This window comes from Vibrio sp. 1402 (genome assembly GCF_033340275.1).
The window spans coordinates 115,343-576,715 of sequence record NZ_JAWOWE010000001.1 but is presented as its reverse complement, the minus strand read 5'-3'; the positions used below and the strand labels follow the sequence as shown (position 1 = coordinate 576,715).

Sequence of the window (461,373 nt, the reverse complement as noted above, 5' to 3'; positions counted from 1 at the left end):
AGCCATTCCGCTAAGTCGTCGTGGTCTGATGGGCCTTGACCACAAATACCAACGTATTTGCCTGCTTTTGTTGCCGCATCAATCGCCATTTGAAGCATCACCTTAACCGCTGGGTTGCGCTCATCAAATAGATGTGCGACATCGCCAGAGTCACGGTCAAGACCAAGCGTTAGCTGAGTCATGTCGTTTGAGCCAATCGAGAAGCCATCAAAGTACTTCAAGAACTCATCGGCAAGGACCGCGTTGGATGGCAGTTCGCACATCATGATGACTTTAAGACCCTGATCGCCACGGCGCAGATCAAACTTCGCTAGCAAATCAATCACTGATGCTGCTTCGCTTGGTGTACGAACAAATGGGATCATGATTTCAACGTTTTTCAGACCCATTTCGTTACGAACGCGTTTGATTGCTTGAGTTTCTAGCTCGAAGCAGTCTTCAAACACTGGAGAAATGTAACGAGACGCGCCACGGAAGCCAAGCATTGGGTTTTCTTCATGCGGTTCGTATGCTTTACCGCCAACCAAGTTGCTGTATTCGTTAGACTTAAAGTCAGACATACGAACAATAACGCGTTTCGGCCAAAATGCCGCAGCAATGGTTGCGATACCTTCTGTCAGCTTGCTTACGTAGAAATCGATAGGATCTTTGTAACCACGAATACGCTGAGTGATTTCTGCTTTTAGCTCATCGCTTTGTGCATCAAAGTTAAGTAATGCTTTCGGGTGGATACCAATCATCTTATTGATGATGAATTCAAGACGAGCAAGACCAACACCTTCATTTGGAATTTGTGCGAAGTCAAACGCGCGATCAGGGTTACCCACGTTCATCATCACTTTTGTTGGTAGCAGTGGCAGTTCATCAACAGAAGAGCGTTTTACGTCAAACTCAAGTTCACCTTGGTAAACGTAGCCCGTTTCACCTTCTGAACAAGATACGGTCACGGTTGCGCCATCGGTTAACTTGCTTGTCGCATCGCCACAGCCAACGATTGCAGGAATACCAAGCTCACGAGCGATGATGGCAGCGTGGCAAGTACGGCCACCACGGTTGGTTACGATTGCAGATGCTTTTTTCATCACTGGTTCCCAATCTGGGTCAGTCATGTCTGTAACTAGCACGTCACCTTCTTGGACTAAAGACATTTGGTCCAGAGAGTCAACCAAGCGAACCACGCCTTTACCGATGCGCTGACCGATTGCACGACCTTCAACCAAAACATCCGCTTTGTTTTGTAGCTCGTAGCGCTCAATCACGTTTTGTTCCGTTTGTGAACATACGGTTTCAGGACGCGCTTGAACAATGTACAGCTTGCCATCAATGCCATCTTTTGCCCATTCAATGTCCATTGGACGCTGATAGTGCTTTTCGATGATCATTGCTTGTTTTGCGAGCTCTTTGATCTCGTCGTCGTTCAATGAGAACGTGTTGCGCTCTTCATCAGAAGTATCAACGATATCAACTTGTTTGCCGATTTCTTGGTTATCTGAGTAGATCATTTTGATCAACTTAGAACCAAATGTTTTCTTAACGATTGGGTGTTCGCCTGCTTCAAGCATTGGCTTGTGAACGTAGAACTCGTCAGGGTTTACTGCACCTTGAACGACCATCTCGCCTAGACCCCATGAAGAGGTGATGAAGACAACTTGGTCGAAACCCGATTCAGTGTCTAGTGTAAACATAACACCCGACGAGGCTTTATCTGAACGCACCATACGTTGGATACCCGCAGATAGCGAGATGCCACGGTGGTCGAACCCTTGGTGAACGCGGTAAGAAATCGCACGGTCGTTAAATAGAGAAGCGTAAACGTGCTTAGTTGCTTCTAGTACTGCGTCGATGCCTTTCACGTTCAAAAACGTTTCTTGCTGACCAGCAAAAGAAGCATCAGGTAGGTCTTCTGCCGTAGCAGATGAACGAACTGCGACTGAAAGCTCAGGATTGCCTTCGATCAGTTCTTGGTAATTTTCACGAATTTCTTGTTCAAGGTCCGCAGGGAAAGGGGCCTCTAATACCCATTGACGAATGTTTGCACCTGTCTTACGCAGAGCTTCTACATCTTCAACGTCTAGTTCATCGAGTAATTGGTGAATACGCTCATCCAAACCTTCGTGGTCAAGGAATTGGTTAAACGCGTATGAGGTTGTCGCAAAACCATTTGGTACAGAAACGCCTGCGTTTGCTAGGTTAGAAACCATTTCGCCAAGTGAAGCATTCTTACCGCCGACTTTGTCGACATCATCCATGGATAGGCCATTGAACCAGAGGGTGTTCTTTTGCATGTCTTTCTCCAGAAACATTGCAGCTTAGTAGGGGGACTTAAATCGATCTAAACAATCGCATGTTGGCTGTTATTACACGTTGACCATACATTGCTTCATTTAGATTGATATCAAAGGCAAACGATTACGTTCTGGCTGAAAAAAATTCAAAAGAATTTTTAAAGCTGTGGTGAACCTAACTGAAAGCCAAACTGATTTATTAATATTATGTGTACCATCCTACTCAAAAGATTTTGAAAAATTAAACAGAAATGCAAATAAATAACCAAAGTCGTGATGTGTTCTATGTTTCTGACGGTACGGCGATAACATGTGAGACATTAGGGCATGTTGTTCTCGGTCAATTTCCGTTCATTCCTAACGAAAAAACCTTTCCGTTTGTAGAAAGCCAGGACAAAGCTACTGACGTAGTCAAAGAAATTGAAACTTCCTACCAGCGCAATGGCGTCAAACCTCTGGTCTTTTTCTCAATTGTCGTTCCAGAAGTACGTGAAATGCTGCTTGAAGCGCCAGCATACAGTTACGATGTGTTGGAGAGTATTGTGCAGAAAGTGCAAGACGACATTCAGATGGCACCAAAGCCTAAGTTGCAGCGTTCTCGCAGCGTGGGGAAAGATTCCGACACCTATTTTGACCGTATTGCGGCTATTGAATACACATTGGCGCATGATGATGGCATTACGCTAAAAGGGTTGGAGCAAGCTGATATTATCTTACTTGGCGTGTCGCGCAGTGGAAAAACGCCGACTAGCTTGTACATGGCGATGCAATTTGGTTTACGTGTTGTGAACTATCCGTTCATTGCGGAAGATGTGAAGATGATGCGTTTGTTGCCTGAATTTGAGATCCATCGTCATAAGTTGTTTGGGCTGACGATCGATCCCGAGCGCTTGACTGAAATCCGTGAGAATCGTTTGTCTGGAAGTGATTACGCTAGCACAGAGCAGTGCAAGCTGGAGCTAGACACTGTTGAGGCGTTGTTTAGAAGAGAGGCGATCCCATATATCAATACGTCCTCTCTGTCTGTTGAGGAAATTACTACGCGTATTCTGGAAAAAGCAGGAATGAAGCGTCGCTTGTTTGGCTAACAAGAGACGCTCATGTCGCTATGTGTAAGAGGAGGTAAGGTGTGTACCTCCTCTATCGAATGAACCTTAGACAGAATTAATAGTATTGGAACATCTTTTGGATGTCTTGATAGTTTTTGGTCTGAGTCAGTGACAGCATCAGTAAGATACGTGCTTTTTGTGGGTTCAATGTACCAGCGGCAACAAAGCCGTATTTTTCGTCATCAATTTCAGCATCCAAAGTGGTTGAGCCGCTAGGCGTTCGGGAGCTTCTTACAACAACAACGCCATCTTTACTCGCTTTCTCTAGCTCATCAAACACAGTGTGGTACAAGTTACCATTACCGACACCAGCACTTACGATGCCGTCAAACTTCGCATCCACAAAGGCTTTCACTGGCAAATTGGAGGCATTTGCATAGTTATAAACAATACCGACCTTAGGCAACTTAGTAAGCTTTGATACATCGAATGGGGTTTCTGTCGTATGTTTACGCTCTGGGCTTCGTTGATATTTGGCATCGCTATTATGAATGTAGCCGATAGCACCAAAGTTGGGTGACTGGAAAGTGCTGACGGAGGTTGTATTGGTTTTTGTCACATCTCGCGCATCGAAAATCGTGTCATTCATTGCGACTAGCACGCCACGTCCTTCTGAATCTTCATCGGTGGCTGTTACGACTGCATTGTATAAGTTGACTGGTCCATCAGCACTCATTGCGGTGGAAGGACGCATTGCACCAACGATCACGACAGGCTTTTTGCTCTTGACGGTCAGATCAAGGAAGTAAGCGGTTTCCTCTAACGTATCCGTACCATGAGTAATGACGATGCCGTCAACATCATCTTGAGCGAGTAGCTCATTAACTCTTTTCGATAATTTTAGCCACACTTCATCATTCATATCTTGTGAACCGATACTGACCACTTGCTCTCCAGAAATATCGGCAATCTTGGTCATACTCGGCACCGCAGAAATCAATGATTCAACGCCGACTTTACCTGCTGTGTAGTTTGACTCGGTTGCAGATTGACCTGCGCCTGCTATGGTGCCGCCAGTGGCAAGAATTTTAATGTTCGGAAGATCGGATTGCGCGAAAGACAAAGAACTAAGGCACAAACCAAGGGTTATCGTACTGAGGCGGAAAAGATTTTTCGTCATGGGAATCACCTGCTGTTAGGTTGGATGTTGGGGAACTCATCTATCCTAAAAACAGCGGGTTAGATTTTTTGAGTACTAGTTCAACAAATTGCAGATGAAGATCGTGATCAACTAATCACTTAAAGAATATCAAATCAACCAGTTAACCTAATTGACGTGCTTCTTTAACAAGTGAGATGTGCTAGTAACGTGCACAACGTGTTAAGTCCTATAATTTATTGATTTGTAAATAAAGGAGGTAGGGGGCTCGTGATGAGGTTATTAAACATGAATTTAGCCGTGCAATTTTCCAAAGTTTACAGTGTAAAAAAAAGCGGCTTTACCCCGGAACAGATAAAAGCCGCTTGCCAATGATGTGTTAATTCACATCTTATCGCATAATCATTTGTTCACGACCAGGACCCACAGACACCATTTTTACTGGTACGCCCATGAGTTCCTCAATGCGTAGAACGTATTTCTGTGCTGCTACTGGAAGCTCTTCAAACTTACGACAACCTGTGATGTCCTCGCTCCAGCTTTCCATCTTCTCGTAGATTGGCGCAAGAGAGGCAGTTTGAGGCCAGATTGGGTTTTCGCTGTGGTCGCCTTCGTAGCCAACACAGATTTTCAGATCGTTAAGGCCAGTCAAACAGTCTACTTTCGTTAGTGCAATTTCAGTTGCGGCTTGCAGTTCAACGCCATTCTTCGTAGCGACTGCGTCGAAGTAGCCCATGTCGCGTGGACGACCCGTAGTTGCACCGAACTCGCCAGCAAGTTCGCGGAAAGCGTCTTGCTCTTCCATTGCAGTGATCAACGTACCAGTACCCACTGATGAGCTGAAGGCTTTTGCAACCGCAATAACGCGTTCAGGACGAAGTGCCGGAAGGCCACTACCGATACCCGCGTACATTGATACAACGTTAGAAGATGTTGTCCAAGGGTACTCACCGTAAACAAGGTCACGACCCGCACCAAGCTGTGCTTCGAACAATAGAGTTTTGTCTTTCGCTTGTAGTTCTTTTAGAGGAAGCGTTACGTTGCAAATTGAATCGCGCCAAGGTGCAGACACTTCTAGCAACCAGTTCGCCATTTCTTCAGCGGTTTGTTCGAACTCGAACGTCGGGTAAAGCGCACGCAGTTGCGGCAGTTTCCAATCCATCATGAATTGAAGGCGTTCAACCAATACTTCTGGTTGCTTCAACCAACCAACTAGGATGCCTTTCTTCATTACGCGGTCACCGTACGCAGGTGCAATACCTTGACGAGTTGAACCGTATGCTTTGTCGCCTAAACGTTGTTCTTCTAGCGTATCTTCTAGTGCGTGTAGAGGTAGACACAGTGTTGCGCGATCAGAGATGCACATATTCACTTTTACGCCCGCTTCTTCAACTTCCGCAATCTCCTGAGACAGCAACGCAGGGCTGATAACCATACCCGGACCTAACACTGCCAAACAATCTGGGTTGAATACGCCACTTGGTAGCTGGTGCAGCTTAAACGTACCTAGATCGTTAACCACGGTGTGACCCGCGTTGTTACCACCTTGGAAACGAATGCTCGCAGAAGCTTGCTCTGCCAAAAAGTCAACGATGCGGCCTTTGCCTTCATCACCCCAGTTTGCACCCACAACAACGATAGACGACATAATTTAATCTCCAAAAACAGATGCAAAAATCTTAAGACGTTCGCCATAATAAGAGAAATTAATTATACTCATTAACTTGATAAGAATTTCATATCGGAATTGGCAATGTTAGATTTGAACTGGCTGCGAACCTTCGTAACTCTTGCTGAGGTAAAACATTTCGGCAAAACAGCGACGGAACTGCACATGACGCAGCCGAACGTAAGTTTGCATATCAAGCAGTTGGAGCAAGCCACGCGCACGAAATTGATTGAGCGAAATCCCGTGCAGTTGACGCAAGCGGGGAAGCGTTTGTTAGCTACGGCGCAGCGGATGCTCAATGAGCTGCAAATTTGTCAGTCAGATCTCAATGCCATCAACGATCTTACGCAGGGGACGCTTTCTATTGCGGCGAGCGATATTGTTTCACGTTTACTGCTTATCAAACCATTTCAGCAATTCAAAAGTGAATATCCGGGGATCGACTTGGCATTGTTCAACACCACATCTTCTCAAGCGGTGGATTTGGTGAAAAGTGCGCGTGCCGATATCGGCTTTGTTATCGCACAAAAAGAGAGTCAACCGCTGCATTTTACGCCTCTCACGCAGATTCACTGGTGTGCGTTTGGCGATAACATTTTTGAGTGGCAAGACAATCGAAAAGAGAGCCAGACGCTGATTCTACTAGGGCACGATACTCGAACCCGAGAGCTGATTGATGCGTCTTTACCTGAGCTAAATCTGCCTAAGCATCGCGTGATGGAAGTGGGCAGTGTGGAAGCACAAATCGACTGGGCGGAAGCGGGGTTTGGGACTGCTATTGTGCCGGATTTTTCGCTCGATCCGAGATTAAAACTTTCTCGAGAAGTTACGCCTTTGCCAAGTTTTCCAAACACTGATTTTGGCTACATCGTGCGTCAAAATCAGGTGTTATCCAAAGCGGCAAAACAGTTGCTGGCTTGGGTTGGCGAGAATGTGTCGGTGGTTGAGGGCTAAGACGATGAAAGAAAAGGCCATGAAAGAGACGAAGATTACGATTTCGCTCCCATCCTTGATTCACCGTATTGGGGGCGACCATGCCAAGCGAGCGAAAACACTCGCAGCAGAAAAACAGTGCGATCTTAAGCGAATTAGACGATCTCGTCACTGGCAAATCTCGGGCGAGGCTTTGGATGTAAAAGCGTTTTTAGAGCATCTCAAAAACGAAGAAGCAGAGACGATGCGATTTGCGATCAACAAAATCGAACAAGCTCTACTTGCTCACCAAGACAAATTGGAACCTTTGGACGTGAAGTTGATACGTTTGGTGAGACAAAACCCAAACATCACCTTAGCGGAGCTGATGGCTGAAACGAACTGCACGTTAGTTCAAGCTCGCACGGCACGATTTGATGCTGAGTTGCTTTAAGATCGGTTTGTGGTTTACTCACTTTATTAACCGATGTTAGGGTACCGATCAAAATCACTCACTAAGACCATTTTATTATGGATATTTGGCAGCTTCTCCTTTTTATTCCAGCTTGCTTCGCTCTAAATATGGCTCCAGGCCCAAACAATTTATTGGCAATGAATAATGCGCGTTGTTACGGCTTTAGGGCCGCGTTTACGGCCAGTTTAGGCAGAATTGCTGCTTTTTCAGCGATGATTGCGTTGTCTGCATCAGGTCTGGCTGTGATTTTGTATACGTCAGAAATGCTATTTTTGGCAATAAAGTTGGTAGGGGCGCTGTATCTACTATGGATTGCGTTCAACCTTTGGCGCTCAGAGTCCAGCCCGATCTCTGACTTGGACAATTCGCGCAACTACGCAGGACTGGCGAAACAAGAATTTACGCTCGCTGCTGGCAACCCGAAAGCGATTCTTATTTTTACTGCATTCTTGCCGCAATTTGTTGATGCCAATGCCAACGTTCAAGAGCAGTTTTTTGCCCTTGGCTCCACGTTTTTGATATTAGAAATGGTCGCCATTTCAATCTATGCCATCTTTGGTTTGTACTTGAGACACTGGTTTTCAAACCCCAAAATGGCGAAACGTTTCAATCGCGGATGTTCGTTGTTTTTAGCCGCATCAGGTGCGAATTTGCTACTAAGTAAGCAATAACAACACATCATCTCTGTAGATTATTTTTCTATAAAAAAAGCCGCTGATGTAACATCAGCGGCTTTTTTCGTTGATGCATCGATTAATTTATTGTTACCACATCAAATCGTCAGGCACGACGAAATCTGCGTATGGATCGTCTTCTGCTGGAATGTCCGATTCAGGTTCTTTTTGTTCGATGATGACGGACTCATCACGTTGAGCAATTTTATTCGCTACTCCACGTGGAATGACAACATAGCTTTCACCAACAATTGCGATTGCCAAAATACCTTTGATCAACTGCTCGCGGATAAGTGAATCTACATAAAGTGATTTCACTAGCGTACCGTGAGTGAAGTTGTATTTGATGTCGCCATCTTTTAAGTCGATCTTGTTCATCTCAATCAATTGATTGATCTGCGCTTTGATCTCTTTATTTAATCGCTCAGCATTTTGTTGCTCGCTCAATTGTTTATCACGCTCTAACTGTTGGCGTTTATTCTCTTCAACCGCCGCTTTTACTTCGCGTGCTTGAACGCGTGATTTTTTAGAGCCTTTCTTCGCTTTCTTTAGTTTCTTTTCATTAACTAAGCCAGCTTTCAGCATTTGTTCTTGAAGGGTAAGTTTTGCCATGTTTTATCCAGTTAGTGCGCAATTTTGGGCATTTTACCCACTATTGCCACTTGTAGTAAATAATAGTGCTTCCTATGGGGCTAAAATGTTTGGTTGGCTTGCTATCTCTTTAAGGAAAGTGCAAAGCGGGCCTTCTCCAAAGCCCGCGAGCGTTACTGAAATCTAGGTGGGTTATGGCTGCCACTGTTTAGATGTGACTAGGTTATCCATCACTTTGTTTACCGCTTGATGCGCTTTGTCGACAATGGTGTCTATATCGTTACGATTCGCGATAAGCGGTGGAGCAAAACCGAGGATGTCACCATGTGGCATGGCGCGAGCGATTAAGCCTTGCTCTAAACAGGCCGCCGCGATTTGCGGGCCTACTTTTAAGTTTGGATCAAAGTGTGCTCGGCGAAGCTTGTCTGAAGAAAACTCCAACGCATGCAACAAGCCAACGCCACGAGTATCACCGACTAATGGATGATCGTTAAACGTCTCTGCCATACGTTGCTGCAAGTAAGCGCCGACTTCGGCTGCGTTTTGCACCAGGCCTTCACGTTCAATGATATCGAGGTTGCAGTTCGCGGCTGCCGCTCCCATTGGGTGACCAGAGTAGGTATAACCGTGTCCGATAGCGCCCCATTGGTCGGTGCCGTTTTCTAGCACACTCCAAACTCGTTCACCGACGATCACGCCAGACAGCGGTTGATACGCTGAGGTTAACCCTTTCGCTACCGTGATGAGATCTGGTTTCATGTCGTAGTGCAGTGAGCCAAAATCGGAGCCGAGGCGACCAAAGCCACACACCACTTCATCCGCAATCAAGAGTACATCGTATTTGTCGAGTACTTTGCGAATCGCCTGCCAGTACCCTGCTGGTGGTGGCACAATACCGCCAGTACCGAGCACTGGTTCCGCAATCATTGCTGCTACCGTTTCTGGGCCTTCTTCCAAGATCATCGCTTCGAGTTGATCTGCGCAATATTGAGAGAATTCAAGCTCAGACATACTCTCGTCTTCACGGCGATAATAATATGGCGCGATGGTGTGTTTGATGCGCTCAAGTGGTAAATCAAAATGGGCGTGGAACAGCGGCAAACCTGTCATTGAACCGGACGCGATACTTGAACCATGGTAGCCGCGGTTACGCGAAATGATTTTTTTCTTCTCTGGTAGACCACGAGCATTGTTGTAATACCACACCAACTTAAGTTGAGTTTCGTTCGCGTCGCTGCCTGACATGCCGTAGTAAACTTTGCTCATGCCTTCAGGCGCCATTTTGATGATGCGATCTGACAGTGTCACGAGCGCTTCGTTCGTATGACCGACGTAAGTGTGGTAGTACGCCAGTTCTTTGGCTTGCTCATAAATCGCATCGGCCATTTCGGTCCTGCCATAGCCAATGTTTACACAATACAACCCGGCAAAGCCGTCTATCAGCTCGATGCCTTCTGAATCGGTGATGCGTATTCCGCTTCCGCTCGAGATAATTCTTCCCGAAAGCTCCCCGGCCGCATACTGCTTCAGGTGGGTTGAGGCATGAAATACTCTCTGACGATCGATCTCTAAAAGTTGTTGGGTTTTGTTACTCATGATCCTTCTCCTCGAATAATTGGATATCCATATTTCGTGCCTCAACTGCCACTGACGGTTGGTATAGCGCCTAAGCAGCAGTATTTGATTTCGCTGTATTCTTCAAATCCGTGACGGCTTCCTTCTCGTCCAAGACCAGACTGTTTCACGCCGCCGAATGGGATAGGGTGCCCTGTCATTTTGACGGAGTTCACGCTCACCATGCCAAACTCCAAACCGCGCATGCAGTGCCAAATTTGGTGAATATCGTGACCATAAACATAGGCAGCTAAGCCGTACTCAGTGTCGTTGCTCATTTCAATCACGGTATCTAAGTCTTGGTAAGGCAATACGCCTGCCACAGGACAAAAATTCTCTTCGCGATACACCGCCATTTCAGGGGTTACATCGGCTAGCAATGTCGGCGCGAAGAAGTTTTCGCCTGGTACGGGCTGGTGGTATCCCGCTACCAATCGCGCGCCTTTGTCGAGCGCGTCACGCACCAAATCATGCGCTTTATCCACCGCAGTGCGATTAATAAGCGGTCCCATGGTGGTTTTTTCGTCTAAGCCATTGCCCAAAACGATGTGGCTCATTTCTTTGGCAAACGCTTCCAAAAACGCTTCGTACTTATCGTCAGGGACGAAAATACGGTTTGCGGCCAAGCAGTCTTGTCCTGCGGTTTGAAACTTCGCATCCACGGCGGCTTTGGCTGCTTGCTCGACATCCATATCTGGCAGCACGATGAAAGGGGCGTTACCACCGAGCTCCATACTGCACTTCTTCACGGTTTGTGCCGCGTCGCGTAGCAATAGTTTGCCTACTCGAGTTGAGCCTGTGAACGAGAGCGCTTTGACTTTATCGGAGTGGCACAAGGTTTGTGACACCATCATCGCATCGCCAGTGATAACGTTAAATACACCAGGTGGAAAGCCAGCTCGGTCTGCTAACTCTGCCAACGCTAACGCAGAAAAAGGCGTTTCACTGGCGGGCTTAATGAGCACCGGACAGCCTATTGCTAGTGCGGCTGCGGCTTTGCGTGTGATCATGGCATTAGGAAAATTCCATGGTGTAATCAGAGCTGCGACACCAATCGGCTCGCGTACCGTCGATAGTTGCGCATTCGGGATATGACTTGGGATGGTTTCGCCATAACAGCGGCGTGCTTCTTCGGCAAACCAACGAACAAAGGATGCGCCGTAGTCAATCTCACCTACAGCATCACCTAGTGTTTTTCCTTGCTCCATCACCATCAAATGAGCAAGATCTTGCTTTGATTCTAGAATCAGGTCGTGCCAACGCATGAGAATTTCAGCGCGCTCTTCTGCTTGCATTTTTCGCCATTGACGAAAGGCTTGGTCGGCTTCATCAATCGCTTGATAGAGTTGTTGCTGAGATAGCTTAGTGATGTAACCGATGACCGTGCCATCTGCTGGATTATCCACCGGATGAAATTGATCACCACTTACCCATTTGCCATTCACGTACGCTAAACCTCTCACCAAACGTACGTCTTTCATTATCGCCATCATGTCGTGCGAGGCTTTTAATTCTTCAGCGTGTAAGCTGTGCAGTGCTGCCATGAGTCCTTCTCCCAGCATCGTTGTCCATAATGAAACTGTAATGGAGAAGTGACCGAAATAATTTCTGATACCGAGGTTTAAAACGTCAGAAATTTCTTTTTAGTGCCGTTAAATATGGTGTTTTTTCTGTTCACGCCTGATGCGCATTTTCCCTTTTATAACAAAGCGTTTTGGTTTACTTCGAATGTGCCCGCATCACGTTTGATTGTTTTTGTCACAATGTAAGTAAAGTAGCGCTCAATGCCCACATCTGAGTCTAACCAGTTGTCGATAAGCCGCTGATATTGGTCGATATCTTCTGACTGAATTTTAAGGATGTAATCGACACCACCGCCCGTGGCATAGCAATCAGTGACTTCTGGTGAATGTTGAACCAGTTGCTCGAAGCGTTTGAACGCTTGGGCGTTGTGTTCTTTGAGTGTAACTTCAACCATAACCGACGTTCGTTTGAACAAAATATCGGTATTTACTTTTGCTCCGTAACCTTCAATGATGCCTGCTTCTTCCAGTTTTTTGACGCGCTCCCAGCAAGGGCTCACGGATAGGTTGATGGCCTCGGCAAGGTGAGATTTGGTGATACGACCATTATCATGAAGTATTTGTAGAATTTTTACGTCGTAGCGATCGAGGCGCATTATGAGTCTCCCTGTTGAATACTAATCATTTCATGAAAGGCTGATGACTGGTCGCTGTTATAAGGTGCTTTCCAGTTTGCTTCTGGTATGCCATTTGTTTTGATTTCTTTAGTTGGCTTTTCAATCAGCCTATCTCGCCGCAGTCTTCGGCTATAACTGCGATAGTGTCACCGATATTCACCATAGCAGGAAAACGACGTGCCGCGAAAATACCATTGCGCTGTGACTTGTACTCAACGGGGGCGGTACCTGTGCGCTCGGTCGAGAAGATTCTCACTAATACATCTCCCTTTTTGACGGTATCGCCAAGATCAAATAAGTATTCTGTGATGCCCTGGTGCTGGCTTTGCACATAACAACTTGCATCAGGCATATCTAATAACTTAGTTGGTTGGGTTGGTTGTTCGTAGTCACCGGGCAAGTTGCCTGAGAAGCGCAAGAAGTTGCGAATGCCACGGTCGGAATAAGCGATGGTTTCTGGAGTGCTGGTTCCGCCTCCTCTGAGTTCGGTGGTAACAAAGATTTTTCCCTGAGACTCCACGGCAGTGTCATACAGGCTGGTGGCGTCCATTTCGAGCAAGATCATGGTGTAAGGTGCGCCAAACAGTTTTGCACCTAATATGCAGGCTTCTTCTTGATCGAGATTGTCGAGACGATGGGCAGCGGCGAATGGCACGATATCTAACGTTTTGCCACCTGAGTGAATGTCTAACGCAAAATCGCACTTAGGAACTAGGTAACGAGTAAAATAATCCGCAATTTTCTCGGTCACTGTGCCTATGGGATTGCCGGGAAAGCTTCGATTTAAATTCCCTTTATCGATAAACGACGTACGTGAGGCATTTTGTACCGCAGGTAAGTTCATCATGGGTACAATAATGACACGACCTTGGATTTGATCTGCCTGAAGCGAGTTCGTCAATTTTAGCAGGCTGGTGATGCCTTCGTATTCGTCTCCGTGATTACCGCCAGTAAGCAGTGCGGTTGGTCCGTGACCATTTTTGATCACGGTAATAGGTATCATAATACTTCCCCAAGCGGAGTCGTCATGTGAATAGGGCAGCGTTAAAAAGCCGTGCTGTACACCTTCTCGGTCAAAGTCTATGGTGGCTGTGATCGAGCTTTTTTGCATATCAAGTCCTTTTAGTTCTCAGACCTGGCTCAACAGAGCTTAAGGTTTGAAAAATTAGTGTTTAACAAATAAGTGGCGTGGAAAATCACACAATGTTTTTGCTCCATCATGGGTAATGACGATACTTTCCGTTGTTTCTAACCCCCAATCTTTGAACCACAGCCCCGGCATAAAATGGAATGTCATACCTTCTCTCAAGATGGTTTTATCGGTGTCTCGCAAACTCATGGTTCGTTCCCCCCAATCTGGCGGGTAGCTCAAACCTATTGGATAGCCACAACGGGCGCCTTCGCGTGAGAATCCCGCTTTATCGAGAACCTGGTTTAGTGCATTGGCGATGTCGGCGCAGGTATTTCCGGGCTTTGCCACTTTCAAGCCCGCTTCAAGTCCTAGAGTTAGGGCTTCGTCGGCTCGTTTGAACTTGTCGTCAGGCTCGCCAAGAAAAATAGTGCGTGAGAGTGGGCAATGGTAACGGCGGTGCGCCCCTGCGATTTCAAAAAACGTCCCTTCGCCTTTCTTGAAGGGTCTGTCATCCCAAGTCAGGTGAGGTGCGGAAGCATCAGAACCTGATGGCAAAAGCGGCACAATCGCGGTGTAATCGCCAAAGTGGTCTTCATGCCCGAGCACGGCTTGACGGTTAATCTCGGCAACAAGGTGGTGTTTCGGTAATCCTGGTTCAATCATGTCGAACGCGACACGGTGCATGTTTTCAACAATGCGAGCGGCACGGTACATGTATGCCAGTTCTTGATCGGATTTAACGGCGCGGCACCAGTTGACTAGTCCGGTTGCATCGAGAAGTTGAGCATTCGGTAGGTGCGTAGTGAGTGATTCGTAAGCGGTGGCGCTAAAGTAATAGTTATCTTTTTCTACACCGATACGACCACGATCCCAAAGGCGCGGAGCCAGTACGGCTTCGACCAGGAAATCCATCGGGTGTAGCGGCGGATTCATTACATAATGGTCTGGATAGTAGGTAATGTTTTCTGCCGACATATACGCAGTCCTGTATGCTCCGTTGGCATCTTGGCAGCGTCCAAACCAAACAGGTTCATCAGATGGACCAACAACGACACATTGTGGCACGTAAAAAGACCACCCATCATAGCCTGTCAGCCACGCCATGTTAGAAGGGTCATGAATGATAAGGACATCCAATTCTCTTTCTTCCATCGATTGCCGAACTTTCGTTAACCGATCCTGGAACTCATCCAGTGTAAAATGCAAAGCAACGCCTCTCATATTTTCTCCTTGTTAGAAATCCGACGCCTTATGGGCCTTCGGAGACGCTGAGGTATTTCTACCTTCTACCAGCTAGCCAGATCTGCGTTAAAAATGATTGCAATTTACCTCTGGGGTTGTATTTGGATTGAACGATGCTGTTTAACATGTTTGTTTAACCCATACATTTCATGTCAATCATTACAATTGTGGTTTATTTTTGTGCATTTCACCTCGTTTTGTGAGTTAAAGTTCGCCATTTGTTAAACGGAAGTTACAATGAGCGTTAAAAATGAATCAATTAAAATATTGTGTCATGACAATTTCTTTGAACCCGATCATTCGGCCAGGCACCGCTAAATACATCTCCATTGGTAACTATCTTGTCGAATGTGTCCGCAGTGGTTATCTAAAACCGGGGACTCGATTACCCACACATCGTGAGTTTGCAGAGCAAATTGGCGTCAGCGTACAAACGGTGAGCCATGCATATGGTTATGCAGAGAAAAAAGGGGCGATCGAGTCTTGGGTTGGGAATGGTACTTTTGTCAAATCAGGTTTTGTGGATGAAAGTACGGACACGGAGTTCATGCTGACACAAGAGATGAAAGAAACGCCGGATGAAATTGATATGTCGATTGCACATCCAGTGGTGACCGATCGCCACATTACGCTTTTTAATCAGGCGTTAATGGAGATTGCTGGGCAAACAAACAATCGTGGTTTGATCAGTAAAGCAAAGCCGGTAACAGGTCAGCCTCATCATATTGAGTCAGGAGCACGATTTCTAAGTAGCCAAGGGTTGGATGTGGGTGCCGATCAAATATTACTCACAAATGGCGCATGCCATGGTTTAACGTTGGCTTTAAGCACAGTTGTTGAACACGGCGATTTAGTTGCTTGTGGTCACTTGGTTGATCATGGCTTGATCTCTCGCTCGAGAATGCTTGGATTTAAGTTGCAACCACTTGAAATGGATGAGTTTGGTATAACGCCGGATGCATTTGAATGGGCATGTAAACACAAACCAATCAAGGTATTGTGTTGCACACCGAGCATGGCTAACCCGACTAGTGCGCATATGGATGTTGAACGCCGAGAGGCGATAGCGAATATTGCGCAGCAATACGACATCTATGTAATTGAAGATGACGTGTATGGAGCACTAGAACCTAACCGTGTCCCACCCCTTGCCACATTGTTACCCGAACAAGCTTTCTATGTCACCAGTTTAACCAAAGTTGTAGCGCCAGGCATGCGCACTGGCTATCTGACGGTCCCACGTCATTTTTTGCAGCACGCGATTGGTCGTTTAGCGGCAACGAGTTGGTCTGCGACTCCATTACCATTTGAAGTTGCTCATTTGTGGATCGAAAACGGTACGTTAAATCGACTTATTCGCTTTCAAGTCAATGAGTTTGCCAAGCGACAGCGAATAGCAAAAGCCGCTTTAGAAGGGCATGTTTATAGCTCGCACCCGAATGGACAGCACATTTGGTTGAGACTACCCGAGCAGTGGAATAGCGATGATCTGGTTGCTTCGGCTAAGCGTTCAGGGGTGCAGATCACTGGATATAAACCGTTTGTTCTCGATACTAATCAGCCAATGCCTTACGTGCGAATCAGCTTGGGAGCAGAAACAAACCGAGGCTACATCAAACACGGGTTATCTGTGATTGCTGAAATTCTCGATACCAACCCTCCCACCTCACACTTTTTGGTTTGAACGATAGGTTATTTATGCTTTTAACTGATGGGCTTAAACGTTTGTAACTGAGTTTTTTCTTGTCGCCATTGCCTTGGCGATTTTCCCGTCCAGCGACGAAAGTGGCGGCTGAAGACCGCAGTTTCTGCATAGCCCAGTTGCAACGCGATATCGGTAATACTCTGAATATTCTCATGCAATCGCTGTTCGGCGAAATCCTGACGCACTTGTTGTAAAAGCTGCCGATAATTTGTGCCCTGTTGTTTCAGCTTGTTTTGCAGCATTCTCGGATGCAGGTCCAATGCTCTTGCAACGCGCTCAACGCTGCATTCTCCGGTTGAGAGCAGACGGCCAATCATGTTTGCTGCTTGGTCACTGAGATTGTTGGGGTAACGGGTTTGCAGCTCTTTGAGGTGCTGTTGAAAATGGCGCTCTAGTGCGTCTTCATCTTGGTGGTTCCTAGCGTTAAGCAGAGTCGCTTTAAGTAGGATACCGTCAAACTTATCGCCGAAACGCAGTTTGTTCTGCTGGGCAAATTCGCTCTGTTCTGCCTCGAAGCTTGCGTGTTGGGTGAGGTGTAAAGAGAAGTGGCTCGCTTCAATATCAAGCAGACTGGCAATAAACATCGCCAGATGCGATACACTCAACTGCATCAACTGTGCGATACCGCGTTCGCTGTGCACATCAATACTGAGCGACAACCGTACCCAATCATCTTGTGGCGTCATGTTGAGAGTGACCCCTGACGAATGCAGATAGAGAAAATCATTCACCCGCGCCAAGGCATCACCGACCGTTTCTGCGCGAGAAACCAACATCGGCAAATCGCCCAAACTTTGCAGGTTTTGGCGCTCGGCGAGTAACGCACCAAACAGCGGTTGTTGACAACGAGCAGCCGCTTCCTCCAGCAATTCAGCCAACCTTGGATAAGCGAGATAGGTATCGGGGTCGCGAAACTGCGCCGCAGACAGGCCAACAGCGGCCATTATCTCTTGCGGATTCTGACCTAATTCTGAAACCAAGCTATCAAATTTATCAGCAGCGCCACTTCGTACGATATACATGTCTCGATTTTAAAATGTTAACAGGTTGTAAATCGCAATATATCAAATTTACTTCGTAAAAGGTCAAGTGAGTGCCAGTGAGTTGAGCTAAGTTACATTTCGATAACAACAACGTATGGATGAGAAGCTGTATGGAACTTATCAATAAAACTGCCATCGTGACTGGGGCGGCTGGTGGAATTGGCCAAGCCATCATTGCAAAGCTGAGAGAGCAAGGAGCCAAAGTGCTTGCTGTCGATATTTCAGAACAATCACTGCAAATGTACGCAAGTTTTGACTCAAAGCAGTTGGGAACCTTTGTCGCGGACGTCACCGATTACCAACAAGTTGAAGCTATGGTGAAGTGCGCGGTCGAACAGTTTGGCTCGCTTGACATCATGGTCAACAACGCGGGCATCGGTGCACCGAAACCTCTGCTTGACCACGACCCAATTGCCGATTTTGAGCCGATCTCTAAGGTCAACCAAAATGGCGTTTACTACGGCATTCTTGCCTCTGGAAGACAATTCCAAGCTCAAGGCACGCCGGGCGTAATTCTTAATACATCGTCGGTTTACGCGCAAATGGCGTCTGAAATGACCTTTACCTACAACGTCAGTAAAGCCGCAGTCGATATGATGACCAAATGCGCCGCATTAGAACTCGCACCATTGGGTATTCGTGTTTGCGCTGTCGCTCCGGGACGCGTTGATACTCCGATGTTAAGGCAATACGAAGAGATTGGCCTGTGGGACCACATCCGCAAAGAACAGATGCGTCAAAACTTCACACAACCAGAAGAGATTGCTGATGTGGTGGCGTTTCTGGTCAGCGAGAAAGCCAACTGTATCAACGGTTGTACCATCTGCGCATCTGACGGTTTCGAGAATTTTAAGTACCCACTTATGGGATAGGCGAGTACGCCACATTACAGCAATAGCGAGGATGTAAGTTATGTCATTACCAGAAGTTATTCAGCACCAAGATTTCTTATTAACTCTTAATACCAATGAGGAGTCGCTCATCAAAGACGCGTTACCGGGTGTGGATGTTTACCCGTTGTTTCTTGACCCAGAAAACGGTACTTGGGTGATTCGTGCCAAATTCAAACCGGGTATCACTCTGCCTAAGCACTTCCACACTGGCGTGGTGCATTTCTATACGCTGAGTGGCGCTTGGCACTACATTGAGTACCCAGATCAAGTCCAAACTTCTGGCAGCTACTTATATGAGCCAGGCGGTTCGATTCATACCTTCCACTGCCCTGAAAGCTCAGGCGGTGCCGATGGATTTATGGTGATCCAAGGTGCAAACATTAACTTTGACGAAGAAGGTAACTTCATCAACATCATGGATGCAGGTTGGATTGAGCAAGTTGTTATTGCAACAGCGAAAGCACAAGGCTTTACCGCGCGCTACATCAAACCGGGTGCGATTGCTGGCCTCAGCGATGAGCTAGCGGAGTAACCCCATGCAACAGATGAACAGTATCGTAATGCAGAATGGTAGTGTCCGCCTGAAGCAAGTCGAAATCCCTAAACCCGCAGCGGGACAAGTGTTGGTTCGTAGTCTCGCCTGTGGCATTTGTGGCTCCGACCTTCACATGACTCGACACGCGGATGAGGTATTTGATGTATTCCACCAGCTCGGGTTGATGCCTGATGAAGCCGGTGAGCACGCTCAAGTGATGTTGGGGCATGAGTTCTGCGCGGAAATTGTCGAATACGGATCTGACACTCAACAGACGTTGGCTGTTGGTAGCCGAGTCACCTCAGTACCGATGTTACTCAGTCAAAATGGCGCGGGCGTTGGTGTTACTCCGGGTACTTATGGCGCTTACTCTGAGTACTTCCTGCTTGATGAAGCGTTATTGCTACCTGTCCCAGACGGAATGCCGTCTGAGGCGGCGGCATTGACCGAACCACTGGCAGTCGGTTTGCACGCGGTCAATCGCAGTGAAATCGAAACGGAAGAAACCGCGCTGGTTGTCGGTTGCGGCCCTATAGGGCTGGCGGTGATTGCAGCGCTCAAACAACGCGGCGTGAGTAACATTCTTGCGGTCGATCTTCAGGAAGAGAAGTTGCAACTTGCTAGCGAGTTTGGCGCAAATCGATTGATCAACCCGACCAAGGAAGACGAGATCGCCGTTGGTGAGCAGTACGCGATGAACTCACGCCTGGTCATTTATGAGTGTGTTGGCAAGCATACATTGATTGACGATTTTCTGCGCCGCGCTCCTGCCCGAGCGCGAATCGTTGTATCAGGCATTCATACGACTCCAGCAACCATTAACTATGCGTACGCGACGGTAAAAGAGCTCGATTTGAGATTCTCTTACTACTACCAACCGCACGAGTTTGAGCAATGCCTACAAGCGATTGCCGAACATAAGTTGCCTTGGCAGAAAATGCTCACCGCCAAAGTGGGAATCGATGGTGTGGAAGATGCGTTTAGACAGTTAATGACGCCAAATGACCACATCAAAGTCGTTATCGAACCTTGGCGCTGCGGCGCGTTAGAAGTGATTTAATTCTTAGCCAGATTAAGCTAGCTAAAACCAATTTTAGTTTGGTGACAGCCCCAACCGTAGCAGCTAGGTTGGGGCTTTTTTTGTTAGGCCTGTTCTGCGCATTCCTGTTGCAGAGCAGGGTAATCGGTGTAGCCTCGTTCGTTTCCGCCAAACAACGTTGAGCCATCGAGTTCTGCCAACGGATGGTGATGTTGCAAGCGAGAGACTAAGTCTGGGTTTGCTACGAATGGTCGTCCGAATGCGACAAGATCCGCGTAGCCTTTCTCTAACACTTCGTTTGCTCGTTGAGGATTGTAGCGACCTGCGACAATGATAGCGTTGCGAAAGCGCTTTCTAAGTTCGATTCGAAACGTCTCGGGAATCGTTGGTGCATCGGCCCAATCGGCCTCGGACAAGTGCAAGTAGGCAATGTCGCGCTCCTGTAGCTGTTTTGATGCCTCTAAGATTGTTGGCACGATATCTGGGCAGTCCATATCTTTAAACGTAATGAATGGTGCCAATCTCACTCCAACTCGATGCGCACCAACAGCGGCGATAACTGCATCCACTACTTCGATAAGAAAACGGATACGATTTTCTCGTGAACCGCCGTAGTTGTCTGTTCGATGATTTGAGTTGGTTCTTAAGAACTGATCGATCAGATACCCATTCCCGCCGTGGATTTCTACACCATCAAAACCCGATTCAATGGCGCGTTTGGCTGCGTTCGCGAAATCACCGACAACTCGGTTGATATCCGCTTGTGTCATTGCGCGTGGCTCAACACAATCGACCATATTGCCGTTGCCTTGTTCGTCCGCAATCCAAACTTGCGTCTCTACCGGAGCGAGCGCAGATGGCGCGATAGGCTGTTCACCATTTTGGAATGTTGGGTGAGACACTCTGCCTACATGCCATAGCTGACAAAACATCGCTGCTCCTTGTAATTTGACCGCTTGGGTCACACCTTGCCAGCCCGCCACTTGCGCATCGGTGTAAACGCCAGGGGTGAACGAATAGCCTTGAGAATCGTCCGAAATTTGTGTGGCTTCGGAAATGATCAGCCCGGCAGAAGCGCGTTGTTGATAATACGTTGCCATCATCTCATTCGGGATGTTGCCCGGCTGAGTGGTGCGTGCGCGAGTCATTGGTGCCATGACAATACGGTTTTGTAGTGACAACGCTTTCAGTTGAGCTGGTTCAAACAGCTTATTTGTTCTTTGTTTCATGATGCGCTCCTTAGATAAGTACTGGCACGTTGGTCGCTTTACGAGCGGTTGCCATCCAGTGAAGTACGGCTGGATCCCATTGCACTTCGGGCGCACTGAAAAAGCCGCGTAGAATGGAAAACATAATGGCTTGATCAACCAGTGACGTTTGCTTTTCTGAACTTAGGTTGAGCAAGGGTTTAGTTTGTTCTATCAAAGCGGCGACTTCTTTCGCAATCGCAGGTGTATCGTTAATCAAGGCTTCAAAATTTAACGCTTCGGTTTCTTTTTTTGCACGCCATGCTTGTTTAGCGGTTTCTGTTGCAAATTCCGGTAACGTCATGTTTGACCAACGCGGATACCCGACTTTTTGTAGCGGTAAAAACGCTTGTTTTTGCCAGTCTAAAACCGGTGCTGAGGGTTGGCTGCTTTCATTGGAAGATGCCAATTCAAGGAAGTAGTTGATGATGTCTAAGCTTTCCGCCATGGCTTCACCATCGTCTTTGATCAAAAGAGGAACTTGTTTTGCGCCGATGAGGTTTGTGGTGGTGCTCTCGTCGTCATAAGCAATGTTGATGACATCGAGCTGAATATTCAGCATGCCTGCAACAAAACGGACGCGGGCGCTAAAGGGGCAATGTTCATAAATGTACAGTTTCATTTTTGTTTCCTATCTCTTGGCTGGGCAGGGCGTGTTGTTGTGCGTTGAACAGCGTTACGGCGTTTAACTTTGCCCTGTCACATAACGTTCTGGGTCTAAACAATGTCGATAGGGTCAGTATATGGATTCGACTTAATTTGATAATTGGGTTATATCTGAATTGATTATTCAGTTTTTCCAAATAATAAGGGCGCGAAGGTGGATAAGTTTTCGGATATGACGTTGTTTGTCGCCATCGTTAAACATCAAGGTCTGGCAGCGGCGGGAAGGGAGTTAGGTTTGTCTCCGGCGACGGTAACGGCAAGGCTGCAAGCGATAGAAGAACGCTATGGCGTAAAGCTGCTCAACCGAAGCACACGCCACGTATCACTCACGGACGCAGGGGCAATGTACCATCAAGCTTGTCTGAACATCATTGATAGCGTGAAAGAGACGGAAAACTTACTGCAAACGGGTATTTCGGAAGTGCGCGGAACGTTGAAAATTTCAGCTCCACGAGATATTGGCAAACAAATTATTTCGCCGATGGTGTCGGCTTTTTCTGAGCAATATCCGGATGTGACGCCTTATCTTTATCTTAATGACAATTTATCGAACTTGGCTGAATCGGGGCTCGATTTAGTGATTCGTTACGGTGAGTTAGCGGACAGTAATCTCATCTCGCGCAAGCTGGCATCGAGTCAACGTGTGCTGTGTGCGTCACCTGATTATTTGTCGAAGCAAGGTGTCCCAAACTGCCCACAAGATCTCGCGAATCATCGCTGCTTAGCCATGGTGCGCAGCAATGAAGAATTAAAAACGTGGCACTTTAAAGATGAAGAGTCTCACCAAACGATTACGGTCACGCCAAAGCGCTTTTCTGATGATGGTGAAGTGATTCGACAATGGGCGTTGGACGGTGCGGGGATTGCGTTGAAATCGATTTTAGATATTCAGCAAGACCTCAAAAAACAACGTTTAGTAACGGTTTTGGATGGGTATATGAAAAACTTCAGCGCCTTTTCGCAAGGCGCTGAAGCGGATCTACATGTCATTTATCAAAGCCGCCAATATCAACCGAAAAGAGTTCGCCTGTTTTTGGACTTTCTAGTTGAGCAATTTAGCGCGCTGAGTGATGCCAGCAATCAGATCTAGATGCGATTCAGAGGTTTCTCGGCGGTGGCGATAAATCCCGACGGTGCCAGGGTTTGGTTCGTTTTCCATGGTTAAGCATCGTAAGCCAAAGGATTCCAAATACGGTTTCAGGTGGCCGGTATAAGACATCACCGCGACGCTTTCTTTCAGTACATCAATACTGGCGAGCAGAGAATCCACTTCGTAAGTCGGTCTGTCATCCAGTTGCTGCCTTTCGCGTTCATTTTGTTTCGGGATTGGGTTATCGATGACGTGAGCGAATTTCTTAGCGTCATAAGTGACTGAAAGAGCGGGGTATTCGTGCAGCATCTCTTCGGTGACGGTTTTCCCTAGCAGTGGATGGTTTGGGGAAACAAAATAGGCATCAACCGTTTGAAATAGCGGAATAAACGTAACATCGCATTTAGACGACAAGCCGACAATCTCGTGGCCGATGAAGAATTCAATCTGTTCGTTGATTAATGAATCCATCAAGCCTAAGTGGTTGCCAAATTCGACGTGCGTAGATGCCGAAGGCTGCTTGGTCAGATGGTCATTGAGTGCTTGTTTGACGAACAGCGGCCACCACGCATCGCCAGTACCCATTTTAATTTTTCCGACTTGATACTGTTTTCGTTCATCAATGCTTTGCATCATTTGGTTGTATTCATGCTGCATCGCGTTGCTATGGCGATAGAGGATGCGTCCGTATTCGGTCAACACCATGCCATTAGGATGACGTTCAAACAGCGTCACGCCGAGATTCTCTTCCAGCTTCTTTAAATTGCTTGTTACCGTTGGCTGGCTTAACCCTGCCATTCTTGCCGCAGCACTGATGCTTTGGCAGCGTGCAACCAGTAAAAATTGCTGCAGAGATTTGTCCATTTTCTTTCCCCTCTAAGAACGAGGGGTATTTTGCACAATTTCATTTATAAATCACAAATCTGTAATCTCATTTGATTGAAATTATGCGCATTTCATAGATCTACATCACTGTTGGGGTTTGACGTATAGATGTTATCTATAGCTCGCTCCTGACTTCCTATTTTCCCATCAAAAGGGTGTTCTTTAGACTGTCGCCAAAACAACAATCTAAGGGATGAACATGAAACCGAGTTTTATTGCGCTTGCTGTCGCGTCTTGTATTGGTCTTGCTGGATGTGGGTCAGATTCCTCTGATGCGCCTGTGCCGGTCGACAAACCAATTATTTCAGCCGACTTATATTTACGTGGTTTAAATGGGGATTGGGGCACGGCAGAGCATGCCAAGCTAAACTATTTGGGTAATAACGAGTACGAAACCGTACTGCGCGTCGCCCGAGGTAGCAATCAGTTCAAGATTGCTGATCCGGGTTGGCAGATCCAATACACCTATTTTGAGGAGCCCGCGGCGTTCGATAAAGCTCAAGAGTACCTGCCAAAACCAGACACGAATGAAGCGTGTATGAACGATGATTGCAACTCTGAGATCACGTTTGAAGACAAAGGGTATTACAAGTTTTCTGTGAGCTTTGCCGATGAAAGTCGCGCGACAATGACTGTGACGAAAGCAACGCAAGAAGAAGCGGAAAAATACTACTCTGATGCGATTCTCGACCCTGCAATGGTGCATGAAGGGCATCAGAATAAAGAAGTGAAACTGTTCGCCAATTACGATGACTCGAGTGATACCGTGATTTTCTCGGTGAAAGATCCTAAAACTGAGCTGCGTGAATTTGGTATTTCAACGACGACAGAATTGCGTGATGCGCTCGACCAAGGCTTAGTGATTAATGAACAAACAGGACCGCGAGTGGTGTCGGGTGATGTCGCGTTTGACGCGTTGTTTGCATTGACGATGAAAGAGCTAGACCAGCTTGCCGTTTCTGAAATCAAAGACGGCAATTACAACTACAACAACCCAATCAAAGCGGAAGTTTTTGAGACGGGCGCGAAGTGGCATTACGTATGGACGCGTGATTTGGCGTACGCAGCAGACCTTTCGCTTGCATTGATGAATCCAACTCGGGTGCAAAATGGTTTGAATTTCAAATTGTCCGCTTTCCGCGATACGACCGATCAGCAATACGATGGCGAGCAGATTGTGCAAGACACGGGCACTGGCGGTAGCTGGCCAATCAGTACCGACCGTACGACTTGGGCGCTTGGTGCAGAACGCTTACTTTCGGCATTGGATGGAGAAGAGTACAACCAGTTTGCTGAGCGCGCATATAACGCTATCAGTAATACACTTGAAGCCGATCGCCTGGCGGCTTTTGATGCGAAATCCGGTTTATACACTGGTGAGCAATCATTCCTCGATTGGCGTGAGCAAACTTACTCAACGTGGACGCCAAACGATGTCAATGCGATTGGTAGCAGCAAAGCGTTATCGACAAACGTGGTTCACTACCGCGCGATTCAGCTCGCGGCTAAGTTGGCAGAGAAGTACGACTCAACCAACGCGGTCAAATACACCGAGTGGGCTGAGCAGTTAAAAACCGCTATCAACGATCAGTTTTGGAATGCCGAACGCGGTATGTACGTAAGCTATTTGTTTGACAATGGCAAAGACATCGCGGTCGACAAATACGATATGTTGGGCGAAGCGTTGGCGATCATCAGTGGCGTGGCAAGTGATGCGCAGGCGAAACAAATCATGGCCAATTACCCACACAGTGAGTTTGGCGTGCCGGTTTACTTCCCTCAACAACCGGACGTGCCTGTGTACCATAATCGCGCAATTTGGCCATTTGTTACCGCGTACAGCTTGCGCGCCGCGCATCAAACACAAAACGTGGCTGCGGCGAACAATGCGATTCAATCGTTGGTTCGTGGCACGGCAACTAATTTATCCAACATGGAAAACTTAGAGTGGCTTTCTGGTAAGTCATTCATCATCCATAGTGATCATGGTGAAGATCCAAGCATGGATGGCCCAGTTATTAACTCTCAGCGTCAGCTTTGGTCTGTGGGTGGCTACTTGAACATGGTGATAGAGACCCTATTCGGCATCCATACCGAAACGGGCAAGTTGGAAGTGAAGCCGTTTATCACAAGTTGGGTGCGCAATAACTTGTTGGCTCAGTCTGAACAAATCACGTTGGAAAACTTTGCCTTCAAAGGAAAGAACTACTCGGTAACGATTGACTTGCCTGAAGTAAGCAAAGATGAAACAGGTTACTACCCAGTTGAAAATGTCACGATGGACGATGAGGGGCATTTCCACGTGACATTGGGCGCGCTTGTGAATGTAGATAGCAGCATTACTTTAGTTTCTGGTGTGAAACCGTATGCAAGTGAAGACAGTCGCGTTTATTCTCCGCAAGAGCCAACGTTGGTGGTAAAAAGCGTTGATAATTCGGTTTCGATTGACGTGACGAGTAAGTACAACGTGAACTTGTATCGCAATGGCGAGCTGATTCAAAAGAACGTGATTGCTCAATCTTATTCCGATACGCCAACAGGTTTTGCTTGTTATTTGGCTGAAAGCATTAACGATAAAGGCTTCCGTTCTAACCCAAGCCAACCTGTTTGTGTCGGTGAAGAGATCCGCATCAAACTTGATGGTGAATATCAGCCACTCAAAGACAATGTATCGGTAGTTACGGTGAGCAAAGACAGCGGCATCGTAAAAGGTGCAGAGTCGTTTACAGTTCCTGTAACGGGCACTTACCAGTTCGATGCTTGGTACAACAATAACCTAGGGCAACTTAATACTGGCATCACGAACACCGTGAAATTGTTAGAGGTATTGGATGATGAAGGTAAGGTGGTTGGCCAAGGTTACTTGCAGATGGGCCATATTGGTGAAAACCAAGGTATGCGTTACTCAACGCCAATTGAAGTAGCGTTGGAGCAGGGGAAAACCTATCAGATCGCGTTGAAGGACCACTTCAATATGAGTTACCTCACATCGAATGAAACCTACATCTACGCTGGTGGTATTGAGGGTGAAAAGAACGAAGCGCAAATCGCAGATATTCGAATCACACCTTTAATGTAGGCTGTTTTAACAAAGCTGTGTTCTAAGAAAAACAAAGCCGCTGAGATTATCAGCGGCTTTGTTGTATTTGCTATCGGAGGCCGTTTACAGATTAGTTTGCCGCCTGCGGACGAGGCTTACCTGATGGTTTGTTTCCTGCAGGCTTAGCATTGTTTGGCTTGCGGTTACCAGACGGTTTACCAGCGTTGCCACTCTTATTACCGTTTGGTTTATTTCCATTCGGTTTATTACCATTTGGCTTGTTGCCGTTAGGTTTGCGGTCATCTGGTTTACTGTTTGCACGACTTTGGCCTTCACGGTTGCCTTTAGGCTTGCCTGCACCGCCTTGGTTGGTGCTGTTTTTGTTGCCGTTGCTACCACCGTTGAAGCGACGTTTAGGTTTGTTTGCACCATTGCCTGCTTTCTTTTCGGCTGCTGGGGCATTTTCACTTGCAGCATTTGGCGCTTTTGGTTTTTTCGGCTTCTTAGGTTTTTTCGGTTTGATTGGGCGCGTATCCAGTTTAGATTCTGGCACCACATTGGTTGGCGCAAAACCTTCCAACTCTTTACGTGGTAGTACTTCTTGAATCAAACGTTCAATCGCAAACAACTCAGATGCTTCTAGCGCACACACCAGTGAAATCGCTTTACCTACTTCGCCCGCGCGGCCAGTACGACCAATACGGTGAACGTAGTCTTCTGCCACTTTCGGTAGCTCAAAGTTCACCACTTGCGGTAATTGCGGAATATCGATACCGCGCGCAGCAATGTCCGTCGCGACCAACACACGAATTTCACCCGATTTAAAATCCGCCAGTGCTTTGGTACGCGCGCCTTGGCTCTTGTTGCCGTGGATGGCAGCAGCCGGTAGATTTTGTTCGATCAGGAACTTCGCCAGACGGTTTGCGCCGTGTTTCGTTTTCGTAAACACCAGCACTTGCTTCCAATCGCCGTCTTTGATCAATTTAACCAACATCGGTGCTTTCTTCTTCACGTCTGCTGGGTAGATGCTTTGCTCAACCGTTCTCGCCGTCGAGTTTGCCGGGTTAACGGAAATCTCAACCGGGTTGTTCACCAAGCCTTTCGCAAGGTCGCGGATTTCATCCGAGAAAGTTGCAGAGAAAAGTAGGTTCTGACGTTGTTTTGGTAGCAGAGCTAGGATCTTACGAATGTCACGGATAAAGCCCATATCCAACATGCGGTCTGCTTCATCCAGTACCAGAACTTTTAGTTGGTCAAACTTCACCGCATTTTGGTTGTACAAATCCATCAGGCGGCCTGGTGTTGCTACCAACACATCCACACCTTTGCGAAGACGCAGCATTTGCGGGTTGATCTTCACACCACCAAAAACAACCGCACTGCTTAGTGGAAGATGACGGCCGTACATAAACACGTTTTCTTGCACCTGAGCCGCAAGTTCACGCGTTGGCGTCAGGATAAGTGCACGCACTTGGTTAGCACGAACGCGAGGGCCGTTCGATAAACGCTCAAGAATCGGTAGCGTAAAGCCTGCAGTTTTACCTGTACCAGTCTGCGCTGCTGCCATTACGTCTTTCCCTTCCAAAATAGCAGGAATTGCTTTTGCCTGAATTGGCGAAGGGGTGTCGTAGCCTTTCTCTTGAATAGCTTTAAGGATTGGAGCAGATAGACCTAACGAGGTAAAACCCATATGTATGATTCTCAATTGTAGAGTTAGATAACAACGCGCCGAAAACAAATCGGTACGAAAAGTGCGACATTCTGAGGCTTTTACGCGCAGGCTTCAACTAATTCCGTCATGGATAAATATTTGAACTGGATCTCATTTCTTTTTGGCAGGCAAAACTGATAACTGGTTTGATCGATCGATTGAATGGTTTTACGTTGGCGATGCCCATTCTTACATCGCTATCACGGCATGCAGTTTGAGTTTATCGAATGCTTTTCGGAGTGTGGGGGAGGCTTGCTCCTTTCATTACTCCGCTTTTGCATGCGTTAAAAACGCACTCGTCAATTGTTGAAAGAGCGAATCTACCGATGGGCGGTCGGATACATGATGGAAGAGCGGTGTGTGGACATCACCACGAATATCATCGCTGTGACCGCAAAGCTGATTACACATTCGTACTGGTTCGACAATCTTCTCGACGTCGGCATCAATCAGAATGCATGCTTGTGACAATACCACTTGTCCGCCGCCTTTTTTAAGTAAAACACGCTGCGCGGTTCCCACGACTTTTTGCCCGCCAATGTTGAGGTTGTACTCGCCATCGCAGTAGGAATAAGGCGTAGCATGAACATCCACTTTCACGCCGAGCTGTTTAAAGAAAACCGTTAATATCGCACATAAATCGAGATACGCTTTTTTGATGTTGTAAGGCTCGCCTTCTGGCCAGTGGTAAATGTGGGATAGATTGATAATACCTGGCACCTGAGGGACTGGGGCACCACCGGTTTTACGAGAAAAGAGCTTCCAGCCAGACGTATTTAACGCATGTTCTAACTCATTAGACACTGGCCATTTCTTACCCGCGGGAAGCACGAGCGTTGGACTTTTTACTTGCCAAAGCAATAGCACTTGCGAGAGTTGGTTGGACTGAACTTGTTTAATGAGCTCATCTTCTTTGTCAAATGCATCAGCGACTTCCGTAGCTGTGTAGCGAATTAGCTTATTTTTAGCAACCAAACTCTATCCCTCGCGGCTATTTAATCGTTACTGTTGTATCTCAGATACAGCTTTATTGCTAGGTCTGAGTGATTAGGCTTTTGCTCGCTAGTTGCATGATCACCTTTTGGATCTTTTCCGTTGTCCATTAATTCTGCTTGAACACGCGATAAAAAGTTTTTGCTAGTCATCACATCAGCCATTCATAAAATCTGCCATCTATGAAAAATTTTGGCGATATAAGTATGAAAAAGCGAGTGATGACTCTCGCGTTAGCGGCATCATTAACGGGATGTGTGACGTTCCCAACTCAAGAATCTGAGCAAGTACAGGTGCTTTGGGACAATGTGAATGCGATTGAAAACTGTGAACTAATGGGTACCGTGATCGGCTCAGAAGGACACTTTTACGATTACTGGTTTCACGCAGATAAAGACATGGTTTGGGGGACGCTAAACCAAATGCGCATCAAGGCGGTGGATTTAGGCGCAGATACCTTGTACTTGTATCAACCGTTGAGCTTTTCTACGTCAGTGACGATGTTTGCAAATGCTTACAAGTGCAAACAGTAGCGATTTTCTTGCTCATAATTGAAAGACAGGCGCTGCTCGCCTGTCTTTGATGCGTTCTACAAATACTGGAGACTTTGCGTTAATTAACGTTTGCTGTCGCCACCGCTGATGTATCAGAAAACGACAATGTAAAGTCTCGCTCGGTATTAAGCACTTTGGCTGGAAACTCTAAGCTCAACTGCGTATGTGGCGCGACTTCTGAAGCAATGCTAGTAACGAATTTTCGGGTTTCTCCAGGAGAGATCGATATGTCACTTCCACCTTGTGATGAGAGCTCAGCGATACCCATTGTTTCAAGTGTGTTACCTGCAGTATCCGCCAGGTGTAATAAAGATTCTGACTTGTAGATTAATTCTCCACTTTCTGTGCGATATGCATTAAACGTGTTGAAATTTGGTTGTAATGATCCTTGTGATCCAATGTTAGTAACGGAAAATGTCACATTAGCGCCATCAAAGTTCTCGACTCTTACGAGTACGTTACCGTCTTGGTAACGAGCGGCTGCTGCCGCAGTTGCTTGTTGTTTCTGCCGCTGTTTCTCTTTTTCAATGTCGCTTAACTGTTTCTGCTCATTAGCGATTCGATTCTTTGCCATGTAGTACGACTGATCGACCATTGCTATTAAAGCGGGGATTGAATACAAAGTGAGGCCTTCCAAATGGTCAAAGTCGATTTTGGCATGTTGAGTACGTTTATGATTAGAAAATTGGCAGTAACCATCAATCAAACTGATGAAAGCCACTTCAAAAGTGCCCTGTAATCGGCTTACTTCCTGTGCTGCTTTCTCTAGATTTGAGCGGACTTTCCGAATCTCGTCCAAACTCTTTTGTGAAAGACGACCGTTTGGCGATACGTCGTTAGAAACCGAAACCAGTTCTTCGGTCACAAATGGATTGTTTTCGGCTGGAATCACCGTAGTTATACGGTTAGATTTGGTGATGTCTTCGCCCAATAAAACCATCATTTTTTGCGATGCGGCGGTTGTGTTGCCCGCTAATACGTCACTACAGTTTGGCGACGTATTGGCATACACGGCGAATGCGGTAAAAAGTGAAAGTGTAACGGACCAGCCGATGGTGACGAGTCCTGTCGTGGTTCGAGTATTCATCCTGATAACCCCTCTGTCATTTGGTGCGATTCACTGACGTAATTGCCAATCAAAAGATTGGCTCGCGACATTCAGAATGGTTCTGGTCAACCCTTCGTAGTGGGTCTGCCCACAGATGCTTTTTTAGTCGTTTATCAACCGCTAAGCCACGATTGATAAAGTGTCTGAAATTGAGAGCATTAACGCTGCGAAGTTGATGTCTTTGACTGAAAGATAGACGTAACTTTTCTAACCATCAAATACGTGATTGAGTTCTCATTTTTATATGAGTGAGAGGTTCAAGAGAAAACAGGCACTTACTGTAGAGAGTTGATTTGAAGGAAAAATATAAATTTTTTTGGGGAACTTTTTTGATGCTGCCTTTGAGACTTTTTTGAATCTCAAAGGCAGGTTCTTACACTCGCGTTCAATTACAACGTGTTGAGGACATCCGCGAGTCGAGAGACAGCTGTCGTCAGTTCTTCTGGTGTGGCATTGGTAAAGTTAAGACGCAGAGCGGCTTTTACCTTTGAACCTTCTGGATAAAAGACCGGGCTCGGCACTACAGCAACCCAGTTTGCGAGAAGGTTTTTCGCCAGTTCGAAGGTGTCGCATTCTGGAATTTCGACCCAAACGAACATACCACCATCGACGGGTTTGAGTACGCAACTTTCTGGCAGCTGTTTTTGCAGTTCAGCAAACATGACATCGTAACGTGATTTGTAAAGCGCACAGATGGTTGAAATGTGCGTTTCGAAGTTGTCATGTTGCAGTAGACCATGCAGCAAAGCTTGCATAGGAATACTAGAGTGCAGATCGGCACCTTGTTTAATTTTGATGAGTGGCTCAAGGTAGCTACTCTTGCCCGTAACTACACCAATACGCAAGCCTGGTGAAGCTATTTTGGAGAAAGAGCGCAATACGATGGAGTGCTGCGGGCAGAAATCCGAAACTAGCGGCAGTGCTTCACCAGAAAAACGCAGCTCGCGGTATGGTGCGTCTTCAATGAATGCAACGTCGTATTGGATACAAAGCTCGGCAACTTTTTGGCGAGTCTCTAGCGCCCAGCATACGCCCGTTGGGTTGTGAAAATCGGGTACGGCGTAGAACATTTTTGGTTGCTGCGTGGCAAAGCATTGTTCGAGTTCTTCAAGGTTTGGACCACACTCGGTTTGTGAAACGGTCACGATGTTGGCTTGCACTAGACCGAATACTTGCATAGCACCAAGGTAGCTCGGTGCTTCCATCACCACTTTATCGCCCGGGTTCACGTACGCACGCGCAATCAAATCTAGCCCTTGCTGAGAGCCCGTTGTGATCATCGCCAAATGAGATTCTGGCAGCTGGTAATAATCGGTCAAAAAGTTAAGTAGCGGGGCGTAGCCTGCTGTTGCGCCATATTGAAACACCTCTGGCATATTAGCGAGGTTTTCGAGAGTCGGTTTCATTAAGTCGATCGGGAAGGTTTTTTCGTCCGGCAAGCCACCTGCAAGAGAAATAACGTTCTTATCGCTCGCTGCTGCGAGGATCTCTCGGATGTAGGATGACTTAGTTTGTTGTAATGACTGTGCGATTTCCATGTGCTGTGCTTCTCGTAATTGTCTTTTTTTATGTCAGAAATAGTATAGGTAAATTGCCAAGCTTGGTGTGTCCATTTATGCTGTTAAATATGTCTGTTTATGCTATTTAAGCGAAAGTTTACTCCGTGAGCCATCAACAAGTTTCCAGAATCAATGACGTGCTGTTTTACATTCACCAGGACATTAGCAGAGATTTATCGGCTAAAGAGCTAGCAGATGTAGCAGCCTATTCTGAACAGCACTTCCATCGTATTTTTAAAGATGTGGTAGGGGAGTCTGTCCATCAATATATCCGTCGCACAAGAATGGAATACGCCGCCAATCAACTGATGTTTGATACCAGCTCGTCGGTGTTAGACATTGCTAACAAGTGCGGCTTTAGCTCGGTATCTTCTTTTAGCCGAGCATTTAAAGCAACGTTCGCTATGTCTCCTGGCGCGTGGCGAAAGCATGATTTACAAGTCGCAGAAAAGCCGTATCTAAAAGATCCGGAAGTGGCTGCGGGTTATCATCGGGTTGCTAAACGCGAGTTGCCAGAACCTAAAATTATGGAGGTTCCACAACGCTTTGCGGCTTATGTGCGGCATGAGGGTTATAGCCGTTCCATTCGTAATGCGTGGCTGATTTTGAAGGCGTGGGCAAGCTCTGAGAATCGGGACTTTTCGGTTCAATACGGTTTGCATCACTCCAACCCCGCTTGGGTTGAGCTCGATAAGTGTCGCTATGTGGCTTGTATGGCGATTGATAAGCCGCTTAAAGTACGCGGTGTCGTGAATCAAATGACGATTCCGGGTGGTTTGCATGCTGTTTTTCGCTTAACAGGGGTATATGGAGAGCTTCTTCCTCAATTGAGTATGGTGTTAGAAAAGTGGTTGCCGAATTCAGGCTTTAAGCAGCGTTCTACTCCCGCTTATGTTCACTATCATAAAAACCATTTCCTTAGCCATGATGAGGCGTTTGAGCTGGACTTCTATCTGCCCATCAGTTTTTTCTAACTGGAGTATTTATTTACTATCCGTAAGGAAGAAAATGCTAAGCTCTATATGGTGATTTTTTACAAATAATTGAAAATTAAATGAACATCGATCATGTAAAGCTATTTGTCCGTTTGGCTTCGACACACAACATCAGCATGGCTGGTCAGGAGCTTGGACTTTCTCCTGCTGTCGCTAGTGCGCACATCAACAAACTTGAGGACAGCTTAGGAGTTCGTTTAGTTCATCGCACCACACGCAAAGTTTCCTTAACTGAAGAAGGGCAGGCTTTTTTACCTCACGCGGAGGAGGTCCTTGCAACAGTGGAGGCAGCAAGGGGAGCTGTTGGCTCAGGGCAGAGTGCGCCAACGGGAGTATTACGTATAACCGCCTCTGCAACTTTTGGTCGCTTGCATATTGTGCCCGCATTAAAAGGTTTTATGGCGCGTTACCTAGGGTTAACCGTGGACTGCCGATTTTCTGATTCCATTATTGATCTGGTTGAGGGAGGTTTCGATGTCGCCATTCGTGTCGCTGAGTTGAAAGATTCTTCATTGGTCGCAAGAAAGCTTGCGCCAGATCGTCGTATTATCGTTGCATCACCAGATTATATTGAACAATTTGGGAGACCTAACAAGCCCCAAGACTTGACGAATCATGAATGTATTAACTTAGTTGGAATGAATAATTGGTCATTCAATACAAAAGATGGAATGTTCAATGTAAGAACTTCTGGTCGTTTTAAAACCGATAATGGTGATGCGATGAGAGACGCGACGGTAAACGGGTTAGGTATTTCTATCAACTCGGTTTGGAGTGTTTATCAAGAATTACAAAGTGGTCAGCTAGTGGAAGTACTCGAAGATCACCCTTTAGCGATGGATGCTGGGATTTGGGCTGTGTACCCAAGCTCTCGTTTAATTGCGCCTAAGGTGCGTGCCTTTATTGATTACTTTGCTGAATACTATGGCACGCCACCTTATTGGGAGTTTGCGGAAAAGTGATAACAAGTTTCACTTATCGAATACATTGTTTTTAAGGTCCGAATAAAAACGAACCTCAAGATAATTCTTAATTGTTATTAATAGAGTTTGCTTAAGATTAATTCAATAGTATCAATTATCTGCTGTGTTTTGCTTTGATCTAATGCATCAGGGTGTGGGGGCGCGAATGCTTCAATGTCATTATCGAAGTACATACCATGCGCTTGAGCAAACTCTTCTGATAGCGCAGCGCGAGTTAGAATATCTGCTCCTAAGCGGATATCACCACCAGCAACCCCATAAGCATCTTTAACCATCTTACTACCTAGGAATGATTTTGGGTTTACTGATACCAACATAGGGCCAGTGTTCTTAAGCTTTAGTCCGATTGCTCGTGACCACATCGTTAATGCCAATTTGCTTTGGGCATATGCTTCGCCATCTGACAATGGTTTGTTACCGAGTAAAGCGCTAGTGTTTACTGTTGTTTGTGCAGCTGAAGACAAATTAACCACACGACCCGTATCTCCGAGCAACGGCAATAGCTCTCTAGTGAGTAAGTAGGGAGCAATGGTGTTGACTGCGAAGCGTACATCAAGACCCTCTTTAGTTCTTGGATTTGGTGTTGCGTACACACCAGCATTGTTAATGATGACGTCTAAATGATTGAACCGTTCTGTTATCTCCATCACTATCTGTTTTACCGCATTGGGAGAGGATAAATCAGCAACAAGGCTTTCAACTTTACCACTTTTCATCTCCCTCAAACTTTGCTCAACTTGTTGAACTTTCTCTATATTCCGGCCATGAATTATTACGTGTTGTTCACGGTTAATTAACATTTTCGCGGTTTCTAAACCAATACCGTCAGTAGATCCAGTAACTAGAATTGTCTTTCGCATGATCGCTCTCATTGTTGAGGGTTAATATAGAACGATCATAGTGGCATCTTTTGCATTCGACTATTGAGACTAAAAAGAAAACACTTTCTAGGAAAAATTGAAAATAACTTTGTTGTTCTTTTTGTGGACGGTGCGACGAATTAACGTCTCATTAGATGCTACGGTTATACATGTGGTGCTCAAAAATTAGGCACTATTTTGTACTCAAATAATAGCCAAGAGGTCTCTATGTTAGGTGAAAATCACTCATTAACTCATGAATTCCCAGAACATTTGGATACCATTACTCAGCTTACCGAAAACGATGCATCATTTGCTGAAACCGTTAAAAACTACAATGCTTTAGATAAGGAAATCCGCGTACTAGAACTTCAAGGAAGCCCGATTGATGATCACGAAATGAACGTGTTAAAACATAACCGGGCTGAGCTCAAAGACTGGCTCCACTCGCGAATAATGGGTTCTTAGTGACGAAATGATCATCGGCTCGTAAATTGCGGGCCGATTTTAGTTCCAATGGACGATGCCAAGTGTGCAAACACTAGGATTGCTGAGCAGGAGCTTGGAGTGGCAGGTGGCCTGTTTTTACCCAAATGACCGTTTCTTGCTCTACAAAAGGAAAGTGCTCACTCATATGTGGACTGCGTATCCAAGAGTAGGGAGGATAGGTTCCTAGCTCGTCTTTAAATTCCCCCGATAACACAAAAATTTCTTCACCACCAAAGTGACGGTGTGGTTGAAACTTCTCACCTTTTGGCCATTTAACCAACGCGACATGTTCGTGCTCAAAATGATGCAGAGGCATGACTTGCAACCCACCGACACCACTCTGCCAGCTCGCTTGGTTTGTATTAATGCGAACTGTTTCAAGATCCTCAGATTCGAACTGATTTAGTTTAACTAAAATCACACAGCCTTCTTTGCTAAATGGTGCGTGTTGACTTCCTGGAGGGTTACGAAGGTAAGTGCCAGCAGGGTAGTCACCGTATTCGTCAGAGAATACTCCCTCGAGCACCAATATTTCTTCTCCTCGAGGGTGAGGATGAGTCGAAAACTGCGAATTTGGCTTGTACTTAACGACGCTGGTGGTATGCCCTGATTCTTTGGCTTCTCGTTCCAAAGGTTTGCGCCACACACCTTTGGAAGGGCTGGCGATCCACTCCTGTTGAGCAGTATCTATCACGATTCTTTTTGAAAAATCCATATTCAACATATTGAAATTCCGTTACTTATTTAATTACTAATTCTCATTAGTATACGTATAAAAAACATCAATTGATTCATTTGTTGATAGCCCAATTCATGGATTGAGTACGAACATGAAATCGGAGCCTAATTTAAATTTCTGCTTGTGTAATGAGAATTGTTATATTATAACATCGAAAAATTAAATGTTATAACATAACAAAAAGGAAAAAGTAGTGAATAAGAAATTGGTGTCTCTCGTGATCGGTAGCATTTTTGCATCCCCTGTTTTTGCCGACACACTATCGAACCCACAGATTGGTGTTGTTGTTGATGGCTACTACCAAGATGGCCAACGTCATAATTCTGAGCGCGAAGAAGGCTTTGGTCTAGGCCATACGGAATTAAACTTCTCATCAAATATCGACGACAAGTTTTACGGCGCATTGACCGCGGTTCTTGAAAGTCATGGTGATGAGACAGAATTAGAGCTTGAAGAGGCATTCATCGAAACTTTGGCATTGCCATATGGTGTAAACGTGCGCGCTGGCCGATTCCTATCTGACTTTGGTTACCTGAACAACCAACACATGCACACCGATAGCTTTGTTGAGCGTCCAATTGCTTATCGTACTTTCCTTGGCTCGCACTACTACGATGATGGTGTACGTGCAAACATCGTGTTGCCAACCGACCTTTATGTAAAACTTGGTGTAGAAGCGCTCAGTGGTAGCAAAATGTCTTCTGTCGAAGAAGGTTCTGAAGTTGGCGTGTACACCACGACGCTGAAGCTTGGTAGTGACTTCTCCGAATCTTCAAGTTGGCAGTTTGGTTTAAGTTACCTGCGTAACGAAAACGGCAAGGTTAAAGAATTCGAAGATCACGACCACGGTCATGAAGAAGAGCATGAGCACGATCACCATCATGGCGCAGCAGTGACAGGTGCGAACCTTTACGGTGCTGATTTTGTTTGGAAATGGGCACCAGACGGTAATTACAAATACAGCAACTTCACGCTATCGGCTGAATACATGCTGTTAGACGGTGTGGTAGATAGCAAATATAAAAACGATGCAGAGTCACCAGACAACTTAAGCGCTTACTATGTTTCGGGTGTTTATCGCTTCAACCCAAGCTGGTCAGCAGGTCTACGTTACGGCGAAGCAGAAAGCTACGATGGTCATGCACATGGCGACCACATGCATTTTACTGAGCTGAATGATAAAGAAATGGATGCGATGATCGCATGGGATTCTTCTCACTTCGGTACTATCCGCGCGCAATACACTCGCATTGATAACCAAGACAGTGAGACAGACAACGTGTTCACTCTGCAATACGTGATGACATTTGGAGCGCACGGTGCTCATGCGTTCTAAGCTGACATTAAATAAATGCAGTTTGGTGATGATGGCGGCAGGAGCTGCCATCATTGCTTCGCCTGCTTCGGCTCTAAACATTTTCGTTTGTGAGCCAGAATGGAAAGCCTTTCTTGAAAGCCACGCGCCAGATGCCAGTATTTATTCAGCGACAACGGCTAAGCAAGACCCACATTACGTACAAGCTCGTCCTTCTTTGATTGCAAAGATGCGCCAAGCGGACATGGCAATGTGTTCGGGCGCAGAGCTAGAGGTGGGGTGGTTACCTATGCTGCAAGTTCGTAGCAGCAATGCGGCGGTGCAAAATGGTGCGCCGAGCATGATCTACGCGACGGACTTCGTGCGCATGTTAGATACTCATGCTCACGTTGACCGTAGCATGGGAGATATACACGCTCACGGTAACCCACATGTTCAATTTGCGGCAAATGACATGATTCCATTATCTCGTAAAGTCACGGAGCGCCTAAAAGCGATTGATCCCGACAACGCACAAAGTTACCAAGTGAATGGTATGAAGTTTCGTGCTCATTGGCGTAAAAAGCTTAAAGAATGGAATGAGAAAGGGGCTGCTTTAAAGGGTAAGCAAGTTGTCGGTTATCACGCGACGTATCGTTATTTGTACGATTGGCTCGGAATGAAGCAGATTGCCGATCTCGAACCTAAACCGGGCATTTCACCGACCACATCTCACCTGCAATCACTCACCAAGTTAAATGCCGACAGTTTTGATGCGATTGTTTACTCCTCTCATCAGGATCAGCGTCCAGCGAACTGGTTGCAAGATCATACTGACAAACCTGTGATTCAACTGCCATTGACCGTTTCTGAGGGTGAAAGCTTGGATGAGATGTACGATCAGGTCATTGATGATTTACTGGATGTGTTAGTGCCGCCCGTTCCTGAGAAGATCTAAGTCATGGCGGATTATACATGGCTTTTACCTGCGGTTTTGTGTGGTTTAATTGCGTTGGTTGGCAACATCGTTCTGGGGCAACAAGTTCTTAATCGTCAGATCATCTTTATAGATTTGGCGGTGGCGCAAGTCGCGGCATTGGGGGCAGCACTAAGCCACTACTGGTTGAGCCAATACGCGCTGTTCTCAGGCTCATTCTTTGGCGAAATGATTGGCCCTTGGGTGATGTCTTTGATGCTTTGCGGTTTGATTGCCTTAATGGAGAAACGATACCAGCAACATTTAGAGCCCATGATTGGCAGCTTGTTTGTCGTGTCTGCATCGCTGGCGATCCTGCTGGTGAGTAAAGACCCACACGGCGGAGACTTTATTCAAGGCATTCTTAATGGGCAATTGTTATGGGCGACTTGGGCAGACGTTTGGCCTTTGGCACTCATTACCGCTGCGATGTTGCTATTGGTTTGGTTAAAACCTGCGTTTATGCGCGGTAGTGGTTTTTATCTGATCTTTGCAATCCTGATGCCCATTACGGTCAAGTTAACCGGCATTTATTTAGAATTTGCTTTGTTGGTTATTCCAGCTTTATGTGCGGCAGCATTGAAGGGAACTCGATTCTTTGTCGCTAGTATCAGCATTGGTATTGTTGGGATCTTATCGGGTATTGCCGCATCGGCTCGCTATGACTTACCGAGTGGTGCGAGTATTGTGATCACCCTGTTTATTGCTGGCATGTTGTTTAATCTCTTGCTTCAGCCTTTTCTGGTGAAAATAACAAAACCAGCTTTTGTAAGAGATTAAGAGACAAGTAATATTGGTCTGATGAAGTAGTATTTGATTAATCAGACCAATACTTTTCTATCCAAGTCCTCCAATCGTGTAACTTTGCGCCTTCCAACACACTTTCTTACGTTGATCTTGCCATAGTCATCAAGTTGCCTTGATTAGTTCACATTCGACTCCCAGACTGTTTCTATAGTTTTTATAAGATATAAAAGACCCTGCGTATGAGAAGCGCAGCTGTAACGCGACTAGGCATAAAAACAAAAAACGCTAGGGATACAAGCGAATTTGTAATCTCAACATTTAAGGAAGACCAAGATGAAACCGGAAAAAGTAGCAGTAGTCACTGGTGCGGCTCGTGGTATTGGCCAAGCGATTTGTGAGCAATTACTGGAGGATGGATTCCACGTAATCGGGCTAGACATATCGCCCGTGGAATGGAGCCAGTCGGCGCAGCTAAGCAGTTATCAAGTCAACTTGTGTGATGCCGAAGCTGTCAGTGAAGTGGTAGAAAGTGTTGTAGAGCAGCACGGAAGAATCGATGCTCTGGTTAACAACGCGGGCATCACTCGAGATGCACTGTTGCCAGACATGTTAGAGCAAGACTGGGACAGCGTGATCGACGTGAACCTAAAAGCGGTGTTCTTACTCACCCAACGTGTTGCTCCTGTCATGCTAGAGCAGGGCACAGGCAGTATTGTTAGCATTTCTTCTATAGTGGGAACGGATGGTAATATCGGCCAGAGCAACTACGGCGCAAGTAAAGGCGGCGTCATCTCAATGAGCAAAGGCTGGGCGAAAGAACTTTCAAGAAAGGGTGCACAGATACGCGTTAATTGTGTCGCGCCAGGCTTTATCGCCACCGACATGACCAAGAACCTGCCAGAGAAAGTCATTCAAATGATGGAAGGCAAAACCCCATTAGGGCGCATGGGCTCAGTGCAAGATATTGCCAATGGCGTCTCTTTCCTAACCTCAGACAAGAGCGCCTACATCACAGGCCAAGTGCTCAAGATTGACGGTGGGTTGGTATTATAGCTCGTTAATCAAAACGTCAAATAACAAACGCCCTTTATTTATGTGAAGGGCGTTTTTGTTTGAGGAACATTAATTGACCTGCTGGTATTTTTTTGCTCCTAAATGATTCAGTGGAATCAGTCAATAGTACGTGATGGAAGGTATAATTGCTTACTTTTATTAGCGAAGAAACTGATTGTATTGAGTGTTTTGTAGCCACTTGTTTTCTGGTAGCTTACAGCTCTTATTAAAGCTGTTGTGCCAGTCACATCTAATTGACCAAACATACAAGGAAGGAATTGTGAAGTATACGCCAAAGCCTATTCGACCTAGCAACCCATCTGCATTAGAGTTGGTTATTTATTACTACGAATGTCAAGCGGCCTGAATATCACGACAAAAAGAATAGTGTTGCGCTTAACAATGAATCTAAAGAAGCTTGCAAGCAGCGTACTGATGCTTTGGAAAAGGATTGGGCACACCTTCAGCATGAGCGAAAAAAGATCACTTCTCAGGTGATGCTACAGCAGGATCTTGAAACATGCCGTGCTGAAAACAAGTTGAAAGATGAAGATGAGTTGTTCGAGGAGGCTCATCATCCGACTTGTGTGCTGGCTCGTAATCTCACTGCAGTTGGTGAACCTAAGCCGAGTAGCATCCATGACCCACATCATATCATTCCGGGTAAAGGGCGGTTTCAGCAGGTTAGACTTGTTGTGACACGATTAGCTCTTCATGCTCACGGTATTGGAATCAATGACCCGTTGAATGGCGCTTGGCTACCTCGCTATAAAAATGACAAAGGTCACTGGGCAGGCAGTGAAGCACCAGCTCATCGAGAGATACATCGGTATAACTATGAATCATGGATTGTGAATACGTTTAGTTCTCCAATGCTGCCTGAGCAGGCAATGATTAGTCGCTTACAAAGAGTAAAGCACAAACTTCTGCATGGTGGATATCCGCAGAAAATTATTGAAAAGAAAGACACTAGCTGGAGCGGTCAATCATGAAAATCTACCAGTTAAAGCAACGCCCTGAGGAGTTTAAAACTCTAACTCTGGATATTATGAATCTTGCTAATCAGCTTGGTAATAAAAAGCTAGTAAGGCAACTCCGACTGCAGCCTTCTACTAATGAGCCTTTACTACCAATTTGGAAAGATGGTGTGGTTGGCGATTTTGAGGATGTTTTAGGAAAAAACTCTACGATGCCGGACATATCAACATGGTATAGCACATATCTAGCGCTAACTGCAGGTGCATGCGATAAGCTAGAATCGGTACTAGCGTCTGAGGGGGAGTTCTTGCCTATAAACGTTGGTGACGAAACCATATATGCTTTTAATTGCCTTAGTTTTGGCGCTGAAGATGAGTCTATGTGCCTTAAGAAACATACCGATGGTTTTGAAGATGGTCTGGAAACCATTGAATTTGATGAAGAGGATATCGAACCACGCTATGTATTCAAATCTCGCTTACAAGGCTGTACAGTGCTCTATGCTACAGAATCTTTCAAGCTTTTGTGCGAAGAGCATGGACTAGAAGGACTTAAGTTTGATGAAGATTTGCTGGATCCGTTTTAGTAGTTGACCAATGGGGTTAATGAATCCAACCACTACACTAGAAATTTGCAATACCTAAGCTAATGTTAGTGGGTTAATCGGGTCGTGGTTTTTCACAGTAGAGCCAAATTAGAAGTTGCATTTATTGCTAGTTCTGTCTTTTCTTTAGTAACAGTAGAATATGAAATCATGCAGTCGAGGCGTCAGGTGGCGGGATTGCAAAGCAGTCTTTATCTCTAGTATCAAAGAGGACGGGGAGCCGCTTTTTACAGGCGACTATATCGAATACACTAATTAGCGCAGTTTTAATAAGCGTAATGAAAATGAGAAGCTGAGAAAGCCCGAGAAGAACTATTAAGTCGAGATTCCTTTCTAATATGTAGTGAGTGGGTTGATTTGGCCAACCGACAAAAGGATTTGTAACATCTATAATTGTCCATTAAATGCTAATTTAGCAAAACCTACAACTCAATTTTCCAAAAATGAGTTTCGTTAGCTTGAATTAGAATAGCAAAGCGCTCTTCACGAAAGTTAAGGGCGTTAACAGCCTTTCATGTTGTTTGAACCAAGGTATCGAGATCCGCTTCGCTCTTAGTTACGTTCAACCTTAGCTGCTACTTTTCATCAACAAATAGAGATGAGTTACCATCAAGTAGCATAGGGAAGCGCGTGAGCACTATTCTCTCAAATGAACACTAAACCCCTTCTTTGTAGCCTGTCACCTTCAAACTACTTCCTCTAGCGCTAACAATTAATTCAAATGTGCGCTGGTTAATGATTTTTCTGTAAGTAACACAATTGAACGTGATAGAAGTAACAAAATCACCTCTTTGCGGTAACGTTCCCGAAAAGTTTATATATTATCGCCCTCATTGATATAAGTAGTAGAGACGCTCTGAGTACGAGCGCTCTGAAATTCAGGCTTTAGATGGACATTTAAAGTCACCATAAGTTTGCGATTTTTCTTGGGAACGTTTGCAATATGCCTAAGTATAAATTTACGTGAGACTATGGAAATGAAACTACACACTTTGACGATGGCAGTAGCGCTTGGACTGGTTACTGCACCTGCATTCGCAGCAACAGATGTTGACGCTCTTGAAAAGCGAATTAATGAATTAGAACAGAGACTTGAGCAGACAGAAAAAGCATCCACAGAAGCAAATGAGAAAGCCTCAAGCTTTGAGTTTCATGGCTACGCTCGTTCCGGGCTACTGATTAATGACGATCTGAATGGTGCAGTGGGTACTGGTCCTTACATGACGGCAGCTGGTGCTATTGGCGCTCCAGTTGGGCGATTAGGGGTAGAGGATGATCATTATGTGGAAGCAAACCTTATTCACAAACGTTTTGCAGATGATGGTTCCAGCGCATTGTTCCGAATCATGTTGGCAGATAGTACGGAAACCAATAACGAATGGACGGCGAGCGAGAGTCAATTAAACGTTCGTCAGGTATATGCTGAGCTAAACAAGTTGAGTATGTTCTCTGAATCAAGAGCTTTTGCTGACGCGACGTTTTGGGCTGGTAAACGATTTGACCGTGATAACTTTGACATTCACTTCTTTGACTCGGATATTGTTTTCTTATCTGGTACTGGTGCTGGTGTGTATGACGTCCAAATGAGCGATTCGTGGAAAGCAAACTTCTCGATCTATGGTCGTGATTTTGGTGAGATTGATAGCTCGTCAACAGATGTTGAAAACTATATCGCGACAATGAACAACCGCTTCGGTAATTGGCAATTGATGCTGAGCGGCATGACGTCTGCTGATAACAATGATCGCGTAGAAGGCGCAGCGGACAAAGGTTTACATGCGATGTTTGCTTACCATGGCGATAACTTCTTTGGCATGAGTGAAGGCTTCTCTAAAACCGGTATTTTGATGGGTGATGGACTGGGTGCGGAACTTAAAGGCATCGGTTCAAACGGAGATTTGTTAGAAGACGCAAAAGCCGTACGCTTGTTCAGCTATGGTGTAACACGCATCGGCGACAACTGGCGTGTAGCACCTGCGTTGCTAGCAGAACACAGCCAAGATCGCTTTGCTGAAAATGATGAATTTACGTGGGCATCGTTCAACATCCGCTTAGCGCAAGAGTTTACGCAGAACTTTGAGATGGTTTATGAAGGCTCATACCAATACATGGACCTAGACAATGCGATTGATAAAGCAAGTGGCAGTTTTTACAAAGCGACAATTGCACCAACGCTTAAGATGTCTACCGCTGCAGGTTTCTTTGACCGTCCGGAGCTACGTTTTGCAGTTAGCTACGTTGATTGGAGCGAAGACTTGAATGGCTACTCGATTAGCCAGGATGCGGGTGCTGCAACGATGGGTGATGGTGGTGAAGTTCTGTTTGCACTGCAAATGGAAACTTGGTTCTAAAGGGATCTAACCGACAAAGAGTAATAAGAAAAGCGCCAACTGATTTCAGTTGGCGCTTTTTCATTAACAGGACTGACGCTCAATTGTTTTGAAGGTTAGTACCATCTTACTCATTTCAAAACTTCTGTTGGCAATTCTATCTAGTAGCAGTTTCGCACCATTTTCACCCGCTTTATCAAATGCATAGTTAAATGTTGATAAGGTTGGGGTGCACACTGATGCGAGCTCATCATCACCAACTCCTAGCACTAAAACGTCTTTACCCGGTGTTAACCCGAGCTCTTGAATCGCTCTCATCGCACCGATAGCAATACGGTCTGTCGCACAGAACAAGCCATCTAGCTTAGGGTTCTTTGTTAAGTGTTGTTTTGCCAATGAATAGCCAGAATCGATGGTAAAGTCACCACGAGCATGGAAGGCGATCTCAAAACCATGATGCTGTAGCGCTTGAACAAATCCTTCAGAGCGTTGCTTATCTACCGCGATATCGTCACCTTGCACACCAATAAAACCCATGGTTTGGCAACCTTTTGCAACCAGTCTATTTCCCGCTTCAAACCCTACTCGTGCGTCATCATGAATGATGCTTGGAATATTAAACATGGAACCATCTTGACCGACGAGCACAACTGGAACGGCTGAGTTTTGAATTGCTTTTACCAGTTTGGAATCGAGGTGGGTGGCGTAAAGAATGATCCCTTCAACCCGTTTTTGGTTAAAGATCTGAATGTATTCCAGTTCTTTTTCGTGGGCTTGGTGAGTGCTAGCAAGTAAGACATGTTTCCCGGCTTTTTCAAGGACATCGGTTAATCCATCGACACCTTGGGATGTGGCATGAGAGGAAACCCGAGGAACAATGACACCAACCAGATTGGTCTTTTGAGATTTTAGATCTTTAGCGACTTGGTTCGGCACATAGCCACACTCCGCTACTGCTTGGCGGACCTTCAGTTTTGTCGCTTCTTTTACGCCATATTCATCGTTTATAACCCGTGACACTGTTGATTTTGATACGCCAGCCAGACGGGCGACATCATGCAGACTCGCCATTGTTCCTATCCATTCTGTTTTTCGTTTTTGGGATTGTTTGCAAAGAGAAGATGAAAAGCTCTTTGATAAGTAGCGATTCTAACCTCCTATACTGCTCTTAGGGAGAGAATTTGACGATCATTCTCACATTCTCTCTGCTTTATCTTTGATCATTTGGTTTTATTGAGCAAAAATCTGTTTTGCAAACGTTCCCGAAAATTTCGCAAGCTCAGATAATAATCCAATGGGGTATGAAATGAATTATCCGGCAGTAGCAAAAGAGTTGTTAACTCTATTAGGTGGTAAAAGCAACATCACCGCACTTGCGCATTGTGCGACACGCTTACGCCTTGCCGTTGCAGATGAGCAAAAAATAGATGAACAAGCGATTGATAGCCTTGAAGGAGTAAAAGGGCAGTTCAAAGTTGCGGGTCAGTACCAAATCATTTTTGGATCAGGCATCGTAAACCAAGTTTATGCAGAAATGGCGAAGTTGACGGGGATGAGTGAAATGTCCACCAACGACGTTGCGTCTGCTGGCGCAGAGAAACAAAACATCGTTCAGCGCGCGGTGAAAGGGCTGTCTGATATTTTCGTTCCAATCATTCCAGCAATCGTCGCTGGTGGTTTGTTGATGGGTATCTATAACCTATTGACTGCTCAAGGCTTGTTCATTGATGGCAAATCTTTGATTGATGCCAACCCAGGACTGACAGACTTGGCGAACATGATCAACACGTTTGCGAACGCGCCGTTTGTTTACCTGCCTATTCTGCTGGCATTTTCAGCCAGTAAGAAGTTTGGCGGTAACCCATATTTAGGGGCGGCGCTAGGTATGTTGATGGTTCACCCTGACTTGCTGAATGGTTGGGGATTCGGCGGCGCATCTGTGTCTGGCAACATTCCGGTTTGGAATATTCTTGGCTTTGAAATCCAAAAAGTGGGTTATCAAGGTTCGGTGTTACCGGTTTTGGTATCGGCATTCATTCTTGCGAAGGTTGAGCTAGGCTTACGTAAAGTCATACCTTCTGTTTTAGACAACCTTTTAACGCCATTACTGGCGATTTTCATAGCGGGTTTGCTGACGTTTACTGTCGTCGGTCCGTTCACGCGTGATATCGGTTTCCTATTGGGTGATGGTCTGAACTGGCTATACAACACTGCTGGCTTTGTTGGTGGTGCGGTATTTGGTCTTATTTATGCTCCGTTTGTTATTACTGGTATGCATCACAGCTTCATTGCTATTGAAACTCAACTTCTTGCGGATATTGCGACGACGGGCGGCACCTTTATCTTTCCTATTGCGGCGATGTCTAACGTTTCTCAAGGAGCGGCTGCGTTGGCGGTGGGCGTGATGAGCAAAGATAAGAAGATGAAAGGTATTGCGATTCCATCTGGTGTTACGGGTTTGCTGGGTATTACAGAACCGGCTATGTTTGGTGTTAACTTAAAACTACGTTACCCATTTATTGCGGCAGTTTGCGCTGCGGCGTTATCAAGTGCGTTCATCACAATGTTTAATGTGAAAGCTCAGGCATTGGGCGCAGCTGGTCTTCCAGGCATCATTTCCATTACGCCAGAGAAGATTGGGTACTACATCGCGGGTATGGTGATCGCGTTCTTGACCGCATTTGTTCTCACCATTGTTCTTGGTATGCGTGACCGCGCTAAAGTCGGTAGAAAAGCAGCGGCTTAATCTGAACTCCTTAGGGGTGGAGTCCCCCAAAATCCACTTCTTTTCCTAAATGTTTGGGATGCTAGCCAAGCACTAATGGCTTGGCTAGCCTTTTTCAATTTTTACTTGGTAGTGAAGGTGTTCAACACGTTGGACTATCAGGGCTTTAATTTCAAGGTAAGCAAGATGAATCAAGTGTGGGTAACTGGTGATGCTGTTGTCGATCTAATACCGGAATCTGAGACTTCTTTACTCAAATGTCCCGGTGGTGCACCAGCGAATGTCGCCGTAGCTATTGCTCGTCTATCTGGTAAGAGTGCGTTTTTTGGACGTGTAGGTGATGACCCATTTGGTCGCTTCATGCAATCAACGCTCGATCAAGAGGGCGTGAGCACGGAGTTTCTCGTTAAAGATCCTGAGCAAAGAACATCAACAGTGGTGGTGGATTTAGACGAGCAAGGTGAGCGCAGCTTTACGTTTATGGTAAAACCGAGCGCTGATCAGTTTATGTCTGTTGAAGACATCCCAAACTTTAAGCAAGGTGACTGGCTACACGTTTGCTCAATTTCACTGGCAAATGAGCCAAGTAGAAGCAGCACGTTTGAGGCGATCAAAAGAGCAAAAGCCGCTGGTGGTTTCATTAGCTTTGACCCTAACTTGCGCGATGAAGTGTGGCAAGATCAATCAGAGATCCAAGCTGTAGTGATGAAGGCTGTAGCGATGGCTGATGTGGTTAAGTTCTCTGAAGAGGAGCTTTTGTTCTTAACTGACTCAACATCGATGGCGCAAGGTTTACAACAAATAGCCGCTTTGAATATTGCTTTGGTCTTGGTGACACAAGGTGCTAAAGGCGTTTGGCGCGTCTTTGAAAATCAGAGTGAGCTGATCACTGGTCAAGTCGTTAGTCCGATTGATACCACAGGTGCGGGTGATGCTTTTGTCGGAGGGCTACTGGCATGCCTGTCTCGGTATGACGATTGGAAAAATCATCCTGTTGTTAGCTCTGCGATTCAATGGGCAAATGGCTGTGGTGCGTTAGCGACGACGCAAAAAGGCGCAATGACCGCGCTTCCGACCCAGACAGAATTGCTGCAATTTATTGGGCAATGATCTCCAGATCCAATTTCAGTTGAGAAAAATTATGAGCTTAAACAACCGTTGGACTGTGGAGCAAAGATATCGTCGACTTGAGCAAATCCCTCAGTGTGATATCGAAGAAATGACACTTTCACGTCAGCAAGATAAAGGCTTTCCTAGTTTTCATATCGCCCCTAGATTTGGGCTGTTAAATGACCCAAATGGGTTGTGCTATTTCAATGGTGAGCACCACATCTTTTACCAGTGGACGCCTGTGGGACCAGTCCATGGAATGAAGTATTGGTACCACCTTTCTACTAAAGACTTCATCCATTTTAAAGATCATGGCGTGGGTCTTCATCCTGACCAAGACTACGATTCACATGGTGTCTATTCGGGCGGTGCTTTGGTGGAAAACAACAAGGCTTTGCTGTTTTTTACTGGTAATAAGCGTGACCAAAACTGGAATCGAATTCCAACACAGTGCTTTGCCACCATGGATTCAGATGGCAACATTGAAAAGCATGGTGTGGTCATTGAGAACGAACATTACACGGAGCACTTTCGTGATCCAAAAGTTTGGAAGAAAGGCGACGACTATTTGATGGTGGTGGGTGCTCAAACCAAAACCGAGCATGGTTCAATGGCGCTCTATCAAAGCAAAGATTTGAAAACGTGGCAGCATAAAGGTCCTATCAAGACCAAGTTTTCTGACCTTGGGTACATGTGGGAGTGTCCTGATTTCTTTGAGATTAATGGTCAATCGGTGATGCTGTTTTCTCCACAGGGCGTGAGCAGTAATAATCCTTATGATTTCAAAAACATCTATTCTGTTGCGTATATCGTGGGTGATCAGTTGAACCTAGAGTCGATGATTTTAGAAAACCACCAAGATATTTTGCAGCCAGATTATGGGTTTGATTTCTACGCCCCACAAACCTATTTAGATGAGAATGGGCGTCGCATTCTTATTGCATGGATAGGGTTGCCAGAAATCGACACACCATCGGTCACACACCAGTGGGCAGGAATGTTGTCTCTTCCTAGAGAACTAACGTTGAAAGATGGTTTTCTTGTTCAAGCTCCGCTCCCTGAGCTGAAGAGTTTAAGAAAAGAAGAGGTGGTCTTTGCACAATCCCATACACTGGAAAGCACAAGTTGTTTGATCCAATTAGACCTTGAGGGCGATGGCTTTGAACTTGAGCTGAGTAACCTCAAAGGTGACAACATCGTCTTTAGTGCGACAGAGCACGAGTTTATGCTGGACCGTCGTCACATGTCTCATTTGTACGCAGAAGAATTTGGTGGTATTCGAAAAGCACCAAGATTGGACGCTAAGCAGACGATTGAGATGTATATCGACAATTCTGTCATCGAGATTTTCATTAATGGCGGCAAACACACGATGACCAGTCGTTTCTTTATTGATGACCTCAATACGGTAACGTTGAGAGGGTTGGAGCAAGCAAGGCTTTTCCCTTTGAAAGGTATTTCTGGTTTGTTTGAATCAGCTAAGTAACGGTTTCGAATACATTAAAACGCCCTTCATTGATTTAGTGAAGGGCGTTTTTCTTTCTAACTATCTAACTTAACTGCCTATCACGCACGTAAGTTGTTTGAACTAAGGTATCCAGAACAACTTCATTCTTGGTGACTTTGAAGTTTAGCGGTTGTTCTAAATCCCCAAATAGTGGCGCGCCGCCGAGTGTAGCTTACTCATCGTTGGCATCTCGAACCTAGTTCACATTATCGCGACGTTTTTACTTATAGCGTGAAAGAAAATCCCATAACCAAAGGTTCTAACTAAAAGAGATTGCAGGACTTTTATTTAGCGAATTCGACCTAATATCTTGAGTATGCCTAATCGCAGTTGGCGAAGAGGTGATGTTAATAATGCTTGCTGGCGCGTAAGACCCGTCAGTTTGAAGATGCATTCAAACACAATAAGGGAAAACAATGGCTAACGAATACATTCCACCAAAAGTTTGGACAAACGATAATGAAAACGGCGGTCAGTGGGCGAGCATCAACCGTCCGGATTCTGGCGCACGTCATGAGCAAGAGCTTCCAGTTGGTGAGCACCCATTCCAACTTTACTCAATGGGTACCCCAAATGGTCAGAAAGTGACGATCATGTTTGAAGAGCTTTTGGCTGCTGGCGTAACGGCAGCAGAATACGATGCATACCTGATTAAGATTGGCGATGGCGACCAGTTTGGCTCTGGCTTTGTGGCTGTTAACCCAAACTCTAAAATTCCGGCATTGGTTGACCGTTCGGGTTCTGAGCCAGTGAACGTGTTTGAATCTGGCAACATCTTGTTTTATCTAGCAGAGAAGTTTGATCATTTCTTACCAAAAGAAGGCGCTAAGCGTGCTGAGGTAATGAACTGGTTATTCTGGCTGCAAGGTTCTGCGCCATATCTAGGCGGTGGTTTTGGTCACTTCTACGCGTACGCACCAGAGAAGTTCGAGTACCCAATCAACCGCTTTACAATGGAAGCAAAACGTCAGTTAGATGTATTAGACAAGCGTCTTGCGAACAATGAATTCCTAGGTGGCGATGAGTACAGCATCGCTGATATCGCAACATGGCCATGGTACGGCAACCTTGTGTTGGGTCGTGCTTACGATGCGGCTGAATTCTTAGACGTAGAAAGCTACAAAAACGTTGTGCGTTGGGCAAAAGTAATTGATGAGCGTGAAGCGGTAAAACGTGGTCGAATTGTGAACCGTTCATGGGGTGAAGAATGGGAGCAGTTACCTGAGCGCCACAGCGCAGAAGATATTGATAAAGTATTGAAACTTAAACCATAAGCAATCTTGGCCTAGCTACGTCAAATGAGTTTAGTTTTATCTATGCTTATACAGTGACCTTAATCAAATCTATAGCGCACCATATACGGTGCGCTATTTTTATTCTCATTTAGTCTCGAAATGCTAATTTATATCACCTCTTGAAGAGCATTTAGTTCGTAGATGAATCTTTAATGTATTTATATATTATGATGCAAAACAAAGCTCATATTTCCATGTTAAATATGGACTGGTCATACTGCTTTCTAATAATTAAATTATTTAAAAATTATAAACTGATTTTATATCCATTATAAATAAAATTAATGATAATTAATATTTGACATAACCACTAAATTTATGTGGAATATGCGGGTTGATTTGTTTTGAAGAAATAAAATCAATTTCTAGTACTTTTATTTAAGACAAGCTTAGCTTTTAGCGATGTTTAATTATTAATGCTTATATCATGAAAGAGGATATGTATGATGTCGTCGTTTGAGTCGTACTGGGTTGGGATACGTCAAAGAATAGCCGCACAAACCGAAGGTAACCGCAGTTTAAAGTCTCTAGTCATTAAAAAGCAGCGTGTGAACTTAAATAACAGTGGGTTATCCTTTCGCGCTAAGTCCGGATGCCTTATTCCTCACTGTTATACCAAGTTCTCTGATGAGATAAACCTAAAAACATCGAAAAAATCGTCTCTTAGTTTTAAAAAAGGAAAGCTGTATTTTTCTCCAGTTTAATAATAAATGAAATTTGCATAAATTATAATATTAGGTTTTTAAATTTATCGATAATTAATTACGATTTTATGATGCGTTTTCAATATGTTTTCTTGGTAAATAATTAGCTGGGCTTATTGTTGATTGTTTTTGTTGTTTCCTATTTAGATATGGATAAAAGCTCAACTACTTTTCCTATACCAACTTACTCCCTGAATTGGCTTGCGCGCTTTTTCTCCCCTCTAAAAAAACATAGCGTTACGGAATTATTTTCGCTCCTGTTTCATTCTTCAAGACGAAAGCTCTACCTACCTCTCATTATTTTCGACAAACATTGAGTAAAAGTAACCAATCGTAACAAGGTGGCTGTAACTGAGCGCCGTTTCAATATACTCGTTTTTTAACTAGGTAATCCCGCGCTTTGAATTCATTCGGGTACCGTTTGTAAGCCTTAAATGCTACTAAGATAAGATGTCATGATGAGAAAAAGTACTATATTACACACAGTGTTAATTACAGGGTTCGCTGCTGTATCCTCGTTGGCTTATGCTGCGCCTTCAGTTGTGCCAAATGCGCCGGAACTCAGTTCTCGTGGTTATGTTTTGATGGACTTCCATACGGGGAAAGTACTGGTTGAACGTGATGCCCACAAACGTTTAAACCCCGCGAGTTTAACGAAGTTGATGACTGCTTATGTAGCTGGTCAAGAAATTAATACAGGCAATATTACGTTGAATGATGAGGTTGTCATCAGCCGAAATGCTTGGGCAAAAAATTTCCCAGATTCTTCAAAAATGTTTATTGAAGTCAATACTTCCGTTTCTTTGTCTGACTTATACCGTGGTCTGATTGTTCAATCTGGTAACGATGCCAGTGTCGCTATTGCTGAGCATGTTGCGGGAAGTGAATCAGGGTTTGTGAGTTTGATGAATAGTTGGGCCGCCAAGCTTGAATTGTCTAACACGGCATTCACCAACCCTCACGGCCTAGACAGTGACGGTTTATATTCGACACCTTATGATATTGCCAAGTTGGGCCAAGCGATTATTCGTGACTTACCTGATATCTATCCGCTGTATAGCGAAACCTCGTTTACTTACAATGGCATCACTCAATACAACCGTAATGGCTTGCTTCGTGATCGTAGTATGAATGTCGATGGCATGAAAACTGGTTATACAAGCGGCGCGGGTTATAGTCTAGCGACTTCTGCAACACAAGGTGGTATGCGTTTGATTGCAGTAGTGATGGGAGCGAAGAGTGAGAATGTTCGTGAATCAGAAAGCAAGCAGCTGTTAAGTTATGGCTTCCGCTTTTACGATACGGTAATGCCGACTGAGGCGGGTGCGGAACTTGCGAAAGCTCGAGTTTGGATGGGCGAAAAAGACGAGCTTACTGTCGGCGTAGCTAACGATGTTTATCTCACTTTGCCAAAAGGAGATGTAAAAAAGCTGCAAGCGGAAGTTGAATACAACGGTGATTTAGTTGCGCCAATTTCTGAGCAACAAGTGGTTGGTAAAGTGCTTTACAAAGTCGACGGTAAGGTCGTAAATGAAGCCGAGCTCGTTGCATTGGAGTCCGTGGAGGAAGGCAGTTTATTCAAGCGAATTTTGGACTGGTTTAAGCAATTGGTCGCTAGCTGGTTCTAAACAGTAGCGAACTTCTGTCTTTATCACTCTATCTTGTTAATGTTCTATTAAATCAATTTACTAAGGCGACCAACGTGGTCGCCTTACGTTTTTGGAATACTCGTTGCGTTAAAACGCAGGCCTTCTTGTAAGGGTGTGTTTTTACCTGACCAAGAGCGTTTTGTGTTTTTGGGTGCGAGAGAAAAGAAACTAGAACAAGAATGGAGTGACACGTGCACAAGATTTTATCTTTGACATTGGTTTTATCGCTCATGGGCTGCGCTATGCCTTACCAGCAGGAGGTCGATAGCGGCCAATGTGTTGGAGTCATGACCTCTCAGGATGCATATGGTTATTTAAACCCAAACCATTACACAATGCAGGTACTCGCGCTAAAGCAAGAAAAAGATGTGAAAGATTATATTCGCTATATCGATCCTAAGCATCCGGTTTGGGTTAACTGGAAAAACAGCCGAGGCACGCGTTGGTATACGGTAACTGTTGGTGATTTTAAAACGAAGCAGGATGCCTACAATGCGCTTTCTTCATTACCAAGCCGTGTAAAGCAGTCATCCCCGTTTGTGCTGACTTTTGCGGAAATGCAGCGTAAGCAACAAACGAGTGTTGTCAGAATGCGTTAGCCAACAAAAAACGGAAGCGATGGCTTCCGTTTTTGTATTTAGGAGTAAGCTTAAAGCGCCGCTAAAATCGTTTCTGCTTTGCTTGCTTCAAACTCTTTTGGCTCTTCAACGTTAAGCTTAGTCACTGTGCCGTTTTCAATGATCATCGCGTAACGTTGTGAGCGAATACCACCAAAGCCGCCTGTATCCATTTCAAGACCTAATGCTTTAGTAAAGCTAGCGTCGCCATCACCCAACATCAGAATCTCAGAAGCGTTTTGAGCTTCGCCCCACGCTTGCATCACAAATGCATCGTTTACAGAAACGCAAGCAATTAAATCAACACCTTTTGCCTTTAGCTCATCAGCTAATACCACATAGCCTGGTAGATGAGCTTCTGAACAGGTAGGGGTGAATGCGCCAGGTACAGCAAAGAGTACGACTTTCTTGTTCGCAAACAGTTCTGTAACGTCGTGGTTAACCATACCATCGGCAGTCAACTCACTAAGAGTTGCAACTGGTAGAGCTTGGCCTTGTTGAATCATGATTCTATTCCTTTTTGTGTGCTAGTTTAGCTTTCTCAGTCTAGCGTTTATAAATGCGGTTAACCACAGAGTCTTTGTAGGGTTTTAATACCTACGCGTTTGACCTAAGGCGTGGCACTATGTCTTTATTGCAACGCTTCGTGCTGGTTTACGTATTGGCTAACAAGGTGACGATATTTCGCCTTTAACTCGTTATCGATAAAGCTGGCATCAATCGCGTTCATTGTAAATTGGGCAAGTTCACTCTTACTCATTGGATGTGCGTTGTTGACGGCCAGAAAGTTATCCGTCATGTAGCCACCAAAGTACACAGGATCGTCTGAGTTAATCGTTACGGCGACACCTTTTCGTAGCAAATCCACAATATTGTGATCTTTCATATCGTCGAATACACATAGCTTAAGATTCGATAACGGACACACTGTCAGTGGCATTTGGCTTTCGATTAAGGATTCAACTAATGCTTCATCATCAACACAGCGAACACCGTGATCCACGCGGCTCACGTAAAGCATTTCAATGGCATCGCTAATATTTTGTGTGGGGCCTTCTTCTCCTGCGTGAGCAACGGTAAGTAAGCCTTCTTCTACTGCTTGTTTAAATACGCGCTTGAATTTAGCTGGCGGATGACCTTGTTCTGAAGAGTCTAGTCCAACACCAATGATCTTATCACGGTGTTTCAGAATAGCCTGTAGGGTCTCTATGGCGCTCTCTTCTGAAAGGTGACGGAGAAAACACGCAATAATTTGCGAGGTAATGCCAAGTTTTTCGTGACCATCTTTTAGCGCACGAGCGATTCCATTGATAACAGTGTCAAAGTCTATGCCGCGTTCTGTGTGTGTTTGAGGGTCAAAAAAGATTTCGGTATGAATAACGTTGTCTTCTTTACAGTGCAGTAAGTATTCCCAAGTGAGATCGTAAAAATCTTGCTCAGTACGCAGAACTCCCGCTCCTTGGTAATAGAGGTCGAGAAATGATTGTAAGTCTGTGAACTGATATGCGCTGCGTAGTTCACTCGGAGAAGAGTAAGGGATCTCGATGCCGTTTCGTTTTGCTAATTTGAATAAGAGTTCCGGCTCAAGTGAACCTTCGATATGTAAGTGCAGCTCTACTTTTGGAAGACCTTGAATAAATGCGTTCATATTCCACCTTATGTGTATTGTGGATGCAGTTACTCTAAGAATAGGTATAGATAGAAATAAATCGAACGCTATCACAAAGAGTAAGACCCACGATGATCTCAACTCTTCGTAATCAGCACTTTGCGGGAACTGGTAGAGACCCCCAAACCATATCATTGGGGTTATACGAAGCAAACGAGAGGGATTATACGCAAAAATATCGCTTTGGCTATACGCAAATAACCTAGCTGTCATTAGTCACGGGGTTTCCTGTGAGCGAAACGACTATTTGCAAGTCACTTGAGTATAGAGGAGCCAGTTGTTTTTGCGTGTGTGAGAGGCACGTGTAATTAGAAGAGTAGTCTAAAAGAGTGGAGGTTCGTTTGAGCAAAGGTAGGTGGCGGTACCTTGCACAACGATAAAAGCAGAGAAAGCACTAGAGAGCATTTATAGATCGAATAACTTATCAAATTCTCTTTGTTCCATAATGTCTTCTATGCGGCGTCGAGTTTTCTGCTTTACCGCCGCCGCGTTTTGTTCAGACTCTTTTTTGTCTTTTTCTGACTGCTTCTTACTTTTTCTAGCCATTGGATACCTTCCAAATTAGTTGCATTATCCATTAATGCATGAAAACTGAATCAGTTAACAATAAAACTTCCTAACTTTGAACCTGAATCACAGAGAATAGTTCCAGATTGCGTTTTCTCACAATATTCAAAATCGATCATGAAGCTATGAGAAAGAAGTTTCGGTAATACGTGCCTTCGTAAAATATCACCATTTAATTGATGTATTTTAGCGTTCCAAGAGGTTTGAGGTTGTTCTAAATTAAATTCAATTTCTAACATTTATTCTCCTGTTTTTTAGTGATTTTATCTTTGTTAAGTAATTGATACCAATGCCTTTGACGGCCAGTTCTTTTTGAGGACATGATTTTTCCTATAAATAATAAATTAAGCAGTACTATTCAGTTTATTTTAGATAGCACAAAGCAATGCCTAAAATTAGGCTGAGTGATTGATGAAAGAATATTTTTGAAGGAGAGAGGTTTGGTGCAGCATGGGCATGCTACACCAAGAAAAGCAGTCTTATAGAGGAGTTACTTCAGTCGCTTGAGGACCTTTTTTACCTTGCTCTACATTGAAGCTTACTTTCTGACCTTCAGTCAGTGTTTTGAAACCGTCAGAAACGATAGCGTTAAAGTGTACGAATACATCTTGGCCGCCGTTGTCTTGAGATAGAAAACCGAAGCCTTTAGTTTCGTTAAACCATTTTACTGAACCAGTTACTTTAGACATAAAAATACCTTTGAATTAAACATTAAAATTATGATTTGTTTTGTGGATCTTTTCTAAGCTATTGAATGTTCAATCAAGAGGAAGTTGTACGCAGGTGTCTGAATTGGGGATTCAAGATTTTACTGAGAGGAAACTTAAACTAAATGTTGCATTAACAGCTCTCTTCTAAGAGCCAAGGCACACTATACACCTTGTTTAGAAAATAGCTACATTTATTTTAGATAAATTAAATGTGCTCATTATTAACTCGATAAATTGTATTGCTCGAAAAAGTTGAATAAGTAGAACGAATAGTATGGCTCATAATTTTAGCTCATCAACCTAAAATAGAACCTTATCGATAGCCATAGATTGAACATGCGATTTGCAAGCGGTCACATAGATAAACTAGGAGAACTAGTATGAGTACATTCAGAGACATTCGTCAGCTTATTCCTGCGCAAGCTACTGCTGATGGTGATGGAGTGAAAATTCGCCGAGTAGCGGGTTTCAATCATGCTAGCTTTTCTCCATTTTTGATGATGGATGAACTCAAATCAGAAGACCGTGCTGACTATATCGGCGGTTTCCCTCCGCATCCGCACCGCGGTATCGAGACGCTTACTTATATGTTGAAAGGTCATTTCCAGCATCGTGATCATATGGATAATGTTGGCGAGCTTCGTTCCGGTGGTGCACAGTGGATGGCAGCAGGAAGAGGCGTCATCCATAGCGAAATGCCTATTATGAAGGAAGGCGAACTGCATGGTTTCCAAATTTGGATTAACCAGCCTGCGAAAAATAAGATGCAGCCAGCTCAATATCATGACTTTCAACCTGAAACGATCACTGAGTTTGATACTCCGAATACGGGGGTTGTACGTTTGATTGCGGGTCATATGACTATAAACAACGAACGAATTCAGGGGCCGCTAACAGAGACAGGTGTTGCTGCCACGGTAGCCGATTGGAGAGCGATGGGTGGTCAAGCTTTGAATTTGAACACGGAGCAAGATAACAACATGATGCTCTATGTCTATAAAGGTCGTATTCAATTAAGAGGTCGTGAGATCAATCAAGGCGAAATGGCCATTTTATCGAAAGGTGAATGGGTTGAATTGCAGGCCGAAAAAGAGAGTGGTGCACTGATCTTTATTGGTGAGCCAATTAATGAACCTGTGGTGCATTATGGCCCTTTTGTCATGAATAGCATGGGAGAGATAGAACAAGCCATCCAAGACTACAACTCTGGGTTGTTTGAAACTTACTAGTTTTGACAGCCTACTCGCTTTTTCAGTTAGCGAGCAAATTAAAACAGTTTTGAGCCTGAATATTGGGCTCGACCAGAAGCAAATACGATAATCCACTGCCATCGAATTTGCGTTAGCCACGTTTAATCCACGTGGCTTTTTTCTACTTCTGACTCCAGCGTATGATGGCTTCCTTTCCTGCTTCAATTCCTAACTCATAAGCATGACGCAGTGGTGCTGGCGATCGACTCAGCCGTTTCAACTTGAATGTTTCAGGAGGACACACTTGAATGATTTCGATACCAGGTGGAGGGTTGTTGATCAGCGCTAAGGTCTGATTGTAGCGAACTTCACGTGTCAACATCGGTTCAATTAATCCGGGCGTTTCTTTCAACATCCTCTTAGTTAGGGCGCTGAATCTTCCTCTTGGCTTTTGATAGCTTGCGGGCTGACTGCGTAAAACCATAATCTTTTTGGCTCCTCGCTTTATTGCTTCTGCAACAGGAAGTGCGTCTGAGACGCCACCATCAACGTATTGAATTCCGTTCAGTGATACGCCATTTCGGTAAAGTACAGGCAGTGCGCTGCTGGCTTTCATTGTTTCTGCCAAGTCGTCGACATCAGGAAGGTGGTACTCCGCTTGCCCATTGTCTTGACGCGTCACGCCTAAAAAGAAAGGTCGTGAATCAGCTTTGAGCGCAGATTTATCGATGCCAAGTTCTTCGAGGGTGACATTCCACATCCAGTCTAAGTTCATCATATCACCACCACGTAGAAGTTGAGATGGAGAGATAAATTCTTTTCTTAAGCTGTAATCGAGGTAGATTTTTAAGTTACGTCCGGGCATTTTAGCTAAGTAGGCAGCCAAGTTGCTAGCACCCGCAGACACTCCCCAAAAGCTATCAAATGGAGAGAACTCGCTAGCAAGAAAATGATCGAGTATGCCGCATGAAAATACGCCTCGCATGGCTCCACCTTCGACAATCAATGCTCGAGAGCCTACTTTTTCCATCACTTCGCTCCACTCTTTATCAATCGGATAATAGCGTGCAGCTTAACGCATAATGGTTTTATACCCAAGTGGGCCAAAGGTCTAGGTTGCGTTCCTTTGAATAAAAAGGGCATCAACGGATGCCCTTGTCACTTTTAGCCTATGGAATTGCGGGTAATTGAGTCGCTAATTTAGTGAAGGAGACCGAGCGAATTAGCCCCCTTACATAGAGCCATACCTGTAGTCCCATACTGATCGTTGTTGGAATAGTTTGATGATCACTTGTTAAATAGGCATACAAACACTATCCAGAGCGTTGTAAGCAAAAGTAATGGGGTGAATACTTTCTGGATAGAAGCGCCATCAGTTAAATTGTAAATTTTGATGGATTCATTATAGAACGCTCGTTTGAATTCTTTGAAGCTAATGTCGCTCTTCGCATGCGACTGTTCATAGTGCTGGTGCGCAGCGTCCGATAGCTGGTATTCCAAGTCTTGGAGCTCGTACTCCTTGTTAAAAAACGCATCCCAAGCCGAAAGGCGGGCTATCGTTTTAGGAGATGGATCCCCATTTAGTTTCTCTAGACGCTTAGCATAAGCTGCTTGATATTTATCCACGGTATATTCCTGTCTGAATAGACGTTGAGTTAGAACATATGTAAAAAGAAAAATAAGTAATAAAAGGTTTTTTACGTTCTATACCTGTGATAAATGCTAAAAAGTTCAATGCTCTAGCACTCCGATGTCGCAAATGATATTGATGGAATTGCTCTGCGACAAATAAAATAATTACTCTAGATAACAACGAATTTTTGTTGTTTTTTAAAAAAACTGATCATGAGATTGAGTGGGGAGTTTTACCGAGAAGAATTTCGCTACTGTAACTCTCTATATTTACTCAAAAAGAGAAAATCTTAGAAGCTTTCTTTGATTGATGTGAGATATTTTAGGTCGAAAAGCATTAATTTTGGCTATGATTATAGTTCGTCTTTTTGTTGTTGAACTCTACTTCGAGGGGGAAAAAATCCATATTTCGAGCATAGGATAGCTCGCTTTTTCGTTACGTCGTTCTTGGAGTTTGAGTCAGTGACGACGCTATGAGTCTAGCATCTTGAACTCGATTGGGCGTATTAATTAATTATAAAAGTAAAGCAGTGCTGAGCTAGGATAAACTTCAACGTAAAGGTGACGGTATGAATATACAATCAGCCATTATTGAATATGCGATAGCGATTATAGGCTTACTTTTGACGGGCGTTACCCTCTGAGCATGACTGCCCAGAGGATAGAAAGCGCATTAGCTTTTTGCTAACGATTGATGTTGTATCGAGCCATTGCAGCTTCTTCTGACGATACAACCGTTTTACCAATTGGTGCGAGTGAAATAACCGCTAGCTTGAGGTGTTGGAGCGCAAACGGAATGCCGATTATGGTGACAAAGCATGCTGCGGCAGAAAGTACGTGACCGATAGCTAACCAAAGGCCTGCAAATACAAACCAAAGGACGTTACCAATAACGCCGAGCGGACTCGTGCCAATGTCCATTTCATTGGTCAATTCATCGCGTGAGATGGCCTCTTTACCGAATGGGAAAAAGGAAAAATTACCCATAACGATACACGCACGCCCCCAAGGTATTCCGATGATGCTAATAAAGGCCAAAATACCAAAAAACCACCATAGCAACCCCATAAATACGCCACCAAATACAAACCAAATGATGTTACCAAGTGTTCTCATTCTATTTCCTTTATTCTTGAATGTGATGATACAGATACCTGAGAGCACCGTAAAACAAATCTAAACCGTCTGTTTTGTCGATGTGTGCTTTTGTGCCCTCATTCACCTGATTGATAGAATAATCGCCGTAGTCTTAACAGAGAATGAATGCCTTCCTTAAGGCAAGTCTTTTTAGTATAGAGCGTAATACTCAATCAAGCATATAGCCAAGAATCGCATTATCTAGAGACAACTTTCTCGAGATATTGACAAATTTGCTCTGCCAATCGATGGCTGGCAATGTTGCGTGTTACTACTTCATCAGCAATATTTCCAGACTCAACGACGCCAAACCAATCGAGCAACATCGAATGGAAACCTTTACTCGTCAGCATTGGCGTCCAGTCTTTCAAATTGATTTTTTGCTCTTGGTTAGCTTGCCATAGTTTGCCTTCAACGAAGGAGTCGAACTCAACTGCCTTGTTTGCATAACAAGCTTGAACGCGCTCTGTAGTGATACCGAAGTGGCGATTCATCGAGGCGTGGAGCAAAGTATCTCCATGTTGCCACTGAATATCTAAACGCGCCAACTGACCACCTTCAAGTTGATGAGTTACATAAGCATCTTTTAGATCGGCTTTGGCTGTGACGTTAACGCTGTCTAATGGGTGAATAAAATCATCAAATATAAAGGTACGAACATCCCCCGGTAGTTGGTGACGGTTCTTTTCCCAGCGTAGCGACTTTAAGTCATATATGTTGCCTTGCTGCACTTGTGGCATATGTTGGTTGTAAAGTGGAATGTGACGACGGTTAAAGCCCACATAGAGTGGCTGTCTCTCTTTTTCGGCAATGTCGTACAGCTTTTCCACGTCATCAGCACTGTTCGCTAATGGTTTGTCGACAAAGGTTGGAATTCCATGCTGCAGAAAAAATGCCGCTATTTGAGGGTGTACGCTTGTTGCCGCATGAATCATGACGGCATCGACGCCAAAGTGTAGAAGTTGCTGGTAGTCTTGGCAGATCTCTGAGATTCGATACTGCTTAGCCAGGCTCTCAAGTGTGTTTGGGTTGCGGGTACAAAATACAAGTTCGATATTTGGAAGCTGAGTGATAACAGGAAGGTATGCTTTCTGAGCGATATCCCCTAGACCAATAATACCAATTTTCATCCTAGTCCTTATCTCGATGTATGGGTCGCGGACTGTCAGTATAACGCTTGGCGCGGCGATGAGTTTAAATACCTTGTTAGAAAAAGCCTGATTCACACTTTGAGCCAGGCTTTATTGAATGATTTAGGAAACGGCTCGGCAGGCTTTGAATATATCTAACTTGCTATCGTAGGCTTGAGTTTGTACATCCATAATGCCTAATAAAGAGTGGAACACGTTATCATGTGAGTATTGGCCTGCATTCTGTGCTTGTTTATACAAACAGTCGGTATTGATCTGCTTCGCTTGTTTAAAGCCCGAAGACAGCCACATAATCAAAGGAACGCGTTTTTGGAAATCTGGTGCAAGGCCATAAGGCATACCATGTAAGAACAATCCGTTTTCGCCTAGTGACTCACCGTGATCCGATATATAAATTAGCGCGGTATTATACTCAGACTCTAACGCTTTAAGTTTTTTGATGGTTTCTGCCAATACATGATCGGTGTAGCGTATTGTATTGTCATATGTGTTCACTATTTGTTCGATGCTACAGTTTTCGATATCTGCACGTGGACAGTCTGGTTTAAAGAAGGCGTTGTCTCTTGGGTAACGCTGAAAGTAGGTCGGACCGTGGCTTCCTATAAGGTGCATGGCGACCACTCGGTTACCGTGCATATCCGCGACTTCCTGATCAAAATGATCTAATAGCGCCATGTCGTAACAAGTTTGGCCATTACACATAGGGCTTACTTGCTTTCGATCCACTTCGATTTTCTTGATCTTGTGGGCTACTTCTTTATCCCCACCGTCATTTTCTTTCCAAATGAGGTCAACCCCGGCGCGCTGCATTATATCGAGAGCATTGTCCTGGTTATCCGCTTTGGTGCGTTCAAACTCGTTTCGCGTGAGCTGTGAAAACATACAAGGCACAGATACAGCAGTCGCGGTGCCACAAGATGCGACGTCTTGAAATGAGATAACATCCAATTTACTAGTATAAGGGTTTGTCTCTCGTGTATAGCCATTGAGTTGGTAGTTCTGCGTTCGAGCGGTTTCTCCTACGACAAAAACCAGTAGTGTTGGTTTGTGCTGTGCTTGCTGTACGGCGCTATCTGACTGCTTTGCATCTGTGCCGATTTCTCGATATGGCTGTGGCGTGGTGAAATATTTCTCCTTCACATACCCGGTCGCGCTGTAAACGAACTGGGTGGGTATGATGATTTTTTTTAGGTGGCTATTGTTGCGCCCTACAGATGCGTAGTCTTGATAGTACACGCTGGCAATGACGGCGATGACAGCTAGCGACGACAGCATCGATACTAATTTGGTAACAGAGAAGTACAGTAATTGGTGACGTTGAGATTGCAGCTTGACCTTAAAGACAATTATCGCTGGGATAACTCCCATAATCAGCGTCCAAATTACAGAGTGAGCACTCAGGTAAGAACTCGCCTCGCTCGAATCGGTTTCAACAATATTGGCAATCATTCCAGAATCGAAAAGTGTGCCATAGTTATAGCTTGCGTAGCTCACCATACTTGAAACAATGATTAAAATTATAAAGAACGGCTTGCCGATCCAAGGCCAACTAAATAAATTAAAAAGGAAATTGAGCGCGGCAAGAAAGAAAATTGGTATTGTGATAATAAATCCAATCTTGACATTATCTAAGTGTGTAAAGATGCCGATCAGTTCTTTATAAATAGGGATATTTACGACGAGAGCGAAATACAGCGCCAACAGGAAAGTAAAGGTAACGTAAGAGATACCTCTCTGTTGTAAATCATGTGTCTTCATAATGAGTGTCTTGAATAAAAATTAGAGCAAGAACGAAGCCCAAATAAAAAGGGCAAGAGTTAACGCAACAAATACTGCTGCTGAACCAATATCTTTGGCTCTACCACTGAGCTCGTGCCAGTCATCGCTAACACGGTCGACAACCGCTTCTACGGCGGAATTAATGAGTTCGACGATCAATACCAAGAACAGGCTACTGATCATCAGCACTCTTTCGTATGTGGTGACAGGAAGGAAAAAAGCACAGACGGAAAGCACCAAGGCGAGAATCAATTCTTGTCTAAAAGCGGCTTCGTGTGTCCATGCGGCTTTCAATCCTTGAAATGAATAGCCGGTCGCATCCATGACACGGCGTATACCTGTTTTACCTGGCTTCAAAATATGACCTTACTATTTAAGCATTGGGATGGAACACATATCCCAGAGAGGTAACGAGATTAATCGTTACAGCGTGAAACATTTGTGAATAGAATCCATCGCGCGATAATTTAAGAAAAGTGCTTATTTAATCAAGATCGTAGACGGTATAGCCTTTGTTCTGGAGACATTTACGCAATACGAGAGATTGGGTTTTGGTTGAATCATTTGTTCCACTCAAAGCACCAGCTCCAGCTCCTACAGCACCGCCGGCAGCAGCACCGACAGCCGCTCCACCTAATCCGTCTTCTAGCGCACCAGCAGCTGCGCCGATCAATGCGCCTGTAACTGCCCCATTAGTGGCTTCAGATTTCGCTGCCTCTGATTTGTCGACATTTTCTGCATAGCCTTGGCAGTAAAGAAAGTCTTGTTCATATGTACTAGGGTCAACATTGGTCATGTCGACGACAGGTTTTTGGTTGTAGGCGCAAGCTGTAAGCGTAGAAGTAAGCGCCATAATCAGGATAAAAGATTTATACATGAGTACTATCCATTTAGTGTGTGAATCTTATGGATTAAATGTACACTGTTTTATTGTTGGGCTCTGTCGCTTGAGTGTATTGAAGTGTCGTCTTCTGTAAACGGGGTAGGAAGGTTAAGTTAACTGTCTGATTTTTTGAGGCTAAGTGTGAAGCAAGCTCCTCCAAGTGGGCTATGGCAAATCGAAACTTCTCCACGTTGAAGCTCCATTATCTGTCTGACAATCGCCAAACCGAGCCCAAACCCGCTCGTCTTTTTGTTGCGAGATTCATCCGCGCTGTAAAATGGTTCGAATAGATGAGGCCAATGCTTTTCTTCAATACCTATGCCATCATCATGAACATTGATGAAGCAGCGGTGCTGATCGTGTTTTATCTCCACTAAAATCTGCTTATCTGCGTACCGCATTGCATTGCGCAGCAAGTTATCTAAGGCTCGCTTTAACAATTTTGGGTCAGCAAACGCGAGAACGTTTTCTGAGTTTACTTCTTGAAGCGAGATAGCGAGCGTAGTCTCTTTTTGCCATCTCTGTCGTAATTCTTTGACTAAGTTGAATAGGACGACTTCTTCTTGAGTTTGTAATGCTGTGTCAGGACGCTCCATCTTTGCGTAGTAAAGCAATTCTTCAACCATTTCTTCCATCTCGTCAATGTCTTCGACGATACTGTAAACATACTTTTTCTGTTGTTCAGTTAAGGTTGAATCCGATAACAAATCTGCTTGCCATTGTAAGCGGAAGATTGGGGTACGCAATTCATGTGCAACGGCGTTAGTTAGCATTTTATTGCTAGTGATCAAGCGAGATACTTTATCGGCCATCGTGTTAAAGCTTTTGTTTAACGTCCCAACAGACTTAGCGCTTGAGGTACTAGCTCGAGCCTTGAAGTTACCTGAGGCAAACTCAACGGTCACTCTCTCTAGCTCTCGAATCCGACGGCTTAAGAACCAGATCAACAATATGCAATACAGAGCAAATCCAGCTAAAAAGAACAACCAAACGATATTGTCATCAAAGTTGGCAGCTTTAACCACAGGGCTATTCGGATTATCGCTCATTTTAAAGATAGGCGTGCTCGCATCTAGGCGGAACCAGATATCCCTTTCTTCATCGTAAGCGACGTTAACGGAGGTATCATTTTCAAACGCCTTTTTGATGTCTGTTGGAAGCTCTTCAAGCGTATGAGGCACCAACAAACGATGGCTTGATGTGGCAAATTGTTCCAACTGTTGTTGAGTATATTCTAATCCGTGTTCTTTATAGATAGGGTAGATCAGATCGTGAAAAGCTTGACCCTCATGCTCTTGTAACAGGTAGTCATAATCTGTGTTGATCTCATAAACTAAGAACTCGTATCCCCACAAGCTAGCCATAAACAGAATGATAAGGCCAACAAAGCTTTCCAGATAAATCCGTCTCATTATTCATTCCATGCATCAGGCATAAATAGGTAGCCTTTGCCGCGAACGGTAATGATTTTTTGTGGTGAGCAAGAAGCATCGCCTAGCTTCTTTCTCAGTGTCACTATGCGATTATCAATGGTGCGGTCTGTTCCATCGTATTCAATACCACGCAGTGTTTTGGTCAGCCACTCGCGTGATAGTGTTTTTTCAGCATGCGTTGCAAGAACCCACAACAAATCGAACTCGCCGTCTGTCAGCGCAATTTCTTCTTGGTTCATTACGCACGATTTACGCAATCGGTTTAAACACAGAACACCAATTTGTAGGCCGTTTTCGGACTCGGTAGGCGCCGCCTCTTTTCTTCTTAATAGCATGCGAATACGAGCCAGCAATACGCGAGGTTTGATGGGTTTAGTAACAAAGTCATCTGCGCCTATTTCTAATGCGGCGACATGATCGAAGTCATCATCACTTGCTGTCAGCATCAACACTTTGCCTTTGTAGCATTCTCGGATTTGACGACATACACTCAGACCATCTTGCCCGGGTAGCATCAAATCTAACAGCACCACGTCTGGTTGTGTGTCAATAATCGCATTGGGTGCGTCCGTCCCATTGTCGATACATTTGACCTGAAAACCTTGTTCAACAAAATACTCTCCCAACATAGTTTGTAATTTGGGATCGTCTTCCACAATGATTAGAGATGGTTTGATTTGTTGTGCGTTCATTTAAGTGATGTATACAATATTTAATATCAATGGAACTTAAACAAATTTACGAATTATTTCAAATAAAGCTTTCTCAGAATAAGGTTATCGGATGAGTTAACTGGATAAAATTGCCAATTAATGATTTAAATCTAATCACCAATCACATTTCGAGAGATGTAAAAAGGCGCAACGTTTGCGCCTAGGTATGGAATCTTAAAGCGAAATTACCGCTTATTCGGTGGTACATACGACGCTGTTGTCGCTGCCAAATGCATTTGGAACGTAAGCATCAGCTTGTGGGTCATTTTCCCACTTCGCGTCATCGAGCAAGTAACGGAACTGAACATTCTGCGCTTTAGGTAAGCGGGTTTTAAATTTAAACTGACGACTTTTCTTCACTAATTTCATCGGTTCTGGTTGCCAGTTGTTGAAGTCTCCAGCAATTTGGACCGAGTCCCACTGATCTTTATCTAGCTCGAACGTGACTTCGACTTCATCTTTTGTCTTAAAGAATCTCTTTTTAAGCATTGATCTTTCCTTGTTCGTACAAAAACTGTTCTAACTATTACTCGTGTTTCATAATGATTTCAAGTTTTATCGAATTGTTGCTGGTATCTGATGAGGGGAGTATCCGAACGGTGAATAGTTCGTTGTGCTGGTTTCGTGTACTGAGGGATCGTTAGAGAGAAAATTCACTAGCCTAAAATGGTCAAAGAACAGAGTTTGTTAGCGAGCCGAGAGTCCGTATCTTGAAGTCAAACCGTTATCATGTATTATCTTAAATCACCATTTTCCTTGATGTAGCTATGTTGAAGTTTAACCGTACATTGTTGACTGCGATAGTTTGCTTAGTTGCTATGCTTTTGAGTAGTGTCGCTCCTGTGGCGCAGGCTTCCGCTCCGATGAAAACAATTGAAGTACGCGATCTTATTGTTCAACAGGCTGCTCTGCACAAACAACTTGGCGTCAATGACGACTGCGTAGAATCACATCACGATGAGTCAGCCATCAATAAGGCACAACAATCTCACACGAGTTGTAGCTCTTCCTGCATGGTCAAAATTCCCGCCAACTTATCTCAAAACGACTTACTGCTTCTTCCTTATAGCCTTGCCTTGATTGGTAGGCCTCTAGTCGAAAAAGTAGTGACTGTGATCACCAAGCTTTATCGTCCTCCGATTGTTTAATTCCTCATCTCAAATTACTTGGGGTTTACCCCTTTTTACCAAATGAAATGATTTGGCATTTGAATGCCACAAGGAAATAAACAATGAAAAAACTACTTGCCTTATGTAGTGCACTTTTACTGACTTTTACCGCTCATGCAGCGCAATTTGAAGAAGGGAAGCACTACAAAGTTCTGGATGTTAAGAAAGCATCGAAACCTGTTGTGACGGAATTCTTTTCTTTTTATTGCCCACATTGCTACAAGTTTGAGTCGCTTATTGAGCGTTTAAAACCTGCTCTGCCAAAAGAGGCAAAGTTTGAAAAGGTACATGTGGGGTTCATGGGCGGAGATATGGCGATTCCGATGGCCAAGTCCTACGCGACGATGGTGTCGCTCGGGGTTGAAGATACAATGATTCCTGCCATGTTTGCCCAAATTCATCAAAAGCGACAAGCGCCAAAAGACGAAGCTGAGCTGAAACAACTCTTCGTTGATAATGGCGTAGAAGGTAAGAAGTTTGATGCGGCTTACAACAGTTTCGCCGTAAACTCAATGCAGAAAGGTTTTGATAAGCAATTCTCTGCCAGCACGTTAAGAGGGGTTCCGGGTGTGGTTGTGAACAATAAATACATTGTTTTGGCCAACGAAATTCGTACTTACGACGAGTACAATCAATTAGTTAATTACTTATTGACGCTGTAACTGTAAATAGCATTGAAGCTTAAAAATGGCGACGGTAGAGTCGCCATTTTTATGCTTATCACTTTCGTATTATCTAAGAACGCTTGTACATGCTTGAGTCGGAACACTAGTCATAAATATGGCATGCGGATAAAACAAGCTAGCAGCAGTGATTGCAACATTACATGGCTGAGCAATCGTGGTTTTAATCACATTGGTAAGCACAGCGCCTGTATTATTTACTGTTTGAGCGGCGGCTTGTTGTGCCTGGTAAGACACGCAACCTGTCGTTGCATTGATCATCGCAGTGCTAAACAAAAGTTTGCGAAAAAACATATTCATATCCTTTGTGAATGCTTTGAATTACTTATATGTGGATTGATTCATAAATGAAACAAAACAGTGTTCAAAATATGTGTGCATTCACGAAATGAACATTGTTTTATAAAAAGACGTTTTTTTGTGATCTTAGTACTGGACAGACCAGGTTATGAAACTAAAGCCAATCCGTGCATTACGATTACGCCGAAGGTCAGTTTGCTCCTCATTCCTTGATATCCCTTGGGCTCGGCGTCTTGTTCGACTTTCCTCACGAGCTTTTCTGCATACCAAACAGCAAGGTACCCAATTGCTAAGAGTAGGGTTGCGACTGCGTAATGTTTGTGGCCCTGCAGTAATGCGCCCCAAGCCAGTAAGACAAAAAGGTTGCTGAGAATTAATATATTTCGGCTAAGGCGATGGTAGTAATGCTCAATGCCATTACCCCAAAGGATGCCGGATAAAAAACTTAATATAACGGCGCTATATGCGATGAAAAATTGCTGACCACTTAAATTGAAGAGTGAGATGTCAGTGAAAATCAGCCCTAAACTAAACACAAATGGAACCAGGCCTAAGTAACCGAGTTGTAGCATGGTTGAGCGTGTTGTCATGGTCGTCACCTTATAATTGTTGCTCTATCATATTGGTAAGCGTAGTACTTGTCGGTGATGTGGAGCTTGGAAAAGTAGCAATAACTTTACCTTCAGAGCTAATTAGAAACTTGTAGAAGTTCCATTTTGGTTTTATGCCTGCTTGGTTAGTAATCTGGTTGAAGACTGGGTTCGCATCTACACCTAATACTGAAGAGCGAGCCATCATTGGAAAGGTTACCCCGTAATCGAGATAACAGACTTTCGCTGTGTTTGTTTCGCTTCCTCTATCTTGTCGAAAGTCATTGCTCGGGAAACCGATAACGGTGAAGTTTTGGTCTTTGTAAGTTTGATAGAGGGTTTCTAACTGTTCGAACTGAGGAGTGAAGCCGCACTGGCTTGCTGTATTGACGATTAGTAGTGTCTTTCCCTTAAAGCTTTCGCATAGATCGACTTCTTCCGTTGAGTTTAACAACCTTTGCTTACCTTGAAGAATATCAGGGCACTCAGATGCAAGAGCAAGCGAATTCATGGAGAGAAAGCTAACGAGAGCGGCGAAGTTCAGTAATCCTTTCATGGTGTTGTTCCCCTTGTTTTCAATAAGTATAACTACTTAAGTGCAAAGAGGATCGATCAAAAAAGCCGCACAAATGCGCGGCTTTTTCAAGAGCTGAGATCTGACTATGCCAGTTTCAACTCGAACTGGTTCAGGTACATTACCATATCTTCAATCGTCAGTACCGGCATGTTGTGCAGGCGACCGAATGCTACGATCTCCGGTGCCTTTGCCATCGTGCCATCTGGATTGGTCACTTCACACAGTACGCCTGCGGGTTGAAGCCCTGCCATTTGCATCAGATCAATCGTACCTTCTGTGTGACCACGGCGAGTCATTACACCACCTGGACGTGCGCGCAGAGGGAATACGTGACCCGGGCGAGCAAGATCTTCCGGTTTTGCGTGCGGGTTTGCCGCCGTTTTAATGGTCGTTACGCGGTCTGCTGCTGAAACACCCGTTGTTACACCAACTTTCGCTTCAATAGAAACCGTAAATGCGGTTTGGTTTGCGCTGTTGTTGTTTACCACCATTGGAGGCAGTTCCAGTTTGTCTGCTTGAGCATCTGTTAAGCACAAACAAACGATGCCGCTACATTCGCGGATCATCAATGCCATTTGCTCGTTAGTGAGGTGCTCGACTGAATAAATGATATCGCCTTCGTTTTCGCGATCTTCATCATCAAGAAGCAGTACGCCACGGCCTTCTTTTAAAGCGATAAGTGCGTTTTCAACGCGAGTAATTGGGTCGCCGAATTCGGCAAGTAGTGATGACTGATTCATGGTTAACTCCTAAATTTCACCAGAATCAGGGCGGTATGAGAGATCGCCGTAAAATACGATCAAAAAGAAGTGCACCAGCATTCTTAGCGATCTGACTCGCTATGCTGGTGTATTCTTATTCTCTTTCATCCGGACTATAACCGTCGGCTCTGGCATCTCACCAGATCTGCTGACCTCGACGAATCGAGCGCTCGCGGGCTCACTTGAAAAAGTATACCGCCGGTGGGGAATTTCGCCCCGCCCTGAGAACAATTAAAAATGTACCACTTCATCCAAGTTGTGAAGAAGTGGAGCTAGGATAGTACTGCGAACTGAATAGCTTGGAAAGTCGATTCCATCTGTATGATGGAAAAGTGTGCTATCGACGGAAATAATCTGTGCGAATAAAGTGATCAATCTGCTGCGGCACGAAGGTGTTGTAAATCAGGCTCGTATGCGTTTGCTTCACTTCGATATGATCTTGCATACCGTCCAGTCTTGTCTCTTCTACGGTAACGGTACCGTCCGACATGGTGTTGTCATTACGGATCAACAATGGGCGAGCGCCAATCGGCATCGTTCCTGCGATACTGCCGAGTTTTTGAGGGAAATCCCAAGCGTCATCATGTTTGTTTAATCCGTGGTATGGCGAATTGCCTAAAATTGCACCCAATCCGAGATCTTGAATTCGATCTACAATGGACGCGCCTTTAAGAGGCGAACCGATAGCGACAACATGAGAGATTAAGTTAGTGCTCGGTTTTCTGTTGGCGAGATAGCGCTTAATCATCAAGCCTCCCAAGCTGTGTCCCACGAGCACGTTTGTGGTCAGTGGATTAAGCGAATGATCAATAGAATCAAACAGTGAAGACTCATCGATAGCAACAGTGTTATAGCTGAGTACTTGCGTTTCGTATCCGAGTTTTCTCAGCTTTTGGCTAAGAGGCTGCATGACCAGCCCATGCATATAAAGACCATGTAAGATGATGATTTTCATAATACCTCCTAGATTTATGACGTCGTAGATATCCTACTCTAATTGACAAGAAACTACTTGTGCTTTGTGGTGCATATTTACGTTTTGCTGCAAAGTTTGACTGCTGTAGCAAGCGACTCAGCCCAGTAAATCCTGTACTTGTTGTTGCAATTGATGACGATTTAAAGACGCAGGACTTAACACTTCACCGATAACAACATCCACTTTTGACCAAAAACGAGTCGGTCGTTTTGTGAGAGCATGTCCGCCTTTGTGGCTGAAAAAAGAACCCCAAAGCCCTTTTAACGCCATAGGGATGACAGGAACAGGGTTACGTTCAAGGATTTTTTCTACACCAGGGCGAAACTCACCCAATTGACCGTTAGACGTTAAACGACCCTCAGGGAAGATACAGACAACCTCACCGTCGTTAAGTGCTTGTTCAATCTGTTCAAATGCTCGTCGGTAAGTGTCGGCACACTTACGTGGAGAACAGATCGGGATAACACCGGCATGACGGAATACATATTTAAGAACAGGTAGCTCGCTGATGGACTTGTCCATCACAAAACGAACCGGGCGAGTAGAGGTTCCCATCAAAATCAATGCATCGACATAGCTAACATGGTTAGCCACGATTAACGCAGCACCTTGTTCAGGAATATGTTGGCGCCCCTTTACGGACACACGATACATACAATGGCTGAGTAAATAACTGATAAAGCGTTGTGTAAATTCCGGTACTTGGCGATATACATAGATCGCCACGAAAAAGTTACCTATTGCCATCATGGCAAACAGTTCCACAATAGAAAGCTCTAGTACGCTGAGTACAACGATCGAAACCAAAGCAGACACCACCATAAACAACGCATTCATGATGTTGTTAGCAGCAATGGCACGTGCACACTCCCCTTTGTTTGAACGCGATTGGATGAACGCATAAAGAGGAACAATAAAGACACCGCCGCTTACACCAACAAGGAACAGGTCAATCATGACGCGTAGATGTTTTGATTCAGCAACGAAGTTTTGCACATCATAAAAGTGCACCGGAAGTGATAGATAACTTGGGACTGCCCATAGCAAGTCGACGCCAAAGACTGTCAGACCAAGGATACCGAATGGCAAAATACCAAGCTCAACGTGGTTGAAAGAAAGTTTTTCACACAACCAAGAGCCTGTAGCGATACCAATGGAAAACAATGCCAACAGTAAAGAAACGACAGTGCTATCTGCGAACAAATGTTCGCGTGCGAAGTTAGGGAATTGAGTTAGGTAAGTCGCACCCATGAACCAAAACCAACTGATGGCAAGAATAGACATCCAGATGCCTCTCTGTTTTTTTGCCACTTTTAACGTGTTCTTTAAACCAGAAATCGGTTCAAATTTCGCTTTGTCATTCGATTGGCTAGGCATCGCTGGAATATTCACGCTGCTCATGAACCCAAGCAAAGACAAGGCAATCACGGTACAAGAAGCAATCAAGGTACCATTAGGAACGGATAGCAGCAGGCCTGCACAAAGCGTACCTATAAGAATCGAAAGGAACGTGCCCATTTCAACCCAAGCATTTCCTTTAACAAGCTCATTTGGTTTGAGCGCTTGTGGTAGCAAGGCGTATTTCACGGGACCAAAATAGGCCGATTGAGTGCCTGTCATAAACAGCAGAACCAGCATCAGCATGGCACTTTGGGTGGCAATAGCGGTTGCTGCGCAAGACATGATAGCTAGTTCGATGAGCTTTAGACGTCGGATTAACTTGGCTTTGTCCATGCAGTCAGCGACGGCACCAGCATGCGCTGAGAATAGAAAGAAAGGTAGGATGAATAAGCCTGCCGCCAAATTAACGAATAGATTGACGGATATTGGTAGGTTATCAATTTGGCTGTATGTCACCATCAATAACAGAACGTTTTTGTAGATGTTGTCATTGAGTGCGCCAAGGCATTGCGTCACAAAGTAAGGAAAAAAGCGTTTTGAGAAAAACATACGGGCCCCGATTAAACAAAGTCGAATGAGATGGGAGCACTTTATGCTCAATGAACGATTAAACCAGCTTTCTCTTTCAAGTGACGTTGTATGCCACCAAAAGTAACGAAATTCGTTACTTTCATTTCCATTCGTTTATTGAGTTACTAATTCCGAGACTTCTGAGTAGGTTTTCTTTCCCATGGTTCAAACAGAGGGAACGTCCAACGACGCATCGCAATAATCAGAGAGGTGCCGTGTTTTTCGTCCATATCGAGAGAGCTATCATTTTGGCAAGCCTGATAAAACTCATCGATGACCTTTTGCAGTTTCTGTTGTAGCTTCTTGTTGGTTGGTACACTCATCAATCCTGTTGCCATGGAGAACTTTTCATCTTCACCAGAAAAGTAGCTTTGGAAAAAGGCGTCTTGAACTTGCTGTTGGAAGAACCGTTGAATAGGGCCGCCCATCTGCCACTTAAATGTCGGAGATATACGCAAACGAATTTTGTTATTTGGCTGCAAGTCGATGATGTTCAGCCGATCCAAATGAGCAAGCTTTTGCACCAGTTCCAACTCATTGAAGGTATATTGCTGAACGATTTGTTCAAACTGATAGCCATTTACAACACAGATCGCCACGAGCAGCAGGGCTTTATCGTCAACCAGCTGCTTTTCTTGCTCTAACGTTAGCGACTCCAGACCTTTATTGTGCGCAGCCGCGAGCTTAAATAGTTCCGCCATTTCTAAACCAATCAATTGGCAAATTCGTTCTAAGCGCTCAAGGCTAATGTGCTGACCTTCAGCGAGTAAACGTTTGACGCTTCCTTCACTTAAATCAAGGTGTTGTGCAACATCGGCATAATGCAGCCCAGCTAACTTTAGTTGGCGTTTAAGCTCTTTAATTAACGTATAGCTTTCTGACATTTACGCTGTTACCTCGTCGTGTAACTGCTCTAGGTACGTATGCATAAAGGTTTTGCGTTTTTGCGCTTCGCGTCTTGCTGACTCTGTGTTCATAGTTTCGGCGATTTTGAATAACTTGGTCTGAAAGTGATCCAGAGTGAATTGTTTATCGTTAAGTTCACGTTCTTCGGCAAATATATCGCTGTCGTTGTAAAGTTGCGCGTTAAATTGAGTGCTGACTTGAATGCATCGCGTCACGCCAATTGCGCCTAAAGCGTCCAGACGGTCGGCATCTTGGACGATTTTGGCTTCTAACGTATTTGGCCTGATGTTTGCGCTAAAGCTGTGTGCCTCTATCGCATGAGCAATGGCATCATGATATTGCTGCGGATAATCGATACTCTCTAAAAATGCGACCGCTTTTTTGGCTGCGATGATTGAGCTCTCTTTGCGATTTGGGTGATCTTTCGGGTAAGTAAAGCAATCATGCAAATAGGCAGCCGGTAATACAATCGCGATGTCTGCATTTTCTTCTTTGCAGAGCTGTTTCGCTGTTTTGACCACGCGTTTTACGTGTTTAAGATCATGAGCTGCATCTACTTGCATCTCTTGCTGCATAAATTCCAAAAATTGCGGTTCTATCTGGTTTAATGACGTCATGGTTCATATCTACAACTAAAATGAAGTCAGAAGTATGCCCAACGCTTAGAATAATTTCCAAGTGCGATGGTGTAATTGAGATTCAGCCACCAGAACCTTGTGCAACGTTTGGTACTGAGCCGTTTTATATGGCCTTTCAATGTGTTCAGTGGTTTATGAGACAAGAATAGACAGAGCGAGCAGTGATGTTTACCAGTAGAAAAAAGGCCTGACGATGTCGTCAGGCCTTTTTAGTTTCGCCGATCTTTTTAGCGTTTGAACGTTACTTGCTCTGCTTGTTCAAGATGAATATGAGTTGTCGCAGGCTGTGTTTCTGCGATCACTTTACCGTGACGAACAGAGTAGCGAACCGGCACTTGGCGACGTACTGCGTCAAAACCATTTTCTGCGGGAAGAATCAGTAAACTACCTGGTTTGCCTTCTTCAATGCCGTGCTTGTCTTGAATGTTCAGTGTACGTGCTGAATTGTTGCTGATCAGATCCAGTGAGTTGTTGATTTGGTCGTAACCCATCACCTGACACACGTGCAGACCCATATGCAGCACTTGCAGCATGTTTGCAGTGCCTAGTGGGTACCAAGGGTCAAATACATCATCGTGTCCAAAGCAGACGTTGATGTTGGCATTCAGCATCTCTTTCACTCGTGTTACGCCGCGACGTTTTGGATAATCATCAAAACGGCCTTGTAAGTGAATGTTCACCAATGGATTTGCCACGAAGTTGATACCGGACATGCGTAATAAACGGAACAGGCGAGATGCGTATGCACCGTTGTAGGAACCCATCGCTGTGGTGTGACTGGCCGTGACTTTATTCCCCATATCAAACTTGTGCGCTAATGCTGCCAGTGTTTCAACGAAGCGAGATTGTTCGTCATCGATTTCATCACAATGCACGTCGATCAGACGGTCGTATTTTTGCGCTAATTCGAACACGTAGTGCAGCGATTCAATGCCATATTCGCGTGTGAATTCAAAGTGTGGAATCGCGCCAATCACGTCCGCACCTAATTTGACGGCTTCTTCTAGCAGCTCTTTGCCATTTGGGTAAGAGAGAATTCCTTCCTGCGGGAAGGCGACGATTTGGATATCTACCCACTCTTTCATCTCTTCACGCACTTCTACCATCGCTTTTAGGGCAATTAGGGTAGGGTCTGAAACATCGACGTGGGTACGAACGTGTTGTACGCCGTTTGCTATCTGCCATTTTAAGGTTTGTTTTGCGCGCGCTTTCACGTCTTCAATCGACAGCATTTCTTTGCGCTCAGCCCAACGTTCAATACCCTCAAACAATGTGCCAGAGATGTTCCAGCTAGGCTCGCCTGCGGTTTGAGTTGTATCTAAGTGAATGTGTGGCTCGCAGAAAGGCGCAACCGCCATACCGCCTTCAGCATCGATGATGTCACCGTTATGACTAAGCTCCACATCGTTGCTTTCAATGCGCTTGAATTGACCATCTTCAATCAAAATTTGCTGCAGACCTTCTTGTCCTTTTAGCGTTACGTTTTTGATCAGTAGTGTTGTCATGATGGTTCCTTACGCTGGCTGTGTAGCCAGTGCTTTTTTGTTAAGAATAGGATTAAGAATCAGGAAGCTAATTGCGCCGCCAAGTACAGCGTTAATCGGCACTACGCCAGGCAGGAAGTGTCCCGCACCAACGCCAATCACGACAGCGATAATGCCAGCCCAGTTAACGTTTTGGAATTGGGCGGCTTCAAAGTTTGCGTAGCGTTTACGGTTCGTGAAGAAGTCAGCGATGATCACGCCGCCAATCGGTGGAATTGCCAACGATAAGAAGGTCAGCCAGCCAACAAAGTTATTGTAGAGCCAGATAGCGCAAAGTGTGCCAACAAGACCGTTCGCCATTGAGATGTATTTACTTGGTAAGCCTGTGATGTTGGAAAATCCAAGCCCCGATGCGTAGAGCGCGTTGTCGTTGGTCGTCCAGATGTTCAAGCCAAGAACGATGATAGCTGGAATAAGAAGACCTTGCGCGATCATCACTTCAGAGATGTCTGATTGACCCGTCACCGACGCACCTGCCGCGCCAAAGATAAACATTAACGAGTTACCGATGAAAAATGCCACCATGGTGATCATCACGGCGCTGCGCGGTTTTTTGCCAAAGCGTACGAAATCCGCCGTTAATGTACCAGCACTGACAAAAGAGCCGACAACCATCGCGAGAGCTATTGAAAAATCGAGTGACTCGGTTGGTTGGACCTGTTGTAGTTCGCTTATACCGCCAACACTATTTACTGCCTCGATGACAGAGTAGCCGCCAAGTAGTGCAATGGCAGGAACGGCGATTGCTGACAGCACCATCAGTGCTGAGATTCCAAAGTAAACGGTCGCGGTCATGAGCAAACCGGAGACGAGGATCAAAGTATTGGTATCGATGCCCGTTGCTTTATGCACCGGAATCGCAAACATCGCGACACCAACTCCAAACCACCCAACTTGAGTACCGCCAAGAAGAGCGGAAGGAAGCCAAGAGCCTTTAGAACCAAAAGAGAAACGAGCAAGAAGGTGAGTAGAGAGACCAGTAGAAGCGCCGATGTAACCGAGGAAAGAAGTGTAAATACCGAGGATTAGGTTACCGATGAGAACAGCGAGGAAAAAATCATTAAAGGAGAGCCCAGTACCGAGAGAACCCCCAGTCCACATACTTGCGGAGAAAAAAGTGAGTCCTAACATCACCATTGTAAGTGATGCCACGCCTTTTCTGGCCGTGTTGGGAACTGGTCCAAGACTGTAGTTATTGTCTCCAGCCATTATTACCTCCGCACATTGAAGTATTAAATTATAGCACCTGATTTTCAGGCAAACGGCGCGTATTATCGTGATGTAAATTTAATAGTCAATGATAAAATTGAAATTTAAACGTTTGCTTGGTTTTTGGTGTATATTTTTTTATTTAATAACAATGGTTTGATTTTTAAATTCTAAAAGTGAAAAGTTTATTTTTACGTATTTTCTATGATTTATAGACAGGTTTTCTATGTGAAATTAGTGTTTTGAATTGCCATTTGTTTTTATGGATTAAATTTATCTATAACTCTGGATTGTTCAGTCGATTTCTATGAAAAGAAAACGATTTCATGATGAGATTTTTGGTTTGGACGTTATTTGTTCTTTTCTTGGGTGTGTTTTCTTGGTTTTATTTTATGTAGGTGATTTATTTTTGTTGAAGCTGGCATTTCTAATGGTTTAGTGGGCGAATATTTGAATTTTATAAACAGTAAACAATCTGTTGTGGGTAAGAAAAGTACAACCGAGCTCGGTCAGAGGATAAGAGGGCAATAGCCACATAAAAAAATAGCCAACCGCAAAGAGTGCGATTGGCTTATATACATGTGAACAAAATCAAGTTCACTAACAACGTCAGTTGGCTAGGTGACCCTCGGCTTAAGAAGGGTCGATTTATATAATGCAGTTACTGTGCCAACTTTAATATGCCCTAAAATACGTAGTTTCTGTGACATGCGTTGCTTAAAGTTTGAGTATGTTTGCAATTTGCAACTGCGTTATGCAATTTGACTCTATTATGCTAATGATTGATTAGTAAACAATGAACCTTTTAAAGTATGACTAAACTCGCCGTTCCTAAAAAGGCGAAAAAACCAACTACATCTGTCACTGTTGTTAGAATCACCGAGCCAGCCAAAGCGGGGTCCAATTTAAACTTATCCAGAATAATGGGAATCAGCACACCAAATAAAGCTGCGGTAATAATATTGACGATAATGGCCAGCGCGATGGTTCCCCCAAGAACCGGAGATTGAAACCACAATCCGGCGAGCCCGCCGATGATTAACGCCCAAGCAATGCCGTTCAGAGAGCCAATACCCAACTCATTTTTCAATAGCTTGAAACGGTTACCTGGGGTGATCTGATTAAGCGCCATCGCACGAATCATTAGAGTGAGCGTTTGGCTGCCAGCAATGCCCCCCATGGATGCAACAATTGGCATGAGCACCGCCAAAGCCACCACCTGCGCAATTACATCTTCAAATAGTCCGATAGTGACAGACGCCAAAATCGCAGTAAGCAAATTGATGCCTAACCAAACACCGCGCTTTTGCGAGCTTTTTAATACTGGCGCAAACAAGTCATCGCCTTCATCCATACCTGTACCGGCCATCAAACGTGCTTCGTAGATTTCACGCTGTGTACTCAATGCAAACTGCCAATCGACTTCACCGATCAGTGTTTGGTCTGCATCAGTTACAGGGAGAGCGGGCAGTGTGCTGTGTTCTAATGCCTCTACCGCTTCAGGAAGCATCATTTTACTGTCTAGCACCGTCACAGCCTCAATAACGAGTGTTTTTAAGCGAGTATCGGGGTCACCACGCAAGATATCGAAGTAGTTGACCGTTCCACGATACTGTTTATTACGATTAATCAGATACACCTGTTGAGGCGTGTCGTAGCTATAGCGCTCCATTAACTGCTTAGCTGTCCCAATCGTAATGTTGAAGGGCAGGGTGATGATCTTACGTTCAGCCCAGTGGCCGAGTTCTTCATCAGCATACTCGTTTGCTTGATCGTAAAGTTCCAACTCATCTTTTTCTATCAACGAGAGCGCTTCGTTGATGATCGACTCTGGCAACGAATCGGCCCATTCGATGAGCGACAAGTTGTCGAGTTTAGCGAGAGTGAGCTTTAGCTCGACTTCAGATAACGCATTGATGATAGAGAAACGTACGTCCGCACGCATTTCCGTTAACACGTCGATATGTAGCTCTAGTGGTAAAGCTCGCCATAAGCGAACACGGTCGTCGATTGGAAAGGCTTCTAGAATCAGGGCAACCGCGCCGGGCTCGAGGCCCGCTTCAATAGATTCATTGAGCGTTGCGACTTGATCCGCTTCTTCGGCTTGGCCAATTTGCTGGATTAGAGTGGAGAGATCTTGAAACTTGCTCACCGAGTACCCCGATAGTTAATTCGTTTTATGGAAGTATGGCATGTTATTGAGATGCACAACTATGCATCTTAACCTTGCTCAAGGTACTTGAAAGTAACAGAAAAACAATAGGCTATTCGCTGTTGATGGTGAGATATGGCTGTACCAATTGGCGAATGTTCACTTTTGCGCCGATACGGGCTGCCAGCAAGTACATTCCGCCGATTTTTCTGTGTAAAAATAGGGCATCTGCTGGTGGAGTATGCCAGTATTCTTGTTCCATGCTCAAAATAGTGCCAGCTTCGCGAAGCTTTTGTGCTAAGCCGCTGGCTTTAAAGTCATAAGGCTCATCAACTAACATCGGTTCACATGCCATTTTCACTAAATCGAGAATCGCTTGGCGTTGGTCTGGAAGGATGGTTTGGCTGAAGAAGCCTATTTGTTCAAGCGCATCATTCAAGCCTTGTTCGTCATTATTCACGACAGATGCAAAAGCTTGGCGATAACCAGTGCTGAACCGCTCGCTGTACTCGCGAGTCGCCCCGAAATCTAGCAAGCCGATTTGACGAGTGTTTTCGATATATAAGTAGTTGGCGAAGTTTGGGTCGGTTTGTACCATCTTAAATTCGAACAGCTCTCGAAACAGTAACTCGAGTAGGCTGTGCATAACAAAATCCCGTGTACTCTGATCATAATGTTCGATTTGCTCAATCGGGCTACCATCAATGAATTCCATCGCGAGAACGGAGTCTGAGCAACTTTCAGTATGAATCTTCGGTACGACAAAATGAGGGTGCTCCTTCAAAGCGTCATGATAACGAATGGCAAATTGTGCCTCTCGTGCGTAATCGGCCTCGTCATGTAGCTGCTTTTTCGCTTCTTCGAGCAATCCTTTGTAGTCGACAGACTCGGGAATCAACCCAACGACCTTGAGCAGTGTACCGACATTATCGACGTCGCTATCGATACTTTTCCGTATGCCCGGATATTGCACTTTGACGGCTAGGTTATCGCCCGCATCGCTGTAAGCTTGGTGCACTTGTCCTATTGATGCACTGGCGATTGGTTTGAAGTTAAATGACAGAAACTCAGCTTTCCAATTCGTTCCTAGCGAACTTTCCATTACTGCGTTGAGTTGTTTTGCAGGCATTGGGTCTGCGTTGGAACGAAGACGGGAAAGAATATCGGCAAGTTCAGGTTCTAAAACATCACCAGCATCCATTGACAGCATTTGACCAAGCTTCATTGCAGCGCCACGTAGGTGAGCAAGTTGGTCAGTTAAACGCGCGATGTTCTGTGGCGTCAGCAAGAGGTCTTTCGCTTTTGGTTTGTTGCCTTTGGCTATCTGCTTCGTGCCTTCTGTAATCACATTGCCTGCGACACGGGTAGCAAGTGAAGCGAACTTGCTGAATCTTGAGATGCGATGGGTAGGTAGGCTTCTTTCCTTTGCCGACATGAATCTTCTCCGCTATTTACTAACTAATTGTTATACGGGAAAAGGATATGTTTGGATACAAATGAAAAGAAAACCGCCAGCGTAACTGGCGGTTTGCGAGTTTAGATAGAGTAGAAGAAGTACAGTTGAGACTTCATTCGGATGATGATCCCGCGAATCACATCTAAGAAGGCCATGAAGCCTATCGGTTTTTCACCGCTGACCCATGCCAGGCCAACAGAGCCAACTGGGATATCGTAGCCTTCTGGCTCATCAATCTTAAGACGAACAAAGTGGTGTTTGTTCTGTAAGTTCTTTCCAGTGGTGACACGTACGGAATCATCGAAACCCAGTAGATTACCTTGTGACTCACCTGTTGCTTCAACAATGCCTTCGACGGTCGCTGAGAAGATCTTACCTGGGTAAACGGACGAAGAGAATTCCGCTGGCTGACCCGGTTTGATGTTACGAATCGCCTGGTGGTTGACTCGCATCAGCACGTACTTCTCGTTAGTGTACATGTTGATACGCGGCATCATCGATACACGCTGACCTTCACGCAGGATAAAGTTGGTGACAAAGCCATCTGTTGGGGCATGAACTTTTGTGCTATTCAAATCCCATTGCGCTTTTGCAATTTGCTCTTCAGCTTGGCGCAGTTCGGCTTGTTTAGTTTCAACTGCAAGTTCCGCTTTATGAATCGCCAGTTTTGCACGGGAAATATCGACTTGTTTCTTCTTGATTTGAGACTCAAGAGTTAACACGTTGTGACGTGCCATATCAACCGCACTCGATTGTTTGTCGATATCGCTTTCCGTGATGGTGTTGTGCACCACTCGGTTTTGCTCAACATAACGATCTAGCATTTTTTTCTGCAATTTGTAGTCAACTTTCGCCGCTTCCAACTGGCTCTTGGATGTTTCTAGATCTTGCACTAGCGCCTCGTGGTTAGCTTCTTCAATCTCGATGTCGCCTTTTGCCGTAGCTAATGCAACGCGAGCAGAATCAGCGGATACGTTCGCTTGATTTAATGCGATTTTGTATTGCGTTGGGTCAAGTTCATAAATGAGCTGACCTTCTTTAACTTTCTGATTCGGCTCAATGTAAATGTGGTCAACTTTACCTTTTACATTGGTTGAATCTGGACGCAATTGGATGTGTGGTGACTGCACGACAGAACCGCCGGATAAATCCATCGGGGTGAAGTTAATCAAACCTACCCAGACGAACATTAGCCAACCCAAGCCGCCAAGATAAGCGAACGATTTGGTTGCTTTGTTCCAAGGCATGCCAACCAAACGCAGCAGATAGATGAAGAGTGCCCATACCGCTAAACCTTCTAACATTATGCTTCCTCTTTTGGCTGTGTTTCTGTTTGCGGTTTACTTTTCCATGTATCACGCAGATTGATGATGGCTTTTTCCATATCAACAAATGCAAAGATCACGGCTAGCACCCAAACCCAGTGCCAGACAAACCCTATCCAGGTCAGCGCAGTGATGAGCCCTATCTGATGATGGTCTTTGCTGTGTGCTTTATTGATAGGTAATTCATGGATTTTCCAAAAGCCGTAACACGCGCCCGCGACACTCGCGATTAAAACGACAGCAGCGACAACATGTAACGCCGTATCTGCGCCTGTACCGACAAATGGGACACTCAGTAAACTCATTAAACACTCCTCTATCAAACTGTTGGCGTATTGTGATCTGAATTTGATTTGCGGCTTTCTTTGTGACAGATTCAATCACTATAGGATTAAATTTGATGTAATTAGTTATGAAAACGGTTCGGTTTATTCGCGCGATGGGCATTCTAAACATGCATAACCTCGCGTTATCTAAATACAATTTGGACTCGGATGAGTTAGGGATCCCAGCATCGGTGTTTCGTAACCCAATGACACTGATCCCGCTAAAAGCCGTTGCGGAATGGTATCGTTGTGTTGAACAAGCTAGTGGTGACCCGGATGTGGTGTTGAGTCTCAGCCGAGGTATTGAACTGCAAAAGCTAGGGCCAGTGGGACGCTGGTTATTCTCCGGCAATGATTTAGCCAGTACCATTCGGCGAGTGAATTATGGTGTGAGCAACCTACAATCAGGGGCGTTTTTTGCTGGCGAACAGTCGGGTAAAATCATCAAATGGACTTACCACAACCCGTTTATAGAAACGTCAGTAAAGGTGCACGATAGTATCCGCTGTGCGGTATTTATGATTAAGGTGTTACGCGAATTTCTTGGCAAAGATTATCAGCCTTTACGTGTCAAGGTTTCAGGCTCGAGAAAAAATACTGAGCGATACCGGGAATATTTCGGCTGCGAGGTGGAATGGAGTCAGCCAAAAACAGAGATATGGATCCCAGGAGATGACCGACTAGCCTCCCGCCAAGTGAGCCATCGAGAAGACAGCCGTCTAGCGATGAGTTTTTCCGACTTGGATGATTTGCTTAATATGCCCGATCCAGAAGACGAGTTGAAAGTGATTTATGAAGTGGTGAACTACAGCAGCCATTATGGATTGCCAACGTTAGAGCGCGTGTCTTCTCTGCTTGATTTATCTGAACAGCAGTTTCAACGTCGTTTGCATAAATTAGGGCTCAATTTTTCGACGGTTTCTGGCTATGTATTGAGTAATATTGCAGCTGGTTTGTTGAGTAAGCGCGTGAGTATTGATGACATTGCCACGCGCCTTGGTTACACCAATGTGGCGAGCTTCAATCGTATGTTTAAGAAACATCGTGGATTAACGCCCAAGCAGTATACGGGAAGATTAGAGAAGTAGTGCTCCACTTATCTCTATGAGTACAAGCAATAAAAGCCCTCAAAGTTGAGGGCTTTGTTATTTTTTTGTGTCGTTTTATGTGGTGGCTATTTCTTAGGACGCCAACTTAGTGCACTTGCAACAGCGCCGATGGCAATTACATCCTTTTTTTGTTCGCTAAGTTCAGGGAGCATCTGTACCGCAATGGTACCGTTCGTCTGCACTGCGGCAATTTCTTGTGTGCCCTCCTTAAAGCTATAACCCAATGGAATGTCTACCGCCATCATGGCGTCAGGACTAGTATGTACAGTTTCTACATTAAAGTGGGTGCTACCAATACGCACTACGCCCGTCTCTTTTTTTTCAAAGCTGATGTCGATGAGAGCCGATTTTGGCTCCATCGCAAACTCACCGACTTTTTTACCATCTTGAGTAATGTCACAGGTGTAAGGATCATTCCCACCAAAATCGACGCCCATGTAGTTAACCGACATACCGCCTCCGGTGCAGTTCAAAAGCCAAGTTTCTCCGCTGTCGATACGAGTCACTTCTGCGCCCATTGAACCTTCTTTGAAAGAGATACGGTTAAACCAACTTGAGTTAGAAGCACTGCGTGAATACTTGCCTTTGTACTTACCAGCAAAATCAAAATGGCCATCTGCACCGAATCCCCAAAAATCACCGTCGGTTTTGATCAGCATTTCTGGTTGTGCTTTTACGGCATCAGTACGATCCATGACGGCTAGGCCACCACAACCAGCAAGGAGCAAGGGAGCGAATAGAATAAGTTTCTTCATGTTTTTCATTGTTTATAGCTTGGTTACATCTAGGGTTTGGTCGGTGAATTGGATGTTCTGAATGTCGTACAACTCGTCAGTGCCTGTATTTGGGCACTCAACAGAAACGCTCTTTGCTTTGATAACAGTACATTCCGCCAGTTTGTGTGGCACGATATAGGTGTTGATACCGCCTTCACCATAAATGCTGTTGTCTTTGCTGTTGCCTTCAAAAGTATTGTTTTGATCATTACCGATCACATTCATCGCGTCGTCGCCAATGATCTTCACTTTTGTTAACCACTGAGATTTGTAGGTGTACGCTTCTATCAAACCGTCTTTGTTGGGAGCCATACGGAAGGTAGGTACTGTGCCTGGATTTGTCTTTTCTGTGTAGAGCTTGACGCCCGCAGAGTCGATATTCGCGGTATATTGCAAGTATCCGTGGAATAAGCCACTGATCCAATCAACGGCTTGTGGATCTTGGGTTTGCATTTCTTCACGCGTTAACGCTTGGTAGCCATCTAAACCATGTCCGTTTGCTTTTGCTACACCCATGTAAGCTTCAAAAGCGGCAGCAAAATATTCGTGAGAATATGAAGGGCCCGTTTTTTTAACACTTTCAGGATCGAAGTCGTCCGATTTCCAATCGTCCCAGTCATACTGAGTAGGGCGCCACACCGTCGGTTTGCCCGATTGAATATCGTTATAGATGCTTAACGCATGAGCTTGAATGTCATTTTGCAGTGCCGCAGTCGCCGTGTTAGGTGCAATACCTTGCGCTTGGACCAAGTGTAAAATTTCTTCAAAAGCGGCGTCTCGTTCGGCTTTTTTACCAAGATTGGCGCAGTAATCGGCAAAATTACTCATGTAATGGCAATCGCCTTCAACTGTCAGTTCTCGATACATTAAAGATTGGCTATTCCTTAGCCAGTTTGGTGTTTCTTTACTAGTTACTAATGTTGACGCGATAGATGTGACAAGTGTATCCATATCATCTTCGTTAAGTACCATCATGCTTACAACAAACTTTTCTAGAGAACTCGTATCAAAAGAGTGTGCTAAGCCCGAGCTTGTAACTGCATCGTTCAATTTGCCTTGGCGAATCAGTTCGTTGATAAAGATTTTGGTTAGCATCTCATCATTCTGTTCGTCGTTTTCGGTCAGCATTAGTGTGGCATCACGCTCGGCTAATGTCTTAGCGATACGAGACTTGTCAGCGCCGTACTTAGAGTCTGGTTGGTTTGTGAGAAGGTGTTGGATGATTTTGGCTGCACGAAAGATTTTTTCATTATTCGCACCGTCATCAACAGCCACAATGTGAAATGTATCGTTGTTGTTTGCTTCGGAAAGGGAGATTTTCACATAGTGGGTGAAGCCAGCATCAGCAGCCACTTTTAACTTGGCTGGAAACTCTGTAGAAACGACAGTTGGGATTGTGACAGTGCTCAATGTTGGCACTGGTGGTGTTGGAGGTGTCGTTGTCGATGGTTTCGAATTAGATTCACTGCCGCCACAAGCAGTTAGACTTATCGCGCAAAATATGGCTAAAGGTGTTAATTTGGAATATCTCATTTCATGTTACTCGTAGACTTTATTAGAGCAGGAAACTTAGAAGCAACATAAAGTCCTGTCTATATAAGCAAACTAAGTCATATATGTTGATATTGTTTTTTGGTAAGACCTATTATTCGATATATTTAAAAATATAGTGGATTTTTATTCCGAATTTATTTTCTATGTGAAGCTATATTCTGATAATGAATAAAACCTCAGGTTATTGCATGGTTTTAGGGGTATAGAATGATTAGGATTATCGTATATGTATGGTTTGTAAGCGTATGTAAGCCTGCGTTTTATTAAAATTATCATTTAAGTAGGTTGCGCAGTATAGGACGAGCGATATACTCCCTCCATCATATTGGTGGAGTAAATGATTCATGGTGGGTAATACAATCTTACTGGTAGAAGACGACTCAGAGATTGCTCGATTAACCAAAATGTACCTCGAAGCCGAAGGATATACGGTAACTGTCATCGATAACGGTCAAAATGCATTAGAAACGATTAAGGGGCTCAAGCCGGACCTAGTGCTGTTAGATTTGATGTTACCAGGAAAAAATGGCGCAGAAATATGCCAAGAGGCGCGTAAGTTTTATCATGGTATTATCATTGTTTTGACTGCGACCGATGATGAAATGAGCGAGGTGAGCTTATTTAAGTTCGGTGCTGATGATTACCTTACCAAACCGATAAAAGGCAATATCCTTCTCGCCCGTATTGAAGCAGCGTTGCGTCGCTATTGTCGTCAAGTTGATATCGTTGAAGAAGAAAAGCTGAGCCGATATGGCATTAGTCTTTGTCTTCGTCGCTCCCAAGCATTTTATTTGCAAAAAGATATTGGTTTAACGAGCTCTGAGTTTGAAATTCTAGAGCTCCTGATGCTGAATGTCGATAAGCCAGTATCTCGTGAATCATGTTGCCGTCTTGCCCGAGGCATTGAATACTGTATTACTGATCGTTCGATTGATATGCGTATATCCTCACTGAGGAAGAAATTCTCTAAGGCTCATATCCATACGGCTACCATTAAAACCATACGTCACCACGGCTACATGCTGACAGGTAAATGACGCATGTTTTCCCTGTTTACTCGTCTATATGTGGGGTTAGTAACTGGCCTTGCGCTGACTGTTGCTTTGTTTCTCTTTATGGGGGAAGAGTACATGCGCAAAACAGAAGTCGGTGTTTTTTTGAACGATGGTGCTTATTTTGTCGATCAATACATTGAGCAACGAGGCACTCCGGATTCTCTCTACAAGAAGTTAACCGAAAACGGCAAGCAAGATTTCTTTATCTTTGATTTAACATTGGTTGAAAACTGGGACGGATCACCACCTTGTCGAGATTGTAATCTGCTGTACCGTATGCAAGGGATACCTGTTTATCTTATTGACGGCAGTACCTATGCTGCGGTATTCCCTTTGCCTAACACTTCGAAGAGTTTAGTTTTCAAAGAAAAAACGGATTTCTTTAGCCCACACGTTGATTGGAATGAAGATTCTGAGATTGTATTTATACTTACTCTACTTTTGGTTGTTGTATGCAGTTTAGGCATTATGGTTTACATACCTGTACGACGTCTTGACCGCCAAATTCGGCAACTAACGGCTGCGCAACAACAATTTGGTTCTGGTGAGTTGAATACGCGAGTCGAGCTAAAGCAATTTTCGCAACCCGTGAAAGAGCTCGCCCAAGGCTTCAACTGCATGTCTGAAGAGATTGAGAGACGAGTGCGCCAAACACACATCTTTACTCAAGCTATTCCTCATGAAGTGCGCACTCCGCTGAGTCGTATTCAGCTAGCGACGGATTTAGCTCGACGCACGAGTGGTGAAATGCAGGCAGAGTTACATGACGATATTGAACGATACGTTGATGTCGTGACGGATTTAACGTCCGACATTGTCATGCTGTCTCGCTTGAGTGTGAAAAACCACTCATGGATCGATTCTGTTGAAACCATGGAACTGCCACTTTGGTGTAAAAGCCGCATGAATTACCTAGGCTTAGAGTCCGCCATGTTGAGAGCAGAAAATAAACTCGCGAACCAATTGATTCACTTTCAGCCTACTTTGGGTAACCTTGTCCTCGATAATTTACTGCAAAACGCCAAGCGTTATGGTGAGTCCTGCGTTGAGGTGACGATTCGAACGGTAGCGGATTGCTGGAGCATCGATATTGAGGACGATGGTCCGGGCATCCCTGAGGCAATGCGAGAAGAAGTATTTATGCCATTTTCGCGCTTAGACAAAAGCCGCAACGCCGACATGAAAGGCTTTGGTTTAGGGCTTGCCATCGCTACCAGTGCAGCGCGGCAACTGGGGTGAGAGCTTTCTGTCGGCGAGAGTCACTTAGGCGGCGCACGTTTTACGGTGCTTATTCCTGCCAACGGTTAGAGTAGGCACTGCGGTAGTCTGGCTCTGCGATACCTTCATACAAATCGTCACAAGCTTGCAGTGGACCTACGACGGTTCGGTAGGGTAGGACACCTGCCCAAACAGGGATGTCCATGTCTTCCGCATCGTCGTTGACGCCAAAATTGCTGATTTTCACTGATGCCTCCGTGAGCGGGATACGCAGTAGCATGGTGGCTTTGAGTTCTTTTTCATTACTCAAACGGACTTGTTCTGTTCTCCCCGGAGCGATCTGTTCAATAAAGTGATTCAGCAACCTGTCTTTCTCTTGGTTATCTTCCACCACCTCAAACTGGCCAAAGGCCACAGCACTGCGATAATGCGCACTGTGGTGAAACGCACTTCGAGCCAATACCCAACCATCAAACAAAGTAAAGGTTAAGCACGTTTGCACTCCTTGTTTGAGTGAGCGTAACAGTCGACTGTTGTTGGCACCATGGATATACACGTAATCATCGACACGCCATGCCAGCATAGGGATGACCACAGGGCCTGACTCGTTGGTTATCGCAATATGAGCGATTAGGCTTTCATCTATGATGGCGTGCAGTTTGCTAACATCAGAGACGGCTTTATGTGCGCCTTTCTTAATTTCCGTTCTATTGGTGTTGGATAGCATTTTCTCTCCTTGTTTGCTCACGATTACGAGCGATTGATCCTCATTCTTTGATTGCAATGTAGCGTTTAACTGGTAGCTTAAAGAGAGCCACTTTTAACTAATGGATGGATCCAGTTTGTCTTTGATTGATATCGGTGACCTGCATTTAAAAGACAGTGATGGAACGCGTCAGCAAGCGTTGTTTTTTGCTATTCGCAAGAAAATTGTTCAAGGACTGTGGATGAAGAATGGGAAGCTGCCTTCTACGCGGAAGCTTTCACAAGAGCTTAATCTAAGTAGGAATACCGTGATTTCTGCCTACGAACAGTTAGTGGCGGAAGGGTACTTGAACAGCCAAAAAGGTTCTGGTTTTTATGTTGCCGTAGAACTGCCAGAGCAGTACTTGCCTGAACCTAGTTCAGTTCAGAGAGACTCATCACCGAAAGCTCACTTTGATATCAACCGCGCATTTGCACCGGGTGTACCGGATTTGGACGCATTTCCGATGGCGCAATGGCAAAAGTTACTCACTCGCCATATGTCTCGTACTTGCTTGCTGGGTAATCAAGATATTCAGGGTAGTTGGGCATTGCGCTGTGCTTTAGCTGACTACCTCGCATCAAGCCGTTCAGTGAATTGTTCTCCAGAGCGCATTATTATTACCTCCGGGGCGCAGCAAGCGTTGTCAATTGCGACGATGGTAGTGCTCAAACAAGGTGATAAGGTTCTGATGGAGCAACCAGGTTACGCGCAAATGCGGAAGTTGATTCAGTTCCAAAACTATCAATTTGAGCCTTTGTTCGTAAGAGAGAAATTAGGTTTTGATGTGGAAGCGGTGACCTCAAGCGATGCCGATGCGCTGTATATTACACCAAGTAATCAATATCCGATGGGCACCACACTCAATACCGAGCAAAGAGGAAAGATCATCAACTGGGCGGTCGAACAATCAAGTTGGATCATCGAGGACGATTATGACAGCGAATTTCAGTTTGCTCATCGTCCCTATACCAGTTTACAGGGGCTAGCAGCTCAAATGGGTCGAGATGATCGCGTGTTGTATGTGGGTTCCTTCAGTAAAGTGATGTTTAACGGATTGCGGCTTGGCTACCTTGTAGTTCCTGAACGTTTAGTAGAGCAATGCTTAGTGGTTAAGGACGCGTTAACTGGTGATTCGCCGACGCATACACAAGAAGCATTGGCAGATTTTATTACTGAAGGTGGGTTATTACGTCATATTCGAAAAATGCGTCGACTGTACAAAACTAAGCATGAACAGATGCATGTATCCATTCAACAGTATTTTGGCGACCGTGTTTGCGTCGTTAGCCAAGCGGCGGGGCTTCATATTACGTTGAAATGGCAAGACGGTATGGATGAGCAGCGTTTTACAAAACTGGCAGAGCATGAAGGGATCATCTTGCGACCTTTGAGCTATTATGAACACCCAGATTTTCAAGCACGTCACTGGCATGGTGCCGTGCTTGGTTACGGCAATATCGCGTTAGAGAACATAGACGCTGGTATCCAACGTTTAGCTCACATATTTCGAAATGGGAAGCGATGACTATTCAGCTACACGTGTTTGTCGCTTATGTCGCCACTGTTTCCAAGGCAGTAAAAGTAGAGTAAAAATGCCAAGTGCATAAAACATTGACCAGCCTAAACATATAAAAACACCGGTACAAAGCAGTAGGGACAGTCCCGCAAGTGTTTTACCAAATCCTCGAAGCAATTTAAAAGCGGCTAACATCGCCAACATGTAAACCAGAACGAATACACTGTTTGCGAGTTTTAGGAAAAACTCCAGATCGAGCTGTGATAGGGTTCCTATCACACAAGATATCAATAATATGCCGCCAACTAATATGGTGGCTGAGAAAGGGACACCGCGACGTGAAATCTTGGCTAGTGGACTAGAAGGACGATGTTCACGAGCTTGAGCCCAGACCATTCGCGCTAGGCTCTGTGTGTATAAGTTAACGCTCGCGAAACAAGCGGAGAAACCTATCAAGCTGATTATCCATTTGGCTCCATCGCCTAGTAGTTGGGCACTAAGCCAGGGGATGGATGCGTTATCAAATTGAGCGTTACCATACGCGCCAAATTTTAAAATAACGACAGAGCATGCCCAATAGGTAGCCCCTGCTACAAAACAACCGACCACAATGGCAATAGGGAAATCTCTTTGAGGGTTTTTGAACTCTTCCCCCATATGGGCAAAAGCCTCTATGCCAACAAAACACCAGAACATCACGCCTAACGCTGCGGTAATAGGCCAAATTGACTCTTGTGTGATGGCGGGCATCACAAGATCGGCGCTGTTAACGTCGCCTTTCCATAAAAATGCGCCAACAAGTGCGAAGACACTCAAAGCAATAAGAGTTTGTAAATGACCTGATGATTTTGTGCCCATCAAGTTGACGAACACAAGAAGTACTACCGTGAGAACTTGTGCAAACAGATTGTTGCTAATAGGCTCTGGCAATATTTGTTGTAGAAAGCCTGCGGCGAGTGCAATCGCGGCCGGAACCCCTACCGGAATGACACTAACAAATAGCCAAGCGACACTACTTTCCAGCTTGGCGTTAAAGGCTTTGCGTACAAAAAAGGCTGTTCCGCCCGCGTTGGGGTATCGTTTACCCAGTTGAGCAAAAGTCAGCGCAATAGGACAAATCGCGATGAACAATAAAATCCAAGCCCATAGTGAAAAATGGCCAGCTATACCTGCTGCGATAGCCGGGATCATAAACAGCCCCGTTCCCATTAATGTGGTGGATAACTGTGCGATACCTGATGTGAGTGAAATGTCTTTTTTGAGCTCTTCCATGCGAATTGATTCATCCAATGTTATGAGGCTTATTACGAAAAAGCTTGTGGCTTCTGGTTATTTCGTTTTATGTGTTTAAGCGATGCTATTTATGTGCTGAGTACTTAAGTTGGGAATTTGATTTCAATGTGTTATCTATTTTCTGTTGAAATGGATAACAGCACTCATCTCATGCCCGCCAAATAGCATATCCAAAATGTTAATAACAAAATGATTTACTAAACCGTCAATATGACGGTTGTTTTAAATAATTCCAACAAAATGTTGGTTTCTTATGCAGTTAGAATCGGTATAGAATGAGAAAAATAAGGAAAGCTTGGTAACGGTATGGACAAGTTTGATCATAAGATTGTGGATCTGCTCAGGCACAACGCTCGGCTGTCGGTGACTGAAATTGCGGATAAAGTAAACCTTTCTCGTTCTGCGGTAACGGCCCGTATTCGCAAGCTAGAGCATGACAAAGTGATTCTAGGGTATCACGCTGAAATTGCGCCTTCGGGTGGGGATTCGATTTGCGCCTATTTTGCCTTAAAGTTCGATAAATCAACCTCTACGTATTATTGCGAATCATACGCGGACGAGTTATACAAAATTGATGGCGTAAAATGGTGTCATGCGATCAGCGGTGAGACGGACATGATGGTTTTTGTCGAAGTGCCTACTATGGCTCGCTTGAATGAAATCAGAGATCAAATTCAACGATATCCAGAGCTTCGAAACCTGATGACTCATACCGTCTTAGCTGAATTCTTTAACACGACTGGGAACCTGTTTGTGAAGTGACCATGAATGGATGCCATGTTGAAAACCCTTCTGAGCGAATATGTTAAACAACATTAATTTGAATCTACTTAGATCCTTGCATGTACTTTTAGAGGAGTGTCATGTCAGCCGGACCGCAGACCGTTTGCACATTACGCAGTCTGCCGTCAGTCGACAGCTTGCACAATTGCGCGATCTGTGTGGTGACCCACTGCTTATTCGTCAAGGTAATCAACTGATACCAACGCCACGAGCAATAGCGTTAAAATCAAAGCTTGATGCATTACTGGCTGAGTTTGACCATTTACTCGATGACCAACCTTTTGAGCCGCGGCAGTGGCAAGGTGAGCTTGTTATTGCTTCTAGTGACTACGTGGCGCAATACGTATTGCCCGATATTGCCTCTCACTTGGGGGAACAAGCGCCACAGTTAGATATGGCGTACCGACTGTGGCAACCCAACTTTCTTGATAAACTTCATGAGACGGGCATCCATATCGCGTCTTCTATGTATCCAGAAAAACCACAGAGTGTGTCGAGCGTTAAAATTGGTGAGGATTCATCAGTTTGTTTGATGAAATCTTCTCATCCGTTAGCAAAGCAGGACCAGATCAGTATTGAAGACTTGATTTCATATTCACACATCAAAGTGACTGGCGGCGGAGACAAAGATTCCTACACTGATTTAGCATTGAAAGAGCTAGGGCACACCCGCCACGTTACCTTTAAGGTTCCATTCTTCTCTGCTGCGATCAATCGCTTAGTTGCAAGTGAGCACCTGATGGTGGCTCCTGAACATATTGCCGTTAACCTCGCTAAGCATTGGGACTTAACCCATAAAGCATTACCACTCGAAACACCTATTCATCAATATTGGTTAATGTGGCACCCCAAATACGACACGGATCCTGCGCATAAATGGGTGCGAGAAGAGATTCGCTCAGTAATGCAAATCTCTGAATATTCCATTCGCTAATACGTACACCGTTTAGCTATGACTTGAAGTCATGATTAGTATGAATAACTTTGATTTCTAATTATACCTCTTCCGTTGATAGAGTGAGCTTCAAAGAGGGGAGATTCTTATGACACTAACAGTTTGGTTATCACTTTTTACCGTGTGTTTATTAGGGGCTATGTCACCAGGTCCCAGCTTAGCTATTGTCGCTAAGCACTCGTTGGCTGGTGGACGTATCAATGGATTAGCTACGGCTTGGGCTCATGCGTTTGGCATTGGTATATATGCGTTTATTACCTTGATTGGGCTCGCTGTTGTTTTGCAGCAAAGCCCGATGCTGTTCAAGACGATTAGCCTTGTGGGTGCGGCATATCTTGCGTATTTAGGGTTTAATGCTTTGCGTTCAAAAGGTGGTGTGGCTGCGAAGTTGGAGTCAGGTGAGGAGACAACGGTAATCCAGTCTGCGCGAGAAGGCTTTTTTATCTCGATTTTAAGTCCCAAAATTGCTTTGTTTTTTATCGCATTATTCAGTCAGTTTGTCGCGCTCGGTAATGATTTGAGTAATCAGATGATCATTGTTGCCACGCCGTTTGTTGTGGATGGGCTTTGGTACACCTTTATTACCCTAGTGCTATCGAGCTCTAAAGTCGTTGACAGAATTCGCTCTAAGGCAGTGTTGATTGATCGTTTGTCAGGGGTAGTACTCATGCTGCTGGCTCTTAGAGTGGTCGTAACGGTATAGACAAGCTCGCAAGACAGAAATACTAAAAGCAGCCCGTGTGGCTGCTTTTTTGTCTACTCTCAGTAACCCTTACACAATTTACGTAATTCTGACGCTAAACGTTGCTAAAATTAATATTATCAATAGTGTTACTTTGGTTCATATTCTCATTTGCTGTGAAAGCTACTTTCCAACGCATTGTTATAATGAGAACGATAGCCACTTAACGTTAATACTAACAGTGTCGCATATTAAGTCGAGAGTGCTTTATTGGATAAAAACGGACTTTCCTCTTACTTACCCTATGAAAGGGGTAGAGACTTCATGACCGTTTAGAAGGTGAGAGCAATATGCAAAGAATAGTAGATTTAGCTCCAGTAGTAATTTTGACCAGTGTTTGCAGCGTTGCTTGGATATTCTTTTCAACAAAGAGCATTTGGGTGTTTTTTGAACTGTTTGTATTTACGATGCTTGGCTTTGGCCTTTTGTACGGGTTACTACAAAAGGCTGATCCTAAACACTTTAACTTTGTTTTAAATCACATCGATGAAATTAAGAAGGAAGGCAAAGATGCTTGCCTAAGCGGCGCTCCGAAAGAATCCAACCCATACTCTGGTGTCGATGGTGATTTATGGGAGGCTGGTTACACAGCCTCCTACAACAAAAAGATAAAGCAATAAACCGCTAGGTGTTTATTCAATATTGTGCTTTTCAAAAAAGCACCCTGCCATTTTAAGGACAGGGTGAAAGCAAGAAGTGTCTCAGGAGCTGTCGGGGGAGAGAAACTCATCTAAATCTTATTTACTTACCGGCGAACCTCTTCAAATTCACCTTCAATCGCATCTGCTTTACCCGTATTAAACTCATACTCTTCGTGTATTTCTCTCTGCATTTTCTTGACGCGCTTTTCAATACGTTTACCGGTAATTAATGCTGCGATGGTCAACGGAATCGCAATGATCAAGCTAAATACTAACGTAAAAAAGCCGGTAATCAGTGCTAGTGCAGTTACAATAATCCGATTCATAATCATGACCTCTCTGTAATTTATGTGCTCAGATTAATGCTGTGAACATGAACAAAACATGAATGCTGACGTTCACTTTGTCCGGAGAGTGTCAAATGAATGAAACGAAAAAACGCCTGAGGGTGATCAGGCGTATAAACGGGGAAAAATATTAGTAATGCGCATGGCGCTTATTATTTAGAACAAATATGAGATATTGTCCGCTACGCTATGTGGTTAACGTTGTGGAGCAAAGTTCACCTATCGAGGGAATGTTTGGTAACGAACACCCATCATTTGTTCCATACAGTGCACAACTTGGCAGCTGTAACCGAATTCGTTGTCGTACCAGATGTAAAGTACACAACGCTTGTCTTGTGCGATAGTCGCTTGACCATCTACGACGCCTGCATGACGAGAACCAACTAAGTCAGTTGATACAATTTCTGTTGAATCGGTGTAGTCAATCTGTGCCGAAAGCTCAGAGTTCAACGCCATTTCACGCAAGTAATCGTTCAGTGAATCACGGTCTACGTCTTCACCTAAGTTTAGATTAGCGACTGCCATAGATACGTTTGGTGTCGGTACGCGAATCGCGTTGCCTGTTAGCTTGCCTGCAAGCTCTGGCAATGCTTTAGCAACTGCTTTTGCCGCACCTGTTGAAGTCAGAACCATGTTTAGTGAAGCACTACGTCCGCGACGGTCACCAGAGTGGAAGTTGTCGATCAAATTTTGGTCGTTTGTGTATGAGTGCACGGTTTCAATATGGCCAGAAAGAACACCATATTTATCGTTCAGAGCCTTAAGGACTGGCGTGATTGCATTTGTTGTACAGCTTGCCGCAGAGATGATGGTGTCATCTTCTTTAATTACCGACTCATTTACACCGAATACAACGTTTTTGATGTCACCTTTACCTGGTGCTGTTAGCAGTACTTTCTCTGCGCCTTTACACGCTAAGTGTTGGCTCAGGCCTTCAGAATCACGCCAAACACCTGTGTTATCAACAACTAGCGCGTTATTGATACCGAAAGCTGAGTAATCCACTTCGCTTGGGTTATTTGCGTAGATGATTTGGATGTAGTTGCCGTTAACGATCAGTGCTTTACGCTCTTCATCGATAACAATGCTACCGTTGAACTGACCGTGAACTGAGTCACGACGCAGCAAGCTAGCACGCTTCTCCAAATCGCCTTTTTTACCGCCACGAACCACAATCGCACGTAGTCTTAGTGGGTAACCTGGACCACTTTTCTCAATGAGAAGGCGAGTAAGTAGTCGACCAATGCGACCGAACCCGTAAAGAACCACATCACGCGCTTTCAATGAAGAATCTGCGTCGCGAGCGCCATCAAGTGCAGTGATAAGGAAATCGTTTAGAGAGCTTGTATTGTCATGTTCATTCCAGTACATAGTTGCCAATTGGCCAACATCGACACGGCATGAAGAAATGCTCATTTCACAAAGCGCTTGAATAATAGGCATCGTGTGCTCAAGCGAAAGTGGGTTACCGGTATAACGTCTTGCAACGCGATGAGTTTTGAGAATGTCTATAGTAGTAGCATTAATAAGCGTTTTACCAAACAGAACCACTTCGATTCCTTTTTGACGATATAGCTTACCAATTAGAGGGGAAATAGATTCAGCAATCGTTTGGCTAGTTTGCCAGTCTTGGAGATATTTCTCTGGACTCATTGTTGTATTAGACCTTTCACGTTTTGGGGGCTAACCATACTCTCTGCTGTTGCCTCTTCGGCAGCGTGCAAGAGTGTGGTGGGTTATGTAATCGGGTTGTAATAGTTATGTGTGCGGATTCTAAGGTCGGAGTCCTTATTCTGCTAGGAAAATTAAATCCAGTGTAAAACACTACTTAAGGGGACGTTAGTGGTGGATTAATGTGACTAAAGCAGTGGTTTTCACGTATTGACATTTAGAAAGTAACTTACTTTTTTTGCGATGATAACGTTTGCTTTCAAATTAGTTTTGTTGACAAAAATGGATATTTTGCATTTTTGTGTGATTTTCCTCGATAAGGCAACTCAATAGGTAAACATACAATAGATGATTTCCTGAAAAGTGAGGCGACTCTTAGTTGTGAGTGAAACTTTATTGTTTGCATCCAACTTTAAGATCAAAAAATATGACTTGAATCACAATTGCCACTTCATTAGCCGATGATAAAACACTCACAATAACCATAGTCTAGGTAGGTGAATGTTGTTTGAAAGTAACAATGTCGTATATGCCTTTCAATGAGGGAAACTAGTCTAATATTAAATAAACGGATGAAATCAACCATTAGGCTGATGGATGTTGAGATTATCAATAAAAACACGCTTAGCACTCCTCGCACTATTACCCGCTGTGGTAATAGTGGTATTTGCAGTTCAGCAGTTTTCTGATAATGCGTTGCGCGTGAGCCGTCTCAATCAAACGGTTAGCAATATTCAAGGTTTCCAATTGATATCCAAGGCCTCCCACTTTATTTACTCCATAGAGAAAGTACGCCGACAGCCTGATCTTCAAGTCTCTGCAGCCATTAATATTGAAGAACAAGGTGAAGTTATTTCTTCTTTGCATCAAAAGTTTGTGAGTAACCCTAATACTGCTGAGTATGCTGATGAGCTGAAAGAAGCCATGCTGGGGGTATTGTCAGGTAGATTGAGTGAGATGGACGACCTGGGTGATTGGGCATTTCAACAGCTCCAAAATATGTCGCGCTCTTTGTTGCAAAATCATCAATGGTATGGCAGTGACGATGGCATTCGCATGCAAAATTTTATTGCCTACCTTGCTCAGCTCTCTTTTTGGACACAGAAAGAAGCTTGGCTGACGAACCGTTTAGTCCAAGACCCTAAGAGTCGGCTAAGTCAAAGTATGTTTTATCAGGCGATTGACCGACAGCAGCAAAATTTGGATGCGTTTTTAAACTTAGGTGGGTCATACGAGCAAGTGGATAAATTGCTTGGCTTGTTTACTTCGCCGAGATATCAGAGAAACTTGGCGTCTCGCGGACAATTAATGTCAGGAGACATGTCACAAAGTGACTACGCCGCGTATTTAAAAGAACTCGATTTTCGTGTGCAGCGCTTACAAGTGCTCATTGATGGGTTCACCAAACAAACTGAGCAGTCGCTTCTCACGCAGGTTCATGAACAAAAGGCCAATATAGCGATGATCAGTTTTGGCGTTGCCTTAGTGGTTATCCTGCTTTGTTGGCTCGGATTTAGTACTTGGTTCCGAGTTAACAGCAAACTCGATGCGATCATTCACACTTTAAACGCGTTGATCAACTCCGAAGAGAAGCAAACAAAAGTCAAAGTTGATGGAAGTGATGAACTGACCATTTTTGCTCAGCAAGTGAATCGAGTGGTTGAAGAAATGCAGAGACAAACTGAAGAAATACTGCATGCAAAAGAGTCAGCAGTATCGGCTAATCGTGCAAAATCTGTGTTTCTTGCCAACATGTCACATGAAATACGCACGCCCCTTAACGGGATCATGGGCATGACAGAAATACTCTCTCAAAGTGAGTTGTCTTCGCATCAACAAGAAGTTGTTGATGACATTGACTCCTCATCTCAAACACTGCTCACTTTACTTAACGATATATTGGATCTCTCTAAAATCGAGTCTGGACGATTGGAGCTGTCACTAGTAGAAGCGGATATCCGAGAAGTCGTGTATCAGTCGATGATTTTATTCCAATCCAAAGCAACATCTAAACAGCTAAAGTTAGGTATTAATTTAGCTGAAAATATCCCCATTCGCGTGATGGTCGATGATCATCGTGTCAAACAGGTAGTTACGAATCTGGTATCGAATGCGGTTAAGTTTACCGAAAGTGGGCATGTATGCGTTGATGTTAGTTATGAGGAGTTACTTGAGAAAGAACGTGGAGTGCTGACGTTTAAAGTAGAAGATACCGGAATAGGCATTGATCAAGATAAGTTAACCACGATTTTTGAACCCTTTACTCAGGAAGATGAAGGAGTGTCGAGGCAATTTGGCGGCACAGGGTTGGGTTTGGCAATTTGTTGTCAGCTTGTGTCGATGATGGGGGGCAAGCTCGTAGCAACATCTACAAAAGGAGTGGGCACATGCTTTGAATTCTCGATTGAGGTTGAAGCAATTCCGGTGTTTGGCTGGCGTTCGGAGGTGATTAATAAAGGGCTTTTGATCTGCTCAAATTACGACTACGCCGACCAAGTATTAAAAGAGTGTCGCTTAGCGAAAATCAATCTCTTTGGTGTTAATAATGTGAATGAAGTGCAAGCGATAAATGATGACTTTGATGTCATATTTCTGTGCCACAGTAACGACGCTAATACCGATGAAATCTTGGATAATCTATCATTTAATTACGATCTTCGCCGTGTGATTATTTGCCAGCATCATTTATCCACTCCCTACGAAAATGCAGAAAAAGTACATGCCGTACTCACATTACCTTTCCTTGGCAATCGATTTAAGCATGTCATTGATGATTTAGCTAAGGTTGAAAAGACTATATCAAGTGACAATGTCACCAATAATGTTGTCAGCTCTGAATATCGAGCGTCGCGCTCTCATCGGAGGATCTTAATTGCGGAGGATAATTTGATGAACCAGAAAATAGCGAGTTTTTTTCTGGATAAAGCAGGTTATGACTATTTGATAACAAGCAACGGTCAAGAAGCGTTAGAAGCCATCACAAAGGGAGAAGAATTCGATGCAATTTTAATGGACTGCATGATGCCCGTGATGGATGGACTGACCGCGACGAAAGAAATTCGTCGTTGGGAAAAGAAAGCAGGACGTGAAAAAACGATGATTATCGCACTCACTGCGAGTGTTTTGGAAGAAGACATCCACAACTGTTTTGCGGCAGGCATGGATGCTTATTTACCTAAGCCGTATAAATCGAACCAGTTATTTGAGCTCTTTAGTGAATTAAAACTCGCCTAGCTAACATTTCAACTTAGACAAGGCGTCAAAACGATAAAGCCCCACTTCAGGGGCTTAGTTCTGATTATTCATTGTTGTGCGTTGGCTTGCGCGCCTGCGAGTTTGCGTATGGTTTGGCGATAGGTTAGGTATGCGGAAACACCAGCTAACAGGTTGCCGATACAAGCGCCTAAGAGTAAACCTCGGATTCCATCCATTTGAGCGCCAACCCACAAGCACGGTAGGAAAAAGACAAACAAGCGCAGCGCTGAAATGGTGAGCGCGGTGTAAGATTTGCCTAATGCATTACAAAGAGAAACCATTAGCATACAAACCCCTAATGAACCCAAACTGATCGGCACTATCAGTAAATGCATTTCCAAGACTTGCTCCACTTGCACATCACTTGTCATCAATAATGCGAGTGGGTTTGCGACGGCAAATGTAATGGCAGCAATCAAAAGTTGGAAACCTAGAATGAATTTTACGGCAATACTGACGAGCCTTTGGATATCTTCATAGTTCTTTGCTCCAAGTAAGCGTCCAACCATTGGAGGCATAGACATTGTCAGCGCCAAGACCGAAACGATAGCAAAGAACTCATAGCGTGAACCAAGCGCCCAAGCGGCGACTGCTGCGGTTCCAAAGCTTGCCAATAATTTTGTTGCTAGCATGGAAGACAACGGTGGCAGCAGTTGGCTAATCATCGCGGGGCCCATAATGTTACCGATAGATGCAACACTTTTGGCTACGTTAAGATCTTGCCATTGTGTCGTTGCCCAGTGATTCTTCTTCACGCGAGGAGCGACGACTAAAATACCAAACCCAAAAGCGACGATGGTTGCTATTGCCGCTCCGTTAATACCCAAGTCAAACGTGAAAATAAATAGCGGATCGAGTACAAGGTTCACGCCGCTGGTTATCATCATCATTGTGCCAGGTAACATTGTATTGCCATTAGCTCGGCAGATACTGTAATAAAAATACAAAACCGCACCAGTCCATGAGCTTAATAACCACCAAGGCCAGTAACTGTCGATTATCGGCATAACAGATTCTGGAGCGCTTAATAGAGCTAAAATGGGGTAGCGCAAAAGCCAAATTAGCCCGCCAAAAATAGCGACACCAATTGAGCCGATCATCAATACTAATCCGCCAAGTTGTTTGGCATACCGACTTTCATTCGCTCCAAGAGCTTTAGAAATGACCGCTGTCGTTGCGATTCCTAGACCGACTTGAATGCCGATAATGACCATTTGCAAAGGCAGAGTGAAACCTTGAGCGGCTAACGGTAAAACGCCGAGCTGACCGATAAACGCGCTATCCACAAGCTGAAAGCTCATTAAAGACAGAACGCCAAAAAGCATTGGCCAGGTCATCGTAAATAATTGTTTTGCAAGCGTTGGTTGTGTACTTGTCGTAGTTGAAGACATAGAAAGCTGAATGCGTTAGGAATAAGAGTTAGATTGATTGTACACGGCGGTTAGTTTAGAGACAAAAATAAACCCCGAGGAAGATATTCTTGCTCGGGGTTCGAAAATCTAGCTTACGCGTTTATTTTTTGCCGCTAGTTTGCTTGTCTTCTTCAGTCAGCTCACGAATGCGACGGCTGATGTCACGACGTGCTTTAGAGATCTCAGCGCTTTTAATGATGTGGTCATCTACACGATCTTCATAGTCTGCTTTCATATTTTTGATGATTGCGACGATTTCATCGTGAGTCATTTCTGGTTTGATGTAGTCTAGAAGGTTTTCTAGAAGATCAACACGTTTGCGGTTATCACGAACTTTCTTCTCGTTATCAAGAAGCTCACGTTTTAGTTTGTTTTTACGACGAGCTTGGTTAACGATTTCAAATACGCTACTCATAGTTCTCTTTCCTAATTTTATGAATATCTTCCTCGATTAAAGCACAACATCCAGTGGCATAACAGTCTTTAGATCAATAGCAATGCAGAGTTGAACATTTCTCAACCAATTGCGCTGTGTACATATAATCGTGCTGCTTTCTTCGAGTTTTGGCCAACATCGTAGAATCCATCGATTCATTGTCATAACGTGGCCTTCACTATATTATCAACACCATTGAATGCAAAATGATGAACTTGATATGGACTCTGGTAACACTGCGGAGCAAGTAAATAGTCAAGATAATGAGCAAGTCACTCGCTCTGTGGCTGAAAAGTTAAAAACGGCGTATATCAACGCCCGTGAGCAACTCGAAATCATCGAAGTTGAGCTTAATCGTTCAAAAATAATGATGGTCGACCAAGATGGCAATTTGACGAGAGTGCCGATTCTCTCGGAGCATTGATACCTGACCCTATTCGTAAGGGGTGTCAGGTCTTACGCTATGCTTTAGCCTGACACCAACACCTGAACCGCTAACGCTTCTTGCACTGCTGTGTGAATTTATGGCGTATGATTTCGAAGCGATTTAGGTACAAAGTCAAATGCAAAAATAATAAGGAAATGCATTATGAAAGTTGAGCTAACGGCAATTGAAGCACGAGTTATTGGTTGCTTGATCGAAAAAGAAGTCACTACCCCAGATCTTTACCCCCTCAGCCTGAACGCATTAACCAACGCGTGTAATCAAAAAAGCAACCGTGATCCCGTGATGTCACTCTCTGAGTCAGACGTACTCGATGCCGTTGATGCTCTTATTGAGCGCAGGCTCGTCAGTGACGAAAGTGCGTTCAACAGCCGCGTCAGCAAGTATCAACACCGTTTCTGTAATACGGAATTTGGTGATTTAAAGCTGACAGAGCAGGAGAAGGGCATTGTATGCTGTATGCTTTTGCGCGGTGCTCAAACACCTGGGGAAATTCGTACTCGTACTAATCGTCTCGCGACATTTCATGATGTAAAAGAAGTGGAAACGGTCCTTGAGCATTTAGCAAGTGAAGAGAAAGGACCATTAGTGGTCAAATTACCACGTGAGGCTGGTAAGCGGGAGTCGCGTTATATGCATTTGTTCTGTGGTGATGTTGATGCGTCCGAACTTGCAGCGCCTGTGTCTGCTGCAAGCTCGAGCTCCGATCGAGTAAGTCAGCTAGAGCTCGAAGTCGCTCAGCTGAAAGAAGAGCTGGATGAATTAAAAGCTAAGGTTGAGTCACTGCTTTCATGATGGAAAATACAACGCAGCGTTGGAGTGTCTACCTGATACGAAATAACCGCAACGCGTTGTATTGTGGTGTTACCAATGATGTTGAACGAAGATTCAATCAGCACCAAACCGGAAAAGGAGCGAAAGCTTTGAAGGGAAAAGGCCCTTTGGTATTGGAATGGTCATCGGATTTTGAGTCAAAGACGCTTGCGATGCGAGCAGAGTACTATATTAAGCAACTAACTAAAGCGAAAAAAGAGCTGCTCGTTATGTCAAAAGCAAATATTGTCGTCGACGAACATCAACAAATGATGTTAGAGATAGTGGCACTCTGATAAGCCCTTGCTACGCAAAGATACACGGAAACCGCCTATGTCACATTGGCGGTTTCTTTTTGTTTTTGGAGTACCATGTAGGAATAAACTGACGCATAATGGGCTGGTGTTCTGTTTAAAGGTCCTGAGTATGAAAAGCGCGAAATGTCTCTACGTCATCGAGACAAAGGAAGCGACTCAATGTACTTTATTTGCATCCACTCAGACCAAGAACCAATTTACTATTGAAACAGGCACTAAGAGGAAGGTAGATTACAAGAGTATAGGATGACTCGGCTAGGTAATGAATAGAGCTGAATTAGGCTCATAAAAAAGCTAAAAGAGCAGTAGATGAAAAAAGCGTTAGTATTCTCCCTGATTTCAATGGCCGCTTTTGCGCCGAATGTGCAGGCCACCCAAGTTCTTAATGGGTATTGGGCATATCAAGAGTTTTTAGACCAGTTTCCACAACAGAAGCAGCTAACTAGTGCGTTGGCTGAAGTGGTAAGAGAAACCCCTATACCCGTAGCAAAAGACAAAAAGCGTCCACTGAAAATTTCTGTTGTTTATCCAGGGCAGCAGATCTCTGATTATTGGATTCGAAACATCGATGCGTTTGAAAAACGCCTAGATAAGCTTGATATCGACTATCAACTAAATCAAGTGTTTACTCGTCCTAATGCAGATATAAAGCAGCAAAGTTTGTCTTTAATGGAGGCGCTGAAAAGCAACTCCGATTACTTGATCTTTACTCTAGATACCACAAGACATCGTAAGTTTGTTGAGCATGTCTTAGATTCAAAGAAAACCAAGTTAATTTTACAAAATATCACCACACCTGTTAGGGATTGGGAACATCATCAGCCGTTTCTTTATGTTGGTTTCGACCACGCAGAAGGAAGTCGTGAATTGGCCGTTGAGTTTGGCAAGCGTTTCCCTAAACATAGCCACTATAGTGTTCTCTACTTCTCAGAGGGCTACATTAGTGACATCAGAGGCAACACTTTTATCAACCAAGTGAACCGCGATAATCAATTTGAACTACAATCTGCTTACTACACCAAAGCAACAAAGCAATCTGGGTATGAAGCTGCAAAAGCCAGTTTGGAGAAGTATCCGGACGTTGACTTCATTTACGCGTGTTCTACCGATGTAGCATTAGGTGCTGTTGACGCTCTTAAAGAGTTAGGTCGTGATGATGTCATGATCAATGGTTGGGGCGGCGGTTCAGCAGAGTTAGAGGCGCTTTCTAAAGGGGAGTTAGACGTTACCGTTATGCGTATGAACGATGATACAGGTATTGCAATGGCTGAGGCCATTAAGTGGGATTTAGAAGGAAAGCCAGTTCCCACCGTTTACTCTGGTGATTTTGAAGTCGTTACCAAATCGGACTCTCCAGAAAGAATTGAAGCATTAAGAAAACGTGCATTTAGATACTCAGATAATTGATGACAACTACATCAAAAACAAGAAAGCGTCGCTCACTGTCGACGCTTATTACCAAAATAATTATTCTCGTACTTGCTCCGATCATTCTAGGCATCTTTGTTCAGAGTTATTACTTCTCGAAGCAGATTATTTGGCAGGAAGTCGACCGAACCAAGCAGCAGACCTCTGCCCTGATCCTGAACATTTTTGATAGCCATTTTGCAGCGATTCAGATTCATCACAACAGCAATTCGAAAAGTGATGTTGTATTGGATTTTTATACAGAACGTGATGAAGAGGCACTCAATTACTTTTTCATGAGTATTGACCAGAGTGATCCTTCCCATACACCGGAGTTTCGTTTCCTAACCGATCATCAAGGTATTATTTGGGACGATGGCAACGCGCATTTCTATGGCATCAACAACCTGATACTTAGCCGACTTGCCAGTCAAGTGACCTTTAGCAACAACTGGTATTATCTACCCTCACAGACCCCGATGGGAACTCGTCATCTGTTACTTCGTCGTGTACCTGTTTTACAACCTAAAACCGGTGAAGTGATGGGGTACTCTTACAATGTTGTTGTTTTAGATAATAACTTTGGGTTGATGGAAAGGTTAAAAAATGAAGGCAACGTCGACAATGTTGTGTTGGTCGCTAACAACACACCATTGGCAAGCTCATTAGTAGGAGATGAGGCTTATCAAATATTTGACGTACTCAAACGACGAGAGTCCCAGCACAAGCTTGACCAATTATTGATCATCAAAACCCCTATTGAGGTAAATGCCGCCGAGACTGACTTGTGCTTGCTTACTGTGCAAGACAATCAGAGCGTGGTGACATTGCAAATCCAACACCTGTTAGCAATGCTAGCCTCAGTTATCGGTATGGTCATGATTGCGCTAATGACTAAAGAATGGATCGAGAATCGAGTAGTTGAAGAGTTAGGATCCCTGATGGCATATACCCGCTCGGCTCGTGAAGAAAAAGGATTTGAGCGTTTTGAGGGGTCAGATATTGAGGAATTCGATCATATTGGTTCGACACTAGAAAACACTTTTGAAGAGCTTGAAGCACAAAAGCGGTCTTTCCGCGACCTGTTTAACTTTGCGTTATCACCTATTATGGTGTGGTCTGAATCGGGTGTACTTGTCCAAATCAATCCGGCAGCACGCAAAGAGTTAGTCATGGAAAACGATGTTGAAACCATGCACCCAGTGTTCAAAGGTTTCAAAGAAAAGTTGATGCCACACCTTCGCATGGCGGCTCAGGGAGCTACGTTGACAGGCGTTAATGTGCCAATTGGAGACAAAGTATATCGCTGGAACTTATCGCCGATTCGAGTTGATGGAGATATTAGCGGTATTATTGTTCAAGGTCAGGATATAACCACGCTTATTGAGGCGGAAAAACAGAGTAACTTGGCGCGCAAAGAAGCAGAAAAATCTGCTCAAGCCCGTGCCGACTTTCTGGCTAAAATGAGCCATGAGATCCGAACGCCAATCAATGGAATTTTAGGGGTTGCTCAATTGCTAAAAGACTCTGTGGAAACAGAAGAGCAGAATAACCAAATTGACGTACTTCGACATAGTGGTGAGCACTTACTTGCTGTTTTGAATGATATTTTGGACTTTTCGAAGATTGAGCAGGGTAAGTTTAATATCCAAAAGCACCCGTTTTCTTTCACTGATACAATTCGAACGTTAGAAAACATTTATCGTCCTATTTGTGAAAGTAAAGGTGTCAACCTTGTCATTGAAAACAAAATAGATCCCAATGTTGAAATCTTTACTGACCAAGTTCGTCTGAACCAAATTTTATTCAACCTAGTCAGTAACTCAGTAAAGTTTACGCCCTCGGGTAGCGTGCGCTTGCATGCTGAACTTGAGCAGTTCTATGGCGCTGACAATAGTGTGCTGGTCGTGGAAATTACGGATACAGGTATCGGCATCGAGTCTGACAAACTCGACCAAATGTTCGAACCTTTTGTTCAAGAAGAAGCAACAACGACTCGAGAATACGGCGGCAGTGGCTTAGGGCTGACCATTGTGAAGAGCCTTGTCGACATGCTGGAAGGTGATGTTCAAGTCCGCAGTCAGAAAGGCTTAGGAACGACTTTTGTCATTACAATGCCAGTGAAAGATCGTGAGCGAGTACTCACCCCTCTTGATTCGAGTTTGCGAGTTAAGCCAGGTGAACTATTTGCAGAGAGTCTCAAAGTGTTGTTGGTAGAGGATAACCATACTAACGCATTCATTCTAAAAGCGTTTTGTAACAAGTACAAAATGCAGGTTGATTGGGCGAAAGATGGGTTAGAAGCAATGGAATTCTTAAAAGATCATACTTACGATTTGATACTGATGGACAACCAACTTCCGCATCTTGGTGGAATTGAAACGACCAAAGAGATCCGACAAAAGCTAAAACTAGGCACGCCAATTTATGCGTGTACTGCTGACACCGCGAAAGAAACCAGTGACGCCTTTATGGAATCGGGTGCGAATTACGTGCTTCTCAAGCCGATTAAAGAAAATGCGCTCCATGAAGCATTTGTGGATTTTAAGCAGCGGTTCTTAGTCGAGCGAACATGAATAATTGGCTCACTACGAGATAACCCAATTATTCATTATCTGAAAAGCACAACACCATGACTGTGGGTTGTGCTTTTTTGTATCTGACCCTTTTACTCTTATACAAATCAGACTTTATTGGTCTCGACGTTTGTTGTGTACATCGCTGCATTTCAAATTCAAACATAGTGTTGTGTTACTTAGATTTCTGCCCCTTCACTGACACACCCAATGTGATTTCAATCACAAAAAGATATTTACTTAGCGTGCTAACTATTTTATATTGCTTAGCACGCTAAGTAATTGAGTAGATCTTATGATTCAAGACATCAACAGTTTGCGAGACCTTTCTCTGGCTGAAAAATTATCTCGTGTTGCTCGTTTGTGGAAAATGGTTGCAGATCGCGAGTTAGAGCCTTTAAACCTAACGTATCCGCGTTGGACTGCGTTATGGAAGCTTTATCGAATGGGTGACAACATCAGTCAGAAGCATTTGGCTGAAGCGCTTGAGATCGAGTTAGCGTCGTTGATGCGAACATTAAAATTATTAGAAGAGCAATCTCTGATCGTTCGCTATTGCTGTGAACACGATAAGCGAGCACGTATTGTTAGCCTCACAGAAGAGGGGAAAACCCTACTAAAGCAAATGGAGGCTCGAATTCTTCAAGTTCGAAGCAAGCTCCTAACGGACATCAACGACCAGGAACTTCAGCAGCTTTCATTGATTCTTGATCAGATTGCTCACAATGCGCTTGATTCACTTAGCGAATAAGTCAGAAAACCGAATTAAAAGAGAAGTAAACGCCTATGACTCCAGATCAAAAATTCGCACGTTGGATCAAATATTCTTGCGTCGCGTTTGTCCTTGTCTTTGCCTATTTTCTAGTTGCAGATCTCGCCATGCCGTTGACGCCTCAGGCAATGGCAACGCGTGTGGTAACTAAAGTGGCCCCCCGTGTGAGTGGGCAGATTACACATCTTTATGTTGCCAACAACCAAGAAATAAGCCAAGGCGATCTACTATTTCAGATTGATCCCCAGCCTTATCAGCTTGCCGTAGAAAAGGCTCAACTTAACCTTGAGCGTGTGATTCAAAACAACGAACAACTTGATGCTTCTATTGCTGCGGCAAAAGCAGACGTTGAAGCGAGTAAAATCGTGGCGGAACAAAAAGTTCGCGAAGCAAAACGTCTTAATACCCTGTTTCACCGTAATGGTACTTCGCAACAGCAGCGCGATGACGCACAGAGCAGTGCAACGGCAGCTAAAGCGAACTTACTGGCCGCACGTGCTCGTTTAAAAGAGTTGGAAGTAAACCGCGGTGATTTAGGCGCAACGAATGTGAATATCCGCGTGGCGCAAAACCAGCTAAAACAAGCGGAACTTAATCTGTCTTACACTCAAGTCTCGGCGGAACATGATGGCGTTGTCGCTAACTTGCAGCTGGAGACGGGGGCCTATGCGGCAGCTGGTACACCTCTTGTCGCTTTAGTCTCCGATGACGTGGATATCATTGCCGACTTTCGTGAAAAGAGTTTACGACACTTTAATCAGAACAGCCGTGCGTTAGTGGCTTTTGATAGCTTACCTGGTGATGTATTTGAAGCTCGTATTACGAGTGTGGATGCCGGGGTCAGCTCGGGTCAATTCGATGCGGACGGTCGCTTAGCAACACCAACTGACTCAAACCGTTGGGTGAGAGACGCGCAGCGCTTACGTTTACATTTAGCTATCGATGAACCTCAGCAGCGCGCATTTCCAGCAGGGGCACGAGCAACCGTGCAGTTGTTGCCAGAAAACTCATTATCTGGTTGGTTAGCGAGGTGCCAGATCCAATTCTTGAGTCTTCTTCATTATATTTATTAACGAGGAGGCGATATGAAGTTATGGGACCACCCCATGTCGGAAAACGACTTCCGTCAGTGTTTGCGCATTGCAACTGGTGCGACCATTGGTTTCACTTTATGTAAAGTATTTGGTTGGAACTATGGCGTATTCTTTACTGTAACCCCGATGCTGTTACTTGGAATGGTGCCAGTCATGAGTCTACATGCCGCACGACAACTGATTTTTTCAGCGGTTGTGTGTGGATTAGAAGTTGGTGTGCTTGGTGGGTTATTTGGTGGGCACCCAGGCATGATGACAATCATTGCATTCGGGTTGTTCCTGTATAAATTCGCCTGTATGTCAAAAGGGAGCTTATTCTTATTTGGAGCGAACAGCGTACTGAGCTTAAGCATCATGCTGCACTTTGCGAGTTATCCAACCACTGACTTAAATGACCTAATCTTTAGCAATCTGCAAGCGAATGTTATTTCAGTGATCGTTGCTTATGTGGTGACATTTTTGATTCCCGATGCGGAACCTCGTCAGCCACCAGCGAAACCGTCGCAGCCTAAACAGAGTCATCGCATGCGTCATGAAGCCCTTATGGGGGCGAGTATCGCTACAATGTCTTTCCTTGTATTCCAGCTATTTGACCTCAGTGACTCTATGTCTGCTCAGGCGACAACCTTACTTTTATTGTTTCCTATGCATTGGAACGGTGCTTTAGGGTATGCGCGAAAAAGAGCAATGGGGACCTTGATGGGGGTGACCTTTGGTATTGTCGGACAACTTGTATTATACGATTGGTCGGATACCTTATTGTTTATCGTCCCATTGCTTTGGATTGGGGCTATGATGTTCAGTTATATGCACGTGAAAGAGTCTAGCGGTTCGGGAGCCGGATTTGGCGGTTTAACCACATTAGGCATTTTGTTCGGCCAATATCTTACTCCGGATGGTGACTTAATGTTCAGTGCGCTGTATCGCGTGAGCAGTATTTTGTTTGCTATTGTTGCGACGCTGCTTGTGACCTATACGGTTCACAGAATACTCAACAGCTTTGAGGCGACGCGCTTTAGCGAGCAGTAAGTTCAGACGTTACTGGTTAGAAAGGATTGCTCCAGTAACTCTGTTTTTAGTTCGTGAGTCATCTCAATGGGACTGGCAAACTTAATTCCAACTACCCATCCCTTCACCAATTTCTTAATGTTGGCAATGACACATCGATTTTCTTCTCCGATATAGTGGCTTAACGGGCATTCGATGGTAACACTCTCACCCACGTTGAATTCGGGCTCAATCAAGGTTGATATACCAACACCTGCTAGAGAGAAATCGATAAGGCTACCGTCGTAGACATTCCCTGCATGAATAACGTTACAGTCCATTTGCAACTTGTAACGCTCATGTTCCCGAACTGGTTTGGTTGCAAATGTTCCTGGAATGCGGATAAACAAAAGGGGGGATGGTCGAACGGTCGTAGTCAGCACGCTGGACTTAAACGCAATGACATGGCCTAACTCCGTATCTGATACACCACGCACGATGACATCGGCGTTGGGGAGTTTTCTCATCACTTGCTCTTCAAGCAAACGCATTGGTATATCAAGAATCAAATAAGCATTTTCTTTCATCCCCAGATAGGTGGTGGAATACGTATATTGATCCTTAGGCCCAAATTCGAAATTAGTAGAAAGCTTCATTCCCGGTTTGAGAAACCTATGCAGTTCATCTTTAGTATGAGTGGCTGGCATCACATTGGCGTTTTAATTTTTTAGTTAAGCTGAGGCTATCAAAACGCCATTTTGTTATTCAAGATAGTAAGGCATAAGTTTTTGTAAAATCATCGCTATCTGTGAAGTGGTGGGCGATAAGTTTGGTTCATTCCATCTTTCATAAAGATTTGGCTTGCCACAATACTGCCGCATGTGACCAACATCAGCGCTAACCAAGTGAGAGAATCTGGTTGTTCACCAAAAATTGGAACGGCAAGAAGTGTCGCGACGACTGGAGTTAATGAACCAAAAGCAGCGCTGGCTTCGGCACCGATGATCCTAATTGCATAAATGAAAGTGAAAGAAGCGATTAAACCTGCGCCAACACCTTGTAGCATCGCGTGGCCAAATAACTCCTCCCATGGCCACTGGCTGAAAGGTGTTACCACCAAATAACTGTCTACCCACCCGAAACCAACAGCGATGATGAGCAGAGCCAAAGACGCGATTGCAACGAATCCTGCACAGACGTGTGCATTAAGATTGGCGACACGAGCGCTGATGGTGAAAGCAGCCCACATGATGCTGCCAGTTAGAAACAGGATATGCCCTTGTAATTGAGACCAGTTGTACTCTGCGCCGCTATTAGAAAGAAGGAATACGAAAATCCCTAACAGCACCGTAGAAAGCCCGATTAAGCGGTGAGCACTCAGCGACTGTTGATAACAAAGTACCGCGATAGCAGAAACAAACAATGGCAAAGTGCCAGGTACTAATGCACTGCCGTGCGCCACGGGAGCGAAATGCATAGCCGTTCCGACGACCAGAAGATAGGGAAGGCCGCTTCCAACCACAACACCAACCAGGTAGCGTTTAGGCACTACGCGCAGCGACTGTTTATGCTTAATCACAAATGGTAATAAAATTATACTTGGGATTAGAAAGCGAACTAACGCGATATCGGCTGGCTGCAAGGCAGAAATTGCGCCCCCTTTTAAAGAAATAAAGAAACCAGACCAAAGCAGTAAGGTCGTTAATATAGCTGCGTATCCCAAGATCATTATCGACATGTCCATTTGTAAATGATGTGTTAATTGTTGAATAAAACTCTTGCCAAAGGGAGGCAAAGTTTGACGTAATTAGGCTTGATGTTGGTGATAAATTGCGTATAAGTGTTAATTGTTGGTGATTAAAGGCACGGAAGAATAAATGGATAAAATTGACAGGCAACTTATCAACCTAATGCAGAAGGATGCCACTCTGACAACGGCAGAACTTGCTGACCAAGTAGGGCTATCGGCATCACCTTGTGCAAGACGCATTAAGCGTTTGGAGCAGGAAGGTGTAATAAGTGGTTATCGAGCTATTGTGTCCAGAGACACTGTAGGCATCGCGATGACTGTATTTGTTGAAGTGAGTTTAAATAACCACCAAGCTTCTTCGATTGATGAGTTTGAACATGCCGTTGTTGAGATGGATGAAGTGATCTCATGCCATGTCGTATCAGGGGCCTATGATTACCTGTTAGAGGTGGTCAGTAAAGATCTCGCTGGTTATGAAACATTTACTAGAAAGTTACAGCGATTAGAAAATGTGAAAGATATTCATACCCACCTGGCGATTAGACAAGTGAAAGGAAATGGCAGTTTGCCGATTTATGCATAAGAAAGATGAAATTTTTCGATAGACTTAAGATTGCCCACTATCATCGAAAGCGATATAGACAGTTTGGTAAAGACAGAGCCCGAACTCTGGGATGGGCAGATAAGTATAGTCAGATCAGCCGTTTTGAGGCGTTGTGCCGAGGGTTAACGTTAGACGGTTCAAGTATTTTAGATATTGGGTGCGGCTACGGAGACTTGTTAGCGTTTATCGAACTTACGGGGGGGCTTCCTCAAAGCTATATTGGCATTGATCAGCAAAAACAGTTTATCTCTGAAGCCAGAAAACGAGATTTTCGTACGCAAAGTAAGTTTATATGTGGCGACTTTTCAACGTTGGTATTGCCTCGTTGCGACTTTGTTTTTGCTTCCGGATCATTGAACTATCAATCCACCAACCCAAATCATACCATTGAAATGATTGATAAAATGTACCGAGCGACAGAGAAAGGTTGTGTGTTTAACTTGTTGGATGAATCCAAACTACCCAGCATGAAAATGTTAGCGTCGCACAATAAAGAAGGTGTCTTTCGCTATTGTCGGTTGCTGTGTCCGAATACACGATTGATTGAGGGGTACTCCGAGCACGACTTTACGATTGCCATGATCAAAAAAGCGGAGTCCGTTTCCTGACTTCGCCTTATAAATTCTTAAGCCTTATTGGTTTTTGTATTGTGAGATTTCACAGTTACCTGTGTATCTATCAACCTTGAATGAGAACGCGGCTGAATGGTATTCCCTCCCATCACTCCATATTGTTTCTCCGAAGATTTTACACAGATCCAAATCACTGATTGAACCGAACTCTTTTACGTGCCTAACTACTGACAAAAACTTGGCTTTGGTAGCATTAGGACATTCCCTGTTACTTAATCGATTGATAACCATGTTTGTAGCATCATCTCCAGCCAAATGTGACTTTTTATTAAATTTTATTAATGGCTAAACTAACCAAAAAATGTCCATAAGTAAAGCATTAATGTGACGTATGTCTCTATAAATTGATTGTCTTGGTCATGGTTTAGTCAAGTTTGTCAAAGGGAGCAATCCCATTATTTACATTTGATATCATTCACGACTAAGGAAAGATAAAAAGCACGAATAACGTCCAATATTGGAGTGAAAAACCAACATCGTCTATTCAAAACTGGCTCTGTTTTTACTTCGAAACATCTTGAGCGTATTGAAGCGCTCGGGCTTCTTTATCATAGACTTGTGACAGAGTTTGATATTGTGAAGAGAGGCGCTTGTAATCTTCAGCAAGTTCCAAAGCGTTGGTGTTATACCATTCCGCAGTTATTTGATTGGCTGTTTTGTTTGACTCGCGGCACTTCTGGGCCAGTATCTCCCACCCATTTGCTGACCATTGGGATTGTGTGCTCAATTTAAGCAGCTGATTCGCTTTAGTTGTGAGCTCTTCTTTGTATTGAATCGATGCTTTTAATTGCGCTTTGAACACATTTTGGTTCGACTTGGCACGCCAAAGTAGCACGAGCTCATGCAGTGAAAAGGTTTCGGACAATAACTGACGCTGTTTATGTTCGGTCAAAAGTGTATTGAATACCTCAACATGCTGATTGTAATTGGACTCTAAACGATTGAATTGGGTAAGATTGTCATTCCACGACGATGGGTTACATTGAATATTGGCGTGCCCCGTTATCGGGAACAGAAGAAATAGTAGTATCCAATTGAGTCTGTTGATCATTATTGCTCGCGTTAGTTGACCTGCTCTTTTGAGTATATACCCAAATTTCTACGACATGCGTGCTGCTGGTGGGATAAGAATAAAGAATGAAAAGGAAAAGGGCATGAAGAAAATTCTCGTCGCATTGATTGTCATGCTGTTGCTCGGCGGAGCGGGGGCTGGATACTATTTCTTCTTTATGCAGAAAGATGAACCTGAAGCACCAAAGGCTACACAAGTCGAGCAATCGTCACTGCAAAAAGAAACATCTAAACCGATTCTGGATTTAGAAGCCGTTCCCCCGGAAGTTACCGAGTACTACGTTATTGAGCGTCGTGTCAATGTTTACAACAAGCCTAACCCTAATGCTTTAGTTGTCGATACGCTCTATAAGGGAGAAAAAGTATCGGTGTTAGAAAAAGTAGATGGGTGGTACCGAATCTCCGGCTATCTTGTCTATGAAGAGGGTGGAGAAGAAAAAGCCGAATGGTTGAATGCTGAAGGGTTATCGGATGCAGAGCCAGTTATTAAAGAGCAAGAGCGCTTAGAGATATTGGATGAATACCTACAGAAGTCGGATGATTTAAAAGTTCACTTGGATATTTTCCGTAAGAAAACACAGCAATTGTTAGACGATGAAACCTGTGATCCGAGTGATTTTGAGGAGCTCGGAGGCTGGGTTCGTTCTGTGACGTTCAAAAAGCGCAACGTTTACTTCATCTATTGTGGCGGTTTGGAGCAAGAGAACAAGATCTACTTAGATGTTGATAAGGGCGATATTTTTTATCGATAACTCACGACCAATTACACTAGTTCTCTAAAGACGTTTTGATAAATGCAATAACGATGCAAACCTGAAATCAGAGATTTATAACTTTTTAGTTGTGAACCATAATCAATAGGAATACTATCAACGAGTCAAGTGACCTAACTTGGCTCTTTGTGTTTTTAGTGAGTTCCTATGTCTTGGATTTACCTTAGAAAGTTGATTTTGCTGCTATTTGCAATGGTATTGCTACCAGTGCATGTATCTGCTGCGCAAATCGACCACAAGGCTCACGTACCGCACTTTTCTAAGCTACAACCTTTTGTAGCCGCAAGTGTATCGCCAAACTCTTCCGTCGATTTTTCTGAAGTCTCAGAAGAAAGCTCTCAATCTCCAGTATCTGAAGGCCATGCAAGTCTCGATTCCGTTGCTTTGTTTAACTCTCAGCGCTGGACGTCTTACTTACGGGAAGGGCTTGATGACGAGCACGTAGATTTTGTCGGCGATCTCACTACTCCGTTTTACGCTGATGCGGGTTACGCATACAGCTTGATGGACATTAACTGGCGTCACAACCAGTCCACATTTTATCATTTCACAAGCGATCATCGCATTTCTGGTTGGAAAGAGACCAATGCCATGTACGTCGCACTCAATAGTCAGTTTTCTGCCTAAACACCATTTATTTGCACCATTGTGCACTCTTAACACGACGATTGTATTCGACAGGACGTGAGCGTTCTGAGCATTTCATACCCTGAATTTATTCTGGGAGCATCTGTCGTGTGTTAAGCCTTGTTATTAAAAGCTTCACTTCATCGTGAAGGGATGATGTTTACATGAAAAAAACACCAAAGCAGCAAAAGAACAGAAAGCTGATGAATCACTACTCAGCTTGGAAATATGTAGTATTAATCACGACGGTCATTATTTTAACCCTAAGTGCTATACCAACTTGGTTTGGCGAACAGCCTTCTATCCAGTTGACGTTTTCGGAGCAAAACAACAGTGAAATGTCGGTTGTTCATCTGAATCAACTGCTAAAAACCAACCATATTTCAGCCGACAAAATCATCGAAAAAGACGGCAAAACAACCATTGTATTCGATGGTGAAGATGCGCAAAGTAAAGCTCGTGTGTTGTTAAACAAAGAGCTAAATAAAGACGACAGCATCACTTTCTCATACGTATCGGTTGCGCCAGAATGGTTGAATGAGATGGGCTTTAGCCCAATTAAGCTCGGTCTTGACCTTCGTGGTGGCGTTCAGTTCTTGTTGAATGTTGATGTGAATAAAGCGTTTGAAGAACAACGTGATGCATTGATTGATGAAATCAAAGCGAACCTACGTGATCAACGTGTTCGTGGTGTGCAAGTTCGAGCAGAAAGCGGCAACCGAATTACGGTAAACAGTGACAGCGAGCAAGCATTGTCGGAAGTGAACAAGTTCTTGCGTCAAAATTACCCGGGCTGGATTTCAAAAAGTTCATCTCGTGGCTTTGTGCTTGAACCAAGTGAACAAAATATCCAAGAATTTCAATCGTCGACTCTTCAACAAAACCTGAAGATCATGCGTGGTCGTATTGAAGAACTTGGTATCACAGAAGCACTAGTGCAACGCCAAGGTAAAGAGAGCATTCGAATTGAGCTCCCTGGTGTACAAGATCCTGCTCAAGCGAAAAACGTTATTGGTGCAACAGCAAGCTTGGCGTTTTATGAAGTGAAAGATGCGAGCCAAGCACACAGCAGCCAAGATCTTGTTCTTCAAGATAATGACGGTCGTACTGTGATTTTGGCAAAACGACCAGTTCTAACGGGCGAGCACATCGTGAACGCTCGTGCTGGTGTCGACAAAATGGGCATGTCAGAGGTAAATATTTCTCTTGACCACGCTGGTGGTAAGAAAATGAGTGACTTCTCAGCAACTCACATCGGCAAGCCAATGGCGACCGTTTACCGAGAGTACAAAACAAACGATCGCGGTGTAACTGAGCGTAGTGAGCGCGTTATCAGCGTCGCAACTATTCAATCTCAACTTGGTAGCCAGTTCCGTATTACTGGGGCAGGTAGCATGGACGATGCACAGCAGTTAGCGCTATTACTTCGTGCGGGTTCACTAACTGCGCCGGTTACTATTGTGGAAGAGCGAACAATCGGTGCTTCTCTGGGGGCAGAAAACATTGAAAACGGTTTTGCAGCACTGGCTTTAGGTATGGGACTAACACTGACCTTTATGGCACTTTGGTACCGCCGCTTAGGTTGGGTAGCAAACGTGGCGCTTTGTGCCAACATGCTTTGTTTGCTTGGCTTAATCGCCTTGTTACCAGGAGCGGTTCTAACGCTTCCGGGTATTGCCGGTTTAGTGTTAACCGTCGGTATGGCAGTAGACACCAACGTTATTATCTTTGAACGTATTAAGGACAAAATGCGTGAAGGTCGCAGCTTCGCTCAAGCGATTGATCTTGGCTTTGACAGCGCATTCTCGACCATCCTTGATGCCAACATTACTACCATGATCACCGCCGTGATTTTGTACGCCATCGGTAATGGCCCAATCCAAGGCTTTGCCTTAACACTCGGATTAGGTTTGTTAACCAGTATGTTTACAGGCGTATTTGCCTCTCGAGCAATGATCAATTTAATTTGGGGCCGCGATGCCCGTCGTGATGTGAGGGTTTAATCATGGTCGAAATGCTAAAACAAAATATTCGTAAAATTCGCTACTTTACTACGCTAGTTTCCATCATTTTAACGGTGATCGCGATCGTCGCTCTAGGCTTTAAAGGGTTGAACCTAGGTTTGGACTTCACTGGTGGTATGGTGACAGAAGTAAAGGTAGATAAGCAGCTAACTAACCATGATCTGCTTGACGTTCTGCAACCAAAGCTTGGTGAATCTGCGTCAGTGACACGCTCTGGTGAAGATGGCCGTTGGGTGATTCGTTACTCTGCGCCGGAAGATGGACAAACGTTGCCAAGTGTAGAAGAGGTGTTGAAGCCAATCTCTCACCAAGTTGATGTTGTCAGCAACAGTATAGTTGGCGCTCAAGTTGGCCAAGACTTGTTTGAACAAGGTGGCTTAGCATTGTTGATTTGTGTGTTGAGTATTCTCGGTTACTTGTGTTTCCGTTTTGAGTGGCGTTTGGCCAGTGGTTCACTGTTTGCTTTGGCCCATGATGTGATCTTAGTGCTTGGTTTCTTTGCAATTACTCAAATGGAGTTCAACTTAACCGTTTTTGCTGCTGTGCTGGCGATTTTAGGTTACTCATTGAATGACTCGATCATCATTGCAGACCGAATCCGTGAGCTGTTGATTGCGAAACAGAGTTGGAAAACAGAAGACATCAATGACCAAGCTGTTATCGCGACGTTTTCACGCACTATGGTGACATCTGGTACGACATTGATCACTGTTGGTGCATTATGGATTATGGGAGGAGCGCCTTTGGCTGGTTTCTCAACCGCCATGTTTATTGGCGTTCTGTCGGGGACATGGTCTTCGATTTCGATTGGTACTGTGCTGCCTGAGTGGTTGAAACTGGAGCCGAAACATTATCTTCCAGTTGAGATCGACGCTGCGCCGTAGCATTATTTTTAAGGTAAAAGTGCTTGCGCCACTCATCTTGAGTGGCGCTTTTTTGTGCTTATTTCACGCGCATCAAGCGATGTTTCACAAGTCCCAAGTCGAACTCTAAGACTTGTGAGCGCTTCATTGCTTCGACTTTATTCAACATTGGCTCTTGGTAGCCTTTCTTCTTCATCCACTGAAGAGGTACAGAGAAAGCATCTTCATTAACGACATAAGACTCGCCTTTATGCTCACCGCTATAGACGTTCACAACCCAAACTCGGGCTTGAAAGTCCAATACTTCACCCATGACTTTAGCTATTTTATTCAGAATATTTTTCATTGTTTCCAGTTTGCCTTAGCTTAGTAGCAACCAGACACCAACTCCCATCATTAAAGTGCCTGCGATACGGTTCATTAGACGTACATTCTTAGACTGACCTAATACGTGTTTCAACCCTTTACCACCAGTAGCGTACAGAGACATGCAAATGAACTCAAACAGTAAAATAATGGAGACAAGTATGATCAGTTGCGGTGCAAGCGCTGCGTTTTGGTCTATAAAAGGCGGTAAAAGAGAAATCATAAATGCCCAGCCTTTTGGGTTTGCGATTGCGGTAACGAAGCCTTGCATGATCAGTGCGATATTGTCACTCTTTGGTGTTTCTAAGTTGTCGACATTAATCGCAAGTTTCCCTCGCGATCGCCACATTTCAACTCCAAGATAGAGTAAATAACCGCCACCAATGAACTTTAACGCGATAAACATCCAAGGATAATTGAGCATAATCGCAGCGATACCTAACACCGCAGAGACTGACACCAGCGCAACACCGAGAAGCTCTCCTATCATCATCCATAACGTGCGACGATAACCGATACTCATACCTAACGTTAGGGCGAGAGTCATGCACATACCAGGCGTGATTGAGACAAAAAAGAAAGTAGGGATGAACATACTGAGCAATGCAAGATTCATATCTGTTGATGATTTAGTGATTAAAGAGAAGCCACAAAGATAGTGCAAAGTGGAAAAGGATGCTACTACAAAGCGAGCGATTACTTTCACTAGTAGCTAGTTGATGTTCTTCGAATATATAAATTTAAAATGAAATTATATTTTAATCTATGCGTCATAATAGTGCGTATTGCACCAGTATGAGACAAGCTCTTATATCATTTTTAGATTAAATATATTCAATTTATTATATTTTATCGGTATTAATCATCATTGTATTAAAATAATCGAATTGATAACTAAATTATCATTAAATGCAGTAATTAAATGATATGTTTGATAATTATTTTTACCGATAATTGAATTATTATTCTAATCTCAAGTTTGTTGTAATCATATAGGCTTAAAATTCAGATCTTAAATCATGACATAATGTAACTTCTACCATTCTGTATGTAAGTTCATGATATTTAATAATTATGTTTCTATTTCTGTTGGTGTGGCTTTTGTGGAAGTGTGATTTAAAACAATGACTTATGTAAAATTAACCATTTTATAACATTTCACGGGTAATGAGATCTAAATCAATCTTATGCAATTGGGTGAGTTTTTTATTTGAAATGTAATATTTCTAGGTTAACTTAAAATAAAGGCAGCACGGGATTGGTTGTCAAAAGAATAAATAAACACGTCAGTTGGTGAACTATTTCATCAGTGTATTAAGTTTGCTTTTTAAATGCCGTTAAGAATGGAGTCTTCAATGAAGAAAGTCGCTTTGATCACTGGATCAAAAGGCGGAATTGGTTCTGCTATTTCCTCTCAATTAGTCAATGACGGTTACCGTGTAATCGCTACTTATTTCACAGGTAACTACGAATGTGCGCTGGAGTGGTTCAACAGCAAAGGGTTTACCAAAGATCAGGTTCGCCTTTTTGAGTTGGATGTAACAAACACGACAGAGTGTGCAGAGAAATTGGCGCAATTGCTTGGGGAGGAGGGAACCATTGATGTTGTTGTCAACAACGCAGGAATCACACGTGATGGCGTGTTTAAAAAGATGACTGCGCAAGCTTGGAATGATGTCATCAATACCAACCTCAATAGTTTATTCAACGTTACGCAACCCCTCTTCGCTGCAATGTGCGAAAAAGGCGGTGGTCGTGTCATCAATATCTCTTCAGTCAATGGTCTTAAAGGGCAGTTTGGTCAAGCAAACTACTCGGCGGCGAAAGCTGGGATGATCGGTTTCTCTAAAGCCTTAGCATACGAAGGTGCTCGCTCGGGTGTGACAGTTAATGTTATCGCTCCGGGTTACACGGGTACGCCAATGGTTGAGCAAATGAAGCCAGAAGTGCTGGAATCCATTACGAACCAAATTCCAATGAAACGTCTTGCGACACCAGAGGAAATTGCAGCATCAGTGAGCTTCTTGGTCAGCGATGCGGGCGCCTACATCACCGGAGAGACTTTGTCGGTGAACGGCGGCTTATACATGCACTAAGGAGAGAAGATGATGGAAAAAGTATTTATCGTAGCGGCGAAGCGTACTCCAATTGGTGCTTTTGGTGGTAGCCTGAAAAATACTTCTGCTGGCGATCTGGCAGCAGTAGCGATTAAGGGCGCGTTGGAAGCGGCAAAGTTGCCTGGCGACAAGGTTGACGAAGTGATTGTTGGCAACGTTGTTGGTGCAGGTCAAGGAATGGGTGTTGGCCGCCAAGCGGCACTGTTTGCGGGGATTCCTGAATCTGTTCCTGCATATGGCGTAAACATGGTTTGCGGTAGTGGCATGAAAACGGTCATGGATGCCGTGTCCCATATCCGTAGTGGCGATGCTGAGATCGTTGTTGCAGCGGGTGTTGAAGTCATGTCTCAGATTCCGTTTGCTGCACCAAGCAGCATTCGTGATGGCAACAAAATGGGCAATCTGGAGCTAAAAGATCTGCTCATAGCGGACGGTTTAACCGATGTTTACAACCAATATCACATGGGTGTGACGGCAGAAAACGTAGCAAAACAAATCGGCTTAACTCGCCAGCAGCAAGACGAATACGCGCTGTCTAGCCAACAGAAAGCGGTAGCCGCTATCGAAGCTGGCAAATTTCAAGACGAAATTGTGCCAGTGGAAGTAAAGCAACGCCGTGAAACCGTGATGTTTGATACGGATGAATACCCAAAAGCGAACGCGACAATGGAAGCCTTAAGCAAGCTACGTCCTGCTTTTGACCGCGAAGGCACTGTGACTGCGGGTAATGCATCAGGCATTAACGATGGAGCGAGTGCGATTATCGTGGCGTCTGAAAGCGCAGTTAAAGCGCATGGATTAACGCCGCTTGCTGAAATCGTAAGCTATGCGCAATCGGGTCTTGATCCGAAGATCATGGGCCTAGGTCCTGTTGAGTCGGTCAATAAAGCACTCGAAAACGCAGAACTCACAGTAAATGATATCGACGTTTACGAGTTAAACGAAGCATTTGCAGCGCAAGCACTTGGCGTGATTCATCAGTTGGCGGAAACAAACCAAGTTCCAGTTAACGCGATTCAAGATAAAGCGAACTTTAACGGTGGTGCTATCGCGCTAGGACACCCGCTTGGTGCATCTGGAAACCGAATCTTAGTCACGCTGGTTCACGAGCTTCATAAGCAAAATGGTCAATATGGCGTTGCTTCACTTTGTGTGGGCGGCGGCATGGGCACGGCTGTGGTTGTAAAGACAGTTAAGTAATTATTTAAACGGACATTTTTAATTCTTTCTCTAGGAGACAAACCATGTACACAGATTTCTTCAAAACATTTAGCGATCAAACTGAAAAAAATCTAGAACCTTACTTGAAGTTCAACAAGCTAGTGACAAAAAACGTAGAAGTGTTGACCGAGCTTCAATTGAACGCCATTCGCACATACAGTGAAGTGGGTCTAAACCAGATGAAAGCAGCGACAGAAATCAAAGACGTAACGTCATTGACTGCTTTCAACAGTCAGCAACTAAGCGTACTTACTAAACTTTCTCAACAAATGATGGATGACAGCAACAAGCTTCAAGCGATTGCAAAAGAGTTCAAAGAAGACGTTGAGAAAATGACTTCGGAAAATCTAAAGACTGTTACTCCAGCGTAATTTGTCCGATTCTCGCCGCCCCTAGATTTGGGCGGCGTTGTTTTTTCCGAATATAGGAGTAAGACTATGTTTCAACACTTCTTTTCGGACTATCTTGTGAAGCTTCAGGAAACCAATCATCAGTGGTGGCATGATTTCGAAGTGAACAAGGCAGTCGTGAACTCTCCTTTAAACAAGGCCATGCAAGAAGTGAACTTTGAGGATACTGCCAAACTGTTCGAACAAGCTGCGAATCAGCCTGCTGCGATTTTAAAGCTGCAAGCACAGTGGTGGGAACAGCAGCTGCAAATTTGGCAGAATGTTGCATTGGCAGGGAACCAAGCACAAATCGTCGAAGCTGAAAAAGGGGATAAGCGTTTCTCAAACGAAGCGTGGCAAAATGAAGCCATGTATAGCTTCATCAAACAATCCTACCTTTTATTTAGTAAGACCTATCTGGACACCATCGAGTCTTTGGAAGGCTTAGATGAAAAGACGAAAGAACGTATTATTTTTTTCTCTCGCCAAGCCATTAACGCCCTTTCTCCTTCCAACTTCATCGCCACTAACCCAGAGCTTTTGAAGCTGACACTTGAGCAAAACGGTCAAAACTTACTGGCAGGCTTAGAGCAGTTGAAAGAAGACGTTGAGTCGAGCGCAGACATTTTAAAAATTCGTATGACGAATAACAATGCATTCCGCGTGGGAGATGACGTTGCGACGACACAGGGCAATGTGGTTTTTCAAAACGAATTGTTTGAGTTGATTCAATATCGACCTCTAACAGAGAAAGTGAATGCGACGCCGCTGCTCATCGTCCCACCTTTCATCAATAAATACTACATCCTTGATTTAACAGCAAAGAACTCAATGGTTCGATGGTTGTTAGAGCAGGGGCATAGTGTATTTATGATGTCTTGGCGCAATCCAGGCAAGGCACAAGCGCACATAGAGTTTGGTGACTACGTGACAGAAGGCGTAGTGAAAGCCGTCGCTGCAATTGAAGATATAACAGGACAAGAGCAAATCAATGCTGCTGGTTATTGTATCGGTGGTACTGTTTTAGCAAGCACGGTTGCCTACTACGCTGCAAAACGTATGAAGAAGCGCATTAAGTCTGCCACTTTCTTCACCACGTTGCTCGACTTCTCTCAACCAGGTGAAGTCGGCGCGTATATCAATGACACCATTGTTAGTGCAATTGAAGCGCAAAATAACACAAAAGGGTATATGGACGGCCGTTCCTTAAGCGTGACGTTTAGTTTACTGCGTGAAAACAGCTTGTACTGGAACTACTACGTCGACAATTACTTGAAGGGTAACAGTCCGGTTGATTTCGACTTGTTGTACTGGAATAGCGATAGCACCAACGTCAGCGCTGCATCTCACAATTTCTTGCTTCGCGAGCTCTATTTAGAGAACAAGCTGGTGCAAGATAAAGGCGTCAAAATTGGTGGAGTATGGATTGATCTAAATAAGATCAAAATTCCTAGCTATTTTGTGTCAACGAAAGAAGACCACATTGCGTTATGGCAGGGAACTTACCGTGGTGCGCTGAACACGGGTGGTAACAAAACGTTTGTCCTCGGTGAATCTGGTCATATTGCGGGCATCGTGAACCCTCCAGCTAAAAATAAGTATGGTTATTGGTTGAACGATAATTTGGATGACTCTGCTGATGAGTGGTTGAATAACGCGGAACACAAAGAGGGATCGTGGTGGACACACTGGAACGAGTGGTTACTCCAATTCAACCCTAAAGAGCAAGTTGAGCCTTTCCCTATTGGCTCAGAAAACCATCCGGTTATTGATGAGGCGCCAGGACAATACGTCAAACAGGTTCTGCCAGTAAAAGAATCTTAAACGACTCCCTATAGCAGTAAATCTTAGCGGCCTTTATGGTCGCTTTTTTTATGTATGATTGCTTGTTTGTTGTTGGCAAGTACCATTGATTAATAAATAAAAAGCGCCGAGCATTTGCTCGGCGCTCAGTGTCAACAAATAGGCTAGTTGACGAGTAGAGATGCGTTACGTTACACCTCTTTATCCTTACCAAATGACAGCAGCCAGAGAGAGATTGCTGCTACCGCCACAAAGCCGGAAAGAATAATCACTGGCATAGCACTGTAGCCAAGGATATGCCAAATTACAGATTCTAATGTACTCATGGTAAGTCTCCTTAGTGCCAGCCTTCAACGCCGCTCATGTCTGGTAGTTTGTGCGCAATACCTTTGTGACAGTCTACACATGTTTTCTCGCCTGAAGCGAGAGCGGTGGAGTGTTGTTCTGCCGCACGTGATCCTTGCTGAGAGTAATCCATGAAATCAAACTCATGACAGTTACGACATTCAAGAGAGTCATTCTTTTTCATACGTGCCCACTCTCGCTCTGCGAGGTGTCCACGACGCTCTTGGAACTTCTCTGGCGTATCGATCGTCTTCGTTACGAAGTGTGCAAATAGCTCTTTAGATGCCTGTACTTTACGAACGATCTTATCCGTCCATTCATGAGGAACGTGACAGTCTGAACAAATCGCACGAACACCAGAACGGTTGGAGTAGTGAATTGTTTCTTGAATTTCAGCAACGATCGGCGCGTGACAGCCAGAACAGAATTCTTCTGTGTTGGTTGCTTCCATACCTGTGTTGAATGCGCCCCAAAATAGAAGGCCACCAGCGAAGCCTAGAAATAAAACCACACCAGCGGCAGCTTTACTCGGGCTCGACAGTCTCTTCCAAAACGCTTTAAGTATTTTCATAAGTAACCTCTTAGTACTCGCGTTTCAATTACTGAAGCGAATCGACTGCCTTAAACTCGTTTTCCACTAGTGGTTTTGCATCCGTTTGTGGAACGTGACATTGCAAACAGAAGTAACGACGAGGAGACATATCTGCCAGTACCGCATCTTCTCTGTTTACATAGTGCGTTACGCTAATTTTAGTCGCACCTGACTCTTTTGCATTTTTCCAGCTATGGCATGCAAGACACTTGTTAGCATTTAACGAAATTTCGTAGTGACGAATGCTGTGTGGGATCAACGGTGGTTGATAAACATAGCTGTCTTCAACAATTTGATCTTTAGGGAAGTCTTTGAACTCGTCTGCTGGACGCGTATCTTCCAATTGAGACATTCCACGTAAAGATTCTAGACCTCCAATACCACCTGGATTATCCAACTCAGCTTGCGCAATGCCTGTCACTAACGCACCTACAGATAAAACTGCGACAAGTAATTTTTTCATCATTTCATCTCCGCCTTTATGGCTTAAATTCTTTATTAGGCCGCCATAATGACGGCCGTAGCATTCAGTATCTGAAGGTTAAGCAATCTTAGTGATTTTGACTGGGCACTTCTTAAAGTCTGTCTGTTTAGACAGTGGATCAGTCGCATCTAGGATAAGCTTGTTAATCAAAATACGTGCATCAAAGAACGGTACGAATACCAAGCCTTTTGGCGGACGGTTACGACCGCGAGTTTCAACACGAACGCGTACTTCACCGCGTTTGTTTGCCATGAGTACTTCTTCACCACGACGAACATTGCGTGCTTTTGCGTCTTCTGGGTGCATGTAACACACTGCGTCTGGTACTGCTTTGTATAATTCAGGTACACGACGAGTCATGGTGCCTGTGTGCCAATGTTCAAGAACACGACCAGTACATAACCACATATCAAATTCATCGTTCGGTACTTCTGGTGGCGCTTCGTATGGCGCGGAAATGATCTTCGCTTTGCCGTCAGCATTGCCGTAGAAGTCCCAACCAGAACCTTCTTTCGCGTATGGGTCTGAACCTTCTTTAAAGCGCCACTGTGTTTCCTTACCATCAACAACAGGCCAACGTAGACCACGTACTTGGTGGTAGCGGTCGTATGGAGCCAAATCATGCCCGTGACCACGGCCAAATGTTGCGTATTCCTCAAACAGACCTTTTTGAACATAGAAACCGAAGTGGTGAGCATCGTCATTCAGTTCACGAGCTTCTTCGATAGGGAATTTGTCGACGTTACCATTGCGGTAAAGTACGTCGTACATTGTTTTACCACGGTATTGAGGCGCTTTCGCTAGAAGCTCTTCAGGCCACACTTCTTCCATTTTGAAGCGTTTCGAGAACTCCATTAGTTGCCAAAGGTCCGATTTTGCTTGACCGACTGTGCCCACTTGTTGGTACCAAGCTTGGGTACGACGCTCTGCGTTACCGTAAGCACCTTCTTTTTCAATCCACATTGCGGTAGGAAGAATAAGGTCTGCTGCTTGTGCTGTTGCTGTCGGGTATGGGTCAGACACAACGATGAAGTTTTCTGGGTTGCGGTAACCTGGAAGACGTTCTGTGTTGATGTTTGGACCGGCTTGCATGTTGTTGTTACATTGAACCCAGTAACAGTTCAGAACGCCGTCATTCAGCATACGGTCTTGCAATACGGCGTGGAAGCCAGGTTTTGGTGGAATCGTACCTTCTGGCAGTTTCCAGATGTCTTCTGCAATCTTACGGTGTTTAGGGTTAGCAACCACCATATCCGCTGGTAGGCGGTGAGCAAACGTACCAACCTCACGAGCGGTACCACATGCTGATGGTTGGCCCGTTAGTGAGAATGGGCTGTTCCCCGGAGTCGAGATCTTACCGGTTAGTAGGTGGATGTTGTAAACCAAGTTATTCATCCATACACCACGAGTATGCTGGTTCATACCCATCGTCCATAGAGACATCACTTTCGTGTTTGGATCCGCGTATTGCTTCGCAAGCTCGATAAGCTTCTCTTTCTCAACACCAGAGATTTCAGATGCTTTCTCTACTGTGTATGGCGCTACTGATTTCTTGTACTCTTCGAATGAGATAGAAGTGAGTTTGCCAGAGTTCGGGTTCTTCGCTGCTTTTTGTAGCGGATCGTCGTCACGTAGACCGTAGCCGATGTCAGTGTCTGCTTGAGTGAAGTTCGTGTGTTTGTTCACGAAGTCCCAGTTTACTGCATCGTTTTCGATGATGTAGTTTGCGATGAAGTTAGCAATTGCAAGGTCAGACTGAGGATTGAAAATGTAGCCGTGGTCAGCCAACTCAAATGAACGATGGTAGTAAGTAGAAAGCACGTTCACTTTAACGTGAGGGTGGCTTAGGCGGCGGTCAGTAATGCGAGTCCATAGAACCGGGTGCATCTCTGCCATGTTTGAGCCCCAAAGAACGAAAGCGTCTGCGTTCTCGAAGTCATCGTAACAACCCATTGGCTCATCGATACCGAATGCGCGCATGAAACCTACAACGGCAGAAGCCATACAGTGACGAGCGTTTGGATCAATGTTGTTTGATCGGAAGCCTGCTTTCATTAACTTTGACGCAGCGTAGCCTTCCATTACTGTCCATTGGCCTGAGCCAAACATACCTACGCTTGTTGGGCCTTTTTTCTCGAGGGAAGCTTTCCATTTCTCAGCCATGATGTCGAAAGCGTCATCCCAAGAGATAGGTGTAAATTCACCATCTTTGTGGAATTTGCCATCTTTCATTCGTAGCATCGGTTGAGTTAGACGGTCTTGACCGTACATGATCTTAGAAAGGAAGTAACCTTTGATACAGTTCAGACCTTTGTTTACTGGTGCTTCTGGGTCACCCTGTGTTGCTACCACTTTGCCGTTTTGAGTGCCAACAAGAACAGAACAGCCTGTACCACAGAAACGACAAGGTGCTTTGTCCCATGTGATTTTGGTTTGATCAGAGCTTGCAATCAGGTTGGCTGCAGATGCTGGTAGTGTCACACCTGCGACAGCAGCAGCTGATGCAGCCGCGTTTGCTTTCACAAACGCACGTCTTGTCATTTTCATACTTCACCCTCGATTTGGGAATGTTGTGTTCCAGTGTCTTCTTCATCCGTTTCTTCAAGCCCAGTTTCGATTTGGTGATAAACCAATACCGTGCTTAAGACGTTCGGTAAATTGTTAATGGCATCGATAGTGTCTGTGATGAAACCTTGGTTCTCAGTTTCAAGTACGACGATAATCTTGCCTTCAGGACTGTCACCATAGATTTCCGCATTTTCGTGTGCTTCTATCTTTTGTTTGATTTCGTCCAAATGTTCCGGCAGCACATGTACTACCAAACTTGAAATATGCACTTCATTTAGTGACATATAGCTCTCTCATTTATTTTTATTGCCTTTGGCCGACGACATTCGGCTTAGGCTGTTGTATTGCTCACATTGATGGATGAAGTCGGGCACACTGAAACACAGGCGCCGCAGCCGTTACACTCATCAAGGTCTAAATTGGGTTGTGCTACTTTCCCCAGTTCTAATTTGAACTGAATCGCCATCGGGTCGCACATATCCCCACAGCTTCGGCATTCGACATTTTGTTTTGCTAAGCAGTTATCGTTGATACTTGCTTTTGCTTGCCAAGGTTGTTCTGTTTCTGGCAAGAAAAGGGGCTCAGGACAGGCGTTTGCACATTGATAGCAAAATGTGCATTCATCGATGGAAAAATCGACCGAGGGGAATCCGCCATCACTTTTGGTTATAATCTTTGTTTCACAGGCCTCAATGCATTTACCGCAGCGAGTGCAATCGTCCGTAAACTGTTGCGGTTTAGTTAACCAAGGCAAACGTACGACGTTGTCGGGGTGCGCTTTTCTTGCAAAGAGTCTTCTTCTGGAAAGGTCTACCACTTAGTCACCTCGAAACTTGGAACCCAAACTAAGCATAGTCCACAATTTTCATTAATAAACTGTCATTTAAACTAACGAAATTGTAGTTTTTGACATATTTGTATAAATACCTCTTAGGGGGTAAATGGTATGCAATATTGTTTTGGATCAATAAATTCCGTCGCAGGTGATCACATATTGATAAAGTTGAAAGGTAATGGGTTCATTGCACGTACAAATAGGATTGTTAATGGGCGAGGAACTCAGATTGTTTAAAAATGTGAAAAAGTCGGTGACGCGCACGATTGCGTCCGCAATGCTTCTTATTTTGCTGCTCTCAGTTGCTACGACTGGTTTTGCAATTTTTACGTTAGCGTCCAGTTTGAACGATGCTGAAGCCGTCAATGTTGCTGGCTCGATGCGAATGCAAAGCTACCGTCTGGCGAATGATATTCAGGTTAAATCTGTTGACTATTCTTCACATATTGACGCATTTGAACATTCGATATATTCACCTTCAATGAAAGCGCTTCAGCATTGGTCTGTGCCAGAAGACATCACTCACGATTACTACCGTCTTATTATCAGATGGCATGAACTCAAGGCGGTGCTTAGAGGAGACAACCCGGCAGAATATCAACTCCTAGTGGCCGGTTTTGTTGAACAAATCGATGAGTTTGTATTTAAGCTGCAAAGCTTTTCGGAGCAAAAACTGATTAACTTAGCCTGGATCGGCGGGTTAGGGTTGGGTGGCATCCTTTGTGTCAGTATGTTTGTCGTTCATTTTGTGCGCCTCGAAGTTGTTCGACCTCTGCGTGCCTTAGTTTTTGCTAGCGAGCAAATTAAAAATCGCTCATTCAATATATCGCTCAATGTATCTAGCGATAATGAAATGGGAATACTGACTCGAACCTTTAACCGGATGGCGACAGACCTTGGTAAGTTGTACCGAGGATTAGAGCAAGCGGTTGATGAGAAAACACGTAAATTGCAGCATGCCAACCAGTCTTTAGAAGTGCTGTATGACTCGTCAAAAGAACTCACGGCGTCGCGTATTAATCAAGACAATTTCCAGGCGATTTTGCAGCATATCGTCAGTCTTGAGGGCATTAAAGCGGTCAAACTTGAAATCGAGCAGTTGGGAGAACCGAGCTGGATATTGATGGAAGGAGAAGAATGCTGCCAAGATTGTGATGAAGATTGCCACGGTAAAGCCCTGATGCTAGATGGTGAGCACTTGGGCTATTTATATTGGAAAGCAGGGTTACCTTGTCCGAACGAGGCTCTTATTGACAACTTCGTGCAGATTTTATCACGCGCTGTGTATTACAATCGGGCGCAGCGCCAAGCAGAACAAATTCTGCTGATGGAAGAGCGAGCCACTATTGCTCGGGAGTTGCATGATTCATTGGCTCAAGCACTCTCTTACTTAAAAATTCAGGTCGCTTTGTTGAAGAGAAGCGTAAAGAACTTGCCTGACGAAAAGGCGATCGCGCAGGCTAATCAAGTTATTGCCGAGCTAGATACGGGCTTATCTGCGGCTTATACGCAGTTACGCGAATTACTGACGACGTTTCGTCTTACGATTAAAGAGGGTAGTTTTGGCCAAGCATTGCAAGACATGGTTGAAACGCTCAGTGAACAAACTGCTGCGGACATTACGCTAAAAAATAGACTTTCATCAACTGAACTGGACGCACATCAGCAGGTTCATTTACTACAGTTGATAAGAGAAGCGGCAATTAATGCTATCAAACATGCGCAAGCAGATAATATTCACATTCAATGTCTCGATAATGATGGAAAAGTCACAGTAACCGTTAGCGACGATGGAATAGGCTTTGAACATCAAGACGAAAAATTAAATCATTACGGTATGAGTATCATGCAAGAGCGGGCCGCTAGACTGCATGCCGATCTGCACATCGAAGCATCGATAAACAAAGGTTGTACCGTAAAATTAGAATTCCAACATAGTAAGGAAGTAAACAGTGACAGTGTGTAAAGTAATGCTGGTGGATGATCATCCACTCATGCGAAGAGGTATCCACCAGCTTTTAAGCTTTGAGCCTGAGTTTGAGGTCATTGCAGAAGCAAGTAATGGCGCGGATGCAGTAGCGAAAGCGCATGAGCTAGAACTGGATCTTGTACTTCTTGATCTTAATATGAAAGGCATGTCTGGCCTTGATACTTTGCAAGCACTGCGTGCAGATGGCTGTGAAGCCAGAATTGTCATTCTAACCGTTTCAGATAGTCCAGCAGATATAGAAGCAATAGTTCGAAGTGGTGCCGATGGCTATTTATTGAAAGACACTGAGCCTGATGAGTTGGTTGAGTTGCTAAAACAAGCGCACCAAGGGGACAAGGCATACAGCCAAGAAGTTTCTAAGTATTTGAGTGAACGTTCAGAGCAAGAGGACGTGTTTGATACACTGACCGATCGTGAATCTCAGATCTTAAGAGAGGTGGCAAGAGGTTTCCGCAACAAGCAAATTGCCGATCGTCTTTTTATCTCTGAGTCTACGGTTAAAGTACATATGAAGAGTTTACTTAAAAAGCTTCAAGTTCCTTCTCGTACTGCAGCAACCGTCCTTTATCTTGAGCGCTTTGGCGACATCAAATAACATTGTTGGATTTGAATCTGTAATAATAAATAAAATCAAATGCTTATATTGATTCTGACGAATAAAAAAACCGCCTAACAGGCGGTTTTTTTACTTGTCTGGGCGAATAGAGTACAAGTCACTGTTGTGCTTACCACACTCCAAATAGTACTGATAAGCCACTTTTTTGCTTTCAGCAATGACTCTCATGCAGTGCATTTTCCCCTGTTCAAAATATCGAATCTCATATTCTACACTGGTATCAAGTTGCTCAGCGGCTGCCATACTTCGCCTCCATAAACCATCCCAAAAACATCCATGCAAATTATATGCCGTTATAGGGAGCGTCGTTCGGTACGTTTTTTAGCCGATAATTGCGCTCTAACTCACTTTTTTGCGGATAGCTGTGATCAAAAAGTTAATTTCAAACTCTATATATTATTAAGGTGGCAATCAATATTTGTCACACTGGTGTAAGTTTGCCGCAATACTAAGTGATACAGGTTGAGTATAGAACTTAATCAACAGAAAAGGGAATACGAATAAGTGACTAAATTAAAGGATGTATCTAATAAGGCGCTTCGTTATGGCCTTCTATTTTGCTTCGTATTTCTGCTTGCCGGTTGTGCGAAAAAGTTTTTATACAGCAATATCGATTGGTTCGTGCTCGATTACTTAGAGGACTATGTCTCGTTGCAAGGGGAACAAGAAGTCCTAGTGGAAGAGCGCTTATTATTGTTGGCAGACTGGCACAAGAAAGAGGAGTTACCATTATATATCGAACATTTAAAAGACCTTGAGAGATTAAAAGCGAGCGATATCACCTTAAATTACTTACAAAAAAATCGAGATAGAATGCGAGCGCATTACGATAGAGTGGTCAGCAAAGCAGCACCAGATCTTTTTGCGTTAAGTTTGCAATTAACGAAAGAGCAAGAACGCGAGTTTTTGAGTAATGTACAAGAACATTATCAAGAGCGAAACGCAAAATATGCCGATAAGACAGAAGACGAAGTGCGTGAAATTATTCTGGATAACACTGAAGAGTGGATGGAAGAATGGCTGGGGAATCTATCAGGAAATCAGCGTCAATTAGCTCAAACATTTTCTCAGCAAGTTATTTTAAACAGCCCTTTATGGAGAGATTATCGAGCCACGGTATATCAAGAGCTCGAATACTTGTTCGACAACAAATCTAATGTTGTGACTTATCAAGATATATTTATGCGACTCTTGTTCGAGCCAGAGAGTTATTATAGTGAGCAGCTTTCTCTGAATATTGACTCTAACTTTGCATTGGTTGATCAACTGACATTAGATGTTTCTCGTTCGATGACCGATAAGCAATGGCGTCATTTTCGTGAAAAGGTTAAAGAGTGGCGAGTACTGGCTGAGGAACTTTTAGATTAAATTCATACTTCAATGAGCGAAAGCAAAGCGCAAAAGCCTTTCTTATCAAAAAATGATTCAAAGCAAATTCTTATTGAGCTAAGAGCGTAACATAGCGTGAGGTTTGATGAGGCAACGTCAGCTTATCAATGCGTGATAAGGCCTCATCGTACAAAACAATGAGAATAAATATGAAACATTTAGTTGAAAGATTTCTTCGATACGTCACGTTTGATACCCAATCCAATCCACATGTGACGCTTTGCCCAAGTTCACCTGGTCAGCTTGTGTTTGCTGAGTTACTTAAAAATGAGATGATCGAGCTTGGTTTAAGTGACGTGACTTTGGATAAAAATGGCTACTTGATGGCTAAACTGCCAGCCAATGTTGATTATGAGGTTCCTCCTATCGGCTTCATTGCCCATATGGATACCGCGCCGGATGCATCTGGCAAAAACGTAAAGCCGCAATTCATCGAAGATTACCAGGGTGGCGATATTGCATTAGGGTTGGGGGATGAAGTGTTATCTCCCGTGCAATACCCAGATTTACATCACCTACATGGCCACAATCTTATTACTACCGATGGCACTACATTACTTGGCGCGGATAACAAAGCTGGTATCGCAGAGATTCTTTCCGCGGTAGCTCTGCTACTGGAAAACCCAGACATTCCACACGGCGACATTTGTATCGGCTTTACTCCGGATGAAGAAATCGGTCGTGGTGCAGATTTGTTTGATGTTAAGAAATTTGGCGCGAAATGGGCATACACTATAGATGGTGGCCCGCAAGGTGAATTGGAATACGAAAACTTTAATGCAGCAAACGCTGATGTAATTTTTCATGGTGTTAGCGTTCATCCAGGTACTGCAAAAGGCAAAATGGTCAATGCGATGAACTTGGCTGCGAAATTTCAAGTTCAAATGCCCCAAGATCAAACTCCGGAAACAACCGAAGGTTACGAAGGGTTCTTCCATCTAAAATCGGCAGAAATGGGCGTTGCACGAAGCGAGCTCGGTTACATTATTAGAGACTTTGACCGTCAAAGGCTTGAGGAGCGAAAAGCCTTTATGCAGAAACTCGTCGATGAAATGAACACGGGTTTACGCCATGGTTCTGTAGAGCTAAAAATAAAAGACAGCTATTACAATATGAGAGAAATGGTTGAGCCTTACCCTCATATCATTGAGTTGGCGAAGCAAGCGATGGAAGCGTGTGATGTGGAACCGATTATAAAACCTATTCGTGGTGGTACAGATGGCGCTCGTTTATCTTTTATGGGTTTGCCGTGCCCGAATATCTTCACCGGTGGTTTTAACTTCCACGGAATTCATGAGTTTATTTCTGTTGAAATGATGGAAAAATCAGTACTCGTTATTGTCAAAATTGCTGAGCTCACAGCGAAAAAACACAGTTAAAAGACTACGTCGAGACCTCTTGCAGATTTAATAACAAAATAGCCCAGATCTCTCTGGGCTATTTAAATATTAAGATGGAATACTAGCGCACGTCTTTGTCTTCAATTTCAATGTCTTCTAGCGGTAACCAGTCGACTTTCACACCCGCTTGGTCGAACATATCTTGACTGACTTGGATTTTATCTCCCCAGCGAGATAAAAAGTCTTCAGACTGCTCAGGGCAGTGTACGTGTGAGATCCCTGTTTGAATGATCTTTGCCGCGCAGTTAGGGCAAGGAAAATGCGTTACCCAAATATCACATCCGTCTAAGTCACGTTTTGAGAACAAAATTGCGTTCTCTTCCGCGTGCAGTGTTTTAAGGTATTTCAACTCGCGCTCATCGGTGTCGACACTGTCAGAAACACCATGCGGATAGCCATTAAATCCAACAGATACAATGCGATTCTGTTTAGTAATAACGGCACCGACTTGTGTTGATGGGTCCTTACTCCAAGACGCCACTAGTTCTGCCATCTGGTAAAAGCGTTTCGCCCATTTAGAAATCATAGTCATCCTCTCTGTCGAAGGCGTTGAATTAATTGAATGATAACCCATTTATATTAAAAAAATAGTCAAAATCGGGGTCTTGAGTATGAAGGCGTCACTTTTTACCTTTTTAGCCACAAAACGTTCTTATCTTGAGCACTGAATCTCACTTTACGCCCGAATACAATACTCCCGTTAGTGTTTCCAAGCACACGCTAAAATTCGCGATCTCCTAAGGCGTATATTAAATAGTTATGATTGAGTTGTATGTATATTGCTCATTGAATACCACTGTTAACTAAATTACTTTATTTTCCTTTTGTTTCTCATGTTTACATTTAGAAACACCTTGGGCGCTTTTCAGTGAAGTTTTCAGTGGCAGCAAGGAGTAAGGTTGATAGGAATTCAACAATATCCTGTTCTATAAAGACGGTAAATACATGCAAAAGAAACCACTTGTCGCACTAATGGCGGCTACAGCAATCCTCGCTGGATGCGGGGAAGCTAATAATGCCCAAACGAAAGGTCAAGCGCCTCTCGTAGTGACTCAGGATGTCACGGTTATCGACTACCAACCGAGCAAGTCTTATATCGGTCGCATTGAAGCAGTAGAAGATACCAATATTACCGCGCAGATTTCTGGCTACTTAAAAGCTCGTCACTTTGAAGAGGGGCAAATGGTAGAAAAAGGGCAGCTCCTTTACTCTATCGAGCCATCTTCTTTTGAAGCCCAAGTCGCGAGTGCTAAAGCCGCACTTGCACAAGCTAAAGCGGCGCTAAAAAAAGCCGAATTAGATCATACTCGAGGTAAAAACTTGTTGCCTCGCGGTAGTATCTCTCAATCTGAGTTTGATGCTTTAACAGCGGCACTTCTTGGTGCGAGAGCAGAGCTAGAAGCGGCAAATGCTCAACTTAAACTTGCTGAAGTTAACCTTTCCTATACTCAAATCCGAGCACCTTTTAGCGGACGTATTAGTGATACCAAAGTGAGTACGGGTGATCTGGTTTCTCCATCATCTGGCGTGCTGACGACATTGGTGAGCTTAGACCCAGTGCATACCTCATTTAGTGTGAGTGAGCGCGAGCGTTTAGCCATGGGTATGGATCAAGTCAAAGGCGACGGCTCAGCAGAATCAAACCGCGTTGAAGTTCAGCTTGAGCTTGAAAATGGTCAGTTTTTTGAGCATCTGGGTAAGCTCGATTTCTTAGGTAATCGTATTGACACCAAAACGGGTACGATTGCAATGCGTGCGCTAGTGCCAAACCCAGAGCAGAAGTTACTTCCGGGTCAGCACATCAAAGTGAACTTAAGAGATAAGAATACGAAGGACGTTATTGTTATTCCACGACGTGCCGTTCAGACTGACTTAGAAGGTGACTTTGTGATGGTGATGGCTGAGGGAAATGTCGCAGAGCGTCGTAACGTAGAGCTTGGCCCTCAGGTTGAACAAGGTATTATCATTCGAGAAGGGCTCGATCAGGAAGATACAGTTATTACACAAGGCCTACAACGTGTGCGTAATGGTGTAGAAGTGCGCCTTCAAGCACCTGCTGAAGATAAGCAGTAGGGGGCACTATGTTAAGTCGTTTCTTTATTCAGAGACCTAAATTCGCGCTGGTTATTTCGATCATATTAACGCTAGCCGGCGCGATCTCACTGGCGATTTTGCCAGTGGCGGAGTACCCACAGATAAGTCCGCCATCAGTCAGCGTTTCGGCATACTACACCGGTGCGAGTGCGGAAGTTGTCGAGCAGGCCATTGCTGACCCCATAGAGACCTCAGTCAACGGCGTTGAGGATATGATATACATGTCTTCAAAGAGCGCGAACGATGGCTCTTACAGCCTAAACGTCACGTTTGATGTCGGCACCGATCCCGATATGGCGCAAGTTAACGTGCAAAACCGCGTGTCACAGATTGAGTCAAAACTGCCTCAAGAAGTTCGCATGGTTGGTGTGACGGTGAAAAAGCGTTCACCTGACTTGCTGATGGTACTTAACTTCTATTCACCTGATGGCAAATACGATGATCAGTTCTTGATTAACTACATTAACTTGAATGTAAAAGATCAGTTGGCTCGTGCGAAAGGTATCAGTGAAGTTAACGTGATTGGTGGTGGCGAATACGCAATGCGTGTTTGGTTAGATCCTGAAAAAATGGCCAACCTTAAGCTAACCACGTCAGACGTATACGCCGCTTTGGCTGAACAGAACGTTCAAGTTGCGGCAGGGCGTGTAGGTGCAGCACCATACAACAATCCGCAAGAAGTTCAGTTTAACCTTGTGACCAAAGGTCGCTTGGAAAGCGTGAATGAGTTTGAGAACGTAGTCCTTCGAGCTAATCCCAATGGCTCTACGGTTTATCTGAAAGATGTTGCTCGCGTTGAACTAGGCAAAAAGTTCTACGATGGTAACGGTAAGTTCCGTGGCCAGGACGCGTCAATCGTTGCGTTGTCTCTTCAATCGGATGCGAATGCGTTAGAAAGTGGTCAGGCCGTCATGGAGCTCCTTGAAGGCTTGAGCAAAAACTTCCCAGAGGGAATGGAATACGAGACCAGCTACGATACAACCGTGTTCGTATCTGAATCGATCAAAGGGGTAGTAAAAACACTGATTGAAGCGATTCTATTGGTGATTGCTGTAACTTACTTGTTCTTGGGTAGTGCGCGTGCAACGTTGATTCCTGTTGTCGCGATCCCCGTTTCTCTGATTGGTACGTTTGCCATCATGCAGGCAACGGGCTTCACCATTAATACGGTTACTTTGTTTGGCTTGATCCTTGCGATTGGTATCGTGGTGGACGATGCGATTCTGGTTATCGAAAACGTCGATACTACCATGGCGAAAGACCCAACCATTTCACCGCGTAAAGCGACGTTGCTAGCGATGAAAGAAGTAACGGGACCAATCATCACGTCGACCTTGGTTCTACTTGCGGTATTCATACCCGTCGCCATGCTGCCAGGTATCACCGGTATCATGTATCGCCAGTTCGCTTTGACCATCTGTATTTCGGTTGTGATTTCATCCATCAATGCATTGACGCTGTCTCCAGCACTTTGTTCTCTGGTATTGAAGCAGGGTGGGGGCAATACCGCTAACTGGTTCCAGGCTTTCAACCGAGGCTTAGAGCGCATCACTACGCGTTATGGCCAGATCGCTGGTTTCTTGGTGAAGAAGTCTTTACTGCTCGTGACGTTCTTTATAGTTGCTATCGCAGCGGTCACTTTCTTTGCGAAAACCACCTCTACAGCGTTTGTTCCTCAAGAAGATAAAGGCATTTTGCTGGTTAACGTACAGCTACCAGATTCAGCCTCTTTATCACGCACTGAAGAAGTCACCAATGATTTAATGAAAATGATCGGTGAAGAACCTGGTGTGGATGGTGTGACGGTTGCGAACGGTTACTCGTTTATGACAGGCGCAGCAGCATCAAACGGTGCTTCTGTATTTATCAAATTGCATGACTGGGATACTCGTAACTCGCTGCAAGGAGAGCACTCTGCTAATGCTATCGCGGCACGTATTAACGGTCGAGCGGCGACAGAGCTACCTCAAGCGGTTGTTTTTGCGATGGGACCACCGGCGGTTCCTGGTATGGGCGCTGCGTCTGGTTTTGAGTTTGTGCTTGAAGACACGCTAGGGCGAAGTCGTACCGATTTGTCGATGGTCATGGGAGAAATGATCCAAGCGGCTAACCAAGCGCCTGAAATTGCCTACACGTTTAGCACGTTCCGCGCGAATGTTCCGCACTACTACGTTGATATCGATCGTGAGAAAGCGCAGCAATTAGGTATTTCGCTGTCGTCTATTTTCCAAACCTTGCAAGGCAACTTAGGTTCGCTTTATGTGAATGACTTCACCATGTTTGGTAAGAACTTCCGCGTAACCATGCAAGCTGATAGCCAGCACCGTAGCAGCATGGAAGATCTAGAGCGTTTCCATGTTCGTTCTTCGAACGGTGATATGGTCCCGTTAAGTACGCTAGTGAGCTACGAGCAAGTGTTTGAGCCTGATGTGGCGTGGCGTTACAACATGTACCGCAGTGCTATCATTCAAGGCCAACCAGCTCCGGGTTACTCTAGTGGTGATGCGATTGCAGCAATGGAACGCGTTGCTGCTGAAGTTCTTCCGCAAGGGTACACGTATGAATGGACAGGTATGGCTTATCAGGAAGTGCTCGCGGGTAACCAAGCCATTTATGCGTTTGCGCTGGCTTTGATCTTCATTTACTTGTTTATGGTGGCTCAGTATGAAAGTTGGAGTATTCCACTGGCTATTATTTTGGTGGTCCCAGTAGCAACGTTAGGTTCCTTCCTTGCGTTGAATCTAACTGGCACGCCGCTTAACTTGTATGCCCAAATTGGTCTTGTCTTGCTCATAGCCTTGGCGGCGAAAAACGCAATTTTGATTGTGGAGTTCGCCAAGCAAGAGCGAGAAGAAAAAGATGCTGATATCGATAGTGCAGCGGTTAAAGGAGGCACTTTACGTTTCCGCGCTGTGAATATGACATCTTGGTCATTTATTCTGGGTATCTTCCCGCTTATCTTTGCCGCTGGCGCGGGGCACGTGAGTCAAAACTCACTCGGCGTGTCGCTGATTGGTGGTCTATTGTGTGTGCTTCTAGCAGGTACATTCTTGATCCCAGGCTTCTACGCTCTGGTGCAAAGACAGCGTGAGAAAGTTCATGGCGGCAACACCAAGCTGGTTCCTCTTGATGATGAATAATCACATCCGAAGTGCGCAGTAAGCACGAAGTGACAATTGAAAAAAAGCCCGAAGCAATGATTGCCTCGGGCTTTCTATTTTGAAAAAGGGTTATTTTAGCGCAGTTTTGAATTGTGCAACGGCTTCATCCATATCATGAGCTTGAGCAGAGACAGAGTTCACTTCATGCAAGCATTCCTGAGCGGATTGCATGTTATTCTCAGATATTGCGTTTAGCTCGGTGATTGAACCGCTAACTTGGTTCATAACGATACCTTGTTCTTCAATTGCTGAAGCTATGCGCTCCGAATTACCTTGAATTGAATGCATGTCAGTGATGATCTGCTGTAGGCTAGAATCCAGTTTTTCAGAAGCATTAAGTGTTTGTTGCCCTTGATCGTTACATTGATCAATATCAGCAACAACTGTAGACATTTGAGTTTGAATGTCTGCAACGACCCGCGTGATTTCCTCTGTGGATTGATGAGTTCGGCTAGCTAGGGCGCGTACTTCATCGGCGACAACTGCAAACCCGCGGCCTTGTTCGCCTGCTCGCGCGGCTTCAATTGCTGCGTTGAGAGCTAGTAGGTTGGTTTGCTCTGCAATTTCTTGGATGATGTTCACGGCACCACCAATTTTATCTACATGCTGATTCAGCGAGCCAATCGACTGCTGGCTGTTTGATAAAATCGTGGTTAGTTGACCGATGTTGGTTACCGTCGCCTCAACAACTCCTCGACCTTGTTCGGCATTATTCGCTGCCTGATGTACGCCTTCTACCGCAACTGATGTGCTTTCAGAGATTTCACCTATTGTGGCAACCATTTGCTGAACTGCCGTCGCCATTGATGCTGTGTGGTCAGTTTGCGTGTGGAATTGCTCCATAACGCCTTCTAACTCACGATGCATATTATCGGTACTTGCAGTGAGTTGCGCCGATTTTTCTTGGGTACTACTAATTAGATGCTCAAGCTTATCCAATAGGTCATTGAGGTGATGACTGATATCAAATAGCTCGTCTTGACCTTTCAAATCAGATCGAAGTCCCATGTTGTTCGTTTCGCTGATACTTCGAATGGTGCCAAGTAAGCTATTCACTCGCGTATTGATTGAACGTGAAATTTGCCAAATCAATGCGAAAATAACGACTAAGATCAGAGCTGTAATGACCTGCTTGATGGTCGACATTTGTTCATCACGTTGTGCGGCAGCAGAGCTAAGGGCTGTGGAAAAGGTTTCAAATTGCTCTTCTACGGCATGGGATAATGCGCGAGTTTCACCGAGTAGGCCTTTGTCATAAGCAACCCCAACAACTTGCTTTTGGGCCGCCAATTGCTTACCTGTTTTGATAAGCTCCGGAGCATATTGCCCCTCAAGCAAGTCACTATTGAATAGTCCTGCTTTTACCGCAGAGTCAAAACGGACTAATGCCAATAACTGCTGGTGGTCTGAACGTTGTTTAGCTTCTAATAGTGCTTGTTCGTAACCGGCGAGAAGCCCACTCTTTGAATCAAGCCCGTATCGTTGGTAAGCGCTGACCAGATTCTGAAAGCCCCTTTGGTATGCGAGCAAGTCTTGCTTAAATTGTTGACTGGAAGGTAATTCATTACTCTTGAGTATGTTCGCAAGCTCTTTTTCTGTGTCTATAAACTTGTCAACATTGGCGTCAAACTTATTTAGATATTTGTCATTACTACGCAGTAGGAAATCTTTTTCATTTCTGCGTAAGTTGAGTAAGCGTATTTCTAGATCACCAACGAGTTTGATGGCGTGATTAAGATCATTGCTCTTATTTTCAAAATGGGATGACGTACCCAAAAGGGCCACGATGCCTAAAATGGCGATAACTCCGAGGAAGTAGAGTTTTTGCCTAATAGTCATATTGTTGTTTCCTGAATAAGTAACTAAAAAGAGAAATCCAATGAGATTTCCAAGGGCTAGCAAACGTTGTTCAACTAACATGTCGAGAAAACGACATGCACTAATACAGCACTTTTTTACGTTGCTGTTTTTTCGCTCCGTGCTTGTTTTTTGTATCAAGTCGTCGGCGTTGAGAAGCGCGGGTTGGTTTCGTTTTAATACGCTTCTTCTCCTGTAAAGCGGCAGCTTTTATCAATGCTTGAAGCCGATTTAGGGCGTCTTCCTTATTTTGTTCTTGTGTCCGAAATTGTTGCGCTTTGATGATGATCACGCCATCTTTACTTATACGACTATCAGAAAGTGCAAGTAATCGCTCTTTGTAAAAGTCAGGTAAGCTTGAATGCCGGATATCAAAGCGCAGGTGTATAGCGGACGCTACCTTGTTAACGTTCTGGCCACCATTTCCTTGAGCTCTAATTGGGGATAATTGAATTTCCCACTCTTGAATTGTGACGGAGTTCGAAATTTTGAGCATGATAAGTAAATGCCGGTAAGGACGATTGAAAGAGCTGATAAATTAACATTACAGATGCACAAATAGAAGAAAAGACATGAGCACGATTGATTTTAGACCCTATGAGGGATTCATATTTGATATGGATGGTACTCTAATCGATACCATGCCAGCCCACTTGGCAGCTTGGCAAGCAACTGCTGAGCGTTTTGATTTTCCGTTTTGTCAGGAGTGGTTTCACAGTTTAGGAGGGATGCCGAGCTTTAAAATTGTTGAGGAACTAAATCGTGTGCATGAGCTTTCATTAGATCCTAAAACTGTCGCGACATTTAAAATGGAAACATTCGCTGCTATGGAGCTTCATGGTGACGTTATTCCTTGCACGAACATCGTGTTAGAGGAATATTTAGGCCATAAGAAAATTGCAGTCGGGACTGGCAGCCAACGAGAAAGTGCCATGCGCTTATTAAGCCATGCAGGTTTATTAGACAAGTTGGATGTTGTAGTAACCGCGAGTGATGTAGAGAACCATAAACCCTTTCCAGATACTTTTTTGGTGGCCGCGGAACAACTCGACTTGGAGGCGTCACAGTGTCTTGTGTTTGAGGATACTGAGCTGGGGAAGCGAGCGGCGCATGCAGCTGGTATGGATTGTGTTATGGTGCAAGATAATGAGTTGATCTTTTTCCCCAAACCATAGTGGCAATATCCCTTAATATGAGATCAAAATGGGGTGCAAATGCACCCCATTAATTTTTACCACATCATCGATCATGAATCATAGATGCTTATTCTGGTTGAACTAGCTCTTGGTATTCAAATGAAGGTACCACAACTTCTACGCGACGGTTTTTCTCACGACCTTCGCGAGTGCTGTTGTCAGCAACTGGGTTTTCTTCACCCATACCTTTAACTGTCAAACGATCTGAACCAATGCCAGCTGCGGTTAGGTAATCAGCAACAGATTGAGCACGACGCTCAGACAGTTTTTGGTTGTATGCCGCAGGGCCTGAGCTATCCGTGTAACCAGTAATCTCTACTTGAGCTTGAGGATATTCGTTCAAGAATGAAACAAAGTTGTCCAGACGTTCAGAAACGAACTCTGTTAACTTAGCACTATCGAATTCAAACGTACCTGTACCGTACTCTTCTTTGTGCACCTTGCTCATCATCACTGGTTCTGGATCTGGCTCGATCACTTCTTCCGTTACAACTGCTGCAACAACTGGAGCTGCTGCGAATTTGTAGTTAACACCGATACCAAAGAAGTTAGCATCCATGTCGTCCCACACGTCGTCAGACATATCTTGGTAACGTTGGTATTCAGCGCGAACACTCCAGTTTCTATCGATCGAGTATTCAGCACCCAAAGAACCTGTTGGGACAAAGTCTGTTTCGTCATCAGACATCATGTAAGCACCACCGATCTTAGCAAACAGATTCCAAGAGTCGTTTAAGTGCCAGTTGAATTTAGGTGCAAGTGTTAAAGCCGTTAGATTGCCGTCAATCGTATTAATCGTATTAGCCCCTGACCTAGAGTTTCCTTCATAGTCGCCTAAGAAGTCTACGCCGTACTCTAGCCCGATGATATCGGTAAAGTCATAACCGATATGTAGTCCTGCACCGAACGCTTCATCATCACAAGGGCTATTTAGATAGCAAGCGTCGTCAAGTGTAGTCATGCCCACTTTGCCCCCGATGTACATTTCAGCTTGAGCAGAGTTTAAAAGCGCGCTACTACCAGCTACCACTGCTGCTACTGCAATTGCTACTTTGTTCATAATGTTTCCTTGTATTGATTGCATATTAACTTCTACTTCGTTTTATCAAAAAATTAGAAAAAACCAGCGTTTATAAGAAATTAGTTTAATATTCTAATCATTTCATATCAAGCAACAATATATTTGAACTTGATCAACATTTACTACCCAAAAATACCTCACAAACTTCTGATATTTCTTACATTGTAGTAAAGATTTTTTGGTGCATAAGAAAATTGATGATTATTTTGAACTTTTTTCGTAAACTTTACTTTACATTGTGCGCGGTGGTTAACAGGTGGTTTTTATTTGCATTTATTTGCAAAAACTGATTGCAAGTCTACGCCTAAGCCGATAAGTTACTTAAACGCTAGACAGAAAATGACCACAGCCCTTGATGCTGCTCGCTTTGTGAACAATGTTGCAATGAGTTCAGTTGGTAAAAATGGGGTCGGAAATAAAACCAGGAAGTAGAAGTAATGTTTCAAACTGATGATGTAAGAATAAATAGAGTAAAAGAGTTATTGCCACCTGTTGCAGTATTAGAGAAGTTCCCAGCGACTGAAACCGCTTCTTCGACCACTTTTGATTGCCGTAACGCCATTCACAATATTCTTGAAGGAAAAGACGATCGATTACTCGTGATCGTTGGCCCGTGTTCTATTCACGATCCGGCTGCCGCGGTTGAGTACGGTAAAAAGCTAAAAGTACTACGTGATGAACTGGGCGAGCAGCTTGAGGTTGTTATGCGAGTTTATTTTGAAAAGCCGCGTACGACCGTTGGTTGGAAAGGCCTTATCAATGACCCTTACTTAAATGACACCTATAAGCTAAATGATGGTCTACGTATCGGACGTAAACTTCTTCTTGATCTAACCGATATGGGCTTGCCAACGGCAAGTGAATTCTTAGATATGATCACACCTCAGTACGTGGCGGATTTGATCAGTTGGGGCGCTATCGGTGCTCGTACGACAGAATCTCAGGTTCACCGCGAGCTAGCTTCTGGTCTTTCTTGTCCTGTAGGTTTCAAAAACGGTACAGACGGGAATATTAAAATAGCGAGCGACGCGATTCGTTCTGCAAGCGCTTCCCATCACTTCCTTTCAGTAACAAAATACGGTCATTCCGCGATCGTAGAAACCGCTGGTAATCCAGACTGCCATATTATTCTACGTGGCGGTAAAGAACCAAACTACAGTGCAGCACATGTAGCTCAAATTAAAGATGAGCTGGACACCGCAGGTCTGCCGAAAAAAGTGATGATTGATTTTAGCCATGCTAACAGCTCGAAGCAGTTCAAGCGTCAAATGCTGGTGTCTGATGATGTATCCGAGCAAATCTCTGCTGGCGAAGAAGCCATTTTTGGTGTGATGATCGAGTCTCATTTAGTTGAAGGTCGCCAAGACTTAGTGGATGGCAAAGCAGCCACTTATGGTCAGTCGATCACTGATGCATGTATTGGTTGGGAAGACACGGAAACGGTACTTCGTCAGCTTTCTGATGCAGTAAAAGCGCGCCGCAACAAGTAAGCTCAACAGAAAAACTTTTTTAAAAGCGAATAGTGAAGAGCCAGAGGTACTATGCCTCTGGCTCTTTTTGTTGAGAATTACTCTCATATCTTTCTATTGTTTCTGCTTTCCTATATGTTATCTGTATACGTCGTAACCAAAAGGAATTTGGAATTGAATCGTAATGTATGGCTTCTATCCCTCTGCCAAGCCTTATTAATGACAGGGAATATTTTACTCATATCTGTTATTGCCCTTATTGGCAAAACACTTGCGCCGTCATCAAGTTTTATCACATTACCAGTTGCACTGCAGTTTTTGGGACTGATGGCCGCGACAATTCCTGCGTCGCTAATTATGGGCAAGTTAGGGCGTCGCCTTGGTTTTAGCCTTGGTAATGTCATTGGCATTTTGGGTGCTAGTCTAGCGACGTATGCATTAAGTCAACAAAACTTCTATCTGTTCTGCATGTCTACGTTTTTGCTTGGTGTTGGTATAGGTTTCGGTACTCTATACAGGTTTGCTGCCATTGAAGTGTGTGAAGAGTCGGCAAGGCATAGGGCGATTTCGATATCTATGGCGGGTGGGGTGTTAGCGGCGATCCTTGGACCTAATTTGGCGGTGTACTCACAGCAGTGGTCAGGTGATGGCTTATACATTAGTGCATTTGCTGTGCTTGTCGTGCTTTATATAACCGCGTTGGTTGTGCTACAAACCATTCGTTTTCCACCTGCACACACGCAGGCGCTACACGCTAAGGCGGATAAGCTGAGACTGATTATTCGTCGACCTAATTTCATGCTGGCCGTTATCGCGGCAATGGTTGCGTACGCGGTGATGAACATTTTAATGACAGCAACTCCTTTAGCGATGATTGGTTGTGGCTTTGATTTTGATAAAGCGGCGGGAGTGATCGAATGGCACGTGTTGGGTATGTTTGCACCTGCGTTTGTCACGGGCCGTCTGATAGAGCGGTTTGGCGCTAAGAATATGATTTTAGCGGGTGGATTGCTATTTGTTGCTTGTATTGGAATTAATATACATGGAGTGTCTATCTGGCATTTTAGTCTTGCTTTAATCCTGTTAGGAATAGGGTGGAACTTTATGTTTATCGCAGCAACTGGGCTGTTTAGTCAAAGCTATGAAGCGAAAAACAGAAGCAAGGCTCAAGCGTTTAATGAATTCTTCGTGTTCAGTTGTGTCACCATCACCGCATTACTATCTGGTTGGCTTGAGTCTACCGTAGGTTGGCAGAATCTTAATTTGTATGTTCTTCCATTTGTGTTACTCGTTATCGCGATGTTTGCGTTAAAAACGAATAAAAAGCCAGAATCACAAACCGCTTAATTAAGTCTTAATATATAACCCGGCCTATCGTGTCGGGTTTGTTTATTAGCTCAAATCAACAATCTCCTCTTTATGTTTTTATCGATAATGTGAATTCCCACAATAAAAATGTAGATTTGATAAGACTTTTTATCTAACTTTTTGTAATAAAAATAAAAATCCTGTATATATCTTGCCGAAAATCAATAAAAACTAAAGAAGTTTCGTCTATGTCAGCCAATATTTCTCATAAAGCTCAAGAAACTCTCGTGAGGGAGTCTGAGGAACTCGTCTCAACAACGAACTTACAAGGTGTTATTACATATTGTAATGAAGCCTTTTGCCGCGTTGCTGAATACACTCACGAAGAACTTGTCGGTCAGAACCATAATATAGTTCGTCATAAAGATATGCCTAAAGCCGCTTTCGGTGATATGTGGGCACGCCTTAAACAAGGTAAAGCCTGGCGTGGAATGGTTAAGAATGCCACTAAGTCTGGCGGTTACTATTGGGTTGATGCTTATGTCACCCCTATCTACGAAGACAACCATGTTGTTGGGTATCAATCAGTGCGCGTGAAACCAAAGCGAGAGTGGGTTGATATTGCGACAAAAGCCTACAAAAGCATGCGTGCTGCAGAGAAGTCTGGCAGAACTTGGTCGTTGAAAATCAATGAAACCATTCGCTATGCGATTCTACTTGGTGCACTAACCGCACCTGCAACCGCATATGCGTTGTCTGTTGAAGGGCCGTTGGCTTGGCTTGCAAGTGCGTTACCTGCAAGTGTTCTAGCTCTGTTATTCCGCCAAGAGTTAATTGATACACCTCAGCAACTTAAAAAGTTACAAAAGCAATATGACAGCGTAAGTCGCTTGATCTATTCTGGTAACACGGCATTTTCGATTGCCGATTTCCATATCAAAATGCTATCCGCAAGAATTCGAACCGTGTTAGGAAGGATGACTGACTCCGCATTGCCTTTGCAGCATTGCGCCGAAGAGCTTAGTCAAACAACGGCAGATGTCTCGGCTGCATTAAATCAGCAAAATACCGATATTCATCGTGTGCGAGATGCTACCCAAGAGGTGGAGTCGTCGGCAAATTCGGTTTCTTCGAGTACCAATGATGCCCATATGTTGATTGATGATACATTGAAGTCATGCTTGATGGCGAAGGAGACCATCGATCAAACGCACACCAATCTAGCGAAGTTAAGCCTTCAAGCTGAAAAAGCGACGGAAACGACGCATCAACTGAGTGATCAGGCGCAGAAGGTGAACCATTTGATGGAAGAGATTGGTGGGATCGCAGAGCAAACCAATTTACTGGCACTCAACGCGGCGATTGAAGCGGCAAGAGCAGGGGAGCAAGGTCGTGGTTTTGCTGTTGTAGCTGATGAGGTCCGCGCGCTTTCTGGGCGAACATCCAATGCAACTGAACAAATCCAAGCCTCTATCTCCACTATGTTGGCAACGATTCAAAGTTGGCAGAAAGATATTCTGGCAAACAAAGAGCAAACCGATGCCTGTTCTCAAGTAGCAGAACAAAGCGCGTTGCGTTTGTCTGAAGTTGAACAGATGATGCAAACCATGAGTGGGCTGATGGTTGATGTAGCAGAAGCGGCGAATAACCAGTTAAAGCTATCTAGTGATGTAAACCAGCACATTCATTCTATTGCTTCGACCGCAGAACAAAACTTGGCAGCAACACATTCAGTTGAGCAAAATAGCCGACAGTTGAAAGACCAAGTACAAGATTTCTATCAGCTCGCACTTCGATTTGAAGACAAATAGTCGTGACGAAAGTTGTGATGTTTATGTCCTGGCTGCGTTTATGCGAATAGGAGCCAGATAAAAGAAAGCCCCGCCATTGCTGGTGGGGCTTTTCAGTTTTCACATTCGCAATAGAGAAAACTGACTATCTTTTTACTGCAATTACGCGAGTAGCTCTTTTGCTGTGTTCACTACGTTTTCAGTTGTGAAACCAAACATTTTGAATAGTTCGCCAGCTGGTGCAGATTCACCGAATGAAGTCATACCGATGATGCGACCGTCGAAGCCTACGTACTTGTACCAGAAGTCAGCAATACCTGCTTCAATTGCGATACGTGCTGTTACGTCTGATGGCAGTACAGCTTCACGGTAAGCGGCGTCTTGTTTGTCGAATGCGTCTGTTGATGGCATTGAAACAACGCGTACTTTCTTACCTTCAGCAGTTAGCTGTGCTGCTGCTTCTACTGCTAGTTCAACTTCAGAACCTGTTGCGATAAGGATTAGCTCTGGCTTGCCTTCGCAATCTTTCAGAATGTAAGCACCTTTCGCGATGTCTGCTACTTGTTCTACTGTGCGCTCTTGTTGAGCAAGGTTTTGACGAGAGAAGATAAGTGCTGTCGGTGCATCTTTACGTTCAATCGCTAGTTTCCAAGCTACAGCGGACTCAACTTGGTCACATGGACGCCATGTGCTCATGTTTGGTGTTAGGCGTAGCGATGCCATTTGCTCAACTGGTTGGTGAGTTGGACCATCTTCGCCAAGACCGATAGAGTCATGCGTGTACACTTGGATGTTCTGAATTTTCATCAGTGCAGCCATACGCATTGCGTTACGTGCGTACTCCATGAACATTAGGAATGTTGCGCCGTAAGGAACGAAACCACCGTGTAGCGCGATACCGTTCATGATCGCTGTCATACCGAATTCACGTACGCCGTAGTGGATGTAGTTACCAGAGAAGTCGCTTGCTTCTAGAGACTTAGAACCAGACCACATGGTTAGGTTAGAAGGTGCTAGGTCAGCAGAGCCACCCATGAACTCTGGTAGTAGAGCACCAAATGCTTCTAGAGCATTTTGAGACGCTTTACGTGATGCAATGTTTGCTGGGTTAGCTTGAAGATCAGCAATGATTTGGCTTGCTTTTTCTTCCCACTGTGCAGGAAGCTCGCCGTTTACGCGGCGTTTAAATTCAGCTGCCAGCTCAGGGTACGCTGCTTCATAAGCTGCAAATTTCTCGTTCCACGCTGCTTCCTTAGCTGCGCCTGTTTCTTTCGCTGACCATTCTGCGTAGACTTCTTGCGGAATTTCAAAAGGACCGTGCTCCCAACCTAGTTCTTTGCGTGTTGCTGCGATTTCTTCTGCACCTAGTGGCGCACCGTGACAATCGTGTGAACCAGATTTGTTTGGTGAACCAAAACCGATGATAGTCTTAGTACAGATAAGTGTAGGACGTGGATCCGCTTTCGCTGCTTCAATTGCTGCGTTGATTGCGTCAGCATCGTGACCGTCTACTGCAGGGATTACGTGCCAACCGTAAGCTTCGAAACGCTTAGGTGTGTCGTCAGAGAACCAACCTTCAACGTGACCGTCGATAGAGATGCCGTTGTCATCCCAGAACGCGATCAGCTTGCCTAGACCTAGAGTACCTGCAAGAGAACATGCCTCGTGCGAAATACCTTCCATCAGACAGCCGTCGCCCATGAACACGTAAGTGAAGTGGTCAACGATGTCGTGGCCTTCTTTGTTGAACTGTGCTGCTAGCGCTTTTTCAGCTAGAGCCATACCAACCGCGTTAGTGATGCCTTGACCTAGCGGACCCGTTGTGGTCTCGATTCCTGGCGCGTAACCGTACTCTGGGTGACCAGGAGTTTTAGAGTGAAGCTGACGGAAGTTTTTCAGATCGTCGATAGACAACTCGTAACCTGCAAGGTGCAGTAGAGAGTAAATCAGCATTGAGCCGTGGCCGTTAGACAGTACGAAACGGTCGCGGTCTGCCCACTCAGGGTTTGATGGGTTGTGGTTTAGATGAGAGCGCCAAAGAACTTCAGCGATGTCAGCCATACCCATAGGTGCACCTGGGTGACCAGAGTTAGCTTGTTGAACACCATCCATGCTTAGCGCACGGATTGCATTTGCTAGATGTTTACGATCCATAGTGATTACTTCTCGATATTTGATTTAAATAGAGGGAACTCGCCGAAACAAGTTCAAATAGAATTTTTTGAAAATAGTGCTGATGGTAAAAGCGAGTAGACGGGCTACTCGCTTTTGGTAAGCAATTAAAGCTTAGCTTCGATCATCGCTTCTAGTTTGCCTTGGTCAACGGCGAAGTTGCGGATACCTTCAGCCAGCTTCTCAACAGCCATTGGGTCTTGGTTATGTTCCCATAGGAACTCTGCGTGAGTCATTGGTGCTGGACGCTCAGCTGCGCCTTTAGAATCAACTAGTTTCTCAACTACTTCACCCTCAGCTGCTTCTAGTTCTGCAAGTAGAGCAGGAGCGATAGTTAGACGGTCACAACCAGCTAGTTCTAAGATCTCACCGATGTTACGGAAGCTTGCGCCCATAACTACAGTTTTGTAGCCGTATTCTTTGTAGTAGTTGTAGATCTTAGTTACAGATAGTACGCCTGGATCTTCTTGAGCTTCGAAGTCACGGCCTTCTTTCGCTTTGTACCAGTCCATGATACGACCAACGAATGGCGAGATTAGGAATACACCCGCTTCTGCACAAGCACGTGCTTGAGCGAACGAGAATAGAAGCGTTAGGTTACAGTTGATGCCTTCTTTTTCTAGGATCTCAGCTGCGCGAATGCCTTCCCAAGTTGAAGCCAGTTTGATAAGGATACGGTCGTTAGTGATGCCAGCATCGTTGTACATTTTCACTAGTTGACGAGCTTTCGCTACGCTGCCTTCCATATCGTAAGATAGACGAGCGTCTACTTCTGTAGAGATACGACCTGGGATAGTTTTTAGGATTTCTTTACCGATGTTTACTGCAAGCATGTCACAAGTGTCTTGAACTTGTTGAGCTTTGTCGTTGCTCTGTGCTTTAGCGTATTCGATTGAAGCATCGATTAGAGGTGCGTACTCTGCGATTTGAGCGGCTTTAAGGATAAGAGAAGGGTTAGTTGTTGCGTCTTCTGGCTGATACTTTTTAATTGCATCAATTTCGCCAGTGTCTGCTACTACAGTCGTTAGTTTACGAAGTTGCTCTAACTTGTTGCTCATAATCGATCATCCTATTTAAATGGGCTTAAGCGTGATTTTTGTTATCACAGCTTGTGCATTTGCAAGCGAGTTAGCTAACCGTCTCATCGCATTTAATGAGACATCTGCTCAGCCAACTACGGAAAATTTCGTTACCGAACAAATGCTATGAACATTTGATCGATAGCTGAGTAAATGATGTGTCCATATTTATCCTATCTATGCTGAAAGTCAATCGCTGAAATGGACTTATAGTGAACTTCATCAACGTTTTTTTACTGTGTGTTTAGTGGTTAACCCAAATAAACGTTTGCCCTTATTGTTCAAAGCTTGAGCGTTGTCCAAGAGGGTAAAAAATTGTAGTGAGAAAATGTTATTGCGATGAGCAAATGTAGCGTTTAAATTGATAAAGAACATATGCTAAGTCAATGAGCATATGTTCACTTATTGCATACAATATCGATCCTCTTAAAGGGCGAGAGAAACCATGAGCAGTTCTAATCAAGATATTTCCATTGAAAACACGGATTTGTTGACAGAGATTTCCGTCGCGTATTATCAAGACGGTGCGACTCAGGAAGAGATATCGAGAAAATTTGCCATATCACGCGCAAAGGTCGGGCGAATGCTCAAGCAAGCGCGTGATGAAGGCATTGTTGAAATTACCGTTAAATATCATCCGGTGTTCAGCGCCAAGATCGAACAACGTTTGATCGAACGATTCGGCGTTAAGCGCGCGCTTGTTGCTCTTGATCAACCGAATGAAGAAGCGCAACGACTACAGGTATCGGGATTGGTGTCCAATTATCTCACTAGCACGCTCAAAAACGGCATGGTGGTGACGGTCGGACAAGGGCGCAACGTGTCGTCTGTCGCTCACCATATTGGTGTTATTACGCCGCGTGACTGTAAATTTGTGTGTGGCATTGGTGGTATTCACCCGCGTGGCGGTATGTATAACGCCGACCATATTTGTCGTCAGTTGGCGAAGAAATATGGGGGAACCTCTGAAACCCTTTATGCGCCGGCATACGCAGAAAATAGAGAACAGAAGTTGGCCTTCATGCAAAATGCAACCGTGAAACAAACGCTCGACCTAGCACGTAAAGCCGATGTCGCTTTGGTTGGTATTGGTGACATGAGCGAAAACAGTTACATGGTCGACTTAGGTTGGTTTACGCCTGATGAAGTGGTTCAGTCGAGACTTCAACAAGGTGTGGTAGGGGATTTTGCAGGTTATGACTTCTTTGATATTCACGGTAATGTAGCGAACACGGTAATGAGTGACCGAGTAATTGGACTTGGTATTGAAGAGTTTCGGCCGATCTCGGAAGTCATTGCGATCGCAGCTGAGAACAGCAAGCCACTCGCTCTACTCGGAGCATTAAGAACTGGAGCGATAGACGTGATCGCCACGAGCGTTAGCAACGCATTAACCGTGCTCAACTTAGATGAGCAAATGCACGGCAACGCGACATCTGAACGCTAACGGAAATAGTCGGCTTTTGATGTAGTCAGGCTATGAGGGGTGACAAATCACTCATAGCCAGTTTCTATTTCGAAATGACAAGTTTGGTTTAGAAGCTGCGTTTAGTTTATTGGAACACACCATCTTTAGATAAACGTAAGATACTTTGTTAAACAGACACTTGTCTTAACGCTCGATAGGTAGAGAGTGGTCAGCACCCCATTCGGTCCAAGAACCGTCGTACACCGACAGATTGTCTAGACCAATTTGATACGCCGCGAGTAATAAAATGCATGCGGTTACACCGGAACCGCAACTAAAAATAATCGAATTGTCACTATCTATCGTTAGTGCGCTAAATATCTGTTGCAACTCTGAGTTTGGTTTAATGTGACCGTTGGTCAAGAGTTCTTGAAACGGTAAGCAAACCGAATTTGGAATGTGCCCACTACGTAGACCTTCTCGTGGCTCAGGCACTTCACCAAGGAATCGTGCTTTGGCTCTGGCATCGATGATGTTGGCACTTTTATTGGTTGAATGAGCAAGAACATCTTGTGCACTCAAAAAGGCATTTTGGTTGAGCTTACCCGCAAAGTTACCTCTTTCGCTTGGTTGCGATAGGGTACTTTCAACAGGGAATCCGGCTTCAATCCAAGCAGGAAGACCGCCATTTAAGACTCGAACATTATCATGTCCCATAGCTTTGAACATCCACCAAGCTCTTGGCGCGGCTAAAGTGCCAGAGTTGTCGTAAACCACAATCAAATCTTCGTTGTTCAAACCGAGTTGTTGCGCACTTTGGTTGAAGCCTTCTTCTGTTGGCATCATATGCGGCAGGGAAGAACCGGGTAAGCAAAAGTCATTGTCGTAATCAAAGCGTAAAGTATTTGGAATCCACTTATCTTGAATCTTTTTGCCTTCAGAAGGGATTTGAAACGCAATACTAGCGTCGAGGAGTTTGACGTTAGGTTGGCCGAGAAGGCTATTGAGTTCATCAGTACTAATCAGTGCTTGCATTGTCTTTAGTTTGCTAGGTGGATAATCTTACTGTTTTACAACAAAAAAATCGCATGTTCAAAAGAACGATGCGATTTTTAAGCTTGAGATTGAAGATTTATGATGAAGGGGCGCTTTCGCTATGCCTTCAATCTATCTAGTTACATGGTCCAAGTGTTGTCTCCTGAAGTAATCACTTTCTGAATTGGGTCACTGCCGTCATAGAACCAAATTTCAACAAGTAGGCTACCTTGGCTATCAGAAACATTAAAGTCGACGTTTGCTGTACCGTTGTTGAGTGGAACCGATGCGACTTTACTTGGGTATCTTGCATCGTAGTTACCTGAACTGTGCTCAACAAACTCTTTGTACACGCTTAGGTGTGCTCGTTGTGAAGAAAAACCACTGATGTCTACATTGAGCGTACCTTCCGTCACTGGGTTGTAGCTAAAGCCATCTGGTACTACTAGATCCTGCATGGTTGCATCTTCCACTGTTACCGTTGTCTCTTCTTCAGTAGTTTCTTCCTGCTGGGTAGTATCTTCCTCTGGCACCGTGGTTTGGGTTGGTGGAGGTGGTGTACTGTTACCACCTCCGCCGCCACCGCCTCCGCCACAAGCCGTTAGTGCTAATCCCATGATGATTGTGATAAGTGCTTTCATAATGTTATCTCCCTATGGAATGTAGCATTTGTTAGGTGTTGGAGCGGTGTGCCAATCTGTGCTTAGTTCGCCACCAGACTCAGCCCAAGTTTGGAATTGAGGGTATGCATCGACCATGTCTACACGCTCTAGCGGCCAATCCCAATCTTCTACTATCAACAGTGCCCAAGGTAAGTTGTTTGCTGTTTTGAAGTACACACCTTGTGCTGGGTCACTTGCATCGACGCCGACACCGAAGAGGTTTTGGTCATCAAACTGTTCTGTTGGTGCTTGGTCTGCTAAGTGAACTTCCCATTTACGACCTGGTTGGAAGGTAATACCATCGCCATGGTAAGTGTCCGGTGTTGCAAAGATGAACGGGTCGTATGGCATGGCTTGAATGGCTGAACGGTCAGATCCTTCAGTGAAGTACACATTCAAGGTAAAGGTGAGTGAAACGTTATCATCACAGCCAGACTCTGTGCGGAAGTAGCTACAGCTGCTCGCCGCGTGTGTGCTTAAGTCTTCACTGATGATGAAAATTGCTTCATCAGAAATACTTTCCAAGCCATTAGATGCTTGCTCTACACCATTGAAGGATAGCGTCGTTAATCCATTTTCAATCGAGCTTCTCAATACACCCGGTAGTCGGATTGCGAAGCCATTTTTGTAGCTTGCGCCGTAAGCCGCTAGGTCACCTGTAATCTGAATATTCTCAACATGACCAGCAAGACTGGTTTCAGTGATGCGGAATTTCACGACCACATCGTTCATGTCGTAGTCTGCGGTGTATGGCCAATTATCTTCATAAGCCACGGTGGCGTAATCTTCTGCACTCGGGAAATACTCCACTGAGTAACCATTACCAGTGATGGTAATTGGGTAATCTTCCACCTCACCAGACGTCGAACCACCATCGTAGTTTAATCCGGTTTGTTGGCTAAAGCGGAATCGGCTCCAGCTAGACCCTTCCGTTGCAGCGGTTGAAACTACAAACGGTAGGGGATTATTACCCGCAGACAGTAATTGGTCGGTAAAGACTTGCTCACCTTCATCATCAAAGTCACCATCGCGGTTCCAGTCAAACCATGCTGATAGGTAGCCAGAAGTAGAAGCTGTCACATTCACAATTGAGCTTAAGCCTGGATCAAGTGCGGATACAAAACCAACACCATCTTCATCGGCTGTGCCCACAGAGTTATCGTTTGCCTGTCCGTCGGCATCACCATCTGGAGCGACGGAACCAAGCCAAGTTACACCGTCCACTTCGTGACGAGGACCGTTTGACGCAAGTGTTGTGTGGTAGCTGTCTGGAGCATCACCGAAATCAATTGGCTCGTCTTCGTTAATCACCGGAGCATTTGCACAACGTGCACCGTCATTTTGGCTTGAGCTTGGACCGTTGGATACAAACTCAACCGCAGGAACGATACCTGCTGCGATATTGGCTGCGTTACCTTCCGAAAGGTCAACGCGATAGATTTTGCCATCTTGGTTACGTGACACGTAGTAGTTGCCGTTTACATCGAAGTAGCCAGCACCAAATGTGCCTTTCTCACCTGTGTCACCTATCGCAGTTGCGCTACCGTTTGATGGGTTGAACTGATATAGCACACCAGAGTTGTTGTCGATGCCGTAAAGGGAGCCATCACCTGGATGGAATGCAAAGTCGGTTAGGTTCACTGTCGCTGTTGAGCTAATTTTCACGATGCTCAATGTCGCATTTGGATCAGAATCGAGCGGAGAAAGGTCAATGGAGAAAAGTCCTTTGCCTTTGCGGTACAAGTAGTAGACGTGGTTGTAAACGTCGCCAACGTAAAACGTGTGGTCGGTAGGAAGGCCCGAAACATTAAGTGTCTCTGCTTGGAAGTCTTTACCAAGACGAACAATCTTTTTGTTTGTGGTGTCGTAGCCGTAGATATAACGGTCAGTGAAGTTAAAGCCTACACCGTTGATGCCCGAAGCCAAACCTGTGTCGTCCTCTAAAAGAGTCGTAGAGCCTGTAACCAAATTGACGCCATAGATTTGAACCGGGGTTGATTGGAATAGGTATGCTTGGCTTGGGCACGTATCAAATGGCGCCGCTTGTGCATAAGCGCTCACTATTAGAGACCCAAGTAGTAGTGATGTCCTTTTCATAATTCGCCCTCTCATTGGTTCGTGATATATGCAATGAAAGGAATGTGCCAACTTTTAAATTGTTGAATTTTATGAAGTTAAAATTTGTAAGAAGAAGGGTTTTAAATCTGATTGTCAAAATGAGAAAAAAGCCCAACATCGAGTTGGGCTTTTTGGGAATGATTAGAGGTTTAGAACTAACTACAAACCGGACAGGTTGGCATTTTCATCAGATTCATTTCTCGCCAAGACATGCTGAGCGCGTCCAAAATCAGAATTTTGCCTTTCTTTGGTTGGCCGTAATCAGCAATCACTTTAATCGTCTCCATCGCTTGTACTGCGCCAACAATACCCACAACAGGAGCCATGACTCCGGCTTCGACACAACTTAACGCACCGCTGCCGAAGAGGGCACTTAAGCACTGGTAACATGGTTGAGTTGGGTCGTCGTAAGTAAACACACTCACTTGGCCTTCCATACGAATAGCCGCGCCTGAAATTAGCGGTGTTTTAGTCGCAAAACATAGGCGGTTAAGTTGATTGCGCGTATCGACGTTATCTGATGCATCGACAATAATAGTGTGTTGCTTAATCAGGCTCTCTAACGCGGTATCATCAAGACGTTTTGCGATGGTATCTACGACAATGTGCGGATTAAGTTCACGTAGTGCATTGGCCGCCGAGTCTACCTTCTTACGACCAATATCCGCATCGTGGTGCAGCACTTGGCGCTGAAGGTTAGACAACTCGACGATATCATCATCAATCAGCGTGATTTTACCGACACCAGCAGTCGCCAAATATTGGCTTGATGCGCAGCCTAAACCGCCAGCACCAAGCATCAATACCGATGCTTGTTTGAGTGCTTCTTGTCCTTCAAAGTCAAACTGACGAAGAATGATTTGGCGGTTGTAACGCAACATTTCCTGATCGGAAAGAATATCCACAACGTCTTCCTAGTAAAGGGTTGAGTTGAATAGTTGAATCTGAACCGTTTCGCCCACTTCAACTCGGCCGCGTTCACGTTCCAATACAACAAAACAGTTCGCTAGGCTCATTGAGCGGAATGCACCAGAGCTTTGGTTACCGGTTGTTTCAACGACAAACTTGCCATCTTCCAATGTATAGATACCACGTTGGTAATCGGTACGACCTGGCGCTTTCTTAAAGGCGGTTTTGGTTGTTGCTGGAATAGATTCGGGTGCTTTCCATTCTGTATGGCCTGCAAGTTTTGCCAGCATTGGTTGCACAAGCACGTACATAGTAAGAACTGCAGAAACCGGGTTACCCGGTAGCCCACAGAACCAAGCTGTACTTAGCTTACCAAATGCGAAAGGTTTACCCGGCTTGATTGCTAACTTCCAGAAACCGATTTCACCAAGCTCTTCAAGAATGTCTTTGGTGTAATCCGCTTCGCCCACACTAACACCGCCAGAGGTCACAACCACATCTGCCAATGTTTGCGCTTGTTCAAAGGTTGCTTTCAGAGTCTCTGGGCAATCTGGAATGATGCCAAGATCAACGGCTTCACAACCGAAGTTCTCGATAAGTGGTTTAATACCGTAACGGTTGCTGTCGTAGATCTGACCTTCGTCTAGCGGCTCGCTCAGTGGTTTAAGTTCATCACCAGTAGAGAAGAACGCAACTTTTGGCTTACGTACTACTGTCACATGGCTTATACCAAGAGACGCAATCATCGGAATATCGCGAGGTGTCAAACGTGCACCTTTTGCCAGTACGATGTCGCCTTGCTTGATGTCGTCACCTGTTGGGCGGATGTTGTTTTGTGGCTTCACGTCGGTTTGGTTGAACTGAATGCCATCATCTGTCACTTCAGTGTTTTCTTGCATGATAACGGCATCACAACCCTGTGGGATTTTTGCGCCAGTCATGATGCGAACACAGGTACCTTGAGGCCATTCACCTTCAAAAGGTTGTCCTGCAAATGATTTACCTGCCAGAGGCAATACAGAAGATGACTCAAGATCTTGAATGCGAATAGCGTAGCCATCCATTGCTGAGTTGTCGAATGGTGGTACGTGAATAGGAGACAAAATGTCTTCTGCCAGAACAAAACCGAGTGCGTCTGCAAGTGGAAGAGAAAGCGTTGTTTGGATAGGTTTGATTCGCGATAGCATTTTGTCCATCGCTTCTTCAATTGGCATCAAGCCAGGTGCGTCGCAGCAGCCCATTGAGAAAATCCTGTGTTCTTTTGTTTTGTGGCAACTTTACCATAAAAGGGGACTGAGTAAGAATGTCCACCTATAAAATATGGGTGTAATTATTCAAAAATCCGAGTATCCTTGTCAGCCATCCAAAAGGGGTAAAAAACCTGCGGAGCTCAAGAAAATCAGCTCAGTACCTTCATCTGATGTGACTTGGTGTAAAGACACGAACTGAGCAACTCAAAGCGAAAAGTATGAATGCAATTTTGATTGGGTTTGTACGAAGGCTGAAGTAAAACAAAAGAGGAAGTGGAATGTCAGGTCTTAGCGAGTCAGCGAAGTTAGTAAAAGAAGCGCTAGAGCAACGCGGTTTGGAAACGCCAATGCGTCCAAACAACGTAAGTCGTGAAGAGAAGAAAGAGAAGATCGAACACCACATGCGTGAGATTTTAGGTCTACTTCAACTTGACCTCACTGACGATAGCCTAGAAGAGACCCCTCACCGCATTGCTAAGATGTACGTTGACGAAATCTTCTCTGGTCTGGATTACTCCAACTTTCCTAAAATCACGGTGATTGAGAACAAGATGAACGTGAGCGAGATGGTTCGCGTGAAGGACATCACAGTGACCAGTACTTGTGAACACCACCTTGTGACCATCGATGGCAAGGCTGCTGTGGCTTACATTCCACGTGGCAAGATCATTGGCTTATCAAAGATCAACCGTATCGTTCGCTTCTTTGCCCAGCGTCCACAAGTTCAAGAGCGTATGACTCAGCAGATTCTTGTTGCACTTCAAACGTTGCTTGAGTCTGATGATGTGGCAGTGACAATTGACGCAACACACTACTGTGTGAAATCTCGCGGTGTGATGGATGCAACCAGCGAAACCACGACAACAGCATTGGGCGGTATCTTCAAAAGCAACCCAGCAACGCGTGCCGAGTTTCTGCACGGTTTACGTTAGGTAACCAAGCACTATTCTAAGAGGATGGCAAACGCCATCCTTTTTTTATGCTTGTTTAGAAAATGACTTCATGATTTCTGGCCAATACATTTTGACGTAACCTGCCGATACCCAAACAACCAATACAGTCGCGATACTGAGCTCTAGAAAACCAAAGTCGTGCAGCCAGTGCCAGTGAGGGTGCGATTCGGCAAAAAAAGAGGTTAAGCGATGCATTGCGATAGCGCTGATCACGGAAGGAAAGGTTACTGCCGCGATAGAAGGTTGAAACTTCAAGCGAAGTAAGCGGAAGTAACATAAGTAGATCAATAAAGTCATAGTGATGGCGATCCCTGCCAATGCGCCTGTTAGTATCGGATCAGGTAAGGGAAAGTTCACCAAGTATGCTGCTAATGACAAGTTTACCGGCGCGGCCATAATCGCGAGGGTCGGTCTTGCTCGCCTTGGTAGAGAGCCGAAAAACACTAAACGATACAACACGAGTGGCAGCATGAAGAAATAAATGCCGATGCACATCATCGCTAACGTTTCGGAGAATAAGTTGTGACCTAGTTGAGAACCGGCTAGTGAACTACTGATCAGCCCCACCGGATAAAGAAACCAACTCGGTACGATATTGGACATTTTGAAGTTCATTAGCTGAAAGCTAAAAAACAGCACCATCATAGTAAAATGCAGCAAAAGCGCCATAAACCAAAGTGGATAAGCGATGATAGGCGCTACAGCGGCAAGATAATCTGCAAGGATCAGTAACGCCATACTCATTGGTGCCATTAAACTACCACTCAGCGGGTGACGAATGTCGACCATGAATAATCGTGGATTAGCGGCATATTTTATGAGTACAGGGGCGAGTAAAAGTGCGCCGAGTGACGCCAAAAATGGGCGTATCGGTTCACCAATCTCAGGAACATAGAGTGCCCAAGCTTGCCCTAAACCTATCATACCTAGTGCCAACGCGGCTTGAGACGGCGGGACACTATAAAACTGCACAAGTCTTCTCCAGTTCAAATCTACTCCATTTGATTTTTGCCTGAATGAAACAAAACATGACGATTTGGATGAAATGCTCTATTTAAGTAGCGAATACTAACAAGTATGGAGAGGGGTTTCTCATGAAAGGTGGTGAGCAAATATCAGAAAATGATAATTTTGTGAGTTTGGTATCGAATATTTGGGAAAAGATGCAAAAATGCAGAGTTTGTCGCTCCAAACCCTTCGATAGTCTGGAGCAAAGTGATAACAAAGAGGATGTTATGTTGATTGATTCTCCGGTAGATCCTGCTGGCGTAACTTTTCGTTTTTGATTGTGCGATGCAGCAGCTGGCTGTAAATAGGTTGTCCACCCAACAATTGAGCAATAATCACAGCGCCCAAACAAGTAATGATCAATGGCAGGATTAAGTAGTAGTTATTCGTCATTTCAATCACTAACAGAATACCAGTAATCGGTGCACGTACCGTTGCAGCAAACAGGGCACCCATGCCCGCAATCGCAAATACACCAGGCTCGATATCAAGCGCAGGGAGCAAGACATCAGCACTTGCTCCGAACGCATAGCCAAATAAGGTTCCCAGAGCAAGCATAGGTGCAAAGATGCCTCCCGGCGCACCAGAACCAAAACAGAGCAGGGTTGTAATTACACGACCAAAGAAAAGCAAAACTAAAATGGATACCGAGTAGTTACCGTTAGTAATGTCAGGAATAAGGCCGATACCACCACCAGTTAGTTGGGGTACGTACAAAAGAAGCAAGCCAAACACGCCTCCCAGTAACGAACCTACAATCAAGTAGCGCTTACGATCGTTTTTGTGAATTGCGACAAAACTGTCTTGTGCCACGGTAATCAGTTTATTGAAGATCACGCCAAACACGCCAAACAATGCGCCAAGCAATAAAAACAGCCATAGGGTTTGAAGCTCTGGCGACTGGTATTGCGGCATAGTGATAACGGCGTCTTGCCCGTTGATGGCGCGAAACACTATGTTCGCCATAATGGCAGAAATGATCACTGCGCGAATTGAGATCAAAGAGTAGCGAAACTGAGGTCGCATTTCCTCCACAACGAACATAATGCCTGCGAGTGGGGCATTAAAGGCCGCAGCCAAACCGCCAGCAGCACCAGAAGCGAGCAGGGAGTGGCGGGTATCGTCATCCTTTACCCGGAATATATCGGTCACCATTCGACCTACAGCACCCCCCATTTGAACGGTTGGGCCTTCACGACCAAGCACCATACCAGAGCCAAGTGCGCCCATGCCGCCGAAGAATTTTACTGGTAGCACGCGCCACCAGCGCACTGGACGAATATTATCCATTGCCCCTTCGATTTCAGGAATACCAGAGCCTGCCGCTTCTGGCGCAAAGCGGTGCACAAGAAAATAGCCAATAAAAGCTAAAAGTGCGCTAATGAGAACCGCTGCCAGCCACAATGGTAGAACATTACCAATTTCGCTTCTTAACCATTCTGTTCGTGTTTCAGAAACGAAATGAACGGCAAGCTCGAAATACGTACCGACAAAACCAGCCAACGTACCTACAATGGCCGCCATAATGAGAACAGAAAATGGTGTTGACCCTCGAGAGACAAACTGGTTAATCGCATCTTTCGGTACGTGCGCTAACACAGATTTCACAATTCTCTCGCGTTTGGTCATTAACAAGCTCTCCTGTTGCTGGGGGAAGGGACGAAAGAAAGTATACGCTTCGCAGAGTCTAGACCTAATCAATAAAGATGCAATTTAGCTTTTCACTATTGAGTGTTTGAAGTGTCGCGATATTATTCATTCACTCAGATTGTGCTATTGCTCTCATAATTTAGGGTAAAAAACTTGTTTTTTGAGAAAAATGAACCATGCTTTAAATGTAAAGCAACATGACTGCTTCAGAAGGAGGGATGTGAGGTTTTACACACAATTTGGATGGATTCAAACCCTACGGTAAGTCCTCGTTTTATGTTCGGGATGCATCAATAGACATCGCCGATTCGCACACTCACGATTGAGTAACGAGGTAGAGGCGCACGCACATGTGCGCCTTCTTAATTTCTGCGTCATAACTTTCATCACCACCTACAACTATTTTTCTCTTGAACATTTTCTTGCAGTTAGTAATGTCTTAGTTCGATGTCAACCAACTAGAGCAGTGCATGCGCTTTTATCTTCGACTCTTACTTTCTTTATGTTGTTGTTCGGTAACGTTTCCGGCACTTTCAACGCCGAGCTGGTGGCAAGACACGTTGTCAGCAATGCCATATTCCAATCTAAAAGAACGTATAGAAAAAAGTGGAAGCTGGTATGGTTGCGAAGTGCAGTTGCGAGACAACTCAACGTTTATCAGCGCATTTTGTTTGGATGATTTTTCGTACTACCAGCAGCACTTGTATGGTGAAGTGGTTTTGAGAAGAGAAAGTGCTCAGTTCTCGTTTCTCACTGAATACGAGTGGCAGCGTCTGAATGACTTACTTCTCAACTTAAGAAAGGATGGGTTAGTTTTACGCAGAGTTACTATCGGACAAGAACACTATGATGTCGTTGAAGCTCTGGAAAAGAAATCTTCCGAGCTTGTCGATAAAGAAGTTATTTTGTTGATGAACCGCTATCCACAAGAAACGATTCGAAGTTTGCTTTGGGTAAAACCGGACGAGTTTCTGACGCCATCACCGTCCTTAAATGTGCAATTGCGCAGTGATGGCGAAATTATCGAGGTCAAAGTGACTCGTTTTTAGATTCTTTATGGAGAGATAGGAAGGTCGCCATTGCTGATTCATCCAAAAAACCATCCGATTTTTTGTGAGCGCGCAGGTATTGATAGCCTGCGATTAGCTTGCGGTGTAGCTCTTCTGCATCGTCTGACAACGGCTGATTCATAACGTGTTGAAAGGCAAGTTTGTACGCATCCATATCCACGACTTCAGCACGGCGATATAAATAACCACATCCCGTTGCTAACCATTCAAGAGAGCAATTGGCGCGCATTGCAATTTGATTTGCTTTAGTTAGGCTAGGTTCACTGCCTTTAAGGTATTTGCGTATTAAAGCTTCAGACACATCGACGCGTCGAGCGAACCCGCTGATGCTTTCTTCTCCGATCAGGGTGGCTAGGCGTTGGGCAAAAGACATATTTCGTACTCCAGTTCGAATTGCGAAAGTTTACCCGTTGAGCCGGTACGAAAACAAGACTACGATGAATGCAGATCAATTGAAGGAGAAAACCCATGGTTGCAAAAGTAGTAACTGCACCAAAAGGCCCAGAGTTCTCAGAGCTGGTTCAAGGATATTGGCGTGCAGTTGAGTGGGGAATGACGGCTCAAGAGCGTTTGTCATTTCTTAAGCAACACATTGAGTTAGGCATTACGACAGTCGATCACGCCGACATCTACGGTAATTACGAGTGTGAGGCGTTGTTTGGTGAAGCGTTAGCTTTAGACAAGAGTGTTCGTGAGCAAATTCAGATCGTGACGAAATGCGACATCAATTTGTGTGGCGATAAAGCGCCAGAGCGTAAGCTCAATCACTACGACACGAGCTCAGCACATATCTACCAATCGGTGAATAACTCGCTAGAACGTTTGAATGTGGATGAAATCGACGTACTTTTAATTCATCGTCCTGACGTGTTAATGGATGCAGATGAGGTTGCAGAAGCATTTTCTGAGCTTCACAAAGTCGGCAAAGTGAAGCACTTTGGCGTGTCTAACTTCACTCCACGCCAGTTTGAACTGCTGCAATCTCGCTTAGGTAAGCCGTTGGTTACTAACCAAGTGGAAATCAACCCACTTAACTTTGAGGTTGCACACGATGGAACGCTTGATCAAATGCAAATGTTGCGCACGCGACCAATGGCTTGGTCTTGCCTCGGTGGTGGTTCAATTTTTAGTGGTGACAGTGAGCAAGCTGTTCGTGTCCGTAACGAATTAGAAGCAATTCGTGAAGAAGTGGGCGCAGCGAGTATTGACCAAGTAATTTATGCCTGGGTACGTCGTTTGCCATCTAACCCTATTCCAATCATTGGCTCTGGTAAAATCGAGCGTGTGCAAACTGCAGTTAATTCATTGAACATCGAACTTACTCGAGAGCAATGGTATCGCGTATGGGTGGCTTCTAAAGGTCATGGTGTGCCATAGAATTGATATCTTATCGATGAAATTGTTATTAAAGGCATCCTCTAGCAGGGTGCCTTTTTAGTTTTAGCGCGTTACTGTTTACCCATTATGGAAATGGAAAGAATGAAATTCGAGCAAAAATGGGCTTTGGATGTTAGCTGCAACTTTTTGCTTACTTTGGGTGGAGGAGTTTTACCCATGTTTGTTTTATGTCACTAAACAGCGAATGTGATGCTTGCTTTTTAGTCATTTTGTTCACTCATTCATTCATATTGCGTATGCTTATTGAATAATAAAGAAATAAAAAACTCGTCAGTTTTCTCGTATTACATGCTGTAACAATCTGTTAGACTCCGGCGCAGATTGTGGAATATAAAAAGGTGATTGAATGTCTTTTCCCGTACTCATCTGTGATGATTCAGCGTTAGCACGCAAACAGATGGCGAGATCACTACCAGCCACATTGAATGCCGATATTACGTTTGCTATCCACGGAAAAAACGCGCTAGAAGAACTCGAAAAAAACGAGTTTAAATTGATGTTTCTTGATTTGACTATGCCAGAAATGGATGGCTTTGAAACACTAGAGCACATGCAACGGTTGGGGGATAAAACTCCGGTGGTTGTTGTGTCGGGGGATATCCAACCTAAAGCGAAAGAGCGCGTGCTCGCACTGGGTGCAAAAGCGTTTATTCAAAAACCGATCGCCAAAGATGAACTCAAGAAGGCGCTTAAAGAGTTGGTCGAGCCAGAACCTCGTCCTCAAATTATCACGCCTGTCTCTATTGAGTTACCGATTTTACGTCGTCGCGATATTTACATGGAAGTGGCTAACGTTTCAATTGGTCGAGCAGCCGATGCGTTGGCGCGTCACTTTGACGTGTTTGTGCAACTACCTCTGCCGAACGTCAATATCTTTGAAGTGAGCGAACTTCACATGGCCCTACGTGACTTGGCGTCGCATGACAACGTATCGGGTGTTTGTCAGGGATTTTGTGGCGAAGGTATTGCTGGCGAAGCGCTAGTGATTTTGAGTGATTCAAGCGTATCTGATCTCAAAAAGTTGATGAAAGTACCAGCAGACAGCGAAGAGTTAGAAGAGCTTGAGTTGCTAATGGATATTTCTAATATTTTGGTGGGGTCGTTCTTAAATGGTTTAGGCGAGCAGTCTGAAGTCCGATTCTTCCAAAGTCCACCAGTACTCCTTGGTCAGCATATCTCAATTGACTCGATCATTGAATCTACAACTGGAGCATTCAGCCGCACGATGACATTCGAAGTGAGCTACAACATTGAAGGAACGTCGATTCGTTGTGACTTGTTGTTTATGTTTGTGGATGAATCCTTGCCGCTGCTTGATAACAAACTGTCTTATCTAATGGAGGAGTTCTAATGTTGAATATGCCAGCAGAGTTTGAACAATTCCATTGGATGGTGGATATGGTACAAAACGTCGACATGGGCTTAGTGGTCATTGATCGAGATTACAATGTACAGGTCTGGAATGGGTTTATGACTCATCACAGTGGTTTGCAGTCTCATGATGCGATAGGTCGTTCTATATTTGATATCTTCCCTGAAATCCCACAGGAGTGGTTTAAATTAAAAACAAAACCAGTGTATGACCTAGGCTGCCGTAGCTTCATCACATGGCGACAACGACCTTACTTATTCTGCTGTCGCAATGTTCGACCAGTTACGCAGCAAGCGGAGTTTATGTACCAGAATGTTACGTTGAACCCAATGCGCACACCGACTGGAAAAATCAACTCGTTGTTTTTGTCTATACAAGACGCGACGGCTGAAGCTCTGATGTCTCAGAATCAATAGCGATAAAAAACTTTCTCAAAAGCCAAGGTCCGCCTTGGCTTTTTTGTATACTTATAATTGTGTTTCCCAATGCGTAGAACGTGAATATGGACTTTAATCTCGCCCTAAAACTCTACACCGCAGAGCAAGTAAAAAACGGTGAAACGCTGGCTGCTCAAATGGCTGGTGTTTCTATGTATAGCTTAATGCAACGCGCTGGTATGGCCGTGTATGAGCGCTTTTTACATCTGTATCCTAAATCAAAAAATATCTTAGTGATTTGCGGTAAAGGGAATAACGGTGGCGATGGTTACGTATTTGCATCTCTTGCGAAACAAGCTCAACTCAATGTACATGTTTTCCAAATTGGTGATGTATATGCGCTAAAAGGTGATGCTTTGCGCGCATACCAAGATTGGCAGTCAATCGACGGTGTTAACAATGATTGGGATGAATGGAATACCGCATTGCTAGAAGCAGATGTGATCATTGATGCCATGTTAGGTACTGGTTTAAGCGGTGAGGTTCGTTCGGAGTATCGTCGCTATATTGACCAAATTAATCAAATTCATGCCCCTGTGATTGCAGTCGACATTCCTTCTGGTCTGTGTGCTAATACAGGTGCAGTTTTAGGTGATGCTATTCGTGCCGAGCATACTGTAACCTTCATTGGGGTTAAGCAAGGCTTATGCACTGGACAAGCGAGAGATCGCGTTGGCGAGCTCTACTTTTGTGGTTTAGGCGTCAATACTAAGTTTGATACTATCGAAGTAGAAAGTGCATTAGGTATTGATCATCAGGTTGTTTCAAGATTAATGCCCAAGCCAAATCCAACGGTCCATAAAGGTGACAACGGGAAGTTGCTTTGTGTTGGTGGCAACCAAGGGATGTCTGGAGCGATTCGTTTATGTTCCTCCGCTGCGATTAGAGCCGGAGCGGGTTTAACTGCCGCAATTACTCACACGAGTAGCCTTATTCCACTGCAGGTTGGTTGCCCAGAAGTAATGAGCCAGAGCATCACCGCTGACTTACTCAGGGATACTGAGAACGACTTAACTAAACGCATTCGCTGGGCTGACGTATTAGTGTTTGGTCCTGGCTTTGGAGATGATGAGTGGGCTTATCAAGCCTATCAATATCTGGCTCAAGAGCAGAAACCTAAAGTTGTTGATGCTGATGGCCTCAATATTCTAGCGATGCTGAGCCAGCGATGCGATGGCACTCTAGTGTGCGACAACCATCGAGTGATCACGCCGCATCCTGGAGAGGCAGCTCGACTACTAAATGTAACCATTCAACAAATAGAAAGTGACCGATACTCTGCTGCAAGACAACTGCAAGAGCGTTATGGCGGTGTAGTGGTTTTAAAAGGCGCGGGGACGCTTATTTACGATGGAACGAGAATGTACGTCTGTCTAGCGGGTAACGCCGGAATGGCGACGGGGGGAATGGGAGATGTGTTATCTGGAGTCATTGGTGCATTACTAGCCAAAGGTTTACCAATTTCTGTTGCCGCACGTTTAGGTGTGGTACTTCACAGTCATGCTGCTGATATAAACGTGAGTCAGAATGGTCAAATTGGTCTTTTGGCAAGTGATGTCGTTAGCACTCTTCGTACCGCTATCACCCAAGAGCTCTATCGAAATTAATTAGATTTCATGCATTGCTGAGAAAATTGGTCGATTTTTTTGAGTACTTTTTTACGAATTAGCAGGGCATCTTAGTATTAGGTGATTGAGTTTTAGGCAGATTTGAGAGGTGATGCGTTTTAATTTTTAAGATATGACGCAAAGGTTTGCGCAATGGGTTAACTTAAGTGCTTTCTCAAGTTGTTGATAGTTATAAATAATAAGAGGTTTTGGTGACTTGGGGAGCGTTTTTGATATGCGATTTTCAAGATGGTATCACAAAAAAAATTCAAATATCAGACTTGTAGGAAATAAATCACAGCCTATAATGCTGAAAACCGGAGCGTCTGCCAACGCTCCGGTTTTTTTGTGTCCGAAGAACAGTGAACTCGTCTGCCAACGAAGTCACTACGCACTCTGAAATGACACATATACATATGAATCAAGGAATTACACAATGCGTATCGAACAAGAACTTAAGTTAGGTTTTAAAGATGTACTGTTTCGCCCGAAACGTTCTACCCTTAAGAGCCGTTCTCAAGTAAATTTAACCCGCGATTTTACATTCAAGCATAGTGGTCGTCAATGGTCTGGTGTGCCAGTAATCGCAGCAAACATGGATTCGGTTGGTAGCTTTGCAATGGCTAAAGCGCTGGCTGAGCATGGTGTAATGACCGCTGTTCACAAACATTACACGGTAGAAGATTGGGCTGAGTTTGCTAAATCAGCAGATAAAGTAACCATGAATAACGTTATGGTGTCTACTGGGACATCTGACGCAGACTTCCAAAAAACCAAAGACATCATGGCACTTTCAGATGAATTTATTTTCATTTGTATCGACATTGCAAATGGTTACTCAGAGCATTTGGTCGAGTATGTTGAACGCGTGCGAGCAGAGTTCCCAGACAAGGTCATTTCTGCAGGCAACGTGGTTACTGGTGATATGTGTGAAGAGCTAATCCTAGCTGGTGCAGACATCGTTAAAGTGGGTATCGGCCCAGGCTCTGTATGTACAACTCGTGTAAAAACGGGTGTTGGTTACCCGCAGCTTTCTGCAATCATCGAGTGTGGTGATGCAGCGCACGGCCTTGGTGGCATGATCGTCGGTGACGGTGGCTGTTCTTGTGCGGGTGACGTAGCGAAAGCATTCGGTGGTGGCGCGGACTTCGTAATGCTAGGTGGGATGCTAGCGGGTCACGAAGAGTCAGGCGGCGAAGTGATCGAGAAAGACGGCGAGAAGTTCATGAAATTCTATGGCATGTCGTCGAAGAGCGCGATGGATAAGCACTCAGGTGGTGTCGCTGGCTACCGTGCGGCTGAAGGTAAAACCGTATTATTGCCATACCGTGGTAGCGTTCACGGCACTATTCAAGACATCCTTGGAGGCGTTCGCTCAACATGTACATACGTAGGTGCAGCAAAGCTTAAAGAGCTAACCAAGCGTACTACATTCATCCGCGTTCAAGAACAAGAGAACAACGTGTTCGGTAAAGAGTAAATCGACTGAATGTAAAAAGTGTAAAAGCAACCATATATTGATACTTGGTGCAACCATAATTTGATATTGCCTCTTCATAAGTCTATTGCTTTTTATGTTTATGACATTTTTGAAGAGGCAGTTTTATGTCTGCTTTACCTTCCCCTTCTACAGCCAGCCTGCTTTAACTTGAAACTGCGTTTGACACTCCTGCTCGAAACTAAACTAAATCACGTGAAAAACATACACCGTTACGTCAGTGCTAAGATGGGAAAAAGAGTCACGGTAGAATCATTTTAGAATGTGCCGCTTGTTATCATTTTGATTTCGAGCTTAGCATCGTTCGTTTTTGCTCCTAGCCGATACGGCTTTCATACTGCTTCAATAGCAAAACCCATACCTATGTTCCAGACTTTCTAGTATCAGTTTGATACCGGTGAATATACGCTGTATAAAGTAAAATCCGATATGGAGAGTTCAAAATCGGCATTTCAATGTGAATGGGAAGCAAAAGTACAAGGCGCGTTTGCGTTAGGTTTGGAGCTAGAACTGGTTACAGAGGAAGAAATACTGGATGAGGTTATCTCTAGCAACCTTAAACTTTTGCATCGATATTCCTCAAGAGATAACCGAACCACTTTCATCAAACTCTCCTTACGATGTTAAAACTGAATGGTACCCAAACAGCGAAAAGTTTAGGACATCACCTCTGTCTAAATGGAAGAAAAATATTTCCATTCCTGTGTGATTTGCTCTCTCGAAGCCTACTGAAAACAAGCTTAGAGACCTCACCTCCTCTCGAATCTGAATTGGGTTGTTATGCCTAAGAAATCGTTCTCGAGTTTTCATCGGAAGTCGGCACTTCAGCAAGAAAAGCCTGAGCCAAATGAGAGGGTGTCGATACCAGCGATGTTGATGAAGAAACATATCGAGATATATCTGCATTTCCTGACAATATAGCCACTCAAATTACTTTTCGTCTAAGCATTCTTCGTTATTTAGCACTGTAAGTGCGAAAAATCATTCCAAAGACTATTGAACCACATCGTGTTGTACTACAACGGTTATATGACAGGATTATTCCAAGTGCAATATCAATACACCGGTGGTTGGTTTTCAGAGTATCTGATCATATAGATCCAAGGAATAAAGATAAGGGTAATAGTAAAGTCTAGAACTAACATTCGTTGATGCTTTGATGAAACAAGCTGTAGAAAAAGTTATCTTTGGGCGAAAAGCGCGTATCAGAAGGGCCTACAAGCGCGTGCGAAGGCAATTACGTCAGCATAATCTGAACAATGGAACGAAGTACAAATACCCAACTTATGAATCCCTTCGGAAACGGGTTAAAAAGAAGGCCCCTTTCGAATTACTGACCGCGGAGAAGGGGGAGCGAGTCGTGAAAATAGAGTTTCGTCGGATGGGGAAAAAGATGTTGAGTTTTTACGTCTTTGAGAGGGTAGAAATAGATCATACGGTGGTGGAACGCTTTGTTGTACATGAAGAGCATTGCAAGTCATTGGGCCGGCCTTGGCTTACTCAATTAGTTGATTGTTACAGCAAAGTTGTTATTGGTTTTTACCTAGGGTTTGAACCACCTTGTAATTAGGTGGTTAAGTAAATCTCGATGTTTGCTCAGTAACTCATTAGATAAATAACCTAAGTCCGTGACTTCCATACCTACAGTTAAGATTGATTCCAATATTTCGACTGCAACTGAAGTTGAACCGCTCTTGACCAATTTAACTAACACATAATTAATATTGCTGACGGTGCGATTATGCTCAGGTGAAACATTGAGAAGTTGTTTTCTTACCAAAAGCTCTATGGTTCGAAAAAAGTGGGAACGAAAGTATGGTTACCACAGGCCTTCATCGTCGGAGACCGCTATGTATCGCGTAAAACAACTACTAGGCGCTTCACTCACGCTTCGAAATTACAACGCACAAGTTGGGGAGGCATACGCCATTATCAAAGCACTCAACACGCATACTTGAAAGAGGTTTTTGGTTATATCGATGCGACAACGTTAATAGACATGATGATTACTCCTGTTCTTACTGGTTGCACCATTAGTTTGGTACAACGGTGCTAGAAGGGAGGTGCGAAGATCACATCAAAGCTACTAAGTGCATTAAGATAGAGTTGAGACTTGAACTATCTACATATGAGATCAAATCGCAGAATTCAGCATTGGAAAGGTTCGACCGATTTTGTCAACACGCTGTCCGTTACTTCTACTCATACTAAGTGCGCCATTAGTTTGGCGCAACGAAGCTAGATAGGAGATACGTTCATCACATCAAATCCCCCTGTATTCTTCAAGCTATTTTAGCCTGAGGAATACATTTCAAGTGAAGCTTATTGAGGCGCTTTCATCGCTTCAGATTGCTCGCCCGTCATCACGAAGTGTAACTCACCACCCGGTTTGAACTCGGAATGGTCGAAGAAGAAACCGTTATCCAAAGCTTTGCCATTGATGGTGACAGACTTGATGTACATGTTGTCATCGGCGTTGTTCTCTGTGGTGATGGTGAACGTGCCGCCTTTCACCGGAATCACCGCTTTGTCGAATAGCGGACGACCCACAGTGTAGATAGGTTCTGCCGCGTTCACTTGGTAGAAGCCTAATGCAGACATCACATACCAAGCGGACATGGCGCCCACGTCTTCGTTACCAATGACGCCTTCTGGCGCTGCAAAGTACATGTCATCAAGAATGTGGTCGACGACTTGTTGTGTCTTCCATGGTTCTGCTGTCCAGTTGAATAGGTAAGGAATGTGGTGCGAAGGCTCGTTACCAAACGCAACTTGACCAATCAAACCAGACATATCCGGTGTTTCTGTACCTTGGCTTTCTGCGGTGAAGGTGGCTTCTAGGTTTTTCTGGAACTCAGCATCGCCACCCATGATGGTTTTTAAGCCCGCGATGTCATGCGGTACAAACCAAGTCCACTGCCACGCGTTACCTTCGGTGTAGTTGCCTGTCTCGTGTTCTGTGCCGTATGGGTCGAATGGCGTCATGAAGGTTTCATCAATCATCACTGGGCGCATAAAGCCCGTCACGCCATGTTCTGCGTATTCCGTTGGGTTGTAATCGAAGTATTTTTTGTAGCCTTTTGAGCGTTCAAGGTATTGCTCTTCTGCTTGAGTATCACCGGCTGCTTTGGCGATTTGTGCGATAGCCCAATCGTAGAATGCGTTTTCCAGACCGTAAGAAACAGACTCAACCGTGTAGTCTTCAAATACTGGCTCACCATCGACACGTTGGATAGCTGGCGTGAAGCCGTTTTTCTCAATGTAGTCGATGTGCTTGGTTAAAGTGCGATCCAATACGCCCTGATCCCAATCGGCTTGCAGTGCAGGGTAGTTGTCGTAAGTCGAAGAGTCGATCGCGGCTTTCAGCGCCAGGTCTTTCTCTTGTTGAGTAAACTCTTCTGGGAATTTGGTGATCGCATCCGCAATAACTGCTACCGCTGGATAGCCGACCATGGTGCCTGTTTCGTCACCTAAGTGCTCCCATTTCGGCAGCAAGCCGCTTTCAGTGTACTTCTGAACTAGGTTCTTCGCGTATTGCACCGCGCGGGTTGGCTCTGTGATGGTTTTTAGTGGGTGTAATGCACGTTGGGTATCCCATAGAGAGTAAACCGAGAAGTTTGGCTGCTCTTCTGTCGCTTGACCATAAGCGATGGAGTATTCCCTTTCACCTTCACGAATCGAGCCTTTGCCCATGCCACGGAATCGACCATCTACATCTTGATGCACCATCGGCGCAATCTTGGTGTGGTAAAGCGCAGTGTAGAAGATCTCTTTCTGATCTTCTGTGCCCCCTTCGATAGAGAAGTTGAGCGCTTTTGCCCATTTCTCACGTGCGTTGTTGCGCGCAGTATCGAAAGAGACATTCGCTTCGGCATCGTAGTTGTTTTCTGCGCCTTGTGGGTCAACCGCAGATAACGCCACTTGCGCATTCAACTCTTGTGAGCCTTCATCTTCAAATTCGATGTAGGCAGTAACGTCCGCTTTGACACGCTTAACTGGATTACCTTGGTCATCGTAAATCAATTCAGAAACGTGCTCTGCCGTTAGGCCGTCAACAGGTTCGCCATTGGCAAGGATGTAAACGTCTTTGATCTTCTTATCGAAAGTCGCATAGAAGAAGATTTTTTGGTTTTTCGCCCAACCAGAGAAGTGCGCTGCATCGCGCTCACCCGTGATGGTATGACCGTCTTCGCTCACCGTCAGTTTGTTGCGCAGAGAGGTCGAACCCCAGTCGCTGTTGAGGATGGAGTTGAGGTCAATCTTCAAACGTTGTGGTTGACCTTGCGGGTAGGTGTAACGATGGAAGCCGACACGTTCAGAAGCAGTAAGCTCAGCTTTGATGCCGTTTTCTGCAATCTTCACAGAGTAGTAACCTGCTTCTGCCACTTCAGAGGTTTTGTCCATCTTGACCGAAATCGCTTCGCGGTAGTCGTCGCTGTCTTCGATGTATTTAGCTTTATCTTCGGTAAACGGCAGGAACAGAATGTCACCTAAGCCGCCCATACCCGTGCCAGATAGGTGAGTGTGGGAGAAGCCAAATAGGGTCTTTTTATCGAAGTGGTAACCTGATGAAGAGTGCCAGCCGATCAGCTCGGTATCTGGAGAAAGTTGCACCATGCCTTCTGGCACAACAGGACCCGGGAAGGTGTGTCCGTTAAACCCTGTCCCAATGAATGGGTCGACGTATTTTAGGTTGGAAGTATCGACGCTTGGTGAGGTGTTATCGTCGTCATCGTTGCAGCCAGCCAAACCAATAACACTTGCAATCACAGCGGTGGCGATAGCGGTTTTCGTAAAGTTCATAATCTTGATTCCTTAGGCTGGAAGCGCGTCACTTCCTGCCACTGAGTTAATCTATCTGCTTATTCTTTAAACACGAATTACATAAAACGTTACTGAGCTTGAAGCGCTTCTTGCTTGTCACCCGTCATGACGAAGTGAAGCTCGCCGCCCGCTTTGATTTCGCTGTGCTTGAAGGTGAAGTTGGCATCCAGCGGTTTGCCGTTGATGGTTACGGACTTCACGTACTTGTTGTGTGGGCTGTTGTTGTCTGCGATGACTGTGAATTCGCCGCCTTCTACTGGAATGGTGATTTCATCAAACATAGGACGACCGATGGTGTAGACCGGATCCGCAGGCGTCACTTGGTAGAAGCCCATTGCCGACATCAAGTACCAAGAGCTCATCTGACCCACGTCTTCGTTACCAATCAACCCGGTTGGCTCGCTGGTGTACATCTCTGACATGATGCGGTCTAGGTACTCTTGCGCTTTCCATGGCTCATCCGTTAGCGCATATAGGTAAGGAATGTGGTGCGATGGCTCGTTACCGTGCATGTACTGACCGATGTAACCCGTTAGATCTGGCAGCTCTTCACCTGTGTTTGAAGAACGCGCATTGAATAGCTCGTCCAAGTCTTCACGGAAGGCTTTCTCTGGCGTGGTGTCTTTGCCTTGTGCCAAGTCTGCTTGGTAGATTTCTTGTTTCAGACGGTTGAAATCGTGCATTGGTTGGAACTTCCATTGCCACGCGTTCCCTTCGGTGTAGGCAAACTCGTCCACGTAGTAAGGGTCGAATGGTAGCAGTGGGCATTTCTCTTTCATTACACCTGAGCCTTCAGGCCATTCAACCATTTCACACTCATCCAAACGCTCTTCATCAATTGGTTGGTTGAACTCCAAAGGCGGTTTGTTTGGTGATGAGCTCTGCGGGTGGTTTTTCGGACGTAAGAAGCCTGTCTCTGCATCCCAATGGTTAAGCCAGTTGTCGGCACGAGTCATAAACTCTTCTTGCAGTTTTACATCGCCAGCCATGCGCGCGATTTCTGCCATTGCCCAGTCGCCATAAGCAAATTCAAGCGTGTAAGAGGCACTGTTCCAGTAGCCATGATGAACAAAGCCGTTTTCTTCGTACACTTTCACTTGCACAACGTTTGCTGCGCCGATGTTGTTGTCTTCCGTCCAATCTGGGAATTCAGACGCCTCGTGGTAACGCACCGTAAACTCAGCCGCTTCTTTGGCAAGTTGTGGGTCGATGTCTAAGCCTTTCGCCATCGCGTCAGCAATGATAGAAACCGCAGGGAAGCCGATCATAGTGCCCGTGTAATGGCTGTGCAGTTCCCATTTCGGCAAGATGCCACCGTCTTCGTATTTACGAATCAAGTCGTTGGCAAACTCTTCGGCACGTTCTGGGTCGATGATGGTTTTCAGTGGGTGCGCTGCACGGAAGGTATCCCACATGGAGTACACAGAGTAGTTTGGTGTGTCGCCCGCGTCTTTTTGAATGCGAGTACGCATCGCAGGGTATTGACCGTCGACATCTTGGAAAATCATTGGCGCGATAGAGGCGTGGTAAAGCGCGGTGTAGAAGATCTCTTTCTGATCTTCTGTGCCGCCAGATACCATCATGCGGCTAAGCTCTTGGTGCCATGCATCGTTGGCTTGAGCGCGCGCAGTATCAAATGACACGTCTTTCGCTTCTGCCTCTAGGTTCTTCTCCGCACCTTCTGTGCCTGTGGGTGACAAGCCTACTTGGATTTCTAGCGGTGTTGATGATGGTGCGAATTCTAGGTAAGCGATGGTTTTCACTGCGTCGATGTTGTCGTTGTTTACATCGATTTCCGTTTCTGCGCCGTCAACTAAAGCAATGGCTTTGACGATAGGTTGGTTGAAGGTGGCGTAGAAGTACACGTGTTGGTTGTTCGCCCATCCGTTTGAGCTACGTAAACCGCGAATGGTGTAAGCGTCGATGAACTCTAAATCACCCTTCATAGTGCGGTTGTTGAAGTGACCTTTGTTGAGTGTGTGGTCTAAATCGAACTTAATATGTGGCGTAGTGCCTTCTTTGAAGGTGTAGCGGTGAAAGCCAACACGTTGTGTGGTGGTTAGCTCGGCTTTGATTTCGCCTTTGTTCAGTTCAACCGCGTAGTAGCCTGCTTCTGCGGTTTCGTTGTCTTTATCGAAGGTGTTGAAAACGGCGTTTTCTTTCTTGGTGAAAGGCAGAACTAAGATATCACCAAGGTCGGTGATGCCTGTGCCAGAAAGGTGAGTGTGGGAGAAGCCATATACTGGGATTTCAGTCAGCTTGCCGTGGTCGAAGTAGCCTGCGGCAGAGCCCCAGCCTTCCATTTCGGTATCAGGAGAAAGTTGCACTAAACCGTAAGGCACAACCGCCCCTGGGAAGGTGTGACCATCTGCGCCTGTACCAATCAATGGATTGACGTATTGAGTTAGTGTGGTGTCGAAGGATGGAGTACCAGATTTGCTGTTGTCGTCATCACTGTTACAACCAGCAAGACCAAACATGGCAGCGAGTATAGCGGTAGAGATAAGGGTTCTTTTTAGTTTCATTTTTATGGTTCCACTGAAGTGAAGTTTTTTAGGGGGCTAGGTGCCCCCTTTCGTTATTTGGATGGGTATCGGTTACTGCGCTTTCATCGCTTCAGATTTGTCTGAAGTCATGACGAAATGCAGCTCACCACCGTCTTTCAAATCGCTGTGCGCGAAGCTGAAGTTGTCACTCAATTGTTTGCCGTTGATGGTCACCGACTTAACGTAGATGCTCTCTTGGCTGTTATTTTCTGAGGTGATGGTGAATTTACCGTCCGCGACTGGAATCACGGCTTTGTCGAACAAAGGACGACCGATGGTGTAGCTTGCTTCGCCCGGAGTGACTTGGTAGAAGCCCAATGCAGACATCACATACCACGCCGACATCTGACCGACGTCTTCGTTACCAATCAGACCTTCATGCGTTGGGTGGTAGAACTCGTTCATCGCTTGGTCGACAATTTCTTGTGTCTTCCATGGCTCTGCTGTCCAGTTGTATAGGTAAGGTACGTGGTGATCTGGCTCGTTCCCCATCACGAACTGACCGATATAGCCTGACATGTCGTGTGACTGGCTTGTATCGGCGTTGGAGTCCGCATTAAACAGCGCATTCAAGTTGGCTAAGAATGCCGCTTTGCCTTGTTCGGTTACGTCTTCAGGAAGAGAGAAGTCAGTGCGGTCGATGTGCTCGCCGCCCATCACGTTGGCCAGACCGTTCAAGTTGTGCGGTGCAAACCATGTCCATTGCCATGTGTTGCCTTCGGTAAAGTCTTCACCACGGCGCTCAGCACGGTAAGGCCAGAACACATCGCTTTCGTTGAGTGCTTTGCGGTCTTTACAGGCGTTGTAGTCCATACCGTCTGGGATAGACAGCGCCATGTTCTCGTCCAAACATTCGGCTTTCAGGTTGTTTGCCCAAACCTTGCTGCCACTGTTCATGTAAGCCGGACGCATAAAGCCCGTCGCACCCAATGCGTTGCCTTTGGTGTCTTGCAACTTGCCGTATTGTTCTGGGTTGTAATCGAAGTAGTTCTTGAACGATTCAGAGCGTGCCATGTAGCGGTCGTACTGCTGGTCGTTGCCCGCAAGTTTAGCGATCTGAGCGATACACCAGTCGTAGTAAGCGTTCTCAAGACCGTAAGACACCGATTCGTTCACAAGCTCGTCGTACTTATCGACTTTTAAGCCTTCTACGTAACCCGGTTTGTCACCAGAATCCGGCGCCCATTTGGTGTTGGCTGGAATAAAGCCGACGTCTTCTTGGTAGTCGTTGTGACGAGTCATGACCGTGAAGCGTTTGTCACCGTTCCAAGCGTCTTGGTAAGGCACCCAGCTTTCGGTTTTATCAAGGTTGAAGTTGACCGTTTCGTCAGCGGCTTTCAACGCCAAATCAAACTCAGCTGCGGTAAAGGCTTCTGGGTGTTTGACCATGATATCGGCGATAACCGAGACCGCAGGATGACCGACCATTTCACCGGTGTAATCCGAGTGCAGTTCCCATTTTGGCAGCACGCCGCCCGTTTGGTATTTGTTCAATAGATCGCGTGCGTGTTCAATTGCGCGGTCTTTATCGATGATGGTTTTCAGTGGGTGTGCGGCGCGGAAGGTATCCCACATTGAGTACACTGAGTAGTTCACTAAGCCATCTTCTGCTTGGTGCACTTTGCCATCCATGCCACGGTATTTGCCATCCACATCTTGGTATAGGAATGGAGCAACAAACGTACGGTAGAGCGAGGTGTAGAACATGGTTTTGTCGGCTTTGTTGCCACCTTCCAGTTCAAACTCGCCAAGGATGTTTTCCCAAGCCACGCGGTTTTGTTGTACGACATTGTCGAAGTCCCAACCGTTAGTGTCTGCTTCTAGGTTTTTCAGTGCGCCGTCAACGCCAGTGCCAGAAATCGCTACTTTGACCACCAATGGCTCATCGCTCTTACCAAAGTTCAAGTGAGTCAGGACATCGTTTGCGCGTTTTGCCAAACGTTCTGGATCAGGTTCTGGTTCGCCCGGCATTGGTTTGTGCTCTGCGTAACCACGGTAATCTTCTAATCCGACTTCCGTAGCGTCGGTTGGAGTCAGTTTGCTTTCAGAAGCCAGCTTGGTGTACAGGTTTTCTTCAATGATTGGATCAGAGAATTCTGCCGCGAAGAACACGGTTTGCCATTGACCCCATTCGTTTGAGGTACGCGCGCCTACGACGGTAGTATCGTTAACGCGTTTGTAGTAGATGCTGCGAGAATGGTTGCCGTATTGCTCCAACAGTTCGTGTTGCAGGTCGATACGTACTTTGCGGTCTTCACCCGGTTTGAAAGTGTAACGCTGGAACGCCACGCGGTCGGTTGCCGACAGCTCAGCTTTTACACCGGTTTCTACAAGGTCAACCGAGTAGTAACCAACCTCTGCCACTTCCGAGCTTTTATCCATGGTCACGGCATCGGTATTAAAGCCTGTGTATGGCAAGAAAGCGAAGTCGTTTAGGTCGCCTTTACCTGCGCCAGAAATGTGGGTCATTGAGAAGCCAGAAAGCAAGCTGTGCACAGGATCGTATTCGACAGGTGAGCCTTTACCATTCCAACCGTTTGGATCGAAGTTATCTGGTGACGGTTGAATCATACCTTCTGGCATCACTGGCGATGGGTTGACGTTGCCAAGACCTTTAGTGCCGATCAAGGTATCAACGAATTCCAAAGTAGGGGTAGAGATAACTGGAGCTTCTGGATCAGAGTCGCTGCCACAACCAGCAAGACCAAGCATGGCGGTTAACACTGCGGTAGAGAGTAGGGTTCTTTTTAGTTTCATTGTTTTTATTCCACGAGAAAAGGGGACACGAGGTCCCCTCAAAATCATTATTCGCCTAGGTTGGCTTGCATTGCTTCAGACTTGTCAGCCGTCATCACGAAGTGCAGTTCGCCGCCTGCTTTGAATTCGCTGTGCTGGAAGGTGTTGTACACATCCAGAGGCTTGCCGTTGATGGTCACTTCTTTGATGTACATGTTGTCTGGACCGTTGTTCTCAGCCGTTACCGTGAAGGTGCCAGAACCAATGTCTACCGTCGCTTGGTCGAAGTTCATGCCCGCAACTTCTGTCATGTTAAGAGAAGCACCAGACTTGCCATTCTCGCCGATTTCAACGTTTGATAGCGCCAATTTCGCTTCAACCGTTAAGCCGTCTTTGGATGTGTCGAACTCAACGTAAGCGCGTGCGTATTGATACTTGCCACGTGTTTCGTTACCGATTTCCGTAATGCCTTCTGGCACGTCCATGTAACGACCTTGCTCTTTATCGTAGTAAGCAAAGCGAACGTTTTTGATTGGTTGGTCGAATTCCATCACGAAGAATTCTTTTTGGCTTGGTGCCCAGCCGTCAGAGAAACGGTGACCTTCAAGACGGTTATTGTCTTTGTCCCATTTCAAGTAAGAATCAGAGGTGTAGTCCCAGTTAATTTTGAAGCCAGTGTTCACGATGATTTCTGACTTCTCATCACGAGGGAAGGTGTAACGGTGTACACCAACGCGATCTGACGCCGTCAACTCAGCTTTGATGTCGTAATCCAATAGATCGACTTTGTAGTAGCCTGCCGTCGCTTGCTCGTCACGATGTTGGAAGCGAGACGCTTCTAGGTTTAGCGTTGCCGAACCTTCATCAATCATGTAATCCGAACGCGAGTTGATTGGCATGACGAAAATGTCGTTCAAGTCGCCAGCACCTGCTCCGGAAAGGTGGGTATGAGAGAAACCGGAAGTACGTGCGTCGTGGTAGTAGTAGCCTGAAATGTATTCCCAGCCGTTAGAACCGTTGTTTGGAGAAAGCTGCACCATGCCGTGTGGTGTGGTTGCACCAGGGTAGGTGTTGCCTAGGTTACCTGTGCCGATGAATGGGTTGACGTAGCGTGTTACGTCCATATCGGCGAAATCTACCGGAATGTGAACGCCCATGTCGATTTCAGGTGTTTCTGGGTTTGGCTTGTCATCGCAGTCGCCATCGCCAACTGGAGGACATACTGGCTTGCCGCCGTCAGGAATATCCGGCAGTGCAGGGTTGGTGTCACCGCCTTCATAAATGTTGGTTGTGTCGTCGTTACAGCCAGTCAGACCGACTAGACCACTGAGAACTGCGCAAGCGAGTAGGGAAGGTTTGAATTTCATTTTTAAAGCCTTGTAAATTGTAGGGTTATGTAATTAAAAAAATCAGGGGTATTACTAAAACTTAAAAACTTGAAATAGAGCCCTTTGGGGGAAAGGGCTCTTAGGGGGAGGAGCTTAAGGTTTAAGCTTTCACAAGAGTCGCTGCGTTACGCATCGCTTCTTTCGTTGAACACTCAACAACGTTTGCTTTTGCAAAGCGGTGAGCGTCTTTTACTTGGATATCGTGAGCTAGAATAACCAGCTTCGCGTTTGCTACATCTAGGTCAGTGATGCGGTTCTGGATACCGTTTTGACCTTGAGTTTCTACTTTGATTTTCAGACCTGCTGCTGCACCTGCTTTCTCTAGTGCTTTCGCTGCCATGAATGTGTGTGCTACGCCAGATGGGCAACATGTTACTGCTACGATGTCGTACTCGCCTTCGCCTGCTGCTGGAGCCGCTTGAGCTTGTGCAGGTGCTGCTTCAACGATCTCGTCTTCTGCTTCTTCTTCAGCAACTGGTTTCCAGAAGCCAACGATAACTGCTGTTGTTAGTGAGCCTAGTGCGATACCCACAACGTACATTGGGATGTTGCTTGATACAGGAGCTGTGATTAGACCGCCCCATGGTGCGTGTAGCAGTACGTCTGTTAGGAAGCCGAACACACAGCCAACGATACCACCAGCAACGATTGAAGGAAGAACGCGTACAGGGTCGTTTGCTGCGAATGGGATAGCACCTTCAGAGATACCGATAGAACCCATGATTGCTGCTGCTTTACCTGCTTCTTGCTCTTGCTTAGTGAACTTCTTCTTGAATAGGAATGTTGCTAGTGCCATACCTAGAGGAGGCGTACAGATTGCGATACCAACACCACCCATTAGCCATGGTTGAGTATCAACTTGAGTTTGAGCGAATAGCGTTGCTACTTTGTTGATTGGACCGCCCATATCGAATGCAGTCATACCACCAAGAATCGTACCTAGAACCACTTTAGAAGCGCCAGCCATAGAAGCTAGGAATTCGTTCATAGACGCCATGAAGATCTTGATTGGCTCGCCGATACCCCATAGAACGATACCTGCAGAGATAAGCGTACCTAGTAGAGGGTAGATGAAGTAAGCGCCCAACGCAGTCATGTTAGCAGAAAGAGGGATCTTCTTAAGTTGGAATACCACACCACCTGCGATGAAACCCGCTACGATACAACCAAGGAAGCCGCCGCCCATGTCAGCCATGATGCCAGAAGAGATCATCGCTGGTGCTAGTGCTGGTTTGTCTGCAATTGAGTAACCAATGAAGCCACCAAGAATAATTGGGAACAGCACCAGACCTTTAATACCGATATTAGAAATATCAGCCAATAAACCGTCCGCAGGAACCGCACCTTTACCTGATGCCATTACCGCTAGCGCCAGTAGTACACCACCCGCAACGATAAATGGAAGCATGTGAGAAGTACCGAATAAAAGGTGACCTTTCATGGTACTTAGGATTTTTTTGAAATCGCTATTATTACTAGCTTGAGCTGTGATTGTACTCATAATTTCACGCCTTATGAATTAATTAAAATATTTAGTATTTGGTTTTCGTCTTTTACGTTATGAATATCTTCAATAAACTCTTCGCTAAATTTACCGAATAATTCTTGAAGAACATAAATATGGTGGTCGGCACCGTTATCTGGTGAGGCAATCATGAAGAATACGGTCGGTTTGACTCCCTCTTCGTCGCCATACTCGATGCCTTCGCGCTTTACGCCAACAGCGATTGCAGGCTCTGTAACCGCTTTGCTTTTTGCGTGTGGGTAAGCGATGCCGTCCATTGAAGTTACGCTTAATGCTTCGCGCGCTTCGATGTCGGTTAAAAAAGCCTCTTTGCTGCTGATTCGATTATTTTCGAATAGCATTTGCGCTAGCTCTTCAAAGACTTCTTTTTTATTATTTGCTTGAAGGTTGCCTTTAATTAAATTGACGTTTGTTAGTTCTGTAATCATTTTTTGACTCATTGGTACTGAAGTAATGAGGCAAATTTAATTAATGTTACGGTTTTCTGAAATAGTAAAAAAAAACCAATAACTATATTTTTGTATCACACAAGCTTAAGTGTGATTTAGCTCTCCAATATATCAATATAAAACTAGGATGAATGAATATCAAAAGCCAATAACGGCGGTTATTGGCTGAACTATAAAATGTAACAGTATGAAGGAAGCTTAATTAGCGTTCACTAACTGTGAGCGCGCGCAACACGACCTTCACAATCCAAAGTGACCTGTTTTGCGTAAGCCGGAATGAAAACTGATTGTCCTTTTTCAACCACGCATGTTTCACCGTTTGCGTGAGTTAGCACAAGTTTGGTATCCAGAGGCATAAGGATCTCAGCGGTTTGAACTTCTAGAGTACGCTGGTGAGCTTGTTTAACGATGGCGAATTTGAAATCGTCCACAGGAATTGGGTATTCCAACATATCGTCGATTTCAGTCGGTGCAAGCAATAGGCTGTCGAATGGCTTCTCATTGAAGCGTGTACATGCAACAAGCTCTTTCACGTCCATGTATTTTGGTGTCAGACCTGCGCGCAGTACGTTGTCTGAGTTTGCCATGATCTCAAGACCTGTACCTTTTAAGTAAGCGTGTGGCGTTTCTGCATCCAAGAACATAGCATCACCCGGTTGTAGGGTAATCACATTAAGCATCAGTGGTGCAAACAAACCAATATCGCCAGGGTATTGCTTCTCTAGCTCAAGAATAAGGTTGAACAGAGGTAAGTCGGTGATGCGAGCTTGAGCCAATAGCACCGTCAACGCCATCTCTTTCTGTTCGCCCTCTAGTGACAGTAGACCCGAGAAGAAGGTCGCCAAGCCCGTTGGCGTTTGGTTTGCGATTAGATCATCTACCAAACCTTGTAGCTCAGGAATCGCCAGCTCAGAGAAGAAGCTGATGATTTCACTTGTTGGGCGGAATCCATTCATCGCTTGGTATTCGGTTAGCGCGTAAACCAATTCTGGTTTGTGGTTTGGATCTTTGTAGTTACGGTTTGCAGCGGTTAGGGGAATGCCTTGTTTTTCTTCCAGTGCAAAACCTAGTTCTGCTTGTTGCTTGTTTGGGTGCACCTGAATCGACAGCGCTTTCTCAGCGGCAAGCACTTTAAACAGGTATGGAAGTTCACCAAAACGGTTTGCGACTTCTTCACTCAGAAAAGCATTCATGTCTTGAGCAATCAGTGAAGAGAGTTTGGTCTCCTTGCCGTTCACCATCACCACTGAGCAACCGTTTGGATGCGCGCCCATCCATACTTCTGCTTGTGGTTCGCCCGTTGGGTTTTCAATGCCAAACAGTTGGTTAACAGAAGTAGTACTGCCCCAAGCGTAGTTTTGAATCACGTTGTTCATCAGGAAAAACGTCGGATGCGCAGCTTGAGTTTGAATCGTTTGTGTATCGGACATCGTTAAATCAGACATAGAGTGTCACCATGAGAGAAAATCATGGCTTGGGCGACATTGCCCAAGCCATAGGAGCCATTTGGGGGTAGGGGTGATTAAGCGGCTGCTTGCATCATTTTTGCTTTACGTACTTTCTTCAACGTTACACACGTTACTGCGGTAACCGTTGCGCCAGCTGCCATACAAATCAGAGCAAGGACTGGGTGGTTCATCGCGCCAAGTAGAGCGACAACTGGACCGCCGTGAGCAACGCTGTTGGTGATGCCGAATGAGAACGCCATTACTGCCGCCACCATTGAGCCAAGTACGTTTGCAGGAATCACTGACATTGGATCTTGCGCTGCGAACGGAATAGCACCCTCAGAGATACCAACCAGACCCATTGCACCTGCTGCTTTACCTGCTTCGGTTTCTGATTCTTCGAACAGGTCGAACTTACGACCAAGCGCCGTTGCCAGTGCCATGCCTAGAGGAGCAACAGGGATTGCACACGCCATCGCACCCATAAATTGAGTTTGACCGCTCGCAATCATGCCCACAGAGAATAGGAATGCGACCTTGTTGAATGGACCACCCATATCGAAGCCAGCCATACCACCAAGTACGATACCCAGTAGAACGACGTTACCTGTACTCATGCTAGTTAGTAGCGCAGTCAGACCGTCCATTAGGCTTGCGATTGGCGCGCCGATAACGAAGATGAATAGACCTGCGATGAATAGCGAACCTGTGATTGGTGCGATCATGATTGGCACCAAAGGTTGGATGAATTTGTGGTAGTTAATCGACGTAATCCACTTCACGAAGTAACCCACAAGCAGACCTGCGATGATGGCACCGATAAAGCCTGTACCAGCGTCTGCGCCGTAGAAAGAACCGTTGTTTGCAATCCAACCACCGATCAAGCCAGGAGCTAGAGCTGGGCGGTCAGCAATCGCGTAAGCAATGTAACCGGCAAGGATTGGGATCATCAGCGTAAAGGCAACCACACCTACGTTGAGGATTTGGTTCCACATGCTGCCTTCAGGAATTGCCATGCCCGCTTCACTTGGTTGACCACCGACTGCAAGAGCAAGTGCAATCAACAGACCACCTGTTACAACGAATGGGATCATGTGTGATACGCCGTTCATCAAGTAGCGGTACAGATCAGAGCGAGCCTGAGAGGCTTTGTTTGCAACAGACGCTTGTGCATTGCTGCTTGCTTCTGCTTGGTATTCTGGAGCGCTTAACGCTTCGTTAATCAGACCTTGAGCATCGCGGATAGGGGCTTTTACGTTAGTTTTAACCACGCGTTTGCCCGCAAAGCGGTTTATGTCGACTTTTTTGTCACACGCTACGATGATTGCGTCTGCACGTTCGATTTCTTCTGCGGTTGGGCTGTTTTTCACACCGATTGAACCGTTCGTTTCAACCTTGATTTCGTAACCCATCGCCGCTGCACCTTTCTCTAGCGCTTCTGCCGCTAGGTAAGTGTGCGCTACGCCCGCAGGACAACCAGTAACACCAATGATGAAGCCTTGGTTTGCTGGTGCGTCTGTCACTGCTTGAGGCTCTTCTTTAGCAAGTAGAAGTGCCAGTGCGTCTTGGCTGTTTGCTGCACCTAAAAACGCATCGATGAAACCATCTTCAATCAGTTTTGAAGACAGTTCTGCAAGTACTTCGATGTGGTGGTTATCGCCACCGTCTGGAGAAGCGATCATGAAGAACAGCTTTGAAGGTAAACCGTCTTCCGCGCCGTACTCGATACCTGATTTGCTTACGCCGATCACAACCGCTGGTTCAATGACTGCTGCACTTTTTGCGTGTGGGATAGCAACGCCATCCTCAAATCCGGTATTACCTAATTCTTCACGTGCTTTTATATCTGTTAGAAATTGCTCTTGGTCTGAAATACGACCTTGGGCGTGTAGAACTGCAACCAGTTCTTTAAATACGTCTTCTTTTGAAGACGCTTTAAGATCAAGCTTAATTAAGTATTCATTTATTAGTTTGGTGATCATTATCGAACCCCTATAAATATAATTTTTATTTCAGAGGTATTTTTAAATTACTGAGAAAAAGACTGTAGTGAATAAAAAATGCATTTACTGGAGGATTGTAACCGACTAACTATAGTGTGATTTAGATCGTTCACTGGACAAATCTAGCTGCATATCTGTGACATGATGGATAAGAAGCTAAACGATAAGTGAAATGTGGCTTTGCTCCCATTTAAAAAGGGATTGAGTGTTTTTGATAGAGTTTTTGTTACTGGAAAATTGATGCGTTAACTGGGTTTTTGTAACATTAAAATGGAAGTGTGATTTTGCTCAATAGCACAAAAATCCAGTCCGGTGTATATCTATAGTAAATAGCATCATTGATGCATATATAGAGTGTGAGACAATGATTTTTCATGATTTAATTTCAGCGGTATTAAATGAAAGAGAGCCATTTCATAATATTTGGTTTGCAGGAGATTTTCATACGCCGCCTGAATTTAGCTATCAAGTTAATTTCCCTCGCCTAGAGTTAGTTCTGGATGGGGAATATATTAATGAAATGGAAAGTCATGATCGAAAAGTAACGCACATCGTTGCTAAAAAAGGCGACGCGATATTTATTCCACCTAACTGTTGGAATAAACCAGACTGGGATACCGATTGCTCAGTGTTAAGTATTTTGTTTGGGCGTCGACAACTTGGGTTAAGTTTGGTGAGCAAACGCAAAGGTGAGGCAAACTTTTACGATATTCAAAAGCATAGCATCCAAACACGCTCAGGATTTGCGATAGATAACATCTTAGAAGCGTTGAGCTCACTGGCTCGTGAGAATACTAAAAAACCAATGGATGAGCTTTTACTGCAAGCATTACTGCAATACGCGAAGACGATGTTGGATGCACCAGTCGAGCAGCAGTCACATAGCCGTGTGCAAGATCTCTATCAAGGGATTTGTATCTACATTCAAGAGAACTTCCATCGCCCAATCACACGTGACAGCATTGCGTTGAGATTCAGTATTTCCTCGAACCATTTGTCGCGCTTGTTCCGTCAGCAGGGGCACATGACCTTGGCAGACTACATTACTTGGGTACGCGTGGATCGTGCGAAGTTTATGCTCAAAAAATACAACTTCAAACTCAATGACGTGTCAGTGCGCTGTGGATTTAAAGACGTGAACTATTTCTGCCGAGTATTTAAGAACCGTACAGGCAGAACGCCGACGGAATATCGTGGTTCGATTTAAGCCTTCAGTCAGAGTGCGTAAATTATAGAGAAGTTTAGGCGAGCAGCCTCGACATGGCGTACATCAGCAGCGCTTGTAAGTCGACGCTGCTTTTTGTTAGTAGTAGGCGTTCCGCTATTTGATCGGTAAGCAGATTTCGTGTGAGGTTAGTAGCCGCAATGATCTGATCTCGGGTCGGCCTTTCTGGCATCACCAGTGCTATAGTCAGATGAACATCACCCATCTTTGAAGCCCAATCCATCGACTTTTCATTTGCAATAACGGCAATGGAAATGTGGTCAACACCTGAAAACATCACATGCGGTAGAGCGATCCCCGGAGTCACGCAAGTTGATGAACGTTCTTCGCGTTTAATAAAAGCAAGAATCAGTTCGTCGGGATGAATGGGGTGGATCAGCTGAGCTAATCCTTTAAGACATTCAAACTTGGTGAGCTCGGTATGCGCTTTGGCGTAGTGCCATTTGATTTCACAAGGTGGGCAAATTTGCGGTAAACGCTCGGCCAGTTGGCTAGAAAACTCATAGTTGATATGAGATCCCACCACCGTAAAGTGTTCAGCAATCATGTCTTTGATGACGAAGCAGGCCAGCTCTGCGTCAATGCCAATCGCTGTGATTTGACACAAATCACCTTGTTGTAGACCTGCTTGCAAAATCGCCACGGACTTGGTGAGTTCCGCAACACGATTTTGCGTTACATTAATGATATGTAAGGTACTTTTGAACTTCTTTGCCACTCGATTGAGTGGCTGAGCAAGGTGCGCACTGGCATTTGCATTATCGACGAAAAAGGTGATTTGGTATTCGTTCATCTGCAAATTTAGTCGCGGCAGTGGACGAGGAATACTTTGTCGACGTTCAGCAAAACCTCTTCAATGGGGATTTGAATTTTGCGCGTCCCTTCGAATCGGCCTGGTTGTTCTATCTCAATATCCGACACGATCAAAACCCGATCCGCTTGAGCAATATCGTGAGGAGTGAGCTGATTCTCTATCCCCATCGCACCTTGCGTTTCTACTTTAATTTGCACGTTATGTTTTGGCGCAGCTTTCATGAGTGCATCTGCCGCCATATAGGTATGAGCGATGCCTGTAGGGCATGCTGTCACCGCTACGATTTTCATGTTCTATCCATTTTATTTTTTGTGGATATTAACACAGCCACCGCAGATTGAATTGATTTGAGCTGGATTAACGCAAGAGCTCTATCACAGTTTGAATCTCATGTTACATTAATCCAGTTAATGCACTTTTAGTCCTATATATCAAAGGGTAGGCACTGGTTAATCTATGCCCAAATAAAATGAGTAGGAACGCATACGAGCCAGGGGATCCTGTATCTCAAACTCACTTGGGTATATATTCGAGCGTGAATATTGGAAGGTAAAGCAATGGACATCACAAACCTAATTGAGCTGGAAACGATATGTTTAGATCTAAAAGCTCAAACCAAAGATGAAGCGCTCAAAGAGCTGGTCGATATGCTAGAGGCCGCTGGCAAGCTCAACAGTCAAAGCCAGTTCTTGGCAGATATCTGGAAACGAGAAGAGATCGGTAACACAGGATTTGATGATGGTATTGCGATCCCTCATGCCAAAAGTGATGCTGTAGCGCAACCAGCTGTCGCGGTCGGGATCAGCCGTAATGGGATTGATTATGGCGCCGAAGATGGCGAGCTGTCCGATGTGTTTTTCATGCTGGCGTCTCCAGATGGTGATGATCATCATCACATTGAAGTATTGGCACAAATTTCCACCAAACTTATCGAAGACGGCTTTGTTGAAAAGCTCAAGCTGGCTCAATCGCGAGAAGAAGCGCTTGAGATGCTGACTGATATTCAAACCCAATCCAATGAATTTCTCCCGACTTCTTTAGAATTTGCATCAGACCCCCTGAGCCCTTGGGCGCAAAAACTTGGCCGCATTAAAGAGCACCTGCTGTTTGGCACATCCCACATGATCCCGTTTATTGTTGCGGGTGGTGTGTTGTTGTCGTTGTCGGTGATGATCTCTGGACACGGTGGTGTACCACAGGAGGGCATTCTGGCCGATATTGCCCAAATGGGGATTGCTGGCCTGACATTGTTTACTGCCGTTCTTGGCGGTTACATTGCTTATTCCATTGCCGACAAGCCGGGCCTTGCGCCGGGTATGATTGGGTCTTGGATTGCGGTCAGTCATTACAATACGGGTTTTTTAGGTGCAATTGTGGTCGGCTTTTTCGCCGGCTTTGTGGTTTGGTTGCTGAAGAAAATTCAACTGCCGGACAGCATGAGTTCGCTCGGCTCGATCTTTATCTACCCACTGGTTGGTACGTTTGTTACCTGCGGCGCAGTGATGTGGGTGATTGGTGCGCCTATCGCCAGCGCAATGACGACCATGAATGATGTGCTGACGGGGATGGCGGGCTCGGGCAAAGTGATGTTGGGTACCGTACTAGGTGCAATGACCGCGTTTGATATGGGCGGTCCTATCAACAAAGTGGCGACTTTGTTTGCTCAGACACAAGTAAATACTCAACCGTGGCTAATGGGTGGTGTCGGTATTGCGATCTGTACTCCGCCGCTGGGCATGGCGTTAGCGACTTTCCTATCGCCAAGTAAATTTAAACGTGATGAACGTGAAGCTGGTAAAGCAGCGGGCATCATGGGCATAATTGGTATCAGCGAAGGAGCGATTCCGTTTGCGGCGGGCGACCCAGCTCGCGTCCTGCCTGCGATTGTTGCTGGTGGCATTGTTGGTAACGTGATTGGCTTTATGTTCCACGTAATGAACCATGCCCCTTGGGGCGGTTGGATTGTTCTCCCTGTCGTGGATGGAAAAATTGGTTACATCATCGGCACGATTACGGGCTCAGTTACCACTGCATTGATCGTGATTGCACTAAAGAAAACCGTCACCGAAGATGAAAGCTACACTGGTCATTCTCAAGTATATGGTTCCGTTCAAGGCGAAGGTGAGGCAGATGTTTTGGCGGTTACATCTTGTCCATCAGGTGTGGCACATACGTTCTTAGCGGCGAAGTCATTGGAAAAAGCGGCTTGTGCACTCGGCATTAAGATTAAAGTCGAAACTCAAGGGGCGAATGGCGTCATCAATCGAATTACCGAGAAAGACATCGAGAAAGCGAAGTTTGTGATATTTGCTCATGATGTCGCGATCAAAGAACCGGAACGTTTTCGAAAAGTAAAAGTGTTGGATGTCAGTACTAAGGATGCCTTGCTTCATCCAATTGCTTTATTGCAAAACAAGAATGAATAGCTATCTTTTAGTTAGCACTTTCTTCGTTAAATTTACTATATATTTGGTCGACTAAGTCGGTAAACTGGCTCCAATTTGGACTATCGAGCACTACCTCAGAGTAGTACGATCTTGAAACCAGTTTGGCCATGGATGACATCTCTAATCAACCGTGGTTCTCTCACTTTCTGGATTGATGAAGAAGCCATTCGCAAGTGGAAGCAGAATAAGCAAGGTAAACGTGGTAAACCTTTTTAGATCAGCGGCTTAGCCATTATCACTGTGCTTATAGTGAAACGAGTTTTCTCAATACCGTTGAGAACATTGCAAGGGTTTATCGATTCTGTTTTTTTCATTGGCTAACGTCCCTATAGCCTGTCCACATTACAGTTGTATCAGTCGAAGAGCTAAGCAAGTCGAGGTTTTATTTAAACCAAAGACTAGAGGTGTAATATATCATCTAGCCCTCGATGCGGCAGGTCTCAAGGTCTATGGTGAAGGTAAACGGAAGGTCAAGAAGCATGTAACTGGCGGGAAGTGTAGAGTCTGGAGAAAATGGCATTGAGCTATCGATACCAGCACTTACGAAATCGTTGCGGCAGAACTGATTTTATCTAATGTTACCTATGCAGAAGTCCTCCCTTACTTGCTCAAGCAAACAAGTCGTAAAATCATAGCGATATTAGGTGATGGCGCTTATGACACAGGGGATTGTCACGATGTCATACGTATCCAAGTGTAAGTGGAAAAAAACGATACGGCTACCATAAACGCTCACTATCAGAGACAGCAATGTATCGAGTGAAGAAGTTGTTAGTTGAGCGGTTAAGCCTGAGAAACTACAATGTTCAGGTTGATGAAACTTACGCCATGATTAAAGAGTTGAACAAACTTACAGGGTTTGGTATGTCTGAAACTCAGTGTGCAGTATGAGAATTGCTCAACTTCAGGCTGTTTGGTGCTCTGACCGAATTACGAAACAAAGACCCGTTTGGTTCTAAAAGCACTCGTCTGGACTACCGATGTGAAGAATATGAAGAGTTAGCTAAAACAGAATCAAATAAATTTGGCAGAGGAGAGAAAATGAATCGAGATATAGGTTTATAGGTTTCGCCTAGCTATTTAACAAAGTATTTAAGATTGATTCGAAACACGTGGTATTACCAGTTCAAATTGAGTTTAGTGTTTACGGTGCAATGAATTTGTTCTGATCCATTGATACTGAATACTCTCGTAAGGGACTTTTTCCATACTTTTAGTCATTACGCTTGACGTTGGTGCAATGCTATGGAATCACCATATCAGCACGTTAGAAGCCTGGACTTTGATTGGTGGATTCATGCTTTTGATTGGTTGGTCAATCTGGAGCGCACTACGCTCAAAGGGAGACTACTTAGAGCTACGAACTGTCTAGCCAACGTATGTCACAGAAGTCTTCCATTTTCTGGCTGTTTACAGGGTTAGTGTTACTGATTATCAGCTCGCGCATTTTGGTGTGGGGAGCTGTGGAAATCGCACAACAACTCGGTGTCAGCGATTTATTGATTGGCCTAACTATTGTGGCTTTAGGAACGTCATTACCCGAATTAGCGGCATCTATAGTGGCGGCTCGTAAAGGCGAGCATGATATAGCTGTGGGTAATGTGGTAGGCTCAAATATGTTTAACTCCTTAGCAGTCATCGGTATTGCGGGCACCATTGCACCTATTGCCAATATTGGTGCTGAAGTCTTCTGGCGTGACTGGACATCGATGCTTTTTGTCACGGGATTACTGCGGTTGACCGCCGCTCGTTTTGGCAAATCACAGACGATTTCTCGCAGTGAAGGCGTTGTTCTGTTGGTGTGTTATTTGGGATACAACAGTTCTCTAATCTATGGAGCGCTTTAATACATAAATATTGAACAGTGAACTTATTGAGTCACGCAGTAAGATGGAACACATTACGGTTTTTTATGATACGCGTTAGGCACTCGTTGTGCTGATCTTGCAAAATACGCTCTTGACAATTTTATCTTGGCTTATGTGGTATCCAAGCTCGTCAACCTCGGGATATTCAAAAAGACAGACAAAGTCAGTGGTGGAGATGAAATTATCGCTCGCTGTCTCAAGTGGCTTCTTATGCGGTTTGTTTAGTCGCACTTGTAGATGTTGCCAGTTTGATAGCTTTAGTGGGTGCAGCGGGTTTAGCGATTGGTTTAGCTCTGAAAGGCACCCTGAGCAACACTGCCGCAGGTATCATGATTTTATTTCTGAAGCCGAACAAAAAAGGTGGGTTTGTTGAATTCGGAAGCTGCTCAGGTAGCTTGGTTGATATTGGTTTATTCACTCCCGTGTTTTAGACGGCAGATGGCCTTTACATTTCTAGTTAGAACAGTGTTATTTGGAGCTCAACTGTTTGTAATTTTAGTCATAGCAACAAACGTCGTATGTATATCATGGTTGGTATCTCTTACCAATATTTAGTCGAGGTCGGGTTGAACGTACTTAAAGAACTGGCGTTATCCCAAGCGCATATTCTTAAAGATCCTGAGTCTCAAGTAATTGTTCGCATGCTGGCTGATAGTTAGATTGGCCTCCAGCTTTGCGTCTGACGTCCAACGGATAAATACTGAGAAACCTATTGGTCGGTGCAGAAGCAAGTGAAGCTAAATATCAATACGGCTGGGTTAGCTATATTCCTTTTCCCGCAGAGAAATCTTTACATGAAGTGGTTGTACAGTAATACTGAAGGTAACTTTCTTACCTATGGTTTTTTAGTAAACTGTCGGGTTCACAAAAATATCAACTTATGGTTCCTTTAAGTGATATCAACAAATGGTTGCTTTTTGAGTAAGCTATTGAAGTGAAAGAAATCGTAGATATCACTTTATGGTTGTTTCGATAGGAGGTTCGAATCATTATGAGCCGTAAGTAGCGCTCTTTTTGTCTCAGTTTTCTTAGCGGCGATGTATTCGTGTATACATGCAACGGTTTTTAGAGATAGGTTGGAATATTAGTCGAAATTTGAAACTGTAAACGCGTTTTTGGGACTAGAATTAAGTATCATGAAGATAATATTTGTCATTATCTTCAAATTCTTGTGAAGAAAGAACCAGTTTGGAAACTAGCTTAATGAGTATATATCAGGTAAGAAACCTCAATCGTTACTTTAAAGTTCTTGAGCATGATCCGTATCAGAGGGCCATAGATGCGGGCGATGATGATCTGTTGAATAGGCTTTTCAATGAGCCAGTAAGAGCAGAGGGCTTGTCTGATGTTTGGGTAGAAGAGAGTGTTCAATTTACGGCTCACTACAAGACATCGGTAAAAACCCCTGACATATCTGTTTGGGGAACGTGTTTAGTACTGACGCTGCGAGCGGCTGAAGTGCTTAAACCATACATTGAAACAGATGGTGAGTTTTTACCTATAGTGATTGATGGTGAGAAGTTTCAGGTTTTCAATGTCATGAGCTTTGGAGAAGAAGACCAGGAAAATACGAAACACGAATATATTGATGAGCATCCGGTTGGCTTGACGTCGCTTAAGTTCATCGAGTTGAGCGTTGCAGATAAGTATGTTTTTAAGTCGTTGATGCAAGGGTGTAACTTGCTGTATTGCGATGATAAGCTAAAGAACTTGTGTAATGAACATGACCTGCGTGGTGTCGAATTCGATCTCGATCTACTAGATGTGTTCGACTACTAGTATACTAGTAAGCCGTTTCATTTTTATTGTCTCGTAGTTACCAATTGATTTTTTCTGTGACTACTTAGTAATACTAGTTATGAGTTTCTTTTATGTAATAACGTTTATTGTTGAATTTCTGAGTTTGAAACGTGATGTCACAAAGTATCAATTCATGGGTATGTAAATAAAGATTAGAATCATTAAGAGCCGCATGTAGCGGCTCTTAATGATCCTGAAATTGGTTAGTGGCGACAGACTACGAAGCGCTCAGAAGGTTACGAGGACTCGCTTCAGATAAATGAAGAAAGAGCGAATCGAAGTGGCTGTTGTTACCTATTTGACTGCTCATACCGTTGCCATTCCGCTGTTAACTCTGCTTTTTCTTTTCTCGCTGCAATCAGCATTTCTATATTTACGTCAGTGTTTGGGTGCCTTTGAATGTATCGCTCGTAATCAACCGGAACACCATTGATGTGCAGTTCAAGATGTAAATGCGGCCCTGTTGTTCTTCCTGTGTTACCCGTTTTCCCTATCACTTGTCCTCGGCTGATCTTCTCACCAACATGGACGTTGCGCTGAGATAAGTGTAGGTAGCGTGATACAGAGCCATTTGTGTGGCGGATATTAATGTAGTTGCCGGCAAAACGGTTGTAGCGGGACTTTAAAACGATGCCATCAGCAATACTACGAATCGGTGTACCTACAGGTGTGGCATAATCAGTGCCTAAGTGCGGAGTCGTTATATTGGTCACTGGATGTGTTCGCTTTAAGTCATAGTCAGAGCTCACTCTGTAGTTTTTATCAAAGGGTGAAGAAAACATGAACTGATTATTTATCGATACACCATGCTCATCAAATACGTTACCGTGACCATCATTGATAATAAATAAATCAGTTTTACTGCCTAAATAGTAAAAAGAACTAATGTAAGTTTCATTTTTACTATTTAATTTAGTTCTTAAGATAAAGTTATCACCTCTTTTAATAGAGTCAATAATATTAAACTTGCTTTTGATAAGTGCTAATAGCAAGTTGATCTCTTTTTGACTCACTCCTGATTTTAATAATGAAGCGACAAAAGAGTATTCAACAACACCGATAGTGATTTTTTGCCTACGAGTATTCTTATTAATTGGTGGCTGCACATTCTTACTTTCGAATTCTAAAGGCTTGATGGTAGGTAGTCTATCCACAGGAGTGAGGAAGTAGTGAGAAAGCGATACGCTAATCAATATGATTAACGCAGTAGTGATAAGGGCTACGGTAGGAGCTTGCACACTCCTTTTTATTATTAAAATAGTCATTAGTTTTGTTGATTTATCAATACTGACAGTTGTGCGTAGAGTATAATATTTTAAATAAAAACTAGCATTAAAGCATGAGTAATTCCTCTGTTTTAACTAAGTTAATAATTATAGGATGTGAGAATAATTTTAATAATTCAGTCAAAGTGACGGTTGGCTTGGTGTTTATGCCTATTTTGTTGGTGTTAATGTCACGTTGAGAAAATATTTTTCAATAATATAATCTCGGGAAAATATATTTTGCCAAATTACTATGTTCGCTAAAAATACGCTGAAATTAACATTAGGTCTTACGCTTACATCTCTTTTATTGAGTGCATGTGGTGGTGGTGATGGAGGAGACAACACACCTCCAGCTAGAAGCAAAGGAAGCATTTCCGGTATGGTGTTTGACGCCCCAGTCAATGGCGCCAAGATTGAGGTTTTCGAGTTCAAAAATGGAAACTTAGGTCGGAAGTTGGCTAACACAACGTCTGATGCCTTCGGAAACTATCTGCTAGAGTTTGAATCTTCGTCAATGCCTCTTTTTGTTGTTGCAAAAGAGGGGAGTTATACCGATCCGTTTACAAATGAAACGGTATCTGTGAGTAATGCGAAGACACTTAAATTTGAAGGTGTTGTGAACTTTAAAGAGGGGAGTGAGCAAAAGTTAATGCTTACTCCGCTGTCGAACTTGGCAGCAGGCTTGGCAAAGTACAAAATTTCTCAGGGGGCCACAGATGAGAGTGCCTTTTCAACCGCTTTGGATAGTATCAATAGCATGTATGGTTTTGACGTAAATGAGACCAAACCTATTGATATTACCAAAGGTGGGCAAAGCAGTTTTGCTAGTACTGGGCATCAATACGGTGCTTTATTAACAGCATACTCGTCTTACTCTTACGATCTTATAAAAAAATACGGCAACAGCGATAACGTCTACACTTCGATGCACTTCGCTGACATCCAATATCGGGATGTTATTGCAGATGGTGTTCTTGATGGTCTTGAAGTGAGCAAGACTTCAGGAGCAGTGACTCCCCTCAGCTTTGGACAGAAAAAGATAAACAGCGACGTTTACACACGTGACTTATCTCAGCACGTTTTGATCGTGGTAAACGACCCAAGTATCAATATTTCAGGTACTGATGCTGCCGACTATGTCGACTTTAGTAAGAAGCTTAATGACTTAGGTACATATGGCAGTACAGATGGCGTCATTCCACCGCGAGATGGGACGGAGATTGATACCACAGCGCCTATCGTGACACGCATTGACCGTGATGTACTTGCAGGCACCGATAAAGTTGACCTAAAAATTGTTGATGATATCGGTGTAGAAGACGTATCCGCCTTTATTCAGTATCAGATTAATGGCTCTTGGTCTGGTGAATTTCAATGTAACGACATACAAGATTTTGGAAGCACATTCTGTTCGGTTGAATTTGATGATTTTGAAGTTGGCCTTCGAGAGACCAACGTTAAAGTTAACATTAATACCAAAGAGATCGATAGTGTAGATATAAACCCTGCCACTGGGCTCTCAAACGTAACAGCAGCACGGTTAGTCTTATATACAGCGGATGTACTGGGTAATGAGTTAATTCCAGGCAGCCATTCGGGTCTTCATATCAACTTTGAGTGGGATAACGATGCGCCTGTTATCGATATTACATCGGCGAGTGCAATTAATAACCAACTTAAAGAATACGTTCTGAAAGGGGTTGTAAAAGAAAGCTCGCAAGAGATTAGTTCGGTCAGTATTTCATTTAAAGATGGCTTACATGAGGGCGTCACATGTTCTCCTGTCACTGTAGAGTCTGGAAATGCTTGTGAGTTTAGTAAGGCTTACCCAACTGATGAATTCCTATCTACGACGGTCTTTGAGGTTCGAGCGAGGGATAGCAAAGGCAATACGGGCTCTGCGCAGCATGCAGTAAGTCGTGACGATCAAGCGCCAGCACAGACGATAACCTATCCTGAAGGTACGTCAATGACGTACGTAAATGTGGGGTTAGATGGTGAACGAACCACTTACGATGGTATCTACTCTCAAGATACGTACACCCCAGACAATGTTCAAGCAAGCCGCGATTTCCTGAAGATTGACTATGCGTATGCAAGTTTAGGGATTCAGAGCTCATTAAAAGGGATAGATTTTAGTAACTTCAACGCTAATTTATTGAAAGAGAATAAAATCCCTTATGTTCGTGTGAAAGTATCAGACGTAAATACCGATACGGTTTTAGGCTCCAACGCTAATAAGCTTAAGCTCGTCGTCAAGTACTACGTAAGCCAAAACAACGATAACAACTACTCACTTCAGCAAGTTATTGATACAACGGCATCCGATGACGATTACATCGCAAAAATTCCGCACGAAACGCTGTTAGATAGCAATGGGCGAGTTGAGGATGTCATTTATTACATTCCATTTGTAAGAGATATTTTGGGTGACAGCTTTAAATCGGTATCAGAAAACAGTAGTCAAAAGTTAGTCATTCAAACCATCGATGAGTCTGATAACGAAAGCACTCCAAGAGAAGTATATTTTAGAAGTAGCTTTGACCTACCAACCATAAAAGTGGTGACACCATTTATTGGTGCGCGAGCTCAACTTGAAGGGTTGAGCCCAAGTGGTGAATTCACTTCACTTGCAAGTTGTACCACTATCCAGCAACTGGAAAGTGACCAGTCCATGGCTCTTGACGTAGCGAGCTGTGAAACCACAACTGACGTAGTGAATTATGATTTCATGCGTGTTCGTTTAATTGGTATCGAAGGCAGTGAGCCATACTATTACCAATGGAAAAGAGATCCAGGGACCAAGAAAGTAACGGTTGACTTAAACAAGGCCAATATTGGTGTGTATTTTAAGCTCAAAGGTTCTCAAACTTACTATATTACTGAACTATCGACATATCAGACTGGTTTGTTTGATTTCCAGTGGGATCAAGTGACAGCGGGAGAGAAAACTTCAGAACGTGCGATTCAAATTCTTGATGAGGTGCGCTACGCGTTATCAGGTACGAATAACAACTCATTCTTTGGGTTTGACCCAACGGTTGTGTCTTATGCAACCAATGAAATGCTTACAACTAAAGCGATTCCAGACAAGCCATCAAATGACTATCTACACCGATTCCTTGTTGAAGCAATTGATAGTATTGCCGAGAGAATGCCAAGAAATAACTCATTAGATTTTGCATCTGCTATTTACGATGATTTTAGCTACGATGGAAAAGCAAATGGTATAGGGGCAGGAGGAAGTCAAGTTACGCTCGATTCTTACACGTTTGGCGCTGAAACTTACCGAAAAGACCTGGCGCAATCGTATTATGAAATCATGGCGAGCAAATACGGTATTGAGACCAATATCGCGCAGCTCTATGCTGATGATATTTCGATGGCTAATCCTGACTTAAATGGTAAGAACATTTTTGATACAGAGGGTAGCAGTATCGATACCTTGCCTCCGCAGCCAAAATTAACCATTGAAAGCGGTAGAGAGACGATGGTTGGTAATAGGCTTTATATCGCTGGCGAGGTTGTTTCTAAAATTGTCCTAGACGATCCTTCTGGTATTGTAGGAACCGACGCTTACGGCCCGAAGTTTAGCACGATGTGGTATCAAGCTAATGAGCCAAATATTGAAATACCACTGGACATCAACATCGTAGAAAACTCAGGCAGCAGCAATGCTTATCGAAAAGAGTACTTCTTCACCCTCAACTCCCAGTCTAGTGAACTAAAAGACATTATAGAGTTTGCCGTGGAGACCAGTGCTATGGACCCACATGGCAATGCGTATGGTTATAATGGTAAATCTCCGTTTATAGAATCGGTGTTTATTGATAACGATTTCCCTAAGGCCAGTTATCTTCCACCGAATGATGTCGATGGTAAACCTGTAGAAAACGGTATTTATTTAAATGCGAACAATACTCATGAATTAACCTTCAAGGTTGAGGATATTGTTGGTGATAAGCTTGCCTCGAGGGGCCTTGTTTTCTACCAGCAAACCGGTGAAAAAGTAACATACACACCAGAAAACTTTGCAACTAACTCAAAAGACGCGTTTAAAGTCAAACTATGTACGGGCGAGATTTGTTCAAATCAAGGCTCTACGATTTATCCTGGTGATGGAGATTGGTTAGTTGTTGCCGCAGCAGAGGACAACTTAGGTAACTCCGTTTCAGAGTTAACTAGCACCGCTCCGAGATTCAATATTCGTATCGACTCTGAAGCTCCTATTGTAAAAAGCGAGCAGGTTCAAAGCCGTTTAGGCGGTAATAACCAATGGACACCTGTCATTGATTGGGGGACGTTAAGCTCTGGCAATAACGTAAAAATAGATCTGCGCCGCGGATCTGGTCAGGCTCTGACATTAGAAAGCTGTGACCCTCTAACAGAGGCGTGTGACGTACCATACCTAGTTGGTGAACAGCCTGACGTCAAAGTCCAACTGGTTTCAAAAGCATTTGATTACGATGAATGGAATGAATTTTACGTCACTGCGACGGACAACGCTTACCCTGCCAATGTCAGCACAACAGGGAAATTCACCTTCCAAGTCGATAACAAAGGCCCTGAAATCATCCTAAATACGCCTTGGGTTGAAGACACATTGTCTAAAGAGAACTATGTCATAGGGCGTGAGTTCAATGTGCGATTTAAATCCGTAATAGACGATTCAGACCTTGAGCAAGTCTCGCTGTATCAAAGTGGTAAAGATTCGCCAATTAAGACAATTGTGCCAACGGATTCATCTAAAGAGTTTGTCATGTCTCTTATCAAGAGTGACACAGATAAAATAGACATTTCTGAAGATGAAAAAACAACGTCATTGTATGTAAAAGCAACCGATATTTATGGTTTTGAGTCTAGTTCTAACACGCACAAGGTTATTCTTGATCGTGATGGACCAACATTAGGATTAAGTGGTTTCAATGCGAATGACTACTACTTAGGTAACTATGTCTTTGACCTAACGGCGCTAGACCTAAATGCAAACGGTGATGTTTCAATTAATGGTGTCAATCGAGAAAGCCTAGAGTATTGGACGTTTAGCGATCTGGAGCCATTACCTGGCTCTCCAGGTAAAAAAATCAATGAAGATCTCAAAGTGAGTCTTGGTGATTTAGGTTCGGGTACACACAAGATTCGTTTAAAAGGGTCTGATGTTCGTGGCAACACAACCTTAACCAGTGATGAGCAAGATTTTACCGTCAAAGTATACAACTCAATCCCGCAGGTGACGCTGGCGATGAGTTACACGGATGGAACGCCAATTACAAACAACACCATCTATCAAGATGGGAATATCGTACTTACGCTTGATATTGTTGATGATAGTGGCGTTGATCGAATTGACTCAACGTATAGATTCTCTGGAGAGCAAAACGGGACTAACTTTACGTTCTCAGAAACTGCAGATGGCACTTGGACGGCAACGTTGCTTTCTACACAAATTGCCAAAGATGGTAATTATGAACTTGATATCAAGGTTTATAACAAAGTTCGTTACCTTGATGAAAAAGACCGAAAGGTTGGAAAAGTAAACCAAACCTTTAGCGTACAGCGTGAAGGCGTGGTTCTAACAGTTGAAAGCCCGCTGGACTTCCAAAATTACTTATCTGATGGTGTTCTTGATGTCACCTTTACTACATTGAGTGCGGTCAAAGCCAAAACGTTAGAGTGTTGGGTTCGTGAAGAATACAACTCTCTAGATGCGCCACCAACTAATGAGCAACCAACTTCTGGTGTTATCAACGTATCGCAAGAACCTTACAGTTGTAGTGTCAATGTTGGGCAAAACATGACCAAAGCACCTGTTACTTTGATCACTAAAACCTTGGGTACAAATGGGCGTGAAACGATCAACAAGTTCAATTTCTCGATGGTGGATATTGATGCACCGACAGTCGTAGATGGTAACTCATACAGTTTTAAAGGAAGTGATGTTTGGTTTGATGAAGCTTTGAAGAAGAAGATGCTCACATTTGAGCTCTCTTTTAATGATGCTTTATCAGGCGTGAATACCGAAAGTTCAGATGAATATCCAAAGTTGGTTCGTAATCTTGGCAACAAAGCTTATACACCAACGACTTGTGCCAAAGGTGTTGGAAATATCAAGTGTACGTATTCTGAATCGTATGCCGATATTATTGATGGCCTGAGTACAACTCAAGAATACAAAATCAAGAACTTATCTGATTTAGCAGGAAACTTGACGCCAGAGCACGATCTACTGCTTGAATTACCTAAAGGTTCGGTAGTCGTCGAAATTACTGATCCGGTCGGAAACACAACCATTAATGGTCAGCAGCTTGTCGCCAAATTCAGAATTAAGCTGTATGAAAACTCTAGACTAGACAATGTGATGGCCAGGTTTGGAACGGAATCCTACAACTATAAAGATAATCCGGAGAAGTTTGCACAATTAGAGGTGTGTGCAGATGACCCAACCTACAAGTGTTCAACATTTACAAGTGAACTTCCTAGCGATGCGGATGGAAAAACGATCAGGACAACGATTACCGCAACGGATGTGTGGTCGAGAGTCGGTGAAGCGACCGTTGATATTAAAGTTGACAACACACCTCCAAGTGTTGGCGATGAGATTATCGTAACCGAATCGCCAACAAATCCTGATAATGTTCGTTTTCGTTTCGACATAACGGACACTGGTAGCAGCCTGGCAACAGTAAACTATTCGGTTTTAAACCCAAGCCATCAAGAAGAAAGAGTAGAGGATGGGAACGGTTCATCTACGTACTTTGAACTACCGAAATCTCAGTTAGAGGGGCGTGGTTCAATCACGGTTGATATCAAAGCGACAGATAGCGTCGGACTGTATTCTGATATCAGAAAAGTCATTGATATTAGTGTTCCTAAAGTCACAGTTGATTTCGATGGAATTACGAGTTTGCAGGGTGGCAAACTGTTTTTAACCAAGGCGAGCCAGCCGTTTACGGTATCTACGGTGGAAGGAGAAAGAGTGAAAGCTTCACAATATTCTGTGGAGCTTATTCCAAGCCTCGGTGATTCCTTGCGTTACTCAGGTGATGTTATCTCTTCTAGTGGTAATGGAATGATGAACTTTGCCGTCGATAACCAAGGGGCATATACCCTTAAGGTGACGGTGACGGACTCAGTTGGAAGAGAGAATACAAGCTTTGAATTACTAGGCAAAAGTTATGATGGACAAGTGATCGAGTCTATTGTTGATTATGACGCTCCAAGTATTTCTGGCTTAAGTGCTAATCAAATCTCTAAGGTGCCGACAAACGATAAGTATCAACTAGAAATTAGTGCATACATTACAGATAAAAATTTAAATCTCGTCACGTCAAAAGCGGTGAGTGGTGGCAGCACTGTGGCTCCTCAAGCGATTACTGAGCCGACAACTGAAGCGGGGCCTTATGTTATAAGCTATTTGTTACCGAAAGGCGAGCATACGATCACGGTGGCAGCAACAGACAAAGTGGATAATAAGAACGAGAGCTCTATTGACGCACATGTGGAAGCTGCAACCGTTCCCGGGCTAAGTATATCTACTGCTTCAAGCGCCCCTCTTTTTGGAGGTGAAGAGATTACACTTACGTTTAACTTTACAGAAGAAGTTACTAACTTTGATATCTCAGATGTCCACCTTGTCGCTAGTGATAACGGCGCAACAGGAACGTTAAAGCAAGATACGTGGTCCACGTCAGACAACGTTACGTGGACGGTTAATTACATCAGTCCAGAAAAGCAAGATAAAAACATAACAATACAGGTAGAGGATGATAGCTACCAAAGTACCAACACCATTCCTGGAAAAGGAAGCAGTTTAAATATCGCGGTTGAAGGAACCTTACCAAAACTGACCAATGTGACATTTAACCCTGAGCATCAGAGCGTGGGGCAAAGCGTGAGTGTCTCGCTTGAGTTTGATAAAGAGCTCCAAGAGGCGACCGCTACGCTTGGCGGCAATCGCATTAGTTCTCTATCAGCAACGGTAGATAAAAAGGTCTGGGTTGGTGATGTACAAGTTCCGAGCACCGCGCTGTTAAGTGTCGACTTGGTTGTTAGTCAGTTTAAAGATTTGACTGGCAACATAGGTGAGGATAACACCGCTCACGAATTGCCGATCACGCCAACCTTAGCTATTACGCCAGTGGGCAATGTGGATGAAACGCATGCCACCAAGCTACAATTCGAAGGTACGTCGACACGTTTTGATGGCCAGTCCCTGCGTCTTGAAGTGAAAGCCCAAGGCGGCGCGACGGTATTGAAAAGCAGCAGCGCAACGGTACAAGCCGGTGGCACTTGGACCAGTGACGCGATTGATATGAGTCATCAAACCAATGGCACTTACATCGTGATGGTGACGGGGACGAACTCAGCGGGCATTGAAGTGAGTGAAAGTCAGAGCTTTACACTGGCGCAATCTCTGCCAACACTGACTAACGTGACGTTTACGCCTGAGCACCAAGCCATCGGCCAAAGCGTGACGGTGACGCTGGAATTCGATAAAGATCTGCAATCCGCCGCAGCGGAGTTAGGTGGCACGACGATCTCTTCATTAGTGGCAACCGCGGACCCAAGTGTTTGGACTGGTGATGTGGTGGTACCAAGCACGTCAGAGCTGAATGTGACGTTGCTTGTTCGTGACTACCAAGACTTCTCAGGGAATACCGGTAGCCAGAACACGGCTTACTCCATGCCGATCACGCCAACTTTAGCTATTACGCCAGTGGGTAATGTGGATGAAGCGCATGCCGCCACGCTACAATTTGAAGGTACGTCGACACGTTTTGATGGTCAGTCCCTGCGTCTTGAAGTGAAAGCCCAAGGCGGCGCGACGGTATTGAAAAGCAGCAGCGCAACGGTACAAGCCGGTGGCACTTGGACCAGTGACGCGATTGATATGAGTCATCAAACCAATGGCACTTACATCGTGATGGTGACGGGGACGAACTCAGCGGGCATTGAAGTGAGTGAAAGTCAGAGCTTTACACTGGCGCAATCTCTGCCAACGCTGACTAACGTGACGTTTACGCCTGAGCACCAAGCCATCGGCCAAAGCGTGACGGTAACGCTGGAATTCGATAAAGATCTGCAGTCCGCCGCGGCGGAGTTAGGTGGCACGACGATCACCTCATTAGTGGCAACCGCGGACCCAAGCGTTTGGACTGGTGATGTGGTGGTACCAAGTACGTCGGAGCTCAATGTGGCGTTGCTTGTTCGTGACTACCAAGACTTATCAGGGAATACCGGTAGCCAGAGCACGGCTTACTCCATGCCGATCACGCCGACCTTAGCCATCACGCCGGTGGGCAGTGTGGATGAAACGCTTGCCGCCACGCTACAATTCGAAGGCACGTCGACACGTTTTGACGGCCAGTCCCTGCGTCTTGAAGTGAAAGCCCAAGGCAGCGCGACGGTACTAAAAAGCAGCAGTGCAACGGTACAAGCTGGTGGCACTTGGGTCAGTGACGCAATGGATATGAGTCACCAAACCAATGGCACTTATACTGTGATGGTGACGGGGACGAACTCAGCGGGCATTGAAGTGAGTGAAAGCCAGAGCTTTACACTGGCGCAGTCTCTGCCAACGCTGACTAACGTGACGTTTACGCCTGAGCACCAAGCCATCGGCCAAAGCGTGACGGTAACGCTAGAATTCGATAAAGATCTGCAATCCGCCGCAGCGGAGTTAGGTGGCACGACGATCACCTCGTTAGTGGCAACCGCGGACCCAAGTGTTTGGACTGGTGATGTAGTGGTACCAGACTCGTCAGAGCTGAATGTGGCGTTACTAGTTCGTGACTACCAAGACTTATCAGGAAACACCGGTAGCCAGAACACGGTTTACTCCATGCCGATCACGCCGACCTTAGCCATCACGCCAGTGGGCAATGTGGATGAAACGCATGCCGCCACGCTACAATTCGAAGGTACGTCAACACGTTTTGATGGTCAGTCCTTGCGTCTTGACGTGAAAGCCCAAGGCAGCGCGACGGTACTAAAAAGCGGCATTGCGACAGTACAAGCCGGTGGCACTTGGACCAGTGACGCGATTGATATGAGTCACCAAACCAATGGCACTTATACCGTGATGGTGACGGGGACGAACTCAGCGGGCATTGAAGTGAGTGAAAGCCAGAGCTTTACACTGGCGCAGTCTCTGCCAACGCTGACTAACGTGACGTTTACGCCTGAGCACCAAGCCATCGGCCAAAGCGTGACGGTGACGCTGGAATTCGATAAAGATCTGCAATCCGCCGCAGCGGAGTTAGGTGGCACGACGATCACCTCCTTAGTGGCAACCGCGGACCCAAGTGTTTGGACTGGTGATGTGGTGGTACCAAGCACGTCAGAGCTCAATGTGGCGTTGCTTGTTCGTGACTACCAAGACTTATCAGGGAATACCGGTAGTCAGAACACGGCTTACTCCATGCCAATTACACCGACAATACACCTAGACGTTATCAACGATGTTACTGGAGTGGAAAGCGTGACAGTAAGTGGTAGCAGTGAACGGTTTGAAGATGGTGAGTTCATAGATATTAAAGCAGTCGACGCTGATGGTACAGAAGCCACAGGCATGGCTACCGTGCTTTCAGACTCATGGACAACTGATTTAGATCTTTCAGGACTGAAGGAGGGGGTAGTGACGATTTATGTAAATGGTACCAACAAGCTTTCCGCCTCTGCCGAAGAGGCTCAAGCAACATTTAACTATGATCGTTTCGCAAGTACAGCCTCCTTAGGTTCTGTTTACAACCGATATTTTAGTGAGAACAAAACTTTAAAAAATGCGGCATAAATAAAGCGAGCGTTTAGCTCGCTTTATTTCTTTGGGATTTTTTGTGATATTTATCAAAATAATTGCCTTTATTGATAAGTTACTCGAATTAATGAATCGTCTTAATACAAGGCTGAATAACTATAATAACTAGGCCAATGTTGCTTTTAGGTGTGTATGAAGTGATTGTGATGGTCGCTCGGCAGGTGCTGTGGTGAATGTGTCGCGTTGAAAATCTTTTTAAATATTATATATTTACGCTCGTTTCTATACTCTGAGTATAGTGTTCTGCATGAGGTCGATGGGTAATACCTCGCCTCTTTAACTCGCGATGAAGCAAATTTAATCCTAGCAAGCTTCAGAGCAGTTACTTTTGTGAGTGCGTAATGCGCTCACCTTTTTATTTAAACTTCCTCAGTAACAGTCAATTTGTTGTTTGTTGCTGAGGAGGGCACCTCATAAACTTCTGAATTTCCTCGTGCTTACCTGAAGCGCACGTTACTACGATTTTTGTTAACTTCAGTCCATAAATTAAATTTTTTTAGATAGTAAGATTTTACCATTTTGACAGAGTGGGTGATGTTACCGGCTTTTGTTGTGGTCAAATCGCATGTTTTGATAGCAAAAGTCACCATTTTTTTGGTGTTTTTGATTTCGGGCGATTTTTCTATCTCGTTGAAAATAAATGGCTAAGTAAGTAGGATACGCAGACCAAATCGTACTTGTAAGCCTTATCAGCTTAATTGTCACCGCAGCCATATTTACGATGTTGGTTGTGGAGAATTCAAATGCATTTAGTTTGCAAATTTATACCTAGCTCGAAGCTATCCTCCAACGAGCTATCTTATGTTCTTACACCGGACGAGTGTATAGGGCAGCTTTCGCGTTTGCGAAATTCAGATGACATCCTTAGAAACCTCCCTAAAGAGTTGGCGCAAAAGATTTCCATCTCTGCCAAAAAAACGACCAGCGCATTGCTAGCTGCTATAAGAATCGAATTGGGAAAAGGCAATTGGGTGTCATTATCTACCGTTGCTCGTCGGTCGCCATTGACGGACTCTCAGCTACAAAGCTTCCCTAGACTTAAATCACTCGTTGACTCTGTATCTGCTTCGAATGAAAGCAAAGCTTTTAAAGCAGGATACAAGCAGGTTACCGACGATGTTGCTTTAGTTCGTAGTTACACGCATGTCCCCTCTGAGCCAAGTCTAGATCAAAAAATCGTTGTCGAGTTTGCAGGGCAGTGGTCTAGCAACGCGGCATGTTTGATGTTGGGAAAAACGGAAGCTCAAAAAGAAAAAGTGACTGTAGGCAAGGCTGATACAGAAAACAAACACCGCAGCCTCGCGACATTTAAAGATCTCGAAGCTGAGGGCAAAACGCTCTATATCAAAATCCCTTGCACTGATCAGCCTCAGCCAATTTTGCTTAAACTCGCCGAAGATATGCAACCCGTTGATAAAGAAATTCAAATGGATGAGTGGGATAACGTGTTGGTGCCTGTACTACCTATGCTAGAGGGCCCAAATGGACATGAGTTGGTTGCAGAAGGTTATTTCTATGTAATCTGGAATAACAAAGTTTGGCGAGAGGTTGAAGTTACACCAAAAGGCTACTTTGCTGATGTCGATTTAGAGTACTACAGAAATAATGATCCTGAATCCTCGATGAAAACACGACATGTCAACATTGATGGGGCCAACCTTGTACCAGACTACTATATTGGCGAAGAAGCATTTGAGATTTATCAATCCGGTCAGAAAGTGTATTCGGGACATCTAAGCCTTGATCAAGGTGCTAGGGTATTCCGCTTTGTAGATGAGGAAGTAGATGTTGTTTTTCCAGAATTAGATATTGATCCTATCACTGTTAAAACGGTGCTAAGCCCTTATAAAGCTGGCAAAGATGGTTTGCGTATTGCGCAAGGCGTTCCTCTACCGCATATTTGGGTGCCATACAAAGTCGCGGGAAAAGCACAAGAATGTTATATCCATTACTCCGAGTTGGCTTTGACAAACACGGAACTGTCTGAGCTAGAGAGTGATCCTGCTTCAATTGCTAAGTCTCTTTCAGAGTTGCAAATATACTCCTCATCCCAAAGCTTTAATAATGCGGGCGAGAATATTATTCCAGTTTCCGGTACCGCATCGACAGGCATCGGCAGTGGAGTCATCAACGAACACAAAGAGAGCAATATCGCGGGGCTTAAGTTGGCTCCAAGAGGCGCATTGCCTTCTATACGTTACCTTCACGAGCCTTTGACAGATCAGCCGGACGATTTCTTTGGGCTTCGTAACATAGAACAGGATTGGATTCACAAATCGTACTTTCGTTCAGCAATGAAAGATGACGATGGTTATATGACGCTTCGGTTCGCATTCCCGCCGGAAGAGGTCAAGAGCGTCGATATTGTTCGAGGTGTTCATTCGAGCCTCTCCACCGGTAGCCAACGTCTTGTCGTTGTAGAAGAAAATGTACCCATTTCAGAATTGCTAGGTTAAACCATGAAGAAAATACTATTACTGTTGCTTGCTGCTTTATCGATAGCGGGTTGTAAAGATGACGGCCGCACTTACATTGGTGAACACAACTATTACACCATGGAGCCAAGTGAGATCTTTAAATCTGACTCTGCGACATACCAACAACGTGACTTTCCTCGTTACTTTATCCATCGCGCCAAAGAATGGCCAAGGGAAGACTTAAATGACGCGAGCTCTTACGATTTGCCACGCGTTCAGTTTACTTGGGCCAACTTATCAAACGACTCAGGCTATGAGCCAGACCCTATGTATAATGAATACGAAGGACGAACCAAAATTTGGAGTATGAAGACTGATGGCACCGATTTACGTTTGGTGACCGATTTGCCATGGCTTGGCGATGGTGACATAACTGTTGATAAAACCAGTCGCTCGCCAAACAATCGTTACGTTGCAGTCGGTTTTGGTTTGACTAACTACCTTTTTGATATCAAAAACCAGAAGCTGATTAAGCTGCCACATGATATTGAAGGCCCTTCCGGATTTTTATGGGCGGAAGATAGCAGCTACGTTTATTACCGCACTGGTAAGGTTGGTCGTGTGGTTTATAAGTGGGATATTGCTAAAGGTGAGGCGGAAAAGACCGATCTTTACATCAGTGATACTGGCTTCATAAAGGACGGGAAAAGATATCAGGTAAATGATTTTGCTGCGCTTATTTACGATGCAAATACAAATCAAAAAGCAAAAGCAGTTTTTTGGGATAAGGACTTAGCGACGAATAAATCAAAAGCGGATTATAAAGCCATAAGTCCAGAAGGGGACATTGTCTGGGCGGCTAATCGCAACTATCACAATGTGTTTGTCGTCGACCTAGCGAAAGGTAAACAGATTAAGCGTGATGGGGCAATGCAATATGCCATCGGTTTAAATAATCGTTTTTCGCTAACAAATTACAACGCGATGCTGATGTCGGTGCAGAAAAACCATACTAAACAAGCGTGGAGCTGGTCTCCATTGGGTTATGGGCGCACGTTAGATCCTGCAATTGTGTATAACCTCTCCGCAAATCAAGGAAATTGGTTTAAGGAGGCGAACTAATGGCTTTTACGTTTGATAATGAAGTCTATCTGTTTGGAGCTTTCTTTAGTGCCGTAAAGAACGATGATGGTGTGGAAGTGTGGCCGGACTGGCATTCCCAGCCAGATCTCACTCAAGTAAATGAGCTAGAGGGTAAGATTCGTCCCATACCTTTGACTCCAGTGATGGTCAATGCCTTGTCGGGAGGTGAACCCGCACTGTGGGGCACCACCAGAGAGGGAAAATTGGTCGAGTTAGGTTTAGGCGAGCCACCACAAGCAATGGGTAAGCAACCTTTATCGGGAGAAAAGGTCGACTCTGAAAGTTCTGTACCGAGTGATGTCAACAATTACGAAGTACTCAAGTTGGGCAACCGACCGGAAGGGATCTGCAAAGGGAAAAGCTATGAATTAAGCTTTCCACCATTGCGTTTGTTGGCGCAGATGATTGCGCCGCTGAATGATCCAGAAAGTACTGGGGGCGCAAAAAATCTAGTAAGTCTTGCAGAAAACATTAAGCATTTTGCCCAGTACATTGATGATGGGACCAACAAAACAAACCAAACGGGTGTGAAGTTCCAACTTACTGAAATTGCAGTAAACCAACTTGCTCCTGCCTATGTTGGTGGTGACCTTTCGCCAGAACAACAAAGTTACAATGATTGGTTAGAGCGTCAGAAAAAAAGAAACAAACCCCTGAAAGGTTTTGTTGTGCCAAGAACGCACAGTTGTGCAGTGTTGTTCACTGATAATCTTTATCGTGGCGCGGAAGTTTCGCTAGTTAGACCGGTTAAGCAGCTCAAAGCGGGCGATTTAGAGAGCGCCGCAGAAGAAGTGATTAATGTGAAGGTAGTCGATACCAACGTTGCAAGATGGGCAATTGAAGTTGGTGAAAAAAACGTTTTACCAAGTGCATTGTTTAACCTTGACCCTAGCCAAGTTGAAGATGGTTTTTATTTGTTGCGCATCCAATTTTGGGAAACTGAATGGAAAGCACTCGATGAAACACGTAAAAAGTTACCTGAAAGTGTGTTGAAGGCCAATGCCACAAAGCAGTTTATGAAACACCCTAAAACTGATGTGGAGCAGAATGTATATACTTATGAGCTGCATGAAAAGCTGACGTTTATCGAGACAGCGGGCATTGGCAAAATGGCGTGCGTGTGTGGTGACATGATCACCTTAGAGGAAGCGCTCATCCAACAATTTCCTAATCAGTTGCCATCTTATTCAGACTACGCGACAAAGGGGTTAACCTATCAAACTAAGCAAAAGCCGGGCGTCGCACCGTTATCTTTGCATGCTGCGATCAACAAAACCTACGAATCGTTGAGCAGTGATTTTCTCTCCATTGACGGTGCTAAGCTTTTTGGCCCACCTGCGGATATGGCGAAAACCATCGGGCAGGCGCTATGGGAAAACAGTGAATCAGGGGCTTTACCTCCATTTCTGATGAGTGGTATCGCGTTACATTCGGCACTTGCCGCCACCAGTGGTGTTAAAAAGAGCGTCAGCCTTGCAAAGGTTTTTGCGCGTAAAGAGCTAACGCTGAAACAAGCACAAGCGTTAGTGTTTAGAAAGCATGTAATCGATATTCCTTATATCAAACGTGCTTTTAAAGCGGCAGGCCCAGAGTCAAAAATCATGCGTGGCGTTGGACGTTTAAGCAGTGATTTTTTGAGCGGAACAAATCGCGCGCTACCAGCAATTGGAGTTATCGCAAGTGGCAAGGAAGCGTTAGAGCAATATTCGGCGTTCTCTGAACAAATTAAAAATGCGAAAGAAGCGCAAGAAACTTTAAGCAAATACTCTGAAAACTATCTTTCTTCTTTAACGTTTGTTCGTCGCTTTGATAATCCAGAACATTGGCAAAAAAAGGCAGAAGCGGTGCAGGAAGCGCTTGGTAAAGAAGGGAATGCTCAGATCTTTGTTGATGGTCAAGGGGTCGTTGTTCGAATGAACTTCAAGTTTAACTCTGCTGAGTTTGAGAACGAAGTTCAAGTACTGCATATCGACTATATAGAAGTATGTAAAAAATTATGCCAGCTTTTATCCAAAAACCCTGATTACCAAGTTGCCATTATTGGCCATGCAGGGCCAATAGGAACGCATGAAAATAACTTAAAAATTTCCAGATTGCGTGCGGATGTCGTTAAAGAGGCCATCCTTGCCAAAGCAAGCGAAAAAGAACGAGCGAATCTAGAATCAAGGTTGTGGATTGAATTTAAGGGTAAGTCACAACTGATTGATGATATCGAAGGTTATGCCGACGTTAACGACCGATCAGATACTGCTGATATCGCTGTGAACCGACGTGTAGAGGTTAGGTTGATCATCCCTGACTTTGCGGTTTCCCTACCACCGAGCCGCTCGGGAACGATGGCATTAAATCGCGCGCATCAAATTTGGGAAGGGCATCAGCTTGCGGCAAAGGAAGCTCAAGATAAGTTGATTATTGCTGCCGTTGATGCAATGGCAAGTGTCGCAATCTGGACGCCTGCCGCACCAGTGGCTGCCTATTATTTTGCCGGTAAAGTGGGTGCAGATCTTTTGGGCGCTGCAACTGATTTCTATGGCGACCTTTTTGGTGATGCGACGTTTAAGGAGATCAAAGCTCAGTACAACAACAAAAGCATGCTAAAGACACTCAGTAGCATCAACAAAGAGCTTATCTCTCTGTACAAAGGGATAAGTCAAGACCTTCAACCTCAGGTCATTGATGCTGTTGGCTTAGCTGACTTTCTCAAAAAACAGGCGAATCATGATGAATTGTTGAAGCGCTTTTTGTTGCGCTCTTATGCTTTGAATTCATTGATTGAGTTACTAACGCTTCTCCGCGCTAAGTGGAGCCTGACGGGGGACTTTGATGATTTCATTGAGGATTATCGAGTTGACGAGTTTATTCAGCTGTATGTCATGAGTGATAACTGGGAAATTCCAGTCAATGATGGTAATACACTGGCCCTGAACTGGGTAAACCGCTTTAAAAAATCTGGTTTGTTCTCTAAATCAGATGCCAATAGCTCGTTACAATGGAGTTACGGTGAAAAAATAGGGGGGGCATTTAATACGGGATTCCCTGTACAAACACGTCTATTCTTGGACCGAAAATCAGATGAGTCCTTGCAAGAAAGAGCTTCTATCCGAGAAGGCCTAAAGGCATTTTGTCACGACTTCAACTTAGCTACAGTAGAACTTGGGCATGATGATATAGAGTTCAGCCGCTTGCTGGTTCAAGACGGTGCTAAATGGACGCCATATGTAGAGTGGGCATTTGCGCAGAATGGACGAAAGCTACGCCCACAAACTCGCGTGAAACTACAGGTGGTTTTAAAAGACAATGTCTCATCTAAGGCACTGTTTTTACAGGAGGTCGCTTATCGCGCCGCTGTTGTTGGTTTGGACTCTCATGGGCCAACCTTTGATGTGTTGTTTACAAAAATGGATGCTTCTCAATTCGAAGACCCTGATGAAGCGATTAAAGAACACTTTAAGAGTAAGCGTGTTGAGGAATTGCATGGTCTTGAATTTGAACCAACATATGAATTTGGTGAGTTTTTAATCCATGGCATCAAGCCGTTATGTCCAAATGTTAAAGTCATAGATGAGGTGAAAGCCTTCTTTACAGGTCAAAGCGTGTTTGAATATGTTCGAGACACTGGTGCTTTTGAGCAGATGAGATATGTCTTCTCACTAGGAGGACATGATTTGCTAGCGGGTAAGTTAGAGGGCTTGGGTACATATAAAAATTACACTCTAGATATTACTGAAGTTAACTTTGGTATCGATGGTCAAAGCCCTGCACAAGAAGCGAAAAACTTTAACGGTCGAACATTGGAAAAGACGAAACTCACAGACACTGACTTTTTAATCGAAGAGTTTGTCATGAGTGAGTCTGCATCATCCCGAGACACTACACCGAAGGTGATCGATGGCAACCTTATTATTTTGCCTGGTGTTGAAATTGACGGTGACCTTGCTTGGGGTGAAGGCAATGCGAATAAACTGATAAGCAACAAGTTTGATTGGTCGAAAGAGCAACGGTTCTCACTTTGTTTTGCGGTGTTAGGGGATGATCGTGCGAGTGACGATTACGATACAATGTTACTCAATGCCATTGAATGTGGGGTGAAACTGCAGATCAAAGATGGTCCAGTTAAACATGACGTGATGCATTATGCTGGAGTGGTCAACATTCATTCTCGTCTTGTTACCGAGAAGTCAAATACTGGGTATAATGGAATAGAAACAAGAACCGTTTTTGATCTAGAGCTTGACGATAGCGGCGCGACTAAGCGTACAGGTCTGGAGCAAAGCGCCGTTCAATTTATTGATCAGAATGACGCGAATTTCTCCCGTTTATTAACTTCAAGCGAGAAAAAGTACCTTTATATCATTCGCTTTGAGTACTCTTATGTGTCGCCTACAGGCAAACTAGTTAATGGTTTAAGACCTTTTGGTGATGTTTTAGATGGTAATGATCTAAAACCTATCAAACTTGAGCTGGCTTCATTTGAACAAATGGATGTAAGTGAAGGTTATGAACTACCGAAGTTTGAGCTTCAAGTTCCTGCGGTGAAAGACTTCATGACGGGTAAGCCATGGATAGAAACGGTTGAAAAGGAAAATGCGACAAGTGAGGCGAATCACTTACACTGGAAAAACCTAGGGGTACAGAACGAGCAGAAAGGATATGTTGAGAATTGGATAACGAAACAAGCGTCTTCGCTCAATGCTCCGGAAATCGCTCTTTTACAGGCAAAGTAACATACAAAAAAACCGCCTTCGGGCGGTTTTTCTTTTCTTATGACTTCATACTGAATTTAGAATTTTCTTTTTAAGCCCCATCAACCCGCTGCAGAAATGTCGTATTTCTTCATCTTGTGGTTGAGTGTGCTCATTGGCAGCGCCAATTGCTCAGCGGCCTTCTTGGTGTGCCAATTGCAGGCATTTAAGCAATCGATGATCACTGTACGCTCGTATTGGCTGACAACGTCCTTAAGGCTCTTTGAAACGTCTTCTAAATCCGCTTGTGCTTGCTGCTCGTAAGCAGGTTGCTCTGGGGTAGGTGAAGCTACTTTCATGTCGATATTTGGCACATCTTCTGGGATTTGTTCGCCAAACTCAATGTGAGTAATGGTTTCAAAATCGGACAGTAGCACCGAGCGCTCAATGATGTTCTTAAGCTCACGCACGTTCCCTGGGTATTGGTAGGCAAGGAGCTGTTTACGTACGTTGGCACTTAACCCTGGCGCTTGCGGCAGACCTAGCGTGTTGGTTGTGTGTTGCACGAAATGTTCGGCAAGGGGAATAATATCCGACTTGCGTGCTCTCAATGGTGGTAATGTAATAGGGAACACATTCAAACGATAGAACAAATCGGCACGGAATCCGCCATCTTTGATTTGCTGCATAAGATTACAGTGGGTTGCGGCGATAACGCGAACGTCCACTTCAATCTCTTTGCTGGTACCGATAGGGCGAACTTTACGCTCTTGCAGTACACGCAGTAACTTCGCTTGTAGTAGCATTGGCATATCGCCAATTTCATCTAGGAAAAGCGTGCCGCCGTTGGCTGCTTCAAACAAACCGACTTTGTCTTTGTCCGCGCCCGTGAATGAACCTTTCTTATGCCCAAACAGTTCAGACTCTAACAACTGTTCGGGAATTGCCGCACAGTTTTGTACGATCAAAGGCTGTTCTGAACGGTTAGAGTTTTCGTGAATGTATTTCGCGATCACCTCTTTACCTGCGCCCGTTTCACCACGCAACAGAACGTCGACAGGAAGAGATAGCACCTTATCAAGACGATTCAAGACATTGAGCATTTCTTCGCTCTCTGCAATAGGACCTTGATAGGCTTTCTGAGTACGTTTTTTGAGCTGAGTGTTCTCGCGCACTAGGGCTTGATTGTCGGCATTGAGATTTTTAATCACTTGCCCATATTGCTCTAACCAAACGGCTTGACGAATGTTACTCGCTGCCATTCGACAAAACTCAGTCAAGGCTGCCTCGTTGTCAATGACATTCAAATCGAGTAAGACTAACAGCCCAATGGTTTTGCTTTCGCTATCAATCAAAGGCCAAGCCAGTAAGTTCTCGCTTTTTAGTCCCAATGTCTGCTCTGTTTGATAAATGCTTTCACAGTCGTAGCCGTTGTATTTGTATAACTCGTTAATCAACACCACTTCACCATTACGAATCGCAAAGTTAAATGGGTCGTTCTCACTGGCTGAGTCTAACTGTAATGCTTCCCAAGGGTGGGAAACGATAGTTTTATCGTTATGGTGAGCGGTACTTGGAATCAACGCCTGTCCAGTCTGGTCCAAAACGTAAATGATGCCGTGCTTTGCGAGGGTCATTTGTCTCGCAGCGGTCAACACAGCATCCAACGTTTGGGTAAGCTGGCTGCGATCAGCCAAAGACTGACTGATCGCAAGTAGGGCGTTACTAAGTTCGCTATGGTTAGCTGAACGCATAGGTTAGTGTTCCTTGCTCATCGACAGACACTTCGATTTGCGTATGTGAATCATCCTTGTCATGCACTAGTAGCTGAGTCGAGAGCTGAGGCAGTAACTGACGGTTGATAACCGCGTCGATGTTACGCGCGCCCGTTTCAGCAAGGCGACAGTTACCGAGTACGAACTCAACCAAACTTTCTTCGTAGCTCAGAGACAGCTTGTGATGGCTCTGTAGACGCTGAGAAACTTTGTTCAACTTGTGGTGAATGATTTCTGTCATTGCTTCATCAGAAAGCGGAACAAATGGCAGTACCGACATACGTGCCAATAGCGCCGGTTTGAAGTGTTGGTTCAAAGTAGGGCGGATAGCTTCTGCGATGATGTTTGCATCAATGTCTTTTGATTGATGAACCAAAGATTCGATCTCGTGCGTTGCAAGGTTACTGGTCATGATGATCAGCGTGTTCTTGAAGTCGATTGTGCGGCCTTCGCCATCGTTCAGCGTACCTTTGTCGAACACTTGGTAGAACAGGTTCAACACTTCTGGATCGGCTTTTTCTACTTCATCAAGAAGTACAACAGAATATGGACGCTGACGTACCGCTTCTGTCAGCATGCCGCCTTCACCGTAACCTACGTAACCCGGAGGCGAACCGATTAGGCGAGATACCGTGTGCTTCTCTTGGAACTCAGACATGTTGATGGTCGTCATAAAGCGCTCACCACCAAACATTTGATCAGCGATCGCACGAGCCGTTTCGGTTTTACCCACACCACTTGGGCCAACCAGTAGGAATACGCCCGTCGGTGCGTCTGGGTTGCCTAGGCTGGCTTTTGCGGTTTGAATGCCTTCAGACAGTGCATCGATAGCGTATTCTTGGCCTTTGATGCTTTGTGTTAGGCTTTCTTTCAGTTTTAGTGTGGTTTCTGCTTCGTCTTGAAGCACCTTACCCATTGGAATACCAGTCCAGTCCGAGATCACGTGGCTGACTTCATCAGGACCCACTTCAAAGTGGACCAGTGGGTTGCCACTACGGATTGCGTCTAACTGTTCTTGGCAGGCTGAAATTGCAATGCGAACGGCTTCTTCATCCATTTCTGCATATGGAGAAACGTCTTGCTCTTGTTCTGAATCTTCGTCTGCAACAAGCTCTTCTTCATTTGTTTCGCCAAACACCAGTTCATGCAAGCGAGAGCGTAGAGCAATCATCTCTTGGATCTGCTCTTTTTCTTTGTGCCATTGGGCTTCTTGCTCTGCTAGCTCTTCTTTCGTTGTTTCCATTGCCAGTTTTAGGTCTGGAATGTTAGCAAGGCTGTGCTTGTCGCCAGTTTGCTGCAGAGCATCACGCTCAAGAGCTTCTAGCTCGCGCTGTTGAGCTGCAAGTTCTTGCTGTAGAGTCTCAACAGAAGCAGGAATGGCATTAAGGCTGATGTTCACTCGTGCACACGCTGTATCTAGCACATCGATCGCTTTGTCTGGCAGTTGACGGCCAGAGATATAACGAGCAGAAAGTGCTGCCGCAGCAGTGATGGCGTCATCACGCACGTAAACATTGTGTGACTTCTCGTATGCAGGGCGAAGACCACGAATGATCAATGCTGCTTGTTCAGGAGATGGTTCGTCGAGTTTCACCAATTGGAAACGACGCGCAAGGGCAGGATCTTTCTCGAAGTACTTCTTGTATTCCGACCATGTTGTTGCAGCGATGGTTTTCACTTCACCACGTGCTAGGGCTGGTTTTAGCAAGTTTGCCGCGTCGCTGCCGCCTGCTTGGTTACCACCGCCAACAAGGGTGTGTGCTTCATCGATGAATAGAATGATTGGAGTTGGTGAGTTTTTCACTTCATCCAATACTGCGTTTAGGCGTTTTTCGAATTCGCCTTTTACGCTTGCACCAGCTTGCAGAAGACCCATGTCCAGGCCGTAAAGCTCAACACCTTTGAGGTTGTCTGGTACGTCACCTTGTACAATCTTAAGTGCCAAACCTTCTACTACTGCGGTTTTACCAACGCCCGGTTCACCAACAGCAATAGGGTTGTTTTTACGGCGACGAGCAAGAATGTCCACGATTTGGCGGATTTCTTGGTCGCGGCAGAAAACAGGGTCGATTTCGCCTTTGCGTGCTTTACCAGTGAAGTCGGTTGTGAACTTGCTCAGTGCTGAGCCATCCTCACGAGCTTGTGTTTTCTCTGAAGTAGCAACTTGCGCCTCAATAGAGTGGCTTGTTAGCTCTGCAAAGTTACGCTTAAGGCTGTCAGGGTTTACCGCTTCAAGGATAGAGGCGTAACCATGTTGGCCGTAACGGAGAGGGTTGCTAACAAGAGTAAGGAGTAAGGCACCAGAGCGGATTTGTGTTTCGGATAGATCTAAAGAAGAAACCAGCCAACTTTCTTGCAACCATTCGATTAATAAAGCAGAAAAAACAGGTTTGCTGCCATTTCCTTTGGCGTTGGTGTCGAGTGTGGATCGAACCGATTGTCTTAATAAGTTCTCAGAACAATCAAAATGACTTAATAAGACGTCAAAATCACTATTTGGCCTTTCTAATAGACTCAGTAAATAATGCTCAATTTGAACTTCGTTTGCTTTTTCAGAGACTGCAAGTGCAGCGGCGTCTTCTAATGCTACTTTTGCAATCGGGTGTAGACGCTGAATTAATGAAGAAAGGTTTATATTTATCATAGCCATTTTATTCTTTAGAGGAAAAGAGGTAGCGGCTATTATACTAAAAGTAATTGCGCTCTTTTTTTATCAAGATATTTTGACTATCGTTTGTTGGTTATTTTTAATGATTATTGTGACATTAATGTTTGTGGTTATTTTAATGGCGTTGTTATTCTAAATTAATTGATAGTAAAAGTGTCGGATTTATTAGTTTTAATGACTTTATTTACACGGTTTTATATGGTTATTTTCACTTTTTAAAGTTAGAACAATTTATTATTATCTTAATCCAACTTTTTGGTTTTTTATCCAATAAATTGTACTCAAGATATTAGTGAATAATGTCTTAATTTATTTAAATTGTTGTTTTTATTGCATTTTTAAAGTTGGCACGGACTTTGATTATACCAAGTAGTCGCGGTGATAAGCGATTTGGTGATTTAAACAAAACAGATTTTAGAAAAGGAAATAGCGATGCCAACTCCAGCATATATGTCTATCCAAGGTGAGACTCAAGGCCATATTACTAAAGATACTTACTCTGCAGATTCAGTAGGTAACACATGGCAAGAAGCTCATGTTGATGAGTTCCTAGTACAAGAACTTGATCACGTGCTAACAGTTCCACGTGATCCACAAAGTGGTCAGCCAACTGGTCAACGTGTACACCGTCCACTTGTTGTAACTAAAGTTCAAGATCGCTCATCTCCACTACTATTCAACGCACTAGTATCTGGCGAAAAACTTCCTGAGTGTGTGATCCGCTTCTACCGTACTTCAGTTCAAGGTAAACAAGAGCACTACTACTCAATCAAATTGATTGATGCGCTACTTGTCGATATCCAAACTCGTATGAACCACTGTCAAGACGCAGCAACAGCTGACCGCGTGACAGAAGAAGTGCTTAAGTTCACTTACCGTGCGATCGAAGTAACTCACGAAAACTGTGGTACTGCGGGTAACGACGACTGGCGTGCTCCACGCGAAGCTTAATTGCTCGTCGCGTAAAGATTCAGGGCCAACGATTGTTGGCCCTAATTCGATTATTTGTATCAGGTAAAAGATATGGTGAATGACGTAGAATTTAAATTTGAAGTGCCTGGATGTGGGCATGAATTTCGGGTTGAGAGCTTTCATGTTCATGAAGAGTTATCTAAGCCTTTCCACATCAATCTCTCATTACTTTCACTTGATCCAGATATCTCGTTCGATGAGTTAATACGTAAAGCAGGAACGTTGACACTTTACGGACAAGGTGTTGGGGCTGCGCGCGTGTTCAACGGCGTGGTGAATGAAGTTCGTTACTTAGGGACTGGACGTCGTTTTTCTCGTTATCAATTAGTCTTGGTTCCTCAAGCTTGGTTCTTATCTCAGCGCCAAGATTGTCGTATTTTCCAGCAAAAGTCAGCGCAAGACATCATCACAGAAGTACTCGATGATGGGGCAGTCACCGATTACCGATTTGAAGTGTCGGGTACTTATCCTCCAAAAGAATACGTTCTGCAATACCGTGAGTCTGACTTGCACTTCGTGCAGCGTATGATGGCTGAACACGGTATGTGGTATTACTTTGACCATAGCGATTCAAATCATACGATGGTCATTGTCGACAGTAATGACGCGATTGCACCTTTGATAAGCTCGCCACTAAATGCTTCTTACATTGGGCCGATTGTTTATCATGCCGATGGTGGCGGTGTTGCCGATCGCGAACATATCTCTGATCTCGAGTTAGTTAACCGCGTTAGAACAGGACAGGTTACGTACACAGATTACAACTACGAACACCCTAAAATTCCACAAGAGATGACACAGGCTGGCGAGCTAGACCAAGATCTCAAGCAGTTTGATTATCCTGGACGATACGTTGACCCGCTGATGGGTCAGGTGAGAACCACGGAGTGGATGTCGGAACACATAGTCGATAATCAACAAGTGGAAGCAACGAGTGACGTAATGCGCTTAGCATCTGGTTACAGCTTTAACGTCAGTGACCACCCGCGTTCTGAGATTAACCGCGATTACCTTATGTTGTCTGTAATGCACACAGGTCAAGATCCGCAAGTGCATGAAGATGAAGCGAGTGGTATGCCAACCACTTACTACAACCAGTTCTCGTGTATTCCACGTGATGTGGTGTTTAAAGCGCCTAAACTAGCAGCACCAGTGGTTGATGGCCCTCAAACGGCGGTTGTTGTAGGACCAGAAGGTGAAGAGATTTACACCGACAAGCTTGGTCGAGTGAAAGTACAGTTCCATTGGGATCGCTACGGTGATAACAACGAACATTCAAGCTGTTGGATTCGTGTAAGCCAATCCATGGCGGCGCCAACATGGGGCGCAGTTTATTTGCCGCGTATTGGCCATGAAGTCGTAGTGACTTTCCTTGAGGGGGATCCAGATCGTCCGTTAGTTACGGGCGCAGTTTACAACGGTTTGCATTTCCCACCGTACTCTTTGCCAGAAAACAAAACTCGTACCACGTTCCGCACGCAAACGCACAAAGGAACAGGTTACAACGAGTTGAGTTTTGAAGACGAAGCGAACCAAGAAGAAGTCTATATTCACGCTCAAAAAGACATGTCGACCAAGGTGCTCAACAACCGTTACCGTGATATCGGTCAAGATGAATTCTTGAAGGTTGCACGTCACCAAACGAATGAAGTTCATGGTGACCATAAAGAAACCATTCATGGACATAAAACGACACAAGTAAACAGTACGTTTACCGAGACAGTCGAGCAAGACGTTACCGTCACATACAACGCGAACGAAGCCCAGTATGTGAAAAACAATTCTGACTTAGAAATTGGTGATAACCGTACGACTAAGATCGGTAAAAATGATGACTTAGATATTGGCGAAAACAGTAACCTTACTATCGGTGCGTCTAAGAGTTCAGATATTGGTGCGGATGATAACCAGACGGTTGGTGGCAACTTAACGGTATCAGTGAAAGGGAACACCGCTTATAAAGCTGATGGTGCAACGCAAATTATCAGTGGCGACAAGATTGTATTGAAAACGGGTGGTTCCTCTTTAGTGATGAACAGTGATGGTTCAATAAAGTTATCAGGCTCGGCTATTACGATCGAAGGCAGTGACAAAGTCGTCGTGAAAGGTGGCAACGTAGTGGTTAACTAACAATGGAAAAACAACCTCTTACAACAGAAGTAATATCAGAGCAGCAAGCCGAATCAACGGCTTGCTTTTCGCGTTTTGGAAGAATAGTGGCTATCAATGAGTCTACGGGCAGTGTGCGAGTTGATTTTGATGGTAACCCATTTAAGCAGCCACTCACTGCGAGACTAGGACGTGGCTTTCGTCGTTCTGAGCTGCAAATGGCTATCGATAATCGATTAAGTTGTCGAGTTGAATTTTTGAACGACGACTTAAGCTTGCCTCTTGTGACGGACATTTTCTTCTCCATTCTGGATGACTCTGACGAGTTTGTATTGCGAGCGAAGAAGATGGTTATCGAGACAGAACAAGAGTTGGTAGTCAAAAGTGGTGAGACAGAAACTCGCTATAGCGGGCGCGATGGACGAATTACCACTAAAGCGAAGTACGTCACTTCTCAAGCAGAAAAAGCACAAAAAATTCAAGGCGGAACGATCGCAATTAACTAATTACCTAGCATTAGCTAATTTACGTCGAGTTAGCTAATTACTTTGTATTAACTAATTGCAATCGCGTTATGGCACGCTAATAACGGATAACTAGATGCGACAAAGAATCGGTGTCGAGCACCTAAAGGCACCCATAACCAATCAAGAAGTCGAAGGCGCGTTAGCAAAAGCTGATCGCGCTGTGAATGACCTTTCCCAGTTGCCAGTAACATGGCTGGATTTCTGTAATGAAAAGCTGTCCATTGCTTCTGAAAGTATCGGGTTTTTAATCAGGCAGCGAGTTCAAATTCACAAAAGGGGTTATCCAAGTCGTGAGTTGGCGTATCTCAAGCTGATCGAACGCCAAATTGAAGAACTGAAGCAGGTGTACTTGTCGTTTTATCGGCTAGCACCGGGGTTGATTCATCAGTTAAGAGGCCAGGAGCCAGAAATCTACAGCTGGCTGATGCTACAGGGCGAGTTGGGCTCAGAGTTGGATAACCTTTTGTGCGGATTGAGTTTACTCGAAGATATTGACGCTAAAACCGCAATGGTCATTGCCGTACAATCTCCGGTTGAATCTATGGATAGCACGCTTTCGGAGCTTATTGAGGGTAATGCGACATCCAGTGCGTTTTATTTTGAATGCTTACGTGTACGTCAAACATTAAGTGTTTCTCTCATCAAGCGCTGGCACAAAGCCAGCATCATTAGCTCTCATGTTGCTTTGCCACTGCTCGCTTTACAAGACGTGAAAGAGGGGATTGATTGGCTCAATGACAATGCAGGCAGCGAACAATATCTATTTGAACGTTTGATTACCAAACGTGACAGAGGCACTTGGTTCCGTCAGTGCTTTGGCATCGAACCAAATGGATTACCATCAGCGCAAGTGCTCACTTATGCCAAGTTACTTGAGTTAAAAGAGTTTGAGGCGTTTGATATCTCTTCTTCATTAGCACCTGTTGATTTTGCGCTGGGTGGTAATTGGAAACTGGTGCCCCAAATCATCGAGCACTTGGAAAGTCTGGAGGAAGCTGAAGGTGAAATTTGGCTTCAAGCCTTGTATGTCGTCTACGGAAAGCTTCTTCCTCTGAATCCGCAAGATGTTGGTGTCGAGTATGAATGGGAAGAGATCGTCGATCTTCTTAATGAGTGGGTGGAAGATGAAAAATACATCCAAAATCTACCAAGCCGCTTGGGTTACGCATTGAGCTTCGAGTCTACGTTAGCTGCGATGCAAGATGCTAACGTTGATGTGCTGTTCCGAGATTGGCTATGGCGTCAACTCTGTATTCAATCCAGAGCCTACGTGCCTTGGGATATGGCAATGCCGATTCATCAACAAGACTGGAACTTCAACAATTTAAAGGCCGCACCTTCTGCGAGCGAACGATTCAACTTAAGGAATAGCAATGCAGTTATGGGATATTGAGGCGCACCCTGAGCTATCACTTAAAGGTCGTTTTCAACGTGACGAAAACGGCGATGAAGTCTGGGTTGTAGTCGCCAAACGCACATGGCAATTCGATGGTGTGGTTTGGCACGAATTAGGTGAAAGTGAAATCTTCGATGATCCCCAATATTTGGGCGAAGAAGGCTTCTCTGCGATGAAAGTTGACCACGAGTTCGCGTATACCAAAGAAAACACAGATGTACTTGTTTACGGCAAAGCGCGCAGCTACGCGAAAAAGCCAGTGACATACCAAGAGTGTCGTGTGCTGATTGATGGTCATATCGATAAGACTCTCGCTATTCACGGGGAGCGAGTATGGGTTGAGCATGCTGGTAGTATAACGCTGAGCAACCCAGTCCCATTTATTGAAAAAGACATTGATTACACTTGCGCGGTAGGCGGTGATTTACGTAACCGAATAGGCGGTGGTGTTGCCGATTCCAACAAAGAATTGCTTGAACAGAAAGTACCCTCGATTTTTTATCCCCGAGAGGACTGGAGTGCCGCCGCGAAAAAACTACGCGTTGCGGGGTTCGGGCCAGTGCCTCCGTTCTTTGAGGCGCGCCAGAAGCTGGCCGGCACGTTCGATGACGATTGGATTGAGAATCGCAAGCCAATGTTGCCACTCGATTTTGATAAGCGGTTCTTCCAAAGCGCGCCTATTGATCAACAGTGCAAAGGCTTTCTTCGTGGGGGGGAGCGTTTGATGATGAGTGGCTTTTGTCATGATGACACGCTTTCATTTCGAATTCCTAAAGAAAAATACCGTGCGATCGCGACGTTCAAAGATCAAAGTTATCAAGCTGATATGGCGATGTACACCTTATTCGTTGATACGGAAAAGAAAACTATATCAATCAGTTACACCGCTGCGTTTCCTTGTCAGGGCAAGGAACATTTGTTGGTGTCGACATCGATCACTAAGCTGGAAGAGGTAAGCGAGCATGCATAATTCAACAGGCCGTTACGTGCTAGGGATGGAAGTGATGACGCCAACCGGTATGAATTTAGATATTGCTAGTGCAGTTTCGTATGCTGATTTAGGAAGATTTGACCAATGTGTAGGGGATGATGGTATCGAGCGTTTTACTTACGCCAAAATCGAATACACCAAAGAAAGTGAGCAGTTTGAGAAAACGTGTGAGTTAATCACCCACTTGCTTGATTCATTGTTAGCGCAGTTACCACGTTCATTGAGACCAATACCTTTGCTTATAGCGGTGCCTGTGTCTGTTTCACTAGTAAAGGTGCAAGAATGGCTTGGTGAAAGTAACTATGCTGAATTTCTCTCTGTGGTGAATGCTGTTCATGCCAGTGGGCCCAGTTTCGTTCTCCAGGCCATGAAATCATTGGATAAATATGATGCTATGATGTGTATCAGTGTCGATTCTTTGGTGAGTTCGATGCAAACACTCATCGACGATGCGATGGTAATGAGTACCAATAATCCATGGGGCGTTATTCCGAGCGAGGGTGGGGCGGGTTTAATTCTTTGTCGAAAAAACACCGTAGAAACATTGAAACTTAAGCCTCAAGCGCAGCTTGGCTACATTGATACGGAATTAAACACTTCAGACCGAAGAGGCATGTTTCGACTTGTTCAACGTGCGAGTAAAAAGCTCGATTCATTTGGTGAAGTGTATTCCGATATGACGAACCTGCGCATGCATTCGGAAGATTACGGCTTTGCTCTGGGGGCGAAAGCAGAACGATTCACGAACCCAGAACAACCGCAGCTTATCAATGAGTTGTGGGGCACAATGGGTAGTTGTTCTTCTCTCGCTTTAATTGCCTTTGCGGTCAGAGAGCACCACTTTAAGCAACCAACTACATTGTTAATGTTCGACTTTCATGGTGACAAAGGAGTTCTTCAATTACTGCAATGTTAGTGGGCACTCATCGATCAAATGGCAATGAAAATATACTCATATTATTAGGTTGAAGTTTGTAACACGAAAAAGCGTATAACTCATGCAGTGAAAGCGTAAGTAAAAAGGTCTAATAAGTTAGTAATAATAACTAAAATAATAGGCTTACTGTTTGTTTTAAATACCAACCTTGATACAAGTACGTTCAAGAAAATATTATTCAACTCTAATAATATTTATTCTATGAAAGAGTACTAAGTGTCTAATAATCAGAGTACAGCCAAAGGATATATCGATCAGTTGGTTGTTAAAGCTATTGAGAAAAAGAAACTGAATGAGCAAAGGCTAGCAGAAAAAAATAAGCCGAAGCTTGAGTACGTGCTTTTTTCACAGTTTGATGTATTAGACAAGCTTCCTTCTAAAAATGGTAAGACAACGGTTTACCATCTTGCAAAAAAAGGGCAGCCAGAGAAGCAAATCTGTTGCAAAGTTATCAATGATGACTCGCCAGAATTTGCGAGCAAAATGTTGATTAACGAAGCGAGCAGGCTGGAGCTTTCTCAACACCCTAGCGTGGCTAACTTTGTAAAAATCGGCAACGAATTCGAACGCCCATATTTGATGTACGAGTGGATCCAAGGTGAATCACTGGCAGAAAAAATGGAGCGTCATTCTTCTAAAGGCTTCCGCCACGACCACATCGCTTGGTTGGTGTATCAACTCGCTGGCGCTCTAGAGTTTATGCATACAAGAGGTATCTGCCATCTTGATATTAAACCATCTAACGTATTAGTGAGTGAAGGCGATTACGTTAAGCTCATTGATTTCGGCGCTGCTCGTTACATTGGAGAGACAGAACCTTACGCAGAAGCAAGCTTGAGCTACGCTTCCCCTCTTTATATAGAAACTGGCATCGCGGAACCGCAAGATGATGTTTACTCTCTCGCTTTGCTCGCTGGACACCTATTTTTAGGATCAATATTTGGTGATGCTTGGAATAAGCAGTTAAAAGATCGAAAGCGTCCGGCTTTGATCCCGGCTCATATTTGGAAATTGCTGAAAGAAGTCATCAACAAACCAAGAGGGCATGGCTATACCGCTATTTCTTTTGCTCAACAGTTAGCGCGAATCGATACGCAATCAATTAGCTCAAATTCTAACGCACCAATTTTCAGTAGCTTGCGTAACGCGGACTTGCTGCTTACACACTGTAAGCCAAATGATAAAACGGCGTATGGTCGCTTTAAAATATTAGAGGCGAGCTTAGTGTTGAGTGTGCTGGCAACAGCAGGAAGTTATTTGTATCAACAGAATAAAGATCAATTGGATGCCATTTTTTCCCGAGGTGTCACTACTGTAACTCACGTTATTACGCCCTCTGAAACGGCTTCTTTTTTGGCTCAGCCTCCATGGAAAATCAAAGAAGAATTGTCTCAAGCTACTCAGAGTATTGATATGACAGAAGCTTATCGAACAGCATATCAAGCTCAGCAGTTAAGCCTCTCGAATTTATATGAAGAAAAACAGGCTCAGTTAACGTCGTATCAATCGTTAGCGGATGGCTTACCAATGGCATTAGTCGAATTACGTAAGGAGCTTGTCACCTTGCGAGAAACCCTTGTTCGTGACGGTGCTCTGTTTCCATATGCGGATGAGGCGTTGACTAAAGTGATGTCTGGGTTAAATGTCGCGTCTATCGATTCCATGAAAGTATCTGCCATAGCTGGCAGTCGAGATAAGCAGATTGCTCGCTTAATTTTAGATGGTGAAGCTAAGCTCGCAGAAAATGAAATGAAAGAGGCATGGTTGTTAAACCAGTCACAAGCCTATTTTTACAACCAAATCTTACCAAAGGCTGTGATGGAAAATATTAATGACTCCATCGATAAACATGCAGAGGCGCACTTTTACACCAAAGCAATTGAAGAAGCCGAATTAGCCAAAGCCTACTTCGGTAATACGCCAGAACTAGACAAAAAAATAAAGGATTTAATCGTCGCAAGAAGCGAATTTATTTTGTTTAGCACCGTGATGGAGCAATCCGTTTACGACAAACAAAAGCTACATGAATCCCTTGCCGATTTAGAACGGAATGCACCAAGTAAATTTACAGAAATCACGAAAATTCTAGATAGCATGGCGTCGGATGCGATTGAGCAGAGCCATCGATTATCTAAGCCAGCAAATGGCGCAATTGCGGTAGCGCGTGCGTTGAGAGATTACTTGACTGAAGGAGACGTGAATTTTGTCCAACATTGATATCGATCGTCTGCTTAATCCTATTTCTGATGAATCTCCAGTGGGAAACGATGCCCGTTACGAGTTTTGCTATGAAATGATGGAGTCCGAAGTGAAGAAATTCGGTTCCTTGTTTGGCGAAACAGTAGATTGGAGCGTGGTAAAAACGCACGCGACTGAAGTTCTAGAGCACCACAGTAAAGACTTAAAAGCCATTTGTTACCTCGTTCGCGCGCTAACAGAAGAGTTTGGTCTGCAAGGCTTTGAACAAGGTCTAAAGCTGCTTAGTGAGGCGTTAAGTCGCTTTGGCGTTGAATTGTATCCTTCGCGAAAGCGGGGTCGAGATGGCGCGGTCGAATGGTTGAACCATCAGTTTAAACTGGTCAGCAGCAAGTTAGCGAAAAGCGCTCAGTCATGGGATTTGGTATCAAACTGCATTTCGACTATTGAAGAAGTGCAGCGCCAGTACGACGAGGTTTACCAAGACTCAGAAGCGGATTTCTTTGAGATTCGCACTCAACTCAATGTCTTATCTCAACAAGCGGTGGCTGATGAGCAGAGCGATGATGCAGTCGTTAACGTCGAACAAGCGGCGCCTGCACCAGCTACGCAGCCTGCTGCCGAAGAAACGCCAGCGCAGAGTGAAGTGCAAACCGCACCGGTGAAGGCGGTTCCGCCGGCCCCTAAACCTGCGCCAGTTAAGAAAGCGGTAGCAAAAGAAGTCGATGTCGATACGGACTTCTCTTCGCCGACGGCTTCTAAGCGCACCTTGAAGAAGGTTGCGGAAGTCATGCTTCATGCGAACCCAAGTGATCCGCTGGCTTACCGGATTTATCGTCATCTGACTTGGGATGACATTGATGGTCTACCCGACCACCAAAATAATCAAACGCCTTTGAGCTTGGCAGTGTCGTCCGATCAACAAGCGGAATACCGAGATAAAGCTGACCAAGAAAGCGACATCGACACCATTAAGCGTTTGGAGCGCACATTAACGGATGCGCCGTTTTGGCTGACGGGCCATTACTTCGTGTATTCGATGCTTAATAACTTGGGCTTTGATGATGCAGCGCTTGCTGTGAAACAAGAAGTGACGCGTTTTGTTGAATCGCTAGAGGGCATCGAGCACCTCTCATTTAAGAATTCTATACCATTTGCAGATGAAGCGACCTTGAGCTGGTTATCGACTCAAGATACTACTTCTTCGACTTCTCAACCCGTTGTTCAAACGGTTGTGATTTCGCAGGAAGACTCGCTGCCAATGGAGGATATCACTCTAGAAAATCTAGGGGAATGTGCCGCAGAGCTTGCCCGCAAACTTGAGCTGGATAGCTCGGGACGTGGGCAGTTCATGCTGTATTTACAATTGATAGCAGCTTACCAGTCTGTTGGATTATACCCGTTGTGTTTGCCGTATCTTGAGAAGGGGTGGGAAGTACAAAAAGCGTTTAATCTCGCGAGCTGGGAACCCCACTTATCGTCACAGTTAGAAGACCTAATTCGAAAAACACTCCATCGGTTATTTGGAAGCAAGGATCTTCTACCTGAGAAGTATGAAGAGTGGAAAGCAATTTACGACTAATTAAAGAGTTAGATAAGGAACGAATTATGTCACGTGACGGCTCGGTGGCTCCTAAAGAGCGAATTAATATCCGTTATGTTCCAGCAACTGGCGATACGCAAGAAGACGTAGAGCTGCCGCTAAGCATGATGGTAGTTGGCGACTTTACTGCGCGTGCAGATGAGACACCAATTGAAGAACGTACTCCAATTAACATTGACAAAGACAACTTTAACGAAGTGCTAGAGGGCATGTCTCCAAACGTTAAAGTCAACGTTGAAAACCGTCTTTCTGATGAAGAAGGCGGCCAGATTGGTGTTGATCTGACGTTCCAAAACATGAAGGACTTCTCTCCTGAAGCGATCGCGAAAAGTGTACCTGAACTAAACAGCCTACTTGAGCTTCGCGAAGCCTTGGTTGCACTGAAAGGTCCTCTAGGAAACGTTCCTGCGTTCCGTAAGAAGATCGCATCGGTTCTTCAAGATGAAGAAGCGAGAAAGAAACTGTTGGATGAACTAAGCATTGGCAACGACCAAGACGCGAAAGAAGAGTAAGGGATATCATGTCTGCAGAAGCACAAGCGCCAGAACAAGAAGCAGCCTTAGTTGAATCAGGCTCACTTCTGGATAGCATTCTTAACGAAACACGTTTAAAGCCAAGTGATGAAGGTTTTGACGTTGCAAAACGCGGCGTAGAAGCATTCATCAGTGAGCTACTAAGCAGTTCGAACACAGAGAAAGTCGACCAATCTCTGGTTGATCTGATGATCTCTGAAATCGACCAAAAATTGTCTAAGCAAGTTGATGCAATTCTTCACAACGAAGAAGTTCAAGCGATTGAATCAACGTGGCGTGGCCTTAAGTACCTGGTTGATCACACTGACTTCCGCGAGAACATTCAAATTGAACTGATCTCTGCGAAGAAAGACGAAGTTCTTGATGACTTCGAAGACGCTCCAGAGGTGGTGAAGTCTGGCCTGTACAAGCAAATCTACACACGTGAATACGGCCAGTTCGGTGGTAAACCTGTTGGCGCAGTCATTTGTGATTACGCTATGTCAGCTTCGTCGCCTGACATCAAACTGATGGAATATATGGCGAACGTAGGTGCAATGTCTCACGCACCATTCATCACGTCGGCATCGGCTAAATTCTTTGGTCTAGACAGCTACGAAGAGCTGCCAAACCTAAAAGATCTTAAGTCTGTATTCGAAGGTCCACAGTACGCGAAATGGCGTGGTCTGCGTGAGCACGAAGATGCACGTTATTTAGGTCTATGTACGTCTCGCTTTATGTTACGTACGCCTTACTCTGTTGAAGATAACCCAATCAAGGCGTTTGACTACGATGAGCAAGTGACAGACAGCCATGATAACTACCTATGGGGCAACTCAGCGTACGCGATGGCGTCCAAGATCAGTGAATCATTTGCTAAGTACCGTTGGTGTCCGAACATTATTGGTCCTCAAAGCGGTGGTACTGTACAAGATCTACCGGTTTACAACTTTGAAGCTATGGGTCAAATCGAGACTAAGATCCCAACCGAGATCCTGGTTTCTGACCGTCGTGAGTACGAGCTAGCGGAAGAAGGCTTCATTGCGCTAACCATGCGTAAAGGTTCTGACAATGCGGCGTTCTTCTCTGCAAACTCTGTTCAAAAACCAAAAGTGTTTGCGAACACGCCTGAAGGCAAACAAGCCGAGATGAACTACAAGCTAGGTACGCAGCTTCCTTACATGTTCATTATCAACCGTTTAGCGCACTACATAAAAGTGCTACAGCGTGAGCAAATTGGTTCTTGGAAAGAGCGTTCTGACCTAGAAATCGAATTGAACAAGTGGATCCGTCAATACGTTTCTGACCAGGAGAACCCGCCAGCGGAAGTCCGTGGTCGTCGTCCACTTCGCGCTGCGAAGGTAGAGGTATCAGACGTAGAAGGCGATCCAGGTTGGTACAAAGTATCGATGTCTGTACGTCCTCACTTCAAGTACATGGGCGCAAGCTTCGACTTGTCTCTAGTTGGTAAGCTAGACCAATAACCCATTACTGAAACCATCAAGCAGCCAGTGAAGACTGGCTGCTTTTTTCGTAGGACCGCATATGGAAAAAGGTTACCGTCTTTTAGAGCGGATCGAGCTAGGAGAACCAAAAAACTGCTACGAGAAAGTGGTGTCTCATAAGCATTTGATTGAATCCATTCACTCGCATCTCGCTGACTTGTTGAATACGCATTCCGGCAACGCAATGATCGACAATGAGTATGGTCTGCCAGATTTTAACGACGTACTTTCTAACAACACAAACCTCGTTCGCCATATTCAAAAAAACATTACGTCAACCATAGAACGCTTTGAGCCCCGACTGCTTAATGTCGAGGTTCATTACCGTGAAGACCACCATAATCCATTACAACTCGGCTTTGGTATTCGCGGCGAAGTTTCCCATAACGGCGGTAAAGTCCCAATGTCGATCGATGTCTACATGGGAACCGACGGCCAATTTAACGTTTAGTAGGTGCCACTTGAGTAACAGTAAATACTTTCAAGATGAACTCACGTATTTACGCGAGTCGGGTAGTGAGTTTGCCAAATATCATCCGAAGTTAACTCACTTTCTCTCTGAAGGAACTTTTGATCCAGATGTCGAACGATTGCTGGAGGGTTTTGCTTTTTTGACCGGACGCATCCGCGAAAAGATTGACGATGAACTTCCTGAGCTAACGCAATCTCTGATGACTTTGCTGTGGCCACATTACATGCGTTCGATTCCGTCTTTGTGTATTAGCGAACTAAAACCGCATACCGGAAGTGTTACTGAGAAAACCGTGGTGAAACGTGGTGCGGAAATGGCCAGCGAACAGGTAGAAGGCACGCAGTGTTTGTTCCGTACTTGTTATGACGTCAATCTATACCCAATTACGATTACTAACATTGAACAAACTAACAGCCGCACCAGTTCGATGATTGATGTGACGTTATCGACGGAGCATGGCCTTGAGCTGTCTCGGATAGGTTTAGACACGCTGCGATTGCACCTGCATGGTGAGATTCATATTACTCGCACTGTCTTCTTATGGCTGTTCCGTTATCTAGATTACGTCGAGCTAGATGTTGGTGGTGGCTACAAACACCGCCTAGGGCCAGAATACGTTAAGCCAGTGGGGCATGAAGAAGACGAAGCGCTGCTGCCTTACAGTAAAAACTCCTTCGCAGGTTACCGCTTGCTGCAAGAATTCTTCTCTTTGCCAGATAAGTTCATGTTCTTCGACATCAAGGGTTTAGAGTGGTTAAAAGGCATTCCCCAACGCAGTACGGTCAAAATCAAATTCCACTTTAAGCGTGCTTTGCCTTCAGAAGTGGTGCTTAAAGATAAACACTTAAGGTTGCACTGCACACCTGCCGTCAACTTGTTTGAAAAAGACGGCGATCCAATCCGTTTAGAGCATCGACGAAACGAGTACAAGGTGCGTCCACAAAGTAACACTCAGGAGCATTACGAGGTTTATTCCATTGAGCAAGTGGAGAGCTGGAGTAAAGACGAGCGTCGCCGAAAACCACTGATTGAATTTGAATCGTTTGAGCACCAAATCAACCAGCGTGATAAGCGAGAGTTCTACAAATCCAAAGTGGGCGAGCGAGTAAGCGGAAGAGGGTTAGAGCGCTATATCTCATTCCATACTCACAATGGCGACATCGCGGATTTAGGGACTGAAACAGTATTGATGAAACTGCAATGCAGTAACGCGGACTTAGCGGAGCGCCTGTCAGTAGGAGATATCACGTACGCGACGCACAAATCGCCAACGTATGCGACGTTTAAAAACATTACTAAGCCAACACAGTCAGTAAGTCCTCAGGTTAATGGTGAGCTTCAATGGCAGTTGATTGCCAACATGTCGCTCAACTACTTGTCTTTGGCCAATATCGATGTGTTGAAAGTGTTGCTCTCGACTTATGATTTCCACTCTCGAGTCGATAGACAAGCCCACCGCGCGTCGATTCATCGACTTGATGGCATTATTTCGTCAGAGATGAAACCAATCGATCGCGTATTTCGTGGTGTATCTGTGCGTGGTAACCAATTCAAGCTCGTGACGGACTCTAAGTTCTTCGTAAATGAAGGCGATATGTTCCTTATGGCCACGGTATTGAATGAATTTATCCGTTTGTATTCGAGTGTGAACTCCTTTACCGAACTAGAGGTGTTCGATGAAGCGACGGGCGAGGTTTACAACTGGGCAAGCCTAATCGGGCAGCAGACGATACTATGATTAACACACTTTCTGATAAGTCGAATGAGTTTAGTTTCTACCAAGCGGTGTTGCTGTTAGAGAAACACTACCAGCTGGAGCCAAACTCAAATTTTGTTGCCGTGGGCGAGAACAAATACTTTCACCAAGAGCGAATTGAGTTCAGCGTGTCGCCAAACCTGTGCTTTCCAAAGAGTGATATGGACTTTATTACTCATATGGAAAGAAACGGACAGCAATATTCACGTATTGAGACGAACTTTCTTGGCTTGCATGGTTCAAGCTCGCCCCTGCCTGCGTCTTACACTGAGAAACTCGTCGGTCGTGATCCCGATGATAACCCAGTGAAGGATTTCTTCGACTTTTTCCACAACCGCTATACAAGCTTACTGTATCGTGTTTGGAAGAAATACCGATATCACGTGCAGTACAAAAGCGGGGCAAGCGATGCTTTTTCTGGGCGCATACTGCATTTGGCTGGTCTTTCTAGCGTTATGCAAGATTGTGAAGTAGCGGAGTTAGATCGAGCGAAAGTTCTGTCTTACGTGAACCAGTTATCTACGCGTACACGCTCACCCAAGCTTATTTCCGGTATTGTTTCGCACTACTTTTCGCTGCCGAATGTGCGAATCGAAGAATGGGTTTATAGACGCGTAGAAATCGCTGAAAGCCAGCGTAACAAACTCAATCGTTCCAATTGTGTATTGGGGCAAAGCTTACACTTGGGACAAAGCATTGCGGATTTGAACGGCAAGTTTAACTTGTGTATCGACAACATTGATTTTGAAACGTTTAAGCAGTTTTCCTACGATGGTGAGTTACATAAGACGCTGGTGGGCTTGATGCGCTTTATTCTGCGTGACCCAATGTCGTGGGACCTAAAGTTGACAGTTAACCTCGACAGTATTCCAGAAAACAAACTGGGTAATGGAGAAGGGAACCAACTAGGTCAAACGTTCTGGCTTGGCAACCCAGGGGATAAAGACGCCAAAATTCGACTTATCGGAAGCATATAAGAAAGCCGCTCAACGAGCGGCCCTTTATGTTTTCCTCAAAGAGGTCAGAAAAGCTTAACGACTGATCGGCTGGTGCAGTACAACGGTAGTATCAAGCCTTTGAATGCCGTTAAATGATTCAATTTCATTACAAAGATGATGAATAGACTGCAGGTCGGGCGCTTCAATTAGGGCAATAATATCAAAGTTGCCACCAACAACGCTCGTTAAGCGAACCTCAGGGATTTCTTTAAGTGCATTCGTTACATCATTCTTCTTACCCTTTTCACAAGAGATCAGTAGATAACTAGCGGCTTTTCGCCCTTCATTTTCTACACGAATCTGTGCGGTATAGCCTTTGATAATACCGGTCTTTTCTAAACGATTAATTCTTTCTGCTACTGCTGTTCGAGACAAACCAATGTTTCGGGATAGATTCGCAATCGACTCTCGCCCATTCGACAATAGACTTGAAAGTATTTTTCGATCTAATTTATCTAAACCTTGTAAAGTCATGTTTGAAATCATGTGTTCTGCCTATTTTGTTTTTATATTGTTATTAAATCGACTCTGGGAGCGTAAAGTTATACAGCTCAGCAAGAGTGAATGGGTTTTTCTGTGTCAACGGAGTGATGCGTAAGCTCAAGTCCCTCCCTGACACTTTTATGTCACTGACAAAGCTGCCGTTATGAGTGTTTGTCAAGGTCGAGTCACCTAGCAATCTGTATATCGCCCATTGACCACTCTTATTTAAAACGTGCTGTCTGCCTTCATCGGTTACATCCTGGAGTGTGATACTAATATTGAAGTCACCATTTTGCGGTGGCCATGCCATTTCACGAATGCGGCTTGGACCGTGGTAGTAACTTATATTGGTATCTGCAATTTTTAAGCTCGCTCTAATCGCACTAGAATCAAGATCGAGTACTCTTGCACTAAACGGAATATGAACGCGGTTAGTGCTTTTATTAATTAATGTGTCTCGAATAACGTTATAGTTACGCAGTTGCACTAACAGAGCCGGAGAGATTGGCATCGTCTCGCCATCCACCTGTTTGGGCGTCCATAAATTGGTATCGTAGAACGGTGCAAAATTTTTCTGAATAAATGTGTCTAACAAGCCACCTGAAGCAAACAGTAATTCAAAATCTTCAATTGAGATTTCCTCGGTCGCTGTTAGATCAAATGGGTATCGTCCCAGCCCTATCTCTTTAAACTTGGTGTAAATCTCGCTGTACCATTGGGTTTGAATGCCTTTAGCGGACTCTTTAATCATGACTGACCAGCTTTGTTGAACCACATCTAACAACCAGCTACGAACGGGTTCCGGTGATTTTTGGGCAATCTGTTTAAGTTTGATTAATGGGTCAGCTTCACTGCTGTTCATTCGATGCTGAGCTGCCGCTAGCGCCGCCATTTGCGGGTCAGGTGCATCAGCGATGTCTTTCATATATGTGCGAACACGGCTTAACGCTGTTACGGTCTCATCCCAAGGAGTAGGGGAGTTTGGTGTTTCACTGACCTGAAGTTGGTTTAATAAGTGAAAAGCTTGTTCAACACGTTTCATCAACAAGTAATCAGGCTTAACTACTTCCTCTACTGCGTCTGATGCGGAGTCTGCCGCTGCCACGAGTTTCGGGTCTAGTTTTGAAATCAGAGCATTTTTTTCACCAACGGGTGAAAATTGTGTGTTGGCATAGACCTGTTTCAGTACGGTTGTCATTGGTGAAGAAGGGCCCGAGATTAAGTCTATCGCGTTCGTTAGATCGCCGACATTGTCATAGTTCTGGACTTTTAGTTCACTCAGCGCATTGCGCCAATTACTGATGTAGTCATCAGTGTATTTTTTACGTACTTCCTCTTTGAAGGCTTCTTGTTCTTCACTAGTAGGAATAACGTGTTGTGACAGACCTAAAACCCAGTTGTCACTGATGACTTGTTGTGACATTAGGTCCACGCGTGGTCGATAAAAAGTGCTAAAACCAGTGGAGGTATAGATCTTATCTACGATCAAGCGTTCGCTATCGATTGGTGTGTTGAATACATTGCTAAACTCAAAACCCACAGATCGTTGCAGATCTAGGGTTCCTAAATCAATCGAATTTGCTTCGTTTAAAATGCCTGCATAAACGAGATCAACATTCGAATTTGCTAGCAATGAGCGACGTGTTGCGCGAACAAGATCCATATTGATATCAATTGGCTCAAACTGCGTGCGAAAGTAAGCGTCCAAATAGCGCATCGCCTGATTGACGACGTCACTTTGGTTGCTCAAGTCGTTCATCATTTGGAGAGTTTGATGACGCAAAAAACGGGTATCACGCTTTGTTGGATCGTTTAGCATTAGATACCCCTTCAATAGAGGTAAAGCGCGTGTAAAAGTGTTTTGATTTTGTGTCAGTTGTAGACGGTAACCTTTCTCAATGAGAGGTATCAACTGTTGAGCAACGTCCTTAAGTAATGCTTCGTATGCGATGCGAGTGCTTTGATCCAAACGGCTAATGTTGAGTGGTAATATCTCTTCATCCAAAGCCTTAGAACCTTTAAGCCACGCCCCATAAGAAGGCTCTATTGCTTTCGTCGCCTTCGCTAAAAGCTCTTTGAATCTTGCATCTTGTTCCACTTGTGATTTGTCATCGATACTCAAGAGTTGATTCATCACATGTAAGTTACTGTCTAATGTCGTGAAAAAGAAGTAACTGCCCCCAGTAAGCAGGATAATAGAGCCGAGTATTGCCAAACGGCTTTGTCTCTGAATTAGACGAAGATACGTCTTGTTTTCGCCCGCAAAGTCGCTTTCCGGCAATATTTGTGAATCAATCAGAAAGCGAGAGAAATAAGGCGTTTCTGTTAACTGAGTATGCTCTGACGCGATAATAGGTAAGTTGAAGTAATTACTACAACTTTTTGCAAGTAAATTGTACTTGCGACCGCCTTGCAGACTCGAACTAAAGAAAATCTCACGGATGTCTAGTGAATAGACACCGTTGTTAACATCACATAGACGCTCAAGCACATAGCTGACCTCAGACTGACATAGCTCAAACTGCTTAGGAAAAGCGAGTATTGCTTGTTTCTCATCAATGTCCGTTGAATTAGCGGATGCATCTAGCGCATTACTTTCAAGCACTCTCACTAGATTTCGATAGCTATCGCGGTAGTACTCTGCAAATACACCTTTGGCTTCTTTTAGTGGGATAGAGAGGAACTCAACACGTGTCTTGAGAGAGCTAAAGTGCATGTATTCTTTAAAGCCATCTAACTTGTCTAGCTTTGACATAATCAAATAGATTGGCAATGCCGAAGACGTTTTAGAGTTGATGCTACTCAAGCGCGCCAATAACGACGAAATGGTGTACTCTTTTTGCTCTGGCTCAGAGACGATCATGAACTCGAAATCGGTGAAGAATAGACAGCCTGAAAATGGCTTTCGAGGTCGATGATGAATAACTTCTTCAATGAACGTATTCCATAAAGAAGCATCACTGCTTGATACTTCCTGGAACACTAAGCGTTGGTCTGGTTTGATGTATACAGCGCTGTCAGATTCGTACCATTCAAAAAAGTCATTCTTAGCGGTTCTAGTGCGATCCATCGGTTTGATTGCACTAGAATTAAATAAAAATTGACGTCGCCCTGACCCTTTATTACCAAGCATCAGGTAAATTGGTTTCTTGCCTGAGTTAGCAAGAAGAGGCTGGATAACCATAGAAAGTGCTTCTTCCTCGGTTTCCAAATGTTGAGCTTTAGCGTTGTTCTTTTTCTTCAACCATAATGTGAATTGAAAAGTGACGTAAACAATGGCGATAGCACCAAGGGTCAGCCAAAGATAAAGTTGATCGATTTCGTCAAGAAAAAGCAGATAAATAGTGGTGATAATTGCAGCCACTAAAAACATCAATATAGTAGAAATCACCACTGGATTTCTAAACAGTTTTTGTTTGAACATAAGCCTAAAACTTCTTTAATTGTATTGTTATTTATTGTCAGTTTTTTCAGCTTGTAGCTGACTCAATTTATATAGGTAGATGTTCAGTAAAAGGGTTGCGCGGTCAATTTCCTTTTGCTGTGAATACTTTTCAGCGTATTCAATACGACCTAAAAGCGGGAATAACGAGTTACTGTATTCGTACGCCTTTTCAGAGTTCTTATCTACATTCTGTCTAGCTACGTTGGCAAACACCGTTCTTGCGTCTGAGAATCGCTTATAAACATCCATAAACTGGTCTTCTAAATGGGCGCTCTGTGTCAAAAAGTTCTGACGTAGTTGCTGTGCAGAAGACGAATCCGGATAGATCGCGATTAATTCATTGGTCAAGCTATCGAGCTCGCTGACGTTACTTACTTTTGCCGAGTCTAAAAACCAGTTATTCATCATAATATCGACACGATTAATGGCCTGCGTTTTCAATGACTGAGCATATTTTTTATTTTCGTAATCTAACGAGGCGACCAAATTTACAAGTTCATTAAGTGAAGCTTGATTAATTTTTTGTTCCAATGTTCGATAACGTTGTTGCTCGTACATGAAATGTGAACATATCGCAGTAACAATCAAACCAATAACGAAGTAGATCATAAATCGACCAGACTTTGCCGGTGATGCTTTCTCTTGGCTATTTAGGTTGGGTGGTGACACCGGTGCTGGAGAGGGAGACACATTCACTTTAATTTCAGGTGCCTTCTGCGTTGCTGCAGGAGCGCTAGTGTTGGCTTGTTTTTTCTCGCGTAACTCAGCCGCAATCTGTTGTTCTTTTATCTGCTCAATCCATTGATTCAAAATACGGCGAATGCGACCTAATGACGGCGCTTCAATACCGTAATGAAGACGAAGCTCTTCCTCAATCCTCAAGCATAACTGATGTGCTGCCTCTATCAATGGAAGCTCTTCTGGTAACGCTCGATGCTTATTAATTCGTTTTTCAGTATGCTCTACCATCCATTCAATAGCGCTCATTCGTGCCTTTGACTTTGAATGCTCTGGATACGCGTTGAACCAATATACGACACACACATCAAGTATTGAGTTTAACCCTTCAACAAGGCCTCTTAAGCCGTCGTTATAGGTTGACGCAACGGTAAAGTAACAGCAACAACGTAGGTCTTTCGCTTGGGTACTCAAGATCTTTTTTGAGAGTGTTTGAACCGTTTTCCACGAGACTCTCCCTGTGACTTTATTCAGGTTGTTTATTTGACGTTTAATTTCGTCAAAATCCTCAGAACCATTAGGATTAGAGCCGCTTGGGTTATTTTCATCGATTGGTCTTCGAGCGAAGTCGGTAAAAAACATAAGGAAAGTTCCAACTGATCATATAGAAGTATTAAGTTATATAGGATTTCACTACTGTTATATTAAATTATAAGCAGTGCACATCTGCCGCAATTCTATAGACAAAATAAGCGGATTAGATAATAAAAATTCATTAAAAGAAATTAAATTACTTTTAGTGTGATCTTTGTTCATAATATTAATATCAATAGTTAAGTCTATTTATAAGAAGAAACTTATATATGAAGATGAGAACGTTGATTAAAAAGTAACTAAATTGTTATCGGAGATTACGGTTTGTTCAATTAGCAATCAAATTCTGTTACTTCTATTTAAATAGAAAGATTTACTGTCTCGTCACTTAATCTGTAGTCGGTTCTTTAGTTTTTGTTTGTAGGTAAAACAACCAACCTGATAGTTGAAATGTATTAAATTATAGGTGTTTTTTTAGGCTTATTGAAAAAGAGAATATAATTGATATCTTTCGCCTCTAAGTAGAATATCGGTTTTCCTAGAGGGACGAAATGCTAAAACCAAGTCAAATTGGGCTGATTTCAGCCATGTGTCTATTTTCTTCTGTTGCAATGGCAAAAGGGGAGCGATATGGACTCTCTACCAGTATGTTGACTATCGATAGCATTAAATACGATGAAGGTAAAAGTGGTGAGCAGGATACGCTTAGGTTCGGCTTGGTTCATACTCGTCCTATTGATGAAAACAATAACCGTTGGCGTTGGTGGTTAGGGCTAAACTATCTAGCAGAAGATATTGAAGCGCCAGCAAACGGCTTATATCAAGAAGCGACGAACTATGAACTTCGTGTTGTTCCTCAATATGCGTTGACTTCTTGGAGTGTTTTCACGCCATACGTTGGTGCGGGCTTGTCTGTCGGTTACTCGCAATATTCTAATCGCTGGCAAGTAGACCAAGAGGGCTATCGTTATGAGAGTGTTGAAGACATCGACCAGTTTGAGTTAGGTGCGGTTGTGACCCTTGGTACTGCTATAAAGTTAGGCAGTAATCCTGACGCCCATATACAAATTATCCCGCAGGCCTCTTATATCCTTCCGGTTGTAAATGATGGAATTGGTGGGCTTGAACTATCAGTTTCTTTGCTCTTTTGAGGTTCGTAAATGTACTCAAATCAGCTAGTTTTATTTATCTCAAAGTGTCCAGAGGAATACACCGGTGCAAAGCATATTGAAATGCCTGAAAGTGGTGGTTCGATAGGTCGTTCCCCAAGCTGTAGCGTGTCTTTAGCCGATCACAACCGCTTTATATCGGGCACTCATTGTTTGCTCAGCGTGTATGGAGATACCTATTATATAAGTGACGTATCAACTAACGGCACAATGGTAAATGGGAATAAAATATTAAAAAATCAACCCGTTGCGATAGTTGATGGCGACATCATTTCTTTAGGGCAATATGAGATTGGTGTTTCTCTTGAGCACGTTACCTCAACACTAGACATCGCCGCTGATATTGCTCCTGAGCGAGTATCTAGCGATCCTCTGGTTAGTCTAGGAGATGCGGTTGTCGAAGAGGAAGAAAAAGTCGGTGCCTTAGAAGATTTGTTTATGGAGACTAAACAGGATGACATTGATTGTCATGATCCTGTTGCTCACCTTAACTTTTCGATGCAGCGAGATGACGATTACTTAATTCGTGATAATGAGCGTACAGAATCTGAACAACCTAGAACCGTGGAAAGCACACGTCAGGTGGTCGATGACAGTTTCAGTATATATTCCGAATTCGATCAGCCAAGCCTAATCCCTGAAGACTGGATGGCTGCGGAAACCAAGAGTAACGCATCGGTCAATGATGCATTAGCGCCAGAAAGCGGTAAGGCACATAGAGCCGATATTGCCTCAGCTGAGGTGATGCAACCTGGCACGGTAGCCCCAGATAGCACGATTCAAAGACAACATCGTACGCATAATGTTACTGAGATGGTCGTAGAACAGGCTAACACAGGGTCAAAATGGGAAGAGATGACCCAATCTTTTACGCCTTCTCCTAACACTAATCAGCAACTTCAAATACCTACGGCAGAGCACGCGATAAACAGTACGACGAAAGCACAAGTCGATACTGATGCGGCCGTTTGCTCTCAAGATATAGCGCAAGCGTTTTTTGATGGTTTGGGTATTCGAAACCCAGAGTTGATGACAAACGAGGCGCAGTTATTCAAGCAAATGGGCATTTGCTTGCGTTTATGTATTGATAACCTACAGAAAGAGTTGCACGAAGTGGAATCGTTAAAAGATGAGCAGAGTGCGAGTGAGGCTAACTCGAACATTGCAGAGCTAATGCTTACTTTGAATAGTCAGCAATTACTGGCTCCAAATGAACTGGTTGAACAAATGCTCGATGAGCTGAACGACCACCAAGTTATGTTTAACAAAGCACTGAATGAGCTCATTTTAGAACAGTCAGAAACGAACGATCCCGTAGCATTTGCTAACAGGGTCGCTAGCCAGTCTTTGTTCTCAACTAAGTCAAAGCTGTGGGCCGAATACCTAGATTTCTACACTAATAATCGTCGCCTGCTTAATGAAACATCCTTAAAAGGGCTGATTAAGAAAAACTATAACAAAGTGATTAAGGGAAACCATGCGTAGTATCGCCGTATTACTCGGATTTGCCATGTTGTCCGGTTGTTCCATGTGGGATCAATTTAAAGAGTCCACTGGTATCACACCAGAAACTTCGTCGATTGAATTGGTTATTGAGGCATCACCTGTACTCAATGTGAGAAATGGGGGCCAGTCATCTCCAGTTATTCTCCGTCTTCACGAATTAAGTTCGCCAGTATTGTTCCGAAGCTTAGATTTCTTTGCCTTGTTTGAGAGCGATAAAGCGTCGTTGGGTGATGAGTACATCAAACGTTACGAATATCAAATACAGCCAGGTGGAAAAGTTCATGAAATGCTAACGCTAGACCCTGACACTCGTGCCGTCGGTTTTTCAGTGGCTTTTCGTGATATTGATGGTTCGTCATGGCGAAAAGTGGAAGTTATTGAAGAGAAGAGCGAGTACTACATCAAGCTCAAGTTAGAGGGCAGTGAGTTAATTTCTGATAACACTCGCGGCATTGAACAGGTTTACTTTTAAGGGATAGAAACATGTCTTTATACAATCCAGTTGTTTGGCAAGATGGAATGTTCATGAAGCCGCAGCATTTTCAACAACTCGATCGTTCGCAAAGTAAACTATCGAGCCTACTGAGTGCCAATGCATCGCCTTTGCATTGGGGAATTAAACGTTTAGAAATCAACTCTCAGTTACTAGCACTGGGTAAAATCGGTATTACTCGTGCTGAAGGTATTTTACAAGACCGGACACCATTTGAGCTTCCGTTGCTTGCTGAGCTGCCTGAAGTGAAAGATGTAGATCCTTCGATTGCCGATAAAGTCGTTTATTTGTGCTGTCCGTTACCATCGGAACGTTCTGAGTTATTTGGTACCAAAAAAGACGGTGCGCGCTATACGATGGAATCTCAAGAAGCGGTTGACGCTTGTTATGATTCGGAAGACATGGCAAATATCGTCGTCGGTAAGCTTAACTTTTGCTTAATGTACGATCATGAAGATAAGAGTGCTTACACGTCTATTCCGATCTTAAAGATCTCAGAAGTGAAGCCTGATGGCAGCGTGATCTTAGATGATAGTTTCATTCCTACCTGTATCGATATTCATGCGTCGACAGTACTGAGTAAATTTGCGACCGAGTTTGCTTCTATGTTGAAGCATCGCGCGGAATCGATAGTCCAGCGATTAGGGGTGGTGGATCAACAAGGTGTATCATCGGTTTCTGACTTTATGCTATTGCAAGCGCTCAACCGATACGAACCCTTGTTTTGGCATTTCGCCAGCACAGAAGCTGTGCATCCTGAGTCTTTGTATCGAATTCTTCTTCAGGCAGAGGGTGAGCTTTCGACGCTGTGCTCAACGACACGCCGACCTATTGAGTTTACGAAGTACAATCATGGTGATCTTACTAGCTGTCTTTCTCGCGTCCTAGACAGTGCGAAAATGACATTGAGCGTGATGTCTGAGCAAAGAGCAATTCCACTGACCTTAAAAGATCAGAACTATGGCATCAGAACGGCAGCAATCCCTGACAATAAGATCATTGATACGACAACCTTTATCCTCGCAGTTAAAGCCGACGTGACCTTGGATGTTCTGCATACCCAGTTTGTCAGCCAAACGAAGATCGGTTCTATCGATAACATACGTGACTTGATTAACCTTCAACTGCCTGGGATTGAGATCAAACCAATGCCAGTTGTGCCACGCGCGCTGCCGTATCACGCTGGCTACACCTATTTCGAGCTCGATAAAACGGGCGAAGAGTGGATGGCATTGAAGAACACTGCTGCGATTGCGATTCACGTTGCGGGCGATTTCGCTAACTTATCATTGCAACTTTGGGCCGTTCGTCTATGAGTTACGCAGAAACCGACGTCACCGTAGTCTTATTCCAACCAGAGCCTGGCAAACCAATGGAGGTAATGCCAGCGCCTGACTTGTCGAGAAACATCGCAGTACAAGATCTATCTATCGACAACATGGGTATTAACCCGCTAGTGGACCAGTTCTCATGGTTGATCGCCAGTCTGTCTTGTATGTCTTCGATCCCTTGGCTTGATGACCCGATGCCATTTCGTGAACAAGTGGCACGTGAGATTCGAAAAGGTGAACGAAAACTTAATGAAATGGAGCTCGATCGTGCTTCGGTTCTTGTTATTCGTTACTGCTTGTGTGCGGCGATTGATGAATCTGTTTGTCGACAAGAGTGGGGGGCAAATAGTCACTGGAGCCAGAACAGCTTACTGTCTGAATTCCACAACGAAACATCTGGTGGTGACAAGTTTTTCGTTATTCTCGACCGCTTAAAAGCCGACCCTCGCAAATACCGTCACGTTATAGAGTTTCTCTATTTATTGCTTCAACTTGGTTTCCAAGGCAAGTACGGCCGTGAAGAGCGTGGCAACGAAAAGTTAGCGGAAATTGGCAGCACCATTTATCGATTAGTGCGAGATGACCGCCTAGCAGAACAAGAAAAAGTTTCTTTAATCAACCTTAAAGCTAAATATCTAAAGAAGCCGTTAAAAAGGGTAATTTCACCCAAGCTGATCTTAAGTCTTAGTGCGATGACGTTTGCGCTTATGTATGCGGCAACCTACATCGTCATAGACTTAAAATTTCAGCAACTGCTTGAAATGTATAGATAACCAGAGATCTAAAATGAGATCTTCTGCCAGTTTTAGGGCTTATTGTGAATATCACTGGTCTTTTAGTGAAATTCACTAGTCATTTAGAGAGGTTGCAGTTTGCGATCTCTTTTATCATTCAATCAATAAAATTCAAATGGATTGGTTATGGGCGTAACAGTTGGTGCGAATGGACTTTCGATAGTTCATAAAGGCTCAGGTGGTGAAGCGAATGCAACGCTCCCAGATGTTTGTTTAACTAAGGTCGGCAAGCCAGTCGTCCCTATCCCTTATGGCAACAATGCTAAATCAGCAGACCTTGCTGGTGGGACTACGACAGTCTCTATGGATGGCGGTAACAGTGTCGCTATCAAGGGCAGTACGTTCTCAAAAAGTACCGGCGATGCGGGCGGTGACAGAAAAGGCGTTTCCTCTGGCACGATAGAAGCTGAAGCAAAATTCATTTCAGCCTCACCAACGGTTAAATTTGAAGGTAAGGGCGTATGTCGCCTGTCCGATCAAATGACCATGAACAAAGCCAACACTGTGTGTCTTGGCGGCGCACAAAACCCATCGGTTTCTGTTACGGAAGATCAGGAAGGGACGTATACGGTTGATTTGTACCTCTCTTACTCAGACGGTGAACCCGTTCAAGGCGCAACTTACACTCTCACAGATCAATCTGGCGCCGTATTTGAAGGAACACTAGACAACAACGGTAAGGCTTCGGTCGGTGGCGTTGCTCCGGGTGAGTTTGCCATAGAGTATGGCGAGGACAGCCGAGACTTTATGCCGAATGTCCCAACCAAGACCAATCCCAACTTTAATCCGAGTGCGAACGCGCAGCTAATTATTGAAGAAGCTAAGCGTGGAGAAGTCGGTTTCTGGGAGAATGCGTGGAAGAGAATGTCTGGTGCTGCAAGCTGGGTTTGGGGCGTCATTCTTGGTGACTTTAATGATGATGCCTCTGTAGAACAGATCATTGCCAATACGGCCCTGACCATGATCCCTGTTGTCGATCAAGCAGCAGATGTCCGCGATTTATCAGCGAACATTATGACGTTGTTGAATGAAGAAGAACGTGAAAAGTCGGAAAACTGGCTGGCTCTTTCATTAACGCTTATCGGTTGTGTCCCGACATTTGGTAGTGCAGTCAAAGGTACGTGTAAAGTAGCCCTTAAAGGCGGGAAAGGAACTTCAAAGGATACTTTGCTAGCTGTTTTAAGAGGCATGGGTAAGGGTGATCCAGAAAAATTCCTACGCACGTTAGATTGGATGGATTATGCAAAACAGACCAGCCAGATTGTTAGCGATGTTCTAAAACCTTGCATTGAAGTGGCAACTGAGTTGGCTTCATACGCAAACAGAATGGGTGCAGATGAGCTCGGTACGTATTTCTTGAAATTAGCGGATGAGGTAAAAATCATCGATAAGATGGTACCGGATAAGCTTAAAGAAGCGATGGGCGAGTTTGATGACCTTTTTGCTCGAATTTTAGGTAAGAGTGAGAAAACTTACCCAGCAAAAGTAAAACATAATACTGGCGAGTCTGCACAGTCAGGAAAGAGTTCTGCGAAGGCAAATGAGGACAAAGATAAGAAGCCTGTGAGGTGCAAAATCTGTCGCCGAATTGCTGGTCACAAAAATGGTCAGTGTTCAGAAGCACTGAAAGCAAAGTAGTAAGGGATTAATATGGGCATTAGAGAGAATGAAGGGCGTTATGTTCGCTCACGTAGTTTGCGGGATACTGCGGTTAAAAAGAAGCATCCATTGAACTTTATGGATAGAGCCGTCGCCTCTCATCATATTATTTCTTGCGAAGCTACTCGTAGGCTATCTAGTTATCGCCGTAAGCAAATAACTAATAAAGGCTATGACGTAAATCACGCGTGGAACTTAGTAATTTTACCAATGCAGGATAAAATCGCTTGTCACTATAAACTGCCGTTACATAAGTCTAGCCATCTATCAAACAATATTATTACTCATTATGAAAGGTCTGCTGGAGTCAATATTTCTGACATTAAAAGTAGTTTAGAAAATCAAAAAAACTCAGAAACAAACCAAGATACAAAAAAGATTCTTGAGGATGATCTAAGTGTTATCGACGTATTATCAGGTTATCATAAAATAGTTGCAGTCAAATTGGCACGAATTCTTAAAGGTTTACATTGTAAAACAGACCCAACTGATTTTAGTGAGAGGCTAGATGACTTGTCGCAAGAATTATTAGGAGAAATTGATAGAGGTGACTTGTTACTCCTCCGAAGAGGAAAGCATTTTCCCAAAGGGCAGCGCGGGTGTCGCGATTGTAGAAAGCCTAATGCTAAAACCGATCGTATACATTTTGGACCTTTAGATAACGCTCCCAGTATGCCAAGAGTATTAGCATTTTGTTATACTTCGGATGGCGATTTAAAGACCGTTCAACAACAAAAATAATTGGAATATTATATGTATTTTGCATTGATCTCAGAAGATTACTACGCATCTAGTACTAATTTCACTCCCGTTGATAACAGAGAGTCGATGTACAGTACGAACATTTATCATCCTTCTTCATCTGAGAACCCTATCATCTGGCAAGATCTTGAAGGAGGCAGTATCAATTCTGTTGGACCTATTGTTGATTGTGGTGACCTTTCTGTCAGTGCCAACTTTGCTCAAATGCTGATGAGCTTTGACCCTTATGGTATAGAAGTTTACCCTTCACTTTTGAAAGCAGATAATGGATCTGCTGAGGGGCGATATTTAATTGCAGTCAACAATGTAATAGATGTACTCGATGAGGAAAAGTCGATCATAAAAACTTCACCAAGAAGTGGAAACAAATTGGTGCATGTGCTTTATCTTTCTGAAGAAAAACTAAAGAGCATACCACTAAACAAACGAATCGCATTTCGAGTAAAAGGTGCTGAAACAGTGATGTTTTTTTGTGAAGAGTTTTTTAATGAGGTTGGCTCTTTATCGGAATTTGATGTTTTAAGAAAAGCTAAAGTTAGTACTCTAGATAGAGCACCAAAGTTTTAAGGAATTACGATGAAAGAACAATATCATTTACTAACTAAACAAGACTTAGGTAACTTCCCATTCCAGCAAAGCCCCAAGCCAATAGTGCCAGTAGAGCCAGATTTGCTTTTGGAAATGACCTTTTCTCCAAAGCTATTTATCATCAGTGATATTGCGTCAAAAGTGGAGAAACTGGTCGTACACGGAGTAGAGTGGTTAGACGCTCGCGTGGATTGTTCTCCAAGCCAGCCATCTGATGATGAAATTAAAGTTTACGAAGATTATCGTATGCCTTATATCCATCAAACTTATAAATTGACGGACAAAGAAAAACAATACGGTAAGTTGAACTGGTTAGACATTGAATCAACAGAGTTTGATTTTTCTAAATTAGAAAATACCCCCTTAGAAGAACGATTAATATTTAAACTAGAAGAAGATTTTGGCTTAGTTTTCATTCACCAAAGTGTGATTGACCTTCTTAAAAAAGACGTCAAAGACGTTTGGATAAGAGATGTATAATTAGCGCCGAAAGGCGCTTTTTATTTTTAGCCCTAAACCACCTACTTCAGTAGGTGGTTATCATCCTCTTCGGCTTTGCCTGTAAATCTACTCATGCTAAATGCATCTTTGATTTTTCCAGAAGTCAAAGAGGACAAATAACATGAGTAGATACAATCAAGTTTCCTCACCTTAGGAAGAACAGGCTTTGGGGTAATCACTTTTGGCAAAGAGGCTATTTTGTCGATAGTGTTGGAATCAATGAAGAAATAATACGCCGATATGTAAGAGATCAAGAGAAGCAAGAGCGAGTAGAGCAGCAGCAATTGGCGCTGGACTAAACAAAGGCCCCCTTTTAGGGGGCTCACACAAAGCCACCTTCTTTAGAAGGTGGTAATTTACTTTCTTTAAAATAAAGTATGGTCTCCCTCCTTTTAAAATGGTAAGTGTTGAATAATTCAACAGTGGTTAGGTAAATGAATAAAATAACTAAACTCGCTTTGACTTTGTCCGTATTGACATCTGTTGTTGGGTGTCAACTGGTCTCAAATACGCCGATGCAATCGACAGCAACGAAGGAAATAATTGAAAAAGCAAAGACAGAGTTTGATGGACAACGTTTTTATAAGTTGAATGAATATGATGAAGAAATCAACGTTTCAGATGACGGTGTCATTACCTTCAAGTCTTACTTACCACGCAGCGGCGGCTATGAATGGGTACCAATTGTGATACGCGATACTAGTTTTCGTGTTTCTTGCGATTATTTCAGTGAATATGTTGAAGCTGGAATGGTTGTTCAGGTTCAGTTTGTAGGTAAACGCGGGCGCATTGAAAATTACGACAAGCAACGTTGTGAAGAGTTTGGCGAGCCAACATGGCAATAAGATCTATGGATAATTAAAGCGCCGACAGGCGCTTTTTATTTACGTTTTAGTTAAGCGTTAGAAAAGATGTAGACCAATCTTCGGAAGATTAGGCAAGCAATGTGTAGTACCTGGTCACAAGTTGGTATGAACTTGCCTTTTAGAAAACGCTAATAAAATCGCTAAACAGCTACATGATAATAGAACGACACCTAAGTTTTGTACTGTCCCAGCCATCGCTAATCCCGTCCCGATCATGATGTAGTACATGAGCCCAAATAAAGCGCCTGCGCTACCTACCTGTTGTTTATAATCAACGAGTGCGTCACTGAGTATATTGGGTATCGCAACCCCATAAGACATGACGACTAACACCATTGGAGCAACAAACCAGATTGATTGGTTCAGAATCAACACACCGACTGATCCAACGCTAATCAATATTGCTGAGAACCAAAGTAGCTGACTTTTTTGAACATTTTTGGACACTAGGGATTTGTTTAAATAACTCCCAAGCAGAGTGCCTAACCCCAGTACCATGCCACTGTATCCAAATTGTTCGGAGTTATACCCAAGTGCTGAGAAAGTAAATGCGCCAAGCTGGTAATAAGAAAATAGAGCAATGTTATACAAAGCAACCAGTAATCCTGAGCGCCAAATTCGCGCGTCTCTTACCATTTTCCAGCTAAGTTGATGCAACCGTACTGGTGTCTGTTCCTTCTGTGTTTCAGGAAGCTTAATAACGTTATAAGCGAACAATACTAACGCGATTAAAAACAAGGCAAAAAATACATAACGGTATCCACCAAGCGCTGTAAGCTGCCCGCCTAATAGCATGCCAACTACCGGGCTGATTGATATACCCATCCCCATTAAGCTGAAGACTTTACTCAGTTCTTGACCGTCAAACGCGTCACGAAGCATGGTCTGTGTGACAACGGATCCTACCGCGATACCAAATGCGCTTAGGGCTCGCGCGGCCATGACAACAGCAAAGCTTTCGGTTTGAGTTGCGAGTAAAGATGCGCAACCATAGATAAAGAGCCCAATAAGCATGGTGGGCCTTCTTCCCAGTTTATCTGCGAGAACTCCCCAAACTACAACGCCAATGGCAAAAGCTAGGAAGTAAATCGACAATGTTTGGGCTGCTTGTGCGTGGTTTACATCAAATGATAGAGCGATTGAGCTCAACGCTGGGCTATAGATGGTTTCTACAATTTGCGGAAACATCAACATAACCAGCATGAGCCATAAAGAGGGCTTAGTATTCATATTGTTACCCATCGTTAATGAAGTTGGCGGGCAGTATAAATGAGGCTATGATTGATCTAATAACAACATAAAAACCAAATACATCAATATTCGGACAAAATGGCGCTTATTAACGAAAAAACACAATTTGATGCAGACAAGATTACTAATTATGTAGTGGGAATTGCTGCGGATATTGGCAAGCACGACTCAGGTATGCATATGCACAAGAAAGGGCAGTTATTGTACGCACCTCAAGGTTGTATGAGTTTTGCTCTGGAAGACTCGATTTGTATTTTGCCACCGACAAAGGCGGTTTGGATCCCACCTAATACGCCGCATCGCGCACTAATGACGAATGTGGTGGCGTACCGATCTTTGTATTTTGATTGTGAGGAGTTTGCCTGTCCGAGTAAGATCACGATGATAGAAGTGAATAATTTACTCCAAGCTCTTATTGATAAAATGTCATTTTGGGAGTGGGATAAGCCTAGCAGCGAGATGGTAAATACGACGGCGCTTTTTTGGGAGGAGTTTTATGCTGCGAAACGTTATTCGTTTCAGTTGCCTTTGCCATCACATCGGCGCTTAACAACGTTTCGTCGAGAGTTGGTTGAACCTTCATTTCTAGCTCCTTCGCTTACTACTCTTGCAAGCAAAGTTGGGGCAAGCACCAAGACGGTAACACGATTATTTAAGTCGGAAACGGGAATGAACTATCAAGATTGGCGGCAACAGTGGAGGCTTTTAAAAGCAGTTGAATTGTTATCAACGGGCATGCCAGTCAGCGCAGTTGCCGATTGGCTGGAGTTTTCGTCAGACAGTGCTTTTATTGCATTTTTCAAAAAGCAAACTGGACAAACACCTCTGACGTTTATGAAAACCAAGCCTTAAGCGTCAAAATGCTCACACTCTTTCTAGAACAACCCCCAGGTTCACAGGCTCAGCCTATAAAGCATACATAGACAGGTACCAACGTGCAGGTTACTTGTCTTTACTCTGCAGTTTGCGAAAGTATTGCGTGGTAAAATCAACAAAGGCTCGGATGCGTTTTGGTTGATGTCGGTCGTGATGATAAAGGAGTGAAAATTCCACACTCGGAATGCTCCAATTGGTAAACACTTCTTTTAGCTTGCCTGTCTGGAGTTCTTGTTGACAATAAAGTGCTGGCACACGGATGATGCCATTTCCCGCCAAGGCTGCTTTTATCATTACTCTGCCACTCTTACATCGAAACTGTCCACGTATCTGGTGTTCCGTTGACTGCTTTGTATTCGTGTTCTCAAATGCCCACCGTGTCACACTACCTGTCAAACAAACGTGTTTTTCTAAGTCCTTTGGATGCGAAGGATAGCCATATGTTTCTAAATAGTTTGGGCTTGCGTATGTCCCCATTTCCACATCGATCAGTTTGCGAGCGATAAAGTTGGAGTCGTCTAACTTTCCCATTCGAAAAGCGATATCGAATTCATCCGCGATTAAATCGACACGATGGCTACTAAAATCTAAGTTAATGCTCACTTGTGGGTGTTGGATTAGAAACTGAGCAACGATATCTGCGACAACGTCTTCTCCTAAATAGCCCCCCACACAGTTGATACGAATGTCACCTCTTAAGTCTTCTACATCATCAACCACTGCCATAACAGCTTGATCAATATTGTGAAGGGCAGTTTCACACTGTTTATACAGAACCTTGCCTGCTTCGGTGAGGTTCAGTGTTCGAGTGGTCCTTTGTAGCAAAGTGACACCAATCTGTTGCTCCAGATTTGTTATTTGACGTGAAACGTGTGAGCGAGAAACGCCAAGTTGCTCTGCTGCTTTCGTGAAGTTTCCTAGTTGAGCGATTAGGACGAAAGAGCGAATATCCGCAAGGTTGATGTGTGTTTGCATGATGACTTCTTCATAATTCAAAAAAGTATTGTTGCAGTATAACAACAGTGTTTCAACTAGGTCGGTATATATCAACAAACAAAGTTTTCTTAAACTTACCGCCACTGATGTAAACCGTTCGATTAAGGATTCAAAATGAAAAAGTTAATTGTTATTACAGGCGCTAGTTCAGGCATTGGTGAAGCGATTGCACGTCACTTCAGTGAACAGGGCCATGCTCTTCTTTTGTTAGCAAGACGTGTAGAACGTTTGGAAGCATTAAACTTACCAAATACGCTTTGTGAAAAGGTAGATGTGACCGACAAAGCTTCTTTTGAGGCTGCAATTGAGAAAGCTGAATCGTTGTATGGTCCGGTAGATGCACTTGTAAATAACGCAGGCGTTATGCTTCTAGGTCAGATAGATACTCAGGAAGCATCGGAGTGGAAGCGCATGTTTGATGTGAACGTAATTGGTTTGCTCAATGGCATGCAGTCCGTCCTAGCACCTATGAAAGCACGTAACAGTGGTACGATCATTAACATCAGCTCTATCGCGGGCAAGAAAACATTCCCTGATCATGCTGCTTATTGCGGTACCAAATTTGCGGTTCATGCTATTTCTGAAAACGTACGTGAAGAAGTTGCGTCATCGAATGTTCGCGTTACGACGATTGCACCTGGTGCAGTGGAAACGGAATTACTTTCACATACAACGTCTCAAGATATTAAAGATGGTTATGACGCCTGGAAGGTGGATATGGGCGGCGTGTTGGCAGCAGACGACATTGCACGAGCAGTGCTGTTTGCTTATCAGCAACCGCAAGGTGTATGTGTTCGTGAAATTGCTTTGGCACCGACAAAACAACAACCTTAACATTGAGTTACGGCGATTTTAGGTCACTAAAGCCGTAAAACTTTGCATATCGATTCGTGATTGAGATGGCATCTTTAAACTAAGTTGCGTGAAAATTTAGGTCATCCATTTAAATCCGGACACTAAGTGTGTTATTGCTTATACCCAAGTTACTCAAGGTGAGAAAAAACTTTGAGTAATTTGGGTTTTTATTTGGTCTCAATTTTAGGTAGCGGAATTTATTTAGGTCGAAGGCGATAGTTGTGAAGAAAGGAGAGTGTGACGTAAAACAAAATGAAGCAATATCCGTCTCTTAATGAGAATTGATTTCATCAACGTCACAAGCCGTTACAATTATCCGTTAGGTATTATACTTTGTGGATGGTTAATATTTAACCAAACAAGGAGGTGTGTATGAAACGATTCGCAAACATACTTTTTGCAACACAAGGATTGCCAGGCCATAGTGACGCCCTCGAACAAGCGATGAGGATTGCATCTAGCAACAAAGTGCCTGTCTCAGGGCTAATAGCGTGTCCTGATTTCCCAACAGACATGATCCAGTATCAGCAAAGTTATGAGCAATCGCTGCAAGACTCCCTCAAACAAAGTATTCACGAATACAGACAGAAGCTGGGACTCTCTGAAGAGGATCTCGCATTTCCTCTTACTGTGAAAAGCAGTGAAAAGCCCGCTGTCTGTATTATTCAAGAAGCATTAGCTGATAACAAAGATCTCATCATCAAAGAAGCTGAACCGCTCGGTGAAGGTGCTGAGGGTTTCAAAGCTATTGATATGACTCTGTTACGAAAATGCCCTTGTCCGCTTTGGTTGCACCGACCAATTGATAAGCCAAGAGATAAGCGCCGTGTTGCTGTGGCTATCGACCCATTAACGGCAAGCGATGAACAGCACTCATTAGCCGTGCGTTTACTCGAATTATCGCGTTCGATAGCCGACACCTGCGATAGTCGTTTACACGTGATTTCTTGCTGGGAGTATTACTTAGAAAACTACCTTAATGGTAACGCTTGGATTCAAGTCGATGATGCTGAGTTGAAACATGAACTCGACAAAGCAAAAGCCGATCATAAACAAGCTCTGCAACAGCTGTTGGAGGAGTCTGGGATTACAGGTGAAATTGTGATTCACCACCTGCATGGAAAACCCGACGAAAAGATTCCAGATTACGTAGAGAGTATTGAGGTAGACGTGCTGGTAATGGGAACCTTAGCGAGAACTGGTATATCTGGCTATGTCATTGGTAATACGGCTGAAAATATTTTGCAATCGATTAACTGTAGTTTGGTCGCTCTTAAGCCCGATGGCTTTGTCTCACCGATTCAGTAATTGGGGTGTAACAAAGTTGGGTTTAAGTGATGTTTTAGGTAAAGGAGGGAGATGGATCTCTAGAACATGGAATTATCAATGTATCAATAAGTTATCAGAGGAGAGTGACATGAAAAACCTATGCCCGAAATGCCACACAGAAATGATAGAACGTTCGAATGTTTATGTTTGTCCGAGAAATGATATCGGTGACTGCACCTACGATGCATTCGAGTTAGCTGATGACGATAATCCATATACATTCAGCCAAGAACACGTAAGTAGTGACCTACGTTCTTATGCCGTAGCAGACAGCAAATAGCGGTTTGTATCGGCGTTCCTCTAAGTAGCACTCAGTGATTACTGTTTGCTACTTTTCCCTTGGTTTCATGATCGTTTTTGAAGCGCTTGGGTTAAAACAATACAGTGGAGTTTGTCATTTGCGCCGAATAGGGCGTACCTTCTTATAATAACGAATGGGCTGCGATGTTGAATAACATAACGGGTAAAGAAAACCTGCCGAAAAACCTAGATAATCAGTTGGTCTTACTGATTTTCCCTGCGCTGCCAGTTTTAATCTTCTCTTTTCTCTTCTATATCTATACTCCTGCAGGCGTGAGCTGGAATGCGGAATGGATACCAAGCCTCGATATCAACCTTAGCTTTAGATTAGATGGTCTTTCATTTCTTTTTGCGGGACTGATCAGTGGGATTGGCGCACTGATTCAAATCTACGCTTTGGCTTATTTACGAGAAAGTGATAGCCGGTTTTCCTTTCATTTGTATCTAACCCTATTCATGCTTGCCATGCTAGGGATTGTGATGAGCGATAACATTCTGTTGTTATTTGTTTTCTGGGAACTCACCACCATCACTTCTTATTTACTGATCGGGTTTAATCACGAAAATAAAACGTCTCGGAAAAACGCCTTGCAGTCGCTGATTGTTACTGGTGCTGGTGGACTAGCGTTGCTAGCTGGTCTTATCTTGCTGGGAGCAATGGCAGGGAGTTATGAGCTAAATACCATTATCGAGCAGGCAGACACTATTGCGCAGCATGAATGGTTTATCCCATCTCTAGTGCTCATACTACTCGGTGCATTTACTAAATCTGCGCAATTCCCGTTTCATTTTTGGCTACCTAACGCGATGGCAGCTCCCACTCCGGTCAGTGCGTATTTACACTCGGCAACAATGGTAAAGGCAGGCATTTACCTATTAGCACGTTTATCGCCAGTTTATGCCCACAGCGAGATCTGGTTTTATGCTTTAGTCATCACTGGGAGTATCACGGCCATTTGGTGCACATTTGTCGCATTAAAACAAACTGACTTGAAGCTGATGCTAGCCTACAGCACGAATGTTGCTTTGGGTAAATTAACATTATTACTAGGTATGGGCACAGATTTGGCCGTTAGTGCAGTATTGATGTTTATTCTCGCTCACTCTTTCTATAAAGCTGCGCTGTTTATGGTGGTGGGTAATATCGACAAAGCGACAGGAACACGAGATATTGATCAATTGTACGGCCTGAAGTCAGTTCTCGTCATCAGCATGGTTGCGGGGAGTTTGGCTGCATTGTCTAAAGCGGGGTTCCCGCCGTTGTTAGGCTTTTTGAGCAAAGAATACATGTACAAGTCCGCAGTAGAGCTCAATAACTGGATCGCCTTTGTACTTTTAATCGTGAATATACTGATGGTCGCGCTAACCATTATGCTTATTGCGAGACCATTCTTTGCTCGCCGTGATCTCGCGCCGATTGAAACTAAGCCAGTTGAGACAAAAAAAGCCATGTGGATCTCGCCTTTGCTCTTGGCAGTTGGCAGCCTCCTAGTTCCGTTATTCGGTTTGAATTGGTTAGATCGCAATATTATTTTTCCGGGCTCTGCTGACATTCTGCCCACAGCAACTCTTAAAGAGACATCACTATGGCATGGCGTGAATGTACCGTTAGTGTTAAGCGTTATTACGCTAGCGTTGGGGTATGTGGTGTACCGTGTTTATCCTACTGTGTCTGCATTTTTTCAGCGGCTACATCTATTCGTCCCCAAAGCGGAGAATATTTTTGAACGACTATTAGATGGCATGATGACAGTGGCGAAGTGGCAAACGGCGCGGTTACAGCAAAAGAAATTGAGTCGCTATGTCCTATTATTTTTCACGGTACTTGCCGTTGCGTTACTGAGTCAGGTAGCGCTTATTCCTCTGCCTTTGGTTGGCGAACTTTCAAGTGTCACTTTCTATGAGATTGGTATTGCCTTATTGTTGATTGGTGCTGCGCTCGTATGTACGTTGTCCCACGCAAGACTTCTTGCGATTTCTGCGCTTGGTATGATTGGCTTCATGACCACGCTTGTTTTTATGATTTATAGCGCCCCGGACGTTGCGAAGACTTTACTGTTAGTGGAAACATTAATGGTGGTCTTTCTTGCATTGTTAATGCGTCATATGCCACGTCTAACCACCGTGCCTAAGCATTCAATAAAACGTAAAGTAGCGAATATTTGCATAGCAGGTGTGATAGGTGTTTCGGTTACTTTACTTTTGTTAGGAATCACGTCTCAGCCGATGGACTCTTCGGTGTCAGATTTCTTTGCAGAAAACAGTGTCCCGGGTGGACATGGGCGAAACATTGTTAACGTTATTCTGGTCGACTTTCGCGCATTTGATACATTGGGAGAAGTTGTTGTCGTTGTTATTGCAGGGATTGCTGCAGTGAGTTTGCTTAAGACAAGAGCGAAAAAGCAAAATCGTATCCAATCATTAATTTTTGCAACCACGGCACACATTGTTTCGGCACTCATGCTCGTATTTTCAGTGTATCTGTTGTTACGTGGTCATAACGAACCGGGTGGTGGCTTTATTGGTGCGTTGATTGCCGTTATTGGTTTATCACTTCTCATGTTCGCGGAATCACCGAAATACGTTCGTTCTAGGTTGTATTTCAAACCGTTTCTCATTGCGTTATCTGGCATCGCATTGAGCTTAGTTTCTGGTGCTTTGAGCTTTGCGTTTGATAAACCGTTTTTGACCGGACTGTGGTGGAAAGACGTGATACCACTAGGGACGCCATTGGTTTTTGATGTTGGTGTTTACCTTGTCGTTATAGGTGGCGTGATGGGTATGCTGCTTCGTATTAATGAGGAGCTAGAGTGATGGAAATAGTCTGGAGTGTTGTCGTTGGAGTATTTGTCGCAGCAGGTGTTTATTTAATGCTTGAAAAGCATATCTTGCGCCTTTTGTTCGGCATCATGTTACTCAGTAGTGCGGTTAACCTTGCTATTTTTACCGCTGGAAGGCTGACGCCCGGAGAGCCGCCATTGATTGGCGATAATGCTCTTTTACCACCAGATAGCGCGGCAAATCCTTTACCTCAAGCGCTTATCTTAACTGCGATAGTCATCGGTTTTGGACTACTTATTTTTGCTTTAATGCTGTTCTATCGAGCTTATAAAGACACTGGAACTGCAAACGTCGATGAAATGCAACGTTCTGAGGAGGGTCAATGAGTTCGATTTTGCTTACGTTACCGGTTGTTCTCTCGCTGAGTACGGCGTTGACTATCTTCTTCGTCCGTCGCTCAACAAAAAGTGTTGAGTGGTTGAGCGGTGTAAGTGCGATTTCGAACCTTTTCGTTGCGGGCTTTCTCACAGAAAACATCATAAGTAATGGTATTCAAGCCGTTGCTTTTGGTCAGTGGAGTGCGCCATTTGGTATCGTGTTTGTCGCAGATTACCTCAGCGTTGCTATGGTGATGATAACGGCGGTGATTGGTGCGATATGTGTTTTCTACGCGATGGCGGACCTTCACCGAAAGCCCTCCTATAGCAATTACCATGCGTTAATGCACGTGTTGCTTGCTGGCGTTTATGGTGCTTTCCTGACTGGAGATATTTTTAATCTGTATGTTTGGTTTGAGGTCATGCTCATTTCATCATTTGGTTTAATGGTGTTAGATGCAACGAAAACTCAAGTTGATGGTGCAGTAAAGTACGTGATGTTGAACCTGATTTCGACGCTGGTATTTTTGCTTGCTATCGGTTTATTGTATGGAGCAACGGGCACCTTGAACTTGGCCGATCTCTACACCAAAGTAGGGGAAAATGAATTGAGCATCAACATGATGCTGTCCGCGCTATTTTTGTTTGCCTTTTCTATTAAAGCGGCACTCTTTCCTTTATTTGCTTGGTTGCCAGCTTCTTATCACACGTTACCAAGCGGTGTGGTGGCACTGTTTGCCGCGTTACTTACTAAAGTCGGTGTATACGCGTTGATAAGAGTCTTTACCTTGGTATTTCCGCTCGCCGAGAGTGGTTGGCAACCGACGTTAATTTGGGTCGCAGGGCTAACCATGTTAACGGGCGTTTTAGGAGCGGCTAGCCAATTCGACATTAAGAAAATTCTTTCTTTTCATATTATTAGCCAAATAGGCTATATGATCATGGGGTTGGCTATTTACACTCCCTTAGCTTTAGCCGGTGCCATTTTCTACATTGTTCATCACATCATTGTAAAAGCGAATTTGTTCTTAATAGGTGGATTCATCGAGCGCAAATATGGCTCTAGTCAACTTGAACATTTGGGTGGGGTATACAAAGCTATGCCTTGGTTAGCGTTCTTGTTTCTTGTCCCTGCGTTTTCTCTGGCCGGTTTCCCACCGCTATCGGGTTTCTGGGGAAAGCTATTGGTCATCAAGTCGAGCATACAGGCTGAGTATTACTGGTTAGCAGGTACCGCGTTATTGGTGGGGTTGCTTACCGTCTACTCGATGACGAAAATTTGGAGTGAGGCATTTTGGAAAAAGCCATTTAGAGAGAAGCCAGAACAGACTCTGCAGGCCAAAGTACATTGGTTGTACTGCGTTCCAATTATTGTATTGACAACGTTGACGCTAATCATTGGCTTAGTGGCGGAGCCTTTTTATCAATTTTCCGTTCAAGCTGCAGAACAACTGTTAAATCCGACTGAATACATCAGAGTGGTGTTAGGAGGAAATGCATGATCTATCTATTCCTCAATTTTTTCTTAGCGTTAGCGTGGATGATGCTTAATGGCAGCTATTCGAGTCTGAATTTTGTTGTCGGATTTACGGTCGGCTTTTTTGCTTTAAGGTTGAGTCAACCATTTGGATTGAAAACGAGCTATTTTCAACGTTTTGCATCTGCATTGAAGTTATTGGTGTACTTCGCTTATGAAATGGTTATATCGGTTGCGAAAGTGGTGTGGGACGTCGTGACACCTACTCATTTGAGTCAGCCTGATATCGTTTATGTCCCTCTGGAGGTCGATTCTGACCTAGAAATCACATTACTGGCGAACATGGTTTCTTTAACACCGGGTACGCTTAGTTTGGATGTTACGGCTGATAAAAAGTATCTTATCGTTCATGCCATGTTTGCACCTGAACATGAAGAGGTTATTCGCGGAATTAAAGATGGGTTAGAGCATCGAATTTTGGAGGTGACGCGTGGATAGTTGGCTGCAAATAACGGTCACTTTTGCCTATTCTGGGCTACTACTCAGCTTTGTTATGGCTTTTGCTCGTTTAATTCTAGGACCAACGCTAGCTGATCGAGTTGTGGCGTTAGATCTGATTTCATTTATCACTATCGGATTTATTACGGTTTACACCTTAGACAGCGGTGAGGACGCTCTGTTAGACATCGCCATTACATTAGGTTTGGTCGCATTTCTCGGCACGATCGCATTTGCACGTTTGATCGTTAAAAGAAAGGAGAAAGAATAATGGACGTGTTGATTGGACTATTTTTATGCTTAGGAACATTGTTGACCTTGGTTGCAAGTCTAGGTGTCCTGAGGCTTCCTGATTTGTATACCCGAATGCATGCAGCGACCAAAGCTGGAACTGTCGGAGTGAGCTGCTTGTTATTAGCGGTCGCTTTCTCACTCCCTGAAGTTACCGTGATCTCTCGGGTTATCGGTACGATGTTGTTTATCGTTCTCACTGCGCCAGTCGCCTCCCACCTGCTCGGCAGAGCAATGCGAGAGGTCGGATATAAGATTTGGCGCAATGATTAACCATTAGCGTCGAATAGTACTACGTCCTAGTTGAAATAAACTCGAAGCTGTATTGATGAAGTCGGAAGTAATTGACGGTATATTCAAATGCACGACCATCTTCTAGGTAACCAGTGGACTCAACTTTTAGAATAGGGGAAGCTTCTGATTCATTCAGGTATGAGGCCGTCTCTGTATCTAACAAATACGGTTTGACAGACTGACTGCTTTTCGCAATTTTCAATCCTTTGCTATTTTCAATGTACTCATATTTAGAACCATTCATTATGGCTATGCTCAAGTCTGGAAATAACATTGCTGGCATATGAGTGACTTCGTAAATTTCAGGCTCATCATTAATACATCTGAGTCTATGTATTTCATATGTATCATCATTGGGCGAGAGATTTAACTGCTTAGCAACCTGCTCATTCGGCTTTTTAAGTTCGAACTTTATGACTTGAGAGCTAGGCGTTTTCCCCTGTTTACTGACTTCCTCGATAAAACCCAGCAAATGTAAGGCATCATGTTGGGCTTTTAGATCGTTTACATAAGTTCCACTACCTCTTGTCCGACTAATTAAATTATTGTCGACCAGAATTTGTAAGCTTTTTCTGATGGTTACGCGGCTTACGGAAAACTCTTCTTGCAAATCACTCTCTTTTGGAAGCATCGATTTAGGTTGTAGTTCCCCATCTTTGATCTTTTTTTCTAATCGTTCCGCAATGTCTATGTATTTGGGTTTCATAATACCTCGCTAAGTCTTGGATCATGATAGCAAGAATGTGATCTGAGATGTAGTTAATACTTTTCCTTAGGATCTTTGTGTGATTTTTATCTCGTATCTTTGTGCTTACACTTTAAATGTATCATAAAAGTATTAATACTTATTTTATACATTTGCAGGGTAAACATTTGAGGTAGCGGAATGAAACGTCAAAAATTAACGATTGTTGGTGCTGGCAGTACATACACACTTGGTATGATGAACAGCCTTATTGCTGAAAAAGATAACTTTCCACTCGCAAAAGTCGTGTTTTACGACATAGATGAGAAACGCCAAGAGTCGAATGCATTAGCTACTGAAATTCTATTGCGAGAACACTATCCAGAAGTTGAAGAGTTTGTTTATACAACGGATAAATCTGTCGCATTCTCAGATTCGGACTTTTTCTTTATCCAGATCCGCACTGGTGGGTTGGCCATGCGCGAGCGCGATGAACAGATCCCGCTATCCAACTCTTGTGTTGGGCAAGAGACATGTGGCGCGGGAGGAATGGCATATGGACTTCGCTCTATCGGCGACATGATCCAGCTAGTGAACGAGATCCGACAAACGTGTCCAGATGCGTGGATTCTTAATTACACCAACCCGGCGGCAATTGTCGCTGAAGCTTTAAATCGTGAATTTCCGCATGATAAGCGAATTCTAAATATCTGTGATATGCCAGCAGCGATTATGGTCAGCTATGCGCAATTGTTAGGATGTGAAATTTGGGACTTCGTTCCTGAATATTTTGGGCTTAATCACTATGGCTGGTTTACCAAAATTCGTAACAAACAGGGTGAAGACTTAACGGACAAAATTAAAAATATCATCCTAAAAGAAGGGATCAGTGCGGTTGATGCGGAAATAGCGGATGACCCATCGTGGCAAGCCACATTCAAAAACATGAGAACAATGCTTGTTGATAATCCAGAGTTTTTGCCGAATACGTATCTTCAGTACTATTTGTACCCTGAAAAAATGGTGGCGAAAGAGGATATCAACAATACCCGCGCAAGGCAGGTAATTAACGGCCGTGAGAAACGAGTGTTCGAATTGAACGCAAGAATAATTGAAGCGGGCACCACGAAGCACGAAACACTGCATGCCGATATCCATGGTCGATACATGGTGAGAGTCGCGGCTTCGCTAGCATACAACTTGAGCGATGTGTATCTCGTCATCGTACCGAATAATGGTGCTATTACAAATTTACAAAATGACGCCATGGTAGAAGTTCCAGCTGCGCTAACTAGTGATGGACCGAAAGCTTTTACTGTAGGAAAAATCCCAACCTTCCAAAAAGCCATGATTGAAAGCCAACTTGGTTACGAGAAATTAGTCGTGGATGCTTGGTACGAAGGAAGTCAGCAAAAGCTGATTAATGCACTCACACTTAACCGTACCGTGGTTAATGTGCCAAAAGCTAAAGAAATAACAAAACAATTACTAGAAGAAAATAAAGCCTACCTTCCTCAATTTTTTCAATAACAACTGGACGTTCGGGGCCTACTTGTAGGCTCCGTGAATGAAACAAGAGGTTTATATGAAAGACATTATTCAAAGGTTCGGGGCCGCGATGTTTGTACCCGTTCTATTATTTCCAGCAGCGGGCATGTTATTGGGTTTCTCTGTTGTGCTGTTAAATCAAGAAGTGTTTCCTTGGGCACTAGAGGGGAGTGCTTGGGTTAAAGTCTCGACGATCATTTTACAGGCATCTCTCGCTGTATTTAAAAATATGGCACTTATTTTTGCCGTTGGGTTACCTATCGCTTTAGCTAAAAAAGCATCTGGTCGCGCTGTACTTGCAACACTTGTTTCCTACATTACGTATAACTACGTTATTGGTGGAATCCTTCAATTTTGGGGGCCAGAACTGGGCGTTAACTATACGGAAGGTGAGCGAGGTTTGACTGAAGTTGGTGGCATTCTAACGCTTGATACCAACTTGCTAGGTGCGATTTTAATTGCAAGTCTCTCTGTTTGGGTTCACAACCGATTCTTTGATAAAAAGCTACCGGATTGGGCGGCTGTATTTGGCGGAACGCCATTGGTTGTGATCATTAGCTTCCCAATTATGGTCGTGATGGCAATTCTAACTTGTTTGACTTGGCCAAGTATTCAGCATGGTATTAACAATCTGCAATCATTTTTGGTTTCTGCTGGATCGTTAGGGGTATGGCTATTTACGTTTTTAGAGCGAATCATGATACCAACGGGGTTGCATCATTTCGTATATGGTCCCGTTTTTTATGGGCCTGTTGCAGTCGATGGCGGAACGGTTTCCTATTGGATTCAAAATATACAGACATTCGCCCAGAGCTCGGAAAGTTTAACGACACAATTTCCTCAGGGTGGTTTGATGTTGACGGGAATGGGTAAAGTGTTTGGTTGTACGGGTATCGCACTAGCACTCTATTCAGTTGCGAAAAAAGAAAATAAAAAGATGGTGATGGGGTTAGTGCTCGGAGCCGCAATCACAGCAATTCTTACAGGGATCACCGAACCAATAGAGTTTACATTCTTATTTATTGCACCTGCGCTGTTTGCTTTGCATGCGTTGTTATCTGCGACAATGGCAACGATCGCCTTTATGTTTGGTGTTTCCGGTAACTTTCAGACTGGCTTGATAGACTTCATTTTCCAAAACTGGTTGCCTTTGGCTGGTAACCATGCAGGAACATACGTGATTCAGATTATTATTGGTCTCATGTTTACTGGTGTTTACTTTGTTACGTTTCGCGCGCTTATTTTAAAATACAACATACTTACTCCGGGACGTGAAGGTGCAGATAGTAAGTTGTATTCCAAAGCTGACTACAAAGAAGCGAAAGCGGTCCATAACAGTAGCGCAAGTCCGTCACAAGCTAGTGCCTTTATTGAAGGTCTGGGTGGAAAAGAAAACATTGAATTGTTAACTAATTGCGCGACGCGTTTGCGTGTTAAAGTTAAAGATGTCTCTCTTGTAAAGGAGAACGCATTTTTCACACAGCACGGAGCGGTGAATATTGTTAGAAATCAAGAGAGCCTTCAAATCATCGTTGGTTTAACGGTGCCACAAGTTCGCGAAGATATGAGCCAACTGATAAAAGCTTAACCCCCAAACTAATGCTCCAGCTCATATGGCTCAAAGGTGAGATATAATTATCTCACCTTTTTTGTGTACATGAAGCATATTTCGCGCAGTTTCCACGAAAGTGGGGAGGAGTTATCGAGCGAGCTAAAAATACAGTTAGGTTATACCCGTCTGTATTGTTGGAAGACTTGTTGAGTCTCTAATTGACAGTGGCGCCACTTTCTATGTTGAAAAGCGTTTTAATTTCTTCCAGCACTTCTGGGTTAGCAATAGCACCAATGTTTTTTACAGCTTGTCCGTTTACCAATTGTTTCACTGCTAGCTCAACCAATTTGCCTGAGCGCGTTTTAGGAATATCACTGATGGCAAAAATTTGTCGTGGGACATGGCGCGGTGAACATTTTGTTTTCAATGTTTGGCGAATTGAATCGGTGAGTTGTTGGGTTAACTCGACGTTGTGAGCGAGTTTTACTAGTAACCAGATTTCTTCAGACTGCTGGTTTAACTTGCTGACAGCGATGGAGTCTTCAACCTCGGGTAACGTGTTCACTTGCTGATAGATTTCAGCGGTACCGATGCGTACGCCGCCTGGATTTAAGGTTGCGTCACTACGGCCATAAAAAATGAAGCCGCCATGTTCGGTTTGCATCACATCGTCGCCATGGTGCCAGATATCGGTAAACTTGCTCCAATAAGCGTTGTGATAACGTTCGCCGTTGTCGTTCCAGAAACCAATAGGGAAGTTAGGTAGCGAGTTATTACAAGTCAGTTCGCCGCGTTTTTGCGTAATAGTATGTCCACCATCCTCTAGAACACGTGCGTCGATTCCCAGCCCTGCGCCTTGGCATTCACCTTTGTAAACTGGTGAAATAGGGTTTCCAAGTACAAAGCATCCGCAAATATCTGTGCCGCCAGCGATAGAAGCGAGATGCAAGTCCTGCTTGATGTGCTGATAGACATAATTAAATTGTTCTGGGTAAAGCACCGAACCAGTTGAGCAAAGAGTTTTGAGTGACTTCAGGTTATGTTCTAGTTTTGGAGAGCAGTTTGCCTGTTCCAGTGCTTCTAAGTATTTCGCTGAAGTACCAAACAGCGACACGCTATGTTCTTCTGCTAATTGCCATAAGACGGAGTGATCAGGGTAAACCGGACTACCGTCGTAAATCACTAAGGCTGCACCACTCGCAAGAGCGGAAACATGCCAGTTCCACATCATCCAACCACATGTTGTGTAGTAGAAAACCTTGTCTTGCGATTTGATGTCGCAATGCAGTTGATGTTCTTTGAGGTGATTGAGCAAGGTACCGCCTGCGGAATGGACAATACACTTAGGTTGACCTGTTGTACCAGAAGAATACAAAATGAATAACGGGTCATTAAACAGCGTTGGTTGATATTGAATTGATTGTGGAGAAAAGTGGTGAGTAATATCGGACCAAGAAACAAACTCAGAAGTGCTAGCACTCTCAGCGTTTTGTAAATATTCGATTTGGCATACGCTAATAGTAGTCTCTTCGGAGGCACTGCTTAACTTACTACTAAGAGTGGTGTTCTTGTTCGTCATATCGAAAGCTTTGCCTCCGAACTGGTAGCCATCACAGCAAAAAAGAACTTTCGGTTTGACCTGACCAAAACGCTCTACGACGCTATCGATACCAAAATCAGGAGAGGTTGAAGTCCAAATGGCACCAAGACTGGTGGTGGCCAGCATGGCAATAACGGTTTCAGGAAGGTAGGGCAAATAACCCGCAACGACATCGCCTTTACCGACACCACAATTGAGTAGCCATTGTTGAATGGCAGAAACTTGTTCAAGCAACTGTTTACCGGTGAGTTGTCGGTGTTCACCGCTTTCATTGCTAAAAACAATAAACTCACGCTCTGGTGATTGTTCAGCCTGAGATAGGAGGTTCTCTGCGTAGTTCAGCGTGGCGTCAGCAAACCATACTGTGTCTCTATTTACATGATGATGATTAGAACCTGTTGGTGTCCATTTGGGACTGCCAAGGCTCTTGACTTGCGAACCTATATCTCCGATTACGTTGCAAAACTGCCAAGTATGTCGCCAAAATTCATCATTGTGCTCAATGGACCACTGGTGTAGAGACGTGTAATTGTTGATTACGGTACCTTCGGCTTTGTCTTTATTAACCTTTTCGATGAACCGTAATAAGTTGCTATTGCTGACGCGCTCAGCAGATGGTGACCAAATAGGTGCAGAATTTGGCATAGGTCCCTCTAATTTCAATTCTTTTGAATATGACCAAAAACAAAATAAAGGGGCGAACATAGCAGTGTTCGCCCCTTATCTGATCGTTTAAAGTTGTTCGGCAAGCTGAGGTAGTACCTCAAATAAATCACCAACCAATCCATAGTCGGCAACTTCAAAGATAGGAGATTCTGGATCTTTGTTGATCGCGACAATCACTTTGGATTCCTTCATTCCTGCAAGATGCTGGATGGCACCGGAAATCCCAACCGCTATATAAAGCTTAGGTGCAACGATTTTACCGGTTTGACCCACTTGTAAGTCGTTGGCAACAAACCCGGCATCAACCGCCGCGCGAGAAGCGCCAATGGCAGCACCTAGTTTATCGGCCACTTGTTCGATCAACGCGAAGTTCTCTTTGCTACCGACCCCGCGTCCACCTGACACAACCACCTCTGCCGCGCTTAATTCAGGACGTTCTGACACGGTTTTATCGACAGAAACCAATTCAACCATTGGAGCTGAGATAGTGACCTGCTGATGCTTAATATCAGCTTGGTTGTGACAAGTAACCGGCTCAAACGCAGACGCGCGCACGGTGATGACGCGAACCTTGTCGCTGGTGGTCACTTTGGCAAATGCGTTTCCTGCGTAAATAGGGCGGATAAAAGTGTTTTCATCGATAACTTGGACAATATCGGAAATTTGCCCAACGCCGAACTTCGCTGCTACTCGAGGTGCAAGGTCTTTCCCTTTTGATGATGAGCTAGCCCAGATTGCGTCAAAACCTTCAGCAATACTCACTACAATAGGTGCGATACTCTCGGCAAATTGATGCTTAAGTTGCTCATCATCGACACAAATTACGTTTGATATACCATCAACGCGACAAGCTTGCTGAGCGACTTCTTCACACTGGTGGCCCACTACGATCAAAACATTGTCTTGGCTGACTTGTTTTGCTGCATTAACCACTTTGAGTGTGTCCGCATGCAATTGGTTATTGTCATGCTCTGCTATGATTAAGTTCTTCATGAAATCACCTTCGCTTCGTTACGCAGCTTATCGAGAAGCTCTGAGACAGATTCAACCTTGATGCCACCTTTTCTTTGCGCTGGCGGTGTGATTTCTTGAATGGTTTGGCTAAATACCACTTCAACACCCAGACTGTCAGGTGTGATGGTATCTAACGGCTTGCGCTTAGCTTTCATGATATTAGGCAAAGAGGCAAAACGCGGTTCATTCAGGCGTAAGTCAGTACTGATCACCGCAGGTAAGTTCATCGCGACCGTCATCAAGCCGCCGTCCACTTCTCTCACGACCTGAACTTTTTGATCTTCAATCTTCACGTCGGAAGCGAAAGTTGCTTGAGGCCAGTCAAGTAGGGCGGCCAGCATCTGAGCCACTTGGTTGTTGTCCGTATCAATGGATTGTTTACCCGTAATCACAAGCTGTGCTTGTTCTTGCTCAACTAGAGCTTTGAGCAGCTTAGCAACAACTAATGGCTCTATTTTGTCTTCAGTATCGACATGAATAGCGCGATCGGCGCCTAATGCAAGCGCGGTACGTAGTTGCTCCTGACACTGGCTACCGCCAGCACTGACAACGATGACTTCATCTGCAATACCTTGCTCCTTTAGTCGTACGGCTTCTTCAACGGCTATTTCGCAAAATGGATTAATCGTCATCTTGACGTTATTGGTTTCAACATCGCTATGGTCCGCTTTCACGCGAACTTTAACGTAGGGATCAATGACCCTTTTGATTGGCACTAGTATTTTCACGTTAGATTCCTTTTACAGTGAAGACTATGTGTTTACAGTGAAGACGATGTGATGACGTCTTTAAAATGATGTTAATTTACCTTTACGTTTGCGTCAACTTTAAATATATTGTTGATTAACAAGTTGGCAACATGCAAAGAAAAAGGAATGCAATCATGGAAAGAGACTGCATGGAATTTGATGTTCTGATTGTAGGCGCTGGTCCCGCAGGTTTGTCTGCGGCATGCCGAATCAAACAATTAGCAGCAGAAAAAAAACAAGACCTCTCTGTTTGCGTGGTAGAAAAAGGTTCTGAAGTTGGAGCGCATATTTTATCGGGTGCGGTGTTTGAAACGCGGAGTTTGGATGAGCTTTTTCCCGACTGGGAAGAGAAAGGCGCTCCGCTCAATACCAAAGTAAACCAAGATAAAACCTACTATCTAGGCAATGACATCAATGGTCATGAACTGCCTTCTTGGGCGGTGCCTAATACGTTACATAACAAAGGTAATTACATCATAAGTTTGGGCAGTCTATGCCGATGGATGGCGTTGCAGGCTGAGAACTTGGGGGTGGAGGTCTACCCAGGTTTTACCGCCAGTCAAGCGATCATCGATGAAGATAGTCGTGTTTGTGGCGTGATCACGGGCGATATGGGATTAGATAAAAATGGTGAACAAAAAGAAAATTTCGAACCTGGTATTGAACTGCGAGCGAAGTTTACTTTATTTGCTGAAGGCGCACGGGGGCATATTGGTAAGCAGTTGATTAACCGATTTAATCTTGCTGAAGAGAAAACGCCTCAACACTACGCTATCGGTTTTAAAGAGCTGTGGGAAATCCCATCAGAGCAGCATCAGCAAGGTTTAGTAGTGCACGGATTAGGTTGGCCGTTATCAAATGAAGCTACAGGTGGCAGTTATCTCTACCATTTAGAGGGAAACCAAGTTGCCGTCGGGTTGATTGTTGACTTGAATTATAAGAATCCGCACTTGAGTCCATTTGATGAGTTTCAACGTTTTAAACACCACCCGTTGATTGAGCAATACCTCAAAAATGGGAAGCGTATTAGCTATGGCGCGAGAGCGATTACCAAGGGCGGCTTTCATTCGCTTCCCACGCAGCAGTTTGCTGGTGGCTTGTTAATTGGCTGTGATGCAGGAACACTTAACGGCGCTAAAATCAAAGGCACACACACCGCAATAAAATCTGGAATGCTTGCCGCTGAAGCAGTATGTGAAGCCCTTGAGAGTCAGTCAGTTACTGCTGATTATCAAAAGCATTTCAAACAGTCTTGGCTGTATGAAGAGCTTTATCAAGCACGTAACTTCTCAAGTGGAATCCACCGCTTTGGATCGTGGCTGGGCGGTGGTTTAGCGCTGCTGGAACATAACGTGTTAAAAGGTAAAGCTAAGTGGCATATCCGCTGTGATAAGCCTGATCATCAGTCTCTGTTATTGGCGGAAAACAGCAATGAAATTGTCTATCCGAAGCCTGATGGCGTGTTAAGTTTCGATCGCCTCTCTTCCGTTTATCTATCCAATATCTTCCATGAGGAAGATCAACCATGCCACTTACGACTGGAGAACCAGCGGATCCCTATTGAGCAGAACCTTGAATTATATGCAGAGCCAGCACAGCGCTATTGTCCGGCTGGCGTGTATGAAATCGTACAGGGGGAGCAGCAGCCAGAGCTGCAAATAAATGCGGCCAACTGTATCCACTGTAAGACGTGCGACATCAAAGATCCAAGTCAAAATATTACCTGGACTCCGCCAGAAGGTGGTGGTGGTCCTAACTATCCAAATATGTAAGCGTTTGAGAATAATTTTTATTAACAATTTATTTACTTAAAGTTTGCGTTAGTTCAAATCTTTCTCGATGAACTCGATTGCAACTTAATCTTTCAGGCACTATTCTGATTTTAAATTGACGTTTACGTAAACTGAATACAAAGTTGATGCATAGGTGTAAAAGCGGTTACCAGTATCAAAGTTAGGTTTGATCAAATAGTGCTCAATGGAACGCACTTAAATAACGAAAGGGAGATCAACTATGGTATCGGAATCGCCTCTGTTGCAGGTAAACGATATTTCATTGGCTTTTGGTGGGGTGAAAGCTTTAACTGACGTGAGCTTCCATGTGAATGAAAAGGAAATTTTTTCAATCATTGGTCCAAACGGTGCAGGTAAAACCTCAATGCTCAATTGCATCTCTGGTCGATACACACCAAACAAAGGCTCTGTAATCTTCGCTGGAGATGACGTAACTAAACGTACACCAAGCCAACGAGCTGAGTTAGGGCTGGGAAGAACCTTCCAAAACTTAGCGCTCTTTTCTCATATGTCGGTACTGGACAACATCATGGTTGGCCGACACCACCTACTGAAAAATAACTTCGTCACGGGGCCACTCTATTGGTTCTCCAATGCGCAGAAAGAAGAGATGGCGCACCGCAAATATGTGGAAGACGTGATCGATTTTCTAGAAATCCAGCACATCCGAAAAGCGACTGCAGGCACGCTATCTTACGGCTTACGTAAGCGTGTAGAGCTTGCTCGTGCCATTGCCTTAAAACCTAAGTTACTGCTGCTTGATGAACCAATGGCAGGTATGAACTTGGAAGAAAAGGAAGACATGGCACGTTACATCATGGATCTGAATGAAGAATTAGATATCACGATCATCATGATTGAGCACGACATGGGCGTGGTCATGGACATCTCTAATCGCGTTTTGGTTTTGGATTTCGGTAAACACATTGCTACGGGTGAGCCTGAAGAAGTGATGGCCAACCCACATGTGAAACAAGCGTACTTAGGCGAAGAGTTACCGACATTAGAGGAGAGTGCATAATGGCACAGCAACATAATGATTGGGCAGATATAACCCGCTTAGATACCTTTCCAAAAGTGTTGCAACACAATGCCAAGAACTGGCCCGAACAAGTCGCAATGCGTGAAAAGGAGTTTGGTATATGGCGAGAGTTCACTTGGAAAGATTATGAAAACCGCGTCAAGTGGATGGCACTGGCACTACGAGATTTGGGTATCGGTGAGCAAGATGTCGTTGGTTTGCTAGGTGATAACCGCCCGGAATGGGTATGGGGCGAGTTAGCGGCACATGCGATCAAAGGTTTCTCGCTGGGCATCTATCAAGATTCTATGCACGAAGAGGTGGCGTACCTTATCAACTATGCCAAAGCAAAAGTCGTGATTGCCGAAGATGAAGAGCAATGCGACAAGCTGCTTGAGCTTGGTGATGAAATTCCTAGCGTTGAATACATTATTTACTGCGATCCTCGTGGAATGCGTAAATACGATGATCCAAGATTGATTGATGTTGAACAGGTCTACAAAAAAGGTCAGCTGATTGATAAAGCGGACCCAGACAAATATCTCAATATGGTTGTTGAAACCAAAGGCAGCGATCTTTCAATTCTTTGTACAACGTCGGGTACGACTTCTAAACCAAAATTGGCTCAGCTACACAGTGGCACGTTCTTGGATCACTGTGCGGCTTACTTGCGTGCAGACCCTCGTTCCCCAGGCGACAACTACGTTTCTGTTCTGCCTTTGCCTTGGATTATGGAGCAGGTTTACGTGGTTGGTCAGGCGTTGATTTCTCGTCAAATCGTTAACTTTGTGGAAGAACAAGAAACCATGATGTCCGACTTGCGTGAAATCGGTCCAAACTTTGTGCTGTTAGCGCCGCGAGTGTGGGAAAACATTGTGGCAGACGTGTCTGCACGAATGATGGATTCGACACCGTTTAAGCAAAAGATGTACAAACTGGGCATGAGCTTAGCCAACAAAGCGTTAGAGCAGGGCAAACGTTCTAAACTCGCCGAATGGATTCTTTTGCGTGCTTTGCGAGACCGTTTAGGCTTTTCGAACCTAACATCTGCTGCAACGGGCGGCGCGGCGATGGGGCCTGACACTTTCCGTTACTTGCAAGCGATCGGTGTACCACTCAAGCAGCTTTACGGTCAAACCGAAATGTGTGGTGCGTACACCGTCCACCAAGCCGATGACGTGGACTATGATTCGGTTGGCGTTGCGTTTGATAATGCAGAAGTGAAAGTCATCAACCCAGACAGCAATGGCGTTGGTGAAATCATCGCGAAAAGTACAGGCATGTTTACTGGCTACTTAAACAACCAAGCAGCATATGATGAAGATGTTCAAGATGGTTGGATGCACACAGGCGATGCGGGCTATTTTAAAGATTCCGGTCACTTGGTGGTGATTGATCGTCTGAAAGATATGTCGGAAACCAGCCACGGCGACCGCTACTCTCCGCAGTTCATTGAAAACAAACTCAAGTTCTCGCCGTTTATTGCAGAAGCCGTGGTGGTAGGTAAAGGTCGACCTTGGCTGTCTGCCATCATCTGTATTCGCTATGCGATCGTCGCGAAGTGGGCAGAGCAACGCGGCTTGGCATTTACCAACTACACCAACTTATCTGCTCAACCAGAAGTGTACCAAGCGATTCGTGAAGAAGTTCAAAAAGTGAACGAATCCCTACCGGATGCACAGAAGATCAGCAAATTCATTCTACTTTACAAAGAGCTGGATGCCGACGATGGCGAGTTAACTCGTACGCGTAAAGTGCGTCGTGGTGTGGTTGCAGAGAAATACGGAGACATCATCGAAACCATCTACAGCGACGATCCAAAAGTCGATGTCGATACAGTGATCACTTATCAAGATGGCACTAAAACACGCATTCAAACGTCGCTAGTTATTGAAACGCTTATTGAGCATGAGCCAACACTAGTGGATAGCGAACAACGGAGGATCGCATAGTGAATACGGATTTATTACTGCAACTCGTCATTAATGGCGTGATCGTTGGCATGTTGTATGGCGTTGTCGCCATGTGCTTTGTATTGATTTACAAATCGACCCAGGTGGTCAATTTTGCTCAGGGTGAGTTCTTGTTGATTGGCGCGTGGGTATGTTGGGCGGCATTGGTGCACCTACAGTTACCGTTCTTTATTGGCTTTTTACTCACGCTCGCGTTCATGATGATTTTTGGTATCGCCGTGCAAACCATTGTGCTCAGACCGTTGATTGGTGAACCGATTATTTCTGTGATCATGGTGACCATCGGTCTATCGATGTTTTTCCAAGCGCTGATGAAGTGGATATTTGGCGTCTCTGCTGTGTCGTACCCGCAAGTGTTTGAAACCAACGTGGTGAATATCGGAGGTTTGAATGTTGAGTTTGCTTACATTCTGAGTTTGATCTTCTCAATGCTCATCATGGGCGCGTTTTACTGGTTCTTCAAATTCAGCAAAATGGGTCTGGCAATGCGCGCAACGGCATTTAACCAGCAAGTAGCCCAGAGTCTTGGCATTTCCATCAAGAAAGTGTTCGCCATCAGTTGGGCCATTTCGGCAATGGTATCTGCAACCGCAGGGATTGTTATCGGTATCGTTAACGGCGTATCTGACGCGCTATCCATTATTGGTATCAAAGTTTTCCCAGCCGTTATTTTAGGTGGCTTAGATTCGGTAGTCGGCGCAATTGTCGGTGGTATCACCATCGGGGTGCTAGAAAACTTGGCTGAGTTTTTTGATAGCCAATACCTGCAAGTGGGTAACCTGTACAACATCGCACCATTCTATGTGCTGTTAATCATTCTTGCCTTCAAGCCATATGGCCTGTTTGGTACCAAAGATATTGAGCGTATTTAAGGAGAAATAACATGGCTCAACTTAGCATGCGCCCATGTGGGGATTTTCGAACCACATACAAAAGCGATACGCCAATTTTTGAAACCAAAACCATCAGAAGCCTTGCGATTGCTGGTGTCATCGCCATGCTGGCAGCACCGCTGGTCTTGGATATTTACTTCCTAAACCTGTTTATTCAGATTGCATACCTCGGTATCGCGGCATTGGGCTTAAACATTCTGGTTGGTTTTACCGGACAAATCTCGCTAGGTCACGGTGCGTTCTTTGGCTTTGGCGCCTTTGCATCGGCTTGGTTAAATAACCAGTTTAACATTCCAGTCGTGTTTGCGATTCCGCTCGCGGGTTACTTAACCATGATTGTGGGGATGCTGTTTGGTCTGCCAGCGGCTCGAATTAAAGGTTTATACCTAGCTATCGCAACGTTGGCGGCGCAGTTTATTCTAGAGGACTTCTTTGCTCGCGCAGATTGGTTCAGTGGCGGCTCATACGGTGCTAGCGCGAACCCAATTAATTTGTTTGGCTTTGAGTTTACGACTGACGAAAGCTTTTTCTATATCGCTCTGTTTGCGCTGATCTTCATGTATATGTGGGCATCAAACTTAATCCGTTCTCGTGACGGTCGCGCGTTTGTCTCAGTACGAGATCACTATCTGTCAGCAGAGATCATGGGCATCAACCTAACTAAGTATCGTCTGCTCTCATTTGGAGTGTGTGCATTCTATGCTGGCATCGGGGGCGCACTCTACGGACATTATCTAGGGTTTGTATCAGCAGAAGGCTTCACCATCATGATGTCTATCCAGTTCTTGGCAATGATCATCATTGGTGGCTTAGGCTCAGTCAAAGGTACGCTGATGGGGACGATATTTATCGTACTGCTGCCTGAAGTTTTAGAGTTTGGCGTAACGGGGCTTTCAGCGTTTGGTGATACCACCGCTTTCACTGATGGTCTGGCTTACTTCAAAGAAATGGCGATTGGTTTAGTCATCATGCTGTTCCTCATTTTCGAACCTCAAGGATTATCGCATCGCTGGCAACAGATTCGAGCATATTGGAAACACTATCCGTTCTCATATTAACGTGGAATTAAGTGGAATATACCTCAATAACAAGGACAACGAGTTATGAACAAAGGACATTTAGCGACAACGTTGGTGCTGTCATCTGCACTGTTTACTACCACAACTTGGGCAAAAGATTCTGTGTTTGTCGGGCAATTAGTCGACTTTTCTGGACCAACTGCCTATGTGAGCAAGCCTTATGGTTCTGGCGTGCGAGACGCATTGCGTTGGATTAACCAAAACGGTGGCATTAACGGTACCGAGCTCGAATTTGAAACAGTAGACATGGCGTACAAAGTACCAGTGGCGATTTCTAACTATAAACGTTGGGTGGCGCGTAAAGACATGGTTGCGCTGCAAGGTTGGGGTACGGCGGATACCGAAGCACTTATTTCGTTTGTCACCAAAGACAAAGTGCCGGTGTTCTCTGCTTCTTACTCTGGTCACTTAACTGACCCAACTGGCAAAAACCCAAAAACCGCGAAACCAGCGCCTTATAATTTCTTTTATGGTGCGTCGTACTCAGATGCGTGCCGTGCGCTAGTTAAGTGGGCGAAAGAAGATTGGGAATCTAAGGGCAATCAAGGTGCGCCGAAATTTACGCACATTGGCGATAACCATCCATTCCCGAATGCGCCAAAAGAAGCGTGTGCAGAGTACGCTAAAGAGCTTGGTTTTGATGTGCAAAACCCAGTCGTTGTGTCACTAAAACCAGGGGACTTCAAAGCGCAATGTTTGTCGCTGAAAGAGTCAGGCACCAACTATGGTTACATTGCTAATATCGGTAGCTCGGTTATCTCACTAGTGAAGTCTTGTAACACGGTTGGGACAGAGTTCCAGTACATGGCAAACATTTGGGGCGGCGACAAGCCAGTGCTTGAAGCAGCAGGCGATGGCCTTAAAGATTACGTTTTCCCGGGTATGACGGCGTTTTGGGGAGATGATAATGAGGGCATGAAGCTGGTTCGTGAGATTTCTAAGCAGTCTGAATCAGAGCCGGGCGAATTCAGAACTCACCATTACATTCGCGGTATTTGTTCTGCGTTCTATATGAAAGAAGCAATGGAGTGGGCGAAAGACAACGGTGGTATCACAGGTGAAAACATCAAGAAGGGCATGTATGTCCATGACAACTGGGTACCACAAGGCTTAGAAGGTGTTTGTGTCCCTGCGAACTGGAAACCGGAAGATCACCGAGGCACAACAACCGTGAACGTCTTTATGGGCAACAACGATGGCGGCGCAGTTGATATTAAGAAAGTATCTCAGGTGACATTGTCACGTCGTGACGATTGGCTAGGTTACTAATCTACGACTTATTAATAACAAAGCTTACTGAAAATAAGGATGGGTGAGAGAACACTCTCACCCTAGCAAGGAGTAGCTTGATGGCTGAATTAGCAACGAATATCGAACCGGCAGAAATACTGCTTTCAGTGAACAACATTGAAGTCGTCTACGACGAAGTAATACTAGTACTTCGCGGTGTGAGTTTAGAAGTTCCAAAAGGGCAGATTGTGACCTTACTGGGCGCCAACGGTGCGGGTAAATCCACAACGTTGAAAGCCATTTCTGGTTTATTGAAAACCGAAGATGGTGAAGTGACGCGCGGCGAAATCAACTTCATGGGCGAGCGTATAGACAACAAAAGCCCGGAAGAGATCGTCCGTTCGGGCATCTTCCAAGTTATGGAAGGGCGCCGAATTGTTGAAGATATGACGGTAATAGAAAATCTTCGCTTAGGCGCTTATACACGCACTGACAACGAAGTTGAACAAGACATCGAAATGGTGTTTGACTATTTCCCGCGACTCAAAGAGCGCACTGGCCTGGCGGGCTATTTGTCTGGCGGTGAGCAACAAATGTTAGCGATTGGCCGAGCGTTAATGGCTCGACCGAAGATGATTTTGTTGGACGAACCGTCTATGGGGCTTTCTCCGCTGCTAGTTAAAGAAGTATTCAGCATTATTAACAAGATCAACAAAGAGCAAGGCATTACCATGCTTTTGGTTGAACAGAATGCCAACTTCGCTCTTCAAGCGGCCGATTACGGTTACATCATGGAATCAGGCAAAATCGTACTAGATGGCAGCAAGCACGAATTGCTAAACAATGAAGACGTAAAAGAATTCTACCTTGGCGGCGGCGATGAAGATCGCAAGAGCTTTAAGAATCTGAAATCTTACAAACGTCGTAAGCGTTGGTTGTAAGGAGCAAGGATGAACGAACTATTTGATGCGAAAGAATCGTTGTCTCTACAGGCGCGAGAAGAGTCGCTGTTTCAACGTTTGCCAGCACTGATTGAGAATTCGAAAGCCAATAGCGAACATTACGCAGCGCATTTTTCTGAGTTAGATCCTACATTGGCAAACAATCGTGAAGGGCTTGCTCAGTTCCCGATTACACGTAAGTTCAATGTACCTAATCAGCAGCAACTTAAACCGCCGTTTGGTGGCTTAAATAGCGTTGCCATTGGTCAAATGGCGCGCGTATTCCAATCTCCTGGGCCGTTGTATGAGGCTCAAACGGATGAGGCCGATTTCTGGCGTATGGGGCGCGCGTTTCACGCTGCTGGGTTCTGTGCGGGTGATTTAGTGCATAACACGCTCTCTTACCATTTCTCTCCTGGCGGATTTATTATGGATGGTGGCGCAAGGGCTTGTGGCTGTGCGGTATTTCCGGCTGGAGTAGGCAATACCGAAGCGCAAATAGAGGCAATTAAACAGCTTCAACCTAATGGTTACACTGGCACACCTTCGTATTTGCTGACGTTGCTACAAAAGTACCAAGAGAAATACAATGAGCTGCCTAGCTTTGAGAAAGCTCTGGTCTCTGGTGAAGCGGTTACAGCAGACATGGAACAGATGTTTGAGGAAAAAGGCATTGCAGTCTTTCAAGCCTACGCAAGTGCAGAGCTTGGTTTGATTGCTTATCAAGTGTCTGGTGAACAAGGATTAGTGATTGCCGAAGATATTATTGTTGAAATCGTTGATCCTGATGGTGTTCCTGTACAACCGGGAGAAGTCGGTGAAGTCGTTGTAACCTCGCTTGATGAGAAGTTCCCGCTGATTCGCTACGCAACGGGAGATTTATCGGCATATCTAGAGACAAGTTCTGATTCTTCACGCACGAATGCACGAATTAAGGGCTGGATGGGACGAGCAGACTCCGCGGTGAAAGTAAAAGGGCTGTTTGTTTATCCGCATCAGATCCAAGAAGTCTGTCGTCGCCACGATATTAAAGGCTCCTTGAAAATTGAGCGCGATGGCTTCAACGATGCCATTACTTTCTGTTGTCATGATGTGCATGTATCAGCAGAGGACATTCAAGCAACACTCCAGTCTGTCACTAAACTGAAAGGCAATGTCCAGTTTGTACCGAACCAAGCGGAGCAGCCGTTAATCAATGATCTTCGCAGTTAACTCATTGGTGGCATAAGTGCAGTAGAAAGTGGTTGTCATAAAAAACTAACAACGTCAGACAAAAGGCTAGAAAAGGGATATCACATTGCGCTGCGTATCCCTTTATTTTTTACTACCGCAATCAGGGAGCGGGTAAATGAAACAGGCACCAATGATTAACACACAATTCTGGGATGATTTGTTTATCCGAGGCACTATGCCTTGGGATGCCCAATCGACACCTCAAGAACTCAAGGATTATCTCGACAATTCACTTCATGTAGGCCAGTCAGTGTTTATTCCTGGGTGTGGTGCCGCTTATGAACTGAGCACTTTTATTCAATATGGGCATGACGTGATCGCGATGGATTACAGCCAAGAAGCGGTAAAAATGGCGCAATCAACGTTAGGTAACTACAAAGATAAAGTCGTATTGGGTGATGTATTTAATGCCGATTTTTCTCACTCGTTTGATGTCATTTACGAGCGGGCCTTTCTCGCAGCACTACCGAGAGATATGTGGTCAGAATACTTTTCGATGGTGGATAAATTATTGCCAAGCGGAGGTTTTCTAATTGGTTTTTTCGTCATTGATGATAATTACCTATCACGCTTCCCTCCATTTTGTTTGCGAAGTGGGGAGTTGGCAGCTTTTCTAGAGCCCACGTTTGAACTTGTGAAGTCCTCAGTGGTGGCAAACAGTGTTGAGGTTTTTAAAGGCAGAGAGCAATGGATGGTGTGGCAGAAGTGTTAGTCGCTTTTAATCTTTTTGAAGAAGTATTCGCGGAAACTTTCTGGTTCTTTGTGAATCGCTGATATATAAGTCTTCACTCTATGCCTGATGGAATGCTCACATAGTTTGTCGGTTTGTGTGAAAAATTAATTTCTCGTTGCTGGTTTTAAGTTGTTGAGATATCTCTAACAGCGGTTGAGTGGTTGAGTTTATTGCTGGCACGGGTTATGTGCTCAGAGCGTAAAGCGACAGATCAGCATCGATCCGAAAGGTAGTAGAACGTCTCTTACTGATCTGTCTATTTCATGCTTATACTATTTTAGGTTGACCATCTGATGCGGTGGCACCGCCGTCTACAGGTAGGTTTGCGCCATTAATGAAAGATGCGTCATCACTTGCCAAGAAAGTCACGACAGACGCAATTTCTTCAGGTTCGGCTGCTCGGCCAAGCGCAATGCGCTCATTGAATTTATCGCGGATGTCCTGCGGCCAGCCGTTCGTCATGTTGGTTTTTACTAAGCTTGGGCATACGGCGTTAATTCTTACCCCATCCGCACCATGGTCCAATGCCATCGCTCGGGTAAGGTTCACCACTGCGCCTTTACTCGCGCAATAGAATGCGGCACCCCAGTCACCACCCAAACCGGAAACGGACGCGGTATTTACCATACAACCTTTCGTTTTTAAGAGTTCAGGTAACGCAAACTTCGCGCAATAAACGACGCCGTCAATGTTTACACCAGAGATCTTCTTCCAGTCTTCCACACTACCTTCAATCACGGTACCAGGGACATGTACGCCTGCATTGTTTACTAAAATATCCAGTTTACCGAAACGGGTAACAACATCAGAAATCAGTGCTGCGACTTTGTCTGGATCAGAAACATCAATGGAATGTGCCGACACACGCTGTTTATCAAAGCCCTCAACGGCGTTTGCCAATTGCTCTTCATTCCAATCGGCAAGAGCGACGTTTGCGCCTTCTTCATACAAACGTTTTGCGATGGCCAAACCAATGCCATTGGCAGAGCCAGTCACGAGTGCGACTTTATTTTTTAATCCTCTCATGCGATTTCTCCTTCGAAACTTACAAAAACGGGATCTTGATTTTTCTCTGTGCGCGGCAACATCAGTTTGTCGTTGTCGCTGTAATCTACGGGGATAGCCACCACTGCTGGTCCTTCAACATCCATGGCTTTATTCAATGTCGGTAGCAATTCGTGTTGACTAGTCACTGCGAAGCCTTTCGCGCCAAATGATTCGGCGTACGCCTTGAAATCAATTGGTCCAAATTTCACACCAGAGCAGCGCTGATATTTGTTGATCTCTTGCATTTCTACCATGTTGTAGGCGTTATCAACCCACACAATATGGACGATATTGCAGTTCAGTCTAACCGCGGTTTCTAACTCCATGCTCGATTGCATAAAACCGCCGTCTCCTGATATCGATACCACTTTGCTACCAGGTTTTAGTAGGCTGGCACCAATGGCCCATGGCAGTGCAACGCCCATCGTTTGTTGGCCGTTAGACACCAGCATTTGGCGAGCTCGAAAACAGCTTAAGTAACGAGCGATCCAGATGTGGAAGCTCCCCATATCAAGGCATAGCGTGGTATCTGGTGTGATGATAGATTGCATGGCTTTAATTAGCGCCAGTGGATGAAACCCTTGCTTGTGATAGACATTGGGATAGGTCTTGATCACTTGCCGTTGCAGTGCTACCTCTTCCAGTACTGAAAGTGCCGTTGGGGAAAGGCGAGCATATTCAGAGATATAGCTGCCCATCTTGTCTAATGACTGCGCAATGTTTCCGACGATTTCAACACAAGGTTGATAATTAAGTTGGTATTCTGCCGGTTCAATATCGAGGTGAATCACTGGGTTGCGGTGGCTGTTCCAAAGCTCAGGGTCATACTCTATTGGGCTAAAGCCGATGGTGAGAATTAAATCGGCATCACGCAGTAAAACATCGCCGGGTTGGTTGTTAAATAAACCGACACGCCCAGCAAAGTGATGATAGTAATTGATATCTACCGTGCCGGCGGCCTGGTAAGTGCCGACAACGGGTAGCTGCGTATTTTGAAGAAATCGGGCGATAGCAGCAGCGTTTTGACTGCGGCTCGCGTGAAGGCCAAGTAAAACCACACAGCGCTTTGCTTTACTGATTCGACTGACCGCATCTTCGATTGCTGCGATGTCAGCGCAACCAGGCTGTGTGTAAGGCGAGGGGACAATAATGTCCGTTTGGGTTTGCTCGGATAAAACATCTTGGGGGAGACTCAAAAAGCAAGCCCCAGGACGACCTGACTCTGCGATACGAAATGCGTTCGCCATGATCTCGCTTGCGGCGTCCACATGCTGCACTTCAGCACTGAACTTAGTTATAGAGCGAAAAATACTGACGGTATCCATGCTCTGGTGTGTTTGTTTTTGCTGGTCAGTTCGTTTCACCGCACCACCGATAGCAATCAGCGGATCGCCTTCGGAGTTTGCTGTTGCCACCCCCGTAACTAGATTTCCACAGCCAGGGCCTGACGTAACCATGGTGACGCCTGCTTTGCCGGTTAGTCTTCCCATAACGCCCGCCATAAATGCGCCGTTAGCTTCGTGGCGTACCGGAATCATTTGGATGTTAGTGTCTTCAATCGCATCGAACAGTCGATCGATTTTTGCACCGGGAATACCGAAAATGTACTTAATGCCGAGAGACTCTAGCTGTTGAGCGATCAACTGAGCTCCATTTTTATTTGAAGGTTTGGATTGCATTTGTTGTCCTTATTATTTGCCTGACTTTGTTACTTTTCCGCCTTTTCTATGGCGGTATTTATATCTTCCGGAGCCAAATTGGCGTTGAGGAAGTCTGTCGATACCGGGGTATCAATCACTAGCCGCGAGACTTTGCCAATCTGGAGGAACCCTGACGAAATGCTGTAATCCTGGATATGACCACCTCCTTGGCGGTCATCGGTAATAAAGTGTTCGTGATAGCCGGGCACATTAATGCCAGTCGTGTATTTAGGACTGCGAAAGCCGGCGACCACGCCTTGCTTATGCGTGAAGCGGAATGTTGGTTGTTCTTTGACCACTTCAAGCATTGGCCGATAAGGGCGTGTTTGTTTAGGTACGGTACGAGTACGAACTGAATCGAAAACGCCATCAATGCGCACTGCGCAAAATAGGTTATCGCTTGGAACCATGTCGTCTATGAGGTTATGGACTTCATGACGTGACATGCGCGATGTCAGTGGCAGCTCGATATCAGGTTTAAAAAAAGTCATGACAGCAAAGGGCGTTTTTTGCGCCAGGTCTGCCGGGTTTGCGGAGCCATCCGACTTGAGTTGAAAAACTTCCTTATCAAACGCAATCAACTCACCATCCAATTCATTGAACGTACCTAAACCAAAATCCCCATGTTTTAGCAGTTCTTCTATGGTTGTTGAGCCTTCGTAAACACCAGCGATCAAAGCACTCATTAACGAAGTCTGATAAATCTCACCATCTCCGGTAACGTGATGGTATTCAGAAAATTCTTTCGCTACTTCAAGCGAACAAGCACATAGAGGGTTATAAAATCCACGCATGAGTAAGACCAGTTATGCAATGAAGAGTATATTTAGATTGACTTCTACACGGTGCTAAATCCAATATAAAAAAGATTTATTTTGATATGGAAAATATATGGAATTTCGCTACCTGAAGTATTTTGTCGCGGTCGCCGAGACTCGTCACTTTACCCGAGCAGCTGAACAGTTAGGGATTGCGCAACCTCCTTTGAGTCAACAAATCAAAAAGCTAGAGCACGAGCTTGGCGTGGACTTATTTAAGCGCTTGTCTAGAGGAGTAGAACTGACCCATGCAGGGCAAGTCTTTTATACGGATGCGGTAAATATTCTTGCTGATGTGGAACGCGCAAAAGCAAAAGCCCGACAGATTGCCCGTGGTGAAAATACGCAGGTTAAAATTGGGTTCGCGACGTCAACATCAACCTGCATTAAGGTATTGGAGAGGATTGGGCGTATTCAAGAGAATGGGGTTCATTTACAGACGGCGGAACTATCAATGCCAGAGCTTGCCACTCAGTTAAAAAGCAAACAACTTGATCTCGCAATCATGCGGCTACCCTGTTACGCCAGTGAGCCTTTTGAGCACAAGGTGTTGTTTAACGACCCGTTTGTCGCGGTGATTCCGGCGGGCCACGAACTGGCAAAATATCCCTGTATCCAGATGAAACAGTTGAGAGGCCATAAAATTGTACTGTTTCCACGAGAGACTGGACCTGCATTGTTTGATGGTATGAGCACACTTTTTGCCGACGCAGGAGTAAGGCTCGAACCACAATTCGCAGCACCGCAACTTCGTACGACGATCGCCATGGCGCAGGCTGGGTTAGGCATTGCTATCGTTCCGCGTTCACTGGCTGAACATCTCGATGACTCTGCGACAGTCGCCGAGATTGATGATATCCCCCTAACCAGTCGTGTTGTCGTTGCTTGGGAGGCGTCTAATCTCAATAAACAAGCGTTGAAAGTAGCCATGAACATCGGTCATGTTGAGGCTTAAAGATGAGTCATCGAACTGGCTCTGATAGCCACAGACAAATGTGATACTCTCACTCGTTATATGCAAAGCTATGCTTTGGTTGAATAGACAAATCTTACTCAACGAATAGAACTTACTGAGGATGTACCAATGATATACGCTGCGGTCTTTGATATGGACGGGTTGCTGATTGATTCAGAACCTTTGTGGAAGGAAGCGGAAAAGCAGGTGTTTTCATCAGTTGGTGTCCAAGTGACCGAAGTGCTGTCAAAGCAGACTGCAACTATGACGACAGGTGAAGTAACAAGGTTTTGGTATGAACGTAATCCTTGGCAAGAAAAGAGCCTAGAGGAAGTAGAGAATGCTGTTGTGGATAAAGTGGAGGCATTAATAATTGAAAAAGGATGCGAATTAGAGGGTGTTACAGAAACACTCAAATTGCTTAAGGAAAAAGGGTTTAAGATAGGGTTGTCTACTAATTCACCTTATCAACTCATTCCCATCATTTTGAACAAACTCGGTATTGCCAGTTACTTTGACGCGATATCATCGTCAGACGATGTAGAGCAGGGTAAGCCAGAGCCAGATGTCTACCTTTCAACAATCAATAAACTAGGTGTAGATTCAAGTAACTGTATTGCCTTTGAAGACTCTTATTCGGGTATGCTTGCGGCAACACGAGCAAACATAAAAACAGTCGTGATACCTCAACCTGATAAGTTCTACCAAGAGTTCAATGAAGCCAGACTAAAGCTGCAAAAGCTATCAGAGTTTAATGAAAGCCATTTGGCGAGTTTAATGGACTTGAATTTGAAAGCAACAATTGCACCAACACCGCATGAAAGTTTTTTAGAAGAAGGACTTGATTGTGAATAGTCGGTCACTGAAAAAATACCTACTGCCAATGTTCTTATTGGTTTTACCTATAGAATCATTCGCAAAAGATACGACTATGTTGGACGAGCTCAATAATCGATTTGTTACATTTGAAAGGCGATTTGATGATTGTATCAACTCTGCTTCTCAAAATGATGTGAGTGAAAACATTGTCGATAAGATTCAAGCGCTTAATATTGATTTTGAAATTTCTGTTGGCTATTTATACAAACAATCACTTTATTTATGCTCTGATAATGAATTCAGTGAGTTAGCAAGGATTATCATGATAATTGAAACCTCCGATAATGATGGATTGCAATTATCAAAGGAAAAAGCTAGTCAAATTAGAAAGCTACTTTTTAGCAAAGTGGATTTACGTTTAGAGTCGAAGTTTCAAAGTTTACCGCAAGATAAAAAGGAAGCATTACTGAACCTTGCGAAAAAGCTTGAACCTTTTGATCTCGTAAGCATGCATGAACGACTTCAGGCAATGTAGACTTATGAAAGAGTGTTTTGAGTAGATTCTTAACGCTTGGCTTTTTCATTAAGATTGAGTATTAGGTTCAACGCCTCTAGCTCTTACACAAGATCTAGAGGCATCCATTTTTTATTGACTTAAACGTGTCGAGCTAAGATTTTAACCCTGCAGCGGTCATCATGACGCGAAATAACATAGACACTAACCCTAATGCAGCGACGCTAACGACCCAAATTCCAACCATCCAAGCCCACTGGCGGCACCAATTTTTGATTTTCATACTCACTCCTTATCAACTCGTTAATGGTACGCTTCGTCTTCTTTCACTTTTCCGGAGAAGACGTAGTAACTCCAAAAGGTGTAAGCCAGAATGATCGGGATGATGATCACCGCTCCAACGAGCATAAAGCGCTGACTGCTTGCAGGAGCCGCTGCTTCCCATATCGATATGCTAGGAGGAATGATATTTGGCCAGATACTGATGCCAAGCCCAGCGAACCCGAGAATCACGATCACCAATGCCATCACGAAAGGGCTGCGCTCTTTACGCTTTTTAACGGAGTCGGCAATCTTCAAACATACCAGCCCAGTAATGACAGGTACGGGCAGTAAGTAGAACAAATTAGGCAGAGAAAACCATCTTTCCGCAATGGCAGGGTAAGCAAGTGGAGTCCAAGCGCTCACAATGACTAATGCGGAGATCATTGCCAGTAGTGTTTTGTTAGTGAAGCGGTACATCGTGTTTTGCAGTTCACCTTCCGTCTTCATGATGAGCCATGTGCTACCAAGCAGCGCGTACGTTGCGACTAAACCCAAACCACAAAAGATGGGAAAAGGGCTGAGCCAGTCGAGTTGGCTACCTACGAAGACGCGGTTTTCCACCGCAAAGCCTTGAATTACCGCGCCAACAACGATGCCTTGGAAAAACGTGGTTAAAATCGAGCCGACCATAAAAGAGCGATCCCAGAACTTTAAGTGGCTTTCCAATGCTTTAAAGCGAAACTCAAACGCGACGCCACGAAAGATCAAAGCAATCAACATCAACGTTAAAGGGATGGTTAGCGCTTCAATAATCACCGCGTAAGCCATCGGAAAAGCGCCAAATAGAGATGCGCCTCCAAGCACAATCCAAGTTTCGTTGCCGTCCCAAACTGGCGCGACACTGTTGACCATGACGTCTTTTTGTTTTTCATCCTTGATGAAGGGCATCAGTATTCCAATACCCAAATCGAAGCCGTCCATGATGATGTACATCAAAGTGGCAAAAACGATGATCGCGAACCAAATCACGGATAAATCAAAATGCATATTCTCTACCTTCACTTTGTGACAAATTCTAAATGCGACCTGAAACGGTCGTCATGTCGTGCTCATCGTGTTCGATTGCATCGGGGCCTTTCTTGATTTGGTGGATCATGTAGTAATAACCAAAACCAAATACCAAGCTGTATACAACAAGGAAACACAGCAGGCTGATGCTCATTTGTAGGTCTCCGTGTGCAGAAACCGCATCACGCGTTTTTTGTACGCCATACACGACCCAAGGTTGCCGACCAACCTCTGTCGTAAACCAGCCAGCGAGTATTGCGATAAGACCAGATGGCCCCATAAACAATGAAAACTTGAGGAACCAACGCGAAGTATAAAGCGTGTTCTTTTTTCGTAACCATATGCTGTAGAAGCTTTGAAAAATCATCAGAAGTCCTAGCCCGACCATGATTCGAAATGACCAAAAGACGATAGGTGAGTTCGGTCGTTCCTCTTTCGGGAAGTCTTTCAGCGCCGGGATTGGCTCAGTTAAACTGTGGCGTAGGATCAAACTTCCTAAAACAGGAATTTCTAAGGCATAGTCTGTGCGTTCTTGTTCCATGTTTGGCATGCCGAACAATATCAATGGGGTTGGTTTGCCATCGCTGTTATCCCAATGTCCTTCGATGGCAGCGATTTTGGCGGGCTGGTGTTCCAGAGTGTTTAGCCCGTGCACATCGCCAATCACGGCTTGGAGTGGCGCAAGGAACACTAAGATCCCGAGCGACATCGAAAACATGGTTTTTACCGCAGTCGATTGATTGCCTCTCAATAAATGCCAAGCGGCTGACGCGCCTACAAAGAGTGCTGAACTGACGAAAGCCGCGACGCTCATGTGCGCCAAACGATAAGGAAATGAAGGATTGAAAACGATAGCAAACCAGTCGGTTGGCACCACACGTCCGTCGACAATTTCATAGCCTTGTGGCGTTTGCATCCAACTGTTGGAGGCGAGAATCCAGAACGTCGAAATGATCGTTCCTAACGCCACCATCGAGGTTGCAAAAAAGTGCAGCTTTTCGCCGACGCGACGCCACCCAAACAGCATTACGCCAAGAAATCCGGCTTCGAGAAAGAAAGCCGTTAACACTTCATAAGTCAGTAATGGGCCTGTGATAGAACCAGCGAAGTCGGAGAAACCACTCCAGTTGGTGCCGAATTGATAAGCCATGACAAGACCAGATACAACACCCATTCCAAAGTTAACCGCAAAAATTTTCGACCAGAAGTGATAGAGCTTTTGGTAATCGGGATTACGTGTTTTTAGCCATAAGCCTTCCAGCACGGCGAGATAGGTGGCCAAACCTATGGTGATAGCGGGGAAAATAATATGAAAGGATACCGTAAAGGCGAACTGTATCCGTGCAAGCATAAATGCGTCGAGGCCAAACATTAAACTTCCTTTGATCTTTTAAGTTTTATGAGAGAGCTATTTTAAAAGGAGCGGAATGAGGGAAGTAGGTACAGACAGTGACTATAAACCTATAACAGATTAAATATTGAAGTGTTATTATTTTGAATTCGGCTTTATGGAAGGGGATTTGCGTTTGGCGAAGTATCAAGAGTTAGTGGAACAGCTTAAAAGGCAGATAAAATCGGGGATATGGCATCCGGGTGACAAGCTGCCTTCGCTGCGTCGCCAATCTGAACACTCGGGTTTGAGCTTGATGACGGTGTTGCACGCGTATCAAATTCTGGAATCTCAAGGCTGGGTCACGTCACAGCCGCGCTCTGGTTATCGAGTCGCGCCCAATATTAAGAGTTCAAGTGAACCCCAAGCGCCAGCAGCAGTTTCGTGGACAGAGCAGGTAGACATCAATGAGTTTATCTTTGATGTTCTGCAGGCGAGCAAAAATCCATCCATGATCAATTTTGGCTTTGCCTATCCAGACCCAAGTTTGTATCCACGCTATCACGTGAATCGGGCGATGAGCGCAGCCGCTCGCAATATGCCGATTTCCACCACCTTTGATAACTTACCGCCGGGAAACGAACAATTACGCACCATCATCGCGAAGCGTTATGCTGCGAAAGGCATTGAAATTTCACCCGATGAAATTGTCATTACGGCAGGCGCGCTGGAGGCGTTAACGCTCAGTTTGCAAGCCTGCACAAGACCGGGAGATTGGGTGGTTGTGGAGTCGCCTGCATTTTATGGTGCTTTGCAATCCTTAGAGCGGTTAGGCTTGAAAGCGCTCTCAGTAAGAACAGACCCAGTCACGGGCATTGACCTAGACTCATTGGAACGAGCGCTGCAAACACACGATGTGAAAGCATGTTGGCTGATGTCGAACTTCCAAAATCCTCTGGGTTTTACGCTCACCAACGAGAAAAAACAAAAGCTGATTGAGCTGACACAGCGAAATAACGTGCCAGTGATTGAAGATGATGTGTACAGCGAACTGCATGCCGAGAATGACTCGGTCTACCCACTAAGAATGTTTGATGACACGGGCAATGCCATGTTGTGCTCCTCGTTTTCAAAATCATTAATCGCAGGGCTACGTATTGGTTGGGTTGCGGCGGGAAAGCGGGCGCTAGAGGTACAAAAGTTACAGCTAATGAGTACATTAGCGACGAGTGCACCAGTGCAAATGACATTGGTGCATTATTTAACAAGCCGCAATTATGAATCGCATTTGAAGCAGTTACGGAAAAAGCTGTTTGAACGTAAAAGTAAGATGACGGATCTGCTTAGTGAGCTGTTACCTGAAGCAGTCAAAGTGTTAAGCCAAAGCGGCGGGTACTTTATTTGGTTAGAGCTTCCCAAGCATATCGACGCCTTGCAGATATATCGAGAAGCGCTAAAAGATAATATCAGCATCGCACCGGGAAAGATGTTCAGCCTGACAGAACAATACGATCACTGTATTCGTCTTAACGCTTCTTTTGAGCTCAATGACAAATACGTCCATGCTCTCAATCTGCTTGCCAACATTATTCGCTGTCATTTGGCGAAATAGCGACTTTCTTCAGTTTTTTGGTTTAATAGAGCGCGCGGGATTTCCAGCAACTCGATCGCCCGGCGCAACGTCTTTGGTTATGACAGAGCCAGCGCCGACGACGGCCTCATCGCCAATGGTCACGCCTGGCAGTATGATAGCGCCCCCACCAATCCAAACGTTATTGCCGATTTTTACCGGTTTGGCGATCTCATCTCCGGCTAAGCGTCTTTGTGTATCGAGTGAATGAGCGGCTGTGTAAATTTGCACTCTAGGCCCAATCATGACGTCCGCGCCAATCTTAACCTGCCCATTGTCCAGAATAATGGCATCCCAGTTGATGTAGGAGTTTTCCCCGATGGACAAGTGACAACCGTAGGTAAGTTGAAGCGGTGGCTCTATACAGGCGCTGTTTTCTAATTGGACGCCCATTTCCGCCAATAGTTGTCTACGGATACTTGGGTTTGGCTCGTGGTTAAATTGGAAGACAAGCTGCGCGGTTTTGGCGCGCATCAGCTTTAGTTCTTCATCCAGACAATTATAGGTTTCTCCAGAGCGCATCCGAGTCAGTTCTGACATAACAATCATTCCATCAATGTTGTTTGCAATAAGGTGCATAATAATAAATGAAGGTGATTCGAAGTGAAAATTTGATGCTTAAAAATCAGAAAGTTATCACTGATTTGCCTTGCGTATTCAGTCGGTTGATTGGCTCGTTGAGTACACAAAGACGTACTCCTTAAATGGCTTAATCGTGTTGAAGCCAAAGCGGGAAACCACTCGAAGCGTTTTACGTAGATTACAATATAGTTAATAAGTAGAACTTAATTGAGTCGCTTGCGCTATCGATTGACCTAAAAATTTAAGACTTATGCGCTCTGGCTTGCTGGCAACGATGAATCAAGAGTGAGCACTTTATGTTCGAACGGGTCATTTCATTTTTAGAAACAACGCTGTTTACCTTTAACGAACAACCTATCACGTTGTGGGCGATATTGATGGTGCCGACATGGGTGATTGTCGCTTTATGGTTGTCCAAAATTTTAATCAAAACCGTTACGTCAAGAATGTCCTCATCGGGGAAAGATCCAAACGTCATTCATTTGGTTAAACGGATATTATTTGTCATCGCTCTCGCCATTATTTTTATGACCACACTTTCGATGATCAATGTGCCAATCACCGCGTTCGCCTTTCTGTCTGGTGCCATCGCTATCGGCTTCGGTTTTGGTGCACAAAACATCATTAACAACTTCATAAGTGGCTGGATTTTGATTGGTGAAAAGCCAATCCGAATTGGGGACTTTTTAGAGGTCGAGGGAGCCAAAGGCATTGTCGAGCAAATAAATACGCGTTCAACGCGAATCAGGCGAACCGATGGCGTTCACATGCTCATTCCCAACAGTCAATTGATTGAGAACGTGGTGATCAACTGGACGTTATGCGACAGATTAGTCCGTGGCTCGGTCGTCGTCGGCGTCGCGTATGGGAGCGATGTCAAACAGGTTGCTGCCTTAATGGCGGAGGTGACTTCGCAGCAAGCGCAAGTTCTGAGTTCGCCAGCTCCAGACGTGTTTTTTCAAGACTTTGGCGATAATGCTTTGATCTTCGAATCTTATTTTTGGATTAACTCAACGGTTGAAGGCGGGATTCGATCGGTCGCAAGTGCCATACGTTTTGAAATCTATGAAGCTTTCGAAAAGCACGGTATTGAAATCGCGTTTCCACAACGAGATGTGCACATTGATGGGGAAATCAAGTTGTCTAGGGAGAGAAACGGATAGGGCGATAAGCGGTGTAGGTGCCCTTATCTTGGCTTCGAGTAGTGATAGCGAGGCGGTCACAATATGGATTCACCTCGCTAGAAACCAGTTTGAAGGCGTTATTGGTTGTCCCACATGACTTCGCATTCTTCTTTGATTGCTGATTTTAGCAACTCAATCAGTGGAAACGCTCTGCGTCCTAGGCTTACCGCGGGCTCTGCTTGTTCTTCCTCTTCGTCTACATCAGTAGGGAGGTTTTCTTCAGCTGCATTTTTCGCAGATAGAGCAGAAGTTAATCTTGATAGCGCGTCAGGAACATCTTGAGCGGAAATTGATCCCGGCACCGTGCCGCTGTGACCCATCATTTTGAGCATATCTAATGCAATATCACCAAACATTGTGACGTTTGAGTGGCTTCGACAACGAAATGTTATGAGCATTTACCTGATCCTGTTTTATATGTTCGGTTTGAAACTAAATTGTAGCTGAAATCAGACACTAATTAATGTGATGAAGACCGTTGAGCGTTAAGGTTTTTATGAGTAACAACAAAAAACGGGCACGTACGTCTGCATGCCCGTTGAAATACATTACCTGATTGGTTGTTGATGATTTACAAGCTATACGGATCGCCTAGAGCCAATGCGACCCTAGAAGCAGGAGACTTTCCTAACGCACGGCAAATTTGCCAACCCGCTTCATTGATGACGCCAAGGTCAACGCCTGTTTCAATCCCAAGTTGCTCACACAGATAAAGTACATCTTCCGTTGCAACATTGCCACTGGCTCCTTTCGCGTAAGGGCAGCCGCCGAGCCCCGCTACTGCGCTATCAATGGTGTTGATGCCCATTAACAAGGCTTGGTAGATATTGGCTAATGCTTGTCCATAAGTGTCATGAAAATGTACTGCGAGCGCGTCTTTTGGCAGTAGCGTTAACAACGAATCCAGCATGGCGATAACGCGATTAGGCGTTGCTTTACCGACAGTATCACCGAGCGAAATCTCATAACATCCCATATCAAACAACGTATTGGCGACCTTGGTAGTTTGCTCTGGCTTGATTACTCCCTCATATGGACACACCATGGTACAAGACAAGTACCCGCGTACAGGAATGTTGTGCTGGTTCGCCAATTCGATAACGGGTTCAAATCGAGCGAGACTTTCGGTAATGCTGCAGTTGATGTTCTTCTGGCTGAACGTTTCTGAAGCGGAGCCAAACACCGCAATTCGCTTTACACTGCTTTCCAGCGCACGTTCTAACCCTGCGAGATTTGGTGTGAGCGTGCTATAAACCACGTCAGGCTTTTTTGAGATACCAGCAAACACCTGATCGGAATCGGCCATTTGAGGCACCCACCTTGGAGAGACGAAAGATCCCGCCTCAATATGCTTTAAGCCACTGCTGCTTAGTTGGTTAATCAAACGGATTTTATCAACCAGCGTCACTGCCGTTTCATTTTGCAGACCATCACGAGCGCCGACTTCGACGATATTAACCTTCGCTGGTAGCATATTCGCGCTCCTTATCTTCACTGACGTTATCCGATATCAAAGACAAATTCAGCAGTATGGAACCGTGCTGTACTTGGTCCCCGTGCTGATAAAACAATTCGTCGACTGTTGCTGCGACCGGAGCCGTGATGGTGTATTCCATTTTCATTGCTTCGAGTACCAAAAGCGGATCGCCCGCCGCCACTTCGTCACCTTTAGCCACCATAACTGCTGAAATTATGCCGTTGAGTGGTGCGGTTGGACTTAGTTCATCATCTACATCTTTTGCAGAGTCAAAGTTAGGTTGATGAGCGAACGTACGCTGCTGACCAAGATAAAATAGTGTTGTTCTTTGTTCATCGCTAAGTGCATTAAAGGTGTAACGCACATTATCAATATCGACGATAATCTGGTTGTCACTTTCAAGCAGGATGACCTGATGCACCTCCTCACCACATCGGACAGTGAAGTGAGATCCTGTATCTTGCGATGATTGTTGCAAACGTACCTGATGGTTGGCATTGGCATCCGTGAAGTTAAATCGGTAAACGTTGTCAACTGACAGTCTAAAACCTCGTCTGGTTGGCGCGGGTAACGTTGAGCTGTCTGATTTTGAAATGAGATCATTCCGGTGAGCAACCGCCGCCAATGTAAGCCAGATTGAATCCGACACGTCTTGCTGCTCATTTATGCCTTGTTGATGTGTTACGAGGAAACCTGTATCGAGCTCAATCTCGGCAAAGGCTGGCTGCGAAATAATACTGTGCAGATAACCAATGTTTGTCGTTACTCCACGTACGTGATATTGAGTTAACGCCTGCTTAAGCTGCTTTAGCGCGATATCACGAGTTTGCCCCCAGACGATCAGTTTGCTGATCATTGGATCGTAATATTCGCTGATGCTATCGCCTTGGGTAACACCACTATCAACGCGTACGCACGCTAGGCGCACATTACTGTCTGATACGGGTTCTTTTAAGTAGTCAATGCGGCCAGTCGACGGCATAAAGTCATTGTCTGTATCTTCTGCGTAAATTCGCAGCTCAATTGAATGGCCGTTGTGGGTGATTTCAGATTGCGAAATAGGTAAATGCTCGCCAGCTGCAACTTTGAATTGCCACTCCACCAAATCAACGCTGGTGATCAATTCAGTGACAGGGTGTTCAACTTGCAGACGGGTATTCATCTCCATGAAGTAGAATTGACCTCGGCTATCGAGTAAGAACTCCACCGTGCCCGCGCCAACATAGTCGATCGCTTGAGCGGCCTGAACCGCAGCTTCACCCATTTGTTTACGCAGTTCATCACTAAGACCGGGAGCTGGTGCTTCCTCCACAACTTTTTGGTGACGGCGTTGAATGGAGCAATCGCGATCAGAAAGATAGACACAGTTGCCATGTTGGTCAGCAAATACCTGAACTTCAACGTGGCGAGGCTGCAATATGCATTTTTCGATTAGAAGCCGCTTGTCGCCAAAGCTTGAAAGTGCTTCACGCTGCGCACCGTCGATGGCCAGCGGCATTTCGGCTGCGCTATTGACTACTCGCATGCCTTTACCGCCACCCCCTTGGGTTGCTTTAAGCATCACTGGGTAACCGATTTTTTCAGCTTCCGCTAATAAGTGCTCTACGCTGTTGTCTGTGCCGTGATAGCCGGGAACCAAGGGCACGTTCGCCTCAGACATGATGGCTTTGGCTTGCGACTTCGAACCCATCGCCTCAATTGCGCTGGTGGAAGGGCCAATAAAGACAATGCCATTTTCGCTGCACGCTTTGGCTAGTTTCGGGTTCTCGGAAAGAAAACCATACCCAGGGTGGATAGCATCGGCTTGCCATTTTTTCGCAGCGCCGATAATCGCATCGATATCGAGATACGATTCACTCGCAGGAGCGGGGCCAATGAATTCAGCGAAATCCGCTTGTTTAACATGTAAGCTGCTGCGATCCGCTTCGGAATAGACGGCTACCGTCTCGATAGCCATGCTTTTTGCGGTTTTAATGATTCGGCAGGCAATTTCACCGCGGTTTGCGATCAGTATTCTTTTAAACATGATTCCTCCAATTGGCGGCGCGCTTTTCAAAAAATGCAGCTAGTCCTTCTTGTCCTTCACTGGACACGCGAGCGGTTGCAATAGCTTGGCTGGTGTATTCAATTAATGAATGATCGATAGGTTGGTTATCACAGCGTAAACAAAGTGCTTTTGCAGCCTGCATGGCTTGTGGACCGTTGTTGAGCAGGTGATCAATGGTGCGATTGACGGCTTCACGTGGTTGAGCGTCTATCTGATGAAGAATACTCATCGATAGCGCGGTTTCGGCATCAATCAGTTCCGCGGTTAAAAAGTAGCGTCGGTTTTGTCGTTGTCCAATCGCTCGGATTACGTAAGGTCCGATGGTGGCGGGTAACAAACCGAGCTTCACTTCACTCAAACAGAAGCGGCTTTCAGGTGTACCAATAGCGATATCGCAGCAGCAGATAAGCCCAAGTGCGCCGCCAAATGCAGCGCCATGCACCATAGCAATGGTTGGTTTGCTAAAGGTATCCAGTTTGTGCAAGAGCAACGCTAACTGCTGTGCATCTTGCAGATTTTCCCCCTCGGTTTTGGTGGCCATTGACTGCATCCAGCCAAGATCCGCACCCGCAGAAAAGTGTTTACCTTGCGCCGTTAGTACCAATGCACGTAGAGAGTTGTCTCTCTCAAGTTTTTCCAAGGTTTCGATAAGTGAAGCAATTAATTCATCATTAAACGCGTTGTGTTTCTCTGGTCGATTGAGGCTCAACCAAGCAACGCCATTGCTGTCTTTTTCAAGCAGTAGTCCGGTCATGTGACTTCCTTTGTCTGACATTTCAGTCTGTATTTCAATGCTCGCTAACCATTAGTTTTTAAACATCGGTATTCGCGAGGAGTTAAGGTTTGCCTTGCATCCGGCTACATGCGGAAGATGCCAAATTTACTGTTTGGTATTGGCGCATTAAGCGCAGCAGACAGAGCAATGCCGACAACATCACGGGTTTTCGCAGGGTCAATAATGCCGTCGTCCCACAGGCGTGCACTGGCGTAGTATGCATGGCTTTGAGTCTGATATTGCTCCGCAATTGGACGTTTGAACGCTTCTTCTTCCTCTACGCTCCAGCTTTCACCTTTGCGAGTTTTGATATCGCGGGTCACTTGCGCCATCACGCCAGCCGCTTGCTCTCCACCCATGACGGAGATGCGCGCGTTTGGCCACATCCACATCATGGTTGGATCATAAGCGCGGCCACACATGCCGTAGTTCCCAGCGCCATACGAGCCACCAATAACCACGGTAAACTTCGGCACGTCTGCACACGCAACAGCAGTTACCATTTTCGCACCATGTTTGGCGATGCCTTCGGCTTCGTACTTCTGACCGACCATAAAGCCCGTGATGTTCTGTAAGAAGAGCAGAGGAATTTTGCGTTGTGCGCACAGCTCAATAAAATGCGCGCCTTTTTGTGCTGATTCCGAAAATAGAATGCCGTTGTTAGCGACAATGCCAATCGGCATACCGTGAATATGGGCAAAGCCACAGACCAAGGTTTCGCCGAACAAGGCTTTAAATTCATCGAACTGGGAATCATCAACAATTCGGGCAATGACCTCTTTAACATCAAACGGCTTTTTGAGATCGGTTCCGACGATGCCGTACAGCTCTTGGGCAGGAAAACGCGGCTCCAGTGGCGTTTTTTGCTTGAGTTGGACGGGTTTCAAGTGGTTAATTTGAGAAACCGCTTGTCTTGCCAACTCTAACGCGTGGTGATCATTTTCTGCGTAATAGTCCGCCACGCCAGAGGTGCGACAGTGAACGTCTGCGCCACCAAGATCTTCCGCGCTGACTTCTTCACCTGTCGCTGCTTTTACAAGAGGTGGACCTGCCAAAAAAATCGTGCCTTGTTCTTTGACTATGATGGATACGTCGCACATGGCAGGAACATAAGCGCCGCCAGCGGTACATAGCCCCATGACCACCGCAATTTGTGGAATGCCTTTGGCCGACATACGGGCTTGGTTGTAGAAAATACGGCCAAAATGGTCTTTATCTGGGAATACCTCATCTTGGCGGGGTAGGTTAGCGCCGCCAGAGTCGACTAAGTAAACACACGGCAGTTGGCATTTTTCTGCAATTTCTTGTGCTCTTAAGTGCTTTTTCACGGTGAGTGGGTAGTAACTGCCGCCTTTTACCGTCACGTCGTTGGCAACGATCATACACTCGGTGCCGTCAATTACACCCACACCGGCAACCACTCCAGCACATGGAACGTAATCTGGATACACATCCCAGCCAGCAAATTGACCAATTTCTAGAAAGGACGAACTAGGGTCGAGTAGGGCAAGAATGCGCTCACGTACCGGAAGTTTGCCTTTCTTCTGCTGATGCTCGCGGGCTTTCTCACCGCCACCATCTTCTATTTGGGCAGTCACGGTATAAAGTTGATCTACAAGTGACGCCATAGAGCGGTAGTTTTCCTGATACTGCTCTGAATGGGTATTAATATTGGTCGTCAAACAAGCCATAAATAGCCGATCTCCATTCGGTAGACGGGTGTCACCACCCGTCTTTATTTAGGTTGAATAAGATTTAGATTGAATAAGGAAGTTGTTTCGAGTTCGAACCGCCTAGGTATGATGATTAGGCGCTTTCGTTAAACAATTCGCGACCAATAAGCATGCGGCGAATTTCTGAAGTGCCCGCACCGATTTCATACAGCTTGGCATCTCGCAACAAACGGCCCGTATCAAACTCGTTGATGTAGCCGTTACCGCCAAGTAGTTGAATCGCATCCAGTGCCATCTTGGTTGCCAGCTCTGCGCTGTAGAGGATCGCGCCAGCAGAATCTTTACGTGTGGTTTCACCGCGATCACAAGCGGCAGCGACGGCGTAAACATACGCTTTAGCGGCATTCATTTGTGTGTACATATCCGCGATTTTTGCTTGAACTAGCTGGAATTCACCGATGGATTTACCGAACTGTTTACGGTCGTGAATGTAAGGCACAACGATATCCATACACGCCTGCATGATGCCAAGTGGGCCGCCTGCAAGCACCACACGTTCGTAGTCGAGGCCGCTCATCAATACTTTCACGCCTTGGTTTTCTTCGCCGAGAATATTTTCCGCAGGGACTTCGCAGTTTTGGAAGACCAGCTCACACGTATTCGAGCCGCGCATACCCAACTTGTCGAGTTTTTGTGCTTGAGTAAATCCAGGGAATCCGCGTTCCACAATAAATGCCGTGATGCCTTTGGAGTGCTGGCTTGGGTCGGTTTTTGCGTAGACAACATAGGTGTGTGCATCAGGGCCGTTTGTGATCCACATTTTGTTGCCGTTTAGCAGGAAAATATCGCCTTTACGTTCGGCTTTAAGCTGCATAGAGACCACATCAGAGCCGGCGCCGGGTTCACTCATTGCAAGGGCGCCGATATGTTCACCGGAGATGAGCTTAGGTAGGTATTTCTCTTTTTGCGCTTGTGTGCCGTTACGGTGGATTTGGTTGACGCAAAGGTTGGAGTGAGCGCCGTAACTTAACGCAACCGAAGCGGATGCTCGGCTGATTTCTTCCATAGCGATAACGTGGGCGAGATAGCCCATGCCTGCACCACCAAACTGTTCGCTGGTGGTCACACCTAAAAGACCCATGTCACCTAATTTGGACCAAAGATGGTTTGGAAAGTCGTTAGTTTGGTCGATAGATTGCGCTAGCGGCGCAATTTCTCTTGCAGCAAAACTATTGATTTGCTCGCGAAGCAAATCGGTATTTTCGTCATAAACAAAGTTCAGGGAAGAGTAGGTAGATTTCATTGCGTGTCCTTGCCTTTACGTCACCTACATCCCAGAGTTGAGGTGTTAGGTGACTTTTTCGCCTTTCATGGATCTCAGTGTGTTTTGGCATCGCAACTGCGCAGCATTTAACTCCATCATTACCGCTTGAATGTCGTTTGCTTGCTGTTGCAATGCTGCCTTCTTCTCTTCGATCAACCGAATCATATAGTTCAACTGCTCAGTACTTTGATCGGTATCGTAGAGTTCAAATAACTCTTTGATATCTGCAAGAGAAAAGCCCAATCGCTTACCTCGCAAAATCAGTTTTAGTCTAATTCGATCACGACCATTGTAGATTCGAGTGTTGCCTTTACGTTCTGGAGTTAGGAGACCTAAATCTTCGTAGAAGCGAATGCTTCGAGTAGTAATGTCGAACTCTTTCGCGAGCTCGCTGATCTTAAATGTGTTCATTCCTTAACCTTACGACTTTCGTATAACATTTACATGAATATACAATTCGTTAACGTTAAAGTAAACAAACAACATTCACTCTTGAGCCTTGATATCACTCGCATTTACTCGAAATCAAAGAATCACTCGAACAAACAATAACCTCAAACTTGACGTTAACGTAAATGTTAGTATAGTTATGACGTAAACGTCAACAAAAGGTTAATGGAATGAAAAATGAAACATGGATTGTTGCCGCTAAGCGAACGCCTATCGGCTCTTTTCAAGGTGCATTAGCTTCAACAGATGTCACGGAACTCGGTGCGAAAGCCATTCAAGGGGCGCTAGCCGAAAGCCAACTCGATGTGCACAAAATAGACGAAGTGTTGATGGGGTGCGTTTTACCCGCCGGTGTGGGGCAAGCGCCTGCAAGACAAGCAAGCCTTAAAGCTGAAATGCCACAATCGATTGGTTGTACGACACTGAACAAAGTTTGTGGATCGGGTATGAAAACCGTGATGCTGGCATATGACCTTATTCAATCTGGTAATGCGCATGCTGTCATCGCTGGTGGCATGGAAAACATGTCGTCTTCTCCTTATCTATTAAAGAAAGCGCGTGATGGTTTCCGTTTAGGTCACGAGCAAGTGCTTGATCACATGTTTTATGACGGTTTGCAGGATGCCTACCAAGGCGAGCTGATGGGTGTCTTTGCAGAACAGACGGCGCAAAAGTATCAGTTCAGCCGTGAAAGTATGGATGCCTGGGCGCAGCAGTCGGTGACTCGTGCGCAGCAAGCAATCGAACAAGGTTTGTTCAAAGAAGAGATCGTGCCCGTTAACGTAAAAAGTCGACGCGGCGAAACCTTGGTTGTAGATGATGAGCAACCGAGCAAACTCGACGTCACTAAAATTCCTACCTTACGCCCTGCGTTTGCCAAAGATGGCGGCGTAACCGCAGCAAACTCTAGTTCCATTTCGGATGGTGCGTCGGCAATGATCTTAGTCGATAGTGAGTTTGGTCGTCAGGAAAACCTTCAGCCTCTAGCCAAAATTGTCGCGTACAGCACGCATGCAAGACAGCCTGATGAGTTCACCATCGCACCAGTCTTCGCGATTGAATCGCTGCTGGAAAAAACGGGCTGGGACAAATCAGACGTGGACCTTTGGGAAATCAATGAAGCTTTTGCTGTCGTGACTCAATACGCGGTGAAAGCTCTCGAACTGAACGAGAGCAAAGTGAACCCTCGCGGAGGGGCTTGTGCGCTGGGGCATCCAATAGGCGCAAGTGGCAATCGAATCCTTGTCACTTTGATTCATGCGCTAAAACAAACTGGTGGTAAGCGTGGCGTTGCATCGCTTTGTATTGGCGGCGGCGAAGCTACCGCTATCGCGATTGAAATCTGCTAAATCACTCTCAACAAAGTTTCACTTACATAACAGTAGTCAGTAACAAGCTGAAAAATACAAGGATGTCATCATGACAGAACAAGTAAAGCAGTATATCGGTGGTGAATTTGCCATCTCCGATTCAAAACAATGGCTAGATGTAACCAACCCGGCAACCAACGAAGTGATTGCACAAGTACCTTGTGCCACGGAATCGGAAATGAATGCGGCGATTGCCAGCGCAACAGAAACGTTCAAACGCTGGAAAGAAGTTGCAGCGCCGGAGCGTGCTAGATTGATGTTGCGCTACCAACATCTGTTAAAAGAGCAACACGATGAGTTGGCGATACTGCTTTCAAGTGAGACAGGCAAAACCCTCGCGGATGCAAAGGGTGACATTTGGCGCGGAATTGAAGTGGTAGAGCAAGCTGCAAACATTTGTAGCTCAATGATGGGCGAAACGGTTGAGAACGTCGCGACCAATATTGATGGTTACTCTTACATTCAACCGCTCGGCGTTTGTGCTGGCATTACACCGTTTAACTTCCCTGCGATGATCCCATTGTGGATGTTCCCGATGGCGATCGCTTGTGGCAACACCTTTGTTTTGAAGCCGTCAGAGCAAGTGCCACTAACGGCAATGAAACTGGCGGAGCTGTTTGAACAAGCTGGCGCACCAAAAGGCGTATTGCAAGTTGTTCACGGGACCAAAGAGCAAGTCGACCGCATTCTGACTGATCCAGTTGTTCGTGCGATCTCTTTTGTTGGCTCTGTGCCCGTTGGTGAGTACATCTACAAAACAGGTACAGACAACCTGAAACGCGTGCAGTCATTTGCAGGTGCTAAGAACCACATGGTCATCATGCCGGATGCAAACAAACAGCAAGTCATCAATAACCTAGTTGGCGCGTCAGTTGGTGCTGCAGGCCAACGCTGTATGGCTATTTCGGTTGCCGTATTTGTCGGCGAAACCAAAGAATGGATTCCAGAGCTTAAAGAGGCGTTAGCTCAGGTTCAGCCTGGCGCGTGGGATGATGAAACCGCTGGTTATGGTCCGCTGATTAGCCCTCAAGCGAAGCAGCGAGTGGTGAATCTGATTAATGAAGGCAAAGCGTCAGGCGCGAATTGTGTTCTGGACGGGACAGACTGCCAAGTGCCTGGCTTTCCGAACGGTAACTGGGTGGGGCCAACACTGTTTACCAACGTGACCACAGACATGTCGATTTATCAGGAAGAAATTTTCGGGCCTGTGCTGTTAACTATGGAAGTGGATGACCTAGATGAAGCGATTGAACTGATCAATGCAAACCGCTTTGGTAATGGTACGTCTATTTTTACGGCGAACGGCGCTGCCGCGAGAAAGTATCAACACAATATCGAAGTAGGTAACGTAGGCATCAACGTGCCGATTCCGGTGCCATTGCCATTTTTCTCATTTACTGGGTGGAAAGGCAGCTTCTACGGCGACCTGCATGCTTACGGTAAACAAGCGGTTCGCTTCTACACCGAGACGAAAACTGTCACCGCGCGTTGGTTTGAAGATGACATTCCAAGCGGTCCAAACATGACTATTCAACTTAGCTAATTACTGGATTAGCGACACCTCTAGCCAAGCCCTTCATCCTTTTAGAGGGCTTGGCTCGGATACAAATGCAACGAATTAGACCTTAGGACTTCAAGATGGATTTTGAATTAAACGAAGATCAACTCGCGTTTGCCGAAGTAGCAAAGCAGTTTGCAGACCAAATGTTAGCGCCGCACGCGGCCGAGTGGGATGAAAACCATCACTTCCCTAAAGATGTACTGCGTCAGGCGGGTGAGCTGGGCTTTTTGAGTATCTACACGCCACCAGAGCACGGTGGCTTGGGGTTATCTCGTTTGGATGCGGCGATCATTTTCGAGCAGTTGGCTATGGGTTGTACCGCGACTACTGCGTTTATGACCATTCACAACATGGCGACGTGGATGATCACCAGCTTTGCCAAAGCCGAAGTGGCGCAGCAATTTAGCGCGGATCTAATTTCGGGTGAAAAGCTCGCTTCCTACTGTTTAACCGAACCTAATGCCGGCTCTGACGCCGCTTCTCTAACGACTAGCGCAGTGCGTGATGGCGATGAGTTTGTTCTCAATGGCGCAAAAGTGTTTATCTCGGGTGCCGGTGATACAGATGTATTAGTCGTGATGGCGCGTTCCTGTGGTGAAGGAGCGAGTGGCGTTTCTGCATTCGTTGTTCCTGCTGATTGCGAAGGCATTAGCTACGGTAAAAAAGAAGCCAAAATGGGTTGGAACTGCCAGCCAACTCGCATGATTACCTTCGAAAATGTCCGCATTCCGGCTGACTATCTGTTGGGTGAAGAGGGAGAAGGCTTTAAGTTCGCCATGCTTGGTCTGGATGGCGGTCGAATCAATATCGCCACGTGTTCCGTCGGTACTGCGCAACAAGCACTGAACGAAGCCAAGCAATACATGAACGAACGCAAACAGTTCGGCCGTTCACTGGCGCAATTTCAAGCGTTGCAGTTCAAGCTTGCTGATATGGCGACTGAGCTGGTCGCTGCGCGTCAAATGGTGCGACTCGCTGCCGCTAAACTCGATGCCCAGCACGCAGAAAAAAGTGCGTACTGTGCCATGGCAAAACGCTTTGCTACTGATGTGGGCTTTAAAGTCTGCGATCAGGCGCTGCAAATTCACGGTGGTTATGGCTACATCAAAGAATATCCAGTCGAGCGCTATTTCCGAGACGTTCGTGTTCACCAAATTCTTGAAGGTACCAACGAAATCATGCGTCTGATCGTCGCAAGACGATTACTAACGGAAGGCGTTGAGCTGCTTTAGTCAGCGAGACACAGCCTTACCTAAAGAAATTAAAAAGGACTGAAAGATTATGACGGCACAAATCAAACTAGAGCGTGAAGCGCACATTGCCAAGCTCACGATTAGTAACCCGCCAGCAAACACCTGGACGCTTGAATCTTTGAATCAGCTAAAAGAGTTGGCGATTGAACTCAGTAATGATCGCTCCATTTATGCGTTGGTATTAACAGGCGAAGGCGAGAAATTCTTTTCTGCTGGAGCGGATCTCAACAACTTTGCATCCGGCGATAAATCGCAAGCAGCAGATATGGCGTTCGCATTTGGTGAAGCCTTTGAAGCGCTGTCTGCGTTCGATGGTGTTTCCATCGCAGCAATTAATGGTTACGCGATGGGCGGCGGTTTGGAAGTGGCGATGGCGTGTGACATTCGCATCGCAGAAGAACAAGTACAAATGGCACTTCCTGAAGCATCGGTAGGCTTGTTGCCGTGTGCGGGCGGGACGCAAAACCTGACCGCGTTGGTAGGTGAAGGTTGGGCGAAGCGTATGATCCTGTGTGGCGAGCGTGTGACGGCCGAGCGAGCGGAAAAAATTGGGTTAGTCGAAGAGGTGGTGGCGAAAGGTCAAGCACTCGAAGCGGCTATGGAGCTAGCACAGCGTGTTGCAGGTCAATCACCGAAATCTGTGTCTGCGTGCAAAACGCTAATTCAAGGTCGACGCAGCCAAACTCACGCAGCTGGATTGGTTTTAGAGCGTGAACTGTTTTTACAGCTGTTCAATACACACGATCAGACTGAGGGTGTGAATGCGTTCTTGCAAAAGCGCAAGCCACAATGGACAAACAGCTAGCGGAGGCCAAATGACAGGTACAGTAAATGTTTCAAAACTTGAGTGCGCTGATGGCTCTGTTATTGGTGTGCTAGAGCTTGATAACCCAGCAGCTCTCAACGCGTTGAGTTACGTGATGATTGAGAAGTTGTACAAACAGCTTAATGAATGGCAAACGGACGACAGCGTCATCGCGGTATTCTTGCATGCTCAAGGTGAAAAAGCGTTTTGTGCTGGTGGTGATATTCAAGCGATCTACCGTGCACTTGAAAACAAAGAGCAAGACTTTGATTCTGCGTTTTCAGCGATGGAAACCTTCTTTGACCTCGAATATCGCTGTGACCATCTTATTCATACTTATCCAAAACCGATCATCGCGTGGGGACATGGTTATTTGATGGGCGGGGGAGTTGGCCTGTTTATGGGTGCCAGCCATCGCGTAGCAGAAACCACCACACGCTTTGCAATGCCAGAGATTAAAATTGGCCTTTACCCAGATGTAGGCGCGACGTACTTCCTGAACCAGTTGCCAAAACATTTGGCACTGTTCTTAAGTTTGACGGCTTGTCAAATTAACGCAACAGATATGAAAGCGTTGGGGTTAAGCCAATGGATTGCACAGCCAGAAAACAAGCAAGTGCTGCTGGATCTGCTTGCATCGGTAAGTTGGAAAGGTGAAGCGAACATCAACGAAAAAATCGCCACTACGCTGCGTTCGGTACACGTGGACGAGCCAACCGAAGGGATGTTGATGCCCTATGCGGAATTGATTGAGCAGTTATGTTCAGGTGACTTAGCGTCAATTGTTGATGCAATCAGCCGTGCTAACGTTGATAACAAGTGGTTCGTCAATGCGCAGAAGTCACTGAACTATGGCAGTCCGTTGTCGCTCAGTATCACTTATCAGCAGTTAACGCAGTATCAAAACCTCTCTTTGAAAGCGTGTTTTGATATGGAATTTAACCTAACACTACGTTGTGGCTTAGAAGGTGATTTTAGAGAAGGGGTTCGTGCGCTGATTATTGATAAAACCAATCAACCGACTTGGCAACATCGCACGGTTTCTGACGTAACGCCACAAGTTTTGGAGCGCTTCTTCTCGCCAATTGACTCAGCAGAATACCCACTGACCGCATCGTCGGTAGCTATAGCGGCACTTTAGTACAAGGAAGAAATACGATATGGACAAAATTGCATTTATTGGCCTTGGTAACATGGGTGCGCCTATGGCTAAGAATCTACTTAAAGCGGGCTTGAACGTCGAAGTATTTGATTTGAACCCAAACGCAGTTGAGGAGTTGACCGCATTGGGCGCTTCAAGTGCCGATTCCGTTCAGCAGGCAGTACAAGGTGTTGATGTGGTTGTCACTATGCTGCCAGCGAGCCAACACGTTCAAAGCGTTTATCTTGGTCAAGATGGCATATTAGATAGCGTCGAATCAGGCACCTTGCTGATTGATTCATCCACCATCGATCCTGCGACTGCTCGTTTGGTTGGCGAAAAAGCATCGCAACTTGGTATCAGTTTTGTTGATGCACCAGTATCTGGTGGCGTTGCGGGCGCAGCAGCAGGTACGTTAACTTTCATTGTTGGCGGCTCGCAAGAGAACTTTGTTCAAGCCAAAGCGGTGCTTAGCCACATGGGTAAAAACATCTTCCATGCGGGCGATGTTGGAGCTGGTCAGGTCGCGAAGATCTGCAATAACATGATGTTGGGCATTTTGATGAGCGGCACCTGTGAAGCACTAAATTTAGGGATGGAAAACGGACTCGATCCCAAAGTGCTTTCCGACATCATGTTGCAAAGTTCAGGGCGTAACTGGGCGCTAGAGCTTTATAACCCTTGTCCAGGTGTGATGGAAAATACGCCTGCAAGCAATGGTTATCAAGGCGGCTTTATGAGCCAGTTAATGGCTAAAGATCTGGGTCTTGCGATGGAAGCGGCGGTTGCCAGTCAAACATCAACGCCAATGGGCAGCTTGGCTCGTAATCTGTTTAATTTTCACAACGGTCAGGGCAACGGGCAAAAAGATTTTTCAAGCTTGTTTGAGTTCTACCAAAAGCAAAATCAGGCCTAAGGAGCGCTTATGGAGTTAGCAAATAAGGTCATTGCGATCACGGGGGCAGGGCAGGGGCTGGGTAAACAAATGGCACTGTCACTGGCGGAAAATGGCGTTCATCTTGCGCTTATCGACCTCAATTCAGAGCAACTGGCTGAAACGAAAGCGGAATGTGAATCTCTCGGCGTTACCGCTCGTTTTTATGTGACAAACGTGACTGACGAACAGCAGGTGTGCACTGCTTTTGAGCAAATTGAGGCAGATTTCAAGCAGCTCAATGGCGTTATCAATAACGCAGGTATTATGCGTGATGGTATGTTCATTAAAGTCAAAGATGGTCAGGTTAACACGATGTCGCTGGAACAATTTCAGTCTGTTCTAGATGTGAATGTAACAGGCACTTTCCTGTGTGGCCGTGAAGCGAGCAAGGTAATGCTGAACACCGATAGCAAAGGGGTTCTGATCAACATATCCAGCGTTGCGCGTGCCGGGAATATTGGTCAAACCAACTATTCAGCATCTAAAGCGGCGGTAGCCACCATGGCAACGGTGTGGGCGAAAGAGTTAGGGCGTTTCGGAATTCGCTCAGTGGCGATTGCTCCGGGTGTCATCAAAACTGCCATGACAGACCAAATAAAACCTGAAGCGATGGAACGTTTAATCGGAATGATTCCGGTTGGACGTTTAGGTTTGGCGGATGAAATTTCATCGACCATAAAATACGTGTTAACCAACGAATTCGTGACCGGACGAGTGTTTGAAGTCGATGGCGGAATGCGAATGTAACCCCCTCTGCAACATAAAAAAAGGGGAGCGAGTTTGATTGTCCGCTTCCTTCCACTTTCTTCTTTCTTTTATTGCTTCTATCTGAAAAATGTATTGGATGCATGGTCGACTGCTATCTCATCGAACGGTATAAAAATTGATTCTATTTCTTATGTGAATGGTTAGTTCTATATTGCTTGTCATGTAAATGTATCAACTCACAACTAAGACGATCTTTTGTCTCACTAACGAGATCGTTATTCTTGGTGTGTAAAAAACACTCTCATTGGTTGTATTGTGACCGAAAACTATTTCGGCATCTAAAGATGGTGATTTATTATTCAGCGCAAAATACATGGGAATATGAGGCTGACTGAATAACCTTCAGTTGTCTTAATAATAAATAATCAGAATTCTCAATTACACTGAAGTAACTACCCATTAGGGAAGAGCAATAATGTCACTATTTCATTCGCTTAGGACGATGCCGCTATTATTGGGGTGTCTGTGTTTTTCTGTTCAGGCCTCCACAGAAAAGGTGGAACAGGAAGGTAAGTTTTTACAGTCGTTAGAAGGCATCGAAAATCAAATTTACGCATTACCTCAGAGTTCTTTAGCTTTGATTGAAGCGTTAGAAGAAGAGTCTTTACTACAAAACCAACCAACAGCGCTGTTGGTGCGTTACTGGCTTGCCAAGGCCACGGTTTTAGAGCTGCTAGGGCGCGTAGAAGAGAGTCAGAGTGTCGTTCAAAAAGGATTGGAGCTTGTGCGTCCACAGAGCCATGAGTATCTCCTGTTTAAGTTGATTCAGATGCGAACTATGGTTGGAAAGAGCGATATCGATACCGCGCTTTCTGCGTTGGATAGCTTGTTGGAAACATCGCGTGAGAATGGTGATAAGCAACTTGAATCAGAAATCCTGTTGCTAAAAGGACGCTATTACGATGAGCAAGGTGAGTTTAAAAAATCCTATGCTGCACTTATGTCGTCCATGGATGCGGCTGAATCTTCAGGTGTTCACGGGCTGGTCGAACGTGCAGCACTAGAGCTAGGTGACGTACTTGTCAAAATTCAGGGTTACGACCGATCTGAGGCGCTTTTGGAACAAGCATATCGCTATTTTAGGGATAGGCGTATGTCGTTCAATGAGTTGTTGAGCGTTTTGACGATAGCGAAACTTCATAAAGCACAGTTCCAATACGAAGAGGCGATAGCGTCATATCAGCGAGCGTTAAAGCTGGCTCAAATTATCGGTGATGGACGCTTTAGATTTCGAGTTAACCTTGAACTTGCAGCTTTATATCGCGAGACGAAACAAGAAAAGAAGATGGTTAACCACTTGAAGCTGGCGGAGAATTTACAGTACAGAGAAACGTCTAGCGCGTATTTGGCAACATTTAAGTTGTTACAAGCCGAATATATGTTAGAGCAGCAGCAATTTGAAATACTTTTAGCGATGATCGCGCCAATGCTGCCGGAGATTATAGAGAGTCGATACGTCAAGCAACAGCAAATGGAGCTACTAAAAGTCGCCGCTATGGCCTATGCGGGAAGCAATGACTTTAAACTAGCATTCGAAACTTACGGTAACTATCACGATAAATTTATCCAATTTAGCAATCAAAGAGAAGTTGAAAATCTTGAGCGCCAGCAGACGTTATTTGAGTTGGAACGACTTGAATATGAGAACGAAGATCTCAACTGGAACAATGTTTTGCAGCGTATGGAGCTAGAAAATAACCGTCGTACTTTTTACTTATTGGGTGAAGCGCTACTTGCGCTCATCGGTGTTCTATTTTTGATGGCGGTAGTATTTCTCGTCGTCAATCGCTCGCGTTTGAGAATGCGTCGCCTCGCAAAGACAGACACATTGACAGGGTTGTTCAATCGCCGTTTTTTAGAGGACTGGTTCACTAAGCCAGTAGAAGTGAGGCGTGAGCGAAAAGAGAAACCGGTACCTCAATCTAAGCAAGAAAAGATACAACACTTTGTTTTTGAGCAAGTCGAGCAAGTTAAGTACGGTTATCTAGCTTTAAATAAATGGGTAGATAGCAAACTCGATAAACAGAAAATGGTGCCAAATAAACCACAATCGGGGCCAGTAACTTTAGCGTTAATCGATGTGGATTATTTCAAGCAGGTAAATGATACCTATGGGCATGTGTTTGGAGATACCGTACTAACGGGCGTTGCCAAAGTGTTGGAGGAAACTGTACGTGAAAACGACATTGTTGCTCGCTTTGGTGGTGAAGAGTTTGTTGTTGTTATGCCCAATACAGACCATAAAAACGCCCTTATTACTGCAGAACGTTTACGTAGCGCTTTATCCCTACATGGCTTTGTTACGGAACAGAAAGAAGAAGTGAGAGTGACCTGTAGTTTTGGAGTCGTTACCACTGAAGATAATGAGATGAGTTTTAAATCACTTTGCGATCAGGCCGATAAATTGCTTTATCAAGCGAAAGCGAACGGACGCAACTGCGTGAAAGGTCGCTCGCTAGCGTAACAGAAATCAAAAGTTCAGGCTCATCGCACGATGAATCTGAACTTATCCCTCCCATTTACTTTGATAGCCAAGTGACTTTGAGATCCTTGCTTCGAATATAAAACGCTGAATCTAACATCTTAAAGTCACTTGGCGATATTACTTAAAAATGGCTTAAGGATATCGAATCGCATATTCATGGCGTTCAATATAACCTCTCTTTTTGCCTCCTTCACCTTCAAAGTGCGAATGCCACTTGTGTCTACAAAACTATAACAAACTAGTGTGTCTATTCTTTGTACAAACAAACCATGTACAGGTGAAATGATTAGTGGTCGATATAAATTTTTTGTGGCACAGATTTTTGTTGTTCAAAAATCAACTCGTTCATCATCGTTTTAAAAATGGATCTACATTTAAGTGTTTGATTTTACTTGCTTTATTTGTTTGTTCTTAAACTTAAATCTAGTTATCCCGACAAGTTCTTACCGAGCAATTTTTCGTACACCCTCAACTTTTCATCCTTTTTTACTAACATTTTTCTTTAAAAATAATTTGAGTTCGAATTAATTTTCAGGCATTTTATATTTAACTAACCGTTCAATTAAAAATAACAGGGACGCAAAATGCCAAAGGTGGGGATGCCTGAAATCAGAAAACCGCAGCTTGTGAAAGCGACAATGTCAGTGATTGATAGAGTCGGTTTACACGCGGCGAGTATTTCGTTAATCAGCAAAGAAGCCGGTGTATCAACGGGGATTATCAACCACTATTTCGGTGGTAAGCACGGATTGCTGGAGGAAACGATGCGCGAAATCTTGCGTCAGCTTTCGTCCACTATCACACAGAAGTTACGTGAGCTGCCAAGTGATGCTCATCACCAAAGAATTAACGCCATCATTGATGGTAATTTTGTCGGCTATCAGGCAGAAAACCAAGTTGCCAAGACTTGGCTGGCGTTTTGGTCGTACTCAATGCATGACGAGCAGCTCAAGCGTTTGCAGCGTGTCAACGAACGACGTCTATTGTCCCACCTGAGAAAAGAACTCAAAGCATTATTAAATGCAGAGCAGGCTGAATTGGTTGCTCATGGTATTGCATCACTTATTGATGGAATTTGGCTGCGCGGAACGCTCAACCCGCAAGGCATTGATGCAGAAAGAGCGAGAATCATCATCAACGATTATCTCGAAAAACAACTTACGTTTTATTCTGAAAAAATCTAAAAGTTACAGGTCTTCAAAATGGAAATGAAAGCACACTATATCAATGGTGCGATGTACGACGGGTGTTCAGATGAACACTTCACCACTTACAATCCGGCGAATGGTGAGCCATTGGCCAACATTAAACAAGCGAACCAAGACGATCTTCAAGCAGCGATTGAATCGGCAAAGAAAGGTTTTGCTGCATGGTCGGCGATGACTGCGATTGAGCGCAGCCGTATTTTACACAAAGCCGTTGCCATTTTACGTGAGCGTAATGACGAGCTGGCTGCATTGGAAGTGGCAGATACTGGTAAGCCCATTCAAGAAGCTATCGCGGTTGATGTCACAACAGGTGCCGATGTTCTTGAGTACTACGCTGGCCTTGCTCCAAGTCTACAAGGTGAACAGCAGCCACTCAGCGACGATCAGTTTTTCTATACACGTCGTGAGCCATTGGGCATTTGCGCGGGTATTGGCGCTTGGAATTATCCAATTCAAATTGCGATGTGGAAATCGGCGCCAGCACTGGCTGCGGGCAACGCAATGATCTTCAAGCCATCAGAAGAAACACCATTAACGGCGCTTAAGCTCGCCGAAATTTATTCAGAAGCGGGCATGCCAGATGGCGTATTTAATGTCGTGCAAGGGGATTACCGAGTAGGACAGATGCTAACGGCGCATCCTGATATCGCAAAAGTGTCATTCACGGGTGAGTCAGGCACCGGTAAAGTCGTCATGAGTGACAGCGCTAAGACACTAAAACAAGTAACGATGGAGCTTGGTGGTAAGTCTCCACTGATTATTTTTGATGATGCGAAGTTAAACGATGCCGTTTCTGCGGCCATGGTGGCGAACTTCTACACCCAAGGTGAGGTTTGTACGCACGGTACACGTGTATTTGTCCATGAAGGTATTTATGACGACTTTATCGCACAGCTTAAAGCCCGAACCGAGCTGTTAGTCGTCGGCGATCCGCTTGATGAGAACACGCAAATTGGCGCGCTAATCTCTAAAGATCATGAATCGAAAGTTCTAGGAGCGATTGAAGCCGCGAAAGCGAGTGGCGCGACGTTACTGACTGGCGGCTACAAAGTAACAGACAATGGCCTAGCCAATGGTAACTTTGTTGCTCCAACCGTATTTGTCGATTGCGATGATGACATGAGCCACGTTCAACAAGAAATCTTTGGCCCGGTAATGTCAGTTCTGAAATTCCGCGATGAGTCGGAAGTGATTGCGCGTGCAAATGGCACCGATTATGGCTTAGCGGCAGGTGTATTTACTCAAAACCTATCTCGTGCGCACCGTGTGATCCATCAAATTCAAGCGGGTATTTGTTGGGTGAACACATGGGGTGACTCACCTGCGGAAATGCCAGTTGGCGGCTACAAGCAATCAGGTGTTGGCCGTGAAAACGGAGTCGAAACCCTTAAACATTACACACAAACGAAGAGTGTTCTGGTTCAGCTAAGCGACTTCGAAAGCCCTTACAAATGATACTACTCATAGTAGATAACTGACCACTTTAGCTTGTTAAAATGCTCGATAACTACGTTGTCAATTTTGATTGTAGGTTAACTACTTATCAAAATTTCCGCCTTGTTCTCAAGCATTTTTCCTACGCTAATTTCGTTCACTTATCTACGGTGATTCGTATTAACTCCTAGGAGAATAAAAATGCAACAACACTACGATTACATCATCGTCGGTGCGGGTTCGGCCGGCTGTGTGTTAGCGGATCGCTTAAGTGAAAGTGGTCAAAATTCGGTCCTATTACTCGAAGCGGGTGGGTCGGATAAAAGTATTTTTATCCAAATGCCAACAGCGCTTTCTTACCCGATGAACACTGAAAAATACGCGTGGCAGTTTGAGACGGTTGAAGAGCAAGGGTTGGATGGTCGCCAACTTCATTGTCCTCGCGGAAAAGTTCTGGGCGGTAGCTCATCTATCAACGGCATGGTTTACGTTCGCGGACACGCTTGTGACTTTGACCAGTGGGAAGAGGAAGGCGCGAAAGGCTGGAATTATCAGTCGTGTTTGCCTTATTTCCGTAAAGCAGAGTCTTGGATTGGTGGTGCTGATGAATATCGGGGCGATCACGGTCCAGTCGGCACATGTAACGGCAACGATATGAAGCTCAATCCACTGTACCAAGCTTTTATTGATGCAGGCAAAGAAGCGGGCTACCCAGAAACAAAAGATTACAACGGTTATCAGCAAGAGGGCTTTGGCCCAATGCATATGACCGTCGACAAAGGCGTACGCGCTTCGACCTCTAATGCATACTTAAGCCGCGCTAAAAAACGCAAAAACTTCACCCTAATGAAGAGGGTGACGGTTCATCGAGTTTTATTAGAAGAAACTGGTGCAGAAGGCAAGAAAGCGGTAGGCGTTGAGTTTGAAAAGTCAGGTTCAATTCAGCAATGTTTTGCGAATAATGAAGTGATTTCGAGTGCGGGTTCGGTTGGCTCCGTTCAGCTGTTGCAGCTTTCAGGCATTGGCCCTAAGGCAGTATTAGAAAAAGCGGGCATTGAGGTGAAACACTCGTTGGAGGGAGTAGGTAAAAACCTGCAAGATCACTTAGAAGTGTACTTCCAATATCACTGTAAACAACCTATCACGCTCAACAGCAAATTAGGTTTGGTGAGCAAGGGCTTGATTGGCACTGAGTGGATATTAACTCGCAAAGGCCTTGGTGCTACTAACCACTTTGAATCGTGTGCGTTTATCCGCTCTCGTGAAGGACTAAAGTGGCCAAATATTCAGTATCACTTCTTGCCAGCGGCAATGCGCTATGACGGGCAAGCTGCTTTTGATGGTCATGGTTTCCAAGTGCACGTTGGACCTAACAAGCCAGAAAGTCGCGGGTCGGTCGAGGTTGTCTCTGCGAATCCGAATGATAAGCCGAAGATTGAGTTTAACTACATTTCCACTGAACAAGATAAGCAGGATTGGCGTGATTGTATTCGCCTTACTCGCGAGATCCTCAATCAGCCAGCCATGGATGAGTTTCGTGGGGACGAGATCCAACCCGGTCTGAGCATCACGACGGATGAACAGATTGATGAATGGGTGAAGCAAAACGTCGAGAGTGCTTACCATCCATCTTGTACCTGCAAAATGGGCGCAGATAATGACCCATTAGCCGTCTTAAATGAGCGATGCCAAGTACGCGGTATTCAAGGCTTGCGTGTGGTGGACTCTTCTATTTTCCCAACCATTCCGAACGGTAATTTAAATGCGCCAACGATTATGGTGGCAGAACGCGCCGCGGATATGATTTTGGATAACGCCCTAGAAACGTCGAACAACGTACCAGTTTGGATTGCACCGGACTGGCAAGAGATGCAACGAATGCATCCGCCAAAAAGAGATCTCGATTCGATCTCATAAAATGAAAAAGTCAGTAATCATTACAAGGAATTCAACATGTCTAAGATGACAAAAATCTTCTCAACAATTGCACTAAGTACTTTAGCAACAGGCGCTTACGCCAACCAATGTGAAACGGTTCGTTTCGCAGATGTAGGTTGGACTGACATCACAGCGACCACTGCCGTTACATCAGAGTTACTTAAAGGGTTGGGGTACAAAACGAAGACCGATCTTCTGTCTGTGCCTGTAACTTACTCCTCTATGGCTAATGGCGATATCGACATTTTCCTAGGTAACTGGATGCCAACGATGGAAGGTGATATCGCGAAATACCGTGATGCAGGTACTGTTGAAACCGTACGCGCGAACCTCGTTGGCGCAAAGTACACGCTAGCGGTTCCAAAATACGTTTATGACGCTGGCGTAACCAACTTCGCTGACCTAGTAAAACATGCCGACAAATTTAAAGACCGCATTTACGGCATTGAACCAGGAAACGATGGCAACCGCTTAATTCAGTCAATGATTGATAGTAACGCATTCGGCCTAAAAGATTTCAGCCTAGTTGAGTCCAGTGAAGCTGGCATGGTGTCTCAAGTATCACGTGCCGCACGCCGCAATCAATGGATTGTGTACCTAGGTTGGGCGCCGCACCCAATGAATAGTAACGTTGAAATGGAATATCTAGCGGGTGGCGATGACTTCTTCGGTCCTAACTACGGCGGCGCGAACGTCTACACAAACGTACGTAAAAATTACCTCGCTGAGTGTCCAAATGTAGGTCAGCTAGTGAAAAATCTAGAGTTTAACCTAGAAATGGAAAATGAACTGATGGAAGCGATTCTTAACCAGAAACAGAAGCCATCAAAAGCAGCGCAAGCATGGTTGAATGCAAACCAAGAGCAAATTGAAGCGTGGCTAGAGGGCGTGAAAACGGTAGATGGCCAAGATGCGCTAACAGCTATTACAAACTACTTAAAAACAAACGCTTAATAAGCAGTATTTGAGCTCGTTTTTTTAAAAGAAAGTGGGCAGAGTTTTGCCCGCTTCATTAACACAAAGGTTTTATTTTGAATTTTATTACGGACAACAAACTACCGTTGGGCCAATGGATGGAAACTGGCGTCGATTGGTTAACCATCAATGCATCGGTTTTTTTCGATGCAATCTCTATTACACTTGAAACGATCATTCTTTTCGTGGTGGACATTTTTAAATGGATGCCACCTGCAGCGCCAATCATTATGACGGCGGCAATTGCTTGGTTCTTACATCGCAGCATTCCTCTTGTCGTATTTATCGTGTTGGCCTTACTCGCAATTCTCAACCTTGGTTACTGGCAAGAAATGCTGGAAACCTTTGTCCTTGTGTTTGCAGCGACAACGATTTCCGTATTAATTGGCGTGCCGTTGGGCATTATGGCGGCGCACCGTCCTTGGTTATACACCTTGTTGCGGCCAATACTCGATTTGATGCAGACCGTACCGACATTCGTTTACCTAATTCCAACCTTGGTTCTGTTTGGCTTAGGTATTGTCCCTGGTCTAATCTCGACCATCATTTTCGCTATCGCTGCGCCAATTCGATTGACGTACCTCGGCATTATTAAAGTGCCGGAGGAGCTACTTGAAGCGGGTAAAGCATTTGGTGCCAGCCGAATGAAGCTACTGTTTAAGGTGGAGTTACCTGCGGCATTGCCAAGTATTATGGCTGGCGTTACGCAATGTATTATGTTGTCTTTGTCTATGGTTGTCATTGCGGCGCTTGTTGGTGCTGATGGGCTTGGTAAGCCAGTCGTACGTGCACTGAATACGGTAAACATTTCACAAGGTTTTGAAGCGGGTTTAGCGATTGTACTCGTTGCCATCATTCTTGATCGCTTGTGTAAAGCACCAAACCAGAAGGAGGCATAATCATGGACGCTATTACTATTAAAAATCTTGATGTCGTTTTTGGTCAGCAACAAGCACAGGCGCTAGCACTACTAGATCAAGGGAAGTCTCGACAAGAAATCATTGATGAAACTGGCCAAGTGGTTGGGGTTGATAATGTTTCGCTGAACGTGAAACAGGGTGAGATCTGTGTCTTGATGGGGCTTTCGGGCTCGGGTAAATCAAGTTTGCTGCGAACGGTTAACGGATTGAACGATATTTCTCGTGGCTCTCTGAAAATCAAAGATGGCGACGATATGGTTGAGCTCTCTAACTGTGACGAACAGAAGCTGCGCCACCTTCGTACGCACCGCGTGTCCATGGTGTTTCAGAAGTTTGCATTGATGCCATGGTTAACGGTGTTAGACAATGTAGCGTTTGGTCTAGAGATGCAAGGCATTGGTAAAGCTGAGCGCCGTAAAAAAGCGCGTGAACAGCTCGAAATGGTCGGTTTGTCTGAGTGGGAAACGAAATTCCCGCACGAGCTCTCTGGTGGTATGCAGCAGCGTGTTGGCTTAGCGCGAGCGTTCGCGATGGACACAGATATCTTGTTAATGGATGAGCCGTTTTCAGCGCTTGACCCATTGATTCGTGCTCAGCTTCAAGATGAATTGATTCTGCTTCAAGAAAAGCTAAACAAAACCATTCTTTTTGTGAGTCACGACTTGGATGAGGCGCTTAAAATCGGCAACAACATCGCCATTATGGAATCAGGAAAGCTGATTCAACATGGCAAGCCAGAACAGATCATTCTTGCTCCAGAAAACGATTATGTGGCGGACTTTGTTGCTCACACTAATCCATTAAATGTGCTGAAGGGACGTTCCTTAATGCGTGACGATTTGGTTCGCGAAGATACGCGTGTTCTGATTTGCCCTGATAAAGATATTTGGGTGATACAAGAGAGCAAGGGGTTAAGTTTAGCGGATAAAGATAAATCGTTGATTCAATGGAAGAGCGACTCTTCGAACCTTGACGAAGTTAATGAAAACTCTCTGGTTCAGGTTAGCCCAGAAATCAGTATGCGAGAAGCGATTGAACTTAAACAGCGTAGCAATCAGCCTCTGCTTATGGTTGAAGATAATAAGCTGGTTGGTGTGTTAAGCGACAATGAGCTTTACGATGCATTGCTTGGTAATTTTAAGTCAGAGCAAGTTGCGTAAAGTTGACGCAGAACCAAGTAAAAAAGAGCCGCACATTAATGCGGCTTTTTTTGTTTAAACAATGATTTAAGTCGCTAAGCTAAGACAATGGTCGACTATAGAGTCGTAATTACATCATCCATTGCAAGGCGCGCTTTTGGAAGACCATGATTATAATCTTCCCCATCTTTATGGTAGCCAATCGCCAGTGCAACTTCACAAATATGGCCCTCGAGCTCTTCTTTAAACTCTTCTCCAATCAGAGCCGGATCGACACCTTCCATCGGTGTTGAATCAATGCCTAGTCGTGCCAATGTGTGTAGTAGGTTGCCTAGTGCCAAATAGACTTGTGCTTTTGTCCAGTTTCCGTTGAAGCCATTTTCGTCCGTATTTGCATCTGCAAAAGCGTAAGCACCCATAAAGTTGTTGTACATCTCCGCTGGCAAGTGGCCAGATGTTACTTCTGCATCCACACGTTTCGCAAATTTCTCTTTAGTAAATTTAGGATCGTAAGCAAACAGAATCGTATGTGATGCGGCTTTCGCGTGTGGTTGGTTAAACTGGTGCATATTTGCAAACGTATTGTGGAAACGTTGCTTCGCTTCATCACTTTCAATAACGATGAATTTCCATGGTTGTGAGTTGATAGAAGACGCCGACAAACGCAGTGCTTCTTTGATTATCGCCATGTCTTCTTGAGAAACGCGCTTGGTTTCATCATATTTTTTTGCAGTGTAACGGTTATTTAGATCGGTAATGATTTGATGGGACACGTTTATATCCTCTTTATGTGATGACAGATGAGGATGCACTAGCATCGACAACCATGCGTACCTCGAATATGGGTTCATGATAATGGATATTTTTTCATTGATAAGAGGGTGTTTATTTAAATCACTTTTTACTTTTTGTTGAAAATCGATGTGAGTTGATCGATTTGAAACTTAAAAGTCCTTATTTGGAAGCTTTTATTTGATATTAAATTAAACTCATATTGAGGCGTAGGGGAAAGCAACATGAACGTGATTGAAGTTTTTAATGATAGCTATGAACGTTGTACTTCAGATCAGGAGTTTTTCGACTTGTTCTACAAAAATTTATGGTCGAAAAGCGCCAACTTTAGACAGAAGTTTGACGGTATAGACATGCACCAACAAGTGAGAATGCTTAGAGGGTCTATCGTGTTTTTTATGATGGCAGATACCTCGACCGAAGCGCACAAAATGGTGGAAAAGTATGGGAAAAAGCATGCAAGTGCCGAAATTGGTATAGAGCCGCAGGATTTTGATGTTTGGCTTGAGAGTTTGTTAGAAACGGTTCGACAGTGTGATTCTGGGTACGATGCCGATGTTGAAACCGCTTGGCGAACATGCTTTAAAACGGGCTTAGAAGTAATGAAACAAGAATGTGATAAAGAAGATGGGCACATCCTTAAAGCGAGTACCAAATAAGGAAGTAACGTGAGCGGTCGTTACTTCCTAGGGGCAAAATCTTACTTATCTTGTGTCTCTTTATTCTTTTTCACCGCTTCGGCGATATCACTGACAGCTTCGACAAGATTGATCGGCATTGGAAAAATAATAGTGGATGTTTTGTCTGTAGTGATTTCAGTGAGTGTCTGCATGTAACGTAATTGCAGTGCATTCGGTGCTTCGTTGAGCATTTGCGCTGCTTCTTTTAATTTATTTGAAGCCTCTAACTCACCAGTAGCGTGAATGATCTTCGCCCTACGGTTACGTTCTGCTTCTGCCTGACGGGCTAGGGCTCTGACCATGCTGTCATTTAAATCAACATGTTTGACTTCAACCGTAGCAATCTTGATTCCCCAGTCATCAGTCTGTTGATCGAGAATGGATTGTAAATCCTTATTGAGGCGTTCTCGCTCTGATAGCAATTCATCGAGTTCATGCTGACCCAATACCGAGCGCAGCGTGGTTTGTGCTAGCTGGCTGGTAGCATCGCTGTAGCTTTCAATATTGTTAATCGCCATTTGAGGATCGACTACGCGAAAATAAACGACCGCGTTGACGCGCACAGAAACGTTATCTTTGGTAATTAAATCTTGTGTCGGCACATCCAAAACGACAGTACGTAAATCAACCCTCACCATTTGCTGAATAAATGGGATAAGGATGATCAAACCAGGTCCTTTGACTTCTTGAAATCGACCAAGAAAGAACACAACCCCACGTTCGTATTCTCTCAAAACCTTGAACATTTGGGTCGCTAGTGCGAACAGCAGCACCACGATCACCGCAACGGTATAGAGCATCATAAAGCGCCTCCTATTTATTTTGGCGGTCATCAGGCATCACAGTTAAGGTCAGCCCTTTAACATTAACAATGGTGACGTGATCACCTTGTTTGAATTGTTGATGGTCTTTGGCTTTAGCTCGCCATAACGCACCGTTGAGTTGAACGCGTCCTTCGCCATCGATAAAGTCATCGCTTACCACAGCGACCTTCCCAGGGTAAGTCTCTAAACCCGTCGTTACACGCCGGCGGCGAATTTTGAGCAGCAGGCCGACGGTCAGCACGATTAGAGCTACGGAAAATATGGCAATACCAAAAATCAAAGGAAGGGCGATCTGGAACCCTGGTAACTCACTGTCCATGAGAAATATCGAACCGAGTACAAAGGCGACAACGCCGCCTAAGCCCAAAATACCAAAGCTCGGGCTGAATGCTTCCGCTATCATTAGTGCAATACCGAGTAACAGCAGACCAAGACCTGCGTAGTTGACGGGCATCATTTGTAGTGCGTACATGGCCAGAAGCAGACAAATCCCACCTAGCACACCGGGTAAGCCAATTCCTGGGTTGTAAAATTCAAGAAGTAAACCGTAGATGCCGATGAGCATTAGAATGTAGGCAACGTTTGGATTGGTGATAACGGCTAGCATTTCTGCTCGCCAATCGGGTGTTCTTTCAATCCATACGGGATTTTCCAGTGACAATGTCACATCACGATTGTTAACTTTAACAGTTTGTCCATTAATGGCTTTGACTAAATCCTCTGGTGAGTTGGCTATATAATCAATAACGTTTAATTCCAATGCCTCTGTGGCGTCCAAACTCGCTGCTTCGCTCACTGCTTTCTCTGCCCACTCTGCATTTCGGCCATGAAGCTTTGCTAAGCCTTTAATATAGGCTCTAGCATCATTAATCACCTTTTTCTCCATTGCGGTTTTCGCGGGAACTTTCTCTGAGCTTTCGTTGGTTCCTTCTGGCGTTTCTTCCGCGTTTTGATCTTTGCCATCATCCGATGAAGGGGGCTGAGGGGCACCACCTAACGCGACGGGCGTTGCCGCGCCAAGGTTGGTGGCTTCAGCCATTGCGGCAACGTGGCTGGCGAGTAAAATGTATGTCCCTGCGCTAGCCGCTCTAGATCCTGACGGGCCAACCCAAGTCGCAATTGGAGTGGAGGAGGTGGTAATCGCGTGAATAATATCTCTCATTGCACTGTCTAAGCCGCCTGGTGTGTCCATCTCTAAGATCACTAAACTGACACCGTTTAGTTGAGCTTCTTCTATTTCACGAGATAAATAGTCGCTAGTAGCAGGCCCTATAGCGCCTTTGACAGGAACAATCCAAACGGTATTCGCCAGTGCTTGACTGGCCATCAAGAGTAAAGGTAAGAACCATATCCATAGTCGTTTCATGCAGTCCTCCTTGTGTGGTCACAGGGACTTTTTGAAATCCTAATTCAAGTATATCCAAATAACTTAGAGATGCTTGAGTATAGGTTCTAATGAATAAGTTGCCGAGGCTAATTAGGAGACTACTTTTTTATATATAAACGCTGTGTGAGATAGTAAACTAAAGCAAATTATTGGTAATTGTGATGTTTATGTTTATTGTTCAGCGTTTGATTAAGTTGGCCGTTATCTGTGCCGTATTCTTTACTATTTTCGATCTGATCTCGTATGGAGAGGTGACTTGGTTTCAACGGTTTTTGGCTTTTCTACACTAAACTCAGATTTCAATACGTTAGCTACTCATAAGGCGATCGATTTCTTCCTATTCGCCTTATTACTCCCTCTTCAACCAAAGCCTTAAACAAAGCAATACTTAACTCGTTTTTTCAACTTCCTGTCGGTGGAAAAAACGCCAAAATGCAACTAAATTCATATCAATGACAAGTTTAAGGTATGTAGTTGATGAGGCAATTCAACGCAATCGCACTAGCTGTTGTAACACTCATTTTGAGCCAAACAACAACCGCAAGAAACGCGAAGATGTTAGGTGATATCTCCCTAGTTCAGCCCATACAGGGTGATCCTAATGTGGATATTAAGCTAGCGAGAATTGGCTGGCATCTCTTCCGCGATCCTCAATTATCGTCAAATGGTAATGTCAGCTGCGCGACATGCCACAATCTGCAAACCAATGGCGCTGAAAATACACCAGTCTCTACGGGGGTGAAAGGTGATGGAATTAGAAATTCTATAACAGTGTTTAATGCGGCGTTAAATTATCGTTTTTTATGGGATGGAACGGAAAACACCTTGATGGCTCAGATTGATGGTCCAATCCATAATCCAATGGAAATGGACTCAAACTGGCAAACAATAGAGCAATATGTAAAAGAGAGTGAACATTATCAAGCGCTATTTAGTCGTGACGATGAATTGCCGATTAACGTTCATAATATCAAGTCCGCTATTGTGGAGTTTGTTGAAGGGCTGCAGACGCCTGGCGCACCATTCGATGCTTACTTATTGGGTTACACGCATGTACTGAGTGAACAGCAAATCAGAGGTTGGAAAACATTTCAGACTTCAGGTTGTGTGCAGTGTCATCAGGGCAAAAATATCGGCGGAGCGATGATCCAAAGGTTCGCCTATTTCAAGGATAAGCCAGTAGTAGAGGACTCGGGCCGGCAACTCGTTACGATAGAAGATGAAGAGCGATTCTATTTTAGAGTAGCCAGTTTACGCAATGTCGCGCTAACGAGTCCTTATTTTCATAATGGGCAAGTCGATAAGTTATCCGACGCGATACAAATCATGGCTAAAACCCAGCTCGGTATAACGATGAACGATGAGAATGTCGCGGACATTGAAGCATTCTTGCAGTCGTTGACAGCACCTAGACCCATAATTTTAGAGGTGTTGGAAAATGAATAAATTCAAACTGATCAACTTTTGCTTTTTTATTGGGATACTGACGTGCTGCACACTGGCGTATATGTCGTATATGAATTCAAAAAACGCTCAAGAATTTCATGCAGGGCTAATGAATATCGGACATGAGTTGATTGAAGAGCGTGATGTTATCGTGAACCGATATGCCGTTGAAGATAGGAAAAACTATGAGTTAACAACATCTTTAGTAGAGATAGAAATCGCAGCACAGGCACTGTTGGAATCATCAAAGGCATCAGTTTGGTTTCCCGTGACACCCAATCGTATAAAAGTTAGGGATACGCTTGAACAGTTTAAGGAGCGAGTGCTTCAAACAACGTTGAAGCTTGATATGTTAATTGGTGTTCAGGTAGAAAATCGGTATGCATTACTCATGTTGTTCAATTTATATCAGCAAGAGGTTTCTACCGAGAGCGGTCAATCATTGGGTGGCAGTCGTTATTTTGAATTTCTCAACCAGTTGCTTCTAACACAAACTGAAGTTGAGAGTGAAAAAGAAGCGAACTTCCTTAAACGGCTTCAAACGAGTGATAAAAGAATTGAATTGCTGACGAATGAACTGCTTGATCACACTTATATTGAGTTTGTCGAAAGCTCAGAGCATCGGTTACTCAATATTGCTCAAAGTGAGGCGCGTTTTACGTGGTTGTTTGTATTTATCGCGGTGATGTTTCTAGTTAGCGCGTTTGTTTATCAGTCACATCACCGAATGCATAACTTAAAACAGTTGAATCTTGAAATTGAAGAGGCGAGAAACAAAGCCGAGCGAGCGGCAAAAGCGAAATCAAATTTTCTCGCTGCAATGAGTCACGAACTAAGGACGCCGATGAATGGTGTACTAGGGCTTTCTCAAATGATTGCAGAAGAGACCAAAGAGCCGACGACGAAAGAGCATATTAGGGTTATTCTTGATTCTGGCCAGCATCTGATGACTATCCTCAACGATATTTTGGATTTTTCTAAAGTTGAAGAAAACAAACTGGAATTTGAGCAAGCTAAGTTTAAGCTCGATCAAGTGCTTTCTCCGGTGTGTAGCGCAATAAAACCACTTGTTGATGAAAAAAATATCGAGTTAATCTTGGAAAACGAGGTTTCTGAATATACTGAATTTACTGGAGATTGTGCGCGTTTACGACAGATCTTGTTTAATCTCGCCGGTAACGCGGTGAAGTTTACCAATGAAGGGCATGTGCTGGTTAGAACTGAGTTAGATGAATCGAATCAGTTGTTGGTCATGCGCGTGAGCGACACCGGTATTGGTATTGCGCCAGACAAGCACGAGCATATTTTTAACTCGTTTGAGCAAGCAGACTCATCAACGACTCGAAGGTTCGGCGGAACAGGGCTTGGGTTAGCCATCGTCAAAAAACTAACCGATTTGATGGGTGGCCATATTACTCTGAAGAGTATAGAAGGCGTTGGAAGTCAATTTATCGTTGAGTTGCCGATTCCTTGGGTAGAATCTGCTCCGAAAAAGCAGCAAGAAGCACCGAAACCTCGCGCAAAATCACACCATTTCAAGATACTACTTGCTGATGATAACCGTGTGAATGCCATTGTGGCAAAAGGGTTTTGCGAAAAGCTTGGGCATGAAGTGGATGTTGCAGAAAATGGATTAATCGCGGTTAAAAAGGCGAAAGAGAACGAGTACGACCTGATCTTGATGGACAACCATATGCCCGAGATGAATGGCGTTGAGGCGACACGCGTTATCCGACAAGAGTTAGGTATCAAGACATTACTCTTTGCGTACACGGCAGACGTATTTCGTGAAGCTCACGATAGCTTTATCGAAGCAGGAGCAGACCATGTGCTTACGAAACCGCTACAGCATGAGAGCTTTTCAGACGCTCTCAAACAGTTTGCCGCCAGACTCGAACCGAAACAGAATCCGCCACTAACGAGTGACAGCAATGTGCTTCAATTGCAACGTAAGCCAATCGAGAACTTAAGGTTAACAGAGGAAGAACTCTCCCGTTCAGGCATGTTTACTTCTTTACGAGATGAGCCAGAAGCGCTCGACGAGTTGCTAAAAAGCATTATTGTCGATTTTGAGACTTCTGTTGATGAACTTATTGAATACTTTATGGCTGAAGACTTTGCTTCATTAGAGTTGACGTTGCACAAAACGAAAGGGATGGCACTGAACCTAAGTTTACCTATTTTGGCGAGCCAAACGGAGGCCCTGGAAACTCAACTTAAAGCCAACCAAAGTCCCGAGATTGAGCAGTTGCAGATGCTGATCAATCGGTTACAGGTCAACATCCATCAGTCTCATAGACTTTTGGATGATATCCAGAAGAACAATGCCGATCCTCAACAGATTTTATAGTCCCTGTGAGTGCGATGCTTTCCTTAACTCATTTTGTTGTGGTTTACTGTGGCAAGGACGGATAGTGTTGATTCGTCGTCGGAAAATCAGGGAGTTAGAATGAGTAAGCATTCCGCTTTAATCAAATGGCATCGTAAAGCTGGCGAAGAGTTTAGTGATAATAAGTATAGTAGGGCACACATTTGGCAATTTGATGGAGGGTTGCAAGTCCCAGCATCTCCATCTCCCCACGTAGTACCATTACCACTATCCGTAGAAGAAAATGTTGATCCAGAAGAAGCGTTTGTCGCGGCACTTTCTAGTTGTCATATGCTCGTTTTCTTGTCTATTGCAGCAAAGCGGCGTTACGTTGTGGACAGTTACTTAGATGAAGCGGTAGGGGAGCTTGAAAAAGGCGAAAACGGAAAAGAGTGGGTATCAAAGGTAACGTTAAACCCTAAGATAACATTTTCAGGTGAAAAACAACCGACACCATCTCAATTAGAAAAACTGCACCACATGGCCCATGAGAATTGCTTTATCGCCAACTCCGTTAAAACAGAAGTGACAACGCTTATTGCGAATTAAGTGGAGCTCTTTATCAAAAAGCGCGGCCTATTGCGGAGTTATATTAAGCCAGCAGTCATCCTGCTGGCTCGTTCATCTAGACGACACCTTGCTCAATCATTGCATCAGCGACTTTTCTAAAGCCTGCAATGTTGGCGCCTAAAACTAAATTTCCAGGTTGGCCAAACTCTTTACTGGTTTCGTTTGCATTGATGAAAATATTTTTCATGATGGTTTGCAACTGACTATCCACTTGTTCAAAAGTCCAGTTTTGCATGCTGGCGTTTTGCGCCATTTCAAGTTGACTGGTTGCAACGCCGCCTGCATTGGCTGCTTTGGCAGGCCCATAAGCTATGTCCGAGTCCACGATAATATTGGCAGCATCACGGGTGGTTGGCATGTTCGCCCCTTCACTAATCAAAATACATCCGTTTTCGATAAGAGCCAGTGCGTCGTCTGACGTTAATTCATTTTGAGTCGCACAAGGGAAGGCAGCATCAGCCTGATATCGCCAAACAGCATGTCCTTCATTAGGATAGTCGCCCTCTGGTGTGTATTCTGCTTCAGGGTAAGTTTCTAAATATTCTTCTAAGCTTGCTCTTTTCACTTCTTTCAGTTGTTTTAGGAGCTTAAGATCAATACCGTGCTCATGATAGATCGTACCTCGAGAGTCGCTGCATGTAACTGGCGTTGCTCCCATATGGTACAGTTTTTCAATGGCGTAGATAGCCACGTTGCCAGCACCAGAAACGAGACAAGTTTTCCCTTTCAATGAATCGTTGCGGTCGTTGAGCATGCACTCTGCAAAATAGACGGCGCCATATCCTGTCGCTTCTTTTCTGGCGAGTGAGCCACCCCAAAGCAGACTCTTGCCTGTAAGCACACCTTCGTAGCGGCCCGTCAATCGTTTGTATTGACCAAACATATAGCCAATTTCGCGCGCCCCGACACCGATATCGCCTGCGGGCACATCGGTGGTAGGACCGATGTGACGGTACAACTCGTTCATAAATGATTGGCAAAATCGCATGATCTCGCCGTCGGATTTTCCTTTAGGATCGAAGTTTGAACCGCCTTTGCCGCCACCGATAGGAAGGCCAGTCAGTGCGTTTTTAAAAATTTGCTCAAAGCCGAGAAATTTTATGATGCTCGCATTGACTGAGTGATGGAATCTCAATCCTCCTTTGTACGGCCCCAAAGCAGAGTTGAATTCAACTCGATAACCTTTGTTTACTTGTACATTTCCAGCATCATCAACCCAAGGAACTCGAAACATGATTTGACGTTCTGGCTCGACGATCCTCTGGATAATCGCTTGTTCCTTATATTTATTATTGCCTTCTATTACCGGCGCGAGAGAAGTTAATACTTCTTCTACCGCTTGGTAAAATTCTTTTTGCGCAGGGCTACTGTGTTGCAACGCAACAATAGTATCGTGTATGTATGACATAGATTTCTTCCTTGATGTGAATAAGCAATCAGTTTATATGAATGTATTTCCATTAAATAGTGATTTTGACCAAGATTCAATGGTTGTAGTGGTCTTTCCTGCGGATGAGAATGTGCAGCTTCTAACCCAGGCTGTGTTGGTTGAGATAGGTAGGGCTAGCTAAGTAAGCGGGTGGTTGAGTGATCAGTTTCACATATAACAAGCAGAAATCACTTTAGTCGATGTTGTTGTGCAGTTACGCAAATTGTTTATGTTAACGTCATGTTAAAGTTTGTGTGTGTGATAACTTGTGAAAAGACAACTATATGGATGAGCTTAAGGTTCTGAACTCGTTTATTCAGCAGAATGGCCTACCAGCGTTTGGCCACCTTGATGGAATTCCAACATCGTTACAGCTAGATAAATTTACCTACCTTGATGAGATGGATAAGCCGGTATCTAAGTGGCGCCGTTACCGCGATTATAAGCAGTTTCAGTTCGTCAATTTGGTCACACCTAATTACGTCATTGGAGTAGCGATTGCTGATATACGGTATTTAGCATCCGGCTTTTGCTACCTGTTTGATATTAAAAAGAATAAGTTGATTGAGCAACAATGGTTGAAACCTTTTAATATAGGTTATCAAACTCAGCCTTCCAGTTGGTGCAGTCTTGCCCATCTTGCTAACAAAAGAGTTCAGTTTTCTATTAAGGATGGTATTTGGCACGTCCACTTTGTGACAGAGTCAGTCAATGCGGATCTCTATTTACGTCCAGAAAATATGAGTTTGCCATTAATGTTGTGTACGCCAACAGGTTATGCGGGTTGGACATATACTCAGAAGCACAATGCGTTAGCAGTAGACGGTAACTTGTTCATATTAGGAAAAGAGCAAGATCTTTCAGAGGTGGCTGCTGGTTACGATTTTTCCGCTGGGTACATGCGGCGAGAAACAAGTTGGCGCTGGGCGAGTATCAATTGCTTTGAGGATGACAGGCGTCTGGGGTTGAACTTGGCAGCTGGCGTTAATGAAACTGGCTATTGCGAAAATGTATTGTGGATTAATGGTCAGCGTCACTTTTTGCAACCTGTGCAGTTTCAGTTTTCACGAAGTGATGAAGGGCAAAAGTGGCATATTACGTCTGAAGATAAACGAGTTAACTTACAGTTCACGCCTTTGAATCGACGCTCAGAGAAGAAAAATTTTTGGCTTCTCAAAAGTAACTTTCGTCAGTACATCGGTTATTTCTCTGGCTATATTATCGATGGAAATGGCATCAAACATCAGTTAGAAGAAGTTATGGGTCTTACTGAAGATCACTATGCAAAATGGTAGAAACACAATGGATTGGACGCAGTTGATGGACCGCCCAGAATTACTTCTGATGATTCTGGCTCCAGTTTTCTTTTTCTGCATGCTTGCCGAATATTGGTTCGGACAAAGAAGGGGACGCTTGCCTGAAAGCGCGACGTATTACTTCCCTGAAGTAGCGTGTAATTTTGTTCTTGCGGGCTTACACCAAGCGACAGACATACTCACGGGTTTACTGATTGCTCAGTTGTATTTGTGGTGGTTCGATTGGCGTTTGTTTGATATCGAAATGAGCGTCTCAGCTTTTCTTTTACTTGTTGTCCTGCAAGATTTTTTCTATTACTGGTTTCATCGGGCTAGCCATCGTATTCGTTGGATGTGGGCCGCGCACGTTGTTCATCACAGTTCGGAAAGAATGAACTTCAGTACCGCCTTTCGTCAAAGTTTAATGTATCCGCTAGCGGGGATGTGGATTTTTTGGTTGCCCTTGGTGATTATTGGTTTTGAGCCAAAATGGGTTGTCTTCGTTGTGTTGTTTAATCTGGGCTTACAGTTTTTTGTTCACACCCAATCAATTCGTTCGCTCGGGCCACTAGAGTGGGTATTTAACACGCCGTCTCATCATCGCGTTCATCATGGTGTGAACCGTCAGTACATCGACAAAAATTATGCGGGTGTATTAATTATTTGGGATCGAATGTTCGGAACGTTTGAACCAGAGGTGGAAACGGTTCGGTATGGGGTTTCTAAACCTGTAAACAGCTTTAATCCCATCCGCGTGACGTTTGCAGAATGGAAAGACATGTTTTATGACGTAACTCGACCAAACTTATCATGGAAACAACGCTGCCGCCGTTTGTTCGCTCCGCCATCGGATTTTTATGAGTAAATTGAGATAAAGAGATTGGAGCGGGCAGCGGGAATCGAACCCGCATCATCAGCTTGGAAGGCTGAGGTAATAGCCATTATACGATGCCCGCGCATCGATAGGACTCAGTTAATATGCCACACTGGACGAAAAAGAAAAGTCTTTTCTCATCAAATGTTTGTCAGTTGCCTAAAAAAGTAGCGGACTGATGTTAAAGTGTTCACTGTCTCTGGTTTTTTGTGGCACTCGCGATTCCGCTACTAAGCCTAGGGGCTTCCAATTAGGTCGTAAACACCGAATTCTTAGGTGTTTAGATGTTGATGATATTCAAGATTTTCTGTGTAAAGGTTAATCTCGTTTATTGAACAGTCACGTTTCATGGTCAAGACTAGATATTGAAATGATTACTTTTTACTGTTGATGCGTATGTATAACACAGGGTAATTCTGCTGAAACAGTCAGCTTAACCAAAGGAGATTTAACATGATGAGAGGTTTGATATTAGGGCTGGTGGTGATGCTGGTATCTGCTTGTACTACCGTTACAACCGATGTAGATAAACAAGCCGACTTTTCAGCTTACAGAACGTTTGACTTCGGTGCTCAGGCGGAAGCTCCTACCAGTATTGATGGTCGACGTATTGAGCAAGGGCTTGCTGAACAGCTTGAGGGTAAGGGTTTAATTAAGGTAAATAGTGGCGGTGACCTTTACGTACATCATGATATCGTAGAAGAATCCGAGCTTGTTTCTTCAGGATCGTCGGTGAGCTTTGGCTATGGCTGGAATAGCTTTGGTGTGATCACTTCAAGCCCAGAAAGATATAAAGAACGTAAGTATGGGAAGTTGGTGGTTGAACTGGTTGATGCAAAGGCTAATCAAGTCGTTTGGAAAGGCGTTTCAAGTCGTAAACTGTCTGAGTCAATGAGCTCTGAGAAAAGAGAATCTCTCATCCAAGAAGAAATCGCGAAGATGTTTGAAAGCTACCCTTACGGTGAAAAATAATTAGTATTCTTAACGATTAAGAATACTAATTGCCAATAGTTACGCACAGGGTTAAAAGAACTTATTATTTTGGTTTTGGTTACCTTTGTGCGTACGATTCTGATTGCTTTACTCGGACTACTTTTCTGCTTGTTGGCTCCGAGCATGAGCCTGGCGCACTCACACCCAAATTTTCTTTCCTTTCATAACCAGAATATTGCTGTTGACGCTAAGTCGAAGCACTTTTCAGAATATCCTATCTCTCCAATACAACAAGACTATCCGAGTTTAAACAGCCGGAATGTATTGAGGGTTAGCCATGCTAAGGAAATGAGCTCGAACGACGATGTAGAACCCGAATGGTTTGAAATGCTTGATGTAGCATGGTGGGCGCATCGTTCGGCAATTTACTCGATGAAGCGGCTAAAACGCATCGGCAATGAGGCTTTAGGTTGTTGTATTGAAAGTATTTTTACTCACTTTAAATACAGAATCGGAGTGAGAAAAGAATCGAATTTCATATACCGCTTTATACATGCTCGCTAACACACTCCATGTTTTTGCAACTTTTGGTTAATTATGCTTAGGAGCGGTTTATGTTTGATTCGATAATTCAGGTCTTGAGTGCCTTTTGGCATCAAGATTTCACGGCGTTAATGGCGCCAGGCAGTGCAGGTTTAGTTTATTTTGTTGTTGCTGTGATTATTTTTTTGGAAAGTGGTTTTATTCCTGCTGCACCTTTCCCATGCGACAGTGTCGTCGTATTATCCGGTACGCTGGCGGCGGTTGGCGTCCTTGACCCAATTATGATCATGTTGGTGATAGCTGTTAGTGCGGGATTGGGAAGTTGGGCGGCTTATTTACAAGGCAAGTGGCTAAATCGCTTACCTAAGGTCCAAGGTTGGGTGAGCGCGGTTCCTCAAAAGCGTTTGGAACAAGTCGACGTATTACTCAGTAAACATGGATTGATTGCGCTTTTTTGTGCGCGGTTTATTCCGGTTGTTCGCTCCCTATTGCCATTAATGATGGGGTTGCGAGTGAAACGTATTAGTAAATTCCATTACTTTGCGTGGCTGAGTGCGATTTTATGGACGCTGGTATTATGCGGTTTTGGTTCATTACTTCCTTTGCTACCAGAAAATATGAGCAAAGCAATCACAATGCTATTAATGGCGGCACCAATAATTACTCTTGTGATTGGAGTGCTTAGTTTCTTGTTTGTTAACGCACGTCGAGCGTTCTGTAAACCCAAGGATGTGTCTGAGTTTTCCCAGTAAGTTTACTTTGATTTGCACTTTTAAGCTTGTATGCAGATTAGACATCTAATCGACAGGTTTTTGTCAGTAAAAAGAAAGGCGCATACATTGCGCCTTTCTTTTTGAGTGTCGTTAGGGTTTCGAATTTAATAGCCAATGCTATATAGGTATTCGCCAACTTCTTTGCACTGAGACTTGTAGATGTTCTCTACTTCAGACTCATTCTTATCTGCTGCTTTAAATTCAAGTTCGGCAGACGATAGCTGGTCAAAGCTGTAGTCTCTCTCAGACATTAAGTAGTGTCTGAACATCGCTCTGTGTTCCGGAACTGCAATACGTGCGTTAGAAACGTTGGCACACTCTAACAGAGTGTCGTTACTCATTTCTTCTGGCTTAGTTTCTGTGTTTGCTAAGGTTGAGCCCGCTGAAAATAGTAATGCTAGTGCGATGGTTGTAGCGATTCTTGTCATTATATGGACCTCAAATTGGTTCTAGTAACAATGAGCATATTGGCTCTTATCGTTACATTTTCGTGTTCTCTGTATGTCATAAAAAGTTAAACAACAGAGAAGGCGTTGCGACCATGAGTAAAGACGTACATTAAGTTCGCTTCCTTTCTTCCTGAGAGGCGATAAAGAGAGCGTTGACTCATGAGTCCGCCATAACTGTCTAGAGGTAAGCGAGATGCTTGTTTTGCCAACTCCAGTAGTGGTGGAGAAGAGAAAGCAATAAGTAAAAAATAATCAGGAGTAAAATCTGATGATAAAACGCCATCAGTAGCTGATGTTCGGCGACAGGAGACAAGCCCGAACAACTCGCGCTTTATATGTAGGTAGTAACTTTCTGAACCCCAAGAGCTCAGAGAAGCTGAGGCATGAAAATCAGTGTGTGCTAGCTCAAAATCGTCTTGTTGAGAGAGTTTAAGTAGGCGCTCGGAAGTGTAATGTTTGGTGTGGTGCCACTCATGCGCATATGAAGCTGTGATGAGCCCTGAGAGCAGGGACAAAGAAAGCATCAATAATATACGGTGTAGATAACGCAAGAAGTAACCCTAAACATATAAAGCCACAGTTACCCACCATGATTAAGGAATCTTAGTGGCACTATGATAACGATGAAAGCCAGTGTCTGATCAACTCAGCGTATACTAACGAGATGGAAGGGGGATGAACAGAGTTTTCTGATCGCACTTAGGTATATCAGCGAATAACACAATAATTTTTCGCTTTCGAGTAAGCGAAAATGGAAAGAGAGTCGTTGCACAGGACGATTAAGCTAACAGGATTATTACTAGGGAAGAAATAGAATCTTCTTTTTCTTCCCCATATGTGTCGCATCGATATTATGCGCTTGCGTAAATAACGCTGCCGCCTTTTATGGTGTCAATGATCTCGCGAGACAACTTCTCTGGCAAAGCAGGGCAACCCCAACTGCGTCCGAGGTATCCATTCTTCTTGATGAAGGAAGGGTTTGCGTAATCGGCGCCGTGCACGACAATGTAACGCTCGCGAGCTTTGTCGTTTAATCCAGAGCTTAGCCCATCTAATCGAAGTGAATAGCCATTTGAGCCGTAGTAAGTGGTATCAGTCAAAAAAGTGCCCAATGATGTTTTTCGCGAGTTCACGACATTTGAAAACTGTGTCGCTGTTTTCTTTCCGCTGTTCACGCCGTGAGAAACATACGTATTGTAGATTAGCTTCTTTTTATCTAAATCAACCACATAAAAACGCTTTTCAGTTGATGGTTTACTATAGTCGATGATCGTTAGTACCGACTTCTTTCTATCGGGTGTCTTCTGATAAGCGATGTAAGCGTCACTGAACAACTTAAAGTCTACTATGCCATCTAGCTTGGCTTGTTTAAACACATGTTCAGCTTGCTTTGGTCGTAAATGATCCCTGGGTTCGTTATCTGATTGTTTTGCAAAAGCAAAAGGTGAGACAGACAACAGCGCACATGTAAATAATATAATTAACTTTTTCATCTTGGCTAAATAAAACTCTATGGTGTTACAAATTTACCGATTGCTTCATGCACTCGTTAAAACAACATGCACATCAATATAATTCTATTCCCAATGTTTCTTATTGCACGCTTAGGTGCTTGATATTGGGTTGACGATAATTTCTCGAGTTAAAAACTAACTGTTTGAAATTTATATAAAATATGAAGTTTGACGATGGTTTCTATAAACTTCGGCGTAAATAATATCTGATATATGTAATTAATAAAACTGTGTTTAAGGATATTTGTGAAGTTGCCAATTTATAAAAACGGCGTTTTATTTTTCGTACTTTAGAAACTCTTTTTATTTCAATGTGTTTTCTTTTTCTACACTTTATCCAATACCTCAAAAGTTTGTGACTTAACTCGTAACAAATCGTAACGCCGAATCGTTATGTGTATAAGTGCATTTATAATGTATGAATAAACAACAGGGTGGTAAGAAAAGGCAGTAAAACAGCGGTGAATCGGTTGTTTTTAATTCACGATTGACAAAGCTAAGTCTAAGTCGTTCAAAAATTGAACTTGTGAATGTATCATTTAAGTGAGGGTGATGAGCTCAACAAAAGTGAAGTGACGCGTGCTACTGTTTATTTTCTAATTTATTCGATTACATAAGGAAGGGTACATAGTAAAAATTGAAAAAATAATTCTATCGTGTGGATTAAAATATATAAATAATAAAACTTCGAAATTAAAAGATAAGAACGCCAGATCTTAATTCATTAAATTTTTGAACATGAAATTAAACTCTATCTATTATGCTTGGTTTGGTTTGGTTTGGTTTGGTGTGAAAGCGCTCATCTCATTAAGAAAAGCGCTAGAATTTATTTAAGGACGGTTATGACAGCATTTAATAAAGTGTTTATTGTCTCTCCCAATGTTAATGATTTTGCAATGTTGCAAGAGTCGCCATTGGAAATGTCTCTTCAAGTAACGGCAAGCAAACCTATCCAACTCTATGGAGAGTCTGTTAAAGCCAGTTGGAAAAGTATTGATATTGAATGGTTAGACGTTATGAGTGAAAAGCCATTGCCCAGGCCTGATATTGCAGCATGGGGATCTTTTACTCTTGCTGTATCCGCTTCTATTGCGGATAAGCTCGATGTGTTGAGCGAGAATGTCGAATTTTTACCATTAAATCTACAAGGAAAGCCTTGGCGAGCATTAAACATTGTCACTCAAATTGATGCCATTGATACCTCTGCTACCGAGTATAATCTTCGTCATGGTAAGCTAAGTCGTGCTAGACCGTTTAAGAAACTCGTTTTGAATAGAGAAGCCGTTAATGAATCTGACTTGTTCAGAGTAAAAGGTGCTGGGCTCAGAACGTTTTGCACGGACAAAAAAGGTGGCTTGTACGATAGCGTCAAAGCGCTGAATTTGACCGGTTTGGATTTCAAGGAAGTGCTGGTTTAAAAACGAATAAATAGTGATTTACTCAACTAAAGTCATAGATATAGGTATGGGGGAACAAAAGCTGAGCATCTATCAATGAAGCTCATATACAGCTAAATACAGCCGCCACAGTTGTGACTGCTGTACGTCTCCCCTTAACTTATGTTCTTGAAACCCTAATTGAGCTGACCATGGACGCATCAAATCGACTGTCGTCATTTGCCGATTGCCACCACAAGCTCAATTGTTCTTTAGTCATTGGTTTGCCAAATAAATAGCCTTGCATATAGTCGCAGCGGTATGCCGATAGCCATTCATGCATCATATTGTGTTCAATACCTTCTGCTGTAACCGTTTTATTTTGGGCATGGCATAGCTCAATAATAGGTTTGATCACATGGCCGTTGTTGGTGTTCATCAATGTAACGAGGAACTCTCGATCAAATTTGATTTTTTGAACCGGATACTGAACGAGCTGAGTTAACGATGTGTAACCAGAACCAAAGTCATCAATTGCAAGACGGTAGCCACGTTTTGATAGCTCATCAAGTAGAGCCGTGCCTTGTTGTTCTGCGGCAAAGGTTTCGGTTATTTCTATCTCAATACATTCTGGTTTAACACTGTGCAGTGTCGCTTGTTCATGGATGTAGTTTGCCATTTCTATCGAGTTTAGCTCTGCTGATGAAAGATTGACCGAAAGAACAATATCCTTACCGAAAATATTCCTTAATTGATGGTATTCCGCCGTTGCATTGGCGAAAACCCAGCGGTCAATTTTATCAAATAATCCGGCTTGCTCTGCAATTGGAATAAACTCCTTTGGAGGGATAGGGCCGATACCTTCGGCTTCCCAGCGCAACAAGACTTCTAACCCCTCAATTTCGTTGCTTCGATTGTTCATATAGGGTTGAAAAACAAGGTGAAACTCTTCCTCTACATTGCTTTTTCGGAGCGCACGTTCAAGTTGACTTCGTCTTTGAGACTCAATATTGAGAGCGGCTGAATAATAGGCGTATTGATTTTTCCCTGCCCGTTTTGCTTGATACATAGCCGCATCGGCACTGGAGAGTAACTTTGCGATGTCAGTACCGTCTTGAGGATATTGTGCAATACCTACGCTTGCCGTAACGGGAAATGAATTACTCCAAGATGAACTGAGATTACTAATCGGTTTTAGCAGCTCTGATGCAAGCAAATCAGGTAAGCGTTTTACCTCTTGATTTGAGCTCAGCAAAATTGCAAATTCGTCACCAGACAACCTGGCGGCAAAGCAGGGGCTGTTGTAATCGTGCGAGAACTTTTGACAGGCATTCTTGATGTGTGATGAGAACACTTTTAATAAGTTATCTCCCAATTCATGCCCGTATTTATCATTCACGTATTTAAAGTTATCAAGATCGACGTAAACAACCCACAGAAACTGCGAAGGGGAGATAAGTTCACGAGTGGCAAGCTCATGAAAACGATGGCGATTGGCGAGTTGCGTCAGGTGATCCGTTTCAGCTAGGCGTTTTGTCTTTTTATAGATGACATTAAGTTCCTCATACATATCAAAAAAGCGTGCAGAGAGGCGTCCTATTTCATCGTTTGTTTCTAGCTTTTCAATATTGTCACGTTGATTAGATTCAAGTTCGTTCAGCTGCTTATCAAGGCGAGAAACAGGGCGCAACACATAGCGGTACAACACCAAAATGATTAATGTGATGGTGAAAAACGCCGCTACGCCAAAGGAGAAAGCAAGTTCTAGCCACACTTTATCGACTTTATTCCACATTAAATATTCGGCAGGAGAAAGCACGGCATAAAAGTGCGGCAGCAGCTCAATGGTTTGAGCGAGAGGAATATCAAGATAAATGGGTTTGTCGGCGAAAGTAATCACGCTGTGTGTGTCAAACTCGATGTCATGCTTAATCTCGTTAAAGGCTTCAAGTGATACGGAAACTACCACAAAAAACACATTTTTCGAGTCAAAGCTCAAAGGGTGAGTCCCCGTTCTTTTGTCGACGACCTCATATTGAAGAAGAATGCTTTGTCCACTGGAGTTATAAATAAAGCCAGTGTGACTGAAAGCCTCTCTCTCATTGAAACTTCGTGATATGTACTCTAACACCTTTGGGTCGACCACGCCCGATGATTCGTAATATTTGTTTTCTGTGTAGTAGAGAAGGTTTTGTTTTCCGTCGAGGATCGCCATGCTCGCATCGCCTTTGTAACCATGGCTCAATACTTCAGCGGTCTCGTCTAATCGGTTAAACAAGACTCGTTCACGATAGGGGTTGTTATGATTTACCAAATAGTCTTGTAATACATCACTTTTACTGAGCGTATAGGCATAGCTATTAAGAAAAATATTCGCTTGTCGAAACTGCCCGGCGAGCTTTTCCATCTGCAACTGAATATAGCTGTCTTCCCGCTTGATGAGCGTCACTTTTTGAATGCTATAAATAATATAGCTAGATACTAACGCGCTTAATAAGATCACTGGCGCGACAAGCAAAATGACTCTATTGCTTAACTTCATTATGGTTCTTAGTTTCCGTTTGTGTCCCTACAAACGTCGCGTACCAGGTAAGGTACTGAACGGATGATGTGTTTTGGCAAATTGTAACCAGATTGTAAGGTGAGCGTTCTCCAAAATCAGGCAGCTATCTAAGAATTGTGATGACGTGAAAGGTTTCGAGCTTATTAACTAGAGGTTTTCTCAGTAGTTGGACGTCTCTTTTCCTTCCTCCCTGTATAAAACCTAACCGTAATGACAGGGAAATACCATCATCGAAACGTTTCGATGGTAAAGTGTGACTCAAGTGCACTTTTCCTATTCAATGACAATTGAATTACAGATCATTCTCACACCTTATCGATCTCACACTGGTCAAATTGCGATGACGAATTATTATTTCATCGAAACGTTTCGATGAGTTTTCTGTTAATAACGAAAACACTTTAAAACAGGCGCTCATGGTTGTATGAACGTGTAACCGAAAGGTCGATGAGATGAAAAAAAGTACCCTAATTAACTCAGATATTTCTTACTTGGTGGCGACGCTAGGCCACACCGACGAGATCACGATATGTGATGCTGGTCTACCAATCCCAGAGCATGTTCAGCGAATCGATTTGGCGCTAACGCATGGGGTACCAAGTTTTCTTGATACTGTTCGCGTAATTCTATCTGAGTCCCAAATCGAAGGGGTCATCATTGCGGAAGAGTTCTCTGATGCAAGCCCAGTTTTGCATGAAGCGTTGCTCAACGAACTGAGCAAAGAGAGTGAAGAGACGGGCAAATCTATTGAGGTGAGCTACGTGTCACATGAAGCGTTTAAAGCACGCACGGCCCAAAGTCGCGCTATCGTAAGAACCGGCGAATGCTCGCCATATGCGAACGTTATTTTCCAAGCGGGCGTGGTTTTTTAAGCCAGAGATATTGAGGACAGATTATGACTCAAGCCATTCTACAACTAAGCGAAATTGAGAAGGCGTTTCCGGGCGTAAAAGCACTCGACAAAGCAAGCCTGAATGTTTATCCAGGCCGTGTTATGGCGCTGATGGGTGAAAATGGAGCAGGCAAGTCAACGTTAATGAAGGTGTTGACAGGCATTTACCACATGGATGCGGGGAGCATTCAATATCAAGGTCAGCCGGCGGCCTTTAAAGGTCCACGCGATTCACAGGAAGCTGGTATTAGCATTATTCACCAAGAGCTGAACCTGATTCCTGAACTGACGATTGCCGAAAATATTTACTTGGGACGAGAGTTCACCGGCTCCTTAGGGCGTATCCAGTGGGGCAAAATGTATGACGAAGCTGACAAGCTTTTAAAACGTCTCAATGTAAAGCATTCATCAAAAACATTGCTTGGCGATTTAAGCCTTGGTGAACAACAAATGGTGGAAATTGCAAAGGCACTTTCGTTTGAGTCGAAAGTCATCATTATGGATGAGCCAACGGACGCACTGACCGATACCGAAACGGAATCACTGTTTAAAGTGATTAATGAGCTCCGCGAGCAAGGATGCGGCATCGTATACATTTCGCATCGTCTTAAAGAAATCTTTGAAATCTGTGATGATATTACCGTGCTTCGTGATGGTAAGTTTATCGGTGAGTGCAAGGTGTCCGACACTGATGAAGATGGCCTAATTGAAATGATGGTTGGCCGAAAATTAGAAGAGCAATATCCACGTATTGATGTCCAACATGGCGAAACCTGTCTTGAAGTCATTGGTTTGACTGGGTCTGGCGTTCAGGATGTGAGCTTTACTCTCAAGCGCGGTGAGATTCTCGGAATTTCTGGCTTGATGGGCGCAGGCCGCACTGAACTCATGAAAGTCATTTACGGCGCATTACCTAGTGAGCATGGTGTTATCAATCTTGACAACAAAACTATTAACCCGGTTAGCCCGCAAGATGGCTTGGCAAATGGTATCGCTTACATCTCTGAAGATCGCAAAGGCGATGGTTTGGTTTTAGGTCTTTCAGTTAAGGAGAACATGTCACTTTGTTCGCTAAACCAGCTGACCAAAGGCTTCCAGATTCAACACAGCGACGAAGTGATTGCAGTGGAAGATTTTATTAAGTTATTCAACATTAAAACCCCAACGCGAGATCAAATCATCGGCAACTTATCTGGTGGTAACCAGCAAAAAGTTGCGATTGCGAAAGGGTTAATGACGAAACCTAAAGTTCTGATTCTGGATGAGCCAACACGTGGTGTTGATGTCGGAGCAAAAAAAGAGATTTATCAGCTCATCAACAAGTTTAAGGCCGAAGGCATGAGCATCATCTTGGTTTCTTCCGAGATGCCTGAAGTGCTCGGCATGAGCGACCGTATTTTAGTGATGCATGAAGGTCGTATCACTGGCGAATTTGATGCGAAAGACGCCGATCAAGAAAAATTACTCGCCTGTGCCGTAGGCAAAGAGATCAATGAGGAAGCAGCATGAGTACGAATACCATGAGCAAACCAACCGAAACTGGCAACAAGAAGTTGTTCACAAAAGAGTGGCTGATTGAGCAAAAATCACTGATAGCTTTGATCTTTCTGATCGTTGTTGTGTCATTTTTGAACCCGAACTTTTTTACGGTCGACAACATTCTCAACATTCTTCGTCAAACCTCCGTGAATGCCATTATCGCAGTGGGTATGACATTAGTTATTTTAACAGCAGGCATCGACTTAAGTGTTGGTTCGGTATTGGCGTTGTGTGGTGCCTTTGCGGCAAGCATGATTGCGCTTGAGGTTCCGGTGCTGGTAGCGGTTCCCACTGCTTTAGTCGCAGGTGCAGCGTTAGGTGCGATCAGCGGTATCATTATTGCGAAGGGTAAGGTGCAGGCATTTATCGCTACGCTGGTTACCATGACGTTACTACGTGGTGTGACCATGGTGTACACCGAAGGTCGACCAATCTCGACAGGCTTTACTGACACCGCAGATGCGTTTGCATGGTTTGGTACTGGCTACGCGCTAGGCATTCCGGTTCCTGTTTGGTTAATGGTGGTTGTGTTCGCAGCGGCTTGGTATTTACTTAACCACACGCGCTTTGGTCGCTATGTTTACGCACTAGGCGGCAACGAGTCTGCGACTCGCCTATCAGGTATCAATGTAGACCGAGTGAAGATTGGTGTCTACGCCATCTGCGGTATGCTAGCAGCGCTTGCAGGTATTATCGTAACGTCTCGTCTTTCTTCGGCGCAGCCAACAGCGGGTATGGGCTACGAGCTAGACGCTATCGCAGCGGTTGTTCTTGGCGGTACCAGCTTGATGGGCGGTAAAGGTCGTATCATGGGTACCTTGATTGGTGCGCTGATCATCGGTTTCTTGAACAATGCACTTAACCTACTTGATGTTTCTTCCTACTACCAAATGATTGCAAAAGCAGTGGTTATCTTGCTGGCGGTATTGGTAGACAACAAAAACAAGTAATTCATAACAATCTGTATATATAAAACAGTGAATACAAACCGAGTCAGGGGACGTGTACTGGCTCACCCTACACAAAGGACTAGAACGATGAAAAAACTTGCAACTCTTATCTCTGCTGCACTTCTTTCTTCAACCGTATCGGTAGCGGCGCAAGCTCAAGATACCATGGCGATTGTGGTTTCGACGCTAAACAACCCGTTCTTCGTAACGATGAAAGACGGTGCGGAAGCAAAAGCGAAAGAATTGGGGTACGACTTAATTGTACTGGACTCGCAAAATGACCCGAGTAAAGAACTGTCGAACATCGAGGATTTAAGTATTCGCGGCGTAAAAGCAATTCTTATCAACCCAACGGATTCTGATGCAGTGTCTAATGCAATTCGTATGGCGAACCGTTCTAAGATCCCTGTGTTGACATTAGACCGTGGTGCAAGCCGTGGTGAAGTCGTGAGTCACATCGCGTCGGACAACGTAATTGGTGGTGAAATGGCAGGCCACTACATCATGGAAAAAGTCGGCGAAAAAGCAAAAGTCATTCAACTTGAAGGTATTGCGGGCACATCGGCAGCGCGTGAGCGCGGTGAAGGCTTTATGAATGCCGTGAAGGGCAGCGATATGGATCTTCTTGCTAGCCAACCGGCTGACTTTGACCGCACGAAAGGTCTAAACGTAATGGAAAATCTGCTAGCGGCTAACCCGGATGTACAAGCGGTATTTGCACAGAATGATGAAATGGCGCTAGGTGCACTTCGCGCAGTTCAAGCTTCTGGCAAAGATGTCGTTATCGTTGGTTTTGATGGTACGGAAGACGGCATTGCAGCAGTTAACCGTGGCAAACTAGCGGCAACTATTGCTCAGCAACCAGACCTTATCGGTGCTTTAGGTGTTGAAACGGCTGACAAAGTTTTGAAAGGTGAAGAAGTAGAAGAGTACATCCCAGTACCACTAAAAGTAGTCACTAAGTAAGTTTTAAGTTCAATAAATCATCCTAATTTTTGCTCTCTCCTCCGTTTATATCTGTCGTTTAGGAGGTGAGGGCAAACTTACCCAAAATACTGCAAAGTGTGGGGTATAGATGCCTTTGGCTTTTTATCGAGACTCCTTCATCAGGAAGAGAAGTTAAAGTCATCTAATGTATTTTCCTAAACAGTTTTTAAAAAGGGTTCATTCAGAACCGAGGATAACCGTATGAATAAGTTAGTGGTGTTAGGTAGTGTAAACGCTGACCATGTTCTTCAAGTGCCTTCTTTCCCTCGCCCAGGCGAGACGCTGCATGGTCGCAACTATCAAGTTATCCCAGGTGGCAAAGGTGCCAACCAAGCCGTCGCGGCGGCGCGATTAAATGCAGACATAGGTTTTATCGCTTGTGTGGGCGACGACTCATTCGGCATTAACATTCGCGAAAACTTCAAAATGGACGGCATCGATATCACTGGTGTGAAGATGCAGCCAAATTGCCCGACAGGTATCGCGATGATTCAAGTGTCGGACAGTGGTGAGAACAGCATTTGCATTTCAGCTGAAGCAAACGCCAAACTGACAGCAGAAGCGATTGAGCCAGATTTAGAGCGTATTCGCCAAGCAGATTACTTGTTAATGCAATTGGAAACGCCGATGTGCGGCATTGAGAAAGCTGCGCGTGTAGCGAAAGATGCCAAAACCAATGTCATTCTGAACCCAGCGCCAGCTCGCGAACTGTCAGATGAATTACTGTCTTGCATTGACGTGATTACACCAAATGAAACGGAAGCTGAAGTTCTGACAGGTATTACTGTAACAGACAACGAAAGCGCGCAAGAAGCGGCGAATGAGCTACATGGTAAAGGTATAGAAATTGTCATGATCACACTCGGTGCAAAAGGCGTTTGGCTAAGCCAAAACGGTCGAGGCGAAATCATCTCGGGTTTCCGCGTTGAAGCGACGGATACTACCGCAGCGGGCGATACATTTAATGGGGCATTCGTCACTGGTCTCCTAGAAGATTTACCTTTAGAATCAGCGATTAAGTTTGCACATGCGGCGGCTGCAATTTCTGTGACCCGCTTTGGCGCGCAAACGTCGATTCCAACCCGCGAAGAGGTGGACGCGTTTCTCGCTGAACAATAAGGCGCACAATGCCTCATTAAAATAGGAGTAGTAACATGGCGACGATGAAAGACATCGCAAAACTGGCAGGGGTTTCCACTTCAACAGTGAGCCATGTTATTAACAAGACGCGTTTTGTGAGCGAAGAGATCTCTGAACGCGTTAACAATGCCGCAAAAGAGCTTAACTACTACGCGCCCTCTGCGTTGGCGCGTAGCCTCAAAGTTAATCGTACCAAAACCATTGGTATGCTCGTGACAACCTCAACCAACCCATTCTTTGGCGAAGTCGTAAAAGGCGTCGAACGCAGCTGCTACCAAAAAGGCTACAGCCTCATTTTATGTAACACCGAGGGTGATAACGAACGTATGCGTCAATCCATTAATACGCTATTGCAAAAGCGTGTCGATGGTTTGATTTTGATGTGTTCGTCGCTAGAAGGAGAGCGTATCGATGTATTTGAGCGTTACCCAGATATCCCAGTAGTGGTAATGGACTGGGGGCCGATGCTATTTACAAGTGATAAAATCCAAGACAACTCACTTCGTGGCGGTTACTTAGCGGCGAAATACTTAATTGATTGCGGCCATACCGAAATTGGGTGCATCACTGGCCCTTTGATTAAACACCAAGCGCAAATGCGATACGAAGGTTATAAGCGAGCAATGAACGAAGCGGGCTTGGAATTTAATGCCAATTGGATCATTGAATCGGACTTCGAATGTGAGGGTGGGTATCAAGCGTTCAAAAAAATGGCTCAGCGTGGCGCATTACCCAGCTCGATTTTCGTCTCTAACGATATGATGGCGATGGGTGTGATTAACGCCGCAAATGAGCTCGGTATTAAAGTGCCGGACGACCTGTCCATTATTGGTTACGATGACATCCATATCGCGAAATTTATGTCGCCATCGCTAACTACCATTCATCAGCCTAAGTACCGTTTGGGGCAGGCTGCCGTTGAGACTCTTGTCCGAGGACTGGACGACAAATCTAACGACGCTCAAGTCGTTCAACTGGAACCAACATTGGTTGTACGCAACAGTGTGACGAATTTCTCTTAATTAAAAACAAACGCATGGTTAACAAATTTAGTGCATATAATTTATAAAAAAATGGGCTAAAAAATAAATAAGCATGCAAAACAGATGTTCGAATTTATTAACTCAACATTTGAAAAGTGTGATTTTTTGCGAGTAACTCGAAAGATTTCGTGTCGATAGTGCTTAAAAAGCTTATTATTAATAAAGCCTATAATTAGATTTATAAATTATTGAGATGAATGGAAAATCTTTATGTTAGTTAAGAGATATGCACAGTATTCAGTAAAGAGGCCGTGGTTTCACCGTTTCAATATTTCACTAGTATTAACGGTGTTTGTCGTGAGTGTTTATGAACTACTTGCGAATGAAGAGTATGTATACTTGGCTGGCGTGGTGTTTACATTTGCTTCGACTTTACTGTTCGCGTCAGCATCGACGTTCAAAAAGCGCTACCTAGGACACGAGTCCTAGTTCATTTGGAATGAATAATTGAGATAAATAGGTACTTTCAAGTAAGTAATGAATCTGATTTATGATCGAGTGCATCAAGAGGAGGACAAATGTCCTCCTTTTTGTTGGGGATCACGCTCTAATATAAGCGTATTCCAAACAAAATAATAAAGGACATGTTATGGACCTCTTTGCCTTACTCGATATTAATAATACTCTCGTTAACATTCCGATCGGCGACGGCTACGCAATGAGTTGGATCGAAGCTTTCGGTACAGTTTTTGGACTGCTTTGCATTTGGTTGGCCAGCCAAGAAAAAACCATCAACTACTTATTCGGTTTGCTGAATGTCACGCTTTTTGCCGTTATCTTTTTTCAAATTCAGTTATACGGATTATTGCTTCTTCAATTGTTTTTCTTCTGTGCGAACATTTACGGCTGGTATGCGTGGACCCGTCCAAACGCACAAGGTGAAACGCTGGAAGTTCGCTGGTTAAATAAACAGAAACTTATTACTACTGCCTCTATTAGCGTTGCATGTATCGCATTATTAACGATCTATATCGACCCATTTTTCTTTGCGCTAGCAAACATTGCTGTTGATAGCTTGAATCTCTTTGGTGCTGGCTTGGCTGAACCGGTGCTTGAGCCTGACGCGTTCCCGTTCTGGGATGCAACCATGACAGTGCTTTCTGTGGTTGCACAAATTCTGATGACACGTAAATACGTCGAAAACTGGATTCTATGGGTCGTGATTAACATTATCAGTGTGGGTATCTACGCGACGCAAGGTGTTTACGCAATGTCTGTTCAGTACGCGATTCTTATGTTCATCGCTGCCAATGGCACGCGTGAGTGGGCTCGTAGCGCTAAGCGCAATGGCGATAAAACCTTAGCGCACGCTGCTGCGTAAGGAACGAAAAATGGCCAAACAACCTCATATCGGAGTGGATGAAACACAAATCGCTCCCCTCGTTATTGTATGCGGCGAGCCAGATCGAGCGAATCGTATCGCGGCATTATTTGATGATGCAGAAATGGTGTCGGAAAACCGCGAGTACCGTGTGTTTACCGGCAACTACAAAGGCAAACCTGTTTCAGTATGTAGTACAGGTATAGGTGCGCCATCGATGATCATCGCAGTGGAAGAGCTAAAACAGTGCGGTGTGACTCATGTGGTACGCGTTGGATCGGCGGGGGCAATGCAATCAGGCATTCATCTTGGCGAGTTGATCATTGCCGAAGGCGCGGTAAGAGATGAGGGCGGCTCTAAAGCGTATGTCGATTCGTCTTATCCAGCCTACGCAAGCTTTTCACTGTTAAAGGAAGTTGAGCGTTACTTGTCGATGCAAAAAGTGCATTATCATTTTGGTGTGGTGCGTTCTCACGACAGTTTCTATACCGATGACGAAGATGCAATATGCCAACATTGGAACAAGAAAGGCATCTTAGGTGCCGATATGGAAACCTCTGCGCTGTTTACGGTCGGTCGACTACGAGGCCTTCATGTGGCTTCGATATTAAACAACGTGGTGCTGTATCAACAAGATGTGAAAGAAGGTGTTGGTCAGTACGTTGATGAAGCCAAAGTAATGATGCAAGGTGAGAAGAGTGCCGCGATTACGGCATTAGAAGCCTTGGTTGCTCAGCGTTAGCCAGTCTCTATCTCAGTAAGTCACATAAACAGAATAGATGTAAAGCGACAGGTCACTGTCGCTTTTTTATTTGGAGTTACGGGGTACAATCCACCTTAAATAGTTGTCCGTAACTTTTTCTGAGAGAGCAGAAAATGAAAATCAGCCCTTATCCGACTGGTCGCTTCAAAACATACCTTGAAGAAAAGAGTGCCACCTTTCGCGATTTGATTTATCAATGCCATATAAATTCGCGTTACTTTGATGCTGGGGAAGCAATTCTCCGCCAAGGTGAGCAACTTCAGTACTTGTATGTTGTGCCAGTAGGTCGAGTCTCGATGAACATATTGGCCGCAAATGGACGACGTTTTCAATTAGGGGAAGCTAACTGCGACTATCATATTTATGGTGAAATGGAGTTCTTCACTCAGACTCCTTGTCAATGGAATGTGATAGCAGATGAACATATGCAGGTTGATGTTATCTGTATCCAAAAACTAACCGAAGCACTGCAAAATCATCCCCAAATGATGGTGTTCTTCGCTTCAGCATTGGCTGAGGATTATCAAGACTCCATGGATATCTACACTAATCGTTTGTTGCATCCCATTACTTACAACATTGCCTATGATCTTCTCGTCCGTAATCAGACGGATAAGTTGCTTGGTGGTTTTGATAAAGTGAACCAAGAGGCTGAGCGGTTTGGTACCTCAGGCCGAGTCTATCGACGTGCAGTTAAGGACTTGATTGAAAAGGGATTGATTACAAAAACGGACAACGGTTTGGAGATTATTGATGAGCTGGCACTCAAAGCGTTTATTGAAGCGCATGAATGATACGCCCAGGTATTGGAACTGATGGGTTTTATAAGTCTTTGATATATCTAAGTCTTGAGTAAACGTAACTAATGTAAAGTACCTTAAATTTTGTTGAATGCATTAAAGAGTAGCGTTATATTGCGAACGCGTATGATAATAGATCTCATTAAGGCTTAACAAAATGAAAAAATTCGTCGGTGCGGCTATGCTGTCGTTATTTACTGTTTCTCCTTCTTTCGCTGCTAAAGTTGTGATTGACCACTACATGGGTCAAACAGAGCTAGAACAATCCCCAGAGCGTGTGGTTGTGATTGGCTTTGGCCCGCTAGATGCGCTGGACAACTTTGGTATCGATCCTGTTGCAGTATCTAACTCTTCTAATCTTCCTAGTTACCTTTCAAAATACAGCAAAGATAACTACACCTCTGCGGGTAGTTTGTTTGAACCTGATTTTGAAACCATCTACATGCAAAAACCGGATTTGATTTTGGTTGGTCCGCGAGCGTCTGCGAAATATGAAGAGCTGAGTGAAATTGCCCCTACAGTTGTTTTTGCGGCGAAAGAGAACCAAGGCTATTGGGAAGGCACGCAAGCGCAATGGCGCAATATTGGTAAGATCTTCAATATCGAAGAAAAAGTAGAGCAGAAAATTGAAGCGCTAGATGCTCAATTCAAAGCAATCCGTGACTACAACCAATCGAACAAAAATGATGCATTAACGATTTTGAGCATGGGTGACAACATCAGCGCGTTTGGTGCCCAGTCGCGATTTGGCGTCATTTATAACGACTTTGGCTTCTTGGAAACGGTTGAGCACGTGAAAACGGGCACTCACGGAGATGTCATTTCTTATGAGTTTATTCGTGAAGCTAACCCGAAAAATATTCTCGTGGTTGACCGAAATTCTCTGACAGGTACGCCGGATAACGATATTCGTAAATCCATGGATAACGACTTAGTCAAAGCTACTGCGGCATATAAAAATCATAAAATCACTTATTTAGATGTGGACGCGTGGTACTTGTCGATGTCTGGTGTGACAGCAACAGAAAAAATGGTCAGTGAGATAAAGCAAACCGTTGAACTGTAATCCAAGATAGCAGAGGTTAACTTTGAAGAAGTTATTGCTAACCCTTGTGGTTTTAAGCACGGTTTCGTTATTTGTTGGGGTGGCAAACATGACGCCCCAACAACTCTTTTCAGGTGATGAGAAAGCATTAGAGCTTTTCTTTACCAGCCGTATACCACGTTTATTTGCCATACTGCTTGCTGGTGCTGGCTTGAGTATTGCGGGACTTGTCATGCAGCAAATCAGCCAGAACCGATTTGCTGCACCTTCTACAACCGGTACGATCGAATGTGCCATGTTGGGCTACGTACTGAGCGTGGTTTTCTTTGGTAATGATAATCACCTTTGGCTCGTGTTCGGCATCTCGGTATTTGGGACGCTGGCGTTTGTTTTCTTTATTCAGCGCATTCAATTTAAGAGCGTGGTTTTTGTGCCACTTGTCGGGATTATTTTCGGCAATGTCATCCAATCCATGACTACGTTTATCGCTTACAAATATGATGCACTTCAAAGTCTGAATGCTTGGACAGTCGCAAACTTCGCCAACATCTTGCGTGGTGATTTTGAACTGCTGTACATCGCGGTACCAATGGTTATCCTCAGCTATCTTTTTGCCGCAAGGATCTCTGCCGTAGGTATCGGAAAAGATTTCGCGATTAACTTGGGTTTGAATTATCAGCAGGTTGTGACGATTGGCGTGCTATTGGTGTCCATCATGTCAGCAAGTGTCGTGATGATTGTTGGCCAGTTGCCATTCTTAGGGCTGATTGTACCGAATCTCGTGAGTCACTTTTATGGCGATAACCTCAAAAAGAACATTCCGCTTACGGCCATGTATGGGGCCATTTTAGTGTTGTGTTGCGATTTGGTGAGTCGTTTAATTATTTTCCCTCATGAAATGCCAATCTCTATCGTGATTAGCATATTGGGTGGCGTGGTATTCATCGCAATGTTGTTGCGAGGTAAGCAACATGCGTGATTCAACGAAAATCCTGCTGCTAGGTGGCATTGCGATTCTTTTCGCGTGTCTGTTTATTGGTATTGGGCTAACGGCTGACAACTACCAATATTTTTTGTCTCGTAGAGTTCCTAAAGTATTGGCGATAGTGCTAGCGGGTGTGGCCATTGCTCAGTCTTCACTTGTATTTCAAACCATTACGCACAACCGAATTTTAACGCCAAGTATCATGGGTTTTGATGCGCTGTATGTGTTAACCCAAATTTTGATCGTGTTGATTTTTGGTGGGTTGAGTACCTTAGTTCTTAACTTGTACGTCAATTTCGCGATTGCAGTAATTGTAATGGTGTCGTTTTCGCTACTGCTGTTTGGGTTTTACTTTTCAAAAGGAAGCAAGAACTTGATTACGTTGCTATTGGTCGGCTTGATCTTTGGTCAGCTATTTTCCAATGCGGCGTCATTCTTTTCTTTGCTGATGGACCCAAACACATATGCAATTGTTCAGTCGAAACTGTACGCCAGTTTCAATAATGTCAAAGTGAACTTGGTTTACTTTAGTGCTCCGGCTTTGATGTTTGCATGTTGGTTGTTGTTTAGGATGCATCGCACTTTAGATGTGTTTTGGCTCGACCAAGACAATGCGAAAAGCTTGGGTGTTGATGTACCTAAAGTGACGAGAAATGTGTTTATTATCTCGGCGGTTTTGATTGCTATTTCTACGGCTTTGGTAGGGCCAATCATGTTCTTTGGTTTACTAGTGACCAACTTAAGCCGAGAAATGTTCCGAAGTTACCAACATAAAACGCTATTGGTCGGATGTTCGTTTCTATCCATCAGTTCATTACTTGCTGGGCAATGGATAATCGAAAACGTGTTCAGTTTTGAGACGACGTTGAGTGTCGTAATTAACTTTATCGGCGGTGCGTATTTCTTATACCTGCTGCTGAAAAACAAAGTTGTATAAATATGATAGTAATAGACAAATTAACGAAGGCTTTCGGTTCAAACAAAGTCGTAGACGAGGCCAATACTCAGTTTGAAAAGGGCAAGGTAACATCGATTATCGGTCCAAATGGCGCGGGAAAGAGCACGCTGTTATCTATGGCCTCGCGCTTAACGGAGCGAGATGGCGGTAGTGTTATCATTGATTGCAAGGAAATCGCGGAATGGGACACAAAAGAGCTAGCGAAAAAACTGGCAGTACTTCGCCAAGCTAACTCGATTACAATGCGGTTTACCGTAAAAGAGTTAGTCTCTTTTGGTCGTTTCCCATACTCTAAAGGAAATCTGACTAAAGAAGATCATGAGGTCATAGAACAAGCGATCGACTACTTAGATTTGCAAGATATTCAAGACAAATACTTGGATGAATTAAGTGGTGGTCAGCGACAGCTTGCATTTATTGCTATGGTGATTGCACAAGATACAGATTATGTCTTTCTTGATGAACCTCTTAATAACTTAGATATCAAACACTCTCTTCAGATCATGAAAGTTGTGCAGCAGTTAGCCCATGACATGAATAAAGCCATGGTGGTCGTGATTCATGATATTAATTTCGCGGCGTGTTACTCAGATGTCATATTGGCGCTTAAGAAAGGTAAAGTTGTGGCGAGTGGTGCGGTTGAAGATGTTATTCAAGCGTCTACGCTAGAGGACATCTATGAAACGCCATTTAACATCATAGAGTTAAACGGTAAGCGCATGTGTACTTATCATTAAGCGAGCTAGTTCGTTTTTAACGAGATCAATAGATAGGCGGGCTTACTTGGTGAGCTCGTCTATGATTGGGCATCGGCTCTCTGCATCTCCAGGACAAGAAGAAACCCAACCTTCAAGTTGCGTTTTGATCTCCATGAGGTGTGCAATTTTTTCTTCAACCTCTCTCAGTTTGTCCATGGTTCTTGCTTTTACTTCGCTACTTTTGCGGTTAGGGTTATGAGCAAGTTGTACGAACTCTTTGCATTCTTGCAACGAAAAGCCTGCGCTTTTTGCGCGTGATACCAAGTTAAGCTCTTGAATATGATTATCTGAATATTCGCGATAGCCAGAGTCGCTGCGCGCTGGTGGAGATATGATCCCTTTGTCTTCATATAATCGAATCGACTTAGATGAAAGCCCTGTGAGCTTCGCGACAGCACCAATATTCATGTTTAACCTCCAAAACGTTTAAGGCGAGTATATACCGATGTTGTGGATAAGACACTCCTAAATAACAGTCAGTTACCTAGAGTCCCCATACTCTTTAATCACTTCATGTGGTGGCACACCAAATGCCTTTTTGAAGGCATAAGTGAAGTTAGAAGGGTGGTGGTATCCGGCTTCATAGGCGGCTTCTGTTATCGTCACTAGGCCACGTTCCAAATGTTGCCTAGCAATCTCAAGACGTCGAAAACGAATGTAGCCGTTTATGGTCATATTAAGTGATTGTTTAAATCGGCGCTGCAGGTTTGAAACACTCATTGAGAATTGGCTCGCCAACTTTTCCAAGCGTAGTTCTTGATCAAGGTGAGTTTCAATATAGCTGACAATATCCTCAATCCGACCATCAATGTGTCGTTTAATACTGCTGTTTTTAGCACTGAAATTCTTAGGAATTTGCTTGGTGGCTTGATGTAATATTTGATAGATCAAGCTTTCGACCTCTAGCTTCTCTTGGAACTCTTGCGGTGTTTCTCTATTTGTTAACGTTTCAGCCAGCTCGCATAGCGTCTGGTTAAGCTCCAACTGTTGAAACGCCTGATGAGAGTTAAAAAAGGCTCGATGACTACAATTTTGCTCAAGGCGGGCCTCTAGCCATTGGGGCTTAACCAATATGTTGATCTTATTAATGAGGTTATCTTTGAGCAGTGAACGACGAAAATTTGCAGGTTTGAGTAAGTTCACCACTACACCCTTAGGGCCGTCGCTCGCGTCTAAATCAAATTGCAAATCGTCGTAGCCAAACGAGAGTCTACCTTCTAAAAGAATAGTGACCAGCAGTGAGGCGTGTGCAGTAGAAACAATATTCGAATCAATAAGTTCTAGACAACGCCCGCCATGAACAAAAATTTGATCATTGTACTGATATGATAGGAACTTACCTTCGGCCAGTTGAGTTTGACAAGGTTGGCCTTGCGTGACAATCCATTGTTTCTCTGTCGCCTCTAGTCTTTGGGTTAAAGCTATCTTGGCAATTTTAGTTCGTTTTGTTGTGACTTCCTGCATTTGACACTTCCTCATAACACTTGTGCGATTTCGCATAACCAAATCGCCTTTGTATTTATAAAACTCATGTTTATTATACCTGAGAATTATTATCATTAATATTTAGGAATGAAGTTATGGAAAGCCCTGCTTGTTCACCTATCAAGCTTTCAAGCCTTTGCCTTGCAGTGGGAATGGCGCTATCAACCCCTGTTTTAGCTCAAGATACTGAGTCACATTTTGAAGAGGTCGTTGTATGGGGAACGAAAGTTTCCAGCAACACTGAGTCGATGTTTGCGGACGACATGTCACTGAAGCAAGCCGATCATATGTCTGATTTACTGCGCGATATTCCCGGTGTGGATGTTGGTGGCACACACTCTGTGAATCAACGTATTACGATTCGTGGTTTGAGCGAAACCGATTTGGACATTCGTCTTGACGGTGCTTCTCAGCATGCGAGCATGTTCCATCATATTGGTAACTTGACGTTGAACCCTGACATTCTCAAATCTGCGGACATTCAGGTAGGTAATAACTCTGTGACTCAAAACGGGTTAGGCGGTTCGGTCTACTTTGAAACGAAAGACGCTCGTGACTTACTTCGTTACGATGAAAAGTTTGGTGCGCGTGTTTATGGCGGCTATGCATCCAACGACAACCAACAAGGTTCGTTGACACTGTACGGACTTTTGTCCGAAAACATTGATGCGATGGTCTATGGCCATTACGTTACGCGTGATGATTTTGAAGATGGTGATGGCAATAAAACCTACGGTGCTGCAGGTGATGTTTACAACATTCTGGCTAAGCTGGGGTATGAACTAAATGACATCCATCGTTTTGAGCTCTCTTATGACATGTACCGAGACAGTGGAGATTACAGTCCGCGTCCTGATATGTCGGGTAGTGCAAATAATAGCCTGTCGAGCAAGTTACTTATCCCTACGGATTATGACCGCGATACCATTACCTTGAGTTACGAGTTGCGAGGCGAACAACACCAAGGAAACGTCACTCTTTATAATACCGAGACAGAAATTAAACGTGACGAAACGGTGATGGCCCCTCGTTGGCCCTCGAACCGTTTATCAAAGAACACCGCCAAAAACCAAAACTTTGGTTTGAATGGCAAATTCCAGTCAGATGTTATGTTGGGTGAGTTTGATAATCGAGTCACTTATGGCTTCGACTACATGGATAAAACGTCTTCGAGTTACTACGGTAGTCGTAAGTTTATGGACGAATCGGCGATTTCAACCGCACTGTTTGTAGAAGATCAGTTCTTCTTCTCTGATGCCTTCTTTATTACTGCAGGTATGCGCTTTGATGATTACAAACGCAAAGCTGAGACAGGAACCAGTAATTATGATGATGTGACTTGGGCTCTAGCAGCAGAATGGGCGGTGACGCAAGATTGGACGTTGTTTGCGAGTGCACGCTCTCTATTTAAAGGTCCAGAGCTAATGGAAACCTTTATTGCTTACCAAGACGTTGCATTTTTAGAGGATGGGCTAAAGCCAGAAACGGGATTGAACTCGCAGGGTGGTGTTCGTTTTGATAAAACCTTTGATAAGCATTTCTTTGGGGCGAATATTACGGTATTCCAAACGGAAATTGATGATTACATTGCAGATCAGTACCAAAACGCGACTCAAACTTACCTGATTTACAACTTAGGTGATGTTGAGATTAAAGGCTTTGAAGCAAGTGCTTCTTATGGTTACGACAAGTTTAACAGCAAACTTTCTTACTCTAAGTCGGACACCAAAAACAAGAATACTGGTGGTCCTGTTGCTGGGGGCAATGGGCGTAGCATTGATATGGGTGATAGCATTGCTCTAACTTTGGATTACCAGTCAGACGCTTTAGAAACGATCTTCGGGTGGAACTCAATGTTTGTTCTAGAGGAAGACAACGTCTTTGATGGTCAGCCAAAGAAAGCAAGTTATGATGTGCATAATCTATACGCTCAATGGGTGCCGTCTGATATTGATGGGCTGTCGGTGACCTTTGGTATTGATAATGTATTTGACGAGTTGTACAGCTCTCATGCGTCTCGTTCGGGGACTGCACGTGGCTTCACGCTTGATGACTACGAGCCGGGTCGCAACTTCAAGCTCTCTGCAGCTTATCAATTCTAACAAGGTTCTTCATAGGACGTTTCAAAGTAACGAGTAAGTTCATGATTAAAGAAAGCACCCGAATAGATAGCGAACACGCTGACAAATACTTAGTGACGCTTTGTCGGCATTTTGGACGAAAAGTTCCTGCTACTTGGAATGAAAATAGCGGTTTGGTGACATTTCCGACGGGAAAAGCGGAGTTTAACCTTTGTGCATCTAGCTTAACTATAACCTGTGAGGCGGATTCAGAAGAGAAACTGAATACGGTTAAGGCGATCATTTCATCGCATATGGATATGTTTTCTCGTCGAGAAACATTAGCACTTAGCTGGGTTCGTTAGCGCTTGTTTAGGGATGCTGTGATAGAAATGGAATATTAAAAGCAAAAGCCCGCAATCTTATGATTTGCGGGCTTTTATTGTTTGAATGCTATTGCGCTTTCTCAGGCTCTAGGCTTTTTTTTTCCTGCTGCATTTTTGCTAGGAAGTAGATGTTAACGCAAGCAATAAAACCGTTAGTTAATACTACAGGCCAAGAATCAATCATTAGTCCGTAAGCGGTAAATAGCGCACAACCAATAAAGTTAAGGATACGAAGCTTAACAATATCTTTCATAGTTAGCGAAATAGCGACCATGATTGAAGCTGCATAACCTAAAATCTCAACCATATTCATGTCCATTTTTTGACCCTCTTAAAATCTGCCGAATTTTGTCGGTACCAATTCTTCTCATCTTGAGATTAATGAGGAAGCTCCATGCCTCGAATGGTCTTTTTTTGTTGTATGGACGCACTATATCAATGGAAAAACCGTGATAAAAGCCTCAAATCAAGGTTAAGAGAAGGTTAGCGATTACGCAAACGTTTAGGACTGGAATTACTAATAATTTTACTTATTGTGTTGATTGATAATAACGATGACATTAATAGCTCAAACACCATTGAAAGTAAGGGAATATTTACATATGATTGAAAATGATAATTATTTTCAAGTGCTGTGTTTATGTATTTTATTATTAGCTTGCTCGTGTTTTTTTTGCTGTATATCAGAACAAAACCGAACTCGTGGTGTGCGGGGATTCATATCGTAAGCCACTTTTTTATCGTTGCATTTTGTCCTGCAATTTATGTTGTTCAATATTTAATCGTTACGTTTTTTTCGTCACCGATATTGATTAAGATGTCATCACGCTCCGGTGTATACAACATTCTCATTGCTTTTCTTCCATTATTGATCGCAACCGGCAGTCTGGCGTTTAGCTGAATGATTTCATCTATCTTCTTTTCTTAAAACAACTACACTTAATCAGAATAAGGTATCAATTTCATATAATTATTCGATATCTACGCGTCAGCACATGTGTCACATTTCTGTGACTACGAGTAAGTTTTACTTATGTTGCTCGGTAGTAGGGTATTTATCGATTGTTTAATGATTCAATACTTAGTTTAATCGTATAAAGGTGTGCAGTATGCCGCACTAAATTAATAAGAAATTATCTAAAAAGGTTAATGGGAAACGTAAGCCATTAGCGGAGGTCAGATGAGTACGCACACGGTACCGCAGAGCGCGATTGTAAATGCTGTCAAAGGTGAAGTTTTGGTTTTGGGCCTGGATGGAAACGTTAAGGTCATAAAAGCGGGGGATGAGTTAAGACCTGGCGAGATTATTATCACAGAAAATAATGCCTCTCTCGACGTACAGATAAATAATGAGCTTTATCTGGTCGACGCAAATTGTGTTGCTTGTCTTCCTGTGCCTTCTTCTGAACCGTTAGAACCAGTATTGGTACAATCTCCAGTTAATGGCTTAGTGACTTTTGACCCAACGGCTATTGGAAGTGCTGACTTCGACGCCAACGATATTGCCGCTATCCAGCAAGCTATTTTAGACGGAGCTGACCCTACCGCTATCTTAGAAGCAACAGCTGCTGGCACAGGTGCTGAAGGCTCGGCTAATGCTGGCTACGTGACGGTTGAATATAATAACCCGGAAGTACTCGCGTCTACTTTTTTTGAAACGTCTGCGACTCGCAGCGGAGAAGATGATCGCGACGAAGATGACGGTTTGAATGTCACGATCTTTGCTGATGGTGGGCAGTCACTGCAATCTAACGTAACAGAAGGCTCAATTTCTCTATCTAGCTACCCGCAAACCATTTCTTCTAGTGTGCTGGTTGAAGCAGGGGATCTCGCACTTGATACTGCTTCATTTGTACCTGAAACGTCCTCATTAGAGTCTTTGTTAACCGAGTTAAATAGTGACATTACCTCTGGTGGTCAGCCAGTGGCGTTCGTTTACGACGAAGCGCAAAATGCCATTATCGGCACTCAAGGTGGTAACGAAGTGCTTCGTATCGAGATCGAAGCGACATCTTTAGGCCGTGATTTAGAGTTAGAGGTCGTTACCACGATTAGCCAGGGTATTGACCATGTGGCGTCCATCGCTGATGGCCAAGTATCTATCGTCGGTGATCAAATCAATATCGCTTTTGACATTACAGGCGCAGATATTGGTGGTAATAGCATTCAAGCGCCTATCGATTTTACGACAACCGTTATTGATGGCGATGATCCTGCGCCGCAAAACGTTACTTTTGAAAACGTTGAATCTTCTTCTACACCAATCACTGGCGCCTTTGTTGATATTGGTAGTGATCAATTGGCAACGGTCACGTTTAATCAAGAAGGACTTAGTCAGTTTGATGGCCTACTGAGTGATAATCAGGCGACAGAAGCGGTACTCTCTGAAGACGGCAGTACTATCACCTTGTCCATTGCTGGCTCGAATGAAACCGTCTTAACCATCAGTCTGAACACCGATGGTACCTACCAATTTGAGCAATTTAAGCCGTTAGAACAAGCAAACGGTGAAGATACGATTGAGCTCTCTTTGCCAACCACAATCGTCGATTTCGACCAAGATACGGCAAGCAACACCTTTACGATGACCATCCTTGATGGCGATAATCCAGTGATTGAAAACGCGACGGGATTGTCTTTAGACGAGGCGGGGGTTGACCAAGGTTCACAGGAAGGCGCGGCAGTAACAAGTGGTACCGGGTCGATCACGACAGCGGTCGGAAGTGACATCATTGATCACTATGAGTTGGAACCTACAGAGTTTAATGTTGGTGGAGAACTCCAATCTCAAGGGCAGGTTGTTCAATTGGAACTGGCGTCCGAGAGTAACGGTGTGCGTACTTACGAAGGCTTCATCGAGCTGGATGGCGTGCGTATTACCGTATTTGATGTGGCGATTGATGCTCCTGCATTGGGCGAATACCAATTCAACTTGTATGAACAACTTGACCATACGGGTGCTAACGATGACTCGCTTACTTTCTCACTGCCAGTTTACGCGGTAGATGCGGATGGTGACCGTTCCTCGATTACTGAAGGTTCGAACACACCAGAAGCAGCGCAAATTGTCATTCAAGTTCAAGATGACGTTCCTTCGATTGATGGCGTTGATGCGCTAGCCGTCGATGAAGACGATTTATCAAGCATTGGCTCCGATCAAAGCGACTCTGTGTTCGCGCAAGGTAGTTTCACGACGACTCAGGGCTCAGACCGTGTTGTAAGTTATCAATTAGAAAGCGGCACTGATCCACTCAATGGGTTGGAATCACAGGGTCGATCTATCTCTCTGACGGAAACTGTCAATTCAGATGGCAGCTTTACCTATTCTGCAACGGCAGAAGGGGACGCTATCTTCACCTTACAAGTGAACCCTGACGGTTCTTATTCATTTACCCTTGAAGGTCCAATCGATCATGCTGTTGGTAGCGATAGCTTAACTCTAGACTTTACTATTGTCGCAACGGACTTTGACGGTGACACCAGTTCACTTGTTCTACCGGTTACCATTACTGATGATGTGCCAACCATTAACAACGTTGTTGCTCTTACCGTCGATGAGGATGACTTAAGTTCGGTAGGCTCTGACCAATCACAGCCAACGCTGGTTGAAGGTCAGTTCACGACGACTCAGGGTTCTGATGGCGTCGTACAGTATCAGTTGGATGTAAACGCTGATCCTTTAAATGGCCTGCAATCTCAAGGTCAAACCGTCTCCATCGCCGAAACGCAAAATGCAGACGGCAGCTATACCTACAGCGCAACGGCAAATGGCAGCGCAGTCTTCACATTGATTTTGAATACCGACGGCTCGTACAGTTTTGAGCTGCAAGGTCCAATCGACCATGCGGCAAATACCGACAGCTTAACCCTCGATTTTAGCGTTATTGCTACCGATTTCGATGGTGACACAAGCCAAATCGTACTGCCTGTTACCATCGTGGATGATAAGCCGACCATTACCGATGTCGATGCAATTACCGTTGATGAAGATGACTTAGGTACGATTGGCTCAGATCAGACTGGCCCGATTTCAATCGATGGCAACTTCACCACCACACAAGGCTCGGACCGAGTAGTAAGCTATCAGCTCGATGCTTCTGCAACACCAGTGGCTGGACTCACATCACAAGGCGTGGCAGTCACGCTAACTGAAACCGCAAACGGCGATGGCAGCTTTACCTATCAAGCAACAGCAGGCACCGAGTCGGTCTTTACACTGACAGTGAACACTGATGGCTCTTATAACTTCACGCTTGAAGGGCCAATCGATCATGCTGTTGATAGCGACGAGCTGACACTGAACTTCCCAATCATCGCAACAGACTTTGATGGCGATACCACAAACGCCACGATCCCTGTGACGATCGTGGACGATAAGCCAGTTATTACTGACGTGGATGCCATTACGGTTGATGAAGATGATCTAGCGTCAATCGGTTCAGACCAAAGCAATCCAATTTCTATTGATGGTAACTTCACCACCACACAAGGTTCAGACCGAGTGGTGAGCTACCAACTCGATGGCACATCAACACCAGTTGACGGTTTAACATCGCAAGGTGTAGCGGTAACGCTGACTGAAACGGCAAACGGTGACGGCAGTTTCACTTATGAAGCGACTGCGGGTGGCAACCCTGTATTTACTTTGACTGTGAATACTGATGGCTCTTACAACTTCACACTAGAGGGGCCAATTGATCACGCGGTTGATAGTGATGAGCTGATACTGAACTTCCCAATTATCGCAACCGACTTTGATGGCGATACCGTCACAGAAACCATTCCAGTCACAATTGTTGATGATGTACCGACCATCACAGCGGTGGATGCGTTGAGCGTCGATGAAGATGACCTTGGCGGTGTGGGTTCAGACCCAGGCGGCGATCTGTTCGTTGAAGGCGCGTTTACGACCACTCAAGGCTCTGACCGAGTGGTGAGCTATCAACTGGATTCAACGGCTGATCCTGTTGCGGGGCTGACCTCTCAAGGTGAGGCGATTATCTTGGTGGAAACCGCCAACGGTGATGGCAGCTTTACTTATGTGGCGACCGCAGACGGCAATCCGGTATTCACGTTAAACGTAGCAACAGATGGCACTTACGATTTTACGCTGCAAGGCCCGATTGACCATGTAGCTAACAGTGACAGCCTGACGATTGATTTCCAAATTATTGCCACCGATTTTGATGGTGATACGACTTCGGCAACCATTCCAGTCACGATTACGGATGATGCACCAATCATTGATAATGTCGTGCCTCTGGCTGTAGACGAAGATGATTTATCAGGCATTGGCTCAGACCAAACTGACGCTGTGTTTGTTGAAGGCGCGTTTACGACCACTCAAGGTTCAGACCGAGTGGTGAGCTACCAACTTGATTCAACTTCTGATCCTGTTTCAGGTTTAACTTCTCAAGGTGAGCCTGTTATTTTGGTAGAGACTGCGAATGCCGATGGCAGCTTCACTTACGTGGCAACTGCGGATGGCAATCCGGTCTTCACCATGAATGTGAATGCTGACGGTACATATGACTTCCGTCTGGAAGGGCCAATCGATCACGCGTTAAACAGCGATGAGCTAGTACTGAACTTCCCAATCATTGCAACAGACTTTGATGGCGATACGACGACCGCCACCATTCCAGTCACGATTACTGATGACGTTCCAACCATTAATAACGTTGTTCCACTCACGGTAGACGAAGATGATCTCGCTACAATTGGCTCAGACCAAAACGATGATGCGTTTATGTCGGGCTCTTTCAGCACAACTGAAGGCTCGGACCGCGTTGTTAAATACCAGCTTGATTCAACCGCAGATCCAGTATCTGGGTTGACCTCTCATGGTGAGCCTGTCGTGCTTGCTGAAACTGCTAACGGCGACGGTAGTTTTACTTACACAGCCACGGCAGATGGCAATGCCGTATTTGAATTGATTGTGAAGCCAGATGGCAGCTACAACTTTACACTGCAAGGTCCACTAGACCATGCGGTGAATAGCGACAGTCTGCAAATCGACTTCCCGATTATCGCAACAGACTTTGATGGCGACACCTCATCGGAGACGTTACCTGTCACTATCGTTGATGATAAACCAACCATCACTGACGTAGACGCAATCCGTGTGGATGAAGATGACCTAGCGACGATTGGCTCTGACGGCTCAGATCCAATTTCAATCGATGGCAACTTCACTACAACGCAAGGTTCTGATGGGGTAGTAAGCTACCAATTAGATACTGCTGCAACGCCAGTTGATGGCCTAACATCGCAAGGTGTGGCAGTGACGCTGACGGAAACTGCAAACGGCGACGGTAGCTACACTTATGAAGCGACAGCAGGAACTGAAGCCGTATTTACGCTGACCGTGAATACGGATGGTTCATACAACTTCACGCTTCAGGGGCCAATTGACCATGCGACAGACAGTGATGAGCTGACACTGAACTTCCCAATCATCGCGACGGATTTTGATGGTGATACCACCACAGAAACGATCCCAGTCACCATCGTGGATGATAAGCCGACCATTACCGATGTCGATGCGATTACCGTTGATGAAGATGATTTAGGCACGATTGGCTCAGATCAAACTGACCCGATTTCAATCGATGGCAACTTCACCACCACACAAGGCTCGGACCGAGTGGTGAGCTATCAGCTTGATGCTTCTGCAACACCAGTTGACGGCCTTACATCACAAGGCGTGGCCGTCACGCTGACTGAAACCGCAAACGGTGATGGCAGCTTTACTTACGAGGCGACAGCGGGTACTGAAGCGGTCTTTACGCTGACAGTGAACACTGATGGCTCTTATAACTTCACGCTTGAAGGTCCAATCGACCACGCAGTAGATAGTGATGAGTTGATACTGAACTTCCCAATCATCGCGACCGACTTTGATGGCGACACCACAAATGCCACTATCCCAGTGACGATCGTAGACGATAAGCCAGTTATTACTGACGTGGATTCCATTACGGTTGATGAAGATGATCTAGCGTCAATTGGCTCAGACCAAAGCAACCCGATTTCTATTGATGGTAACTTCACCACCACGCAAGGTTCAGACCGAGTGGTGAGCTACCAACTCGATGGCACATCAACACCAGTTGACGGTTTAACCTCGCAAGGTGTGGCTGTCACGCTAACAGAAACTGCAAATGGTGATGGCAGTTTTACCTACGAAGCAACAGCGGGCTCTGAAGCGGTCTTTACGCTGACAGTGAATACTGATGGCTCTTATAACTTCACGCTAGAAGGGCCAATTGATCACGCGGTTGATAGTGATGAGCTGACACTCAACTTCCCAATTATCGCAACCGACTTCGATGGCGACACCGTTACTGAAACCATTCCAGTCACGATTGTTGATGATGTACCGACCATCACAGCGGTGGATGCGTTGAGTGTCGATGAAGATGACCTTAGCGGCGTGGGCTCAGACCAAACTGACGCTGTGTTCGTTGAAGGCGCGTTTACGACCACACAAGGCTCTGACCGAGTGGTGAGCTATCAACTGGATTCAACCGCTGATCCTGTTGCGGGTCTGACATCTCAAGGTGAGGCGATTACCTTGGTGGAAACCGCGAATGGCGACGGCAGCTTTACCTATGTGGCGACCGCTGACGGTAATCCTGTCTTCACGTTGAATGTCGCAACAGATGGTACGTACGACTTTACGCTGCAAGGCCCGATTGACCATGCAGCTAACAGTGACAGCCTGACGATTGATTTCCCAATTATTGCCACCGATTTTGATGGTGATACGACTTCGGCAACCATTCCAGTCACGATTACGGATGATGCACCAATCATTGATAATGTCGTGCCTCTGGCTGTAGACGAAGATGATTTATCAGGCATTGGCTCAGACCAAACTGACGCTGTGTTTGTTGAAGGCGCGTTTACGACCACTCAAGGTTCAGACCGAGTGGTGAGCTACCAACTTGATTCAACTTCTGATCCTGTTTCAGGTTTAACTTCTCAAGGTGAGCCTGTTATTTTGGTAGAGACTGCGAATGCCGATGGCAGCTTCACTTACGTGGCAACTGCGGATGGCAATCCTGTCTTCACCATGAATGTGAATGCTGACGGTACATATGACTTCCGTCTAGAAGGTCCGGTTGATCATGCGTTAAACAGCGATGAATTAGTACTGAACTTCCCAATCATTGCAACAGACTTTGATGGCGATACGACGACCGCGACCATTCCCGTCACGATTACTGATGACGTTCCAACCATTGACAACGTTGTTCCACTCACGGTGGACGAAGATGATCTCGCAACAATTGGCTCAGACCAAAACGATGATGCGTTTATGTCGGGGTCTTTCAGCACAACTGAAGGCTCAGACAGCGTTGTTAAATACCAGCTTGATGCAACGTCAGACCCAGTAGCAGGGCTAACCTCTCATGGTGAGCCTGTCGTACTTGCTGAGACAACAAATGGTGATGGCAGCTTTACTTACACAGCCACAGCAGATGGCAATGCCGTATTTGAATTAGTGGTGAAGCCAGACGGCAGCTACACCTTTACACTGCAAGGTCCACTAGACCATGCGGTGAATAGCGACAGTCTACAAATCGACTTCCCGATTATCGCAACAGACTTTGATGGCGACACCTCATCGAAGACGTTACCTGTCACCATCGTTGATGATAAACCAACCATCACTGACTTAGACGCGATCCGCGTGGATGAAGATGACTTAGCGACGATTGGCTCTGACGGCTCAGATCCAATTTCAATCGATGGCAACTTCACTACAACGCAAGGTTCTGATGGGGTAGTAAGATACCAATTAGATACTGCTGCAACTCCAGTTGATGGTCTAACATCACAAGGTGTGGCAGTGACGCTGACTGAAACCGCAAACGGCGACGGTAGCTACACCTATGAAGCAACTGCGGGAACCGATGCTGTCTTCACGCTGACCGTTAATACGGATGGCTCATATAACTTCACGCTCCAAGGTCCAATCGACCATGCGACAGACAGTGATGAGTTAACACTGAACTTCCCAATCATCGCAACGGATTTTGATGGTGATACCACCACAGAAACGATCCCAGTCACCATCGTGGATGATAAACCGACCATTACTGATGTCGATGCGATTACCGTTGATGAAGATGACTTAAGCACGATTGGCTCAGATCAGACTGACCCGATTTCAATCGATGGCAACTTCACCACCACACAAGGCTCGGACCGAGTAGTGAGCTATCAGCTTGATGCTTCAGCAACACCAGTGGCTGGACTCACATCACAAGGCGTGGCAGTCACATTGGCTGAAACCGCAAATGGCGACGGCAGCTTTACCTATCAAGCAACAGCAGGCACCGAGTCGGTCTTTACACTGACAGTGAACACTGATGGCTCTTATGACTTCACGCTTGAAGGCCCAATCGATCATGCTGTTGATAGTGATGAGTTAACGCTCAACTTCCCAATCATCGTAACAGACTTTGATGGCGATACCTCTGCTGAGACAATTCCTGTCAAGATCGTTGATGACAAACCGACACTTGGTGGCATCGAAGCAACAAGTGTGCAAACGGTTGATGAGGACGATATCCCAACAATCGGATCTGATGGTACACAGTCGAACAGCATTGCCGGTAACTTCATCGCGACTGATGGTTCTGATGGCATTGTCGAGTACAGCGTTTCTGACCTAACGACGCCAGTACAAGGCCTGACCTCTGGTGGTCAATCTCTGGTTATGGTTGAAGTATCAAACGCAGGTGGCGTTTCAGTTTACGAAGCTCGTATTGATGGCACGACGACACCAGTATTCCGTGTGACTCTCGATGCTTCTGATGATAGCTACACTTTCGATTTGCTTGCTCCTCTCGATCATCCAAATGCTGATGGCCAAAATGAACTGGTCATCAATTTACCGATAAACGCGACTGACTTTGATGGAGACGTGTCGAACAACATCACCTTACCAATTACGGTTGTGGATGATGTTCCGACCATTGACGGTTTACTAGCAGGCAGCGACCAAACCGTTGATGAAGATGACCTACCAGCAGGTACGGATGCTGCAAGTGCAGAAGATACTGTTATTTCAGGTACTTTTGATATCACCGAAGGTGCTGACCAAGTTGCTTCTATTCAGCTGAGTGACCTGACCACGCCTGTTGCGTCACTGACTTCAGATGGTGAAGCTATCACCTTAGTTCTGTCTTCTAGCGCAAACGGCGTGAACGTATACCAAGGTGTCGCAGGCAATCCTGCTGAAGTGGTGTTCGAACTGACGTTGGATGCAACGAACAACACCTACGAGTTCGATTTACAGAAGCCGCTTGATCATCCCGATGGTAATCAGCAAAACGAGATTGTTATTAACCTCCCTGTGACGGCGACAGATAATGATGGTGATACTTCACCAGCCTTCACATTGCCAATTACCGTTGTGGACGATGTTCCAGTTGTTACCAATATTGAAAGTCTACGTGTCGACGAAGATGACTTACCTCTTGGTTCTGATGGAACGAAAGAGCCATTAACGGTATCAGGTGAGTTCGAAGTCACTAGCGCAGATGGTATTGATGCTTTCGAATTGGATCTAAGCTCAAATCCTATCCCGAATCTGAAATCGGGTGGAGAAGAGGTAACACTTTCTCAAGACGTTGGCGCTTCAACTGCTGACGCGCTTGTTTACGTGGGACAAACACCGGGTGGAGTGACGGTCTTCACGTTGACACTTCATCAAGATGGTAAATACGACTTTGAGTTATCTGGTCAGTTAGATCACGCGGTTAACTCTGATGAGATTTTGTTGAATCTACCTGTGAAGATCACGGATGGCGACAACGATACCATCACTGCGACCTTGCCAGTGACGATCGTAGATGACAAACCAACCATTGATGCTATTAGCTCTGGTAGTACCTTGTCTGTGGATGAGGATGATATTCCAAGCCAAGGTTCGGACGACACGCCAGAATCCAATATCATTGGTGGCAACTTTGACGTTACTGATGGTGCCGACTCTATCGTTAGCTTCCAGTTGGATAGTTTAACATCGCCTGTTTCTGGCCTTACCTCAGGTGGTCAACCGCTTGAGTTGGTTGAGTTTTCAAATTCAAACGGTGTGATTGAGTACCGAGCTTATGTACAAGGTACGACGGACACCGTCTTTAAACTGACGCTAAATGGTTCAGCAGACAGTTATGAATTTGAACTGTTGGGTGCACTTGATCATCCTGCGGGTAACGATGAAAACTCGTTGGTCATTAACTTCCCAGTCAACGCGACTGATTTTGATGGCGATGTGTCCAATAACATCACCTTGCCGATCACCGTGGTGGACGATGTCCCAGCTATTGTGAAAGTGACAGACTCTAGCCAACAAACCGTTGATGAAGATGATCTTTCCGGTGGCTCTGACACGACAAGTAGTGATTCAACGGTATTGAACGGCGGATTTGAGGTCGTTGCTGGTGCAGACAAGATTGTCAGCTACCAAGTTTCAGACCTCGATGCAGTCGTGTCTGGTTTAACGTCGAACGGCAGCAGCATCGAGTTGAATCTAGTAAGCACGAATGGTGGAGTAACCAGTTACGAAGCGGTTATTACTGGCACATCAACTAAGATCTTCACGCTGTCTCTTGATGCGAATAATGACAGCTACCAATTTGAGCTGTTGGGACCAATCGACCATGACGCTGTTCAAGGTGAAAACAACCTTGTCATTGATATTCCAATTACAGTGACAGATTTTGATGGTGACACGTCATCATCACTGAATCTTCCAATTACCGTAGTTGATGACATTCCCGAAATTAAATCAGCAGATGCTTTGGCTGTTGATGAGGATGACCTTGCCAACGGCTCTCAGGCAACCAACAAAGACAGCCTAGAAGCAACGGGCAATTTCGATACGGTGGAAGGGGCAGATACCGTTGTCTCTTATCAGCTGGATCTTACTTCTAACCCGATACCAGGAGTAACTTCAGGTGGTTTTGCGGTGACGTTAGTTCAAACCGCGGTAAGCAACAACAACTTTACTTATCAAGGTCAAACACCTGATGGTAACTCAGTGTTCACACTAGTTTTGAACGCTGACGGCTCTTACAAGTTTACGCTTGAGGGTGCGCTAGATCACTCAACTCAAGGCGAAGATACACTCATACTTGATCTCCCAGTCTTTGCGACCGATGTCGATGGTGATACGGCAGGTATTAACTTACCAGTGACGATTACCGATGATGTTCCAACCTTGCACGATGCATCTATTTCGCGTGTTGAGGGGCAAGGCAGCCGCACGGTTCGTTTATTCCGAGACCCTGTAGAGGGGGATGATGACCTTGGTGCTGACGGCGCACAAGTGACTTCATTCTCGGCTGATGATTCAGGCATTTACTTTAAGCAAAATGGTGTTGATTCTGATTCTGTCGATTTGAACGGCAGCGACCAAGTCGTATTTGTTCACAAGGTTCTTGACGGAGTGGATACTGAAATCGGTCGTTTGGTTGTTCGAACCGATGGCAGTGTGTCATTCCGTCCGAATGACGACCTTGACCATACCGAAACCGACTCGATTGATTTCACCATCAACGTTGTTGCAACCGATGGTGATGGCGATATCGCAGATGCCGATGTGGATATCTCGATAAGAGACCGCAATGCGCAAATTGACACGTCTACCGTTACTGCGTTCGAAGACCAAGGGCGTGATGGTGTCGTTGTGGGCGTTGACTCTGCAAATACTCAGGACAACTTGTCGACGCTGGATGTTAGCCCTGCGAAAGTCGACTTGGTTATCAATTTACACGATATCGACCGTAACGAGAGCTTAGGTGACATCACTATTCGAGATGCTGATACTCACAACGGTACGTTCTACTACAGAGACGGCAGTGGCAACTACATTGAATTAACATCTGTGGGCAATACGGTTGTTCTCGACGCATCAAATGTTGAGCAGTCATTCAATGGTGAGCTTGTCTCGTTAGATAACTTGTACTTCGTACCAGATCGTCATACATCAACCGATGCTTCTGGTATCGATCCTCGTATCCGCGTGGAAATTCTTAACAATGGTACGCCAGATCATACGATTAATGGTCGTTTAGACATTGAAGTTGCTGCCGTCGCAGATATTGCAACGTGGACGGCAAGCAGCGAATTTAACTACTCGGTTGATGAAGATGGAAACAATGTCGCACTTAACATCACGGCTGAAACCCAAGACACTAGTAACCCAGAAGGCATTGTGTACGAGCTTGTCTTTACACAAGGAGAAGGTAACGCAGAGTTAGTCTATTCAGATGGTAGTGCGATACCAAAATCCGGTGGTGTTTATCTGGTGGATGCAAGCCGAATTGATGAAGTTCAAGTTGATCCGATAGATAACTTCTCGGGCGAAATCAGAATTGATGTCACCGCTATTACGACGGAAAACAACAATCCACTGCTTGGGAAAGATACCGCTCGCTCAGAAACCGAAACCATCATTATTGATGTAAACCCAGTTGCGGATAAAGGTAGTTTTACTGTAAACCGAATTAATGTGTTTGAGGATAATGCTCGAACTCAAAATACGGTAGACCCTGTCACTGATCACGATCCACTCCAATTAAGTGAAGTGATCACCATGAAACCATCAGCGGACTTAGATGGTTCTGAAGCGTTATTTGTGCGCATTTCTAACTTCTCAATTGATGGGGTTACTTTGGTGTGGCTGGACTCAGCAAACCCAAGTCAGATAGTAGAAGTGACCGATTCAGGCGGCAATGTACTTTATTACGAAGTGCCAGAGTCTGAATTAGCGAACGTCGAAGTTCTTCCTCCGTTGCACAGCAATGATGACTTTACTTTCAATGTCGAAGGCATTGTGAAAGACACAGCATCATTGTCTACCGGTACGACAGAAGATGTGTTGTCACTGGGCAGTAAGACCGTCATCGTTGGTGTAAAAGGTGTTGCTGACATACCAGACACGGTATTAATTGACGCGGGGAACGTTTGGAACCGATTCGTAGACGGAGATGTGGCCGGGATAGAGACGACTATCGAAGAGAATGGTGTTGTAAACCTTAACTTCTCGGTTGTATCTGGTGAAGTTGCCGATAGACCACAGGATGATTCAGAAGCCATTACTGTTATCCTGTCCAACATCCCCGACGGTGTTCGTGTCGTAGATTCAGACGGTTCAAGCGTTGACCTCACCTTTGTTGGCTATGATGGTAACGGTCAACCGATTTACGAAGCAAACATCACTGGGCTGAATTTTAATTCCGGTATTCAAATTATTCCAGAAGCCTCTTCAACCGAAAACATTGCGATTACAGGGACGATCATTGTTACCGAGAATGATGGTCATAGTCGTGTGATTGAAAGAGAGGTAAGGATCAAGGTCGAACCCGTTATTGATGCTCAAGATAACTACGTTGTTCGATCGGAGGGAGATGAAGATACGCGCTTTGACATCGATTGGAAACCGACGCTCGTACAAAGCCCTGATACCGATGAATTCTTTAGTGATGTAACCATCTCTGGATTTCCTCCAGGCAGCACGGTCTATGTAGATGGTGTGGCACAAGCGCTTGTTTCTGGAACACTAACGCTTTCACCGCAAGCCGGTGAATCAGAGCAAGATTTTTCCGCTAAAATCTCTCAAAGTGGCTATGTTCAAGTCCAGTTGGAGCAGGATTCAAGTACTGACTTTGACTTGACCACGACCGTCACTGTGAAAGAGATTGACCATGAATATGTTGACGCTTCGAATCCCGGTGAAGGTATCGCTGAGAAAACCATCAATGGTACGGTGAATGTCCAAGTTAATCCAATCGTTGAGCCAGAGGATAATACGGGGGCAATAGATGACCAAACCCGTCTGCTTGTCACTGAAAGTGGTGGTGGTGCTACCGATATCGTGAAGTCAGATGATCAAGGTAACATTGACTTTACGATCAACACTTCTATGGGGGGCGAATCTGGCGCTCATATCATTAAATACCAAGAGTTTGATGCGTCTTCAGATGAAGTGGTGACTCAACTTGTTGTTCAATTTCACAATGTGGACCCTGAGATCCTCAACCAATTGGTTATCGTCGGTGCACTAAATGAAGGTGGAGGTCGTTGGACAGTAACTAATGAAGACAACTTCTCAATTAAAGCGCCGTCTGGACTTGATTTAACACCAAACGATGACAGTGACGATGGCGATAACGGTGGTCTCTCTCAAATTGGCTTAACCATTTACGCAGAAGTGAATGATTTGGGCGAAGATTTGGGCAACGAAAAAGATGCGACGGTCGTGCGTCAAACGGATGTGACACTAGAGTTTCCAACCGTCCTCACACCGAAAATGAGTGTAGCGGCAGAGATTCAGGTGGCTGATGATGTCCAAATTCAAGCGTTGGAAGACAATTCTATTAACCTTGGTGCTCAGTTGACGTCGAAAGTCGATGCGATTAATGCAGATGGTGTTGAAGATGTCTTAACTATTATCGTCGACCCGACAGCTCCTGGCATTCCTCCTGGTTTGGTGATCACGGGGACGGATGTTGATTTTGTCAATGGTAAATACGTGTTCCAAGCCCATATCGATGCGAGTGGAAATATTACTGGCCTTGATGGCTTGACGATGCACTTGGCAGAAGATTACGCAGGTGATTTCGAATTACCAATTCGGTTTGTCACTAAAGACACTGAGTCCGGTGATGAAAAAGAAAATAATGTCCAGTTTCCAGTTCAGGTTTTACCGGTTGCAGACGTTCCGAGTTCAGCCGGGGATCAGCCGTTGGATAGCGATGTCACACCGAATGTAAAAGTAGATATCGTTGGTACTTTCGGCTTGGATGCAAACAAACAACCTGTAACTGATCTAAATAACGACGTTCCCACGGCGGATGGTGTTGGTTACGAAGATGGCTTAATCCAACTTAACTTGAGTGTTGATTTTGCCGATCAATTTAACAACACTCAAGGTGGTCGAGAAACACTAACGAACATCAAGTTAGAGCTTGATGACACAACATTAGGTGAGTTTGTTGATGCCAATGGTAACAGCTTAGGAACCAGTATTGAGTTTAATGAAGCTGAGATTTTAGCTGGTGCGCTTGACAATGTTCTGTTTAAGCCAAAAGAAAATTACCCCGTAGGTGGTGGCCAAAATACCGTCAAGATTAATATCGAGGGAGAAATTACTGATGAAGCTGTGTTTGATCAGTCTATCTTGAATAACTCTGGCGATAATATAGATGTGAGAACCTTCACTGACGATGTCACATTTGAAGTTACGCCAGTCGTTGATGACATTACCATTACAGGTGCCGATCCGACGCAGCCAATCACGGTGATTGGTGACGAAGATACTTTAATTTCGCTGAATCAATCGGGCTCTGGTGTTTCGATCAGCCTGAACGATAATGACGGTTCTGAGAGTTTCGTTTCACTCAAGTTAACGGGGCTTCCTGATGACTTTATCGTTAAATCCAATTCCTCTGATTATGTTGTTAAGAACAACGGTGGGGGCGAATGGAGTATTCAACTAAAAGATCTCACTCAGACGTCCATTGACCTGAGTGACATCCAAATTAAACCGCCAAAACACTTTAGTGGCGAGGCTGAGATAGGTATTACGGTCTTCATTCAAGAGGAGTTGCTACAAGTTCCAACGGAACGAAACAACAACTTTACGCTTATTGTCAATCCTATTGGTGATGATGTTGATGTGAATCCCGATACTTCGGCTGCAGGTAATGAGGGCGAAGACATTGTTATTAATGTAAATGCGTTAGTGGTTGATAACAAAGAGTCCATCGGAGATGGTGCAAACTACCAGGAAAATGATCCAGAGACGCTGAGAGTTGAGGTCTCCAATGTCCCTGATGGGGCGAGTGTTTCATTACCTGATGGGACAGTGTTTACTGACCAAGGCGGCGGCATTTTTGTCTTAGAAATCAATGCTCAAGACTTGGATCAAGTGGTGTTTAATTCTGGGGATCGCAACGATAACTCATGGGATGGTTCGCTGCATTTCAAAGTGCAAGCCGTTGATACTGGGCTCGATGGCAGTCAAAGCTTGGGCTCCGCAGAGGAGTTTGATGTCACTGTTGATGTTGAAGCAGTGAACGATCGTCCAGAGTTCGTCAATACCGTGGATGTGGAAACACCAGAAGATACGCCAATGCTGCTTGATGGTTTCAGCATTACCGATATTGATGCCGTACTCGATGATCCGAATGCTGAATATGTACTCAATGTGAACGTCGACAGCGGTATCTTGGAGCTTAATCCAACGCTCATCGCTACTTACAACCTAACCGTGAGCGGTGATGGTACGGACTCCGTTGAACTGAAAGGTACAGTGGCCGATCTAAACAATGCCATTGCAGACGGTCTGATTGAGTTTAATCCAGACCTGAACTTCTTTGGTGACGTTCAGGTGGACGTGACAGTCGATGACCAAGGTAATGAAGGTATCGTAATTGGTGGGGTAGATGACACCCTAAATACCAACAGCAGCAGCTTCAATATTGAAGTGACAGCGGTGAATGATACCCCAGAAACTACGCCAGTGACGCTACCGGATATTGAAGAAGATAGTGGTGTGTTCTCCATCTCTGAAGCGGATCTTATTGCGAATGCGACAGACGTAGAGAACGATAACCTCACGGTCAGCAATGTTCAGTTAACGGATCCGAATTCGGGTAGCATTACTTTCAACAGTGGTACGGGAGAGTGGGAATTTACCCCAGCACCAGATTACAACGGTCCAGTTGAAATCACGTACACCATTACAGATGATGGCACGACAAGTGGTGCATCCGATCCTAAATCGGTTAACGGCAACGCATCGTTCAACGTAACGGAAGTCAATGATGCTCCAACGACGTCTGAAGTGGTACTTTCTGATATCGCAGAAGACAGTACGGCGGTTGAAATTACCCAAGCTGATTTGTTAGCGAATGCTTCTGACATTGAAAACGACACCTTGATGGTGAGTAATGTCCAGTTGGTTGACCCAAGCAGCGGCACATTGGATTTCGACAACGTAACAGGTACATGGTCATTTACTCCTGCGCCTGGCTACAACGGCAAGGTCGATCTGACCTACGACATTACCGACAACGGTACAACGAACGGTGTTTCTGATCCTCAAACGGTGTCAGGAACGGCGACCTTCGAAGTCACTGAGGTGAACGATGCACCGGTAACATCAGAGGTAACGTTGAGTAGTACCGAAGAAGATGGTGGTTCGGTAACTATTACGACTACTGAGTTGCTGAGCAACGCAAGTGATCCTGAGTCAGACAACTTGACCGTCGATAATGTTGCGTTAGTGGACCCAGCTTCCGGCACGCTGACTCAAGTGAGTGCGACAGAGTGGACGTTTGAACCCGCAGCAGATTTCTTTGGTGACGTTAATTTCACTTATGAAATCACAGATGACGGAACCACTAACGGCGCTCCAGACCCAATTACAATCGCGGGCACAGCAGTGTTGAATGTTGAAGCGACCAATGACGCACCTGAAGTCACTGCAGCATCGGTAACGGATACGATCAACGAAGCCGATGGCCAGAAAATAACGGGTATTAGTGTAAGTGACATCGACTTCACTGGTGCGCAGGCGAATGAAATCATGACGGTGACTCTTACAGTTACCGAGGGCGACCTTCGTGTCGAGCCGCCAGCAGGTAGTGGTGTGACTGTTGGGGCGGGGATGGCTGGTGAAATAACCCTAATGGGCACACCAGATAATATTAACTCCGTTCTTGGAGCAACAGACGCTTCTGAGGGTGTATTTGTGGATGCAGGAGATGTCAACGCAGCTTCAATCACTTTATCGGTGAAAGTCGAAGACAACGGCGTGTACTTCGAAAATGCGGGTACCGCATTGGAAGCGAATCAAGATTTCACTATCAATGTGACACCTGTAGCTGATGCACCTACATTGAGTATAAATCCTCAGTTTAATTACATTCGTCAAATTGCGGCTAGCCAAACCGCGAGCAGTCAAGGTTTAGCGATTGTCGGAATCATGGCGGCGCTTACTGATATTGACGAGGTGCTGTCTTTGGAGCTAACGGGCGTACCAGCTAGTGCTGAGGTAACAAGTGGCGTTTCTCCATCAGGCATTAGCTTCGATGGTACCACTTGGACAGTACCAAGCGATGAAATTGATACGCTAGAAATTGTCGCAACAGATACTAACAGTGGTATTGATGTCGGTTCTTACGATATTTCGCTTACGGCGATATCAACGGAATCTAATGGCGATGAAGCGCAGTCTTCACCTGTCCAAATTAGTTTGGATGTGAGTAGTGATAGCGACGATATTGACCAGTCAACCGCAGTGGACGACAGCTATTTAGTCGGCGGAGACACAGGTATCAACTTGATTGGTGGAGACGGTGACGACGTTATTCTGGGTGGTGATGGTGATGACGTGCTTATCGGTGGCTTAGGTTCAGATATCTTAACGGGTGGAGACGGCAGCGATATCTTCAAGTGGACGGTAGATTCCGTTGATGAAGGGGCAGTGGATACCATTACTGACTTCACTGTTAACGAAGACAGTATCGATTTACGTGAAGTTATCTCTGATCTCAATAACTCAATGATCGACATGGATGATCTGCTTGGTCACATTTCAGCAGACTACGATGCATCGACGGAAAGTGTTTCTCTGAACATTACGACGGATGCAAATGTTCAGCAGACTATTGTCGTGGAAAACTTAGGTACTTCAATCGACTTCAACGGTCTCAGCTCCAACGAGATTGTAGAGTCATTGCTGAACAACGGTGTTATTGATAACGGATAAACCTGTATACAACACAAAAATGGGCGGCTCTGATAAGCCGCCCATTTTTTTCGGGAAAGCTTGATTTTAAACAGGAGATATTTGAATCGAAATAGAAAGAAAGAGCGAAGCAAAGGGGTTATCTTGTTACGACGTTATAGTGATAGTTGGAAATTAAAATAGCGATAATTTGACGTTAAATCGCCTAAACGTGGATGTCTAGCAAGCTGCCAATGATTTCATTGTTTTTCTCTATGACAGACGCGCCAACTCGGTTATAACCAGCGGCTTGTGCTAGGTTGATGAGAGATTCAACTTTTTGAGAGGGAAGGCTAGGTGTTGAGGCTGTTATTGCGACATCCGCAACCGCAGCTAAATCGATGTTGTGATCAGAAAGCTCTTCTTTTACCTTACTTACATTATTGTAAATGCCATGTGCAGCTTTCTCGGCCATTTGTTGTGACATCTGAACGATGTGGTGTCCAGATTGAATTCCTGATACAGGCATATCACTACTCCCAACATTATGATAGTGAGAGCATAGGTGGAGTTTATAAAACGTTCAAGTGTTTTATATCAATGACTTGATTAGGCAAACAGTTTGGCAAGCATTTCTCTTTCTTCACCAGATAGAACCGGTTTTTGCGCTTTATTTAGTTTCACGCTGATCTCACCTTGTAATGACTTTAACTGACTTGCCGTTAAATCACTGAGCTTTTGTTTAAGTTCATTAAATTGTTGTGCGTTCATCTCAATACCTTCGTCGTGATTCGGTTTATCCGTCGTTGCCCGAAATTCTTCATCCTTTGGATACAACATATTTATTCAACCAAAATAGATTAGAATTTGATCGATTGCTTTTTGTCCGAATATTGTCAAGGTGTGTTAAGTGATACGTCAGATTTTTCCTAAGAAGGTACATAATTACCCACTTTGGGGTAGATGGAAGCGTAAAAAGAAAAAGGGAAGCGATATAGCGCTTCCCTCTTACATATGGTTTGAATGTTACTAACTTACCCTGACGGCAAACTTACTAGCAAGTGAATGAAGCTCTGGGAGCATGCGATAGATAAGATGAAGTTGCTGCAATACCATGCGGGCAGAGCTGTCGTCTTCATCGCGCCATTCGTTTAAGCGTTGCTCGAGTCCAGCATCATCAATATTAGATAGGTCACACTCCTCACAATGCTGGTGAAGCTGTTTATGAAGTACATCCAGATGCTGATGAATACAACGGTGAGCATCTAAAACGAGTTTATGAATTGACTCATCTTCGATGCGAGTTCTGTGCGCGCCTAATGCAGAAATATAGTTCAACATTGCGTGATTTAACGTTAGGAAGCGAAAACTTTCATCAACAGCTGCGCGATATTTGCCAGGCTCCGCCAGCATCGTACTAATCGCAGAAGAGAGTGAGGCATCATTATTATGGGCCTGGCGGCGAGCGATACGGTAGCTCAAATTGTCTTTCTTGCCGATTCTATACTGACCAATGATCTGATCGAGATACTGCTTGTTCGCCTCTATCGCATCCGACATAACTTTGTGAAGCCTTCTCGACTGCCAGTCGGGCAAAATAACTAATACTGCTCCTACTGCAAGCACACACCCGATGAGGGTATCTGCTAGTCGAGGAAGGACAACTGCGTAACCTTCACCTAGTTGATTAAATAAGAAGAGGACGAGCAGTGTAATAAAACCAGTCGCGTACCCATAGTTGTTCATCCGGAAGGCGAAAAACATCACACCAGAGATAACGATAAATACTAACTGGCTTTCTTGAGAAGGGAAAAAAGTCAGCAATGGTACACCAATCAACAAACCAGCTAATGTACCTATTACTCTTGCCGTCAATTTTTGGCGAGTGGCACTGTAGTTCGGTTGGCATACGAATAAAGTGGTTAAGAGTATCCAGTAACCTCGGTCGATGTTGAATATTTGAATGATTCCATAGCCAATCGTTAAGGCAATTGACATACGTAATGCATGCCGAAACAGCATCGAATCTTTGTGTAAATTTGCTGATATACGCTGCCACATCGCTTTTAGCGTGTGTGGGTTGGTATCGGCGAGGGTATCTTCTTCGAGGCCTTCAACATCTGGGTTGTTAATGTTATTAAGTTGTTTTTCTACCGTCGCTAAGTTATTGAATAAATATGTTAACTGCATCAGCAGACGTTTCCAGTGCCCTTGCTTTTGTTCTTCTAGATAAGCAAGAGAGTTTTGTACTTCAGCTAATGCCAGAATAGATTGATCGGTATGGGAGTATTCATTTCCTAGCTGAATGGCTAGTGCAATATCACGACACGCTTGGGCTTGAGACTCCAAAAGATATTTAAAACGAAACAGCACATCAGAACGTTCAAATTCGGTCGCTAAATCCTGATAGCGATAATGGCTAGAACTGACGCGTTCGTGAATGTCTTGAGCGATGAAATAAATATTTAAAAATCGGTCACTAGGCCCATCAATGTGACCCCGTTTCGATCGGTTAAGTAATGTGGTTTTACAAGCGTTTAGTGCCGTAACCGTGGCAGCATTGCATTTTGCAGCTTCAATCCGCAGCGGTTGTGGCGTCAAGTTGGTCACAGGGTGAAAAAGCTTGGCTTTCGCATCAAGATAATTCGCCATTTGGAAGAACACATTGGCTAAGCTTTGTTGCACCGGTTGAAGAGGCCAAAATATCTGCCAAATCATGGACATGAAGTAATACCAGGCGGCACCAGTTAAAAGCAGTAGTGGCTGAAACCAAATGTTGGTGCTTTCATGTGCGCCAAGCATAGTATAAATAGCGATCAGCAACGAACCAAAAGCAATACTCGCGTACTTAGGACCTATCGCTCCAAGAATGATGAAGCCGAAGGTTGAGATAAATAATCCCAACGCAAAAGCCCAAGGGGTATCGAACAAGATTTCAATTGAAAAAGCAGCAAGCGCAAAACAGAGAAAGGTGAGAGTCAGAGCCTTGATGCGTCCAGTGAAACTGTCATCACTTTCAGCCAAAGCAGCAGCAATAACACCTAATATTAATGGCGTTATCAGCGTGTTTTGCTCGAAGTACCAAGTTGGGATAACCACACCCAGTAAGGTAATAAGGATAAGAACGCTGTAATTTATCGTCTTGTTTGCCCAATATAGCCGAAATTTAGAAGTTGCTTGCACAATGCGCCTTATGTTTCCGATGAAGAACAGGGGGAATACTACCAGACCCACTATAGCGCGTTTATGATTTACTTTAAGAAAAATTCGTGGTTGTTGATAAAATCAGCAGGGATGTCATCGACTTATATTAAAACTGCCAGGTCATGTATTGAGGATTGTAAAGCCAGCTTCAAATAACCTCAGCTTTAGGTTATTAAATCGACAGTAATGTGAATTTTATTAAAGAATAGAAGAAGAAGCTTACTTAGGTGCTCGCCATTGCTACAATTTGGCGCCTTAAAATGATATAAATCGACAACTTCTAAATTAAAAGGCGCACGTTTCATGCAGCTCACTGCCACTAGCAAAGCACAGTTTTTTATTCAAAATGAGTACCATCACGTCGAAATAAAAGAGAACAGTGTTTTATTAAGCTCGATAGGCAGTGAAGAACATATTCCTTTTACGATCTGGAATGGCAAAGTTAGCGTAAAGCGTGGGTTATTATGGAGCTCTTTACAGTTTTTTGCTCATGAACACGAAGGCAAACAACAAAGCTGGCTAGTCCAAGGTTTACCGTGGCCACAATGCCGAAAGTTCGCGCTTGAGGCCGTTCGTCAATATCAAGAGTGGCACAACACTCAGTGCCGAAAACTGGCTGAGTATCTACCTAAGTGGGAAGAAGAGCTTTACAAACTAAAGCACTTGCCTGCTTACTTATCGCATTCTCAAGTGGTCTCCTGGGTTGAAAGCCTTAACCAAGAGTTAAGCGAGATGAAAACCACCCTAGAAGAAGCCAAAATGCGAATGCCGAATCGTATGTCGCAAATAGAGCCTTGGCTCATTGATACCTCTGAGGCGCTTGGTGAGCGTAATCGCGATTGGCTAGAAGCAGAACGTCCAAATTGGGAAGTGCTGTTTAATCAAATTGAATCCTCTCCTTTGAATTTATCCCAGCAATATGCGGTATTACTCAACGACGACCACAACTTAGTTCTTGCTGGTGCCGGCTCGGGCAAAACCAGCGTTTTAACCGCACGAGTTGCCTATTTGTTGCAAAGCCATCAGGCTCAAGCAGAAGAGCTTCTCATGTTAGCGTTCGGTCGTGATGCGGCGACTGAAATGAAAGAACGCTTAGTAGATAAAGTGGGCATGGCGGCAGACGGTGTGCGCGTCAACACATTCCATCAGTTGGGCTTGTATATTCTTAAACAAGTCGAACAGCAACCTGTCGAAATTAGCCCTTTAGCGTTGGACGAAAATCAACGAACGGCATGGTGTGTAGACTGGTTGAAAAAACATTGGATGACACCCACCAACTTTAAACGTTGGCAAAAACATTTAGACAAATGGCCGATTGCGTACCTAAAAGGGGATGATGAGTTAGGAAGCCATTCAGAAAATCCAAAACTGATCGCTTGGCTAGATTCGCAGCTGTCTCATTTAGCGGCGGTAGGGTTGACCAAAAAGCAAGTACAAGAAAAGCTCGTAAACCACCAAGACTATACGCGTTTAAATAGTGAACTCGCCTTATGCTGGCCATGTTTTACAGCGTGGCAGAAAATGCTTAAAGAAAGCAACCAAGTGGATTTCCCAACCATGATCAGTCGTGCGACAGATTATGTGAATAAAGGGAAGTTTGTCTCGCCATGGCGCTTTATTATGGTCGATGAGTATCAAGATATCTCTCCAGATCGTCTGGCATTGATTGAAGCACTGTGTGAATCCACTCAGAAACAAGCAGGTGCCACGTTATTTGCTGTTGGCGACGATTGGCAAGCGATCTATCAGTTTGCAGGAGCGGATGTCGATCTTATCACTGGCTTTAAAGAACGCTTTGCTCACTCTACCGTTCATCACTTAGATACAACTTATCGTTTCAACAATCAGATTGGTGATGTAGCGAATACATTCGTGCAGCAAAACCCATCGCAGTTGCCGAAAACACTAAACAGCCACAAACAACGCAAGCAGAAGAGCGTACATACCGCGCCGAGCAATCAAGTGGAAAAGATCTTGGATCACTTGAATCAACAAGCCAAGCAAACCAAGTCAGTTTTATTGCTAGGACGTAACCATTATCATAAGCCCGATTTGTTCGACGATTGGTTGCGACGTTTCCCTAATCTCGATATTCGCTTTATGACTTGCCATGCGAGTAAAGGACGCGAAGCTGACTTTGTGATTATTCTTTCTGTGGATGAGGGGCAATTCCCCGCTAAGAAGAAGCAAATTCACATTGATGGTGCGTTGACGGAATCCAAAGACAAATTCCCTTACGCAGAAGAGCGCAGGCTATTTTACGTGGCGATTACACGTGCGAAAGAGAAGGTTTGGATCACGCATACTGGCGCGGGATCTGCATTCGTTCAAGAGCTCGTTAATGGTGATTATCCCATCGTGACTTCCCGTTAAATGCAACGTTTAGAATGTTAAAAACAGCAAAGGCGATACTTGGTATCGCCTTTGCTTTATTTGGTTGGCATCAAAGCTTACATGCGCTCAGCAAGATAGGCTTCGTAATCCGGAACTTCGATGTCTACTTCTTGCTCAAGAAGAGGGGAGTTAAACAGGAACTTAGCGGTGGCTCGGTTCGTTGCTACAGGAATATTCCAAACACTAGCAATACGAAGAAGCGCTTTAACATCTGGGTCGTGAGGTACGGCATTCAGTGGATCCCAAAAGAAAACGAGAACGTCGATTTTGCCTTCTGAAATGAGAGCGCCTAGTTGTTGATCACCGCCCATCGGACCACTGATCATGCTCTTGATCGCAAGTCCAGTTTCTTTACTCAGCATGTGTCCTGTCGTGCCAGTTGCGTAAAGGAAGTGACTCTGTAGCTTTTCTTTGTTTTCTTTTACCCAGCGAAGTAGCTCAGGTTTGCAGTTGTCGTGAGCGACCAAAGCCACATGTTTATGGGTTGGCATGGTACGAATGGTTTTTTGCATCAAGATGTTTCCGTTTATATGATTTTAAAATTGTTGTGACTCAATAGAACACGTTTTTGGTCTTTCAATCAACAGCCTTAACACGGAATGTCGGCCTATATTCTGACGGAGATAACGATTCTTCGATCGTGTCGTCATGAAGCGTCTTCGGAGTCAGTGGTTTGATGGTTGGTGAGGCATGTTTGTCATAAGCTTCACCCCTTAAGTAATGCGTTGCTTGCATCACGGAAAGCCGACCTTGCTGCACCATTTTATCTGTTGGTGCGAAGAGCACTTTGTTACGTAACAGGCCTCGATATACACCATGACTTAAGTACACAGAAACTAAACCGATCTCCTCAGCTTTGCCGGCACTGCGCAGCTCACTGATGGCCGCTTCAATCGCCACTGCACTGCCAACAATGTAATCTATATTTCCCATATCGATCACACGTTGAACTAGGTTACGTTGTAACTCCTTGTCGTTGTCTGCCCAAAATGAGTCAACAATGTTGATATCACTTCCTTGTATCGCTTCATAAAATCCGGCAGTAACGGGTTTCGTACCACCACGAGTTCGCGGCCCCAAAAGTAAGGCAATGTTGGTCTTTCCTGACCCCTTTGGATGACGAGCTGCCAAATATTGACCCGCTTCGTATCCCATCCAATGCCAGTCAACACCGACAGTCCCTTTTAGCAACTCACTTTGTTCTTCATCCAAGTCGAGTTGGTTCACAGTAGCAAAAACGGGAGTATTCCCTACCCAATTTTTAAGTGAATGCTCGTAAGCCTGTGGGTCCACGGTCCCAAGGATAACTGCATCTGCTCCCCATTGGTTACACAGTGCGAGTTGTTGTTCTTGACGGGTTTTGTTTGGGTAGCCGCCCGCTTCAAGAACTCGTAGCTCGACACCTTCTCTTTTCGCTTCGGACACCATTCCATAGTTTACTGACAACCAGTATGAATCCTTTAGGTGAGGGTATATTGCACATATTTTCTCTGCGGCAACCGCTGGCAAAGAAGCAACGAGGGTTAAAGTGGCTGCAGAATGTTTGAAAAATGTGCGAAATGCGTGTTGATTTTTAACCATGAAATGAAGTTCGTTGGCATAGATTAAGTAAACACTGCAAAATATAACGTAATATGTCGCTGAACACGAACATTAAGGTCATGAAAATATGCTGCTAGCAACTGCAAGCATCGGTCGTAAACTTTTGTTGTCTTTCATTGCGATGGCAATACTGGTCATGTTATCGGCACTTATTGGTGTGTCTGGATTTTCTTTGGTTGCCAAAACCGAAAGAAATGTCGTGGATTCTGCGATTCCCGCCATGATTGAGGCGAGGCAAGTCTCTGAGTTGAGTACTCGTATTATTTCGTCTGTACAAATGTTGTCGAACGCAAGAAACGAGCAGGAAAGAAAGGAGTCAGGGCGAGTGCTGTTCGAACAGCTCGAGTCTTTACTCACTCACATCAAGGAGCTCGGGAGTGAGTCGTTCGATTCTCAATTGTTAGAAGCTTTAGAGAATAACGTCCAGAACGTTATCGACAATTTGGCAGAACTCGGTGTTTCGGTTGAAAAAAAGCTGTGGCTTGCAAAAGAGATAGATACTCGTGTTGAAGAAATGCGTCTGCTCAGTGAAGAGCTAGAACAACTAACTCGTACGCAAGTTCAGAATACAAGCACCATTGCTGTTGCTAACGTCACGCATATTTATGACTTATTAGAATCGAATAAAAAATCGCAAGTTTATCAGGCGCTAGATGCACTGGTGGAGGTCGATCTTGATCTGACTGAGCGATTGCATGAACTGCACTTGTTGGCCTTTAAAATGTTGAATCAGATTGAAGAGGCTCGGACATTAACGAATATTGAGCGAATTCAACAGGTTCAAAGTGATTTCGATAGCAACCTCAAAATCATGCAACGCCGTGTACTCGCTGTGGAAGATCCTACGCGCTCTAAGCAAATGAGCCAACTGCTCATAGAGCTTGGTAAGCGTCAGGTCGTATTTTCTATACTGATGCAGCAATACGAGAATAACGAACAGTCACAACAACTGATGCAAAAGACATTAGAGTTGTTCTCAGAGCTGAATGGCACGGTCAACAAATTGGTTGATGATTCAAACAAAACCACTACCGTCGCTGTAGACCAATTGACCAGCACACTGAAATTCGCTCAGTGGTCTTTAACCGTTATTTCAATTGTTGGTTTGATTGTATTGGTGCTGATTTTATGGCGTGTGGTGTACCTTTCTGTTGTGAAGCGGTTAGCGGAATATTCCGCTGCGTTGCTGTCTGTGGCACAGGGTAACTTAGCGGTTGAGTTGGAAGTGAAAGGCAAAGATGAGTTGGCGCATATGGGGCTGGCCATCATCACGGCTCGTAATACCGCGCAAGCACTAAAAGTGGTAGCAGAGGGTGAAGCTCAAGCCAAGCGAGAGCTTGAGGAGCATAAAGAGCATTTAGAAGAGCTCGTTGAGCAGCGCACTTCGCAGTTAAAACAAGCAAACCGCCGTTTGAATGAAGAGGTTTTGAATCACGCTAAAGCTCGCAAGCAAGCAGAGCAAGCGAGCCGAGCAAAATCGGCTTTCTTGGCGACGATGAGCCATGAGATAAGAACGCCAATGAACGGAGTGTTGGGGACAGCACGCTTGCTGATTGACTCAGGCCTCAACCCAATTCAAAAGCGTTATGCGGAAATCATTAATCGTAGTGGTAAAACGTTGCTCGCGATCCTTAATGATGTGCTGGATTACTCCAAGATTGAAGCGGGGCATTTAGAAATTCGTCACATGGGCTTCGATTTACACCAAATGGTGGAGGACACTTTCCAGTTAATGAACAGTCGAGCACAAGAGAAGAAGTTGCTGTTCTCCTACCATATTGAAAGCGATGTTAGTCGCTACTGGAAAGGCGATGTCACCAGAATCAGTCAGGTGCTGAACAATCTTGTTGGTAACGCGATTAAGTTCACTGACGAAGGAGAAATTGATATCTACGTTAGCCTGAACCCTGAGGATGAGTCGCAAGTCCTGTTTGAAGTATCAGACACTGGAATAGGAATTGCCAAAAAATACCAGAGAACGTTGTTTGATGCCTTCACGCAAGCTGAAGGTGGGATGAGCCAAACTGGAGGCACGGGGCTTGGACTTGCTATCAGTAAGCGAATCATTGAAGCGATGGGCGGTGTTTTAGAAGTCGATTCCGAAGAGGGAAATGGTAGCCGATTTTGGTTCTCTATTCCGTTAGAGGAAAGCGAACCTGTTGAAACAGGAACCGTGGCAACCGCACGTTGCAAAGTGAAAGCAAAGGTCTTGCTAGTAGAAGATAATGAAGTCAACCGAGTGGTCGCGGAAGGCTTTCTAGAAAGCATGGGGCATCAAGTCGTGATGGCGGAAAACGGCTCACAAGCAGAGCAACTGATCAGCACACAGGATTTTGATATCGCTTTAGTCGACATCAACCTCCCTGATTGTGATGGAACTGAGTTGATCCAACGCTTAAAGCGGATTGAGTGTGATAAGCCGGCCAATAAAGCGCTTGCCGTCACGCCAATGATTGCAGTGTCTGCGCACGTTTTTGCGGAAGAAGTTGAGTGCTATCTAGCCGCTGGTTTTGACGGATACTTGCCTAAGCCATTGGCAAAAGAGGCACTCGCGGCATTGATTCAGGATGCGCTAGACGGAAAGCCGTTGTTGTTGCCACAAAATGCCGACTGTACCCCGTTTGATCAAATTTCGCCTCAAGAACAAGAGCTACAATCAAAGGTCGTTCAAGCACCCCAAAAAAAGGAACCCGATGTGGTTATCATTAATCCGAGCGTGATTGAGTCCGATATGAAAATCTTGGGCAGAGATAAGATGTTGCACATTATTAATCTGTTTAGATCCACCAGCACTGATGTATTAAGCAAACTGCAAGCGTCTGCTGAGGACAATGATAGTAAAGAAGTAAAGAACCTTGCCCATAAATTAAAGGGCAGCGCGGGAAGTTTAGGACTAACTGCATTAATGAACGCTTGCCAAGCAATTGAAGCCGCGGCTCAACCTTTAGATACCTATAATGCGACTAAAGATGATTTAGTTTCTCAAGTGTCTGCATCAATTCAAGCTCTGGATGAGTTAATGGCGAAGTAATCCATCGAGCATTGAAAATAAAAAAACCTCCGGCTTTCCGGAGGTTTTTTCTATTCGGTCATGTCATCTTCCCACTCGAATCGAGTGTCTAGGGCATAAGGGTCATCATCAAAAGGATGTTCCACTTTGCCACGCAAGTATTCGAGTTGATGCTCAAGCATATTGACCGTTTCGTAGTCTCCCTCAGAACAAGCAACGTAAATCTGTTGTTCAAGAGCGGCAATGTTATCTCGGATACCCATGAGAACCCCCTTAAATCATCATCGATTCTCAAAACGATTATAGTCAAGTAATCCAAATTCGATCGGTTGTTTTGTACGGTACCAATTGTGTAAACGATCGCTAAATGACCAGAATTTTTCTGAGCTTCTACGAATCGCAAAATTATCCAATAACTTAACGTAATCGGACTCGTTTTGGATGGCACTAAATTGATCGACAAAATCTTTTACTTGGTTTTCGTTGATCGAGAAAAATGCCGCAGGGTAGCTTCCCACAACGCCGCGTACAATGGTCATATCATCGTTAGCAAAGTCACGGTTACTTTCTTCATCAAACAAGCTAGAGATGTTTGTGTGTGCATTGTTGTGAAGTAAGGTGAACAGTTCATCTTCCCCTGATTGACTTCTCACCATAAGCATAGTGATTTGCGGAACGGTTTTTAGGCCTTCACCACGAACGTGGTCAATACGTTTTAGTTGCTTTTCACTACTCGCAGAAAGAGCCGTGTCTTGAATTTCGTAGCGAGGCAGAAGCACATCTGAAACATGTTCGCTCAACAACTCCACCAACTCCGTTTTTGGATCGTCACTCTTATACTGAACGCTGGTTGGTTGGTTAAACGGCTTCACATTTCGTTGTAAAAAGTCACTCAACTGCGGGCTTTGATCTTTATACCAGCTAGATTGCAGTTCATGGCGCATATCGGCGGGTAACAACGAGATAAAGTTACTTTCGCCTTCTAGACGCAAGAAGTCCATAAACATTCGTGTCATGAGCTGATGGCCGAAGTTACCGTAAACGTCAAACCCAGCAACAAGCAAATAGTGGATACGCTCTAGTAACGCGTAGTCAAGAATCCACACTGTTTTAGGCTGCTCACCAACTAACCCTTGAACAACAGAAGCACTATCAAAATGGCGGAATATCGTTAATGCCGCATTATGGTTGGTGCCATTACCGTCCCAAATTACATCGGTGGATAGGTTTTCACCTTCTTTAAACCAGTTATTAGTGAACTCAGATTTAGCCTCTAGGTAGCGAGCTTGCTGGCGCGCGTACTTGACCCAGTTGGTAACAGGTAGCGTGTTACTTTCTTGTTCTGCCGGTAGTTTTAGGTTATCAGCCTGAGATCGGTAAAACTCATTTACTTCTGGGATGTCTGCTTTATCTGGATCAAGGAAAAACACCCAAAAGCGATCATTGATAACATTCAATGCCAGTTGGCCACGACAAACTGGGCCTTTGATGTATGCCATTATTGTATTTTGTGCATTATCTAGCATGAACTTAAAGCGCGACTTCACTGGAAGGTCGATGAATGATGTCATCGGGTTTGCAGCAACTTCTGGTTCATAACTCGGTAGCTTACTAACCATGTAATCAGCATCAATAAACCAAGTTTTCCAGTTCTCTATGCGTTGCTTGTTTAACGCGAATGGCATGTGAGTTTTATCTACTATGGTCCCTTGCTCTGGAATAATTCGATAAAACACACGTTCAACCCCTGGATCATCGTACGGGCGACGCGTTGAAATACGTTTGACGGGCTGTCCTGGTGGTGTCGCAGAGCGGACGAGCGTGAAGAATCGGGGATCTTCATCGAGTTCCGAAAAGTAGAGATGAGATAAAAACAAATGCTCATATATATACCTAGCCATCAGCTGATTTTTCAAATCAGAGTGGTTAAGTAATGTTTCGTACTTATCTATTTGCGCTTGCTCATTCTCACTAACAGGTTGGTGAACGTTCATTATTGCGCCGTTTTCCAACCAAGTCATGAGAGTGTGGTATTCACTGTTTGATAGATTTGGCATACCAAAAGGCATGCCCCAGGTTGGGTTATCCTTTTCGTATTGCTCGTATTCTTCAATCGTTGGACAGGTTTGCTCTCGGTCTATCGAAAAGTCAAAGCCTTCTAACTGGACTTGGTCAGGCAATGGGTGGCGCTCTTTTTGCTGTAGCAAACGTGCGATAAGGCCTGCGTCAATGTTGGCTGCCATGCTTTGATCACGTTCGTTGAGAACCGGATGAAAACCCGCATCGCGCCACTCTTGGGTTGTTTCTGCATCTTCGAATAAGCGTGTTGGTGCTGCGGCTGTGAGTCTTGTTCCTTCATATACCAGTGCTTTACTCGCACCACGGTCAATGCCTTCAACAGAAGAGAGCTTAAGCTGACATGGTGCATCGTAGCACGCGTGGCAGACGACACAGCGGTTATCCATAATGGGTTTAACTTCGCTTTGGAAGAAGTTTGCTTGAGGGGTTTCCACGTCAACTGTGCGTTCACGCACGAGCTGTGGACCAAACAGTTGGTCATAGTTAAGACCAGCATAGGTTGCACAGCCGGCAAACAAAGTAGCAATGCAAAGTGTAAAAATTAAGCGCAAATTCATTGAGTTACTTTACGTGATTAGAATTTGCATTAATTAAAGCAAAATAAGCGGTCAATTACCAAAAGTTGGGTCAATTAGCGTTAATTTTTCTGTTGATTGTTTGAGCGCTTGAAAATGTAACCCTGGCGGTGGACTGTCTGAATTCTGTCTGTTGGAACGCCTTCGTGAACTAGACGCTTTCTCATTCTGCTCATGTGCATATCGAGTGCTCGATCATGTTCAGTAAATTCACGTTTTAGTACTGTTTCGTAAAGAAAATGCTTACTAAGTACTTGATCTTGATGGTGAGTGAGAGTTTGCAGCAGCTTAAATTGAATGCTTGTCAACTGAACAGATTTCTTGTTTGGCAAGTAATTGAGTACCACAGAGTGAGTGCGCTTATCTAGTAATAGCTCCTCATCATTATGGTGAACGCCGTTGTGTTGGCATTGGGAAGTTTTTCCATTTGAAACCTTGGAGTCAAGCACACGGGTACCTTAATTATTAATAGTAGTAAAACGTATTATCATTAATATTTATGTAAAAGCAATCAGGTACTTTATGAGCACTGTGATATGCGTAGACAATCTTAATACTTGAGATTACCAGTAGTGATGAATGGTGCGATGGCGCTCTGAACTAAAGTGCTATTGGAGTGCGTATTAGCTACAAATAACGGTGTAATGTTAGGCAAAGATAGAAAGAATTCTCATTTAGTAAATTCGCTTATCCGCTATTTGTGAACTATACATTCTGTTGCAGGAAGCACTTTTCTAATACACACAGAGGTTTATATGACAGCGAAATATGGCGTTAAACGCCGATTAGCGATTCTTGCCGCCGCTTTAATCGGTGCGACAAGTAGCAGTATCGCAGCAGAGAAACCAAATATTCTCGTCATTTGGGGTGATGATATTGGCCAGTCCAATCTCAGTGCTTACACGTTTGGCTTGATGGGGTACAAAACACCAAATATAGACAGTATCGCCAAAGAAGGCATGATGTTCACTGACTATTACGGTGAGCAATCTTGTACAGCGGGCCGTTCTACTTTCATTACGGGCCAAACCGTTCTTAGAACAGGTTTGAGTAAAGTGGGGCTTCCAGGTGCTGATCTTGGCTTGAAGGAAGAGGACGCAACCATTGCCGAAATGTTGAAGCCGATGGGCTATATGACAGGGCAATTTGGTAAAAACCACTTAGGTGATAAAGATGAGCACCTTCCTACTAATCACGGCTTCGATGAATTTTTTGGCAACCTTTATCACTTGAACGCCGAGGAGGAGCCAGAAAACGTCGATTATCCTAAAGATCCTGAGTTTCGTAAAAAGTTCGGTCCGCGCGGCGTTATCCGTTCGTACGCTGATGGCAAAATTGAGGATACAGGACCTCTAACCCGCAAGCGCATGGAAACCGTGGATGAAGAGACGTTAGATGCGGCACTCGACTTTATGGATCGTGCAGTCAAGGCTGAAAAACCTTTCTTTGTCTGGTGGAACGCAACTCGTATGCACTTCCGTACTCATGTGAAAGAAGAGAACTCTGGAAAAACAGGTATCAGCGAGTATGCAGATGGTATGGTCGAGCATGATAACCATGTAGGTCAGCTACTGAAAAAAGTGGATGATTTGGGTATTAAAGACAACACAATCGTCTTTTACTCCACCGATAATGGCCCACACATGAACTCGTGGCCAGATGCAGGTACAACGCCATTCCGTGGAGAGAAAAATACCAACTGGGAAGGTGCGTACCGAGTTCCTGCGATGGTACGTTGGCCGGGTAAAATTAAAGCTGGCTCTGTTTCGAATGATATCATGCATCACATGGACTGGATGCCAACGTTCGTTGCTGCCGCGGGTGATGACAATATTAAAGAGAAATTGCTCAAAGGTTACAGTGCGAATGGTAAGAAATTCAAAGTTCACCTAGACGGCTATAACTTCCTACCATATTTGACTGGTAAAGAGGATAAGGCCCCACGAGAAGAAATTTTTTACTTCTCAGATGATGGAGACTTAACTGCACTTCGCTATAACAAATGGAAGCTGGTCTTTATGGAGCAACGAGCAAAAGGTACGTTGCGTATTTGGGCTGAACCATTCACCACACTTCGTGTTCCTAAGATCTTCAACTTGCGTATGGATCCTTACGAAGTGGCTGATATCACTTCTAACACTTACTACGATTGGATGCTAGACCGTGCTTACATGCTTGTTCCTGCGCAAGCTTACGTAGGCAGATTCCTTGAAACGTTTAAAGAGTTCCCACCAAGGCAAAAAGCAGCAAGCTTCTCGCTCGATCAAGTGATGGAGAAACTAAAAGAGAACCCAAATAAGTAGGAAAAGCTAAGTGAAGTATCACATATAGAAAGAGGCTCATTAAAATGAGCCTCTTTTTTATCTGTAAAATTCTATCTATTCAGGTTTGTAGAAAGCTTGATGACGAAAACGCCTAACGCTTCAATTGACAAGAGTTATAAACAAATTGGTTCGTAGTGGGCTGCCGTTAAGTTGGCTTTGATTTTTTCACGTAGAGCGATGTGGGCTGGGTTGTTTACCTCTCGCTTATGGTAGACGAACTTGTAAGGGATAGAGCGTATCGAAATGGGGCAGGGCAAAATTTGAAGCTTGAGCGCTTTGCTCCACTTGTTTGCAAAAGATTGAGACACGATCCCTAAACTGTCTCTTTGGGCGACATACAGCGCCATGCCCGCTAGCGAAGATGTGATCAAGTCGACTTTTCTTTCTTGAATTGTTTCCTTTGCTAGTTGCTCGAACCCCGACATGTTGTTCCATTTTCCTGAAAATAAACAGTGAGTTTCCTCATAAAATTGCTCTTTTGTGAGCGTGCCGTGTACACGGGGATGGTTCTCACTACAGATAACCACGGCTTCTTCCTCATAGGCATCTTCAATAATAAACGCTGCATCTTTCGTGATCACCGTATCGATTACTAGATCGACTTTTTGTTGTCTTAACAGCTCAAATAATAGGAATTTTTCGGGTGGTGATTCATAAAAAATAGTGTTCTTTATCGGGTCCATAATGTGCAACAAAATTTCCGAACAACACACTTCAAAATGATTTTTATCAGATATCGCATTGTCAATAATATTAACCGCTTGCTGGAGTTGCGGCAGTAATTGATAAGCGGTGGAGGTTAGTGCGATACCTCGCCCTTTTTTAACGAATAATTGCTTATCGACGACTTGCTCTAAACGCTTTATTGCAGCGCTCACAGCAGGTTGTGTAAGCCCTAATTGTTCCGCGGCTTTTGTATAAGATTGAAACTCCGCAACAACAAGAAAAGTTTGGATCAAATTCAAGTCCATAACGTCACTCATAAATTTAATTTATAGGTTAACTAATTTTGACTGCATTTATCGCCTGAAATTAGTGCTTTATCTTATATCAACAATGGTATTGAAAAGCGAATACCATTTTTACGCACTAGCGAACTCTTGGAGATAATATGAAAAATGCGACCAAAACGAGCAGTAAAAAACTCGTACTTAACGCATGTACGTTAGCTTTGGGCGCTGCATCTGCAGTTGCACATGCAGCGGACAAACCCAACATTCTTGTCATCTTTGGTGATGATGTTGGTTACTGGAACCTTAGTACCTACAACCAAGGCATGATGGCGTACAACACGCCAAACATCGATAGCATTGCTAAAGAAGGTGCGAAGTTCACTAACTTCTACGCGCAGCAAAGCTCGACAGCAGGCCGTTCTGCATTCATCACTGGTCAAATGCCAAAACGTACAGGTCTATCAAAAGTGGGCTTACCAGGCGCTCCGGAAGGTATCTCGGAAAAAGATCCGACGATTGCAACCGTGCTTAAACAAATGGGTTACGCAACCGGACAATTTGGTAAGAACCATTTAGGTGACCGAGACGAGCATCTTCCTACCAACCACGGTTTTGATGAATTCTTCGGCAACCTATACCACTTGAACGCAGAAGAAGAGCCAGAGAACGTGGATTACCCTAAAGATCCGGAGTTCAAGAAGAAATTTGGCCCTCGTGGCGTTATCCATTCTTACGCTGATGGCAAAATCGAAGATACCGGTCCACTAACGCGTAAGCGTATGGAAAATGTTGATGGTGAGTTTCTTGATGCCACAGAGAGCTTCATAGAAAAACAAGTAAAAGCGGACAAGCCGTTCTTTACTTGGTTTAACACCACTCGCATGCACAACTTCACGCATGTTCCTGAAGAATACCAAGGTAAAACAGGTGCCGGTTTCTACGCGGATGGTGTTAAGCAGCACGATGACCAAATCGGTCAGCTACTTAACAAGATCAAAGAGTTAGGTGTGGATGACAATACAATCATTGTTTACACCACTGACAACGGCCCTATGGTGGATTTGTGGCCGGATGCAGGGATGACACCGTTCCGCTCAGAGAAAAACACTGGCTGGGAAGGGAGTTTCCGTGTGCCAATGTTGATTAAATGGCCTGGAAAAATTGAGGCAGGTAAAACATTCAACGGCATGATGTCATTAGAGGACTTTTTCCCGACACTAGTTGCTGCGGCAGGTGATACCAAAGTTAAAGACGAGCTACTAAAAGGCAAAAAAGTTGGTGATATGGACTACAAAGTTCACCTAGACGGTTACAACCAACTGCCATATTTAACGGGTAAGTCAGACAAATCCGCACGAAATGAGTTCGTTTACTGGAGCGACGACGGCGATCTTGTGGCATTGCGCCAAGGAAAGTACAAGTTCCACTTTATGATTCAAGAGAATGAAACGGGTATGGATGTATGGCGTAAGCCGTTCACTAAACTTCGTGTGCCACTGATCTTTGACTTGAGCATTGATCCATTTGAACGAGGCGATCAAGGCATGGGTTATTCTCGTTGGATGTACGAGCGTTCATTCTTAATGATGCCAGCAATGGATACAGTGAAAGAGGTGATGGGTACATTCAAAGAATTCCCGCCTCGTATGGAAGCAGGTTCGTTCGTACCTAAGTCTTCTAAGTAAATTAAGATTATATAGCGCTTTTTGGAGCGCTATATACCCAAATAGCTTCACTTTTGCTGTACAGCGCTCACGAGGTTATTTGGGTATATGTAATAGTGAGAAACGTATGAGTAAGATTTCCCCTCGCCATTCTACTACTATGCCTATTGTTCCTCTTAAAACGGCGTCTAAAGCGCCTGTTCTGGGCGCGTATGACCGTCGATTCCATGTGATGGCAAAGCCAGGCGGAGCAAAGTGCAACATCGATTGTCAGTACTGCTTTTATCTGCATAAAGAAAATCTACTGCACCAAGAAAAGCAGCCAAAAATGGACGACGCAACACTGGAAGCGTTCGTGGAAAGCTATATCGAAAGTCAGGATGGCGAAGAAATTGTATTCTCATGGCAGGGCGGGGAGCCGACGCTGCTTGGGTTGGACTATTTCCGCAATGTCGTAGCTTTGCAAAAGAAATATCAGCCGAAAGGCGTTCGCATTGAAAACGACCTTCAGACCAACGGCATTTTGCTAAACGATGAGTGGTGTGCGTTTTTAAAAGAACACAACTTCCTAGTTGGCTTGTCGATTGATGGGCCACGAGAGCTGCACGACAAATATCGCAAAACCCGCAGCGGTAAGCCAACGTTTGATCTCGTGATGAAAGCGGTAGATAAGCTCAAAGCGCATGGCGTGAAATTCAACGCGTTGGTCACGGTGAATCGTCACAATGCGAAATACCCGCTCGAAGTATATCGATTTTTAACCCAAGAATTGGGTGTGACTTATATTCAGTTTGCGCCGGTGGTAGAAGCCAACAACTTCCAAACAACCGCGCCGCAGTTTTGGAACGAACAGATGATCCCAACCAAAGGCAGTGATCTGGCTAAACCGGGGCATCCTATGTCTGTTGTAACGGATTGGTCAGTCGATCCTGAAGACTGGGGACGCTTTTTAATGGCGACCTTTGAAGAGTGGGTGAATAACGATCTTGGCCGTGTGCTGGTTAATCTGTTTGAAACCGCGGTGGCGCAAGTAATGGGGAAACCGTCTCAGCTTTGCGTGACGGCGGAGTTTTGTGGCAAAGGGTTGGCGATTGAGCACAATGGCGACGTGTTCAGTTGCGACCATTATGTGTATCCAGAATACAAACTCGCCAACATTCATGAACACTCACTGAATGAAATGGCCTTCTCTACAAGACAATATACTTTTGGCATGGCAAAACGCGATTCATTGCCGACGTATTGTAAGCAATGCCCTTACTTGCCTTATTGTTGGGGTGAGTGCCCAAAAAACCGTTTGATCAAAACGCCGAATGGTGAGAGTGGTCTAAACTATTTGTGTTCGGGAATCAAAATGTTCTTTGATTATGCGTTACCGATGTTGGTTGGTCTTGCACAACTTCTCCAATCTCAAGAACCGCAAAGATAACATAGTGAATATAACCTTAAGTTATTTCATTTGTTCTTATACTTAACTATCGAAAAGACGGCTTAAACCATTGAAAAGGTATCCTATGAACCACGCACAACAAGCGATAAAAGAACTCATCGAACAAACAGAAAAAAGCGTCATTGGACAAAGCCACGTGGTTCGAGCTTTAGTCATCGGGTTATTAACAAATGGGCATATTCTGCTAGAAGGTTTACCGGGAACGGCAAAAACACGTTCCGTAAAATCGTTGGCGAACTTGTTAAACACCAGTTTTGGTCGAATCCAGTTTACGCCGGATCTTTTACCATCTGACGTGACGGGTACTGAGGTTTATCAAGAGCTGGATGGTAAGCCGCAACTCCACTTTCAACCTGGGCCCATTTTTAACAGCATTGTACTTGCTGATGAGGTCAACCGTGCACCTGCCAAAGTACAAGCGGCACTGCTTGAAGCCATGGCCGAAGGCACAATCACAGTAGGCGATAAAACTCACGTATTGCCAGACTTATTTATGGTGCTTGCAACGCAAAACCCAGTAGAGCAAGAGGGCACCTACCCACTGCCAGAAGCGCAAATGGACCGCTTTATCATGAAGGTTACCGTCGATTATCCAGAAGATGACGCAGAACGTGACATCATTCGTTTGGTGCGCAGTGAAGAATTGGGTGCGGAAACCAGCAGCGAAATTATTACGCCAAAACACATCGAGCCAGACGTGGTGCTAGAAGCGCGTCGTCAGTTACCAAACATCGTGGTATCAGACCTAGTGGAAAACTACATCGTTGCGTTAGTGATGGCGACTCGTAAGCCAGAGCGTTATGCCGATTCAAACTTAGCAAAATGGATTGAGATTGGCTCTAGTCCTCGTGCTTCTATCGCACTCGACAAATGCGCTCGTGCGTATGCGTGGATGCAAGGACGTGACCACGTTACTCCTGACGATGTGCGTGCCATGGTTCCGTCTGTATTGGGCCACCGTTTTTCTTTGACCTACGATGCACTGGCAGATGGGGTCGATCATCAACGAGTCGTACAAGAGCTGCTAGATTGTGTAGAAATTGGGTAAGTGGGAGGCATTATGGCTAAGCCAACTCTTGCGCCAAAATCACAGGGGATGGATCCCCGTTTGTACTGCGATTATGCTCGTTTAGTACGTCTGCAAGCACAAGCAGAATCATTCAGTTTACTTCCTCATCTAAAAGCGGGTAGCGTACTCTCTGGCCGACACAATTCGTTGTTTCGCGGTCGTGGATTGAACTTCGAAGAGCTGCGCCATTACCAATTGGGTGACGATATTCGTAACCTTGATTGGAAAGTTACGATGCGTACAGGTAAGCCGCACGTGCGCAGCTATACAGAAGAAAAAGATCGCAACGTAATCGTGTGTGTCGACCAGAGAAGCACAATGTTTTTTGCTTCGACGCAAGTAATGAAATCAGTTGTCGCGGCAGAGATCGCAGCGATGTGTGGGTGGCGAGTATTAAAAGATGGCGACCGAGTCGGTTTTGTCATCGCATCCCCGCAGGCGTTGTTTCACAGCAAGGCACAGCGCTCGCAAAACGATCTTCTGGCGCAACTTAAACGTCTCGCTAAAGCCAATCAATCGCTCAATGTGGACTCCTGCAATTCCGAAAAAGTAACGTTCAGTCAATGGATTGAGCTTATTAAACGCATGAAGCTCAAGCAATCCACTTTGATTTTTATCAGCGACTGGAGCGACTGCGAGGAGCACCACCTTGATCACCTTAAACAGCTACAACAGCACAACGATGTTCTTGCAGTGATGGTCAGTGACCCATTAGAACAAGCGCTACCAGACGATTTGGCAAAATCGAAATGGGTGGTTGGTGACGGGCAGTATCAACTCAATTTAGACAGCAAAGCAAAGGTAGAAGCTGCGAGCGCAAAGCTTGAGGCTCGAACTAGCTTACAGCGTCAATCACTCTCTCAACTTATGGCGATGAAACACCTTCCGCACATCGAACTCGATACGACAGGTGAGCACATTAAACAATTCCAAAAACTGGTAGGAGGGCGTTAAATGAGTGATCTTCCTACGCCTCCAAGTACCTACATACTCAGAGAGCTGCATGATGTGGCCGTACCATCTAGCGTGAGTTGGTACCCGCAAACTATTGGCTGGAAAATTTTAGCGGCGGTTGCGTTCATTGCATTGGTATATTTCGCATATCGCTTGGCTCGGCAATGGTGGCATAATCGTTACCGAAAAGAAGCTCTACTGGCGATTTCGCAAATCAACCCGAGCGACAAAGACATGCCAAAAGTATTGTTCTCTGTGCTTAAAATAGTGCTGATTCATATTGATAGCCGCAACGCGAAATTGTTTGATACCGCCTTTCTGCGCAAGCTCAATGCGCTGTATCCGCAAACCAGAGACTCTCAAGCAAACTCGCAAATGGTTTTTAACGATGAGCTTTCAAAGTGCTGGCTACAAAGTATTGTTGACCCAAGCGTTACGCTAACCAACGAAGAGCGAGTAACGCTTATTGCTCGTGCGAAAAACTGGGTGAGTGAGCACCGTTGTGATGCTCAAAAAAGCGCGGCAAATAAATCACCACGATTGAAACGCAAAGCACATCAGGGAGGTCAACATGAATGATCTTCTTGCATCGATAACTGGTTTGTCTGGTTTTGAATTTGCTCACCCAATGTGGTTTCTGGTTTTGCCCTTGCCGTTGGTGGTGTACTACTTGGTGCCTGCATATCGCACTAAGCAAATGGCGATCAAAGTGCCGTTTTTTAGTCAGCTGGTGGAAGCGATTGGCGAGACGCCATCAGAAGGTGCAAGCCAGTTGACCCCGAGTTGGTGGCAGCGAGCAACGTTAATTCTTTCATGGCTTTTGGTGGTGTGTGCGATGGCAAAACCCACCGTGTTAGGCGAGCCTCAAGTTCGCGCGAGTTTAGGCCGCGATGTGATGGTGGTGGTGGATCTTTCGGGCTCCATGGCCGAGCCAGATTTCACCTCACGTACAGGCGAAAAAATTTCTCGTCTTGATGCGGCAAAAGAAGTGCTGTCGGAGTTTGTTCAGTCTCGTAAAGGTGACCGATTAGGCTTGGTGCTTTTTGGTGATGCTGCTTTCGTGCAAACGCCATTTACCGCAGACCAAAAAGTGTGGCTCGAACTGCTTAACCAAACCGATGTGGCAATGGCAGGGCAGAGTACCCATCTTGGTGATGCGATTGGCTTAGCGATTAAAGTTTTTGAGCAAAGCGATAAGTCGCGTGGTGCTTTAGAACAAGATCAAAACCGTGAAAAAGTCGCGATTGTATTAACCGATGGTAACGACACGGGCAGTTTTGTTGAACCGATTGATGCGGCGAAAGTTGCGAAAGCCAAAGGCGTGAGAGTACACGTCATTGCGATGGGCGATCCGGAAACGATAGGTGAAACCGCGTTGGATATGGACACGATTCATCGCATTGCGAAAGAATCCGGCGGTGAAGCGTTTGAAGCACTCAACCGTGATGAACTATCGGCTGCCTACGACGAAATTGGCAAACTGGAACCTCAACTTTACGAAAGCACCACATACCGCCCAAAACAAAGCCTTCACCATTACTTGATGGCGTTAGTGGTCATCATGCATTTGCTCGCGTTCAGCGTCGCAACACTTAAAAGAAGGGCTGTTACACGATCATCATTAGGAGAGAGCGATGTTTGATTCTCTTAGTTGGACGCAATTCTTTACGCAGTTTCATTTTATTCGACCACTGTGGTTACTGGCTTTGATCCCCATGTTTTTCTTGGTGTGGTTACGCTGGCGAGAAGAAAGCGAGCCAAGCTGGAAGGATATTCTGCCCGAACATTTACGCAATGCTTTGACGATAGGTGAGCGAGGCTGGCGTAAGCAACTGCCGCTTAAGCTCTTGATGCTGATTGTGTTCATCGCCATTGTGATTTGTGCAGGCCCAACGTGGCAACGAGAACCTTCTCCCTTTGGCGAAGATAAAGCCTCTATGCTTGTGGTGCTTGATAACAGCGACTCGATGCTGCAAAAAGATCTCCCACCAAGCCGCCTTGAGCGTTCCAAACAGAAAGTACGCGATTTGCTAGCCGTGCGAAAAGGCGGAAAAACGGGTTTAGTCGTGTTCGCGGGCAGTGCTCATGTCGCAATGCCTATAACTCAAGACAGCAAAGTATTTGACCCATTTTTGGCGGCCATTACGCCAGAAATTATGCCCGTGCAAGGTAAGCTTGCCGAAAAAGCCTTGCCGTTAATTGATCAACAATTGCAAGGTCAACCAGGCTCCACCGTTCTGTTGGTGAGTGATGGCGTTAATCCAGCCACGATTGAGCAATACCAAGCGTATTTCTCGGGCAAACCTTATCAACTGTTAATTCTTGCGGCAGGGAATGCTGACATTGTGAGTAACAACCCAATGGATTTGGATTCTCTACAAAAACTGGCTAGTCAGACTAACGGTCGATTGGTGGAAGTGACTGTCGATAATAGTGATATCGAGCAACTGAACCGATACGTTGAGCGCAATATGCAGCTTAATGGCGAATCTTCAATGCCTTGGAAAGACATGGGTTATCAACTTCTGTTTCCAATCGCGTTGATCATGATGCTGTGGTTTAGAAAAGGGTGGTTAGTGCAGTGGTGCGTGATTGTAATGATGAGCGGTACACTGTTGATGCCGACCAGTGCAATGGCGGAGAACATTTCTGTTAAAGCCGAGCAGCCACAAGTTGTGCAAAAAGTGACGACCTTCGACAAGGTGGCGCAATGGTGGTGGGATTTGTGGCTGACGCCAGACCAACAAGGACAGCGTTTGTTCAACCAACAAGCGTATTTAGAAGCTGCAAAACACTTTGTCGATCCATTACGCAAAGGTACGGCGTACTACTACGCTAGCGAGTTTGAACTCGCGCACAGTGCGTTTTTGGAGATGCAAAACGACCCGTCCGAAGAGGTTCGAGATTACGGTCTTTATAATGCGGCGAGTGCATTGGCGCGTCAGCGTGAATATTTGGCTGCACGTGACTTGTTAAAATCCCTAGCCAACAAACCAACGTTGAGCGAGAGGCTAAGACCAGATGTTGAGCATAACTTGAAAGTGATTGGTGGTATTGTAGAGGACATCAACCGGATGAGTGAGAGTCAGGCAGGAACAGAGCAAGAAGCATCAACCGAGCTAGGCGATAACCCTCAAACCGCAGAAGGGGCGGATGAAAAAACGTCAGCGGAGTTGATGATTAAAGAGACGTTAAGTGCAGACGACATCTTAGGTAGCCAAGAATTAGCCGACAAATGGTTAAAGCGAGTCGAAGCGGATCCTAAATACTTCTTAAATGCGAAGTTTCAGATTCAATTGCGTTCAATAGAAACCGGAGAATCAACCTCTACTGCGAACGAAAATACAGAGGAGGCGATGCAATGATGAAAAGCCACCGTTTTACGCACTTTGCTTTACCCTTGTGGTTAGTTATCTGTTTCGGTTTCCTCCTGAGCAGTAGTGTGTTGGCTCAAGATATTCGTGACGTTCAACGAGAGCATGGTGTTGAGTTACAAGCGTGGGTTGGTAAACAACCAACGGCTGGAGAGAAGCGTAAAACACCAAGTTTTAGCGTCAATGAGCAAGTTATTTTAACCATCGAAGTGGCAACGCCGCGTTGGTTTACGGGTGGTACGAGAATTGGCAATATTGAAATACCCAATGTTATCGCCAAACAGCGTAATCAACTAGCAACCAACTTTACTGAGCAAAAAGAGGGACAAACTTGGTCGCGTCAACGCTGGGAAGTGACTTTGTATCCACAAGCATCTGGTGATTTTGTGATTCCACCTGTCGCTGTGGGCGTTCAGGTGTCGGCGCCGGATGGCGAGAAGGTGTCAGGCACACTTTATACGCAGCCGATTAAGTTCAAAACTGTCTTGCCATCGGGATTGTTGAGCGGTGATACGCCTTGGTTTTCTGCAACGCACGTAGACGTAAAACAAGAGTGGGAAACCTCCACTGAGTCACTCAAAGTTGGGGATGCAATCACGCGTAAAATCACCATTTCGGCTCAAGATTCACTATCTGTATTGCTACCAGACTTGTTGAAAGGAGAATCAACAACCCGTTACCAAGCGTATCCTCAACCTCACCGTCTGACAGATACGCAAACACGTGGCGATTACCAGTCAACACGCACAGAAGAGAGCGTGTACGTGATTCAACAAGGTGGAGAGTTAACCCTGCCAGATTATGAGTTCCGTTGGTGGAACAGTATGACTCAGCAAGTGGAAACGGTGATGTTAGAGGGCAAAACTTTTGCCGCGAAGCACACGTTGAAGTCCTTTATCAGAACATACTTTGCATGGATTGTTTCCACGCTTGTGTTGCTGGGTTTTGTGATTATTTCATTGGTAGCCATTAAACGTTACTACCGCAACAGACCGACACCAGCATGGCTGACGTTCCACCGTTTGTTAAAGGCTAAACGTTGGTCTGAAGCAAGGACCATATTGTACAAACAATTGCGTTTAAATACGGCCGAGCTAGAAATGACCAAAGCCGATACGAGTGAATCGTGGCAAAAAAGTGCGTCGCGAATGCAAAATGGTGAAAATAGCGCTCATTTACTGAAGTCGATGTGGCGCAAAATCCAGACCAAACAAAAACGCTTTAAATTCCGTATTCCGCGAGCGTTACCAGAACTGGACAAAGTCATTGGAAGAGATGGCAATGAATAAAACGGGGCGCTAATATAGCGCCTCGTTTTTATTAGAGAATAGAGTTCAAATGAGCCAAGAGTTTATGCGCCGCGCATTGGAAGTGTCCAAAAATGCGCTTCCTGAATGTCAACCCAACCCGCCGGTTGGCTGCGTGTTAGTGAAAGACAATCAAATCGTTTCTGAAGGTCATACTCAAGCGATTGGTGGCAATCACGCGGAAGTGGAAGCGCTGAATGCGTATCAAGGCTCGTTAGAATCGGTGACGGCATACGTTACGCTGGAACCGTGTTCGTTTGTTGGTCGCACGCCTGCTTGCGCGGTGACATTAGTCAAATCCGGCATAAGCAAAGTCGTCGTAGCCATATTGGACCCCGACCCGCGCAACAGTGGTCGAGGTATCGAGATTCTAAAACAAGCAGGTATAGAGGTAGAAACGGGTTTGTGCGGCGAGGAAGTCAGCGAGTTTCTTACCCCTTACTTAGGCAAAGCCTAATCCAAGCTTTACGTTGCACTACGGTGCCAGTTTATGTGGTGAATGAAGTGCGTCAAAATTGAGTTAAAACTCATTAAAACAAGCGATACCGCCCATTTATTGCACTTGGCTGCGTGAACGATCATGCTGTTAGATTAAAATAGAGAAAGTGACTTTTGAAAAATTTAATAGCATGAAACCGACCGACCTTAATCTTATTCCCATTTTCACTGCCATCTATGAAGAGCGTAACTTGTCTCGGGCGGCGGCGCGTTTAAACATCACCCAGCCTGCGGTGAGTAAAGCGCTAGCAAGGCTACGTGATATCTACGATGATCCATTGTTTCATCGTTGCGTTAAAGGTGTCGAGCCTACCTCGTTTGCGATGGATATTTATCCTGCTCTTCTAGCTTCAGTACAAAATTTCACTTCGACATTATCGGCCTCTAGTGAGTTTGACCCTAAAGTGTCGAATAGAGTGTTTTCTATTGCCTGTGTGTCCGTTGCGAGCTTTGAGTTGCTACCTCAAGTCATGAAACAAATCCGTGTGTCGGCGCCAAATGTTGCATTAGAAGTACATCCGCTTTTTACGGAAGATTTTGAAAGTGATCTGCGGTTACAACGATACGATTTGATCATTGATATCACACCAAGAGCAAGAACGGTGCTAAAACTGGAAACTGTACTTACGGAGCGTTTGGTGGTGGTATGTAGCGAAACGCATCCACGCCTGAATGACGAGATTACGGCTGAACAATTTTTTGAAGAAGAACACGTAGTGGTTTCGCAGTGGCAGAGTCGTAAGAGCTTGTTAAACGCCGATGACATTGTCGACTTGGATAAGAGAAAGATTAAGTATCGAGCCTCAGGCGTACTAGAAATGCTCCCAATTATTTGTGGTAGTGAATACATTGGTTTAATGCCAGAGTCGATGATCAACTTGTTCAATAACACCTATCATGTTAAATCTTTATCAATGCCATTTGATGAACAAATGTATGAGCTTTGCACAATCTGGCATCCTAGTCGCACAAACGACAGCGCCCATCAATGGTTGCGTTCACAGATTAAGCAAGCAGGAAAAGTCATCAACCAATAGGAAGTGCAATGAAAAAGACAATACGTGCCATCCTTAACGGAAAAAAAGCTGGGAATCCAGAGTTAAGAGATGCAATCATGAAAATGAGAGAAAAAGGCATCGACGTACAGGTGCGTGTGACGTGGGAATCTCAAGACATGCCGCGGCTAGTGAAAGAAGCGGTTGATGAAGGCATTGAACGTATTGTTGTCGCTGGAGGCGATGGAACCGTCAATGAGGCGGCTTCTGCGGTTATTCAAATTGACGAAGAAAAACGCCCTGAGTTAGCCATTATTCCCCTTGGTACCGCCAATGACTTTGCTACCGCTATTCAAGTACCTAATTCCATTAAGGCGTCTTTATCTCTTGCTGTTGAGGGGCAGTCCGCTTTGGTCGATTGCGTCAAAGCGAACGATCGCTGCTTTATTAACGTGGCAACAGCAGGGTTTGGCGCAGAAGTTACAGCAGAAACGCCTGTTGAACTCAAAAACTTTCTTGGCGGTGGAGCTTACACGCTAACTGGTGTTGTAAAAGCACTTGGCTTTAAACCATATGACGGAACAATAACGATTGAAGGTGGTGCGTATCAGGGAGAAATGTTGCTCGGTGCGTTTTGTAATGGGCGCCTTGCTGGAGGTGGGCAAGAGTTAGCTCCAAAAGCGATGATTAATGATGGGCTGATGGATCTAACATTGGTGCGCCCATTTTTACCTCATGAGCTGCCTAAAGTAATCGACGAGATCAATAACCCGAGTGAGAAAGGAGAGTTTGTGAAGTACACAAGAGCAAGCTGGTTGGAGATAGACTTCCCGAATCCATTACCTCTTAATTTAGATGGAGAACCTTATCATTCGAGAACCATTAGATTTGATGTTCAGCCTAAGAGTATACGATTAGTCGTACCGCAAGATTGTCCTTGCTTGACTAGCTAAACGAGCGTTCTCCATGATTATTGCTTAACACAGCCACTAAAATGTGGCTGTGTTGCTTGTGTTGAGGTATCGTCAACTTCTTAACGTTTTTGAATGGTCTCAACGTCTATCTGCGTAGTTGTCCAATCTGAGTCAACCTCTCCTCGAATCATTACGGTATCTTTTGGTGTCACTTCTTGACCCATCCAATCTTCGTTGTCGATCTCTACTTCGATTTCACCAGTGTTGTCTTTGAACAAGTAAGTCTCGTTACCAAATGATTGAACAATATGCCCGGTTAGCACTACAGCGCTGTCGTCGGTTGCGTTGCGCGCCTCTTTCACCGTATTGATTGCACTGACTTCTGGGCCATTAAATGCGGCGAAAGCCGAGCTTGAAAGTAGGGCAAGCATGGATGTTAACAATACTCTTTTCATTATCCTCTCCTGATATTAGAAGTAATAAGTTGTGCCTACATTAAAGGATGCAGTGTTTGCGTAGCTGTCTAGTTGGTATTTTGCGTTTACACCTATGGTGAGCTGCGGGAAAATTCTGTATTCCGCACCCACTGAGAACATTGCGCCTAGCTCGTTGTTTTTCTCCGCGCTATGGAAAAGCGTGTTGGTCATTTCCACATCGTCGTTCGTGACAAGTTCGTATTCTTGATGTTTAGAAACCTTGGCATCGTATTGCGTGTAAGTTAAACCCGCTTTGAATTTTGTTGTCCATTTATCATTTAATGCATAGTTAAACACAGGAGCCAACGACACTTGCTTGGCTTTGATTGACGCATCCCAATCCATTTCATGATGGTAATCTTTGCCATCGATTGACTTGATACCTAGGTTTTTTGAACGACTATCATCAAGGTCAAACTGGCTGTAACCCAGTTCCAATGCCCAGTTGTCATTAAATGCGTAACCGACAAAGCCTGAGAAAATACCGTCTTCAAGCTCAGGGTTGAGTGTTACGTTGTCAGTTGAAAAGTGAGGTTCCAAATCATGGTCAGTGGTGCCTAGTCCATATTCCAGACCTACATAAGGAGCCGCAGATACCGAAACTGAGCAGGTAACAAGTAACGCAAGAAGTGTTTTGTTCATTTTATTTTGCCTCTTCAAATCAACTTAGTGAGTAGAAGCGCATTTTGTGTGAAGAAGCGTGAAGCGATCGTGAAGAAACGAAAAAATGTTTAGAAAAAAGAGCAAGGGGCGATAACCGAGGGGCGGTTTGAGTGAACAAACACCAAGCTCTTTATATAGAGTAAGTTAAGTTGCTGCGACGTAACACACCGCAAACGGGACATTAAGGCGAGTAAACTCTTTAATCCAACGCCATTGGTTGTCTTGGAGTTTATCGCCCGGCCCTTTTACTTCAATCCATTCGAACTCGTTTCCTTTAAAAGCAATCAGATCAGGCATCCCATTGCGGTAAAGCTTTAGGTCACTCAATTGTATTTTAAATAGCGCCATCAACATGTTAGTTGGGATAGTGTTGAGTGCTGTTTCGAGTAGCTCTTTACTTATTAAGTTCCAATGTACAAATGGATTACTGATGCCAAACTTCTCATCGTATTTTGTCAATAACATCTGGGTGTTGCCCGCTTCTAGTTCGGCAAAAGCGGTGTCTATCAAAGCTTGGCGCTTGGTAACAAAATCCGAGTGATATAAATCTAAAGGACGGTGTTGATAAGCGTTAATGAATGCCCCTTCAATAGGAGCAAAAATCGCATCCCAAAAAGTGAGACCAAGTAATGCATTAAGCAGTGCATTTTCGGCATAAAATACAGTCCAGCCTAAGGACTCAAAATACGCTTTGCTGGCGAGTTCGACTCTCTGTTGAGATAAATCCAGTTCAAGGCGGTATTCCGTACAGGTTGGCTTCGTCACTCTTGGCACTTTCTCGCCTTGTTTTCGTTTTAACCGTTGCTCAAGTTTTTGTGCAACTTCGAGCTCAGACACATCGATCGGTGAGTTAAGCATATCTGTGACAATGTCACAAAATAAATCATCATGGTTTAATTTGTCATAGATACGTGCGCGTCGTTCTCGGCTCGGTGTGAGTTGAGTTTGGCCAAATAGAGATAGGGCGGTCTCTAGATCATTAAGCCGTTCGTAATCACGTGCTATGTCATTCAACATGTGCTCGCGTTTACGATCTACGTAACGGTGTTTAACGGGCTGAGGCATTGCCTCAATTAATAAGTCGAGATTGGCTTTGTCTTTTCGGTCAAATTGCCAGTACAGGTTGGCCAACTGGCTCAGTTCAATTAAGCGGTCTATTTGCTCACGTGAATCAAAGAATCGACGCGCTTTACTTAACTGGTATTGTTCGAATTGGTGTAAGCCTAAGTCATCAAGCACGAACTGACTGAGGTCTTGATGGGTATTAGCAAAAAACAGCGTCAGCAAAACATCAATCATGTGTGCGGAGTTAAGCTTAATCACCGTGAAATCCAGAGCCTCAAATAGCTCGAAACGCTCTTCACTTAGACATGCCACTAATGCCTCTTTCTTGAGAGATTTAGGATGCTCAGGATAGAGCGTGACGATCTCTGGCTTGGTCAGTAGATTCGCTGCTAACTCCTGTATCGTTAGGTCAGGGGAGAGCGAGACAAAACCATGAGTTGCCAATTCATCCAAAGCCGACTGGATGTTCTCAATTTCTTGATAGTTGAGTTTGTCGCTACGAAACCAGCACCCTTTGCGGCTGTATAGGCGTACAAGAAGGCACTGTGCAGGCTTGCTTAAGCTCTCAAACGCGGACAGCCATTTGTGTTCATCTTGGCTAAGTAAGTCGCTGTACCACTCGGTAGCGTGCTGTGTGAGCTTAAAGAAGTTATCGAGATAGTAATCTGGCGCGAGTTCGACGGTGTTTTCCATAACCAACTAACAATAAAAAAGGCTTAACCCATAGGTTAAGCCTTTTTCGAATCAATTTCTGCAGATCTATTAGATAAATAGAACTGGACTGGCGATTAAGCGTTTTTCAGTTGTGCTACTTTCGCTTCAGTCAGTGGCTTAGTGATGAACGCTAGTACGATACACACTGCCATCATTACTGCTGAGATAGTGTAAGCAAGACCGTAGCCGTCACCGTTAGTCATTGAGAAACCAACAACAGCTGCACCGATTGCACCACCGATACCCCATGCTGTGTATAGCACACCGTAGTTAGTACCGTAGTTCTTCAGACCGTAGAATTCAGCCGTTAGAGTAGGGAATACTGCTAGAAGCGTACCGTAACCTACTGCTGCGATTGCTGTACCGATGATTAGCGTGAACTCAGTTTTGAACGTTGCGAACAGAACCATGTTGATGCCCTGTAGAACGAACGCTAGAAGAAGAGTGCGTACGCCACCGATCTTGTCTGCAAGCATACCTGCCGCTACACGACCGCCTGAGTTAAATACCGCAAGGATAGACGCTAGGTAAACCGCGTTTGGTAGGTTCGCTTGAACGCTTGCGATAGTTGTGATGTTACCAATGATCATTAGACCAACAGAAGCTGCAAACGCGTACATGATCCATAGAGAGTAGAACTGTGGCGTTTTCAACATTGCTTTCCAAGTTAAGTCATCTGACTTTTTCACCGCTTTAGGTGCTTGGCCTTCTTTTACTTTAGGCTCCGCAGGTGTGTAGTCTGCTGGTGGGTTGTTGATGGTTGCTGCAAGAGGAACCGCAATCGCTAGGATACCAACACCAAGAACCATAAAGCTAGTTTGAATGCCCATGCTGTCTATTAGCGCAGAAGTTACTGGCGCAAGGTAAATAGCCGCTAGACCAAAACCTGCCGCAATAATGCCGTTAACCATACCTTTCTTCGAAGCGTGGAACCACTTCATCGCAGAAGGTGATAGGCATGCGTAACCAAAACCGATACCTGCACCTGTGATCACACCGAAGGTAATGTTCAGCATGAGTGGAGTGTCAACAAAGCCAGACGCGATCATGCCCAGACCTGTAAGAACAGTACCTAGGATAAGGATCATTCGAGGGCCCATGCGGTCTTGAAGAATACCTGCAATAAGAAGACAGATAGAGAAAGTGATGGTTGCAGTTGCGTAAGGTGCAGAAGCTTCTGCAGCACTCCAGCCTGATTCAGTTACCAGTGCCTTGTTGAATACACTCCAAGCATACAGGATGCCAAGACAAAGGTTGATACAGAACCCTGCTAACAGGATGCGCATAGCTTTATCAATCTTGCTCATTTTTATTCTCAGTTTTTCCTCTTATTGGCAATGCCGCAAAGAAGGTTGGTTTAAAGATGTTTTTTCTCAAAATTAGTTTGCGTTTTTCAACGTTTAACGCAATGAGCGCGGATTATAACCAATAAATATGTGATTGGAATCTCTTTTTACGGTTACTGATAAAATAATTTGCAACATTAAAAGTGGATGTGAATTCATGGTTTTGTATGTAGTAAGAACGTTGTAAAAAAGTGATATTTTTTGTTCGCTAATAACGAATGATGAGTCAAGACAGAGAGGTTTTACGCTGTTGAGTGCACAGTTCACATTTCAAATAAAAAATTTCAAAATGTTTCCATGTTAACCATCTGTAACAAAAATGGCGAATTTATCATCTAACTGTCGTAAGTATCAGATGCAAAGGGTTTCTTAATTTTTAATTGTTAACCTTTTGTAATAATTGAAGCTGATTAGCTTTTATGTTCATTAAGTGAGCAAAAAAGTAACTTGTAATTGCTGATTTTAGGCGCAGAATATAGTGAAAAATGAGTTTTCATTTATGAAGGGATGCTTTTTAGATTTGTTGTGAGGTGACTTATGAAACTGTTCCTATTACTCATGGCTTCGGTATCCGCTGGTATCGCATCAGCAGACCACATCCATTCATTTATGTTGGGCTTATCTATTGCTTCTTTAGCGGTAGGTAGCTGTTATTTCTTCGCATTTCGCAGCTCGCGCTTTCCACAGCTTGCTTTATTCCTACTCATTTGCGGTATGCTTTCTAAGTTGACGATAACCGTAGTCGGTGTGATGTGGGGAATGTCCGCGGAATTAATCACGTCTCCAATCGTATTCGCACTTTCATATTTATTCTTTTCGCTTGCCGTTACCTACTTATGGTTTAGCTACAGAGAGAGCATCACTAAGATTCCTGACCGATTTAAGTCAGCGTAAATCAACACATTAGAATAAAAAAACGCCAGCACATTTGCTGGCGTTTTTAATTAAACGTAATTTTGTTCGGATATTGCTTTTAGTTTGATCGTGGCAATACCGTTAGGCACTCATTGGAACAAGCACCATAGTACCAATAATCACCGTGATAAGGCCTGCTAGAACTGGAACGGATGTGCGTTTTACAACCTCAAACGGGCTGATGTTTGCCATACCTGATGTCGCAACGATTACGCCAGATACTGGTGAGATAGTACGGCCTAGGTTTGATGCTTGAAGCATCGGGATGATTAGGAAAGCAGGGTTTAATCCCATTTTCGCAGCCAAAGATGGTGCTAACTCCACGAACGCATAGAAAGGCGCGTTACCCGAACCCGTTGCAATTGCTGCTGCAACTGTCAATGCAGTTAGAATAAGCATTAAAGCAACGCCGCCTGCACCAGCATTATCTGCTAGATGAAGTAGGTTATCGATAGCACCGATAGACATCAGACCTTGTGCAAAAACCCCAGCGGCAACCAAAAGCATCACAACGCCTTTGAACGCGTCAGCCATGCCTGCGTAGCAAGAATCTAAATCTTCTAGTGATTTCTTACCATCGAACTTATTTACAACATAATGGATCAGAGCTCCAAGGAAAATCGAACCAACCACAATAGTGTAGATGTCTAGACTAAGTCCTGGAATGGTACGACCGTTGAATAGGAAAACGCCGATGATAGGTAGAAATGGAAGAGCTGCATAAAACGCTGGTGCGTCAGCTTTGATCTCTGATACATCAATTTTTTCCATTGGTGTATTTTCTTTCTTATCTAAGTATTTGTTCCAGAAGAACGCTGCCGCTGCCATGACGATGATTGCGCAAATAGAAACAGGCAACACAGTTTGTACCGCAAACACATCAAGCTCTAAACCAGACTTTTCTGCTGCGATAACAACATCACCAGAAGTAGGAGAAAGAATGATTGCCGCTGGAGAGGCACACACTGCAACGGCTGCTGGACGAGAAATGCCCATCGCGACCATCATAGGGAATAGTGTCGCCATTAATAGTACGCCAAGGCCTGTTGCAGAACTTACCGCAAGAGACATTAAACACGCCACAATGTAAGCCGCTACCAAAAGGACGTAAGGAGACTTGATGACAGAAAGCGGTTTAGAGAACTGTTTCACTACCACGTTGTTCGCGCCGATATGAGTCATGTATGACGCAAAACCACAAAGCAGCATGATTTGCATACCAAGACCGCCACCGCGGTATTGAAGCATGTATTTCACGTATTCAAGCGCATCTGTCACCATGTTACCAGTTGAGGTGATTTTTGACGGCAGCACGTCGTGCCCCAAAACGCCAGTCATAAGAAGTAAAGCAATACCAGCTGTCAGTAACACGCCCGCAGCTTTATAGCCTTTGACAATAAAGTAACCCACCGCAATGGTAACCACTAAGCCAATTAAGAGCTCTAACATAGGGATCTCCGAATGTTATGTAAAAAAGAAAGAAACTGTTTCAGTTTATGACAAGGAATTTACAGAATTCTTAGCTGTGGCACGAGACAAATATGGGGCTTGCATGATCTGAGACAAATAATAATTTAATAAATAATTTCGTTAGATTGTATTGTTGGAATTTGGTTTTCTAAGTGTTATGTGCTGGTTTGAAGCTATTTATAGGAAGGAAAATATGACTAGGAAAGTGAATGAATAAAGAGTGAATTGATTCACAATAGGAAAAAGACTTTACTCAGTAAGCAATTATTGGAAAACACTCTTCACAACAAAAAAGCTTCGCCGAAGCGAAGCTAAGTAATCGTAAGAATGAGGATAAACTATGCGTATCGACGAACCATAAGGTTCCAACTACGTTGCTGCCGTTCGAACTCTGCTTTAATTTGCTGGTACTTCATTTTCGTTACAGAACATTCGTATTTCTTTACCACACTGGCAGTTTTGGCACCGAGTACTTCTTTGCGCATCTCGTAGTATTCCTGCATGTGATGAACTAGAGTATCAAACTCGTGCTGTAGCTGATCGAGGATCGTTTGCGTGTTCGGTTTCGATTCTAGCTTTTCTCTTGCTTTCTTCAAAAGTTGACTCGCACGGGCCTTTTCAATTCTAAATGTAGGCGTTGTGCGCAACTTAGATGTGAGTCCTAGCCAAGAACATGACTTTATCAACCACTTCGTTGGGTCGTAATGCCACCAATACACGCCATTGCGATAGTCATTCTCGAAAATATGATGGAAATTATGGTAACCCTCTCCAAATGTGAAAAAGGCGAGTACACCATTATCGCGAGCAGTGTTTTTGTCTGTGAAAGTTTGCTTACCCCAAATATGTGCGAGGGAGTTAATGAAAAAAGTCGTATGGTGACTCATAAAGAGTCGAGCCGCACCAACGACCAATAACATCCCCCAGATATCACCGTAGATCAGTCCGAGCATGACTGGGAAACCAATATTAGTCAGTAGGGCAAGTGGAACATAATACTTATGCTGCCACATGACGATTTTGTCGCGCTTTAGGTCACGGCAGTTTGTATATTCGTTTTCCTTTGATTTATTGTAATCACGTAACATCCACCCAATGTGAGAATACCAAAAACCCCGCTTGGCTGAGTACGGATCTTTATCGTTATTGTCGACATGTTTGTGATGCACACGATGATCAGAAGACCAATGTAATGCACTATTTTGCAAAGAAAATGCTCCTCCAATCGCAAAAATGGCGCGCAAAATAGGATGAGCTTCGTACGTTTTGTGGCTCCAGAGACGATGATAGCCTGCTGTAATAGAAAGGTTAGTAAAACTAAATGCAATCACTCCCCAAATTAGATGTTCCCAACCCAGTCCAAAATGATATGCATACCAAGGCATTACAATAAAAGTCAGAACAAAACTGGCAGAAAATATCAATGTATTCAACCAGATAACAGGTGGTTTGTTTTGAGTCACAGGTGTATCCCTAACTTTGAGCTAACAACTGTTCGCCAGAATATCAGCGTACACATGTAAGTCAAATTAAAGTTAGACAAATGTGACTATTCCTTTGGGTGTAGATTAAGGAACTTGATGGGATATTTTGCTTTTAATTGAATAATGAGTAGTATTAAAAAATGAGCTCTGGCTTAAGGTGTATAAAATCTGCCAAGAAACAAGTGTTATAAAGGTGGAATATACCGAGACTCTATAAAGAAGCAAAAATGTAAGAAAATAGGAATACGTAATGGATTTACGATTAGCGGAATATAAGGACTACGAGCGCATTGCGCATCTTCATGCGGATAGCTGGAAGCGTCATTACCGTGGCATTCTTAGTGATAACTATCTTGAGAAAGAAGCGATTGACGACAAACTACTGATTTGGCAAACCCGTTTGACCAACCCACCATTCAATCAGCACATTGTCTTGGCGGAGGAGGGAGGTTTGCTACTTGGCTTTGTTTGTGTGTTCGGCAACCATGATTTCGAGCGTGGAACCTTTATTGACGCATTGCATGTTGATGACAGTTACCGTGGTCGTGGTATTGGTAAGCAGCTATTACTTGCTGTCGCAGAATGGCAACAGCAGTACTTTAAAGACACAGGTCTTTATTTAGAAGTTGTGTCGCAAAACATTTCTGCGATTGAATTCTATCGCCACATTGGTGGACAAGAGGATCAAGAGCGAACTTGGCGCGCACCTGATGGCAAAGAGGTGTTAGAAAAAGTATTCCGTTGGAAGAACGCCCAGTCATTAGTTAGTGGGATTGAGGAAAACGTGATTTACTCCTAACCTAGCGTTCTAAAACATTAGATAAGAGCAGTCTCAACACTGCTCTTTTTTGTTTATGCACCCTAACGTTATGTTTTTATTAAAAGCTTTCTAGAAGTTAACCCCCATGGCTTTTAGTTCGAGCTCACATTGCTGAGCATTTTCAAACTGAATAGCAGCCATGCCAACTGCTCGGGCACCTTCAACATTGTAAGGCATGTCATCAAGAAATACTGTCTCTTCGGGGTTAAGCTGATACTTTGAAAGTAGAGTTTGGTAGATCTCCGCTTGTGGTTTTAGTAATTGAACTTCAGAAGAGATGATTGCTCCATCAAACAGTGGCCAAAACTCATAAGTAGTACGAAGGTGTTCCACAATTTCGTTGATGTTGTCTGTGAGCGCATATACGCCATATCCGGCTCTTTTTACTCGTTTTAACAGCTCTATACTGCCGTAAAGTAATATTTGAGTGTGTTTTACATAATAAAAGAAGCGGCCCATTTCTTCCGTCGTTACTTGGTGTTCACGTTGATAACGCTGTTTTGCTTCCCTTTCGGAGATCGTCCCTTTATTTAAATCTTTCCAGATTTGTGATGAAAATAGCATCTGAGCCATTTTCTCTGACTCTACGGAACCACCAAATGTTAAGCGAACGATTTCTACTGGAGACCAGCGTACCAATACATTACCTACATCAAAAATGACATTTTTTATCTGGACAGAATTCATAACACATCCCAAGCCAATTGTTCTTCACCACGCTATATGCGGTGAGTACTGTTTTTGAATCGTTGGAAAGTCGTGCCAAAGGCGCGACTTAAGTTTCTTGCACAAAATGAGATTAACATCCAATTGGATACAGAGCGATTATCGCAAAATTACACTAAACTATATGCAACTTTGTTTATTTGGTTGTAAATCAAGTGCAGCTGTCTTAAAAGATTGAAACTAAAGATAAGTATTGCGAGCTGTTTACGTCATTTCGCGCTGCTTATAAATGATGATTAATATATAATTAGTTAATAATAAAATGATAAAAGTGAATCAAAATCACATTGTTGTGCGTCAGGCGGAGTAAGCAAAACAGATTATATGGACTCGATACGTAAGGTTTATCAATATGCAGAACCAAACCTAACTCTCGTTGGCTGGATGGGGTTTCTTGGCTTTCCGCTGTACTACTTTGTCTGGGAGTTTGCCTTTCCACAGGCTTATGAAAATTTACCTCTTAGATTGTTTTGCTCGTTATTGTTTTTCGGCATCATTTTTAGAAACCGCTTATCATCGACTTGGAGAGATTATGTTCCTATTTACTACCAAGTGACGATAACGCTGTGCTTACCGTTTTTCTTTTTTTATATGTTACTGATGAATGACTGGTCCAATGTATGGGTTATGTCGTTTATGTCTGCAATTTTCTTACACATTTTACTGGTTCATGTTACTAGGGTCATGTTTGCTCAAACCTTTGCTGGGATAGGTTTAGCAACATTCTTCGCTTGGGTTGCAAAAGGGTTCCATCTTGACTTGACCATGGATTGGACTCATGTGCCAATCTTTCTGTTTATTTATGTCTTCGGTAATTTGTTCTATTTTCGTAACCAAGTTGAACATGAAGCGAAAGTCTCGCTGGCAAAATCATTCGGGGCAGGGATTGCACATGAAATGCGTAACCCGTTGAGTGGGCTTTGCACTTCAATAGATGTTATCCAGTCGATCTTGCCCAACATGAAAGAGGCAGGAAAAGAGCAGTACGTCATGAGTGTAGAAGATGTCACCTTATTACGTGAAGTGAGTCAGGATGCAATGAACATTATCCAATCGGGTAATGAAACCATCGATTTATTGCTGACTTCGATTGATGAAAATCGAGTTTCTCGTTCTAGCTTCAAAAAATATTCAGCTCACTCGGTCGTTGAACAGGCAATTGAAAGCTTCAGTTATAAACGTGCCACTGATCGATTTGCCATATCGTTGGATGCGAGAAGTGAGTTTGAGTTTCTAGGTAGTGATACGCTGCTTAAATACGTTATGTATAATCTTTTCAAGAATGCCTTCCATCACCGTAAATCTGAAGATTTTCACATACATGTATCCATGATAAGTTCAGAACGCTTTAATCAAATTGTTGTAACCGATAATGGTGCTGGTATTGCTCCTGATGTTCTACGCAATATCTTTCAAGACTTTTACACCACCGGCAAATCAGGAAGTTATGGTTTGGGCCTACCGTTTTGTAAAAAAGTCATGCGTTCATTTGGGGGGAACATTGAGTGTCAATCTCAGTTAGGGGAGTGGTCTCAATTTACGTTAACTTTCCCACTAACGACATCTGATACCGTTACTGAAATCAAAAACGATCTGACTAAACTCAAAACCATTCTAACGGTGACTAGCCAAGATATCTTGGTGTCTAAAGTAACAGATATTAGCCGTTTTATGGGCTTTGACTCGACAATTTTAGATGTCAACCAAGTACTCAAAAAGAAAGAGTACGAGTTCGAATTCGATCTGATTTTTATCGATCTTGAGAGCTTAGATCCAAGAGCAAACCAATTGGATAGATTAGAATCTCTCTTGTCTTTCACTGAAGCACGCATCGTTTATTTTTTTGAGCATCATCCGACTCAGAGAGCACGTAAGGCTGCATATGAACCTATTTGGATCGAAACGCAAGCCTGGTTATTGAATACTAAACCAACTATTGAGCGTCTCTTATATGATTCAAGCTATGTATCGACACCAACGGCCTCGGTGACGTTAGATAATTCAAATAAGCGCACAATTATGGTCGTGGATGATAATGAATCTTTGCGTAAATTCACGGCAATGTTACTTGAAAAGCAAGGCTTTGAAGTGATTCAGAAAGAAGACGGGCAGCAGGCTCTGGATACACTAGAGCAAGAAGATGTTGATCTCATTCTGATGGATATCGAAATGCCAATTATGGATGGTGTAGAAGCGTCTAGGCGAATTCGAAGCTCGGATAAAAACTATGCGTCGGTACCTATTATTGCGCATACAGGGGATAGTTCACCTGTCACGTTGGACAAAATTGGGTCTTCGGGTATGTCTGACTTCATCGTAAAACCGGCGGATAAAAATCGTTTGTTCGATAAAATCGCAAACTGGATCTAATCATTCGCGACTTGTTTTCTTGAGGCGAGTTGCTCACAACGAATAACACGAATAAAGAGCTCAGCAAAACTGTTGAGCTCTTTAGTTTTATCTACACACTAACTTACACAAACTCTAAGTCAGGGTGTGCAAATGCTTGTTGGCAGACAGTGAGTACATGATCAACTTCAGCAGCTGTCATGTCTGCATTGACTGAAAAACGGATGATGTTTTTGTTCCTTCCAGTTGCAGGGCGGCAAAACACTGCGCCGTAAACATTTCGCTCTTCGAGAAAGTCGCGGACTCGCTCAGTGTTTCTCTCGTTGCCGCATTCTAATGCGATAATTTGTGATTCACTGCGAATAGTAAATCCAATGCGTTTTAAACCAACGGCTAAAGACTTGGCTCTTTCAAACAGAATATCTCGCTTATCATCTGATTTTCTTATGACGTCCAGTGTTTTCTCTAGCCGAATGATCTCTTGCGGTAATACGGTAGAACTAAATATTGCAGGGTACGCCACAAATGGAAGCGTCTTCGCCAGTTTTTCTGGGCCTAAAATCGCGCCAGCACGATAAGCAAATGTCTTGGCAAGACTAACGGTAATAAAATCTACCTTATGAGTTAAGCCAAGACCCTGCAGTATCCCCGCACCTTGTGGACCGTGTGTACCTAAAGAGTGTGATTCATCTACAACCAGGCCGCAGTCAAACTCCTGTGCTATTTCGTAGATATCACGTAGAGGAGCGATGGTCCCGATAGTGCTGTAAACCGAATCCACAACAATGATCCCTGAACCGTGACGTGAAATCTGTTTTCTTAGGTGACTGGTGTTGTTATGCATGAACGGATGAATTTGTGCTCCGGCAATACGTGCGCCTTCCCACAAAGACATATGTGCAAAGAAATCAATGTACACAGGTATGTTCGGTGCACAAATAGTCTGCAATAAACCGACATTCGCAGCCCAACCAGATTGAGAAAGTAGACAACTAGGCATACCAACGAAACTGGCTAGTTGCGTTTCAAATGCAGGTTTCGATTCATCATCTTGTAAGAAAATCGCGGACATCACGACGTTGTCATCGTGCTGGGAAATCGCATCACGATGCGCGTTTTGAATCTCCTTGTTATGAGACAGTGCAAGGTAATCATTGCTTTGCAGGACAACGGCATTACACGGTGGGCGTTTACCAAGAACAAGGTGTTTTTTGTTCTCATTCGGTTCGATTAGATCTTGAATATAAAAATCTAGGCGTTCCTCGATAAAGGAGGGAAGTGGTTTGCTTTGTATAGTTTCACTCATAATAAATCTCTTCTTCATATGGAAAAACGCCAGCGCTGACACTTATTCATATTGCGGATTTTGGGGAGAGTGTCACTAACCAGGTTGCATAAGTTTGCAGACCCTTGCAAACTCGACATTTGAGGGTTGGATGGTGGCTGTAACTCTATAGGGGCCCGGGGTCTAAACTAGTTTGTGCTTAAAGTTTATACGGCGATTTTGCGGTGTTTTTTCGTGCTTCATATCTGGGATTTTGGATGAGGAATATAAAGTTTGAAAAGTGAAAAAAATGGGCGCATTAGATAACAAAAAAGGCGCGAAAATCGCGCCTTGAAACATGAGTAGATAAGAGACAAGCTTATCGCTTATTACGTAAATAGCGCTTACGACGCTCTTCTTTACGCTTCGCTTTTTCTTCTTCTTTACGGGCGGTTTCAATCTCGACTTCAATCAGTTCTTGAGTGATCATTTCTGGGCGTTCTAATGTAATTTGGCCCAAAGTGCCTTGGCGAAGTTCGTGCAATAAGATCTCTGATACTTTGTGTAAGTCAACACGTCCACCTGCACGTAGTGCACCGCGGCGACGGCCAATTTCTTCCATGATCTCGATATCTGATTCTGGAAGCTCTTCAATTTGATAACGCTCTTTAAGCTTGTCTGCATAATGAGCTGCTAGGTATTCAATGGTATAGAATGCGACTTCGTCATATTCCATCGCTGTGTCTTTTACCGCGCCAGTAGCCGCAAGGCGGAAGCCACTGTGTGGATTTTCCACTTTTGGCCATAAAATTCCTGGAGTATCAGATAATACGATGCCATTTTGCAGGTTGATACGTTGTTGACGACGTGTAACCGCGGGTTGGTTACCTGTTACAGCGATTGTTCGACCTGCGAGGGTGTTAATGATCGTCGACTTTCCAACGTTTGGGATGCCCATGATCATGGTGCGAATGTTTTTACCAATTTCTTCTCGGTGTGGGGCAAGTTTGCGACAAAGCTCCATGATTCGATGCACTTCTTGTGGTTCAGAAGTCGTGATCGCCATTGCTTTTACATGTTGCTCTTGCTCCAAGTGCTCAATCCACAGTTGAGTTAACTCTGGATCGGCCAAATCACGTTTGTTCAAAACTTTAACGACAGGTTTGTCACCACGGATTTGAGAAATCAAAGGGTTTTCACTACTGAAAGGAATACGAGCATCCAGTACTTCGATGATCACATCCACTTGAGGGATTGCTTCTTCGATCTCTTTACGTGCTTTGTGCATGTGGCCAGGAAACCACTGGATTGAGTTATTAACCATTTGAATTTAATACCTTAATTTTTCTAATGCTCCAGCGGTTGTAAAAGTAGCAATGTGAGTCTTGAGTAATACAATACTAGAACGCATTTTCTAAAACTGTGTTTACTTCAAGCTGCTCGAAACCGCGGAGTTGAGCTTTCTTTCATGTTAATACGCCAGTTTATCATGGAATGATGATGAATCATTCAAGATGAAAGTAAAAAGCTATGGCGTGCAAACCTAAAAGCACACATCCCTTATGTATACCGACTCGCAGTGAATATCCGTCTGGGTGAGAGACCGAACGCAAACGCTGTGTAGTCAAAGGTGGATTGTGTTGTCAGATTGTTCTGACGAATTTTGGTTTTTTACTTTTATATCAGAGTGTTATTTTTATTTCACTATTGAGCTAAGTTTGACTTTTATCTGACAAAAACTAGTCTGAGCTTCCATTCAGAGGAAGCAGTCATGCTCAGTATTCTTAGAAGTATTACGGTATCGTCCGTCGCCTTAATTTTTTTAGCGAGTTCTTTTTGCTCAACTGCCAAACAGAGTCCTAAACCGAAGGTCATCGTTGGTGTTATTGCGCAAGACGAAGCTAAAGACTCGTTTGACGGTAGCGTTGGTCCTTCGTACGGAATTAGTCTTGAGTATTTGTCTAACATTACTAAAGCTCTGGATTATGAGTTAGAACTTCGGACTTACAAGCATATTCCGTCTTTACTTGCGGATGTCGAAAGCAAGAGGATTGATGGTGCGGTTGGATTTAGTAAAACAGCAGCAAGAGAAAAGCGTTTCTTGTTTTCGATGCCTTTTTTTTCGAGCACTATCGCTGTTTGGTATCGGAATGCCACTTACCGAGATAGTGATGCGCGTGATCTTAAATGGGTGTGTGTTGAGGGCAGTGTGTATTGTGACAACCTCACTGAACGTGGTATCGATAAGATACATTACGTTAAAACACGTTTAGAGGCGTTTAATGAAGTTAAGCGAGGTAAAGCGAACGCGCTGATTTACACTTATGTTGGTATTACCCAATATTTGGATTTGAATGACATTGTAAAAGGGGTTGTCGATATTCCCAGTTGGTTGAAAAACGAAGAGGTGAGTTTTATCGCTTCGTTGGACAAACAAAGTCTGATCGATGACATCAACAAAATCCTTCAGTGGGAGCAAAATGGAAAAAACATTCGCTCCGTCGCCTCGAAAAATCCTTACCATATCAGTGATAAGTTATTGGTAGATTACCGACGTAATCATCAAAACAAACTAGTGATAACTTACAGCAGCAGTGACGAAGCTTATCCGTTTCTCTACCGAGATTCGCAAACGGGCGAGTTAGATGGCTTCTTTCCAGATTTTGTCGACTTATTGCAGTCTCGTACTGGCTTGAGCTTTAAGTATGTGAAGCCGACGTCGAGCCTTTCTAATGGATTAACGGCATTTGATGCCGATATAGTCCCCATCTCTTATGTGGGTGAGCTACCTAAGTCAGATTGGTTGTTCACTAAACCATTCATGCACAGTAATTACGTGGCTATCCAAACGGAGCAGAGCAAGCGCGATAAATCTGCACTGAAAGAAGCGGGTATTCTGCTCACTTTGAAAAAGCAAGGGTTAGTTCATTTGGGCACTTGGCAACAAGGCCAAGTTGATCATTATGATGATTTGAAAAAGCTGCTTACCGATTTGAAATCGGGCGTTTTGGATGTGGCTTACATTCCTGACGACATCGTTCACAACATGATTGCACAAGATCAAGTCGATGGCTTGGTGATCAATGCGGAGGACGTTTTGACGTTCTCTAATGCATTTGCGGTTGCAAACCACAATACACAACTTCAACACATGTTGAACAGCATCATCGAAACCATTGATTCTAACGAGATCGAAAAACTGCTGCGTTCTCACCGAAGCTTCAAACTGACTTATGGCTATGACGCGGAGCAGATCGCTACATTTGTTGTTGCTGGTTCATTCATATTCTGTCTCATGTTAATTGCGGCGTATTTCATCTTATCTCACATGCGACTTAAAGTGAGGTTAGCCGAATTTAATGCTGACAATGAGGAAGCGGAAAAGCAATGGCTGATGGACATCATCAAAGAGATCAATAGCTTGGTTTTTATCCATAGTGAAAATAACCATATGGAGATGAGCAATTGTGCCAACTACAACAGTAAACAGTGCCAACAATGTAAGTTGAAAAGTGATTCTGCGCACGCTCCTCTGGTGAATAATTTTGATGAACTAACCACTGTTATTGCTGGAAAGCGTATCTCAGAAGAGGTTGCCTCGTCGGGCTGTGAACTTGATATTAAACATGTATATCGAGAACGCAAAGTCATCGCTTCTCCTAGCGGTAAGAACAAGTTTGTACTGACTGTTATTCAAGATATTACCCAGCAAAAAGAACGTGAGCAGGCGTTAATCGATGCGCAAAAAGAAGCGCAAACCGCGGTACGTGCGCGCGAAAACTTTTTGGCAACCATGAGTCACGAATTAAGAACGCCATTGTCGGCAGCACACGGCATCCTCGATTTGCTAAATCGCCAAGTGACGGCAGATTCAAATCGCGAGTTAATTGCCCAAGCCATACGCTCGCTCAATCATTTGAATACGCTAGTAGACGAAGTACTGGATTATTCAAAGTTAGAGGCAGGGCACTTAACCGTCGCCCCAGTTAAGACCGACTTGCTTAAAACCTTGTGCGATGTGTTTCGAAGCTTTGAACCACGAGCGCTTGCGAAAGGTTTGGATTACAAAGTGACAATCAAACCATTTTCGAATGCTTTCATTGAAATCGACGCGCTGCGATTGGTGCAAATTACCACCAATCTACTCTCCAATGCGGTGAAATTCACTGCCGAAGGAGAGGTTGGAATCAGTGTCATTCTTCATGAAAAGCAGCTTATTTTGAAAGTGGCGGATTCAGGTATCGGCATGACGGATGACCAACTCGAAGGCATTCTCAATCCTTTTGTTCAAGCGGATGACACTATTACGCGTAAATATGGCGGTACTGGATTGGGGCTAAGCATTGTTGACCGATTGATCGACTGCATGAGCGGCGTGCTCTGCATCGATTCACAATTTGGCTTGGGCACGACGATTACTGTCAGACTGCCAATTGAGCATTGCGACTCTGAGCCAGACGTTTGTTTGAACTGGACGTATAGCGAGAGCTTACCACTTAATATTCGCCAGTGGTGTGACGCGTGGAAAATGCGTCCAGCGACGTTAAAAACAATGGTGGCGAACCTTCACCCTATACACGACAGCGATGCCAGTTTTAATGGCCTAATGCTGCGTGACGAACAAAGGGTACTTGGCAGTCTTACGCTAAGAGAGATTCAATATCCAGATACATTGTTCAATTTGCTCAGCCAAACGCAGCAAGAAACCAAGCTTAGTGACGTAAATCAAGAAGTGGTTTCTTGGGTTCTCGGCACGGTACTGGTCGCAGAAGACAATCCCATTAACCAAAGTGTGATAGCAATGCAGCTTCATGAACTTGGAATCGAACCTGTCATTGTGAACAACGGCCGCGAAGCATGGGAATACATCAACCAAGATGAAAGCGTTGTGTTGCTGCTGACCGATTTTCATATGCCAGAAATGGATGGCTATGAGCTTGTTAGGTACGTGAAAAGCTCCGAATTTAAAGCAATTCCAATCATCGGTGTGACAGCAGAAGATGCTCGTCTTGCCATTGAACGTACACAGGATATCGGCATTGATGACGTGCTCTACAAGCCCTATGACCTTAATCAATTAAAAACCGTTTTGGTTCCATTTATTGGCGAAAAAGAGAGGGGAAGGCTGCCCGGCTGGATTAAACGGTTCAAAGCACAGGACGCAAAAGAGATTGCGCGCGTGTTTAGTCAATCAATGTCTACAGATATAAAAAACTTAAACGCCGCATCGACTGAGCGAGACAAAAAACGGGTCATTCATGGCATCAAAGGAGCGGTTGGGGCGATAGGGGTAAGCATGCTGGCTGAGCTTTGTATTGAGGCAGAACGAGTTACTGCTGCGGAGTTTGACAGGCGAACAGCGGAGCTAATTTTACGAATCGAGCAGGAGATCGAAAACATAAACTATTGGGTAGAGACAAATGAATACACAATTTAATGTGATGGTGATTGATGACCATCCGCTACAAACCACAATACTTTCGCAAATATTGGATCGCTATTGCGCGCAAGTCATCCCCTTTAACTGTGTGGATGCTGCTATTCAGAGTGTGCAGGAACAACATTTTGACGTAATTTTTTGTGATATCCAAATGCCCGGAAAAGACGGCATCGATATGATGGAAATGCTCGATAAAGTCCAGTACCAGGGGCAAGTTGTACTGGTTAGTGCAATGGAATTGACCATTATTTCTGCGGTAAGAGCCATGTGCGAGGGATTTAGCTTTGAAGTATTAGGGAAGCTGCCTAAGCCATACGATGAAAATGAAGTCGTTGATTTGTTGGGTAAAATAAAAGATGAAAAAGAGAAACAAGTCAGCTTTGCTCAACCTATTGAAGTGGAAGATCAAGAATTCTTGTTTGCTCTGGCTGAAGGGCGAGTGAAAAATTATTACCAGCCTTTAGTCGATGTGCAAAGTGGGGAAGTGCTTGGGTATGAAGCGCTCGCGCGTTGGAATCATCCTATTTATGGTGTGTTACCCCCTCATTATTTTTTGCCAATTGTAGAGCGTTGCCGCCTTTCTGGAGAGTTGTTTCAAGCTGTATTGAGTAATGTTATCTATGACATGAAACACCGCGGATTGACGCAAAACGTATCCATCAATGTAGACCATGAAAACTTAGAAGATACGGCGTTCTCTCATTACTTTTTACAGCAATGTTTAGAGAGCGAGATTGACCCATCACAAATCACCATTGAAATTACAGAGCGAGATACATTTCAGACTAGCGCGTCCCTGTACAAGAATTTACTCAAGTTGAGGATGAACGGTGTCACTGTCTCAATAGATGATTTTGGCACGGGTTCATCAACGTTTGAAAAACTGGCTCAACTGCCATTCAACGAGTTAAAAATCGATCGTTCGTTTGTACAAGGTGTCGAATGCGACATCAAAAAACGCAACATCGTTGTTGCTATTTGCGCGTTAGCGAAAAGTTTGAATATACGACTGGTCGCGGAAGGTATTGAAGACGAAGTCACACTGCAAGCGATACGTGAGTATGGGATTGATCTTTGCCAAGGCTTCTACATTGATAAACCCATGCCACTAGAAGCCATAACCATACTAAATGAAAGATATGAATAAATTGAATTACTTGATCTTTGACGATCATCCTCTCGTTTGTGTTGCAATCAAGTCATTGTTGGAAGAGTTAGGGAAAACAAATGGGGTATTTACTGCAACATCAGCGAAGATGGCATTACAAATATTGAAAAAGGAAGAAATTCAACTGTTGATCTTAGATGTGAACTTGGCAGATTGCGATGGGTTTGATTTCTACAAACGTATCAAATCCCATGGTTATGAAGGCAAAGTCATTTTCTTCTCCGCTGAAACTAGCCAAATGTACAGCCAAATGGCTTTTCGTTCTGGCGCTGATGGCTATGTGTGTAAATCGGAAAATCACGACATTCTTAAAGACGCGATAGAAGCGGTAGAGAAGGGGTATACCTTCTTCAAATTTAAGCAAGTTGTTAACAGCGTTCGAGAAATCCCACAACTTTCAAGCAGAGAAAGTGCAGTAATGAAGTATTTATTACAAGGAAAGTCCAATAGAGAAATCGCTTCAGTGCTATCAATAAGTGATAAAACAGTCAGCACATACAAACGCCGTCTATTGGATAAATTTAACGTAAAGAACATTGTTGAGCTAACAAGAGTGGCGGGGGCGTAAGACCGCATCATGACACTTAAAAGTATCGCGTTGTCTCTTTTCATCGCAACATTACTATTCGTCACTTCTGTCACAATGATTGGTGCGGTGTTAATTTCTTATGAAGTAAAGCAGTTCAACACTTACGCGAATAATTTAGCCAAAATAAAACAAAAAGTAATTCTCATGGGGCTATTGACGGAAGCGCAGCTCGAGCAATACAAAGGCATGAGCGTGAGTGAAGTAGAAGCGCAAACAGAGCTGAGCTTTCAAGATGCGATTTACTCCCTGTCACCTTATGAAAAACTCAATTACGTTGAATCTGTTGCACGGAAATCGCTTCATCAGGCTGAAGCGTATTTATCAAATGCGTTCAATCGACAAAATGCCGTTATGTATTTTCGTTCTTATACTGGAAACAAACTCATCTTAGAGAGACCGATTGAAGCGTTAGAGGGAGTGAAAGCCACATTTGATGTTGATTGGTGTAAAAGTAATTATTCTTGTGTGTTAGCTGCGTGGAAAGAGCAACTGACGGACCGGGTATTGTTTTCCCTACCATTTAAAACGACATACTCCGATGACATGGCGATAAGCATCATGAGTCCGGTTTACTTTCAAGGTGAGTTAGTGGGAGAGTTTTCGGAACAATTGTACCTCTCGCCGCTTTATAATGATGGGAAAGCGGTGGATGTTCAAATAGCGAATGGGAACAAGCAAATGGTGATTTACTTCGCTGGCTACCCCTTTCCATCATTCGCGTACACCCAATCATATGTCGCAGACAACAACAATCTCATTGTTTACATGTACCCATTCAGTAAAATTGTACTGGATTACGTGTTCTTGTTTATCATCTTCTTTTTCGTAACTTTAGCGTATTACAACAAAGCTTATGAATCTAAAGAGAGCAAACTTCGCCTCGCGAAAGCACTGACGAACGTGACGAAAGATGATTTAACGGGATTGTTTAACCGCAGAGTCTTTCAAGATAGCGAATTCAAACGTCGTTTGGAAACCGCGCCATATTCCGTCATTGCAATAGATGGCGATAGGATCAAGCGAATCAATGACCATTACGGTCACCATGTAGGGGACGAAGTTATTGGGATTATTGCTGATGCTATGTCTAAAGTGTTTCGAAATAGTGATTATCTAGTTCGAACTGGTGGTGATGAGTTTGTTGCGATTCTTCCGGGTTGCAGTATCAGTCAATCTTCAATATTGGCGAAGAAGCTTCGTAGTGTCGTTAAAGATAACCGACTAAAGACCTTGGATATCGAAGTTAGTGTGAGTACTGGTATCGCGGCGAATGAGTTACACGAAACGCTTCAGGACGTTATTGTACGTGCAGATGAAGATCTCTATGAGATGAAAAAACACAGACAAAAGTCCCATTAAGCAGGTCTGGTATTGACTAAATGCAAAGTTACGGAACATAACCATGACATAACTGTTTGATTAATTTGACCAAACAGAATGAGTGGTCTTTTATATTAGAGCAGTCAACAAATAGTGATTGCTCTATTTATTCTCGACCTTACATCTGGTGTCGCACGTGAACAAAGATCTCGACTTAAACTTACTTAAAATACTTGTCTTACTGGATAAGCACCGTCAGCTCAAGCCCGTTGCGAAAGCGATGGGGAAGAGCGAAGCGTCAATTAGCAAATACCTTGCCCGATTGCGACTCCAGCTAAACGATGAATTGTTTATTCGGCATCCTCACTACATGGAACCGACGGACTATTTAAAACGTCAATTACCTAAAATTTCCGATGCACTCGAGAAGCTTGAAACTTGTCTAATTAGAGATGAGTTTGAACCGGAAAATTACGAAAAAGACATCACCATTTGTTTGCCGCAAACCGCTCAATACTCATTTGGGCATTTACTTGCAATGGATTTAATGGCGCTGTTTCCCAAGGCGCACATTTCGATAGCAACGATTACAGAGTATACGATAGAAGAGATAATCCTAGGCAAAGTGGATGCGCAGTTACATTACTTCAACGAGGATGTTCCGAAATCTGTTTATCAGAAGTTCATCGGCTATGCGCCTGCTGTGGTAGTTGTCCCTGAAGAGCTGGGAATTACCACCCTGGAAGAAGCGGCCAAACTTCCCTTTATCATGTTAGAGATTATCGGTTGGAAAGAGAAAGAGCAGCTCGTTAAGCGTGCAATGGAAAGCCACGGTATGGTCATCAACCGTATTGCGGCTCTAGACAACGTAAGCAGCGTATTGAAGCTAATTAAGCAAAAAAGCGCCGCAACCGTGTTACTTGAATATCAGGCGCCAATTGATGGATATAAATTTATAAGAGTGCCAGAGCATTTTTACCCAGATGGCTGGCCAAAAGTGGTTGTACAGGTGAAGCAAAGCTTAAGACATGATGCAATGCACCAGTTGTTAATCGGTGCTATTGCAAAATACATGAGCGCTTAGCGGCAAAACTCAATGTTTTCTGACTGAGGAATAGTATGCAGAAGTTCAATCAACGTGTCCGCATGGTACTTTTTCAGAATACGCGTTTTGTAGGTGCTGATTGTTTTAGCGCTGAGTGAAAGTTGTTCAGAAATCTTCTTATTTGAGTAGCCTTGTACAAGATAATGGAACACCATGGCTTCGCGATTTGAAAGTGTTACGTTACCCGACGATGGTGTGTGAGTCGACTTAAACATTGAGTAACCGCGTGAAACACTCACAATTGCGTCAATAATGGTCTCTCTTGTTTCATGTTTGCTTAAGAAGCCATTTGCGCCCATTTCGTACGCTGCTTTAGAAAGACTCGAGTAGTCACGTGAAGAAACAAATAACAGTCGGCCACGATATCCTGTCGCTAAAATGTTTTTGGCTAAACGCATACCATCGCGGTCGCCAAGCACTACGTCTAAAATAATCAAATCAATCTTTTGGCCTCGGACAAGATCCATCACTTCCGCACTGTCAGTGGTTTGAATCACTTCAGCTGCGTTGATTATAGATTCAACTAGAGAAGCAAGTGCTTCGCTATACAATGGTTGAGTGTCGATAATAAGAACATTATTCAAAGTTAACCTCACCTAATACATCAACTAGTGTGCTGTCAGGCGACAGCGCAATTGGATGAATAGGATTGTAGGAAAAACCTTGCTAAGAGGAAGGAAAATGACTCTTTCCAAAAGTGAAAATCAGTGTCTTGATTATGGGAATAACGATGTCAGGTATTGAAATACCTAGTGATAGGATGATTGCTTAAAACTTACGCTGACAGAAAACTAACAAACTGAAAGTGTTCTTTCAGTGTTCTATGCCTTCAGATTTTCTTGCGATGCCTCTAGCGCTTCGATTTAAACTCGTGTGTTCACAAGCGCAGTTTTATACCATGCCACTTGAAGAGAGCTTGTTCTACACCAGGCATGAGCACAGTAGCCAACTTTGCACTGATATCTGTTGGATAGGTTTGGCTATTGACGCTGAACATCACTTCAAATTATTTCTAAACTTTTCATTGACTCGGTCGCTAAAAGTGGAGGTGTTAATTCGCACTTTGGCCACTCATAATGTCGTGTTCAAAAATGAGACAATTTTACATGGTTTGGTATGGAAATGTGCGTTAGCCGTCCTTTTGATGGTTTACAAATTTTGTTGTAACGACTAAAAAGGACTTTTGGATTTTTAGCCAGAGAATGGCTTCTCATGGCGTTTGCATCAAACTTTTTCTGATGCGTATTTTTGGTTGGATAATTGGCTTTATGAGTAACGTAACCAGCACCATTTTGACAGAAAGTGGTACCAATGAGCTTGAAATCATCGAGTTTCATTTAGAAAAAACATTGCCAGATGGCAGCACAAAAACTTGTTATTACGGCATTAACGTTGCGAAAGTACGAGAAGTGATTCGCGTGCCAGAAACAACCGATTATCCAAACGCACAACCTCATATGATTGGTGTGTTCTCATCCAGAGATGTACTGACGCCTTTAGTGGATTTAGCTGGTTGGTTAGGTGTGCCAACACGACAAGATCTGGAGCGCAAGTTTGTAATCGTTACGGATTTCAACAAAATGACCAATGGCTTCTTAATTGACAGCATTTCGCGTATTCATCGTATCTCTTGGAATGATGTGGAATCACCAAGTCAGTTTTTGGAAGCGGGCGAACAAGACTGTGTAGTGGCCGTTGTCCGTAAAGAAGGCAACCTGATCATGATTCTCGACTTTGAAAAAATCATCGCAGACATCAACCCAGAACTGAGTATGGAAAAGTACGATGTGAAAGGGGACAAGTCGGTGGATCTCAACCAGAGAATGGTCGGTAAGCGTAATGCTAAAACGATCATGGTGGTGGATGACTCAGCATTTATTCGCTCTTTGATCCAAGATACATTAGCTTCTTCAGGCTACAATGTGATCACATGTAAAGACGGTGGTGAGGCGCATGAGAAGTTGATGAGCTTGATCGAGGTTGCGAAAGAAGAAAACTTGCCAGTTAAAGAGCTATTAGATGCGGTGGTTACGGACGTAGAAATGCCTCGAATGGATGGTATGCACTTAGTGAAGAGACTACGCGATACCGAAGCGTTTCATGAAATGCCGATCATTATGTTCTCGTCATTGATGAGTGAGGATAACCGAGCGAAAGCACTATCTCTTGGCGCAAATGATACGATTACCAAGCCAGAGATTGGCCGCATGGTGAATATGATGGATAAATACGTGTTTAACTTTGCGTAAAAAACCGATCAGATGAAACAAATAAGGCTGCCGATTGGCAGCCTTATTTTTATTGAGGGCAGGGAAGAATATCTAAGGTGTAACTCTCGTTTGGAGTCTGCGGTGGCCCATATAAAATTCCGCATTGTGTAAGGCTAGCTCTTTTTTCGTCGGCTGCAGCAATGACCATTTCGCGAGTTGTTGAACCAGCCGGGTGATGAAATGTTTTCCAATCCGAGTCTTCTTCGTTCAGTCCTTGCACGAGTAACTTCATCGATTCGCTATCAGAATCAGGATATCCATATAAAAAAACACAGCGCTTTGAACCACCAATATTACAGCCGTCAAATGGTAAATCTGCCATTAAAGCACTGTCTACGAAGTTTGAAACGTAAGGCTTGCTTTCCAATCCCGCAATCGCCATTTTCCCATAACCGACGCCTAATGCTGACGCAATAGCGCCTTTCATTCCTTCCAAACGAGCTTCACGTGCATCACTTTGAAGGTTTAAAAAGCGTGGCGCGGCAGTGACAGCAAGAATACCGAGCACGACAATAACTACGACCAACTCTATTAGAGTAAATCCCGTTTGTTTCTTCATATTATTTTCACAGCAAGTTAAAGGTAGAAAAACACTGACCGTACACTTGTTTATTGTGTAAATAAGTACGGTAATGATAAATCGATCAGTAGTATAAAGAGGTGAATTGTAAAGTGCTATACCGACGCCGCACTAATTGACTGAATCCATTAAATGCAATGGAGAATTCACGGGTCTAATTCTGCTAGATTTTAAGAGGTCATTAATTCCGCTGAAGAAATGCTGCGTGAACAGGCGAGCATGAATCCTCTTCGATGTAAGCAAACATGTACATCAGCGGAATGAAATACAAAATGCAAATGAGGGCGAACCGCACAAATGGATTGTCTTTTTATTCACTTTGATGAATGCTACGCGGAATTCATATCGCAGTGTGCCTGAGGTATTCGGCATGCGAATGTGCTTTGGTTTTGTGTTTATTTTTCAAATATAAGAATAATCTAAATGGAATTCGATTCGATAAACTTCCTTGCAATAGGTTTGATATTTCTTGGCTCTTATGTCCAGACCGCAATCGGTTTTGGCTTGGCTATTGTTGCCGCACCTTTACTGATTCTTTGGGCGCCAGAATATGTTCCTGCGCCAATCTGTTTAGTCGCGTTATTTATTTCGTTGATGAATGCGATGAAGCACCGCAGTAGTGTTGAAATCGGCGGCTTAAAGATGGCGTTGATTGGGCGAGTGCCGGGATCAATTGCTGGTGGCTTGCTACTCTTTTTTGTATCTACACAAACTCTCACGCTTTGGATTGGTTTGTTGGTGCTGTTTGCAGTCGTGGTGAGTGTTTTACCGTTTCGGGTTGAGCCTACGCCTTCGCGTATGACATGTGCTGGTTTCTTTTCTGGGTTGTTTGGTACCAGTTCTGCGATTGGAGGCCCTCCGATGGCGTTATTGTTGCAGCATCAAGAAGCGAATCAGTTACGCGGCAACTTATCGGCTTTTTTTGTTTTCAGTTCGATTATTTCACTAATAGTACAAATCCCAGTGGGCTTCTTCACATTGCATCATTTGGTCATTACTATTCCTCTATTACCTGCTGCGGCGCTTGGTTACTGGCTAGCAATGAAAACTACCCAGTCGTTACCAAAAGAAAAGATTCGGTTTGGGGCACTTATGTTGTGTTTTGTGAGTGGTTTTACCGCCGTCGTACAAGCGTTGAGCCAATAATGCCATCTGCATCATAAAGTCACTGCGGGATTGCATTCCTTTTTATGTATGGCGGACTTGTTTACTTACGCCAAATTGGTCGTTTAGATGGGCGATAGTTTTATGAATAACACTCGTTATGGCACTTTTATGGCAGCATTCTCCTTTGTGATCTGGGGATTGCTACCAATTTATTATCGTTATTTACCAAATGCTTCTATGGATGAGTTGCTAGCATGGCGAATCATTGGGTCTGTACCTGTCGGGTTTCTAATTGTACTTGGGATAACCCGTCGAGGGCTGAATTGGAAAGAAATCTGGCTTGATAAAAAATCCTTGTGGTACACGTTTGTGGCGAGCAGTTTGATGTGTATTTCTTGGAGTGCGTTCACTTGGGCTTTGACCCATCATCGGGTCATCGATGCCAGCTTAGGCTTCTTTATTGGGCCATTAGTATCTGTTGCGCTGGGCGTATTTATTCTTGGGGATAGGCTCTCAAAAGGCAAACTTATTGCAATCGTGCTGGCAACAATTGGTGTTATGTATCAAGTGATTCACTATGGTCAGCTGCCCGTTATCGCACTAACGATGGGGTTGTTCTTTGCTTTGTATGGGCTGTACAAGAAGAAGATAAATTATGACTGGAGTACAACCTTGTTTGTTGAGGCGTTGTTACTGACTCCAGTTGCACTCGCATATTTGCTCTATAAACAATGGGCAACTGGTGAACTGGCTTCGGGCACAGATACCACAACATTGCTTTTGTATTTTGGCAGTGCACCTATCACACTTTTACCACTCGTATTTTATTCTATCGCAATACGTATAACTAATTTATCAACCGTCGGTCTAATGCAATACATCGAGCCAAGCTTGCAGTTTGTGTTGGCAGTTATGTTTTTTGGCGAGTTGTTTGACGAAGTGAAAGCGGTGACCTTTGCATTTATTTGGGTAGGGCTGTTGTTCACAATTTTTGAAAGTATTATCAAAGGGCATCGGCGCAAAAAGCTGGTCAAACACCCCTTATAGTGGTTTCAATATTCTCACATATTAGCTTCTTTATTCTTATGCCCTCATTCGAGGGCATTTTTAATACCATAAAGCATTGGCTTTCGTTTTTTGCCCGAATAGAAATCATAACTTGAGATTATTTGACGCATTATCATAATGATACCGCTATAGTTATAGCCAAGTGACACGCTTATATAAGTGAAAACCAGATCAAGAAGGACGACATATGATCACAGCTCTGTATGCCAACATTCTCGCAATACTCATTATTTGGTTGGCTGTTCAAGTAATTAAGCAACGTCGCTTAAATCAAATTGCTTATGCCGATGGTGAGGTAGAGGCTCTACAAATTGCTCGTAGTGCCCAGAGTAATGCGACAGAATATATCCCCATCACCCTGATTTTAATGGCACTTTTAGAATTTAATAGTGCTTACCCAACATGGATACATCTCACCGGTATTATTTTTGTAATTGGTCGAGTTATTCATGCTAAAGGCATATTGAAAAAAGACTTGAAAAAGCGCATTAGAGGGATGCAGGTGACATTTCTGGTGATACTTTCATTGGTTGTGTTAAATATGATTTACCTGCCATACGATAAGTTATGGTAAGTCTGCGACGTTACATTCCACCACCTTGGGTACTCGTTCTGATTGGATTAGTACTGAATATTGGCGCGATCATCGTTACTAGCTTAGTCCTTGATAAGTTGGGTAAACAGCACTCGCAGCTCGCAGAGCAAACAGCAGAGAACTTGTATTCCATCCAACTCGCATGGAACAGTGTGGAAACCCTAGAAAGGAAAAGAGAAGCTTTACTGCTGCATGTGCACATAAGTCAGAGCGTAGCGATACCTTTAGAGCTAGAAGAGGTATTAGCAGGGCATTTATCTTCTTGGGTTCTCAACGAGTCGGATGAAATAAAAATTGATCAACTTCCTCAACTAATGTCAAAGATAAATCAGGCACAAGCTTCGTATAGAGACCGCATCGATAATTACTACATTGAGAATGTAGAGCTCAATGAGGTAATGGCAAAGCAGGATGAAAAGATCGCTTGGTACAAGAATATCGGACTCTTCTTGCAAGTATTCGGACTTGCGTTAATCCTTGCACGCGACTTAGCTAGGAAGCAATAAAAGCAATAGCTAAAGATCAGATTTATTGCGAAATGCCAATGGTAGTTTGCAAATTGCAATTTATTCGGTGAGCAAACAGTAGCTATTGGTTAAGTTTTAATGAAAGTGATTAAATAACAACCTGTTTTTGTGCGCTGAAAAGTTGGCACGCCTCATGCTTTAGTGTGAGTGACCCTTTCTAAGCCGAGGGTCACCTAGCCAACTGACGTTGTTAGTGAACCATCTTGTTCACAAATATATACAGCCAATCACGACTCCTTGTGGTTGGCTTTTTTTTATGCAGTCTAGAACTGTGCTTTAATCCAGATCATGCGATGGTCGGAAGATACATCCTTACCATCACCATACTTACCGATACGTGCATCGTTAAATAGTTTACGGCCTTCTTCATAAGACGCTGACCAGTACACACCAGAGTCTATTACATTCAAATTTGCTGAAGGCAAGGCATAGTCTACCCCTAAGCCAAACGTTGAAGTGATGCGATTCGGATATGGGTGAGTTGAACTGCGGTCAACAGCGTGTTCAGCTGCACCAAAGCTTGTTGGGTAAAGCTCACCATTCATCACGGTTTGATTAACCAATGGATCGTTGTGCAGCTCTTGCATTACAGAGCTAATACCGTCACCAGCCACTGGATCAAGGTTTTGATCACCCATCATTACGAATTTAGTGCCGTTCGTTAAGCCACCTGTTTTACCCGCATCGTCGTAAAAATAGTCTTTACCTTGAATGTAATGATGCCAAAACTCCACTTCTGCTGCGTTTTGCGCTTTGTTTTTACCGGTGTCGAATACTGGTGGAGTAGGATGAGACATCAACAAGTGTACAACTTCTTCGCCATTGCGAGTTGGAATGATGATTGGCGCGTCGACGTGATTTTTCGAAGATAGACGCACTTGATCCCATTCTTCCGCTGAGTACCATTCATCACCACACTTCATGCCGTCTGGAATCTTTTGCGAACCGTCACAGATAGTAATGGTTGGAATTTTCGCACCTTCCATATCTTTCCATTTAAATGCTTGGAATGTACGTGTGTTTGCCGTGTCAATTTTATACTTAGACATAAGGGCAAATGCATATTGACCATGGTACATGCCAAAGCCCCATGCATCACCTGGCATTTGACCTGCGGTTCCGTTGTTGTCGAGATCAAACTCACTCAACAACCCTGTATTGGTTGAATAAGATTCAGCATAAGGGTATTCAATAGGCTCAAGGTTTGCTTCACCGCCCGCGCCATCGATACTTTGCGCGACAGACAAGTAGTTCTTCTGGAATCCTTCAATGGCTGCTTTGTTTTCACCTTTTCCGTCGTTGTTGTATTCCGCCATCATAAGAACATCAGGACGATTCTTTTGAATGATTGCTGCAACGTTACGAATTTGAATGACTTTTTCCGCAGTGGTTTTGTCTTCGGCTGCGATTGAACCGTCTAAATAAGAGGTGACCAACGCAGTTTGCTGCGTTGGTTCAATTTGCATTTCATCTACCAAAGTTTCGAAGGTAGCGCGGTCAAAAGAGAGGTTGTAAGTCGCTATTTTTACTTCTTTAGGCTGAACATTGACGTATTCAGTATCGTCATTACATCCAGATAGTAGAGCGGCGCCAACAAGGACAGCGATAGAGGTTTTGATTGCTTTCATGGGTACGTCATACCTTATAATTAATTCGTCTGAATATTAAAGTCATCAGTCATTGTTTTAAGCGATATTAGTCACACAAACGTTTTCATATTTACATGTTCAATTAGTTTTTGTGTGATTTGTGCAATAAATGCAACACTTTCAACACCAGAAGGTTATATGTAAATTGTTAAAAAACGGTGTCGTTATTGATGCGAAATAGAGAGTCCGCCACCGTTAAAAAGAAAAGCGTAGAATTTAAGAGTGCATGAGATGTTTGAGTTGTATGCTTATCGCCGTGTTTTATTTTTTATGTTTAGATTTCCGTATATAATAAGCAGTCAATCAGAAGTGAGGACGACCTCACCGCTCTATCTTTTCTCGGGGACGACCCCATCTCGTTGGGAAATGTGACATGGCTTGGGGAATTCTCTTCATTGCGGGCTTGTGTGAAATCGCATGGGCTGTCGGTCTTAAATATTCACAAGGGTTTACCAAATTCGGTGCTTCGGCATTCACTATTGTCTTTATGTTATTGAGCTTTTGGTTGCTTGGCATTGCGTTAAGAACCTTGCCTTTAGGCATTGCTTATGGAGTATGGGTAGGGATTGGCGCAATAGGCACGGCAGTCGTGAGTATTTATCTGTTCAATGAGCCAGCAACACTTATCAAAGCCTTAAGCTTGCTAATGATTGTCGCTGGTATCGCAGGGTTAAAAATATCAGCTTAACGTTAGGCTAAACACAAAACAGCCAGAGTCACTCTGGCTGTTTTTCTAAATGTCGTGTTTACGGTTCTAGGTAGGTATATCAAGCGTTGCGCTTAACAAAAGGTAACCGTAAGTGATGACCAAACGCATTAATTAATGCGCCTGTAACAATCAGACCGCCACCGACGTACGTCCAAATGATCGGAACCTCGCCAAAAAAAATGATGCCTAACAACACAGAAAATACGATCTGGATATACGAATAAGCGGAGGCTTTACCCGCTTGTTGAGTTTGCATCGCTTTGGTTAACCCCAATTGCCCAATTTGGGTAAAGACACCAACTAGAACCAACATGAAAGTCAGATATAGATCGGGCATTACAAAATCGTCGCCAATCAGTAAGAGTGAAGCGGGGAGAGCAACCAACGGGAAATAGAAAATGATCACTGAGCTGTCTTCTGTCTGACTCAGTTTTCTGACAATGACGTAGGCAATTGAGCTACCAAATGCGCCTAAGATCGCAATCATGACGCTAAACATTGGTAAAGCGCTATCTGAGCCTTGCCCAGTTTCTGGGCTTACCATGATATAGATGCCGAGTAAGCACAACGCAATACAAAGGAAAGTTGACGGCTGGATGCGCTCTTTCAAGAAAAATACGGCGAGTAGTGCAGTAAATACCGGATGAATATATTGGAATATCGTCGCTTCTGCCAAAGGTAAGGTGGTCACTGAATAATATACACACATCAGAGCCATCGTGCCCACAGCACCGCGTGCAAATAGTAATGGCTTATTATTGCCCCATACAGAAATTCGTTTTCGCTTTACATCGAAATAACTAATGATAAGTGAAACGAGCGCTCTTGCTGCAACGATTTCAAAAACGGGGATACCGTAGTTGCCGACGTGCTTTACTGTAGCCGACATCAGAGCAAAGCCGAACGCGGAAAGCACCATAAAGCGCACACCGATGGGAATCATAGTGTTGAATGAATTGGACATTTTACTGCTCATTTGTTGCGACAGATCTCACTTTAGCATACTTAGTTAGCGATTAAATCCTCTCAACTCAAACACTTCTGTCGACAAGATGAATAAACAGTAGAATACGTAGCAATTAATCTGCCTCTCTTCAGCGTAACAATAAAAACTCGATATTTAAGGAGCTTACATGATCCCGATAAAAGCAACGCATGTTTCAGGCGTTGTCATTTCAAAAATTGATGGCATAGAAAAAATGCTGTTACTCAAACGCGTAAAAGGTGGCTATTGGTGCCATGTTGCAGGTGGTATCGAAGCGGGTGAAGCCGGGTGGCAAACCATTTTAAGAGAGTTAAAAGAAGAGACACTAATTGACCAAGTTGAGTTACATACAGCAGACTTTCTAGAGCAGTTCTACGAAGCAAAAAATAACCGTATCATGGTTATCCCATGTTTTGTGCTATTTTGTCCGCCTAACCAATCAGTTGTTCTTAACGATGAGCATACAGAGTATCGCTGGTGTACGCTTGAAGAAGCTAAGCAGCTGGCTCCGTTTGCCAATCAGCATCACCTCTATGAACATGTATGGAAGCATTATGTAGATGTGGCATCACTAACGCCATTTACGCTGATCGATCAAAAGGGCTAAATGAACGGCAACGGCTTTGATTAGTTTTTATAGAGAGGTTTGTTCTCATAAAATGAAGCGTTAGGATTTGCGCTGAGCGTTCACAATAAAAAGGAATAACATCTATGGATGAAGTTACATGCCAAGAGACGTATCAAGGAAATCACTTACAGAAGCGTTTTTCCGTCTCGCAAAGGGTCTCAATTGAGCCCCTCAACACGAAACACGCGTCCGCTTTACTAGAGGTTGTGAACACTCACCGAGAGAGCCTTGAGGGCTATCTACCTTGGACGGATTCTGTCACGAATCATAGAGAGGCCGTGAACTACATTTCCCTGCGAGTGAACAGTAACGCGCTGGATTCCCACTGGTGTGCAATTTATTTTGATGAGCAGCTTACGGGTGTTATTGGCATTAAAGGTGTGGATTTACATACACGTGTTACTGAAATTGGCTACTGGCTTGCCAATAATGGGCGAGGCCATCGTGTGATTGATCAAGTACTCGCAGTATTGATCCCTTTTTTGAAGCAGAAAGGGCACGCACAATTCATTCAGTTCCATTGTATGGAAGATAACATCGCTAGCATCAATATTGCTGAGCGTGCAGGCGCCACATTAAAAGAATACGTTGATCATGAGTTTGATATGCTTGACCGCTCTCAACGACTAGGCATTTATGAACTACGTTTGATGTAGTATCCACCCCAGAGATATTTTAATCAGAGTTCGAACTCTAACTTCACGAGCGCTACAATAGTAACATTGTTGCGCTCGTGTTAACTTGGAGCGTCATTGGTAGAAACTAGGCTAGGAGAAGCATCATGAACGCAATCACAGAGGTTGAAGTAGATAACTTGTTACAGCAAAGCCTCGAACGCTTAAAAGCGGCATATGCAGCCGAGCCTTATCCTAGTTTGGATGAACGTAAACAGCGCCTCGTTTTGTTAAAAAAATCGCTGCTTGAGAACAAACAAGCTTTGGTTGAAGCGTTAAGTGACGATTTTGGCTATCGTTCAGAATTTGATACCGCCATGACCGACGTTTTGCCAACGGTCTCGCATATTAATTATACCCTCAAACGACTAAAAAAATGGTGCAAACCCAGCAAGCGCGAATCCGGCTTATTGCTCGCACCTTCTAAAGTCACCGTTCAGTATCAACCGTTAGGTGTCGTCGGGATCATTTCACCGTGGAACTTTCCTGTGATTTTGAGCCTTGCGCCTTTAGTGACAGCATTGGCTGCTGGCAACCGCGTGATGATGAAGCTCAGCGAATTTACGCCAAAAACCAATAAAGTCATCGTCGATATTTGCCGTGGGTTGTCTGAGTATGTCGAAGTTTTTGAGGGTGAAGCAGACGTCGCACAAGCATTCAGCCAACTGCCATTCGATCACCTTTTGTTCACGGGTTCTACGAGTGTTGGTCGCGCAGTGGCAAAAGCGGCAGCGGAAAACCTTACCCCGGTGACGTTAGAGTTGGGTGGAAAGTCCCCGGTGATCATTGCAAAAGATGCAGACATGAAGAAAGCCGTTGATGCTATCTTGTTTGGTAAATGCATTAATGCAGGCCAGATTTGTGTCGCGCCTGACTACGCGTTTGTACCGCAAGAACGTGTCGAAGAGTTCATTTCGTTATTCTTAAAACGTTTTGAAAAGCTCTATTTAAAATCCAACAAGAATCAAAAGCTGACCCATATTGTCAACCAACGACAATATGATCGTTTGACTGCGCTACTTGAGGATGCAAAAGCGCAAGGTGCTAACCTTCACACTGTTGAAGCGTCGCCCCAAGAGGAACGACTTCTGTATCCTCATTTGGTCACGGATGTGTCGCCGAATATGCGAATCATGCAAGAGGAGATCTTCGGGCCATTTCTACCTGTTAAGCCCTACAATGCCGTTGATGAAGCGATTGACTACATTAATCAGCGCCAAAGACCACTTGCGCTGTATGTTATGTCGGACGACAAATCGACCATCAAACATATTGTACGCAACACCCACAGTGGTGGCGTCGGCGTTAATGATACGGTTTTACATGTTGGCGCTGAAGATGCGCCTTTTGGTGGCGTTGGTGAATCGGGTATTGGGCATTATCACGGAGAGGAAGGATTCAGAACTTTTAGTCATGCGAAAACCATTCTTCACACACCGAAATGGTTGCCAAGAACGAGCGTATTAATGCGCCGTAGGGCTATGGCGATAAAAGCGATCCAAAAGATCTTTGTTCGATAATAATTATGATTTGATTGATAAAAAACCGCCCGAATAGGCGGTTTTTTGTTTCTATATGCTCTGAAACGCTGAGCACCAAAGTCCGAGAAACTTCCATCGCGTGCTACCAACAAAACAAAGAAAGGCTCTTGTTGAAAGAGCCTTGTTCAGGAAGTGTCGAGAGATCTTGGCAAGTTTAATGCAGAACTTCACTGCTGAATCTTAGATATCTACAGTCGTTCATCAGTTCTTTAAACGCCTTTCGGTCCAGCTTAATCAGAGTTTCATGATCGCCAGCTTCAAGGTAGACATGTTCCAAGTTTGCTAGTCTTTCATCGCAAACTGTCGACATGTGGTAAGGGCTACCAATCGGTGGAATAGCGCCGTGTTCACAATCGGTGAAGAGTCGGTAAACCATACGCTCTTTCACCAAGTGGAAGGTGGCATTAAATTCGTCGTTTAATCTCGACAAACTGATTTTGTTGTTGGCAGGTAAGACCGCCATCATATGACGCCCTTCATGATCCTCTAGAATCACACCTTTTGCGATATTCATTAAAGGCACACCTGCTGCAACACCACTTTGTAGCGAGCTATGACTGTGGCTGTGATTCACGGTTTGAAAGTGAATGTTATGCTCAGTCAAATATTCATCTAATCGGGTTGCAATCGTCATATAGCCTCCACGTGTATGAGACCCATAAAAAGTATAGGTTAGTCGGGCGACAATCGCGCATTTTACTCGGCGACACTGACGCTCTTTACGCTCCTGTTCTACGCTTATTGCAAGCCAGCGAGAAAGCATGGTTAACAATAATAAATAGGGGGCAACATGAGCAAGCCAATCATCGCTGATAACAAGCCGATCAAAGTAGAGTTGAAAGCTGGGCAAGAATATTACTTCTGCCGATGTGGGCGTTCTAAAAAACAACCTTACTGCGATGGGTCTCATTCGGGAACCGGCTTAAAGCCAATGAGCTTTAGTGCGGAAAAAGACGAAGATGCCTATCTCTGCCAATGTAAGCATACCGCCAATGCTCCTTTTTGTGATGGTACACACAAGCGATTTACCGCAGAGCAAGTCGGTAAAGAGGGACCGGAACAAAAGCGAGAGAAAAGAGACAAACCAACGGCGTCTGCTACTCAAGAAGAACCAACCCTCGAGTTTATCCACCAATTAGCGAGAGAAGGACTCTCTAAACTCGGTCATCATGGTCCGATGGCTGCAATGGGGGTTCCTAGGCATTTGCTACCACATTGGGATGCTATACAAATTATGGTGGCGCAAATGGCGACACAACCGTTGTTGGAAGACGTTCCTGTGTCTACCGAGTTGATTGTGGGACCAAACGCGCGTAAGCCGCTCAGACTCGCCATTCCTTTGTTGGTGTCGGACATGAGTTTTGGCGCACTTTCTGAAGAGGCGAAAATTGCACTAGCAAAAGGTGCAGAGTTGGCAGGGACTGGGATTTGCTCTGGTGAGGGTGGCATGTTACCGGAAGAACAAGCCGCTAATTCACGGTATTTCTATGAGCTTGCTAGTGCTCAATTTGGCTACGACGAATCTAAGCTTCTTAATGTTCAGGCGTTTCACTTTAAAGGTGGGCAAGGAGCAAAAACGGGCACGGGTGGTCATCTGCCTGCAAATAAAAATGTAGGTAAGATCTCTCAGGTGAGAGGCATCCCCGAAGGACAACCAGCGATATCACCACCAACGTTCAAAGATCTTCACACTACTCACGATTTCAGAAAGTTTGCTGACAGAGTTCGTGGCATCACAGGCGGTATTCCAATTGGATTTAAACTCAGTGCCAACCATATTGAGCAAGACATTCAGTTTGCGCTTGATGCTGGGGCTGATTATATCATCTTAGATGGTCGCGGTGGTGGCACGGGTGCGGCGCCAACTATGTTCCGTGATCATATTAGTGTGCCCACCATCCCTGCATTAGCTCGTGCACGTAAGTACTTAGATGAAAAAGGCGTAAGTGACCGCGTCACATTAATCATCACCGGTGGGTTGCGAGTTCCTACGGATTTTGTCAAAGCGTTGGCACTTGGAGCAGACGGAGTAGCGATAGCAAACAGTGCGATGCAATCGATCGGTTGTGTCGCGGCTCGCATCTGCAACACCAATAATTGCCCGGCAGGCATTGCGACACAAAATGCCGATTTGAGGCAGCGTCTCGACGTTGAAAAGTCATCCCAGCAACTGAAAAATTTCTTCGAATCCTCGGTCGAGCTCATGAAAGTCATGGCGAGGGCGTGTGGTCATCACGCTCTGAATGAATTTAGTCATCATGATTTAGCGACCTGGGATCACAACATGGCGAAGCTGTCTGGGATTAAGTATTCAGGTATGGACTTAAACTGATCTCTATCCATATTTTCTGCATATAGGTACATGTTTGATAACAATTATTTATTCGCTGAAATGTTTGAAATTTTGACTTGGCGTTAACTAAAAAAACAGTGTATGAACTACGCTGTTTGAGGTGGATATTCGATTTATTGAATAACAAAGAGTGGTTACCACAACCACGACACGAAGGAGCATTATATGAGCAAAGCAAACGGCGGTTCGGTAGGTAAATGTCCAGTTATGCATGGTGGGCAAACATCTACAGATAAGTCGGTGATGGATTGGTGGCCGAATGCCTTGAACTTAGACATCCTGCATCAACACGACTCCAAAACCAACCCATTTGGTCAGGACTTTAATTACAAAGAAGAACTGAAAAAGCTAGATGTCGAAGCACTTAAAAAAGATTTAAAAGATTTAATGACTGATAGCCAAGACTGGTGGCCTGCCGACTGGGGACACTACGGTGGTTTAATGATCCGAATGGCATGGCATGCAGCGGGCAGTTATCGTATTGCGGATGGCCGTGGCGGTGCTGCTACAGGCAACCAACGCTTTGCTCCTCTCAACTCTTGGCCAGATAACGCCAACCTCGATAAGGCTCGACGCCTTTTATGGCCAATCAAGAAAAAATATGGCAACAAACTAAGTTGGGCAGACCTGATTGTCCTTGCCGGTAACATGGCGTACGAATCCATGGGTTTTAAGACCTTTGGCTTTGCGTTTGGACGAGAGGACATCTGGCACCCAGAAAAAGACACTTACTGGGGCTCTGAGCAAGAATGGTTAGCCACAAGTGACGCTGATAACAGCCGCTACTCTGGTGAGCGAGATTTAGAAAACCCGCTTGCTGCGGTAATGATGGGTCTTATCTATGTGAACCCTGAAGGGGTAGACGGTAACCCAGATCCTCTCAAAACAGCACATGACATGCGAGTGACCTTTGCGCGAATGGCAATGAACGATGAAGAAACCGTCGCGCTCACAGCTGGTGGTCACACGGTGGGTAAGTGTCATGGTAATGGTGATGCCGCAAACCTTGGCCCAGAGCCCGAAGCAGCAGACGTTCATGAGCAAGGTCTTGGCTGGATTAACCACAAAACACGTGGTATTGGCCGTGACACGGTAACGAGTGGCATTGAAGGTGCTTGGACAACACACCCTACACAATGGGACTACGGATACTTCCACCTACTATTTAAGTATGACTGGGAACTGAAAAAGAGCCCAGCCGGCGCATGGCAATGGGAGCCAATCGACATTGAAGAACAAGACAAGCCTGTCGATGTTGAAGACGGTTCTAAGCGCTACAATCCAATCATGACCGACGCCGATATGGCGCTCAAAATGGACCCTGAATATCGTAAGATTGCAGAAAAGTTCCAAAATGACCCTGCGTACTTTGATGACGTTTTTGCTCGTGCCTGGTTTAAGTTGACACACCGCGATCTAGGACCAAAATCATGTTATTTCGGCCCTGATGTGCCAAGCGAAGATCTTATTTGGCAAGACCCAACGCCCGCAGGTAAGACAGACTACGATGTTGATTTAGTAAAAACAAAAATCGAAGCAAGTGGCCTATCCATTAGTGAGTTAGTAAGTACGGCGTGGGATAGTGCGCGTACTTACCGTGGCTCTGACCGCCGAGGCGGTGCAAATGGCGCGAGAATTCGCTTGGCTCCGCAAAAAGATTGGCAAGGGAACGAACCTGAACGTCTAAGACGTGTTCTTGCGGTGTTAGAAAAAATAGCAGCAGAAGAGGGCTGTAGTGTTGCAGATGCTATCGTGCTTGCTGGTAACGTAGGTATTGAACTGGCTGCGCGTGCCGCAGGTCATGATGTTTCCGTACCATTCGCGCCAGGCCGAGGTGATGCCACCCAAGAGATGACGGATGTGGAATCGTTCGAAGTACTTGAGCCTGTTGCTGACGGTTTCCGAAATTGGTTGAAGAAAGACTACGCGGTTAAGCCAGAAGAGCTTTTATTAGATCGTGCTCAGCTTATGGGGCTAACGGCGCCAGAAATGACGGTACTTATCGGTGGTATGCGCGTTCTAGGCAGTAACTACGGCGGTGGAAAAGAGGGCGTATTTACTGACCGAGTAGGCACTTTGTCGAATGATTTCTTCGTGAACCTTACTGACATGGCATATACGTGGAAACCAGTGAGTGCTAATCAATATGAAATCCGTGATCGTAAAACCGATGCTGTGAAGTGGACGGCTACTCGAGTGGATCTTGTCTTTGGTTCAAACTCGATCCTGCGTTCGTATGCGGAAGTGTATGCGCAAGATGATAATCAGGAAAAATTCATCCATGACTTCATCGCCGCATGGACGAAAGTCATGAACGCGGATCGTTTTGACTTGCAATAAGTGAAACGATGCCCGTCGGTAAATGGGTTGATGAATAAGTAAGAGAGGCGGGCGAAAAGCTCGCCTTTTTCTTTACCTATCTTTTTACTTTGATTGTTACTTTGATTGAAAGTTAAGCTCATTTGAACCATAATAACTGGACCATATGAACCATAGGAGCTTGATATGGCAACTGCAGCATTAAAAAGCTTCAAACCGAAACAACCTCATAAAGCCAATTTCTGGTTTATGTTGGGTATTGAAGACGCTGAAACAGGTCGCACTGATGCGGTTCACAAAGGCTTTGAGCCAAAGGTGTATCGCAATATTGTTGAGCGTGTGAAGCTTTCTCAGAGTGAGTTTCAAAACGTCACATTGATACCTGTTAGCACGATCAAGCGTCGTCTAAAAAACGATGAGCGCTTCAATACGCAAGAAAGTGATGCAATCTATCGATTAGCGATGTTATTGAAACTTGCGACAGAACTGTTTGACGACGAAGAGCGCGCGTTAAAATGGATGAGAGAGAATGTGTACGGCTTAGGTGGAAAACGTCCACTTGATATGGTCTCGACCACGGTGGATTTTGAAATCGTAAAAGATTTGATCGGCCGTTTAGAGCACGGGGTATTCTCGTAATATGAAGCTCTATCGTCTCACACAAAAGAAATTTGCTGACACGCCATTCAGCCCCGTTGGCGCAAAGTTGTTTGGAGGGCGATGGAACTCAAAAGGAACCGAAGCCCTCTACTTCTCTGAATCGGAATCCCTTTGCTCGTTGGAAGTATTTGTTCACGTAAACAACGATCCTGCTATCACCAAACTTTACGATTTATATCGTATTGAAATGCCAGAATACCTCATCGCCACCTTAGATGAAGAAGATCTCCCTGTGACGTGGCGGGCAATACCGGCGAGCGAGTCTACGCAGTACATTGGTGATCAGTTTCTCAATGATCCTCATCCAGAGTTTGCCGCGCTGCAAGTGCCTTCAACGATTTCACCTCGTGATAAAAACTACGTGGTGAATCCAAATCATCCCAAAATGAAAGAGATCATCAAGAAAGCCGAAAAGCTCGATTTCGCGTTTGATCCGCGCATTTTCAAATAGACGCCTAGCTTTGTCTTGCTTTAAAGCATTCAGCGCTTACCTGAGATAAGCGCTGAAGCATAAAAGTTTATTCCCTTGGTTATTCGGTCGTAAGTGAACTGTTGCGCTTCATTTGTACTGTTGTGGTAATGCCCAAGCACCAACTCAGCACCTTTGTAAGATAAATGGCTGTCATCCGTATACATCGCATTGTTTGCTCCAACTCTCATTCGACATACGCCATTTCTGCAAATGGCATCGGTCAAGTCGACAAACTCAACGTGCTCAAATTGCTCAAAGTAGTTCACTAACTTCGCCACGTTTTGAGGGTGATGTTGTTTGGGAGAAAAGTCGCAGGCAGACTCTTCTGTCTCGCCAAACAAACGCGCTTTCCAAAGGCATTCTCCTACCGCAAACGGTGCAGAAGGGGTTGGACCGAAAACGACCACTTCCTTTCCTTTCAGTTCATTCAATAATTTGGTTAATGATGCTTCATAATCGGCTTGTGAAAGCTCTTTATTGAAATTAGAAGAGATAACAACGCGACGAATGGAAGGGGTACTTAGAATGGTATCGACAGCCTCATTGAAGAACTGTCGGCAAGAAATTGAGCCAGCAGCTTCTAGGATGTCGACATAACCGACCGCACAGGAATCTTGAGTAAGTTGCACCACGCCAGTTGGTGTTACTTCGGATAGACGCTTCACGTAAACCATGCTGTGACTATTGCCTAACACAGCGATGGCGGGCTGCGGCGCAGACGAACACACATCGTTAACGTTGGTGTTGCCGTTGCAATCTAAACCATAACCGTTGTTAACGCGCATGGCCTCGAAAAATGCGCTTCTTTCTGGAAAACCACCGTTCTGATGACCGATAACGCCGAGCGTTAGCAAGGGCAACGTCAACAACACAATAACCGCGGACACAGTGCGCATGCTCATGGCTTTTCGGCTACGGAACGGCTTTTCAATAAAGCGCCAAGTGAAGTAAGAAAGTACAAAAAGAGTGACAACGTAAAGTGGGATATTGATGTCTTGTGTTGTGTCCAACACGTAGCGGTAAAAGACAAATAATGGAATGTGCCACAAGTATAAGCTGTAGCTGATTAAGCCGACGAACACGACCCACTTTAGGCTCAGTAATCTACCGCAGACATTGTCTTTAGAGGCAAACAAAATCACCAACGCGCTACCGATGACTGGCACCAGCAGCGTAATGCCCGCGCCATCTTGCGATTTTTCAAACAAAAGCGCGGAAGCCAATATCAAAACGATGCCAATGGTTGCTAGAGTATCGTTAGATTGAACTTGGACTTTTCTCATCACTAATGCGAGTAATGAACCGGTTGCCAGCTCCCAAGCGCGAGAGAAGATCATGTAAAAAGCGAAATCAGGATCGTTGCTCGCGTAGACAATAGTCATCAAACTCAGCGCAAATACCGCGATGAAAAAAGTCAGGTAAAACGCGTTTTTACCACGAGCGAGTAGCATGAGTAGTAAAGGAATGACAATGTAGTATTGTTCTTCAACGCCCAAGCTCCAAGTGTGAAACAGCGGATTGGCTTGATCTTCTAAACCGAAGTAATTGTGGCCTTTTAGATACAGAAGAATGTTGGATGAAGAAAGAATAGAAGACACTGCGAACTGACCAACGTCTTTGTGTGCTTGCGGCAAAAATAGCCACCAAGACATCAAATAGCTGACGGCGATCACCACCAGTAAGAGGGGGAGTATGCGACGAATGCGTCGCTCATAAAAATCACCAAGGCTGAACTTCTGGTTTTCTAAGTCGTTAATCACGATGGCAGTGATCAAATAGCCGCTGATCACAAAGAACACGTCGACGCCAATAAAGCCACCAGCGAATTGCTCAACTCCTGCATGAAACAAAATCACCAACGTGACAGCAATCGCCCTTAATCCGTCTACTTCTGCTCTGTAAGTCATATCGTGTTGCTCCAACATTCCGTTTAATGAAGTAGAGCAAAATATGAACCAGAAATAATGTTTATTTAAATCAGTGCCTTAAAATGATCATCAAAATGAAAATGCTAGGTGGGTTAACGAATTCCCAAATTGAATTTCAATATGGAAACCCCATAAAGAATGATCTTAAGAAGTGCTAAATCAAAGAACGTAAAGCGCGAGGCACTTAGACTTCATTGAAAATGATTACGCTAAAGAAACGATGACAGAGAATACGATTCAGGAAAAAATTGCCAGCTTTACTTGTATCGAAGAGGCTTTGAATTACTTCGACATCGAGTTTGATAGCCGATTTATCGAAAACAATCGAACCGAGTTGGTTAAGAGGTTTAACGGCTACCTAATCCTCACTAAACCGGATGATTGGTTTTCAGGTCGTCGTGCTTTAAAGAATGCTTACTGTAAAGTACAACGCAGTTTGCTCAGTAAAACGACGCGCTCTGCGTGTCGAGGTTGTACATCTTGTCAAAGACGTTAATTCTGGTGGCTTGCCTAAAAAGAACCCTGCATCTTGGTGTCACAGGGGGAAGAGCAAGGTTCTTTTGGTTTCGCTATTGGTTTGTCGCGAGTTACGAATCAGCTTTACGTAGATGAATTAACCCGCGTGATACGCAGGGTAGTCCACCAAGCCTTTTTCACCGCCGCCGAACAATGTGGCAGGGTCATGTTCTGCCAGCGGATAGCCATGCTTGATGCGGCTTGGTAAGTCTGGGTTTGCAACAAACGGACGGCCAAAGCCAATCATGTCGGCTAAACCACTTTCAATCGCGTGTTGCGCCTTTTCTGCGTTGTAACGACCGGCATAGATCAGTGTGCCTTTATACGCCTCACGAACTGCGGTTTTAAAGTCGTGCGGAGTGTCTGGCGCGTCGTCCCAATCCACTTCAGCAATGTGAATGTAAACCACATTGAGTTTATCAAGCAGCGCTGCAGCGGCGGTGTAGGTTTCGACTGGCGTACTATCAACGGTGCCATTTAACGAAGTGAATGGTGCAAGACGAACACCAACACGCTCAGCGCCAATAGCTTGCGTCATCGCCTCTACCACTTCACCAAGAAAACGCAGACGGTTTTCAATTGAGCCGCCGTATTCATCGGTGCGGTTATTCGCTTCAGAATCGATAAACTGGTTAACCAAGTAGCCATTCGCTGCATGAAGCTCGATACCATCGAATCCGGCTTCTATCGCGTTTAGGGCGGCTTGGCGGTACTCTTCAATAACGTTCTTGATGTCTTGTTTGGTCATTTCACGTGGCTCAACCACGTCGACAAAACCCGGTTCGTCTGTGCCGTTATCGACAAATACTTTCACGTTTTCTGCTTTTAGCGCAGAAGAAGAAATAGGCTGCTCACCGCCAATGTTATCAGGGTGAGTCACGCGACCAACGTGCCACAATTGCGCGAAGATAGTGCCGCCATTCTCGTGCACCGCATTGGTTACCTTTTTCCAGCCAGCAATTTGCTCTGGGCTGTAAATGCCTGGTGTCCATGCATAGCCTTGACCCATTGGCGAAATTTGTGTGCCTTCAGCAACGATTAGGCCCGCTTCAGCACGTTGAGCATAGTAGGTCGCCATCATGTCGTTAGCGATATTACCTGGTTGAGAAGCACGAGAGCGCGTCATCGGAGGCATAACGATACGGTTTTTTAATGAGAGAGAGCCAAGTTGAATGGGTTGAAATAATGCGTCTGTCATAGGAAACCTCGTTATTTTTGAGTTTGGATGAGTTCGATTTGGTAACCATCGGGATCTTTAATGAACGCGATGTGAGTTTCTCCGCCTTTCATTGGACCTGGCTCGCGAGTAACGTTGCCACCAAGCGCTTTAATTTTTTCGCAAGCGGCGTAAATATCTTCAGACCCCAGTGCCATGTGTCCGAATGCGTTACCCAAGTCGTAACTGTCGGTATCCCAGTTATAAGTTAGCTCGATGGTCGCGCCATCTGGTTGATCAGGGTTACCAACAAACACCAGTGAGTAACGGTATTCTTGGTTTTCAAAACGATCCAAAACACTCATTCCCAGAACTTTTGTATAAAATTCGATAGATTTGTCTAGGTCAGCAACACGGATCATCGTGTGGAGAAACTTCATAAGTCGCCTTTTCATAACGTTGCGTAATCACTATGCAAACCATATCGCCACTCTAAATAAACTGGAAATTATCGTTAATTATCAAAATGATTATTTAGTGTTATGAAAAGCGAGGTTGCTGGCCCTGCAACATGCAAACAAAGATTACTCGCCGTTTCTTTTTAATTGTTGGCATATGCTAATTACTCTTTTGAGAAACCGAGTAACTATCATGTCCACAAACAGCTACTGTCATTACACTCACGAGTCTCATCATCAATGTGCGGTTTGTTCTTCAATTAATGTGAATCCGAACTCTTTGGCCGTGAACTATCAATACCTAGCCGATGGCTCTGTTGTCGGAGAGTTTCACGTTTTACCGCGTCATCAAGGTTACACAGACCTGTTGCATGGTGGTATTGCCAGTTCGCTTCTCGATGGTGCAATGACGCATTGTTTGTTATCTAGAGACATTCAAGCCCTTACGGCGCAGTTGGATGTGCGCTACCATGCACCTATTCAGTTAGATGATCGAGTCACGATTACTGCACACTGTGAAGGTGAACGACGCGGTATATATCAACTGGTGGCTCAATTGCGGGTCGAAAGCGAAGTTAGAGTGACGGCTAAAGGGAAGTTTATTCGTCCTAAAAAGGCATAAATAAAAACGTGTTCTACGGAGAGGCAATGAAGAAATTTGATGAGCTGTATGCAATTGCGACGAGAAAATCTCAATATGACCAAACCAATACTTGGTTTAAAGGCGTAGAGACTTATCTGGAGGCCATTGGCAAAGAAGTTGATGAAGTCCGCGAAGAGATTCGCGAGGATCGCCTTTGTCATTTGGAAGACGAGTTAGGCGATGTGTTGTGGAACTACCTTAACGTATTAAAAGCGCTGGAAAGAGAAAAGGGTATAGATCCTGAGAAAGTACTCGAAAGAGCCTGCACTAAATACGAGCAGCGTGTATCTGCGATTGAATCGGGACGCAGTTGGGATGAGATAAAACAGCAGCAGAAACAAGCCTTGAACGCGGAACATGAAGCCGCGCAGTTAGAAGATGTAAAGAGCCAATAACTGCGCTTGGTATTGAAAGGATAGGTTAATAGGGAATACCTAGTCAGCCCTTGGAGCTGTTGACCAACAGTAGGTCACAAGGTGGTTGATCAAGTAACGTGTCTACAGTGCTGCCAGACCAAAATTGAGATGACATGCTTCGTTTACATGCCCCCATAATCAAAATCGCTGCTTGTGATTGCTTAACTGCTTTTGGTAACGCCGTTTCAGGGTTTCCTTCTGGCAGCAGTAGTGGTACTCGAGTTAACCTTTGCGCACTAATAAAATCTGTAATGCCTGCTTTTTGGTTGCTTAATATCTCTGCACGATAGCGAGAGAGGTATGGCGCGACGTATCGGCAGTAAACGAGCGTCATTTTCCCGCTTAAGGTTTGTTCTAATTTTGAGCCTCGCGAGACGATGGCTTTATCTACTATCGACTTTTCATCCCCTCGATGAAGTGGGTCGATTGCACAAAGCATGTTGGCGTGAGAAGGCCATGAACGCTCACTCAGTAGCAACAAGTCGCAATCTTGTTGTGCTAGTTCTGTGAGCATCGTTTGAATCTCGTGTTTGTTAAAGTGTCCCACGAGCAGTAAGTCAGTGTGGTCAACAAGTCGTTTCGCAACTTGCTCAACCCAATGACTCCCTTTGAAATGCTCGTAAGAGAGCGTTGGCGTTTCAAGCTCTTCTTCTTCACAAAGTTCGACAATTAATGCGTTGAACTTTAAGGTCCAAGCTTCAAACTCAGCTTGTCTTTTTTCTATATGGTCAGAGTTGAAACTGAGAAAATGAGCGAATGCGTGATCTTCACTTCGGCGATGGTCTTCCACTAAAACCACAATAGGCTGAGCCAACGCTGTCGAAAATTGAATCACTTTACGAAGCACCTTACGACTTGGTAAGGCGGCCTGCTGAGTCAGAAAAAATACAGGTGCCATTGATTACTCCATTATCAAACAAGGCGAATGAGCCTGACACACATTCAAGTCTATACCATGAACTGATGCAGAGGCGTTTTGTTTCTGCGAGCGAAATATAAATTCCGCAATTAAGTCAACTATCGCCTAGAATTTTAACATCAAGAATTCATGCCTTCGGATAGCACATATCGTCAATGCGGCGAATGTGGTACTGAAAGCTATAGGTAAAAGTAATGATAGATTCCAACCAATTGCAAATTAACCGCAAAGTGCCAAATTTGCTTGCTGAGATCATTAAAGCGATAGAATCGACCGAAGACTTGAGCTTTTTGAAAGACTATCAAGAAGCACAGATTGCGAACATTTTGGAATCGGTCAACATTGCTTACCGTAAGCGTGTCATAGAAGCAGTGCCGCCTGAGAAGTATTGGACGGTATTAAATTTGCTCCGATACGACACCGCCAAGCACATTCATCAATCACTCAATAAAGACTTACAACATGAACGCTTGGCGTACATAACGGATTCAGAACTGATCATCTTTGCGGACTTTCTACCGACCGAATTTGTAGATGAATACCTTATTGATCAAAGTGAAGAGTCTGTCGCGCATATCCAACAAGCATTGTCGTATGAAGACAACAAAGTTGGACGTTATGCCGAGCCTCACTTTCTGGTCGCAAACCCTAAAAACAGCGTAGGAGGCATCAAAACCGAGCTGCTAAAACGTGGGCAAAGTCCAGTGCGGTTGATTATTGTGCGTGATGCAAGTGGTGTGATTGGTACGATAGAGCCGCAAACCCTGTTGCTGCATGAGAACCATACCAAACTCACAGACTTGACCGTAGTCACGCCAATTCTGGAAGATATCCAAACGATTCAAAGCGTCAGTAAACAGGTCTCGATTGATGGTGGAGCGCATTGGTTTCCTATCATGGCTGGTGGCAAAATTATGGGCGTTTTGTCGATGGCGACCATCGCGATTACCTTGCGTGAACTCAGCCTACAAGCTGTAGTGGCAGAAAACGTACGAAGTGAAGAAGATTTGTTCACACCATTAACTGTGGCGACAAGGCTAAGAGCACTTTGGTTGGTGATTAACTTGCTGACCGCTTTTGTTGCCTCTGCCATCATTGGTATTTTTGATAATGTGGTCGAGCAAGTTGTAGCGCTTGCTATCTTAATGCCCGTTGTGGCGAGTATGGGCGGCATCGCAGGTAGCCAAACCTTAGCGGTGGCCATTCGGGGTATCGCACTAAACCACTTGCACCAAAGTAACTTGAAGCTATTGGTGAATAAGGAATTAAAAATCGCCACCATTAATGGTTTAATTATGGGATTGGTGATCGCGGGTGTCGTTTACATGGTGTTTGACTCTTTGCCATTGGCGCTTATTATTTGCTGTGCCATTTTCCTCAATAGTTTGGCGGCCGCGGCATCGGGTACGTTGATACCATTCACGTTGAAAAAGTTTAACATTGACCCCGCCGTGGCTGGCTCGGTAGTATTGACGACCGTTACCGATGTCGTTGGTTTCTTTGCGTTCTTAGGCTTAGGTGCCATTTTCTTGATATAGATATCCAATTGACGCGTTAACTAGCAGAACCAATCGCACCATTTCCCAACCCAGTATTTTGGGCGAGCTTGCTTCACTCAGCATTCCTCCGTTTTCCATAACCGATGAACACGTCGTTTCGGTTCTTACTTTGTATATCTCTTTACTGCCCAGTTCTATTCCCCAAATTTCCCACTACCGATCTCGCTTAACGCTGGCGTGCCAAATGCCAATTTCAAACGCCAGATGATGCCCATTTTCTTGGCTGTACACGCATTACTTCACTCAAACAAAAAATAAGGAAACAATTTTGAATAAACTCATCGTATTCACTGGTGGTCCCGGTGCAGGGAAAACTTCGGTAATCGAACAGCTAAAAACACAAGGCTTTATCTGCGCGCCAGAAACCGGTCGTCACGTGATACAAACGCAGGTTGCCAATCACGGTTCAGCATTACCTTGGAATGACAAACAAGCTTTTCGAGACGAAATTATGAAGGCAGAAGTGAGCAATTACCGAGCTTTCAATGTCCACCAAGGGAATGTGTTTTTTGATCGCAGTATTGTGGACGTATATGGCTACAGTAAGTTGGAACAACTGCCAATCTCGCATGAGCTCATCACGCATTGCCAGACGCTTCGTTATCATTCTCAAGTGTTCATTTTTCCACCTTGGGCATCGATATTCAGCAATGACGAAGAGCGAAAGCAAGATTTTTCTGAAGCGGTGGCTACGTATCAACAGATGGTCAACGCTTATCACAAATTTGGTTATCAATTGATCGAAGTGCCCAAAATGTCAGTCGAAGACAGAGTAGCGTTTATTCTCGGCTCAGTCATCGAACAAGGCTGAAAGATGATTGATGCAAACAAATGAGTAAGGCTATTGTGAGCACGACAACAATATGCGTAAAGGGAGTTATTTATACTGGATAAAATTCAATAACTTAATTGAGTGTTATGTCTTTTAAATATCTTACCTTATTGCTCGCAACGACGAGCATGAGCAGCTTTGCTGATGTAGGCCTGCCTTCGGGGGATGATTGGTTAAACCATGTGACGAATGGCCTAGCCCCATATTGGATGATGGAAAGCGCGCATGGACAACCTGAGGGGAATTTTCCGACTTTTCGTTGTGATAACGGTGTCATTCTCGATCCACAAAAGCCGTGTGGAGAATTAAACAAAGGGTGGATTAGCCCGCACTTCGATCGCGAATACACCCGCATGAAATCGCGCCAAACTTACGCTTATGGCGTACTTTTTCATCTTACGGGTGACAAGCAAGCATTAGAGCTGGCAAAGAAAGGGGCTTATTACCTGATTGATCATCTACAAGATGAGAAAAACGGCGGCTTCGTGAGCTTTACGCGTAGTGGAAAACCGGGGATGGAGTGGCAACAACGAACTTCTCAAGACCAAGCTTACGCCTTGGTGGGGTTGGCGATGTACTACTACTTAACGCAAGATCCAAAGGTTGAACAAGCACTTATCGACCAGCAAGCGTTTATATTTAAACAATACCGACGAAGCGATGATCGCGGTCTGGCGTGGGTTTTGAAAGATGGTGATGGGGAAAGTGAGAAGCAGCAAGAGTTAGTCGCTCAACTTGACCAAATTAATGGCTACCTGTTGTTAACGGCGCCACTTTTACCAGAACCAGCGCAAGCCAAGTGGAAGCAAGATCTGCAATGGCTGATGCAAGTGATGCTAGATAACTACCATTCCGTCAAAGAGCAGCGTTTTTATGGCGCGATACACCACAAAGCGGTAATGATGCCAGATGCGAAACACAATGATTTTGGACACACCATCAAAGCGTATTGGATGACGTATCTCACTGGTCAGTTGTTGGAGAATTCCAATTGGACAGAGTTTGGTTTCAAAGGAATGAAACACACGCTTAAACAAGCGCAATACCAGCAAAACTTTGAGCAAGTCAAAGCGCTTTTCTCACCAGAATGGCAGAGTAAATGGACGCAAGAGAGCATTCCTGCTTGGCAATCAAGACCATACAAGCACTATAGCTCGTCTTGGGAATGGGCAGAGCTCGATCAAGCGGCAATGACAGTTTCCCTTGTTGATGGTTCGATGAAAGAAACGCTTCAATACACGTTACCCACTTTTATGGATGCATGGGTGGATCATCAATATGGAGGCGTCGGTCTAAGCCCTAAATCAACCAAAGCGTTCCATTGGGGAAATGGTTACCACCAGTTTGAACATGCGTTGGTCGGGTATTTGTACGCGCAACAAATGGCAAAACAGCCTGCCAAGCTTTACTACGCGCGACCAGCAGAGAATAAAATGCCACTTAATCCATATTACTTTAGCGCAGACGTAAAATCGTTGTCGTCACAAAGTGATGGAGTCACCACCGCGACATTCACCAATATTCGACCTTAGGTTGGTCGATGGTGATGTGTTAATTAAAGTCCGCGTAAAAGCCAAAGCAAAATTGTAGCAGTAATATCAATAAAGGCTAACCAACTGGTTAGCCTTTATTTTTAATAATCTTACATGTAATGGTGACAACACATATAGTTAACGAATGTTTATTTGTAATGACCGCTGAGTGTTTCTAACAAATATCTAACTATAAATTAACTTTCATTGATTAGGGTATATCTCACAACTAGGACAACTTAGAGCTTGGAACTTTATGCAATCCTGTTCATAATAATGGTTTTGAGAGAATCATTATGTACATTTCTATACTAACGCACGAGAGAGATACGCCGTTATCAATCAACTACATTAATTGCATGTATCCAGCTGACAAACTATTTAGCTCTTGTGTCGAACTAAGAAGCAAATTAGATAATGAGAAAATTCCCGTTAATACCATAAAAGATACTTCTCTTGCGGGACCATTACGTAAGCTTCCAAATGATATTACAGGTGAGAAAAGGTTACAAAAGCTTAAGGAACAGATAGATCGCAACATGGCGGTTAAGTCTGGTATGTTAACCGATCGAATGCACTGGAAAAACAAAGCTGTTATTCCTTCACGTAAATTTTCGTCTCTAGCTCCAATACAGTCGTCAACTCTAGCTTCTACTGCAATGAAAGCAAATAGTGGAAGGGCCATGGCCTTAGGGATGGTATTACAGAAAGGCAGAGCTATGCTTCTCTTTGATATTATCCGACAAAACGTTAGAGTACTAGCTAATCGAGTACACAATGCAAATCTAGAATCATCTGGCTGCATTTTGATTGTTAATGTGAAGTATTTGAAAGTCGAAAGGGAATATGGGAAAGCTCCTCAACTATCTAGAGTTTCATTAGCAAGTATAATTCCTCAAGAAGACAAGTATAACTTTGATTCGAGTGCTTATGTTCGTGGTCAAATTGCCAATATGTGTGAAGCTAGTGCTAAAGCTCCGATCAATACAAAGTTTCAAATTGTAAGCGGTCAGTATGACGATTCATACTCGACAGCAGTCTTGTTTATCAAATGCACATGGGAATAACATGAGAATTGTTAACGTTTTATTAGTAGTGCTCCTTGTTACGGCATGTAACGATACTACGTCAAAGTTTGAGGCAACTAAAACGACAGAAAGCCTCCTAACTAAGAATCGAGAAGCTCCAGAGCAGTTGTACAGCGAAGCAAATAAATTTTATGAACAAGGTGATGTGCAAGGAGCAAAGTCTTTATTGATCAAAGCTATCGAAGTGGATGATGTTCATAGTAAAGAGCTTTTAGGGATAATCCTTCTGAAAGAGCCAAAAGTCATGGATGTTAAGCGGGGCTTTTCTTTAATCTCAGAGGCTGCTGATGATGGGTTGGCGAGTGCACAATTTTATTTAGGATCATGTTTGTATGATGATGGCTGTGGTTTACCTGAAAATAAGGTGCTTTCAGCCTATTACTTGACGCAAGCGTTAAATAATGGTGAAGGTGGTGCACAAATGCTACTTGGATTTCTAGATGAAGAAATAGGTGACACTGCGATTGATCAAAAAACATATGCGGTAGAGCTGAATCGCTATATAGAACAGCTCAATTAATATTGCGGCTTAATGTTTTATAGGGTTTTAATCGAACCTCAAACAGAGAGTGCTGGACTTCTACAAAGCAGTAGAAGCCACAGCGAAGCTGCAACAATAATCGAGTGTGTAATAGAAAATAAAAAGCCGTCAGAACCACTGGTTTTGACGGCTTTTTATTCTATGACAGGTAGAGACTTCAATTTTCAGCGTGATAGGTCCATGAAAACTTAAGTGAGATTCCAATCACGTCGCATGATCTCACTAGTGTCATTGGAAATAAATGAATTGTTTCTGATACATAGAACGTATTAACATGGTTGCACTGGGCCCTTATGAGTAAATTCATTGAATATACCATTTGAGAGAGAGGGTTTAATTTTAAAAATAACAGTTAGTTGGAATCTAGGTTAAATGAAAATAAAACTATTTAAAAAGCTACAAGTTGTATTTCTTGTGGTGTTGTTTCTCTAGGTTGTCCAAGCGGAAGCATGATCTAAAACGCTTATTTTATTCAAATAAATGGAAGGAAATGAAAGTGGAATTAAAAAATAACTATTCAGAATCAGAAATAAACCAGCCACCATCGGTACTTCTTGTTGCGTCTCTGTTGTGTCTGGCGTCCGTTTGTTGGGCTGCATTGCTGTTGGCCATTGAATATATTGTTGGGATAGAAATGAGTGGTACAGGCTTTCTTAGCACGTTAATCCCAGCCATGAGTGTTGGTTATTACTTCGGCTACAAGACTGGAGATGTAATGCCATCAAAAACAAGATGGTATGCTGTTTTACTGTGGACTTTAGCAAGTTTGGTAGTGTTCTCTCTTATCTTAATGTCGTTAGATATTTCTCCGTTTTATTTATTATCTGAGCTCGGTGGGGTAAGTATTTTTATTGCTATCATAATGCTAATAACGATTGGCATCGCCTACTTAATTTTAAAAAGTGGTGAGAAAATGGCGATTAGAGTATTACTCAAAGCCAAGGAAAGTCAGTAGATAAAATACAACAAACGATTCAATTAGGATCATGACAAGACGTCAGCCATAATGTGCTGGCGTTTTAGTTTCCTGTTTGTAGGATTTTTTGTCTAAAAGGCAAACCCATTTATTGTGTTGTCGTTTGAGTTAATGGTTTATGCCTTGTGCGCAAGATAGCTTAGCAGGTTTATGTATCGAGAAACGTGTGTATAATTCGCCACGAATTACGATTTATAGATATGAAAGGTAAGTATGGCAGTCCTCGAAATTCTCTCCATTCCAGACCCAAGGCTTAAAGTAAAAGCAGAAAAAGTCACTGATGTATCGACAGTACAAACGCTGATAGACGATATGCTAGAAACACTTTACGCAACGGGGAATGGTATCGGTTTAGCTTCAACCCAAGTAGGCAGAAAAGAGGCGGTTGTTGTCATCGATATCTCTGACGAACGCAATGATCCTTTAATCTTGGTTAACCCAGAAGTGGTGAGCGGAGAAAACAAAGCACTTGGTCAAGAGGGATGTCTCTCTGTTCCTGAGTACTACGCAGATGTAGAGCGTTACACGTCAGTTGTTGTGTCTGCACTAGACCGTGATGGCAACCCGATTACAATCGAGAGCGATGAGTTCTTGGCGATTGTGATGCAGCACGAAATTGACCACCTATCGGGTAACTTGTTCATTGATTACCTCTCACCGTTAAAGCAAAAAATGGCGATGAAAAAAGTGAAGAAGTACGTAAAAGCGAAAGCTAAGTAATATGAGAGGAAGTAACCCTCCATGTCGAGTTACTTCCTTTTAAATCAAGAATAGGAAGGTAGGGAGAGCGGTTCATCTCTGCTTTTGGGGGACATAACGCTTTACGACTTTCATAAGCCTTTGAAATGAAGAGCAGTCCATATGCGATTCATGAGGGCAGGAGGCGACATGGTTTAGGCTGTCTCGCACCGCTTTCAAACGTTTTATTTGCTCATCAATCTCAAGTGCCTTTTTCGTTAGTAAGTCACGATCGATATATGGCTTTGAAACTTCTGATTGATTCAACATTTCTGCCATTTCGTTAAGCGATATTCCAGCGATACGCCCCAAACTAATTAAATTGAGTGTATTGAGTACCTCTGGTGAATATTGGCGTCTCAATCCATTCCTTCCTATCGAGCGAATTAACCCCAGCTGTTCGTAATACCTGAGCGTTGAAGTCGGCAATCCTGATTTTCTAACCACTTCTGCAATATCCATATTATTCCCCATTGACTTCAAGTTGGCTTTAAGTTGTAGCATGCAACTAAGACCTTAACAAATCAAAAACTTGAGGAGAGAAAAATGCTGCTTTTAATGGGATTGCAAGCGGTGCTAATAGGGATTGGTGCCACTTTGATAATGGATTTATGGGCATGGTTACAAAGGAGAGTGTTTGGTATTCCTTCATTAAACTATGCGTTGGTTGCGCGCTGGGTTTTGTACATGCCCCAAGGAAAGTTTATGCATGCGCCAATTATGGCGTCAGAGGCGATGCCGGGAGAAAAGTCACTTGGCTGGTTTTTGCATTATGCCATCGGCGTTACTTTCGCTTTGGCTCACGTTACTGTTTTTGGTCATCATTGGTTGGTAGAGCCCAGTCTAATGCCCAGCTTAATTACAGGCGTGGTAACGTTGATCTTCCCATTTTTGGTCATTCAACCTTGTCTAGGATTTGGTTTTGCTGCGAGTAAAACCCCAACACCTTGGAAAGCCCGTTTTCTTAGCACATTGGCGCATTTGGGTTTTGGTTTGGGTTTATTCATAGCCGGGTTTGCAATCAAAGTTACGAGCCAGTATTTTGCATAGAGAACATGAGCATCATGCAAACGAGTGGTTTTTATCTATGATGCTCAACTCTTGGTTGTTTTTTGCGCTTTGATCATAGTTGACCGATATGTCTAAAGTCTGTTGCATTTATCCAAGACGTAAAGTCGGCGGACATTTAACATTGCCTTAACGTCAGAATGGCAAGCGGTTTACCAAGAAAAACTAAAATTATCTGGTTTGACATAAAGAATATTAAGGGTTTCAGATGGCTTCAAAAGTGGCAGGGATATCAATACTGAGTTTATTGGCAGCGCCAGTTGCGATGGGAGAAACAGCCAGTGCTTATGATTTATGTTTGCTAGACAAAATAAAGCAAAGCAAAGGTGAAGAAACCATAAAGAGCATTCGCGCGCAGTGTGAGCTTGACACAGTAACCAGCACAGTGCCCGCTGATCCAGAAATTGAAGAGCCTGAAGAACTTCAGGAAAGTTTGGTCGACAAGCGTTTGGAATC

379 protein-coding genes, 1 tRNA gene, 6 pseudogenes and 2 riboswitches (2 of these 388 only partly in view) are annotated in these 461,373 nt (G+C 44.5%); of the genes and pseudogenes, 226 read left to right on the top strand and 160 right to left on the bottom strand.

Going from position 1 to position 461,373, the window contains the following annotated elements; translation table 11 throughout:
• Nucleotides 1–2,285: the 5' portion of a phosphoenolpyruvate synthase gene (ppsA, locus tag R7044_RS02435; RefSeq protein WP_005373822.1), read on the bottom strand. 88 nt of this gene lie to the left of the window's left edge; only the first 2,285 of its 2,373 coding nucleotides appear in the window; it begins with the start codon at nucleotides 2,283–2,285; its stop codon lies off the left edge, out of view.
• Nucleotides 2,286–2,536: 251 nt separating this feature from the next.
• Between ppsA and R7044_RS02430 the strand changes: the two genes are divergently transcribed.
• Entirely contained in the window at nucleotides 2,537–3,373 is an 837-nt protein-coding gene (locus R7044_RS02430; RefSeq protein ID WP_005373820.1) for a pyruvate, water dikinase regulatory protein, read from the top strand.
• A 76-nt stretch (nucleotides 3,374–3,449) separates the two neighbouring features.
• Here the strand turns inward: R7044_RS02430 and ansB are convergent, their stop codons facing one another.
• The gene (gene ansB / locus R7044_RS02425) at nucleotides 3,450–4,514 is read right to left on the bottom strand and encodes an L-asparaginase 2 (protein WP_115386508.1); all 1,065 of its coding nucleotides are present in this window, start codon (nucleotides 4,512–4,514) and stop codon (nucleotides 3,450–3,452) included.
• Between the two features lie 370 nt (nucleotides 4,515–4,884).
• Complete coding sequence (locus R7044_RS02420; RefSeq protein ID WP_104973443.1) at nucleotides 4,885–6,141, bottom strand: adenylosuccinate synthase; 1,257 nt, start codon at nucleotides 6,139–6,141, stop codon at nucleotides 4,885–4,887.
• Between the two features lie 105 nt (nucleotides 6,142–6,246).
• Here R7044_RS02420 and R7044_RS02415 point away from each other — a divergent pair, with 105 nt between their 5' ends.
• The 3 genes from R7044_RS02415 (at nucleotide 6,247) to R7044_RS02405 (ending at nucleotide 8,220) form a co-directional block, all read left to right on the top strand.
• Entirely contained in the window at nucleotides 6,247–7,116 is an 870-nt protein-coding gene (locus R7044_RS02415) for a LysR family transcriptional regulator (protein WP_005373812.1), read from the top strand.
• Between the two features lie 19 nt (nucleotides 7,117–7,135).
• A complete protein-coding gene (locus tag R7044_RS02410; protein WP_017819813.1) occupies nucleotides 7,136–7,528 on the top strand; it encodes a ribosome recycling factor family protein in 393 nt (130 codons plus the stop codon).
• A gap of 77 nt (nucleotides 7,529–7,605) precedes the next feature.
• Nucleotides 7,606–8,220, top strand: coding sequence for a LysE family translocator (locus R7044_RS02405; RefSeq protein ID WP_017633575.1), 615 nt, complete (start codon nucleotides 7,606–7,608; stop codon nucleotides 8,218–8,220).
• Between the two features lie 93 nt (nucleotides 8,221–8,313).
• On the opposite strand, the gene R7044_RS02400 is transcribed toward R7044_RS02405, so the two are convergent.
• The 6 genes from R7044_RS02400 to doeA form a co-directional block, all read right to left on the bottom strand.
• Nucleotides 8,314–8,835 (bottom strand): DUF2058 domain-containing protein, encoded by a 522-nt coding sequence (locus R7044_RS02400; protein ID WP_017633576.1) that lies wholly within the window; start codon nucleotides 8,833–8,835, stop codon nucleotides 8,314–8,316.
• Nucleotides 8,836–9,006: 171 nt separating this feature from the next.
• Nucleotides 9,007–10,410: an aspartate aminotransferase family protein gene (locus R7044_RS02395; RefSeq protein ID WP_225455330.1), complete on the bottom strand. Its 1,404-nt coding sequence runs from the start codon at nucleotides 10,408–10,410 to the stop codon at nucleotides 9,007–9,009.
• 41 nt (nucleotides 10,411–10,451) lie between these two features.
• Nucleotides 10,452–11,972, bottom strand: a complete 1,521-nt coding sequence (locus R7044_RS02390; protein ID WP_225455329.1) for an NAD-dependent succinate-semialdehyde dehydrogenase — start codon at nucleotides 11,970–11,972, stop codon at nucleotides 10,452–10,454.
• Nucleotides 11,973–12,127: 155 nt separating this feature from the next.
• Complete coding sequence (locus tag R7044_RS02385; protein ID WP_005373784.1) at nucleotides 12,128–12,607, bottom strand: Lrp/AsnC family transcriptional regulator; 480 nt, start codon at nucleotides 12,605–12,607, stop codon at nucleotides 12,128–12,130.
• A gap of 124 nt (nucleotides 12,608–12,731) precedes the next feature.
• On the bottom strand, nucleotides 12,732–13,739 hold the full coding sequence (gene doeB / locus R7044_RS02380; protein ID WP_054729346.1) for a N(2)-acetyl-L-2,4-diaminobutanoate deacetylase DoeB: 1,008 nt from the start codon (nucleotides 13,737–13,739) through the stop codon (nucleotides 12,732–12,734).
• Between the two features lie 54 nt (nucleotides 13,740–13,793).
• Complete coding sequence (gene doeA, locus R7044_RS02375; RefSeq protein ID WP_005373780.1) at nucleotides 13,794–14,981, bottom strand: ectoine hydrolase DoeA; 1,188 nt, start codon at nucleotides 14,979–14,981, stop codon at nucleotides 13,794–13,796.
• A 271-nt stretch (nucleotides 14,982–15,252) separates the two neighbouring features.
• Between doeA and R7044_RS02370 the strand changes: the two genes are divergently transcribed.
• The gene (locus R7044_RS02370; protein ID WP_080996739.1) at nucleotides 15,253–16,686 is read left to right on the top strand and encodes a PLP-dependent aminotransferase family protein; all 1,434 of its coding nucleotides are present in this window, start codon (nucleotides 15,253–15,255) and stop codon (nucleotides 16,684–16,686) included.
• 20 nt (nucleotides 16,687–16,706) lie between these two features.
• Here R7044_RS02370 and R7044_RS02365 read toward each other — a convergent pair whose 3' ends face one another.
• Nucleotides 16,707–17,729: a helix-turn-helix domain-containing protein gene (locus R7044_RS02365; protein ID WP_225455328.1), complete on the bottom strand. Its 1,023-nt coding sequence runs from the start codon at nucleotides 17,727–17,729 to the stop codon at nucleotides 16,707–16,709.
• A 131-nt stretch (nucleotides 17,730–17,860) separates the two neighbouring features.
• Between R7044_RS02365 and R7044_RS02360 the strand changes: the two genes are divergently transcribed.
• Genes R7044_RS02360 through R7044_RS02350 form a run of 3 tightly spaced genes read left to right on the top strand, consistent with a single transcriptional unit; the run spans nucleotide 17,861 to nucleotide 20,238 of the window.
• Nucleotides 17,861–18,622, top strand: coding sequence for an SDR family NAD(P)-dependent oxidoreductase (locus tag R7044_RS02360; RefSeq protein WP_225455327.1), 762 nt, complete (start codon nucleotides 17,861–17,863; stop codon nucleotides 18,620–18,622).
• Between the two features lie 40 nt (nucleotides 18,623–18,662).
• Nucleotides 18,663–19,175, top strand: a complete 513-nt coding sequence (locus R7044_RS02355; RefSeq protein ID WP_225455326.1) for a 2,4'-dihydroxyacetophenone dioxygenase family protein — start codon at nucleotides 18,663–18,665, stop codon at nucleotides 19,173–19,175.
• 4 nt (nucleotides 19,176–19,179) lie between these two features.
• A complete protein-coding gene (locus R7044_RS02350; RefSeq protein WP_225455325.1) occupies nucleotides 19,180–20,238 on the top strand; it encodes a zinc-binding dehydrogenase in 1,059 nt (352 codons plus the stop codon).
• An 83-nt stretch (nucleotides 20,239–20,321) separates the two neighbouring features.
• Here R7044_RS02350 and R7044_RS02345 read toward each other — a convergent pair whose 3' ends face one another.
• Together R7044_RS02345 and grxB are read right to left on the bottom strand one after the other, a co-directional pair.
• Nucleotides 20,322–21,446, bottom strand: a complete 1,125-nt coding sequence (locus R7044_RS02345) for an alkene reductase (RefSeq protein ID WP_005387029.1) — start codon at nucleotides 21,444–21,446, stop codon at nucleotides 20,322–20,324.
• 10 nt (nucleotides 21,447–21,456) lie between these two features.
• Nucleotides 21,457–22,086 carry a glutaredoxin 2 gene (grxB, locus tag R7044_RS02340; protein ID WP_137282799.1) on the bottom strand — a complete coding sequence of 210 codons (630 nt, stop codon included), beginning with the start codon at nucleotides 22,084–22,086 and terminating at the stop codon, nucleotides 21,457–21,459.
• Nucleotides 22,087–22,284: 198 nt separating this feature from the next.
• Here grxB and R7044_RS02335 point away from each other — a divergent pair, with 198 nt between their 5' ends.
• Entirely contained in the window at nucleotides 22,285–23,220 is a 936-nt protein-coding gene (locus tag R7044_RS02335; RefSeq protein ID WP_225455324.1) for a LysR family transcriptional regulator, read from the top strand.
• Here R7044_RS02335 and R7044_RS02330 read toward each other — a convergent pair.
• Nucleotides 23,173–24,084 carry a LysR family transcriptional regulator gene (locus tag R7044_RS02330; protein ID WP_046875830.1) on the bottom strand — a complete coding sequence of 304 codons (912 nt, stop codon included), beginning with the start codon at nucleotides 24,082–24,084 and terminating at the stop codon, nucleotides 23,173–23,175. The two genes, R7044_RS02335 and R7044_RS02330, sit on opposite strands and share 48 nt — an antisense overlap.
• Nucleotides 24,085–24,304: 220 nt before the next feature.
• On the opposite strand from R7044_RS02330, the gene R7044_RS02325 reads away from it, so the two are divergent.
• Complete coding sequence (locus tag R7044_RS02325) at nucleotides 24,305–27,184, top strand: amylo-alpha-1,6-glucosidase (protein WP_225455323.1); 2,880 nt, start codon at nucleotides 24,305–24,307, stop codon at nucleotides 27,182–27,184.
• A gap of 91 nt (nucleotides 27,185–27,275) precedes the next feature.
• Here R7044_RS02325 and R7044_RS02320 read toward each other — a convergent pair whose 3' ends face one another.
• Complete coding sequence (locus R7044_RS02320) at nucleotides 27,276–28,835, bottom strand: DEAD/DEAH box helicase (RefSeq protein ID WP_225455322.1); 1,560 nt, start codon at nucleotides 28,833–28,835, stop codon at nucleotides 27,276–27,278.
• Nucleotides 28,836–29,120: 285 nt separating this feature from the next.
• A complete protein-coding gene (locus R7044_RS02315) occupies nucleotides 29,121–29,831 on the bottom strand; it encodes a biotin/lipoate A/B protein ligase family protein (protein WP_005373753.1) in 711 nt (236 codons plus the stop codon).
• A gap of 224 nt (nucleotides 29,832–30,055) precedes the next feature.
• Here R7044_RS02315 and R7044_RS02310 point away from each other — a divergent pair, with 224 nt between their 5' ends.
• The gene (locus R7044_RS02310; protein ID WP_017633591.1) at nucleotides 30,056–30,382 is read left to right on the top strand and encodes a DUF4156 domain-containing protein; all 327 of its coding nucleotides are present in this window, start codon (nucleotides 30,056–30,058) and stop codon (nucleotides 30,380–30,382) included.
• A 79-nt stretch (nucleotides 30,383–30,461) separates the two neighbouring features.
• On the opposite strand, the gene R7044_RS02305 is transcribed toward R7044_RS02310, so the two are convergent.
• Nucleotides 30,462–31,490 (bottom strand): hypothetical protein, encoded by a 1,029-nt coding sequence (locus R7044_RS02305; protein WP_225455321.1) that lies wholly within the window; start codon nucleotides 31,488–31,490, stop codon nucleotides 30,462–30,464.
• A gap of 410 nt (nucleotides 31,491–31,900) precedes the next feature.
• Nucleotides 31,901–33,049, bottom strand: a complete 1,149-nt coding sequence (locus R7044_RS02300; RefSeq protein ID WP_017819834.1) for a PLP-dependent aminotransferase family protein — start codon at nucleotides 33,047–33,049, stop codon at nucleotides 31,901–31,903.
• Nucleotides 33,050–33,174: 125 nt separating this feature from the next.
• Between R7044_RS02300 and R7044_RS02295 the strand changes: the two genes are divergently transcribed.
• Nucleotides 33,175–34,044, top strand: a complete 870-nt coding sequence (locus R7044_RS02295) for an AraC family transcriptional regulator (protein ID WP_005387011.1) — start codon at nucleotides 33,175–33,177, stop codon at nucleotides 34,042–34,044.
• Nucleotides 34,045–34,124: 80 nt separating this feature from the next.
• Nucleotides 34,125–35,027, top strand: a complete 903-nt coding sequence (locus tag R7044_RS02290; protein WP_225455320.1) for a LysR family transcriptional regulator — start codon at nucleotides 34,125–34,127, stop codon at nucleotides 35,025–35,027.
• Between the two features lie 77 nt (nucleotides 35,028–35,104).
• Here the strand turns inward: R7044_RS02290 and R7044_RS02285 are convergent, their stop codons facing one another.
• The gene (locus tag R7044_RS02285) at nucleotides 35,105–35,908 is read right to left on the bottom strand and encodes an SDR family NAD(P)-dependent oxidoreductase (protein ID WP_025767963.1); all 804 of its coding nucleotides are present in this window, start codon (nucleotides 35,906–35,908) and stop codon (nucleotides 35,105–35,107) included.
• A 228-nt stretch (nucleotides 35,909–36,136) separates the two neighbouring features.
• Here R7044_RS02285 and R7044_RS02280 point away from each other — a divergent pair, with 228 nt between their 5' ends.
• Nucleotides 36,137–36,376, top strand: a complete 240-nt coding sequence (locus R7044_RS02280) for a YdcH family protein (RefSeq protein WP_005373737.1) — start codon at nucleotides 36,137–36,139, stop codon at nucleotides 36,374–36,376.
• 73 nt (nucleotides 36,377–36,449) lie between these two features.
• On the opposite strand, the gene R7044_RS02275 is transcribed toward R7044_RS02280, so the two are convergent.
• Nucleotides 36,450–37,121: a cupin domain-containing protein gene (locus R7044_RS02275; protein WP_205391235.1), complete on the bottom strand. Its 672-nt coding sequence runs from the start codon at nucleotides 37,119–37,121 to the stop codon at nucleotides 36,450–36,452.
• A gap of 208 nt (nucleotides 37,122–37,329) precedes the next feature.
• On the opposite strand from R7044_RS02275, the gene R7044_RS02270 reads away from it, so the two are divergent.
• The 7 genes from R7044_RS02270 to R7044_RS02240 all read left to right on the top strand — a co-directional run bounded on the left by R7044_RS02270 (nucleotide 37,330) and on the right by R7044_RS02240 (nucleotide 45,139).
• On the top strand, nucleotides 37,330–38,472 hold the full coding sequence (locus tag R7044_RS02270; protein ID WP_205391234.1) for a hypothetical protein: 1,143 nt from the start codon (nucleotides 37,330–37,332) through the stop codon (nucleotides 38,470–38,472).
• A complete protein-coding gene (locus R7044_RS02265; protein ID WP_205391233.1) occupies nucleotides 38,462–39,388 on the top strand; it encodes a metal ABC transporter solute-binding protein, Zn/Mn family in 927 nt (308 codons plus the stop codon). Before R7044_RS02270 ends, R7044_RS02265 begins: the two co-directional genes overlap by 11 nt.
• Before the next feature lie 3 nt (nucleotides 39,389–39,391).
• Complete coding sequence (locus R7044_RS02260; protein ID WP_085569167.1) at nucleotides 39,392–40,186, top strand: metal ABC transporter permease; 795 nt, start codon at nucleotides 39,392–39,394, stop codon at nucleotides 40,184–40,186.
• A gap of 300 nt (nucleotides 40,187–40,486) precedes the next feature.
• Nucleotides 40,487–41,206 carry a 3-oxoacyl-ACP reductase FabG gene (fabG, locus tag R7044_RS02255; RefSeq protein WP_017633598.1) on the top strand — a complete coding sequence of 240 codons (720 nt, stop codon included), beginning with the start codon at nucleotides 40,487–40,489 and terminating at the stop codon, nucleotides 41,204–41,206.
• A 440-nt stretch (nucleotides 41,207–41,646) separates the two neighbouring features.
• Nucleotides 41,647–42,198: an AHH domain-containing protein gene (locus tag R7044_RS02250; RefSeq protein WP_050550087.1), complete on the top strand. Its 552-nt coding sequence runs from the start codon at nucleotides 41,647–41,649 to the stop codon at nucleotides 42,196–42,198.
• The gene (locus tag R7044_RS02245) at nucleotides 42,195–42,770 is read left to right on the top strand and encodes a hypothetical protein (protein WP_033906347.1); all 576 of its coding nucleotides are present in this window, start codon (nucleotides 42,195–42,197) and stop codon (nucleotides 42,768–42,770) included. The genes R7044_RS02250 and R7044_RS02245 overlap by 4 nt, the downstream gene beginning before the upstream one ends.
• A gap of 995 nt (nucleotides 42,771–43,765) precedes the next feature.
• Nucleotides 43,766–45,139: a carbohydrate porin gene (locus R7044_RS02240; RefSeq protein ID WP_031781088.1), complete on the top strand. Its 1,374-nt coding sequence runs from the start codon at nucleotides 43,766–43,768 to the stop codon at nucleotides 45,137–45,139.
• Between the two features lie 63 nt (nucleotides 45,140–45,202).
• Here the strand turns inward: R7044_RS02240 and R7044_RS02235 are convergent, their stop codons facing one another.
• Nucleotides 45,203–46,189, bottom strand: a complete 987-nt coding sequence (locus tag R7044_RS02235) for a LacI family DNA-binding transcriptional regulator (RefSeq protein ID WP_005373712.1) — start codon at nucleotides 46,187–46,189, stop codon at nucleotides 45,203–45,205.
• Nucleotides 46,190–46,424: 235 nt separating this feature from the next.
• Here R7044_RS02235 and R7044_RS02230 point away from each other — a divergent pair, with 235 nt between their 5' ends.
• The 3 genes from R7044_RS02230 (at nucleotide 46,425) to R7044_RS02220 (ending at nucleotide 50,439) form a co-directional block, all read left to right on the top strand.
• Nucleotides 46,425–47,864, top strand: a complete 1,440-nt coding sequence (locus R7044_RS02230) for a sucrose-specific PTS transporter subunit IIBC (RefSeq protein WP_025767958.1) — start codon at nucleotides 46,425–46,427, stop codon at nucleotides 47,862–47,864.
• Between the two features lie 165 nt (nucleotides 47,865–48,029).
• Nucleotides 48,030–48,953: an aminoimidazole riboside kinase gene (locus R7044_RS02225; RefSeq protein ID WP_064376208.1), complete on the top strand. Its 924-nt coding sequence runs from the start codon at nucleotides 48,030–48,032 to the stop codon at nucleotides 48,951–48,953.
• 31 nt (nucleotides 48,954–48,984) lie between these two features.
• Complete coding sequence (locus R7044_RS02220) at nucleotides 48,985–50,439, top strand: sucrose-6-phosphate hydrolase (RefSeq protein WP_064376209.1); 1,455 nt, start codon at nucleotides 48,985–48,987, stop codon at nucleotides 50,437–50,439.
• Between the two features lie 64 nt (nucleotides 50,440–50,503).
• Here R7044_RS02220 and R7044_RS02215 read toward each other — a convergent pair.
• Nucleotides 50,504–50,623 (bottom strand): annotated as a pseudogene (locus R7044_RS02215) (dihydrofolate reductase); the annotation flags it as partial.
• A gap of 253 nt (nucleotides 50,624–50,876) precedes the next feature.
• Between R7044_RS02215 and yghU the strand changes: the two are divergent.
• From yghU to R7044_RS02200, 3 genes are all read left to right on the top strand, one after another.
• Nucleotides 50,877–51,734, top strand: coding sequence for a glutathione-dependent disulfide-bond oxidoreductase (gene yghU, locus R7044_RS02210; RefSeq protein ID WP_005373705.1), 858 nt, complete (start codon nucleotides 50,877–50,879; stop codon nucleotides 51,732–51,734).
• Nucleotides 51,735–52,917: 1,183 nt separating this feature from the next.
• Nucleotides 52,918–54,087 (top strand): D-alanyl-D-alanine carboxypeptidase family protein, encoded by a 1,170-nt coding sequence (locus R7044_RS02205; RefSeq protein ID WP_064376210.1) that lies wholly within the window; start codon nucleotides 52,918–52,920, stop codon nucleotides 54,085–54,087.
• Between the two features lie 212 nt (nucleotides 54,088–54,299).
• On the top strand, nucleotides 54,300–54,707 hold the full coding sequence (locus tag R7044_RS02200) for an SPOR domain-containing protein (RefSeq protein WP_064376211.1): 408 nt from the start codon (nucleotides 54,300–54,302) through the stop codon (nucleotides 54,705–54,707).
• A gap of 50 nt (nucleotides 54,708–54,757) precedes the next feature.
• Here R7044_RS02200 and R7044_RS02195 read toward each other — a convergent pair whose 3' ends face one another.
• From R7044_RS02195 to R7044_RS02175, 5 genes are all read right to left on the bottom strand, one after another.
• Entirely contained in the window at nucleotides 54,758–55,231 is a 474-nt protein-coding gene (locus R7044_RS02195) for a peroxiredoxin (protein ID WP_005373699.1), read from the bottom strand.
• Between the two features lie 125 nt (nucleotides 55,232–55,356).
• On the bottom strand, nucleotides 55,357–56,373 hold the full coding sequence (locus R7044_RS02190) for an adenosine deaminase (RefSeq protein ID WP_225455319.1): 1,017 nt from the start codon (nucleotides 56,371–56,373) through the stop codon (nucleotides 55,357–55,359).
• Between the two features lie 89 nt (nucleotides 56,374–56,462).
• Nucleotides 56,463–56,562, bottom strand: a riboswitch (purine riboswitch).
• 237 nt (nucleotides 56,563–56,799) lie between these two features.
• Nucleotides 56,800–56,940, bottom strand: coding sequence for a PA3496 family putative envelope integrity protein (locus R7044_RS02185; protein ID WP_017633782.1), 141 nt, complete (start codon nucleotides 56,938–56,940; stop codon nucleotides 56,800–56,802).
• Nucleotides 56,941–56,990: 50 nt separating this feature from the next.
• A complete protein-coding gene (locus R7044_RS02180) occupies nucleotides 56,991–57,200 on the bottom strand; it encodes a hypothetical protein (protein ID WP_064376213.1) in 210 nt (69 codons plus the stop codon).
• A 240-nt stretch (nucleotides 57,201–57,440) separates the two neighbouring features.
• Nucleotides 57,441–57,650, bottom strand: coding sequence for a cold-shock protein (locus R7044_RS02175; protein WP_005373691.1), 210 nt, complete (start codon nucleotides 57,648–57,650; stop codon nucleotides 57,441–57,443).
• A gap of 401 nt (nucleotides 57,651–58,051) precedes the next feature.
• Between R7044_RS02175 and R7044_RS02170 the strand changes: the two genes are divergently transcribed.
• Complete coding sequence (locus R7044_RS02170; RefSeq protein WP_064376214.1) at nucleotides 58,052–58,900, top strand: pirin family protein; 849 nt, start codon at nucleotides 58,052–58,054, stop codon at nucleotides 58,898–58,900.
• Nucleotides 58,901–59,042: 142 nt separating this feature from the next.
• Here the strand turns inward: R7044_RS02170 and R7044_RS02165 are convergent, their stop codons facing one another.
• The 10 genes from R7044_RS02165 to R7044_RS02120 all read right to left on the bottom strand — a co-directional run bounded on the left by R7044_RS02165 (nucleotide 59,043) and on the right by R7044_RS02120 (nucleotide 68,078).
• The gene (locus tag R7044_RS02165) at nucleotides 59,043–59,891 is read right to left on the bottom strand and encodes a patatin family protein (protein ID WP_054577745.1); all 849 of its coding nucleotides are present in this window, start codon (nucleotides 59,889–59,891) and stop codon (nucleotides 59,043–59,045) included.
• A gap of 257 nt (nucleotides 59,892–60,148) precedes the next feature.
• Nucleotides 60,149–60,487, bottom strand: a complete 339-nt coding sequence (locus tag R7044_RS02160; RefSeq protein WP_017635147.1) for a hypothetical protein — start codon at nucleotides 60,485–60,487, stop codon at nucleotides 60,149–60,151.
• A gap of 690 nt (nucleotides 60,488–61,177) precedes the next feature.
• Entirely contained in the window at nucleotides 61,178–61,609 is a 432-nt protein-coding gene (locus R7044_RS02155; RefSeq protein WP_005373685.1) for a YccF domain-containing protein, read from the bottom strand.
• 218 nt (nucleotides 61,610–61,827) lie between these two features.
• Nucleotides 61,828–62,760 (bottom strand): Gfo/Idh/MocA family protein, encoded by a 933-nt coding sequence (locus tag R7044_RS02150; protein WP_042522689.1) that lies wholly within the window; start codon nucleotides 62,758–62,760, stop codon nucleotides 61,828–61,830.
• 123 nt (nucleotides 62,761–62,883) lie between these two features.
• Nucleotides 62,884–64,539 (bottom strand): phosphoethanolamine transferase, encoded by a 1,656-nt coding sequence (locus tag R7044_RS02145; protein ID WP_136976615.1) that lies wholly within the window; start codon nucleotides 64,537–64,539, stop codon nucleotides 62,884–62,886.
• A 21-nt stretch (nucleotides 64,540–64,560) separates the two neighbouring features.
• Nucleotides 64,561–64,917 (bottom strand): diacylglycerol kinase, encoded by a 357-nt coding sequence (locus tag R7044_RS02140; protein WP_017635149.1) that lies wholly within the window; start codon nucleotides 64,915–64,917, stop codon nucleotides 64,561–64,563.
• Between the two features lie 127 nt (nucleotides 64,918–65,044).
• Nucleotides 65,045–65,437: a glycine zipper family protein gene (locus tag R7044_RS02135; RefSeq protein ID WP_005373677.1), complete on the bottom strand. Its 393-nt coding sequence runs from the start codon at nucleotides 65,435–65,437 to the stop codon at nucleotides 65,045–65,047.
• A 119-nt stretch (nucleotides 65,438–65,556) separates the two neighbouring features.
• Nucleotides 65,557–66,855 carry an ATP-binding protein gene (locus R7044_RS02130; protein ID WP_042522686.1) on the bottom strand — a complete coding sequence of 433 codons (1,299 nt, stop codon included), beginning with the start codon at nucleotides 66,853–66,855 and terminating at the stop codon, nucleotides 65,557–65,559.
• On the bottom strand, nucleotides 66,855–67,568 hold the full coding sequence (locus R7044_RS02125; RefSeq protein WP_005373673.1) for a response regulator: 714 nt from the start codon (nucleotides 67,566–67,568) through the stop codon (nucleotides 66,855–66,857). The genes R7044_RS02130 and R7044_RS02125 overlap by 1 nt, the downstream gene beginning before the upstream one ends.
• Nucleotides 67,569–67,781: 213 nt before the next feature.
• Nucleotides 67,782–68,078: an isoamylase early set domain-containing protein gene (locus tag R7044_RS02120; RefSeq protein WP_005373671.1), complete on the bottom strand. Its 297-nt coding sequence runs from the start codon at nucleotides 68,076–68,078 to the stop codon at nucleotides 67,782–67,784.
• Nucleotides 68,079–68,356: 278 nt separating this feature from the next.
• Here R7044_RS02120 and R7044_RS02115 point away from each other — a divergent pair, with 278 nt between their 5' ends.
• Together R7044_RS02115 and R7044_RS02110 are read left to right on the top strand one after the other, a co-directional pair.
• Nucleotides 68,357–68,737: a hypothetical protein gene (locus R7044_RS02115; RefSeq protein WP_033906356.1), complete on the top strand. Its 381-nt coding sequence runs from the start codon at nucleotides 68,357–68,359 to the stop codon at nucleotides 68,735–68,737.
• Nucleotides 68,738–68,820: 83 nt separating this feature from the next.
• The gene (locus tag R7044_RS02110) at nucleotides 68,821–69,420 is read left to right on the top strand and encodes a thiol:disulfide interchange protein DsbA/DsbL (RefSeq protein WP_005373667.1); all 600 of its coding nucleotides are present in this window, start codon (nucleotides 68,821–68,823) and stop codon (nucleotides 69,418–69,420) included.
• Nucleotides 69,421–69,489: 69 nt separating this feature from the next.
• Here the strand turns inward: R7044_RS02110 and R7044_RS02105 are convergent, their stop codons facing one another.
• The 14 genes from R7044_RS02105 to R7044_RS02040 form a co-directional block, all read right to left on the bottom strand.
• Entirely contained in the window at nucleotides 69,490–69,735 is a 246-nt protein-coding gene (locus tag R7044_RS02105) for a hypothetical protein (RefSeq protein ID WP_005373664.1), read from the bottom strand.
• A 152-nt stretch (nucleotides 69,736–69,887) separates the two neighbouring features.
• Complete coding sequence (locus R7044_RS02100; RefSeq protein ID WP_005396352.1) at nucleotides 69,888–70,331, bottom strand: DUF3429 domain-containing protein; 444 nt, start codon at nucleotides 70,329–70,331, stop codon at nucleotides 69,888–69,890.
• 10 nt (nucleotides 70,332–70,341) lie between these two features.
• Entirely contained in the window at nucleotides 70,342–70,887 is a 546-nt protein-coding gene (locus R7044_RS02095; protein ID WP_005373657.1) for a glutathione peroxidase, read from the bottom strand.
• 104 nt (nucleotides 70,888–70,991) lie between these two features.
• Nucleotides 70,992–71,648, bottom strand: a complete 657-nt coding sequence (ribB, locus tag R7044_RS02090) for a 3,4-dihydroxy-2-butanone-4-phosphate synthase (protein ID WP_005373655.1) — start codon at nucleotides 71,646–71,648, stop codon at nucleotides 70,992–70,994.
• A gap of 113 nt (nucleotides 71,649–71,761) precedes the next feature.
• A riboswitch (FMN riboswitch) is annotated at nucleotides 71,762–71,902 on the bottom strand.
• A 104-nt stretch (nucleotides 71,903–72,006) separates the two neighbouring features.
• Entirely contained in the window at nucleotides 72,007–72,624 is a 618-nt protein-coding gene (locus R7044_RS02085; RefSeq protein ID WP_054576129.1) for a cobinamide adenolsyltransferase, read from the bottom strand.
• A gap of 117 nt (nucleotides 72,625–72,741) precedes the next feature.
• Complete coding sequence (locus R7044_RS02080) at nucleotides 72,742–74,595, bottom strand: MFS transporter (protein ID WP_064376221.1); 1,854 nt, start codon at nucleotides 74,593–74,595, stop codon at nucleotides 72,742–72,744.
• A 146-nt stretch (nucleotides 74,596–74,741) separates the two neighbouring features.
• Nucleotides 74,742–75,500, bottom strand: coding sequence for a helix-turn-helix domain-containing protein (locus tag R7044_RS02075; protein WP_053349284.1), 759 nt, complete (start codon nucleotides 75,498–75,500; stop codon nucleotides 74,742–74,744).
• A complete protein-coding gene (locus R7044_RS02070) occupies nucleotides 75,501–76,139 on the bottom strand; it encodes an HD domain-containing protein (protein WP_053349283.1) in 639 nt (212 codons plus the stop codon).
• Between the two features lie 248 nt (nucleotides 76,140–76,387).
• Nucleotides 76,388–77,665 carry a cytosine deaminase gene (locus tag R7044_RS02065; protein ID WP_053349282.1) on the bottom strand — a complete coding sequence of 426 codons (1,278 nt, stop codon included), beginning with the start codon at nucleotides 77,663–77,665 and terminating at the stop codon, nucleotides 76,388–76,390.
• A 9-nt stretch (nucleotides 77,666–77,674) separates the two neighbouring features.
• Complete coding sequence (gene codB / locus R7044_RS02060; RefSeq protein WP_053349281.1) at nucleotides 77,675–78,913, bottom strand: cytosine permease; 1,239 nt, start codon at nucleotides 78,911–78,913, stop codon at nucleotides 77,675–77,677.
• An 805-nt stretch (nucleotides 78,914–79,718) separates the two neighbouring features.
• The gene (locus R7044_RS02055) at nucleotides 79,719–81,065 is read right to left on the bottom strand and encodes a magnesium transporter (RefSeq protein WP_225455318.1); all 1,347 of its coding nucleotides are present in this window, start codon (nucleotides 81,063–81,065) and stop codon (nucleotides 79,719–79,721) included.
• Between the two features lie 112 nt (nucleotides 81,066–81,177).
• Nucleotides 81,178–82,500 (bottom strand): ABC1 kinase family protein, encoded by a 1,323-nt coding sequence (locus R7044_RS02050; protein WP_225455317.1) that lies wholly within the window; start codon nucleotides 82,498–82,500, stop codon nucleotides 81,178–81,180.
• Nucleotides 82,501–82,601: 101 nt separating this feature from the next.
• Nucleotides 82,602–83,825 (bottom strand): HlyD family secretion protein, encoded by a 1,224-nt coding sequence (locus R7044_RS02045; RefSeq protein WP_005373637.1) that lies wholly within the window; start codon nucleotides 83,823–83,825, stop codon nucleotides 82,602–82,604.
• Nucleotides 83,825–84,151, bottom strand: coding sequence for an MFS transporter (locus tag R7044_RS02040; protein ID WP_017635162.1), 327 nt, complete (start codon nucleotides 84,149–84,151; stop codon nucleotides 83,825–83,827). Before R7044_RS02040 ends, R7044_RS02045 begins: the two co-directional genes overlap by 1 nt.
• A 107-nt stretch (nucleotides 84,152–84,258) precedes the next feature.
• On the opposite strand from R7044_RS02040, the gene R7044_RS02035 reads away from it, so the two are divergent.
• Nucleotides 84,259–85,260: an AraC family transcriptional regulator gene (locus tag R7044_RS02035; RefSeq protein WP_053304538.1), complete on the top strand. Its 1,002-nt coding sequence runs from the start codon at nucleotides 84,259–84,261 to the stop codon at nucleotides 85,258–85,260.
• A gap of 86 nt (nucleotides 85,261–85,346) precedes the next feature.
• On the opposite strand, the gene R7044_RS02030 is transcribed toward R7044_RS02035, so the two are convergent.
• Both R7044_RS02030 and R7044_RS02025 read right to left on the bottom strand, forming a co-directional pair.
• Nucleotides 85,347–86,036 carry a hypothetical protein gene (locus tag R7044_RS02030; protein ID WP_031778833.1) on the bottom strand — a complete coding sequence of 230 codons (690 nt, stop codon included), beginning with the start codon at nucleotides 86,034–86,036 and terminating at the stop codon, nucleotides 85,347–85,349.
• A 12-nt stretch (nucleotides 86,037–86,048) separates the two neighbouring features.
• On the bottom strand, nucleotides 86,049–87,590 hold the full coding sequence (locus R7044_RS02025; RefSeq protein WP_158159475.1) for a hypothetical protein: 1,542 nt from the start codon (nucleotides 87,588–87,590) through the stop codon (nucleotides 86,049–86,051).
• Nucleotides 87,591–87,955: 365 nt separating this feature from the next.
• Here R7044_RS02025 and R7044_RS02020 point away from each other — a divergent pair, with 365 nt between their 5' ends.
• Nucleotides 87,956–88,648, top strand: coding sequence for a response regulator transcription factor (locus R7044_RS02020; protein ID WP_005373624.1), 693 nt, complete (start codon nucleotides 87,956–87,958; stop codon nucleotides 88,646–88,648).
• A gap of 3 nt (nucleotides 88,649–88,651) precedes the next feature.
• A pseudogene (locus tag R7044_RS02015) lies at nucleotides 88,652–89,974 on the top strand (ATP-binding protein).
• On the opposite strand, the gene R7044_RS02010 reads toward R7044_RS02015, so the two are convergent.
• Nucleotides 89,955–90,611 (bottom strand): pyridoxamine 5'-phosphate oxidase family protein, encoded by a 657-nt coding sequence (locus R7044_RS02010; protein ID WP_158159477.1) that lies wholly within the window; start codon nucleotides 90,609–90,611, stop codon nucleotides 89,955–89,957. The pseudogene R7044_RS02015 and the gene R7044_RS02010 overlap by 20 nt on opposite strands.
• 100 nt (nucleotides 90,612–90,711) lie before the next feature.
• On the opposite strand from R7044_RS02010, the gene R7044_RS02005 reads away from it, so the two are divergent.
• Complete coding sequence (locus R7044_RS02005; RefSeq protein WP_158159478.1) at nucleotides 90,712–92,157, top strand: PLP-dependent aminotransferase family protein; 1,446 nt, start codon at nucleotides 90,712–90,714, stop codon at nucleotides 92,155–92,157.
• Here R7044_RS02005 and yjeH read toward each other — a convergent pair whose 3' ends face one another.
• Nucleotides 92,158–93,420, bottom strand: a complete 1,263-nt coding sequence (gene yjeH, locus R7044_RS02000; protein WP_158159479.1) for an L-methionine/branched-chain amino acid transporter — start codon at nucleotides 93,418–93,420, stop codon at nucleotides 92,158–92,160. It lies immediately after the preceding gene.
• A 327-nt stretch (nucleotides 93,421–93,747) separates the two neighbouring features.
• Here yjeH and R7044_RS01995 point away from each other — a divergent pair, with 327 nt between their 5' ends.
• From R7044_RS01995 to R7044_RS01980, 4 genes are all read left to right on the top strand, one after another.
• Complete coding sequence (locus R7044_RS01995; RefSeq protein WP_005373615.1) at nucleotides 93,748–94,203, top strand: Lrp/AsnC family transcriptional regulator; 456 nt, start codon at nucleotides 93,748–93,750, stop codon at nucleotides 94,201–94,203.
• A gap of 40 nt (nucleotides 94,204–94,243) precedes the next feature.
• Nucleotides 94,244–95,158 (top strand): LysR family transcriptional regulator, encoded by a 915-nt coding sequence (locus tag R7044_RS01990; RefSeq protein ID WP_017819875.1) that lies wholly within the window; start codon nucleotides 94,244–94,246, stop codon nucleotides 95,156–95,158.
• A gap of 109 nt (nucleotides 95,159–95,267) precedes the next feature.
• Nucleotides 95,268–95,882 (top strand): LysE family translocator, encoded by a 615-nt coding sequence (locus R7044_RS01985; protein ID WP_005373611.1) that lies wholly within the window; start codon nucleotides 95,268–95,270, stop codon nucleotides 95,880–95,882.
• A 329-nt stretch (nucleotides 95,883–96,211) separates the two neighbouring features.
• Entirely contained in the window at nucleotides 96,212–96,541 is a 330-nt protein-coding gene (locus tag R7044_RS01980; protein ID WP_213886158.1) for a hypothetical protein, read from the top strand.
• Between the two features lie 125 nt (nucleotides 96,542–96,666).
• Here the strand turns inward: R7044_RS01980 and R7044_RS01975 are convergent, their stop codons facing one another.
• A complete protein-coding gene (locus R7044_RS01975) occupies nucleotides 96,667–96,888 on the bottom strand; it encodes a hypothetical protein (protein ID WP_104976599.1) in 222 nt (73 codons plus the stop codon).
• 240 nt (nucleotides 96,889–97,128) lie between these two features.
• Nucleotides 97,129–98,562, bottom strand: a complete 1,434-nt coding sequence (locus tag R7044_RS01970) for a glyceraldehyde-3-phosphate dehydrogenase (protein WP_170893127.1) — start codon at nucleotides 98,560–98,562, stop codon at nucleotides 97,129–97,131.
• A gap of 615 nt (nucleotides 98,563–99,177) precedes the next feature.
• On the opposite strand from R7044_RS01970, the gene R7044_RS01965 reads away from it, so the two are divergent.
• Nucleotides 99,178–101,814: an ATP-binding protein gene (locus R7044_RS01965; RefSeq protein WP_086047506.1), complete on the top strand. Its 2,637-nt coding sequence runs from the start codon at nucleotides 99,178–99,180 to the stop codon at nucleotides 101,812–101,814.
• A 68-nt stretch (nucleotides 101,815–101,882) separates the two neighbouring features.
• Here R7044_RS01965 and R7044_RS01960 read toward each other — a convergent pair whose 3' ends face one another.
• Together R7044_RS01960 and R7044_RS01955 are read right to left on the bottom strand one after the other, a co-directional pair.
• On the bottom strand, nucleotides 101,883–103,226 hold the full coding sequence (locus R7044_RS01960; RefSeq protein ID WP_025767935.1) for an MATE family efflux transporter: 1,344 nt from the start codon (nucleotides 103,224–103,226) through the stop codon (nucleotides 101,883–101,885).
• A 121-nt stretch (nucleotides 103,227–103,347) separates the two neighbouring features.
• Entirely contained in the window at nucleotides 103,348–103,662 is a 315-nt protein-coding gene (locus R7044_RS01955) for a DUF496 family protein (protein WP_005373603.1), read from the bottom strand.
• Between the two features lie 241 nt (nucleotides 103,663–103,903).
• Here R7044_RS01955 and R7044_RS01950 point away from each other — a divergent pair, with 241 nt between their 5' ends.
• The 8 genes from R7044_RS01950 to R7044_RS01915 all read left to right on the top strand — a co-directional run bounded on the left by R7044_RS01950 (nucleotide 103,904) and on the right by R7044_RS01915 (nucleotide 112,136).
• On the top strand, nucleotides 103,904–104,107 hold the full coding sequence (locus R7044_RS01950; protein WP_031777159.1) for a hypothetical protein: 204 nt from the start codon (nucleotides 103,904–103,906) through the stop codon (nucleotides 104,105–104,107).
• Nucleotides 104,108–104,272: 165 nt separating this feature from the next.
• A complete protein-coding gene (locus R7044_RS01945; RefSeq protein ID WP_005373594.1) occupies nucleotides 104,273–104,923 on the top strand; it encodes a YceH family protein in 651 nt (216 codons plus the stop codon).
• Nucleotides 104,920–105,237 carry a GIY-YIG nuclease family protein gene (locus tag R7044_RS01940; protein WP_053304534.1) on the top strand — a complete coding sequence of 106 codons (318 nt, stop codon included), beginning with the start codon at nucleotides 104,920–104,922 and terminating at the stop codon, nucleotides 105,235–105,237. Before R7044_RS01945 ends, R7044_RS01940 begins: the two co-directional genes overlap by 4 nt.
• 330 nt (nucleotides 105,238–105,567) lie before the next feature.
• Nucleotides 105,568–106,665 (top strand): autoinducer 2-binding periplasmic protein LuxP, encoded by a 1,098-nt coding sequence (locus R7044_RS01935; protein WP_225455315.1) that lies wholly within the window; start codon nucleotides 105,568–105,570, stop codon nucleotides 106,663–106,665.
• Nucleotides 106,665–109,241: a quorum-sensing autoinducer 2 sensor kinase/phosphatase LuxQ gene (gene luxQ, locus R7044_RS01930; RefSeq protein ID WP_017635176.1), complete on the top strand. Its 2,577-nt coding sequence runs from the start codon at nucleotides 106,665–106,667 to the stop codon at nucleotides 109,239–109,241. The genes R7044_RS01935 and luxQ overlap by 1 nt, the downstream gene beginning before the upstream one ends.
• Before the next feature lie 295 nt (nucleotides 109,242–109,536).
• The gene (locus R7044_RS01925; RefSeq protein WP_033906368.1) at nucleotides 109,537–109,992 is read left to right on the top strand and encodes a MarR family transcriptional regulator; all 456 of its coding nucleotides are present in this window, start codon (nucleotides 109,537–109,539) and stop codon (nucleotides 109,990–109,992) included.
• Nucleotides 109,993–110,027: 35 nt separating this feature from the next.
• Nucleotides 110,028–111,086 carry an HlyD family secretion protein gene (locus tag R7044_RS01920; protein ID WP_017635178.1) on the top strand — a complete coding sequence of 353 codons (1,059 nt, stop codon included), beginning with the start codon at nucleotides 110,028–110,030 and terminating at the stop codon, nucleotides 111,084–111,086.
• 12 nt (nucleotides 111,087–111,098) lie between these two features.
• Nucleotides 111,099–112,136, top strand: a complete 1,038-nt coding sequence (locus R7044_RS01915) for a DUF2955 domain-containing protein (RefSeq protein WP_017635179.1) — start codon at nucleotides 111,099–111,101, stop codon at nucleotides 112,134–112,136.
• 2 nt (nucleotides 112,137–112,138) lie between these two features.
• Here R7044_RS01915 and R7044_RS01910 read toward each other — a convergent pair whose 3' ends face one another.
• Both R7044_RS01910 and R7044_RS01905 read right to left on the bottom strand, forming a co-directional pair.
• A complete protein-coding gene (locus R7044_RS01910; protein WP_017635180.1) occupies nucleotides 112,139–112,801 on the bottom strand; it encodes a flagellar brake protein in 663 nt (220 codons plus the stop codon).
• 95 nt (nucleotides 112,802–112,896) lie between these two features.
• Complete coding sequence (locus tag R7044_RS01905; protein ID WP_025767932.1) at nucleotides 112,897–113,823, bottom strand: DMT family transporter; 927 nt, start codon at nucleotides 113,821–113,823, stop codon at nucleotides 112,897–112,899.
• Between the two features lie 148 nt (nucleotides 113,824–113,971).
• On the opposite strand from R7044_RS01905, the gene R7044_RS01900 reads away from it, so the two are divergent.
• Both R7044_RS01900 and R7044_RS01895 read left to right on the top strand, forming a co-directional pair.
• Nucleotides 113,972–114,427, top strand: a complete 456-nt coding sequence (locus R7044_RS01900; RefSeq protein ID WP_005373581.1) for an Lrp/AsnC family transcriptional regulator — start codon at nucleotides 113,972–113,974, stop codon at nucleotides 114,425–114,427.
• 5 nt (nucleotides 114,428–114,432) lie between these two features.
• The gene (locus R7044_RS01895; RefSeq protein ID WP_005373579.1) at nucleotides 114,433–115,056 is read left to right on the top strand and encodes a class I SAM-dependent methyltransferase; all 624 of its coding nucleotides are present in this window, start codon (nucleotides 114,433–114,435) and stop codon (nucleotides 115,054–115,056) included.
• A gap of 526 nt (nucleotides 115,057–115,582) precedes the next feature.
• Here R7044_RS01895 and R7044_RS01885 read toward each other — a convergent pair.
• Complete coding sequence (locus R7044_RS01885; RefSeq protein ID WP_017635183.1) at nucleotides 115,583–116,131, bottom strand: hypothetical protein; 549 nt, start codon at nucleotides 116,129–116,131, stop codon at nucleotides 115,583–115,585.
• A gap of 103 nt (nucleotides 116,132–116,234) precedes the next feature.
• On the opposite strand from R7044_RS01885, the gene R7044_RS01880 reads away from it, so the two are divergent.
• The 4 genes from R7044_RS01880 (at nucleotide 116,235) to secF (ending at nucleotide 120,459) form a co-directional block, all read left to right on the top strand.
• Nucleotides 116,235–116,903, top strand: coding sequence for an SH3 domain-containing protein (locus tag R7044_RS01880; RefSeq protein ID WP_005385650.1), 669 nt, complete (start codon nucleotides 116,235–116,237; stop codon nucleotides 116,901–116,903).
• A 168-nt stretch (nucleotides 116,904–117,071) separates the two neighbouring features.
• Nucleotides 117,072–117,551, top strand: a complete 480-nt coding sequence (locus R7044_RS01875) for a hypothetical protein (RefSeq protein WP_033906372.1) — start codon at nucleotides 117,072–117,074, stop codon at nucleotides 117,549–117,551.
• A gap of 164 nt (nucleotides 117,552–117,715) precedes the next feature.
• On the top strand, nucleotides 117,716–119,554 hold the full coding sequence (gene secD, locus R7044_RS01870; protein WP_017635185.1) for a protein translocase subunit SecD: 1,839 nt from the start codon (nucleotides 117,716–117,718) through the stop codon (nucleotides 119,552–119,554).
• Nucleotides 119,555–119,556: 2 nt separating this feature from the next.
• Nucleotides 119,557–120,459, top strand: coding sequence for a protein translocase subunit SecF (gene secF / locus R7044_RS01865; protein WP_005373567.1), 903 nt, complete (start codon nucleotides 119,557–119,559; stop codon nucleotides 120,457–120,459).
• Nucleotides 120,460–120,517: 58 nt separating this feature from the next.
• Here the strand turns inward: secF and R7044_RS01860 are convergent, their stop codons facing one another.
• Both R7044_RS01860 and R7044_RS01855 read right to left on the bottom strand, forming a co-directional pair.
• Entirely contained in the window at nucleotides 120,518–120,784 is a 267-nt protein-coding gene (locus R7044_RS01860) for a hypothetical protein (protein ID WP_005373566.1), read from the bottom strand.
• A gap of 15 nt (nucleotides 120,785–120,799) precedes the next feature.
• Nucleotides 120,800–121,420, bottom strand: a complete 621-nt coding sequence (locus R7044_RS01855) for a LysE family translocator (RefSeq protein ID WP_021035942.1) — start codon at nucleotides 121,418–121,420, stop codon at nucleotides 120,800–120,802.
• Nucleotides 121,421–122,159: 739 nt separating this feature from the next.
• On the opposite strand from R7044_RS01855, the gene R7044_RS01850 reads away from it, so the two are divergent.
• The 4 genes from R7044_RS01850 (at nucleotide 122,160) to phaC (ending at nucleotide 126,355) form a co-directional block, all read left to right on the top strand.
• Nucleotides 122,160–122,900 carry an SDR family oxidoreductase gene (locus R7044_RS01850; protein ID WP_005373555.1) on the top strand — a complete coding sequence of 247 codons (741 nt, stop codon included), beginning with the start codon at nucleotides 122,160–122,162 and terminating at the stop codon, nucleotides 122,898–122,900.
• 12 nt (nucleotides 122,901–122,912) lie between these two features.
• Entirely contained in the window at nucleotides 122,913–124,121 is a 1,209-nt protein-coding gene (locus tag R7044_RS01845) for an acetyl-CoA C-acetyltransferase (protein ID WP_033906557.1), read from the top strand.
• Between the two features lie 44 nt (nucleotides 124,122–124,165).
• On the top strand, nucleotides 124,166–124,513 hold the full coding sequence (locus tag R7044_RS01840) for a phasin family protein (RefSeq protein ID WP_005373550.1): 348 nt from the start codon (nucleotides 124,166–124,168) through the stop codon (nucleotides 124,511–124,513).
• Nucleotides 124,514–124,579: 66 nt separating this feature from the next.
• On the top strand, nucleotides 124,580–126,355 hold the full coding sequence (phaC, locus tag R7044_RS01835) for a class I poly(R)-hydroxyalkanoic acid synthase (protein ID WP_205391223.1): 1,776 nt from the start codon (nucleotides 124,580–124,582) through the stop codon (nucleotides 126,353–126,355).
• Between the two features lie 170 nt (nucleotides 126,356–126,525).
• Here phaC and R7044_RS01830 read toward each other — a convergent pair whose 3' ends face one another.
• From R7044_RS01830 to napF, 6 genes are all read right to left on the bottom strand, one after another.
• Nucleotides 126,526–126,660: a TIGR02808 family protein gene (locus R7044_RS01830; protein ID WP_005373546.1), complete on the bottom strand. Its 135-nt coding sequence runs from the start codon at nucleotides 126,658–126,660 to the stop codon at nucleotides 126,526–126,528.
• An 11-nt stretch (nucleotides 126,661–126,671) separates the two neighbouring features.
• Nucleotides 126,672–127,250: a NapC/NirT family cytochrome c gene (locus tag R7044_RS01825; RefSeq protein ID WP_005373542.1), complete on the bottom strand. Its 579-nt coding sequence runs from the start codon at nucleotides 127,248–127,250 to the stop codon at nucleotides 126,672–126,674.
• 28 nt (nucleotides 127,251–127,278) lie between these two features.
• On the bottom strand, nucleotides 127,279–127,734 hold the full coding sequence (locus R7044_RS01820; RefSeq protein ID WP_005389061.1) for a nitrate reductase cytochrome c-type subunit: 456 nt from the start codon (nucleotides 127,732–127,734) through the stop codon (nucleotides 127,279–127,281).
• Between the two features lie 78 nt (nucleotides 127,735–127,812).
• A complete protein-coding gene (napA, locus tag R7044_RS01815) occupies nucleotides 127,813–130,302 on the bottom strand; it encodes a periplasmic nitrate reductase subunit alpha (protein WP_005389060.1) in 2,490 nt (829 codons plus the stop codon).
• Nucleotides 130,299–130,607 (bottom strand): chaperone NapD, encoded by a 309-nt coding sequence (locus R7044_RS01810; RefSeq protein ID WP_005373535.1) that lies wholly within the window; start codon nucleotides 130,605–130,607, stop codon nucleotides 130,299–130,301. Before R7044_RS01810 ends, napA begins: the two co-directional genes overlap by 4 nt.
• Before the next feature lie 47 nt (nucleotides 130,608–130,654).
• Complete coding sequence (napF, locus tag R7044_RS01805) at nucleotides 130,655–131,140, bottom strand: ferredoxin-type protein NapF (protein WP_081107471.1); 486 nt, start codon at nucleotides 131,138–131,140, stop codon at nucleotides 130,655–130,657.
• A 247-nt stretch (nucleotides 131,141–131,387) separates the two neighbouring features.
• Between napF and narQ the strand changes: the two genes are divergently transcribed.
• Nucleotides 131,388–133,124 carry a nitrate/nitrite two-component system sensor histidine kinase NarQ gene (gene narQ, locus R7044_RS01800; protein WP_025767926.1) on the top strand — a complete coding sequence of 579 codons (1,737 nt, stop codon included), beginning with the start codon at nucleotides 131,388–131,390 and terminating at the stop codon, nucleotides 133,122–133,124.
• Between the two features lie 4 nt (nucleotides 133,125–133,128).
• A complete protein-coding gene (locus R7044_RS01795; RefSeq protein WP_031777156.1) occupies nucleotides 133,129–133,743 on the top strand; it encodes a response regulator in 615 nt (204 codons plus the stop codon).
• A 90-nt stretch (nucleotides 133,744–133,833) separates the two neighbouring features.
• Here the strand turns inward: R7044_RS01795 and R7044_RS01790 are convergent, their stop codons facing one another.
• Nucleotides 133,834–134,007: a hypothetical protein gene (locus R7044_RS01790; RefSeq protein WP_005373524.1), complete on the bottom strand. Its 174-nt coding sequence runs from the start codon at nucleotides 134,005–134,007 to the stop codon at nucleotides 133,834–133,836.
• 261 nt (nucleotides 134,008–134,268) lie between these two features.
• On the opposite strand from R7044_RS01790, the gene R7044_RS01785 reads away from it, so the two are divergent.
• Together R7044_RS01785 and pepT are read left to right on the top strand one after the other, a co-directional pair.
• Complete coding sequence (locus tag R7044_RS01785) at nucleotides 134,269–135,132, top strand: DUF6279 family lipoprotein (protein WP_149192122.1); 864 nt, start codon at nucleotides 134,269–134,271, stop codon at nucleotides 135,130–135,132.
• A gap of 170 nt (nucleotides 135,133–135,302) precedes the next feature.
• Nucleotides 135,303–136,532, top strand: a complete 1,230-nt coding sequence (gene pepT, locus R7044_RS01780) for a peptidase T (RefSeq protein ID WP_149192121.1) — start codon at nucleotides 135,303–135,305, stop codon at nucleotides 136,530–136,532.
• Nucleotides 136,533–136,614: 82 nt separating this feature from the next.
• Here pepT and R7044_RS01775 read toward each other — a convergent pair whose 3' ends face one another.
• Entirely contained in the window at nucleotides 136,615–137,079 is a 465-nt protein-coding gene (locus tag R7044_RS01775) for a dCMP deaminase family protein (protein ID WP_005373515.1), read from the bottom strand.
• A 419-nt stretch (nucleotides 137,080–137,498) separates the two neighbouring features.
• Here R7044_RS01775 and vmeY point away from each other — a divergent pair, with 419 nt between their 5' ends.
• Together vmeY and vmeZ are read left to right on the top strand one after the other, a co-directional pair.
• Nucleotides 137,499–138,626 (top strand): multidrug efflux RND transporter periplasmic adaptor subunit VmeY, encoded by a 1,128-nt coding sequence (gene vmeY / locus R7044_RS01770; RefSeq protein ID WP_064369359.1) that lies wholly within the window; start codon nucleotides 137,499–137,501, stop codon nucleotides 138,624–138,626.
• Nucleotides 138,627–138,634: 8 nt separating this feature from the next.
• Nucleotides 138,635–141,787 carry a multidrug efflux RND transporter permease subunit VmeZ gene (gene vmeZ / locus R7044_RS01765; protein ID WP_054574703.1) on the top strand — a complete coding sequence of 1,051 codons (3,153 nt, stop codon included), beginning with the start codon at nucleotides 138,635–138,637 and terminating at the stop codon, nucleotides 141,785–141,787.
• 90 nt (nucleotides 141,788–141,877) lie between these two features.
• On the opposite strand, the gene R7044_RS01760 is transcribed toward vmeZ, so the two are convergent.
• Both R7044_RS01760 and arfB read right to left on the bottom strand, forming a co-directional pair.
• Complete coding sequence (locus tag R7044_RS01760) at nucleotides 141,878–143,647, bottom strand: methyl-accepting chemotaxis protein (protein ID WP_025767924.1); 1,770 nt, start codon at nucleotides 143,645–143,647, stop codon at nucleotides 141,878–141,880.
• Nucleotides 143,648–143,747: 100 nt separating this feature from the next.
• Nucleotides 143,748–144,161, bottom strand: coding sequence for an alternative ribosome rescue aminoacyl-tRNA hydrolase ArfB (gene arfB, locus R7044_RS01755; protein WP_017635196.1), 414 nt, complete (start codon nucleotides 144,159–144,161; stop codon nucleotides 143,748–143,750).
• A 76-nt stretch (nucleotides 144,162–144,237) separates the two neighbouring features.
• Here arfB and R7044_RS01750 point away from each other — a divergent pair, with 76 nt between their 5' ends.
• Nucleotides 144,238–144,840 (top strand): beta-phosphoglucomutase family hydrolase, encoded by a 603-nt coding sequence (locus tag R7044_RS01750; protein WP_017819896.1) that lies wholly within the window; start codon nucleotides 144,238–144,240, stop codon nucleotides 144,838–144,840.
• 88 nt (nucleotides 144,841–144,928) lie between these two features.
• Here R7044_RS01750 and R7044_RS01745 read toward each other — a convergent pair whose 3' ends face one another.
• A complete protein-coding gene (locus tag R7044_RS01745) occupies nucleotides 144,929–145,921 on the bottom strand; it encodes an OmpA family protein (protein ID WP_225455314.1) in 993 nt (330 codons plus the stop codon).
• Nucleotides 145,922–146,379: 458 nt separating this feature from the next.
• On the opposite strand from R7044_RS01745, the gene aroG reads away from it, so the two are divergent.
• The 3 genes from aroG to R7044_RS01730 all read left to right on the top strand — a co-directional run bounded on the left by aroG (nucleotide 146,380) and on the right by R7044_RS01730 (nucleotide 150,530).
• Nucleotides 146,380–147,432: a 3-deoxy-7-phosphoheptulonate synthase AroG gene (gene aroG, locus R7044_RS01740; RefSeq protein WP_017635200.1), complete on the top strand. Its 1,053-nt coding sequence runs from the start codon at nucleotides 146,380–146,382 to the stop codon at nucleotides 147,430–147,432.
• Between the two features lie 153 nt (nucleotides 147,433–147,585).
• Entirely contained in the window at nucleotides 147,586–148,758 is a 1,173-nt protein-coding gene (locus R7044_RS01735; RefSeq protein ID WP_025767923.1) for an MFS transporter, read from the top strand.
• Nucleotides 148,759–148,967: 209 nt separating this feature from the next.
• Nucleotides 148,968–150,530 carry a methyl-accepting chemotaxis protein gene (locus R7044_RS01730; protein WP_053349255.1) on the top strand — a complete coding sequence of 521 codons (1,563 nt, stop codon included), beginning with the start codon at nucleotides 148,968–148,970 and terminating at the stop codon, nucleotides 150,528–150,530.
• Between the two features lie 141 nt (nucleotides 150,531–150,671).
• Here R7044_RS01730 and tkt read toward each other — a convergent pair whose 3' ends face one another.
• Both tkt and tal read right to left on the bottom strand, forming a co-directional pair.
• Complete coding sequence (gene tkt / locus R7044_RS01725; RefSeq protein WP_053349254.1) at nucleotides 150,672–152,663, bottom strand: transketolase; 1,992 nt, start codon at nucleotides 152,661–152,663, stop codon at nucleotides 150,672–150,674.
• Between the two features lie 125 nt (nucleotides 152,664–152,788).
• Nucleotides 152,789–153,739 (bottom strand): transaldolase, encoded by a 951-nt coding sequence (tal, locus tag R7044_RS01720; protein WP_005373488.1) that lies wholly within the window; start codon nucleotides 153,737–153,739, stop codon nucleotides 152,789–152,791.
• Nucleotides 153,740–154,205: 466 nt separating this feature from the next.
• On the opposite strand from tal, the gene R7044_RS01715 reads away from it, so the two are divergent.
• Nucleotides 154,206–155,207 carry a sugar-binding transcriptional regulator gene (locus R7044_RS01715; protein ID WP_005387670.1) on the top strand — a complete coding sequence of 334 codons (1,002 nt, stop codon included), beginning with the start codon at nucleotides 154,206–154,208 and terminating at the stop codon, nucleotides 155,205–155,207.
• A gap of 165 nt (nucleotides 155,208–155,372) precedes the next feature.
• On the opposite strand, the gene R7044_RS01710 is transcribed toward R7044_RS01715, so the two are convergent.
• The 5 genes from R7044_RS01710 to moeA form a co-directional block, all read right to left on the bottom strand.
• Complete coding sequence (locus tag R7044_RS01710; protein ID WP_053349253.1) at nucleotides 155,373–156,203, bottom strand: sulfurtransferase; 831 nt, start codon at nucleotides 156,201–156,203, stop codon at nucleotides 155,373–155,375.
• 140 nt (nucleotides 156,204–156,343) lie between these two features.
• The gene (locus R7044_RS01705; RefSeq protein ID WP_053349252.1) at nucleotides 156,344–156,844 is read right to left on the bottom strand and encodes a hypothetical protein; all 501 of its coding nucleotides are present in this window, start codon (nucleotides 156,842–156,844) and stop codon (nucleotides 156,344–156,346) included.
• Between the two features lie 12 nt (nucleotides 156,845–156,856).
• Nucleotides 156,857–158,962: an LruC domain-containing protein gene (locus tag R7044_RS01700; RefSeq protein ID WP_053349251.1), complete on the bottom strand. Its 2,106-nt coding sequence runs from the start codon at nucleotides 158,960–158,962 to the stop codon at nucleotides 156,857–156,859.
• A gap of 176 nt (nucleotides 158,963–159,138) precedes the next feature.
• Entirely contained in the window at nucleotides 159,139–159,888 is a 750-nt protein-coding gene (moeB, locus tag R7044_RS01695) for a molybdopterin-synthase adenylyltransferase MoeB (protein ID WP_225455313.1), read from the bottom strand.
• A 9-nt stretch (nucleotides 159,889–159,897) separates the two neighbouring features.
• Nucleotides 159,898–161,133 carry a molybdopterin molybdotransferase MoeA gene (moeA, locus tag R7044_RS01690; RefSeq protein ID WP_213915838.1) on the bottom strand — a complete coding sequence of 412 codons (1,236 nt, stop codon included), beginning with the start codon at nucleotides 161,131–161,133 and terminating at the stop codon, nucleotides 159,898–159,900.
• Nucleotides 161,134–161,420: 287 nt separating this feature from the next.
• Here moeA and folE point away from each other — a divergent pair, with 287 nt between their 5' ends.
• Entirely contained in the window at nucleotides 161,421–162,074 is a 654-nt protein-coding gene (gene folE / locus R7044_RS01685; RefSeq protein WP_005373478.1) for a GTP cyclohydrolase I FolE, read from the top strand.
• A gap of 45 nt (nucleotides 162,075–162,119) precedes the next feature.
• On the opposite strand, the gene R7044_RS01680 is transcribed toward folE, so the two are convergent.
• On the bottom strand, nucleotides 162,120–163,067 hold the full coding sequence (locus R7044_RS01680) for a TDT family transporter (protein WP_005373475.1): 948 nt from the start codon (nucleotides 163,065–163,067) through the stop codon (nucleotides 162,120–162,122).
• Between the two features lie 261 nt (nucleotides 163,068–163,328).
• Nucleotides 163,329–164,732: a H(+)/Cl(-) exchange transporter ClcA gene (clcA, locus tag R7044_RS01675; protein WP_005373473.1), complete on the bottom strand. Its 1,404-nt coding sequence runs from the start codon at nucleotides 164,730–164,732 to the stop codon at nucleotides 163,329–163,331.
• Between the two features lie 491 nt (nucleotides 164,733–165,223).
• On the opposite strand from clcA, the gene R7044_RS01670 reads away from it, so the two are divergent.
• Nucleotides 165,224–165,802, top strand: a complete 579-nt coding sequence (locus tag R7044_RS01670) for a hypothetical protein (RefSeq protein ID WP_017819909.1) — start codon at nucleotides 165,224–165,226, stop codon at nucleotides 165,800–165,802.
• Here R7044_RS01670 and R7044_RS01665 read toward each other — a convergent pair.
• Nucleotides 165,783–166,196, bottom strand: a complete 414-nt coding sequence (locus tag R7044_RS01665; RefSeq protein WP_005387686.1) for a helix-turn-helix domain-containing protein — start codon at nucleotides 166,194–166,196, stop codon at nucleotides 165,783–165,785. The two genes, R7044_RS01670 and R7044_RS01665, sit on opposite strands and share 20 nt — an antisense overlap.
• 95 nt (nucleotides 166,197–166,291) lie before the next feature.
• Here R7044_RS01665 and R7044_RS01660 point away from each other — a divergent pair, with 95 nt between their 5' ends.
• The 7 genes and pseudogenes from R7044_RS01660 to R7044_RS01630 all read left to right on the top strand — a co-directional run.
• The gene (locus R7044_RS01660) at nucleotides 166,292–167,200 is read left to right on the top strand and encodes an aldo/keto reductase family oxidoreductase (RefSeq protein ID WP_213965431.1); all 909 of its coding nucleotides are present in this window, start codon (nucleotides 166,292–166,294) and stop codon (nucleotides 167,198–167,200) included.
• 367 nt (nucleotides 167,201–167,567) lie between these two features.
• Entirely contained in the window at nucleotides 167,568–168,572 is a 1,005-nt protein-coding gene (locus R7044_RS01655; protein WP_033906388.1) for a response regulator, read from the top strand.
• Nucleotides 168,572–169,009 (top strand): PAS domain-containing protein, encoded by a 438-nt coding sequence (locus R7044_RS01650; RefSeq protein WP_005373463.1) that lies wholly within the window; start codon nucleotides 168,572–168,574, stop codon nucleotides 169,007–169,009. The genes R7044_RS01655 and R7044_RS01650 overlap by 1 nt, the downstream gene beginning before the upstream one ends.
• Nucleotides 169,010–169,095: 86 nt before the next feature.
• Nucleotides 169,096–170,637, top strand: coding sequence for an NAD(P)H-hydrate dehydratase (locus R7044_RS01645; protein ID WP_225455312.1), 1,542 nt, complete (start codon nucleotides 169,096–169,098; stop codon nucleotides 170,635–170,637).
• A gap of 436 nt (nucleotides 170,638–171,073) precedes the next feature.
• Nucleotides 171,074–172,117, top strand: a complete 1,044-nt coding sequence (locus R7044_RS01640; protein ID WP_005373458.1) for a GMP reductase — start codon at nucleotides 171,074–171,076, stop codon at nucleotides 172,115–172,117.
• Nucleotides 172,118–173,294: 1,177 nt separating this feature from the next.
• A complete protein-coding gene (locus R7044_RS01635; RefSeq protein ID WP_225452424.1) occupies nucleotides 173,295–173,705 on the top strand; it encodes a hypothetical protein in 411 nt (136 codons plus the stop codon).
• 207 nt (nucleotides 173,706–173,912) lie between these two features.
• Nucleotides 173,913–174,093: pseudogene (locus tag R7044_RS01630) on the top strand (IS5/IS1182 family transposase); the annotation flags it as partial.
• A 364-nt stretch (nucleotides 174,094–174,457) separates the two neighbouring features.
• Here the strand turns inward: R7044_RS01630 and R7044_RS01625 are convergent.
• From R7044_RS01625 to R7044_RS01585, 8 genes are all read right to left on the bottom strand, one after another.
• Complete coding sequence (locus R7044_RS01625; RefSeq protein WP_104976215.1) at nucleotides 174,458–176,938, bottom strand: GH92 family glycosyl hydrolase; 2,481 nt, start codon at nucleotides 176,936–176,938, stop codon at nucleotides 174,458–174,460.
• A gap of 89 nt (nucleotides 176,939–177,027) precedes the next feature.
• Nucleotides 177,028–179,484 (bottom strand): GH92 family glycosyl hydrolase, encoded by a 2,457-nt coding sequence (locus R7044_RS01620; RefSeq protein ID WP_213911456.1) that lies wholly within the window; start codon nucleotides 179,482–179,484, stop codon nucleotides 177,028–177,030.
• 72 nt (nucleotides 179,485–179,556) lie between these two features.
• On the bottom strand, nucleotides 179,557–182,262 hold the full coding sequence (locus R7044_RS01615; RefSeq protein WP_225455311.1) for a GH92 family glycosyl hydrolase: 2,706 nt from the start codon (nucleotides 182,260–182,262) through the stop codon (nucleotides 179,557–179,559).
• 47 nt (nucleotides 182,263–182,309) lie between these two features.
• Complete coding sequence (locus tag R7044_RS01605; RefSeq protein ID WP_225455310.1) at nucleotides 182,310–183,608, bottom strand: glycoside hydrolase domain-containing protein; 1,299 nt, start codon at nucleotides 183,606–183,608, stop codon at nucleotides 182,310–182,312.
• Between the two features lie 121 nt (nucleotides 183,609–183,729).
• Nucleotides 183,730–185,130, bottom strand: a complete 1,401-nt coding sequence (locus tag R7044_RS01600; RefSeq protein ID WP_005453038.1) for a fructose-specific PTS transporter subunit EIIC — start codon at nucleotides 185,128–185,130, stop codon at nucleotides 183,730–183,732.
• 11 nt (nucleotides 185,131–185,141) lie between these two features.
• A complete protein-coding gene (locus R7044_RS01595; RefSeq protein WP_064376240.1) occupies nucleotides 185,142–185,582 on the bottom strand; it encodes a PTS sugar transporter subunit IIA in 441 nt (146 codons plus the stop codon).
• Between the two features lie 233 nt (nucleotides 185,583–185,815).
• On the bottom strand, nucleotides 185,816–187,033 hold the full coding sequence (gene manA / locus R7044_RS01590) for a mannose-6-phosphate isomerase, class I (RefSeq protein ID WP_373924679.1): 1,218 nt from the start codon (nucleotides 187,031–187,033) through the stop codon (nucleotides 185,816–185,818).
• A 92-nt stretch (nucleotides 187,034–187,125) separates the two neighbouring features.
• Nucleotides 187,126–189,033 (bottom strand): fructose-specific PTS transporter subunit EIIC, encoded by a 1,908-nt coding sequence (locus tag R7044_RS01585; RefSeq protein ID WP_053349240.1) that lies wholly within the window; start codon nucleotides 189,031–189,033, stop codon nucleotides 187,126–187,128.
• Between the two features lie 385 nt (nucleotides 189,034–189,418).
• Between R7044_RS01585 and R7044_RS01580 the strand changes: the two genes are divergently transcribed.
• Nucleotides 189,419–190,261, top strand: coding sequence for a helix-turn-helix transcriptional regulator (locus tag R7044_RS01580; protein ID WP_029802624.1), 843 nt, complete (start codon nucleotides 189,419–189,421; stop codon nucleotides 190,259–190,261).
• A 34-nt stretch (nucleotides 190,262–190,295) separates the two neighbouring features.
• On the opposite strand, the gene R7044_RS01575 is transcribed toward R7044_RS01580, so the two are convergent.
• Nucleotides 190,296–191,072 carry a PTS sugar transporter subunit IIA gene (locus R7044_RS01575; RefSeq protein ID WP_033906396.1) on the bottom strand — a complete coding sequence of 259 codons (777 nt, stop codon included), beginning with the start codon at nucleotides 191,070–191,072 and terminating at the stop codon, nucleotides 190,296–190,298.
• A gap of 8 nt (nucleotides 191,073–191,080) precedes the next feature.
• Nucleotides 191,081–191,383 carry a PTS fructose transporter subunit IIB gene (locus R7044_RS01570; protein WP_005463048.1) on the bottom strand — a complete coding sequence of 101 codons (303 nt, stop codon included), beginning with the start codon at nucleotides 191,381–191,383 and terminating at the stop codon, nucleotides 191,081–191,083.
• 267 nt (nucleotides 191,384–191,650) lie between these two features.
• Here R7044_RS01570 and R7044_RS01565 point away from each other — a divergent pair, with 267 nt between their 5' ends.
• The 6 genes and pseudogenes from R7044_RS01565 to R7044_RS01545 all read left to right on the top strand — a co-directional run bounded on the left by R7044_RS01565 (nucleotide 191,651) and on the right by R7044_RS01545 (nucleotide 197,187).
• Nucleotides 191,651–193,519: a fructose-specific PTS transporter subunit EIIC gene (locus tag R7044_RS01565; protein ID WP_033906397.1), complete on the top strand. Its 1,869-nt coding sequence runs from the start codon at nucleotides 191,651–191,653 to the stop codon at nucleotides 193,517–193,519.
• Nucleotides 193,520–193,651: 132 nt separating this feature from the next.
• Nucleotides 193,652–194,431 (top strand): annotated as a pseudogene (locus R7044_RS01560) (IS5 family transposase).
• A gap of 316 nt (nucleotides 194,432–194,747) precedes the next feature.
• Nucleotides 194,748–195,387: pseudogene (locus R7044_RS01555) on the top strand (sodium:calcium antiporter); the annotation flags it as partial.
• 221 nt (nucleotides 195,388–195,608) lie between these two features.
• A complete protein-coding gene (locus R7044_RS28595) occupies nucleotides 195,609–195,839 on the top strand; it encodes a mechanosensitive ion channel domain-containing protein (RefSeq protein WP_373924676.1) in 231 nt (76 codons plus the stop codon).
• Between the two features lie 87 nt (nucleotides 195,840–195,926).
• On the top strand, nucleotides 195,927–196,067 hold the full coding sequence (locus R7044_RS28590; RefSeq protein ID WP_372061284.1) for a hypothetical protein: 141 nt from the start codon (nucleotides 195,927–195,929) through the stop codon (nucleotides 196,065–196,067).
• Between the two features lie 544 nt (nucleotides 196,068–196,611).
• Nucleotides 196,612–197,187: a hypothetical protein gene (locus R7044_RS01545; RefSeq protein ID WP_033906398.1), complete on the top strand. Its 576-nt coding sequence runs from the start codon at nucleotides 196,612–196,614 to the stop codon at nucleotides 197,185–197,187.
• Nucleotides 197,188–197,498: 311 nt separating this feature from the next.
• On the opposite strand, the gene R7044_RS01540 is transcribed toward R7044_RS01545, so the two are convergent.
• A complete protein-coding gene (locus R7044_RS01540) occupies nucleotides 197,499–198,473 on the bottom strand; it encodes a M23 family metallopeptidase (RefSeq protein WP_053349235.1) in 975 nt (324 codons plus the stop codon).
• Nucleotides 198,474–198,726: 253 nt separating this feature from the next.
• On the opposite strand from R7044_RS01540, the gene R7044_RS01535 reads away from it, so the two are divergent.
• From R7044_RS01535 to R7044_RS01520, 4 genes are all read left to right on the top strand, one after another.
• Nucleotides 198,727–209,268, top strand: a complete 10,542-nt coding sequence (locus R7044_RS01535; RefSeq protein ID WP_225455309.1) for a tandem large repeat — start codon at nucleotides 198,727–198,729, stop codon at nucleotides 209,266–209,268.
• 767 nt (nucleotides 209,269–210,035) lie between these two features.
• Complete coding sequence (locus R7044_RS01530) at nucleotides 210,036–211,748, top strand: hypothetical protein (RefSeq protein ID WP_033906401.1); 1,713 nt, start codon at nucleotides 210,036–210,038, stop codon at nucleotides 211,746–211,748.
• Nucleotides 211,749–211,751: 3 nt separating this feature from the next.
• Nucleotides 211,752–212,831: a hypothetical protein gene (locus R7044_RS01525; protein WP_033906402.1), complete on the top strand. Its 1,080-nt coding sequence runs from the start codon at nucleotides 211,752–211,754 to the stop codon at nucleotides 212,829–212,831.
• Nucleotides 212,831–217,576: an OmpA family protein gene (locus R7044_RS01520; RefSeq protein WP_225455308.1), complete on the top strand. Its 4,746-nt coding sequence runs from the start codon at nucleotides 212,831–212,833 to the stop codon at nucleotides 217,574–217,576. The genes R7044_RS01525 and R7044_RS01520 overlap by 1 nt, the downstream gene beginning before the upstream one ends.
• An 80-nt stretch (nucleotides 217,577–217,656) precedes the next feature.
• Here the strand turns inward: R7044_RS01520 and R7044_RS01515 are convergent, their stop codons facing one another.
• Both R7044_RS01515 and tssH read right to left on the bottom strand, forming a co-directional pair.
• On the bottom strand, nucleotides 217,657–219,288 hold the full coding sequence (locus tag R7044_RS01515; RefSeq protein WP_213972222.1) for a sigma-54-dependent Fis family transcriptional regulator: 1,632 nt from the start codon (nucleotides 219,286–219,288) through the stop codon (nucleotides 217,657–217,659).
• A complete protein-coding gene (gene tssH / locus R7044_RS01510) occupies nucleotides 219,275–221,953 on the bottom strand; it encodes a type VI secretion system ATPase TssH (protein WP_225455356.1) in 2,679 nt (892 codons plus the stop codon). Before tssH ends, R7044_RS01515 begins: the two co-directional genes overlap by 14 nt.
• 456 nt (nucleotides 221,954–222,409) lie before the next feature.
• Between tssH and R7044_RS01505 the strand changes: the two genes are divergently transcribed.
• From R7044_RS01505 to tssG, 13 genes are all read left to right on the top strand, one after another.
• Nucleotides 222,410–222,928 carry an Hcp family type VI secretion system effector gene (locus R7044_RS01505; protein ID WP_005373415.1) on the top strand — a complete coding sequence of 173 codons (519 nt, stop codon included), beginning with the start codon at nucleotides 222,410–222,412 and terminating at the stop codon, nucleotides 222,926–222,928.
• 72 nt (nucleotides 222,929–223,000) lie between these two features.
• Nucleotides 223,001–225,079: a type VI secretion system tip protein VgrG gene (gene tssI / locus R7044_RS01500; RefSeq protein ID WP_005373412.1), complete on the top strand. Its 2,079-nt coding sequence runs from the start codon at nucleotides 223,001–223,003 to the stop codon at nucleotides 225,077–225,079.
• Between the two features lie 2 nt (nucleotides 225,080–225,081).
• Nucleotides 225,082–225,564: a hypothetical protein gene (locus R7044_RS01495; protein ID WP_025767908.1), complete on the top strand. Its 483-nt coding sequence runs from the start codon at nucleotides 225,082–225,084 to the stop codon at nucleotides 225,562–225,564.
• Nucleotides 225,565–225,658: 94 nt separating this feature from the next.
• Nucleotides 225,659–226,978: a hypothetical protein gene (locus R7044_RS01490; protein WP_213901148.1), complete on the top strand. Its 1,320-nt coding sequence runs from the start codon at nucleotides 225,659–225,661 to the stop codon at nucleotides 226,976–226,978.
• Entirely contained in the window at nucleotides 226,959–227,951 is a 993-nt protein-coding gene (locus R7044_RS01485) for a DUF2169 domain-containing protein (RefSeq protein WP_213972220.1), read from the top strand. The genes R7044_RS01490 and R7044_RS01485 overlap by 20 nt, the downstream gene beginning before the upstream one ends.
• Nucleotides 227,944–228,888: a hypothetical protein gene (locus R7044_RS01480; protein ID WP_017633759.1), complete on the top strand. Its 945-nt coding sequence runs from the start codon at nucleotides 227,944–227,946 to the stop codon at nucleotides 228,886–228,888. Before R7044_RS01485 ends, R7044_RS01480 begins: the two co-directional genes overlap by 8 nt.
• Nucleotides 228,889–229,125: 237 nt before the next feature.
• Nucleotides 229,126–231,126, top strand: a complete 2,001-nt coding sequence (locus R7044_RS01475; protein ID WP_053349228.1) for a serine/threonine protein kinase — start codon at nucleotides 229,126–229,128, stop codon at nucleotides 231,124–231,126.
• Nucleotides 231,113–232,687, top strand: a complete 1,575-nt coding sequence (gene tssA, locus R7044_RS01470) for a type VI secretion system protein TssA (protein WP_225455307.1) — start codon at nucleotides 231,113–231,115, stop codon at nucleotides 232,685–232,687. Before R7044_RS01475 ends, tssA begins: the two co-directional genes overlap by 14 nt.
• Before the next feature lie 26 nt (nucleotides 232,688–232,713).
• Nucleotides 232,714–233,220, top strand: coding sequence for a type VI secretion system contractile sheath small subunit (gene tssB / locus R7044_RS01465; protein WP_005373381.1), 507 nt, complete (start codon nucleotides 232,714–232,716; stop codon nucleotides 233,218–233,220).
• Between the two features lie 8 nt (nucleotides 233,221–233,228).
• Nucleotides 233,229–234,704 carry a type VI secretion system contractile sheath large subunit gene (gene tssC, locus R7044_RS01460; RefSeq protein WP_005373378.1) on the top strand — a complete coding sequence of 492 codons (1,476 nt, stop codon included), beginning with the start codon at nucleotides 233,229–233,231 and terminating at the stop codon, nucleotides 234,702–234,704.
• 61 nt (nucleotides 234,705–234,765) lie between these two features.
• Nucleotides 234,766–235,176, top strand: coding sequence for a type VI secretion system baseplate subunit TssE (gene tssE, locus R7044_RS01455; RefSeq protein ID WP_005373376.1), 411 nt, complete (start codon nucleotides 234,766–234,768; stop codon nucleotides 235,174–235,176).
• A 10-nt stretch (nucleotides 235,177–235,186) separates the two neighbouring features.
• A complete protein-coding gene (gene tssF, locus R7044_RS01450; protein ID WP_017633756.1) occupies nucleotides 235,187–236,935 on the top strand; it encodes a type VI secretion system baseplate subunit TssF in 1,749 nt (582 codons plus the stop codon).
• Nucleotides 236,932–237,930, top strand: coding sequence for a type VI secretion system baseplate subunit TssG (gene tssG / locus R7044_RS01445; protein ID WP_005373373.1), 999 nt, complete (start codon nucleotides 236,932–236,934; stop codon nucleotides 237,928–237,930). Before tssF ends, tssG begins: the two co-directional genes overlap by 4 nt.
• A 54-nt stretch (nucleotides 237,931–237,984) precedes the next feature.
• On the opposite strand, the gene R7044_RS01440 is transcribed toward tssG, so the two are convergent.
• Genes R7044_RS01440 through R7044_RS01430 form a run of 3 tightly spaced genes read right to left on the bottom strand, consistent with a single transcriptional unit; the run spans nucleotide 237,985 to nucleotide 243,199 of the window.
• Complete coding sequence (locus R7044_RS01440) at nucleotides 237,985–238,437, bottom strand: Lrp/AsnC family transcriptional regulator (protein ID WP_005373369.1); 453 nt, start codon at nucleotides 238,435–238,437, stop codon at nucleotides 237,985–237,987.
• Between the two features lie 31 nt (nucleotides 238,438–238,468).
• Nucleotides 238,469–241,858: a type VI secretion system membrane subunit TssM gene (gene tssM / locus R7044_RS01435; protein WP_225455306.1), complete on the bottom strand. Its 3,390-nt coding sequence runs from the start codon at nucleotides 241,856–241,858 to the stop codon at nucleotides 238,469–238,471.
• Between the two features lie 27 nt (nucleotides 241,859–241,885).
• Nucleotides 241,886–243,199: a type VI secretion system ImpA family N-terminal domain-containing protein gene (locus R7044_RS01430; protein WP_172563743.1), complete on the bottom strand. Its 1,314-nt coding sequence runs from the start codon at nucleotides 243,197–243,199 to the stop codon at nucleotides 241,886–241,888.
• 503 nt (nucleotides 243,200–243,702) lie between these two features.
• Between R7044_RS01430 and R7044_RS01425 the strand changes: the two genes are divergently transcribed.
• The 11 genes and pseudogenes from R7044_RS01425 (at nucleotide 243,703) to R7044_RS01375 (ending at nucleotide 252,799) form a co-directional block, all read left to right on the top strand.
• Nucleotides 243,703–244,302 (top strand): hypothetical protein, encoded by a 600-nt coding sequence (locus tag R7044_RS01425; RefSeq protein WP_017633753.1) that lies wholly within the window; start codon nucleotides 243,703–243,705, stop codon nucleotides 244,300–244,302.
• A 9-nt stretch (nucleotides 244,303–244,311) separates the two neighbouring features.
• Nucleotides 244,312–245,805 (top strand): type VI secretion system-associated FHA domain protein, encoded by a 1,494-nt coding sequence (locus tag R7044_RS01420; protein ID WP_225455305.1) that lies wholly within the window; start codon nucleotides 244,312–244,314, stop codon nucleotides 245,803–245,805.
• Nucleotides 245,798–246,298: a type VI secretion system lipoprotein TssJ gene (gene tssJ, locus R7044_RS01415; RefSeq protein WP_005386118.1), complete on the top strand. Its 501-nt coding sequence runs from the start codon at nucleotides 245,798–245,800 to the stop codon at nucleotides 246,296–246,298. The genes R7044_RS01420 and tssJ overlap by 8 nt, the downstream gene beginning before the upstream one ends.
• 11 nt (nucleotides 246,299–246,309) lie before the next feature.
• Nucleotides 246,310–247,635, top strand: a complete 1,326-nt coding sequence (tssK, locus tag R7044_RS01410) for a type VI secretion system baseplate subunit TssK (RefSeq protein ID WP_005373357.1) — start codon at nucleotides 246,310–246,312, stop codon at nucleotides 247,633–247,635.
• Nucleotides 247,632–248,423, top strand: a complete 792-nt coding sequence (icmH, locus tag R7044_RS01405; RefSeq protein ID WP_005373354.1) for a type IVB secretion system protein IcmH/DotU — start codon at nucleotides 247,632–247,634, stop codon at nucleotides 248,421–248,423. Before tssK ends, icmH begins: the two co-directional genes overlap by 4 nt.
• A gap of 147 nt (nucleotides 248,424–248,570) precedes the next feature.
• Nucleotides 248,571–250,082, top strand: coding sequence for a PAAR-like domain-containing protein (locus tag R7044_RS01400; protein ID WP_225455304.1), 1,512 nt, complete (start codon nucleotides 248,571–248,573; stop codon nucleotides 250,080–250,082).
• A 12-nt stretch (nucleotides 250,083–250,094) separates the two neighbouring features.
• Nucleotides 250,095–250,844 (top strand): AHH domain-containing protein, encoded by a 750-nt coding sequence (locus R7044_RS01395; RefSeq protein ID WP_225455303.1) that lies wholly within the window; start codon nucleotides 250,095–250,097, stop codon nucleotides 250,842–250,844.
• A gap of 12 nt (nucleotides 250,845–250,856) precedes the next feature.
• Entirely contained in the window at nucleotides 250,857–251,432 is a 576-nt protein-coding gene (locus tag R7044_RS01390) for an imm11 family protein (protein WP_225455302.1), read from the top strand.
• Between the two features lie 9 nt (nucleotides 251,433–251,441).
• A complete protein-coding gene (locus R7044_RS01385; protein WP_225455301.1) occupies nucleotides 251,442–251,933 on the top strand; it encodes a hypothetical protein in 492 nt (163 codons plus the stop codon).
• A 158-nt stretch (nucleotides 251,934–252,091) separates the two neighbouring features.
• A pseudogene (locus R7044_RS01380) lies at nucleotides 252,092–252,253 on the top strand (transposase); the annotation flags it as partial.
• A 135-nt stretch (nucleotides 252,254–252,388) separates the two neighbouring features.
• Complete coding sequence (locus tag R7044_RS01375; RefSeq protein ID WP_225455300.1) at nucleotides 252,389–252,799, top strand: hypothetical protein; 411 nt, start codon at nucleotides 252,389–252,391, stop codon at nucleotides 252,797–252,799.
• Between the two features lie 114 nt (nucleotides 252,800–252,913).
• Here the strand turns inward: R7044_RS01375 and R7044_RS01370 are convergent, their stop codons facing one another.
• The gene (locus tag R7044_RS01370) at nucleotides 252,914–254,050 is read right to left on the bottom strand and encodes a multidrug effflux MFS transporter (protein ID WP_225455299.1); all 1,137 of its coding nucleotides are present in this window, start codon (nucleotides 254,048–254,050) and stop codon (nucleotides 252,914–252,916) included.
• Nucleotides 254,051–254,149: 99 nt separating this feature from the next.
• Here R7044_RS01370 and R7044_RS01365 point away from each other — a divergent pair, with 99 nt between their 5' ends.
• Nucleotides 254,150–254,923 carry an AraC family transcriptional regulator gene (locus tag R7044_RS01365; protein WP_186585408.1) on the top strand — a complete coding sequence of 258 codons (774 nt, stop codon included), beginning with the start codon at nucleotides 254,150–254,152 and terminating at the stop codon, nucleotides 254,921–254,923.
• A 90-nt stretch (nucleotides 254,924–255,013) separates the two neighbouring features.
• Here the strand turns inward: R7044_RS01365 and R7044_RS01360 are convergent, their stop codons facing one another.
• Nucleotides 255,014–255,922: a LysR family transcriptional regulator gene (locus R7044_RS01360; RefSeq protein WP_225455298.1), complete on the bottom strand. Its 909-nt coding sequence runs from the start codon at nucleotides 255,920–255,922 to the stop codon at nucleotides 255,014–255,016.
• Between the two features lie 135 nt (nucleotides 255,923–256,057).
• On the opposite strand from R7044_RS01360, the gene R7044_RS01355 reads away from it, so the two are divergent.
• From R7044_RS01355 to mnhG, 9 genes are all read left to right on the top strand, one after another.
• Nucleotides 256,058–256,777 (top strand): SDR family oxidoreductase, encoded by a 720-nt coding sequence (locus tag R7044_RS01355; RefSeq protein WP_064354683.1) that lies wholly within the window; start codon nucleotides 256,058–256,060, stop codon nucleotides 256,775–256,777.
• Nucleotides 256,778–257,170: 393 nt separating this feature from the next.
• Entirely contained in the window at nucleotides 257,171–258,106 is a 936-nt protein-coding gene (locus R7044_RS01350; protein ID WP_005373330.1) for a universal stress protein, read from the top strand.
• Between the two features lie 109 nt (nucleotides 258,107–258,215).
• Nucleotides 258,216–258,407 (top strand): hypothetical protein, encoded by a 192-nt coding sequence (locus R7044_RS01345; protein WP_005373328.1) that lies wholly within the window; start codon nucleotides 258,216–258,218, stop codon nucleotides 258,405–258,407.
• A 164-nt stretch (nucleotides 258,408–258,571) separates the two neighbouring features.
• Complete coding sequence (gene mbhE / locus R7044_RS01340) at nucleotides 258,572–261,241, top strand: hydrogen gas-evolving membrane-bound hydrogenase subunit E (protein WP_225455297.1); 2,670 nt, start codon at nucleotides 258,572–258,574, stop codon at nucleotides 261,239–261,241.
• Nucleotides 261,241–261,594 carry a Na+/H+ antiporter subunit C gene (locus R7044_RS01335; protein ID WP_017633704.1) on the top strand — a complete coding sequence of 118 codons (354 nt, stop codon included), beginning with the start codon at nucleotides 261,241–261,243 and terminating at the stop codon, nucleotides 261,592–261,594. Before mbhE ends, R7044_RS01335 begins: the two co-directional genes overlap by 1 nt.
• Complete coding sequence (locus R7044_RS01330) at nucleotides 261,591–263,087, top strand: Na+/H+ antiporter subunit D (RefSeq protein ID WP_053349220.1); 1,497 nt, start codon at nucleotides 261,591–261,593, stop codon at nucleotides 263,085–263,087. Before R7044_RS01335 ends, R7044_RS01330 begins: the two co-directional genes overlap by 4 nt.
• Entirely contained in the window at nucleotides 263,084–263,560 is a 477-nt protein-coding gene (locus R7044_RS01325) for a Na+/H+ antiporter subunit E (RefSeq protein ID WP_005373320.1), read from the top strand. Before R7044_RS01330 ends, R7044_RS01325 begins: the two co-directional genes overlap by 4 nt.
• A complete protein-coding gene (locus R7044_RS01320) occupies nucleotides 263,553–263,831 on the top strand; it encodes a cation:proton antiporter (RefSeq protein WP_005373317.1) in 279 nt (92 codons plus the stop codon). Before R7044_RS01325 ends, R7044_RS01320 begins: the two co-directional genes overlap by 8 nt.
• On the top strand, nucleotides 263,831–264,124 hold the full coding sequence (gene mnhG / locus R7044_RS01315) for a monovalent cation/H(+) antiporter subunit G (protein WP_005373314.1): 294 nt from the start codon (nucleotides 263,831–263,833) through the stop codon (nucleotides 264,122–264,124). The genes R7044_RS01320 and mnhG overlap by 1 nt, the downstream gene beginning before the upstream one ends.
• Before the next feature lie 19 nt (nucleotides 264,125–264,143).
• On the opposite strand, the gene R7044_RS01310 is transcribed toward mnhG, so the two are convergent.
• Nucleotides 264,144–264,851, bottom strand: a complete 708-nt coding sequence (locus R7044_RS01310; RefSeq protein ID WP_047101298.1) for a GntR family transcriptional regulator — start codon at nucleotides 264,849–264,851, stop codon at nucleotides 264,144–264,146.
• 180 nt (nucleotides 264,852–265,031) lie between these two features.
• Between R7044_RS01310 and R7044_RS01305 the strand changes: the two genes are divergently transcribed.
• Entirely contained in the window at nucleotides 265,032–266,360 is a 1,329-nt protein-coding gene (locus R7044_RS01305; protein WP_047101299.1) for a 6-phospho-alpha-glucosidase, read from the top strand.
• 55 nt (nucleotides 266,361–266,415) lie between these two features.
• Nucleotides 266,416–267,966, top strand: coding sequence for an alpha-glucoside-specific PTS transporter subunit IIBC (locus tag R7044_RS01300; RefSeq protein WP_047101519.1), 1,551 nt, complete (start codon nucleotides 266,416–266,418; stop codon nucleotides 267,964–267,966).
• 178 nt (nucleotides 267,967–268,144) lie between these two features.
• On the opposite strand, the gene R7044_RS01295 is transcribed toward R7044_RS01300, so the two are convergent.
• The 3 genes from R7044_RS01295 to R7044_RS01285 form a co-directional block, all read right to left on the bottom strand.
• On the bottom strand, nucleotides 268,145–270,175 hold the full coding sequence (locus R7044_RS01295; RefSeq protein WP_225455296.1) for an acetoacetate--CoA ligase: 2,031 nt from the start codon (nucleotides 270,173–270,175) through the stop codon (nucleotides 268,145–268,147).
• An 87-nt stretch (nucleotides 270,176–270,262) separates the two neighbouring features.
• Nucleotides 270,263–271,189: an electron transfer flavoprotein subunit alpha/FixB family protein gene (locus tag R7044_RS01290; protein WP_017820355.1), complete on the bottom strand. Its 927-nt coding sequence runs from the start codon at nucleotides 271,187–271,189 to the stop codon at nucleotides 270,263–270,265.
• The gene (locus R7044_RS01285) at nucleotides 271,186–271,938 is read right to left on the bottom strand and encodes an electron transfer flavoprotein subunit beta/FixA family protein (protein ID WP_042523555.1); all 753 of its coding nucleotides are present in this window, start codon (nucleotides 271,936–271,938) and stop codon (nucleotides 271,186–271,188) included. Before R7044_RS01285 ends, R7044_RS01290 begins: the two co-directional genes overlap by 4 nt.
• A gap of 155 nt (nucleotides 271,939–272,093) precedes the next feature.
• On the opposite strand from R7044_RS01285, the gene R7044_RS01280 reads away from it, so the two are divergent.
• The 9 genes from R7044_RS01280 to R7044_RS01240 all read left to right on the top strand — a co-directional run bounded on the left by R7044_RS01280 (nucleotide 272,094) and on the right by R7044_RS01240 (nucleotide 282,834).
• Nucleotides 272,094–273,731: an electron transfer flavoprotein-ubiquinone oxidoreductase gene (locus R7044_RS01280; RefSeq protein WP_033906429.1), complete on the top strand. Its 1,638-nt coding sequence runs from the start codon at nucleotides 272,094–272,096 to the stop codon at nucleotides 273,729–273,731.
• A gap of 241 nt (nucleotides 273,732–273,972) precedes the next feature.
• Nucleotides 273,973–274,773 (top strand): ABC transporter ATP-binding protein, encoded by an 801-nt coding sequence (locus tag R7044_RS01275; RefSeq protein WP_005373297.1) that lies wholly within the window; start codon nucleotides 273,973–273,975, stop codon nucleotides 274,771–274,773.
• A complete protein-coding gene (locus R7044_RS01270) occupies nucleotides 274,773–276,725 on the top strand; it encodes a long-chain fatty acid--CoA ligase (RefSeq protein WP_005373296.1) in 1,953 nt (650 codons plus the stop codon). The genes R7044_RS01275 and R7044_RS01270 overlap by 1 nt, the downstream gene beginning before the upstream one ends.
• Nucleotides 276,725–277,618 (top strand): branched-chain amino acid ABC transporter permease, encoded by an 894-nt coding sequence (locus R7044_RS01265; RefSeq protein ID WP_005373295.1) that lies wholly within the window; start codon nucleotides 276,725–276,727, stop codon nucleotides 277,616–277,618. Before R7044_RS01270 ends, R7044_RS01265 begins: the two co-directional genes overlap by 1 nt.
• An 11-nt stretch (nucleotides 277,619–277,629) precedes the next feature.
• A complete protein-coding gene (locus R7044_RS01260) occupies nucleotides 277,630–278,697 on the top strand; it encodes a branched-chain amino acid ABC transporter permease (protein WP_005382737.1) in 1,068 nt (355 codons plus the stop codon).
• Nucleotides 278,698–278,742: 45 nt separating this feature from the next.
• Entirely contained in the window at nucleotides 278,743–279,987 is a 1,245-nt protein-coding gene (locus R7044_RS01255) for an ABC transporter substrate-binding protein (RefSeq protein WP_033906430.1), read from the top strand.
• Between the two features lie 80 nt (nucleotides 279,988–280,067).
• Complete coding sequence (locus tag R7044_RS01250) at nucleotides 280,068–280,889, top strand: ABC transporter ATP-binding protein (protein ID WP_005373283.1); 822 nt, start codon at nucleotides 280,068–280,070, stop codon at nucleotides 280,887–280,889.
• A 9-nt stretch (nucleotides 280,890–280,898) separates the two neighbouring features.
• Entirely contained in the window at nucleotides 280,899–282,101 is a 1,203-nt protein-coding gene (locus R7044_RS01245; protein WP_033906431.1) for a phenylacetate--CoA ligase family protein, read from the top strand.
• A gap of 136 nt (nucleotides 282,102–282,237) precedes the next feature.
• Complete coding sequence (locus tag R7044_RS01240; RefSeq protein WP_033906432.1) at nucleotides 282,238–282,834, top strand: methyltransferase domain-containing protein; 597 nt, start codon at nucleotides 282,238–282,240, stop codon at nucleotides 282,832–282,834.
• Between the two features lie 288 nt (nucleotides 282,835–283,122).
• Here R7044_RS01240 and R7044_RS01235 read toward each other — a convergent pair whose 3' ends face one another.
• Genes R7044_RS01235 through budA form a run of 3 tightly spaced genes read right to left on the bottom strand, consistent with a single transcriptional unit; the run spans nucleotide 283,123 to nucleotide 286,396 of the window.
• Nucleotides 283,123–283,881: an SDR family NAD(P)-dependent oxidoreductase gene (locus tag R7044_RS01235; protein WP_033906433.1), complete on the bottom strand. Its 759-nt coding sequence runs from the start codon at nucleotides 283,879–283,881 to the stop codon at nucleotides 283,123–283,125.
• Nucleotides 283,878–285,581 (bottom strand): acetolactate synthase AlsS, encoded by a 1,704-nt coding sequence (gene alsS / locus R7044_RS01230; protein ID WP_053349211.1) that lies wholly within the window; start codon nucleotides 285,579–285,581, stop codon nucleotides 283,878–283,880. The genes R7044_RS01235 and alsS overlap by 4 nt, the downstream gene beginning before the upstream one ends.
• 29 nt (nucleotides 285,582–285,610) lie before the next feature.
• The gene (gene budA / locus R7044_RS01225; RefSeq protein WP_005382707.1) at nucleotides 285,611–286,396 is read right to left on the bottom strand and encodes an acetolactate decarboxylase; all 786 of its coding nucleotides are present in this window, start codon (nucleotides 286,394–286,396) and stop codon (nucleotides 285,611–285,613) included.
• A gap of 97 nt (nucleotides 286,397–286,493) precedes the next feature.
• On the opposite strand from budA, the gene R7044_RS01220 reads away from it, so the two are divergent.
• The 3 genes from R7044_RS01220 (at nucleotide 286,494) to R7044_RS01210 (ending at nucleotide 288,729) form a co-directional block, all read left to right on the top strand.
• Nucleotides 286,494–287,375, top strand: coding sequence for a LysR family transcriptional regulator (locus R7044_RS01220; RefSeq protein WP_205391209.1), 882 nt, complete (start codon nucleotides 286,494–286,496; stop codon nucleotides 287,373–287,375).
• A 129-nt stretch (nucleotides 287,376–287,504) separates the two neighbouring features.
• The gene (gene hxpB, locus R7044_RS01215; RefSeq protein WP_205391208.1) at nucleotides 287,505–288,230 is read left to right on the top strand and encodes a hexitol phosphatase HxpB; all 726 of its coding nucleotides are present in this window, start codon (nucleotides 287,505–287,507) and stop codon (nucleotides 288,228–288,230) included.
• Complete coding sequence (locus tag R7044_RS01210) at nucleotides 288,223–288,729, top strand: hypothetical protein (RefSeq protein ID WP_225455295.1); 507 nt, start codon at nucleotides 288,223–288,225, stop codon at nucleotides 288,727–288,729. Before hxpB ends, R7044_RS01210 begins: the two co-directional genes overlap by 8 nt.
• A gap of 133 nt (nucleotides 288,730–288,862) precedes the next feature.
• Here R7044_RS01210 and R7044_RS01205 read toward each other — a convergent pair whose 3' ends face one another.
• Genes R7044_RS01205 through R7044_RS01195 form a run of 3 tightly spaced genes read right to left on the bottom strand, consistent with a single transcriptional unit; the run spans nucleotide 288,863 to nucleotide 291,412 of the window.
• The gene (locus R7044_RS01205; protein ID WP_005373267.1) at nucleotides 288,863–288,991 is read right to left on the bottom strand and encodes a DUF2474 domain-containing protein; all 129 of its coding nucleotides are present in this window, start codon (nucleotides 288,989–288,991) and stop codon (nucleotides 288,863–288,865) included.
• Nucleotides 288,992–289,011: 20 nt separating this feature from the next.
• Entirely contained in the window at nucleotides 289,012–290,019 is a 1,008-nt protein-coding gene (gene cydB / locus R7044_RS01200; RefSeq protein ID WP_017820345.1) for a cytochrome d ubiquinol oxidase subunit II, read from the bottom strand.
• Between the two features lie 28 nt (nucleotides 290,020–290,047).
• Nucleotides 290,048–291,412 carry a cytochrome ubiquinol oxidase subunit I gene (locus R7044_RS01195; RefSeq protein WP_005373264.1) on the bottom strand — a complete coding sequence of 455 codons (1,365 nt, stop codon included), beginning with the start codon at nucleotides 291,410–291,412 and terminating at the stop codon, nucleotides 290,048–290,050.
• A gap of 136 nt (nucleotides 291,413–291,548) precedes the next feature.
• On the opposite strand from R7044_RS01195, the gene R7044_RS01190 reads away from it, so the two are divergent.
• Nucleotides 291,549–292,982, top strand: coding sequence for a PLP-dependent aminotransferase family protein (locus tag R7044_RS01190; protein ID WP_318114311.1), 1,434 nt, complete (start codon nucleotides 291,549–291,551; stop codon nucleotides 292,980–292,982).
• A gap of 9 nt (nucleotides 292,983–292,991) precedes the next feature.
• Here the strand turns inward: R7044_RS01190 and R7044_RS01185 are convergent, their stop codons facing one another.
• On the bottom strand, nucleotides 292,992–293,540 hold the full coding sequence (locus R7044_RS01185) for a sugar O-acetyltransferase (RefSeq protein WP_033906440.1): 549 nt from the start codon (nucleotides 293,538–293,540) through the stop codon (nucleotides 292,992–292,994).
• 338 nt (nucleotides 293,541–293,878) lie between these two features.
• Between R7044_RS01185 and R7044_RS01180 the strand changes: the two genes are divergently transcribed.
• Nucleotides 293,879–294,745 (top strand): mechanosensitive ion channel family protein, encoded by an 867-nt coding sequence (locus tag R7044_RS01180; protein ID WP_005463614.1) that lies wholly within the window; start codon nucleotides 293,879–293,881, stop codon nucleotides 294,743–294,745.
• A 98-nt stretch (nucleotides 294,746–294,843) separates the two neighbouring features.
• Here R7044_RS01180 and R7044_RS01175 read toward each other — a convergent pair whose 3' ends face one another.
• The 7 genes from R7044_RS01175 to R7044_RS01145 all read right to left on the bottom strand — a co-directional run bounded on the left by R7044_RS01175 (nucleotide 294,844) and on the right by R7044_RS01145 (nucleotide 302,473).
• Entirely contained in the window at nucleotides 294,844–295,164 is a 321-nt protein-coding gene (locus R7044_RS01175) for a DUF1840 domain-containing protein (RefSeq protein ID WP_005373256.1), read from the bottom strand.
• 173 nt (nucleotides 295,165–295,337) lie between these two features.
• Nucleotides 295,338–296,240, bottom strand: coding sequence for a hydroxymethylglutaryl-CoA lyase (locus R7044_RS01170; RefSeq protein ID WP_225455294.1), 903 nt, complete (start codon nucleotides 296,238–296,240; stop codon nucleotides 295,338–295,340).
• Nucleotides 296,221–298,269 carry an acetyl/propionyl/methylcrotonyl-CoA carboxylase subunit alpha gene (locus tag R7044_RS01165; RefSeq protein WP_205391207.1) on the bottom strand — a complete coding sequence of 683 codons (2,049 nt, stop codon included), beginning with the start codon at nucleotides 298,267–298,269 and terminating at the stop codon, nucleotides 296,221–296,223. Before R7044_RS01165 ends, R7044_RS01170 begins: the two co-directional genes overlap by 20 nt.
• Nucleotides 298,262–299,044: an enoyl-CoA hydratase-related protein gene (locus R7044_RS01160; protein WP_033906443.1), complete on the bottom strand. Its 783-nt coding sequence runs from the start codon at nucleotides 299,042–299,044 to the stop codon at nucleotides 298,262–298,264. The genes R7044_RS01165 and R7044_RS01160 overlap by 8 nt, the downstream gene beginning before the upstream one ends.
• A 104-nt stretch (nucleotides 299,045–299,148) precedes the next feature.
• Nucleotides 299,149–300,756: a carboxyl transferase domain-containing protein gene (locus tag R7044_RS01155; protein WP_033906444.1), complete on the bottom strand. Its 1,608-nt coding sequence runs from the start codon at nucleotides 300,754–300,756 to the stop codon at nucleotides 299,149–299,151.
• A 115-nt stretch (nucleotides 300,757–300,871) separates the two neighbouring features.
• Nucleotides 300,872–302,041, bottom strand: coding sequence for an isovaleryl-CoA dehydrogenase (locus R7044_RS01150; protein WP_033906445.1), 1,170 nt, complete (start codon nucleotides 302,039–302,041; stop codon nucleotides 300,872–300,874).
• A gap of 45 nt (nucleotides 302,042–302,086) precedes the next feature.
• Entirely contained in the window at nucleotides 302,087–302,473 is a 387-nt protein-coding gene (locus R7044_RS01145; RefSeq protein ID WP_005373242.1) for a MerR family transcriptional regulator, read from the bottom strand.
• Nucleotides 302,474–302,682: 209 nt separating this feature from the next.
• Here R7044_RS01145 and R7044_RS01140 point away from each other — a divergent pair, with 209 nt between their 5' ends.
• The 14 genes from R7044_RS01140 to choV all read left to right on the top strand — a co-directional run bounded on the left by R7044_RS01140 (nucleotide 302,683) and on the right by choV (nucleotide 320,467).
• Nucleotides 302,683–303,861 carry a thiolase family protein gene (locus R7044_RS01140; RefSeq protein ID WP_033906446.1) on the top strand — a complete coding sequence of 393 codons (1,179 nt, stop codon included), beginning with the start codon at nucleotides 302,683–302,685 and terminating at the stop codon, nucleotides 303,859–303,861.
• Between the two features lie 70 nt (nucleotides 303,862–303,931).
• Complete coding sequence (locus tag R7044_RS01135; protein ID WP_053304725.1) at nucleotides 303,932–305,425, top strand: CoA-acylating methylmalonate-semialdehyde dehydrogenase; 1,494 nt, start codon at nucleotides 303,932–303,934, stop codon at nucleotides 305,423–305,425.
• A gap of 95 nt (nucleotides 305,426–305,520) precedes the next feature.
• Nucleotides 305,521–306,675, top strand: coding sequence for an acyl-CoA dehydrogenase family protein (locus R7044_RS01130; protein WP_205391206.1), 1,155 nt, complete (start codon nucleotides 305,521–305,523; stop codon nucleotides 306,673–306,675).
• A 49-nt stretch (nucleotides 306,676–306,724) separates the two neighbouring features.
• Entirely contained in the window at nucleotides 306,725–307,501 is a 777-nt protein-coding gene (locus R7044_RS01125; protein WP_025767890.1) for an enoyl-CoA hydratase, read from the top strand.
• Nucleotides 307,502–307,511: 10 nt separating this feature from the next.
• Nucleotides 307,512–308,642, top strand: a complete 1,131-nt coding sequence (locus R7044_RS01120) for an enoyl-CoA hydratase/isomerase family protein (RefSeq protein ID WP_025767889.1) — start codon at nucleotides 307,512–307,514, stop codon at nucleotides 308,640–308,642.
• 19 nt (nucleotides 308,643–308,661) lie between these two features.
• Nucleotides 308,662–309,558, top strand: coding sequence for a 3-hydroxyisobutyrate dehydrogenase (mmsB, locus tag R7044_RS01115; RefSeq protein WP_033906449.1), 897 nt, complete (start codon nucleotides 308,662–308,664; stop codon nucleotides 309,556–309,558).
• A gap of 9 nt (nucleotides 309,559–309,567) precedes the next feature.
• Complete coding sequence (locus R7044_RS01110) at nucleotides 309,568–310,326, top strand: SDR family oxidoreductase (RefSeq protein ID WP_033906450.1); 759 nt, start codon at nucleotides 309,568–309,570, stop codon at nucleotides 310,324–310,326.
• Between the two features lie 463 nt (nucleotides 310,327–310,789).
• On the top strand, nucleotides 310,790–312,811 hold the full coding sequence (locus tag R7044_RS01105; protein WP_047101359.1) for a tetratricopeptide repeat-containing diguanylate cyclase: 2,022 nt from the start codon (nucleotides 310,790–310,792) through the stop codon (nucleotides 312,809–312,811).
• A 605-nt stretch (nucleotides 312,812–313,416) separates the two neighbouring features.
• A complete protein-coding gene (betI, locus tag R7044_RS01100; RefSeq protein ID WP_017820329.1) occupies nucleotides 313,417–314,016 on the top strand; it encodes a transcriptional regulator BetI in 600 nt (199 codons plus the stop codon).
• An 18-nt stretch (nucleotides 314,017–314,034) separates the two neighbouring features.
• Complete coding sequence (gene betB, locus R7044_RS01095; RefSeq protein WP_025767886.1) at nucleotides 314,035–315,495, top strand: betaine-aldehyde dehydrogenase; 1,461 nt, start codon at nucleotides 314,035–314,037, stop codon at nucleotides 315,493–315,495.
• Nucleotides 315,496–315,675: 180 nt separating this feature from the next.
• Nucleotides 315,676–317,391: a choline dehydrogenase gene (gene betA, locus R7044_RS01090; protein WP_138940144.1), complete on the top strand. Its 1,716-nt coding sequence runs from the start codon at nucleotides 315,676–315,678 to the stop codon at nucleotides 317,389–317,391.
• 36 nt (nucleotides 317,392–317,427) lie between these two features.
• Nucleotides 317,428–318,366 (top strand): choline ABC transporter substrate-binding protein, encoded by a 939-nt coding sequence (locus R7044_RS01085; RefSeq protein WP_005382646.1) that lies wholly within the window; start codon nucleotides 317,428–317,430, stop codon nucleotides 318,364–318,366.
• 77 nt (nucleotides 318,367–318,443) lie between these two features.
• Nucleotides 318,444–319,286, top strand: a complete 843-nt coding sequence (gene choW / locus R7044_RS01080; RefSeq protein WP_213903283.1) for a choline ABC transporter permease subunit — start codon at nucleotides 318,444–318,446, stop codon at nucleotides 319,284–319,286.
• 2 nt (nucleotides 319,287–319,288) lie between these two features.
• Entirely contained in the window at nucleotides 319,289–320,467 is a 1,179-nt protein-coding gene (gene choV, locus R7044_RS01075) for a choline ABC transporter ATP-binding protein (protein ID WP_042523602.1), read from the top strand.
• 95 nt (nucleotides 320,468–320,562) lie between these two features.
• Here the strand turns inward: choV and R7044_RS01070 are convergent, their stop codons facing one another.
• The gene (locus tag R7044_RS01070; protein ID WP_042523604.1) at nucleotides 320,563–321,219 is read right to left on the bottom strand and encodes an NAD(P)H-dependent oxidoreductase; all 657 of its coding nucleotides are present in this window, start codon (nucleotides 321,217–321,219) and stop codon (nucleotides 320,563–320,565) included.
• Between the two features lie 243 nt (nucleotides 321,220–321,462).
• On the opposite strand from R7044_RS01070, the gene R7044_RS01065 reads away from it, so the two are divergent.
• Complete coding sequence (locus R7044_RS01065) at nucleotides 321,463–321,897, top strand: globin (RefSeq protein WP_031780773.1); 435 nt, start codon at nucleotides 321,463–321,465, stop codon at nucleotides 321,895–321,897.
• Nucleotides 321,898–321,938: 41 nt separating this feature from the next.
• Here the strand turns inward: R7044_RS01065 and R7044_RS01060 are convergent, their stop codons facing one another.
• Both R7044_RS01060 and R7044_RS01055 read right to left on the bottom strand, forming a co-directional pair.
• Nucleotides 321,939–322,721, bottom strand: a complete 783-nt coding sequence (locus R7044_RS01060; RefSeq protein ID WP_005373196.1) for a slipin family protein — start codon at nucleotides 322,719–322,721, stop codon at nucleotides 321,939–321,941.
• A 10-nt stretch (nucleotides 322,722–322,731) separates the two neighbouring features.
• Complete coding sequence (locus R7044_RS01055; protein ID WP_033906456.1) at nucleotides 322,732–324,108, bottom strand: NfeD family protein; 1,377 nt, start codon at nucleotides 324,106–324,108, stop codon at nucleotides 322,732–322,734.
• A 498-nt stretch (nucleotides 324,109–324,606) separates the two neighbouring features.
• On the opposite strand from R7044_RS01055, the gene R7044_RS01050 reads away from it, so the two are divergent.
• From R7044_RS01050 to R7044_RS01040, 3 genes are all read left to right on the top strand, one after another.
• Nucleotides 324,607–325,575, top strand: coding sequence for a cytochrome-c peroxidase (locus tag R7044_RS01050; protein WP_176311497.1), 969 nt, complete (start codon nucleotides 324,607–324,609; stop codon nucleotides 325,573–325,575).
• Nucleotides 325,568–327,925, top strand: a complete 2,358-nt coding sequence (locus R7044_RS01045; protein WP_005373178.1) for an ATP-binding protein — start codon at nucleotides 325,568–325,570, stop codon at nucleotides 327,923–327,925. The genes R7044_RS01050 and R7044_RS01045 overlap by 8 nt, the downstream gene beginning before the upstream one ends.
• A gap of 99 nt (nucleotides 327,926–328,024) precedes the next feature.
• On the top strand, nucleotides 328,025–328,492 hold the full coding sequence (locus R7044_RS01040) for an OsmC family protein (RefSeq protein WP_005373176.1): 468 nt from the start codon (nucleotides 328,025–328,027) through the stop codon (nucleotides 328,490–328,492).
• Between the two features lie 76 nt (nucleotides 328,493–328,568).
• Here the strand turns inward: R7044_RS01040 and gdhA are convergent, their stop codons facing one another.
• Complete coding sequence (gene gdhA, locus R7044_RS01035; RefSeq protein WP_005373174.1) at nucleotides 328,569–329,921, bottom strand: NADP-specific glutamate dehydrogenase; 1,353 nt, start codon at nucleotides 329,919–329,921, stop codon at nucleotides 328,569–328,571.
• Nucleotides 329,922–330,226: 305 nt separating this feature from the next.
• Between gdhA and R7044_RS01030 the strand changes: the two genes are divergently transcribed.
• Together R7044_RS01030 and R7044_RS01025 are read left to right on the top strand one after the other, a co-directional pair.
• Entirely contained in the window at nucleotides 330,227–331,237 is a 1,011-nt protein-coding gene (locus R7044_RS01030; RefSeq protein WP_033906458.1) for a DUF2804 domain-containing protein, read from the top strand.
• A gap of 7 nt (nucleotides 331,238–331,244) precedes the next feature.
• Nucleotides 331,245–332,102: a sterol desaturase family protein gene (locus tag R7044_RS01025; RefSeq protein WP_005373167.1), complete on the top strand. Its 858-nt coding sequence runs from the start codon at nucleotides 331,245–331,247 to the stop codon at nucleotides 332,100–332,102.
• Nucleotides 332,103–332,118: 16 nt separating this feature from the next.
• On the opposite strand, the gene R7044_RS01020 is transcribed toward R7044_RS01025, so the two are convergent.
• A tRNA-Gly gene (locus R7044_RS01020) sits at nucleotides 332,119–332,193 on the bottom strand.
• Between the two features lie 371 nt (nucleotides 332,194–332,564).
• On the opposite strand from R7044_RS01020, the gene R7044_RS01015 reads away from it, so the two are divergent.
• The 3 genes from R7044_RS01015 (at nucleotide 332,565) to R7044_RS01005 (ending at nucleotide 334,339) form a co-directional block, all read left to right on the top strand.
• Entirely contained in the window at nucleotides 332,565–333,083 is a 519-nt protein-coding gene (locus tag R7044_RS01015) for a DUF4136 domain-containing protein (RefSeq protein ID WP_005382627.1), read from the top strand.
• 87 nt (nucleotides 333,084–333,170) lie between these two features.
• A complete protein-coding gene (locus tag R7044_RS01010; protein WP_225455293.1) occupies nucleotides 333,171–333,608 on the top strand; it encodes a hypothetical protein in 438 nt (145 codons plus the stop codon).
• 50 nt (nucleotides 333,609–333,658) lie between these two features.
• Nucleotides 333,659–334,339 carry a DedA family protein gene (locus R7044_RS01005; RefSeq protein WP_225455292.1) on the top strand — a complete coding sequence of 227 codons (681 nt, stop codon included), beginning with the start codon at nucleotides 333,659–333,661 and terminating at the stop codon, nucleotides 334,337–334,339.
• Nucleotides 334,340–334,464: 125 nt separating this feature from the next.
• Here the strand turns inward: R7044_RS01005 and R7044_RS01000 are convergent, their stop codons facing one another.
• From R7044_RS01000 to R7044_RS00990, 3 genes are all read right to left on the bottom strand, one after another.
• Nucleotides 334,465–334,788, bottom strand: coding sequence for a hypothetical protein (locus tag R7044_RS01000; RefSeq protein WP_054574645.1), 324 nt, complete (start codon nucleotides 334,786–334,788; stop codon nucleotides 334,465–334,467).
• A gap of 86 nt (nucleotides 334,789–334,874) precedes the next feature.
• On the bottom strand, nucleotides 334,875–335,333 hold the full coding sequence (locus R7044_RS00995; RefSeq protein WP_017633653.1) for a hypothetical protein: 459 nt from the start codon (nucleotides 335,331–335,333) through the stop codon (nucleotides 334,875–334,877).
• Between the two features lie 327 nt (nucleotides 335,334–335,660).
• Entirely contained in the window at nucleotides 335,661–336,302 is a 642-nt protein-coding gene (locus R7044_RS00990) for a murein L,D-transpeptidase catalytic domain family protein (protein WP_136977181.1), read from the bottom strand.
• An 863-nt stretch (nucleotides 336,303–337,165) separates the two neighbouring features.
• On the opposite strand from R7044_RS00990, the gene R7044_RS00985 reads away from it, so the two are divergent.
• A complete protein-coding gene (locus tag R7044_RS00985; protein WP_225455291.1) occupies nucleotides 337,166–337,741 on the top strand; it encodes an imm11 family protein in 576 nt (191 codons plus the stop codon).
• Nucleotides 337,742–337,880: 139 nt separating this feature from the next.
• Here the strand turns inward: R7044_RS00985 and R7044_RS00980 are convergent, their stop codons facing one another.
• Nucleotides 337,881–340,241, bottom strand: a complete 2,361-nt coding sequence (locus R7044_RS00980; RefSeq protein WP_054574642.1) for an EAL domain-containing protein — start codon at nucleotides 340,239–340,241, stop codon at nucleotides 337,881–337,883.
• A gap of 473 nt (nucleotides 340,242–340,714) precedes the next feature.
• Between R7044_RS00980 and rbsD the strand changes: the two genes are divergently transcribed.
• The 14 genes from rbsD (at nucleotide 340,715) to vctC (ending at nucleotide 353,422) form a co-directional block, all read left to right on the top strand.
• The gene (gene rbsD / locus R7044_RS00975; protein ID WP_005382620.1) at nucleotides 340,715–341,134 is read left to right on the top strand and encodes a D-ribose pyranase; all 420 of its coding nucleotides are present in this window, start codon (nucleotides 340,715–340,717) and stop codon (nucleotides 341,132–341,134) included.
• Between the two features lie 23 nt (nucleotides 341,135–341,157).
• Complete coding sequence (rbsA, locus tag R7044_RS00970; protein ID WP_005373147.1) at nucleotides 341,158–342,663, top strand: ribose ABC transporter ATP-binding protein RbsA; 1,506 nt, start codon at nucleotides 341,158–341,160, stop codon at nucleotides 342,661–342,663.
• A complete protein-coding gene (rbsC, locus tag R7044_RS00965) occupies nucleotides 342,660–343,643 on the top strand; it encodes a ribose ABC transporter permease (RefSeq protein ID WP_005382618.1) in 984 nt (327 codons plus the stop codon). The genes rbsA and rbsC overlap by 4 nt, the downstream gene beginning before the upstream one ends.
• Nucleotides 343,644–343,730: 87 nt before the next feature.
• The gene (gene rbsB, locus R7044_RS00960; protein WP_005373143.1) at nucleotides 343,731–344,609 is read left to right on the top strand and encodes a ribose ABC transporter substrate-binding protein RbsB; all 879 of its coding nucleotides are present in this window, start codon (nucleotides 343,731–343,733) and stop codon (nucleotides 344,607–344,609) included.
• A gap of 222 nt (nucleotides 344,610–344,831) precedes the next feature.
• Nucleotides 344,832–345,749, top strand: a complete 918-nt coding sequence (rbsK, locus tag R7044_RS00955) for a ribokinase (RefSeq protein WP_053304494.1) — start codon at nucleotides 344,832–344,834, stop codon at nucleotides 345,747–345,749.
• Nucleotides 345,750–345,784: 35 nt separating this feature from the next.
• The gene (locus R7044_RS00950) at nucleotides 345,785–346,792 is read left to right on the top strand and encodes a substrate-binding domain-containing protein (protein ID WP_053304493.1); all 1,008 of its coding nucleotides are present in this window, start codon (nucleotides 345,785–345,787) and stop codon (nucleotides 346,790–346,792) included.
• Between the two features lie 231 nt (nucleotides 346,793–347,023).
• Nucleotides 347,024–347,242, top strand: coding sequence for a hypothetical protein (locus R7044_RS00945; protein ID WP_005499106.1), 219 nt, complete (start codon nucleotides 347,024–347,026; stop codon nucleotides 347,240–347,242).
• A gap of 160 nt (nucleotides 347,243–347,402) precedes the next feature.
• Nucleotides 347,403–348,134 (top strand): nicotinamide riboside transporter PnuC, encoded by a 732-nt coding sequence (gene pnuC / locus R7044_RS00940; RefSeq protein ID WP_064376632.1) that lies wholly within the window; start codon nucleotides 347,403–347,405, stop codon nucleotides 348,132–348,134.
• 10 nt (nucleotides 348,135–348,144) lie between these two features.
• On the top strand, nucleotides 348,145–348,876 hold the full coding sequence (locus R7044_RS00935; protein ID WP_017635382.1) for a nucleoside phosphorylase: 732 nt from the start codon (nucleotides 348,145–348,147) through the stop codon (nucleotides 348,874–348,876).
• Between the two features lie 134 nt (nucleotides 348,877–349,010).
• Nucleotides 349,011–349,691, top strand: a complete 681-nt coding sequence (locus tag R7044_RS00930) for a Crp/Fnr family transcriptional regulator (RefSeq protein WP_064376631.1) — start codon at nucleotides 349,011–349,013, stop codon at nucleotides 349,689–349,691.
• 163 nt (nucleotides 349,692–349,854) lie between these two features.
• Nucleotides 349,855–350,763: a siderophore ABC transporter substrate-binding protein gene (locus tag R7044_RS00925; protein ID WP_005376635.1), complete on the top strand. Its 909-nt coding sequence runs from the start codon at nucleotides 349,855–349,857 to the stop codon at nucleotides 350,761–350,763.
• A 22-nt stretch (nucleotides 350,764–350,785) separates the two neighbouring features.
• Nucleotides 350,786–351,721 (top strand): iron chelate uptake ABC transporter permease subunit VctD, encoded by a 936-nt coding sequence (vctD, locus tag R7044_RS00920; RefSeq protein WP_017820306.1) that lies wholly within the window; start codon nucleotides 350,786–350,788, stop codon nucleotides 351,719–351,721.
• Complete coding sequence (gene vctG, locus R7044_RS00915) at nucleotides 351,714–352,664, top strand: iron chelate uptake ABC transporter permease subunit VctG (protein ID WP_005376631.1); 951 nt, start codon at nucleotides 351,714–351,716, stop codon at nucleotides 352,662–352,664. The genes vctD and vctG overlap by 8 nt, the downstream gene beginning before the upstream one ends.
• A 2-nt stretch (nucleotides 352,665–352,666) precedes the next feature.
• Nucleotides 352,667–353,422: an iron chelate ABC transporter ATP-binding protein VctC gene (vctC, locus tag R7044_RS00910; protein WP_025767868.1), complete on the top strand. Its 756-nt coding sequence runs from the start codon at nucleotides 352,667–352,669 to the stop codon at nucleotides 353,420–353,422.
• Between the two features lie 42 nt (nucleotides 353,423–353,464).
• On the opposite strand, the gene cueR is transcribed toward vctC, so the two are convergent.
• Nucleotides 353,465–353,851, bottom strand: a complete 387-nt coding sequence (gene cueR / locus R7044_RS00905; RefSeq protein ID WP_005376627.1) for a Cu(I)-responsive transcriptional regulator — start codon at nucleotides 353,849–353,851, stop codon at nucleotides 353,465–353,467.
• 72 nt (nucleotides 353,852–353,923) lie between these two features.
• Complete coding sequence (locus R7044_RS00900) at nucleotides 353,924–354,907, bottom strand: helix-turn-helix domain-containing protein (RefSeq protein WP_171345629.1); 984 nt, start codon at nucleotides 354,905–354,907, stop codon at nucleotides 353,924–353,926.
• A 116-nt stretch (nucleotides 354,908–355,023) separates the two neighbouring features.
• On the opposite strand from R7044_RS00900, the gene R7044_RS00895 reads away from it, so the two are divergent.
• Together R7044_RS00895 and R7044_RS00890 are read left to right on the top strand one after the other, a co-directional pair.
• Nucleotides 355,024–357,030 carry a TonB-dependent siderophore receptor gene (locus R7044_RS00895; protein WP_205391201.1) on the top strand — a complete coding sequence of 669 codons (2,007 nt, stop codon included), beginning with the start codon at nucleotides 355,024–355,026 and terminating at the stop codon, nucleotides 357,028–357,030.
• A 41-nt stretch (nucleotides 357,031–357,071) separates the two neighbouring features.
• Entirely contained in the window at nucleotides 357,072–357,353 is a 282-nt protein-coding gene (locus tag R7044_RS00890; protein WP_033906471.1) for a DUF2218 domain-containing protein, read from the top strand.
• Nucleotides 357,354–357,441: 88 nt separating this feature from the next.
• On the opposite strand, the gene R7044_RS00885 is transcribed toward R7044_RS00890, so the two are convergent.
• The gene (locus R7044_RS00885) at nucleotides 357,442–357,693 is read right to left on the bottom strand and encodes a YgjV family protein (RefSeq protein WP_005376619.1); all 252 of its coding nucleotides are present in this window, start codon (nucleotides 357,691–357,693) and stop codon (nucleotides 357,442–357,444) included.
• An 861-nt stretch (nucleotides 357,694–358,554) separates the two neighbouring features.
• Between R7044_RS00885 and R7044_RS00880 the strand changes: the two genes are divergently transcribed.
• A complete protein-coding gene (locus R7044_RS00880; protein ID WP_225455290.1) occupies nucleotides 358,555–377,172 on the top strand; it encodes a retention module-containing protein in 18,618 nt (6,205 codons plus the stop codon).
• Nucleotides 377,173–377,356: 184 nt separating this feature from the next.
• On the opposite strand, the gene R7044_RS00875 is transcribed toward R7044_RS00880, so the two are convergent.
• From R7044_RS00875 to yccS, 3 genes are all read right to left on the bottom strand, one after another.
• Nucleotides 377,357–377,659, bottom strand: a complete 303-nt coding sequence (locus R7044_RS00875) for a hypothetical protein (RefSeq protein ID WP_017635368.1) — start codon at nucleotides 377,657–377,659, stop codon at nucleotides 377,357–377,359.
• Between the two features lie 80 nt (nucleotides 377,660–377,739).
• Complete coding sequence (locus tag R7044_RS00870) at nucleotides 377,740–377,970, bottom strand: hypothetical protein (protein WP_005376575.1); 231 nt, start codon at nucleotides 377,968–377,970, stop codon at nucleotides 377,740–377,742.
• 189 nt (nucleotides 377,971–378,159) lie between these two features.
• Complete coding sequence (yccS, locus tag R7044_RS00865; protein ID WP_033906473.1) at nucleotides 378,160–380,313, bottom strand: YccS family putative transporter; 2,154 nt, start codon at nucleotides 380,311–380,313, stop codon at nucleotides 378,160–378,162.
• A 324-nt stretch (nucleotides 380,314–380,637) separates the two neighbouring features.
• On the opposite strand from yccS, the gene helD reads away from it, so the two are divergent.
• Nucleotides 380,638–382,707 carry a DNA helicase IV gene (gene helD, locus R7044_RS00860; protein ID WP_005376572.1) on the top strand — a complete coding sequence of 690 codons (2,070 nt, stop codon included), beginning with the start codon at nucleotides 380,638–380,640 and terminating at the stop codon, nucleotides 382,705–382,707.
• A gap of 77 nt (nucleotides 382,708–382,784) precedes the next feature.
• On the opposite strand, the gene R7044_RS00855 is transcribed toward helD, so the two are convergent.
• Both R7044_RS00855 and torT read right to left on the bottom strand, forming a co-directional pair.
• A complete protein-coding gene (locus tag R7044_RS00855) occupies nucleotides 382,785–383,240 on the bottom strand; it encodes a methylglyoxal synthase (RefSeq protein WP_005376571.1) in 456 nt (151 codons plus the stop codon).
• A 64-nt stretch (nucleotides 383,241–383,304) separates the two neighbouring features.
• Nucleotides 383,305–384,354: a TMAO reductase system periplasmic protein TorT gene (gene torT / locus R7044_RS00850; RefSeq protein WP_080960073.1), complete on the bottom strand. Its 1,050-nt coding sequence runs from the start codon at nucleotides 384,352–384,354 to the stop codon at nucleotides 383,305–383,307.
• A gap of 43 nt (nucleotides 384,355–384,397) precedes the next feature.
• On the opposite strand from torT, the gene torS reads away from it, so the two are divergent.
• Nucleotides 384,398–387,361: a TMAO reductase system sensor histidine kinase/response regulator TorS gene (gene torS / locus R7044_RS00845; protein ID WP_205391199.1), complete on the top strand. Its 2,964-nt coding sequence runs from the start codon at nucleotides 384,398–384,400 to the stop codon at nucleotides 387,359–387,361.
• Between the two features lie 50 nt (nucleotides 387,362–387,411).
• Here torS and R7044_RS00840 read toward each other — a convergent pair whose 3' ends face one another.
• The 3 genes from R7044_RS00840 to R7044_RS00830 all read right to left on the bottom strand — a co-directional run bounded on the left by R7044_RS00840 (nucleotide 387,412) and on the right by R7044_RS00830 (nucleotide 390,443).
• Nucleotides 387,412–387,603, bottom strand: a complete 192-nt coding sequence (locus tag R7044_RS00840; protein WP_005376565.1) for a hypothetical protein — start codon at nucleotides 387,601–387,603, stop codon at nucleotides 387,412–387,414.
• An 18-nt stretch (nucleotides 387,604–387,621) separates the two neighbouring features.
• Nucleotides 387,622–389,976: a fatty acid cis/trans isomerase gene (locus tag R7044_RS00835; RefSeq protein ID WP_205391198.1), complete on the bottom strand. Its 2,355-nt coding sequence runs from the start codon at nucleotides 389,974–389,976 to the stop codon at nucleotides 387,622–387,624.
• Nucleotides 389,977–390,056: 80 nt separating this feature from the next.
• Nucleotides 390,057–390,443, bottom strand: coding sequence for a winged helix-turn-helix domain-containing protein (locus R7044_RS00830; RefSeq protein WP_025767860.1), 387 nt, complete (start codon nucleotides 390,441–390,443; stop codon nucleotides 390,057–390,059).
• 306 nt (nucleotides 390,444–390,749) lie between these two features.
• Between R7044_RS00830 and R7044_RS00825 the strand changes: the two genes are divergently transcribed.
• Nucleotides 390,750–392,297: an arylsulfatase gene (locus R7044_RS00825; RefSeq protein WP_005376560.1), complete on the top strand. Its 1,548-nt coding sequence runs from the start codon at nucleotides 390,750–390,752 to the stop codon at nucleotides 392,295–392,297.
• A gap of 134 nt (nucleotides 392,298–392,431) precedes the next feature.
• On the opposite strand, the gene R7044_RS00820 is transcribed toward R7044_RS00825, so the two are convergent.
• Nucleotides 392,432–393,289, bottom strand: coding sequence for a LysR family transcriptional regulator (locus R7044_RS00820; protein ID WP_200877253.1), 858 nt, complete (start codon nucleotides 393,287–393,289; stop codon nucleotides 392,432–392,434).
• A gap of 140 nt (nucleotides 393,290–393,429) precedes the next feature.
• Between R7044_RS00820 and R7044_RS00815 the strand changes: the two genes are divergently transcribed.
• The 11 genes from R7044_RS00815 (at nucleotide 393,430) to yegS (ending at nucleotide 405,535) form a co-directional block, all read left to right on the top strand.
• Nucleotides 393,430–394,956 (top strand): arylsulfatase, encoded by a 1,527-nt coding sequence (locus tag R7044_RS00815; protein ID WP_225455289.1) that lies wholly within the window; start codon nucleotides 393,430–393,432, stop codon nucleotides 394,954–394,956.
• A gap of 106 nt (nucleotides 394,957–395,062) precedes the next feature.
• Nucleotides 395,063–396,364 carry an anaerobic sulfatase maturase gene (locus tag R7044_RS00810; RefSeq protein ID WP_225455288.1) on the top strand — a complete coding sequence of 434 codons (1,302 nt, stop codon included), beginning with the start codon at nucleotides 395,063–395,065 and terminating at the stop codon, nucleotides 396,362–396,364.
• Between the two features lie 85 nt (nucleotides 396,365–396,449).
• Nucleotides 396,450–397,433: an AAA family ATPase gene (locus R7044_RS00805; protein ID WP_005376549.1), complete on the top strand. Its 984-nt coding sequence runs from the start codon at nucleotides 396,450–396,452 to the stop codon at nucleotides 397,431–397,433.
• Between the two features lie 12 nt (nucleotides 397,434–397,445).
• Entirely contained in the window at nucleotides 397,446–398,408 is a 963-nt protein-coding gene (locus tag R7044_RS00800; RefSeq protein ID WP_017821549.1) for a DUF58 domain-containing protein, read from the top strand.
• Complete coding sequence (locus R7044_RS00795) at nucleotides 398,409–398,987, top strand: DUF4381 domain-containing protein (protein ID WP_225455287.1); 579 nt, start codon at nucleotides 398,409–398,411, stop codon at nucleotides 398,985–398,987.
• Nucleotides 398,980–400,050, top strand: coding sequence for a vWA domain-containing protein (locus R7044_RS00790; protein ID WP_104980600.1), 1,071 nt, complete (start codon nucleotides 398,980–398,982; stop codon nucleotides 400,048–400,050). Before R7044_RS00795 ends, R7044_RS00790 begins: the two co-directional genes overlap by 8 nt.
• Nucleotides 400,043–401,773 (top strand): vWA domain-containing protein, encoded by a 1,731-nt coding sequence (locus tag R7044_RS00785; RefSeq protein WP_064376981.1) that lies wholly within the window; start codon nucleotides 400,043–400,045, stop codon nucleotides 401,771–401,773. Before R7044_RS00790 ends, R7044_RS00785 begins: the two co-directional genes overlap by 8 nt.
• Nucleotides 401,770–403,071, top strand: coding sequence for a BatD family protein (locus R7044_RS00780; protein ID WP_064376980.1), 1,302 nt, complete (start codon nucleotides 401,770–401,772; stop codon nucleotides 403,069–403,071). Before R7044_RS00785 ends, R7044_RS00780 begins: the two co-directional genes overlap by 4 nt.
• A gap of 49 nt (nucleotides 403,072–403,120) precedes the next feature.
• On the top strand, nucleotides 403,121–403,546 hold the full coding sequence (locus tag R7044_RS00775) for a bifunctional diaminohydroxyphosphoribosylaminopyrimidine deaminase/5-amino-6-(5-phosphoribosylamino)uracil reductase RibD (RefSeq protein ID WP_005376542.1): 426 nt from the start codon (nucleotides 403,121–403,123) through the stop codon (nucleotides 403,544–403,546).
• Between the two features lie 172 nt (nucleotides 403,547–403,718).
• Nucleotides 403,719–404,624, top strand: a complete 906-nt coding sequence (locus R7044_RS00770; protein ID WP_053349403.1) for a LysR family transcriptional regulator — start codon at nucleotides 403,719–403,721, stop codon at nucleotides 404,622–404,624.
• 8 nt (nucleotides 404,625–404,632) lie between these two features.
• The gene (yegS, locus tag R7044_RS00765; protein ID WP_053303508.1) at nucleotides 404,633–405,535 is read left to right on the top strand and encodes a lipid kinase YegS; all 903 of its coding nucleotides are present in this window, start codon (nucleotides 404,633–404,635) and stop codon (nucleotides 405,533–405,535) included.
• Nucleotides 405,536–405,615: 80 nt separating this feature from the next.
• On the opposite strand, the gene R7044_RS00760 is transcribed toward yegS, so the two are convergent.
• The 4 genes from R7044_RS00760 to R7044_RS00745 form a co-directional block, all read right to left on the bottom strand.
• A complete protein-coding gene (locus R7044_RS00760; protein ID WP_017635355.1) occupies nucleotides 405,616–405,951 on the bottom strand; it encodes a YgiW/YdeI family stress tolerance OB fold protein in 336 nt (111 codons plus the stop codon).
• Between the two features lie 15 nt (nucleotides 405,952–405,966).
• The gene (locus tag R7044_RS00755; RefSeq protein WP_053303510.1) at nucleotides 405,967–406,614 is read right to left on the bottom strand and encodes an AcfA family outer membrane beta-barrel protein; all 648 of its coding nucleotides are present in this window, start codon (nucleotides 406,612–406,614) and stop codon (nucleotides 405,967–405,969) included.
• Nucleotides 406,615–406,779: 165 nt separating this feature from the next.
• The gene (locus R7044_RS00750) at nucleotides 406,780–408,393 is read right to left on the bottom strand and encodes a VRR-NUC domain-containing protein (RefSeq protein ID WP_205391195.1); all 1,614 of its coding nucleotides are present in this window, start codon (nucleotides 408,391–408,393) and stop codon (nucleotides 406,780–406,782) included.
• 95 nt (nucleotides 408,394–408,488) lie between these two features.
• A complete protein-coding gene (locus tag R7044_RS00745; protein WP_205391194.1) occupies nucleotides 408,489–409,721 on the bottom strand; it encodes an OFA family MFS transporter in 1,233 nt (410 codons plus the stop codon).
• Between the two features lie 576 nt (nucleotides 409,722–410,297).
• Between R7044_RS00745 and R7044_RS00740 the strand changes: the two genes are divergently transcribed.
• Nucleotides 410,298–410,654, top strand: a complete 357-nt coding sequence (locus R7044_RS00740) for a hypothetical protein (protein ID WP_005376535.1) — start codon at nucleotides 410,298–410,300, stop codon at nucleotides 410,652–410,654.
• Between the two features lie 102 nt (nucleotides 410,655–410,756).
• On the opposite strand, the gene dcuC is transcribed toward R7044_RS00740, so the two are convergent.
• Nucleotides 410,757–412,124, bottom strand: a complete 1,368-nt coding sequence (dcuC, locus tag R7044_RS00735) for an anaerobic C4-dicarboxylate transporter DcuC (RefSeq protein WP_005376528.1) — start codon at nucleotides 412,122–412,124, stop codon at nucleotides 410,757–410,759.
• A gap of 359 nt (nucleotides 412,125–412,483) precedes the next feature.
• The gene (locus R7044_RS00730; RefSeq protein ID WP_017821552.1) at nucleotides 412,484–413,608 is read right to left on the bottom strand and encodes an acyl-CoA desaturase; all 1,125 of its coding nucleotides are present in this window, start codon (nucleotides 413,606–413,608) and stop codon (nucleotides 412,484–412,486) included.
• Between the two features lie 271 nt (nucleotides 413,609–413,879).
• Here R7044_RS00730 and R7044_RS00725 point away from each other — a divergent pair, with 271 nt between their 5' ends.
• Nucleotides 413,880–414,428 carry a GNAT family N-acetyltransferase gene (locus R7044_RS00725; protein WP_005376525.1) on the top strand — a complete coding sequence of 183 codons (549 nt, stop codon included), beginning with the start codon at nucleotides 413,880–413,882 and terminating at the stop codon, nucleotides 414,426–414,428.
• Between the two features lie 90 nt (nucleotides 414,429–414,518).
• On the opposite strand, the gene R7044_RS00720 is transcribed toward R7044_RS00725, so the two are convergent.
• Nucleotides 414,519–415,136 (bottom strand): HAD family hydrolase, encoded by a 618-nt coding sequence (locus tag R7044_RS00720; protein WP_025767847.1) that lies wholly within the window; start codon nucleotides 415,134–415,136, stop codon nucleotides 414,519–414,521.
• Nucleotides 415,137–415,499: 363 nt separating this feature from the next.
• Between R7044_RS00720 and R7044_RS00715 the strand changes: the two genes are divergently transcribed.
• The gene (locus R7044_RS00715) at nucleotides 415,500–417,545 is read left to right on the top strand and encodes a response regulator (protein ID WP_225455286.1); all 2,046 of its coding nucleotides are present in this window, start codon (nucleotides 415,500–415,502) and stop codon (nucleotides 417,543–417,545) included.
• Between the two features lie 103 nt (nucleotides 417,546–417,648).
• On the opposite strand, the gene cqsA is transcribed toward R7044_RS00715, so the two are convergent.
• Together cqsA and ylqF are read right to left on the bottom strand one after the other, a co-directional pair.
• Nucleotides 417,649–418,830: an alpha-hydroxyketone-type quorum-sensing autoinducer synthase gene (gene cqsA, locus R7044_RS00710; protein ID WP_053349163.1), complete on the bottom strand. Its 1,182-nt coding sequence runs from the start codon at nucleotides 418,828–418,830 to the stop codon at nucleotides 417,649–417,651.
• Between the two features lie 337 nt (nucleotides 418,831–419,167).
• Nucleotides 419,168–420,112, bottom strand: coding sequence for a ribosome biogenesis GTPase YlqF (gene ylqF, locus R7044_RS00705; protein WP_005376521.1), 945 nt, complete (start codon nucleotides 420,110–420,112; stop codon nucleotides 419,168–419,170).
• 447 nt (nucleotides 420,113–420,559) lie between these two features.
• Between ylqF and R7044_RS00700 the strand changes: the two genes are divergently transcribed.
• The 5 genes from R7044_RS00700 (at nucleotide 420,560) to R7044_RS00680 (ending at nucleotide 428,389) form a co-directional block, all read left to right on the top strand.
• Nucleotides 420,560–424,225 (top strand): ATP-binding protein, encoded by a 3,666-nt coding sequence (locus R7044_RS00700; RefSeq protein ID WP_053349162.1) that lies wholly within the window; start codon nucleotides 420,560–420,562, stop codon nucleotides 424,223–424,225.
• A complete protein-coding gene (locus tag R7044_RS00695; RefSeq protein WP_053349161.1) occupies nucleotides 424,209–425,375 on the top strand; it encodes an EAL domain-containing response regulator in 1,167 nt (388 codons plus the stop codon). The genes R7044_RS00700 and R7044_RS00695 overlap by 17 nt, the downstream gene beginning before the upstream one ends.
• Nucleotides 425,368–425,964, top strand: coding sequence for a response regulator transcription factor (locus R7044_RS00690; RefSeq protein ID WP_053349160.1), 597 nt, complete (start codon nucleotides 425,368–425,370; stop codon nucleotides 425,962–425,964). The genes R7044_RS00695 and R7044_RS00690 overlap by 8 nt, the downstream gene beginning before the upstream one ends.
• A gap of 9 nt (nucleotides 425,965–425,973) precedes the next feature.
• The gene (locus R7044_RS00685; protein ID WP_053349159.1) at nucleotides 425,974–427,344 is read left to right on the top strand and encodes a GGDEF domain-containing protein; all 1,371 of its coding nucleotides are present in this window, start codon (nucleotides 425,974–425,976) and stop codon (nucleotides 427,342–427,344) included.
• Between the two features lie 157 nt (nucleotides 427,345–427,501).
• The gene (locus R7044_RS00680) at nucleotides 427,502–428,389 is read left to right on the top strand and encodes a LysR family transcriptional regulator (protein WP_225455285.1); all 888 of its coding nucleotides are present in this window, start codon (nucleotides 427,502–427,504) and stop codon (nucleotides 428,387–428,389) included.
• On the opposite strand, the gene R7044_RS00675 is transcribed toward R7044_RS00680, so the two are convergent.
• Nucleotides 428,386–428,994, bottom strand: coding sequence for a response regulator transcription factor (locus tag R7044_RS00675; protein WP_225455284.1), 609 nt, complete (start codon nucleotides 428,992–428,994; stop codon nucleotides 428,386–428,388). The genes R7044_RS00680 and R7044_RS00675 overlap by 4 nt on opposite strands.
• A gap of 684 nt (nucleotides 428,995–429,678) precedes the next feature.
• On the opposite strand from R7044_RS00675, the gene R7044_RS00670 reads away from it, so the two are divergent.
• The gene (locus R7044_RS00670; RefSeq protein WP_025998672.1) at nucleotides 429,679–430,659 is read left to right on the top strand and encodes a chemotaxis protein; all 981 of its coding nucleotides are present in this window, start codon (nucleotides 429,679–429,681) and stop codon (nucleotides 430,657–430,659) included.
• A gap of 49 nt (nucleotides 430,660–430,708) precedes the next feature.
• Here the strand turns inward: R7044_RS00670 and R7044_RS00665 are convergent, their stop codons facing one another.
• The gene (locus R7044_RS00665; RefSeq protein ID WP_005376513.1) at nucleotides 430,709–431,239 is read right to left on the bottom strand and encodes a prepilin-type N-terminal cleavage/methylation domain-containing protein; all 531 of its coding nucleotides are present in this window, start codon (nucleotides 431,237–431,239) and stop codon (nucleotides 430,709–430,711) included.
• A gap of 444 nt (nucleotides 431,240–431,683) precedes the next feature.
• Here R7044_RS00665 and R7044_RS00660 point away from each other — a divergent pair, with 444 nt between their 5' ends.
• From R7044_RS00660 to R7044_RS00645, 4 genes are all read left to right on the top strand, one after another.
• Nucleotides 431,684–432,406: a sulfite exporter TauE/SafE family protein gene (locus R7044_RS00660; protein WP_042520743.1), complete on the top strand. Its 723-nt coding sequence runs from the start codon at nucleotides 431,684–431,686 to the stop codon at nucleotides 432,404–432,406.
• A gap of 102 nt (nucleotides 432,407–432,508) precedes the next feature.
• Entirely contained in the window at nucleotides 432,509–433,414 is a 906-nt protein-coding gene (gene rarD / locus R7044_RS00655) for an EamA family transporter RarD (RefSeq protein ID WP_031778926.1), read from the top strand.
• A 208-nt stretch (nucleotides 433,415–433,622) separates the two neighbouring features.
• Nucleotides 433,623–434,009, top strand: a complete 387-nt coding sequence (locus tag R7044_RS00650) for an MAPEG family protein (protein WP_053349157.1) — start codon at nucleotides 433,623–433,625, stop codon at nucleotides 434,007–434,009.
• Nucleotides 434,003–434,536, top strand: coding sequence for a hypothetical protein (locus R7044_RS00645; protein WP_033906497.1), 534 nt, complete (start codon nucleotides 434,003–434,005; stop codon nucleotides 434,534–434,536). Before R7044_RS00650 ends, R7044_RS00645 begins: the two co-directional genes overlap by 7 nt.
• A 284-nt stretch (nucleotides 434,537–434,820) precedes the next feature.
• On the opposite strand, the gene R7044_RS00640 is transcribed toward R7044_RS00645, so the two are convergent.
• A complete protein-coding gene (locus R7044_RS00640) occupies nucleotides 434,821–436,185 on the bottom strand; it encodes an endonuclease/exonuclease/phosphatase family protein (protein WP_062731009.1) in 1,365 nt (454 codons plus the stop codon).
• A gap of 394 nt (nucleotides 436,186–436,579) precedes the next feature.
• On the opposite strand from R7044_RS00640, the gene R7044_RS00635 reads away from it, so the two are divergent.
• The gene (locus R7044_RS00635; protein ID WP_005376506.1) at nucleotides 436,580–436,894 is read left to right on the top strand and encodes a DMT family transporter; all 315 of its coding nucleotides are present in this window, start codon (nucleotides 436,580–436,582) and stop codon (nucleotides 436,892–436,894) included.
• Between the two features lie 79 nt (nucleotides 436,895–436,973).
• Here R7044_RS00635 and R7044_RS00630 read toward each other — a convergent pair whose 3' ends face one another.
• Complete coding sequence (locus tag R7044_RS00630; RefSeq protein WP_033906499.1) at nucleotides 436,974–437,879, bottom strand: DMT family transporter; 906 nt, start codon at nucleotides 437,877–437,879, stop codon at nucleotides 436,974–436,976.
• 169 nt (nucleotides 437,880–438,048) lie between these two features.
• Here R7044_RS00630 and R7044_RS00625 point away from each other — a divergent pair, with 169 nt between their 5' ends.
• The 3 genes from R7044_RS00625 to R7044_RS00615 all read left to right on the top strand — a co-directional run bounded on the left by R7044_RS00625 (nucleotide 438,049) and on the right by R7044_RS00615 (nucleotide 440,722).
• Nucleotides 438,049–438,507, top strand: a complete 459-nt coding sequence (locus R7044_RS00625; protein WP_033906500.1) for an NUDIX hydrolase — start codon at nucleotides 438,049–438,051, stop codon at nucleotides 438,505–438,507.
• A gap of 104 nt (nucleotides 438,508–438,611) precedes the next feature.
• A complete protein-coding gene (locus tag R7044_RS00620; protein WP_033906501.1) occupies nucleotides 438,612–439,184 on the top strand; it encodes a GNAT family N-acetyltransferase in 573 nt (190 codons plus the stop codon).
• A gap of 125 nt (nucleotides 439,185–439,309) precedes the next feature.
• The gene (locus R7044_RS00615; RefSeq protein WP_033906502.1) at nucleotides 439,310–440,722 is read left to right on the top strand and encodes a coniferyl aldehyde dehydrogenase; all 1,413 of its coding nucleotides are present in this window, start codon (nucleotides 439,310–439,312) and stop codon (nucleotides 440,720–440,722) included.
• 175 nt (nucleotides 440,723–440,897) lie between these two features.
• Here the strand turns inward: R7044_RS00615 and R7044_RS00610 are convergent, their stop codons facing one another.
• Nucleotides 440,898–441,377, bottom strand: coding sequence for an aminoacyl-tRNA deacylase (locus R7044_RS00610; RefSeq protein WP_005376501.1), 480 nt, complete (start codon nucleotides 441,375–441,377; stop codon nucleotides 440,898–440,900).
• A gap of 156 nt (nucleotides 441,378–441,533) precedes the next feature.
• Here R7044_RS00610 and R7044_RS00605 point away from each other — a divergent pair, with 156 nt between their 5' ends.
• The 4 genes from R7044_RS00605 to R7044_RS00590 all read left to right on the top strand — a co-directional run bounded on the left by R7044_RS00605 (nucleotide 441,534) and on the right by R7044_RS00590 (nucleotide 446,526).
• On the top strand, nucleotides 441,534–443,075 hold the full coding sequence (locus R7044_RS00605; RefSeq protein WP_033906503.1) for a glutamate synthase-related protein: 1,542 nt from the start codon (nucleotides 441,534–441,536) through the stop codon (nucleotides 443,073–443,075).
• A 186-nt stretch (nucleotides 443,076–443,261) separates the two neighbouring features.
• Nucleotides 443,262–445,436, top strand: a complete 2,175-nt coding sequence (gene katG, locus R7044_RS00600) for a catalase/peroxidase HPI (RefSeq protein WP_017820988.1) — start codon at nucleotides 443,262–443,264, stop codon at nucleotides 445,434–445,436.
• Between the two features lie 165 nt (nucleotides 445,437–445,601).
• Nucleotides 445,602–446,054, top strand: a complete 453-nt coding sequence (locus R7044_RS00595) for an antitoxin Xre/MbcA/ParS toxin-binding domain-containing protein (RefSeq protein WP_017820987.1) — start codon at nucleotides 445,602–445,604, stop codon at nucleotides 446,052–446,054.
• 1 nt (nucleotide 446,055) lies between these two features.
• On the top strand, nucleotides 446,056–446,526 hold the full coding sequence (locus R7044_RS00590; protein ID WP_005376497.1) for an RES family NAD+ phosphorylase: 471 nt from the start codon (nucleotides 446,056–446,058) through the stop codon (nucleotides 446,524–446,526).
• 29 nt (nucleotides 446,527–446,555) lie between these two features.
• Here the strand turns inward: R7044_RS00590 and R7044_RS00585 are convergent, their stop codons facing one another.
• Nucleotides 446,556–448,454, bottom strand: a complete 1,899-nt coding sequence (locus tag R7044_RS00585) for an acyltransferase family protein (protein WP_172563777.1) — start codon at nucleotides 448,452–448,454, stop codon at nucleotides 446,556–446,558.
• Nucleotides 448,455–448,695: 241 nt separating this feature from the next.
• Between R7044_RS00585 and R7044_RS00580 the strand changes: the two genes are divergently transcribed.
• Nucleotides 448,696–448,971 carry a nitrogenase-stabilizing/protective protein NifW gene (locus R7044_RS00580; protein ID WP_053349151.1) on the top strand — a complete coding sequence of 92 codons (276 nt, stop codon included), beginning with the start codon at nucleotides 448,696–448,698 and terminating at the stop codon, nucleotides 448,969–448,971.
• 117 nt (nucleotides 448,972–449,088) lie between these two features.
• On the opposite strand, the gene R7044_RS00575 is transcribed toward R7044_RS00580, so the two are convergent.
• Together R7044_RS00575 and gloA are read right to left on the bottom strand one after the other, a co-directional pair.
• Nucleotides 449,089–450,189, bottom strand: coding sequence for an alkene reductase (locus R7044_RS00575; protein ID WP_017820984.1), 1,101 nt, complete (start codon nucleotides 450,187–450,189; stop codon nucleotides 449,089–449,091).
• Between the two features lie 11 nt (nucleotides 450,190–450,200).
• Complete coding sequence (gloA, locus tag R7044_RS00570) at nucleotides 450,201–450,587, bottom strand: lactoylglutathione lyase (RefSeq protein WP_005376490.1); 387 nt, start codon at nucleotides 450,585–450,587, stop codon at nucleotides 450,201–450,203.
• Nucleotides 450,588–450,798: 211 nt separating this feature from the next.
• Here gloA and R7044_RS00565 point away from each other — a divergent pair, with 211 nt between their 5' ends.
• Together R7044_RS00565 and R7044_RS00560 are read left to right on the top strand one after the other, a co-directional pair.
• Complete coding sequence (locus R7044_RS00565) at nucleotides 450,799–451,227, top strand: PaaI family thioesterase (RefSeq protein WP_031781242.1); 429 nt, start codon at nucleotides 450,799–450,801, stop codon at nucleotides 451,225–451,227.
• A 26-nt stretch (nucleotides 451,228–451,253) separates the two neighbouring features.
• Nucleotides 451,254–451,643, top strand: coding sequence for a MazG nucleotide pyrophosphohydrolase domain-containing protein (locus tag R7044_RS00560; protein ID WP_047101463.1), 390 nt, complete (start codon nucleotides 451,254–451,256; stop codon nucleotides 451,641–451,643).
• 43 nt (nucleotides 451,644–451,686) lie between these two features.
• Here the strand turns inward: R7044_RS00560 and R7044_RS00555 are convergent, their stop codons facing one another.
• Nucleotides 451,687–452,562, bottom strand: a complete 876-nt coding sequence (locus R7044_RS00555; protein WP_047101465.1) for a universal stress protein — start codon at nucleotides 452,560–452,562, stop codon at nucleotides 451,687–451,689.
• A 215-nt stretch (nucleotides 452,563–452,777) separates the two neighbouring features.
• On the opposite strand from R7044_RS00555, the gene R7044_RS00550 reads away from it, so the two are divergent.
• From R7044_RS00550 to def, 7 genes are all read left to right on the top strand, one after another.
• Nucleotides 452,778–454,121: a magnesium transporter gene (locus tag R7044_RS00550; RefSeq protein ID WP_225455283.1), complete on the top strand. Its 1,344-nt coding sequence runs from the start codon at nucleotides 452,778–452,780 to the stop codon at nucleotides 454,119–454,121.
• A 289-nt stretch (nucleotides 454,122–454,410) separates the two neighbouring features.
• Nucleotides 454,411–454,953 (top strand): AAA family ATPase, encoded by a 543-nt coding sequence (locus tag R7044_RS00545; RefSeq protein WP_047101468.1) that lies wholly within the window; start codon nucleotides 454,411–454,413, stop codon nucleotides 454,951–454,953.
• Nucleotides 454,954–455,060: 107 nt separating this feature from the next.
• Nucleotides 455,061–456,506: an AGE family epimerase/isomerase gene (locus tag R7044_RS00540; protein WP_064376937.1), complete on the top strand. Its 1,446-nt coding sequence runs from the start codon at nucleotides 455,061–455,063 to the stop codon at nucleotides 456,504–456,506.
• A gap of 296 nt (nucleotides 456,507–456,802) precedes the next feature.
• Nucleotides 456,803–457,573, top strand: coding sequence for a hypothetical protein (locus R7044_RS00535; protein WP_064376936.1), 771 nt, complete (start codon nucleotides 456,803–456,805; stop codon nucleotides 457,571–457,573).
• Nucleotide 457,574: 1 nt separating this feature from the next.
• Entirely contained in the window at nucleotides 457,575–458,114 is a 540-nt protein-coding gene (locus R7044_RS00530) for a tetratricopeptide repeat protein (protein ID WP_033906511.1), read from the top strand.
• 511 nt (nucleotides 458,115–458,625) lie between these two features.
• Nucleotides 458,626–459,090, top strand: a complete 465-nt coding sequence (locus R7044_RS00525; protein WP_042520755.1) for an ABZJ_00895 family protein — start codon at nucleotides 458,626–458,628, stop codon at nucleotides 459,088–459,090.
• 234 nt (nucleotides 459,091–459,324) lie between these two features.
• Nucleotides 459,325–459,831, top strand: a complete 507-nt coding sequence (def, locus tag R7044_RS00520) for a peptide deformylase (RefSeq protein ID WP_017635324.1) — start codon at nucleotides 459,325–459,327, stop codon at nucleotides 459,829–459,831.
• Between the two features lie 72 nt (nucleotides 459,832–459,903).
• Here the strand turns inward: def and R7044_RS00515 are convergent, their stop codons facing one another.
• Nucleotides 459,904–460,311 carry a helix-turn-helix domain-containing protein gene (locus tag R7044_RS00515; protein WP_165439075.1) on the bottom strand — a complete coding sequence of 136 codons (408 nt, stop codon included), beginning with the start codon at nucleotides 460,309–460,311 and terminating at the stop codon, nucleotides 459,904–459,906.
• Between the two features lie 84 nt (nucleotides 460,312–460,395).
• On the opposite strand from R7044_RS00515, the gene R7044_RS00510 reads away from it, so the two are divergent.
• Both R7044_RS00510 and R7044_RS00505 read left to right on the top strand, forming a co-directional pair.
• Nucleotides 460,396–460,899 (top strand): DUF2938 domain-containing protein, encoded by a 504-nt coding sequence (locus R7044_RS00510; RefSeq protein ID WP_033906514.1) that lies wholly within the window; start codon nucleotides 460,396–460,398, stop codon nucleotides 460,897–460,899.
• Nucleotides 460,900–461,125: 226 nt separating this feature from the next.
• Nucleotides 461,126–461,373, top strand: partial view of a phospholipase A gene (locus tag R7044_RS00505; RefSeq protein WP_005376466.1) — the start only. The gene runs 781 nt beyond the window's last position; 248 of the gene's 1,029 nt are visible here — the first part of the coding sequence; its start codon is at nucleotides 461,126–461,128; the stop codon falls past the right edge of the window.

Excerpts from the sequence above, each read along its gene's own strand:
- R7044_RS00790 (WP_104980600.1), top strand. The coding sequence starts at position 398,980 with ATGAATGATCTTCTTGCATCGATAACTGGTTTGTCTGGTTTTGAATTT.
- R7044_RS01390 (WP_225455302.1), top strand. The coding sequence starts at position 250,857 with ATGTATTTTGCATTGATCTCAGAAGATTACTACGCATCTAGTACTAAT.
- R7044_RS02275 (WP_205391235.1), bottom strand. The coding sequence starts at position 37,121 with ATGTTGAATATGGATTTTTCAAAAAGAATCGTGATAGATACTGCTCAA.
- ansB (WP_115386508.1), bottom strand. The coding sequence starts at position 4,514 with ATGACGAAAAATCTTTTCCGCCTCAGTACGATAACCCTTGGTTTGTGC.
- R7044_RS00700 (WP_053349162.1), top strand. The coding sequence starts at position 420,560 with ATGCTCAGTATTCTTAGAAGTATTACGGTATCGTCCGTCGCCTTAATT.
- R7044_RS02345 (WP_005387029.1), bottom strand. The coding sequence starts at position 21,446 with ATGAAACAAAGAACAAATAAGCTGTTTGAACCAGCTCAACTGAAAGCG.
- R7044_RS00980 (WP_054574642.1), bottom strand. The coding sequence starts at position 340,241 with ATGAAGTTAAGCAATAGAGTCATTTTGCTTGTCGCGCCAGTGATCTTA.
- rbsD (WP_005382620.1), top strand. The coding sequence starts at position 340,715 with ATGAAAAAAAGTACCCTAATTAACTCAGATATTTCTTACTTGGTGGCG.
- torS (WP_205391199.1), top strand. The coding sequence starts at position 384,398 with ATGCTGCTAGCAACTGCAAGCATCGGTCGTAAACTTTTGTTGTCTTTC.
- R7044_RS02025 (WP_158159475.1), bottom strand. The coding sequence starts at position 87,590 with ATGAGATATTCCAAATTAACACCTTTAGCCATATTTTGCGCGATAAGT.
- R7044_RS00695 (WP_053349161.1), top strand. The coding sequence starts at position 424,209 with ATGAATACACAATTTAATGTGATGGTGATTGATGACCATCCGCTACAA.
- R7044_RS01400 (WP_225455304.1), top strand. The coding sequence starts at position 248,571 with ATGGGCGTAACAGTTGGTGCGAATGGACTTTCGATAGTTCATAAAGGC.
- R7044_RS00535 (WP_064376936.1), top strand. The coding sequence starts at position 456,803 with ATGTACATTTCTATACTAACGCACGAGAGAGATACGCCGTTATCAATC.
- R7044_RS01895 (WP_005373579.1), top strand. The coding sequence starts at position 114,433 with ATGAAATTTTTCGATAGACTTAAGATTGCCCACTATCATCGAAAGCGA.
- R7044_RS01645 (WP_225455312.1), top strand. The coding sequence starts at position 169,096 with ATGGACTTTAATCTCGCCCTAAAACTCTACACCGCAGAGCAAGTAAAA.
- R7044_RS01220 (WP_205391209.1), top strand. The coding sequence starts at position 286,494 with ATGGAATTTCGCTACCTGAAGTATTTTGTCGCGGTCGCCGAGACTCGT.
- R7044_RS01000 (WP_054574645.1), bottom strand. The coding sequence starts at position 334,788 with ATGACAAGAATCGCTACAACCATCGCACTAGCATTACTATTTTCAGCG.
- tssB (WP_005373381.1), top strand. The coding sequence starts at position 232,714 with ATGTCACGTGACGGCTCGGTGGCTCCTAAAGAGCGAATTAATATCCGT.
- R7044_RS01310 (WP_047101298.1), bottom strand. The coding sequence starts at position 264,851 with ATGAAACCCAAATACATAGACATTGCGGAACGATTAGAAAAAAAGATC.
- R7044_RS01085 (WP_005382646.1), top strand. The coding sequence starts at position 317,428 with ATGTCTAAGATGACAAAAATCTTCTCAACAATTGCACTAAGTACTTTA.
- cueR (WP_005376627.1), bottom strand. The coding sequence starts at position 353,851 with ATGAATATTGGTGCTGTCGCGAAGCTCACAGGGCTTTCATCTAAGTCG.
- R7044_RS02310 (WP_017633591.1), top strand. The coding sequence starts at position 30,056 with ATGAAAAAGCGAGTGATGACTCTCGCGTTAGCGGCATCATTAACGGGA.
- R7044_RS01060 (WP_005373196.1), bottom strand. The coding sequence starts at position 322,721 with ATGATGCTCTATACCGTTGCGGTGATCGTGGTGCTGCTGTTCGCACTA.
- R7044_RS00585 (WP_172563777.1), bottom strand. The coding sequence starts at position 448,454 with ATGACTTACAGAGCAGAAGTAGACGGATTAAGGGCGATTGCTGTCACG.
- helD (WP_005376572.1), top strand. The coding sequence starts at position 380,638 with ATGCAGCTCACTGCCACTAGCAAAGCACAGTTTTTTATTCAAAATGAG.
- R7044_RS00795 (WP_225455287.1), top strand. The coding sequence starts at position 398,409 with ATGAGTGATCTTCCTACGCCTCCAAGTACCTACATACTCAGAGAGCTG.
- R7044_RS01325 (WP_005373320.1), top strand. The coding sequence starts at position 263,084 with ATGATCTATCTATTCCTCAATTTTTTCTTAGCGTTAGCGTGGATGATG.
- R7044_RS02225 (WP_064376208.1), top strand. The coding sequence starts at position 48,030 with ATGAATCAAGTGTGGGTAACTGGTGATGCTGTTGTCGATCTAATACCG.
- R7044_RS02325 (WP_225455323.1), top strand. The coding sequence starts at position 24,305 with ATGAAACCGAGTTTTATTGCGCTTGCTGTCGCGTCTTGTATTGGTCTT.
- R7044_RS01925 (WP_033906368.1), top strand. The coding sequence starts at position 109,537 with ATGATTCAAGACATCAACAGTTTGCGAGACCTTTCTCTGGCTGAAAAA.
- R7044_RS02420 (WP_104973443.1), bottom strand. The coding sequence starts at position 6,141 with ATGTCGTCTATCGTTGTTGTGGGTGCAAACTGGGGTGATGAAGGCAAA.
- R7044_RS00995 (WP_017633653.1), bottom strand. The coding sequence starts at position 335,333 with ATGCTTTCTTTGTCCCTGCTCTCAGGGCTCATCACAGCTTCATATGCG.
- R7044_RS01260 (WP_005382737.1), top strand. The coding sequence starts at position 277,630 with ATGGCTCAACTTAGCATGCGCCCATGTGGGGATTTTCGAACCACATAC.
- R7044_RS01395 (WP_225455303.1), top strand. The coding sequence starts at position 250,095 with ATGGGCATTAGAGAGAATGAAGGGCGTTATGTTCGCTCACGTAGTTTG.
- grxB (WP_137282799.1), bottom strand. The coding sequence starts at position 22,086 with ATGAAACTGTACATTTATGAACATTGCCCCTTTAGCGCCCGCGTCCGT.
- R7044_RS01420 (WP_225455305.1), top strand. The coding sequence starts at position 244,312 with ATGTACTCAAATCAGCTAGTTTTATTTATCTCAAAGTGTCCAGAGGAA.
- R7044_RS02130 (WP_042522686.1), bottom strand. The coding sequence starts at position 66,855 with ATGAGACGGATTTATCTGGAAAGCTTTGTTGGCCTTATCATTCTGTTT.
- R7044_RS00650 (WP_053349157.1), top strand. The coding sequence starts at position 433,623 with ATGATCACAGCTCTGTATGCCAACATTCTCGCAATACTCATTATTTGG.
- R7044_RS02410 (WP_017819813.1), top strand. The coding sequence starts at position 7,136 with ATGAAAGAGACGAAGATTACGATTTCGCTCCCATCCTTGATTCACCGT.
- R7044_RS02370 (WP_080996739.1), top strand. The coding sequence starts at position 15,253 with ATGAATCAATTAAAATATTGTGTCATGACAATTTCTTTGAACCCGATC.
- R7044_RS01905 (WP_025767932.1), bottom strand. The coding sequence starts at position 113,823 with ATGATCTTGGGATACGCAGCTATATTAACGACCTTACTGCTTTGGTCT.
- tssK (WP_005373357.1), top strand. The coding sequence starts at position 246,310 with ATGTCTTTATACAATCCAGTTGTTTGGCAAGATGGAATGTTCATGAAG.
- R7044_RS01825 (WP_005373542.1), bottom strand. The coding sequence starts at position 127,250 with ATGAAAATACTTAAAGCGTTTTGGAAGAGACTGTCGAGCCCGAGTAAA.
- R7044_RS01985 (WP_005373611.1), top strand. The coding sequence starts at position 95,268 with ATGACACTAACAGTTTGGTTATCACTTTTTACCGTGTGTTTATTAGGG.
- R7044_RS00595 (WP_017820987.1), top strand. The coding sequence starts at position 445,602 with ATGGCAACTGCAGCATTAAAAAGCTTCAAACCGAAACAACCTCATAAA.
- R7044_RS01055 (WP_033906456.1), bottom strand. The coding sequence starts at position 324,108 with ATGAAACGACTATGGATATGGTTCTTACCTTTACTCTTGATGGCCAGT.
- R7044_RS00895 (WP_205391201.1), top strand. The coding sequence starts at position 355,024 with ATGGAAAGCCCTGCTTGTTCACCTATCAAGCTTTCAAGCCTTTGCCTT.
- R7044_RS02290 (WP_225455320.1), top strand. The coding sequence starts at position 34,125 with ATGAACATCGATCATGTAAAGCTATTTGTCCGTTTGGCTTCGACACAC.
- R7044_RS00820 (WP_200877253.1), bottom strand. The coding sequence starts at position 393,289 with ATGGACTTGAATTTGATCCAAACTTTTCTTGTTGTTGCGGAGTTTCAA.
- R7044_RS01365 (WP_186585408.1), top strand. The coding sequence starts at position 254,150 with ATGGCGCTTATTAACGAAAAAACACAATTTGATGCAGACAAGATTACT.
- R7044_RS00880 (WP_225455290.1), top strand. The coding sequence starts at position 358,555 with ATGAGTACGCACACGGTACCGCAGAGCGCGATTGTAAATGCTGTCAAA.
- R7044_RS01520 (WP_225455308.1), top strand. The coding sequence starts at position 212,831 with ATGGCTTTTACGTTTGATAATGAAGTCTATCTGTTTGGAGCTTTCTTT.
- R7044_RS02075 (WP_053349284.1), bottom strand. The coding sequence starts at position 75,500 with ATGTCAGAAAGCTATACGTTAATTAAAGAGCTTAAACGCCAACTAAAG.
- R7044_RS01830 (WP_005373546.1), bottom strand. The coding sequence starts at position 126,660 with ATGAGTACATTAGAATCTGTAATTTGGCATATCCTTGGCTACAGTGCT.
- aroG (WP_017635200.1), top strand. The coding sequence starts at position 146,380 with ATGTTTCAAACTGATGATGTAAGAATAAATAGAGTAAAAGAGTTATTG.
- R7044_RS01165 (WP_205391207.1), bottom strand. The coding sequence starts at position 298,269 with ATGTTTAAAAGAATACTGATCGCAAACCGCGGTGAAATTGCCTGCCGA.
- R7044_RS02280 (WP_005373737.1), top strand. The coding sequence starts at position 36,137 with ATGTTAGGTGAAAATCACTCATTAACTCATGAATTCCCAGAACATTTG.
- R7044_RS00950 (WP_053304493.1), top strand. The coding sequence starts at position 345,785 with ATGGCGACGATGAAAGACATCGCAAAACTGGCAGGGGTTTCCACTTCA.
- R7044_RS01050 (WP_176311497.1), top strand. The coding sequence starts at position 324,607 with ATGAGGCAATTCAACGCAATCGCACTAGCTGTTGTAACACTCATTTTG.
- R7044_RS01540 (WP_053349235.1), bottom strand. The coding sequence starts at position 198,473 with ATGACTATTTTAATAATAAAAAGGAGTGTGCAAGCTCCTACCGTAGCC.
- R7044_RS01140 (WP_033906446.1), top strand. The coding sequence starts at position 302,683 with ATGAAAAATGAAACATGGATTGTTGCCGCTAAGCGAACGCCTATCGGC.
- R7044_RS00555 (WP_047101465.1), bottom strand. The coding sequence starts at position 452,562 with ATGGCACCTGTATTTTTTCTGACTCAGCAGGCCGCCTTACCAAGTCGT.
- mbhE (WP_225455297.1), top strand. The coding sequence starts at position 258,572 with ATGTTGAATAACATAACGGGTAAAGAAAACCTGCCGAAAAACCTAGAT.
- R7044_RS02095 (WP_005373657.1), bottom strand. The coding sequence starts at position 70,887 with ATGAAAGGATTACTGAACTTCGCCGCTCTCGTTAGCTTTCTCTCCATG.
- vctG (WP_005376631.1), top strand. The coding sequence starts at position 351,714 with ATGCGTGATTCAACGAAAATCCTGCTGCTAGGTGGCATTGCGATTCTT.
- R7044_RS01175 (WP_005373256.1), bottom strand. The coding sequence starts at position 295,164 with ATGCTCATAACATTTCGTTGTCGAAGCCACTCAAACGTCACAATGTTT.
- luxQ (WP_017635176.1), top strand. The coding sequence starts at position 106,665 with ATGACAACTACATCAAAAACAAGAAAGCGTCGCTCACTGTCGACGCTT.
- pnuC (WP_064376632.1), top strand. The coding sequence starts at position 347,403 with ATGGACCTCTTTGCCTTACTCGATATTAATAATACTCTCGTTAACATT.
- R7044_RS00575 (WP_017820984.1), bottom strand. The coding sequence starts at position 450,189 with ATGACAGACGCATTATTTCAACCCATTCAACTTGGCTCTCTCTCATTA.
- R7044_RS00840 (WP_005376565.1), bottom strand. The coding sequence starts at position 387,603 with ATGGGTATCCGAGATAACATTGCCGCTCTTGAACAACAGATTTACGTT.
- manA (WP_373924679.1), bottom strand. The coding sequence starts at position 187,033 with ATGTCCGATACACAAACGATTCAAACTCAAGCTGCGCATCCGACGTTT.
- secF (WP_005373567.1), top strand. The coding sequence starts at position 119,557 with ATGGTCGAAATGCTAAAACAAAATATTCGTAAAATTCGCTACTTTACT.
- R7044_RS01965 (WP_086047506.1), top strand. The coding sequence starts at position 99,178 with ATGTTGAGATTATCAATAAAAACACGCTTAGCACTCCTCGCACTATTA.
- R7044_RS00770 (WP_053349403.1), top strand. The coding sequence starts at position 403,719 with ATGAAACCGACCGACCTTAATCTTATTCCCATTTTCACTGCCATCTAT.
- budA (WP_005382707.1), bottom strand. The coding sequence starts at position 286,396 with ATGCGTGGATTTTATAACCCTCTATGTGCTTGTTCGCTTGAAGTAGCG.
- R7044_RS01110 (WP_033906450.1), top strand. The coding sequence starts at position 309,568 with ATGGAGTTAGCAAATAAGGTCATTGCGATCACGGGGGCAGGGCAGGGG.
- R7044_RS01545 (WP_033906398.1), top strand. The coding sequence starts at position 196,612 with ATGAGTATATATCAGGTAAGAAACCTCAATCGTTACTTTAAAGTTCTT.
- R7044_RS02190 (WP_225455319.1), bottom strand. The coding sequence starts at position 56,373 with ATGAACGCATTTATTCAAGGTCTTCCAAAAGTAGAGCTGCACTTACAT.
- R7044_RS00540 (WP_064376937.1), top strand. The coding sequence starts at position 455,061 with ATGTCTTTTAAATATCTTACCTTATTGCTCGCAACGACGAGCATGAGC.
- R7044_RS01375 (WP_225455300.1), top strand. The coding sequence starts at position 252,389 with ATGAATAAAATAACTAAACTCGCTTTGACTTTGTCCGTATTGACATCT.
- vctC (WP_025767868.1), top strand. The coding sequence starts at position 352,667 with ATGATAGTAATAGACAAATTAACGAAGGCTTTCGGTTCAAACAAAGTC.
- R7044_RS02350 (WP_225455325.1), top strand. The coding sequence starts at position 19,180 with ATGCAACAGATGAACAGTATCGTAATGCAGAATGGTAGTGTCCGCCTG.
- R7044_RS02415 (WP_005373812.1), top strand. The coding sequence starts at position 6,247 with ATGTTAGATTTGAACTGGCTGCGAACCTTCGTAACTCTTGCTGAGGTA.
- R7044_RS02220 (WP_064376209.1), top strand. The coding sequence starts at position 48,985 with ATGAGCTTAAACAACCGTTGGACTGTGGAGCAAAGATATCGTCGACTT.
- R7044_RS01605 (WP_225455310.1), bottom strand. The coding sequence starts at position 183,608 with ATGAAATTCAAACCTTCCCTACTCGCTTGCGCAGTTCTCAGTGGTCTA.
- R7044_RS01565 (WP_033906397.1), top strand. The coding sequence starts at position 191,651 with ATGGACATCACAAACCTAATTGAGCTGGAAACGATATGTTTAGATCTA.
- R7044_RS02300 (WP_017819834.1), bottom strand. The coding sequence starts at position 33,049 with ATGGAAATCGCACAGTCATTACAACAAACTAAGTCATCCTACATCCGA.
- R7044_RS01440 (WP_005373369.1), bottom strand. The coding sequence starts at position 238,437 with ATGATTTCAAACATGACTTTACAAGGTTTAGATAAATTAGATCGAAAA.
- cqsA (WP_053349163.1), bottom strand. The coding sequence starts at position 418,830 with ATGAGTGAAACTATACAAAGCAAACCACTTCCCTCCTTTATCGAGGAA.
- R7044_RS01495 (WP_025767908.1), top strand. The coding sequence starts at position 225,082 with ATGGAAAAACAACCTCTTACAACAGAAGTAATATCAGAGCAGCAAGCC.
- R7044_RS02125 (WP_005373673.1), bottom strand. The coding sequence starts at position 67,568 with ATGAACGCACAACAAATCAAACCATCTCTAATCATTGTGGAAGACGAT.
- R7044_RS01790 (WP_005373524.1), bottom strand. The coding sequence starts at position 134,007 with ATGGCAGCCGCTGAGCAACTTGATACCAGTGTAGAATATGAGATTCGA.
- R7044_RS01190 (WP_318114311.1), top strand. The coding sequence starts at position 291,549 with ATGGAAGGGGATTTGCGTTTGGCGAAGTATCAAGAGTTAGTGGAACAG.
- R7044_RS01880 (WP_005385650.1), top strand. The coding sequence starts at position 116,235 with ATGAAGAAAATTCTCGTCGCATTGATTGTCATGCTGTTGCTCGGCGGA.
- R7044_RS00855 (WP_005376571.1), bottom strand. The coding sequence starts at position 383,240 with ATGCAAAAAACCATTCGTACCATGCCAACCCATAAACATGTGGCTTTG.
- R7044_RS01995 (WP_005373615.1), top strand. The coding sequence starts at position 93,748 with ATGGACAAGTTTGATCATAAGATTGTGGATCTGCTCAGGCACAACGCT.
- R7044_RS02355 (WP_225455326.1), top strand. The coding sequence starts at position 18,663 with ATGTCATTACCAGAAGTTATTCAGCACCAAGATTTCTTATTAACTCTT.
- R7044_RS01300 (WP_047101519.1), top strand. The coding sequence starts at position 266,416 with ATGAAAGACATTATTCAAAGGTTCGGGGCCGCGATGTTTGTACCCGTT.
- R7044_RS02085 (WP_054576129.1), bottom strand. The coding sequence starts at position 72,624 with ATGAAAATCATCATCTTACATGGTCTTTATATGCATGGGCTGGTCATG.
- napA (WP_005389060.1), bottom strand. The coding sequence starts at position 130,302 with ATGAAAATGACAAGACGTGCGTTTGTGAAAGCAAACGCGGCTGCATCA.
- moeA (WP_213915838.1), bottom strand. The coding sequence starts at position 161,133 with ATGGGCTGCTGCGACGCACCTGGCTTGATGCCAATTGAAGAAGCGATG.
- R7044_RS02040 (WP_017635162.1), bottom strand. The coding sequence starts at position 84,151 with ATGAGTTTACTGAGTGTCCCATTTGTCGGTACAGGCGCAGATACGGCG.
- R7044_RS00885 (WP_005376619.1), bottom strand. The coding sequence starts at position 357,693 with ATGGACATGAATATGGTTGAGATTTTAGGTTATGCAGCTTCAATCATG.
- R7044_RS01275 (WP_005373297.1), top strand. The coding sequence starts at position 273,973 with ATGGTATCGGAATCGCCTCTGTTGCAGGTAAACGATATTTCATTGGCT.
- R7044_RS00825 (WP_005376560.1), top strand. The coding sequence starts at position 390,750 with ATGACAGCGAAATATGGCGTTAAACGCCGATTAGCGATTCTTGCCGCC.
- R7044_RS01900 (WP_005373581.1), top strand. The coding sequence starts at position 113,972 with ATGGATAAAATTGACAGGCAACTTATCAACCTAATGCAGAAGGATGCC.
- R7044_RS02180 (WP_064376213.1), bottom strand. The coding sequence starts at position 57,200 with ATGTTAGAAATTGAATTTAATTTAGAACAACCTCAAACCTCTTGGAAC.
- R7044_RS00590 (WP_005376497.1), top strand. The coding sequence starts at position 446,056 with ATGAAGCTCTATCGTCTCACACAAAAGAAATTTGCTGACACGCCATTC.
- R7044_RS01430 (WP_172563743.1), bottom strand. The coding sequence starts at position 243,199 with ATGTTTTTTACCGACTTCGCTCGAAGACCAATCGATGAAAATAACCCA.
- rbsB (WP_005373143.1), top strand. The coding sequence starts at position 343,731 with ATGAAAAAACTTGCAACTCTTATCTCTGCTGCACTTCTTTCTTCAACC.
- R7044_RS00565 (WP_031781242.1), top strand. The coding sequence starts at position 450,799 with ATGTCCACAAACAGCTACTGTCATTACACTCACGAGTCTCATCATCAA.
- R7044_RS00530 (WP_033906511.1), top strand. The coding sequence starts at position 457,575 with ATGAGAATTGTTAACGTTTTATTAGTAGTGCTCCTTGTTACGGCATGT.
- R7044_RS02175 (WP_005373691.1), bottom strand. The coding sequence starts at position 57,650 with ATGTCTAAAGTAACTGGTTCAGTAAAATGGTTTAACGAAACTAAAGGC.
- R7044_RS01990 (WP_017819875.1), top strand. The coding sequence starts at position 94,244 with ATGTTAAACAACATTAATTTGAATCTACTTAGATCCTTGCATGTACTT.
- R7044_RS01850 (WP_005373555.1), top strand. The coding sequence starts at position 122,160 with ATGAAGAAAGTCGCTTTGATCACTGGATCAAAAGGCGGAATTGGTTCT.
- R7044_RS00670 (WP_025998672.1), top strand. The coding sequence starts at position 429,679 with ATGAGTAACGTAACCAGCACCATTTTGACAGAAAGTGGTACCAATGAG.
- R7044_RS00985 (WP_225455291.1), top strand. The coding sequence starts at position 337,166 with ATGACAGCATTTAATAAAGTGTTTATTGTCTCTCCCAATGTTAATGAT.
- R7044_RS02080 (WP_064376221.1), bottom strand. The coding sequence starts at position 74,595 with ATGTTTTTCTCAAAACGCTTTTTTCCTTACTTTGTGACGCAATGCCTT.
- R7044_RS01480 (WP_017633759.1), top strand. The coding sequence starts at position 227,944 with ATGCATAATTCAACAGGCCGTTACGTGCTAGGGATGGAAGTGATGACG.
- R7044_RS28590 (WP_372061284.1), top strand. The coding sequence starts at position 195,927 with ATGTATATCATGGTTGGTATCTCTTACCAATATTTAGTCGAGGTCGGG.
- alsS (WP_053349211.1), bottom strand. The coding sequence starts at position 285,581 with ATGCAATCCAAACCTTCAAATAAAAATGGAGCTCAGTTGATCGCTCAA.
- R7044_RS00930 (WP_064376631.1), top strand. The coding sequence starts at position 349,011 with ATGAAAATCAGCCCTTATCCGACTGGTCGCTTCAAAACATACCTTGAA.
- R7044_RS02165 (WP_054577745.1), bottom strand. The coding sequence starts at position 59,891 with ATGGAAAAAGTAGGCTCTCGAGCATTGATTGTCGAAGGTGGAGCCATG.
- R7044_RS01205 (WP_005373267.1), bottom strand. The coding sequence starts at position 288,991 with ATGAAAATCAAAAATTGGTGCCGCCAGTGGGCTTGGATGGTTGGAATT.
- R7044_RS01360 (WP_225455298.1), bottom strand. The coding sequence starts at position 255,922 with ATGCAAACACACATCAACCTTGCGGATATTCGCTCTTTCGTCCTAATC.
- R7044_RS00630 (WP_033906499.1), bottom strand. The coding sequence starts at position 437,879 with ATGTCCAATTCATTCAACACTATGATTCCCATCGGTGTGCGCTTTATG.
- R7044_RS02170 (WP_064376214.1), top strand. The coding sequence starts at position 58,052 with ATGAGTACATTCAGAGACATTCGTCAGCTTATTCCTGCGCAAGCTACT.
- R7044_RS01345 (WP_005373328.1), top strand. The coding sequence starts at position 258,216 with ATGAAAAACCTATGCCCGAAATGCCACACAGAAATGATAGAACGTTCG.
- tkt (WP_053349254.1), bottom strand. The coding sequence starts at position 152,663 with ATGGATCGTAAACATCTAGCAAATGCAATCCGTGCGCTAAGCATGGAT.
- R7044_RS01145 (WP_005373242.1), bottom strand. The coding sequence starts at position 302,473 with ATGAACACATTTAAGATCAGCGAGCTCGCGAAAGAGTTCGACATTACT.
- R7044_RS01525 (WP_033906402.1), top strand. The coding sequence starts at position 211,752 with ATGAAGAAAATACTATTACTGTTGCTTGCTGCTTTATCGATAGCGGGT.
- secD (WP_017635185.1), top strand. The coding sequence starts at position 117,716 with ATGAAAAAAACACCAAAGCAGCAAAAGAACAGAAAGCTGATGAATCAC.
- R7044_RS01045 (WP_005373178.1), top strand. The coding sequence starts at position 325,568 with ATGAATAAATTCAAACTGATCAACTTTTGCTTTTTTATTGGGATACTG.
- R7044_RS00725 (WP_005376525.1), top strand. The coding sequence starts at position 413,880 with ATGGATTTACGATTAGCGGAATATAAGGACTACGAGCGCATTGCGCAT.
- hxpB (WP_205391208.1), top strand. The coding sequence starts at position 287,505 with ATGATATACGCTGCGGTCTTTGATATGGACGGGTTGCTGATTGATTCA.
- R7044_RS02135 (WP_005373677.1), bottom strand. The coding sequence starts at position 65,437 with ATGTATAAATCTTTTATCCTGATTATGGCGCTTACTTCTACGCTTACA.
- yegS (WP_053303508.1), top strand. The coding sequence starts at position 404,633 with ATGAAAAAGACAATACGTGCCATCCTTAACGGAAAAAAAGCTGGGAAT.
- betA (WP_138940144.1), top strand. The coding sequence starts at position 315,676 with ATGCAACAACACTACGATTACATCATCGTCGGTGCGGGTTCGGCCGGC.
- R7044_RS00805 (WP_005376549.1), top strand. The coding sequence starts at position 396,450 with ATGAACCACGCACAACAAGCGATAAAAGAACTCATCGAACAAACAGAA.
- R7044_RS02330 (WP_046875830.1), bottom strand. The coding sequence starts at position 24,084 with ATGGACAAATCTCTGCAGCAATTTTTACTGGTTGCACGCTGCCAAAGC.
- R7044_RS02005 (WP_158159478.1), top strand. The coding sequence starts at position 90,712 with ATGGATGGATCCAGTTTGTCTTTGATTGATATCGGTGACCTGCATTTA.
- R7044_RS01255 (WP_033906430.1), top strand. The coding sequence starts at position 278,743 with ATGAACAAAGGACATTTAGCGACAACGTTGGTGCTGTCATCTGCACTG.
- R7044_RS01120 (WP_025767889.1), top strand. The coding sequence starts at position 307,512 with ATGACAGGTACAGTAAATGTTTCAAAACTTGAGTGCGCTGATGGCTCT.
- R7044_RS00745 (WP_205391194.1), bottom strand. The coding sequence starts at position 409,721 with ATGAGCAAGATTGATAAAGCTATGCGCATCCTGTTAGCAGGGTTCTGT.
- R7044_RS01955 (WP_005373603.1), bottom strand. The coding sequence starts at position 103,662 with ATGAGTAGCGTATTTGAAATCGTTAACCAAGCTCGTCGTAAAAACAAA.
- R7044_RS02105 (WP_005373664.1), bottom strand. The coding sequence starts at position 69,735 with ATGTTTTTTCGCAAACTTTTGTTTAGCACTGCGATGATCAATGCAACG.
- R7044_RS01305 (WP_047101299.1), top strand. The coding sequence starts at position 265,032 with ATGAAACGTCAAAAATTAACGATTGTTGGTGCTGGCAGTACATACACA.
- R7044_RS00835 (WP_205391198.1), bottom strand. The coding sequence starts at position 389,976 with ATGAATTTGCGCTTAATTTTTACACTTTGCATTGCTACTTTGTTTGCC.
- R7044_RS01635 (WP_225452424.1), top strand. The coding sequence starts at position 173,295 with ATGAAACAAGCTGTAGAAAAAGTTATCTTTGGGCGAAAAGCGCGTATC.
- R7044_RS00620 (WP_033906501.1), top strand. The coding sequence starts at position 438,612 with ATGGATGAAGTTACATGCCAAGAGACGTATCAAGGAAATCACTTACAG.
- rbsA (WP_005373147.1), top strand. The coding sequence starts at position 341,158 with ATGACTCAAGCCATTCTACAACTAAGCGAAATTGAGAAGGCGTTTCCG.
- R7044_RS01620 (WP_213911456.1), bottom strand. The coding sequence starts at position 179,484 with ATGAAACTAAAAAGAACCCTTATCTCTACCGCTATACTCGCTGCCATG.
- R7044_RS00945 (WP_005499106.1), top strand. The coding sequence starts at position 347,024 with ATGTTAGTTAAGAGATATGCACAGTATTCAGTAAAGAGGCCGTGGTTT.
- R7044_RS02395 (WP_225455330.1), bottom strand. The coding sequence starts at position 10,410 with ATGAGTAACAAAACCCAACAACTTTTAGAGATCGATCGTCAGAGAGTA.
- R7044_RS01370 (WP_225455299.1), bottom strand. The coding sequence starts at position 254,050 with ATGAATACTAAGCCCTCTTTATGGCTCATGCTGGTTATGTTGATGTTT.
- codB (WP_053349281.1), bottom strand. The coding sequence starts at position 78,913 with ATGGCTGGAGACAATAACTACAGTCTTGGACCAGTTCCCAACACGGCC.
- R7044_RS00580 (WP_053349151.1), top strand. The coding sequence starts at position 448,696 with ATGACAGAGAATACGATTCAGGAAAAAATTGCCAGCTTTACTTGTATC.
- R7044_RS02230 (WP_025767958.1), top strand. The coding sequence starts at position 46,425 with ATGAATTATCCGGCAGTAGCAAAAGAGTTGTTAACTCTATTAGGTGGT.
- R7044_RS02195 (WP_005373699.1), bottom strand. The coding sequence starts at position 55,231 with ATGATTCAACAAGGCCAAGCTCTACCAGTTGCAACTCTTAGTGAGTTG.
- vmeZ (WP_054574703.1), top strand. The coding sequence starts at position 138,635 with ATGTTAAGTCGTTTCTTTATTCAGAGACCTAAATTCGCGCTGGTTATT.
- R7044_RS02145 (WP_136976615.1), bottom strand. The coding sequence starts at position 64,539 with ATGAAGACACATGATTTACAACAGAGAGGTATCTCTTACGTTACCTTT.
- R7044_RS01980 (WP_213886158.1), top strand. The coding sequence starts at position 96,212 with ATGCAAAGAATAGTAGATTTAGCTCCAGTAGTAATTTTGACCAGTGTT.
- R7044_RS01280 (WP_033906429.1), top strand. The coding sequence starts at position 272,094 with ATGGAAAGAGACTGCATGGAATTTGATGTTCTGATTGTAGGCGCTGGT.
- R7044_RS00640 (WP_062731009.1), bottom strand. The coding sequence starts at position 436,185 with ATGAAAGCAATCAAAACCTCTATCGCTGTCCTTGTTGGCGCCGCTCTA.
- R7044_RS00515 (WP_165439075.1), bottom strand. The coding sequence starts at position 460,311 with ATGGATATTGCAGAAGTGGTTAGAAAATCAGGATTGCCGACTTCAACG.
- R7044_RS02390 (WP_225455329.1), bottom strand. The coding sequence starts at position 11,972 with ATGGCAGCACTGCACAGCTTACACGCTGAAGAATTAAAAGCCTCGCAC.
- R7044_RS01005 (WP_225455292.1), top strand. The coding sequence starts at position 333,659 with ATGTTTGATTCGATAATTCAGGTCTTGAGTGCCTTTTGGCATCAAGAT.
- R7044_RS01030 (WP_033906458.1), top strand. The coding sequence starts at position 330,227 with ATGGATGAGCTTAAGGTTCTGAACTCGTTTATTCAGCAGAATGGCCTA.
- R7044_RS00740 (WP_005376535.1), top strand. The coding sequence starts at position 410,298 with ATGAAACTGTTCCTATTACTCATGGCTTCGGTATCCGCTGGTATCGCA.
- R7044_RS00690 (WP_053349160.1), top strand. The coding sequence starts at position 425,368 with ATGAATAAATTGAATTACTTGATCTTTGACGATCATCCTCTCGTTTGT.
- phaC (WP_205391223.1), top strand. The coding sequence starts at position 124,580 with ATGTTTCAACACTTCTTTTCGGACTATCTTGTGAAGCTTCAGGAAACC.
- R7044_RS02240 (WP_031781088.1), top strand. The coding sequence starts at position 43,766 with ATGAAACTACACACTTTGACGATGGCAGTAGCGCTTGGACTGGTTACT.
- R7044_RS01940 (WP_053304534.1), top strand. The coding sequence starts at position 104,920 with ATGATGGAAAATACAACGCAGCGTTGGAGTGTCTACCTGATACGAAAT.
- R7044_RS00900 (WP_171345629.1), bottom strand. The coding sequence starts at position 354,907 with ATGCAGGAAGTCACAACAAAACGAACTAAAATTGCCAAGATAGCTTTA.
- R7044_RS01235 (WP_033906433.1), bottom strand. The coding sequence starts at position 283,881 with ATGAGAGGATTAAAAAATAAAGTCGCACTCGTGACTGGCTCTGCCAAT.
- R7044_RS02050 (WP_225455317.1), bottom strand. The coding sequence starts at position 82,500 with ATGTCGGCAAAGGAAAGAAGCCTACCTACCCATCGCATCTCAAGATTC.
- R7044_RS00665 (WP_005376513.1), bottom strand. The coding sequence starts at position 431,239 with ATGAAGAAACAAACGGGATTTACTCTAATAGAGTTGGTCGTAGTTATT.
- R7044_RS02115 (WP_033906356.1), top strand. The coding sequence starts at position 68,357 with ATGTTGAAGTTTAACCGTACATTGTTGACTGCGATAGTTTGCTTAGTT.
- R7044_RS01775 (WP_005373515.1), bottom strand. The coding sequence starts at position 137,079 with ATGATTTCTAAATGGGCGAAACGCTTTTACCAGATGGCAGAACTAGTG.
- tssH (WP_225455356.1), bottom strand. The coding sequence starts at position 221,953 with ATGATAAATATAAACCTTTCTTCATTAATTCAGCGTCTACACCCGATT.
- R7044_RS01810 (WP_005373535.1), bottom strand. The coding sequence starts at position 130,607 with ATGTCACTAAATGAAGTGCATATTTCAAGTTTGGTAGTACATGTGCTG.
- mmsB (WP_033906449.1), top strand. The coding sequence starts at position 308,662 with ATGGACAAAATTGCATTTATTGGCCTTGGTAACATGGGTGCGCCTATG.
- R7044_RS02320 (WP_225455322.1), bottom strand. The coding sequence starts at position 28,835 with ATGGGTTTTACCTCGTTAGGTCTATCTGCTCCAATCCTTAAAGCTATT.
- R7044_RS01665 (WP_005387686.1), bottom strand. The coding sequence starts at position 166,196 with ATGTCTTTTGCCCAACGCCTAGCCACCCTGATCGGAGAAGAAAGCATC.
- R7044_RS02365 (WP_225455328.1), bottom strand. The coding sequence starts at position 17,729 with ATGTATATCGTACGAAGTGGCGCTGCTGATAAATTTGATAGCTTGGTT.
- R7044_RS01040 (WP_005373176.1), top strand. The coding sequence starts at position 328,025 with ATGAGTAAGCATTCCGCTTTAATCAAATGGCATCGTAAAGCTGGCGAA.
- R7044_RS00785 (WP_064376981.1), top strand. The coding sequence starts at position 400,043 with ATGTTTGATTCTCTTAGTTGGACGCAATTCTTTACGCAGTTTCATTTT.
- R7044_RS00610 (WP_005376501.1), bottom strand. The coding sequence starts at position 441,377 with ATGACGATTGCAACCCGATTAGATGAATATTTGACTGAGCATAACATT.
- R7044_RS00525 (WP_042520755.1), top strand. The coding sequence starts at position 458,626 with ATGAAAGTGGAATTAAAAAATAACTATTCAGAATCAGAAATAAACCAG.
- R7044_RS01585 (WP_053349240.1), bottom strand. The coding sequence starts at position 189,033 with ATGATCACCAAACTAATAAATGAATACTTAATTAAGCTTGATCTTAAA.
- R7044_RS00560 (WP_047101463.1), top strand. The coding sequence starts at position 451,254 with ATGAAGAAATTTGATGAGCTGTATGCAATTGCGACGAGAAAATCTCAA.
- R7044_RS01845 (WP_033906557.1), top strand. The coding sequence starts at position 122,913 with ATGGAAAAAGTATTTATCGTAGCGGCGAAGCGTACTCCAATTGGTGCT.
- R7044_RS02305 (WP_225455321.1), bottom strand. The coding sequence starts at position 31,490 with ATGAATACTCGAACCACGACAGGACTCGTCACCATCGGCTGGTCCGTT.
- yjeH (WP_158159479.1), bottom strand. The coding sequence starts at position 93,420 with ATGGAAGAGCTCAAAAAAGACATTTCACTCACATCAGGTATCGCACAG.
- R7044_RS00925 (WP_005376635.1), top strand. The coding sequence starts at position 349,855 with ATGAAAAAATTCGTCGGTGCGGCTATGCTGTCGTTATTTACTGTTTCT.
- R7044_RS01025 (WP_005373167.1), top strand. The coding sequence starts at position 331,245 with ATGGATTGGACGCAGTTGATGGACCGCCCAGAATTACTTCTGATGATT.
- R7044_RS02100 (WP_005396352.1), bottom strand. The coding sequence starts at position 70,331 with ATGACAACACGCTCAACCATGCTACAACTCGGTTACTTAGGCCTGGTT.
- R7044_RS01795 (WP_031777156.1), top strand. The coding sequence starts at position 133,129 with ATGCTGGTGGATGATCATCCACTCATGCGAAGAGGTATCCACCAGCTT.
- R7044_RS00775 (WP_005376542.1), top strand. The coding sequence starts at position 403,121 with ATGAGCCAAGAGTTTATGCGCCGCGCATTGGAAGTGTCCAAAAATGCG.
- R7044_RS01485 (WP_213972220.1), top strand. The coding sequence starts at position 226,959 with ATGCAGTTATGGGATATTGAGGCGCACCCTGAGCTATCACTTAAAGGT.
- R7044_RS01155 (WP_033906444.1), bottom strand. The coding sequence starts at position 300,756 with ATGGCTTGTTTGACGACCAATATTAATACCCATTCAGAGCAGTATCAG.
- R7044_RS01760 (WP_025767924.1), bottom strand. The coding sequence starts at position 143,647 with ATGACTATTAGGCAAAAACTCTACTTCCTCGGAGTTATCGCCATTTTA.
- R7044_RS02010 (WP_158159477.1), bottom strand. The coding sequence starts at position 90,611 with ATGCTATCCAACACCAATAGAACGGAAATTAAGAAAGGCGCACATAAA.
- R7044_RS01425 (WP_017633753.1), top strand. The coding sequence starts at position 243,703 with ATGCTAAAACCAAGTCAAATTGGGCTGATTTCAGCCATGTGTCTATTT.
- ylqF (WP_005376521.1), bottom strand. The coding sequence starts at position 420,112 with ATGGTTAATAACTCAATCCAGTGGTTTCCTGGCCACATGCACAAAGCA.
- R7044_RS01660 (WP_213965431.1), top strand. The coding sequence starts at position 166,292 with ATGGTTGCAAAAGTAGTAACTGCACCAAAAGGCCCAGAGTTCTCAGAG.
- R7044_RS01935 (WP_225455315.1), top strand. The coding sequence starts at position 105,568 with ATGAAAAAAGCGTTAGTATTCTCCCTGATTTCAATGGCCGCTTTTGCG.
- R7044_RS01715 (WP_005387670.1), top strand. The coding sequence starts at position 154,206 with ATGAGCAGTTCTAATCAAGATATTTCCATTGAAAACACGGATTTGTTG.
- R7044_RS01640 (WP_005373458.1), top strand. The coding sequence starts at position 171,074 with ATGCGTATCGAACAAGAACTTAAGTTAGGTTTTAAAGATGTACTGTTT.
- yghU (WP_005373705.1), top strand. The coding sequence starts at position 50,877 with ATGGCTAACGAATACATTCCACCAAAAGTTTGGACAAACGATAATGAA.
- R7044_RS02150 (WP_042522689.1), bottom strand. The coding sequence starts at position 62,760 with ATGAAAATTGGTATTATTGGTCTAGGGGATATCGCTCAGAAAGCATAC.
- tssG (WP_005373373.1), top strand. The coding sequence starts at position 236,932 with ATGATTAACACACTTTCTGATAAGTCGAATGAGTTTAGTTTCTACCAA.
- R7044_RS00890 (WP_033906471.1), top strand. The coding sequence starts at position 357,072 with ATGATTAAAGAAAGCACCCGAATAGATAGCGAACACGCTGACAAATAC.
- gloA (WP_005376490.1), bottom strand. The coding sequence starts at position 450,587 with ATGAAGTTTCTCCACACGATGATCCGTGTTGCTGACCTAGACAAATCT.
- R7044_RS01975 (WP_104976599.1), bottom strand. The coding sequence starts at position 96,888 with ATGAATCGGATTATTGTAACTGCACTAGCACTGATTACCGGCTTTTTT.
- def (WP_017635324.1), top strand. The coding sequence starts at position 459,325 with ATGGCAGTCCTCGAAATTCTCTCCATTCCAGACCCAAGGCTTAAAGTA.
- R7044_RS01615 (WP_225455311.1), bottom strand. The coding sequence starts at position 182,262 with ATGAAACTAAAAAGAACCCTACTCTCTACCGCAGTGTTAACCGCCATG.
- ribB (WP_005373655.1), bottom strand. The coding sequence starts at position 71,648 with ATGAATCAGTCATCACTACTTGCCGAATTCGGCGACCCAATTACTCGC.
- R7044_RS01840 (WP_005373550.1), top strand. The coding sequence starts at position 124,166 with ATGTACACAGATTTCTTCAAAACATTTAGCGATCAAACTGAAAAAAAT.
- R7044_RS01950 (WP_031777159.1), top strand. The coding sequence starts at position 103,904 with ATGGACTCTGGTAACACTGCGGAGCAAGTAAATAGTCAAGATAATGAG.
- R7044_RS01670 (WP_017819909.1), top strand. The coding sequence starts at position 165,224 with ATGCGCTTTTATCTTCGACTCTTACTTTCTTTATGTTGTTGTTCGGTA.
- R7044_RS01750 (WP_017819896.1), top strand. The coding sequence starts at position 144,238 with ATGAGCACGATTGATTTTAGACCCTATGAGGGATTCATATTTGATATG.
- R7044_RS02110 (WP_005373667.1), top strand. The coding sequence starts at position 68,821 with ATGAAAAAACTACTTGCCTTATGTAGTGCACTTTTACTGACTTTTACC.
- R7044_RS01650 (WP_005373463.1), top strand. The coding sequence starts at position 168,572 with ATGTTGAATATGCCAGCAGAGTTTGAACAATTCCATTGGATGGTGGAT.
- clcA (WP_005373473.1), bottom strand. The coding sequence starts at position 164,732 with ATGACCAAACGCGAGAGAATTGTGAAATCTGTGTTAGCGCACGTACCG.
- R7044_RS02400 (WP_017633576.1), bottom strand. The coding sequence starts at position 8,835 with ATGGCAAAACTTACCCTTCAAGAACAAATGCTGAAAGCTGGCTTAGTT.
- R7044_RS01625 (WP_104976215.1), bottom strand. The coding sequence starts at position 176,938 with ATGAACTTTACGAAAACCGCTATCGCCACCGCTGTGATTGCAAGTGTT.
- R7044_RS00815 (WP_225455289.1), top strand. The coding sequence starts at position 393,430 with ATGAAAAATGCGACCAAAACGAGCAGTAAAAAACTCGTACTTAACGCA.
- R7044_RS01875 (WP_033906372.1), top strand. The coding sequence starts at position 117,072 with ATGTCTTGGATTTACCTTAGAAAGTTGATTTTGCTGCTATTTGCAATG.
- fabG (WP_017633598.1), top strand. The coding sequence starts at position 40,487 with ATGAAACCGGAAAAAGTAGCAGTAGTCACTGGTGCGGCTCGTGGTATT.
- R7044_RS02260 (WP_085569167.1), top strand. The coding sequence starts at position 39,392 with ATGGCGGATTATACATGGCTTTTACCTGCGGTTTTGTGTGGTTTAATT.
- R7044_RS00715 (WP_225455286.1), top strand. The coding sequence starts at position 415,500 with ATGGACTCGATACGTAAGGTTTATCAATATGCAGAACCAAACCTAACT.
- R7044_RS01860 (WP_005373566.1), bottom strand. The coding sequence starts at position 120,784 with ATGAAAAATATTCTGAATAAAATAGCTAAAGTCATGGGTGAAGTATTG.
- R7044_RS01505 (WP_005373415.1), top strand. The coding sequence starts at position 222,410 with ATGCCAACTCCAGCATATATGTCTATCCAAGGTGAGACTCAAGGCCAT.
- gdhA (WP_005373174.1), bottom strand. The coding sequence starts at position 329,921 with ATGTCATACATACACGATACTATTGTTGCGTTGCAACACAGTAGCCCT.
- R7044_RS01655 (WP_033906388.1), top strand. The coding sequence starts at position 167,568 with ATGTCTTTTCCCGTACTCATCTGTGATGATTCAGCGTTAGCACGCAAA.
- R7044_RS01570 (WP_005463048.1), bottom strand. The coding sequence starts at position 191,383 with ATGAAAATCGTAGCGGTGACAGCATGCCCTACAGGCATCGCTCATACC.
- R7044_RS00645 (WP_033906497.1), top strand. The coding sequence starts at position 434,003 with ATGGTAAGTCTGCGACGTTACATTCCACCACCTTGGGTACTCGTTCTG.
- R7044_RS00760 (WP_017635355.1), bottom strand. The coding sequence starts at position 405,951 with ATGAAAAGAGTATTGTTAACATCCATGCTTGCCCTACTTTCAAGCTCG.
- R7044_RS01105 (WP_047101359.1), top strand. The coding sequence starts at position 310,790 with ATGCCGCTATTATTGGGGTGTCTGTGTTTTTCTGTTCAGGCCTCCACA.
- R7044_RS01705 (WP_053349252.1), bottom strand. The coding sequence starts at position 156,844 with ATGAAAGCACTTATCACAATCATCATGGGATTAGCACTAACGGCTTGT.
- R7044_RS00550 (WP_225455283.1), top strand. The coding sequence starts at position 452,778 with ATGATAGATTCCAACCAATTGCAAATTAACCGCAAAGTGCCAAATTTG.
- R7044_RS02020 (WP_005373624.1), top strand. The coding sequence starts at position 87,956 with ATGGTGGGTAATACAATCTTACTGGTAGAAGACGACTCAGAGATTGCT.
- R7044_RS01335 (WP_017633704.1), top strand. The coding sequence starts at position 261,241 with ATGGAAATAGTCTGGAGTGTTGTCGTTGGAGTATTTGTCGCAGCAGGT.
- betI (WP_017820329.1), top strand. The coding sequence starts at position 313,417 with ATGCCAAAGGTGGGGATGCCTGAAATCAGAAAACCGCAGCTTGTGAAA.
- R7044_RS00660 (WP_042520743.1), top strand. The coding sequence starts at position 431,684 with ATGGAATTCGATTCGATAAACTTCCTTGCAATAGGTTTGATATTTCTT.
- tssC (WP_005373378.1), top strand. The coding sequence starts at position 233,229 with ATGTCTGCAGAAGCACAAGCGCCAGAACAAGAAGCAGCCTTAGTTGAA.
- choV (WP_042523602.1), top strand. The coding sequence starts at position 319,289 with ATGGACGCTATTACTATTAAAAATCTTGATGTCGTTTTTGGTCAGCAA.
- betB (WP_025767886.1), top strand. The coding sequence starts at position 314,035 with ATGGAAATGAAAGCACACTATATCAATGGTGCGATGTACGACGGGTGT.
- R7044_RS01185 (WP_033906440.1), bottom strand. The coding sequence starts at position 293,540 with ATGTCAGAACTGACTCGGATGCGCTCTGGAGAAACCTATAATTGTCTG.
- tssI (WP_005373412.1), top strand. The coding sequence starts at position 223,001 with ATGGTGAATGACGTAGAATTTAAATTTGAAGTGCCTGGATGTGGGCAT.
- R7044_RS02065 (WP_053349282.1), bottom strand. The coding sequence starts at position 77,665 with ATGACAACACTACTGATCAAAAACGTAACGCTAAAAGGACAAGAAGGT.
- doeA (WP_005373780.1), bottom strand. The coding sequence starts at position 14,981 with ATGAGAGGCGTTGCTTTGCATTTTACACTGGATGAGTTCCAGGATCGG.
- R7044_RS02405 (WP_017633575.1), top strand. The coding sequence starts at position 7,606 with ATGGATATTTGGCAGCTTCTCCTTTTTATTCCAGCTTGCTTCGCTCTA.
- R7044_RS00685 (WP_053349159.1), top strand. The coding sequence starts at position 425,974 with ATGACACTTAAAAGTATCGCGTTGTCTCTTTTCATCGCAACATTACTA.
- R7044_RS00625 (WP_033906500.1), top strand. The coding sequence starts at position 438,049 with ATGATCCCGATAAAAGCAACGCATGTTTCAGGCGTTGTCATTTCAAAA.
- R7044_RS00875 (WP_017635368.1), bottom strand. The coding sequence starts at position 377,659 with ATGCCTGTATCAGGAATTCAATCTGGACACCACATCGTTCAGATGTCA.
- R7044_RS02205 (WP_064376210.1), top strand. The coding sequence starts at position 52,918 with ATGAGAAAAAGTACTATATTACACACAGTGTTAATTACAGGGTTCGCT.
- R7044_RS01700 (WP_053349251.1), bottom strand. The coding sequence starts at position 158,962 with ATGAAAAGGACATCACTACTACTTGGGTCTCTAATAGTGAGCGCTTAT.
- R7044_RS01195 (WP_005373264.1), bottom strand. The coding sequence starts at position 291,412 with ATGTTTGGCCTCGACGCATTTATGCTTGCACGGATACAGTTCGCCTTT.
- R7044_RS01920 (WP_017635178.1), top strand. The coding sequence starts at position 110,028 with ATGACTCCAGATCAAAAATTCGCACGTTGGATCAAATATTCTTGCGTC.
- R7044_RS01595 (WP_064376240.1), bottom strand. The coding sequence starts at position 185,582 with ATGATTACAGAACTAACAAACGTCAATTTAATTAAAGGCAACCTTCAA.
- R7044_RS01820 (WP_005389061.1), bottom strand. The coding sequence starts at position 127,734 with ATGAAAAAATTACTTGTCGCAGTTTTATCTGTAGGTGCGTTAGTGACA.
- R7044_RS01970 (WP_170893127.1), bottom strand. The coding sequence starts at position 98,562 with ATGAGTCCAGAGAAATATCTCCAAGACTGGCAAACTAGCCAAACGATT.
- R7044_RS01295 (WP_225455296.1), bottom strand. The coding sequence starts at position 270,175 with ATGCCAAATTCTGCACCTATTTGGTCACCATCTGCTGAGCGCGTCAGC.
- R7044_RS01160 (WP_033906443.1), bottom strand. The coding sequence starts at position 299,044 with ATGACCGGACTACTGCTTGAAAAAGACAGCAATGGCGTTGCTTGGTTG.
- R7044_RS02185 (WP_017633782.1), bottom strand. The coding sequence starts at position 56,940 with ATGGCTAGAAAAAGTAAGAAGCAGTCAGAAAAAGACAAAAAAGAGTCT.
- rarD (WP_031778926.1), top strand. The coding sequence starts at position 432,509 with ATGAATAACACTCGTTATGGCACTTTTATGGCAGCATTCTCCTTTGTG.
- R7044_RS01250 (WP_005373283.1), top strand. The coding sequence starts at position 280,068 with ATGGCTGAATTAGCAACGAATATCGAACCGGCAGAAATACTGCTTTCA.
- R7044_RS00870 (WP_005376575.1), bottom strand. The coding sequence starts at position 377,970 with ATGTTGTATCCAAAGGATGAAGAATTTCGGGCAACGACGGATAAACCG.
- R7044_RS01130 (WP_205391206.1), top strand. The coding sequence starts at position 305,521 with ATGGATTTTGAATTAAACGAAGATCAACTCGCGTTTGCCGAAGTAGCA.
- R7044_RS00755 (WP_053303510.1), bottom strand. The coding sequence starts at position 406,614 with ATGAACAAAACACTTCTTGCGTTACTTGTTACCTGCTCAGTTTCGGTA.
- rbsC (WP_005382618.1), top strand. The coding sequence starts at position 342,660 with ATGAGTACGAATACCATGAGCAAACCAACCGAAACTGGCAACAAGAAG.
- R7044_RS01745 (WP_225455314.1), bottom strand. The coding sequence starts at position 145,921 with ATGAACAAAGTAGCAATTGCAGTAGCAGCAGTGGTAGCTGGTAGTAGC.
- R7044_RS02265 (WP_205391233.1), top strand. The coding sequence starts at position 38,462 with ATGCGTTCTAAGCTGACATTAAATAAATGCAGTTTGGTGATGATGGCG.
- R7044_RS01240 (WP_033906432.1), top strand. The coding sequence starts at position 282,238 with ATGAAACAGGCACCAATGATTAACACACAATTCTGGGATGATTTGTTT.
- R7044_RS01535 (WP_225455309.1), top strand. The coding sequence starts at position 198,727 with ATGTTCGCTAAAAATACGCTGAAATTAACATTAGGTCTTACGCTTACA.
- R7044_RS02120 (WP_005373671.1), bottom strand. The coding sequence starts at position 68,078 with ATGCTTAAAAAGAGATTCTTTAAGACAAAAGATGAAGTCGAAGTCACG.
- R7044_RS02035 (WP_053304538.1), top strand. The coding sequence starts at position 84,259 with ATGAAAACGGTTCGGTTTATTCGCGCGATGGGCATTCTAAACATGCAT.
- R7044_RS00780 (WP_064376980.1), top strand. The coding sequence starts at position 401,770 with ATGATGAAAAGCCACCGTTTTACGCACTTTGCTTTACCCTTGTGGTTA.
- R7044_RS01170 (WP_225455294.1), bottom strand. The coding sequence starts at position 296,240 with ATGCTACCAGCGAAGGTTAATATCGTCGAAGTCGGCGCTCGTGATGGT.
- R7044_RS01710 (WP_053349253.1), bottom strand. The coding sequence starts at position 156,203 with ATGCAAGCACTGATTAGTACTGATGAACTCAATAGCCTTCTCGGCCAA.
- R7044_RS00935 (WP_017635382.1), top strand. The coding sequence starts at position 348,145 with ATGGCCAAACAACCTCATATCGGAGTGGATGAAACACAAATCGCTCCC.
- R7044_RS01065 (WP_031780773.1), top strand. The coding sequence starts at position 321,463 with ATGAACGTGATTGAAGTTTTTAATGATAGCTATGAACGTTGTACTTCA.
- R7044_RS01180 (WP_005463614.1), top strand. The coding sequence starts at position 293,879 with ATGTTCGAACGGGTCATTTCATTTTTAGAAACAACGCTGTTTACCTTT.
- R7044_RS02245 (WP_033906347.1), top strand. The coding sequence starts at position 42,195 with ATGAAAATCTACCAGTTAAAGCAACGCCCTGAGGAGTTTAAAACTCTA.
- R7044_RS02155 (WP_005373685.1), bottom strand. The coding sequence starts at position 61,609 with ATGAGAACACTTGGTAACATCATTTGGTTTGTATTTGGTGGCGTATTT.
- R7044_RS01530 (WP_033906401.1), top strand. The coding sequence starts at position 210,036 with ATGCATTTAGTTTGCAAATTTATACCTAGCTCGAAGCTATCCTCCAAC.
- R7044_RS00615 (WP_033906502.1), top strand. The coding sequence starts at position 439,310 with ATGAACGCAATCACAGAGGTTGAAGTAGATAACTTGTTACAGCAAAGC.
- R7044_RS02285 (WP_025767963.1), bottom strand. The coding sequence starts at position 35,908 with ATGCGAAAGACAATTCTAGTTACTGGATCTACTGACGGTATTGGTTTA.
- R7044_RS01015 (WP_005382627.1), top strand. The coding sequence starts at position 332,565 with ATGATGAGAGGTTTGATATTAGGGCTGGTGGTGATGCTGGTATCTGCT.
- R7044_RS01385 (WP_225455301.1), top strand. The coding sequence starts at position 251,442 with ATGAAAGAACAATATCATTTACTAACTAAACAAGACTTAGGTAACTTC.
- R7044_RS00750 (WP_205391195.1), bottom strand. The coding sequence starts at position 408,393 with ATGGAAAACACCGTCGAACTCGCGCCAGATTACTATCTCGATAACTTC.
- R7044_RS01910 (WP_017635180.1), bottom strand. The coding sequence starts at position 112,801 with ATGCCAGCCACTCATACTAAAGATGAACTGCATAGGTTTCTCAAACCG.
- R7044_RS02430 (WP_005373820.1), top strand. The coding sequence starts at position 2,537 with ATGCAAATAAATAACCAAAGTCGTGATGTGTTCTATGTTTCTGACGGT.
- R7044_RS01355 (WP_064354683.1), top strand. The coding sequence starts at position 256,058 with ATGAAAAAGTTAATTGTTATTACAGGCGCTAGTTCAGGCATTGGTGAA.
- mnhG (WP_005373314.1), top strand. The coding sequence starts at position 263,831 with ATGGACGTGTTGATTGGACTATTTTTATGCTTAGGAACATTGTTGACC.
- R7044_RS02385 (WP_005373784.1), bottom strand. The coding sequence starts at position 12,607 with ATGCGCCTCGATCGCTACGACGTAAAAATTCTACAAATACTTCATGAT.
- R7044_RS00990 (WP_136977181.1), bottom strand. The coding sequence starts at position 336,302 with ATGAAAAAGTTAATTATATTATTTACATGTGCGCTGTTGTCTGTCTCA.
- R7044_RS01330 (WP_053349220.1), top strand. The coding sequence starts at position 261,591 with ATGAGTTCGATTTTGCTTACGTTACCGGTTGTTCTCTCGCTGAGTACG.
- R7044_RS01135 (WP_053304725.1), top strand. The coding sequence starts at position 303,932 with ATGACAGAACAAGTAAAGCAGTATATCGGTGGTGAATTTGCCATCTCC.
- R7044_RS01150 (WP_033906445.1), bottom strand. The coding sequence starts at position 302,041 with ATGAAATCTACCTACTCTTCCCTGAACTTTGTTTATGACGAAAATACC.
- R7044_RS01945 (WP_005373594.1), top strand. The coding sequence starts at position 104,273 with ATGAAAGTTGAGCTAACGGCAATTGAAGCACGAGTTATTGGTTGCTTG.
- R7044_RS01855 (WP_021035942.1), bottom strand. The coding sequence starts at position 121,420 with ATGAATCTTGCATTGCTCAGTATGTTCATCCCTACTTTCTTTTTTGTC.
- R7044_RS00800 (WP_017821549.1), top strand. The coding sequence starts at position 397,446 with ATGGCTAAGCCAACTCTTGCGCCAAAATCACAGGGGATGGATCCCCGT.
- katG (WP_017820988.1), top strand. The coding sequence starts at position 443,262 with ATGAGCAAAGCAAACGGCGGTTCGGTAGGTAAATGTCCAGTTATGCAT.
- R7044_RS02070 (WP_053349283.1), bottom strand. The coding sequence starts at position 76,139 with ATGACGTCATTAAACCAGATAGAACCGCAATTTTTGGAATTTATGCAG.
- R7044_RS01885 (WP_017635183.1), bottom strand. The coding sequence starts at position 116,131 with ATGATCAACAGACTCAATTGGATACTACTATTTCTTCTGTTCCCGATA.
- tssM (WP_225455306.1), bottom strand. The coding sequence starts at position 241,858 with ATGTTCAAACAAAAACTGTTTAGAAATCCAGTGGTGATTTCTACTATA.
- R7044_RS01515 (WP_213972222.1), bottom strand. The coding sequence starts at position 219,288 with ATGCGTTCAGCTAACCATAGCGAACTTAGTAACGCCCTACTTGCGATC.
- R7044_RS00635 (WP_005376506.1), top strand. The coding sequence starts at position 436,580 with ATGGCTTGGGGAATTCTCTTCATTGCGGGCTTGTGTGAAATCGCATGG.
- R7044_RS00720 (WP_025767847.1), bottom strand. The coding sequence starts at position 415,136 with ATGAATTCTGTCCAGATAAAAAATGTCATTTTTGATGTAGGTAATGTA.
- vmeY (WP_064369359.1), top strand. The coding sequence starts at position 137,499 with ATGCAAAAGAAACCACTTGTCGCACTAATGGCGGCTACAGCAATCCTC.
- R7044_RS01245 (WP_033906431.1), top strand. The coding sequence starts at position 280,899 with ATGAACGAACTATTTGATGCGAAAGAATCGTTGTCTCTACAGGCGCGA.
- doeB (WP_054729346.1), bottom strand. The coding sequence starts at position 13,739 with ATGCAAAAAAGCTCGATCACAGCCACCATAGACTTTGACCGAGAAGGT.
- R7044_RS01290 (WP_017820355.1), bottom strand. The coding sequence starts at position 271,189 with ATGAAGAACTTAATCATAGCAGAGCATGACAATAACCAATTGCATGCG.
- folE (WP_005373478.1), top strand. The coding sequence starts at position 161,421 with ATGTCAGGTCTTAGCGAGTCAGCGAAGTTAGTAAAAGAAGCGCTAGAG.
- R7044_RS01580 (WP_029802624.1), top strand. The coding sequence starts at position 189,419 with ATGATTTTTCATGATTTAATTTCAGCGGTATTAAATGAAAGAGAGCCA.
- tssJ (WP_005386118.1), top strand. The coding sequence starts at position 245,798 with ATGCGTAGTATCGCCGTATTACTCGGATTTGCCATGTTGTCCGGTTGT.
- R7044_RS02360 (WP_225455327.1), top strand. The coding sequence starts at position 17,861 with ATGGAACTTATCAATAAAACTGCCATCGTGACTGGGGCGGCTGGTGGA.
- dcuC (WP_005376528.1), bottom strand. The coding sequence starts at position 412,124 with ATGTTAGAGCTCTTAATTGGCTTAGTGGTTACCATTGCGGTGGGTTAC.
- R7044_RS01575 (WP_033906396.1), bottom strand. The coding sequence starts at position 191,072 with ATGAACGAATACCAAATCACCTTTTTCGTCGATAATGCAAATGCCAGT.
- R7044_RS01960 (WP_025767935.1), bottom strand. The coding sequence starts at position 103,226 with ATGTCTTCAACTACGACAAGTACACAACCAACGCTTGCAAAACAATTA.
- R7044_RS02235 (WP_005373712.1), bottom strand. The coding sequence starts at position 46,189 with ATGGCGAGTCTGCATGATGTCGCCCGTCTGGCTGGCGTATCAAAATCA.
- rbsK (WP_053304494.1), top strand. The coding sequence starts at position 344,832 with ATGAATAAGTTAGTGGTGTTAGGTAGTGTAAACGCTGACCATGTTCTT.
- tssE (WP_005373376.1), top strand. The coding sequence starts at position 234,766 with ATGGAAAAAGGTTACCGTCTTTTAGAGCGGATCGAGCTAGGAGAACCA.
- R7044_RS02045 (WP_005373637.1), bottom strand. The coding sequence starts at position 83,825 with ATGTTAGAAGGTTTAGCGGTATGGGCACTCTTCATCTATCTGCTGCGT.
- R7044_RS00510 (WP_033906514.1), top strand. The coding sequence starts at position 460,396 with ATGCTGCTTTTAATGGGATTGCAAGCGGTGCTAATAGGGATTGGTGCC.
- R7044_RS01600 (WP_005453038.1), bottom strand. The coding sequence starts at position 185,130 with ATGAGTACAATCACAGCTCAAGCTAGTAATAATAGCGATTTCAAAAAA.
- pepT (WP_149192121.1), top strand. The coding sequence starts at position 135,303 with ATGAAACATTTAGTTGAAAGATTTCTTCGATACGTCACGTTTGATACC.
- cydB (WP_017820345.1), bottom strand. The coding sequence starts at position 290,019 with ATGCATTTTGATTTATCCGTGATTTGGTTCGCGATCATCGTTTTTGCC.
- R7044_RS01350 (WP_005373330.1), top strand. The coding sequence starts at position 257,171 with ATGAAACGATTCGCAAACATACTTTTTGCAACACAAGGATTGCCAGGC.
- R7044_RS01915 (WP_017635179.1), top strand. The coding sequence starts at position 111,099 with ATGAAGTTATGGGACCACCCCATGTCGGAAAACGACTTCCGTCAGTGT.
- R7044_RS01730 (WP_053349255.1), top strand. The coding sequence starts at position 148,968 with ATGTCAGCCAATATTTCTCATAAAGCTCAAGAAACTCTCGTGAGGGAG.
- tal (WP_005373488.1), bottom strand. The coding sequence starts at position 153,739 with ATGAGCAACAAGTTAGAGCAACTTCGTAAACTAACGACTGTAGTAGCA.
- icmH (WP_005373354.1), top strand. The coding sequence starts at position 247,632 with ATGAGTTACGCAGAAACCGACGTCACCGTAGTCTTATTCCAACCAGAG.
- R7044_RS01490 (WP_213901148.1), top strand. The coding sequence starts at position 225,659 with ATGCGACAAAGAATCGGTGTCGAGCACCTAAAGGCACCCATAACCAAT.
- R7044_RS01125 (WP_025767890.1), top strand. The coding sequence starts at position 306,725 with ATGACGGCACAAATCAAACTAGAGCGTGAAGCGCACATTGCCAAGCTC.
- R7044_RS01270 (WP_005373296.1), top strand. The coding sequence starts at position 274,773 with ATGGCACAGCAACATAATGATTGGGCAGATATAACCCGCTTAGATACC.
- R7044_RS00605 (WP_033906503.1), top strand. The coding sequence starts at position 441,534 with ATGAGCAAGCCAATCATCGCTGATAACAAGCCGATCAAAGTAGAGTTG.
- R7044_RS02030 (WP_031778833.1), bottom strand. The coding sequence starts at position 86,036 with ATGAAGAAACTTATTCTATTCGCTCCCTTGCTCCTTGCTGGTTGTGGT.
- R7044_RS00810 (WP_225455288.1), top strand. The coding sequence starts at position 395,063 with ATGAGTAAGATTTCCCCTCGCCATTCTACTACTATGCCTATTGTTCCT.
- arfB (WP_017635196.1), bottom strand. The coding sequence starts at position 144,161 with ATGCTCAAAATTTCGAACTCCGTCACAATTCAAGAGTGGGAAATTCAA.